The organism is Leifsonia psychrotolerans (genome assembly GCF_013410665.1).
GTDB lineage: Bacteria > Actinomycetota > Actinomycetes > Actinomycetales > Microbacteriaceae > Cryobacterium > Cryobacterium psychrotolerans_A.
The window spans coordinates 1,723,444-2,184,816 of the sequence record NZ_JACCFM010000001.1 but is presented as its reverse complement, the minus strand read 5'-3'; the positions used below and the strand labels follow the sequence as shown (position 1 = coordinate 2,184,816).

Below are 461,373 nucleotides of genomic sequence, written 5' to 3'. Positions count from 1 at the left end.
AGTGGCCGAGCACAGAATATGCAGGGCGTGGGGCCGGGCGCACGAACGCCGAACTGTCGGTCGGCTTCACACGGCTCGCATCGAGGCCGGCTTCGGCAAAGACGGCACGGGCGAAGTCAAACCAGCTGCCCTCGCCGCTGTTGGTGCCGTGGTAAATGCCGGCCGGGGCATCCGAGTCGACGAGCGTCACGATCTGCCGGGCAAGGTCCATCGTCCAGGTGGGTTGGCCGACCTGGTCGGTGACCACGGTGACTTCCGGATGCGACGCCGCAAGACGCAACATGGTGGCCGCGAAGTTCGGTCCATGCTGGCCATAAAGCCAGGCGGTGCGCACGATGAAGGTGCCCGTGGGGTGGGCTTCCTGAGCGAGACGCTCGCCCTCGGCCTTGGTGCGGCCGTAGGCGCTCACCGGGTTGCGAGGCGTCGCTTCGGGGTAGGGCGTCGTGGCCGTGCCGTCGAAGACGTAATCCGTCGACACCGTCACGAGCTTCGCGCCCGCCGCAGCGGCACCGATGGCCAGATTCTGAGCGCCGAGGGCGTTCACCGCATACGCGGCATCCTCGTTCGTCTCGGCGTCGTCGACCTGCGTGTAGGCCGACGCGTTGATGACCACGTCGTGCCCGGCCACGGCGGCCTGCACTGCGGCCAGATCGGTCACGTCGAGGTCGGCGCGGCGAAGGGCAGTGACGTCGCGGCCGGCGAGCGCCGTCTGCAGGTCATGGCCGAGCATGCCGGCGGCGCCAGCGATGAGGTACTTCATGGGTTCTCCTAAACTCGAATGACGGCGGGGCCGCCTAGGTCGGTCAGCATCTCGAATCCTGAGTCTTGCGTGACAACGGGCAGCGAATGGGCCAGGGCAATGGCGGCAATCCACAGGTCGTTCACGTTCACCCTGCGGCCTGCCTCGCTCACGGCCTGACGGAGACGCCCCCAGTGTGCAGCGGCGGCGGTGTCGGCCGGCAACGTCTGCAGGTTCACGAGCGACTCGATGGTGAAAAGCCGCACCGAGCGGGTGTGCAGCGACTGTGCGGCGTGCACTCCCGCATACAGTTCGCCGTGCGTGATCGCAGAGACGAACTGTTCGTCGGGCAGCCGCGCGATATCCAGCGTGCGCCCCTGTTCCAAAGCGATGAACACGCTGGTGTCGAGCAGTCCCCGCGAGGGGCTCATTCGATCGGCCCGAGGTCGTCGGTCGTGTCGTCCCAGCGGTCGTGCGGATGTGGCTCGGCCGTCGGTGCGCCGGGTCGCATGGCCAAGAACTCCGACTTCGTGAGAAATTCCCGTTTTGGCGGGTTCACCGGAACAAGCCGTGCCACGGGCACCCCGTTCGACGTGATCGTGAGGTCTTCGCCGTTGCGCGCACGCTCGATGACCTCCGCAGTGTGATTGCGGAGGTCTCGAACGGGAACCAGACTCATGCCATCAGTGTAGCCGTGCGTAGCACGACGTAGCAGATGTGCGTTAGAGCGCCGCACGTTCCTTGAGCGGCTCCCACCACTCGCGGTTGTCGCGGTACCACTGCACGACGTCGGCCAGGCCCGTCTCGAACGGAACCCGCGGCTCATAGCCGAGTTCGGCCTGGATCTTTGAGATGTCAACCGAGTAACGCAGGTCGTGGCCGAGGCGGTCGGCGACGCGGTCGACGTACGACCAGTCCTTGCCGGTCGCGTCGAGCAGCAGCTGGGTGAGCTCTTTGTTGGTGAGCTCGGTGCCGCCGCCGATGTTGTAGATCTCACCGGCGCGGCCGCCCACGAGCACCATGGCGATTCCGCGGGTGTGGTCGTCGACGTGCAGCCAGTCACGAATGTTGTTGCCCTCGCCATAGAGAGGCACGTGCGTGTCGTCGATCAGGTTCGTGACGAACAGCGGGATGACCTTCTCGGGAAAGTGGAACGGGCCATAGTTGTTCGAGCAGCGCGTGATCGACACGTTGAGGCCGTGGGTGCGGTGGTAGCTGCGGGCGAGCAGGTCACTGCCGGCCTTCGACGCCGAATAGGGCGAGTTCGGTTCGAGCGGCCACTCCTCATTCCAGGAGCCTTCGGCGATCGAGCCGTAGACCTCGTCGGTGGAGACGTGAACGAAACGCGCAACGTCGTTGCGCAGGGCGGCGTCGAGCAGCTGCTGGGTGCCGAGCACATTCGTCTCGACGAAAATCGAGGCATCGCGCACCGAACGGTCGACGTGCGATTCCGCGGCGAAGTGCACGACGGCATCCACATCGGGGAACAGCGTGTCGAGCAGAGCGCCATCGCGGATGTCGCCCTTCACGAACGTGTAACGGGGGGAGTCGGCGACGGAGGCCAGGTTGGCCAGGTTGCCGGAATAGGTGAGGGCGTCGAGAACGACGATGTCGGCGCCTTCCAAGCCCGGGTAGGCGTCTTCCAGGGTACGGCGAACAAAGTTCGAGCCGATAAAGCCGGCGCCGCCGGTGACGAGGATCTTCATAGAAAAGTAACCGTTCCGTTCGATTGAATGCTGTCGCGATTCTACTGGACGAAGCGACCCGTCTCATGGGTGCCGATTCGATCGCGCTCGGCCCGACAGGTTCCGTGGATTTTTCTCACGGTATCGTTCTGCATTTACACGCGCAGGAAGGTTTCGAATCTGGCCGAGCAATCGGCCAGATTCCGCGTCGAGCTCACCGGGCAGAGGCTGGTTCTCAGCCAGGACCAGTACTTCCGCATTCGATTCAATGAGTGAGGGGGGATCAGTGGGGCGCCCGAATCCTCTTCGATGGCTCGTCTGGGGGTAGACAATGTGGTTTCTCGCGCTCTGCCTACCCCGATTCGATGGAACTCGCCGATAGGATCGCGGAATGCGCCGCACGATTGTATTGAAGCCACTGGTCACTGGAGTGTGCGCCGTCGCGCTCGCAATCGGAGTCGCGATCACTCCGGTGAGTCTGGCGTCGGCAGTTGAGGATTCGGGCGTGAGCGTCGGGTCGACTGAGGCTCCCGCTGCACCCGGGCTAACCCCCACACCCGCTCCGACACCGACCGACGAGCCGACCGAGTCGCCCGTCGACGACATTCCCGCGACGGATGCGCCTGCGACAGATGCCCCCGCGACGGATGCACCGGCGATCGTGCCCGCTCCCGCGCAGACGCCGGTGCCCACCCCGGCCCCGGCTCCCCTCGACGAGGCAGTTGATCCGCTGCCCGACGCGACGCCCCCCGCCAGTGGCGACGCGTTGACGCTGCGCGACCGGGAGGTTGCGGCGCTTGCGGGGTTCAACCCCGGCAACATCATCAGCGACTACAACTTCTATAACTCCTGGGCGATGACCGAGTCTGAGATTCAGAACTTCCTCGATGCGAGGTGCACGGGAGCCAGCTGCCTCAACGATCTGCGTTTCGATACCCCCACTCGCACCTGGAGCTGGGGTACCTGCGGTACCTACAACGGTGCCGCGAACGAGTCTGCCGCGCGCATCATTTATAAGGTGCAGCGCGCCTGTGGGATCAGCGCCAAAGTGATTTTGGTGACGCTTCAGAAGGAGCAGGGGCTTGTGACGCGTACCTCGCCGTCGGATTCCATTCTGCGCAAGGCAATGGGCTACGGCTGCCCCGACACCGACGTGTGTGACTCTACCTACTACGGTTTCTTCAACCAGTTGTTTGCAGCGGGCCGTCAGCTCACCTGGTACACCAACCCCGAGGGCTCCTTCACTCAGAGGTTCAAGGTCGGCGCAACGGTGCCGGTTCAGTTCCACCGCAATGGAGGCTGTGGAACGTCACCCGTCTTCATTTCGAACAAGGCGACGGCAGCGCTCTACTACTACACCCCGTATCAGCCGAATGCGGCCGCGCTCGCAGCCGGGTATGACGCTGCGAACAATGCGTGCTCGTCATATGGAAACCGCAACTTCTTCAACTACTACAGCGACTGGTTCGGCGATCCCACTGCCGGCGGTTCGCCCGCCGCCACCCGCTTGGCCGGTGCTGACCGATTCGACACCGCCGTTGCTATCTCGAAGGGGAGCTACCCGTCCAGCGGTGTGCCCGTCGTCTATGTCACCACAGGCGCAGAGTTCCCGGATGCGCTCAGCGCGGCACCCGCTGCGGCGGCGCAGGGCGGCCCGCTTCTTCTGACCCAGGCCGGCGACCTTCCCGCGGCAGTGAAGGCCGAGATCGCGCGGTTGAAGCCGAAGAAGATTGTGGTCGTCGGTGGCGAGGCCGCCGTCTCGACGGTCGTGCAAGCCGAGCTGGAGACGATCGCACCCGTCACTCGTGTCTTCGGCGAAGACCGGTATGCGACATCTCGTGCGATCGCGGCTCAAGCCTTCCCCACGGCGACCAAGGCCTATATTGCGACGGGGGCGAACTTCCCCGACGCGCTGTCGGCCGGTGCCGCTGCAGGGGTGGCCAAGATCCCAGTCCTTCTCGTGAACGGAGCTGAGTCGACGCTCGACGCCCCGACAGGGGCTGCCCTGGCCGCAACATCCACTGTCATGATCTCGGGTGGTCCAGTCGCCGTCTCGGCAGGAATTCAAACGGCGCTCCTGTCGAGCGGCAAGTCCGTCACCCGATTCGCGGGGACCGACCGCAACCAGACCAGTGTGCTGATCAACCGGGCGAGCTTCTCGACGGCAAAAACGGCCTACCTGGCGACCGGATGGTCGTTCCCGGATGCCCTCGCCGGGGCGGCGGCTGCGGCGAAGGCGAAGAGCCCGCTCTTCATCGTGCCGACAAACTGTGTGCCCGCCGACACCCGCTCGACGCTCGTCTCAACGCTCAAGGTCACGACGGTCACCATGCTCGGCGGACCAGGGGCGCTCTTCGACCGCGTCGCCGCTCTCGCCGGCTGCTGACCGGCCGGATCCCGAGAAGCGCGCAGCTGCCCCAAACCGGGGGGTACGGTTCGCGTGTTTCCGCGTCTTTCCGCCTCTCGTCCGTGACATGTGCCGATCAGCGCCTCAACCGGGGCGTGGCGCAGTATCCGAATCATCGTCTTCCCCTCTAGCCTCAGGTCGAGCTGTCGTGCACATCGTTCGAGTAGCCGCCAATTCATTCACCACCATTCACACTCGTCGAAGGACCGCGATGCGCTCAGGTGCCCTTATTCTCGTCGGCACACTGCTGGCATCCGTTCTGTCGACTGCGCCGGCGCCAGCCGCGCAGGCCGCACAGGACGACCCAGTCGTGGCCGCAGCGTCCAGCTCAGCGCATCAATTGTTGGCCACCCTCACCGTCGCCGACCCGCATGAGGTTGGATACAACCGCGACCTCTTCACGCACTGGGTCGATGCCGATGCCAACGGATGCGATACCCGCCAAGAGGTCTTGATCGCCGAGTCCACCATTCCGGTGACGAGAGGCGCGGGGTGTTCCATCACCGCGGGGTCGTGGTATTCCTGGTACGACGGGGCCACGTGGACCACGCCGGCCGACGTCGATGTCGATCACTTCGTTCCCCTGCAGGAAGCCTGGAAGTCCGGTGCTTACTCGTGGAATGCCGCGCAGCGGCAGGCCTTTGCAAACGACCTCGGCCTGCCTGAATCCCTCGTCGCGGTGACCGACTCGGTCAACTCCGCCAAGGGCGGATCCGACCCGAGTCGCTGGCTTCCGCCCCTTGCGGGCACTCACTGCGATTATGCAATCGACTGGGTCCTGGTGAAATACCGCTGGAACCTGTCGATCGATCCCGCCGAGAAGGCCACCCTCGACGGGCTCTTGGCCGGTTCGTGTGGCGCTCGGGCCGTTGCGGCGCCGAGCAAAGCCGACACGACGAAGCCGCTGCCCAGCGAGCCTGTCACTGCGGGAGTGGTGCGCATTGCGGGAGCCGATCGCTACGCAACAGCGATCGCGATCTCGGCGAAGTATCCAGCGGGAGTCGATGTCGTCTACCTGGCAACGGGTACCAACTATCCCGACGCGTTGAGCGCCGCGCCGGCCGCAGCGAAGCAGGGCGGACCTCTCCTGCTCACCGCTCCCGATTCGCTCGTGCCGACAGTTCGCACGGAGATCCAGCGGTTGAAGCCGCAGTTGATTGTCGCGGTCGGTGGGGAAAGCGCCATCTCAACAGCCGTCTTCTCTGATCTGAAGAAACTCGCGCCCACCGTGCGGCGCGACGCGGGGCGTGACCGCTACGAAACCTCACGAATCGTCACAGCGAACGCGTTCACCGGCGGCGCCGGGCTCTCCTATTTGGCGACGGGCAACAACTTTCCCGACGCCCTGAGCGCATCGGCCGCGGCCGGTTCGACAGCGAGCCCGGTCATTCTGGTCAACGGTGCAAACAGCTCGGTCGATACGGCTACCGGCTCACTAATCGTCTCGCTGAAGAGCACGTCGATTCGCATCGCGGGCGGCACCGCCGTGGTTTCATCGGCGATTGAGGCAGGCCTCAAGAGCGTTTCGGGCGTGAAATCAGTGAAGCGATTGGCTGGAAATGATCGCTACGCGACCTCCGTCACAATTAACTCCACGGCCTTCGGCTCCTCGTCGACAAGCTATCTCGCCGTCGGTACCGGGTTTGCGGATGCTCTGGCAGGCGCGGCACTCGCGGGTCGCGACAGCGCTCCGCTCTACGTCGTGCCCAACAACTGTGTACCCGACGCCGCGCTCTCGGCGATGACGTCGGCGGGAAGCATCCGCACGGTCCTCCTCGGTGGAACGGGCGCACTCGGAGCCGGGGTGGCAAAAATGGTGCCGTGCTCCACGATCCCCGCTCCGGCACCGCCCGCGCCCCCGAAGCCTCCGGCGCCTCCCGTGCAGGGTCCCACGGTTGATCCGTCGTTTGTGTCGCCCGGCGCGTTCTGCGCAGCGGCGAAGCTCGGCTGGATCGGCTACACGAAGACAGGGAAGAAGATGGTTTGCAGTAAGACGCCGACTGATTCGAAGCCGCGCTGGCGGGCTGCATAGGCTGAGGCGCAGCGGCGCTCGGTGAGCTCCAGGAGCTGCCAAGCGCCGCTTGCTACACTTCGACAGTGCAGATTCGCGAACTTTCTATCCCCGATTCCTACGAGATCACACCGAAGCAGTTCGGCGACGACCGAGGCGTGTTCCTCGAGTGGTACCGCTTCGACAAACTGGAAGAGACCATCGGGCACTCGATGGATCTGCGTCAGGCCAACAGCTCGGTTTCGAAGCGCGGTGTGGTGCGCGGCATCCACTTCGCTGACGTGCCGGTCGGCCAGGCCAAATATGTCACGGCGACGCACGGCGCCGTGCTTGACTACGTGATTGATATTCGTGTGGGCTCGCCGACATTCGGCCAGTGGGACAGCGTTCTGCTCGATGACATCGACCGTCGTGCGATTTACATCGCCGAGGGCCTCGGGCACTGCTTCGTGTCGCTGACCGACAATGCCACCGTCAGCTACCTGGTGACGGATGTCTTCAACCCCACCCGCGAACACGGCATTAACCCGCTTGACGAGCAGGTGGGCCTCGTCTTCCCGAAGGAAGCCGGAGAAACGCTGCTGTCGCCGAAAGACCTTGAGGCGCCGAGCCTCGCCGAGGCTGCGGCCTCCGGCTTGCTGCCCACGTGGGATGTCATGCGTGCGTTCTACCAGAGCTTGAACGAAGGAAAGTAATATGCGGGGAATTATTCTGGCCGGGGGATCCGGTACGCGCTTGTGGCCCATCACCAAGGGCATCTCGAAGCAGCTGATGCCCATCTATGACAAGCCCATGATCTACTACCCCCTGTCGACGCTCATGATGGCGGACGTCAATGAGATCTTGATCATCACCACGCCCGAGTACAACGACCAGTTTCGTGCTCTGCTCGGCGACGGTTCCGACCTCGGCATCCGCATCGAGTATGCCGTGCAGCCCTCGCCGGACGGCCTGGCGCAGGCGTTCATCATCGGTGAAGAGTTCATCGGCGACGAGAGCGTCGCCCTGGTTCTTGGCGACAACATCTTCCATGGTGCGGGTCTCGGCACGTCGCTGCGCGGCAATCACAAGCTCGAGGGCGCGCGCATCTTCGCCTACCACGTGAGCAATCCCACGTCGTATGGCGTCGTCGAGTTCGACGAGAACATGACGGCGCTGTCGATCGAAGAAAAGCCGACACAGCCGAAGAGCAACTACGCGGTTCCCGGCCTCTACTTCTACGACAATTCGGTTGTCGAGATCGCCAAGACCATCGAGCCGAGTGAACGCGGCGAGCTTGAGATCAGCACGATCAACGAGCGTTACCTCGAACAGGGCACCCTGCACGTGCAGGTTCTCGACCGTGGCACGGCGTGGCTCGACACGGGAACATTCGAGTCGATGATGCAGGCCTCCGAGTACGTGCGCGTGATCGAAGACCGTCAGGGCTTCAAGGTCGGCTGCATTGAAGAGATCGCCTGGCGTGCCGGCTGGATCGACGATGCGCAGCTCGACACGCTCGCCACGCCCCTCGTGAAGAGCGGCTACGGTCGCTACCTGAAGAACCTGATCGCCCAGAAGCAGGGCGCGTAGCTCACGCCCTTCTGAGTCACGTAAAAACGACCGTCGATGTCAATCGACGGTCGTTTTTACGTCTCTCCCGCCCCCTGTGAGCGGATGCCGCGAACTGAGCAACCGGCGAGCTTGCCCACCTCGTCAGAGAGAGCGCCGGCGCCGCCGATCAAGGTCACAGCGTCAACCTCATACGCAACCAGATCCGCCGTGATCGATGCGGGAACGCAGCCCGGCTGAACGACATACAGTGGCGACTTTCGCGCGCCGACAACGACAGCCCCCGCCAGCGCATCGGGAAACTGGAACCCGGTCGCGAAGAAGACCCCGGTGGCCTTCTGGATTGCGCTCTTGTTCACCTGCTGAGACGTCTCGAACCGGTTCGCACCGGAGTAGCGAGTGACGGTGCCGAACTTCTTGAGCGATGACGCGACGCCAGCCGAGACCGCGGAGTTTCCTCCGACAATGCGCAGAGTCGACGGCTTCAGGCGCGTAAGCAGCTTTTGTGTCGCTGCGTCGGCGCTTGTGGCGCTGCCGTTGACGAGCACGACGGGAACGCTCAACGAACCTGCCGCGGCAGCTGCCGAAAGAGCATCGGGAAAGTTGAGTCCCGTTGCAACGTATGTCGACGCTACGGTGCCGGGGAACGCATTGTCGACGACCTTGCGTGCGGTTTCAAAACGGTCGGCACCTGAGATTCGAACGACGCTCGGGGCCAGAGTCTTCAACTCCGCGATCACCCCATCCGAGACCGCTGACTTGCCGCCGACGACGATGATCTTCTTGGCTTCCAACCGCTGGATCTCGGCCTTTACAACGGCCGGAAGCGCGGTGGGCATCGTGAGGAGAAGGGGCGCGGCCTGTTTACGAGCAGCGGGGCCGCTGCAAGTGCATCCGGGTAATCCGTGCCGGTGGCGATATATACGGTTTGGGCATATCTGCCGTTGAACTTCGAAAGCTCCACCGACGTGGAATATCGGTCTTTGCCCGAAATTCGGTTGACCGTGAGAACCACGGGCTTTGTGCTCTTCAAGATCATTGTCGCGTTGGTGGCGGCCTTCGTCTGTCCCGCGGTGAGGGTGATGCTTGTGGCCGTCTCAATGGTGTCTGTGCCGGGCCAGAACTGGTCGCGGTAGGGGCTGGAAGAGTCGCTAAAGCCGACACGGTACGTTCCGGCGGGAAGGCCCGAGAGAACGTACCCCGGCGGCAGATACGGGAAGTCGACCATGCTTGTGAAGTCATCAGCCCGCCTCTGCCATGTGCCGTCGAGCTTCTCGTAGATTGTGGCCCGAATTGAGGCGCCGCGTGGCAGGGGGCGCAGCATCCCGGAGCTGGTACGAGCATCGACCAGGCCGCTGATGGCCGCGCCCGGAGCGAGAACAATGTCCTTGCCGGTCATCGGAGTGTTCGCAGTCACGACGACATCGCGCGCGGCCTCGGCCGTTGTCGAGGTCGGCCAAAATGCCGCGCCATATGTCGCGTACTCATTTGACAACTGACGAAACGCGAGCCGGTACGCTCCGGGCTCAACGTTCGTGAGCGTGTACGCGCCGTTCTTGATTGCAACGCCACTTCCCATGATCTCTTTCCAGCGACCAGAGGTGGCCTCCATGCCCATCAGATACGCGAAGGGTCCGTCAGAAATCGGCTTGCCCGCACGATCCTTGACCAATCCAGAGATCGTTGTTGCGGATACGCTCGCCCACCCCTCGACAGGTGCGACGCCGTCAACCGGTGTCTCCGGCGCAATCGGGGCAGTGGGCGCTGCCGGCTCGACGGGCGCGCTCGACTCAATCGGCGCACCCGGTTCGTCGGTCGCGGCGATCGCTGGCGCGGCGACGGATCCCAGCACGATTGCCAGGCTCGTGGCCGCGACGATCAGTGAAAGCGCTCGACGACGTCGAGGGGTGAGGGAAGCATGTGGCATGAGAAAGCATTCTTCTCGGGATCAGATGACGCCGCGGCGAGGTGCGGGCCCCCGGCTCGGAATTGAACCGGGGGCTTTCGTTCCTAACGAACTATTTGCAAGCGCTGAGGGTTTCCACGCCAGCACCCAACGCACTCTTGCCGCCGATCAGGGTGACGGATGTTGCTGCATACGTGTTCAGGTCGGCCTTGATCGACGCGGGGACGCATCCCGATGGAACAACATAGAGTGGTGCCCCGTGAGACCCGGCAATCGCGGCGCCCGCCAGCGCGTCGGCAAACTGGAAGCCGGTTGCGAAGTAGACGTCGCTGCGGGTTTGAATGGCGGCCTTGTTCACCTGCCGGGATGTCTCAAAGCGGTCGCTGCCTGAGAGGCGATCGACGGCTGCGATACTCTTCAGCGAGGTGGCCAGCCCCGCTGAAATTGCAGACGTCCCACCGACGAGGGTGAGGTTCTTCGCCTTGAGCTTCACGATGAGCGCTTTCGTCGCGGAGTCGACGCTCTGTGCGTTGCCGTTGACAAGGATCACGGGAACCCGGGATGACCCGGCGGCGGCCGAGGCCGAGAGCGCGTCGGGATAGTTCAACCCGGTCGCAATGTAGGCAGAGGTTACCTCGGTGCCGAACGCCTGGGTCACAACCTTGCGCCCGGTTTCGAAGCGATCGGCTCCGGAAACGCGAATGACATTACCGGACAGGCTCTTCAAATCGGAAAACACCGATTCGGAGACCGCGGCCTTGCCGCCCACAACGACGATTTTGGCCGGCTTCAGCCGTTTGATCTCGGCCTTGACGACCGCGGGCAGCGAAGTGGGAAGTGTCAGAAGGAGCGGGCCGTATTCCCGGGTCGCTGCGGGGGCTGCGGCGAGTGCATCGGGATAGTTCACTCCGGTGGCGATGTAGACGGTGATGCCGCGAAGGTTGTCGGGAGAAAACCGCGACTGTGAGAGTTCGACCGACGTGGAATACCGGTCTGCCCCCGAAATTCGCTTCACCGTGGGAGCGGGCACTGTTTTGCTTTTCAGAATCATCGTCGCGTTGAACGCAGTCTTTTTCTCGCCGGCAACGACGGTGAAGCTGGTCGCGTCAGTAACTGAGGATTTGCCCGGCCAGAACTGCTCGCGATACAGCCCCGTGCCGTCAGCGCTGTCGCTGAATCCGATGCGGTAGGTTCCGGCGGGGAGCCCGGTGAGCGTGTAGCCGGCTGTGCCGTTGACTCTGGCCGACAAGCGATCAGCCCGCTTATTCCAGACGCCGCGGTTCTTTTCGTAGACAGTTGCCACGACCTGAACGCCCGACGGAAGGGGGCGGAGCGCACCGGCCGCGTTGCGTGCGTCAACCTGGCCGGCAACGGTGGCGCCCAATGTCAACACGAAGTCCATGCCGGTGAGGGCGGTGCCGGCCAGAACTTCGATGTCGGAGGCCTCGTCAACAGTCGCGGAATTCGGCCAGAAAACGGTAGCGGCAGGAACGGGGAGACCCAAAAAATCCTGAAGGCCCAATCGGTAGGCTCCGGCCGGAACGTTGTTCAGTGTGTACGAGCCGTTGCGCGGTGCGGTAACAAGATCAGGAAGCCACGACCAGTTGCCCGACGCGGCATCCTGGATCATCAGCTTGATGTAGATGCCGTCGCCGGCCGGCTTGCCCTGCGGGTCGACAACCGAGCCAGAGATCGTCGAGAGTGCGGTGCCCGCAGCAGCGACACCCGCTTGGGTTTCCTCAACCGGAGCGGTTGAAGCGTCATCGTCACGCGGCGTTGTAGCCGTTGTGGCAGAGGTGGGCGCAGTCGGCTCGTCGGATGCAGCAAATGCTGGTGCGGCAGCTGAGCCGAAGACGAGGGCCAGGCTTGTTACGGCGACGAGCAACGAAAGCGCACGATGAGGTCGAGTCGTGGGTGAGGGTGCAGGGTGCATGGAGTGCTTTCTTCTCGGAGCGGGTGACTCGCCGGAGAGAAGCCTGAAGCGCACAAGCGGCTTGATTCCCCCCGGTATCTATCTCGAGCCTACTGATCGAGAATCGTTGCCCAGCGCCGAAAGGATGCAAATGTGACCCCAGTTCGGGGGTGGTGCAATCCTGTGTTCCGGCGGGCAACGAACAGGCCCCCGGTTCAGAATCGAACCGGGGGCCTGTGGTCGTGCTGGTTACTTGCAGGCGGTGATTGTCTCCACTCCCGCGTTCAGTGCGCTCTTTCCACCGATCAGTGTGACCGAGGTGGTCTTGTAGGTGGAGAGGTCAGAGCGAATGGCGGCAGGAACGCAGCCCGGCTGCACCACGTAGAGCGGTGCGCGCTTCGAGCCGGCCAGCACCGCGCCCGCAAGGGCGTCGGGGAACTGGAATCCGGTTGCGAAGTAGACACGGGGTGCCGAGCCGAAGGCAGCCTTGTTGATCTTCTGCGAGGTTTCGAAGCGGTCCTTGCCTGAGATGCGAACGACGGAGCTGATCTTGCCGAGGCCCGTGGCGATACCGGCAGAGACAGCGCCGGTCCCACCTACAACACTGAGCTGGGTCACCTTCTTGTCCTTGAGCATCTTGGTGGTGGCAGCGTCGACTGAGGCGGCGCCACCGTTCACGAGGAATACCGGCAAACCCTTGGCGCCAGCGGCAGCAGAGGCCGACAGCGCGTCAGGGTAGTTCAAACCGGTTGCGACATACGCCGACGGGGTCGTGGTCGTGAACGCGTGAGCGATCACCTTGCGCGACGTGTCGAAGCGGTCGGATCCGGCCAACCGAACCGTGGTTTTCGCCAGCGTCTTGAGTTTGTTGAACACCGTGTTGGACACGGCGGATGTTCCACCAACGACGACGATCTTCGTCGGCTTCAGTCGATTGATCTCGAGCTCGACTGCGCGCGGCAGCGCGTTCGGTGGCGTGAGCAGCAGCGGCCCACCCTCCTTGGTCGCGGCGGGAGCCGCGCCGAGCGCATCCGGGTAATTCGTGCCGGTCGCCACGTAGACGACATTGGCCGATGTCGGGAAGCCGGCCTTCGAGATCGCCACGGATGTCGTGTAGCGGTCGTCACCCGAAATGCGGCTGACCGACGGTGCCGGGGCACCGCTACCGAGCGAAATGCTGACGGTCGCGGAGGTGCTGTTCATCGCCGTGGTCTTGACGGTGAGCTTGCCCGAGCGGCCGGTGAGGGACTGGCCGGTGGCCAATGCCAGTGCGCGACGGTCGTCGTCCACGGGTTCTGGCTTCGTCAGCACGGCCGTGGTCTCATCGGCACGGATGCGAAGAACGCGCACTCCGGGAGCCCAGTTCCAGGTCAGGTCCTGCGTATACAGCGCGCCGGTGTCGATTCCGGTTCCCGAGCGGTACTCAATGTAGTAGCTCTCGTTGGTGTCGGGGTCGATCACTTTCAGGCCCCGAACACCGGAATTGGCCGAGATCGGGTTCAGGGTGTAGCTCTTCGTAGTCGTACCGAGCGTGACCGTGCGCTTCACCGTGGGCACATCGGCGGAGCTGATCGCGCCGAGCAGAGACTTCTGCGCCACGTTCAGCGCCGGAACCTGAGCGTTGAGGTAGACGGTGCTGCCCGAGCCTTGCACGGAGGTGCTGCCGCCCATGACGTCGTAGGCGTCGGCGTAGACCCTATCGATGCAAGTGTCTGGGGTGAAGCTGTTGTACTTACCTTCCTTACCTTCGACAACTGCACCCGTGCAGGTGTGCGACTGGGAGTGGTTGAGGCCGAGGTTGTGGCCGATCTCGTGGGTCTGGGCGTGCTGACCGAACTTGGTCCCGAACGGAACCCAGGTGACCCCGCCCTCGTGAACCTGTCCGCCGACGGTTCCCCAGCCGGTGCCGTCGGAGCACGAGGTTCCGGATTCGGTGGCAACGAGCACGATCAGGTGACGGCCGGAACCGTTGAAGTACTTCTTGCCCGAGGCATCTCCGAAGCGTTTGAAAGACTCTTCCCAGGTCTTGACGTAGGCACACGGGTCAGTCATCGTGAAGCGCTTGACCGCGCCTGGCTGCGTCAGACTGGTGATCTGTCCACCGGACTGCGTCTGCCAGTAAGTGCTGAGCTTCGAGATCATCGTTGTGACGCCGGAATCGGTGAGGGGCTTCGACGAGGTGGGGGTTGTGGCCGCCTTAGTGATGATTGCGACGTCGGCCGTGTGCGCCTTCGGAGCCTTCGCTGCAGCGACCTCCGGAAGGGCCATCGTGGCCGCAACGACGGTGAGCACGGTGTTCGTCTCGGCGCTGGCGCCGATCACTGCATCGGCCAGGTCGGTGGCCGACAGGGGCGATGCCCCCAGAACGCGAGCGGTGCCGAACGACGCTGCGACGGCCAGGTTTACGGCCGCCGCCGACTCGGCCGGAACGGCAACGGTGCCCGAGAAGGCGGTTCCCGAGACTGCGTCTTCGACGAGCGCGCCGGTGACCTCGATGAAGAGACCGGAATTCGTGCGCAGGATGACGGCGTCAGCAGATTCGGTGCGAGCCTCATCGGCGACCTCGACCAGGCCCGACGCGACTGTGAGGGTTCCCTCGACGTGCACGGCCGTGGTGGCGTCAACGAATGCTCCCGGCGTGGGTTCGACGATGACGGGAACGGTGGCGGCAGCGTCGACCGGCACCGCGGCATCCGGTGACGGCTCGGTCTCGACGGGAGCCTCGGTAAAGCTCTCGTCGAGCTCCTCGGCGGTGGCACCCAGCGCGGCGTCGGCCGCGGTCGGAATGTCACGGGCGGGTTCCGGCGTCGATTCGACGGCGTGAACCGGCATTGCTGAGGCTCCGAGGACCATGACGGTCGTCAGGAGCGCGGTTAAAGCCTTGCGGCCGGGTTTTGGCATACGAATGCTCTCTTCTCGGGGGGCGTGTGGGAAGCCGGCGAGGGGAGCAGAGTGGCAAATGCTGTCGACACCATCGATGCGTCGAACGGGCAACTGCACCATGCGTGTCATGATTCCCCCCGGTATTCCCAGAAGTCTACCGAACTGAGTCGGCGGCACAGGCGACCTATTGAACAACATGCCCCCCAATTCGAGCGTGTAATTTTGTGCCTTTCACGCAATCCGCCGTTGGAACCTGCCTCTCTCGCTGGTCGAGCCTGTCGAGACCCAGTGCCCCGCTCTCGGGACTCTCCTCTCCCGTTGGTCGAGCCTGTCGAGACCCGGCGTCCTGCTCTCGGGCTTCGCCTCGTCCGTTGGTCGAGCCTGTCGAGACCCGGCGTCCTGCTCTCGGGCTTCGACTCGTCCGTTGGTCGAGCCTGTCGAGACCCGGCGTCCTGTTCTCGGGCTTCGACTCGTCCGTTGGTCGAGCCTGTCGAGACCCAGTGCCCCAGAGTCGGGACGTGCCCCCAGGATCTCGACGAGCTCGATCAACGGGTCTCGCTCGATCAACGGATCTCGCTCGATCAACGGGTTCTCACTCGCGGGTCAGCAGCGCTTAAGGGCAGCCACCTTTTCGTTCAGCGCGGAGGCCCCGCCGATCAGGGTCAGGCGAGAGGGGGCGAAACCCGTGAGGTCGGCGTGGATTCCGGCCGGGACACAACCTGGTTGCACGACGTAGAGCGGTGCGCCCTTCGAGCCGGCCAGGGCTGCGCCAGCTAGGGCGTCAGGAAACTGGAATCCGGTTGCGAAGTAGGCGCGTTGCACCTTCGTGAACGCCGCTCTGTTGACCTGTTGAGAGGTCTCAAAGCGATCGCTGCCGGAAATGCGGGTGACGTTTCCGGTGCGGGCCAGCGCCTGGGCGATGCCGGGGGAGACGGCTCGGTCCCCGCCGATGATGCTGATCGAGGTCACCCCAAGTCGTGCAAGCAAGGCTTGTGTGGCGGCGTCTGCGGTGCTGGCACTTCCATTGACGAGCACGACGGGAATGCCCTTCGCTCCGGCCGCGGCCGACGCTGACAGCGCGTCGGGGTAGTTCAGTCCCGTGGCGACGAAGGCCCCGGACGCGCCGTCGCCGAACGCCTGGCTGACGACCTTGCGGGCTGTCTCAAACCGATCGGCGCCGGCAATGCGAATGACGGTGCTCGAGAGCTTCTTGAGTTCGACTAGCACGTCGGCCGACACAGCGGATGCGCCGCCGACGACGACAATCTTCTTCGGTTTCAGCCGTTGGATTTCGACCTTGACGACCGGCGGCAGCGCGGACGACATCGTGAGAAGCAGGGGCCCACCCTCTTTCGTTGCGGCTGGGGCCGCACCGAGAGCATCCGGGTAGTTAGTGCCGGTCGCGATGTAGACGACCGGGGCGGTGCGGGTGAATCCAGCCTTCGAGATCGCAACCGATGTGGAGTAACGGTCGGAGCCGGAGATGCGATCGACGCTCGGCTTCCAGCCGACCGGCGGCGTTGGCGTAGGTGTGGGCGTTGGCTTTGGTGTGGGCGTCGTCGTCGGTGTGGGTGTGGGTGTGGGTGTGGGTGTGGGTGTGGGCGTGACGGCCTTGGCGGAAATGACACTGGTCTGTCTCGACGTCGTCGTCTCCGTTGCATAGCCAACCAACGAGCCAGTGACGGCCACGCTGATACGGCGGCCGACATCCGCCGCTGTCAGCGTGTAGGTGGTCGACGTGGCGCCGGCGACTTCAGTTCCATTTCGAAGCCAGTGCTGCGTCAGATTGACGGATGTCGGTAGCCACTGGCCGCGGTTCGCCGTGAGAACAGCACCCTCGGTGGTGGTCCCGGTGATGCTCGGGGTCGCGGGGGTGATCTGGAGCAGAGGGATCGGAAGAATTGGTCCCGCAGAATTCCCGCGCCAGATCGAGCGGTATCCAGGCTTCACGCCGGTGACCTTCACCAGAATCCATGTGTCAATATCGGCCGTCGTCAGGGTGTAGCTCTGGCCCGTGGCACCAGGAATCTGCTCGCTGTTCGAAAACCAGGCGTAGGTCAGGTCCACTGGGGCGGGCGCCCATGCGGCGTGCTCTGCCGTCAGCACTTCTCCGACTCTCAAGATTCCGGTCAGTGAGACGGGTGCCGGGCTGAGCTCCAGAAGTTCGGATGAAACGGCACCGGTGGGCTCGGAGGTGCGGCTCACGCTGGCATATCCCGTGCGAGTTCCGGTCACGGTAACTGACAAACGAGCGTTAAGGTCGCTCGCGGTCGGCGTATAAAGCGACGAGTTCGCACCGGGGATCGCCGTGCCATCACGCAACCAGCTGTAGGCGAGTGAGACATCAAAGGGAGCCCATCGGCCGCGTTCGAGCGCGGCACTGAGTTCCTGACCGACTTCAGCAAGCCCCTCGATGTACGGAGCCGAGCTTCGGACCGACAGCGGTTCGGGGGTGTAGTCGACGGCAATCGTTGCGCTGCCTCCGGCGATCGACGTGACGCGTACGCTGAGTCCGGGCAGAAGAGTAAGCGTTTCGCCAGCCGTGAGATAGAACGGGCGGTCCGTTGGAATGTCAGTTGTGGTGGGGTCAGAGCTCGGCTTCGCAAGTACAATCGAGCTGTTGTCGCGCTGAAGCGCGAGAACCCGCACGCCGGGTGCGTACAGACTGGAAAAGCCAAAGGTATAGGTTGCGCCGCTGTCAATGCCGGTACCCGAGCGGTATTCCACGAAGTACTTCGCCTCGGTTCGGGGGTCCGTGATCGCAAGCCCGCGGGGTCCGGAGGCCGCGGAAGCCATGGATATGGTGCGTGACTGCGTGCCGGCGGATGCCGCCGAGAAGCCGACAGGGATGAGCTCGCTGGGGTTGAGCAGGTCAAGTCTGTACTTGTGAGTCACGTTCAGTGCCGTCAACTGTGCATTTGACTGGCCGTTGACGCTGAGACCCGCGCCCATTAGGTCGTAGTAGTCCCGGTACGGATTGACCACGCAGGGGTCGATCAGAGAGCCACTAAGGCTGATCTCACTCGTGACCAGGGGATTGCGACAGGTGAGCGTGTTCGAGTGCTGCAGGCCCAGGTTGTGACCGAACTCGTGGGCGACGGTCTGCAGGCCGACCGTGGAGTTGTAGCTTGACCAGCCCACTCCGCCCTGGTGGATCGGGGAGCCGAACGGTGACGACCCCACGCTGCCCAGGCCGCTGCCGCCCCCGCAGGACTGCGGCGCAAGCACCACGAGGTGGCGGCCCTCGCGGCTGTTCCAGTAAGAAATTGGTGTCGCGCCGAATTTCGTCGCCGCTTCGGTCCAGAACGTTTGAGGGTCGCACGCCGCCGCCGACACAATCCGTTGGATTGCATTCGGCCGGGAGATACCACTGATCTGTCCGCCCGATTGCGACTGCCAGAAAGTGCTGAGGGCCTGCACCAGCGTGTCGATTCCGGGGTCATCGAGCACGCTCGCGGTCGGGTCGCTGGGAAGAGTCACCACGACGACGTCAAACGTGTGCGCCATGACCGGGGCGGCGGCTGCGACGGTGGGGGCCGTCGCCGTCAGATCGGAGAGCTCAAGCGGCTCCGCAAGTGTGTTCGCCGCAGCGAGAATCTGCTGCCCGAGCGCAGAATCGCCGTCGACCGAGTTCGATGACGTTCTCTGGGTGCGGCTGTCGAGAAGCTCAGGGGAATGATCTGCGAGTGAATCCAGCACGGCAGCGGGAATACTGAGTGTTCCGGTGACCTCGGTGCCCGTGGCGAGCCCCTCGGCTTCGTCGCCGGTGATCGCTACCGATTCGCCGGCATCCGTGACGAGACGAATCTCGTCGGGAAGCATCGTCGTTTCGGTGACGCCGGGCAGCGCATCCTGGCCGGAGTAGACGACGATGGTGCCCGCAACCTGCACAACTGTCGAGGCGGCGAGGCGTTCGGTCGTCAGGCTGGGAGCACCCGCACCCGCACCCGCACCCGCACCCGCTGCCGGTTGCCTCACCTCGGCGAGGGCCGGTGAGGTGAACGCGCCGACCAGCAGCAGCGTACCGAGCGCCCCCGCGACGATGCTTCGTGCAAGCCGCGGTATGGGGCGGGGCGCGCGTCGGTCGGGTCGTCGCAAGGAATTCTCCGTATCTCGGGCGGTCGCACCACGGCAGACGCGGTATGAAATTCCAAATCTACTGACAATTGCGCGTGTCCCGGCCCACGCGGTGACCCCCATTCGGGCTGAGGGAACACGGCCTGGTACCCTTTTCGAGGGCCAGGGGGATATGGCCCGTCGGCTGAGCGTGTCGACACAGCGTCACGTCGGGCGAGATCCTCCTCGCCGGGCACAGGGGGTTTTCAATGTTGCGTTCGCTCATCGTTCTCGTCGTCGTCGCACTGAGCTGTTCGTTCGTGCAGCCGAGCTTCGCTTCCACCGGCACCGATTCGGATCGCGTCGAGGTGCGAACGAGCGACAGCACGGCCACGACCGCCGAGCCAGAGTCCCGAGAGAATGTCGAGGCGGGGAGGCCCGCCCAAGCCGCCGCTGTCCCCGGCGAAGAAGAGACGTTTCGCTACGCCGGCAAGAAGTGGGCGGGCACCACGCGTGTCGAGGGTGTTGATCGCCACGCCACCGCGGTGAAGCTCTCCCAGTCAGAGTTCGCTCCGGGAACCCCGATCGTGGTCATCACCTCGGGGCGGGATTTTCCGGATGCCCTCTCGGCCGTTCCCGCCGCGGCAAAGCTCGGCGGCCCCATTCTGATGACCGAGAAGGACGCCTTGCCGGCCGTGACACGTGCTGAGATTGTGCGTCTTGCACCGAAGAATATAGTCATCGTCGGGGGACGATCAGCCGTCTCGGCCCAGGTCGAGACCGACCTGACGAAGCTCGCTCGGGTGGAACGCATCAGCGGCAGTTCGCGCTATGAGACGTCGCTGGCAGTCGCGAAGCGGTTCTTTCCCGGGGCAGAATCGGCATTCATCGCCACCGGCAGAGACTTCGCAGACGCCATCCTGATTGGCCCGAGGGCTGCAGAGTGGGGCGCGCCGGTGCTTGTCGTCGACGGAAAACAAGACGCACTCCCGGCAGCGACTATGGCCTATGCCGCAACTATTGCGAGCAGTATCGACATCGTCGGTGGCGTGAACGCGGTGAGTAAGGGCATCGAGAAGCAGGTGCTCACCCTCCCGAATCCCTGGAGTATCGAGCGATATGCGGGAGAGGACCGGTTCGCCACGCAGGCGGCGATGTCGAACGGGCCGTCGAATGCGGCAGAGGGTTTCGTCGTCACTGCCTACAATTTTCCGGATGCACTGGCGGCCGGAGTGATCGCGGGGCGGCGGGGAGCCAGCCTGTACCTCTCACACCCGAGTTGCCTCGATATCTGGTCGACAATGCTGATGTCAGGTGGTCCCGCGACGAAGTACAGCATTGTCGGTGGGGTGAAAACGCTCGGCCCCGATGTGATGAACCTCACCCAGTGCGGCACCCGTCCCCCCGAGAGCCCGCCGCGAGTCCTCGGCAAAATGACCCGTTATATCCCCTACGGTCGGTGCTCAAGCGTGTCGTACTCCAGCTCGCATGGGCCGGGGTTTGGCGGGGGAAGCATCACCGACACTATGGACGCGCAGTACGCCTCCCGCAAGGCGTACTGGACCTACATCGTACGGGGCTACACAATCCACTACTACGACTGCGCCCGCGCCTGAAGAACGGCTGCCGCTCGGTGGCGCGGGGTTCAGCGCACGTCGTCGCGGTGCAGGTAGGTGTAGAACTCCTCTTTCAGATGCACCAGGCCGTGCGCCTGGTTCGTCTCATCGAGCACGAACTCGATGTCGACGTCGACCTTCGAGAGCGACCAGCCGCGTGACTGGGCGTAGTGGCTCATCCATTGGTCTTCCATGAAGGCATAAGGGGTGGGCAGCGTCGAAAAGAAGTCGCGCTCAGCGACAATGTCGATGTCACAGACGCTTCCGCCCGTGCCGACATAGTCGGCGCGCTCGCCGTCAGACAACATCTCCCTGTTCCAATACGATCCGTCGAGACGAAACGACCAAAAACCGGCGACGATGCGGGGGCCGGCGACGGCGAGCAGCCGCGAGACGAAGTCGGTGGGCACCACTTCGTCGTCATCGAGCATGATGAACGGGCCACGATAGCCCGCGTGCCGCACCATCGCCGCGACGAAAAAGCGTGCGACACCACCCATGTTGACGGGGGAGCCGACGAATTCGACACTCATCCGGTCATGGTCAACGCTCGGCGCGAGTTCTCGCAGCTCGCGCCGGTAGCGCGCGTGGTCACGGCGCTGATTGTTCCACAGGATCACACGCAACGGAACCGCGGCATCCTGGGCACCGAGCTCGGCCAGAATGGCGGCAAGGCGTTCCGGCCTGTTCCACAGGCAGATGACAAGGGGAACGGCGTCGGACAGTGGGGTGCCGATACGACGCTCGAGCCGAAAATAACCGCGCGAAAACAAGCGGAAGCACTGCCGCCAGACGGCGGCTTTCAGCGGCATTAGCGCTTCCTCAGTTGTGACACGCCCTCGCTCAGAGCCCGGAGCCAGGCGGTCGACCGCCAGGACGAGCTTGATTCGATTCCCGCGATGCGTTTGTTCAGATCGGCGACGATCTGGTTGCGCTGCGAGATCACACCGCGCTCGCGGTCGGCGGCCTTGTGCGGGTTGGCGCAGAACGCGATGAGGGGGTCGAGCATGCGTGACCAGGTGTGGTCGACGGCATACGTTTTCACACGTGCCGAAGTGGCGGCGAGGAGTTCCTCATCGAAAAGGAGGCGTTCGATCGCCGCGGCAAGCGCGTCGACATCTTCGGCAGGAACGATCTCGCCCAAGCCGTTGTCACGAATGATCGGGGCGAAGGTGTCGCCGTCGGTCGCGATGATCGGGAGCGACGCCCACAGATAGTCGAGAATGCGGGTGCGAAAACTGTATGCCGTCTCAACATGGTCAAGGTGGGTGCTGACGCCGAGGTCGGCATCCAGCAAGAAATTAGCGCGCTCGCGATAGGGCACCCAGGTTTCGTTGAAGAAGACAACCGTGTTGGTCAGACCCAGCTCGTCGGCGAGCACCCGCGTGCGCAGCTCCATCGCCATGGTCGGCACATCCGGGTTCGGGTGTTTGACACCCAAGAAGAAGAGCCGCAGGTTGGGGTGGGCGACCGCGACAATGTTGACGGCCTTGATCAGTGAGATCGGGTCGAACCAGTTATAGATTCCACCGCCCCAAATGATCACCTTGTCGTCGTGTCCAATGCCGTCGACCACGCCACGGATGCCGTGGGTCGTCTGAACCGGCGGGTTGTCTTCGATGCCGAACGGGGCGATGTCGAGCAGCGAGCGCAGACTTGGATCTTGGTCGTATGTCGACGGGTTGATGCGTGCGAGAGCGGCCAACTGTCCGAGCCAGAAATCTCGCTGCTTCTCGGAGGCGCAGAGCATGAAGTCCGCGCGTTCCATCTGGTCGTTCATGACCTCGACCGCGTCCAGAGCCACCGCGTAGCGGTCGGCCTCTGGAAGGTCCTTACCCTGCTCCAACTGTTCAAGATGTAGCGGGTCGTAGATGTCGGCGACGATGATCGTGTCGAGATCTTTCAGCCACGGGTGGCTGCGCAGGATATGCCCCTGCGTGATGATGACGTCGGCCCACAGGGCGTGCGGCCGCAAAGCGTCCTTGCCCGCGTGGTACACCTCAAAATCAGGATGGGTGATCGTGGCGCCGACGGTTGAAGCCAGACGAACGTGCGCTGTCGAGGAGAGCGCCCGGGCAATCTCCCACGCGCGAATCGCGGGGCCGGCCATCCGCTCGCCAACAGTGTCGGGCGTCACAATCAAGATCGAGTATTTGTGGGCGGAATCGATTTCGGCGGATGCGGTCATCGGGTCACCCACCACTGGCGTGTGAACAGCGAGAGTCGCAGCGCGAGGCGCACCGGGGCCAGGTACCAGCCTGAATACTTGCGTGAAAGGTAGAGGTAGGCACTGTCGTGGTGCACGCGTTCCATGCGCTTGGCGCTGTTCGACGTCGAATGGGCACCGGTGTGCGTGACAACGGATGCCGGCACATAGACGTTCCGCCAGCCGGACTGAGCGAGGCGCGCGCCCAGGTCGACATCTTCGAAATACATGAAGTAGCTGGGGTCGAAGCCGCCCACGGCGTCGTAGGCCGTGCGGCGCAGCATCAGGCACGCGCCTGACAGCCAGCCGGCGTCGCGCTGGTCCGTGCCGTAGTCATGTTCAGCCCGATAGCTGCGCGACCACGGGTTGCTTGGCCAGACGCGGCCGAAAAGGGAGTGGCCGATGCCGGTGCGCAGCGACGGAAGGTTGCGTGCCGACGGGTACACCGCGCCCTCGGCGTCCAAGATGCGCGGGCCGAGTGAGCCGGCCGCGGGCACGCGGGCCGCGGCCTCGATCAGCCGGTCGAGTGAGCCCGGTGCGAACGTGACGTCGGGGTTCGTGATGAGGAGCAGGTCGTGGTCGGTGCCCGCAGCGTTCACTCCGGCAGTGATACCGGCGCCGTACCCCAGATTCTCGGTCAGCTCGATGAGTCGGGCGCCGTGCTCGCCGGTGAGCTTGCGCTCCAAAGTGAGATCCTTCGACGCGTTGTCGACGACGATGACATCGGGTGTCGTTTCGGTGGCGTGCGCGAGCGAGTCAAGGAACGCGCGAAGCGTCTCGCCCGTGTTGTAGGTCACTGTGACGACGAGTAGCGAATGAGCCATCGGGTTTAGCGCTCCACGAGTGCGAACGACGGTTCGGCGTAGGTCATTCCTACCGCCAGCGGGTTCGTGGCTACGTCGAATGAGCAGGCCTGTGGCACGTCGGCGAAATGTCGCCCAGCGTCATCGATCAACGAGATATTGACGAAGTACTTTCCGGTGCCGAACGCCGTGTCCTTCAGAGTGAATTCGATTGTTTGAGGTCCGGACATCCGGCCCAACTCGACGCCCATTCGCTTCGTCGTCGTTCCGTACGCCACCTGACCGAGTGTGTTATCGATCTGGAGTCCACACAGCCAGCTTTCGGGCCCGGCGAGAAAATCAAGGTCGACGGTGATCACGATGTCATCACCGTTCTTAACGCTCTCGCCGACCGCGCCAGATTTCGGGCGAGCTGTGGCAGCGAGAATTTTGGCCTCGCGGGGAGCGAACGATTCGGGGTGGGGAGCTGCCGCTTCCTCGGCGACGCGGCGATCTTCCAAGATGTCGCGGAACTCGGCGACAGCGTCACGCGGGTCGCCGTCGAAAACGACCTCACCCTTGTTCATGAGAATCGCACGGTCGCACAGCTCGGTCACCTGGCCGAGCGAGTGGGTGACGAGAACGATCGTGCGGCCTTCCTCCTGGAAGGAACGGATCTTGTCGAGGCATTTGCGCTGGAATGCCTCGTCACCGACGGCAAGTACTTCGTCGACGAGCAAGAGATCCGGGTTGGTGTGAACGGCCACCGCGAAGGCGAGACGCACATACATGCCAGACGAGTAGAACTTGACCTGGGTGTCGATGAAATCGCCGATGCCGGAGAAGCCGAGAATGTCGTCGAATTGCAACTCTGTTTCAGCGCGGCTCATACCCATGATGGATGCGTTCAGAAAGACGTTCTCGCGACCGGTCAGATCGGGGTGAAAGCCGGCGCCGAGTTCGAGCAGCGCGGCGATGCGGCCTCGGCGGGCGACATTCCCGGAGGTCGGATCGATGATGCCACCGATCACTTTGAGCAGTGTGCTTTTGCCCGATCCGTTATGACCGATCAGCGCAACGGTATGCCCGGCCTGAATCGTGATGTTGACGTCTTTGAGCGCCCAGAACTCTTCGCTGTGGCGACGTCCACTCCGGCCGAATGTGACGAGACGCTCTTTGAGTGAGTTGTCCTTGCGCAAAACGAAACGCTTCGAGACGTTCTCGACGTGTACAACATCGGGGGAGTTTATGGTCGACGCCGCGCTGTCAATTGCTACCGTGGTCATTGCTTCTTTCACCGTGCCAGATCAGAGTGCCTGCGCGAAGTTGCCCTGGAGCTTCACAAAGACGCGGTGGAAGACCGCGAGCAACGCGACTCCGATCGCGAATGCGACGCCCAGACTGAGCATGAGATTGTCGGGATACTCTGCGGTCGCGCCACCCGCGGTCCAGAGGGCTCGCTGGAAGCCGAGCACTCCGAGCGTGATCGGGTTGTTGGTATAGATGGCCAACGCGATTCCATCGCCGAGAATGCCCTTGACCATTGACCAGGAGTAGACAACGGGGGAGGCCCACAGGGCGAGCATGAGCAATACCTCGACAAGGTACTGGGTGTCGCGCAGGTACACGTTCACCGCTGCGAGCAGAAAGCCGACTGCCATCCCATACACGAGAAGAACGAGGAAGGCGGGGATCAAGTAGATGAGATCCGGGGTGAGAGGGAACGAGCCGAGGGCAAGGGTTGCAAGAAGCAGGATCGTCAGCTGGATCCCGAAATTGAACAGGGCAGAGCCGGTGCTGGCCAGTGGGAAGACTTCGCGCGGGAGGTAGATCTTCTTGATCAAGCCGCTGTTGCCGACAATGGACGAAGTTGAGCTGCCGATGATTTCGCCGAGCAAGCCGTAAGCGGTCAGCCCTGTGTACACGTAAATCGCGAACTCGGGAATACCGCGCTCAGCGCCGAGGAATTTACCGATCACGACGTAATAGATGAAGAGCTGAGTTAGCGGCCGGATCAGGCTCCATACAAAGCCGAGTGCGCTGTCTTTGTACCGGGACTTGAGGTCACGTCGAACGAGTAACGAGAGCATCTCGCGGTGGGCGAAGACTTCACGCACCGACTTGATGAGTCCGCGATCTGAACTCGGGCCCGCTCCGACGGTCACCATTTTTTGCTGTGCGAGGGCGGTGAAACGCTCTTCTGCAGACATAAATTTCACTTCATTCCGGGGGTGTGGACTTCGCAAGTATAGTCGTTGGGCTGTGTCGACTCCCTGAGTGTGCGAGGTACGACGAGACCAGGAACTCAGCTATTCCGAACTCTTACCTCGCACCATCGCGTGCGAAATTTTGTCGATGACGCGGACAACTTTTCGGTTGCGGAAGCGCGCGAGTTCGGTGCTGACTGCTGCTTCGAGTTCACGGCTGTGCACAAGTTGTGTGCTCAAATTTCCGACCCGTTCTGCCTGTGTGACGGCCTGAGCTTCCAGGTCTTTCACCCGACTCTCCAGATCGATGATGACCTTTCCGTAGGCCAGCGCACGTTCATGCTGCGCGGCGTCGACTGCAACATCAGGAACCGAACCGATCAGAGCATCGGCGACCCGCCGATCGATAACGAACGAACCCGATTCAGTGCCGTCGCGCAGTTCGTCGTCGGACGGGTGCCTGTAATAGTAGGAAGGGAACAGGGTGTCGTTCTGAAGGCGCTTGAAATCACGCATGCCGTGGTGATTGGGGCTCGGTTTGAGATCCGGAGAACTCAGGTACGCCTTGCCGGCGTTCTCAACCTTGTGGCTGAACTGTGCCCACGAGCGCCACGGAAAATGCAGCACTTCGAGCGCGAACTCAGGGGCCGGTGCCCCCAGGCTCGCCAGGCTCACGAAGTGGTTTCCTTGAATGACGGTGATCTCAGGATCTCCGATATGAGCGGCATCGTGTGTCGAATGGGCGTGCAATCCCACAGCGTTGAGCTCTGCAATGCTGCGCTGGTCGCGGTAGATCAAGCGTTGGAGCCCGGTTCCAGCCATGGCCGGGGGGCCCGTCATATCGATCACATCAACGGTGAACGATTGGATGCCGCGGTCGATTCCTCCGAAGGCCTCACGCAGCGTCAAAGCTGGGTTGACCGGCATCCAGAATTCGTCGGCGTCGGCGTTGATCACCCAGTCGGCCCCGTGGATGGTCGCGGCGTCCCTGGCCATCTGCGTCACGACGACGCCCTGCTGTTTACGGTGCACTGGATCGTGCCGCAGATCGACTACTCCGTGAGCGGCGTACCGCTCAAGAATCTCAGTCGTACCGTCAGCCGACCCATTGTCAGTGGCGATGATGATGTCAACGCCCTGATTCAGGTGGTGCTCGATCATGGACGCAATGATGTCGGCTTCATCGCGGACCATCAGCGTCATAGCAAGTTTCATGGAATGCAGCACTTTCTGAAAGATGACGCGCGCCGACTGGCGGGCAGGAGGTCAGGCAACGCGGGTTGACCGAGCTTAGCGAAAGAGAACATCGTGAACTGCAAGCAGATACGTTCGACCGAAACGCTGCGAGGGTTCGAGCACCGCGCCTTCGGCCCATTCGTTCCAGGCATTGATGAAAACCAGACGATGATCGAAATCGCGGTCTGACACGGCGGAAACCGCTGAGTTCAACCAGCGACGGAATGTGAATGGGTTGGCGCCGTACCAGAGGTCAGGCTGCCATTGGCGTCGCGCCGTGTTGTCGAAGTTCACCATGACGCCGGGGTAGCGTTGCACGTCGATCGGCTCCAGCAACTGCAGCTCTGAGCCGCCGGCCATGGCCGCGTAGCTCAAGATGTTGCCTTCGAATCGTGTGTCGACACCGAGGTCGTCTCGATCTTGAGGAGTCCACTTGCGGTTGTGCGGAGCAAACTCGAGAAACGCATCGAGCCCGTGTGCGGACAAATCTGTGTCGATGCCGTCCATGCTCCGGCCCACATCGACGGTGACCAGGTGAAGGCCGTCGAGGCCGGCATCCACAGCGACTTGGCGCCAATAGGCCAGAACAGTTGTGTAGTCGGGAATTTGGGTAATCCGATACACGGACACGAGCGGCTTGTTGTCGACGCGGATGTAACGGGGGTCGGTGATCAACGGGAGGATGTCGTGAATGAACTGGGTCGCTGGAACTTCGTCGTAGTCCTGAGCGATCAGCACGTTCTCGGATCCCCCGTCCCAGCGCCTAGTCCAATTCTCATTTGCCCACATGATGCAGAACGGCTCGTGATTGTCGCCCAACGAGAGGTCGTCGACCGGCATGTTCATCAGCTTCGTACCGGCAAACCAGTAGTAGTAGTACATGAAGCCTTCGATGCCCGCGGTGGATGCAAGCTCGTACTGGCGGGTGCGCACGTTTTCGTTCGACAAATCATAGAACCCGAGTTCGGCCGGCAGGAACGGCTGATTATGACCGCGGAAGACCGGCTGGGCCGACGCGACATTCGACCACTCGGTGAAACCCGCACCCCACCAGGCCTCGTTTTCGGGGAAGGTGTGGAACTGGGGCAGGTAGAACGGAACAACGCGGGCGCGCGGACGAACCGGGTGGGTGGTCTCATAGCGACGCCAGGCATCTGGTGCGGAGGGCGCCAGCTGGGAGATCTGGCGCGTTTCATAGCCGGCCTCGAGCGTGAGAATCCCGATAATCCGCTCGACAGCATGAGCGGTAGTCCCGTCGACTTGCCCGGCTTCAGCGTCGAAGTCGTCAGAGTCAAGGTTCAAGGCACGCAATCCTTGAAGCACGAATCCGCGCACCCAATAGATTGATCCGGCTGCGAAACGAAGAGACTCTTCGTCGAGTTCGAGCTGGAGACGAAGAAGAATCTCGCGGGCAAGCGTACGATCCCCTCCCCAGAACTCCGGACCGAGTACGTTGCCGTCGGTCGTGAGCAAGCCGAGGCTGGGATCCGACGCAAACTCGCCGAGAATCTTCTCGACGGTTGCGCGGGATCCCAACAACCCCGAGAGAAAACCACGGCGCCATTCGGTGCCGCTCCCGCCGAGATCAGAGTGATTCTCGCGCCACTCGCTCTTCTTTGTGTGGATCTTCAGAACAAGATCGTACGGTTCAAGCAGATCGGCGTTCGCCACGGAAATGAGAGGCAGGATGTCGCGGCCATGGTTTGCGACGTCAAGCACCGTCAGGTGCGACATGAGTTCAAGGTGAGTCGTGTCGAGTTCCAGGTCTGTTCCGCTGGCGTTCGTGACAATCACGTCGAACGGCACCGGAATGTGCCGAAGCTCATCCAGAATCTCGCCGATCAGGTCGGTGTAGAAGACATGTAGAACGACAGCAATCCGCGCGGGTGAGTCCGGCACACGAAGAGAATTCAGCCATTGGGGCGGGACGCTCGGGCGCAACTTGCTTGATCGGCGGGCGGTCCAGGCATCGAATGTCGCGGGATGCGCCGTTTCTGTCACTGGAGGTGTCGGGTTTGCCAGGAGGCGAGAGAGCACGCCAAATCCGCGGCTGAGAACGCTCCTTGTTCGACCAAGTGGGGTAATCGTCATTGTCTCGTATTCCTTGGGCGCTGGCCTAGAGCCACGTGCGGGGGTCGGTGCCGAAGCGCTCGAGGACGACATCCGGGACGTCTTGGCCGTCGGGGACTACGGATGAGTTTGTGATGAGTTCGCGTTTCACGAAGGGGAAACCAATCTTGACCAAATTTCGCCACCCCTCCACCGTTGGATTCTCAGCTTGTGACACTACACGTTCGGATTCGAAACAGGCGGAAGTCGTGAGTCCTTCGGCGAGAAGTAGCTGGCTGAGGCCGAGCTCGTAGCGTTGGATGATTTGCTGCTTGTCTGGTTCTACGGCAACGTTCGACCAGAATTGACGGAGCGATCGGTCGTTCAGGATACCGTCGCGGTAGCCGACGAAGAAACTCTGCACATGAGGGCGAATCTGGGCGGTGTTCGTCGCCGCCCACACATTGGTCGTGGCGCTCTCAAAGCTCGTGATCAGCTGGTCGAGATCGCCGAACGGCCCAACCAGGCTGTCGTTAGCCAAAATGACGAACTTCTTGCGGCGAACACTCGGAAAAAGCTTGAGTCCGACAGCCCACGAACCGAAGTCGTAGCCAATATTTGATTTCCGCACGATCGTCGCACGTACGGGATAGTCCTCCGGCCAGATCAAAGGATCAGTAGTGTCTGATGCCCGCACGATGATGACGGTGTACGAGTGCTTTTCCAGCTCGCGAGTCAACGTGGCGAGGGAACGAGAAACCGTGTTGTCGGGCGCAAAGCTAGCGATGATCGCGACTCGCTCGGTCTCGGGGAGGGATCTCGACCCCCGTTCAAACCAGACGGACGACATCGCAAGAGGGAGCACCCGTTGCGCCTTGGCTGTGCTCTTCTTAGTTCGTGCCATTTGCTTCTCTGCGGCGAATCGCTCGCAAGGGTTTGGTGATTTTCCAGGAGGAGGATTGGCGCAGCGCAGCAACCTGTTGGCGGTAGCGTTCGCCCTGCTTGCGTGCTGCGACGAGCTGGCGCTGGAGGTCGTCTATTGTTGGTGCGGTGCGTGCAAGTTGAGCGCGCAGCGCCCGAATCTCGAGCTTGGCTTCGTGGAGTTCGGAGGCCAATGTCGCTTCGTCTTCCAGCTTTGGTGGCGGAGGGGTGCCTATCGACATGTGAACCGATCTATCTCTGTGGATGTACTTGTCGATGATAGCCCCGCTATTTCGGTGGGCATTCAGAGGCTTCACAGCTTGCGAGCACGTCCGCGCACAAGCCGATTTCTGTGCTTGGGGAGTCTCCATCGACGATCTGGCCAACGTCCCGACGCTTCGTTCCCCGATCAGGGCTACACGGGAGCAAACATCTACACGCCCGCCTCTTTCGCGGTGACCTGGGTTCTAGCCAAGCCGTTCGTGTCCGCCGTGCTGAGCGGGCTCGGTCCAGCGCTGGCCATCGCGACGACGAAAGTGGCCGGATACTAGGTTCCGCTGACCGAGCGTTAGGGGCTGCCTTTACTGCCGGGGTTCATCACCAGCATCGCGATCGTGTGTGCGGGGCGCTCGCCGCGGCGGGACGCCGTCGTTCTCGCAACGGGAGCGGTCTGTGCATTGGCGGCGGCTGCACGTGACTTCTGAGTCGGCGAGAGCGTTGCGCTGACAGCCCACGGCCGACCCGCACCACGCAGGTTCTGAGGGATTGGGGTTGGTAGGCTTGAAGGTGCCGTTTCCGATAGAAAGGCTCGCATGCCTCAGCTCCGTCCTGGTGTCGTCTCCGTTGTACTCGTGAACTTCCGGGGGACCGACGACACCATCGAAGCCATCGACAAACTCGGCAAGCTTGACTGGCCGGTCGACTTGCTTGAAATCGTGGTCGTCGAGAACGCTTCTGGTGACGATAGCGCTGACCGAATCCGTGCCGCTGCCCCGCACGTTCGACTGATCGAATCGAAGAAGAACCTTGGCTTCGCCGGCGGCTGCAATCTCGGAGTCAAGGCCTCGTCGGGCGAGTTCATCGCCTTCCTGAACAACGATGCCAAGCCGGATGCCGCCTGGGTGCGCGCGGCCGTCGAACGCTTCGCCGAGAGTCCGGCCATCGGCGCGGTGGCGAGCCGTGTTCTCGATTGGGATGGCAACCTCGTGGACTACATCGGTTCGGCTATGACCTGGTTCGGGCAAGGCTACAAGCCGCTCACGGCACAGCCTGTCCCGTCGGAGCCCGACCGCGTGCACGACGTTCTCTTCGGAACCGGCTCGGCCATGTTCGTTCGCCGCTCGGTGTACGACGCGCTCGGCGGCTTTGACGAGCGCTTTTTCATGTTCTTCGAGGACGTCGATCTCGGCTGGCGGCTCAACCTCCGCGGCTGGCGCTATGTCTATGAGCCAGCCTCGCTGGCGTTCCACAAGCATCACGCGTCGATGAGCTCATTCGGTGCGTTCAAAGAAAGCTACCTGCTCGAGCGCAACGCACTCTTCACCCAATATAAGAACCTCGGCGACGAAGCGCTCGCGCAGGCGCTGCCGGCCACGCTCGCCCTCACAGTGCGGCGTGCTGTCGCCCGGGGGAAGCTTGACTCCACCGAGTTCGACCTGCGCAAGGGCGCCGACAACGGCCCGACCATGGAGGTTGCAAAAGACACCCTGGCAGGTGTGTATGCTATCGACCAGTTCGTCGAGCACCTGCCGTCATTGCTCGCTTCACGCAATGAGATCCAGTCCACCCGCATCATTTCGGACAATCGACTGTGGAGCCTGTTCGGTGAAACCGATGCTCCGTCGTACCAATCGGAGCACTACCTCGAGGGATACGACAAAATCGCCACAGCATTTGGTGTGACTGAAACTCCGGCCGTGACACGGGTACTCGTCATTACGGGTGATCCGATCGGTGCGAAGATGGCCGGTCCAGCGATTCGAGCCTGGAACATGGCCGAGGCACTCTCTGTCGACAACGAGGTCACCCTGGTCACGCTGGCGGGCACGGAGCCGATCTCAGCACCGTTCGACATCGTGCACGTGCACCCGGGCGACGACCGGGCCATGAGCAGGCTTGAGCGTGAGACCGATGTCATCGTGTTCCAGGGCTTGGCCATGGCATTGTTTGACAGCATCCGCCGCTCAGACAAGATCATCGTCGCCGACATTTACGACCCGATGCACCTTGAGCAGCTCGAGCAGGGTCGTGAACAGGGCGCTGCGCAGTGGAACAAGCAGGTTGTCGACGCGACAGAGGTTCTCAACGAGCAGCTCCTGCGCGGGGATTACTTTCTCTGCGCGTCGGAACGCCAACGCCACTTCTACCTCGGCCAGCTGGCGGCTCTGGGCCGAGTCAATCCGGCCAACTACGCGACGGATCCCGACCTGACCGGACTCATCAGTGTCGTCCCGTTCGGGCTGAACCCCGACTTCCCCGACTCCTCGAAGCCCGCTTTGAAGGGCGTGCTGCCGGGAATCTCGGCCGACGACAAGGTGCTGTTGTGGAGTGGCGGCCTGTACAACTGGTTCGACCCCAAGACCCTCATCCGTGCGGTGGCCCGGCTGTCTGAGAGCCACGACAACGTGCGTCTGTTCTTCCAAGGCACCAAACACCCGCACCCCGGCGTACCTGAAATGGGCATCGTCGCCGAGTCCCGCGCCTTGGCCCAAGAACTCGGTGTGCTCGATCGTTCGGTCTTCTTCAACTCCTCCTGGGTCGACTACGCCGACCGCCACAACTACCTGGGTGAGGCAGATGCCGGTGTGAGTACGCACTTTGCCCACGTTGAGACCACGTTCTCGTTCCGCACCCGCATCCTCGACTACCTCTGGGCTGAACTGCCGATGGTGGTGACAGAGGGCGACCACTTCGCCGAACTCATCGCCACAGAGAAGCTCGGCATTGTCGTTCCGCCGACCGATGTCGTGGCGTTGACTGCGGCGCTCGAAAAGGTGCTTTTTGACGAGAAGTTCGCACGGACAACGCGCAAGAACATCAAACGGGTGCGCACGGACTATGCCTGGAACACGGTGTTGGCTCCGCTGGTCGACTTCGTCGCCGACCCCCAGCACGCCGCCGACCTGATCGAAAGCGGCGCCGTGACGGCAGGTTCGACCGGCGGCGCACGTCGCCCGATCGCACGTCGCAAAAAGCATGGCCTTCGCCATGATGCCGGCCTCTTGGTGCACTATCTCAAGAATGGTGGCCCGAAGGTGGTTATCAAGAAGGTGCAGAGCCGCATCAGGCGCCTGCGGTAATGCAGAACCCTGTCCCGACTTCACAGGTGTCGGTCGCACTCTGCACCTTCAACGGTGCGCGGTTCATCGCAGCCCAGTTGCGCAGCATTTTGGCGCAAAGCGCGCGAATCGCCGAGATCGTCGTCGCCGATGATGGGTCGGCAGATGCCACCGTTGACATCGTGCGAGCCATCGCTGCCGAGATCCGTTCGCAGGGTGATTCCGTCGACATTAGAATCCTTGAGGGCCCTGGCGGCAACGGTGTCACAAAGAACTTTGAGCGTGCGGTGGCGGCGTGCACACAGGATCTCATCGCTCTGAGCGACCAGGATGATCTCTGGCATGCCGATCGTTTGGCAGTGCAACTGGCCGAGTTCGACAGCCGCAGCGATCTGACGCTGCTGTTCGGTGACGCCCGGCTGGTTGACGAGCACGGCGCTCCGCTGGGCTCGAGTCTGTTCGAGACCCTCGAGTTCGACGAGACGACGCGCGCGGCCGTGCATCAGGGCCACGCATTCGACGTATTACTGCGCCGCAACGTCGTCACGGGCGCGACGGTATTGTTCCGACGCAGCCTCCTGAAGCGCGCGCTACCGTTTCCGACCGAGTGGATCCACGATGAGTGGCTTGCCGTTATCGCCGCCGCGACGAACGGCGTCGATCTGATCGACCGCGAGGTGATTGACTACCGGCAACACGGTAACAACGAGATCGGTGTGCGTGAACCGAGCCTGGCCAACAAGGTCAAACGGGTGCTCATGCCACGGGGTGATCGCAACCGCCTTCTCGCTGTGCGCTCACGGGTTCTGCAGCAGCGCTTCGAAGAGTTGCAGCTTGACGATGACCTCGTGCAGGCGGCGCGGGGCAAGGCTGCATTCGAGAGGTTCCGTGCAGAATTGCCCGGTGCGCGCATCCGTCGCCTTCTTCCCGTGCTGAAGCGCGCGACGACCGGCGACTACACGCGCTTCGCGAGCCAGGGCAGCACCGATGTTCTGCGCGACCTGCTTCAGCCCGCCTGAGCGCGAGCGTTCGTCTGGGGTCTACGCAGGTCAACGCACCCGAAGAATTGCGCTCGAAGGGGCACCAGGAACACAACTAGGCCGTTGCGGGTGCGCGAGCCGAACGCGGCACGCTATTACTGCCGCGCAACACGGGGGCGTTTCATAATGCGGCGGTGCGGGCCATCATCGAACGAAGAATGCTTCAGAAACGCTCGGATCAGTTCGTCAGCGCTGGAACCTTCTCAGGCGAACGCACGCTCCACGCGCTCCACACGAAGACAACGAGTGCCATCCCGACTGTCACGGCGAGGAGCCACGGTACCGTGCCACCCGGTGGGGCCCACTGCGGAATCTTGATAAAGGACCCCCACGAGCCACCGACCCCGACTGCGTATCGTTTGATGACCCACACGAGGGCGAATGCGTGCGCGGCAATCGCCAAGCCTCCGACAATGAGGGTGCCACGCATGGCATTCTGTCGCGGCAGAACAACCATATTCGACGGCGCTGCCGCCAGCGTGACGAATGCCATCACTATGGCGCAGGCGTACGCGATCAACGTGTAGCGACCCTGCCAGATGTAGCCGGAGTTCGAGATTGATACCGCTTGGAATGCGGCAGGAAGCAGCATGAAGCCAGCGAAGCTGACAGCGAGAGCGACGAGCGGGCGCCCCCGGCCAACAATGAATGCAGCCACCACTATCGAGACTGCAAGGAACGACCAAATTGCATAGACCACGGTGGGCGACAACGTGTCGAGCCAACCGAAGACACCGATCAAACCCGGATCGAACGATCTATCGACCAGCATTGTGACGAAGGCTTTGGCCGGCGATATTTCGGAACCAGCAAATGAGCCCATCTTTGACAACGTGCTTGTCTGAAGAATCCACCATGTCGCGAAGAGAACACCTGCCCCCATCGTCGCAAGTGAGGCCCACACTCGAGGGAGTCGGAGTAGTTCGCGCAGTCGGGGCCAGGGCGCTGCGATGATCGCCACGACGGCAATCATCAACATCCACGCCGGGGACAGCCCTCGTGAGCTGGCGAGGAGAACACCGGCAGCACTCAGACTGACCAGCGCAAGTCGTTGATGCCGAATTCGCGGGCCCCTGACAAGAAGCAGAAGGAGCGAAAGGAGCGCGGCGCCAGCCGAAATCTCAAGTGCGTTTGGGTTCACCGATCCCATGAGGAAGAGCACCATGGGTGTGATGATCGCGATCGTCGCAAAGCCAGCGATGAGCGGCCGTCGAAACGCCAACATCGCAGTCATTGCGACTGCGAAAAAGAATGAGCTGAGGATCGCGCTGATAGTGCGCATCCCATAGACAGCTACACGCGGATTGTCTGTCAGTACCGACGGCCACCCGACAACGGCGTAGTAGACAGGGTTGTACATGCCGGCGGATGTCCGAGCCGGGACCAATTTGTCGTTTGACACGAACGGAGGCTGGCACCCCGCTGTTTGATTTGCTTGGAACGCATAGCAGGCCCAGGCCCGGGAATCCGCCAAGCCCTCCGGGACCATCACCGTGGTGACGGCAGGTTGATCCGTCGAATCACCGATGAACTGGCCTCGCACGACGGAGGCCGCCTTGACGATGTGTGCCGGTTCGTCGGGGCTGGCGCCCATCGGCGTCGCCATGGCCCACGCGACTGAGGCCATCGAAATTCCGGCCCAGATGACCACGAAAGTCAGGAAGATTCGTTCACGAATTACACGAGCAAGCGACTTCATTCCTGACGTCCTAACCCGTCGCTCGCCGCGGTGGCGAGTTGTTCGTTCCGTGCACGCGGAAGTTCGCTTTCGAGCGGCGCGAGGGGCGCGATGTTCATTCTCTCGTTATTCCTTTTGTTGATGTGCGCTCCGCGCAGAGTGAAGAATGCCCTTCGCCGGCCATCAAGAGCCGGCTTCCTGCGTTAAACCTCAAACGGCGCAAACGTGGGTTCAGTAGGGCTCGCTTGGATGTCCAATTGAAGCGCGCTGATCAGGAGTTGACTTCCGAGCATGAGGGGGAGCGCCGCCAACATGACAGTTGCTGCTGTAGCAACAACCGAGCTCGCAAGTTGGAAGCACACCCAAATTGCGATACCGAGGCCGACACCGAACAAAACCATGCCGAGCAGAAGCAGAAGAGCGATGGGCGAGAACGACCACAGTACGTAGCGGTACCAAATGCGGCGCCAGAAGCCTCGAAAAAGTAGATCGAGGAGTTCAGGAATGACCTTGCCCAGCCGGATGCTGGAAACTTCTGTTCCGTACACAGCCGGAATCGGGACATCAACAGCGCCAACCTGCAAGATGTTCAGATGAATGAGCAGATCGTTCTCGAAGCTATAGCGTCGTGACACTCGGTCCAGAGGGACTCTGCGCAGAACCTCGGTGCGAACTGCGGTATAACCGTTCTGCGGGTCGAAGAGGTTCCAATAGCCGGAGGCAAGCTTGGTCATAAAGGAGAGGACAATGTTCCCAAAAATGCGGTATTTGGGCATACCCTCAAACGACTCTGGTGCGAAAAACCGGTTCGCCTTCGCGAAGCCATAACCATCGCGAGTCACCCTGTCGAGGAGCGGCGGCAGATGCTTCGGATCCATCTGAGCGTCTCCAGCCATGATCACGTTCACGTCGGCGCCGAGCTCCATGGCGGCCTTGTGTCCGGTGACGATTGCCCCTCCGACGCCTTGATTGACCTGATGCCGAATGAGCGTGACTCGGTCGTCGGTAGTCCGCCTGACGGCATCGCTCGTGTCGTCCGGGCTGCAATCGTCAACAATGATGATGTGATCCACATACTCAGGCATTGTCTCAATGACCGTGGCGATCATTTTCTCTTCTTTATATGCTGGTACGACTGCCGCAATGCGAGCGCCTCGGTACACGTCTAGTCCTTCTTGCTTGAGTAAGTTGAATTGAACACCCAGTAACGATAGGCGAAGTAGTTCCACACCGTTGACGCCCCGGTCGCAACGACTTTGCCACCGATCCACCCGAGTGCCGTTGGGCTGATCCACGTTACAACTGCCACAGTTGCAAGGGTGTTGATCGCGACGAGTGCCGCGTATTTGACGAGAGCAGCTCCGTGCGGAGCACTCGACTCAAAAGAGAAGAAGCGTTGGATCGTATAGGTGAAGAAAAAGCTCGCCAGAAAGGCAAGTCCGGTTGCGAGCCACAGCGGCCAATCAAACACGTTCTTGAAGAGGGCGAGCAAGCCGATGTCGAAAAGGAAGGCGACCCCTCCGGCGATGAGATACCGAATCGAAGAGTGCTGCAGAAACTTTCCGAGCCGAGTCGGACGCACTGTCCTTTTTCTACTGGCATCGCCGGACGTTAGCACGTCAGGCGACTGACTTCCGTGAGATAACTTGATCGATCACTTCATGAGACGGAGCAATGGTCGCGCGCTCGGCCGCCGCATCAACAGCGCCGTCGATAATGTCGAGGAACCGCGAGAACTGTGACGTGAGCGGTTCCTGAGCGGTCAGTAGTTCAGGAATCTCGATGACGGTTTGCTGGCGATACCCGCGACCGTCGTCAACGGAATTCTCGGAGATGTGGCGATATATCACCACGTCTCGTCGAAGAAGGTCTACTTCGATAAGTCGGTCAGCCTCATAGATTGAAAGCTGGCGAATCTTGCGCTGGCCAATTCGGCTAGCCGACACGCTAGCGATTGCACCGTTCTCGAAGCCGAGCACTGTTTCCGCGACATCCTCGGCGAACGGGGCCGAGTCACGATGAAAGAAGCCAAGCTGCGCATGGACTTGGGTCGGGGCCGAGCCGATGATGTTGATCGCGAGGTCGACATCATGTACGAGTAGATCCCATGCAACTCCGGTGCGAATGCGAGGAGCGTACGGTGAGTGACGCGTGGCGACCACATGCATCGGGTTGTCGAGTACTGAGCGCGCCGTCATCACAGCGGGGTTATATCTTTCGAGAAGACCGCACATGAGCGGGAGATCGCGTGCATCTGCCTCATCGAGAATCTCCCGTGTGCGCAGCAGGCTGTCAGCGACTGGCTTTTCGATGAGCAGCGGGCGATTCTGAGAAAGTACTCGCATAGCGAGGTCATGGTGGGCCTCAGTCGCCGCGGCAACGACAACGGCGTCGCAGTCGGCCAGATCGGGGAGTTCCGGAACCCATGTCGTTCCGAAGCGTGCGGCAGCTGCGCGACCGACATCTTCGCGTGGGTCAACGAGAAAAGCGAGTTCAGCCCGGTCTGACTGAGATATAACCCGAGCATGATTGGTGCCCATATTGCCGGCGCCAACAAGGACAACTCGTGTACGACTGGTCATTGCCTAGGCCCCTGCCGCTGTACGAACTGCAGAGATGATTTCAGTCAGGTCGGAATCGGACAGAGCGGTGTGAACAGGCAACGACACAACCTCAGTGACGATTCGTGCGGCGACTGGCACGTCGGAGATGGCAACGCGAGGATGCGTGCGGTACGCGTCGTAGTCGAAGACCAGCTTCGGGTAGTAGATTCCTGAGCCGATCCCACGGGCGGTGAGTTCCTCAACCAACGTGTCGCGTGAAATCCCGGCTTCCTCTGTCACACGAATCGTGAACTGGTGCCACACATGGCCGCGGCCTTCAAGTTCGCGAGGAACAACGATGCCCGGAACGTCGGACAGGCCCTCAATCAACCTGTCGGCATTCCGGCGTCGTGCCGTAACAATCGACTCATAACGCTCCAACTGCGGAATGCCAATCGCGGCCTGGAGATCTGTCAGACGGTAGTTGTTACCAGCCATCTCATAGACGTAGCGGGCGCGCATGCCTTGGTTGCGAAGAACACGTAGGCGATCGGCGAGCACCGCGTCATCAGTGGTGATGAGACCACCTTCACCCGTCGTGATGTTTTTTGTCGCATAGAGAGAGAAAGTACCGAGACCGTAGCTCCCCGCATGGCGTCCGTCATAGGTGGCGCCATGAGACTGCGCAGCGTCTTCAAGGATCCGGAGGTCGTGCGTTGCAGCGAGGCCGGCGAGTGGGGTCATGTCGGCCATTTGGCCATACAAGTGCACAGGCAAGAGGACCTTCGTGCGGTCAGTAATGCGCTCCGCGACTGACTGAGGGTCGATGTTGAAGTCGTCGTCCCGAATGTCGGCAAACGTTGCGGTAGCTCCGGCTTCCAGAATCGCATTCAGTGTCGCTACAAACGTGAACGGGCTGGTTATCACTTCGTCGCCGGGCTTCAAGTCAAGAACCTGCAGCGCAGCGACAAGGGCCGTTGTGCCATTATTGACTGCGATCGCATGAGGTACGTTGAACAACTCAGCGAATCGCTTCTCAAGCTGCGCAACCTTGGGGCCTTGTGCGATCGAGCCCGATCGAAGAACCTCTAGAACGAGCTGTTCTTCTTCGTGGCCAAACTTGACGGTTGTAATGGGAATCATTCGACCTCGTGAGCTAGATTTTAGGGAGCCAGTCTTGACGGCGCGCGCATCCAACTTACCCGATGGTGCGAGTGCCTTGCGACGAAGCGCGCCAAGTATCAGTAGGGACACAGTGAACTCAGTACATCCTTCCGCGCAGCTCATCGGCGACGTCGTGCTGGGGAGCGGCAACACTATTGGCCCGCTCGCAGTGATCATCGGTCCTGTAACGGTAGGGAACGATAACTGGTTCGGAACGGGGACAATTATCGGCGCCCCGCCCGAGGTTCGGGGTTGGGAGCACCCGAAGGAAGCGTCACGGCTGAGCTCGGGTAACGGAATTGTCATCGGCAGCGGCAACGTCGTGCGTGAGTATGTGCAGATCCACCAGGGGTGGCAAGGCACTACCCGACTGGGAGACAATATCTTTCTCATGAATCAGAGCTACGTCGCGCACGATTGCACTATTGAGGACGGGGCGACACTCGCCTCGAGCGTGCTGCTCGCCGGTCACGTCGTCATCGGTGCCGGAGCGAATCTGGGAATGGGAGCCTCTGTGCACCAGCGTCGATATGTGGGGGAAGGATCGATGGTGGGCATGGGATCGGTCGTCACGCGCAACGTGCTCCCATTCGCAAAGGCATTTGGTAATCCGGCGCACGTTCGGGGGTGTAACTCAATCGCGATGGAGCGAGCGGGTTTCTCGGCTGAATCGATCGCGTTAGCGGTCGACGCATTTCGGACTGCTCCCCGTGCAGCCGAAGGGATTTTGAGAACGATACCTGGGTTCGAAAGCTCGCTCGTGGCTTGGGAGCGTCACGTCGATCGCTAATTCGCTCGTGCAGTCGAACGAGCAGGCCGCCCTCGAGTGATGGCCCCCGAATGGGGGTTGGCGGCGGCGTTCCCCGCGGGGCGTGGTGAGCGTTAGGGTGAGGGGGTTGCTACCCGAGCAATGCTCAGAAAGGCTACCCGATGCCTCTGTCTCCTCTTCCGCTACGCCGCATTCGGCGCCCCTGGCGCCTCTTCTTCATCCTGACCGGTGTCGTTCTTGTGGTCATCGTCGGTGGCGCGGCCTTCGCGGGCTGGACAATCAGCCGTGTGGCAGATGCCCAACTGGTGAAGATTCCCTCGGCATTCCCGGCTCCGTCGCTACGGCCAACCGTGGCACCGTCTGTGACGGCACAGAACGGCGGCACCCCGCAGAACATTCTCCTCCTCGGCTCCGACACCCGAGGATCGATCGGCGACACGATCAACAATCTGAAGGGTCAACGCTCCGACACCATCATGGTCGTGCATGTATCGGCCGATCGTAGCGAGGTCAATGTCATGTCGATCATGCGCGACAGTTGGGTCCCGATCCCCGGTCACGGCGAAGCCAAGATCAACGCCGCGCTGTCGTGGGGGGGAGTGCCGCTTGCCGTGCAGACCGTCGAGAGCCTGTTGGGCACGCGCATCGATCATGTCGCCGTCGTCGACTTCGCCGGTTTTCAGACCCTCACGAATGCCGTGGGTGGTATCACCGTCGACAATCCAATCGCCTTTGACCCCATTCACCTGAAGGGGCAGCACTTCACCAAGGGCCCGGTGCATCTCACAGGTGTGCAGGCGCTCGCCTTCGTGCGCGAACGCTACGCCTTCGCCGACGGCGACTTTCAACGAGTGCGCAACCAGCAACTGGTGATCACGGCCATTGCAAACAAGATCATGAGCGCCGACACCCTGACCAGCCTGCCCAAACTGAGTGCGCTGTTCACCGCGGTCACGTCATACGTCGCCGTTGACGAGGGGCTGACCGCAGAATATCTCGCCGGGCTCGGGCTTGAACTCCGTGACACACAGAGCGTGCGCTTCTTCACGATGCCGACGCAGGGGACCGGAACCTCAAGCGATGGTCAATCCATCGTCAATGTCGACTGGGCAACGCTCTCCACGGTGCAGCATGACTTTCAGAACGACACGCTCCAAGATTTCCAACCTGAACGGCAGACGATGCAGTGACGCAGCCGTGTCTGGGTCTGCTCAGTCGTGGTCGTGGTTCTGATGAGGATGCCGGGCCAAGGCGGTGCGCCAACTCATGCCCTGCGCGGCCTTGACCGCGCACACGACCAACAGCATCCAGCCAAAGCCGGTCAATACCGTGCTCTCGGCGGTCGAGATGACGAGCAGGATCACCACGATGAGCGCCGGCCAGACATAGACGAGAGGGCGCTTGTTCGACGCGAGCAACCACGACCGGACGAAAGCCAACGTGACCAGCGCGAGGAACAGAATGAACCCCACCAGGCCGACCTGCAGATAGACGTCGATGAACGCGTTCAACCCCGATGTCTGGTTGTGTTTCGTGACGAAATCGAGCCAGCCGTATGGTGTGACTGACTGCGGCCAGGTACCCACCCAGCCCCAGCCCTCGAGCGGATGCAGGCCGGTCAGCCGCCACATTTCTCGCCACAGGGTGTACCGCACCTCAAACTCACTGCCGGCATTCAAGAGCGCGAGAATGCGCGAGCGGGCGACAAGAGCGATGACTCCCACGACGACTGTTGCGCCAGCCAGGCCGAGCTGAAGTCTCCACCGGATCTCGACGCGCGTACGCCGCAACCAGTACAGCGCAAGAGCCGCGATCGCGACGAAGAGTGCGACGACCACAATCACGGGAGAGCGGGTGAGCAGCAACATGACGCCGGTCAGCACGAGCGATGCGATTCCGACGTTGCGGGTGACCGATCGGGAACGCAGCTCGATCGAAAAGGTGACGGCGGCGACCAACGCGATGAGGCCCAGCGCATTGCGCGAGCCGAAGATTCCTTGAATTGGCCCGAGCGAAGCAATGTTCCCTTCGATGCCCAGGAAGCGGAACGGCATGTCGAGCAGCAGCCCCGAGAGCACCTCCAGACCGAGCGAGACGCCCAGCAGGACACGCAATACGTTGCCCGTCGCCCGCAGAATCTGAATCGTGTCGCGCACGAGCGCAATATAGATCGCGAGAAAGGCCCAGGTGAGTTGGGCGCCGACTCCAACCAGTGACAGAACGGTGTATCCGCTCCAGGCGATCGAGAGAGCGCACCACGCTACGAAGATGAGAATAGACAGCGGAAGCAGGCCATGCCACCCGAGCGTTCGTCTTCGCGCCACCAGCGAGAGCGCCGCAATGACGACCAGCGCGAACACCGCCCCACGCAGACCGGGCAGACCGATCAGGTCGCGCAACAGCGAGGCGGAAAACGCGACGCCCAACGCCAACTGTGTGAGTACCGACGCCAGCTGAGGTGACTCGAGCGAGTGGCGCACCGCAGTGATGGTGGGGGAACTTCCGCGGGGATTCATTGCTGTTCTACGCTACCGGCTCGCGCTGTCGGTTCAGGGCATCGGCACGGTGCGCCCTTGCGCCCGTTTTGTGACGACGGCCAACACCACGAGCACAACCCAGCCGTACTCGATCAGAATGCGGCTTTCAGTCATGCTCTGTGCCAGTAATGCCGCCATGAGCAGAAGGGGCAGAAGGGAAGAGGCCGAGTAGGGCTGTGTATCCGCGACGCCAACGCGCGGGCGGTCGACGGCGAGAAACCAGCTCCGCCAGAGAGTCGACACGACCAGCGCCGCGAAAACGAGCACTCCGACGATCCCCAGTTGCAGCCACACGTCAAGCCAGGCGTTGTGCGCCTGCAGGTAGACCACGCCCTTCCGTTCGGCCAGGTGAGCGAACGGTTCGACCCAGGGTGCCCAGTAGCTCACCCAACCCCACCCGAAGACCGGACGTTGAACCGCCAAATCTGTGACGCTGCGCCAAATATCGAAGCGGCCCGTGAGGTCGTCACTCTTGCCGAGCAGGTTGAGAATTCTCGAGAAGAAGATCGCAAGCACGGCCACGAATACGATCACGGATGCGCTAGCCGTCAGGTAGACCCCTCGACGCCCCTGCGGGCCGACCTGGCGCGCCCAGAGCGCGAAGAGCAGCACGAGGGCAACGACCAGGGCCGCAATCGTCACGGTTGCCGATCGGGTGAGCGCGAGCATCCCGATGGCCAGAATCAGCCAGGCCATGCCCCAGCCGCGCCGCACCGTGCCGGCCGCCAGCTGCACTGCGAACACGATCACGCCTAACAGCGCAATGAAACCAAGAATGTTTCGGTTGGCCACGATGCCCTCGATCGGTCCGCCCGAGAAAAGCTTTCCCAGTGACCAATAGAAGGCATCCGGAATCTTCTGCAGATCATATTCGACGAAGAACGGCAGAACGGGTTGCCGCACGAACACGGCGACGATGAGCTCAAAGAAGAGGGAGAGGCCAAGAACCCAACGCAGGGCAAGCGAGAACGTGCGCACGAACTCAGTCCAGGTCAGGCACAACGCCACGAAGAGGGCGCTGACTGTCGTCGCCAGCTGCAGTGTCACACCGATGGCCGACGCCCCCGGGTAAAACGACCACGCGATCGACAGAACCGCCACTGCGAGAAACGCGATGAGCGACTTCGGGAATCGTCGCCAGGACCAGTCGGGCTTCAGTCGAACGAGAAAGACAACGGCGCCGATCAATACGAAAGCCGCAACGGCACCGAACCCCCACCAGCCGAGAAGGTTACGCCAAAATTGGCCGGCCAGCAGGGTGAAGAGCGCAAACACCGCAAAGGTTCGAACGGCGAATCGGCTGCGAGCGTTGGGCATCTTCTCAGGATAGTGCGGGGCCGGTTGCCGATCCGTGCCCCCGGTGGGCCAGTATTCGCTGGTCGAGCGTGTTGAGACCACGTGAGGCAGTGTCGGGTGTGCGCCCCCGGGTCTCGACACGCTCGACCAGCGGAGGGGTTCGACCAGCGGAGCGGCTTGAGCAACGCTTAGACGAACGCGGCCTGACCTGTGATCGCCCGTCCGACAATGAGCGTGTTCATCTCCTGGGTGCCTTCGTAGGAGTAGATGGCCTCTGCATCGGAGAAGAACCGGGCGACGTCGTGGTCAAGGGTGATGCCGTTGCCGCCGAAGAGCTCGCGGCACCAGGCCACGGTCTCGCGCATCCGTGACGTCGTGTACAACTTGGCGAGGGCCGAGTGCTCGTCGCGCTGGGTGCCCTCGTCGAGCATCTGTGATACCCGCACCACCATGCCGAGGCTGGCGGTGATGTTTCCGAGGCTCTTCACCAGCAGATCTTGCACCAGCTGGTGGCCGCCGATCGGTTTGCCGAACTGCACCCGGGAGGTCGAATAGGCGACTGCTGCCTCGTAGGCACCCATCGCGATACCGACCGCGGCCCAGGACACGTCAGCGCGCGTTAGACGCAACACGCGCGCGGTGTCGGTGAAGGAGTGGGCGTTCTGGAGCCGATTGCGCTCGGGAACGACCACGTTCTCAAGCACGATGTCGGCGTTCTGTACCGAACGGAGGCTTATTTTTCCTTCGATTTTGGTCGCGGTATATCCGGCCGTATCGGTCGGCACAATGAAACCCTTGACCTGACCGTCGGCGACATCCTTCGCCCAGATGATCGTCACATCCGAGAACGTGGCGTTGCCGATCCACCGCTTAGAACCATTCAGCGTCCAGTTCTCTCCCTCACGCGTGGCCGTCGTGCGCAGACCCTTCGCCGCGTCAGAACCCGAGAGGGGTTCGGTGAGTCCGAAGGCACCCACGATTTCTCCGCTCGCCATCTTCGGCAACCATTCTGCGCGCTGCTCGACAGAGCCCGTGGCCGAGATCGAGCCCATGGCGAGGCCATCCTGCACGCCACGGAATGTGGCAACGGAGGCGTCGATTCGTGCGAGCTCGAGAGCCACGAAGCCTCGGAAGACGGCCGAGTTCTCGAACGGCTTCGTCTCATCCCAGCCAAAGGAATAGACGCCGAGCGCGGCCAAAGGCTTCACGACTTCGAAGGGAAACTCCCCACGATTCCAAAAGTCGTTCACGATCGGCCGAACCTCGGTGTCGAGGTAGTCACGCAAGTCAGACAGCGCCGTCTTTTCCTGCTCGCTCAGCAGGTTCGCATACCCATAGAAATCGCCGCCGAGTAGCTCAAATGTCATGTCTGTGCTCCGTTGAATGCTGCAGCCACTCGGAACGCGGCCGTCGGTCAAGTCGACGTCAGCATAGGCGGGCGCGCCGGGCCTTCCCAAGTAGTTGGTAGCTTGGACTCAAAGATTCACGAGCGGAGAACGCCATGTTTGTGGGCATCACTAATTCGCCGCGTCCGTACGCGTGGGGTTCGACGACCGCAATCGCGGGGCTGCTCGGGTATCCGGCATCGGGGGAACCCGAGGCCGAACTCTGGCTCGGGGCGCACGCCGGGGCGCCGGCCACGATCATCGATCCTGCCCAGGTCGGGGGCGCGCTCACCCTGGCGGACTGGATCGCAGCCGACCCCGAGCAGGCGCTCGGATCGAACGCGGTGGCGTCATTCGGCGCGCGTCTGCCATTTCTCCTCAAAATCCTCGCTGCGGCCGGTCCGCTCTCGTTGCAAGCGCATCCGTCGATGCGACAAGCCAGAGACGGCTTTGACCGTGAGAACGCTGCGGGTCTTCCACTCGACGCCCCCGAGCGCAACTATCGGGATGCATTTCACAAGCCCGAGCTCATCGTCGCGCTGAGCGAGCGCTTTGAGGCGCTCTGCGGCTTTCGACCCCGGGACTCGGTGGCCCAGATTATGGCCGAACTGCGTGCCCTCGATGCGGCATCCGACACCCCACAGGTTGGGGCTCTCGACGCGCTCGAATCGCGTCTCGCCGGCGTGGGTGGTGTGCAGGCGGCCGTCGACTGGTTGTTACGCGATGGGCGCGGTGGCGACAGCGGTGAAGTGGCGTGGCTGGTCGAACGCGTGGTGGCGCTCGCCGAGCACGCCGCCTACCTGGCCGAGGGTGGTGCACACATCGGCTTCGCTGTCGAGTTTGAGACCGTGCGTAGCCTGGCGGCGTCCTACCCGGGGGATCCGGGCATCGTGCTCTCGCTCCTGTTGAACCGGATCTCCCTCACGCGCGGAGAAGCGCTCTACCTTCCGGCCGGCAACATCCACGCATATCTTTCGGGTCTCGGAATCGAATTGATGGCAGCCTCAGACAATGTTCTGCGTGGCGGTCTCACCCCGAAACACGTCGACGTCGACGAGTTGCTTGCGGTGCTCGACTTCACCCCGGGTCCGGTGCCCCTGTTGATGCCCTCGTCGCGTTCGACACCGGGAGTGACGGTGTATGCGCCCGAGATACCCGACTTCGAACTGATTCAGATCGAGGCGGGAACGGATGCTGCGCTCGCCGCCGCGGCTCCGGCCGCTCCTGCTCCCGCGCTCCCGGTACCGCTGCGTCAGTTCGCTCTCACCGGGCCTGCGATTGCGCTCTGCACCGCCGGCGGATTTCTCGTGGCCGGCGCCGCCTCATCCGTCGTGCTGAAGCGCGGCGAATCGGTCTTCATCACGCCCGACGAGGGCACGCTCACCTTTGCGGGTGCCGGAGAGGTTTTTCTTGCGACGGTCGGGAATTAGTCTCTCGCCTGCTTTTTCGCACTTTTTCATCCGTCCGTGCGCGTCCGTGCCGGTAGCCTGAATGTATTCGGCGGCGCGCGGCCTCCGGCTGAAACAGAGGATTGTCAGATGGCTTGGCTTGTCACAGGAGGAGCCGGTTACATCGGATCTCACGTCGTACGCGCATTTCTTGCCGAGGGCATCGACGTCGTCGTCATCGACGATCTGTCGAGTGGCCACGCGGCGTTCGTGCCGGATGGCGTGCCGTTCGTGCAGGGTAGTATTCTCGACGCAGCGCTGCTGCGGCGTACCTTCGCCGAGAGTTCCGTGCCGATCACCGGTGTCGTGCACGTCGCGGGTTTCAAGTATGCGGGGGTGTCGGTGCAGCGGCCGATGCACACCTACGAGCAGAACGTATCGGCCACCGTCACACTGTTGCAGGCCATGCACGAGGCGGGCGTCGAGAACATCGTCTTCTCCTCGAGTGCCGCCGTTTACGGCACCCCGAGCACCGATCTCGTGACCGAGAGCACGGCAAAGAGCCCTGAGTCGCCCTATGGCGAGACCAAGCTGATCGGCGAATGGTTGCTGCGTGATCAAGGAATCGCCACCGGACTGCGACACACGAGTCTGCGCTACTTCAACGTCGTGGGATCCGGTGACCCGGAACTTCGCGACACCAGCCCCCACAACCTCTTTCCGCTTATCTTCGACGCACTCGTCGACGGGCGAACGCCGCGCATCAACGGAAATGACTACAACACACCAGACGGCACCTGCGTGCGGGACTACATCCACGTTGCCGACCTGGCGATCTCGCATGTCGCCGCGGCCCAGAGAATGGAAGCCGGCGAGCCGATTGAGGCGGTCTACAACCTCGGTAGCGGTGACGGTGTCTCCGTTGGCCAAATCATGTCGACGGTGGCAACCGTCACTGGAATCGCCTTCGAACCCACTCTCGCGCCGCGCCGTGCGGGGGATCCCGACCGTATCGTTGCCTCAGGCGACCATGCGGCCCGCGACCTCAAATGGCAGATGCGACACACCCTCGAAGAGATGGTTCAAAGCGCATGGACAGCTAGAAATCAGGCTTCAACTCGTTCCGAGTGAACGAAATATTAATCTTGGGCGCGTCGCAACTCTCCAGCCGATATTGAGGGTTTACTATCTGCGACTTGACGAACGGGGAACTACACCGGTGTAATTAGGGGGTCGCTCAATCGATGGGCGTTCGAACGATGGGTGGGATTTGGTATGGCAATACCTGAGAATCGTTCGGGGGTGCCCGATGATTGGTTCGTCGATCCTCTTCAGTTGGGCGTGCCCGGTGTTCGCGCCGTCAAGGTCGGTGACGACAATCCTCTGTCGTGGCAAGCCGATTCCCTGTGTGCGCAGACCGATCCCGAGGCATTCTTCCCCGAAAAGGGTGGATCGACTCGAGACGCGAAGAAGATCTGCTCCTCCTGTGAGGTAAAGACCCAATGCCTCGAATACGCGCTGTCGAATGATGAGCGCTTCGGCATTTGGGGGGGCCTCTCCGAGCGCGAACGCCGCAAACTGCGCAAGCGCGCGGGCTAGCGGGGTGACCGGGGCGTCCGGACGCATCCGGTCAGGCCTTTCCATCGTTTGGCTCACACTGATTTCAGGCGCGCCGTGGCTCCCGGTCGCCCGGGGCCAGAACCCAACCTAGGCTGATTGCGATATGCAACCCCGAGTCACCGCCATCCTCGTTGCCCGCAACGGCCAAAAACACCTCGAACGCACACTTGACGCGCTCACGAAGCAGACTAGACAGCCCGACGTCATCATTACCGTCGACTGCGGCTCAACGGATGCCACGGGCGAACTTCTTGCGGTCTTCGGCCCGACCCATCTCCTGGCGGCCGAGACAGATCTGACGTTCGGCGAGGCGATCAATGCTGCGGTCCGGGTGACGCCGTCTCCGTCCAGCGATAACGAGATGCTCTGGTTCCTCGCTCAGGACAGTGCCCCGCACCCCGAAGCGTTGGCCGCGCTGCTCGGTGAACTCGAGATCGCTCCCTCGGTTGCGGTCGCCGGACCGAAGGTCATGGAGTGGGTCGCCGACGACTACATTCACGATTTTGGCGAATCAGTGACCCCCTCCGGCGCTACCGTGACACTCGTTGAGAATGAGTTGGATCAGGGGCAGTACGACGGCATGAGCGATGTCCTCGGCGTGAGCGCCGGTGGCATGCTTGTGCGCCACGCCGTGTGGGAAAAGCTTGGTGGTTTCGACCCCGCACTGCCTGTCGTTGACGATGCTCTTGACTTCTGCATCCGTGTCCGACTGGCTGGATGGCGCGTTTCGGTGGCCTCAACGGCGCGCGTGGCGACGGCTGAAGACGGTGTGGCCGGCCCCAACGGCTCCTCACGCGGAAAGCCGCGGCGCCGGCGGATGCGCGCCGAGCGGTCCGCTCAACTTCATCGTCGACTTGTCTACTCGCCCGCCTGGGCGCTTCCGTTCCACTGGCTCACGTTGGTGCCCTTGGCGATTCTGCGCTCGATCGGCCAGCTCCTGCGGAAGGAACCCGGGGCAATCATCGGTGAGTTCGCCGCAGCATTCGGCGCGGCATTCGCCCCGATGCGTCTTGGCAATTCCCGCCGCCGTCTGGCGGAGACGCGCACCGTGGGATGGGCATCCCTTGCCTCCTTGCGGGTGCCATCCGCAGTGGTGCGCCGGCGCCATGCGCTGAAGCGCGAGGCAACCATCACAGCAGCGCGCGGTGAGAAGCCTGATCTTGACTTCTTCTCGGGCGGCGGAGGCTGGGTTGTGGTGATCGCGGCGTGCGTGGGGCTCGGGGTCCTTTCTCCTCTTCTGGGTGCTCAAACACTGGCTGGCGGGGGACTGCTTCCGCTGTCGGGAACGCTCGGCGAGCTGTGGAACAACGTGGCCTATGGCTGGCGTGATATCGGCCTCGGATTCGTAGGGGCCGCCGATCCGTTCACCGCGGTGCTCGCCGTTCTGGGCTCCCTCACGTTCTGGTCGCCGTCCTTCGCTCTCGTTCTTCTGTATTTCATCGCGCTGCCCGCTGCTGCGCTCGGCGCATGGGCGGCCGCTGCGCGGCTCACGCGGAGAAACGGCCTGCGCGCCGTCGCCGCGGTGCTGTGGTTCCTGGCGCCGCCGTTCCTCACCGCACTGGCCGAGGGGCGTCCGGCCGCGATCATCGTGCACCTTCTGCTTCCCTGGCTCGTGGTTGCTGGGGTCGGAGCAGTGCGTTCGTGGTCGGCATCCGCATCGGCGGCGTTGCTGTTCGCGGCCATCGTCGCCTGCGCCCCATCGCTCGCTCCCGCACTGCTGATCGGATGGCTGATCTGCGTCGTGATCAGCGGCCGTCGAATCATGCGCTTCATCGGAATTCCGCTGCCGGCCCTGGCGCTGGCGGCTCCGCTGATTTGGGATCAGGGTCTGCGAGCGAACTGGGTGGGCCTTCTGGCCGATCCCGGCGCGCCGGTTGCGCACCTGAACCCTTCGGTTTGGCAGCTTCTGCTCGGTTTTCCCTCCGGGGAATTCGGCGGCTGGAACTCGATCCTGCAGGATCTTGGTCTGTCGGGCGTGAACGCCGAGTTGATCGTTCCGATCGTCTTGGCGCCGCTTGCGGTTCTGGCGATCGTCGCGCTGTTCCTGCGTGGGTCGCGCGGGGCGAGCTTTGCCCTGCTCACGGCATTGCTCGGACTCGGCACTGCCGTTGCCGCAAACCAGGTTTTTGTGACCAGCGCCGGGGAGATTCCGGTCTCGCTGTGGAGCGGTTCCGGGCTTAGCCTGTACTGGCTCGGACTCGTCGGGGCAGCGGTCTTCGCACTCCGGGGGCTCGGCCGATTCGCCCTTGCCCCTGCGATTGTGCTCACACTGCTTCTGGCAATTGTTGCGGTGCCGCTGGCGGCGGCGCAGTCGCTTGGCACAAGCGCGGTGGCCAAGGGCATCGGACGCACACTGCCCGCATTCGTGGGAGCAGAGGCGGGAATCGACCCGCGCGTGAGCACTCTCGAACTTATTGCCCAACCCGATGGTGCCATGTTCGCCACCATCGTCCGCGGTGCGGATGTGACTCTCGACAGCCAATCAACCCTGGCGAACACCGATCTCACTCTCAGTTCCGAGGACCGTGAGTTCGCCACTTTGGTCGGAAACCTCACCTCGCGAAGTGGGCTCGACACTGCGACTCCTCTCATCGATCACGGCATCCGTTTTGTGCTGTTGCGGCCTGCAGCTGTGGCACCCGGTGCGCCCGGAACGACTGAACCGACGACTCCTCCTGCCGCCGAGACGCAGCGACGAGCGTTGACCTCTCTGGATGGAAATTCCGCATTGGTTCCCGTCGGCGCGACCAATTTTGGTGAGCTCTGGCAGGTGGCTGATGCGGCGGATGCGACGGCTCACGAGACCGTCGCCAACCCGGGCGACTCGCTGATTCGTAAACTCTCACTACTCGTCATCGTCATCGTGTTCGGGGCGACACTGCTCTTGTCGATCCCGACGGGGGCCGGTCGCGAGGCGGTGCGGGAAGCCAACCGCGATGCCATCCGCCGTCAAGCGAAGGCAGCAGCCAAAGCGGCGAGGCGGCAGAAGCGCGATAAGGCGCCCGCAGCGGTGCAGACTCAGCCGGCTTCGTCCGACGCAGTACCGACTGACGCGGTGCCCGCAGACGCAGTGCCCTCGACCCCCCTCGAGGGCGCTGATCTGGCGCTCGAGCCCGGGCCTGCTCTCGATTCGCCTGACTCGGCCGCTCACCCTGATCCTGATTCATCCGAACGCACCAACCTGATGGAGAACGACAATGCCCACTAAGCGCAGCGTCGCAGCGGTCGGCGCCCGGGCCGTCGGTGGACTCGTCGGGGCTGGCATCGTCGCGGCGGTCGTCGGTTCACTGGCATTTGTGCAATGGCCTGTCTTTGAGCGGATCCCGGCAGCGACAACAGTCATCCCGGTGCCGAGTGAGCAGATGAGAGTCTGCCCCGGACCGCTTCTGTCATTGGCTGACGATTCAAGCCAAGCTCAAGCCGCGGCGTCGATCGGCGAAGCGACTGCCGCAGTGGCCGCGACCGAGCCCGGCACCGGCGCGACAGTGATCACGCCTGACACGTCGCGCCTCGACGCGCCTGATAACACTCTTGGCGGTCCCGACAGTGCGCCGCTGCTCGCCCGGATTCCGAGCGCACCGGGAACGACCGTTGCTCCACTGGTTGCGGGAAGCCAGAGCCAAGAGGCAGCCACAGAATCACTTGCCGGCTTTGCCGCTACAGCGTGCGGTGAGGCTTCGAGTGACTCCTGGTTAGTGGGCGGATCGACCGATATCGGACGTACCTCTCTCGTGCTGCTCTCAAACCCGACGACCGTTGTGGCTACCGTCGCCTTGAGCGTGTACGGAGAAACGGGCCTGGTCGATTCCCCTGGTTCAACGGGGATTCTGGTTCAGCCGAACTCGCAGCGCATCATCTCCCTCGCTGGGCTTGCGCCGAACCTCAAGTCGCCGGTTGTGCACGTGACGAGCCAGGGTGGGCAGGTGCTCGCCTCGCTGCAGCAGAGCGTGATTCGTGGCATCCAGCCGGGCGGAGTCGACCTGCTCGGGGCGACGAACGGGCCGGCCCTCGTGCAGAACATCGCGGGCTTGATTGTGACGGCGCCGGGTTCCCCCAGCCCCGCCGGCGAAGCCGATGAACTTCAAGACGGTGCGACAAGCGTGCGCATTCTCGCGACGGGAAGCACGACGGCGACGGTTCAGATTGGTGTCGTTGCCGAAAGCGCGAAAAGCTCTGGCCTGTCAATTGAGGTGCAGGTGCAGCCGGGAATCGCTACTGAGGTTCCGCTTCGTGATCTCGCGGTAGGCGCCTATGCCGTGCAACTCAATTCGGATCAGCCCATCGTCACGGCCGCGACGGCGTCGGTCGCCGGAGCGTCGGGCAAGGACTTCGCCTGGTTTGCAGCGTCGGCTCCACTGCGGGGTGAATTTCTCGTGACTGCGGCGGCAGGACCATCGCCGACGCTCCACCTGGTGAACACCGGTTCGGCCGATGAGGTGCTCACCGTCGCGCTGGAGTCGGGCGTTGAAACTACGGTGAATCTGTTGGCCGGACAAGCACAAGCGACACCGCTTTCGACCACCGGTACAGTGTTCGTCAGCGGGGGCACACAGACCGTGGCCTCCGTGGGCTATAGCGGCGCGGGCCAGCTGGCCTCATTCGCGATCCAGCCCGCAGGCCCGTCGGCTGCACCGATTGCGGTCTATCTGCGTTGATCGCAGCAAGCGTCCACGTCTAGAAGTGCCGAAAGTGTTCGGGGGCGAGGTCCCACGGATCTTTGCCGAGGTATTCGGCGACGGCACGGAAGACGCAGCTTTCGATGATCATGCGCTGGTGGAATTCGTCGTTTCGGTGCAGGCGGGACAGCCGCTGGATCGGCAGGCGGTAGAAGACCACTCTCCGTGCCACGGAGTCAACCGACCAGCGTTCGACGCCGCCGACAGACATAGCGGAATCGGGCCCCGGCGCCACTTCGAACCTCACCGAAGAAAGCTCGGCCGGCCACACACCGCGTAGATAGTCCACTGTCGCGGCGATCGTCATGTCGAACATGCCGATGCGGGTGCGCAGCGGCGGCAGGTAGGGGCCCGTGGCCGAGCTGCGGATGCCGCGGCCGTGACGATCTCGACCCCGCCCGCGCCGTGTCGGTGCGGGAAAAGGGTCAGTAGAACTCTGCGACCTGGCCATCGTCACATCCTACTTCTGAGTCGGGTGAGGGTAATCTGAATGGCGATGTCCCAGAGACCGTGTTCCCGAATCAGCTGCGCCGACCCGGCCGTGGCGACGTTGACGTACGTGTACGCAGACTCCATGGCCGTGCTCGGACCGCTCTCCGATACGCCGGAACCTCACTGTTACGATCTCTGCCGACGCCATGCAGACCGTACCTCTGCTCCTCAGGGGTGGCAGATCATTCGCCACCGGGTATTCAGCGAACGTCCTACCCACAACAATCCCGGTTTCACGGGGGAGTCGAGGGTGACGCGCCCGGGATGAATCGTGAATTTGCGAGGTGCTGGCGATCCACGTATTGTTTTCCCTTGTCACCCCACAGGTTCGGAAAAGCCGCAGAGCTTCCGGCCTCAAGCGGGACCATCATCCAGAGTTGATAATCATTCACGTTTCTCTTGTAGGAACCATGATCGTCACTTAGGATGGAAAGTCCACTCGCAGAGCTGATTATTCAGGTCGAGTCGCGTGATTTGTCGTGTACATCAGTGCCGGCGAAACGCTCGAAACACTCGATTTGACAGGCGGATCGCGAGGGTCTAAATTAGAGAAGTTGCCTCGGAGCGAAAGCCAAGAACTGCTAGTCAGTATGGCCTGAAACCGGGTGCGTCCGATCCTTGAGAACTCAACAGCGTGCACAATGTCAAATGCCAAAAACCTCGTACGTAGGGTCCCTTTCTAGGGGGTACCGCGTAGGAGATTCCTTTGGAAAACATTTATAACAACAAAGCAAGTCAGTAATGATTTGTTCTGTCAGTTTCAAACTTGTGTTCTTCCCGCCTATTCCGGTGGTGGAACACACTAGATGTGCCGGTCGCTTCGGTGGCTTGGCAATCAAACATTTACGGAGAGTTTGATCCTGGCTCAGGACGAACGCTGGCGGCGTGCTTAACACATGCAAGTCGAACGGTGAAGAAGAGCTTGCTCTTTGGATCAGTGGCGAACGGGTGAGTAACACGTGAGTAACCTGCCCTTGACTCTGGGATAAGCGTTGGAAACGACGTCTAATACCGGATACGACCCTCGGAGGCATCTCCAGGGGGTGGAAAGAATTTCGGTCAAGGATGGACTCGCGGCCTATCAGCTTGTTGGTGAGGTAATAGCTCACCAAGGCGACGACGGGTAGCCGGCCTGAGAGGGTGACCGGCCACACTGGGACTGAGACACGGCCCAGACTCCTACGGGAGGCAGCAGTGGGGAATATTGCACAATGGGCGAAAGCCTGATGCAGCAACGCCGCGTGAGGGACGACGGCCTTCGGGTTGTAAACCTCTTTTAGTAGGGAAGAAGCGAAAGTGACGGTACCTGCAGAAAAAGCACCGGCTAACTACGTGCCAGCAGCCGCGGTAATACGTAGGGTGCAAGCGTTGTCCGGAATTATTGGGCGTAAAGAGCTCGTAGGCGGTTTGTCGCGTCTGCTGTGAAAACCCGAGGCTCAACCTCGGGCCTGCAGTGGGTACGGGCAGACTAGAGTGCGGTAGGGGAGATTGGAATTCCTGGTGTAGCGGTGGAATGCGCAGATATCAGGAGGAACACCGATGGCGAAGGCAGATCTCTGGGCCGTAACTGACGCTGAGGAGCGAAAGCATGGGGAGCGAACAGGATTAGATACCCTGGTAGTCCATGCCGTAAACGTTGGGAACTAGTTGTGGGGGCCATTCCACGGTCTCCGTGACGCAGCTAACGCATTAAGTTCCCCGCCTGGGGAGTACGGCCGCAAGGCTAAAACTCAAAGGAATTGACGGGGGCCCGCACAAGCGGCGGAGCATGCGGATTAATTCGATGCAACGCGAAGAACCTTACCAAGGCTTGACATATACGAGAACGGGCCAGAAATGGTCAACTCTTTGGACACTCGTAAACAGGTGGTGCATGGTTGTCGTCAGCTCGTGTCGTGAGATGTTGGGTTAAGTCCCGCAACGAGCGCAACCCTCGTCCTATGTTGCCAGCACGTAATGGTGGGAACTCATGGGATACTGCCGGGGTCAACTCGGAGGAAGGTGGGGATGACGTCAAATCATCATGCCCCTTATGTCTTGGGCTTCACGCATGCTACAATGGCCGGTACAAAGGGCTGCAATACCGTAAGGTGGAGCGAATCCCAAAAAGCCGGTCTCAGTTCGGATTGAGGTCTGCAACTCGACCTCATGAAGTCGGAGTCGCTAGTAATCGCAGATCAGCAACGCTGCGGTGAATACGTTCCCGGGCCTTGTACACACCGCCCGTCAAGTCATGAAAGTCGGTAACACCCGAAGCCAGTGGCCTAACCCGCAAGGGGAGGAGCTGTCGAAGGTGGGATCGGTGATTAGGACTAAGTCGTAACAAGGTAGCCGTACCGGAAGGTGCGGCTGGATCACCTCCTTTCTAAGGAGCACGTTCAGCTCTCCTCTGTATACAGGGAGATAACAGCTGACAGTCATACCAACCTGTTCGGGTTGGATGGCGCTCATGGGTGGAACATTGACATTGATGCAAACAGGATGAAGTTGAACTCAGTACGCTCCCTTGCGGGGTTGGAAAGGTTTGGTTTTTGAGGGTTTGTATGACGCACGCTGTTGGGTCCTGAGGGACCGGAACATGAGCCTTTGGGCTGATGAACCTTTCCTCTGGATCTTTTTTCATTCGCAGTCGAGCTGTTTTGCAGCCGCGGATGGGAGGGGATACCGCCCGTACTTTGAGAACTACACAGTGGACGCGAGCATCTTAAATTTGTGCCTTCGGGCATAGATTACAAAGATCAAAAGCACATGAGCCCTTTGGGGTGAGTGTGCATAGATCATTGGTCAATTTCGATCGCGAATTTATTCGTGATACTTAATCGATTCAAACTCATGTGATTTCAAATTTTTAAGAGCAAACGGTGAATGCCTTGGCATGTAGAGCCGAAGAAGGACGTAGTAATCTGCGATAAGCCTCGGGGAGTTGATAAACGAACTTTGATCCGAGGATTTCCGAATGGGGAAACCCCGCCAGGCCCGTAAGGTGACCTGGTGACTCCCGCCTGAATATATAGGGCGGGTAGAGGGAACGTGGGGAAGTGAAACATCTCAGTACCCACAGGAAGAGAAAACAACAGTGATTCCGTTAGTAGTGGCGAGCGAAACCGGATGAGGCTAAACCGATCATGTGTGATAGCCGGCAGGCGTTGCATGGTCGGGGTTGCGGGACTTTTCTGCTGATTCTGCCGAACAGTGAGCGTTACAACGTTGTATAGACGAACAGGATTGAAAGCCTGGTCATAGAGGGTGCGAACCCCGTAGTCGAAATGCAGCAATGGCGCGAAGAGTATCCCAAGTAGCACGGGGCCCGAGAAATCCCGTGTGAATCTGTCAGGACCACCTGATAAGCCTAAATACTCCTACATGACCGATAGTGAACAAGTACCGTGAGGGAAAGGTGAAAAGTACCCCGGGAGGGGAGTGAAATAGTACCTGAAACCGTTTGCTTACAAACCGTTGGAGCCAGTCTGATTCTGGTGACAGCGTGCCTTTTGAAGAATGAGCCTGCGAGTTAGTGATATGTGGCGAGCTTAACCCGAGAGGGGAATGCGTAGCGAAAGCGAGTCTGAATAGGGCGATTCAGTCGCATGTCCTAGACCCGAAGCGAAGTGATCTATCCATGGCCAGGTTGAAGCGACGGTAAGACGTCGTGGAGGACCGAACCCACTTCAGTTGAAAATGGAGGGGATGAGCTGTGGATAGGGGTGAAAGGCCAATCAAACTTCGTGATAGCTGGTTCTCTCCGAAATGCATTTAGGTGCAGCGTTGCGTGTTTCTTGCCGGAGGTAGAGCTACTGGATAGCCGATGGGCCCTAAAAGGTTACTGACGTTAGCCAAACTCCGAATGCCGGTAAGTGAGAGCGCAGCAGTGAGACGGTGGGGGATAAGCTTCATCGTCGAGAGGGAAACAACCCAGACCACCAACTAAGGTCCCAAAGCGCGTGCTAAGTGGGAAAGGATGTGGAGTTGCACAGACAACCAGGAGGTTGGCTTAGAAGCAGCCACCCTTGAAAGAGTGCGTAATAGCTCACTGGTCAAGTGATTCCGCGCCGACAATGTAACGGGGCTCAAGCACGCCACCGAAGTTGTGGCATTGATATTTTTGGTAAGCCGCACCCTTGTGGTGTTGGTTCAGCCGTGTTGATGGGTAGGAGAGCGTCGTGTGGCCAGCGAAGCGGCGGTGTAAACCAGCCGTGGAGGCTACACGAGTGAGAATGCAGGCATGAGTAGCGAAAGACGGGTGAGAAACCCGTCCTCCGAAAGATCAAGGGTTCCAGGGCCAGGTTAATCCGCCCTGGGTAAGTCGGGACCTAAGGCGAGGCCGACAGGCGTAGTCGATGGACAACGGGTTGATATTCCCGTACTGGCGAAAAACCGCCCAAACTAATCCAGTGATGCTAAGTGTCTGAATCCCACTGACTGATCCCTTCGGGGTGAGGCGTTGGGCCTAGCACACGACCCTATGCTGGTGCGGTTAGCGTATTAACAGGTGTGACGCAGGAAGGTAGCTGAGCCGGGCGATGGTTGTCCCGGTCTAAGGATGTAGGCCGAGAGATAGGCAAATCCGTCTCTCATATAAGGTTGAGACCCGATGGGTAGCCCGTATGGGCGAAATCAGTGATCCTATGCTGCCAAGAAAAGCATCGACGCGAGGTTTTAGTCACCCGTACCCCAAACCGACTCAGGTGATCAGGTAGAGAATACTAAGGAGATCGAGAGAATCGTGGTTAAGGAACTCGGCAAAATGCCCCCGTAACTTCGGGAGAAGGGGGGCCTGAGGCGTGTAGGAATTTACTTCCGAAGCGTTTGAAGGCCGCAGAGACCAGTGGGAAGCGACTGTTTACTAAAAACACAGGTCCGTGCCAAGTCGCAAGACGATGTATACGGACTGACGCCTGCCCGGTGCTGGAAGGTTAAGAGGAACGGTTAGCCGTAAGGCGAAGCTGAGAATTTAAGCCCCAGTAAACGGCGGTGGTAACTATAACCATCCTAAGGTAGCGAAATTCCTTGTCGGGTAAGTTCCGACCTGCACGAATGGCGTAACGACTTCCCAGCTGTCTCAACCGCGAACTCGGCGAAATTGCATTACGAGTAAAGATGCTCGTTACGCGCAGCAGGACGGAAAGACCCCGTGACCTTTACTACAGCTTGGTATTGGTGTTCGGTGTGGCTTGTGTAGGATAGGTGGGAGACTTTGAAGCTTGGACGCTAGTTCAGGTGGAGTCATCGTTGAAATACCACTCTGGTCATATTGGATATCTAACTTCGAACCGTGATCCGGTTCAGGGACAGTGCCTGGTGGGTAGTTTAACTGGGGCGGTTGCCTCCTAAAAAGTAACGGAGGCGCCCAAAGGTTCCCTCAACCTGGTTGGCAATCAGGTGTCGAGTGTAAGTGCACAAGGGAGCTTGACTGTGAGACTGACAAGTCGAGCAGGGACGAAAGTCGGGACTAGTGATCCGGCAGTGGCTTGTGGAAGCGCTGTCGCTCAACGGATAAAAGGTACCTCGGGGATAACAGGCTGATCTTGCCCAAGAGTCCATATCGACGGCATGGTTTGGCACCTCGATGTCGGCTCGTCGCATCCTGGGGCTGGAGTAGGTCCCAAGGGTTGGGCTGTTCGCCCATTAAAGCGGTACGCGAGCTGGGTTTAGAACGTCGTGAGACAGTTCGGTCCCTATCCGCTGCGCGCGCAGGAAATTTGAGAAGATCTATCCCTAGTACGAGAGGACCGGGATGGACGAACCTCTGGTGTGTCAGTTGTTCCGCCAGGAGCACCGCTGATTAGCTACGTTCGGAACGGATAACCGCTGAAAGCATCTAAGCGGGAAGCCGGCTTCGAGATGAGATTTCCATCCCTTAGGGGGAGAGGCTCGCAGCTAGACTACTGCGTTGATAGGCCGGATGTGGAAGTGAGGACTAAAGACTCATGGAGCTGACCGGTACTAATAAGCCGATAATTTGATAACACTCAGTTTGAATAAGCTGCTATGCGTCCACTATGTGGTTCTCGATGTACGGTCGAGAACAACCGCCTTCATAGGCAAACAACAATTGAATAGTGCCGTCTTTCGAGTCGGTACACGCAAGATGTTGAAACGACTTGACGACCACCCTGGTGGTTCATCACAAGATGTTTCGGCGGCTATAGCGAGAGGGAAACGCCCGGTCACATTCCGAACCCGGAAGCTAAGGCTCTCAGCGCCGATGGTACTGCAGGGGGGACCCTGTGGGAGAGTAGGACACCGCCGGACTTAACTTAGAAACACACAAGAAAGCCATCCCTTCGGGGGTGGCTTTCTTGCGTTAACGCGCCGCCCGCCGATCGACCCCGCCCACCGATCGACCCACCGTTGATCGAGCCCACGTTGATCGAGCGTGTCGAGATCTCGTGACCGTGTCTCGGGGCGGCTCGCCGGGTCTCGACAAGCTCGACCAGCGGAAAGGGGTCGTTGATCGATCCCACCGTTGATCGATCCCACCGTTGATCGAGCCTGTCGAGATCGCGTGAGTGCGTCTCGGGGATGGGTCGCCGGGTCTCGACGAGCTCGACCAGCGGAAGGGGCGTCGATCGACCCAAACCGTTGATCGAGCCTGTCGAGATCGCTTGAGTGCGTCTCGGGGGTGGGTCGCCGGGTCTCGACGAGCTCGACCAGCGGAAGGGGCGTCGATCGACCCAAACCGTTGATCGAGCCTGTCGAGATCGCGTGAGTGCGTCTCGGGGGCGGCTCGCCGGGTCTCGACGAGCTCGACCAGCGGAAGGGGCGTCGACCAGCGGAAGGGGCGTCGACCAACGGAATGGGCGTCGTTGATCGAGCGTGTCGAGATCGCGTGACCGTGTCTCGGGGATGGCTCACCGGGTCTCCACAGACTCGACCGGGCAGCGTTTATGCCGTGCGGGCCTGGGCCAGCGGCGGGCGCGCTGGTTAGCGGTTCGGGAAGTCGTAGGGGAGGCCGTGGAGCACCGGCTCGAGACGCGCCTGCTGCGCCTGCTGACGCTGCAGGGCCGCGTACTCGCGGTCCCGTCGCATGGACTGCACGCCGGCCAGGAAGACCTCTGCCGGCACTGCGGGCAACGGCGACACGTACGGTGCTGCTTCTGCGGAGAGGGAGGCCGCAAGCCGTTCTCGAGACAGGGGGGTGAGCGCTGAAGCCTGACGCAGGAACTGCGCGATTCGGCGCGAGAGCGCGTCGGGAAGGAGTGCGACGTCGGCCGTCTGCGCCCACACGGTGAGTTCGGCGGGCAGCCCGGGCGCAGGGTCAGGGAGTCTCGGCACCCGCTCATGCTGGCTGTAGGTTCCGGCCAGCAGATCGCCGAGACGCTGTGAACGGCTGTTGAGAAGTGCGGTGGTGGCCGCGAGGCCCCCGAATGTCATATAGATCTCGATCACACCGACGAGTGCACGAATGAACGCATGGCGCAGACCAATCGCGCCGCCGTCGTCGCGGACGATCCGGGCCCCGACCGCAAGTTTTCCGAGGGAGCGACCCCGGGTCACCGTTTCGACAAGTGTCGGAACGATCAGGATTGAGAAGACAAGCGCCGAGACGGCCAAAGCCTGGCCGAGGGCTTCGTCGAGGACATCGGAGAAGACCGTGAAGATCAGGAGGAGAGTCAACAAATAGAACAGCAGATAGGCAACCCAGTCGATGATTGTTCCCGCGCCGCGCAGGACAATTCCGGCGGGCCGAACGTCGAGCGCCACGGCTTCGCCCGTGATGAGTTCGAACTCGTTCTGGGCACTGTTTTCGTGAACGTCAGACCGCGGGGGCTTCGCCATGTCTACTATTGAACCAGATGGATCTTGACGCCTACACAGCTGCGCACCGCGCCGAGTGGGACCGCCTCGCCGATTTGGGTGCGCAGCGGTCTCTTTCTGGCGCCCAGGCCGACGAACTGATTGGCCTGTATCAGGCCGGAGCCACCCACCTTTCAGCGGTGAAGACCACCGCCGGTTCCACCGTTCACGGTGATCGGCTCTCGGTGTTGCTCGCGCGCGCGCGCCTCCGCTTCACCGGTGCCGGCACCAACGTTCTGTCACGGGTACCTCGATTCTTCGTGCATCAGCTTCCCGCTGCGCTGTACCGCCTGCGCTGGCTCACGCTGGCTGTCGCTGTTGTCACCATCGTGGTTGCATCCCTCTACGCAGCCTGGGCGTTGGGCAATCCGCAGGTGCTGGCTAATTTCGGCTCCGACGCCGACCTGGCTCAGCTCGCCAACCACGACTTCGTCGACTACTACTCCGAGAATCCGGCTGCGTCGTTCGCCAGCCAGGTGTGGACGAACAACGCCTGGGTCGCCGCCCAGTGCATCGCATTTGGAATTGTCGGTGTGTACGTGCCGTATGTCATTCTGCAAAATGCGCAGAACATCGGCGTCAGCGCCGCAGTGTTGTTCGCCCACGATCAGGGCGACACCTTCTTCCTCTATATCCTCCCGCACGGTCTGCTCGAGCTGACCGCTATCTTCGTTGCGGCCGCCGGCGGCCTGCGCATCTTCTGGGCCTGGATCGTGCCCGGAGCGCGCACCCGAGGCCAGGCCCTCGCGGAAGACGCTCGCGCGCTGTTCACGGTGGCGATCGGCCTGGTCTTCGTGCTGCTTGTCTCGGGGGTCATCGAGGGTTTCGTCACGCCGGCACCCTGGCCATGGCCGGTCAAGATTGGAATCGGAGCTTGCGCTTTGGCCGCGTTCCTCGCCTACATGCTGATTCTGGGTCGGCGGGCAAGCCGGGCGGGTGAGACGGGCGACCTGACTGAGTTCGAGGCCGGCGCCCGGAGAATCTACGCCGGCTGACGGTTTCGCTAGAGTCGCCCCGCAGCCTTGAGAGCGATGTAGCGGTCGGCCAGAGTCGGCGGGAGCTCAGCGGGTGAAGCGGCGACGACATCCGCCCCGAGCTGCCGGATGGCGGCAGTAACGCGTGCCACGTCGAGAAGAGCTCGTTCGGCGGCGGCGGCGAGGTAGACCTCGTCGCGCGACGCTCGAATCTCTCTCGTTGTCAGGGCCAGAGGGTCGGTCACGGATGCGACGAGAACGGTGTGGCGTCGCGTGAGCTGCGGCAGGATCGAGAGCAGCCCGGATGACGAACCCGCTGCGTCGACGGCTGTGATGAGTACGACCAGAGCCCGCTGGCTGGTGATCTGACGCACCTGCGCGGGAACCGCCGACCAGTCCATCTCAATCAGTTCAGGTTCGATGAGAGCCATCGTGTCGACCATGCGTGAGAGAAGTTCGGCACCGTGCGCCCCCTGTACTCGGCCTCGACTGCGCCGGTCATAGGCGAGGAAGTCGACGCGGTCGCCCGCGCGGGACGCCAGCGCTGCCAACAACAGCGACGCCTCGAATGCGGTGTCGAGCCGCGGCTCATCTTCGACTCGTGCGGCAGAGGTGCGCCCGGTGTCGAGCACGATCACGATCCGACGATCGCGTTCCGGGCGCCAGGTGCGCACCATGACATCGTTGCGTCGTGCTGTCGCACGCCAGTCAATCGAGCGCACATCGTCGCCCCGTACATACTCGCGGAGCGAATCGAACTCCGTGCCCTGCCCGCGCATCATCACGCTGGTGCGCCCGTCGAGTTCTTTCAAACGAGACAATCGTGAGGGCAGATGTTTGCGCGAGTGGAACGGGGGCAGCACACGGATCAGCCCGGGCGCGTCGAGTGTCGCCTGCCGTGCCCAGAGACCCAACGGACCGAAGGAGCGCACGGTCACGTGCGCCACTCGGCGTTCCCCGCGACGCACCGGAGTGAGCCGGAGGCTCACCAGGCGACGTTCGCCCGCTGGTATCAGCACGCGGGTGCGGTTGTTACCCGCTCCCGCCGACGGCTGCCACGCATCCCGCACAATGGCATGCAGGCGATGCGTGCCTGTATTGGTGAGATACAACTCACTCGTGACCGATTCACCCAGCCGCACTCGGCTCGGAAGCGCACGGCTGAGCGCCACCGTGCGGGGCGAAGCGGCGAGCATCAGGTCGGACAGGCCGAGCACCAGCACGAAGAGCAGCCACAATCCGAGCACGCCGAATGCGGCGCCCGGCTCCCCACCCAACAGCACGAGAGGGAGAACGCCGAGGGCGACCAAAAATACGAAGCGTCCGGTGAGTGTCATCGCGGTGGCCTAGATCGGGACCTGAACCTGCTGCACGATCGAACGCAGGATGGCGTCGACGTCGACGCCTTCGAGCTCCGCTTCCGGTCGCAACTGAATTCGGTGGCGCCACACCGGCAAGACCATGGCCTGCAGGTGGTCGGGGGTGATCGAGTCGTAGCCGTTCAGCCAGGCCCACGCCTTCGCGGCCGCCAGCAGAGCCGTGGATCCGCGGGGACTGACTCCGAGCCTGACAGACGGGCTGTGACGGGTAGCGCGGGCAAGATCCACGAGGTAGGCGAGCACATCGGCGCTTGCTCCAACGGCCGCGACGGATGCTTGTGCCGCAGCCAAGTCGTCTGCGCCCAGAACCGGCGTGACACCTGCCGCGGCGAGATCACGAGGGTTGAAACCGGTGGCGTGCCGACGCAGCACTTCGACCTCGGTCTCGCGGTCAGGAAGATCGAGCACCAGTTTGACCAGGAAACGGTCGAGCTGGGCCTCGGGCAGCGTGTACGTACCCTCGTATTCGATAGGGTTCATCGTCGCAGCCACAATGAACGGAACGGGGAGCGGCAGCGTCGTGCCGTCGACGCTGACTTGACGTTCCTCCATCGCTTCGAGAAGCGCGGACTGGGTCTTGGGCGGAGTTCGGTTGATCTCATCGGCGAGCATGATATTCGTAAACACCGGCCCGCGCCGAAACTCGAATTCGCCTGAGTTCGCATCGTAGATCAACGAGCCGGTGACGTCGCCCGGCATGAGATCCGGCGTGAACTGGACTCGCTTCGTGTCGAGACTGAGCGCATGACTGAGCGACCGGACCAGGAGGGTCTTGGCCACACCGGGCACCCCCTCGAGCAGTACATGGCCGCGCGCGAGCAGGGCGATGAGCAGGCCGGTGACGGCGCCGTCTTGGCCGACAACCGCTTTGCCGACCTCGGCTCGAACCTGGGCGAGCGACTGGCGAAGGGTATCGCTGGTCTGGGCTGTAGTCGTCATTGGTCCATTCTTCTGTTGGGGGGAGCAGGGTGAGTGGTGGCGCTGCCCGTCGCGCGAGCGGTTGTCTGCTCCAGCTGGGCGAGTTGGTCGGAGAGTCGAAGGAGATCTCGATCGCTGCGCGGCAGACTGTCGCGCACAATGGCCAGCACCTCGGTGACAGGCCGTCTCGTGAGGGCTGCGACGGCCTGGGCGATCTCTGTCACGCTGGCTGTGCGCGGGAGGCCGGTCATGTCGACGAGCCGCTGCAGTGTGCCGATGCGCACGGCGTCGATGGCTCGTAATCGAGCTGAGGTGCGGGCATAGAGCCGGGCGCGACCCTCCATCGTCTCGCTGGCTCTGACGATGACGGGAAGATTCTCGCCGACCAGCGGCCCGAAACGGCGCCCCCGCCACACCATGGCGGCTAAGGCCGTCAGAACGAGAAGCAGAAGTACAGGGGTGACCCAGCCAGGAGCGAGCTGGCCGAGTGAGGGCGGTCCGGACCGTGCGACATCCGCCAGCGTGGGGACATACCAGATCACAGAGTCGGATGCCCCGAGCAGGTTAAGGGCAAGCGCCGCATTCCCGAACGTGGCAATTTCGTCGTTGCTGAACACCGCGTTCGGGGCGACAAGCGTCACGACGCCTCCGTCGCTGACCTGTTCGATCACCGAGAAGGTGTTGTCGCCGCTTGGGAAACAGCCGGTGAGGCCGGGGGCACCCGGGGTGATCAGGCGCAGCGTGCGCCCGCCAGGGGAGAGTGTCGCGGCGTGGCGAGCTGCAGGCACGGCGCAGTCGGCGCTGAGCGTCTTCGCGGCGGAGACCCCACCGAAGCCGATTGCGGAGTCGAACTGGTCAAGAACAAGAAAATCGGGGTTCGCGACGACGGTGCGTGGGGCGAGGTTCAGGACCTCCGTGATCTGGTCACCGTTGAGATAGCCGCCTTCGTCAGCGAGGAAGAGCGTGGACTGCGGATGCGTGGCGATTGTGGCCCGTGCGACCTCAAGCGTGGGGGCCGCCGTCACTCTCACACCGTGCTGGCGGAGAACCTCGACGAGGGCCCTACTGCCACCCGGCGTTGGATTGTCGGCGCCAAGCGGGGGACCACCCGGTTGGCCGCCGCCAGCGATCACCGTTCCAACGATGGCGACAAGAAGCGCACCGACACCGGCAGCCACCCAAAAGCCGGCTCGCCGCGCAGCAGCGCGCAGGGTCGGTGTTGATGACGGCGCGTCAAATGGCGGAGGGCCAGCGTCGTTCACAGCGACGGGGTTGTGGCCAGCGACCGTCATGAGTGTCGCTCCCCGGAGGCCGAGGATAGGTCGACCGAGGTGTCCGATGAGGTATCCAGCGAGGGCCGGGCGTCGCGCAGCACGCCATCAAGCGTGACAAGAGCGCGGTAGTCTGCATCGGTGCCGGGGCTGCCGAGATAGCGGATCTGATCGAATGTTCGCGCGGCTGCGACGAGGGCGTTGCTGTGTGCGGGGAAAGCACCAGCGGCACGCCGCGCGAAATCGGTCGCCGTCGTGCCGGGGCTTGGCGCCAGGATCGTGCGCTCAAACAGGCTGCGGGCGATGGCGCGGAACGCTTCTTCGCAGGCGAGATCCCAGGTGCCGGCCGCCGCGGCGGTGCGGGCGGCGTGACGCATGGCATCCGCACTTCGCTCGTCGCTGTCACCAAACATCGAGTGGCGCAGATCGCTGCGGCGATTCAGCCTCGGCACCCCGAACACAAGGAAACAGACCACACACGCCACCGCGACAATCACGGTGAGGATGAGGGGAATCCACGGCTCGAATCCGTCGCCGCTCGGCGCGACCAACGAACCGAGCCAGTCGAAGAATGCCTTGGACGCCTCATCAAACCAAGTGGGTTTGGCCGCCTGATAGGGCGCCTTCCCCAATTCGTCGCGCAGCAGTTGTCGAGCGTCTGGCGCATCGGGGTCGACGGGGATGGTGCCGATTACTCTCATGCCTGAGCGCGGGTCAGGTAGGGATCGGGTAGCGGCGCGGATCCGAACTGTGCAGCAGCGCTCGCCGCTTCGACGAAACGCTGCAATTCAAGATCGAGGCCCTCGGTGCGCATGCGCAGATCGATGTAAATCAACGCAGTGGTCGCCGATTGGATGACGGCGGCGATCGCTCCGAGAACCAGCGAGACGAGCAGAAGGACCAGATAGAGAATGATCGCCGGTACGAGCGTGTCGAATGAACCGGTCGGGTCAAGCACCGAGGTCGTCACTGAAAAGAGCAGGCTGATCGGGGTCGTGATGATCTGGGTGACGATGCTGACGATCGCGGCCACAAGAAACTGCACGCCGAGTGTGCGCCAGAAATAGCCGATTGTGAGCGACCATGATCGTCGTACGGCGCGACGGATGCTGAGACGTTCGAGAACGATGAGGCTCGGCACGAGCGACGTGCGGGTAACCAACCAGACGCCGCCGGCAACGAGCGCGAGACCGCCGATGATGCCGGTGACGACGGCCAGAGCGATCCAGGCACCCCCGAGCAGAACCAGCACGGTCACCAGACCGGCGACCAGAGCAACCGCGAGCAGGCCCGCGGCCCCGAGCAGCAGAGTCCACAGCACGAGTGGCCAGAGCCGGCGTCCGACGGAGCGCCAGAGAGCAGAAAGCGTCAATTTTTCGCCCAGTGTCGCTCGAGCTACCTCGAGCACGATGACACCTTGTAGCAGAGCCGAAGCGATGATCGTCAGCACCAGGGGGACGAGCGCCGATAATGCGACGAGGGTTAACGACCCAGCGGCCACGGCATCACGCTCGCCGATCGGTGCAGACTCGATGCGGCCAACCGCGAAGAAACCGGCGGCGCCGACAACCAGCAGCGTCACGACGGCACTCACAGACTGAATGAGCAATGCACTGCCGAATGTGGCCTTCGGGTTGCGCTTCACGACCTGAAAAGGCGCGCCGAGGAGAGCTCCGAAGCTGAGCGGACGCAGCGGAATGAGCCCAGGCTTCGGCGGCGGGGCCCAGCCTTGTGACGCTTGTGGGTACTGGCCGGGGTACTGGCCCGGGTACTGGCCGGGCTGCTGCCCCGGGTACGGCCCCGGCTGTGCCGACGCTGCGTGGGAGGGAGGTGGTGCGGTCTGCTGCCCGTAGTGGGGAGCAACGGGAGTCGTCAGGGGTGGGACCACGGGTGGGACGACGGGCGGGACCGCCGGATGGCCGGGGGGTTGGCCGTCTGTCGGATTCGTGGGCTGGCCGGGGGGAGGCATGGGCACAGGCCAGTTTTGCGGGTCAGTCACGTCTCAATGCTGGCATACGATGACCCAGAATGAGGATCTCAGGCGTTCGACCGGCCTACTCGGCTAGTCTGGGGCCAGAGATTGCAGCCGCCGCCGCCCGATTGGCGTGCCCCAAGCGAAAAATGGATGAATGAGCGCACGCATTTTGGTGGTCGATGACGATCCCGCCCTGGCGGAAATGATCGGAATTGTGTTGAACAGCGAAGGGTTCGAGACGGACTTCTGTGCGGACGGAGCACAGGCGCTCGGATCATTCCACGAGACCAAACCCGACCTGGTCCTTCTCGATCTCATGCTGCCCGGCCTCGACGGCATCGAGGTGTGCCGGTTGATTCGTGCCGAATCCGGCACGCCCATAATCATGCTGACGGCGAAGTCAGACACGACCGATGTCGTCAAAGGGCTGGAGTCGGGGGCGGACGACTACATGGTCAAACCGTTCAATCCGAAGGAACTCGTCGCCCGCATCAAGACTCGGCTGCGCCCGTCGCCGGCAGCGATGTCCGGGCGGCTGCAGATCGGTGATCTGGTGGTGGACGCCGCAGGGCACGAGGTGAAGCGTGGCGACCGACGTATCAACCTGACCCCGCTCGAATTCGATCTGCTTCTCGCGCTGGCCTCAAAACCGCAGCAGGTTTTCACTCGAGAAATGCTTCTCGAGCAGGTGTGGGGTTACCACTACAAAGCGGACACTCGCCTCGTGAACGTGCATGTGCAGCGCTTGCGAGCCAAGGTCGAGGACGACCCGGATAATCCACGCATTGTGATGACGGTGCGTGGCGTCGGCTACCGGGCCGGCGCGGTGGGATAGAACGGTGGCAGCTCGCCCCGTCTCCTACGGCGGGCGGACTCTGCTGCACCGGGTCGCAGTATTGTGGCGCTCATCACTGCAATTTCGCACGGTCGGTATCACTGTTGTGCTTTCGGGGCTGGCGATTCTGCTCGTCGGCGTCTACATGTCGGTCAGCATCGGTAACGATCTCTTCCAATCCCGGCTGAATCAGGTGCTCCTCGACTCAAACCGGGCGACGAATGCCGCCCAGGGTGTTCTCGATTCATCGGATGCTGCAGATCGCGTTCAGGTTCAGGCGCTGATGGGTTCGGCACGCACGTTAATTTCAGCGACCTCGTCGAGCCGGCTGATTGCCGTACTGCGAGTGCCCGGTCAGGAGGGGTCCAGCGTCGTTCCGCAGGACTCATCGACTTTTGGTGCGTCGACCGACGTGATCTCTGACCAGCTCCGAGCCGCAGTACGTGAAAATACGGGTGAGCAGTTTTGGCAGTCGGTGACGCTCTCGAACGATGACGGTGAGCAGTACCCGGGTATCGTCGTCGGCTCGCAGCTGTCGGTGCCGGTGGCTGGACGGTATGAGCTCTACATCGGCTACAGCCTGCAGGACGCAGAGGCGACGTTGCTGTTCGTGCAGGGCACGCTCGGCATCGCAGCACTTGCCCTGATGCTGTTGATCGGGGCGGTGACCTGGATCGTTGTTCGTTTCGTGGTGACGCCGATTCGTGTGGCTGCGGAGATGAGCCAGCGGCTGGCGGCGGGCGAACTTGAAGTGCGCATTCCAGAAAAGGGCGAAGACGTCATCGCGACGCTCGCGCGCTCCTTCAACGGCATGGCGAATGCGTTGCAGAGCCAGATCAAAGAGCTGGCCGACCTCTCCGAAGTTCAGCAACGGTTTGTCTCGGATGTCTCCCATGAGCTGCGCACTCCGCTCACCACCATCCGGCTGGCCGGCGACGTGCTGTACGACCAGCGTGCCGGTTTCGCGCCCGCGACGGCGCGCACGGCCGAGCTCCTGCACACCCAGGTCGAGCGCTTTGAACTTCTACTCGGGGACCTGCTCGAGATCAGCCGCTATGACGCGGGCTCCGTGCAGGTCGAGGCAGAGCCCACCAACCTGGTTCACCTCGCCGAGGACGCCATCGACAGCATGCGTTCGCTCGCTGAATCGAAGGGGAGCGAGCTCCACCTCGTCGCTCCTGGCGGCCACCTGAACGCTGATGTGGACCCACGTCGCATCCGTCGAATTCTGCACAATCTCATCGGCAATGCCATCGAGCACGGAGAGGGTAAACCAGTGGTCGTGGCGGTCGATAGCAATGCAAACGCAGTGGCCCTGTCCGTACGGGATTACGGGCTTGGAATGAGCAAAACCGATGTTGAGCATGTCTTTGACCGGTTCTGGCGTGCCGACCCCTCCCGACAACGCACGATCGGAGGCACCGGGCTCGGTCTGGCGATTTCGCTCGAGGACGCAACGGTGCACGGGGGGGTGTTAGAGGTGTGGTCGGGCGAAGGGCAGGGATCGAGTTTTCGGCTGACGCTGCCGCGGCGAGCCGGCGAGCCGTTCACCGATTCACCGATTCCGTTGCCGCCCGACGACGCGGGAGCAGCCGACTATGAGAATCCGATCGGCGACCAGGATTCAGGAGGAAACCATGGGTAGCGCGCGACGGAATCGATGGAACGTGGTTGTGTTGATCGTCACCGCCGGGCTCGTGCTCAGCGGATGTTCGGGAATTCCGCGTACCGGCCCCGTGGAGGCCGGCCGGACCGTCGTGCAGAGCGATTCGCCGGCCCCGATCTTTCTCCCGTCGGGTCCCGAGAAGGGCGCGAGCCAGGATGCCATCCTGCGCGGCTTCATCGACGCATCGTCGAGCCCCGAAAACAGCTACCAAATTGCGCGGGAGTTTCTGGATCCGGCAGCCGACACTTCGTGGGATCCGGATGCCGGCGTCACCATCGACGATGGATCGAACCGCATCGTCACCGTCGTCGACGACGAGGCGATGCAGTTGTCGGTCAGACCCGTTGCCGAAGTCAACGGAGATGGTGAGTATCGCGAGGTAGTCTCCTCCGCACCGGTCACTCTGCTGTTCCACTTTGTGAAGGTCGACGGCCAGTGGCGGATCAGCCAACCGCCGAATGGGATCGTGATCGACCAGAGTACATTTGGTGACGTTTTCAGCCAGCAGGCTCTTTACTTCTTCGACCCTAGCTTTCGGTACCTGGTTCCCGACCTGCGTTGGTTCCCCCGTGGTGCGTCGGCGCCCACCAAGATTGTGAACGCGGTACTGGCCGGCCCCAGCGCCTGGCTCAGCGAAGCAGTGACGACGGCCTTCCCCGAAGGCACCAAGCTCACGGCCGATGCGGTGCAGGTGGTCTCGCGTGAAGCCCAGGTTGACTTGAACTCTGAGGCGTTGAACGCCGATCGGCTCACCCTGCAGCGGATGAAGTCACAGCTCACGAACAGCCTGCCCGCGGGTCTGGGCGTCACAATTACCATCAACCACAACTCGCAGGATATCGGCGAGTTGGGGGCCGCTGCGCCTCTTGTCGATCCTCGTGGCGACGCTCGAGCGTTGATTCTGCGCGACGGAGAGTTCGGGTTTCTGGGAGCCAGCGACGACACGCTCACCCCGGTCGAGGGTCTCTCGACGACGATTGCTGCGCTGGACCCCACCGCAGTAACCCTCGCTGCTGGTCAACGTTTTGCCGCTGTGCTCGCCCCCGGGGGCGTCTACGGCGTGGCCGCCGATGCGCAAGCCAACCTGCTCGATCCTCGGGGCGGATTGATCGCACCATCCGTCGATCCCTTCGACTACGTCTGGTCGGTTCCTGCGGACCGGCCGGGCGAATTGTTTGCCTACGGGCCAACGGGTGAGGCGATCGCAGTTCACACCTCCTGGCCGGAGGCTTCATCGATTCAGTCACTGGTTCTCTCTCGTGACGGCACCCGGTTGGTTGCGCTGCTGCGCACCGGAACCGATCTGCGTTTTGTTGTGGCCGCGATCCACCGGGAGAAGCTGGCTCCGGTCAGCCTCGGCGACCCGCTCAGCCTCGCTTCGAGCGGAAGCATGCCCTTGGGGGCCACCTGGGTCAACAACCTCACGGTCGCGTCGCTGAGTGCGACGCCGAGTGGAACCGAGCAGATCATCGCTCAGACGATCGGTGGGATGAGCGCACCGCTTGAGCCTGCACCGGAGAGCGTGTCGATCACCGGAGGCAACATACTGCGTGATCTGCGCTCTCTCTCGGTCGACTCGGGACTTCAGGTTCAGTGGGGAAGCGGGTGGCAGGAACGAATCGATTCGGTGCGATTGATTGCGACTCAGCAGGGCACGCGCTAGAGCGAAGTTGTGCACGGATGCCGCCCCGACATGGTCGGGCGCAGCGCCGACGTGCAGACTTACGTTTGTGATTCCGAGTCGATTGCTTTCAGCGCTGCGTGACGCGTGGGCTGTACTGCTGCCGACGAGTTGCCCGGGCTGCGAAGCGCCCGATCGAGCGCTCTGCGCTGACTGCCGTGCCGCACTCCTTCCAGCGGTCCAACGTACCCACCGCGACGGCATCGCTGTGTGGTCGGCCCTGAACTATGACGGGGTCGTGCGCCGGGTGATCGGCGCGTACAAGGAGGGAGGGCGCACCGATGTCGCCTCGCCGCTGGCCGAGGCACTCCGCGAAGCTCTCCGGGCGACGATTAACGCCGCCGTCGCCGGCGGCCCCGGAATCGAACTGGTGACGGTTCCTTCCACGCGCGCTGCCTGGCGGGGTCGGGGCTACCACCCCGTCAATCTCCTGCTGAAACGGGCGGCGCTGCGGCCGAGTCGCGTGCTGAGACAACACGGGATGATCCGTGATCAGGTCGGGCTCGGACGCGAAGCGCGCAGCAGAAATAAGCGCGGAACGCTCCATGCTCCCCGCTCTCTCGCCGGACGCCGCTTCGTCATCATCGACGACATTCTCACGACCGGGGCCACAGTTCGGGAGGCGCGACGCGCCGTGATCGAGGCGGGTGGCGAGGTCGTTGGTATCGCCACTTTGGCTCAAACCCAGCGGCTTTACCCCGATCATCGGCACTCCCAGCAAACTGATCAGCAAATGCTGTGACTTCTGCGCCTGGCCCCGCTACGGTGGATCTAAAGGCGCGAAACATCGCCCAGAGAAGGGCGTTTCGCCAGATCTGGAGGTCGTCATGGAAACAAACATCGTCGGACGAAATCTAGGGATCACTGATCGCTTTCGCGATTACGCAACAGAGAAAGCCGAAAAGGTCGAGAGTCTGGCCGAGAAAGCTCTTGCCCTTGAAATCAAGGTGAGCAGGCACGGCGAGAAGAACGGGGCAACCGGGCCGGATCGGGTAGAACTCACCCTGATCGGCAAGGGCCCGGTCGTGCGGGCCGAAGCAGACGGCTCAGACAAGTACGCCGCGTTCGATGTGGCCTTGGGGCGGCTGATGGAACGTGTCCGCCGTGCCAAAGATCGTAAAAAGGTGCACCGTGGGGGCGCTCACCGCCCCACGTCACTGCAGGAGGCGTCGTCGGATGGCTTCCGCGTGGTCGATATCACCCCGGCGAGCAGCGAAACCATGGAACGCGTGCGGACCGGTGCCATTCCGATTCTGAACGACGAGACCGTCGGTGAAGACGTCGAGGAAGAATACAGCCCCGTGGTGATCCGCCGGAAGGTGTTCGATTCTGCGCCCATGACCGTCGACGACGCACTCTACTTCATGGAGCTCGTCGGCCATGATTTTTACCTGTTCCAAGACGCGCAATCGCTTCGCCCCAGCGTGGTCTACCGCCGCAAAGGCTGGGACTACGGTGTGATCGAGCTGGGTGAGGTCACTGAACTGGTCGAACTGAGGGAAGCTGCAGTCGGACGGGGTCGTTGACCAAGTAGCATTGCTAGAGTTGCCGGCTCTGTCGGCGCGCTGGTCGGCGCCAGAACGTGGCGTCGACCAGACGGCAGGCGTATGCATGCGCCGTGACGACTAGTGGAGTGCATCCGTGGCCTCAATTCTTGAAAAGGTTCTTCGTGTTGGCGAGGGGCGTATCCTGCGCCGTCTCGAGAACTACGCGAAGGCAATCAACGCGCTTGAAGACGACTTCAAAGGCCTCAGCGACGAGGAACTGAAGAACGAGACCACGACGCTGCGTGAGCGCTACTCCAACGGTGAATCACTCGATGACCTGTTGCCGGAGGCGTTCGCCGCGGTGCGTGAAGCATCGACGCGAACACTGGGTTTGCGTCACTTCGACGTGCAGTTGATGGGCGGCGCAGCGCTGCACCTGGGCAATATCGCCGAGATGAAGACCGGTGAGGGCAAGACGCTTGTCGCGACGACGGCCGCTTACCTGAACGCCATCACGAGCCGCGGCGTGCACGTCATCACGGTCAACGACTACCTGGCCAGCTACCAGAGCGAGCTAATGGGGCGCGTCTTCCGCGCCCTGGGAATGACCACGGGGTGCATCGTTTCGGGGCAGACTCCGGAACAGCGCCGCGAGCAGTACGCCGCGGACATCACCTACGGCACGAACAACGAGTTCGGATTCGACTACCTGCGCGACAACATGGCCTGGCAGACCCAGGACATGGTGCAGCGCGGGCACTACTTTGCCATCGTCGACGAGGTCGACTCGATCCTGATCGATGAGGCTCGTACCCCGCTGATCATCTCGGGACCCGCCTCCGGCGAGGCCAACCGCTGGTTCAACGAGTTCGCCGGCCTGGCCAAGCGGCTCGTGGCCGATGAAGATTTCGAGGTCGATGAGAAGAAGCGCACCATCGGTGTACTTGAGCCCGGCATCGAAAAGGTCGAGGATTACCTCGGCATCGACAACCTTTACGAGTCGGCCAACACTCCGCTGATCTCGTTCTTGAACAACGCCATCAAAGCGAACGCTCTGTTCAAGAAAGACAAAGACTATGTGGTGATGAACGGTGAGGTGCTGATCGTCGACGAGCACACCGGCCGTATTCTGATGGGCCGCCGATACAACGAGGGCATCCACCAGGCGATCGAGGCAAAAGAAGGGGTCGCGGTCAAGGCCGAGAACCAGACTTTGGCCACCGTGACTCTGCAGAACTACTTCCGCTTGTATTCGAAGCTGTCCGGCATGACCGGTACCGCCGAGACCGAGGCGGCCGAGTTCATGAGCACCTACAAGTTGGGTGTCGTGCCGATTCCGACGAATAAGCCGATGCAGCGCATCGACCAGTCGGACCTCGTCTACAAGAACGAAGAGGCCAAGTTCGGTCAGGTCGTCGAAGATATCGTCGAGCGTCACGCCAAAGGCCAGCCTGTGTTGGTGGGCACCACCAGTGTTGAGAAGAGCGAATACCTCTCGCGACTGCTGGCGAAGAAGGGCGTGCGGCACGAAGTGCTGAACGCAAAGAACCACGCGCGCGAGGCAGCGATCGTCGCACAGGCCGGTCGACTCGGCTCGGTCACAGTGGCCACGAACATGGCCGGTCGTGGAACCGACGTCATGCTCGGCGGAAACGCCGAATTCCTGGCTGTTGCGGCGATGAACGCCAAGGGCCTCAGCCCGGTTGAAACCCCCGATGAATACGAGACCGAGTGGGACGATGTCTTTGCCGAAGTCAAGAGCGGAGTCGACGAAGAAGCCGAGAAGGTCATCGCAGCCGGCGGTCTCTATGTTCTCGGCACCGAGCGCCACGAGTCCCGCCGGATCGACAACCAGCTGCGCGGACGCAGCGGACGTCAGGGCGACCCGGGCGAGAGCCGTTTCTACCTGTCGCTGACCGATGACCTGATGCGCCTGTTCAACGCCAGCGGTGCCGAAGCGCTGATGGGCCGCCAGGGTGTGCCGGATGACATGGCCATTGAGTCGAAGATCGTCAGCCGTGCCATCCGCAGTGCGCAGTCGCAGGTCGAGGGCCGCAACGCGGAGATTCGCAAGAACGTGCTGAAGTATGACGATGTGTTGAACCGTCAGCGTGAGGCGATCTACAGCGATCGCCGCCACATTCTCGAAGGTGACGACCTGCACGAGCGTACGCAGAAGTTCCTCGAAAACGTGATCGACGAGGTGCTGAACGTTCACACGGGTGAAGGAAACGGCGATGACTGGGACTTCGACGCTCTGTGGACCGAGCTGAAGACCCTGTATCCGGTGGGCCTGACCATCGACGAGGTCGTCACTGAAGCCGGCAACCGTGGAAAGATCAACCGCGATTTCATGCGCCGCGAGATTCTGTCTGACGCGAAGGTCGCCTACCAACGCCGTGAGGAATCGCTCGGATCGCCGGCGATGCGCGAGCTGGAACGTCGTGTGGTGCTCTCGGTGATCGACCGTCGCTGGCGTGACCACCTCTACGAAATGGACTATTTGAAGGACGGCATCGGCCTGCGAGCCATGGCCCAGCGCGACCCGTTGGTCGAATACCAGCGTGAAGGCTTCGCAATGTTCCAGCAGATGATGGGGCAGATCCGCGAGGAGACCGTCGGATTCCTCTTCAACCTCGAGGTCGAGGTCAGTCAAGGCGCGGGAGAGATCTCGACTCCAGTCGTCGCGGCGAAGGGCCTCACGCCCGCTGAAACACCCGGCGAGAAGCTCAGCTACACGGCTCCGAGCGACTCGGGTGGAGTCGAAGTGCGCAATCAGCGCGGACAGATTCAGCAGGCTGCCACGGATCGCGCCCGCAAGGCTGCTGCTCCCGCCGCGGAGGAGGAGGCACCCGCAAGCACCGTCCGTGGTGCGTTCGGTCAGAAGACCGAGGGTGCGGCTCCGGCCAATCGTGCAGAACGCCGCTCACAGGGTAAGAAGAACTAGCGCCCCCTGAATGGAGGTATGAGACCGGCGGCCCTGTGGGCCGCCGGTTTCCACCTTAAGTTCGATGTCTGCAACGGATGCCCTCGGACAGACTGAACACATGATGAAATTGTTCTACGCCGCATTCGGCTACATGATTGTCGGCGTCCTGTCCGGCCTGTATTACCGTGAGTTCACCAAGGCCCACGATTTCACCGGGGCCACCCAACTTGGCCTGGTGCACACACATCTGCTCACCCTGGGCTTCATCGTTTTGCTCATCGTGCTGTTGCTCGAGAAGCAGTTTGGGTTGACGCAGAGTTCCCTGTTCAACTGGTTCTTCTGGACCTACAACGCGGGGCTTGTCGTCACCGCGGCCGCACTTGCCGTGCACGGTTCGCTGACGGTGGTCGGCCAGGAGTCGAGTAGCGCGATCGCCGGTATTGCGGGACTGGGTCACATTGCGCTCTCGACAGGGATGGTGCTGCTCTTCCTCGCGCTGAGGAGCCGCATTCTGGCGACGAAGGACGACCCGGCGACGTCCGTTACAGGACGTTAATTGCGCACGCTCGCCAGCGGCTGTCGAGGCCTTCCAAGCGCAACGCGACGGCGCGCACCCGCACCCTGCTGTGCACGATGACGACAGCCTCAACCACCCCGTCACGCGGCTCGGACATCGTGATGTGACCGATTGTGATTGTGGGCCGCTGCGCCCGGCGTCCGGTCACGGCGCGTGCTCTCGCTGATAGAACGACTCGGGTCAGAAGATGCTTATAGACATCGTCGGTAACCCACCGCGCGAGTTGGTCGAGGTCTCGCGCGCCGGCGAGCACCTCGATCACACAGCGGGTGAGGTTGATCAAGAGCGGTTCGGGGTCAGGGAGCTCGCTGCGTGAACTCGGCTGCTGGCCAAAGAAGTCATCGTGAGTGAACTTGTCGGGTGAGGCCTGAGCACGCCGAGTGCGGGCCACTTGGTCGTTCATTCCAGCTCCGATCTGGGTTTGTACAGTGCCTCATCGGGATGCCCGGGCACGCGAATAACGCAGGCCTCCCGCCCAGGCCAGGCCCCCATTCGGGGGTGAAGTGCGTTGGCGAGAACTCAACCACTCGACTGGTCCGCTGTCTAGCGCTTTTAGGCCCTGTGGATAACCCGCTCGCGCAGCTCCAACGCCCACTAGCTTCGGGGTGTGCGCTGGGACAATCTGTTTGACGACCTCGAAGGGCAGCTCGAGCACGAGTTGAACGTCGATGACAGTGACGCGCGTGCCGAGGAGGAACGGCTGCGTCTCGGGCGGCTTGCAGTGCGGAGCCGACTGATCGGCCTGAGCCGAGCAGGCGGCGGCACCGGCACTCTCCCGGTGCGAATCGTGCTGGTTTCCGGTGAGACGATCCTTGTGCGCCCGGCGACGTTCGGCAGAGACTGGTTGGCCGGTGACGTCGTTTCGGCCGACACCGGGATGACGGAGCACCGTAGCCAGTCCGCGCTCGCCATGTGTGTGCTCCCATTCGCGGCCATCGCCGGCGTGGTGATGACCCCCGAGCAGATCCCGGACTCCCTGGCTAGCGAAGCCGATTCGGCGGCTCGCCTCATTGACAGGATCGGCCTGCCCTTTGTCTTGCGGGACCTGTGTCGACGCCGGAAGACAGTGGTAGTGCACATGCCCCGTGGGGCGTTGACCGGCACCATCGACCGCGTCGGTCGTGACCATCTCGACGTGGCTGTGCATCCGGCGGACTCACCGCGACGGGCACACGCCGTCACGGAATACCGTATCGTTCCGCTCGCGCAGATCCAGCTGGTGCTGCTGCGTTGAACCGTGAGGCGGGCGCGCTACCCGAAGCGATGAGGCACTCAGTCGCGCGGCGGGCGTTCTGTTTCGGGACGGATGATCTGCCCGCCGGAGAGCTCGGTAATATTCGCGAAGTCTGACTGCTCCCAGAGCGACAGCCGTCGCGCTTCTTCGTATTTCGCCTCGATGTAGGACTCGAGCACCCGGCGCTCGACGCGCCACGCATGGGCAGAACCCACGCGGATGGCGGGCAGTTCTCCGGTGCGCACCAGATCAAGCGCATCCGCTGCCGAAATGCTCAGGATCTCGGCCGTGTCGGTGAGTGTCAGAAAGCGCCCGAGAGAGTCGGGGGACACGGAATCGGTCATGCTCCGATTATGCGCCTGGGGCGAGGGGAGAAACCGTGGGGCACGCGGGCTGTGGATAACTTGCACGTGAAACGGCGTGGGCCGCCACGATTGGGACCCAAGGGCACGCTTCTTCGTGGCGTGACAGGCGAGGTGGCATCAGATGAGCGACACAACTCGGAACCGTCGAACCCGGTTTTGGTTCGATCCGCGGTTCTCAATCGGACTGGGACTCGTTGTGTGTGCGGTCGTCGGTGTTGTCGCGGTTGTGGCGCAGGCCGACTCGACGATCACGGTGCTCGCCGCACGGGAGACCCTCGCTGTGGGGGACCGGATCACGCCGGGCGACCTGGATTCCGTGCAGGTGAGACTAGGCGGGACCACGGAGCTCTACCTCACACCAGGGATAGTTCCCGAGGAGGGACTGCTCGTCACGCGCACAATCGCGGAGGGAGAACTTGTTCCCGCATCCGCCGTCGGCACGCGCTCCGGTGCCGACGTCACCCGGCTCGTCGCCCCGTTGAGCGGCGCGTTGGCCGCGTCGATCGGCGCGGGAAGCGTAGTGGACGTGTGGTCGGCCAAACACGATGACCGCGGACAGTTCGGGCCGCCAGCGGTGCTCGTCGACCAGGCATCCATCGTGCGAATCGTACCTGCTACCGGGTTTCTGGCTTCGGATGGTGCCGTCAACGTGGAACTGTTGGTTCCCCGCGACGCCGTGCCGGTGATGTTGGAAGCCATTGCGAACGGTGATGCGCTCGCTGTTGTTCCCGTCAACGCCGGGTTGGAGCGCTGAACATGACGATTCTGGCCCTGGCAATCGACCACACGATTGAAGACCGTATCTTGGTCGACCTGGTGGAACACGGCCATACGGTGACGACCAGACAGTCCACAGCTCGAGAGCTCATCGTGGCGATCGGCAAGCGGGCTCCGGAGGTGGTGCTCGTGCAGGCCGATCGGGTCACGCTCAGTGCGGAGCTGCTCACCGTCTGCGATGAGAGTGGTGTGCGGGTGGTTGCGCTCTGCAGCTCAGACAGCGGGCGCCGGTATGCCGCCTCGCTCGGGCTGTACGAGGTGCTCGATGCCACCGCTGCCTGGGCCGAAATTGAGGCGCTCCTCGGCGCGGACGTGACGGTGCCTCTGCGAATCGGAGTGCGCCAGGGGCACGCTGCGCAAAGTCGGGTCGTCGCGGTCTGGGGGCCGGCCGGCGCGCCGGGGCGCACGACCCTGGCCATCAACATCGCAGCCGAGATCGCGGCGTGCGGGCACACCGTCGCTCTCGTCGACGCCGATACCTACGGTGGTTCGGTCGCCTCGGCGCTGGGCCTGCTCGATGAGGCTCCCGGTTTCGCCGCAGCCTGTCGGTTGGCCGGTGCCGATGCCTTGACTCCTGCCGAGCTGGAGCGCATCGCGCAGCGTTACACCTCGCCGCAGGGCGCGTATTGGGTGCTCACCGGGCTCGGGGGGCCCTCGCGCTGGCCGGAACTGTCGGACGAACGGATCACCCGCACGATTCAGACACTGCGGCAGTGGGTCGAGTACGTTGTGATTGACGCAGGGTTCAGCCTGGAGAGCGACGAGGAGATCTCGAGCGACCTCTTCGCGCCACGTCGCAACGCGGCGACGCTGGCGACGATCACTGCGGCGGATCACGTCGTGGCCTGCGGGTTGGCCGATCCGGTTGGGATGGCGCGTTTTCTGCGGGCCTGGGTGGAGCTGGGCACGATTCTGTCGACTACGAACGTGAGTGTCGTGATGAACCGGATGCGGCGAAGCGCGGTCGGCATCGACCCGAAGGGGCAGATCAGCGGGACGCTGCGCCGCTTCGGCGGAATCACTGACGTCGTCCTGGTGCCGCAGGACGTGGCCACGGTCGACAACGCGGTGCTCACCGGACGCACGCTGCGGGATGCCGCACCGAAGTCGGCCGTGCGCGCCAGCATCCGTCGGCTTGTGCTCACCGAGATTCTGCCCGCTCCCGCGCCGGTGCCGCGGCGCGAGCAACGGCGGGAAGCCTCCGCAGGTCGAGTGACGCGCCGGCGTCGGGCTCGGGAAGCGGGCTAACCGGCACGTCGTTCGCCAGAATGGAACCATGACAAACCTGACGCTTCGCCGGGGTGTGGGTGCCCGCACCGACAGCGAACTCGAGGTGAAGCGTTCCCGCTTTCTCACCCGGCTCGTGCGCGTGGAGACCGAGGGGGAAGCGCGCCAGGTCGTGGCCGAAGCGCGCCACGACGACCCGGGCGCCCGCCATCACTGTTCCGCGTTCGTACTGGGCTCCTCAACCGAACCCGGGCAGATACGCCGTTCGAACGACGACGGCGAGCCGTCGGGAACAGCCGGCCGGCCGATGTTGGAGGCGCTGACCGGGCGCGGGTTCATCGACAGTGTGGCCGTGGTCACGCGCTACTTCGGCGGGGTGCTGCTCGGTGCCGGCGGACTGACCCGGGCTTATTCGGAGGCGGTTCTGGGTGCCATCGACCTGGCATCCGCTCGAGGTCTCGTGGTGCATCGCGCCGCACGGGGGGTGTTCAGCGTGGCGCTGGAACACGCGGATGCCGGATCTGTCGAGTCGGAGCTGCGCCAGCGCGGTGTGACCGTGCTCGGAACCGACTATGCGGCCCAAGCCATCGTACGACTCACCCATCCCGATGCGACGGCGCTCGCCGCGATCGTCGCCGCCGCGACGTCGGGCCATGCCGTGCTCACGCCCCTGGGACGCGAATGGGTCGACGTCGAACTCGACGATTAGCGAACCGTCGCGGCGCCTGTATCGCCGACGAGAGCGATGACCTCGATTCGGCTGCCGGGGCCGGCCAGGAGCAACATCCGTTCACCGCTGACGCCGCTCAACGCGCTGACGACGCTCTCGACAGTGGGACCGAACTCATCGGCCTCCGCACGGGGCCAGACGGTGACCTGCGCACCAGAGACCGCAGAAATCGCCTGGCTGAGCGGCTCCGGGTCGGCTCCGGTGACAAGGACAACGTGTCGAATCATCGGCTCGACCGGAATGAGAGGAGGGAAAGCCGCGCGATCGTTGCGCCAGACGCGAAAATGATACCCAGCGGTCAGTGCGGTTGCGAACAAGAGGCCCAGGGGTGCACGGACGTGATCGACAAGATTGAGCTCGGCGTGAGCCTCCAGAGTGAACGCGAAGAGGCGATAGGCAATCACCAGGAGCGTGATCAGGGCAACCACGGCACTCACCCCGAAGATGGCGATGAGGTAGACGCGTCGGCCCATCGACCGAGCCGCCGTCGCGTGAACCACAGCCGCAGGCTTCCAGGCCATCCACCAGAGCGGTGCCGCGACGAGCAGCGAGCTGAGCCCGGCAAGCAGGAGGGGGCGCAGGTCGTTGCCGGCGAACGTCGGCACGCTTGCGGCGAGGAGTGAGTTCACCAGAATCCCGACGCCACTGGCCGCGCCGGCCAACCCGATGCCGGAGAGAACGAGCCGTTCCGACAGGCGAACCGCGACGGATCGTTGCGTGACGACGACGTGATGGTAGCGCCAAACGACGGCACCGATCAGTCCCGCGGCAAGCGCCGTCGGCAGGGGGTCGAGCACGGCCGCGAGCGGTTGGCTGCGGTCGAATGCGACGTCCAACACCACATAAACCGTGGTGCCGAGGCCGAAGAGGCAGGTCAATGCTCCGCCGCCGATGCCGAGCACGATGAGCAGCACCGAGGCGAAGGCACTCGGCCTGTCGCGCGCTCGGTCATGGATCCACTGAGTCCACCAGAGTATGCCGCCCCCCAGAGACCAGAGCGCTGACTGAGCGGCGAACAGCCACCACGAGGAACCGATCGAGACCGGATCGGTGAACCGGTCGACGGCGGCGTGGAAGAGTGTGCCCAGGGCGCCGATTCCACCGCCCACGAGCAGGCCCATGCCGAACCACGCTCCGATGAGCGGAACCAGCGCGGCTAAGCGCAGCGGCGCGGTCTGCGGGCGTCTCCAGATGACGCGGTGCAGGCACCAGACGCCGGCCCACACGATCGCCGTCGCAGCTGCGGACGGGCGCCACTCTCCTGCGAGAAGATCGCTTGCAGCGCTGAGGAGCGAGAGGGAGAAGGTGATGACGGCAACGGATGAAATCGCCGCGAGATACAGGCCCCAGCTGATCGTGGCCCGCTCCCGCTCATCACGGAGGCTGCGCCAGACGAACCAGCCGAGAAGTGCAGCCAGCGGGCCGGCGATGAACGTGAAGGCGAGCGACTGGGCGAGGCCCGTCACATCGGACCCGGCCAGCGTGACGCTCGTGTCGAGGAGCCGGCCCAGCAGCCCCGAGAGACCGATCGCGACGATCACGACAAGTGTGAATAACAGGATGAACACGATGAGTCGGCGAACGACGCCCTGGGCTGCCGGCCGCACGGGCGCGTGAATTGGTGCTGAGATCGTCATGAGGTACCCCCTTCTGGTGGGCAGACTGTCACGTTCCACGGCGTGGAAGTGATCAGCCAGACGTCGCCGCGCTTCACCAGGGTGAACCTGTCATCCTGAGCCGATTCCGCGGGGCTGAACCCTCCGGTGTCGGAGGTCGAGGTGAACGTGACCGCGACCTCGGCCTTGCTGCCATTCTCGGTGGTCCCACGCAGAGTGATTCTCAGATTGTTTGTGGAATCGTGGCCCCCGAAGCAGTTGGACAGCGAGGCCGGATCGACGAGCGCGAGTGCGGCATCCGTGTCGCCGGCGAGCACGGCCTCGGTGTACCGCTGAACGGTTCCGGCCGGTGTCGCCGCGTCAAGGCGTGGCGTCGCGCCGCGCGTCAGCACGACGGCGACAGCGATCACAACGACAGCGCCGACGATCGCGACTAAGAGGTGGAGCGTTCGGTCTCGTTGACCGGGCATTTTGTCCATAGGTCCAGCTTCCTGCATCCGTGGCCGCGAGAGGTGAACGACGCGCACCCGTGTGCGGCCGTAGGCTAGAGCTGTGTCGACGCTCAGTGAACTCGTACTTGCCCAAGGCCGCAGCAGCGCAGAGGATGTGGACTGGCTGCACATGCTTATCGCAGACGGCCAGCTCATCGCCGATCTCGCCTTCGCCGACATCGTCGTTTGGGTGCCCACTGAGACCGACAGCTTCGTCGCCGTCGCCCACCTGCGGCCGTCGAGCGCCGCAACCCTCTTCTACCGCGACTTCGTGGGTCAGCAGATCAAGGGGGAATGGCGCAAACAGGTGACCGAAGCGTTCGAAACGGCGAGAATCGTCGACACGACGGCCCCTGATTGGTATGAAGAGACACCGACCCGGGTCCGCGCCATTCCGGTGATGCGGCGGCTCAGCACGTCGGGATCCCAGGTGACGGATGCCCCGATCGCGGTGCTTACTCGGCACACCAATTTGAGCGAAGCGCGCACTCCGAGCCGCCAGGAGCTCACCTTCAACGACTGCGCCAACGACTTGTTCGCGATGATCGCCACCGGGGACTTCCCCGACTTGGGCGCGCCGACCGGTCCCCGCCGCGGCGCCCCGCGTGCATCGGACGGGTTGATCCGTCTGGCCGTGGATGGCATCACGACGTTCGCGAGCCCCAATGCGCTGTCGGCCTTCAACCGAATCGGATTTCCAGATGAACTCGAGGGGGAGTCGCTCGCCGAGGTCACCACGCGGCTGCTGACCGGAAAAGCCGATGTCGACGAGTCGTTGCCTCTCGTCGTCACCGGCCGAGCGCCGTGGCGCACCGACATCGAAGCACGCGGCGTAACGGTGTCGCTGCGGGCGATTCCGATCCGCAACCGTGGTGAGCGCACTGGTGCCGTGGTGCTGTGCCGCGACGTCACGGAATTGCGCCACCAGGAACGTGAGCTGATCACAAAGGATGCCACGATTCGGGAGATTCACCACCGGGTCAAGAACAACTTGCAGACGGTGGCGTCGCTGCTGCGCATTCAGGCCCGCCGCACGCACTCCGATGAGGCTCGTGAAGCTCTGAACCAGGCGATGCGCCGTGTTGCGGCAATCGCGGTGGTGCACGACACCCTGTCGGAGGGACTGAGCCAGAGCGTTGACTTCGACGCCGTGTTCGACCGTGTCCTGCTCCTGATCGCCGAGGTGGCAAGCGCTCACAACACGACGGCGCATCCGAAGTCATCGGGCAGTTTCGGCACGTTGCCGAGTGCCTACGCCACCCCGCTGGCGCTGGCGCTGACAGAACTCGTCACGAACGCCGTCGAACACGGACTTGCTGGTCGCGAAGGCGAGGTGTCCATTGAAGCCGAGCGCGATGAAGACACCTTGACCGTGCGGGTGCGTGACAACGGATCCGGGCTGCCCGAGGGCAAAGTGGGGTCGGGGCTCGGCACGCAGATTGTGCGCACCCTGATTCAGGGCGAACTCAGTGGAACCATTGATTGGCACACCATGATGGGCAGCGGAACCGAAGTGACGATCGAGATTCCGCTGCGCTACATGGTGGAGAGCTAGGCTCCCGAATCTCGCACAGTACAAAAAGACGTGGGCCCTCCGGATCACTCCGGAGGGCCCACGCCTGACGTGGTGTGGGTGCCGCTATGACGCTCGGCGGGCCCGAGCGGCACGACGCTTCAGAGCGCGACGCTCATCTTCGCTCAGGCCACCCCAGACTCCGGAATCCTGACCTGTCTCCAGTGCATACTGAAGGCATACCTCCGTGACGTTGCACCGTGCGCACACCGACTTCGCCTTCTCGATCTGGTCAACTGCGGGACCAGTGTTACCGACCGGAAAGAAAAGCTCCGGGTCAGCAGTGAGGCAGGCAGCTTTATCGCGCCAATCCATGGGGGTGCTCCTTTATTGCGGGTTTGCATGGCCGATCGGCCTAGAATGCGATGAGTGCCGGTTGCAGGAATATTCGGATCTGCTGACGCGTGAACCATACATGCGTGTGCGTGCCTGAAAATGGTTTTGCGCGTTGAAATCAGCTCACGTCCCTGTGAGCGTCAACCGGGCCTCAAATATGGTCGCATAATAGAGAAATCAAATCAATAGTTTTGTATGGGATTCCCCTGTGAGAGAACAGTCCAACCAGTCTGATGATTCTGTGTCACACGCCCCGCGTGGTGCACCACCGATCGGGTTGCGCGTCGTCGCGACCCTGCTCTGGGCTGAGGCGTTACTTCTCTGGGCGGCCGTCGCCTGGCTGATCTTCGAGTTCCTCACGTCGACCCCCTCGTCGGTTCCGGGCGCGCTCGTCATTCTGGCCATCGTGCTGATCGCGTCGATCGGGGTCAGCCTCGTCGCTGCCGGTGCTGCGCGTGGGCGATCCTGGATGCGGAGCCCGGCCGTGGTGTGGCAGCTGATGCAGATCGCCGTCGCCGTCGGCTGCTTCCAAGGTCTCTATGCTCGTGCCGACCTTGGCTGGCTGCTGCTGATCCCGTCGGTGCTTGTGCTTGTGCTGCTCTTCACTCCGAAAGTCATCGACGCCACGCGGAACTCCGGCTAACGAAATATTTCGAAATCGGAATAGGCGCAGGGGGGTGCAACGTTCACACTGAAATGGTCATGACTACTTCTGAGCTTTCCGTGAAGCGCTACGCTACCGACTCCGCCGTTGACGCCGCACGCGTCGGGTGGGCGCGCTGGCGCGCTGCGCGCCTGGCCACGGTCGTTTCGGCGACCGGGAATCTCGCCCTGGTCGAAACGCGTTGGCTGGACGCCGATGTCACGACCACCCTCGACGACGCCCTCGAGGGCCAGCCCGCGAGTGTGACCGCGACGGCACTGACACGCACGAACCTGTCGACGGGGGAGCCGGAACGCGGCATCCGTCTCTGGGATTCGGCTTCGCCTGCAATCGTGAACTTCGACACCGTCTCGGTGTGGGATTTCGACCCCAGCTGGGTGATCGAAGCAGAGTTCACACCCGTCGACGCCGACCGCACCATTCCGTTCGAGCACATTCGCGACAACGGCGGCAGCCGCAACCTTGTCGTCCCCGGCGACATCACGTTCACTCGGGACGGCGTCGGCTACACGTTCAGTGCCTTCGACGACGACGGCACACTGCTTCTGGTCTTCGGCGACGCAAGCAACGGGGTGGCCGACGACTCCGGTAGCTACGAAGCCGGCCGTTTTCTCTTCGTGCACCGTTCCGCCAGCGCGTTCGGCGAGGCAGGCACCGTCATTCTCGACTTCAATCAGGCTTTTGTTCCGCCGTGCGGTTTTTCGATTCACTACAACTGTCCTTTGCCGCCACGGAACAACCGTTTCCTCGTGCCAGTCGAAGCCGGCGAGAAGGCTGTTCAGTTCCGCGGGGGCCACTCCATCTACTGACTGAGTCAGTGCCGCTCACCAGACCCGACCGGAAAGATCGGGTCTGAGAGCTGGAACAGTCGGGCGTCTCGCGACGCCCGGTGAGTCTTGGTTCGTGTTCGTCGGGCGAAGTTGCCCGTTTCTACTCGTCATCCACACAGGAGTTCTCCGTGAAAAAATCCACGACGGCCGTTCTTGCCGCCGCACTCGTCGCGACCCTCGCCCTGGCGGGGTGCGCTCCCTCGACAAGCGATGCCAGCGCATCCGGGGCGAAGGCCATCGAAATCGGTTCGATCTACGAACCTCAGAACCTTGATAACACCGCCGGTGGTGGGCAGGGCGGCACCGAGGCGTTGAACGGCAACGTCTATGAGGGGCTGTTCAAGCTCACCGATGACGGCGCGGTCGAACCGCTGCTCGCCAGCGCATACACCGTGAGTGATGACGGTCTGACCTACACGTTCACCCTCGTGCCCGGTGTGACCTTTCACTCCGGTAAGACGCTCACCAGCGCCGATGTGAAGGCAAGCATCGAGCGCGTCACCGCCGAGGACTCCCAGTCTGCGCGCAAGTCGAGCCTCGCCGTGATCGCTGGAATCGAGACCCCTGATGCCACGACAGTCGTGATCGATCTGTCGAGCCGTTCGATTTCGTTGCCCTACCTGCTGAGCTATATCTGGATTGTCAACACGGACGCGAAAGATCTGAAGACCGCTGAGGACGGGACCGGCCCGTACACGGTCGGAACCTGGAAGCGCGGCAGCTCGCTCAGTCTCGAACGGTGGGACGGTTACCGGGGCGCGAAGGCCAAGAACCCCGAGGTCGTCTTCAACTACTTCACCGACGCGACAGCGCTCGCAAATGCGCTGCTGACCAACCAGGTCGACATCGTCACGAGCGTGCAGAGCCCCGATGCCCTCGCGCAGTTCGAGAACAACCCCGACTTCACCGTCAACAACGGCAACTCCACCACGAAGGAACTGCTCGCGTTCAACGACAGGGTCGCACCGTTCAACAACGTCGACGTGCGCAAGGGAATCTACTCGGCCATCGACCGTACGAAGCTGCTGAACTCGATCTGGGGTGACTACGGCAGCCTGATCGGCTCGATGGTTCCGCCGACCGATCCCTGGTACGAAGACCTCACCAGCGTGAACCCCTACGACCCGGCGTTGGCCAAGACCCTGCTCGCCCAGGGCGGCTTCCCGAACGGCTTCACGTTCACCCTCGACACGCCGACCTATGACCCGCACCCCGCCGTCGCCGAGTTTCTGAAGAGCGAGCTCGCCAAGGTCAACGTGACGGTGAACATCAACCCGATCAGCTCGGATGAGTGGTACACGAAGGTCTTCAAGAGCCGCGACTTCGAGGCCACCCTGCAGGAGCACGTGAACGATCGGGACGTGGTCTGGTACGGCAACCCCGACTTCTACTGGGGCTACAACAACCCCGAGGTCACCCAGTGGGTATCGGAGGCCGAGCAGTCGGCGACGGTCGACGAGCAGACCGCGAAGCTCAAGCTCGTCAACGAACAGATTGCGAAGGACGCCGCCAGCGCGTGGTTGTACCTCTACCCGCAGATCGTCGTCGCATCGAGTGCCGTGAGCGGATACCCGCTGAACGGTTTGAACTCGCAGTTTTACGTCTACGACATCACCACGAAGTAGTACCTCGCGGGGTCGAGCCTGTCACGAGCGGGCGCCGGTTGTGAGACCGGGGCACGGGGTCTCGACAGGCTCGACCAACGGTTGGGGGCTCGACCAACGGTTGGGGGCTCGACCAACGGTTGGGGGCTCGACCATCGGTGGTGGGGCTCGACCACCGGTTGGGGGCTCGACCACCGACTCAAACAGTAATCTGAGAGAATCATGACCACCTATCTGCTGCGCCGCTTCGCCTTTTTGGTGATCTCGCTGCTGCTGGCCATGGTCGTGCTTTTTCTGCTGCTGCGATTGCTGCCGGGAGACCCGGCGAACGCCCTGCTGTCGGTCAACGCCACACCCGAGCAGGTCGCCGCAGCCCAGGCGCAGGTCGGCAGCGACAAGCCCATCGGCGAGCAGTTCGTCACCTGGTTCGGGCAGATGGCCACGTTCAACCTCGGCAGCTCATTCATCAGCTCGTTGCCGGTCGGCCCTGAGATCGTCTCCCGACTGGCCGTCACGGTGCCGTTGACCCTGATCTCATTCGGCATCGCTGTTGTGCTCTCCCTCTTCATCGGATTCATCGCTGCCTGGAAGTCCGACCGGTGGTACGGTGCCGCGCTCTCGGCCGTGTCGCAACTGGGCATTGCCGTGCCGGCCTTCTGGGTCGGCATCCTGCTTGTGAGCGTATTCAGCGTGAACCTGCGTTGGTTCCCCTCGGGCGGGTTCCCGCGTGACGACTGGGCCGATCCGGACGCCGCACTGCATTCGCTCGCCCTGCCGATCATCACGGTCTCGCTCGTGATGACGGCCTCAATTTCACGCTACGTGCGGTCCGCCACCCTCGACGTGCTCGGCAGCGACTTTCTGCGCAACGCCCGCGCTCAAGGCTCGAGCTTCGGAGTGGCAATGTGGCGGCATGGCCTGCGCAACGCCTCCGTTCCGGTGATCTCCATCTTGGGGATCGAGCTGGCGACGACTTTTCTCGGCGCCGTCGTCGTCGAGAGCGTCTTCACCCTTCCCGGTCTCGGTAACATGCTGCTGCGGGCCATCGCACAGCACGACTACCCGAACATTCAGGGCGTCCTGCTGATCTCGACACTGGCCGTGCTGATCATCGGCTTCGTCGCCGACATTGTGCAGCGACTGATCGACCCGCGGCTGCGCACGAGCGTCTCGGGGAATCGATGAGCGCCGTGGTTCACGCGGATGCGCCGGCGCCAGTGCGACGACGCACTCGCCGTTCGCTCACCCTTTCGATCGGCCTCGTCTGCGTGGGCCTCGTCGTCGTCACCGCGATCGTCTCACTGTTCTGGCTGCCCTACCCGCTCGCCGACACCACGGGCACGAGGCTCGAGGCGCCGAGTGCGGCTCACTGGCTCGGCACCGACAAACTCGGGCGGGATCTTCTCAGCCAGCTCATGGTCGGCGCCCGCATTGCGTTGAGTGTCGGCGCCGGGGCCGTCGCCATTGCCGCAGTTCTCGGCATCGTGCTCGGCTTGGCCGCAGCGTTCGCGACAGACTGGCTCGACGACACACTCTCGGCCATCTTCGACATTCTGATCGCGTTCCCCGTGCTGTTGCTCGCCATGCTGATCGTCGCCGCGCAGGGGGCCTCGCTCTGGTCCGCCACACTGGCCATCGGCTTGGCCATGTCGGCGATCGTCGCCCGGCTCACCCGGGTGCTCACCAAACGGGTGCTCTCGGCGCAATACATCACCGCGGCGCGCACCAGTGGGACCGGCTGGGCGGGGATCATCCGTCAGCATGTGCTGCCGAACATCGCGCCGACGCTCGGTGTGAGTCTCGCCCTGCAATTCGGCGTGGCTGTGCTGGCCGAGGCGAGCCTGTCATACCTCGGTCTGGGGGCCCCGCCGCCCAATGCGTCGTGGGGTCGGATGCTGCAAGAGGCGCAGGGCACGGTGGCCACCGCGCCGGTCGGGGCCATCGCGCCCGGCCTCGCCTTGGTGATTCTCGTCATCGGAGTCAACCTCGTCGCCGACGGGCTGCGGGATGTCGCCGACCCAACCCGGAGGCGATCACGATGACGCTGCTGTCTGTTTCAGAGCTATCTGTGGCTACCCGTGACGGGCTGCCGCTGCTGCACACGCTGTCGTTTGACCTCGCCGCCGGCGAACGGTTGGGACTGATCGGTGAGTCGGGGTCGGGCAAGTCGCTCACGGCCTTCGCTGTGACAGGCCTTTTGCCGACCGGTTTGGTGTCGACCGGCAGCGTGCTCCTCGCCGGAACCCAGGTGATCGGCGCTGCCGAACGCAGCCTCGTGCCACTGCGCGGGCGGGTCGCGGCCGTCGTCTTTCAGGACCCGCTCACCGCGCTCGACCCGCTCATGCGGCTCGGAGATCAGGTGGCCGAACCCCTGCGCCGCCATCAGGGGCTGCGCGGCGCGCAGTTGCGTGCCGGCATCGTGGCAGCGCTCGCCGAGGTGAGTCTGCCTGACCCCGAACGTATTGCGTCGGCCTATCCGCATGAAATTTCGGGCGGGCAGCGGCAGCGGGTGGCGATTGCGATCGCCCTCGCCTGCCGGCCCGAGTTGTTGATCGCCGACGAACCCACGACAGCGCTCGACGTGACGGTGCAGGCGGACGTGCTCGATCTGCTCGACCGTATCGTCGCCGAACGTGGCATGGCGTTGCTCTTCGTCAGCCACGACTTGGCCGTGGTCGCCCGCATGACGGATCGGGTGATCGTGCTGCGCGCAGGCGTTGCCGTGGAGCGGGGAACGTTGACGGCGCTGCTATCGGCCCCACAGCATCCGTATACGGCCGAACTCGTGCGGAGTGCACGCACGCTCGATCACGCGCTGGACATCTCGTGAGCGCCATCCTGGAGCTGCGCGCGGCCAGTTTCGCCTACCGCGGAGGGGCGCAGGCGCTCGACGATGTGTCATTCGCCGTGACCGAGGGACGTAGCGTGGGCCTCGTGGGCGAATCGGGTTCGGGTAAGACGACACTCTTGCGACTTCTGCTCGGCCTCGCGTCGCCCACCAGCGGGCAGATTCTCTTCGGAGGCGAGCCGCTGGTGCCGCGCAACCGGGCCCAGATGCGCCGGTTCCGACGCAGCGTGCAGACGGTCTTCCAAGACCCGTATTCGTCGCTCGATCCGCGGCAGAGCGTCGCGCAGATCATCGCGGAGCCACTGCGCTCGCTCGGCCTGGCCACCGGTGCGGATGCCGCGGCCCGAGTTGCCGCGGCCCTCGAGTCGGTGGGGCTGTCGACGGATGCCGCCACGCGCTACCCCCACGAATTCTCGGGCGGACAGCGGCAGCGCATCGCCATCGCCCGGGCCATCGCCCCCGGGCCGAAGCTCGTGCTCGCGGACGAGCCGGTGAGTGCGCTCGACGTGACGACGCGCATCCAGATCATGGAGTTGTTGGCTGAACTCGGCGCGGCGCAGGGTCTGACGGTGCTGATGGTCTCGCATGATCTCAGCGTCGTCGCTTCGCTGTGCGCCGAAACGGTGGTGTTGCAGAACGGCCGGGTGGTGGAGCAGGGGGCGACAGCCACGGTGCTCGGCGCACCGCGCGAGGACTACACGCGTCGGCTGATCGCGGCGGTGCCGCGGCTGCCGTAGCCCGCCCGCTCGTGTTCGCCGTCCCCGGATCCGGGTGACCGGTTGCTGCGTGGGTTACGCCGCGAGGCCCAGCTTCTTGCGCAGGCTCGAAACATGGCCGGTGGCCTTCACATTGTAGAGAGCGAGCTCGATCGTGCCGGCTTCGTCGATCACGAAGGTCGAGCGCAGCACACCGGTGACGATTTTGCCGTAGAGGTTCTTCTCGCCGTACGCGCCGTAGGCGTTGTGCACAGTGAGATCTTCGTCGCTGAGCAACGGGAAGGTGAGGGCGTCGCGCTCCTGGAACTTCGTGAGGGTGGCTGGGGAATCCTTCGACACGCCGAGCACCTGGTAGCCGGCGGCCGCGAGGGAGCCCAGGCTGTCGCGGAAGTCACAGGCCTGCGTCGTGCAGCCCGGTGTCATCGCCGCCGGGTAGAAGTAGAGCACAACATTCTGGCCTGCGAAGTCGGAGAGCGAGACGGATGCGCCATCCTGGTTACGCAGCGTGAACGTGGGGGCTGGGTCGCCGGCTGCAAGGCGCGTGGAGTCAGTCATGACTCCACGCTACCCGCTGCCGCTCGGTCAGTGGGCCGGTGCGTTCGCGAACGTCGCGAGTAGGCGCTGCAAAGAGTCAAGACGGGCCGTACCCGTCTCGCCCAGCCTGCCGGCCTCGACGGCCTCCATGATGGCGCAGTCGGGGGAATCCGGCAGATGGGTGCACCCACGCGGGCAGGTCTCGGCGATCGTGGCGAGATCGGTGAACGCCTTGAGGATGTTGTCGGTGTTGATATGTCCGAGCCCGAACGAACGCACGCCGGGAGTGTCGATGACCCAGCCGCGACCCTCATCGGTTTCGAGACGCAGGGAGATCGTGGACGAGGACGTGTGTCGTCCGCGGCCGGTCACCGTGTTCACCACGCCGACAGCCCGCTTCGCATTTGGTACCAGCGCGTTCACGAGGGTGGACTTGCCCACTCCGGAGTGCCCAACGAAGACCGTGTCGTGCCCGACGAGCGCGGCGGTGATCTGCTCGAGCGGCATGATGTCTTCCCGACTCTCGAACACAGGCAGGTCAAGCCCGGCGAAGTTGCTCAGAAATTCGGCAGGGTCGGCCAAATCGGTCTTGGTGATGCAGAGAATGGGGGAGACGCCGGCGTCGTAGGCGGCCACGAGGTACCGGTCCACCAAACGGATGCGTGGCTCAGGATTCGCCGCTGCCACCACGATGAGCATCTGGTCGGCGTTGGCGACGATGACGCGTTCGACGGCATCCGTGTCGTCGGCGCTGCGGCGCAGCAACGTGGTGCGCGGCACAATGCGCACGATGCGCGCGAGGCTGCCCTCCGCGCCCGTCGTGTCTCCCACGATATCGACGCGGTCTCCCGTGACCACCGCCTTCTTGCGCAGTTCGCTGGCCCGCGCGGCGGTGACCCGGCGTTCGGTGGGCAGATCCTCGTCGAGCATGACGGTGTAACGGCCACGATCGACGGCGAGAACGCGAGCGGTGAGAGCGTTGTCATGGTCGGGCCGAATCTTGGTGCGCGGCTTATTTCCCTTGCGGTTGGGGCGCACCCGCACACTGGACTCGTCGAATTCTGGTTCGTCGTCTTCGTCGGTGGTCCACCAGCTCATCTAGAGCGCTGCCTCACCGACGAGAGCGCGCCAGAGGTCGGCGAACTGTGGCAGGGTCTTGGCTGTGGTGCCGATGTTCTCGATCTCGACGCCGGCAACAGCAAGGCCGATGATGGCACCGGTGGTCGCCATCCGGTGGTCGTCGTAACTGCGCCACGGTCCGCCGTGCAGAGGGCGCGGTTCAATCTGCAGGCCGTCTTCGAGTTCGGTGACGTTGCCGCCCAGCCCGTTGATCTCGGCCGCAAGGGCCGCCAAGCGATCGGTTTCGTGGTGGCGGATGTGGCCGATGCCCGTGATGGTACTCGGCGAGTCGGCCAGGGCGGCCAGCGCCACGAGGTTCGGAACGAGCTCACCGCCCGTCGAGAGGTCAAGGGTGACCCCGCGGATGCTCTCGCCACCGGTGACCGTGACGCTGTCGGCGGTGCGAGTCACTGTGGCCCCAAAGCGCGGGAGAAGGTCGATCAGATTGGCCCCGACCTGGGTGGTGCGCTGCGGCCAACCGGTGATGGTGACGCTGCCTCCGGCGACGAGTGCGGCGGCGAGGAACGGCGCGGCGTTCGACAGATCGGGCTCAATGTCAATCTCGGCGCCGGCAATCGGGCCGGCGCTGATCATCCACTCGCCGAGTGCGGGGCTCTCGACCGTCACGCCACGACCGGCGAGAGTGGCGATCGTCATGTCGATGTGCGGCAGGCTGGGCAGGCGCTCGCCGCTGTGACGCAGATGCAGCCCCTTCTCGAACCGGGCGCCGGCCAGGAGCAGGGCCGACACGAACTGGCTGGACGAGCCGGCGTCGATGGTGACCTCACCACCGGGCAGCGAGCCGCTCCCGTGCACCGTGAACGGTAGCGCCATACGGCCGTCGTCATTGACGTCGGCTCCGAGTGCGCGCAGCGACGAAACAGTTGTCGCCATGGGGCGGCGGCGTGCGCCCTCGTCGCCGTCGAAGGTCGTCGGTCCGAGCGCCAGAGTGGCCACAACCGGCAGAAAGCGCATGACGGTTCCGGCCAAACCGCAGTCGATGGTGGTGGAGCCGAACAGCTCACCCGGTGTGATCCGCAGGTCGTCGCCGAAGGCGCCCTCGCCCGGAACAGCGTCGATGGTGGTGCCGAGCTGACGGAGGGCCGCGACCATCAGATCGCTGTCACGGGAGTGCAGCGGCGCGCGAAGCAGTGAGGGCGAGTCGGCCAGAGCGGACAGCACGAGTTCGCGATTGGTCAGCGATTTTGAGCCGGGAAGCCCAAGTGTGGCGGCGAGCGGGCCGTGTGCCTCGGGCGCCGGCCAAAGCGTGGCCGCGTCATCCGGCGCCGTGTCGCCGTAAGGGTTGAACTCCGGTTTGGAATATCTCGAGATCAGCATTGGTTATCAGAATAGTCGGTGATTGATGGAAGAGGGAGGTGCGAGTGGCAGCACGACAGCTTATGGAGCGGCCGAAGTCGGGCAGACGTAGTGGGCCAGCGGTCGACGGCTTAGGATTGCCGGTGATGACTCACGACACGCCTTCGCCCTCCACGCCGCCGGAGAACGTTGAATTGGCCGATAAGCGCGACTTATTCGAGGAACAGGCCCTGCCGTTCATCGATCAGCTTTACGCCGCGGCGATGCGCATGACGCGCAATCCCTCCGATGCGCAAGATTTGGTACAAGAGACCTTTGTGAAGGCATTTGCTGCATTCAAACAGTTTGAGCAGGGCACTAACCTCAAGGCCTGGCTGTACCGGATTCTGACCAATACTTTCATCAACACCTATCGCAAGAAGCAGCGCGAGCCCTATCAGGGAACGATTGACGAGCTCGAGGACTGGCAGCTCGGCGGGGCAGTATCGACCACAGCCATGGCCAGTCGGTCGGCCGAGGCTGAGGCCATCGACCACCTGCCGGACAGTGCCGTCAAAGAAGCGCTGCAGTCGATTCCAGAAGATTTTCGGTTGGCCGTCTACTTCGCCGATGTCGAAGGGTTCTCCTACCAGGAGATCGCCGAGATCATGAAAACACCAATTGGCACAGTGATGAGCCGACTGCATCGGGGCAGACGACTTCTTCGCGATCTGCTGTCGGGCTATGCGGCCGAGCGCGGGCTCGGCACCGGTCAGAACAGCAGCAGCCAGACACCGCCCGGGAGTGCGAAGAAATGACAGATTGCGGATGCGAGAAGGCCAAGGCCGAGCTCGAAGAGTACTTGCACAACGAATTGTGCCGGGAAGACGCAGCGGATGTGCGGGAGCACCTGGCCAGCTGCTCGGACTGCAGCAGCGAACACCTGGTGGGCATCACGCTCATCGAGGTGATGCAGCGTGCCTGTAAGGAAACCGCGCCGGAAGACCTGCGGGACATGGTGCTGCTGAAACTGCGCGCCATTCAGTCCGGGCACTAGCAGTTCCGACCGGGCCCAGCACGACGTGCCCCGCTCGGGTCGTCGGCTGGCTCTCATCGGTCGACTTCGAGGCCACAGGATTTTCTGAAGATTGTTCCATGAGAGGACTACCTTCAGAGATGTGATGAAAGCGTCCCCCTCTTCTTCCGGTGCGCAGGGCGATTCGCGGTCGCGGGTGCCCGGGTGGTTGCGCATCCTGCTGCCCACTGTTGTGCTTCTGGTGTGGTTCGCCCTCTTCGGTGCAGGAGGGGCGTCGTTCGGTCAGATCAGCGCGGTGTCGACCAATGATGCGGTGCAGCAGCTTCCGGCCAGCGCTGACGCCACCAAGGTACAGCTGCTGCAGTCGGACTTCCGTGGCAGCGAATCGGTGCCCGGTGTGGTTCTCTTTGTTCGAGACGGCGGCCTGAGCGACTCCGATCTCACCGCGATCGATGAGCGGGTCAGCACGCTCGAGAAGCTGGACGGTGTGTTCTCTGGGTCGGCGTCGCCGATTCTGATCTCGAACGACAAGGCGGCCGCCGAAGTCATCCTGCCGATCGACTCGAACTATACGACGGCCACTGTGGTCGACGAGATCAGGGCGACCCTGGCGGATCAGCCGATCGACGGGGTGACCACGTTTGTGACCGGGCCGGCCGGACTGCTCGCCGATCTGACCGGCGCCTTCGCCGGAATCGATGGGATTCTGCTGCTCACTGCGCTCGGCGCCGTGTTCATCATCCTGATCCTCGTCTACCGTTCACCACTGCTCCCGCTGATCGTGCTCGGCACAAGTCTGTCGGCGCTCTGTGCCTCCGTGCTCGTGGTCGTCGCGCTCGCGCGGGCCGGCGCGCTCACCCTGACCGGGCAGACCCAAGGCATCCTCTTCATTCTTGTGATCGGTGCGGCGACGGACTACTCCCTGCTGTACGTGTCGCGTTTTCGAGAAGCTCTGCGTGACAAAGAACATAAGTGGGACGCGACCTGGACGGCGCTGCGCGGGTCATTCGAGCCCATTCTCGCTTCCGGGGGTACCGTCATCGCGGCGCTGCTCTGCTTGCTCTTCAGCGATCTCAACACCAACAAATCACTCGGTCCGGTGGCGGCGATCGGGATTGCCTTCGCGATCGTCGCAGCATTGACGCTTTTGCCGGCACTGTTGTTGTGGGCCGGACGGACGGCATTCTGGCCGGTGCGTCCGAGGTTCGGTTCCGTGCACCCCGCTCTGTCCGGAGCCGGGGCGAAGGGCATCTGGCCGAAGCTGGCCCGCGTGGTCAGCACGCGTGCGCGTCTGGTCTGGGTCGCTTCGACCCTGATCTTGCTCGTCGCCTCTCTCGGTGTGTTCCAACTCAAGGCGGATGGCATCTCCCAGAGCGACTTCGTTCTCGGTGCCTCGCAAGCGCGTGACGGTCAGGCCGCGCTCGGTGAGCACTTCCCGGGCGGCTCCGGCACACCGGCCCTTGTGGTTGGCCCTCAGGCCGATCTGCAGAAGATGGCCGACGTGCTGCTCAGCAACGACGGGGTGGATTCCGTCTCGGTGCTCGCGAAAGACTCGGTGAGTGGCACCACTCCGATCACGACCGAAGGACTTCAGGCCGTGGGTCCTCCCGGCACGCCGGTCGCGGAGCCGACTGTCGTCAACGGCGAAGTGATGATTCAGGCCACGTTGAACGCCGCCGGTGACTCGCCGGCTGCGGAACAGACGGTACGTCAGCTGAGAGTCGACGTGTCCGAGGTCAACGCGGGAATCCTCGTCGGAGGAACGACGGCGATTGCCATCGATACCAACGACACGGCGATCCGTGACCGCACCCTGATCATCCCGATCATTCTGGTCGTGATCCTGCTGATCCTCATGTTGCTGCTGCGCGCGATCGTTGCACCGCTGTTGCTGATGGGGACGGTTGTGCTGTCGTTCGGGGCGACCCTCGGTGTGTCGGCCTGGGTGTTCAACGACGTGCTGCGCTTTCCGGGTGCCGACCCGGTTGTTCCCCTCTACGGGTTTGTCTTCTTGGTGGCACTGGGTGTCGACTACAACATCTTCCTGATGAGCCGGGTGCGTGAGGAATCGATCCGGCACGGCACGAGGGAGGGAATCCTGCGCGGCCTCGTCGCAACCGGCGGCGTCATCACCTCGGCCGGTGTCGTCTTGGCCGCGACGTTTGCAGCGCTGGGGGTGCTGCCGATCCTGTTCCTGGCCCAGATCGCATTCATCGTGGCGTTCGGTGTCTTGCTCGATACCTTTCTGGTGCGCTCGCTGCTGGTGCCGGCACTGGCCCACGACATCGGTCGAGAGATGTGGTGGCCGTCGAAGCTTTCCCGGCGCTGACGGCCCCGACTGCACGGATGGCGGCTCCCTCAGTTGCCGCCGTTGTCCTCGTCCATGTGCTGTAGCCTCGACTCCTCGAGGTCGAGCATGTCTTGCGCGCGGGCCAGCACCCGGGAACTATACGAACCGGTGGAACGCGCATCGAGCAGGGCAGCCCGTTCGGCCTGCAGGATGCGCAGGCGGAGCGCGCGCTGCTGTTCGTGCGGTCCGATCCCGCTGGGATCGGTGAGCTCGGCGATGGCCTCACTCAAGAGGATGCTGTCAGACCTGACTCGTTCGATCACAGCGTGGTCGAACGGTGTGCCGTCATCTTGGACCAGGTTTCGCGCGTCGAGGGATTCCCGGCCGATCTGACTGATGTCGCCGATCAGGTCGGCGAGCTCGGCGCGGTCGGCATCGGCATCCGATCCGACGATTCGCAGTTTTCGGATCAGGAGGGGCAGGGTGCTGCCCTGCCCGAGGAGGGTGACGAGGGCAACGGTGAAGGCGATCAGGATCAGCTGAGGGCGATAGGCAACACCCAAGGGCAGCGATTGGGCGGCGGCGAGGGTGACCACCCCGCGCATGCCGCTCCAGGCCAGCACGGCGCCGCCGCGCCAGCTCAGGCCGTCTGCAGCGAGAGACTCGACATCCGCTTGCTTGCGGTGCAGAAAATGTCGCACCCGTCTTGTGCGTTTGGCGCTGCGCTGATCGGGAATTGGCTGGGCGTCCAGGCGGTCGAGGGCCGATGCCAGCGCTGGCCCGCGCGACACGGCCCTGCGCTGGTCGCGTTTGAGCACGGCGATGAGCGGGGCCACGAACACGATTCTGATCACGATGAGAAGGACGGTGATGAGCAGTCCAAGACCGATCGCATGCCACACGCCGAGATTGTCGTCATGCACCTCTTCGATCAGTGTCTTGATCTCGAAGCCCATCAGCAAGAAGACGCCGTTCTCAAGAATGAACTGGATGGTGCGCCAATTCAACCGCTCGCTAATGCGATCCTGGGCGCTGAAATAGGTGGCGCTGGCATGGCCGGTGACCAGGCCGGCCACGACCACGGCGAGCACGCCGGAGGCATTGATCTCTTCGGCTGGGATATAGGCGAGAAACGGAACGGCGAACGAGATCGTGGTGTTGAGAACTGTGCTGCGCAGTCTCGATCGGACCAACACCGTTGCCCAGCCGAGCGCCAGCCCGACGACGATCGCGCCGGCGACGGCGTAGACGAAATCACCGGCGATCTGCCAGAGCGAGACAGTCCCGGCCGTCGCGGCGATCGCCGAGCGCAAAAGGACCAGAGCCGACGCATCGTTGACGAGGCCCTCGCCCTCCAACACGGTGACGAGGCGCGGTGGGAGACCCAGACGTTTGCCGATGGCTGTCGCCGCGACGGCATCCGGAGGGCTGATGACGGCGCCCAAGGCGATCGCTGCCGCCACATCGAGCCCCGGCAGCAACAGGTGCAGAACCAAGCCGCTCACGACGGCCGAAACGATGACGAGCAGCACCGACAGGCTCGTGATCGCCTTAAGATTTCGGCGGAGATCGACGAGTGGCACATTGACGGCTGCCGAGTACAGGATGGGCGGCAGCACGAAGGCAAGGATGGCCTCGGGGGGAACATTCACTTCCGGAACGCCGGGGAGAAAGCTCGCGCTGATTCCCAGCACGACCAGCACGAGTGGGGCGGCCACACCGAGTCTCGGCGCGACGGTCGCGACGCCGACGACGATCAGAAGCCCGATGAGCGCCAGGAGGGGGTAATGCACCTATTCACTGTACGTCGGGTGATTCCTGCGCGGCGGCCTGCGAAACGGGATCTTCGGCGGCGCCGCGCCGCTGGAAGAGTAAGTCGGGAAGCAGAAAGGAGACCGCGCGGGGGCGCGATCTCCTTCTGAGCTGAAAACAGTGACCGGTTAGAGGGTCAAGGCCTTCTTGATGAGTTCTGACTGCTCTGCGGCGTGACGCTTCGATGAACCCGCGGCCGGCGAGGCCGACGCTTCGCGCGAGAAGACACGCACGTCGCGCGGACCCATCTTGTTCGTCTCGAAGTAGAAGAACGGCCAGGCGCCCTGGTTCTCTGGTTCGTCCTGAACCCAGGCCAATTCGGCGTTCGGGTACTGATCTGCGACGGCCTTCATTGGGGCGACGGGAAGTGGGTAGAACTGTTCGAGGCGCACGAGGGCGATCTCGGGGTTCGGGTTCTTCTCCAGCTCGTTCAGCAGATCGTAGTAAAGCTTGCCGGCCATAAACAGCACCCGTTTGACGGCGGCCTTGTCGTCGATACGAACATCGTCGATCACCGGCTCGAACTTGCCGCTGGTGAAATCGGCAATCTCGCTGGTGGCACCGCGCAGCCGCAGCATGGCCTTCGGGGTGAAGACCACGAGCGGACGGCGGGGCCGCATGTACGCCTGGCGGCGCAGCAGGTGGAAGTACGACGCCGGCGTCGACGGGCGAGCCACTGTCATGTTGTTCTCGGCGCAGAGCTGCAGGAAGCGCTCGATCCGAGCCGACGAGTGGTCGGGGCCCTGACCCTCGTAGCCGTGCGGCAACAGCATGACTACCGAGGAACGCTGGCCCCACTTCTGCTCTGCCGAGGAAATGAACTCGTCGATGACGGTCTGGGCGCCGTTGGCGAAATCACCGAACTGAGCCTCCCAGAGCACAAGCGCATCGGCTCGTTCGACCGAATAGCCGTACTCATAGCCGAGGGCGGCGTATTCGCTCAGCAGAGTGTCGTAGATCCAGAAACGCGCCTGGTTCTCACTCAGATTGGCGAGCGGCAACCACTCTTGGCCGTTGACCCGGTCATGGAGCACGGCGTGACGCTGCACGAAGGTGCCTCGGCGGGCGTCCTGACCGGCGAAACGCACGGGGGTGCCTTCAAGCAGAAGCGAGCCGAGGGCGAGAAGTTCGCCGAACGCCCAGTCGATTTTGCCGTTGCGGCTCATGTCGAGTCGCTTGGCCAGCAGCTGCTGCAACTTGCCGTGCACGGTGAAACCGGCCGGCTTGTTGTTGAACGCGTCACCGATCGACGCGATGACGGCGGCCGGAACGCCCGTCGTCTCGGGTTCACCGGCTGCAGCGTCGGCAGACTGGCTGTTGACGTCAACAACCGAGATCGGCGCGGACTGTGCGGCGTGCGTCTCCATGAAGGCACGCTCGAGGCGGTCCTGAAAGTCGCGGTGAGCGGCTTCGTACTCTGCTTCGGTGATATCGCCACGGCCGATGAGTGCTTCGGTGTACAGCTTGCGCACCGAGCGCTTGGCTTCGATCAGGTTGTACATGAGCGGCTGCGTCATCGAGGGGTCGTCGCCCTCGTTGTGGCCACGTCGGCGGTAGCACACGAGGTCGATGACCACGTCACGCTTGAACTCCTGGCGGTAGGCGAAGGCGAGTTCGGCCACACGCACGACCGCCTCGGGGTCATCGCCGTTGACGTGGAAGATGGGCGCCTGAATGGTCTTGGCGACATCTGTGGAATAGGTCGAGCTGCGGCCTTCACCTGCTGACGTCGTGAAGCCGACCTGGTTGTTGACCACGACATGGATCGTGCCGCCCGTGCGGTACGCCCGCAACTGGGACATCTGCATGATTTCAACGACGATGCCTTGGCCGGCCATCGCGGCGTCGCCATGAATCAGGATGGGCAACGTCGAGAAGGTGCCGATGGGCTTGCGGTCCTGCTTGGCGCGCACGATTCCTTCGAGAACGCCGTCGACGGCCTCCAGATGCGAGGGGTTCGCGGCCAGGTAGACCGGGATCTCCTGGCCGTTTTCACCCCGGAAGACACCCTCGGTGCCGAGGTGGTACTTCACGTCGCCCGAGCCCTGAACGGTACGCGGATCTTGCGTGCCCTCGAACTCCTGGAAGATGTGACCGTAGGTCTTTCCCGCGATGTTCGTCAGAACATTCAGACGTCCACGGTGCGCCATACCGATGGCGGCCTCGTCGAGGTTCTGCTCGGCCGCACCGCGCAGAATCGCGTCGAGCAGGGCGATCGTGGACTCGCCGCCCTCAAGGCTGAAGCGTTTCTGTCCGACGTATTTGGTCTGCAGGAAGGTCTCGAATGCCTCGGCTTCGTTGAGCTTGCCGAGAATGCGCATCTGCTCATCGTGCGTGGGCTTTTCGTACGCCTTCTCGATTTTCTCCTGCACCCACTTGCGCTGGGCCGGATCCTGAATGTGCATGTACTCGATGCCGGTCGTGCGGCAGTAGCTATCACGCAGCACACCGAGGATGTCGCGCAGCGGCATCCGTCGACGTTCACCAAAGCCGCCCGTGACGAACTCGCGATCGAGATCCCAGAAGGTCAGCCCGTGGCTCGAGATGTCGAGGTCGGGGTGTGAGCGCTGCACGTATTCGAGAGGGTCGATGTCGGCCATCAGGTGACCGCGCACGCGATAGGCGTTGATCAGTTCTTGCACGCGAGCGGTCTTGTCGACGGCGCTGGCCAGATCGACGCTGATGTCGGGGGCCCAGTGGATGGGGTCGTACGGGATGCGCAGGGCCGAGAAGATGTCTTCGTAGAAGTTGTGCTTGCCGATCAGAAGCTCGTGCACGATCTTCAAGAACTCTCCCGAGCCTGCACCCTGGATGACGCGGTGGTCATAGGTGCTGGTCAGGGTGATGGTCTTCGAGATTGCCAGGTTCGTGAGCGTCTTTTGGCTTGCGCCCTGGAACTCGGCCGGGTAATCGAGGGCGCCCGCGCCGATGATGCAGCCCTGGCCCTTCATCAGCCGCGGCACGGAGTGAACCGTGCCGATGCCGCCCGGGTTGGTCAATGACACGGTCGCGCCGGCGAAGTCGGCGGCGGTCAGCTTGTTGCCACGTGCCCGTGCGACCAAGTCTTCGTACGCCGCGAGGTACTCGCTGAACGTCATGGTGTCTGCGCGCTTGATCGCAGGCACCATGAGAGCGCGGCTGCCGTCTGGCTTGGGGATGTCGATCGCGAGACCCATGCCGACGTGAGCGGGGGCGATGACCGAGGGCTTGCCGTCAACCTCGTCGTAGTACACGTTTTGGCTCGGGAACATCTTGAGAGCGCGCACGAGCGCCCAGCCGATGAAGTGCGTGAACGACACCTTGCCACCGCGCGCACGCTTCATGTGGTTGTTGATGACGATGCGGTTGTCGATGAGGAGCTTGGCCGGAATGGTGCGCACGCTCGTGGCCGTGGGAACCGTGAGGCTGACAGCCATGTTCGCGGCGAGAGACTTTGATGCGCCGCGTAGCGGGGTGACGACGTCGACAGCGACGGGGGCGTCCGCAGCGGGGGCGACAGCGGTCAGCGGACTCGTGATCGGCGCATCGGCCGGAACCGGCTCCGGCTTCGGTGCGACCGAGGTCGTGCGCGCGGCCGGCTGGCTTCCGATCACCGGGATCGGAGCGGTGAGCGGTGCGGCCGCCACGGCGGCAGCCGGAGCATCGGGCAGGGCGGATGCTGCCCCAGCCGGGCTATTCGCGGTCTGGTGGTAGCTCTCAAGCACGGGCCACCACGATTCATCAACTGATTTCTTGTCGATGAGGTACCGCTCGTAGAGCTCGTCAACGAGCCATTCATTCGCTCCGAATTCGCCCGACGTTGTCTCGTCGGACCCACCGGTCAACTGGCTTGACACAGCCGATCGCCTACTTTCTCCGTTGATTCAGGAAGTTCTTGGCGGCAAAAATTCGCCGGCACAGTATGCCTGTCAAGCCTAATCCACTTGTGAGCCACTGCGGTCACCGAGCGCGAGGGCTAGCTTTACTCGTATGAGGTTCTACGAAACGGTTCCGAGTCATGATCTGACTTACTCTGACGTGTTTCTCGTTCCGAGCCGATCGGCCGTGTCGAGCCGTCTGGATGTCTCCCTCGCCCCCGGTGACGGCACCGGCGCGACCCTCCCTCTCGTGTCGGCGAACATGAACTCGGTGACCGGTCCGCGCCTTGCCGCAACGTTGGCCCGACGCGGTGGCCTCGGCGTGTTGCCGCAGGATATGCCCTTACAAGACTTAGACGCTGCCATTCGCTGGGTGAAGGCACAGTCCGTGCGGTTCGATACCCCGTTCAGCTTCGGTGCTGACGACACAGTGCAGATGGCACTCAACCAGGTGCCGCCGTCGAACGGTCAGGGACTGATCGTTCGAGATTCGAGGGGTGACTACCTGGGCTGCGTTGTGGCATCGCGATTGGCGACGGCACCGCCGGAGGGCAGGCTCGTCGACCTTCTGCACGACAACCTGGCCGCGCTCGATGCCGACGATGTCGACGATGGGCGGAAAGCATTCGATCTGATGGTCGCAGCCGACCTCGATTTCGTGCCGGTGCTGCACCACGGCGCGGTCATCGGAACGCTGAGCCGCACGAGCGCTCTGCGATCCACGCTGTACGAACCCGCCGTCGACGCGCGGGGGTGCCTCACGGTCGCCGCTGCCATCGGCATCAGCGGTGATGTCGCCGCCAAAGCGAAGGCGCTCGCCGGTGCAGGGGTCGATGTGCTGGTCATCGACACCGCCCACGGCCACCAGGAGGGCATGCTTCGGGCGATCCGCATCGTGGCCGACCTCGGGCTCAACCTCCCGCTCGTTGCGGGCAACGTCGTCACGGCCGGCGCTGTGGCCGATCTCGTCGACGCGGGCGCCACCATCCTCAAGGTGGGAGTCGGGCCTGGCGCCATGTGCACGACCCGCATGATGACGGCTGTTGGGCGCCCCCAATTCTCGGCGGTGCTCGAAACCGCCGCGGCGGCCCGTGCGGCCGGTGCTCACGTCTGGGCCGACGGGGGAGTGCGTTACCCTCGCGATGTTGCACTCGCCCTGGCCGCGGGGGCCTCCTCGGTCATGATCGGCTCGTGGTTCGCCGGCACGATTGAGGCACCGGGCATCCTCAAAACGGATGCCGCCGGCTCGCTCTACAAGGAGAGCTGGGGGATGGCATCGACCAAGGCCGTGCGCGATCGCTTCGAGCGACTGGACGCCTACGAATTGGCCCGCAAGACCCTGTTCGCCGAGGGAATCTCAAGCTCGAAGATCTACCTCGACCCGCTGCGGCCCTCGGTGGAGGATCTGCTGGACATGATTACGTCGGGAGTGCGCAGTTCGTTCAGCTATGCGGGTGCCACAACGTTGCCAGAATTTCAGGAGCGCGCCCTGGTCGGCATTCAATCGGCCGCAGGCTATGAAGAGGGCAAGGCGCTGCCGGTTTCGTGGTGATGCGACTGTCACGGTGCGTGACGGGTGGCCCTGGGCTTGGATGTGACCCTCACGCTGAACAACGCAGCGGCGGACAGCGCAGGCACAGGGGCCTGCCGGTATAGTTGACGGCACAATGGATGACCCCCCCTCTGCACAATCCCCCAGTCATAAACCTTCGCCCGTGATCTGCGGCGGTGAGCATCATGTTTGAGTGGGTATCGCTCGGCATCGGCCTCATCCTGACCGTGGGCACGGGCCTTTTCGTCGCCAGCGAATTCGCGCTGGTCAACCTCGATCGATCCGAGCTGGAAGCGCGCCAAGCGAAGGGTGAGAGCCGCCTGGCGATGACCATCGCCGCGCTGAAGATCACCTCGACCCACCTGTCGAGTGCCCAATTGGGCATCACCCTGACGACATTGCTTACCGGGTACACCATCGAGCCGGCGCTCAGCACGCTCTTCTCCCCGGCGCTGACCGCCGTGGGGATCCCCGCCGGATTCGTCCCAGCGATCGCGACGACGGTAGCCATCGTGATTGCGACACTCCTGTCGATGATCATTGGTGAACTGGTTCCGAAGAACTTTGCGCTGGCGCTTCCCCGTCAGACCGCCAAAATCGTGATTCCGTTCCAGACGGTATTCACGATGGTTTTTCGTCCCGTCATCTTCGTGCTGAACGGCAGCGCGAACGGAATTCTGCGTTCGTTCGGAATCGAACCCAAGGAAGAGCTCTCCGGAGCGCGAACCGCCGAGGAGCTCTCGTCGCTGGTGCGCCGTTCTGCGAGCGCGGGAATGTTGGAGAAAGACACCGCCACACTGCTGCATCGCACCCTGCAGTTCTCCGGGCACAACGCATCCGATGTCATGACGCCGCGCCCACGGGTTGCGAGCATCAGCCGCACGGCGTCGGCGCTCGCCGTGATCGAACTCACACGCCAGACCGGCTATTCGCGGTTCCCGGTGATCGACGAGAGCGTCGACGACGTGGTGGGCATCGTGCACATCAAGCAGGCCGTTGCCGTTCCGCGGCACCGGCGGGCGGATGTCCCGGTTTCTGCGTTGCAATCGGAGGCGATCCGCGTTCCGGAGACCATGAAGCTCGACGGCCTGCTCAGCGAGCTTCGTGGCCGCGGCTATCAGATGGCCGTCGTCGTTGACGAGTACGGCGGAACAGCCGGTGTCGCGACGCTGGAGGACCTGGTTGAGGAGCTCGTCGGTGAGGTTGCCGATGAGCATGACCGCACCCGAGCCGGTGTCGTGCACTCGCAGGACTCGCTCACCTTCCCGGGGCTTTTGCGCCCCGACGAGGTGCTCGAGCGTGCGGGGATCGTGGTGCCCGCAGACGGCCCGTATGAGACGGTGGCCGGTTTTGTGATGAGCGAACTGGGCCGGCTCCCCGTCGTGGGTGACGTCGTTCAGATCGAGGCGGGCGTGTTGCGCGTCGAGCGTCTCGAGGGGCGTCGAATCGACAGGATACGGTTCACGCCAGCCCCCGAACCGGAAACCACTCCGGAAAGTGAGGAGAAGCGATGAGCGACTGGGCAGGAATCGCGTGGCTCTTCGTCTTGCTCGCGGGCAACGCGTTTTTCGTTGCCGCCGAGTTTGCCGTCATCTCGGCACGTCGCTCCCAAATTGAACCGCTGGCCGAAGCCGGCAAACGCAGTGCGAAGACGGCGCTGTGGGCCATGGAGCACGCCACTTCGATGCTGGCGACGGCGCAGTTGGGTATTACCGTGTGCTCGCTGCTCATCCTGAACGTCTCAGAGCCTGCGATCCATCATCTGCTTGAGATTCCGCTCGGATTGACGGGGCTGTCGGCAGAGGCCATCGGAGCCGTTGCCTTCATCATCACCCTGCTGCTGGTCACCTACCTGCACGTGGTGTTCGGTGAAATGGTGCCGAAGAACTTGTCGTTCTCGCTGCCCGACCGCGCGGTGCTGATTCTCGCCACACCTCTGGTCTTCATTTCACGAGTGTTCTCCCCGGTGATCAAGGCGCTGAACGCGACGGCGAACTCCGTGTTGCGTCTGTTCGGTGTCGAGCCGAAGAATGAGGCGACAAGCACGTTTACGCTCGACGAAGTGGCGAACATCGTCACCCAATCAACGCGCGAAGGGGTGCTGAGCGACGGTTCCGGCGCCCTGAGTGCCGCGTTCGAGTTCACGACTCGCAAGGTGAAAGACGTCGCCGTGCGACAGGGCGACCTGATCAGCCTGCCGGAGTCTGCGACCCCCGCGGATGTGGAGAAGGCGGTGTCGAAGCATGGATTCTCGCGCTACGTGGTCGTCAATAGCGCCGGAGAGCCGACCGGGTACATCCATTTGAAGGATGTGCTCGATCTCGACATCGATTCGGCGTCAGGTGCGGGGACCACCGCGTACTCGGCTCCGATCCCCGGCAAACGGATTCGTCAGCTCGCGTCGATCTTTGAAAACACCGACCTGGAAGACGCTCTCGCGACAATGCGCCGTTCGGGTGCCCACCTGGCGCGTGCCTTCACGACGGAGGGGGAGACCACCGGAGTGTTGTTCCTTGAGGACATCATCGAGGAGTTGGTCGGCGAAGTGCAGGACGCGACCCGACGCGACTAGGCGGAAACTTTGGGGAGTCAGTCCCGCCACTGGGCGCGCAGGTACTGTGGCGGCCAGTAGTCCAGACTGACTCCCAGCTCGTGGGCGGCCCGTAACGGAAAGTGCGGGTCGCGCAGCAGCTGGCGGCCGAGTAGCACGGCGTCCGCCTGGCCGGACGCGACGATCTCTTCCGCCTGTGCCGGAGTCGTGATGAGGCCGACCGCCGACACCGCGACATCCGCCCGCGTCTTCACGAACTCGGCCAGCGGAACCTGGTAGCCGGGGCCGAGCGGAATCGTCACACCCGTCACATTGCCGCCAGAGGAGATGTCGAAGAAGTCGGCACCGTGTTCCGCGGCCCACCCGGCCACCGTCACCGTCTGCTCCTCATTCCAGCCGTCGGGAGCGTAGTCGGTCGCCGAGAAGCGCACGAACAGCGGCACGGTGTCGGCGACCACCGCACGGATGCCGTCAATCACCTCGAGGAGAAAGCGCGCGCGGTTCGCCAGGGAGCCGCCATACCGATCGGTGCGCAGGTTGCTGAGCGGCGACAGGAACTGGTGCAGCAAATAGCCGTGCGCCGCGTGGATCTCGAGCACGTCGAAGCCCGCGTCAACGGCGCGTCGGGCCGCCGACGCAAAATCGTCGACGACCGCAGCGATCTCGTCGACCGTGAGGGCGACGGGGGAGTCATAGCCGGGAAAAGGCACGGCCGACGCCGACACGGTCGGCCAGCCGCCATCGCCGATCGGCCGGGTGCCGGCCTGCTCGGTTCCCCAGGCCGGCCAGACCGAGGCTTTGCGGCCAGCGTGCGCGAGCTGCAAGCCGGCCGACGTGCCCTGGCTGTGGATAAAGGTCACGATGCGCTGCCAGGCCCTGGCCTGTTCGTCAGTCCACATGCCGGTGTCCTCGGCTGAAATGCGCCCCTCCGGACTGACCGCCGTGGCTTCGGCGATGACGAGCCCCGCGCCACCGCGGGCCAGCGCGCCAAGATGAACCAGATGCCAGTCCCGGGGGATTCCGTCGTGCTGGTCGATCGAGTACTGACACATCGGTGCAACCCAGAGCCGATTGCGCAGCGTGACACCGCGCACGGTGAATGGTGTGAAGAGCGCTGAAACGGAAGACATGAAGACGACCTTTCCTCGACGAAACAACCTATCGTGAGTGCATGATGATTCCCGCGGAATGGGGTGATTGGGCGCCCGCCCAGGCGCGTGACTGGATTGCCGTTCCCGGCGCCCACGACGACAAGTACTCGCGGGGCGTGCTCGGGCTGCTGACCGGTTCGGCCGACTACCCGGGCGCCGCGGTGCTGGGCGTCGAGGCCGCGCTGCACAGCGGGGTTGGGATGGTGCGGTATCTCGGGCCGCAGCGTGCCGCCGATTTTGTGCTCGCGCGCCGCCCAGAAACTGTCACTGCGATCGGCCGGGTGCAGGCCTGGCTTCTGGGATCCGGCATGGACGCTGCCGCTCGCGATGCACCGACGAGCGCTTCCCTCGCCTCGGCGCTGGCGGAGGGACTCCCCACCGTGATCGACGCCGGGGCACTCGACCTGATCGGCGCTGCCACCGGGCCGGTCGTCATCACGCCTCATGCGCGTGAGTTGGCCGGTGTGCTCGGCCGGGTGGGGATCACGGTGTCCGCCGAGCAGATCGCAGAAGCGCCGGGGGAGTGGGCCGTTCGTGCCGCCGAATCGCTCGCCGTGACAGTGCTGCTCAAGGGGTCGGTCACCCACGTGGCCTCGCCGCTCGGTGTTCGCCTGACCGTGGCGCGGGCAACCCCCTGGTTGGCGACGGCCGGCACGGGGGACGTGCTCGGCGGCGTGCTTGGCGCGCTGGTCGCCACGCACAGCGATCGGATCAGAGCGGATGCCGGGGCCCTCGCATCGCTGGCCGCCACCGCATCCCTCATTCATGGGCTCGCCGCCCACCGGGTGTCTGCGGGCGGTCCGTTCACGGCGCTCGACCTGGCCGGTACGGTATCGCAGGTGGTGCGGGATCTAGCGACCGGGAATCCCGAACTGTGAGCGCGCACGCGTCTGTGCCACAGTGAAGCGTGCAGCTTTCTGAATCGTCACCGCGGCCGACGGCATCCGTTCGCTGGATGATGCGCAGCGTGACGCTGTGGAGCGGCTTTGTTTTCGTGCACGCCGTGCTGATCACACTCTGCCTCACCGCGCCGGGCTGGCCGCTCGGCGACGTGGAAGGCGTCTACCTGCCGTGGGCAGAACACGTGGCGGCGGGCGTTGCCGTGCCCGGCATCACCACAGATTTCGTGTACCCACTGCTCGCGCTCGTTCCGATCCAGGCGGCGCTGGTGTTCGGGCCAGCTCTGTATTCCCTCGCCTGGCTCGGCCTGGTCACGCTTGTGAACGCAGTGGCGTTCCTCTTTCTGCTTCGACGCCGATCGACCCCACGGCCGGCTCGGGCCGCCTGGTGGTGGCTGGCGTTCCTCCTGCTGCTCGGACCGATCGCGTTGGCCCGCATCGACGCGATCACCGTTCCCCTGGTGATTGTGGCTCTACTGGGGCTGCGCACTCGTCCGCTCTGGGGAACCGTGCTACTCACTCTCGCAACCTGGGTGAAGATCTGGCCGGTCGCAGCGCTTGCGGCACTCTTTGTGGTGTCACGGATGCGCTGGCGTGTCGTCGCCGTCGCTGCCGGGGTGAGCGCTTTCGTTGTGACCATCGCTCTCGCGTTCGGCAGCGGTCTCACCGTGTTCAGCTTCATCGGTGCGCAAACCAGTCGCGGTATTCAGATTGAGTCGCCGATCGCCGGGATTTGGATGTGGCAGGCCGCGTTGCATCTGCCCGGAAGTTTCGTCTACTACGACACCGACATCTTGACGTTTCAGGTGGTTGGCCCGGGCAGCGCGGTGGTGGGCAATGTCCTGACGCCGTTGCTCATCATCGGTGTCGGGCTGGTTCTGCTCGTGGGCGGACTGGCTGTGCGTCGTGGCGTCGCCGCCGAGGTTCTTTTTCCGTCGCTCGTGCTGGCCCTGGTGTTGACGCTCATCACCGTCAACAAGGTGGGCTCACCCCAATTCATCACCTGGCTGGCCGCTCCGGTGATTGTCGGTCTTGCGCTGCACGGAGTGCGGTGGCGTACTCCCGCCATCCTGGCCCTGGTGTTGGCCGGTCTGACCCAGCTGATCTATCCCTTCCTCTATGACTTGCTGCTCGTCGCCAACCCCCTGGTTGTGCTCGTGCTCACGCTACGAAATCTGCTCGAATTCGTGCTTCTCGGCTGGGCGATCTGGTCGATCGTCTCTGCCCGGAGCGATGCCCCAGCAAACCCCCAGGCCCCACGCCCAGACTCGTCAGACCTGTCACATCTGTCACAACAGTCACCACTCACCAAGGAGTAGCCCATGCTTGTCGCCTTTTCTGTCGCACCCTCCGGAGCCGACAACCCCGACGCCTCCGTGCACGATGCTGTCGCTGCAGCCGTGAAAATCGTGCGCGACTCGGGGCTGCCGAACCACACCGACTCGATGTTCACCACCATCGAGGGCGACTGGGACGAGGTATTCGCCGTGATCAAGGCGGCCACGGATGCCGTCGGTGCGTTCGGGCCGCGGGTGTCGTTGGTCCTGAAGGCCGACATTCGCCCCGGTCACACGGGGGAGCTCACCGGTAAGGTCGAACGTCTCGAGAAAGCGATCGACGAATCAGTGTGACCGGCCGGGCCGTCCTCACAGGCGCCTCAGCCTGACCGGCATCTTCGTAGTCGGTCCCACACCGTTGACCGCACCCACCCCGCACCCACCCCGCACCCACCCCGCACCCACCCCGCACCCACCCCGCACCCACCCCGCACCCACCCCGCACCCACCCCGCACCCACCCCGCACCCACCCCGCACCCACCCCGCACCCACCCCGCACCCACCCCGCACCCACCCCGCACCCACCCCGCACCCACCCCGCACCCACCCCGCACCCACCCCGCACCCACCCCGCACCCACCCCGCACCCACCCCGCACCCACCCCGCTGCTCGACCCCTCCGCTGATCGAGCCCTCCCGCTGATCGAGCCTGTCGAGATCCCGCGAGCCGGTCCCGCGACCGGGGACCGCGGTCTCGACACGCTCGACCCACGGGTCACTGACCGACCCCACATCCCCCTCCCGCTGATCGAGCCCGCCCGCTGATCGACCCCCCCCCGTTGATCGAGCCTGTCGAGATCCCGCGAGCCAGTCCCGCGACCGTGGACCGTGGTCTCGACACGCTCGACCCACGGGACTGTGATGGCGCCCACCCCGTTCCCACGCCGTTGATCGAGCCTGTCGAGATCCCGTGAGCCACCCTCGAGACCCGCGGGCAGGGTCTCGACCGGCTCAACCCCTCGATCCCTCCACAGACACAGCTTCTAGAAGTTATGCACCGATACTGAGAAAAGCTCGTAATCGTGTTCGTTCTTTGGGAGAATGGAGCTATGTCAATCACCTCCCCACCCCCAGTCTCCGCCCCGGAGCCGACACCCGCCTCGGGTACGTCGGCACCGACCGCGGCCATGGTGCTGGCGGCGGTCGAACAGGCCCGCTCTTCTCTGGCAGTGCTCGGAACCGTCAGCCCCGAGGCGTTCACCGACGATGACCTACTCGGGGTGCTCGGTGCGTTCGAAGGTGTGGGCCGGCTGGTTGATGCCGGCCGGGTGGCTGTGGCGGCGACGGTCGAGGAACGCTCCGGCCGATGGCTGGGCCGGGACTCCCTCGCCGCGAAGCGGGGCTGCACCACTGGCATCGACCTGATCACCCGGGTCACCCGCATTTCCGGCCGGGAAGCGAAACGCCGCAGCGCCCTCGGCCTGCGGATGCAGGACACCCAGCACGTCGAAACGATCATCCCCGCACTGTTCCCCACCGTGGGTGCCGCGGTGGCCGACGGCTCACTGGGGGTGGATGCGGCGGAGGTGATCATGTCCGGTCTGGCCGAGATCTCCCCGCGCGTCGCCCCCGATGATCTTGCGGCTGCGGAACGCGCTCTGGTGTCTGCGGCGACGGGCACGATCACGGCCGAGAATGAGGGTGAGCCGGGCGCGGGCTTTGCGTTCTCGGCGGACTCACTGCGGGTGCAGATGTTGCAGTGGCAGGCGGCGCTGGACCCCGACGGGGTGGCGCCGAATGAGACTGAGGTTGAGGCGACGAGCACGATCAGTTTCGGCCGCTTCAAAGACGGCATCTACCCGGTGCGAGGCGGGGTGACTCCTGATCTGTACGGAATCATGAACCTCACCTTCGACGCATTCATCGCCGCCCGCAAAACCCCCGCGTTCCCCACCGCCGCCGAACAAGCCCGCGACCAAGCCCGCGACCAGGCCCGCGACGACCGCGCCGAGCACGACGACCGTGCCGAGCAGGATGCCCACGACGACCGCTCCGAGCAGGATTCTCACGACGGTCCCGACGACCACGACCACGACGACCACGACCACGACCACGACCATGACGACCACGGCCAGGGTCCAGCCTCAGCCGAGGCTCCTCTTCCCGGGTTGGCCGGGCATGAGTTCGATGACGTCGACACCCGCACGGCCGGTGAGAAGCGGGCCGATATTCTGCGCGGCATGTTCACCCAGCTGGCCCAGGCCGACAGCACGCCCAGCATTGGTGGTGCACCGCCGACGGTGGTGGTGCATGTGAACGTGAACGATATTGAAGCCGGTCGTGGTGTCGGCTGGATAGATGGTGTCGACGCCCCGATCTCGCTTCGCACGGTGGATCAGATGATGTGTGCCGGAGGGACCCAAACGGTTCTGTTCGGTCCGAATGGTGAGGTTCTGACGCTGACCGATCCGCAACGACTGTTCAACCGTGCCCAACGCCGGGCGATCCTCGCCCGCGATGGCGGCTGCGGCGTTCCCGGCTGTGATGCCCCCGCACAGTGGCTCGAGTTTCATCACGTGATCCCCTGGAGCAAAGGCGGCGTCACTGAGGTCGACAATGGTGTGGCGTTGTGTTGGCGGCATCATCACACCATCGAAACGTCCGGCTGGGAGATCCTCATGGTCAACGGCCGACCCCAAGTGAAGGCCCCGGCCTGGATCGACCCGAGCCGTACCTGGCGTGACGCCAACCGCCACCGCACCGACACCCACCGCACCGACACCCACCGCCGCGACTGAGACGCCGGGACTGGCCCGCCGGGAGACAAGGTAAACGCCGTGACCGAGTCGCCCACGGATGCGGTCGGTGCGTTCGGGTCGCGGGTGTCCTCGGTCGCGAAGGCCGACATTCGCCCCGGTCAGACAGGGGAGCTCACCGGAAACGTCGAACGTCTCGAGAAGGCGATTGACGAATCATCCTGATTTCCGGTGCGCCACCCGGGATGCGTCCAGAAACTTAGGAGCTGAGCACCTGCGCTCGCGCCGCTGCGCGCTCGTCCGCGCTGATGGTTCCGGCGGCATGTAACTCGTCGAGCGCCGTGAGGCGCTCGGTCAGGCTGCGTGTGGGAGACAGCGTTTCACTGTTCATCGCCTTCAGGTTCATCGCCTTCACCGCGAGGTCTGACTCGCTCGTCGTCGGGTCCAACCCGGCACTCTTCAGACGGAGCGCGTTGCGCACGATGAGTGCGCACGTGGCAATGATGCCCAGTACGACCAGACAACCGACCACGACAATCGCAGACCACAGGACGTCATAGCCGGCGGGAATCAGTGGATTCGGTTGCATGTCTGAACGGTACAGGGTGAACGGGGCGGCGGCGAGGCGTGCAGCGTGCGTGATCGATTCCGTCAGCCCCTATTCTGGAACGATGCACCCCTCTACTGACGGGCCGACGTTGTTGTCGCCGGCCCGCATTCGTCTTGCCCTGTTGGCGCTCGCCCTCGGCGGGTTCGGCATCGGCGCAACCGAATTTGTTGCGATGGGGTTGCTGCCGAATCTGGCCGCCGATCTGCTTCCATCGCTGAATGCGGTCGATCCTGACCAGGCCAACGCGCAGGCCGGCTGGCTGATTTCGGCTTATGCGCTCGGCGTTGTCGTCGGAGCGCCCACGATCGCCGCATCCGCTGCCCGCTGGCCCCGAAAGGCACTGCTGCTGGTGCTGCTCACCGCCTTTACCCTCGGAACCATTGCATCGGCGCTGCTGCCCAGCTTTGGGTTGGTGCTGGTGGCCCGTTTCGTGGCGGCGCTCCCGCATGGTGCCTATTTCGGGATTGCCTCTCTCGTCGCTGCCGACCTGATGGGGCCGGGCAAACGCGCCCGAGGCGTTGCATTCGTGCTCTCCGGCCTGACGATTTCGAACGTGATCGGAGTGCCGGCGATCACCTGGCTCGGCCAGGTGTACGGCTGGCGAATTGCCTACTTCGCGGTTGCGGTGATCTTCGCCGCGACGTTCCTGGCCGTGATTCTGCTGGTTCCGTTCCAGGCCGGCGATCCCCAGGCGACAATGCGCGAAGAACTGAAGGCATTTGGTCGGTTGCAGGTCTGGTTTGCCCTGAGCGTCGGAGCCATCGGCTTTGGTGGGCTCTTCGCCGTATACACCTACGTGGCGCCTCTCGTGACCGAGATCACGAAACTTCCCGCCGCGACCGTGCCACTGGTTCTGGTGGTCATCGGGGTCGGCATGACTGTCGGCAACCTCGTGGGCGGCGCGTTGGCCGACAAGAGTGTGCGTCGCACCATCTACGGCTTCTTCGGCGTGATGATTGTCGCCTTGATCGGACTGGCGCTCTCGGCACAGTTCCTCGTCGGGCTGCTGATCGGCGTCTTCCTGATTGGCGCAGCTGCTGCTGCCCTGTCGCCGGCGATTCAGAGCCGGTTGATGGATGTCGCGCAAGGAAGTCAATCGATCGCCGCTGCGACCAACCATTCCGCACTCAATATCGGTAACGCGCTCGGCGCCTACCTGGGTGGCGTGGCCATCTCGGCTGGTTTCGGCTACCTGGCACCGGTCTGGATCGGCGTCGGGCTGAGCGTGCTCGGGGTGATTCTCGCCACGGCGAGCTTCGCCATCGACCGGTCTCGACGCTCACAGGGCATTCATCTGCCCTACGGAACGCAGTCGATCTCAACTTTCGGACAGTAAGCCGGCGCACGGCCGCGGGGCCGCGCACACGACACTAATCGTTCTGCAGCAGGATGCCGTCACGAATGGCCCGCTTACGCAGCGCAACCTTGGTACCCACATCGTGGCCGGCCAGACGGTACTTCTCGCGGATGCGCTTCAGATACGACTTCGCGGTCTCTTCGGAAATGCCGAGCTGGTTCGCGACAGCTTTCACCGGCTCGCCGGCACCGTAGAGTGCCATGACGCGGCGCTCCTGAGCGCTCAAGCGCGGCGAGCCACCGTCCATGCCGGTGATGGCGTGGTCGAGCTCAGCCGAGATGAAAGACTCGCCCACGTGGGCCGAACGAATCGCCTCGACGATCATCGTGGCTTCCTCGCTCTTCACGAGATAGCCGAGCGCTCCCGCGCCCAACGCTTCCCGAACCAATGCCGGCTCGGAGTATGTACTCATGAGCACGGTCTTGACGCCAGTGGTCTTGAGCGTAGAAATCTTGAGTGAAATGGGGATGTTGTCTTTAAGGTCGAGGTCGAGCAGTACGACGTCGACAGGAAACTCGGGGTGCGTCAGCAACTCGGGCCAGGTCGTGACGGCAGCAACCATGCTGATGTCATCGGCGGCGCTGCGGATCCACTCGGTAAGCGCACCCAAGAGCATCCGGTGATCATCGACGATTGCCAGACGGATTGGACGAACTGTGGTCATTGCGATCTCCCCTGCTGCTTTCTTCGCCAGACGATGGCGCTGGTGGCCTCACACATCAGCTGGGTTATCGACACTGCATTCGATCTCCACGCGCAGACTGCCGTCCTGGACGGTGTCGAGATGTGTTCCCACTACACGGATAGCATGCCATGTCTCAGGGTCGACCCTTCGACGTGGCACACCTTTCGTCGTCAAATCGATAGGAAAACGCACGAATCGTTGACGAATGTTGCGGGTTGAGGGCAAAATCGGCCCAAAAGCGAGCGAAACCGCTGTTGCGGGATGATCGGCATCGCTGATCAAAAGCCAGATTGTGAGCAGGAGCGCATCCCGTTGTGCCGGGGCGAGCAAGCCGGCCAAGCCCGACGGATCGTGGACCGTGACCGACGGCCCCAAGAACTCGGATTCGGTAATGGCGTGGTGAAGCCACGTTTCGGTTCTGCCTTCGATCAAGTGCATTCGAAGTGCCGTGGCGAGGCTCGCTGCTGTGGTCGATTCTCGAGCGGGGAGAGGGAGCGCCGCTCGCCCCTGCGCAACATCGTCGAGCAGTGTCTCGGCAGCCAGATCCAGTGCGGCGAGCCGCTCGGACGCAAGCATGCCGACGGCGTACTGCGGCTGTGTCACCGTGCTCTGCACGAGCACCAAATCGAGTTCAAGCTGCACGATTCGTCGAAATGTGCGTTCAATCCCCAGGGCCACAACCGGCGCGAGAACGGCCAGACTGATCACCAAGATTTCCGGTGCGATCGTTTGCGCAAGGACACGCGGCTCGAAGACTGCGACCGTCGTCATGACGACGGCGAGTATTGCCGTAGCGATGATGATGGTGCGCCGTCGTTCGAACGTCACGAGTCCGCCCAGAATGGCACCGATTGATGCTGCAGCGGTTGGGAACACCCCCGCATCCCGCAGGCCATGGCTGCCGTAGAGGTCGAACGCCACAACCACTGCCGCTGTGACGTAGAAGGCGGTGAGGAAAGCGCGGGGGACCCGCGGGGAGAGCGCCCGTTGGCTCGCAATGAAAAGTGCGATCACTAGGCCGACCAGCACCCACGCCGCACTGCTCCAGATCGGGTTGGTGTACTCCGGCCATTGAATTGCGAAGCGCCAGAGGAGGAATAGGGTGATGAAACCATCGCTGAGCGCAATGCCGATTCCGAGGTGTCGGCCACCCAACACGGTCTGGTCAAGTCGCACCGCCCGTTCGGTGCGGGCGGGGCGGCGGAAGGATTCTGGTGGAGGAGCGGCCGAAGGCCCGTCGAGGCCGGATTGCGCTCGCGTGCCGGGCTCGGCGACCGGATGACTCATGTCGCTGACCACACGGTCGGCTTCGGCAGGGGGACGTGTCATTTGGGTACTTCCAGCACAACGGTCGTTCCCGAGTTGGGGGAGGAGAAAAGCCGGGCGTTTCCTCCCACATCGCGCAGTCGAGCAACCACCGACTCAGCGAAACCGAGTCGAGCCGTGTCGACGGCCGCGAGATCAAACCCGACCCCGGCATCCGTCACCATGGCGCGTACCGTTGTGTCGTCGTCGGTGATCGTAACGTCGGCGCGCGTGACACCGGAGTGCCGTCGCACGTTTTCGAGGCACTCGGCCAAAGCGAGTAGGAACGAATCGAGCACGGTGCTGGGCAGCAGAACCTGGCCGCTGCCGTGCCAGTCCACCTCGAGACCCAGCCGACCGAACCGTTGCTTGACCGACTCCAGAGTGGTGCCCAGCGTCGATTCTGTTGCTGGTTCCAGCGTGTAGACACCGGAACGATGGGGGGCCGGCCGCCCGCCCAGCCTCAGCTGGCGGAGGAGCTGAGCATCGTCGCCCGCTTGTTCTCGGAGCGCGGCAGGGTTGACTCCGGTGCCCGAGTGCGCCAACAACGTGAGGGTCGCGAGCACCGTGTCGTGCAACAGTCGGGCGTCGCGGCGACGCCGCGCCTCCAACTCACTCGCTTGCCGCTCAATGGTGTGGGCGCGCCCGATCGAGGCGATGCGCTGCATGACCCGAGTCACGCTGTGCCCCATCCACCACCCCCCGAGCGTCGTTGCGAGCCAGCCGCACACGGTCAAGGCCAGCGGCAGCACCGACCCGCCTGACACTGTTGCAACGTGTGCGACGGTGACGATGGTGATCGTGACAGAACTCAGAAGCAGAACTACGCGTCCGCGGCTTTGAGTGAGAACGATGCCGACGCTCCCCATCACGGTGGAGGCGATGACACCGATGATGCACTCCTCCACCAGATTCATACCGGGGACTGCACGACTCGTGTAACCGATCGCGAGCACGATCGCGTTTCCCCAGAAAACGATGGAGTAGACCCAGACCAGTGACGTGCTCCGACCAAGGAAATACACGCTGACGGTCAGCATCACCGCGAATGGGAGCGCGATCGTTTGGCCGAGCGCGCTGACTCCGTGAGGAATCAACAGGCACAGCACGACCGGAATCATGCACGACAGGCCGAGCATCCTCGAGGATTTCCGAAGCAGACGATCGCGTTCTTTGAACATGCGTTGCTTCATGGGGCCTGCTGCGTCCTTCGACTGGGGATATCAGCACACTATCGGGAATCGCCCGAGCCCGGCAGGAGCCGACGCAACTGGGCACCCACAAACTCTGATTCGATCAGGAAGCCATCGTGGCCGTAGGCAGAGCTGAGCACCACGGCAGTCTGGCCGTCGATGTTATTCGGCAGGAGCGCCGCGATTTCTTGTTGACCGGTGAGCGGGAAGAGTCTGTCGCTGTCGATGCCGAGCACGAGAGTACGCGCCGTGACCCGGGCCAGCGCGGAGGCGATTCCGCCCCGGTCACGCCCCACGTCGTGCGAGTTCATCGCCTCGACGAGCGTGATGTAGCTGTTGGCGTCGAAGCGCCGAGTGAACTTGTTGCCGTGAAAATCGAGATACGACTCAACGGCGAAGCGTCCGCCCGAGCCGAGCGGGCTGATCCCGCTTTGCCAACCGCGTTCAAAGCGTTGGTTCAGCTCAGACGGGCTGCGATAGTTCAGCAGGGCCATTCGGCGGGCTAACGCCAAGCCTCTCGTGGGACCGTCGCCGTCGGCCGCGTCGTAATACTCACCGGAACGAAACAGCGGGTCGGTGCGAATCGCCTCGATCTGAACCGAGTTCAGGCCGATCTGATCGGCCGTCGTCACGGGCGGCGCGGCGAGGACTGCGAGGCGTTCGACGCGATCGGGAGCAGTGATCGCCCATTCGAGGGCGTGCATCCCGCCCATTGAGCCACCGACGACCGCCGCCCAGCGTGCGACGCCGATCCGATCAGCAAAAGCGATTTGGGCCGCAACCTGGTCGCGAATGGTGAGGTAGGGAAAACGGATGCCCCACTCGAGCGCGTCCGGCGCAAGCGAGGCCGGCCCCGTGCTGCCTTGACAGCCGCCGAGCATATTGGGAGCGACGACGAACCAGCGGTCGGTGTCGATGGCCAGTCCCGGACCGACGATGTCGCCCCACCAGCCGGCGGTTGCATGACCGGGTCCGGATGGGCCGATCAGGTGACTGTCGCCGGTGAGGGCATGGAGGACAAGCACGGCGTTGTCGCCGCTCGGGGAGAGCTCGCCCCAGGTCTCGTACGCGATGCGCGCGAAGCCGAGATGACCGCCGGCCTCGAAATGGAGCGGACCGATGTTCTGGAACTGACGGTTGCCGAGTGGGTCACCGTCACGCCAGGCGCCGGTGGCCGGGGGCTTGCCAAAGAGCGAGCGCGTCTGCGCTTCGGTGATGAAGCTCGACGGGACCGTGTCTGCTGACGATTGCCATTCCATACGGTCCCATTCTGCCGGTGAATGGGACGCCCCCGCCAACTGTTACGTCGGCGGGGGCGGTCACAGGGGGTTCAGCGCTTCTAGGCTCCGGCGCGAGCGGCATCAACGACAGCGCGGGCGGCTTCGAGTCCGGCCTGCAAATCGGCCTTGATGTCGTCGATGTTCTCGATGCCCACCGACAGTCGCACGAGGCCCGGTGTGACACCGGCCGACAGCTGCGCCTCGGGGGAGAGCTGCGAGTGCGTCGTGGACGCGGGGTGGATGATCAAGGAGCGCACGTCTCCGATGTTCGCGAGGTGGCTGAACAGCGTGACGTTGTCGACCAGTGCACGGCCGGCATCCACACCGCCCTTGAGCTCGAACGACACCACTGCGCCGACACCCTTCGGGGCGTACTTGTTCGCGGCGGCATACCACGGGCTCGACGGCAGGCCGGCGTAGAAGACCTGCGCGACATCCGGGTGATTTTCCAACCACTCGGCGACCTCCTGGGTGTTCTGCACGTGGCGTTCGATGCGCAGGCTGAGGGTTTCGATGCCCTGGATCAGCTGCCAGGCGCTGGCCGGGGCGATTGCCGCGCCGAGGTCGCGCAGGAGTTGCACGCGCGCCTTGATGATGTAGGCGAGACCGTCGCCGACCGCGGCGGTGTAGCTCGCGCCGTGATACGACGGGTCAGGCTCGGTCAAGCCGGGGAACTTCTCGACGTTCTTCGACCATTCGAACTTTCCACCATCGACGATGATGCCGCCGATCACGGTGCCGTGCCCGCCGAGGAACTTGGTGGCCGAGTGAATGATGATGTCGGCGCCGTGCTCGAACGGGCGGATCAGGTACGGTGTGGCGATCGTGTTGTCGACGATCAGCGGAATGCCGGAGGCGTGCGCGACGTCGGCGACGAGGGAAATGTCGAGAACGTTGATCTTCGGGTTTCCGATGGTTTCGGCAAAGAAGAGCTTGGTATTCGGGCGAACGGCGCGACGCCATTCTTCTGCGTCGTCCTGATTCTCGACGAATGTGGTTTCGATGCCGAGCTTGGCGAGCGTGTACTTGAACAGGTTGTAGGTGCCGCCGTAGATCGAGCTCGACGAGACGATGTGGTCGCCGGCCTGGGCGATGTTCAGCACGGCGAAGGTTGACGCCGACTGGCCGGAAGCGAGCAGCAAGGCCGCCGTTCCGCCTTCCAATGCCGCCACGCGTTCCTCGACGACCGCCTGGGTCGGGTTCTGGATACGCGTGTAGATGTTGCCGAACTCGGCCAACGCGAACAGGTTCTGGGCGTGCTCGGCGCTGTTGAAGACGTAGGAGGTGGTCTGGTAGATCGGCGTGGCCCGCGCGTTGGTGACCGGGTCGGGTGCCGCTCCGGAATGAACCTGCTTGGTTTCAAACTTCCAGGATGCTGAGTTGTCGCTCATGAGGGGGATCTCCTGCAGATGTTGAGGAGCGCGGACCATCCTCGCTCTGCAGTGAGCCTAGAGAGCTTGGAACCCGCTCGCAAACGCGTCCGACACACGACGTCACGTGCCGAGAGGGTGTCGCTTAGCGGGTGATCTCCGGCGGCAGCACGATGGTGCCGGTGGGAGTGGCCGATTCGCGTCGAAACAGCCAGCGGGCACGCGGTTCGACGAGCGGTCGAAACAGCGTACGCACGATCGGTTGCGACAGCAGAACCGAGATGGCGATGCTGAGAAGGATCATTCCGGGCAAGGCCCAGGCCGGCTGCGGGCCGGTCAAGATTCCGCTTTCACGGAACGGGTAGAGCAAAAAGGAGTGCAGCAGGTAGATGTACATCGTTGCGGCCCCGAAGCCGGTGAACCAGGTCTGTCGCCGCGGCATGAGCAGCAGGAACGCCACGATGAGGGCGAAAGCGAGAAAGATCAGGCCGAGACGGATGCCGCCGGCCCAGAATTCGCCATACCCGAACGAACCGTAGGACGAATCGTAAAGCAGAAAGCGGCGCACCTTCAGCGCACGCAGCAGAGTGATGTTGGTGGCGATGAAGGCGAAAAGCGCGGCGAAGAGCAGAATCGCTCCGGTTCGCCAGCGCCAGACGGCGACGGTGCGTAGCGTGAGCCAGCGCCCGGTGATCTGCAATTGTCGCAGCTTCCAGCCGAAGACGAAGAATGGCAGCAGTCCGAGGGTGCGTGCCATCGAAAACGTGTCGTCAAGCGAGGACAGATAACCGGCGCCGATCGAGATGACGATGCTGATCAGCAGTGGAGCGCGCAGGAGCACTAGGTAGGGCAATGACACGCGCCACACGGTGAGCGCGATCAAGAACCAGAGTGTCCAGGAAGCCGTCGAATAGTCGAACCACAGTCGGTGACCGGTCAGACCGCGCACGAGTGTCCAGATGGTTTCGAAGATGAGGTACGGAAAGACGATGTCGGTGAGCAGCCGGTGTAAGTGCCGAGTGCCGGGAGCGCCTGACTTGGCGAAATATCCGCTCACCGCCACGAAGATCGGCACATGGAACGCATAAATGAACAGATACACCGAGTAGGAGACATCCGACTCAGAGATGAGTTTCAGGATCGCGTGACCGATCACCATGAGGGTGATGGCAACCCAGCGAGCATTGTCCCAGAGCGGGACGCGACGTTTGTGGGCGGTGGGGGTGCCGGGCAGAAGAGCGATCATTACGTCTATTGTCGCGGCAGAATAGAGAGATGAGTACACGCAGGGTCGTCGTCACGGGTGCCAGTTCGGGAATCGGAGCCGCCACGGTGCGACTCTTCCGGCAGCGAGGCTGGGACGTCGTCGGTGTCGCGCGACGGTCCGACCGGCTGGCAGCACTCGCCGCCGAAACGGGTGCCGATGTGTTCACGGCCGACCTCACCCGCCAAGACGACGTCGACGCGCTCCGTGATTACCTTGCCGTGCTCGGCCCGGTGCATGCACTCGTCAACAACGCGGGTGGCGCAATGGGGCTCGACAGCGTCGAGGATTCCGCGATCGACGACTGGGCTTGGATGTTCGAGATCAACGTGCTCGCGGTCAAACGAATGACCTCTGCGCTTCTGCCGCTCTTGCGTCGCACTCTCGCTGCCGACGGCGGATCGGCGGATATCGTCACCGTCACGTCGATTGCCGGGCACGTGGCGTATCTCGGCGGCGGCGGGTACAACGCGGCCAAGTTTGCGGCTCATGCGTTGATGGAGGTGCTGCGACTGGAGTTGAACGGGGAGCCGATTCGGGTGATCGAGGTGGCGCCGGGCATGGTCAAGACCGAGGAATTCGGGCTGGTGCGATTCGGTGGCGATGCGGTGAAAGCCGCCGCGCCGTATGAGAACGTGCTGAACCCGCTCTCGGCTGAGGACGTCGCCGAGACAATCGTCTCGGCGGTCGAACGGCCGGCCCATGTGAACCTTGACTTGATCACCATCAAGCCGGTGGCGCAGGCCGCGCCCAGCAGGCTGGCGCGCGGAGAACTGACGGTGCGCGCCGAGGGCTAGACGGGCTCGACCACCGCGATCTCGTCGGCCGGTGCGACATCCGCAAAGGCGAGCTTCGGCACGAAGAAGAGCAGAATGCCGGCTACGAGGGCACCGACGCCACAAATCGTCCAGACCAGCATGTAGCCGAAGAGGCTCGCCGCGGTCGACGTCGCCGCCGTCGCCGCACCCATCAGCAGCACGACCCCGAAGGTCGCCGAGGCGAATGACCCGCCGATGGTCTTCGTCGTGTTGGTCAGGCCGGCGGCGATGCCCGTCTGCCCGAGCGGCGCGGCTGCGGCGGCGGCCGCGGGGAGTGCTCCAACCAGTGCGCCGGAGCCGATTCCGGCGATCGCCATATTCGTGAACACCTGCCAGGTTTCTAGGTGGAAGGGGATGAACGCGAGGTACCCGACGGCCATGAGGAATGTCGCGATGATCAGCGCGATGCGCGGGGTCGTCCACTTCGAGACGAGCGGGAACAGCAGCGCGCCGACGATCATCGAGATGAGGTACGCACCGATGAGGGTTGAAATGTCCGAGGCATCCAGGCCCAGCCCATAGCCGTTGGATCGATCGGTGCCGGCATAGGTGGCCAGCGGTGCCTGTGCGCCGAGCAGGCTGATCCCGATGAGTCCCGCGGTGAGTTGCACGGGCCACATATTTGGCTGGCGCAGCACACGCAGGTCGATCGCCGGATCCTTCTGCTTCAGCTCGAATTTTCCGAACGGAATGAAACTGGCGACACCGATAACGATCAGCGCCCAGACCCACCAGGTTTCCGGTCCGTTCAGCCGCAGGAAGGTCAGCCCCGAGGTAATCAGCAGCAGCCCGAAGGTGAGCATCATGAAACCGATCGGGTCGAGCGAACGGCCCGTTGACGGCTCCGACTCCGGCACACCGAACAGGATGGCGAAGAACACCAGCGTCACGGCAATGGCCGGCAGGAACAACGTGAGTGTCACGTTCTCGCCGAGGGCGGCGAAGATGCGCCCGGCCGAGAGAGCGCCGATGATCGCCCCGGCCTCGAGGGCGACCACGAGCAGGCCGGCCGCGCGTCGGGTCTGCGAGGCGCCGGTGTTCGTGCGGCGACCGCGATCGAAGATCAGCGCCACTTCAAGCGGCAGCCAGACCACATAAAAGCCCTGCAGGGCCCAGGCCGCGAGAAAGCTCCAGAAATCTCCGGCGAAGGCGAGCCACCAGGTGGCTCCGGCCGTGAGGACCGTCGAGGCGAGCAGGATGCGCTTATGCCCGTACATATCGCCGAGCTTGGCGAGGAAGGGAACAACAATGGCCGAGAGCAGCAGCTGTGAGGCCTCGAACCAGTTGAAGTCGGCGTCGTGAATGCCGAGGTGCTTCACGAGGTCGGGAATCAGCGGAACGTAGTAACCCTGCAGAATGCCGCTGGTGATCTCGACCAGGAACAGGAACCCGACCAGGCTAGCGGTCACTCCGACTACTGAGCCGCGCAGCGGTGCGGGCCCCTTCGTGAAAGGCATCATGTTCGGATGCTAGTGCCTGACGGCCCTTAGAATTGGGCAATGGCACACGATGCGGACGACGCCGCGACCACCCTTCCCGAGATCCAGCGCGAGATTCTCGAGTGGACCGACTTCGCCGATGCGGCACGCCAGTTGGCCACCGAGGTGCGTCAGAGTGGGTACGCCCCTGACGTGGTCATCGCGATCGCCCGCGGTGGTCTGCTGCTTGCCGGGGCAATCTCATATGCCCTCGGCACCAAAAACTGCGGAAGCATCAACGTCGAGTTCTACACGGGCGTCGACGAGCGTCTGCCGAAACCGGTTCTGTCCGCCCCGATGCTCGACGCCCCGGCACTCGCCGGAAAACGTGTGTTGCTCGTCGATGATGTGTCCGACTCTGGCCACACCCTGGCGCTCGTCGTCGGGTTGCTGGGCGAGACCGCCCACGAGGTGCGCACCGCAACGCTCTACACGAAGCCGCGAACGGTTCACGTGCCCGACTTCACCTGGCGCCGAACCGACGACTGGATCGTCTTCCCCTGGTCTGCCGAGCCGCCGGTACAGGTGGCGCTCGCCGAGTAGGTGAGACCCGGCCGGGCCGATGTTCAGGTCGTGCGCGGATGCCCCTCAGCGAATCGGCAGAGTCGGCGGTGAGACCGGGGCACCGGAGAGCAACTGCGTAAAGTCGCCCTTCTTCCACAGCTCCCAGTTCCAGGTCGCCAGGAACTTGTCGGCTCCGGTCACCCCACGGCGAAACAACGTCGACTTGTCCTCGGCGGTCAAGTGAAAGTCAGTGACACCGAAACCTGTGGTGTCGATGAAAATCGTGCGTGAGGCAAATGCCGGATCGTCCACGTGAACCCGGTCGTGTGCGCTGAGCATGGTTGACAGGAGCGAGCGCGCCAACTGAATGCTGTCGGCGTCGGGGCTCCACGGGGTTTGGGTGACGCTCGTGCGCGCCGAGAGCTTGATCCCGAGGGTCGGCCAGCGGGACTTTTCATCGTCCCGTCGGTCGAAGATGTCGATCGGGTAGTTCGAGAGCATGCCGCCGTCGGTGCAGACAATCTCGGTGTGGCCGACCGCCGCGACATCCGTCTGCATTCGGAATGGCTGGAAAAAGAAGGGGATGGAGGCTGAGGCGCGCACGGCGTCGGCGACGAGCTGGCTGTCGGGGTCGACACCGAGCAGCGATCGGTAATCCCAGGGGAGGCGCAGCATCAAGCCACGAGAGACATCCGACACGATCACGACGAGTTTGTAGCGTTGGTCGGGCGGAAGCGCGCTTCCCGGATCGTCCTCTTTGAGGTCGGCCCAGGTGCGGACTCCGTTGGCGGCGAGAGTGTCGGCGATCCAGCGGTGCATGAAATCGCCCACGAACATGCCCTCCTTGAAGAGAAGGCCGAACGTCGCGCCGATATGCGGCAGATGGGCGAATACCTTCGGCTCGTCTTCGAACTGCGTGAAGTCGAGGTCGTCCATGATCTGCTTGATCGCTGCCGGGCTGAGACCAGCGGCCAGAAATGAGGCGACGATCGCGCCGGCCGAGGTTCCGGCCACGCGGTGAAACCGGTAGGGGTCTGCACGGGTGACCATTTCAGTGATTGCACCGACCAACGCCGAGCCTTTCACACCGCCGCCCTCGAGTACCAGGTCTGCATCGGGCATGATCTCCCACCTTCCGGCGCGGTGGGATCGCCGGTCAGTGAGCCCCCGCGTAATCCCGACACTTCACCTTCGCGGGCGCGCTGTCAATCGTCACGAGGGCGCCGCGGTGCGCAAGCTCGTGCCACGCAGCTAGGCTCGAACCATGAGTGTGCACCTGGTCGGCGGCGGTTGGACGCCCGACAACTATGCGTCAATGTTCGGGCCGTTTCTCGAGGAGGCATCGGCGCGCGCCGTTGCAGACGGGCGCACGGCACCGCGGATCGCGATCATCGTGGTACGTGACGGCGACGCAGCCGAGCACGCGGCTCAGCTGGGAACCGCGCTCGCCGCGGGCGGGCTGTTCGAGCCCGTGACCACACTGCTTGACCACGACGGCGTTGCCGAACTGATCGCCGTGGCCAACGTCGACGGCATCCTGATCGGGGGCGGGCTCACCCCCGCTTACCTCTCGGCCCTCACCCCGATCGCCGGCGAAATTCGTCGTCAGGTCTCGGCTGGCGTGCCCTACCTCGGTTTTTCGGCCGGCGCCGCGATTGCCGCGGAGCGTGCCCTGATTGGTGGCTGGCGCATCGGCGGCGTCGAAGTGAGCCCCGAAGACGGCTCGGAAGACCTGGATGAGGTCACTCTCGGGCAGGGCATCGGTCTGCTCGATGTGACCGTCGAGGTGCACGCGGCGCAGTGGGGAAACCTGTCACGACTGATCGCCGCGACCGAAGCGGGTCTGATCGACGGCGGACTCGCGATCGATGAGAACACGACGCTGGTCATCGGCGAGGGCGCTCTCGCCGTCGTGGGCGCCGGAAGCGTCTGGCGGGTCAGTCAGGCCGACGGTGGAGTGCTGGTCAGCACGTTCGGCGCCTGACCGTTGCTCGAATGACACCCTCTCTCACGGCCGGACTCGGCGCCGGTTGGGCCGACGCGCTCGAACCGGTGGCGACCGAGCTCGCGACCGTGCAGGAATTTTTGAACCGTGAGCAGGCCGCGGGGCACCTCACGCTCCCCGCATCCGACACCATCATGCGTGCCTTCACCGCGCCGATTGATGACGTGCGGGTGCTGATCGTCGGCCAAGATCCCTATCCGACCCCCGGGCATCCGATCGGCTTGTCGTTCGCCGTCGACCCGGCCGTTCGGCCGTTGCCACGCAGCCTCACCGCTATTCGCCGTGAACTGCAGGACGATCTGGGCATCACCGTGCCCGACCACGGTGACCTGAGCCGGTGGACCGACGCCGGCGTGATGCTGCTGAACCGTGTGCTCACCGTGCGGTCCGGCGAGGCAGGATCACATCGGCGGCAGGGCTGGGAAGCCGTCACCGATCAAGCGGTGCGGGCTTTGGTTGCCCGTCGGCGTCCCCTCGTTGCGATTCTCTGGGGCAAGGATGCTCAGACGCTCGTGCCGCTGCTGGGCGGTGTCCGAGTGATCGAATCAGCGCATCCGAGCCCTCTCTCGGCGCGCAGAGGATTCTATGGATCCCGGCCGTTCAGCCGGGCCAACCGCGCGCTTGTCGAGCAGGGAGCGGCGGCAGTCGACTGGTCGCTCGGGTAATCTGGAGGGTGACCAAAGGGAGCTAGTCGGTGCGTGAAGAGGAATACCCGGTGCGGCCCAGAAAGCCTCGGCATCTGATGCCCGAGGCTCACTCCGAGGCAACGCTCGAGTACACGCTGCGCGGCGTTGAAGCGGCAGATCTGCCGTCTATTCAAGAGATCTACAACCACTACGTGGCCACCAGCCCCGTGACGTTCGATGAAGAGGCGATGACTCTCGCCGCGTGGCGCGAGAAGTATTATTCCCTCTCTCGCCTGGGTATGCCGTTTATCGCCGCGGTCTCGCCGCAGGGCACGATTCTCGGCTACGCACTCGTTGCCCCGTGGAAGCAGAAGAAGGCTTTTCGGTTCACCGTCGAGAACTCGATCTACCTCGGTCCGACCGCAGTAGGCAAGGGGCTCGGCCGGGTCTTGCTCGGCGAGCTCATCGTGCGCTCGAAGGCGGCCGGGCTTCGCGAGATCATCGCCGTGATCGCCGATCACGGCGCCGATGCCTCACTCACACTGCATAGCGCATTCGGATTTCGCGAAATTGGGCGCATGGGTCAGGTCGGCTTCAAATTCGATCAGTGGATCGGCACCGTCTTGATGCAGAAGAGCCTCGCCTGACGGATGCTGCCTCACAACGCGACCCGTAAGGTCGAGGTATGACTGTGAACCCGCTCGACCTGCCGGCCAAGCACACGGTGCTGCTTTCGTTCGCCGGGCATCTCGAGGGGGCGCCGGACGATGTCTACGCGGCGCTGGCCAAACGCTTGGCGTCGGGGGATGAGCGCGGCGATCACTTTCTGGCCGACCCGGCCGAACGCTTCATCGTGGTGCAGGGAGACTGGTGGTATCGCGGTGAATACCGTGTGCTGCCCGAAGGCGACGCGTCCCGGATCGAATACGAGATTGTGAACGTGGCACAGATCGCCCACTGGGCCGGGGCCCTGGCGGGGGGCTCGGTCGTGCGGGCTGCTCCGGGAGCCTTCCAACGTCTGCTCACCGACGTCGAAGCGACGCTCGACCGCGACTGAAGTGGAGCCCCGCCCCGAGCTCAGTGCATGCTGAACTGATACTGCGGCGGAACCTCGTCCTGGGGGCAGACCTCCTGCCACAGTGCAGTGATGGAATTTTCGCCCTCACGGAGGTCGGCCACCTCCACGCCCTCCTTCAAGATGGCGGCGGCTTGTGCAGGATGCCCGCTGCGGGCCAACGCCAGTGCGGTGAGAAAGCGCACCCGGCCGCCTCGTTCCAGCCCACCGTGGGAGCGTCCGATCAGGCGCAAAGCGGCGGCGGGCTGACCCACACGAACGGCTGCCGTCGCCGCCTCGATCAGAAGTGGAGCGCTGGCCGGCAGGGCAGCGCAGGCCCGCGCATAGTGGGCGAGTGCGTCGGCGACGCCGTCCTCGGTGGCGGTGGCGGTGGCGGTGGCGGTGGCGAGGGCGAGAAGAGCGAGTCCGCGATGTGCGTGCGCGCGGGGGAGCGGCTGCCCGGTGGCCTGACGCAGTGTTTCGCGATAGAGCGCGGCTGCGGCATCCGTCTCGCCGACGGCGTGCCTCATGACTGCCCGGTGCAGTGTCGCGTTCGGGTGGGGTGTTGCGCGCTCAAGCAACACTTCCCAGTCGTCGCCAGCCACAAACGAGGGCGCACCGGTGAATTCGGCGCCGTTCAGCAGCGCCAGCCACGGATGCTGGTCAGCGCTGAGAGACTCGATCGAGAATGGAGTTCCGGTCTCGTCGATCCACGGCCAGCCGTTGGCGCGGCGCCGGGCCGCCTCCAAAGCGCCCCAACCGGTGCCGACCAGAAGGATGGTCTCGGGCGGCAGATCAGCGAACGCGCGCGCCTGCGTCAACGCGCTGGCCAGCTCGGTTGAGTCGATCAACTCGTCGACCCGAGACTCGCTATGCCGGATGGCCGCAGCCCAATCCGTGCCGTGCGCGAGGTGGGGGTCGAGCCGGGCATTCCCATACGCCTCCAACCAGGACCATTCGGCACCACTCGGCATCGGCTCATGCTGGAACTGTGTCTGCGCCAGACCGGCCTGAATCTCGGCGTACGGCCCCGCCTCGGGGCTCAGCCACTCCTGCCACCGCGTGCCGCCGGCTCCCTGGCCCCAGACGAAGAGTTTGCGCCCGCGCAACCGCTCCGTGGAGAGCATCGCCACACCGTCGCCGTCACGATCGGCATTCAGAATCCAGCGACGTTGGTCGGCGGCGAGGTCGAAGAAGAAGTCCCGAGCCCGCGGGTTATGGGTGGGCCAGGTGCAATCGATACCGTCGTCGTCGGTTGGGTCGACGCGCGAAATGCCGTTTGAATAGTCGCTCGCGAATGCCGTTCCTGCCGGGGCGATGACTCGACTTTCGGGGTTTTCGGGCACGGCGGCGTTGGTCCACCAATAGAGCGGAACCTCCTTGGGATTGGGGTTTCTGATTCTGACCTGCACCAGGAGAACCTTCGAGTCGGCCGGCAGCCAGGCATCGATTTGAAAAACCACCCCTCGCAGCCGCTCGAACTCCCACATGCGCAACACGTCATGGCCGTCGGGGGTTCGCACAATGCCGGTGTGTAGCGGGCTGCAGGTCGTGGGCGAATGCCCGCGGGTTCCGATGTTCCATTCAACGCCACCGGCAAACCACGCATTGCGCAGCGCCAAATTCGCAAATTGGATGGTCCGCTGGGTGTGCAGCAGGTGCTTGTTGGCGGTCTTGTCGAAGAGCTCCCAGAGGCGTCCGCCGAGTTCGGGCAGGAACACGGCGCGCAGAAAATCATTTTCAAGCACGACGGTGAGCAGCTCTCGGTCCGTGCGGATGCGGCTGTAGGCATCCTGAGCCTGATAGGGAAAGAGGTTGGCCGGGTTGCCCCACCGGGAGCCGTCAATGATCTCCTGCGGCGCGGGCGGCGTGATGCGATAGGGGGTCTCCGGCGGTGCGCCCACGAGGGGGAGCGGATTTTCACTGCCCAGTTCGGCGGCGGAGAAGAGTCGGCGTTCCACGTGCATGGTCGAGGCTCCGTTCGGAAGGGTCAGTGGATGTGTGACTGCGCAAGGAGAGCGGCCACGTCGTCGGTGATGCGCCGGAAAATCGTCTCGTCGACAGGGAAGCCGGCCTGCATTAGGCCGAGAACGGCCGCACCGACGATGCCGTCGCGTGCCGAGAGCAGGGGGGCGCTATCGGTTGCCGCGCGGAGTGCCTCGCCGAGGGGCGTGCGGTGGGCGAGCAGTCCGCTGTTCAACACGCTCCCGCCCAGCACGACGGGGCCGGTGACGACGGGATCTGCGACGGCCGCGAAGGTCGTGCCGAGTTCGGCTGCTGCGTCGGTGAGGATCGCGCGAGCCACGGCGTCATCGACGGAGTCGGCGGCACGAAAGGCAAGCGGGGCGAAGCGCGAGAGCTCGACGGGGCGCAGCGCATATAACGACTCGATCAGGCGAGTCAAGACGGGCGGACGTTCGACCGGCGCTGGGGCTGCGTCCGTGGTGGGGGGAGAGGCGGCGTGTTCACCGGCGGTGGTGTTGAGCTCGGCGAGGAGGAGGTCGGTCAGCGCGGTCGCCGGTCCGCGCCCGTCGAGGTCGGCGGCCACCGCGGCGGCGACGCGATGGCCGATCCAATACCCGGATCCGGCGTCGCCGAGAAGCCAGCCCAAACCGTCGGAGACCGCGGCCAGCGAACCGTTTTCGATGCGTGCCGCGACGGCTCCCGTGCCGGCCACGAGGACATATCCGTCGGGCGCGAGGGTTCCTGAGCGAAACATCGCCAGCACATCGGACACAATCTGGACCGGGCCGCCGATGCCGAGCGCGACGAGCCCCGCGCTCAGCTGCTCACGCGAGTGAGCGCCGGCGCCGGCCATGGCGATGACGGTCGAGGTGACGGCAGCGGCACTCGGTCCCGTAGTCGTGCGGGCATCAGCAATCGCCGCGGCAATCGAGTGCAGGGCGGCGTCGAATCCGCTCGAAATGGGGTTTCCGCCGACGGCCAGGCCGAGTCCCACGCAGTGCCCGGACGGCAGCACGATGACGGCCCGGGTGGCGGTGCCACCCGCGTCGATTGCCAGGATGGTGCACATCGTTACCATTTTGTGTTCCTCGTAATGTGATCACACTGTAACGTAAGAATTGTTTTCACAGAGCTCCAACGACGGAGAAACGGATTCCCTTGACGAACGCCGCAGCGAACATTTCCCCTCGGGAAACGGCTCGTGGTGTGCTCGCTCGAATCGATGCCCGGCTTCCGGAAATGTCAGGAACCATGCGCAGAATCGCCGAGTTCCTGCTCGAGAATCCGCAGTCGCCGCTCGAGGGAACTATCGGCGATCTGGCGAAAGAATCGGGAACGTCTGCAGCGACGGTGACCCGTTTCTGTCGGTTGCTCGGCTACGCGGGTTATGCGTCGTTTCGAGTCAGCATCGCCACCGAAGCGGGACGCGCCGCGGCGCGGGAAACCTGGACGACCGACATCGGTCGGGCGTTCGGGCCGGATGACTCGGCCACCGAGGTGCTGAGCACGTTGATGAACTCACATATTCGTTCGCTGCAAGAGACCGCCTCGATCATGGATCTGCCGGCGGTCAAGGAAATTTCACGGCGGATCGCACAGAGCACACACGTCGATATCTACGGCGTGGGCGGCAGCGCTATCCTGGCCGCTGAACTTCAAGCCCGGTTGTATCGGATCGGGATCAACTGTCACTGTTGGTCCGAGGTTCATGAGGGACTGACGAGTGCCGCAATCCAGAACACCGATTGTGTCGCCATCGGGATTTCGAACACCGGACGCACGAAAGAGACACTGCAGATGCTGAAACAGGCTCGGCGGGCCGGTGCCCTCACCGTGGCGATCAGCAATAACCCACACTCTCCTCTGGTTGAACTTGCCGACCGTCAGATCATCACATCGGTGTTCGAACGTTTTCTTCAGCCGGACGATCTCTCGGCGAAGCACGTGCAATTGATGGTGCTGGATCTTCTCTACCTGTTGATCGCCCAAGAAGACTTCGAACGCACGACGCAGAATCTGTCGAAATCGGCCTCGGCAGTCGCCGCTCACCGCCGCCCGACCCGAAAATCGGGTACGCGTCGCACGCCGGGGCATTCCGCGGCGAGTACACCAGAACGAGTCGAGGAGCGGTAATGCCCGGCACCTCATCCGCCTCAGAATTGATGCTGCGCTACACGAACGAAGTCAGCTCGCGCATCGCTGCGCTCTCGGCTGCCGCCCAAGCAGGAGCTCTGGACGCGGCGGTTGATCTCATGGTGACGGCGCTGCACCGGGGTGGTGTGATCCAAGCCTTCGGCACCGGCCATTCCGAGGCATTCGCCATGGAGATCGCCGGGCGCGCCGGAGGGCTGATCCCCACCAACAAGATTGCCCTGCGTGACGTCGTGCTGCACGGCAGTCTCGACGTCGATTCTCTGAGTGGCTCGGCGCTCGAACGCACCACCGCGGTCGTCGACGAACTCTTCGAGATTTCACCCATCGGAGCCGACGATGTCTTCATCATCGCCTCAAACTCCGGCGTCAACGGTTCAATCGTCGGGCTGGCGCTTCTGGCCAAGGAACGCGGCCACAGCGTGATCGCCGTGACGAGCCTGGAACATACCCACCGGGTGAACCCCAAACATCACAGTGGAAAGCGCCTGAGTGAGGTAGCCGATGTCGTTGTCGACAATCTGGCTCCCTACGGCGACGCCACTGTCGAGCTTCCGGACGGCTTCCCCGTCGGCGCGGTGTCATCGATTACAGCGGCGTTCATCGCGCAGCTGTTGACGATCGAGACCGCGCGGCGAATCGCCGAGTCCGGTGGAACACCGCCGCTCTATCTCTCAGCAAACATCCCTGGCGGAGATGAACACAATCGCTCCATCGAAGATCTGTATCGGAACAAGATCAGGCGCGACGCCTGATTCCACCCAATCACGGAGGTCAAGAGTAATGGAAATTCAGAATAAGCCGCTTGTGCGGCGGGACTTTCTGCGAGGCACACTCGTCGCAGCGGTCTTGATCCCGCTCGGTGGCGCACTCGCCTCGTGCGCGCCATCCGGTGGTGGCGGCGCAACCGGTGGAGCCACCGGTACGGTGTCGGCAACGAACCCGTTCGGAATGGTTGAGAAGTCAACTGTCGACGCGGTCATCTTCAACGGCGGCTACGGCATCGACTACGCCAAGTTCGCCGGCAAACAGGTGGAGAAGGTTCAGGTGGGTTCGACGGTCAACGTCACCCCGCAGACCAACATTGCACAGACTCTGCAGCCGCGCTTCGTTTCGGGCAACCCGCCGGACGTCATCGACAACAGCGGTGCAAACCTGATCGGCATCAATACCATCCGCGAGCAGCTGGAAGACCTCACCGATGTGGTCGACGCCAAGAACTACGAAGGCACGGTCATCAAGGACACCCTCTATCCGGGCGTCATCGAGCCGGGCACGTTCGACGGCAAGTTCGTTCAGCTCAACTACGTGCTGACGGTCTACGCCATGTGGTATTCGGCATCCCTGTTCGACGACAAGGGCTGGACCGTTCCGAAGACCTGGGACGAGATGCTTGCGCTCGGTGCCAAGGCCAAGGCCGATGGAAAGTACTTGATGGGTTGGGGTAAAGAAGCCGCAACCTACTACCAGACCATGGCCATTGGCTCGGCAATCAAGCAGGGCGGCGACGACGTGCGTCTCGCCCTCGAGAACCTCAAGCCCGGTTGCTGGTCGCTGGCACCGGTGCAGGATGTCTTCACCGGTCTGAAGGCGATCATCGACGCCGGCTACATGAAGCCGGGCGGCGCGGGAACGCAGTTCACAGCAGCGCAGGCCCAGTGGAGTGACGCCGAGGACTTCATTCTCTACCCGTCGGGTGGCTGGATCGAGAACGAGATGAAGACTCAGACCAAGGAGGGCTTCAAGATGACGGGTGCCCCCGAACCGACGGTCACCAGTGACTCGAAGATGCCGTGGGAGGCACTGCACTCCACGGCTGGTGAAGGCTACATCGTTCCGTCGAAGGCGAAGAACCCGGCCGGCGGTAAGGAGTTCCTGCGTGCCATGCTCTCGAAGGATGCCGCGGTCAACTTCGCGAAGACCACCTTCTCGTCGACGATCGTCAAGGACACGATCCCGGCAGACGGGTTCGGCTCCACGGCTTTGGTCTCGCAGGTCACGATGCTTGAGGCGGCAGGGACGAACATCTTCTCGTGGAACTTCGTCGACCTCTACGGAATGAACACCGACCAGTTGGTCGTCTGGAACACATTCCTTCAGGGCGGCTCCGACGTCGCCACTTTGACCAGCGGCCTGCAGGCCATCACAGACAAGGTGGCGAACGACCCATCAGTGCAGAAGGTCACTGTCACATGACAGTGATTGCTCCAATAGACGAGATGGGTGGCGGCCGCTCGGCCGCCGCCCATCGGTGGAGCAAGAAAGATCTCACGTTCGACAAGATTTCGTTCATGATCGTCTTTCTTGTCATTCCGGTCGTCGTCTACATCGTCTTCGTCGTCTCGCCGTTCATTCAGGCGTTCTACTACTCGTTGACCGACTGGTCGGGCTTCACCTCGGGCATGAACTTCATCGGCATCGGCAACTATGTCAAGGCCTTTACCGACAGCACCTTCCTGACGGCCATGGGCAACAGCGTGTTGCTTGCTCTCGTGTTGCCGATTGTCACCATCGGGCTCGCACTGATTCTGGCGTCACTGGTGACGGTGGGCGGCCCGAGTAGCGGTCCGGTCCGGGGCTTGCGCAACTCCAGCATCTACCGTGTCGTTTCGTTCTTCCCGTACGTGATTCCCGCCATCGTGATCGGCATCATGTGGGGCCAGATCTATGACCCGAGTAGCGGGCTGCTGAACGGGATTCTCACGGGGCTCGGCCTCGATCAGTTCGAGTCGTTCGCGTGGCTGGGCACCAAGGGTGTCGCGATGCCTGCCGTCATGTTTGTGATTGTCTGGGGCCTGGTTGGCTTCTACATGGTGTTGTTCGTCGCGGCGATCAAAGGCGTGCCCGCAGAGATCTATGAGGCCGCCCGCATCGACGGCGCCGGGCGGTTCCGCACGGCGGTGACCATCACGATCCCCCTGATCCGAGACAACATTCAGACCGCCTACATCTATATGGGCATCCTCGCCCTTGATGCTTTTGTCTATATGGCGGCTCTGGAGCCCGGTGGCGGGCCGGCGAACTCGACGCTCGTGATGTCGCAGCAGCTGTTCACCACGGCGTTCACCAAGGGCCAGTTCGGTTACGCCTGCGCAATGGGCGTCATCTTGGCCGCGATCACCCTCCTGTTTGCCGGTGCAGTGTTCCTCGTGAACCGAATCACCGGCGGAAATAACGAAGTGGCGGAATGACACTCACACAGAAGAAGGATGCGCCGCCGCGCGGTGCGCAGGCGCGGGTAAACCGCACGGGCGACAGAGTTGTCGGCACGGTTTCCCACACACTCTTAACGTTCTGGACGTTGATCGTCGTCTTGCCACTGCTCTGGACGATCATGTCGTCGTTCAAGACGAGCAAGCAGGTGCTGCAATCTCCGTTCACGTTGCCCACGCAATTCAATTTCGACAACTATGTGAACGCCTGGTCAATCGCCGGCATCGGAAGCTTCTTCGTCAACTCGATCATCGTCGTGTTCGGCGCCCTCGTGCTCACCATGCTCTTCGGGGCGATGTCGGCGTATGTACTGGCACGGTTCCAGTTTCCGGGCAGCCGAGCGATCTACTATCTGATGCTGGCGGGTCTGACCTTCCCGATCTTTTTGGCGATCGTGCCCCTGTTCTTCGTGCTGCAAAGCCTCGGCATCCTGAACACGCTGCCGGGATTGATCGTCACGTATGCGGCATTCGCCTTTCCGTTCACCGTGTTCTTCCTCTTTGCTTTCTTCAAATCGCTGTCCACCTCGATTGCCGAGGCCGCAGCGCTTGATGGGGCGGGGGAGTGGCGCACGTTCTTCCAGGTCATGCTGCCCATGGCCCGTCCTGGATTGGCGACGGTGGCAATTCTGAACTTCGTCGGCCTGTGGAACCAGTTCCTCTTGCCCGTCGCGTTGAACACCGACCCGCAGAACTATGTGCTGACGCAGGGAATGGCCCAGTTCGCTTCGCAGGCCGGGTATTCCGTGGACTTCGGGGCGCTCTACGCCGCCGTTGTGATCACCGTGATTCCGGTGCTTGTCGTCTACCTGATCTTCCAGCGCCAGCTGCAGGGATCCGTCTCGCAGGGCACCAATAAGTAGGGAGACACGCGCGCGCAGCCTGGTCGTCGACCGGGAGCGCCGCCTGACTAGGCTCGTCGTATGGCGGAACTACATGAATTGAGTGCCCTGGAGCAGTGGAGCGCACTGCAGCGCAGGCAGGTCGGTGTCGTGGAGCTCACCGAGCACTACCTGGCCCGCATCGAAGCGCAGAATCCCGGTGTGGGTGCGTTTGTGACGGTGACGGCCGACGCCGCCCGGGAACGCGCCCGCTTCGTCGAGACCGAGGTCGCCCCCGAGGTGCCGCTGTGGGGGCTGCCCTTCGCCGACAAAGATCTGCAGCTGCGTGCTGGCGTGCCGACCCATTTCGGCTCGCGGCTCATGGAGGGTTTCGTGCCCGACCGCTCCGACGAGCTTGTGCAGGCACTCGACGACGCGGGCGGGGTGAGCCTCGGCAAGACCGCGACGCCCGAGTTCGGGCTTCCGTCCTACACCGAAACGCTTGCGGGGCCTCCCGCGCGTAACCCGTGGAACCGTGACCTGGGTGCTGGCGGGTCGAGTGGGGGAGCGGCCGTCGCCGTTGCGGCTCGGCTGCTGCCGTTCTCGCCCGGCTCAGACGGTGGCGGTTCTGTTCGAATTCCCGCTGCGGCCTGTGGCCTGGTCGGCCTCAAACCGTCTCGCGGACGTATTCCAGCGGCATCCGGCATCGACAAACTCGCGGGCCTGCCGGTGGCCGGGCCGCTCGCTCGCACCGTAGCGGATGCCGCGCTGCTGTTTGACGCAATGGTCACCCCGCGCGGCGGCCATCCCGACCACCATTTCGCCCTGCGTGCACCGGGCGAGGAAGGACCGTTTCTTGCCTCCGCCATCCGCGGTGAGGGGCGGTTCCAGCTCGGCGTCATGACCACGTCGGCCTGGGATGATGCCTACGACATCGCGATCTCGGTGGAGGCCCGCCAGGCGTTGGCCATCGCGGCCGATGCCCTGGCCGGCCTCGGCCATGGCCTGCAAGAGGCAGCCCTGGTTTCTGACGCGAGTTATGCGCCGGCGTTTCGCACGATTTGGCAGGCTGGGGCTGCGGGCATCCCCGCGGAGGGCGACGACCAGGAGCAGCTGCTTGAGCCGCTGACTCGGTGGCTGCTGTATCGAGGACGCGAACTTTCGGCGCGACAACTCGCCGAGGCACTTTCGGCGCTTGCGCTCTACGAGCGTTCGTTCATCGAGCAGCTTTCTCGTTTCGACGCCGTGCTCACCCCGGCGCTCGCGCTCACCCCGCGCCCGATCGGCTGGTACGACGCGGTCGACGGGGAACGGAACTTTGCCCAGCAGGTGCAGTACACCCCGTTTACGTCGATGGTCAACGTGTCGGGACTGCCCGCTATCGTGCTGCCCATTCACCAGACCGATGACGGTCTGCCGATGGGTGTGCAGTTGATCGGTCGGCCTGGCGGGGAGCACACGCTGTTGGCGCTGGGTGCGCAGCTGGAACAGCATTTTCAGTGGCAGAATCGGGTTCCTCCGCTGGCGTAGTGGCCCCGTGGGTCGACCCCGCACTGTTGATCGAGCCCACCCCGTTGATCGAGCCCACCCCGTTGATCGAGCCCACCCCGTTGATCGAGCCCACCCCGTTGATCGAGCTCGTCGAGATCCCGTAAGCCACCCTCGAGACCGGGGGGCGTGGTCTCGACAAGCTCGACCGACGCTTCGGCGATCGACCCGCACCCCTCTCGTCGCTCGACCCCTCCCGCTGATCGAGCCCACCCCGCTGATCGAGCGTGTCGAGATCCCGTCAGCCGACCTCGAATCTGGGGGACCGAGGTCTCGACAAGCTCGACCCACGGGTCGGTGATCGACCGCACTCCTCCACAGATCGAGGCCGCCCCGTTGATCGAGCCCGCCCCGCTGATCGAGCCCGCCCCGCTGATCGAGCCTGTCGAGATCCCGCGAGCCACCCTCGAGACCAGGGGCGGGGTCTCGACAAGCTCGACCCACGGATTGTCGCGCGATCCCGCACCCCTCCGCAGATCCAGCCCACTCCGCTGATCGAGCGTGTCGAGATCCCGTCAGCCGACCTCGAAACTGGGGGACCAAGGTCTCGGCACGCTCGACCCACGGTTCGGTAATCGAGTCCTTACCCTTCCGCTGATCGAGCGTGTCGAGATCCCGCGAGCCACCCTCGAGACCCATGGCCGAGGTCTCGGCCGGTTCAAGTTCTCGATCCCTCCACAGATGCAGTTTCGATCACTTATGCACCGATACTGAGAAAAGCTCGTAATCGTGTTCGTTCTTTGGGAGAATAGAGCTATGTCAATCACCTCCCCACCCCCCGTCTCCGCCTCGGAGCCGACACCCGCCTCGGGTGCGTCGGCACCGACCGCGGCCATGGTGCTGGCGGCGGTCGAACAGGCCCGCTCTTCTCTGGCAGTGCTCGGCACCGTCAGCCCCGACCGGTTCACCGACGACGACCTCCTCGGGGTGCTCGGTGCGTTCGAGGGTGTGGGCCGGCTGGTTGATGCCGGCCGGGTGGCTGTGGCGGCGACGGTCGAGGAACGCTCCGGCCGGTGGCTGGGCCGGGACTCCCTCGCGGCGAAGCGGGGCTGCACCAGTGGCATCGACCTGATCACCCGGGTCACCCGAATCTCCGGCCGGGAAGCGAAACGGCGCAGCGCCCTCGGCCTGCGAATGCGGGACACGCAACACGTCGGCACGATCATCCCCGCACTGTTCCCCACGGTGGGTGCCGCGGTCGCTTCGGGCTTGCTGGGGGTGGATGCGGCGGAGGTGATCATGTCCGGTCTGGCCGAGATCTCCCCGCGCGTTGCCCCCGATGATCTTGCGGCTGCGGAACGCGCTCTGGTGGGAGCGGCGACGGGCACGATTACGGCTGAGAATGAGGGTGAGCCGGGCGCGGGCTTTGCGTTCTCGGCGGACTCGATGCGGGTGCAGATGTTGCAGTGGCAGGCGGCGCTGGACCCCGACGGGGTGGCGCCGAATGAGGTCGAGGTTGAGGCGACGAGCACGATCAGTTTCGGCCGTTTCAAAGACGGTGTGTATCCGGTGCGGGGCGGGGTGACTCCTGATCTGTACGGAATCATGAACCTCACCTTCGACGCGTTCATTGCCGCCCGAAAGACTCCCGCGTTTCCGACGGCCGCCGAGCAAGCCCGCGACCAGGCACGCGACGACCGCGCCGAGCTAGACGGACAAGACCTGAACGACGACCACGACCACGACCGTGACCATGACGACCACGGTCAGGGTCCAGCCTCAGCCGAGGCTCCTCTTCCCGGGTTGGCCGGGCATGAGTTCGATGACGTCGACACCCGCACCGCTGGTGAGAAGCGGGCCGATATTCTGCGCGGCATGTTCACCCAGCTGGCCCAGGCCGACAGCACGCCCAGCATTGGTGGTGCACCGCCGACGGTGGTGGTGCATGTGAACGTGAACGATATTGAAGCCGGTCGTGGTGTCGGCTGGATCGATGGCGTCGACGCCCCGATCTCGCTTCGCACGGTGGATCAGATGATGTGTGCCGGAGGCACCCAAACGGTTCTGTTCGGTCCGAATGGTGAGGTTCTGACGCTGACCGATCCGCAACGACTGTTCAACCGTGCCCAACGCCGGGCGATCCTCGCCCGCGACGGCGGCTGCGGCGTTCCCGGCTGTGATGCCCCCGCACAGTGGCTCGAGTTTCATCACGTGATCCCCTGGAGCAAAGGTGGCGTTACCGAGGTCGACAATGGTGTGGCGTTGTGTTGGCGACATCATCACACCATCGAAACGTCCGGCTGGGAGATCCTCATGGTCAACGGCCGCCCCCAGGTGAAGGCACCGGCCTGGATCGACCCGAGCCGCACCTGGCGCGACGCCAACCGGCACCGCACCGACACCCACCGCCGCGACTGACGCGCAGTAAGAGCAACTTCCTCTCTGAAGGCGGCGCGCCAAGCGGGGGGTTGTCTTGAGTTCATCAAAACAACTTGATACTCTGGGGGAATGAAGACGGTAGAGGAAAGGCAGCCGGCAGACTCGTTCGCCGACAGCATCCATGCCGTCGACCTCAAGGTCACCGCGACTCGGTTGGCCGTCTTAGCCGCGTTATCGACCCGTCCGCACTCAAGCGCCGAGGTGATGTTCGAGGCCGTGAGTCGCGAATTGCCGGCCACCTCGATGCAAGCCGTCTATGGTGTGCTTGCGGCCTTCACCGCTGCAGGCCTGGTGCGACGCATCGAGCCGGCCGGTTCGGCCGCACTCTACGAGCGCCGTGTCGGTGACAACCATCACCATCTCGTCTGCACCCGCTGCACTGCGGTGCATGACGTCGATTGCGCCGTGGGCGAGGCCCCCTGTCTGACCCCGGCACAGTCGACAGGATCAGCGGCAGGCTTTGTGGTGCACGAGGCCGAGGTTACCTTCTGGGGTCTGTGTGCCTCGTGCCAAGCCGCGACCTCAGCCTGAACTCGTACGCATATCCGTCCCATTTCGATCAACAAGTAGGAGCAGAATGACTGCCGAACCGACCACCACCCAGACTGGAACTCCCGTTCCGAGCGACGACCACTCGCTGACCAGCGGCACCGAGGGCGCCACCGCGCTGCACGACCGTTACCTGGTCGAAAAGCTGGCTCAGTTCAACCGCGAGCGTATCCCGGAGCGCATTGTTCACGCCAAGGGCGGCGGAGCATTCGGTACGTTCGAGGTCACCGACGACGTGTCGATGTACACCCGTGCCGCGGTGTTCCAGCCGGGCGCTGTGACCGAAACCCTGCAGCGCTTCTCCAGTGTTGCCGGCGAGCAGGGCTCTCCCGACACCTGGCGCGACGTGCGTGGCTTCTCGGTGAAGTTCTACACCGACGAGGGCAACTACGACATCGTCGGAAACAACACCCCGGTGTTCTTCATTCGCGATGGGATCAAGTTCCCCGACTTCATCCACTCGCAGAAGCGTCTGCCGGGCTCGGGCCTGCGCGACGCCAACATGCAGTGGGACTTCTGGACCCTCTCGCCGGAATCCGCACACCAGGTCACCTACTTGATGGGTGACCGAGGCCTGCCGCGCTCCTGGCGCGAAATGCCCGGCTTCGGTTCGCACACCTACCAGTGGATCAACGCCGCCGGTGAGCGCTTCTGGGTCAAGTACCACTTCACCTCCAACCAGGGCAACGTCGAGATGGGTGGCTCCGAGGCCGAGCTCATCGCCGGTGCCGACGCCGACTACTACCGTCGCGACCTGTACGAGGCCATCGAGGCCGGCAACTTCCCGTCGTGGGACGTGCACGTTCAGGTCATGCCGTATGAAGACGGCAAGACCTACCGCTTCAACCCGTTCGATATCACCAAGGTCTGGCCGCACGCGGACTACCCGCTGATCAAGGTCGGGACGCACACCCTGAACCGCAACCCCGAGAACTTCTTCGCCGAGATCGAGCAGGCCGCATTCTCGCCGGCCAACACGGTTCCGGGCATCGACATCAGCCCCGACAAGATGCTGATGGCTCGTGTGTTCAGCTACCCCGATGCGCAGCGCTACCGCGTGGGCACGAACTACAACCAGATTCCGGTGAACGCACCGAAGTCGCCCGTCAACAACTACTCACAGGACGGCTCAGCCCGTCACGGCTTCAACGCCACGACGGCACCTGTCTACGCTCCGAACTCGCTCGGTGGCCCCGTCGCGGATGCTGCGGCAGCCGGTGCCGGTAGCTGGGAGAGCGACGGCGAGCTGGTGCGTGCTGCGGCGAAGCTGCGTTCGGACGACAGCGACTTCGGCCAGGCTGGAACGCTCTACCGTGAGGTCTTCGACGACGCGGCCAAGGCACGCTTCCTCGAGACCATCACGGGTGCCGTCAGCGGGGTAACCCGTCCCGAGGTGCGCGAGCGCGCAATCTGGTACTGGACGAGTGTTGACGCCGAACTCGGTGCGAGCCTGCGCGCGAACCTCGCAACGGGCGGCGCGGAAACCGTCGATGGAGAAGCCGAATACGTCGGCGTCGCCGAGTAATAACAACGCGCAGATCGACAGAGCCCGTCCAGACGCTGTCTGGGCGGGCTCTGTGGGTGACCGGCTATCGCAGGTACCCGCCCTTTTCGAGACCGGCCTCGATCTCCCACCGGTTTTTCAACGGGTTACGCCCCGCGATCAGGTAGAGCAGCGGGAAGACCATCCCGTAGCGTTGCCATTGACGTTTATGGATTGCTTCGTGCTCGAGCACATCGTCAGACACGTTCTGGTTGGTGAGGTAGCAACCCCCGACGCACGAGCCGCCACGGCCAAAGGCCCATTTCGGCATGCCGCGAAAGATGATCAGGCCGCCTCGGCGTTCCACTCGACCGGTGCTCCAGATCGACCCCCAGATGATTCCCACGGCTGTCGCGTAGAGATAGCCGACCCGGCTGAGGGGAGAATCGAACAAGATGCTGCGCACCTACTCAGCGTAGGCCGTTGTCGCCGTCGGGCATTGGACGCCCGTACTCCTCGAGCAACCGCAACCACACCTCGCTGAGCGTCGGGTAGCTGGGCACAGCGTGCCAGAGCCGCTCGAGTGGAACCTCGCCGACGATGGCAATCGTCGCCGCGTGCAGCAACTCCGCGACATCCTGACCCACGAACGTTGCTCCGAGCAACACGTGACGTTCTTCATCAACCACGATGCGGGCGTGCCCCACGTAGCCGTCGGCGAGCACCGTGGACCCACCCAACCAGCTGAGATCGTAATCCAGTACGCGGATGCGATACCCCGCGATTTCAGCATCGGCGACCGTGAGCCCGACCGATGCGACTTCAGGATCGGTGAAGGTGACCTGGGGAACGGCGGAGTGATCGGCCGTGGCAACGTGTGTGCCCCACGGTGCATCGTCGACGCGGGTTCCGTTGGCGCGGGCGGCAATTACATCGCCGGCCGCCCGCGCTTGGTACTTGCCCTGGTGGGTGAGAAGTGCGCGTCCGTTGACATCGCCGATCGCATAGAGCCACGCGCCGGTGAGATCGGGGGAGCCGCCCTGCACGAGCAGGGTATCGTCCACGCCCAGCCAGTCGCCACCCGGCAGCCCAATGGTCTCAAGCCCCAGATCCGTGGTGCGCGGAGCGCGACCGGTGGCGACCAACACCTTGGTCGTGGTGACGTCACTGCCGTCACTGAGACGGAGCTGCACCTCGCCCGCGGACGTTCGACTGGCCTGGGTCGTGGTCACGTCGGTGAGAACCGTGACGCCGCTCTCACGGAGGGCGTTCGTGACCAGTTCGCCGGCGAAGGGCTCGAACCGAGTCAACAGTCCGCTCCGGGCGATCAGCGTGACGGATGCGCCGAGCCCACTGTAGGCGGTGGCCATCTCGGCGGCGACGACGCCGCCGCCGATGATGGCCAGGCTGGCGGGAACCTGGTGCGCACTCGTCGCCTCGCGACTCGTCCACGGGGCACTCTCGGCCAGTCCGGGAATGCTCGGGAGCAGAGCCGCCGACCCCGTGCAGAGCGCAACGGCATGGTTGGCGGTGAGCACCGTGGTGCTCCCGTCCTTCGCCGTCACCGTGACCTCGCGCACTCCACTCAGCCTCCCGTGGCCGCGCAGAAGATCGATACCAGCGGATGCCAACCAACGCAGTTGGCCGGAGTCTGACCAGGCATTTGCAATCGTGTCGCGTCGGCTCAGAGCGGCTGCCACGTGAGGGCCGGTCTGCACGGCTTCTGCCGCTCCGGGCACCCGGCGAGCTGCCGAAAGTGCGGTGCCAACCCTGATCAACGCCTTCGACGGCATACACGCCCAGTACGAGCATTCCCCGCCGACGAGCTCGCTTTCGACGATCAGGGCGGTCAAACCGCCCTGCACGGCGCGGTCGGCGACGTTCTCGGCGGAGGAACCGCCGCCGATCACGATGAGGTCGTAGTTCTGGGGCTGCATTGCGTTCGCCTTCCGTTGCCGGCATTCCTCGGGTGGTGCAGTGGCACAGTTCTGCAGTGGCTCAGCGGGTCAGGGCCCCGATGATGCGCAAGATGGGAGAAAGATCGTCAGACGCTGCTTCCGGTGAGACCGGAGCGAAGCCGGCGATCGTGGCACCGGCGAGCGGGAACTGGGCACGCAGAGCAGTGATCGCTGCGGTCAGCCCCTCGATCGTGATTCCGAACGGCACCGGATTGGCCAGTCCGGACAGAGCAGATGGATCGAGAACATCGAGGTCGATGTGCAGGTAGACCGCGGAGGCACCGGCGTGACGCACAGCGTCAGTGAGCTTGACCGCGAAGTCGGCGCTTTCGACGTCGAGCACCGGAATCGCGCGGTCCCGAATCAGCGCGTCCTCAGCCGGGTCGATGTCACGAGCGCCGGCGAGCACGACTCTCTCGAGCGGCACGGCCACCGCCGGGCTGAGTGCCAAGCGTTCGGCTCCCTCGCCGCTGATTGCTCGCAACACCATGCCGGAGAAGGCGCCAGAGGGCGACGACTCGGGCGTGTGCAGGTCGGGGTGAGCGTCGAGCCAGACCACGGCAAGTGTGCCCGGATGCTGCTTCGAGGCGTGCTCGACGGCGGTGAGTGAGACTCCGCAGTCGCCGCCGATCGTGAGCACCCAGTCATCGGCCGCCCGCAACGCTGCGGCGTGGCCTTCGCGCACCTGAAGCAGGCTGGAAAAGCGGTTGACCGAGGTGTTCTCTGAATCACCCGCCTCGACGGGGACGTCGACGGTGCGCGTCGCCGAAGCCGGAAGATCTCCCCGAATCGCCTCCGCCCCGTCGCACAGGCGCATGGCGCGCTCGGACACAGAACCTTGCCATTGCGGCACAACTACGAAAGTGGGAGGCACCCCCTCAGTATGCTCTGCGAAGCGGCGCGGAGCCATCACGAGATGCCATCACGAGATGCCCACGTGAGATGACGGCGGGTACTACATGTCGCGATAGCGTTTCGCACTCGCCGCGGCATCCGTGAGTTCAGCTCGGTTCAGCCGCAACCCGTAGCCGGGCGTGTCACGCTGAATGCGCCAGCCCTCGGCGAGGGGGCCCAGATCGACGACGTCGAAGCCGAAGGTGTCGATCAGGTCGGTCACCGTTTGCTTGGCCGTGGAGTCGTCGCCGGCCACGATCAAAGCACGCCGGTTCTCGGTTCCCGCCGGCTGACCGTCTTCGGTGAGTGTCGAGGCATAAATGTGGTTGAACGCCTTCACCACCTTCGAGGTGGGCAGAAGCCGCTGCAGCAACTCGGCGGTGGTCGTTGACTCATTCTCGAGGGCTTCAATGTCACCGTCGCGCTGAGGGTAGTAGTTGTTCGTGTCGATCACGACTTTTTCGGCGAGCTCGGCCACCGGCAGATCGTCGATATCTTTCAACGGAATCGTCACGACGACGAGGTCGGCCTGTGCCGCGGTTTCGGCTGCTGTCGCAGCGCGAGCGTGCGGCCCGAGTTCGGCGACGAGATCCCGAAGAGTCTCAGGGCCGCGCGAATTACTCACAATCACGTCGTAGCCGTTGGCCACACCGAGTCGTGCGAGTTGACTGCCGATCTGACCGGCACCAATTAATCCCAAAGTTGTCATGGTGGTGACAACGATGAGAGCCGACGGGATGTTCCCGTCGGCTCTCATATGTTGAATGAGTTCTACTGGTCGATGGCCGCGGCCTGTCCGCTCTTCAACGCGGCAAGGCGGGCGTCGACCTCGGTCAGTTCGCCGAGATCCTCGAGGCTTTCGAACTGGGCGTCGAGGCTGGATGCAGCGAGTTCGCTGGCCCCGCGCACCTTGGCCTCTTCGCGGCGGATCTTGTCTTCGAACCGGCTGACCTCGCTGGTGGGATCCATGAGGTCGATGCTCTTGACGGCATCCATCACCTGGGCCTGTGCGGCGGCGGACTTCGAGCGGGCGATCAACTCGTCACGCTTCGACGCGAGCTGACCGAGCTTGGTCTTCATGGCATTGAGGCCGTTTTTCAGCTGGTCGACGACCTGGGTCTGCGACGCGATTTGCGGTTCGGCGGTCTTTGCTTCCTTCTCGGACTGCAGCTGACGGCCGAGTGCCACTTTGGCGAGGTTGTCGAATTTGTCGGCATCCGTGGCATTGCCGGCCGAGCGCAACTCGTCGGCCTTACGGCTGGCCGCGAGCGCCTTGCCGCCCCACTCCTTCGCTGCTTCCACGTCTTCGCGGTAGTCGTCTTCGAGCAGGCGCAGATTGCCGATGGTTTCGGCGATGGCGCTCTCGGCGTCGGCGATGCTGGCTGTGTAGTCGCGCACCATCTGGTCGAGCATGAGCTTGGGGTCTTCGGCGGAGTCGAGCATGGCGTTGATGTTTGCCTTCGCCAGCTGGGAGATGCGGCCAAAGATGGACTGTTTCGTCATTGCGGTGGTGTCCTTTCGAGGGTGATGCGAGGGTTATGTGAGGTCGATGTGATGAATTACGCCGGGGTGAGTGGCACGGTGTGGGTCCGTGTGTGGGTCCGTGTGTGGGTCAGTAGGTGGGCCAGTGGGGTGGGGTGGGCTGCGGAATTTAGAATCGGCCCCCGCCTCCACGACGCGAGCGGGTGCCGGATCCGCCGAAGCTGCCGGCGCTGCGCGAGCCGCTACTGCGCGATCCTCCGCCAAACATGCCGCCACCTCCGCCGCCCCCGCCGCCGTTAAGTAAGGAACTGATCAGGATGCCGCCGAGCACCGCACCCATGGTGCCGCTTCCGCTTCCGGAGGAACCGGATGCGCCTCCCAGCAGGCCACCCAACCCGCCGCCCGCGCCGAATCCGTTGACATCGTTTTGCGCCAGTCGAATCGCGTCGGCGGCCAACGAATCGGCCCGCTGGGCTGCGGCGAGAGCCGTCGGCGGGTCACTCTGTGCCAGGGAATCGGCCTGCACGACAAGGCGCCCGGCTTCGGCCAGCCGGGTGCGCGCCTCTGCACCGACCGCGCCGCGTCGTGCGGTGATGAAATCCTCGGCCGCCGACACCTGGCTACGTGCGGCAAGCAGCGTTTGGCTCAGCGCGGCCTGGGCCCGCTGCAGCTGTGCAGCGGCATCTCGCACGCCCTGCAATGCGGCATCCATCGGGGTATTCGCGGCGTCGAGTAGCTGCACGAGTTCGATCGGGTTGATCGGGCCGGCCTCCAAGCGAGCAGTGGCTGTCGCCACTGTCTGCTCGGTCTGGGCGATGACACCGGGCAAGCTGGCGGAGGCACCGTCGGTGACCGGCACCGAACGCGCGGTCACGAGATCGGTCTCAAGGTCAGCGAGTGCCGCTGTCACCGTTGACGCTGCCTGCTGCAGATCGTCGCCCAAACGGTCGATCGCGTCGAGGAGAAGTCTCGCTTGAGCGACGGATTCCTCGGCCGCCCGAATGCCGACGGCTGCCGACGCGGTGTCGCCGGCAGCGAGCCGGCTGTTCGCCTCGTCGAGGGCGTTCGCCGCAAACGCGAGGCGTTCCCGGGCCTGGACCGGATTGTCGGCCACCGTGGCGATGCTGGCCGCCGTGTATCGCGAGGCCAGATCGGACAGACGTGCCTCGGCATTCGCGAGACGCGCGTCGGCCGCAGTCGCCGCGGAGGCTGTTGCGGCGGCAGCGGCGGGCGCATTTTTCTCCAGCTGGCGGAGAGCGTCGAAATCGGCCGCCTGCTCGTCGAGCACCGCATTCGCCTGGGCGCAGAGCGCCGCGATCTCGGCGTACCAGTCGCGCTGCTGCTGCTCGGTGTCGGGCACTGAATCGTCGAGTTTCTGCTGCAGGGTGAAGGCCTGGCGGAGGGTGGCCGTCGCCGCGGTGAGTGCATCCTGGAAGGCTGCCGTCGCGTCGTCGCCGTACTGGGCGATGGCGAAACCGAGTTCCTGACCGCTCGTCTTGACCGCGTCATCCGTTTGAACCAGCGCACTCCCTGCCTGCTGTTTGAGTTGGGCGGTCGGCACGACGGCGGTTGTTCCGGCGCCGGCCGGCCCCCGGCTTGCGGCACCGCGTTTCTTGGAGCGGAGTACAAAGAACAGGATGCCGGCGACGAGAATGACGGCGACGATCAGCCCGATCGTCAGAACGTTCCCGCCGCCTCCGCCGCCGCTGCTGGGGGTGGCGTCGCCCGGGATGATCTGCGGCGTCGTCACCGGCTGGCCCTGCAGACTCTCGGTCAGGCCGCTGGCCGCACCGAGAGCGGCGCCCGCCCAATCGCTCTGGCGAAGGGGTGGTTCGATGGCGACGGACTCGACGGCGCTGAGTTGGGCATCCGTCAGCCGAAAGTCAGGGGCTGCAGACAGCTGGTACTGCCGTGACTTCGTGGCGACGGCGAGCAGCACATCATTGGTACCCAGACCATTCTTGTCGGCCGTCTGGTCTGCCCACTCCTGGCGATCTGAGACGCCGGTGAAGCTGTCGACGTAGACCACGAAGAGGTCGGTGCCGGTCTCGGCGGCGAGCGTGTCGATGGCGGCTACGACCTCGTCGTTCCGGTCGCCGAGGGCGCCGACCGTATCGACGATGTGGCTGGAACCGAATGTGACGGGGCTCTCAGCGTGGGCGATAGTGGGTGCCGCGAGGGTCAGGGCGGCGAGGAGGAACACCGCGCCCACCAGTGATCGAGCTCGCATAGACCCACCTTCGTGCAAAAAACCGTGTGGTGCCGAGCTTAGAGCCCGCTGAATTCTCAGTCTAGGAAAGTGGTGTGAACTCAACCATTCGTCTGGCGTAACAAAGTGCTCGTGTGCCAGCGAGCATGTTTGACTCTCGGCATGAACGAATCACTGCCCATTCTTGATCTCTCCGAACTGGATTCCGGCGAAGCGGAAGCCTCTGCTTTTCGGGTCGAACTGTGTCGGGTGACGCATGAGGTGGGATTCTTCTTGCTGGTCGGGCATGGCATCGAGCAATCTTTCATCGACGAGGTGCTCGACGTCTCGCGGCGGTTCTTTGAACTGCCCGCGGCCGAGAAACTGGCAATCGAGAACATTAACAGCCCACAGTTTCGTGGCTACACCCGAGTGGGCGGCGAGCTGACGCACGGTGATGTCGACTGGCGTGAGCAGATCGACATCGGCGTCGAGGGTGAGGTCGTGCCTCCCACACCGGGTACCGCGGACTACTGGCGTTTGGAAGGCCCCAACCTGTGGCCCGCTCGTTTGCCGGAGTTCGCCGACGTGATGAACCGTTGGAATTCCGAGCTCAGCGCGGTGGCCGTGAAACTTATGCGAGCGTGGGCGGTCGCCCTCGGCGCCCCGGAGGACGTCTTCGACGAGGCGTTCGCGCGACCTTTCTCGCTCACCAAGGTGGTGCGTTACCCCGGCGAATCCGATGAGGAACCTCAGCAGGGCGTGGGGGCGCATCGAGATGGTGGCGTGCTGACCCTGCTTTTCGTTGAACCGGGCAAGGGCGGCTTGCAGGTCGAACTCAACGGCACCTGGATCGATGCTCCGGCGTTGCCCGGCGCCTTCGTCGTGAACATCGGCGAGATGCTGGAACTTGCAACGAACGGGTATCTCAAGGCCACTCTGCACCGGGTCGTGTCGCCGAAGATCGGTACCGACCGCATTTCGATACCGTTCTTTTTCAGCCCGGCCCTCGACACCGTGATGCCGCAGCTCGCGCTCGCTGAGGAACAGGCAGGAGCGGCGCGGGGCCTCTCGGTCGACCCCTCGAACAGCCCGATTCTTGAGACCTACGGGGAGAACGTGTTGCGTTATCGGTTGCGCGCACATCCTGACGTGGCTGCGAAGTACCACGCCGACCTGCTCACGTAACGGCCTCAACTGCTGAGACTGCTAGGTGATCCCACCGGCCTGGGCCTTCGCAAGAATGAGCTCGAGAAGGTGCATCGTGAGCACATTGTCGCGCCCGCTGCTACGCGGTGTCGTGCCGCCCTGCACCGCGTCGATGAAATGCTCGATCTCGCCCACGAAGCCGCGCAGCTGTAGATCGCGCCCCCCACCCGACATCGCGCTTTCGGCAGGAGTGAACACCGTGCGGTGTTCGCTGAGGCTGGCCCAGGTCGGCTCGACGTGAGGCCGACTGGTGTGCACGGTGAGCCGCACCAGATCCTCGACGACGGCGAAGCCGTGTTCGCCCGTTACGCGCACGCGTTCGCTCTCACTCGAGTAGGACGGCAGGCCCGACAGATCGAGGGTCCCGACGACGCCGGATTCGAACTCAAGCAGCACCGCCAGCGAGACTGCGCGGCCCACCGAACTCGACGAAACAGCGACATCTGTCACCTCGCCGAACAGAGCGCGCACCAGATCGATCACGTGGATTGCGGCCAGCTTGAGAAACTCCTCCTCGTTCGCGCAAAACGCTGTGCTGTCGCAGCCGAAACCCAGATGGAACGAACGGATGTCGCCGAGCTCGCCGTCCGCGATGAGCCCGGCGAGTTGCTCGTAGACCGGGGCATACCGCTTCATGAAGCCGACCATGAGCGTGACTCCGGCGGCGTCGGCGGCGTCGGCGAGTTCGGTCGCCTCCGCAGCCGTCCAGCCGAGGGGCTTGTCGGCGAAGACGTTGCGTCCGGCTTGGATCGCTTCGAGGCTGATTCTGGCCTGGTCGGCGGGCTGGGCGACGACGATGACCGACTCGATGGCGGGGTCGGCTATGAGCGCAGATGCGTTGTCAAACGGCGTACCGGTTGAGCCGAACTGCAGCAGTGCTGCCGCTGAGCGGGCGATATCACGCGTGGCGATGCCCTGAATCTGCACGTCGGCACGAACGCAGGCCGGCAGGATGTTCGTGGTGGCGTGGAAGCCGGCGCCGATCACGCCGACCGCGCGGCGGTGTGATGCGGCATCCGTGGTGGATTCCAGTGGCATGTCGGTGTCCTCGGCTGTGAGTGTTGGTTACGTGGTGATTCGGGCGACGCTGCCCAGGAGCTCGTTCCGCACGGCGGCGACGAGCAATTCGCGGGCCCCGGCCAGAATGGGGTTGCCGACGACGGTGCTGGCCGCCACGACGGGGGACCACCGACTCGTGCGTCGGATTTGCTGAGAGACGAGTTCGGCCAGTTCGTCGCCGCCGGCCCGGCAGGTGGGGCCGCCGAGAACGACGAGCTCAGGGTCGACGACAGCCAGCAACGGGATCACGCCGAAGGCGACCCGGTGGGCCAACTCTGCGAAGACCGCTGCACGCGCGGGGCTGGTTGCCAAGGCGGCGAGGATGCCGGTGAGGTTGCGGCCGTGCACGCCATGTTCGCGGGCCAGACGCACGAGCGCTTTGCCGCCCATGAGGCCCTGCAAGTCGGTAGCCGGCCGCCCGTCACGCCCATAGAGCGCGTGCGGGGCGGGAAGAAAGCCGATTTCACCGGCGCCGCCGAACGAGCCGCGGTGGAGGCTGCCGTCCAATTCGAGGGCCGCTCCGAGGCCGTTGCCGAGCCAGAGCAGCGCGAAGTTGCTGGCGTCGGCTCCGGCACCAAAGGAACGTTCGGCGACGGCCGCCAGGTTGACGTCGTTGTCGATCTGCACGTCGACGTTCAGCTCGTCTTTCAAAAGCTGTCGCACGCCGCTTCGCGGCCAGCCGTGCAAAGTCTCGGTGAAGAGCTGGTCGTCGTTGTGGCTGTCGAGGTAACCCTGCATGCCGATGCAGACGTTGCGCACCATTGACGGATCGGCTCCGCTGGGGGCGCAGGCCGCAGCGATGGCCTCCCGCACCTCGCGAACGGCGTCGCGCTCGCCGACGGAACTCGGCAAGGCGATCTCGATGGTCTCATGTTCGGTGCGCAGTGCGTCGACCAGGCATGCGCGCATCCGTTTCGCGTCGATGTCGATCGCAACGCCGAGCACACGATCGGCGCGAGCCGCGTAGGTCACCGAGGGGCGACCCTGGCCGCCGGTGACCTCGCCGTCGACTCGAATCAATCCCGCCTTCTCGAGACGGGTCACGACCAGCGACGCGGTGGGTTTTGACATTTCGCCCAGTTCAGCGATGCGCACCCGGCCGAGCGGGCCGTGCTCGAGCAGCAAAGAGAGGGTGGCACGATCATTCCACGCGCCGAGCCAGGCCGGCGTGCCGGGGGCGGATGTCGCTGCCATGGGCCCTCTTCTACTCATTGCTCTTCTGGGATCAATCTAGCTGAAGAGCGGGGGATTCCGGGTTAGACGGCGTGCGAGCCGACCTCACGAATCCAGCCCCGTAAAGTTCACGTGAGAGTGTCTGAGTGGACTGGAGTACGCAAAAACGACCTCTATTTGTTCCCAGAAAGGTTTGTTTCTACGTGCCTCACGGTCTCCAGCGTGTGCGTTCCGCCCGGGCTAAGCGACTACTCGGCGTGGCCTTGAATGCTCGCGCGAATGGCAGCAGCATGAGCATAGATCTCGTCAAGCGAGTCGATCGGATGCCGGGTCTCATTCTTGGCGCTATCAAAGATCCCGACGTACTTCTGCTTCTTCCCATTGAAGTGAAGTCGTGCAATCGGCTTGCGATTGTTGTCATCAAGAAGCACCGCGAAATATGACTTTGCATCACGATGGGTGACACGGTGAGGCTTCACCTCGCTGCAGGCGATTGCTTTGACGATCTGGTACCCCTCAAGCTCCTCAAGCGTCGTCTCGATTTCAGTGTCGCGATCCAGATCAGCTGCTGCGATCTCACGACTGTTAATAACAGTCGTCTCCTGCTCGGACTCGGAAACCGTGGGAGCGAAGTTGGAGCTGCCCAATGCAGTCTTGAGCCTGTCGTTGACTTGGTCGTTCAAGAACTGCTTCGAAGCTTTCGAAACCAACGAAGTGAACTGCTCTCGTATCTTCTGTGTAAAGGCGCCGTCATACGCCCGTGTCGTGAAGAAACGAACCCAGTCGTCTTCAGGAGCCCGAAACTGAGCAGCGATCGTGCGCTTGATCTGGCCGATGTACTTGAGTTCCTCGGCCGCGCTGATGATCGAGTCGAGGTCAAAGACGTCTTTGGTGAGCTTCCGAAGTTCGGGGATGAGGCTCTCGTCGATGTCCATGAGGTCAAGCACGAGGAATGGCTTCTCGTCCATGCGGTTCGGCGCATCAAGATCGGTGTAGAACTGGTAAACCTCGCCGTTGGTCAAGACGGCAATCCGGGCGTTGGTGACGGCGAAGTAACGGAACAGCTGAGATGCATGTTCAATTTTCAGAGCTTCAGTGGACTTCTTGCACTCGATCAGAATCTGAACTTCGCCGTCGCGCAGGATGGCGTAGTCAACCTTCTCGCCGCGCTTAACGCCGACGTCGGCAGTGAATTCAGGAACCACTTCAAGGGGGTTGAAAACGTCGTAGCCAAGGATCGTGGAGATGAATGGCATGATGAATGCATTCTTCGTGGCTTCCTCAGTTTGGATCGCATCCTTCTGATTTCTTACCTTGAGCGCAAGCGCTGAGAGCAGTTCTGCAAATTCCATGATTCCCCTAAGAAACGGCCGAGAGTCAAGGCTCTCATAGGCGGTGCGAACGGGCGGCGAAGACACGACCGTTTTCGCGAGCCTCAGCTCGAAGCAACCAATCGGCGGCAACTCGACCGTGCGGGGTCAGCGGATGCGCAGACCCACCGCCACAGGGATCGGCTGGCGCTGACCACCCGAGTGCACGATATCAGTGCCGTCGACAGTGAGCTGGGTCGCATGACAACCGAGGGCCGCGAGCACGCTCGCTCGGCGGTGGGCGAGTTCGAACCACTCCACGTCGAGTGTGCGTTGCTCGACGATCTCGGCGAAGGGGACGCCCAGCGCTCGGCTCGCCGCCGATGCCGCGTCGTGCATGCGCACGTGGTCAGGGTGTCCGTAGCCGCCGCCGTCGTCGTAGCTGATCACGAGGTCCGGGCGGAGCGAGTCGATGAGGGCTGCGACATCCGCGGTGACGTCGGCCAGCGGAGCGGTCGTGAGCGCTGCCGGCCCGGCGTCGTCGGCCGGTCCGGCCAAGCCCTCGCGAATCCAGGTCATGCCCGAATCCTGGTAGCGACGCGGCGGCAATCCACTGACACGAGCCGGGGGCTCGCCCAACCAGTAGGACTCGGAGATGCCGAGGGCCTCGCTCGCCTGCCGCAACTCGAGTTCGCGCCGGATGCTGAGCGCGTCGGTGCCTTCAAGAGCCGACAGCGGCCCGGCGACGACCTCGCCCCGCTCACCCCGCGTCGCGGTCAACAACGCCACTCGCGTGCCTCGTGCCGCCAGCTCGGCAATCAGCGCACCGGTCGAAATCGTTTCATCATCGGGGTGAGCATGCACGAACAACACCCGATCGAGGCCCGCCCGGAGGTTCATGCGTTGCCCACGTCCGACGTGACCAGCGAGCGGTAGACGGCCAACAGCGCAGCGGCCGAGAGCGGCCAATCGAGATGCTCGGCTCGCACACGTGCGGCGCCCCCGAGACGGTGCGCGAGCGCGGCATCCGTCACGATCTCGGAAATTGCAGAGCCCCAGATTGCGGGGTCACGGGAGTCGAGCACGAGGCCCGTGACTCCATCGACGACGGCTTCCCGCAACCCGCCGGAGGCCGATGCGATCACGGGAACCCCACTGGCCGCGGCCTCCAACGCCACGAGACCATACGTTTCTGAGTGCGATGGCACCAGTACCAGTCGGGCTTCACGCAGCAAAGTCGCCAGGTGCTCGCGCGATTGCGGGCCGACGAACCGGATGCCGCCCTCGATGCCGCGTCGGGCCGCGAGCGCGTGCAACTCGTCGATGTACCCGGCGAAGTCGGCGGACGCGTCGCCCGAGATCACCAGTCGCGGACGAATCTCGGCGGGGACCTCGGCGATGGCCTCGATCGCCAAATCGAGTCCCTTCAAGGGCTGTAAACGGGCCGCGACGATCGCGTAACCGGGGTCAGTAGTCGAATCGGCAGGTGGATCGGCTGGTCGATCGGCAGGTGAATCTGCAGGCGAATCGGCTGTGGATCGCGCTGCTGTGACCGGGTGGAACAGCACTCCGTCGACGCCGGGAAAGACGACCGAAATGCGGTCGGCTCGGCCACCGAGCCGGTGCAGAACCGTGTCGGCTTCGGCGTTGCTGATCGCCACCACGCGGTCGGATTCCCGGGCCAGCCAGGCCTCGCCGGCCAGACGCCCCCGAGATTCCGGGCGCTCGCCCTCCGACAGCGGCGTCGACGGATCGGCCGCAATGCTGTGGAAGCTTTGAACGTGCGGGATGCCGCGCTCACGGGCGAGCGGCAGCGCCGCCATGCCTGAAAACCAGTGGTGGGAATGAATGATGTCGTAGGGGCCCAGCTCAGCCAGCCGCATCCGAAACTCCTCGATGTAGTTCTCGTGTTGGCCTTTGGCGATGGATGCCGCAGGGCCGGCAGTGAGAAAGCGTAACGTCACGCCGGGAGCCAGCGGCTCGGAATCGGGCCCCGCCGGATTGACGCGCCGGGTGAGCACCTCGACGGTGTGACCGAGCGCGCCCAGGGCCTCGGCCTGATGCCGCACGACGACGTTCATGCCGCCGGCGTCACCGGATCCGGGCTCGGCGCCGGGCGAAGTATGGAGGGAAACGAGGGCGATGCGAAGCGAAGCGGGCGAGAGGGGCACGCGAAAAGCGTAGTCGCTCTGCTTATCGCCCAACTGTGCGTTTAGGATTCGGCTGGTCGCTCGAGCAGAAGGCCGACGCGGTCGGACAGATACTGCTCGAGGTCGACGGCCGAGTCGTCGCTGGCCGTGACCGTCCAACGTACGAGAGCACGCTCGTCGCGCAGAAAGAGCGGCCCGGTTGATGTGCGCAGTGCCGATGGCGCCAGATCGACCTCGGACGCACCGAAATTCACCGTCTCCCCGCGCGCGAAGGGGCCACGGAATGCTGCGGCCCGGTAGTCACGGCGGTTCTCGCTCGACACCGATTGGAAGCCCGGATAACCGGGCGCGACAGCTCGCGTTGTTGACCCGGTTGCGTAGAGGGTGCCGTTCGGAGCGAGCAGAAATACGCCGAGCCGCCATACGCGACCGACCGGGAGGAGCACGGCATCCTTCGTGAAGACAAGCAGCACACGCCGGGGCGCAACGAATTGGGCGAGCGCCTCGTCGTGTGCGTCGGTCGACCGGAGTCGCTCGGCGGTAATCGTCAGAATACGGCGCACTGACGCGACAGTCTGTTCCTCGTCGCGCGCGTCGGGGTGCTCGTCGTTCACGCTTCGAATGGTACCGCCGGGCGCAGCTCTGGCACATGCGGCATCCGTCGGCGATGCACGTGACGGGCGACCTCTGGCACACTGTGTCGGGGAGGGGGCCATGACAGAACTGCCGATGACGTGGGTGATGATCCCGCTGCTGGCGTTTCTTGCGCCGATTCTCGCCAGCCAGGTCGGGCGTCTGATCAGGATTCCCGTTGTCGTCTTCGAGATTGTGCTCGGAATCGTGGCTGGCCCCAGTCTGCTCGGCTGGGTGACCCCTACCGCCTTCACCTCGACTCTGGCCGACCTGGGCCTGGCCATGCTCTTCTTCATGGCCGGAAGCGAGATCAACTTCGCCGCGGTCGCAGGGCGGCCGCTGCGTCGGGCCGGCCTCGGGTGGCTTCTCTCACTGGCGGCCGGCATCATTCTCGGAATTGTGCTGGCCCCGAACCCCACGGCCGGCGTCTTCATCGGAATTGCGCTCAGTTCCACTGCGCTCGGAACGCTCCTGCCCGTGCTTCGTGACGAGGGGGAGTTGAAGACTCCGTTCGGCGTCGCGGTCACCGCGATCGGGGCGGCTGGCGAGTTTGGTCCGCTGCTTGCTATCTCACTGTTTCTCAGCGGGCGCAATCCAGGCCCGGCGGCACTGGTGCTGGTTGTTTTCGCCGTGATCGCCGTGGCTGCAATCTGGCTGGCGTCGCGAGGCGAACACCGATGGGTGCACCGGCTGGTCACGGCCACGTTGCATTCAAGCGGGCAGTTTGCGATTCGGTTCGTGATTCTGATTCTGGCCGTGCTCGTGGCACTCAGCATGATTCTGGGCCTGGACATGCTTCTCGGTGCGTTTGCGGCCGGCGTGCTGTGGCGCGTGCTGCTGTCGGGGGCAACACCGAAGGACCGGCATGTGGTCGAGATGAAGCTCGATGCTCTCGCGTTCGGGTTTGTGGTGCCGATCTTTTTTGTGAACACCGGTGTCACATTCGACCTCACGGCTCTGCTCGCCTCGCCGAGTGTGCTGTTGCTCGTGCCGATCTTTCTTGTTTTGCTGCTGCTCGTGCGCGGTTTGCCCGGGCTTTTTGCGGCCCCGATTGGCGCCACGCGGGCCGACCGACGTGCGATCGTGCTGTTCAGCGCCACGGGTCTGCCGATCATCGTCGCGGTGACTCAGATTGGTGTCGATCACGCGCTGCTGTCGTCGGGTACCGCCGCAGCATTGGTCGGCGCCGGGATGCTCTCGGTGCTGCTGTTCCCGCTACTCGCCCTCAGCCAGCGCAACTCGCGAACGGGTTCCGCGGAGCTCGCGCCCGACGGCACGGCGTAGGCGAGCCGACCGGGGCTGGCAGAGACATCGGCGATGGTGCCGAGTAGGTCATCGACATATTCGATATCGATGACGTTGGCGCCGTAGGCACGGGTATAACTCTCGCACTCGGTGTACCGAAAACACTCTTCGGAGACGACGAAGTCGAAGCCGATGCTCGTCGCACCCTGGTGCGCGAGATCGGGCGCGTTCTTCTGTCCGGCCGCCAGACCGCGGTCATGCGCCGCGTCGACCAGGAGCGCGGCGAAGTTGACGGCATCCGCCCGGCTCAGTGCCCCTCCCGTGCGGGTGTAGGAATCGAGGTTGTCGAACTCGACCGCCTGAAAACCTGAGCTCGCGCACCGCTCAATTGACGTCGTCAACCGCTGCGCGAGATCGGTTCGATTGTCGGCGGTGGAGATATCGAAGAAATATTCGTCCGGCCATCCCGGATCGGCCATCGGTGCGCCAGCGGAGTCCGTGAGGAGCAGGCTGAGCGGCCAATGTTCGCCGGGCTGGCTCTGAAAGCCGTTCACGTAGCAAATCGAGTACATGTCCGGGACGGGCTGGTCGGTGCTCTCGCGCGTGACGGTGCGCACATCGGGTGAGGGCTCGTACGAACCGCCGAGCTGATAGTCCGCCACGGCACCGGCCGGCGGTAATACGATCGTCGACGCTGAGTGGTCTGCGGTTGTCGAGGCACCGTTCGAGCTGCAGGCTGCCAGCGCGCAGAGCACGGCGGCTGCCGCGAGCGTGGCGAGAGCGGTGAGTGCAGGTTGATTCACCCATGGAGCCTAGTGGATCCTGGTCGCACGCGAGAGGGCGAGCACGCCGATAAAATCGGCTGCACCACCCGGCACCGAGCGAGAGGAATGCGGATGCCCGATCGGCCCCTGTTCCAGCCGATGCATCCGTCGCGGCTCGTCATCGTGCTCCCACTCGCCCCGCTTCAGGTGGGCGACAGCTTCGCGGTGCACAGCTGGCCGCTACACATCACGGTGCTGGCACCCTTTCGCACGGATGCCGCGGCCGTTGAGATCCAGCGCGCGCTCGCATCCGTCGCGGCGACCCAGCCGGCGATCACCATCGTTGCCGCTCGGGAGGAACTTTTCGGTCGTCGTCACGACGTGCCGGTCACCGTCGTCGCCCCGAATCAGCAGTTGGTGGGCCTGCGGACCGCGCTCGTGCGGGCCGTGCAACCGTTGGCATCGTTACCGGAGGAGTCGGCCTTCACCGCACCAGGGTTTCGGCCGCACATCACGCACAAGCGTGCGGCCAGGGCGCAGCCGGGCGACGAGTTCACGCTGACGCAGCTTGCGATCGTCGACATGGCCGCCCGCGCCGACCCGACTGGCCGGACCGTGCTCGCCACGCTCCCGCTGGGCGGTGCTTAGGCGACGCGCATCTCGATCTCGCCCGCCTGGGCCGTGGCACTGCCGAACACCAAATGGCGATTGGCGATCTTCTCGGTGAAGAACCGGTCGTGGCTGACCACGATCACGGCACCGGGGAAGTGCAGCAGGGCGCGCTCCATCACCTGGGTGCTCGACATATCGAGGTGGTTGGTGGGCTCGTCGAGCAGCAGAACGGATGCGCCAGAGAGCAGGCACTGGGCCATCGCCACGCGGGCACGCTGGCCGCCCGAGAGGTTGCCGATCTTCTGTTTGAGGTCGGCCTCACTGAACTGGAACATCGTCAGGAACCGGTTCACCGACTTGCGCGTTGCGGTGAAGGCCAGGCTGCCCGGCATCGCGTTGACCGAGTGTGACACGGTGTCGTCCGGATCGAGTTCATCGAGTACCTGGTTGTACGAGACGACGCCGGCGCCCGGCGCCCAGGTGGCCTTGCCGGAATCCGCCTGCTCCTCGCCGGTCAAGACTTTGAGCAGGGTGGACTTACCGCTGCCGTTCGAGCCCAGCACCACGATGCGGTTGCCGCGCCGGACCTCGAAACTCAGGTCGTCGAACAGGGTCTTCTCGCCGAAGCTTTTACTGAGTCCCTCGACGCGGCAGAGCACATCTTTGACGTGCAGTGAACGGTAAATCTCGGTAATGATCTGGTCGACCGGGCGAGGCGCGCGCTGCTTTTTGATCTTCGCCAGCTGGCCGTCCAGCTTGCGGCTCGCCGACTTTGTGGCTTCGCGGCGGTCGGCGATACCCTCGGATTCGAAGGCCAGCAACTCGGATTCGTGCTCGAACTGGGTCGCGAGCGTCTTGAGCCGAAACTGCTTCTGCACGATGTACTCGCCGAAGTTGCCCGGGTACTCGTGCAGGTGGAAGTTCTCGACCTCGATGATGCGCGTGACGACGGCATCCAAAAATTTGCGGTCGTGCGAGACGATGATCGCAGCGCCGCGGAAGTCACGGAACCACGATTCGAGCCATTCGACGCCAGCCACGTCGAGAAAGTTGGTGGGCTCGTCGAGTAGCAGCACAGCGGGGTTTTCGAGCAGAATCTTGGCCAGTGCGGCGCGGTTGCGCCAGCCGCCCGAGAGTTCGTCGATGGCGCAGACGCGGTGGGCCTCATTGAAGCCCAGCGTGGTCAGCGCGGTGTCGATGCGGCGCGGATAGTCCCAGCCGTCCAGTCGATCCATCTCTTCGAACAGCTCGGCCTGGCGCGCAATGAGCCGGTCGAGTTCGGCCCCGCCGTTCGGATCCATCGCGACGACGGCGATGCTCGCGTCGATCGAGGCCAGCTCGGCTTCAATCGCCTTGATCTCGACGAAGAGGTCGTCGAGAACCTCGGTGATCGTTGCGGTGCCGTCCAATTCGGAGAACTGCGAGAAGTAGCTGATCTTCGTGTCGGGGTCGACCGAGACGGTGCCGGTGTCGGGGAGAACCTGCTCGAGTACGAGCTTCAGCAGCGTCGACTTGCCGGACCCGTTCTTACCGATCAACCCCACCCGATCGCCAGGTTCGAGGCGAAAGAACGCCTCGCGCAAAATCTGGGTGTTCTCGAATCGAATGCTGACATCGTTCAGCCTGATCAGGCTCATTACTGCTGTCCTCTCAAGGGGGCGGCTCGGCCTGTGGGCCGTGACGAGTCTACAAAGCTTCACTGGGTGCATCGTGCGTGCGTCAGTTCCGAGCGGATGGCGCCCGTCTACGATCAAGGGCATGGCATTCATCTATCACGCAGAGATTTCGCCCACCAAGCTGCAACTGGTGACGACGTGGGCGCCCACGCAGCTGTGGTTCCCCGGTGACAGTGGCGCAGAATTCTCGCTGGTGGCGTCGTACCGCTTCGATGATCCCGCGGGTGAGGTGGGCATCGAAACGCTGTTGGTGCGGGCCGGCGACGGACCGGTGCTGCAGATTCCGCTCACCTACCGCGGGGCCCCGCTTGCTGGTGCGGAAGCCTGGCTCATTACCACCATGACGCATTCGGTGCTCGGCGAACGGTGGGTGTACGACGCGACGGGGGATCCCGTCTACCTGGCGGCGGTTGCACGTGCTGCCCTCACCGGCGGGCACGAAGCCGAGCAATTCCACGATGTTGACGGGGTGAAGGTGCTGCGTCCCTCCACCGCGACGGTCAGCGGGAGCGGCGAGCCCGGCGCATCCGTTGTGACGATGCCGCACATCGAGGCGGTGTCGACCGAGCAGGCGACGGAGTCGACGGTGGTCGAAACGGATGCGCTGCGTCTCGTCGTGATGCGGCTGCCGGGTGCGGAGGGTGGCGCTGCACCCGAGGCGACGGCGGTGCTGACCGGCACCTGGGCGGGCCAGCAGGAGCCGCACCTTCTGGTCTCGGTCACTCTGCGCTGACGCCGTCCGCTTCGGGTGGTGCCGCGCGCGGCGAACCGTTCGCGCCGCCGTCGATCCAGGACGCCTGCAGCGCGCTTAGTGTCTCGTCGAGACTGACGCCGTGAGCGGAGGCTAACGCGGCGAGTGCGCGCGCAGCCTGCACCACTACCGTCGGTGGCGCAGAGACGGCACTGCTGACCCGGGTTCCGCCCCCAGCGCGAGTGATGACAAGGCCTTCCTGTTCGAGGAGTTTGTAGGCCTTCGCGACGGTGCCCGCGGCGACGTGGAGGTCGCGGGCCAGCTGCCGCACGGAAGGAAGCTTTTCCCCGGTGCCGAGGCTGCCGGAAATGATGATGGCGCGCACCTGGTGGTAGATCTGCTCGGAGGGCAGTCCGAGGCTACCCAGCGTGATGCCCGACACGATCAGCTCCGCAGCGCTGTGGCGCGGACTCCGTCAGTCGCATCAGGGGGCTCCGGTGGCGATGTTGCCTCGTCGCGGAGGAGGAGTTGTGGTTGTTTGGTCAGAAGAGGGAGCAGGAGGAGTGCGACTCCGATGCCCTGCAGAATCAAGCCGAGCACCGTGAGTGGTACCGCCACTGCGGCGAGTGGCGAGCCGACCGTGATGGTGCCGAGGTTTCCGGCGGGTGCACTGTAGGCCATGGTGCCCGCCCCGCCGATTGAGATCAGCATCCAGGCGAGAGTGAGGGTAAGTGCACCGCCGCCGAGTGTCAGCACGGTGCGCGTGTGCAAGCGGCGGAGCCAGACGTCGAGGGTGCGCTCCGCCGGGTCGACGGCGAGGGACGGCCGTGCGCCGGCCCAGAGCGCGAGACCGGTGACAGCGGTCAGCAGCGCGACACCGATAAAGACCGGCACGCCGAAATACCAGCCGGGAAAGGTGGTGCTCGCTGCGGCCATTGTTCCTAGCGTGATTGTCAGACGTGAGTAGCGTCCGTCATCGTCGGTGCTGGAGGCCAGCCCAGCGAGCAGGAGGGTAACTAAGAGCAGGACGGCCACCAGGATCCAGCTGGCGAACGCGAAGCGGCGACCGAATGACCAGAGAGAACGCGTGGTCAGGTCGAGGTGACCTGCTGCACCAGCCAGGCCGCGAGGTTCTGCGGCAGACAGGCAGGCGAGGGCGCCAATGCAGACGATAGCCAGCGTGAGAGGAATGAGAAACGAGCTCCAGCCGTCGTAGTCTCGGCCGAAGGCGCCGAGATCGAGAAGCATCGCGGCGACGGCTCCGAATGCGACGGCGCTCGCCGTGCGTGTGAACCAGACATGACGCCGCACGATGCGGGCCCACGGCGACGACGCGGCTCGGGGAACGAAAGCGTTGGCGCGGCGCCAGTAGTGCCAGAGGAATCCGAGCGGCACAATCACCGAGGTGGCGAAGGGCAGCCGCAGAAGCACCGTGCGCATGAGATCGTCCATCTGCCCCGCCATTCGTTCAGAATCGACCGATATCTTGTATCAATCTGAAGATACATTCCTCGCTCGCTCCTGTCGAGCGCTCTTGTAATGGTTGAATGCTCGCGAGTTGCCCCAGATCGCCCCGTGGGAGCGCGTCATGGGGCGATCTGGGGTATTTCGCGAACGATGTGTTGGTGCTCACCCTTGCATTCCTGTCTTCCCTCACGTAATCTACAACCAAATGGTTGTATCAGAATTGAGCGACACCGAGGTTGATCGCATTTTCCAGGCTCTGGCGGATGCGACCAGGCGCGACATCATCGCGCAGGCGATGACCCTCGAGCAGTCGGTCTCGATGCTCGCCACGCGCTATGCCATGAGCTTCGCGGCCGTGCAGAAGCACGTGGCCGTGTTGGAACGCGCGGCACTCGTCACCAAGGAACGACGGGGGAGAGAGCAGATCGTGCGCGGCAACCCGGTCACCCTGCGTCGCGCGGCGGTGCTGCTGGACGCCTACGAAGAGATCTGGCGCGGTCGCGCAGCCCGCATCACCGACATCCTCGCCGAGCCGCTGCCGGTACCGGCATCCGCATCCGCATCGGCATCCGAAGTCGCACGCCCGGAGCCGGGTCAGAACACGAAAGGAACAAAATTATGACAGTCATCAGTTCAGAAAAGGATGTTGAGGCGCTGACCCTCACCTTCGTCGCCGAGTTCGACGCCGATGCCGCGCGAGTATGGCAGGTCTGGGAAGACCCGCGCCAGCTCGAGCGCTGGTGGGGGCCGCCAACATGGCCGGCGACGTTCGTGCGCCACGAGTTCTATGCGGGCGGCAGCTCCCGGTACTACATGACCGGGCCGAACGGCGAGAAGGCACGGGGCTGGTGGGAGAACACCGTGGTCGAGGCTCCGCACCGCTTCGAATTCACCGACGGATTCGCCGGCGAGGATGGCGAACCCGACAACATCATGCCGGAGGTCCGCGGCAGCGTGACGCTTGAGGAGCAGGGTGGTAAGACCCGCATGACGACGGTCTCGACGTTCACCAGCGTCGAGCAACTCGAACAGCTGATCGAGATGGGGATGCAGGAGGGAATGACGCTCGCAATGGGTCAGATCGACGCCCTGCTCGCGGAGAGCATGGTTGCTTAGCGAGCTGGGCAGTACAGCTAGCGGGCCGCGCTCAGGCTGGGCAACGCGATGATCGCCAATTGAGTGAGCGCGGCGATGGTGGTGTCACTCACCTCGGTCGACGTCAATCGCACCAGCATCGTCGCGTCGGCGGCGATGAGCACGCATGAGTCGGGCCCGCACCCGGCACCTGCTGAGTCGCCGACCCCGGCGATGGCGTGCATGACCGGAGTTGCCGGCATCGTGAGTGGAGGGTTCGGCGACGAGATGGCCACCATCGGCAGTGCCATCAGGCTGACGCTGCCCGACGTGCCGGGGTCGCCCGATGTCCAGCTGCACGAGATGAGTCCGCCGTGGCGTGACGCAGCGGTCGTAATTCCGGCTTCCCGCGCGGGAATCGTGAGGGCGTCATACATCTGCGGGTCCGTGATCCCGGCGACGTTTGCCAAGACCTCTGAGCTGAGTGCCGCCGAGCACTCGGTTCGGGCGGGACGAATGGTCGGCGCAGCCATCCCCTGCACCTGACGGGCAACCGCCCGGGCCAGATCGAGAGTCCTCGTCGGATCGGCCGGTGCCGGTGAGACTGTCAGTGAGATCCACGTGTCCCCGGCGATGGCTTCAACCCGGCACTGGTCAGCCTCGCCGCCACGACAGGCGACAAAGCCAACCTCACCCACGTCGGCGGGAGCGAAATCGTTGAGGCCGTCGTCAACGTCTGGTTCGATGGCGGCGAATTCTGCCGCGGCACCGGGAAGCACTGAGACTCTCACTCCTGAGGCTTTCGGACCAGCGTCCGGATCAGCCACCCAGCCGCAGGTCAACATGCCGCTGGCCCGCCCTGCAGCGGTCTGCATGTCGGCGATGACTGCCCACTCGGGCCGGTCGACACCGGCCGGGAACACGTCGTCGGCCCGCGGCGACAGTACCGACGCCTCAACCGACAGCGCGGTCGCAGCGGCCGACGCGGGAAGCAACGTGTTGCAGCTGACGATCGCGGGCTCGATGGGCGGTGCCACCGACGCCACCGGAACTGACGTGCTCGGAAAATCCTGCGACGGAGAGCAGCCCGTCAGCGACGCCGCCAGTGCACACGCAGTGATACCCGTCAGAATCCAGTCGCCCCGTCGCATCGTCTTCATTCGTTGAGGCTCATGGATCAATCGCCGGTGCTGCGTCTCTTGTCGAGTTCGGCCTCCAGGCGTTTGATGCGTTCGGCCTGGTCGTGAAGCTCGATCTCGCGATCGAGAGCTGCCAACTCTTCTTCGGTGGTTCTCGGGACGCGGCCGGCACCGGCACCGGCTCGCCACTCAAACGGCTCGGGCGCGGTTGCGTCGCGGCGCGGAAGCATGATCGTGCCGAGGCGCGGTGCGGCGCTGTATTCGCGCCCCAAAGCAAACCACAGGATGCTCCCGATGAAGGGCAGAAAGATGACGATGAGCACCCAAACGACTTTCGGGAGGTATCGCACCTGGTCGCTGGGCCGAATGATGATGTCGATCAGGGCACCGATGAACAGCAGCATGCTGATGACTGAGACGACGAGATACATGCGCCGCAGTCTATTGACAGATCCACCTGCACAGAAAGCCCGGGCTTTCACGTGGCGCTCACGAAGCCTCTGCGATAGCAGGGGGAGGCCCGCCACACGGAGGCGGCGCTCTCGAGGCCGACCTGCCCCGTAACCTGGGGGCATGAGTCCGATCCGCGCCGCCGTTCCCTCCGACATCCCCGAAATTCTTCGTCTGATCGTCGAACTGGCGGTGTACGAGAAGGAGCCAGATGCCGTCGTGACCACCGAAGATAGCCTGCGCGCTGCGCTGTTCGGCGAGAACCCAATGGTCTTTGCGATCGTCGTCGACGGTGAAGCGGATGCCGAGGGATCACCCACGCTGGCCGGCATGGCGCTCTGGTATCTCACCTTTTCGACCTGGGAGGGCGTGCACGGAATCCACCTGGAAGACCTCTATGTGCGACCCGGCTACCGGGGGAGCGGACACGGCAAGGCGCTCCTGCTGCGCCTGGCCGAAATCTGTGTGGAGCGCGGTTACAAGCGCCTCGAGTGGGCCGTTTTGGACTGGAACGAGCCCGCAATCGGCTTCTACCGTTCGATCGGGGCAGTGTCGATGGATGGGTGGAGCACGTTTCGGCTCGACGGCGATGCGTTGGCGAGAGCCGAGGCACACTAACCCGTTCGTGGTTTTCCGGAGCCTCACACCAGCGTCTGCTCGCTGACCTCGCCGAGGAACGCGACGGCCGCATCCCGGAAGGCGCGTGACGTGGGTGCGTTGAAATGGTTGCGGCCGGGAATCTCGAAGAACCGGGCATCCGCAACGAGCCGGGCCAGCGCCCGTGAAGCATCGAGGATGCGGTCCTCGCTTCCGGTCGCGAACAAGAGCGGCTGGGCCGGCGCGTTGTCGACGCCCGGCTGCTCGCCGTTGCGCATTCCCTCCACGAGCGCGATGAGTGCGTTGAGGTCGTTGCCGGGCACGCTCTGTGCCATCTGCAGGTATGCGCCGGTGAGCCGGTCCCGCACGGGCACCTCGTGCTCGACGTAATCGCGCGCATCCTGAATGTGGAATCGCTTCAGCGGGTCGCCGTCCGGGATGCCGCCGAGCACGGCCCGAGAAATGCGGTCCGGATACTCGCGCGCCGCCCGCCATCCCACGCGAGCGCCGAGCGAATAGCCGACAGAGAAGACCTCATCGAGCAGGTAGGCGTCGAGCACCTGCAGCACATCGTCGGCGAGAAGCTCCAAGGAATACGCCGACGGGTCGTGCGGTTTGTCGCTGGCGCCGTGCCCACGCTGGTCAACGGCCAACACGTGATAACCGGCCCGGGTGAGGTCGCGGGTCCAGCCCGTGGCCTGCCAATTGGCCAGCGCACTGGAGGCGAAGCCATGCATCAGCAGCACGGTGGGGGACGACGGATCGCCGAACTCGTAGGTGGCGAGCTTCAGCCCATCACTCGAATAGACGGCGCGAGGTTCGGGCGTCGGGGAGGGCATGATTGGCAGCCGACGGTCGTTCTATTTGGCGTCGAGTCGGGCCGCGACATCCGCCGGGAAGCCACCTGTTCCGACGGGGCTCCACCGGGTCGGCGTGAGGCGAATCAATGACTTGTCTTGCAACGCCATCGCTTCGCGGTATTCGTTCCAGTCCGGATGCTCACCAGAAATACTGCGAAAGTACTCGACGAGGCCGTCGGCCGCCTCCGGCATGTGCAGAACCTCGGCGTCGCCGTCCACCTGGATCCAGCCGCCGTCCCAGTCGTCCGAGAGCACCAGAACGGATGCCCGGGAGTCGCGCTCGGCGTTGCGCGTCTTGGCGCGCGCCGGGTACGACGAGATCACGATCCGGCCCGCGGCGTCCACGCCGCCGGCGACCGGTGACATCTGCGGACGGCCGTCCGTGCGGGTGGTGGCCAGCAGCATCCGGTGTCGAGGGCGAACGAAGTCGAGCATGCCGTCGCGGTCGACGACGGTGGAGGTTGCAATGCTTCTGGCCATGCGCTCCAGGTTAGTAGAGAAGAACGAGAACGCACTCGCCCACCTGAGCGACAACAACGCAGGGCTGTACATTCAGTACGAGGGAGACACATGACCAGCGGCGACATTCTCGACACACTGCGTTCGGCTCTGCCCGACGGCGCGATCGACGCGACGGATGCCGCTGTGCTTGCTCGCAGCATCGACGCCTCCGGGGCTGCAGCACTCGGGGTGGCCCGGGCCGTCGTGCGGCCACGCACGACCGAAGAGGTCGCCGTGGTGCTCCGCGCCGCCGATGCGGCCGGGGTGCCGGTTGTGCCGCAGGGCGCACTCAGCGGCCTCGCCGGGGCGGCGAACGCGGTCGCGGGGGCTCTCCTTTTAGATCTCACCGGCATGAACCGCATCCTGCGGATCGATGTCGACAACCGTGTCGCCGTCGTGCAGCCCGGCGTCATCGTGGCCGATCTGGCGCAGGCAGCGCACGACGTGGGGCTGTTTTACGCCCCCGACCCGGCCTCAGCGGCGCTGGCCACCGTCGGCGGAACCGTGGCGACGAACGCCGGGGGGATGCGCTGCATCAAGTACGGCGTCACCCGGGATGCCGTCCGGTCGCTTGAGCTTGTGCTCGCCGACGGCAGTATCGTGCGCACCCGGCCCGACACCATCAAGGGCGTCGCCGGTCTCGACCTGACGGCGCTCGTGGTCGGCAGCGAGGGCACGCTCGCGGTCGTTACCGAGGCGACGCTTACCCTGCTTCCGGCCCCGGGGCCATCGCGCGGGGTCTGCGCCGTCTTCCCGAGTCTCACCGCGGGTGTCGCCGCGGCGAACGCCGTCGCAGCCGGCGTTCATACCCCGTCGACGTTGGAATTGCTCGACGCCATCGTGCTCGACGCGGTCAGCGACTACCAGCCCGATGCGGGAATTCCTTCTGGAGCCAAATCGTGGCTGCTCGCGATCACCGACTCGGCCAGCGGAGCCGACGCCGACCTCGACGCTTTCGAAGCGATCTTCCGTGAGCACGGCGCGTTGAGTGTGCACCGCGCCGACGATCCGGCCGATCTTGACGGTCTGCTGGCCGCCCGGCGTCTCCTCTTTCCGGCGATGCGCGCGCTGCGTGGCAGCTCCCTCAACGGTGACGCAAGCGTGCCGCGCTCCCGCCTGCTCGAAATGGTGGAGCGTCTCGGCGCGCTGGGGGATGAGTTCGGCGTTATCGTCGGCGTCGGTGGGCATGTCGGCGACGGAAACCTTCACCCGGTCGTCGCGTTTGATGCGGCCGACGCGGCGCAGGTCGCGGCCGCACATTCGGCTTATCAGCGCATCTCCGAGATCGCCCAGGAGCTGGGCGGCACGATGACCGGTGAGCACGGCGTCGGAATCGAGAAGCTCGCATCGCTCGACGGCGAACTGCCAGTGCGCCTGCGCGAGGTGCAGCGGCAGATCAAGAGGATCTTCGATCCGAATGGCATCCTGAACCCCGGCAAGAAGTACTGACCGACTTGGAGCATCCCGGCGCGGTAGGGTTTGGCCATCGGCGTCTGCGCCGGCGAAGTTCCATCTCGACGACACGACGAAGAGAGTGAGCCATGTCAGGTAAATATGAATTGAAGGCCGACCGATCCGGTGGGTACATCTTCACGCTCAAAGCACATAACGGCGAGGTGCTCGTCACATCCGAGAGCTATCAGACGAAAGCCGCGGCCCTCAAGGGAATCGAACTGGTGAAGGCCGACGCGAAGTCGCGAGTGATCGACCTGACCGAGCCGAAGTAGCGCTCGCCCCAGTTTTCCCTGCCGGGGTATCGTGCCTCCAGCTTGGGGGCGGAAGGGGCGGGTGGATGCCTGTCTCTCAGACGGGTTCGGACGCGAATCGACGGGGGCCACTCCACAACGCGGGCGGCGCGTCAATTGCGTAGGCGAGAGCGTACGCCACCTTTTCGTAGTTGACGCGCCAGCCCCGGTAGTGGGTCCAGGCCTGTTCCGCTGTCACCTCGATCGGAAAATCGACGGTTCGCAGAAGTTCGATGGCCGCTTGAAAGTCTTCAAACGTCACGTCGATGGGGGAATCGGGATCGGCATCCTCGTCGACGGGAATATGAACGGCCCGCGCTACTTGGTTCAGACAGTTGAACCCCATTCGAAGCACGAGTCGCGCACGGATATGCGGGGCCGACCGCGGACTCACGGAAAGTTGTAACGCAGCCGCATCCATCACGCTGAGCAGCGAAATGAGCCAGTTCGACTGCGGTGCCGGCGAACGCAGCCACACCAGGGTGAGGTAGGTGCTGTGGGACTCGGCCACGTCGGCAGCCCACCGCTCCCACCGTTCGTAGAACTCGCCCAGCTCTGTGGTGCTGTTGTGGGCTTCCATGCCAAATCGCGTACGAACGAGAAGCTCGGGACCTCACGACGGCGAGCCGGCCCGCGACACCAGAAGTGTGACCTCCGCTTCGCGTCGGTTGAAAGCGGCGTACAGGGTGGGCAGGTACCCGATCTGCAGGGCGATGACGATCAATCCGGTGATCGCAGCCGCGTAGACCAACACCGTGTTGCCGGCGTTCGTCGGTGCTGCATAGCCCAGCGTGAACACTGAGAACAGCGCGACCGCCCCGGCGGAGAAACACGCCCACACGAGTACTGTCACAATTCTCTTTCGCTGAAGCCAATTCGCCTTCGTTGATGCCTATTCGACGAGGCGGAGCGTGCGGTCGCTGTTGTTGAACCGCTCCCCGCCGGTCTCGGTGACCGTGACGATGTCTTCGATGCGCACGCCGAAGCGGCCGGGCAGATAGATGCCCGGCTCGATGGAGAAGCACATTCCGGGGCGTAGTTCCTGCTCCTCGCCCTCGACCAGGTAGGGCGGCTCATGTGTGGTGACACCGATTCCGTGACCGGTGCGGTGAACGAATTCCGTGCCGTATCCTGCCTCCGTGATCAGGGCCCGGGCGACCCGGTCGATCTCTTGGCAGCTCACCCCCGGTGCGACGGCATCGAAGGCAGCCTGCTGGGCGTTCCGCACGATCTCATGCACGTCCCGCTGCTCGCCGGAGGACTCGCCGACGCACACCGTGCGGGTGGTGTCCGAGCCATAGCCGTGCATCAGGCCACCGAAGTCCAGTACGACCGCATCGCCCACCTGAATCACGCGCTCGCCGGCCTCATGGTGAGGATGTGCCCCGTTGGGTCCCGAGCCGACAATGGTGAAGTCGACCTGCTCGTGCCCGAAGTCGCGTAGGAGTCGGGCCACATCGGCGGCCACGTCTGATTCGCGTCGGCCGGCGAAGCGCACCTTCACGATCTCGTAGAACGTCGCGTCCGCGGCGGCGCCGGCCAACGCAAGCCGACTCAGTTCCTCGACATCCTTGACCGCACGCATCATCGGCAGGCTTTGGCTCAGAGATCGGTAGCGGGTGTTCGGCAGGGCTTCCTGCAGCCCGAGCAGGTGCATCGCCCAGGCCGAGTCCGAGATGCCGAACCGCCCGTTCGACCGCAGCAGGCGTGCGGCCGTCTCGAACGGATTCATCCCATCAGACCAATCCTCGATCGTGAGGCCGGGCGCCCCGGCGGCCGTCTCGGCGTCGGCCCGCTCCAGAATCGGCACGAGCAAGGTCGCGGGCTGGTCGGGCGCGAGCGTGAGCATGGTCAGTCGCTCGGTGATGGCCGGGGGCTGGTAGCCGGTGAGCCAGACGAGATCTGGCCCGGGCATCACCACGATGCCGTCGAGCCCTGCCTCGCGCGCGTCGACGACCACGCGCTCCATCCGAGCGGCGTAGTCCTCGCCCGTGAATGGAACCGGTTCTCCTTCTAGGTTCATGACGTTCCTCCTCAGCCCTCCAGTTCGAGGATCGCACTCCAACCTGCAACGGGGAAGTGACGATGTGCTCGGCGCATCAACACATCGCACGTTGCGGCTCGCGGGCGGTGTCGGATAGGTTTCGATGCACCACGTGTCACTCGCAACCAACCTCGGAGGGTCGCTGATGCCGGACACCACCTGCCACATGTCGATCTCGCTCGACGGCTTTGTCGCCGGGCCCCACCAGAGTCGTGAGCACCCGATCGGGCAGCGCGGACTCGAGCTGCACGGCTGGCATATCGGCGACCAGCGTGCCAACGAGGCCGACGAGATCGCGACCGGCTGGCTCATGCGCCCGCGCGGCGCTTATGTGATGGGCCGCAACATGTTCGGGCCGATCCGCGGCGAGTGGGAGGGTGACTGGCGCGGATGGTGGGGGGCCGAGCCGCCGTATCACGCACCCGTGTTCGTGCTCACTCATCACGCTCACGAGCCGATCGAGATGGACGGCGGAACGACCTTCTACTTCGTGACTGACGGCTTCGACGCGGCGTATGCGCAGGCGCGTGCGACGGCCGGCGAGGAGGACGTCGATATCGCGGGGGTGCCTCGACCGTTCGACAAGCGCTCGCCGCCGGGGTCATTGATGAGCTCACGCTCGACATCGCCCCAATACTGCTCGGGTCTGGCGAACGGATCTTTGACGGCAGTACATCATTCGGGTTCGAACCCGTCGAGGTGCTGCATTCGCCGCTGGCCACGCACATCCGCTACCGCCGGACCAGCGAACAGCCCGAGACGCGCACACCGCTCTGACGTTCGCGATAGGGCGCGGCGTCCGAGGGCGCACGGGGCAGCGGGAGGAACCTTCTCCGCGAGGCTGAGGCACACGTCGCCGGACTCATCGCCGCCATGCTGGACTGAGTGCGTACGACGAGCGCATCCGGAGCGCTCAGTGCGTTCTTGAGCGTGGCACAACGTGGCTGCCTCGCGCCCGCGTCGCCTCGCCAGTTTCATGAGCGCGCCGGTGGAGAGCCATCACGTTGTCGGTGACTGTGGCGCGTTGGCCGCCGGGGCCGATGGCCTGGCGTGTGGCGGCTTCGACGCGGTGCTCGATCCAGTCGCCGGGGTGCAAGTCGAGAGTGGCCAAAGTTTCTCGAGGTGTGGGGAACACGGCATCCAGACCGCGGTTCCAGGACCAGGGTGCCACTGATGCATGATCGACGATCAGGAGCAGCCCACCGGGACGCACGGCGGCAGCGGCCTGCCTCAGGACCCGGGCGCGGGGAAAGGTCAGCGGGGTCTGCAGGTACTGGGCGTTGACCAAGTCGAAGTGTCCGGTCGGAAAAGAACCACCCAGGTCGTGCCGTTCGGTGCGGATCCGTCCGCCCAAGCCAGCGTGCTCAGCGCGGGCGCGGGCGCGTTCTAGTGCCGTCTCCGAGACGTCCACACCCGTGACATTCCAGCCGAGTTGGCCCAGCCAAACAGCATCCGCACCCTCAGCGCAGCCAAGATCCAATGCATCACCAGCCGGCAGGCCCAGCCCGGTCATGATCGCGGCCAGCACCGCGTTCGGTCCGCTGTCCAGCGGCCGCGCTGCGCGCCCGGCGTACAGGTCCTCCCAGAACTTCTCTGGGTTCTCAATGTTCTCGTCCATATCCCGTCCACTCCACGTCGTCGTTGTTTCTCGCGCTATCGCTGGTGATCGGATGGGGGTCAGTGATCCCAGCGGGGACGGTGTGGTCAGTGACGGCGAGGACTGCCGCGGCGGTATCTTCCTCGATGAGTGAGACGTTGACGGCGGAAGCGGTAAGTAACCCACCTGAGACAGACCCGGCGACCTGAGCGAACAGGTCGGTTGCATTGCCTGCCGCGTACAGGCCCGGCACCTCAGTGGCGCCCATCGGGCCTGTCTCCAAGCGGCTGCCCACGACCGTTTCGCCGATCGTGAACGGCGCAGGGCGCAGACCCAGCGGAGCCAAGAAATCCACTCGGGCATGCACAGAGGTGCTGATTGCCAGCGCATCGCATTCCACGACGTGGCCACTGGCCAGCAACAGGCCGCTCAGCGCGTTCCCGGTCAGGACAAGCTCGCTCACCGTGCCTTCGACGACGCTGATCCCGCGCGCGGCGAATTGTTCCCACTGCTCATCGCTGGGCGTAACCCCCGGAGCGAGTACGGCAGTCACCCGGTTGCTGAGTTGGCGCCACAACTGCACCGTGTGCAGCCCCGGAGCCGCAGTGACAAACACGGCTAGATTGTGGTCACGCACCTCCCAGCCGTGGCAATACGGGCAATGCAGAACGTCACGCCCCCACCGCTGGGCAATATCCGGAACGTCGGGGAGTTCATCCGTCAGTCCGCTGGCGATCAGCACTCGGCGCGCAGAAAGTGCGCGACCATCGGCCAACTCGACCGTGAACCGCAACGCCGGGCCAGCGAGTGCCTTCCGGACAGCAGTGACAGTACCTTCAATCACGTCGGCGCCGTACCTGTTAAGTTCCTCGCGGCCGATACGCAACAGCTCTGCCGGGGGCATCCCGTCGCGGGACAGGTAGTTGTGAATTCCCTTCGCCGGAGAATTGCGGGGTTCACCTGCGTCGATTACGGCCACTCGGTGTCGGAATCGGGCGAGTGACGTGGCCGCAGCCAGGCCGGCAGCACCGCCACCAATCACCACCACATCGTGCAGCGGGCTCTGACCGGTGCCGGTCGCGAGGCCCTGCGGTGGAGCGGTCTGCTCGATCGTGTTGTCCTTACATTGGGTCATGGTGACCACCTCCTTTCATGACCATAGGCACGTCCGTTTTGAATGGCAACATTTCATGCCATAATGGCATACATGAAGGCACGCGGCCCGTCCGATAGCGGGGATCTCTCACGAGATGCCATTGACGATGTCCTTGACGTAATCGGTCCTCGCCTCCGCGCGCTGCGGCAGCGACGCGGGACGACGCTGACCGAACTGGCCGACTCCACTGGTATTTCACAGAGCACTTTGTCCCGCTTAGAGGCTGGTCAGAGGCGTCCCACGCTGGAACTGTTGCTGCTCCTGTCCCGAGCGCACCACGTGCCGCTCGACGAACTGGTTGGAGTTCCGGGGAGCGGTGACCCTCGCGTGCGACTTCAGCCGGTGAGGCGGTGGGGGATGACGATGATCCCGCTCACGCGCCGACCGGGCGGGCTGCAGGCCTATAAGCTGCTCATCCCGGCGCACCGAGGCGTCACGCCCGCCCAGCAATCACACGACGGATACGAGTGGCTCTACGTCCTCAGCGGCCGACTCGACCTTCTCTTGGGTCCTGAGCGTTTTGAGCTCAGCGAAGGTGAAGCGGTGGAGTTCGACACGCTCACGCCCCACACGTTCACCAATCCGGGACCTGGCCTGGTCGAAGCGCTTGCGCTCTATGGCGAGGCCGGCGAACGCGTGCATCTGCGGCAAGAACCCCTGGGCTGACCCCATCCCAGCTGGCGGGAGCCCACGTCTGCACCAGCGGAACTACGCGTGAGTGCTGTGCCTTTCTGATGTTCTGATGACACAGCAAATTTCCGCGGGCATATTGCCGCGGGCATCGCGACGACGGTCGCGTTTGCCGCTACCGGCCCGCTCTGCCCAACCGACTCGATCGTAAGCGACTTGTCAGTGTCGCATCATAGGCTCGAGGCACTATGGTCACCGTCACGCCCGTTCATGAGCGCCTGTGGAAGGTCACCCACGGTGACGAGCTCGCTGGGTATGTTGACGCGATCGATGCCCGTGACGGCATCCGTTACCGGGCGCGTCGCTTGAACGTGCGCTACCGTCGCTGGGTGGCACTTGGCGAATACTGGGAGCTCCAAGCTGCCATCGATGCCCTTGCCGGGTAGGTCACGGCTACCAGCCGCTGCTGGAGTCCACGACCTCCCGCCCTGACTGATTCAAGGTAAATTACGTGGACCATCCCTGGGGGCACACGATCACCATCCGTTGAACGATCGGCTACCGATCGCTGCAGGAGCCACTCTGTGCCCCTGCTGCTGGCCGCGCCCGGAGTCCTCCTGTGGGACTCCGGGCACCTCACGTTAGATCGCCGCCTGGGGAGGTGATCGCACTCGTGATATCGAGTGCTTCGCGTGGATCCGACTCCTGGCCGCCACTTTGCTCGTCGCGGTGTCGGTCCACTGACCGCGATCGCGATGTGGCGGGAACGGAATGGTCCCGACGATAAGTCGATCACCGAACCCGGCGGTCTTCATGATTGCCGCGAACTCGGTCTCGACCCACTCACTGTCCTGCAGCAGCAATTCCAGGGAGTTCTGCCGGGTATTCGATGTGGGCCCGAGGACGAGCGTGGTTTGCGGCATCATCTTCACCACCTCCTGACGTGTGGTTGCGATTATGCTCTGATGCTCCGGGTCTCCTTTCTGCCATCGGCCTTGTCGCGGCTCGCGATGCTGATCTTGCGCGGCTTAGCCTGCTCCGCGATCGGAATCCGCAATCGCAGCACGCCCGCGGTGTAGTCGGCATCGACCTTCTCGGTGTCCAGCGCATCGCCGAGCACCAGCTGCCGACTGAACGTGCCCCAGGAGCGTTCGGTCGCGACCGCGTTCGCCGCGTCGGGCAGGTTGCTCAGCCGCTCGGCTCGAATGGTCAGTACGTTGCGCTCCACATCGATGTCCAGCTTGTCCTGATCGATACCAGGAAGGTCAAGCTCGACCACGAAGTCGTCCCCTTCCCGCCATGCGTCCAACGGCATGCTGGACGGCCGGGCGACAGTTCCGAACACCTGCTGAGTGATCCGGTCGAGTTCACGGAACGGGTCATGTTGCAACAGCATTTCTTGATCTCCTCCAATTCACCTATTTTCAGAACCATCGACACATCTATGTCAACGGGTATAGATTTTTATAACTCCATGCGAGCAAGTATTGCAAGTGGATTCAGATATTTTTCAGGTGGAATTAAGATGTTTTTGAGGAGCACTGTGACGGACGTTTCCGGGGACACGCACGGTGTGTACGGCATCACTGTCGCGGCCGAGTTGACGGGCCTGGGCGAGCAAACGCTGCGCCTTTACGAGCGCAAAGGTTTACTCACCCCGGCTCGCACCGCCGGAGGGGCCCGCCGGTACAGCGACCGGGATTTGACCGTGCTGCGTCGCACCGTCGAACTCCTCGCAGACGGCCTGAACCTGGCCGGCGCGCGCCGCGTCCTCGACCTCGAGGCGGCCAACGCTCTGCTCCGACTGCGCCTGGCCGAATTGACCGACTGACCATCCACGCGCTCACCCCACCCAGGGATCCGTCGCATGTGCAGGTCAACGGTCGCTTCGAAATAGTCATAAGCACGGAATTCCAATGCTCCACGAGGGGCCCGGGACTCGTTCGGAACCGTCCGGCATCCGCGCAAGCGGACGAGGCAGATTGTCCGAACTAGGTGGCGAAAGTCCGAACTAGCCTGGCACGTAACAAAAAGTGTCACGTGCCAAGGTAGTCCGGACAAATTGCCACATCCGGACAAGCGGAATTCCGCGGAAGTCGCCGGTTGAGCCGAGGTTAGTTTTGCCAACCTACTCCGGACAAGCGATCTGATGGGACAGCGAGTCGCGAGCGCTGCGTGGTGCAGAGCGTGCCGGCAGTATCCTTCGTTCATGGCGGACAACGGCGAGCACGGCGATGAACGAGAGCATGAGGCCTTCAAGCTGGACAGCTTTTCCGTCGATCAGCGCATCCAAACCGGCCAGAGCCACGGTGCCGCTGAGGACTCCGCCGGCTATGTGATCCGTACGGCCGTCGCTGTTACCGAAGTCCTCATTGCTGTGTAAGGCGAGCTCTCAGCCGAAAATGTCACGGTAAAAAGTGAGGACTTCGCGCGCCGTGCCCGGAAAGCGGACATGGATCTGCGGTGCCGTCATGCGCCGACCGGAGCGCCATCCAGCCTCGCACCAGGAACACGGCATCACGGCCGGCGCGGTTACGACCTGCGGATACGACTCGCTCAAACGGGTCGTATCCGCGATCGAGAAATCCGGTGCCAAAACCACCGCGTCCTGGGCATGCACCTACGACGAAGCCGAAAAAGTGCGATTGGACTGAGTTGGCTATGACGGGCCCCGCCAGAACGGGCTAGCTGGCGACCCGTCCGCCAACATCGGGCTGAGGCGCCGCTGGCGAGTCAGTGCGGGCCTAGCTATTTATTCGGGAGGCTCTTGCCAGGCGTTCTTGGGCCGAAGCATTTGCTCAATTCGTGCCGCTTGGTCAGCAGCTTCGTGGTCGGAGAGCTTGTTTCGTCGCCAGAGACGGACGTTACGAGAGAATTCCTTCGTCCATTTGAAGACAGGCTCAAGTGCTTTGAACTGCTCATCGACCGTTGCCTCCTCACTAATCGCATCCCACCGCTCCATCGCTGCCCCGCAGTAGTAAAGAAGCAACTGCGGTTCTGCCTCAAACCACGGGAGAACCGATGGGAAGTCGCCATCAACGGTCTCAGCGAACACGATCATGCTCGTGCCCGTACGCGCGAGAAGACCGGTTGCATCATTGTTGGGTCGGAATTCACGAATATCTGTGATGGCGGTGAGCAGTTGGAGATACGCGGCGGTCCGTTCAGCTCGTCGATCAGCAGATGCGCTGGCTCGTTGCTGGACGAGTGCGATCACAGTGCTAATAAATCGAGCTCCGGCAATTCCGACAACAAGATCGCGGAAGAACGTTGACCAGTCGCTGCCGGTCAGCCAGCCGAGAGCCGCAAAGGCTGCCGACACCACGACAGCAGTCCCGGCTGCAACGATCGCGTACATCCTGATGTTTATGCTGAATGTTATCGAGGGGACGGTTGGCGCTGGCTCACCAGGTCAGCGGTCAAAAGACGATTCCTATCGAACACGGCGTCATGTTTACTTCTTGGGCGTCTCGAACGACTCCGGGTGCCAGGTCAGGGCGTAGGCAAGCAGCGGGTTCATGATGCGGAGGGTCATGTCAGCGGCCTTGTCGCCCGATACCTCGAACACCGGCTGAGGAATCAGTTCGGCCATCTCGATTTCGTCCGCGCTGAAAGTCGTCAGCTCGATATCCAGCTCATCGTCGGATGGTTCCGCGGTCGACGCGGTGTGCTTTGCAAGAGCATCTTTCATCTCCCGCGTAGCAACGACGTTCATATTCTTGGCCTTCTGTTCAAGCGCGTAGGCGCCAAGGTCCGCAACTGGTCGACCGAGTAGCTCCGCGATCTTGTTGGCGACGATCGTGAAGGCGACTTTGTTCGGTGAACCCAGTTCGTGGATCGCCCAGAGGATTAGTTGGTAACCGTCGAACGAGCGGCCGTCGTCGAGTTCAACCCTGTTGCGAGGATTGCCGCGTTGGGTAAGGCCGAGCCCGAGGAGCCCAAGCCATTTGACCGACTGGCTGTCCTTGATCTGCCGGAAGAACCTAGGCCAATCATCGGGAGAATCAAGTACGCCCACCCCACTCTCGTCGTCGTTCACATTGTTTAAACGGCACAAGTTCAAGCAGAGCTGTTGCATGATCTGAGGGCTGCCGTAGCTCTGTTCGATCAACTTGTCGACGACCCCAGGCTGCGGGGTCACTTTCAACGTGGCAAAACCACGAGTTGCGATTTCTCGTAGCTCTTCCCGATCCCAGATAGGAACCATTACTGGCGTAAGGCGGCCATCCAGATTCGTGCCGTCATAGGCCTCGTCATGCTCGCGGCCAGGGAGGGAGGCAAGGATGAGCGTTGCGTCGTTCTCCATGACGGGACGCAGCGCCAGCAGAAGTTCCCGTCGCGTTTGAGTATCCGTCACGAAGTGGAAATCGTCGAGAACGATCACCGGAGGGTGATCACTCTTGGCCTCGGCGGCTACCGCCAGCAGGCGCATGGCCTCAGTTACAGCAGTTGACAACTCAACTTCGTAGTTAGCGCCGGTGCTCTTATCGAGAGAGTGCTCGCCCTCTACATTTGAGCCCGCGCCAGCGTTGAAACCGGGCACTGTGACGCCGAACTTGCCGAAGAATCCCCACTTGGTTTTGTCGCCTACCACCTTCCCTTTTGTCGTGGATGACGGGATTTCTAGCGCCGTTGCGAGGCGCGACCAGAGGGCGGAGGAGCCAGTCGTCAACTCCTGAGCCGGCACATAGACGTGAGCACCACGCTGCATTACGCCTTTGACGAGCGTCGTCTTTCCGAGCTTGGTCACCCCGAGAACCGGGATGAATGCACCACCCTGTTCCGCGAGCTCCGAAAGCTCCTTCCAAAGCCCCTCGCGCTTCACGCTGGTGTGCGTGGGGGTTTTGGTTGGGGTGAACACTTTTGTTGTTTGAACCACATACGCAATCTACAGGCATGGCGGCCCCTGCCGCTGGTCCGAAAACGATCGCATGAGAACCACTGGCGACCGCCATCGCGGAGCCAACTGTTCCCGCAGCTGACCACTGCATTTGATTCGGGTGCGCTCACCCTGCGGATCAGGAGCGAGGGGACGCGCCTGAGAGCTTGGGGCTCAGACCGAGAGCCGGACGAAGCGACGCGCTGGGTATCCCCGTCTGGCTGGCAAACCTCGAGAGAGATCGACATGACAGACCGGGCGAAAGACAACTGGCGCATGCTCGCCCGGTCTGCCCCGATCAGCGCCGGCCGCCGGCCGCCGCGCGACCGCGACAAACGTCCGTTCCCCTTCAACAGCCACACTGCCATCTGCGCGTTGAAGTCCTGCGGCGACGCGAAGTCACGGCACGGCAGGAAACCCTGACGGAAAACCGGTTCATCCGCTCCACGCCGCCCTTGGACTCCGGGTCCCGCGCCCGTAGCAACTTTGATCTCCGTGCCCCTGCGAATGCGGCGGCTGGCGCGGTCAGTTGGGTCTGCTGCACAGTTAGGTGACATCTGAGTTGGCTTGCCCGGGAGGGCGGTCTGGAAGGATGTTGTTGTGCCTAAGCCTTATCCCACCGAGTTCCGTGACGACGTTGTGCGCGTCGCGAGGAACCGCGAACCTGGAGTGACGATCGAGCAGATCGCGAAGGACTTCGGTGTTCACCCGATGACCATGCAGAAGTGGTTGCAGCGTGCTGCCGTCGATGAAGGGGCCAAGCCTGGCCAGACCAGGACGGAGGCCGCCGAGTTGCGGGAAGCTCGCAAGCGGATCCGGTTGCTCGAGCAGGAGAACGAGGTTCTCCGGCGGGCGGCTGCGTATTTGTCGCAGGCGAACCTCCCGGGAAAAGGTTCTACCCGCTCGTGACTGAGCTCGCCGCGGACAGGATCCCTGTCTCGGTGACGTGCCGGGTTCTTAAGCTTGCTCGCCAGCCTTACTACCGGTGGCTGGCGGACCCCATCGCGCCCAGCGAGATCGCCTGGGCGTATCGCGCCAACGCATTGTTCGACGCGCACCGGGACGACCCGGAGTTTGGGCATCGGCTCTTGGCCGACGAGGCCCGCAGTGCCGGCGAGGCAATGGCGGACCGGACCGCGTGGCGGATCGCGTCGGCCAACGGCTGGTGGAGCGCGTTCGGGAAGAAACGGTCAAAGAACGGCAAGAAGCCCGGCCCGGCAGTCCATGACGACCTCTGCACCGTGACCGACGAGAAAGGTCGCGTCCGTCACGAGTTCACCGCCAACGCGCCAAACCAGTCGTGGTTAACGGATATCACGGAGCACAAAACCGGTGAAGGCAAGCTCTACCTCTGCGCCATCAAGGACGTGTTCTCCAACCGGATCGTCGGCTACTCGATCGACTCGAGGATGAAGTCGCAGCTGGCCGTCAACGCCCTGGAGAACGCCATCGCGCGTCGTGGTGACGTCGCTGGCTGCGTGGTTCACAGCGACCGTGGATCGCAATTTCGAAGCCGGAAGTTCCTGCGCGCCCTCGCCCATCACCGCATGGTCGGATCAATGGGCCGGGTTGCTTCGTGCGGGGACAACGCTGCCATGGAATCGTTCTTCAGTCTGCTGCAGAAGAACGTCCTCAACCGCCGCTCGTGGACCTCCCGCGAGCAACTACGAATCGCGATCGTGACCTGGATCGAGCGGACCTACCATCGGCGCCGCCGACAGGCCCGTCTCGGTCGTTTGACACCCGTCGAATTCGAGGCGATCATGAACACGCCAGCCGCACTGGCTGCGTGACTACAAACTGTCACCTAACCGTGCAGCAGACCCGTTGCCGAGCCCGTTCGGGGGATTGCCGAGATGAGTAAACCCTCGGTAAACATGTGGGGAGCCGGCGCGTAAGGCGGTATGGGGCGTTGGTCCTCGTAATCGGTATCCGCCCTCATCTCGCAACCGTTATGCGCCGATGGGCCCGCTGAAGAAGGAGACCAACTTGTACGGGCTCGTCTCCGTTCTGCTCGGATTGGTCGCCTGCTTGTTGCCACTTTCGCTTCCGAGCGCCGGTGGCGGATTCAGCGGATTTGCAGTGACAAAAGCTGGAGTCACGGCCCTTGTCTTCGCGGCTCGGTCCGCAAGCCGGTTCCTTTCGGTTATTGGCGCAACGCTGGGGGTGGTCGGCACCATTCTTTGCGTGTGGAGCCTCGCCGCCTTCTACGCTCCTGGTAGCGTCCCCGCGGCGCCCACGATGGCAACTCTCACGAGTGCGGTACAGGCCGCCGAGCCCAAGTCGGTCGGTACCGTAGCGGATGTTAGCGGGGTTGGAGCGCGCGTCGTGGCTCCCGTCGAGGGCGCGGATGTGACCGCGCCGGCTGATCAGCTCCGTGCCAATTTGAGGCACGTGATCTTTTCCCTGTGCATCGGACTGAACTTTTCGCGGGATCACGGAGATCTTCCGAATGGTCTCGCGATCGCTGCGGATGGAACAATTTCATCGGCCACTGCTAGATATACGTCGTTGCCGTCCGACATGCACCTGAGCTACGTTCCGGCATCTGACGGCGCTGCCTACAAACTCACGATCACGGACGTTGAAAGCGGAATTGCGGTCTCATATGACTCAGCGCTCAACCAAGTCGTCGATCATTAGCAGCCTGGCGATTAGTACCTCAGCCTGAGGTTTCTTCGAGCGAATCCTCATTAGCGGGACCCGTGTCACGAATCACAGCTGCTACCGAATCTCATGTTGGATGGGAAAATCTCATCTGTCGTGAGAACTGACATTTCTCAGGCGGAACTGACAGATGCTGAGAAGGGGGCTTGAACCTGCGCCATCAGCTTGGGAAGCTGCGGCGCAATCATGAAGCCACACCAGCATCCGGGCGATCTTGAATCGCTACACGCGACTGATCAGTGCCGATTCGCTCTAAAAAGTGGCTGTTTGTCCGAACTAGGTGGCGAAAGTCCGATCTAGCGTGGCACGTGACAAAAAGTGCCCCCACGCAGATTCGAACTGCGGCCCCTGCCTCCGGAGGGCAGTGCTCTATCCCCTGAGCTATGGGGGCCAGGGTGGTGTCTACGTTACCAGTATCTGAGCGGCGAGAAATCGCATCCGAGGCCGGGCCGGCGCCCAGCTTGCTGGTCTAGCCCAGGTGCGACAGAACGGCGGCAACGAGCGTCTGCGCGTCGCCGGGCTCGGTCATGTCGGCCGAGCTCACGGTCACCCAGTAGATTCCCGTGAAAACCTGTGCTGTGCCGGTGCTCGGCGCGAAGAAGCCTTCGATGGGCGTGGTGCCGTAGGTGGGCACGGCCTTGCCGCCCGAGAGGGCCTGATCGATCAGCACAGTCTTCAGCTCGTCGTTGGGCTGGGCGACCGACACCTCGAAGGTGTCGCCACTGGTCTGGTTGAGCCAGCCGCAGGCCACTCCGCTGTACGTCACCGCAGCCTCGGCGGCACCGGTCGGCGCGAAGTCTGGGTTTGTGCCGTAGTTCGGGTTGAACGCGTAGACGTCGTCAGGAGTGAGGATCTCAGCACAATCGAGTGACACGGGAGTGCCGGTGGCGGTCGGGGTCGGGGTAGCCGTGGGGGTGGCGGACGGCACAGCTGTGGCGGGCGCGCTCGCCCCGGCGGTGGGCTTCGCCGTCGAGTCAGTGCCGGCGTCGGCAGCACAGCCTGTCAAAGCCACCAGGAGCAGGGCGCTAGCCGCGAGCGGAGCCGCAGCGCGCAGACGCGAGGCAGAGGTGTTCGAGCGACGGATACGGGGCTGGGGCGTGAGGACTGGCACGCGTTCGACTGTATCAATCGATGTATGCCAGCCCGGTTATTCTTCGGAGCGTTCGATTCTCGATGACGCATGCACAGCAGATTCACTGCTCGGCAGAGGAGCACGCTTTTCGGGCATCCTCGCGCGCCCGTAAGATTGTGGAGTGACTCCTGCCGAACTCTCCCAGACCCTGCTCAACCTCGTGACCGAACTGGTGGAACGCCGACGCCAGTCGGGAGCTGAGATTGCAGAGCTGGGACTCACCCTCGACGACGTCACGCTGGAGCGCCCGCGCAACCGTGACCACGGCGACTGGGCCTCGAGCATCTCGATGAAGCTCGCCAAGCCGCTCGGCTCGAACCCCCGCGAAGTCGCCACCGAACTTGCCGCTGGCCTCGAAGCGGTCAACGGCGTCGCATCCGTCGATATTGCTGGCCCCGGCTTCATCAACATTCGCCTGGATGCCGCAGCGGCCGGCGCACTCGCCAAGACCATCGTCGAAGCCGGAGCGGTATACGGCAACGGGCATATGTATGACGGCATCAAGATCAACTTGGAGTTCGTCTCGGCGAACCCCACCGGCCCTATTCACATGGGTGGTGTGCGCTGGGCGGCCGTGGGCGACAGCCTCGCACGCGTTTTGCAGGCCGAGGGCGCGGATGTCACGCGTGAGTACTACTTCAATGACCACGGCTCGCAGATCGACCGCTTCGCTCGCAGCGTGCTGGCCGCCTACCTGGGTGAGCCCACCCCCGAAGACGGCTATGGCGGAGCGTATATCGGCGACATCGCCGCGACGGTCGTCGAAAAGTATGACGGCGACATCGCGTCGCTGCCGCGCGACGAGCAGCAGGAAGTCTTTCGTTCGATCGGCGTGGATCTCATGTTCACCGAGATCAAAGAGAAGCTGCACGGCTTCGGCGTCGACTTCGACGTGTTCTTCCACGAGGACTCGCTGCACGAATCCGGTGCGGTCGAGCGCGCCATCGAGCGACTACGCGAGCAGGGCCACATCTTCGAAGAAGATGGCGCCATCTGGTTGCGCACTACGACCTTTGGCGATGACCGCGACCGTGTCATCATCCGTTCCAACGGTGAGCCCGCCTACATTTCGGGCGACATCGGCTACTACCTCAACAAGCGTGAGCGTGGCTTTGACCAGAACCTGATCATGCTCGGCGCCGACCACCACGGCTATGTCGGCCGCATGATGGCGATGGTCGCGGCCTTCGGTGACACCCCCGGTGTCAACCTGCAGATCTTGATCGGCCAGATGGTCAACTTGCTGCAGGGCGGCGAGCCCGTGCGCATGTCGAAGCGCGCCGGAACCATCGTCACGCTCGACGACCTCGTCGACGCCGTGGGTGTGGATGCCGGCCGGTACGCACTTGTGCGTTCCTCCAGCGACTCGCAGCTCGACATCGACCTCGACCTGCTGGGCAAGCACACCAACGAGAACCCCGTTTTTTACGTGCAGTACGCCCACGCGCGCACCTGCTCGGTGGCCCGCAACGCGGCCGCTTCTGGTGTCGAGCGCACGATCTTCTCGCCCGAACTGCTCACTCACGACAGCGAGTCGGCTTTGCTCGGCGTGCTGCAGGAGTTCCCGCGTGTCGTCGCTCAGGCTGCCGAACTGCGCGAGCCGCATCGCGTCGCTCGCTACATCGAAGAGGTGGCCGGCTACTACCACCGTTGGTACGACAACTGCCGGGTCATCCCGCTCGGTGAAGAACCTGTCACCGATGTGCACCGCACCCGCCTGTGGCTGAACGACGCCACCGGTCAAGTTATCCGCAACGGCCTCACCATGGTCGGCGTCTCTGCTCCGGAACGGATGTAACGTGGCTCTTCGCCGCCGCATCAAGGGTTTCATCATCGTCGGCTCGGTGGTGGTCGCCGGGCTTGTGCTCTATGCGGTCGGGGACACGGTTATTCGCAACTACGCCGAGAACCGCATCGCGCAAGAGATCCAGACGAACCTTCCTGCCGGTGTGACCGGCGACGTGTCGGTGTCGATCGGCGGATTGTCGGCGATCGGCCAGTTTGTCATCGGCCGGTTTGACGAAGTCACACTTGATGCGCCGAAAATCTCGGTGGACGGTGCCACCGGATCGGTGCACATCATCGCGCAGGGCGTGCCCACAAACACCCAGAAGACCGTCGGCCACATCACGGGAACCGTTGATCTGTCGCAGGAGGCGCTGAACACCCTGCTGAAAAACAGCGGTGCCACGCCCGGAGCCGAGGTGGAATTGCGTGACGGTGACGTGAGTTACAGCGATTCACTCGACGTATTCGGCCTGTCGGTCGGTTATCGAGCCACGGCGACACCGACTGCGGCCGGGGCATACCTGGTGCTCACCCCCACCTCGGCCGAGGTGACCAGCACGGCTGGAAACCTGGACATCACCGGCCTGGTGCAGAAGATCTTGGGGGAGCAGCCGCTCTCAATCTGTGTCGCCTCCTATCTGCCAGTAGGCCTCGACCTCACCGACGTGAACGTCACGCCCGACCGGGCGCAGATCACCGTGGAGTCCACCACGACGCGCCTGCGTGAGAGCGAACTCACGACGCTGGGAACCTGCCCGTCCTCCTGATCCCGCTCGCTGTCCCATCCGTGATCTCTGTCCCGCGATTCGGAAAACGGTGCGACACGCCGCGTCGGGGCGCGCGACACGCCGGGAAACTGGCGGGGATCCGAATCGCGGGACAGGGCGCGGGGCGCATCTGACGCTGAGGGGTAGACGGATGACGGCTCGCCACACGGCGAGAACTGGCTAGATGTGCACGAGCTGCCTAGCCGTGCCTGAGCGTCGTGACAATCTGAGATCCGTCCCAACTCACCGACTTGTCATTGACGTTCAGGGTCAGGCCGACCCACCCGAAGTCGTACTGGCTGGTGCAACTTGAAAACTGTGGCGTCTGGTCCGGGTCGGTGACGACCAGACAGAGATCCCCGTTCGTGCCCTTTCCGACGTAGAGATTCCAGGGGGACGGGCCGAGATTGCGCTGCACGAGCCGGGTCGAGCCCAGGTCGAGCCTGCCCATGTTGCTGGTGAGAAGGTCAGCGGCTTCCGGAGTCGTCGCGAGCCAGCGCTCCGCCGCGCGAAGGTCGCCACCCACCGCCGCAGTGGGCAGCCCTTCACCGTTCAGCTCGATCTGGAACTGCCGGGCAGTGAGTGTCTCCGGCTCGGCGGTCGGAGTGGCGCTCGGGGCCGCCAGCGGGGTCTGGGCATTTGCGCCGCCGGCCAGCAGGCCAACGACGGCACCGACGACCACGAGACCAGCGGCCAGAACGGGGAGTGCCCAGCGGCGTGTAGGCCGAGCGGGCAGGCCGTCGGCGTCGTCCTGGTCGTCAACCGGGACGTCGACTCCGGATGCCGCAGAGTGCGACGTCGCCACGGTCGAAACGGAGGTTGCGAGGTTTCGGGCTGCGGCGGCATTCGCCCGCGCGGCCTGCTCTGCTCGCACCGTCCGCTCTGCCAGCTCCGCCGCGTCGAGCTCGTTAAGCCGCTCGAAAGCCTGCGCCGCTCGCGCCGCGTCGGCGGGAGAGCCCGGGCGTCCGTAGGCGAGGCGGCGCAGTTCGTCGCGTTCTTGTCCATCAAGCCCGACGGTGTCGAGCGGGGTTTCGCTCTCGTTCGCCATGCGGCGAGCGTGATGGGAAGGGTCGACAGGCACGGCGTTGATCCCGGCTAGCGCTTCAGGATCGTTGTCGTGATTTCGCTGCCGTTCCATCGCACAACGACGTCGTCGCCGTCGAACCCCGCATAAAGGCCGTCGCGGGCGAAACCTGAGGGGCCGGTGCACGCCGCACTCTTTGGCTCCTCGTTGCCGGCGAGCAGACACAGCTCACCATCGAAATTCTTCGCCACCCAGATTTTCCAGACGTCGGCGCCGTGGTTCACTTGCGCCAGCCGAGTGGTGGCGGGGTCGATCGCGCCGAAACTCTCAGTGACGATATCCGTCAGTTCCTGCGGCTCCGAGAACCACAGTTCGGCTGCCGCCAGATCGCCCGGTGTCAATACGGGGTACAAGAGTTCCGGCAGGTCGGGGTCGGCGATGTCCCGGTTGTATTCATGTGTTGTCGGTGTGCTGCTGGGGGGTGCGGCCGAACTGCCGATACCGATGTCGACGCCTGAAGCACGTGCCGCGAGACCCCCGGCAATGCCAACGGCACCGAGTGCGAGTGCGACAACCGGCATGATCCAACGCGGACGGCTCCGGGTCGGCAGCGCTTCGTCTGCGTGAACGGATGCGACGTCGACCGCAGCAGCAGCGCCATCCGCTGTCGCGTCCGCTGTCGAGTCGGCCGGCCCCTCCGCTGTCGAATCGGCCGGCCCCTCCGCTCCTGCACCCTTCGCCACACTCTGCGTCTCGACCTCGTTCAGGCGCTCGAGTGCCTGGAGTGCCGCGTGTTCCTCGGCGGCGTTCGACGTGCGCCCGAACGCAACGCGGCGCAGCGTGTCGAGATCATGCTCGCCCAACACGTCGTCGTCAGCAGCCATGGCCCGAGCGTAACGCCCAATCGCGTCGAGTGAGTTGCGGAGAATTCGCATTTTCTTCGCCAGCGGCGACGTAATGCCCGCAACTCAGTGGGGGAGTCGCAGCGGCGAGGGCGCGATTACGCGGTCGCCACCGTCGGCTGAATCGGCACGAACTCGATCGTGTTCCCCGACTGTACTGTTTTCGGCGCGCGACGCGAGAAGCCCTTGGCGTCGAGGCGATTCCCGAGGCGAAAGCTCGCCTCCGCGGCGTCAAAGAGGTCATTGAGTTGGCGACCAGAGAACTGCTCAACGGTGCCGTCCGCGAATGCCACGGCCACAACCGTGCTCTGCGGAAAATGCTTGTTCATGCGGATGAAGCCGGCGTTATCTTGCTGGAGAGTGATCATGGGGTTCCTGTCTTCGTGAACGTGAGTGACCTCAAGTCTGCCGTGCGCAGCCCTCGTGGGGTGCACGCCGTTCGCCGCATCCGCGCGCAGAGGTTAAGCTCGAAGCACCCCTGTGCTGCCCCAGACCGTTGCCCCCACCCCCGGCATCCGGCCCGTCACGATTCAGTGCACACAACGCTCGTTCGCTAGAATCGCGGTATCCCGCTGGCGTTTCGTCGCCCGCGATCTCCTTCACTGGCTTCAGGGACCAATCCGGGTTCGCTCGCCACTCAGTGAGACACCCACCCGATCATTTCGTGAGGTTTTCACCCGTGGCCACATTGCCGTCCACCGAACCTGCAGACGCAGGTGCCGCACTCGCGCCAGCCTGGCTGCGCGTTCCCGACGACGCCAACGACCTGGCGCCCGGCCTCTGGTCGACCACGACGACACGCAACGACGCCGGCGAGCTCGTCGTCGGTGGGCGCACCGCAGCGTCGCTCGCCGCCGAATTCGGCACGCCGCTCTATGTCGTCGATGAGACGGATGCCCGCGGCCGCGCCGCGTCATTCCGCACGGCGTTCGAGAAAGAGTTCGCACGCGTCGGCACGACAGTGAGCATCTACTACGCGGGTAAGGCATTCCTCTCGACGGAGATCGCGCGCTGGATGAACGCAGAGGGGCTGAACATCGACGTGTGCAGCGGCGGGGAACTCGCCGTCGCACTCGCGGCCGGCGTTGACCCCGCGCGCATGGGCTTCCACGGCAACAACAAGTCCCTCACCGAGATCGACGACGCGACCCGCATCGGCATCGGCACCATCGTGATCGACAGCCCGATCGAAATCGAGCGCGTCGCGGCGGCCGCGGCCCGTCACGGCAAGGTTCAGTCCGTGCGCCTGCGCGTCAACAGCGGCGTGCATGCTCACACCCACTCGTTTCTCGCGACAGCGCACGAAGACCAGAAGTTCGGCGTCGTGCTCGAGGCCGCCCCCGCCCTGGTCGCGGCCATCCGCTCGCACCCGAGCCTCTCGTTTCGCGGCCTGCACTGCCACATCGGCTCGCAGATCTTCGGCGCCGACGGCTTTGCAGAGTCCGCCTCGCGCCTGCTCGCCGTACACGCCGACCTGCTTGCGGGCGGCCCGGTTCCGGAGCTCAACCTCGGCGGCGGCTTCGGCATCGCCTACACGAGTGTCGACACCCCGACCCCGGTCGACGAACTCGCCAGCCGCCTCGCCGACATCGTCGCCGCCGAATGTGAGACGCGTGGCATCCCGATTCCGGCGATCGCGTTCGAGCCGGGCCGCGCCATCATCGGCACGGCCGGCACGACCCTCTACGAAGTGGGCACCCTCAAGCCCGTCGATGTGGGCGGGCAAACCCGCCTCTACGTGAGTGTCGACGGCGGAATGAGCGACAACGCGCGCCCGGCTCTCTACGAAGCCGACTACGCCGTGCGCATCGCCAGCCGCACCTCGGATGCCGCTCCCGCACTCGTGCGTATCGCCGGCAAGCACTGCGAAAGCGGCGATATCGTCGTGTACGCCGACTATTTGCCCGGCGACGTCACCCCCGGCGACCTGCTGGCGGTTCCCGCAACCGGCGCCTATTGCTGGTCGATGGCCAGTAACTACAACTACCTCGGACGCCCTCCCGTCGTCGCCGTCATCGATGGAACGGCCCGCGTCCTGGTACGCGGTGAAACCATCGCCGACCTGCTGGCCCGCGACACCGGGCTCGGCGCTGGCGGGGTCTCGACCGGCTCGACCAGCGGGGGCTCGACCACCGACACCTCTCCAATCAACGAACTGAAAGACAGCTCACGATGATCGAATACCGCAATCTGCGCGTCGCCCTGCTGGGCGGCGGCTCAGTCGGTGCCCAGGTGGCCCGCCTGCTGTTGGAGCAGAAAGACGAACTCGCCAGCCGCGTCGGCGCCGGGCTCGAACTGATCGGAATCGCCGTGCGCGATGTCGACGCCGAGCGCACCGTCGATCTGCCCCGCGAGCTGTTCACGACGGATGCCGAATCTCTGATTCTCGGCGCCGACGTGGTGATCGAATTGATCGGCGGCATCGAGCCGGCCCGCAGCTACATCCTGTTGGCCATCAACTCGGGCGCGGATGTCGTCACGGCCAACAAGGCACTGCTGGCCGCCCACGGTCCCGAGCTGTTCGAAGCGGCAGACAAGGTCGGCGCACAGCTCAACTACGAGGCTGCCGTCGCCGGGGCCATCCCCATCGTCCGTCCGCTGCGCGACAGTCTCGCCGGTGACCAGGTGAACCGCATCCTCGGCATCGTGAACGGCACGACGAACTTCATTCTCGACCGCATGGACACCGAGGGATCCAGCCTCGAAGAGGCCCTCGCCGTCGCCACCGAGCTCGGCTACGCCGAAGCCGATCCCACAGCCGACATCGGCGGTTACGACGCCGCGCAGAAGGCCGCGCTGCTGGCTAGCCTGGCCTTCCACACGACCGTGCCCCTCGAATCCGTTTACCGTGAAGGCATCACCAAGGTCACCGCGCAGCAGATCGAATCGGCGCGTAAGGCTGGCTTCGTGATCAAGCTGCTCGCAATCTGCGAACGTCTCGTGCACCCCGAAACGGGAGTCGAAGGCGTTTCAGCCCGCGTCTACCCGGCGTTCGTGCACCGCAGCCACCCGTTGGCCTCCGTGCACGGCGCGAACAACGCCGTCTTCGTCGAGGCTGAAGCAGCCGGAAGCCTGATGTTCTACGGCGCCGGCGCCGGGGGAGTGCAGACGGCCTCTGCCGTGCTCGGCGACCTGGTCTCGCTCGCCCGACGTCACGTCGTCGGCGGCCCCGGTTTCGCCGCCTCGAACCATGCCGACCTTCCGGTCTTCGAGATCGGCAGTGTGACGACACGTTACGCGATCACGCTTGAAGTCACCGACGAGCCCGGAGTGCTGGCGACCATCGCGTCGGTGTTTAGTGATCACGGAGTGTCGCTTGCGCAGGTCGAACAGTCGATGACCCCCGCATCGACCGGTACAGCGAGTCACGAGGCGGTCCCGTCGACGGCTACCCTAGTTATTGGAACCCACGAGGCCACCGAGGCCGCACTTGCAGCCACCGTGGCGTCCCTTGCAGCCAACAGCGTCGTGACCAACGTCGCATCCGTTTTAAGAGTTGAAGGAGCCTGATGTCCAGCGAACGAGAGACCCGTCAGCCCGCACGTGCGTCACGGCAGTGGCGTGGGGTGCTGCGCGAGTACGCAGACCGTCTGAACATCTCGGATGCCACGCCCATCATCACCCTCGGCGAAGGTGGCACCCCGCTGATCCCCGCCCCGGCGCTCTCGGCCCGCACCGGCGCGAAGGTCTGGGTCAAGTTCGAGGGCATGAACCCGACCGGTTCGTTCAAGGACCGTGGCATGACCATGGCCATCTCGAAGGCCATGGAAGACGGCGCGAAGGCTGTCATCTGTGCCTCGACCGGTAACACCAGCGCCTCGGCCGCCGCCTATGCCGCACACGCCGGCATCACCGCCGCCGTGCTCGTGCCCGAGGGCAAGATTGCCATGGGCAAGCTCAGCCAGGCCGTTGCTCACAACGGCCAGCTGCTGCAGGTGCAGGGCAACTTCGACGACTGCCTCGACATCGCACGCGACCTCGCCGCGAACTACCCGGTGCACCTGGTCAACTCGGTCAACCCCGACCGCATCGAAGGCCAGAAGACGGCGGCCTACGAGGTCGTCGAGGTGCTCGAGGATGCGCCCGACTTCCACATCGTTCCCGTCGGCAACGCGGGCAACTACACCGCCTACTTCCGCGGCTACAGCGAAGAGCTTGAGCGTGGCGCCTCGACGAAGCTGCCGCGCATGTTCGGCTTCCAGGCCGCCGGCAGCGCCCCGATCGTTCTCGGCAAGCGCGTTGACCACCCCGAGACCATCGCCAGCGCCATCCGCATCGGCAACCCGGCATCGTGGGACTTCGCCCTCGCTGCACGTGAGTCGAGCGACGGTTATTTCGGCGCGATCAGCGACGAGAAGATCCTCGAGGCCTACCGCATCCTCTCGGCCGAGGTCGGCATCTTTGTCGAGCCGGCCTCCGCGATCAGTGTTGCGGGCCTTCTTGAACGTGCAGAAGCCGGTCAGATTCCGGCCGGCGCCACCGTCGTGCTCACCGTCACCGGCCACGGACTCAAAGATCCGCAGTGGGCCTTGCAGAAGGCCGACGGCTCGGCCGTGACCCCGACCATCGTTCCGGTTGACACCGCCGAGGTCGCCAGCGTGCTCGGGCTGGCCAAGGCATGAGCCTGAACCCTGCGCTCGCTGGGCGCTCGGTCACGGTTCAGGTCCCGGCGACAAGCGCCAACCTCGGCCCCGGGTTTGACACCCTCGGCCTGGCACTTGCGCTCTACGACCAGCTCGAGGTCAGTGTGCGGGACGAACCCGGTGTCTTCGTTGAGGTGCACGGCGTCGGCGAGGGGGAGGTGCCGACCGACGAGTCGAATCTCGTCGCACAGGCCATTGCTCACACCTTCGCGGATTACAACATCGAGATGCCCGGCCTCACCCTCGTCGCGCACAACGTGATCCCGCACGGACGCGGGATGGGTTCGTCCGGCGCGGCAATCGTCTCCGGCATCATGGCGGCCAAGGGGCTGCTCGAGGGCATCGTTCAGATCGACGCGGAAGACCTGCTGCGACTCGCCACCGAGATGGAAGGGCACCCGGATAACGTGGCGCCCGCACTGTTCGGCGGTTTGACGATCGCCTGGACGACACCGGAAGGTCCCCGTCACAAGAAGTTGATGGTGCACCGCGGAGTGTCGCCGCTCGTGTTCGTGCCTGAGCACGCCATGTCGACCGCGCTCGCTCGCAGCCTGCAGCCGGAATCCGTGCCGCACGAAGACGCCGTCTTCAACCTGTCGCGTTCCGCTTTGCTCATTGCCGCACTCATTCAGAGCCCCGAGCTGTTGCTCGCCGCCACCGAAGACAAGCTGCACCAGAGTTACCGCGCCGCAGCGATGCCCGAGACGAACCGCCTGATCACGCTGCTGCGCGAAAACGGACTCGCCGCCGTCGTATCAGGGGCTGGCCCCTCGCTTCTCGTGCTTGCCAGCGACCCCGGGCAGCGCCTTGTCGCGGCCGAGCTTGTGGCGGCAGCGTCAGAGACTCCGTGGCAGGCGCTCATGTTGGCTGTTGACTTCACCGGGGCGACTGTCACCCGAACTGGGGCATAGCTGAGTCGGGAATGCACTGGCACCGAGTGACCGAACCGGTTCGCGCGGAGTGCTAAGCTAATCGGGTACCCGTTAGAACCGCCACACGCGCGAATCTACGTCCGGTGCATTCCCTGTAACTCACTGCTATCGCGTCTTCCGTGCGTAGCTGTGTGTGTTCATTCCAATCCACATCATCGGGTTGGATCACCCGCAGCGCATCAGTCGCTGCAACAGCTCTCCTGGTACAGCGTGTAAGACGCCAGGGGAAAGGAACCCTTTCGTGACAGACGTCAACCCCCGCACTTCGGGTGCGGATACTTCCCCCCTCAGCGCCCTCCGCGTCGCCGAGCTTCAGGCTCTGGCCGGCAACCTTGGTATCCAGGGCGCTTCCAAACTTCGTAAAGGAGAACTCGTGGAAGCAATTTCCGAGATCCAGAGCAAGAACGCCGAATCCGCTGCACCGGCCGCAACCGACGCTCCCGCAGTCGCAGCTGTAGCAGTCGAGGCTCCCGCAGTGGAGACCCCCGCAGCCGCAGCCGAGGCTCCGGCAGTCGACGCCGCCACCGAGGCCCCGGCCGAGGCGGCACCGCGCAAGCGTGCGTCGCGTCGAGTGAGCACCTCCACCTCGGCTCCCGCCTCCTCACACGTCAACGCTGACGGTGGTGCCGGTGTCGGCATCCTGATCGTGGATGCCGTTTCCGAGTCCGCGACGCGTTCACGTCGTTCCACCGCTGCTTCGGCCGCAGTCCAGGCCGAGGCGCCTGCAGCAGACGCCGGAGTTGACGCCGCAGGCGTCGCCGACGAAAAGCCGGTTCGCCAGGCTCGCAAGCGCGCCAGCAAGCCGGCCGGTGCCCCCGAGGCCGCAGCCGCCGTACCCGCCGCCGCCGCAGAGTCGGCCCCGAGCGTCGAGACGACGGGCACTGCTTCCGGCACGGATGCCGCCGAGCAGACCGATCAGGCCAAGCAGCCTGAGAACACCGAGGCTCCCGCGGGCAACCGTCGTGAGGGTCGTCGTGGCTCACGTCGTGGCGGTGCTCAGAGCGCAGCCCCGGCCGAAAACCAGAGCGAGGCCGCGGCCGAGACGCCAGCCGACAAGCCGGCCGAAACGCCGGCTGCCGAGCAGAGCGACGCAGCAACGAGCGACGCAGCCACCGGCGACGCGGCGACCGAGTCGCCGGAGCAGCCCCGCCAGGGCCGCAACCGTAACCGCAACCGTTCAGAGCGTGGTGAGCGTGGCCAGGCCGACCGCTCCGAGCGCACCCAGGGCGAGAACGCCCCGACCGAAACGGCGTCGAACGAACGCAGCGAAGACGGCAACCGCCAGCAGAACCAGCGCGGTCGCAACCAGAACCAGGGTGAGCAGAGCCAGCGTGGTGAGCAGAACCAGCGCGGTGAGCAGAACCAGCGCGGTGAGCAGAACCAGCGTGGCGAGCAGGGCCAGCGTGGCGATCGCAACCAGGATCGCACCAACCAGGGCGAGCGCCAGGACCGCACTCAGGGCGGCGAGCAGAACCAGCGCGGCGATCGCAACCAGGATCGCAACCAGGGTGGGCGGGGTCAGAACGACCGAAACCAGGTTGACCTGAGCCAGGGCGACCGCAACCACCTCGACGACGAGCTTGGTGGCCGGGGCAACCGCAACCGCTTCCGCGACCGCAAGCGCCGCGGCGCTGGCGCCGGTGACGACTTCGAGCCCGAACTGAACGATGACGACGTCTTGATCCCCGTCGCCGGCATTCTCGACGTGCTCGACAACTACGCCTTCGTGCGTACCTCGGGCTACCTGCCCGGTGCCAGCGACGTCTACGTGTCGCTCGGTCAGGTCAAGAAGTACAACCTGCGCAAGGGTGACGCCGTTGTGGGCGCCATCCGTCAGCCGCACGAGAACGAGGCGAATGGCCGCCAGAAGTACAACGCCATCGTCAAGGTTGACTCGATCAATGGTCTGACCGTTGAGGAGGCCGCCACGCGTGTCGAGTTCCAGAAGCTCACCCCGCTCTACCCGCAGGAGCGTTTGCGTCTCGAGACCGAGCCGGGCAAGCTCACGCAGCGCATCATCGACCTGGTCGCCCCGATCGGCAAGGGTCAGCGCGGCCTGATCGTCGCGCCGCCGAAGGCCGGCAAGACCATCGTGATGCAGCAGATCGCCAACGCGATCGCGACGAACAACCCCGAGGTTCACCTCATGGTCGTTCTGGTCGACGAGCGTCCCGAAGAAGTCACCGACATGCAGCGCACGGTCAAGGGTGAGGTCATCGCCTCGACCTTCGACCGTCCGGCAGAAGACCACACCACGGTCGCCGAACTCGCCATCGAGCGGGCCAAGCGTCTCGTCGAGCTGGGCCACGACGTCGTCGTGCTGCTCGACTCGATCACCCGTCTGGGCCGGGCGTACAACCTGGCCACCCCGGCATCGGGGCGCATCCTCTCCGGCGGCGTCGACGCCGCAGCGCTCTACCCGCCGAAGCGTTTCTTCGGCGCCGCGCGCAATATCGAAAACGGTGGCTCGCTCACCATCCTCGCGTCGGCTCTCGTTGAGACCGGCTCGAAGATGGACGAGGTGATCTTCGAAGAGTTCAAGGGCACCGGCAACATGGAGCTGCGCCTGTCGCGTCACCTGGCCGACAAGCGCATCTTCCCGGCCGTCGATGTGAACGCATCCGGCACCCGCCGCGAAGAAATGCTGATGAGTGCCGATGAGGTCAAGATCACCTGGAAGCTGCGCCGCGCCCTCGCCGGGCTCGAGCAGCAGCAGGCACTCGAAGTCATCCTGGGCCGACTCAAGGAGACGTCCTCCAACGTTGAGTTCCTCATGCAGGTCCAGAAGTCGATGCCGACCCCGAACGGGTCAGACAAGGACCACTAATGTTCGAGTCTGTATCGACTCTGCTGGCCGAGCACGATGATTTGCAAGGCCAGCTTGCAGACCCCGAGTTGCACTCGAATCCGGCGCGCTCGAAGAAGGTCAACCGGCGTTACGCCGAGCTCAGTCGCATCATTGCGGCCTACAACGAGTGGAAAGAGGTAGAAGATGACCTCGCTGCAGCTCGTGAGCTGGCCGACGAAGACGATGCCTTTGCCGCTGAGATCCCGGATCTCGTTGAGAAGCTCGACAGCACGGCCGAGCGGCTGCGTCGTCTGCTGATTCCGCGGGACCCCAACGACGGTCGCGACGTGATCATGGAAATCAAGATGGGTGAGGGCGGTGCGGAGTCGGCGCTGTTCGCCGCCGATCTGCTTCGGATGTACCTGCACTATGCAGAATCGAAGAAGTGGAAGACCGAGATCATCGAGCAGACCTCGAGCGATCTCGGGGGCATCAAAGACGTTCAGCTCGCGATCAAGGGCAAATCCACAGACCCTGCAGAGGGCGTCTGGGCACACCTCAAGTACGAGGGTGGCGTGCACCGCGTTCAGCGTGTGCCGGCCACAGAGTCGCAGGGGCGCATCCACACCTCGGCGGCCGGCGTGCTCGTGTTCCCCGAGGTCGATGAGCCTGAGGAAGTAGAGATTCACGCGAACGACCTCAAGATCGATGTGTACCGTTCCAGCGGACCCGGCGGCCAGTCGGTCAACACGACCGACTCCGCCGTGCGCATCACACACTTGCCGACCGGCATCGTGGTGGCCATGCAGAACGAGAAGAGCCAGCTGCAGAACCGTGAAGCCGGTATGCGCGTTCTGCGTGCCCGTGTTCTTGCTCGTCAGCAGGAAGAGATCGACGCGGAGGCGTCGCTGGTTCGCAAGAGCCAGATTCGTACCATGGACCGCTCTGAGCGCATCCGCACGTACAATTTCCCCGAGAACCGCGTGGCGGATCACCGCACGGGCTACAAGGCGTACAACCTGGATGCCGTCATGAACGGTGCCCTCGAACCGGTGATTCAGTCCTGCATCACGTCCGACGAGGAAGCCCGTCTGGCTGAGATCGGCGACAACGAGCAGTAGCGCCTTCCGCTTCACAAGAACCGCCCGTGTGACGTGATTCCCATCACGACACGGGCGGTTCTTTGTGTTACACGGTCTGGGCGGGGTGAGGCGAGGGCGGCTACGCCGTCACGGGCACACCGTAAACCTGAGTGCCGCGCACCCAGGTCGACGTCACGGTGCTGGTGTAGATGTCGGTCGGATCGAGCTCGAAGGGGTTCGGGTTGAGAACGACGAGATTCGCGAGGTAGCCGGGTGCGATCGCACCGGTGTCGTGTTCGCGGTGATTCACGTAGGCGCTTCCGGCCGTGTACGCCGTCATCGCCGTCGCGAGGTCGAGCTTCTGACGGGGTGCACCGAGTGGCTCAGAGTTCTCACCGGGTGTGACGCGGTTGACGGCGACGTGGATGGCCTCGATCGGGTTGGCAGTCGAAACCGGCCAATCGCTGCCTGCCGCGAGTCGAGCGCCCTGATCGAGCAGTTCGCCGAACGGGTAGTGGTGCTCCTCTGCGCCGTCGGGCAGGAACGGCAGCGCGAGCGTGTCGAGCTGCGCCTCGTGGGAGGCCCAGAGGCTCTGCATGTTCGCAATCGCGTCGAGGCCCGCAAACCGAGCGGCGTCGGCCGAATCGACGACCTGAAGGTGGGCGAGGTGGTGGCGATTGCCACGCGGGCCGTTGGCGGCACGGGCAGCCTCGATGGCGTCGAGAGCCTCACGCACAGCTCGGTCGCCGAGTGCGTGGAAGTGCACCTGGAAACCTGCGGCATCCAAAGCGGTGACGTATTCCTTGAGACGCTCGGGGTCGATGAACGAGAGGCCCGAGTTGTCGGTGGGGTGTCCGTGGTTGTCCCGGTAGGGGGCATTCATGGCGGCCGTCTGGTTTTCGGCGACGCCGTCGACCATGATCTTGACCGTGCCGAGGCTGAACAGGTCGGGCTGCTCGGTGGCAACCTGGTCTCGACGCGCGATCATCTGCTCGACCTGCTCAATGCCGGCCGAACGATCCCACCACTGTGCTCCGACGACGTGGGCGATCAAGGTACCCTCGGCCAGTGCGCGGCGGTAGATCTCGAATGAATCCGACATCCCCAGTGCCGTGCCGACCATGGCGTCTTGCCAGCCGGTCACGCCGAGTGCAAACAGCTCGGCCTGGGCGCGAAGCAGCCCGGCATAGGCGAGTTCATTCGACGTGCCGGGGGCGACATGCTCGAAGAGGCCGATGGCACCTTCATGCACGGTGCCTGCGGGCGTGCCATCGCTCTCGCGTTCGAGACGCCCGTCCACGGGGTCAGGAGTGGTGCGGTCCACACCAGCCAGGGTGAAGGCGAGTGTGTTCGCCCAGGCACCGTGGTGGTCGCGGTTTGAAAGCAGCACCGGACGGTCCGACACGATTGCATCGAGCATCTGGCGGGTGGGAGTGCCACCGGGGAAATGATCCATCGACCAGCCGGCGCCCTGAATCCATGGCAGATCCGGGTTCGCAGCCGCATAGGCGGCGATGAGCTCGAGTGCCTCATCGCCATCTCGAGCTTCGGTGAGGTTGCACTGCAACCCCTCGACGCCGCCACCGATGGGGTGAATGTGGGCATCCTGAAAACCGGGCGCGAGCAGCCCGCCGCCCAGATCGACGAGCTGCGTGCCGTCTCCGGTCCAGCTCTCGACATCGGTCTCAGCGATGACTGCGGCGATTCGATCGTCTACGACGACGACTGCCTTCTGGATGGGGGCGGATGCGAGTGCGCTGAACACCCAGCCTCCCGTGTAAATCACGTCTGCAGAGTGTGCCACGGGTCTCCTCGTGTTTCGATGCGGCCTCGTTGTCGACCGGATGCTGTGAGACTAGCGATTCACATCACTGATGTCAACGCTGATGACAACGCGGGTGTACTCTGCTCTACTTGTGCCTGACGTGGCGTCCGGACCGGAGCGACGCGTGCGAAATATGGTCTACTAGCGGGATCAGGTCTATGGAGAAAGGTCGGCATCCGATGGTGGTCGTCGAACGAGTACTGAACCAGACGCCGCGCGAAAAGACGCGTCTTGACGTCGAAACCATCGTTGAGGCCGGGTTACGCATCGCGGCACAGCCCGGGGCGACCGCAGTGACCGTGCGGGAGCTCGGAGCCATGCTCGGCACCGACCCCACAGCTATCTACCGTCACTTCCGCAATAAGGAAAGCCTCATGGAGGCTCTGCTTGACCGGCTGCTCGCGATGAGCTTGGAGCGGGTGAGCGCCCCACGCGAAGACTGGCGTGCGCGCATCACCCAGCTCATGAGCGCCACTCTCGACGTTTTCGTCACCTATCCCGCGATCGGGCTCGAAGCCGTCGTGCTCACCACCGACGGCCCTGCCGAACTCAGCACCATTGAGCTGATGCTCGACGCACTTGCGCAGACGGGTTTGGAAGGCGAGGAGCTGGTGCGACACTACGCCACACTCGCCAGCTATGCGCTCTCGTACTCGGCCGGAATTGCCCGGGAACACACGCTCAATCCGTCGATCACCCCCGATGACTCGCAACCCTGGATCGGCCGCACGTTACCCGTGACCGCAGCGTCGCATCCGCGCATCTCTGAGCTCCGTGAAGAGCTCACGGCGCTCCGCGACCGCGAGATCCTGCTTCTCGGCATCGAGATGCTCTTGGATGGCGCGGAACGAGCCGGTGCCGAGGCACGTTCAAGCGCACAGCCACCCCCCGCGCCATGATGACCGACCTGCCTGCCGACGAACCCGGAGCCGCACGCCACGTCTCGACCGGGCATCTTCCGTCGAGTACTGTCGTGCAGGCTCTGCTCGACGAGGCTCACGATCGCTATGCGGGAGAGGACTCCGGCACGGTCGCAGACTATATCCCGGTTCTCGCGCAAACGTCGCCGAGCCTCTTCGGCCTCTGCTTGGTCGGCGTCGACGGCACCGTGTATTCAGCGGGTGACGCGCAGCAGCACTTCACGATCCAGAGCATGTCCAAGCCCTTCGTCTTCGCGCTCGTTGCACAGGCGCTTGGTCATGCCGCGGCGCGCGAGAAACTCGGGGTGAACAGCACGGGACTCGGTTTCAACTCGGTCATGGCGATCGAGCTGAACGAGGACCGCACGGCGAACCCGATGGTCAACGCAGGCGCGATCGCGGCGGCGAGCCTGGTGCCTGGTGAAACGGCCGACGACAAATGGAACTTCATCCGCGCCGGTCTGTCCCGGTTTGCGGGCCGGCGCCTTGACCTTGACCACGATGCCTATACCTCAGAAGCGGCGACGAACCGCCGCAATCAGGGCATGGCCTATCTGCTGGCCGGCTATGGGCGAATGTATTTCGATCCGCTCGAGGCGACGGATGTCTACACGAAGCAGTGCTCGCTCAGTGTCACAGTCACCGACCTGGCAGTGATGAGCGCCACCCTGGCCGATGGCGGTGTCAACCCGGTCACGCGGGAACGCGTGGTCGATGCCGACGTCTGCACCCGAGTGCTCGCGGTTCTGGCCACGGCAGGACTCTATGAGCACAGCGGGGACTGGCTCTATGAGGTGGGGCTGCCGGCCAAGAGCGGGGTGAGCGGCGGCATCCTCACCGTGGCCCCAGGCAAGGGCGGCTTGGCGACGTTCTCACCGCCGCTCGACTCTGCCGGAAACAGCGTACGCGGTCAGCGCGCCACGAAGTTTCTCTCCAACCGTCTGGGCCTGAACCTGTTTGCGTCGTTGCCTGAGCCCTGAGCCCTGAGCCCTGAGCCCTGAGCCCTTTCCCGTCGCCCTTGTCCCATCGCGAGTGAGCAGGATCGAATGGGGGACGGAGAGGAGGGGGGACGGGGTGGAGCGGGAGACTCAGCCGTCGTGAGTTGTTCCACGCGCGGCTTCGATCGTGTCAGGATTCAGCGGCTTGGCAACGGCCGGTATTCCGACGAGCAGCGAGCCCGCCGGGGCATCCTTGGTGACCACGGCGTTGGCACCAATGGTGCTCCAGGCCCCGATCGTGATTGCGCCAAGCACCTTCGCACCTGCCCCAACCGTGACGTTGTCACCCACTGTCGGATGCCGCTTGGCACCGCGCGCGACACCGTGCCGGCTTTTTCCGCCGAGGGTCACCCCGTGGTACAGCATCACATCGTCGCCGAGCACTGCGGTCTCGCCAATCACGACACCCATGCCGTGGTCGATGAACAACCGTCGACCGATCGTGGCACCCGGGTGAATCTCGACGCCGGTGAGAAAGCGCGTGAACTGGGACAGCAGCCGGGCGGGTAGGTAGAGACCCGCCCGCCACAGTCGATTCGCGACACGGTACGACCACACCGCGTGCAGCCCGCTGTAGGCAAGAAAGACTTCGACTTTGCCACGCGAGGCCGGGTCGTGCCGACGTGCCGTGGCAATGTCCTCACGGACGCGCGAAAAAACTCCCATGCGCCTATTTGAACACAGTCCCAGCACTCAGCGGCTCCGACTCAGACCCGGCACGCAGCAATCCTCTAATCGAGCAGGTTTTCGTACAGCATCGTCGAGATGTACCGCTCACCGAAGTCGGGAACGACAACCACGATGGTCTTGCCCGCGTTCTCCGGGAGCTTCGCCTGCTCGAGTGCAGCCCAGACCGCGGCTCCGCCCGAGATTCCGGCGAGAATACCCTCGTCGGTGGCCAGTGTGCGCGCGGTTTCCAGAGAGTCGGCCAACGTCACATCCGTCACCGAGTCGTAGATTTCACGGTCGAGAATGTCGGGCACGAAGTTCGCGCCGAGGCCCTGGATCTTGTGTGGCCCCGGGGCCCCGCCCGAGAGGATGGGGGAGTCGATCGGTTCGACGGCGACGATTCTCAGATCTGGCTTGACCGATTTGAGGTACTGTCCGGCACCCGTGATGGTGCCGCCGGTTCCCACACCGACCACAAAGATGTCGATCGCTCCGTCGGTGTCGGCCCAGATCTCAGGACCGGTGGTGGCCTTGTGAATGGCCGGATTCGCCAGGTTGGCGAATTGGCTGGCAAGCACGGCGCCCTCGGTTGCAGACACGATCTCGCGAGCCTTCTCAACCGCACCGCGCATGCCGTCGGCACCCGCGGTCAGCACGATCTCGGCACCGTATGCGCGCAGCAACACCCGACGTTCTTTGCTCATGGTCTCGGGCATCGTCAGGATGACCGTGTAGCCGCGTGCCGCACCGACGAGGGCGAGCGCGATTCCGGTGTTTCCGCTGGTTCCTTCGACGATGGTGCCGCCGGGCTTCAACTCACCCGACTTCTCGGCGGCATCGACGATCGCCACTCCGATGCGGTCCTTCACGCTTCCGGCGGGGTTGTAGAACTCGAGTTTGGCGAGAACCGTTGCACGCGAGTCACCCACGACCCGGTTGAGGCGAACCAAGGGAGTCCGTCCGACTGCTTGGGTGATGTCGGAGAAGATCTGTGCAGGCATGAACGAGGCCTTTCGCTGGAGTAACACTGGCGGGCTCAGCCTACGGCCACCACCTCAAAGTGACGAGTGCGTTACGTTTCATGTTGTGACCCCGACACCTTCCAGCCCGACCGAACGCCCGGCATCCGTGCACGCGATGCGTGCTGAAATGAGCCAGATTCTGCGCGTGGCCGGCGTGGCCGACCCCGATATCGATGCTGACCTGCTGATCGGCCATGTGTTGCACCAGAGTCGCGGGCAGGTGCAGGCCGCGGGGATCATGGGCACGGCGCTGTCCGAAACGGATGCCGCTGCAATTCTTGCCCTCGTGACACGCCGGGCCCGGCGCGAACCGCTGCAACACATTACGGGCACGGCGCCGTTTCGTCGCCTTGAGCTTTCCGTCGGCCCCGGAGTGTTCGTGCCGCGGCCCGAGACCGAGCAGGTCGCGCAGTTCGCCATCGACGCGCTCGGCTCGATGCCCGACCCCGAACCCATCGGCATCGACCTGGGCACCGGCAGCGGCGCGATCGCGCTGGCCATGGCCACCGAGGTGCCGCACGCCCGCATCTTTGCTGTCGAAAACTCCGTCGACGCCTTCCCGTGGACCACCAAGAACTTCGCCGATGTCGGGGCGACTAATGCGACGCTGGTCTTCGGCGACCTGGCCGATGCCTTTCGCGAGCTCGACGGAACCGTCGCCGTCGTCATCTCCAACCCGCCCTACATCCCTGCCGCCGCCATCCCGCGTGATCCCGAGGTGCGTCTCTTCGACCCCGCGCATGCGTTGTATGGGGGAGAGGACGGGCTGGATGTCGTGCGTCACGTTTCGCAGACCGCATTGCGGTTGCTTCGCCCCGGCGGTGTGCTCGTGATCGAGCACGGCGAATTGCAAGGCGCCGAGATTCGGGCGCTCCTGGCGGTCGACGGATGGCGTGGCACGGCCACGCACCGTGACTTCACGACGCGGGATCGGGCGACAACCGCCATTCGTCCCTGACGCCGCCGTTGGTCGAGCATGTCGAGACCTTCGCCGTTGGTCGAGCATGTCGAGACCTTCGCCGTTGGTCGAGCATGTCGAGACCTTCGCCTGCTCCCGCCACGCTCACTCAGCGCTCGCGCGTGGCAAACGCATCGATCGCCGCGTTCAGGCCCTCGACGTCGTACACGCCGTCGGTTTCGGTGAACTGAAACGCGTGCATCCCCAGATCGCGGGCACCCGCCACGTTCTCGGCACTGTCGTCGAAGAGAATGGCATTCTCGGGGCTGACCCCGAACACGCCGAGGGCGCGCGTATAGATCCGTCGCTCGGGCTTTTCAGCACCGAGCACCGCAGAGACAAGGTCGTTCCCCGCGAGAATCTCGGCAGCCTCCGGTGCGAGAACCGGGAGCGAATCCCGGAATGGAATCGGGTTGTTCGACAACAACGATACGGTTCCCAGAGTGGCGGCTCGGCGGAGGGCATCGAGGGAGCCCTGAATCGGAGCCATCGCTGCCCCGCGTGACTCTTGCCACTGCTCCAGCGTGAGCGGAACTCCGGTCACCGCTTGCCAGACCTCGAGGTACTCGGCGGTCGAACGATACTCGCCCGCGTTCGCGGCATCCTCATGCCCACCGACCCACCAGGTTCGGGCCAGGTGATACTCGCTGGCACCGGTCAGAGCGGCCAGCGCCGGCAATCGTTTCCGAAAATCGTAGGTATAGAGCGTCTTGTCGCAATCGAAGAAGTAGACGTCGGAGGCCATGTCCCCAGTATCCCCCAAGCGGTCTGCATTAGAATCAGGGCAAATGAAACGCATCTACGACTGCTCGGACTCGTCTGAATACCTGGCCGGCATGAGGCTTGCGCGCTCGGCAATCGGCCGCGGCGCTCTCGTCGTCATCCCCACCGATACCGTCTACGGCATCGCAGCGGATGCTTTCACCCCCGAGGCCGTGCAGCGATTGCTGGATGCCAAGGGGCGCGACCGCCAATCACCGCCGCCCGTTCTCATCGCGGGAATTGCGGCCCTTGACGGCCTCGCCGACGACGTTCCCCCGCCCGCTCGCGATCTCGCGAAGGCCTTCTGGCCCGGCGGACTGACGTTGATTTTGAACGCTCAGCCCTCGCTGGCCTGGGACCTCGGCGAGACCCGGGGAACCGTGGCACTGCGAGTGCCGAGCAATCAGGTTGCCCTCGATCTGCTGACCGAGACAGGTCCTCTTGCCGTCTCCTCGGCCAATCGCACCGGTATGCCGTCCGCGATCGATGCCCTGGGAGCCGAGGAAATGCTCGGATCGAGCGTTGCCGTCTACCTGGACGGGGGAGCGGCCGGCATCGGTTACGAGGCCATCGGCGACCGCCCCGGAGACACCTCATCAACAATCGTCGATGCCACCGGCTTCCACCACAACGGCGGAAAACTGCGGATCGTGCGCAATGGCGTGATCTCACGCTCGCAGATCGCATCGATCATCGGTGACGCGTTGGACGAGACGACGCAGACGCCAGAGTCGGAGAGTTCCGACGGGCCGACCATCGACGAATCGCCCGCGCTCGGCTGACCATGACTATATTTCTGCTGCTCGCACTCGTGTCGGCGGTCGTCACCTTCGGGGCGTCGATCGTCGTCTACAAGGTGAGCCATAAATTCCGCCTCTATCCGAAGATCCGGGAACGAGACGTTCACACCCGACCTACTCCGCGCCTGGGTGGCATCGCGATGTTCCTCGGCATCATGGTCGCCTTCGGCGTCGCCTATCTCGCGTCATCGCAGTTCGCTCCGCTGCGCTTGGTTTTCTCGAACCCGACCCAGATTCTGGCGATCCTCGGGGCCGCACTGCTGATCGTCGCGATCGGCGTTGCCGACGACCTCTGGGATCTTGACTGGATGACCAAGCTTGCCGGGCAATTCATCGCTGCCGGCCTGGTCGCCTGGCAGGTGCAGATTCTCTCCCTGCCAATCGGTGGTCTCACCGTGGGCTCCGGCTGGATGTCGATCGTGATCACGGTCATGGCGATCGTGATCACCATGAACATGATCAACTTCATCGACGGCCTTGACGGACTGGTCGCCGGCGTCGCGCTGATCGCCAACGGGGCCTTCTTCCTCTACAGCTACCTTCTCGTGCGCGACACCTCGCCCACCAACTACTTCAACCTCGCCTCGTTGATCGCCGCGATCCTCGTCGGCGCCTGTGCGGGGTTCTTGCCGCTCAACTGGCGGCCGGCGAAGCTATTCATGGGGGATGCCGGTGCGCTGCTGGTCGGATTGTTGATGGCGACTTCCGCCATCGCCATCACCGGCCAGATCGACCCGACTGCCGTGAACCGCTCACAGTTGTTCCCCGCGTTCATCCCGATCCTGCTGCCCGTCGCGATTCTGATCATTCCCCTTCTCGACTTCGGCTTGGCTGTCTTCCGCCGGGTCCAGGCCGGAAAGTCTCCCTTCAGTGCCGACCGCAAGCATCTGCACCACCGCCTGCTCGATATGGGTCACTCGCACCTGCATGCCGTGCTCATCTTCTACAGCTGGACTGCTGCGGCCTCGATCGGATGCCTGCTCTACTTCGTGCTGCCGGTCTACTTCGGCCTGCCCACCTGGTACGCCAGCATCTTTCTGGTCGTCAGCCTGCTTGCCTGCACCATCGTGACCCTGGCCCCGCTCAGCCGCCGCAAGGCGGCAGAAGCCGCAACGCAGCTGACCCCTGAGCCGCGCGAGGGCGCTCCGATCACCCCGTTTGATGCCGGCGCGGGTTTCGACCCGCTCGACAAGGCATCCACACTGACCGAGGACACCAACGAATGAAGCCCGAAACGCCCCTGCCCACGCCGGCTGCAGAGCCCACGTCGATCCCGATCTTTCGCCGCATCCTGATCTACGGCAGCGTTCTGTCGCTGGCCATCGCCGTTGTCGGCGCCATCGTCGGTGGACTGGTTGCCGGTGGAACCGGCGTCGTGAGTGCCCTGGTCGGCACGGCAATGGCCGTCGTCTTCATGGGGATCACCGCAGCGAGCTTGCTTCTGGCCAATAAGTTCGCCGGCTCCGAAGCCGCGATCGGTGCCTTTTTCGGCATTGTGATGGGCGGCTGGCTGCTCAAGTTCGTCGTCTTCTTGGTGCTGGTCGTTCTGTTGAAGGGGCAGCCCTGGGTTGATCCCACTGTGCTCTTCCTCAGCATCATCGCCGGTGTGGTCGGATCACTCGTTGTCGATGTTGTTGTGATCATGAAGAGCCGGATGACGTACACCAGCGATGTGACCCTTCCGCCCGCACCCCACGACGACTAAATCTGGGTTTCGATTCGGTCTCAGCGCTGTTCTTTGCTACAGTGTGTAGAGATCCCCCCTGGTTGAAAGCCGCCTTTTTGCGGCCGAAACCTGCCACACATTCGTCGACGCGTGAGCCTTGCGCTCCGCCCCGAAACAGGAGATAGCGCTGCTAGAGAACGCTGTAAACCTGCTGGTCCCGCTCGCCAACGACGACGGTGGCTTCCATGGTCCTACGATTAATGAATTTTTCCCCGACGCGATTTTTTTCGCCAATACGCCATTTGAGATGAACCGGATCATCCTGATCCGCTTCCTCGCAGTCGCCGTATTGCTTCTGGTCTTCTGGATCGGTACCCGTCGTATGACGGTCATTCCGAACCGGATGCAGAGCTTGGTAGAAATGGGTCTGGATTTTGCGCGAGTCAATATCGCGGAAGACCTCCTGGGTAAGAAAGATGGCAAGCGGTTCCTGCCGCTGATCACCACCATCTTCTTCATGGTCCTGTTCATGAACTTGACGGGTATTATTCCCGGCCTGAACATCGCGGGTACCTCGGTCATCGGCGTTCCGCTGCTTTTGGCTGTCATCGCCTACGGCGCGTTCATCTACGCCGGTGTCAAGAAGCACCCGGGAAAGTTCTTCCGCAATTCGCTGTTCCCTCCCGGAGTTCCGCCGGCTTTGTACATCATCGTGACGCCGATCGAGTTCGTCTCGACCTTCATCATCCGGCCGATCACCCTGACCCTGCGACTCCTGATGAACATGGTCGTCGGTCACCTCTTGCTGGTGCTCTTCTTTGCGGCTACCCAATTCTTCTTCTTCACGGCAGACGGCGCATTCAAGTTCTTCGGAGTCGGCACGTTGGTCTTCGGATTCGCGTTCACCCTCTTCGAGGTGCTGATCGCTCTGCTTCAGGCTTATATTTTCGCCCTGCTCACCGCTGTCTACATCCAGCTTGCGCTGGCTGAGGAACACTAAACAACGAATCCGGCACTCGCCGAAATTCGCTCATCACGGAAGGAAACACACGTGGACGCAACAACCGTTCTCGCGGCACTCTCAGGAAACATCGCGACTGTTGGTTACGGCCTCGCCGCAATCGGCCCGGCTATCGGCGTAGGTATCGTCGTCGGCAAGACCATTGAGGGTGTTGCTCGTCAGCCCGAACTCGCCGGTCGCCTGCAGGTTCTGATGTACATCGGTATCGCCTTCACCGAGGCGCTGGCCTTCATCGGTATCGCTACGTACTTCATCTTCACCAACTAATCCTCTTTTCTCTCTAGTTAGGAGGCATGATGCTTCACGCTGTAATAGCAGCACAGGCCGCTGGTGAGCAGACCAACCCGCTCATCCCGGCGGTCTACGACATCATCTGGTCGGCGGTCTGCTTTGTCGTGATCCTGTTCTTCTTCTGGAAGCTCGTGCTTCCGAAGATGCAGAAGCTTCTCGACGACCGTGCAGAGGCCATCGAAGGCAACATCGCCAAGGCCGACGACGCTCAGCGCAAGGCCGAAGCTGCTCTCGAGCAGTACACGGCTCAGCTTGCTGATGCGCGCGCCGAAGCCGGTGTGATCCGCGAGCAGGCTCGCGCCGACGGTGCAAAGATCGTCGCAGAGCACAAGGAACAGGCGCTGGCCGAGGCCGCACGTGCCACCGCTACCGCCAAGGCACAGATCGAAGCTGAGCGTCAGTCGGCCGTCGTGTCGCTGCGCAGTGAGGTCGGCACCTTGGCCATTGACTTGGCATCCGGTGTGATCGGCGAAAGCCTGACCGATGACGCGAAGGCTAGCGCCATCGTTGACCGGTTCCTGGCTGATCTCGAGGCTTCGGAATCCGCGGCTTCTTCAGCTGGAAAGAAGTAACCACATGGGAAGCGCCACCAGAGAAGCTCTGGCCTCGTCGCGGGCAGCTCTTGCTGCCCTCGACGGGACCATTGATCTGGCGACGGGCGAGAGCCTTTTCGGTGCCGGTCGCGCGATCGGCAATTCGTCGCAACTCCTGTCAGCACTCGCAGATCCGTCGGCAGACGCCGCAGCGAAGACCACGCTAATAGCGCGTGTCTTCTCCGCCGCCGTCACGCCGAACGCTCTCGAACTGTTGCAGGCCATCGCTTCCGAGCGTTGGTCGAACCACGGCGACCTGCTCGCCGGGATCGAAGAGCTGGGATTGCGGGCCACCGCACTGTCAGGTCCTGGAGACGGAACGATCGAGGGCGAACTTTTCTCCTTCGGTACGACCGTGTCGTCCGACGCGGAGCTGGAGCTGGCCCTGGCCAGCAAGCTTGGTCGGGCTGACGCCAAAACGGGTCTGGTCGACGCGCTGTTGACCGGCAAGGTCACGGCCCAGACGCTGGTCATCGTGCGCCACCTGGTGCAGCAGCCACGCGGCCGCCGCATCGGTGAGCTGCTTCGTCACGCCGCCTCCATCGTTGCCGACCAGGCTGGCACTCAGATTGCAAACGTCACGTCGGCGACTGCACTCTCGCCCGCGCAGCTTGACCGGTTGAAGAAGAGCCTGGCCGAGCGCTATGGCCGTGCTTTGACACTCAACCAGATCGTCGACAGCAGTGTTGTCGGCGGACTGCGTGTGCAGATCGGCGACGACGTGATCGATGGAAGCATCGCCACCCGCCTGGCCGATTTGCGACTCCAGCTTGCTGGCTGACCCCAGGTCAGTTCAGAACATTGAAATCTCGAGGCTGTAACGTCTCGAAAAGACAGAGCTGTACACCCCGTACAGAAAAGGGAAGATGATGGCAGAACTAACGATCAGCCCCGATGAGATCCGCGGCGCTCTCCAGGACTTCGTGAAGTCCTACGAGCCGAACAAGACCGCGACCACCGAGGTCGGTTACGTCACCACCGCGGGTGATGGAATCGCGCACGTCGAGGGTCTCCCCGGCGTGATGGCCAACGAGCTCATCAAGTTTGCCGACGGCACCCTGGGCCTGGCCCAGAACCTCGACGAAGATGAGATCGGTGTGGTGGTTCTCGGTGAGTTCACCGGCATCGTCGAAGGTATGGAGGTGCACCGCACAGGCGAGGTACTCTCCGTTCCCGTTGGCGATGGCTACCTCGGCCGCGTCGTCGACCCGCTGGGTGCTCCGATCGATGGTCTCGGTGAGATCGCGACCGAAGGCCGCCGCGCTCTCGAACTGCAGGCGCCCGGCGTCATGCAGCGTAAGAGTGTGCACGAGCCCATGCAGACCGGTATCAAGGCTATCGACGCCATGATCCCCGTCGGGCGTGGCCAGCGTCAGCTCATCATTGGTGACCGCCAGACCGGTAAGACGGCCATTGCGATCGACACCATCATCAACCAGAAGGCCAACTGGGCTTCGGGCGATGTCAACAAGCAGGTTCGCTGCATCTATGTGGCTATCGGACAGAAGGGGTCCACCATCGCTTCGGTGAAGGGTGCCCTCGAAGATGCCGGAGCGATGGAATACACCACCATCGTCGCCGCGCCTGCTTCTGACCCGGCTGGCTTCAAATATCTCGCCCCGTACACCGGCTCGGCCATCGGCCAGCACTGGATGTACGCCGGCAAGCACGTTCTCATCGTTTTCGATGACCTGTCGAAGCAGGCCGAGGCCTACCGTGCAGTGTCGCTGCTGCTGCGTCGTCCGCCGGGACGTGAGGCATACCCCGGTGACGTGTTTTACCTGCACTCCCGTCTGCTCGAGCGTTGTGCCAAGCTCTCCGACGAGCTGGGTGCCGGCTCGATGACCGGTCTTCCGATCATCGAGACCAAGGCGAACGACGTTTCCGCCTACATCCCGACTAACGTGATCTCGATCACCGACGGCCAGATCTTCCTGCAGTCCGACCTGTTCAACGCCAACCAGCGTCCCGCGGTCGACGTGGGTATCTCGGTCTCGCGTGTCGGTGGTGACGCTCAGGTCAAGTCCATCAAGAAGGTTTCCGGAACGCTGAAGCTTGAACTTGCTCAGTACCGTTCACTCGAAGCCTTCGCGATGTTCGCCTCCGACCTCGACGCGGCCAGCCGCCGTCAGCTCGCCCGTGGCGCCCGCCTCACCGAGCTGCTGAAGCAGCCGCAGTACTCGCCGTACCCCGTCGAGGACCAGGTTGTTTCGATTTGGGCCGGCACGAACGGCAAGCTCGACGAGGTTCCGGTCGAAGACATCTTGCGTTTCGAGCGCGAGCTGCTCGACTACCTGGGCCGCAACACCGATGTGCTGACCGTGCTGCGCGACACGAACGTTCTTTCGGACGACACCGTCGCCGCGCTGAACATCGAGGTCGACAAGTTCAAGCTCGAATTCCAGACCGGTGAGGGAAAGCCACTCGCCTCTGTGGGCAAAGAGCAGTTCGACGCCATCGCTGAAGAAGACGTCAACCAGGAAAAGATCGTCAAGCAGAAGCGTTAGTTGTTTCTCCGGTTGGCCGCCCACACGGTGGCCAACCGGAGGCACCTACCGACCTGCTGATCACTAAACCAGAGAAAGAGACACATGGGAGCGCAACTTCGGGTCTACCGGCAGAAGATCAAATCTGCCCAGACGACCAAGAAGATCACTCGGGCCATGGAGCTGATCTCCGCCTCGCGCATTCAGAAGGCGCAGGCGCGCGTCACGGCGTCCACCCCGTATTCGCGCGCGATTACTCGCGCCGTTTCTGCGGTTGCCACGTACTCGAACGTTGAGCACGTACTGACGACCGAGCCGGAAAAGATTCAGCGGGCAGCCGTCGTAATCTTCGCTTCCGACCGCGGTCTGGCCGGCGGGTTCAGCTCACAGGTTCTGCGTGAGTCAGAAGAACTGAGTGAGTTGCTGCGCAGTCAGGGCAAGGATGTCGTGTACTTCCTTGTCGGGCGCAAGTCAGTGGCTTACTTCCACTTCCGCCACCGTGCCTCCGAGCGCGTTTGGACCGGCGGCACAGACCAGCCCGCGTTCGAAACTGCGAAGGACATCGGCGACGCACTGCTTGAGACCTTCCTCCGTGACTACGAAGACGGCGGCGTCGACGAGATTCACATCGTCTACAACCGCTTCGTGAGCATGGTCAGCCAGGTTCCCGAGGTTGTTCGCCTGCTTCCTCTGGAGGTCGTCGAGGGCGTCGAAGAGCCTGAAGCCAGCGCCATCTTGCCGCTCTACGAGTTCGAGCCGGATGTCGAAACCGTGTTGGACGGGCTTTTGCCGGTCTACATCGAGAGCCGCTTGTTCAACGCCATGCTGCAGTCGGCCGCTTCCGAGCACGCCGCCCGTCAGAAGGCGATGAAGTCGGCGACCGACAACGCCGACAAGCTGATCACCGACTACACGCGTCTGGCTAATAACGCGCGTCAGTCTGAGATCACCCAGCAGATTTCCGAGATCGTGGGTGGAGCCGATGCGCTCTCATCCGCCAAGAACTAATCCCCAGAGAAGAGAGAGCAATGACTGACACCGCAACAGCGCCAGTCCAGGCTGCGGCGCCGGCTACTGCCGTGGGCCGTATCGCCCGCGTGACCGGCCCCGTCGTCGACATCGAATTTCCCCACGACTCGATCCCGGGCATCTACAACGCGCTGAAGACGACAATTGTCATCGGCGAGGTTTCGACCGTCATCACGCTCGAGGTTGCACAGCACCTCGGTGACGACTTGGTTCGTGCCATTGCGTTGAACCCGACCGACGGTCTGGTTCGTGGCCAGGAAGTGCGCGACACCGGAGAGCCGATCACGGTTCCCGTCGGTGACGTCACCAAGGGCAAGGTCTTCAACGTCATCGGTGACGTGCTCAACGCCGCCCCTGGCGAGCAGATTGAGATCACCGAGCGCTGGCCGATCCACCGCAAGCCCCCGGCATTCGACCAGCTTGAGTCGAAGACCGAGCTTTTCGAGACCGGTATCAAGGTCATCGACCTGCTCACCCCGTACGTCCAGGGTGGAAAGATCGGCCTCTTCGGTGGTGCCGGTGTGGGTAAGACCGTTCTGATCCAGGAAATGATCCAGCGCGTGGCGCAGGACCACGGTGGTGTGTCGGTGTTCGCCGGTGTCGGGGAGCGTACCCGTGAGGGCAACGACCTCATCCACGAAATGGAAGAAGCCGGCGTCTTCGACAAGACCGCTCTTGTCTTCGGCCAGATGGACGAGCCGCCGGGAACGCGTCTGCGCGTCGCCCTCTCCGCCCTCACCATGGCCGAGTACTTCCGCGACGTGAAGAAGCAGGACGTTCTGCTCTTCATCGACAACATCTTCCGCTTCACCCAGGCCGGTTCCGAGGTGTCGACCCTTCTCGGTCGCATGCCGTCCGCCGTGGGTTACCAGCCGAACCTTGCCGACGAGATGGGTGTTCTTCAGGAGCGCATCACCTCGACGCGTGGTCACTCGATCACCTCGCTGCAGGCCATTTACGTGCCTGCCGACGACTACACCGACCCGGCACCGGCGACCACCTTCGCCCACCTCGACGCCACCACCGAGCTGTCGCGTGCGATCGCCTCGAAGGGTCTGTACCCGGCCGTCGACCCGCTGACCTCCACCAGCCGTATCCTCGACCCCCGCTACTTGGGTGCCGATCACTACAACACGGCTGTGCGCGTCAAGGCGATTCTTCAGAAGAACAAGGAACTCCAGGAGATCATCGCGATCCTCGGTGTTGATGAGCTGTCTGAAGAAGACAAGGTCACCGTGTCGCGGGCACGTCGTATCGAGCAGTTCCTCTCGCAGAACACCTACATGGCGAAGAAGTTCACCGGTGTCGAGGGCTCGACGGTTCCCCTGAAAGAGACCATCGAGTCGTTCACGGCCATCGCCAATGGTGACTTCGACCACGTTGCCGAGCAGGCATTCTTCAACGTCGGTGGTATCAACGACGTCGAAGAGAAGTGGGCTCAGATCCAGAAGGAGAACGGCTAACCATGGCTTCAGCACCGCTGAACGTCAGCGTTGTTGCGGCGGACCACCAGGTGTGGGCCGGCGAAGCAACAATGGTCATCGCTCGCACCGTCGAGGGAGAGATCGGTATTCTTGCCGGTCACGAACCGCTGCTGGCGATTCTTGCCAACGGTGAAGTCCGCGTGACTCTTACCGATGGCTCGAAGATCACCGCTGCGGCTGATGACGGTTTCCTCTCGGTCGAGAACAACCAGGTCACGATCGTCGCTCGCAAGGCGGAGCTCGTCTAACTCAGGTGCTTGTTCTCCTCCCGCCTTCGGAAACGAAGCGCGATGGTGGAAGCGGCGGCCCCCTCGGGGTCGCCGCTTTCGCTTATCCGGCGCTGACCGCCTCGAGACTCGCTCTCGTGAGCGCCCTTGGCGACCTCTCCGGCGATACGGATGCCTCGATCGCCGCCCTCAAACTGGGCCCCACTCAGTTGGCCGAGATCGAACGCAACCGCGAGCTCGAGACATCGCCCACGATGGCCGCCGTCGATCGCTACACCGGCGTGCTCTACGACGCCCTTGATGCACCGAGCCTGAGCGAGGCAGCGCGTTCTTTCGCCGGTGATCATCTTCAGATTCACTCGGCGCTGTTCGGGCCGGTCGGCGCTCTCGACCTGATTCCGGCCTATCGGTTCTCCCATGACTCGAAACTTCCGGGACTGCCGCTGAAAAAGCACTGGTCCTCGGCCATCGCCGGCGTTCTCACCGAGACCAACGGGCTGGTGCTCGACCTGCGATCCGAAGCCTATGTGCACCTCGGCCCCGCACCGAGACGGGAGGACTCAGTCTTCTTACGCGTCGTCACCGAGGCTGAGAATGGCCAAAAACGGGCGCTCAACCACTTCAACAAAAAGTCGAAGGGCGAGTTCACCCGAGCGCTTCTGCAGGCCGAGCGTGATTTCTCGAACGTAGCGGAGCTACTCGACTGGGCCCGGACTGCGGGCTTTCGGCTGCACCACGGCGCCCCGGGTGAAGTGGAGCTGGTGGTTGAACAACTCACGATCGCTCAGCTGGCTGAGCGCTCCGCCTCACGGCGCCCGCTCGTCTGAACGAGATCGCCGAGCACCTGGTTAACCAGGTCGAGTGGGTCGTACTGCGCTCGAATGGTGAAGGCGATCCTCTCATGGGTGAGCAACCAGGCCTTCGTCGGCACGCCGGATCCTTGGCTATAGCCGATGATCTCGCCTGTTGACGAGAGCACTCGATGGCAGCCGACGATGATCGGCAACGGGTTGGCGGCGACAGCGCGGCCAATGGAGCGCCCGGCACCCGGCCGGCCGATGGCCGTCGCGACCGCGCCATAGGAGGTCGCGGCCCCGTGGGGGACTTCGGCGAGCCGGTGCCAGACGCTGTGCTGGAATGGTGTGCCGTTGTCGAACCGTGTCGGGAGCTCGAAAACCGTGCGCGAATGCGTGAAGTACTCGGCCAGTTGGGTCAGGGCATCTTCAAGGAGTGCTGAGGGGGTCTCTGGATGCCCGTCGTGGGGGAGACGGCCCGCAGTTTCGATGGTGAGGGAGAGCAGATGGGTGCTGTCGGCGACGAGTTCTAGGCGCCCGAGCGGGCTCGGCGTGCGCATCAGAAGGAGTTCGGTATCAGTCATGACCTGACGCTAACCGCGCGAGATTCTTCGAGGCCCCCTCTGGGCGACTATGTGCATCACACTGGCTGACCGAGCCTGTGGAGGAGGGTGCCAGATCACCCGTTCCGGGTGTGTCAGACAACTGAGCGATCACCGTATGGTCGAGGACAGTCGCTGCCCGGGAACGCCGGGGGAGGCACAGACGAAGGAGATGAAGATCATGGGCTTCTGGGCAAACTTCTGGGATGTCATCGGTTGGTTCTTGTGGGCCTTCGTGTTCATCGCATATCTGATGGCCTTGTTTTCAATCATCGGAGACCTCTTCCGCGATCGTGAACTCAACGGGTGGTGGAAGGCACTGTGGATCATCTTCCTCATCTTTGTTCCGTTCCTCACCGCGCTGGTCTACCTCATCGCTCGTGGGCGCGGCATGGCGGAGCGCCAGAATCGAGATGTCGCGCAGGCGCAGGCCGCAGCCGAGAGCTATATCCGGACCGTGGCGAGCCCGAGCCCGACCGAGGAGATTGCGAAGGCAAAGGCGCTCTTCGACAACGGCACCTTAACCGAAGCCGAGTTTCACCATCTCAAAGCCAAAGCGTTGGCGGGCTGACGTCTGACAGATGTGCGGCAACGATGCGCGGCAGCTCTGTCCGCGATCGAAACCAATAGGCTGGGCAGATGGCACAGATCGAGTACCGCAGGTTGGGCATATCCGGATTGACGGTGTCGTCAATGGGACTCGGTTGCAACAACTTCGGTCGTCCCGGCTCGAAGACCGAGGATCAAGCGGGCACGACCGCCGTGATCGATGCAGCGATCAATGTCGGCATCACCCTCTTCGACACCGCAGACATCTACGGCTACGAGTACGGGCGCAGCGAGAGCATGATGGGCGAGGCGCTGAGCGGGCGTCGTGACCAGATCGTGCTCGCCACGAAGTTCGGCCACGCCGACTACGATTCACCGCTCAGCAACTGGGGCGCCAAGGGCTCGAGACGCTACATCCGGCAGGCCGTCGAAGGGTCGTTACGCCGTCTGAAGACCGAGTGGATTGACCTCTACCAGTTGCACACGCGAGATCCGCTCACTCCGATCGAGGAGACGCTCGACGCGCTCGACGATCTCATTCGCGAGGGGAAGGTGCGCTACATCGGTCACTCGAACTTTGCCGGCTGGCAGATCGCGGATGCCGAATACACGGCTCGCCTCGGCAACCATCCGCGTTTCATCTCGGCCCAGAACGAGTACAGCCTGCTTGTGCGTGGCGCCGAGCGCGAGGTCCTCCCGGCGGTGAACGCCTATGGGCTTGGCTTCTTGCCGTTCTTCCCGCTCTACAACGGCTTGTTCACCGGCAAGTTCACGCGCGACGGTGGTCCCGCCGACAGCCGCATCATGAGGCAGCGTCCGCATCTGCTGGCGAACGCACCGTGGGATCTCATCGAACAGTTCGAGGCGTACCTCGCCAAGCGCAACATGACCTTGCTCGAGGGCACGCTCGGCTGGTTGCTCGCCCAGCCCGGCTTGTCGAGCGTGATTGCCGGCGCGACAACGCCCGAGCAGGTTCGGCAGAATGCCGAGGCGGCTACGGCCTGGAAGCCGACGGCCGAAGAATCGCTCTGGGTCTCGGCACTTTTCGCCTGAGAGACTTTTCGCCCTGAGAAGCACGCCGCGAATGTTCTGAAAAACTCTTGTGAGTGAGCACTCACTCAAGTAGATTCAGCGCGTGATGAATAAGGCACCGCGTGCTCGCTCTCTCTCGGTCGAAGACCGTCGGGAGATGCTCATCGCTGCGGTCACACCGCTGTTGTTAGCCCAGGGGCGTTCCGTGACGACCCGGCAGATTGCCGAGTGTGCGGGCATTGCAGAAGGAACCATCTTTCGTGCGTTCGGCAGCAAAGACGAACTGATTCAGGCGGCCATCACGCGCCAGTTGGACCCTGAGCCGCTGCGCGCCACTCTCCGTGCGGTCGACCCCGCGCTCCCGCTTGAGGATCGTATGCGCATGATTGTCACGCTTTTGCGTGAGCGGTTCAGCACCGTGTTCACCCTGATGAGCGCAGTGGGCGCTCTGGATCACCCACACCCCAGCGATGACAGTCGACGGGAGTTCACTGAGCTGATCCGTCGGGCGTTGGCCCCCGACCTGGCCGGACTGACCGTCGACGCCGCGCGGGCCGCCCAGATCGTGCGCATGGTGGCGCTCGCGGCATCCGTCACCCCCATCAGAAACGGCCCGGCTTTTGACGATGCCGAGGTCGCTGCCCTCATTTTGTATGGAATAGCTGGCGCCCCTGCGGCGCGATAGCGAGGAGAATCGGATGCTCTGGAAGTTGCTTGTCAGGTATCTGCGGCCCTACTGGCCGTTGTTGGCTGCCGTCGTCGTTTTTCAGCTTCTGCAATCGATCGCTTCGCTCTATCTGCCGACGTTGAACGCCAGCATCATCGATGACGGCGTGGCGAAAGGCAACACGGAATACATCATGAGCACGGGCGCGGTCATGCTCGTGATCACGCTGGCCCAGATCATCTGCGCCATCATTGCCGTGTATTTCGGGGCAAAGGCGGCCATGGCTCTCGGCCGCGACCTGCGCAGCGCCGTGTTCACGCGGGTCGGCGAGTTTTCGGAGCAGGAAGTGACCCGGTTCGGTGCTCCCTCGCTGATCACCCGATCGACGAATGATGTGCAGCAGGTGCAGATGCTGGTGCTGGTGACCACGACGCTGATGGTGTCGGCCCCGATCCTCTGCATCGGCGGCATCATCATGGCCATGCAGCAGGACCTCGACCTGTCGTGGTTGATCGCCGTGAGCGTTCCCGTTTTGCTCGTCGCGGTCGGACTGATCATCGTGCGAATGGTCCCGCTGTTTCGTAAGATGCAGACACGCATCGACACCGTGAACCGCGTGTTGCGGGAACAACTCACCGGTATCCGTGTCGTGCGGGCATTTGTGCGCGAAGACATCGAGACCGACCGTTTCGCCGTTGCGAACGCCGATGTGACGGATGTCGCATTGCGGGCCGGCCGCCTGATGGCGCTGATGTTCCCGACGGTCATGCTCGTGCTGAATGTCTCGAGCGTTGCAGTGATCTGGTTCGGGGCCTTCCGCATTGAGGACGGCACGCTGCAGGTCGGTACGCTGGTCGCCTTCCTCAGCTACCTGCTACAGATTCTGATGGCGGTCATGATGGCCACGTTCATGGCCGTGATGATTCCACGCGCGGCGGTCTGCGCGGACCGGATCGCGGAAGTGCTCGGCACCCCTTCCAGCGTTCGCCCACCTGAGAACCCGGTCGATGAGACCCACGGGCATGGTGAGGTCGAGCTGCTCGACGTGGGTTTCGCCTATCCGGGGGCTGAAGCTCCGGTGCTCAGTAACATCAGCTTCCTCGCCCACCGGGGGCAGACGACAGCGATCATCGGCAGCACGGGCTCGGGCAAGACCACCCTGGTCAATCTGCTGCCCCGCTTGTTCGACGCCACGACAGGCTCGGTACTCATCGATGGTGTCGACGTGCGCGAGTTGAATCCAGATCTGCTCTGGGGCAACATCGGTCTCGTTCCGCAGAAGCCATACCTCTTCTCGGGAACCGTGCGCAGCAACCTGCAATATGGCAAGCCGGATGCCACAGACGACGAGCTCTGGAGCGCCCTGGAGATCGCCCAGGGCAAAGACTTCGTGACCGAGATGGATGGGGCCCTCGACGCACCAATCAGCCAGGGCGGTACCAACGTCTCTGGCGGCCAGCGGCAACGACTCGCGATCGCGCGGGCCCTCGTGAAACGCCCGGACCTCTACATCTTCGACGACTCGTTCTCGGCACTCGACACCGCGACGGATGCCCGACTGCGGCAGGCGCTGAGACGCAACGTCGCCGAGGCAACGATCATCGTCGTTGCTCAGCGTGTGGCGAGCATCATCGACGCCGACCAGATTCTGGTTCTCGAGGGCGGTCGCGTGATTGGGCGGGGGACTCACCCTGAACTCCTGGCGACCAATGAGACCTACCAGGAGATCGTGTCATCCCAGCTCACAGCGGAGGAAGCAGCATGAGCGACTCAGAATCTGACCACGCCGACAAGCCAGCAGCCCGCCCGGGGCGGGGCGGAGGCCCGTTCGGTGGAATGAACCTCCCGGCCGAGAAGTCGCTGAACTTCGGCCCCAGCGCGAAGCGGCTGCTCGGCAAGCTGCGTCCTGAGCGGCTCTGGATGGCGCTCGTGCTGCTGCTCGCCGTGGTGAGCGTAACCTTCTCAGTGCTCGGCCCGAAACTGCTCGGGCAAGGAACCAACCTGATCTTCGCCGGTGCCGTCTCAAAGACGTTGCCCGCTGGAGTGACACAGGCTCAGGTGATCGCCGGTCTGCGGGCAGACGGCAAAGGGCAGCAGGCCGATCTGCTCAGTGGCATGACGCTGACTCCAGGGCACGGAATCGACTTCGTGGCGCTGTCGAATGTGCTGCTCTGGGTGATGGTTCTCTATGTGTTCGCGTCGGTGTTCGGCTGGCTGCAGGCTTATGTGCTGAACGGTGTGGTGCAGCGCACCATCTACCGGCTGCGGGAGGAGATTGAGGCGAAAATCAACCGCCTGCCGTTGCGCTACTTCGATTCGAAGCCGCGGGGTGAACTGCTCAGCCGCGTCACCAACGACGTCGATAACATTTCGCAGAGCCTGCAGCAGACGTTGAGTCAGGCCGTGACCTCACTGCTCACCGTGGTCGGCGTGATCGTGATGATGTTCATCCTTTCGCCCCTGCTCGCTCTGATCGCCCTCGTGACGGTTCCGCTCACCCTGGTGATCACAGCGGTCATCGCCAAGCGCTCCCAGAAGCTGTTTGTTGCCCAGTGGAAGCACACGGGCGAGTTGAACGGGCAGATCGAAGAGACGTTCACCGGGCATGCTCTGGTGAAGGTGTTTGGGCGTCAACGCGAGGTCGACGCCCGCTTCGCGGCGAAGAACGACGAGCTCTTCGAGGCAAGCTTCGGCGCTCAGTTCATCAGCGGCATGATCATGCCGGCCCTGACCTTCATCGGCAACTTGGTTTACGTCGCGATCGCCGTCGTGGGTGGGCTGCAGGTCGCCAGTGGTGTCATGCAGATCGGTGACGTGCAGGCCTTCATCCAATATTCGCGGCAGTTCACGCAGCCGCTTGCTCAGCTGGGCTCGATGGCGAACCTGTTGCAGTCGGGCGTCGCATCCGCCGAGCGTGTGTTCGAACTGCTGGATGCCGACGAGCAGAGCCCCGACCCCGAACCGGCCGAGACGCCGAGCGAAACTCGTGGCCGCCTTGTGTTCGATGAGGTCTCATTCTCCTACTCGCCCGATAAGCCCCTGATTCACAACCTCAATCTGGTGGCCGAGCCTGGTCAAACCGTCGCGATCGTCGGCCCGACGGGTGCGGGTAAGACCACGCTCGTGAATCTGATGATGCGTTTCTACGAGATCGACTCGGGCACCATCACGCTGGACGGCACAGATGTCTCACTGATGACCCGCGACGACCTGCGCAGTCGCCTCGGTATGGTGTTGCAAGACACCTGGCTGTTCGGCGGCACCATCCGTGACAACATCGCGTACGGTCGACCGGATGCGACCGAAGACGAGATTCTCGATGCGGCCACGGCCACGTATGTTGATCGCTTCGTGCGTACGTTGCCCGATGGCTATGACACGGTGCTCGATGACGAGGGCGCAAACGTGAGTGCCGGCGAGAAGCAACTGCTCACGATTGCCCGAGCCTTCCTGGCCAAGCCCAGCGTGCTCATTCTCGACGAGGCCACAAGCTCAGTCGACACCCGTACCGAGGTGCTGGTGCAAAAGGCAATGAGCGCATTGCGTGCCGACCGCACCAGTTTCGTGATCGCGCACCGCCTGTCGACGATTCGTGAGGCCGATCTGATTCTGGTGATGGAGTCGGGCGACATCGTCGAACAAGGCACGCACGCGCAGCTGCTGGCGGCGGAGGGCGCCTACTTCGATCTCTACAACGCGCAGTTTGCGGCGGCGGTGACCGACGAGGTGTAGTTCTCCCCAGCCGGTCGCGCGCTGCGTTCTGCACCGATATGCGATGAAGTGCGGAGCCCGCCGGCCCGGTGGGCAGAGTTGCGTCATGTCTCCTTCCACCCCATCCACACTCATCACGATCACTAACGCCTGTGACTTTCTGGCGCTCGTGCCACAACTGCTCGGGTTCGTGCCCGAGAACAGTGTGGCGCTTGTGGCATTTCGAGGGAATCGCACGTGCGGTGCGATGCGGTTCAACCTCCCCGAGCCGGGCGCCCCTCATGCGGTGCTGAAACGCATCGCAACCACACTCATCGGCACCGTGTGCAAGATTCCCGGGGTGCAGGGGGTGATTCCGGTGGTCTACACCGACGCGCTCGTGGCCGAGACGGCGGAACTTCCCCATCAACACTTCATCGACACGCTGATCGAGCGCGCACGCTTCTCCGGGTTCAGCGTGCGGGATGCGCTCTGCGTGGGCACCGACGCGTGGGGAGAGTACTTCGATCCAGAGCGCCCCGAGCGCACGCATCCGCTCAGTGAAATTACAGCCTCGTCGGTGCATACATCGCTCCCGGTCGAGGCGGCGCGTGAGCTTGCGTCGCTCCGCAGCGGCGCTGAGCTTCCATCGGTGAGCCGGACGGCGAGAGAGCAGTGTGCCCGAGCGGCGCGTCGCGTGCTCGGCCGCGCCCACGCCGAAATCGCGCAGGCGGACTTTGCCGGACCGTTCGGCGCGGTGCTCGACCCGGTCGGTCTCGTCGAGGCAGCCCGGAATTGGAACACCGACTCGCCGCCAATGACCGACGCCGCGACCTTACTCGTGGTCAGCCAACGCCCGGCGCAACGGGATCAGATGATGCTGCAATTCGGGTTCGGTCATGCCGCGGGGGTCACGATTCATGAGTCGAACGTGCACTATGAACTCGTGCAACGCGACACAGGGTTGAGCCTCGATGAGATCGTCGAGGCCGAGTATCGTGCCGCAGCGACGAACCCAACCGCGAACGATACGACGGGCTCGACGTTGATTCTGGGGCAGAGCAGAGTGCGCCCCGACGTCGGCCAGGTCGACCACGCGATCGCGTTGCTGAAAACGGTCGTCGCTCTGGCACCGCGCTCGTTGCGACCGGCACCCTTGTGCATGCTCGCCTGGCTCTCGTGGGCACTTGGCCGCGGCAGCATCGGCGGGATGTTCGTCGATCAGGCACTGGCGATCGATCCGCACTATTCGATGGCGCAGCTGCTCGATCAGCTTTTCGGAACCGGAGCGCTGCCCGAGTGGGCCTTCGCCGAACCGACGGAGGGCTCAGCGGTCCATCGCGGTGCCGAACAGTCATGAAGGGAGGGTGGGTACAGAAAAGCCCGGGTGCGATTCGGGTCGCCCCCGGGCTATTCCTGTTTCGGTCGTGTCGGACCGTGCCCTACATGTGGTTCTCGGCCTCAGTCAAGACACTGCGCAGGATGTCGCCAATTTCGCGGAACTCGGCCGGGCCGATGGTCAGCGGGGGAGCGAGCTGAACAACGGGGTCGCCCCGGTCATCCGCACGGCAGTACAGTCCCGCTTCGAAGAGCGCCTTCGAGAGGAAGCCGCGCAGCAGTCGCTCCGATTCCTCATCGTTGAACGTCTCCTTGGTCTTTTTGTCCTTGACCAGCTCGATGCCGAAGAAGTAGCCCTCACCGCGCACGTCGCCGACGATGGGCAGGTCGAGCAGCTTCTCGAGTTCGGCACGGAACAGGGGCGAATTCTCTCGCACGTTCTCGTTGAGCTTCTCATCTTCGAAGATGTCGAGGTTTGCGAGTGCGACGGCCGAGGAGACCGGGTGTCCGCCGAAGGTATAGCCGTGGTAGAACGCGGTGTCGCCGTGCTTGAACGGCTCGTAGATCTTCTCGCTGACGATGGTGGCACCGATCGGCGAGTACCCACTCGTCATGCCCTTCGCGCAGGTGATCATGTCGGGCTCGATGCCGAACGTCGTCGACGCGAACATGTTGCCGATGCGACCGAATGCCGTGATGACCTCGTCGGCGACGAGCAGCACGTCGTACTTGTCGCAGATCTCACGCACGCGCTTGAAGTAGCCGGGGGGCGGCGGGAAACAACCACCCGAGTTCTGCACGGGTTCGAGGAACACGGCAGCGACGGTCTCGGGACCTTCGAACTCGATCATCTCTTCGATGCGGTTCGCTGCCCACATGCCGAACTTCTCCAGGTCGTCGCCGAGTCCGAGGCCGGGGGCCATCTCGTCTGCGCGGTAGAAGTTGGTGTTGGGAACGCGGAATCCGCCGGGCGTGATCGGCTCAAACATCTCCTTCATCGCAGGGATGCCTGTGATGGCCAGCGCGCCCTGCGGGGTGCCGTGATACGCCACGTTGCGGGAGATGACCTTGTGCTTGGTGGGGCGGCCCTTGAGCTTCCAGTAGTACTTGGCCAGCTTGAACGCGGTTTCGACCGCCTCACCACCGCCGGTGGAGAAGAAGACACGGTTCAGGTCGCCCGGAGCATAATCGGCGAGGCGATCGGCCAGGTCGATGGCGTTCGGGTGCGCGTAGGACCAGATCGGGAAGAAGGCGAGTTCTTCCGCCTGCTTCGCAGCGACTTCGGCGAGGCGCTTGCGGCCGTGTCCGGCGTTCACGACGAACAGACCGCTCAGGCCGTCGATGTACTTCTTGCCGTTTGAGTCCCAGATGTGGTGACCCTCACCCTTGGTGATGATCGGCACACCGGCGCCGCTTTCCATCACCGACTGACGAGCGAAGTGCATCCAGAGGTGATCCTTCGCCTTCTGCTGCATCGCGGCATTCTGGGCATCGGTATATACGGTTGGTTCTGATTTACTCATTTTTATCGTGTTCCCCAGTTGTAGAGCTGTTTGTGGAGTTTGAGATAGACGAACGTTTCAGTGGAGGTGACTCCTTCGAGATTGCGGATCTTGGAGTTCAAGAGAGTGAGCAGCTCGTCGTCGTCTTCGCAGACGACTTCGGCCAAGATGTCAAACGAACCGGCAGTCAGAACGACATAATCGACGGCAGGAAGCTCGGCAAGCCGGTCGGCTAACAGCCGAGTGTCACCGGTCGCCCGGATGCCGATCATGGCCTGACGGTAGAAACCAAGCTGCATGGGATCAGTGACGGCGACAACTTGCATGACCCCGGACTCGGTCAGCTTCTGAACGCGTTGCCGCACGGCGGCTTCACTCAACCCAACGGCTTTTCCGATTTCAGCGTACGAACGGCGACCGTCGGCTTGCAGCTGTTCGATGATCTTCTTCGAGACCTCGTCAAGGTGCGCAGGTTTCCCCGCAGCGTTGCGGTCGTATGTCGTCATCTTTCGATTGTGACAGTGAGAATGCCCTTCGGCAAGGGAATCAGTGGTTATTTGCAGTAAATTCTACGAATTCCACAGAACTTAGCTCGAATGCGGTGAAGAGGGATGGATAGGATGAAGCGACGGCGTGGTCACTCTAGGCCACGGTGGGTTCATACACTCCGTTGGCGTCGTAGATCGGTTCGTGACGCGGCTTCGAGGAGCCGCGCAGAAGAGAGACTGAAACGGCATATGGATCACGGACGTGTGAGTTATGAACGATCACTCGGGGGTGGCCCCGAGTGGACGTTCATCGTGGGCCGCCGCTTCTTCGCCGCAGTCCCCAGCACGACAGCACCGTCGATCATTGACGAGTTCGTGGCGCGCGCACCCGATGCGTCGATCATCTTGGAATCACTGGTTGCCCTGCTTCCCCTCGCAGGAGAACAGAACGTCGACAGTTTCGCGGTTGTGTGCTTCTCGGGCGAGACCGGCGACGACGGGATTCCGGTTTCGATCATTGTGCGCGGTCAGATCACGGCGACGGTGTACACGGTCGAGGGCTCGCGCGACTTCACCGACCGCGGGATCCGTCCCTGGCTGCTGTCCGATTTTCAGTCGGTGACGGCAGTGCGCCTCGCTGCACCGGAGACAAGCGACGGGCCCGAGGCTGTCTCGCCTCCGGGCAACGGCACCGGTGCAGTGCGCGGAACCGCACTGCGCTGGTCGCTCGCGCACTCGAACTCGCACTCGAGCGTGGAACCGACCGCAGCGAACCGCTACCGCGTGCGGCTGCCGAGCGGCGATGAGCGGCCGCTGGATGCGGTCTTCGTGCTCGGTCGCCGGCCACGGTTGTCAGACGGTGATGGCCGTCGTGTCGTGCTGATTCCGCTGGCGTCGAGCACCTCGGCGGTCTCAGCGACGCACCTCGAAATTCGACAGCTGGGTGATGCCGTCCTCCTCACCGACCTGGGCTCGACCAACGGCACGAGTGTGGCTGTGCGCGAAGCGGGCACGCCGCACGTGGCGCCGGTTCGGTTGCAGCCAGGCGTGGCTTTCCGCGTCACAGCCGATGCAACTGTTAACGTGGGGGACGGTAATATCATCGAGATCCTCCCTGTGAGCGAGCGGTAGAACGTTGGCCTGGAGTTTGAGGCGTAGTCGGAAGGCACCATCGGTGACCCAGATCGGTCAAGGCACCAGTAGTCGGACGGTTGTTCTTCCGTCACTCAACACTCAGGTGATGCTCTCGTGGGGTGCTCGCACCGACGTCGGCCATCGGCGGGAGGCCAACGAAGACAGTCTTGTCGCTCTGCCTCCGATCTTCTGCGTGGCCGATGGAATGGGTGGTCATTCTGCCGGCGACGTCGCCAGCGCTGCGGTTGTCACGCGACTCGCCGAGCACGTGGGCGAAAGCTCGATGTCGGCCGAGGCCATTGCCCGTTCGCTCAGCCTGGCCGTCGAAGATATGGCACAGGGCGCCGGGGTGACAGACCGCGGAACCGGAACAACCGCGACAGGGGCCGCCCTCGGGGTCATCGCAGGCGAAGCGGTGTGGATCGTCTTCAACATCGGCGACTCCCGGGTCTACCAGTTGGTGTCGGGCGTGCTCGAGCAGGTCACTGTCGACCACTCTGTCGTGCAGGAACTGGTCGACTCCGGCCGCATCACGCGCGAGGAAGCTGACGTTCACCCGCAGGGAAACGTGATCACACGTGCCGTCGGATTCCACGAGGCACCGATTCCCGACTATCGAATTCTTAACGTTCAACCGGGCATGCGCATTCTGGTGTGTTCGGATGGGCTGACCAAGGAACTCACCGCCTACGGGATCCGACATTTTCTGCTCGGCAACCCGGATCCCGGGGATGCCGCGGATGCCCTCGTCAACGCGGCGCTCGAGAACGGTGGGCGCGACAACGTGACAGTGATTGTTCTTGACGTCGTCGATGTCGTGACCGGTGATGTGACCGACTCGTCTGTTTCGGATGCTGCGCAATGAATGGTCTGTACTCTGGAAGAAATGAGTTGGGCTAGGGAAGGATTCGCCTCGTGACCTGTCAGATCTGCGGGGCATCATTGCCCGAGCGGGCCATGTTCTGCGGCGAATGCGGAAGTTCGACCTCCGCGACGCCGCTGAGCCGCAAGCGAGCCGATGCACAGCCCGGCGACACGTCGATCATTGCGCCGCTGCCACCGCAGTCCGCGGTGTTCTCGATTCCCTACCGGATGGGCGAGGAGGAGCCTCCGCCGACAGCGGTCGTCGTTCCTGCGGTGTCTCCGGCTGCACCTCCGGCAGCTGCACCTCCGGCAGCTGCGGCGCCGAACGATGTTGCGCAGTGGCCGCCGGCCGACGTGGCACCCCCGTTCGTGATGGAGTTCAGCACGGGGGAGAGCCTCGCCGTTGTGGGGTCCGGTTTGGTCGGACGTCGACCGGTCGCGCAGAGCGACGAAGAATTCGACCACCTGATTCAGATTCACGATGTGGGCATGTCGGTATCGAAGTGCCATCTTGAGTTCGGCCAACACGACGGCGAGTTTTGGATCACCGATCGGTTCTCCGGCAATGGCACGGTGATCAGGCGGCCAGACGACTCGGCTATTCGCTGCGAACCCGGCCGCCGCTACTTGGTGCCGCGCGGTTCTCGGGTCGAGATCGCCGACCAGTTCTTCGTGCTCGTCTAGGCGTTCCTCCACACGATCTCTCGGCACGCGCTGTGCACCGATTCGGTTCGGAGTGCAGTACCGACGGGACTCGACTGATGTTCTGAGTCTGTGTACAGCCCCGTCGACCCACTGCGTATCCCGGCGCATCCCGCCGATGCTCAGCGCGCCGGATTCCCGCTCGTTGCGAGTCTGGCCCCACTGGCTGCGGCGGCAGCGATGTGGGCAATCACCGGATCGCTGTTTGCGTTGGTATTTGCGGGGCTGAGTCCGGTTATGGCTGTGGCGAGCGTGCTCGATAGCCGCCGTACGTCGAGGCGCACACGGCGACGTGACAGTGCACGCTACGGCGAGGCGATTGGCGCCCTCCAGCACGACATCGATGAGCGGCTCGAACTTCTTCGCCAGGCTGCCTGGCTGCGAACTCCTGCGTCAGGCAGCATCCTGCGCGCGCCCGACGAAGCGCTGCGCTGGGCTCCGCAGGCTCCCACCGAGGTCAGCCTCGGAGTCGGCGCCGTGGCAAGCGGCCTGGTGCTTGAGGGCGACGACGGATCGACAGAGGCCGGGCGACTTCGGCTGGCGGCATCGACGCTGCGAGATGCACCGGTCACGGCCGATGCGCGCGGCGGTATCGGCATCGTCGGGTCACCGGCCGCGGCGCTCGCACTGGGACGCGCACTTCTCGTGCAACTGAGCTTCACGCTTTCACCCGAGCGGTGGAGAGTTGTCGTCGCATCCGGATCCGGTGCCGCCGGTGGAACCGGGTGGTCCTGGAGCTTGACGTTGCCGCATGCCGGCGGGCGGACTGCGGAGCACGAGATCGTCGTCAGCGAGGGCGCCGCACGATCCGACAGCGCACGATCGGAGGCCGCACAATCCGGTGTGGCACAGCCCGGCGGGCAGCGCATCATCCTCGCCGTGGCACCGAGCATCGAGACGTTGCCCCCGGGGTGCGCAACAATCGTGCGGATGCGGAGCCCCGAGCAGGCGGAGCTCGTGCGTTCGGCGGCTGGGCAACGGTCACTCGTCTTTTCGCCAGACCTTGCCTCCGTCGTCGAAGCCGCGCGTCACGCGACGGAGTTGTGCCGCTCTGCCGACGCAGCGGGGATATCCCAGCTGCGCGACGTCGTGCCCTCGTCGGTTCAGTTGCGTGACATTGGCGTCACCGCCGACCAGCCGCATCCGTCGTCGGCACGCGGCCGTGGTCTTGACTGTGCCGTCGGCCTGAGTGCCGACGGGCCGCTCTGTATCGATCTGGTGCGCCAGGGACCGCACGCGGTTGTCGGTGGGACCACCGGGAGCGGAAAGAGTGAGCTTTTGGTCACCTGGATCGTGGCGATGGCCGCTCGGTACCCGCCCGACGAGGTCACCTTCTTGCTCGTCGATTTCAAAGGCGGTGCGGCGCTCTCCGCGCTGACGACGCTGCCACACTGTGTCGGTCTGGTCACCGATCTCGACGAGCACGAGGCGACGCGCGCCCTGGAAAGCCTGACCGCCGAACTGCGCTATCGGGAACAGATACTGGCCGACGCTGGCGCGCGAGAGATCGGTGACGCTCGAATAGTTCCGTCTGTGCCGCGTTTGGTGATCGTGGTTGATGAGTTCGCCACGATGCTCGGGGCCTTTCCGGACCTGCACGCCCTGTTCGTTGATATCGCGGCGCGCGGGCGTTCCCTCGGCGTCCACCTCATCCTGTGTACACAACGACCTGCGGGGGTGGTCCGCGACGCGCTGCTGGCCAACTGCAGTCTGCGGCTCTCACTGCGCGTCAACAATCGAGCCGACAGTCTCGCGGTGATCGGAACCGACGCGGCGGCTTCCCTCGCGCCCACGCTACCGGGCCGGGTGCTGATCAAGTGCGGAGTCGGTGATCCTCGGCTGTGCCAGATTGCCACCACGTCCGTCGACGATATTCAGCAGATCATCGGGCGCGCGCACGACGCGAGTGCCGGGGAGCCTCGTGGCGACCGAGCCCGCCGACCCTGGCTCCCCCCGCTCCCGCCGATGGTCACGAGGGAAGTGCTCGCAGCGGTTGCCGCCGGTGGCCCGGCGGCCGAGGCGGGAGCCGACGAGCTTCAGATCGGGCTGTTCGATGAGCCTGCCCATCAGCGCTATCGAGTTGCCGGATACGCGCCGACCAGGCACGGGCACCTGCTCGTCGTCGGGGCGGCCCACTCGGGGAAGTCGGCCGCTCTGGCCATGATGGCGGAACAAGCGCGAAAAACCGCGCACCCGGTCGGGCTGGTCGAGCTCGTCGATGCTGACATCGAGAACACGTGGGATGCCCTCGACCGTGCGCATCGGCGGTGCCTGGACCCGGACGCTACGACTCCAGGACTGCTGCTTCTCCTTGACGACTTCGACTCGGTGTACGCGCGCTGGGAAAGCGACTATCGGCTGGCGGCGCTGGACCTGCTGACGATCGTGCTGCGTGACGGCGCCGCGGCCGGGATCACACTGGTCATTGCGGTGCAGCGTGCTGTCGGCGGACTGCAGATCTTGTCGACCCTCTGCGGAAGCGCTCTGCTGCTGCGGATGCAGAATCTTGACGAGCATCGGGCCGCCGGGGGAGTACCGGCCCGGTTCGACACGACTCTGCCGGCGGGCGGCGGAAGCTGGCGCGGCACCCGAATTCAACTGCTCGCTGCCCTCGATCCGACGGGTGGACGCGCCCGACCGCAGCCCCTCCCGGGGCTATCCGCGCAGAGCACGCTGGTGCTCATTTCAGGGTCCCCGGCCCGCTGCGTCGAGCGGCTGCGAGAGATTCGGGGTGAGGTGGCTACTGTGGTCGAGCTCACACCGCCGCTGGGCGGCGCCCGCGGGCAGCTCGACGTGACGGCACTGATTGGCCCGACGGCGTTCGTCGGTGATCCGGATGCCTGGCAGATCGAATGGGCTGCGCTCCAGCTGCTGCGGCAGCGCAGTCCGCTGATCTTCGACCGCTGCACCCTTGCCGACTATCGCCTGATCAGTCGCCGACGAGAAGTTCCGCCACCGCTCGCGCCGGGGCGCAACCGGGTGTGGGTGCTCGAGCCGGATGGGCACGTTCATCGTGGTTCAGTGGAATCCGGCCGCTGATCAGGCAGGACACGGACGTTTTCGAAGAAAAGGGGGGCTATTTGTACTGATTTCGCGTGGTTTCGGCAAAAAAGTTAACGATCTGGGCATCGGTTTCGTGTTTTGGCCTGTGGTTGTGTCAGGATCAATCCACTCGCAACGGTGCGAGCGAGTCGGTGATTCACCGCTCGAGAGTACGAGGAGTCTTACCCATGGTGTCGAAGCCACTACCCACGGACCCGATGATCGCCCAGCTCGTGCGTCAGGCACAGCGCGCCCAAATGGGCAGACGCACACTGCTTGCCGGGGCCGGAGCCGGAGCCGCAGCGCTTGCCCTCGCGGCCTGTTCAACGGGAGGGGCCAGTGCCAAGCCCACGGCGGCCACCGATATTTCGGCTACCGACAAGACGGTGAACTGGGACAACTGGGCTCTCTACATTGACATCGACGACCAGGGCAACTACCCGACGCTCGAGCAGTTCACCAAAGAAACCGGCATCACAGTGAAGTACGTCGAAGCCGTCGACGACAACAACACCTACTACGGCAAGGTCAAAGACCAGCTTGCCCTCGGCCAAGACATCGGCGCAGACACGGTCTGCTTGACCGACTGGATGGTGGCGAGGGTGATTCGTCGTGGGTTCGTGCAAGAGCTCGATCACGCGAACATCCCAAACCTGGCCAACCTCACGCCGGCGTTGAAAGACGTCGACTTCGACCCGGGCCGCACCATGTCAGTGCCGTGGCAGGGCGGATTTGCCGGCATCGCCTGGAACAAGGAGAAGCTGCCGAACGGTCTGACCTCCGTCGAGGAGCTGTGGAGCAAAGACCTCAAGGGCCGCGTGGGAACGCTCTCGGAGATGCGCGACACGATGGGCATCCTGATGCAGGCCAACGGCACCTCCATCTCAGGCAAGTGGGGCGACGACGAGTACAACGCGGCGATCGAGGTACTGCAGAAGCAGGTCACCGATGGCCAGATCCGTAACATCAAGGGGAACTCATACAAGGAAGACCTTGTGAACGGCGACACCCTCGCGGCCATCGTCTGGTCAGGTGATATCACCCAGCTGAACGCTGAGAACGGCGACAAGTGGGGGTTCGCGCTGCCCGACTCGGGTGGAACACTCTGGAATGACAACTTCGTGGTGCCGATCGGCTCGAAGCGGAAGGCCAACGCCGAGAAGCTGATCAACTTCTACTACGAGCCGGAGGTTGCTGCTGAGGTGGCGGCCTACGTGAACTACATCCCCCCGGTCGTCGGCGCCAAGGAAGCCGCGATTGCCATCGACCCCGAGTTGGCAAACAACCAGCTCATTTTCCCCGATGAGGCGACGCTGGCGAACGCCCACGTCTTCCGGTCGCTCAGCCCCGAGGAAGAACAGAAGTACGACGCCTCATTCCAGAGCATCCTGCTGGGGGCGTGATCGTGGCGATCAGTGAATTCGCTGAGAGCGGCGCCGACCTTGAGCTGGTGGGAATTCAAAAACGGTTCCCCGGGTTCACCGCCATCGAAAACCTCGATCTCGTCATTCCGGCCGGTTCGTTCTTCGCGCTTCTCGGACCGTCGGGCTGTGGCAAGACCACGACGCTGCGACTTGTCGCCGGCTTGGAAGATCCGACTGCCGGGCAGATTCTGATCGGCGGCCGTGATGTCACCGGGCAGAAGCCTTTCAAGCGACCCGTGAACACGGTGTTCCAGAGCTACGCGCTCTTCCCGCACATGACGGTGCTGGAGAACGTGGCGTTCGGCCTGCGTCGGCGCAAAATCGCCGACCCGGTCGCCAAGGCACATGAGGCATTGCGTCTGGTCGAACTCGATCATTTGGCGACCCGCAAGCCGATCCAGCTCTCGGGCGGTCAGCAACAGCGTGTCGCTCTCGCCCGGGCCCTGGTGAATCGACCGGCACTGCTGCTGCTCGACGAGCCGCTCGGCGCTCTCGACCTCAAGTTGCGTCGGCAGATGCAGCTTGAACTGAAGACGATTCAGGTTGAGGTCGGGCTGACCTTCTTGCACGTGACCCACGACCAGGAGGAGGCCATGACCATGGCCGACACCGTCGCGGTGATGAACAAGGGCCGGATCGAGCAGATGGGGGCACCGCAGCAGTTGTATGAACTGCCCAAAACCGCCTTCGTCGCCAACTTCTTGGGTCAGTCCAATCTCTTCACCGGAACCGTCGTCGCAAATACGAGCACCGCGATCGCGGTGGATGTCGCCGGCCACCGCATCCTCGTGCCCACGCAGCGCTCTCACCGCCATGCCGGCGACGTCACGATCGGTGTGCGCCCCGAGAAGCTGAGCCTGCACCTGGACGCCCCCGCCGAACGCGCCGACCATAATATGCTCGGGCCCGGTCGTGTGATCGACGTGTCATTCAGCGGTGTGAGCACGCAATATCTGGTTGCCATTCCCGGGCTCGGGAACGTGATCGTCTTCGCCCAGAACATGGCCTTCGGTCCGGTCGCCGGCGAGAATGCCGAAGTCTGGGTCAGTTGGAACATCGAGCACGGTTTCGGTCTCGAAGACGACCCGGCCACTGCTCCGCGCTTCGAGCCGGACGCCGACACCCGGAGCATCGCCGCTCACCAGCGCGATGCGCTGCAAACGGAGCTGGAAGAGGCGTAGGGATGGCCTTCGCTGCGTTCGCCACGACGACGGCGCCGGGGGTTGAAGCCACGCCGCGCAAGAAGAGCCCCATCGCGCTGTTCCTGCTGCTGCCCGGCATCCTGTACCTGGTGCTGTTCTTCATCACTCCGCTCTTCTCTCTGCTGCTGACTTCGTTCCAGGCCCCGATGGTCGACGGTGACGTCGGCCAATTCAGCTATGCCTTCAAATGGGAGAACTACGTCCAGGTCATCTCGGACTACTGGCCGCACATCCTGCGCTCCTTCGGCTATGCACTCTGTGCCACGGTGCTGGCCCTGGCCATCAGCTATCCGCTGGCTTACTTCATCGGGGTGAAGGCGCGGCGCTGGCCACTGCTGCAGAGCCTGATGCTCGTCATGGTCATTGCGCCGTTCTTCATCAGCTTTCTACTGCGCACGCTGGCGTGGAAGCAGCTGCTTTCGGACGAGTCATTTGTGATCACCTCGCTCAAGGCCCTGTCACTGATGGCGCCGGATGCCCACTTCACCGGTACGGCGGGGGCGGTGATCTTCGGTTTGACCTACAACTTCATTCCGTTCATGACGCTGCCGCTCTACACGACGCTCGAACGGCTCGACGTGCGGTATCTCGAAGCGGGGAACGACCTCTATGCGAACCCGTTCCAGGTGTTCCGCAAGGTGACAATTCCGCTGTCGATGCCGGGCATCGTCGCGGGAACCCTGCTCACCTTCATCCCGGCAGCGGGCGACTACATCAACGCCAGCCGAGACTTTCTCGGTGGCCCAGACACTCAGATGGTGGGAAACGTGATTGAGGCCAACTTTCTGGTGCTCCTCAACTATCCGGCGGCGGCAGCGCTGTCGATCATTCTGATGAGTGTGATTCTCGTGATGGTCTTGTTCTATGTGAAGCGCTCGGGAACGGAGGATCTGCTGTGAGGTTTTCCTTGGGCAAATGGCTCCTGCCGGTGTATTCGGCACTCGCCCTGATCTTCCTGATGGTGCCGATCGTCTACACCTTTGTCTTCTCGTTCAATGACTCGTTGAAGTCGAACATCGCGTGGCGCGGATTCACCTTCGACAAGTGGCTGAACGTGTGTCAGGTTCAAAACGGTGCAGTGTGTCAGGCGTTCGGCAACAGCCTGGTCATCGGAGCCGTCGCAACAGTGCTGGCGACCACCCTCGGAACCATGATCGCCATCGCCATCGTGCGCTATCGGTTCAAGTTCCGCTCGGGGACGAGCCTGCTGCTGTTCCTTCCGATGGCGACGCCAGAGGTCGTGCTCGGTGCGGGTCTTGCCGCTCAGTTCCTCGCGGTCGGCGTGCCGAAGAACATGCTCACGATCATCCTGGCGCACACCATGTTCTGCATCAGTTTCGTCGTGGTGACGGTCAAGGCGCGGGTGGCGAGCCTGGACCCGGCGCTTGAAGAGGCTGGGCGTGACCTGTATGGATCGCCGAGCCAGGTGTTCCTGAGGGTGACCTTCCCGCTGCTTCTCCCCGGCATTCTTGCGGCCGCGCTGCTTTCGTTCGCGTTGAGTTTCGATGACTTCATCATCACGAACTTCAACTCCGGTTCCGTGTCAACGTTCCCGAAGTACATCTATATATCGGCTGCGCGAGGAATCCCGGCTGAAGCGAATGTGATTGCATCGGCGGTATTCATCTTCGCCCTGATCATCGTGGTGACAGCGCAGGTATCGGCGGCGGCCCGGGCCAAGAGACTGGCGAAGTTCGTCTAGCTTGGCGCCGGGCCTCCGGTTGCGTGATCTCGACACGCTCGATCAGCGGATGTTCCGTTGGTCGAGCGTGTCGGGGCCGGGTGGGCCGTGTGTGTTCCGTTGGTCGAGCGTGTCGAGGCCGGGTGGGCCGTGTGTGTTCCGTTGGTCGAGCGTGTCGAGACCCTTCCGGGCAGCGTAGAGGCTAGACGTAACTGGCCCGGGTTCGGCCCACCGGGTGACCGGCGGCCAGCACGTCGAGGTGCAACTCGGCAGCGGCCTTGTTCACCGCGTCGCGGTCGAGAGCGCCGGCATCGGCAAGCAAGTTCAGCGCGACGATGGCTCCGGGACGCAGGCTACCATCGAGAATCTTCAGCGCCACCGTGGTTCCGTTCGGCGCCGAGACGACCATGATTCCTTCTGCACCGAACTTGGCGAACAGACCGAGACGCTCGATGAGCACGGTGTCCGACTGCCCGGGACCCGCGACGACCCAGCCGTTCGATCGAACAGCTTCGGCCAGAAAGCCGGCCTCACGGTAGATCGCAAACGGCGAATTCGGACGGGACGTCGCAATGCGGGCGATGCCGCGAGCCAGGGCAGTCAGGGTGAATGCGTGCACCGGGGCGCCGCATCCGTCAAACCCAGTCTGAGCCGGGCGCTCGCCCGTGAACCGTTCGACGACGTCGAGAATGCGTTTCTGCAACGGATGCGTCGGGTCGAGGTAACCTTCAAGTGGCCAGTCGTTCGCCGCACAGGCCACGAGCATGGCCGCATGCTTACCCGAACACGTCATGTAGACGGGGGCCTTTTGCGCACCGAGGCGCACAAGCGCATCACGCGCCGCCTGATCTTCTGGCCAGGCGGCCGGGCAGGCTAGAGCCTGCTCGGGAATTCCGGCCCGGGTGAGCAGCCCCTGCACAAGGGCGACGTGCCTCGATGTACCGCTGTGGCTTGCCGTCGCGATGGCGGCATCCTCGCCGCGCAGGGCGACTCCGCTCGCCATCACGGCGACGGCCTGAAACGGTTTCATGGCGGAGCGGGGGAATACCAGCGCTGTCGAGTCGCCGAGAGTGCGCACCACCTCGCCTTCGCCGTTCACGACGACGGCTGAACCGGCGTGCCTCGATTCGATGAAACCGCTGCGTTCGACGACAGCCAATTCAACCGCGTCAGCGAGTGTAAAAGTCTCCACGTGCTGTTACTTCGCCGACGAGAGTGCAGCGATGCCGTCGTCGATCACCGAAAGTGCATCGGCAATCAGTGCGTCGGTGACGGCCAGGCTCGGCAGGAAGCGCAGCACGTTGCCATACGTGCCGGCCGTCAGCAAGAGCACACCGTGCTGTGCGGCGTAGGCCGCGATCGAGGAGACCGCTGCGGCGTTGGGCTCCTTGGTGGTGTCGCCGGTGCCCGGCTGCACGAGCTCGATGGCGATCATCGCACCGCGACCACGGATGTCGCCGATGATGTCGTACTTGGCCTTGAGCGTTTCGAGACCGGCAAGGAGCGCTGCCTCGATGCGGGCACCCTCGGCGAGTAGGTTGTTGTTCTCGATCGATTCGAAGACGGCGATCGCGGCGGCGCAGGCGACGGGGTTTCCGCCGAAGGTCCCGCCGAGTCCGCCGGGCTGAGCAGCATCCATGATCTCGGCCCGACCGGTGACGGCAGCGAGCGGCAGGCCGCCGGCGATTCCCTTTGCGGTGAGCACCATGTCGGGAACCCAGCCGAAGTGCTCGCTGGCGTAATAGGCGCCCGTGCGCGCCATGCCGCTCTGGATTTCGTCGGCGATCATGACGACGCCGTTGGCCGTGCACCACTCCTGCAGGGCCGGAAGGTAGCCGTCGGCCGGAACCATGAAACCGCCCTCGCCTTGAATCGGCTCGACGACGAGGCACGCGAGGTCGCTTGCGCCGACGACCTTATCGAGATAGGCGATGGTGCGGGCCGCGGCATCCGTCCCGTTGAGACCGTCGTGGTAGGGGTATGAGCTCGGTGCGTGGTAGACGTCGCTGGCGAGCGGACCGAATCCTGTCGCATAGGGCATGGCCTTGAAATTCATGGCCATGGTGAGAACGGTGCGGCCGTGGTAGGCGTGATCGAGTACGGCGACGGCACGACGACCGGTGTATTTGCGAGCGATCTTCACGCCGTTCTCGACGGCCTCGGCGCCGGAGTTGATGAGAACGGACTTCTTCGCGAAATCACCGGGTGTGTGTGCGGCGAGCAGCTCGGCAACGCGCACATACTCCTCATACGGGGTGATCGTGAAGAGGGTGTGGATGAACTCCTGCACCTGAGCGACCGCGGCGTTAACCACGTTCGTGTCGGTGTGGCCGATCGTGGTGACACCGATTCCGGCGCCCAGGTCGATGAATTGGTTGTCGTCGATGTCGACAAGGATGGCGCCGTTGGCCTTCTTGATGTAGACGGGCAGGGCCGAGCTGACACCGGCGGAGACGACTTCAAGGCGGCGTTTGTTCATCTCAACCGACTTCGGGCCGGGAATGGCGGTGACGATCTTTCGTTCCTGCGACACCGTGTACGCGGGGGCGGAGGGGCTGGTGGGGGTGTCGGTCAGAATCGTTTCAGTCATAGTGGCGTTAGTTTACCAATGAGGCACGCATGCCGGACCAGGGCTTTCACTGCAAGAATCGGATCTGTCCAGATCTGTCCAGATCTCTCACGGCGAACGCTGCAAGGAGCCCCGTTGAACCTTTCACATCACTACGCGGTGCTGGTCACCTGGACCGGCAATCGGGGATCGGGCACGAGTCACTATCGCGAGTATGGGCGGGAAAACCGCGTGGAAGCGGCCGGTAAGCCCGCGATCGAGGGGTCGGCCGACCCGACATTTCATGGCAACAGGGAACTGTGGAACCCCGAGGAACTGCTGCTCGCGGCGCTCAGCCAATGTCACATGCTCTCGTATTTGCATGTCGCGGTGAAGAACGGCGTCACGGTAGTCGACTACACGGATGCTGCCGTGGGCATCATGGAACAGACGAGCGATGGTGGTGGGCATTTCACATCGGCGACGCTCCATCCCCGGGTGACGATCACCGATGCAACGCAGATCGACCTCGCCCAGTCGCTGCATGCCGAAGCGTCCCGGCTGTGCTTCATCGCATCGTCGGTGAATTTCCCTGTGGGCCACGAGCCGCAGACGGTGGCTGGCGCCGGGCGTGAGGGGCCCGTTGTCTGAGCCAACTCGCACGTCAATCTAAGCGAGCAGCCGTTCGATCCTGTTGATCGAGCTCACCCCGTTGATGGAGCCCATCCCGTTGATGGAGCCCATCCCGTTGATGGAGCCCCTCCCGCTGATCGAGCCTGTCGAGATCCCGTGACCTACCCTCGAGACGCGGCGCGTGGTCTCGACAAGCTCGACCGACGGTTCGGTGATCGACCTGCACCCCTCCCGTTGCTCGACCCCCTCCCGCTGATCGAGCCTTCCCGTTGATCGACCCCCTCCCGCTGATCGAGCCTGTCGAGATCCCGTGAGCCAGCCTCGAGACCGTGGACCGTGGTCTCGAGAAGCTCGACCGACGGTTCGGTGATCGACCCGCACCCCTCCCGCTGATCGGCCCCCTCCCGCTGATCGAGCCTGTCGAGATCCCGTGAGCCAGCCTCGAGACCGTGGACCGTGGTCTCGACAAGCTCGACCCACGGTTCAGCGCTCGAGCCCGCACCCCTTCCGCTGATCGAGCCTGTCGAGATCCCGTAAGCCAACCTCGAGACCGTAGACCGTGGTCTCGACCGGTTCAAGTTCTCGATCCCTCCACAGACACAGCTTCGAGAAGTTATGCACCGATACTGAGAAAAGCTCGTAATCATGTTCGTTCTTTGGGAGAATAGAGCTATGTCAATCACCCTCCCACCCCCCGTCTCCGCCCCGGAGCCGACACCCGCCTCGGGTGCGTCGGCACCGACCGCGGCCATGGTGCTGGCGGTGCTCGAACAGATGCAGGCACTGTGGGCCGGGCTCGGCACGGTCAGCCCCGAGGCGTTCACCGACGACGACCTGCTCGGTGTGCTCGGTGCGTTCGAGGGTGTCGGCCGGCTTGTTGATGCGGGCCGGGTGGCTGTGGCGGCGACGGTCGAGGAACGCTCCGGCCGGTGGCTGGGCCGTGACTCCCTGGCGGCGAAGCGGGGCTGCAACAGTGGCATCGACCTGATCACCCGGATCACCCGCATTTCCGGCCGGGAAGCGAAACGGCGCAGCGCCCTCGGCCTGCGAATGCGGGACACCCAACACGTCGGCACGATCATCCCCGCACTGTTCCCCACGGTGGGTGCCGCGGTCGCTTCGGGCTTGCTGGGGGTGGATGCGGCGGAGGTGATCATGTCCGGTCTGGCCGAGATCTCCCCGCGCGTCGCACCCGATGATCTTGCGGCTGCGGAACGCGCTCTGGTGTCTGCGGCGACGGGCACGATCACGGCCGAGAATGAGGGTGAGCCGGGCGCGGGCTTTGCGTTCTCGGCGGACTCGATGCGGGTGCAGATGTTGCAGTGGCAGGCGGCGCTGGACCCCGACGGGGTCGCACCAAACGAGGTCGAGGGTGAGGCGACGAGCACGATCAGTTTCGGCCGCTTCAAAGACGGCATCTACCCGGTGCGAGGCGGTGTCACTCCCGATCTGTACGGAATCATGAACCTCACCTTCGACGCATTCATCGCCGCCCGCAAAACCCCCGCGTTCCCGACCGCCGCCGAACAAGCCCGCGACCAGGCACGCGACGACCGTTCCGAGCACGACGACCGCGCCGAGCAGGATTCTCACGACGGTCCCGACGGACACGACTTGAACGACGAGCGCGACCGCGAGCACGACGACCGTGACCACGAACGCGATGACCACGACCACGACCATGACGACCACGGTCAGGGTTCAGCCTCAGCTGAGGCGCCTCTTCCCGGGTCGGCCGGGCATGAGTTCGATGACGTCGACACCCGTACGGCCGGTGAGAAGCGGGCCGATATTCTGCGCGGCATGTTCACCCAGTTGGCCCAGGCCGACAGCACTCCCAGCATTGGTGGTGCACCGCCGACGGTGGTGGTGCATGTGAACGTGAACGATATTGAAGCCGGTCGCGGTGTCGGCTGGATCGACGGCGTCGACGCCCCCATCTCGCTTCGCACGGTCGATCAGATGATGTGTGCCGGAGGTACTCAAGCGGTTCTGTTCGGTGCGAACGGTGAGGTTCTGACGCTGACCGATCCGCAACGACTGTTCAACCGTGCCCAACGCCGGGCGATCCTCGCCCGCGATGGCGGCTGCGGCGTTCCCGGCTGCGATGCCCCCGCACAGTGGCTCGAGTTTCATCACGTGATCCCCTGGAGTAAAGGCGGCGTCACTGAAGTCGACAATGGTGTGGCGTTGTGTTGGCGACATCATCACACCATCGAAACGTCCGGCTGGGAGATCCTCATGGTCAACGGCCGACCCCAGGTCAAAGCCCCGGCCTGGATCGACCCGAGCCGCACCTGGCGCGACGCCAACCGCCACCGCACCGACACCCACCGCCGCGACTGAACCGCCGCGACTGATCCGCTGCGACTGACGCGCCGCGACTGGCCTGCCGGGACTGACCTGCCGGGACTGACCTGCCGCGATGGCGCTAGCAACGACAGTGCCCCCTAACCATGGCGCTAGTAGTGGTAGGCCACCGAGCAGGTCTGCTGGGCTGCCGTCTGGCCGCGCAGGCCACCGATGATCTCGGGGGCCACGGGAGTGGGGGCTGCCCCCGGCTGCACTGTTTCCGGCTCGCCAGTCGGGGCCGGGTTCGTTGCCGCATCGATCGTCGTTGCGGCCGGATCAAGGATGACCTCATTACCGAGGGCGCCGTCGCCGAGGGCGAAGGGCTGATCGGTCTGGATCTTCGCTAGGAGCACGACGGCCAGATCGTCGTTTGGAATGATCTTGTTTTTGTTGTCGGGATCCTCGACCGAGGGATACTGCACGAAGACGAGCCGTGACAGATCGAGATCCTTCAGAGTGATTGCCATGCTCGCCATGGTGCTGAGATGGGCCAACGAGGTCGACAGGCTCACGTTTTCGGAGGCAGCCGTAGCCAGGCCGAGCACTTTCGCCGGGTCGGTGAGTGTCTTGCTGCTCTTCATCACACGCATGAGTGAGGACATGTAGGCCTGCTGCGATGAGATGCGGGAGAGATCGCTGCCATCGCCGATTCTTTCCCGAGCGCGAAGATACGACAGAGCCTGTTGTCCGGAGACCACACTGGTGCCGGCGGGTAGATCAAGCCCGGACGCATCATCCTTGACCGCGGCGTTGAGGCAGATCGGTACACCTCCGACTGCGTCGCTCATCGCAATGGTGCCCGCAAACGTGAACGTTGCTGCATAGGGAATCGAAAGCCCGGTGAGCTCTTCAACGGTCGACACGACGCAGCCCAGGCCGCCGCGCGAATACGCGCTGTTGAGCGGCTGAGCCGACACCGCACTGAATTCCTCACCCGTTGCCGCATCGACGCATGCGGGCTGAGGGATGACGAGGTCACGCGGCAGGCTGAGGGCGACGGCGCTCTGATGGTCGGCCGCGACGTGGAGCAGAATGTTCACGTCATTCAGGGTGCCGTCGCCGCGCTCGGCCTCGTACGCTTGCCCGGGAGCGTTGTCGGCTCCGACGGCCAGAATATTGAAACCGCCGTCGAAACTGCCGATGTGTGGGGGCGGGGGGACAGCGCCGCCCTTTCCGTTGGAAATATCGACGGCATTGTGGGCAACTGCGTTGCTGAGCTTCCAGAAAGCAATCGAGGCTATCCCAGCTCCACTCACCAATACGACACTGAGCGCGAGCGCCACGAATTTCAGAACCGGGATACCTTGGGCGTGCCACGAGGACGCGATTTTCTGATGGCGTGCAGTCATGCAGTTGACCCTAGCGAGGCAGATCGCCTGGCTGGGGCAAATTTCGTCTGAAATGCGGTACTAGCGGCGTTCTCTCGGGAAAACCCTGTCCGCAAGTTTGTGCAGTGTGCCAGACGGCGGCGCTTCGTTGTAGACACCAGCGAGCTCCTGCTTGGACAATTCATGGATCGCAGCCATGATCTGGTCGGTGGCAAGGCGCCGGGCCTTGCCGGACTCGGCCGAACCGTGCACGCTCACGTCGATGGGAGTACCGAAATTGACGGTGATCTTGCGCACACGGATGCCCTTGCTCCCGGTTGGCTGGATCTCTTGCGTGCCGATCAGCCCGACCGGAACGACGACGGCACCGGTGGTCAACGCGAGCCAAGCCACTCCAGTGCGCCCCTTGTAGAGGCGGCCATCGAGTGAGCGGGTGCCCTCGGGGTAGATCGCGAAAGCGCTGTCTGATTCGAGGATGCGTCGTCCTGCATCGAGGGCGTCCTGCGCGGCCTGTCCGGCTCCACGTTCAACGCCGACTGCGCCGATCGAGGTGAAGAATGTGCGAGATACCCAGCCCTTCAGACCGGTGCCCGTGAAATAGGTGTTCTTGGCCAGAAACTGAACACGGCGCGGTGCGGTAAGCGGGATCACCAGGCTGTCGACGAACGCCAGGTGGTTGCTGGCCAGAATGACTGGACCCGTCTTCGGAATGTTCTCCCGCCCCGTGATCGTGGGGCGAAAAACCAGTCGCGCGACGGGAGCCATGATGCCGTAACCGAGAAAATAGACGAAGCCTGGTCGCTTGGTCGGGGTGGGTTCTGCATCAGGTTCGGCGTCACTTGTCACGCATCGACATTACCCCTGGTTGTATGCCGCAGTTGGCATGGGGCGGCAGAAAGCGCGATATCCGGCCTAGCATTGGGAATATGCAGAGAGTAATCATCCTCGGATCGACCGGCTCCATCGGCACTCAAGCCCTCGACGTGATCAAGGCCAATCCGACCCGGTTCGACGTTGTCGGTCTGTCAGCCGGGCGCAATCGCGACCTGCTCGACGAGCAAGCTGCCGAGTTCCAGGTCGAGAACACCGCGCTGGGCGCTACCGAAGCAGAACAGTTGGTTCGGGATGTCGAGGCCGACGTCGTGCTCAACGGAATCACGGGCTCGGTCGGACTCGGCCCGACCCTCGCCGCGCTGAAGGCGGGGCGCAGGTTGGCCCTCGCCAACAAGGAGTCACTCATCGTCGGCGGCGATCTGGTGAAATCGTTGGCGTCGCCGGGCCAGATCGTGCCCGTTGATTCTGAACATTCCGCCATCGCCCAAGCACTCCGCTCTGGCACCGCGTCCGAGGTGCGCAGACTTGTCCTCACGGCATCCGGTGGCCCATTTCGTGGCCGTAACCGTGACCAACTTGCGAATGTGAGCCCCGCCGAGGCACTGGCGCACCCCACCTGGGACATGGGCCTCGTCGTCACAACGAACTCGGCGACGCTGGTCAATAAGGGGCTGGAGGTGATCGAGGCGCACCTGCTGTTCAACGTGGAGTACGACCGCATTGACGTCGTGGTGCACCCGCAATCGGTGGTGCACTCGATGGTCGAATTCGTCGACGGATCGACGATCGCTCAAGCTTCGCCGCCCGACATGCGTCTGCCGATTTCGCTCGGCCTCGACTGGCCGCATCGCGTCGGCGGGGTCGGTCGACCGATCGACTGGACCACCGCTCAGAACTGGAGCTTCGAGCCCCTCGACGAGAGCGCATTCCCCGCGGTGAAGTTGGCCAAGCTCGTCGGTCGGGCCGGCGGCACCTATCCGGCGGTGTTCAACGCCGCAAACGAGCAAGCCGTCGCCGCATTCCATGCCGGACGGCTGTCGTTCCTCTCTATCGTCGACACGGTGCAGCGGGTGGTCGAGTCGCACGAGCTCGACGGCGCACTGAGCTTGGAATCCCTGGCCGCGGCCGAGGTCTGGGCACGGGCAGCCGCTGACAAGCTCATCGCAGCGGGCTGATTGCTGCCCGATAGCTGTCGGCGGTCGTGGCCAGCGCCTCGTCCCACGGCGTCGCATGCACACCGAGCATGCGCTCCGTCTCGGTGGCGTCGATCACGTACGGCACGGTCAATTGGTAACTCGACGCCCAGACCTCCCGCATCATCGGGCTGAACACACCGAGACTGCGCAGGACCCACTGCGGATAGTCCGCCGATTTTCCGTGGGTTCCGTAGCGGGAATTCAGTTGATCGACGATCTGGTTGCGGCTCCAGGTGGCGCTCGGAACATGCCAGATGCGGCCCCACTCGCCCGTATAGTCGGCCGCGGCGATCAGTGTCGACGCGATGTCGGGCAGATAGCTCCAGCTGTGTGGTAACGCAGAAGAGCCGACACCGCGCGCAGTCCGTGACGCGAGGATGGCGGTGAAGAAGGCCGTGCCCAGATGCGCGGCTCCGACAGAGCCGGGCCCGAAGTAGTCGCTGGCCCGCACCTCGACCGCCGTGATCTCACCACGTTCGGTAGCCGCATGGGCGAGCGCCCAACCGGCTTTCCGAATCAGGCCCTTCTTCTCTGTGGTTGTTTCGGCGGAGTGCTCGGTCATCGGTCCGCTTGGCGAACCGTAGGAGTAGAGGTTGCCCATCGTGACGAGGCGGGCACCCGTTGCGGATGCCGCGGTGACGGCTGCCGCGAATATCGGCGGCCACTCGGTCGCCCACTTCGTGTACGACGGATTCGTGCAGAGGAAGATCGTCGCAGCACCCTCGGCCGCCCGGCTGAACTCCGTCGCATCCGAGGCGTCCAGAGAGAGGGGCCGGGCGCTGGTGACGGAGGAACCAGATCGAGTTGCGACCGTCACGCTGTCGCCGCGTGCGGCGAGACGCTCGGCAACCGGTCGGCCGATCATTCCTGCGCCGACAACGAGATGCTCTGTCATGGTCATCCTCTCCGCTGGGTAGCGACACTCTATGCGCTGAAGCGGCGATACCAACAGCCTTTCGGTGGCGCCGGCGGAGCGGGCGCGCCCACCTGACCGTGCTCGGTAAGCGCGCCAGCCGGTCGCATCGGGCGCACCAAGGAAACCGCCAGCCGCCTCGCAGCTAGAGGCCGCTACTCTGAGCCTGTGGATTCTGTGCTGTTGTTTATTTTGGGCGTCGCTGTCATCGTCGTCGGTCTCGCCGTGTCGATCGGCCTCCACGAGGTCGGGCACCTGCTGCCCGCCAAGCTTTTTGGGGTGAAAGTCACTCAATACATGATCGGCTTCGGCCCCACACTGTGGTCGAAGCGCAAGGGCGAGACCGAATACGGCATCAAGGCCATTCCACTCGGCGGTTACATCTCGATGATCGGGATGTTCCCGCCCACGGCCGGCCATGCCGCGCGCGACGCAAGCACCGGATTCTTCAACCAACTCGTGCAAGAGGGCGAACAGACGGTTAAACAGGGCGCGCTCGCGACGCTGGCCGACGACGCCCGCCAGGCGAGTGCCGACACCATCGGCGAGGGCGAGGAGCACCGCGCCTTCTACCAGCTGGCGGTCTGGAAGCGCATCATCATCATGTTCGGCGGCCCGTTCATGAACCTCGTGATCGCCGTCGTGCTTTTCGCCGTGCTCTTGATGGGCTTCGGCACCGCCCAGGCCAGCACGACGGTCGGGAGTGTCTCCGCCTGTGTGCTTCCCGCCACTGCGACCAGCCAGACCTGCACTGCCAACGCCGAAAAGGCTCCGGGTGCCGCCGCGGGCCTCACTCCCGGCGATCGTCTTGTCAGCATCGACGGCACCGTCATCACGAGCTGGAACCAGTCGACCGACCTCATCCGTAATGCCCCCGGTACACCGCTCTCGGTCGTCGTCGAGCGCGACGGAACCATGCAGACTCTCACGATCACTCCGAAGCTGACCGAACGCTATGTAACGGATGCGTCGGGTAAGGTCGTCAAGAACGCGTCGGGTGTTGCCGAAACCAGCGATGTCGGCTTTGTCGGAATCGGCCCGGCCAGCGAACTCGTACAGCAGCCCGCCTCCGCAGTGCTGCCCCAGGTCGGGGAGAACATCGGCGGTGTCGTGCACATGATCGTCAACCTGCCGTCGCGTCTCGTCGACGTCGCCACCGCGGCATTCGGCCCGGGGGAGCGCGATCCCAACGGCCCAATCAGCGTCGTCGGCGTCGGGCGCATCGCGGGTGAAATCGTCAGCATCGACACCATCCCGGTGGCCAGCAAGATCGCCAGCATGCTCGGGCTCCTTGCGTCACTGAACATCGCTTTGTTCGTCTTCAACCTGGTGCCGCTCATGCCGCTCGATGGTGGCCACATCGCCGGGGCGCTCTGGGACGGGCTCCGTCGTTCGTATGCAAAACTATTCCGTCGCCCGAAGCCGAGCCCCGTCGACATGGCGAAGCTCATGCCGCTGACCTTTGCCGTGGTGATCGTGCTCGGCGGGATGAGTCTGCTGCTCATTTATGCCGACCTCGTGAAACCCATCAATATCTTCGGCTAGCCGAGCGGGGTGGATGCCACGCCCAGCGCGTGGTCGTACCATCGGTACATGCCACCACCCTGGGCCTACTCCGATGCCGCGTGGCAGGATCGCGCTCGGCACCGCCCGCCGGCCCAGCCCGGGCAGTGGGGCCCCGGGAATCCGGGATCCACCGGCCCGCGCATTCCGGCCATTGTGGTGCTGTGGCTACCGGTCGTGCTGTCGTTCCTGGTTCAAGTTCCAACTGTGATCTTTCTCGCTTGGCACTTCTCAGACCGGACGGAGGGACTCGCCGCCGTGGGCTTCGCCCTGCTCGGCCCGCTCGCGCTGATCGGTGCACGGCGCTTTCCCGGCCCTGTCGTGGCCCTGGCTGCGCTCGCCGCAGCGGGACTGCTTCTTGTGCGCCCGGACATCTCCGCCCCGAACCTCGCCCTCGCCTTCGCGATCGTCCTCGGCATCGTGCGTGGCGCCCGGCTCTGGGTCTACAGTGCGGTCGCGGTCGCCTGGGTACTCACCATCGCCACCGCGTCGCTGATCGGCGTGAACCTGCATCCGCTTCGAATTGCTTTTACCACTCTGGCCCTGGCGCTGATGATGGGCATCGGCGAGCTCATCCGGGTGCGCCGCGAGCATTTTCAAACCGTGCGCAGATCCGCCCAGGCCCGTCGGGTCGACGCGGAACAGCGCGAACGGGTTCGTATCGCCCGCGAACTCCACGATGTGCTCGGGCACTCGCTGTCGCAGATCAACGTGCAGGCCAGCGTGGGTTTGCACCTCATTGACGCTCAGCCAGAGAAGGCGGCGGAAGCACTCGCGAGTATCAAAGCGACGAGCAAGAATGCGCTCGATGAGGTGCGGATGGTGTTGGGAATTCTGCGCGCAGATGGCGAAGGCACGGCGCCACTGTCGCCCGAACCAGATCTTGCCGGGCTGCCCGCACTGTTCGAGACGTTTCAAGCCCAGGGCATTGCGGTGCACTGCCTCAACGCTCTCGAGGCGGAGTCGGCGGCTCCGGCGGCCACGCAACTCGCGCTCTACCGCATCTGCCAGGAAGCTCTGACGAACGTGCTGCGGCATTCGGGTGCGCGCGAGGCATCCGTCTACCTTGCGATCGACCGGGGCGGCTATCTGCTTACGGTGAGTGACATCGGTACCCCGGTGCGGGGCGCCCTGACTCCCGGCGGCGGGCTGCTCGGCATGCGTGAACGGGCCGAGCTTCTCGGGGGAAGCCTGCGCTATGCAGCCGATGCGGACGGTGGCTTTCAGATCGAGGCCAGAATTCCGTTGCGAGCGACGCGGTGAGTACCCCACTGAATCAGGCGGATGCCGCTGGCCGGACGGGCCCGATCAGAGTCGTGATCGCCGACGATCAACAGCTCATTCGCGCGGGCTTTCGGGCCCTGCTCGAATCGGTGCCCGACATCGAGGTCGTCGCCGAAGCCGGCACGGGGAAGCTGGCCGTTGAGCTCGTGACGCGACATCGCCCCGACGTCGTGCTCATGGACATCCGCATGCCGGACGGCGACGGCTTGTGGGCGACCGAACAGATCGTACAGAACCCGCTCCTTTCCGGCACACACATCGTGATCGTGACGACATTCGAGTTTGATGAGTACGTTGCCCATGCCATTCGAGCAGGCGCCAGCGGCTTTCTTGTCAAAGACACCGAGCCGACCGAACTGATTCGGGCGGTTCGCGTCGTGGCGGCGGGCGACGGGTTGCTCTCGCCGAGCGTAACGCGGCGGCTGCTCGAACGGATGGCGGTGAGTCTTGCAGACAGCCGTGAGGCGACCTCACTCGCCGCGTTGACCGAACGGGAACGCGAAGTTCTCGGTTTGGTCGGGCGGGGGCTGACGAATACGGAGATCGGGCTGCGGCTGTTTCTCAGTCCGCTCACCGCGAAGACCCACGTGTCGCGCATCATGTCGAAGCTGGGCGCTCGCGATCGTGTGCAGCTGGTGATCATCGCCGCAGAGACCGGGCTGGTCAGCCCGGGGCTGTGATCGACCCGTTCGCTCTCGGACCGTTCGCTCCCGACCCGTTTGCTGCCGGTCTGCACCCGCTGGTGTAGTCGAAGTGACTCCCGTGGGCGGATTCGCGCGCGCGTCGGAGAGGCGACGCTGAGGGTATCGAGTGGCCGAGCCTCACGGAGAGTGGACCCCCATGATCAGCACCGCAGTTTTCAGCACCGCAGTATTCAACACAGCTCCGGCGTTTCTCGCGCATCCCGGTTACGGCTGGGGCTGGGGGTGGGGCGGTGGGCCAGGCTGGCTTTTCCTACTCTTCCCGCTGTTCTGGATTCTTGTCGTCGTGATTCTGGTCGCCATTTTTGGGCGCCGCTGGCGCCACGGCTCGCAGCTGCGGGGACCAGACGCCGGCTACTACGGCCCGCACCCGCACGGGGACGCATATGACGAGGCCGGCTCCAGCGCCGAGAAGACGCTGGCCGAGCGGTTTGCGCAGGGCGACATCGACGAAGTCGAGTACCGCGCGCGCCTCGAGGTGCTCCGTGCGAACCGACCTCAGCCGCCCAGCCCGCCGCAGCGGTAGGGCAGCGTCGCCTAACGCGAGAGCAAGAGCGCCTCACCTTGGCCGCCGCCGCCACACAGCGAGACGGCGGCCTTTCCGCTGCCGCGCCGGGAGAGTTCGAGTGCAGCATGCAAGGCCAGGCGGGCACCAGAGGCGCCGATCGGATGCCCGATCGCAATGGCCCCACCATGAATGTTGACGCGCTCCGCGCTCACCCCCAGGTCCGCGCTCGACTGCAGTGCGACGGCGGCGAACGCCTCGTTGATCTCGATCAGATCCAGCTCGGCCGCCGTCCAGCCGGCGCGATCCAGCGCCTGGGCGATGGCGTTCGACGGCTGCGAATGCAGTGAATTATCGGGGCCGGCCACCTCGCCGGATGCCTCGACGATAGCCAGCCAGGGCAGGCCGTGCTCCTCGGCCCACGCCCGACTGGTGACCACGACGGCGGATGCCCCATCTGACAACGGTGAGGAATTGCCGGCCGTGATCGTGCCATGCGGCGCGAACGCCGACCGCAGGCGCGCAAGAGTGTCGACGGTACTGTCACCGCGCACCCCCTCATCGGTGGTGAGCAGCACCGGCTCGCCCTTTCGCTGCGGCACGCTGAGTGGCGTGATCTCACCGTCGAACAAGCCCGCGGCTTGCGCGGCGGCGGCGCGCTGGTGCGAGGCGGCGGCGAGAGCGTCTTGCTCGAGGCGGTTGATGCCAAGACGGCCATTGATCTGCTCGGTGGAGAGCCCCATGGAGAGGCCGTCGAAGGCATCCGTCAACCCGTCGTACGCGGCGTGGTCGAGGGCGGTGACACTGCCATAGGGCCAGCCTTGGCGGGAACCCGGAAGCAAATGCGGTGCCTGCGACATCGACTCCTGGCCGCCGGCAACGACGACGCTCGCCTCGCCAAGACGAATCAGTCGGGCGGCATCCACTATCGCAGCCAGACCAGAGAGGCAGACCTTGTTGAGCGTCATCGCCGGCACATTCCACGGGATGTCGGCGGCGATTGCGCTTTGGCGGGCCGGATTCTGCCCGCAGCCGGCCTGCAGAACCTGCCCCATTAGAACGGCGTCGACCTGACCGGCGGCGACACCCGTGCGAGCCAGCGCTCCGGCGATCGCCGCGGCACCGAGCTGCACGGCGGTGAGCGACGCGAGTTGGCCGTTGACGCGCCCGTGTGGGGTGCGGGAGCCCCCGAGAATCACAACATCGGTGCTGTTCATGGTGACTCCTTCGTCCGTCCGCCCCTTGACGGCCCGGATCTTTCCATCATAGGTTTCACGCACCCCGCTGTTCCCGGAGTCGTCATAATTTCGACCACCGGGGAGGACCCGCCTGGCGGGCGCTGAGGATCCACCGAGGTGAAGAGAGGGACTGCGGATGTCGCAATTACAGGGACGAACAGCGCTCATCACGGGGGGAGTCAGCGGCATCGGAGAAGCCTGTGCCCGCGCATTCCAGGCCGCCGGTGCCCACGTGACGATCGCCGACATGAACGTCGCGAAAGCCGAAGCGCTCGCCACGGAACTCGGGGGCTCGGTCTGGCCGGTTGACCTGTCCGACACCGAAGCGCTGCACGACCTCACGCTGCACTGCGACATTCTGGTCAACAATGCCGGCATTCAACATGTGAGCCCGATCCACGAGTTCGACCCCGACCGGTTCGCCCTCATGCTGCGCATCATGCTTGAGGCGCCGTTCCTGCTGATCCGTGCTTCGCTTCCCGGAATGTATGAGCGCGGCTTCGGCCGGATCATCAACATTTCCAGCGTGCATGGACTGCGCGCTTCCCCGTTCAAATCAGCCTATGTCGCGGCGAAGCATGGTCTCGAAGGGCTCTCGAAGGTGACCGCTCTCGAAGGTGGTCCGCACGGTGTGACCAGCAACTGCATCAACCCCACCTACGTACGCACGGCGTTGGTCGAAGCCCAGCTTCCCGACCAAGCCCGAATCCACAGGATGAGCGAGGAAGATGTCGTCGAGAAGATCATGCTGGCCGAGAGCGTGATCAAGAGGTTGGTGGAACCCGACGAAGTCGCGGCACTCGCGCTCTGGCTGGCCGGTCCGCACGCCGGAATGGTGACCGGCGCCAGCCACGTGATCGATGGAGGGTGGACGGCACGATGACTGATGCTCGCGCATTCCGGGTTCCGGTGACCGGTGGGATGCTGGCCGGCGGGATCTGGGACCCGGCAGGTTCGCCGACCGTCGTCGCCATCCACGGCATCACGGCCACGCACCTGAGCTGGCCCTTCGTCGCACGGGCGCTGAACGGCATCCGGGTCGTCGCCCCTGACCTCCGCGGTCGCGGGCGCAGCAACACGCTGCCCGGCCCGTGGAATCTGCCCCGTCTGGCCGACGATGTGGTGGCGATGATGGATGCTCGTGAGATCGAGCGCGCGCCGATCCTCGGCCATTCGATGGGCGCGTTCGTGGGCGTCTGGCTGGCGCATCGGCATCCGGACCGCGTCTCATCGCTCACTCTCATCGACGGAGGGCTCCCGATTCCTCGAGCTGCGGGAGGCGACCCGCTGGCGTTGCTGGGCCCGGCGGCCGACCGGCTCCGGCAGACCTTCGCGACCCGAGCGGCCTACCGAGAATTCTGGAAAGCCCACCCGGCATTCGCGGGCGACTGGTCGGCGGATGTCGAAGCCTACGTCGATTACGACCTCGACGGCGAGGAGCCGCTCCTGACCGCCGCGACGCCGATCGAGGCCGTCGCCGAAAATATCATGGAGTTGAACGGCGATGGCGGCTACCGTGAGGCGCTCACCGCGCTGAGCCTCCCCATCGACTTCCTCTGGGCCCCACGCGGCCTGCTCAACGAACCGACGGCGCTCTACAGTCCCGTCATCGTTTCGGAGTACGCCTCGCTCATCCCGAGTCTCACCGTGCATGCCATCGACGACGTGAATCACTACACGAGCATCATGTCTGAGCACGGTGCGTCGCAGGTCGCGGCCATCGTGACCGCACGAATTTCGCACTAACACCGCCCCTGGTTCTGGCAGCCGACCATGCTCGCTCTGCCCACGGAGGTGAGTGCGCTCGCCATCGACCTGCGTGGTTTCGGCAGCTCAGAGACACTGCCGGTGGATGCGACGCGTGGGTTGCGCGACTATGCCGACGACGTTAGGGCGGTACTCGACGCACTAGACGCACTCGGCGTGTCGCGGGCGCATATCGTGGGCTGGAGTATGGGGGCGGGCGTCGTGCTGCAGTACCTGCTCGATCACCCGGATGCCGTTACCAGCGCGACGCTTGTCGCCCCCGTCTCGCCGTTCGGTTTCGGCGGCACCGTCGGGGCAGACGGGCGTCGGCTCACCGACGACGACGCCGGCACGGGCGCAGGCGGGGCGAACCCCGACTTCGTGGCGCGGCTGCACGCCGGCGATCTGACCGCCGACGAGCAGACGTCACCCCGCACCGTCTATCAGACGGCGTACGTCAAGCCGCCGTTCGCGTCCGACCGTGACGATCTCTGGGTGCACTCGATGCTCACGACGAAGACGGGGGAGGGAAACTACCCGGGAACCTCGGTTTCGTCCGAAAGCTGGCCCGGTTTCGCAGCCGGGACGAGCGGGGTGCTGAACACCATGGCGCCCGGCTATTTCAACGTGAGTGGCATCGTCGACCTGGCCCAGAAGCCGCCCATCCTCTGGGTGCATGGTGCCGACGACGTGATTGTGTCTGACACCTCGTTCTTCGACCTCAACTATCTCGGGCAGCTGGGGGTGATCCCCGGCTGGCCCGGCGCCGAGGTGGCCCCGCCACAACCGATGATCGCGCAGACTCGTGCTGTGCTCGACGCGTCTCGAGACACTGGCGGGCGGGCCAGTGAACTGGTATTCGACGACTGCGGGCATTCACCGCATCTGGAGCATCCCGAACGGTTCGTCGAGGCTCTCACCGAACAGCTGCGGCACGGCGCCTGACGGCGAAGGTTCAGCTTGCCCGGGTGACGGACGCGTAAGCTGACTCTGTGGCTGCTATCAATTTGGGAATGCCCAAAGTCCCCGAGATCCTTGCTCCCCGTCGCGTCTCGCGCCAGATCAAGGTGGGCAAGGTGCTGGTCGGTGGAAACGCGCAGATCAGCGTTCAATCGATGACGACGACTCCGACGACGAACATTAACGCGACACTGCAGCAGATTGCCGAGCTGACGGCATCCGGCTGCGATATCGTGCGCGTTGCCGTGCCCAGCCGGGACGATGCCGAGGCCCTGCCGATCATCGCCAAGAAGAGCCAGATCCCGGTCATCGCCGACATCCACTTTCAGCCGAACTATGTCTTCGCGGCCATCGACGCCGGCTGTGCCGCCGTGCGTGTGAACCCGGGCAACATTCGTAAGTTCGACGATCAGGTCGGAAAGATCGCCGCGGCCGCGAAGGCCGCGAACGTGTCGCTCCGCATCGGCGTGAACGCTGGATCTCTCGAGCCGACCCTCCTGCAGAAGTACGGCAAGGCCACTGCGGAGGCTCTCGTCGAGAGTGCGGTCTGGGAGGCGAGCCTGTTCGAAGAACACGACTTCCACGACTTCAAGATCTCGGTCAAGCACAACGACCCGATCGTCATGGTCAAGGCCTATCGTCTGCTCGCCGAGCGCGGCGACTGGCCGTTGCACCTCGGTGTGACCGAGGCCGGCCCGTCGTTCCAGGGCACGATTAAGAGCGCGACGGCCTTTGGCATCCTGCTCTCCGAGGGCATCGGCGACACCATTCGCGTCTCGCTGTCGGCTCCGCCGGTCGAAGAGATCAAGGTGGGCCTGCAGATTCTGCAGTCGCTCAACCTGCGTGAGCGCAAGCTCGAAATCGTCTCGTGCCCGAGCTGCGGGCGCGCCCAAGTCGATGTCTACAAGCTCGCCAATGACGTGACCGACGGCCTCGAGGGCATGACGGTTCCGCTGCGCGTCGCTGTGATGGGTTGCGTCGTGAACGGGCCCGGCGAGGCGCGCGAAGCTGACCTCGGCGTGGCATCCGGAAACGGAAAGGGACAGATTTTCGTGAAGGGGCAGGTTATCAAGACCGTTCCGGAGTCTGAGATCGTGGCGACGCTGATCGAAGAAGCCAATCGGCTCGCCGCGGAGATGCCGGCCAGCGAGACGTCGACGGGCTCGCCGATGGTGACGGTGGGCGCGAAGTAGTTCGAACAACGTCCCGTTGGTCGAGCGTGTCGAGACCCGACCCCGTTGGTCGAGCGTGTCGAGACCGTGGCCGGCCGACACGTTCATGACCCGGGTCTAAAGTAGATCCCGTGCCTACACGCCTCTCTAACTACTTCCTCCGTACCCTTCGCGAAGACCCCTCCGACGCCGAGGTGACCAGCCACCGCCTGCTCGTGCGGGCCGGTTACATCCGTCGCCAGGCCCCGGGCATTTTCGCGTGGCTGCCGCTTGGCCTGAGGGTCAAGGGCAAGATCGAGGCGATCATCCGTGAAGAGATGGCCGCTGCCGGCGCCCACGAAGTGCACTTCCCGGCGCTGCTGCCGCGCGAACCCTATGAGGTCACCGGACGCTGGGAAGAATACGGCGACGCCCTGTTTCGGGTCAAGGACCGTAAGGGCAGTGACATGCTGCTGGCGCCCACCCATGAGGAGGCTTTCACCCTGCTGGTGAAAGACCTCTACAACAGCTACAAAGATCTTCCCCTGTCGATCTACCAGATCCAGGACAAGTACCGCGACGAGGCCCGCTCACGCGGGGGCCTGCTGCGCGGCCGCGAGTTCACCATGAAGGATGCCTACTCCTTCGACCACACCGACGCGGGTCTCGACGCCAGCTACCAGGCGCAGCGCGACGCCTACGAGCGCATCTTCACGCGTCTCGGCCTCGAATACGTAATCGTCAAGGCGGATGCCGGCGCCATGGGCGGCTCGAAGAGCGAAGAGTTCCTGCACCCCACGCCCGTCGGCGAAGACACCTTCGTGCGCTCGGCTGGCGGTTACGCCGCCAACGTCGAAGCGTTCACGACGGTCGCCCCGCCGACGCGCAGCTCCGAGAAGCTGACCCCGGCCGAGGTGCTTGACACTCCGGATTCCGCGACCATTGAGGCGCTCGTGGAGCGGGCCAACAGCGCTCATCCGCGCCCGGACGGACGCTCCTGGACCGCTGCGGACACGCTCAAGAACGTCGTACTCGCGCTGACGCACCCCGATGGCAGCCGCGAGCTGGTTGTCGTGGGTCTGCCCGGTGACCGTGAGGTCGACATGAAGCGCGTCGAGGTTGCCTTCGGGCCGGCCGAGGTCGAACCGGCGAACGAAGCCGACTTCGCGCGTCTCGACAAGCTCGACGGCCACCCCGGCCTGGTCAAGGGCTACATCGGCCCGTGGTCTGCAGACGGCGCCGTGCTCGGGGAAGAATCCACCACCGGTATCCGTTTTCTCGTCGACCCGCGGGTCGTCGACGGTACCGGCTGGATCACCGGTGCCAATGTGCACGGAAAGCACGTCTTCGGCCTCGTCGCCGGTCGTGACTTCCAGCCGGATGGCACTGTCGAAGCCGCCGAGGTTCGTGCCGGCGACCCTGCCCCCGACGGCTCCGGTCCGGTCGAGCTCGCTCGGGGCATGGAGATTGGCCACGTTTTCCAGCTCGGCCGCAAGTATGCCGAGGCTCTGGGCCTCAAGGTGCTCGATGAGAACGGCAAGCTTGTGACCGTCACGATGGGTTCCTACGGCATCGGCGTGACCCGCGCTCTGGCCGTGATTGCTGAGCTCAACAACGACGCTAAGGGCCTGATCTGGCCCGAGGCCGTCTCGCCGTTCGACGTGCAGGTGATCGCGACCGGCCGCGACGAGGTTGTCTTTGACGTGTCAGAGATCGTCGTCGCCGCGATCGAGGCCACCGGCCGTGAGGTGCTCTACGACGACCGCCGCAAGGTGTCGCCCGGCGTGAAGTTCGGCGACGCCGAACTGATCGGCATCCCGAACCTCGTGATCGTGGGCCGCGGTGCGGCCGACGGCATCGTCGAGTTCTGGGACCGCAAGACGGGTGAGCGCGAGCAGGTCGCCGTCGCCGATGTCGCGGCGCGCCTCGGTTAGCTGACCCCGTACTCCGCACTACACACCGCAGTTGTGGTCGCTTCCGAGAGGGAGGGTGACGACAACTGCGGTTCTGCGTTAAAAATGCCCCTCAGAACTGGTGAATATCGGTCGTGACAGCTGCCTCGGCTTGATCAGACCGTTCTATTTGATTGGGGAGAAACATGCAGTTAGTTCGATCACACGCTCGCGGCAGTCGCGATTAGGGCCGTCGGGTTACTGGGCCTCGGCCTCGACTGTTCCAGTACAGCTGAGGCCGAGGCGCCCGCGAAGTCGCAGAGCCAAGCCGAGAAGCCAAGCCGTTCAAGACCTCGATGACCCCGGTTGATGCTGCCGGCAAATTGATCCACGACTCACGCGTCGAGGCGAGCGGACCCGGCACCATCAAATAACGGGTTCCGCACTCATCCCACAAACCGCGAGAGTGCAGTTGTTGTTGTTATGGCGCGTCCATAACAACAACAACTGCACTCTCGCGGGCGTTTTGAGGGGGTTTGGGGGACGAGGGTGGGACGAGGGATGCGACGTGGGAGGTTAGTTCGCCGGGGAGTGCAGGTGGTCCTGGTGCTTCTCGTTCTCGCGAAGGCGCGTGCCGATATCGATCGGACCGGTGACCGAGGCCTCATCCGCCCAGCACTCGATGCCCGTCACACCGGGCAGCAGATCACGCGTGAAGACAGGGTTTTTACCCGCCCGACGCTGCTGGGTGTAGTCCTTGAGGAGCTTGAACGCAATGCCGGAGAGCAGCGCGATCGCCGTGAGGTTCACCAGTGCCATCAACCCCATGATTCCGTCGGCGGTGTTCCAGATGAGGTCGGCGCCGGCGATTGAGCCGAGGAAGATCACGACCACAGCGAGGACGCGGTACGAGGTGAGCGCCTTTTTACTGCGCGTGATGAACTCGATGTTCGACTCGCCGTAGTAGTAGTTGCCGAGAATCGAACTGAACGCGAGCAAGAAGATGATCACGCTCAGCAGCACGCTTGACCAGCTTCCGAGGGCGCCGACGACGGCGTTCTGGGTGAGCCCGATGCCTCGCGTCGCGCCGACCAGGTCGGGTGTCCCCACCAGGATGATGAAGGCTGTGATGGTGCAGATCAGGAACGTATCGAAGTAGACACCGAGTGTCTGCACAAGGCCTTGCTTGACCGGGTGTGTGACCGCTGCACTCGCACCGGCATTCGGAGCGGAGCCGAGACCGGCTTCGTTCGAGAACATTCCCCGCTTCACGCCGGTCATGATGATGGTGCCGAGCGTCGCGCCGATGACCTCGTTGTAGCCGAAGGCCTGCGTGAAGATCGACGCGAACACCCCGGGCAGCTGGTCAATGTTCATGGCGACGATCACGAGACCGAGCAGCAGATAGAGCAACGCCATCGCGGGCACCACGGCTTGGGTGACGGATGCGATGCGTCGCACGCCACCGAAGACCACGAGCGCGGTCAGGACGGCGAGCACGCCGCCCACCAACCAGGGCACCCAGGCTGCGGCATCCGTGCCAATCGTGGCCGAGACGGTTGCGGTGATCGTGTTGGCCTGCAGGGAGCTGAAGGCGAGCGGAAAGCAGAGAATCAGGATGACGGCGAAGACAATGCCCATCCACCGGGCCTTCAGGCCGTGCTGCATGTAATAGGCCGGACCACCGCGGAAGCCGTCGGTGTCTTTCACCTTGTACAGCTGGCCGAGGGTCGACTCAACGAAGGACGCCGCGCCGCCCAGGAAGGCCATCGCCCACATCCAGAAAATGGCGCCCGGGCCACCGATGGCGATCGCAGTGCCAACCCCGGCGATGTTGCCGACGCCCACGCGAGATGCCGCCGAAATGGTGAACGCTTGGAACGCCGACACCGACTGCGGCTTGCCATTTTCATCTGTCGGCGTTTTGTCAGTCAGGGTCCGAAACATCTCCGGAATGAGTCGAAACTGCACGATGCCGGAGCGCGCCGTGAAGTAGAGGCCCAGAACGACAAGTACGGGGAGGACCACGAAAGTCCAGAGGCTGTCGCCAGCGGAGGCGATGAAGTCGTTGAGGGCATCCATTGGCCAATTATCCCCCGACTGGGGGGTGCGGCGTGCATCGGGGATGGTTTTGGGCCGTCCCGGCGTCCCCTCTGTGTGGCAGGGTGACGACTCTCCGGTATCGTAGAGAGAAGCCCGCCGCGCAGTTTCGCGGCGGCACAATTTGAATAGAGGAGGCCGGCCATGGACATCGACCTCACTGTGCTGCGTCAGATGGAACGCGAAAAAGAGATTCCCTTTGAGGAACTCGTGCACATCATTGAGCAAGCGATTCTGACCGCCTACTTGAAGCACACCCACCCGGGTGAGCACACGAAGCAGGCTGCAGAAGAAGAGCTCGGAGCGCGAGTCGAACTCGACCGCAAGAGCGGGCATGTGAACATTTTCGTGCCCGAGCACGACGAAGAAGGCAACGTCGTCGGCGAGGCCATCGACAACCCGGATGACTTTGGACGGATCGCAGCTTTTGCGGCCAAGCAGGTCATCAATCAGCGTCTGCGCGACATCGCAGACGATGCGGTCCTCGGCGAATTCAAGGGCCGCGAGGGCGACATCATTGCTGGAATCATCCAGCAGGGTCCGAACCCGCGCATGATCCACGTGGACCTCGGCACAATTGAGGCGATCCTGCCGCCCGAGGAGCAGGTGCCGGGCGAGAGCTACGAGCATGGGCAGCGGATCCGTGTCTTTGTGACGAGCGTCGCCAGGGGAATGAAGGGGCCGCAGATCACCGTCTCGCGCACCCACCCGTCGCTCGTGCGCAAGCTGTTCGCTCTCGAGGTCCCTGAGATCGCCAGCGGCGTCGTCGAGATCGTGTCGTTGGCCCGCGAAGCTGGCCACCGCACCAAGATCGCCGTGCGTGCCACAGAGCCCGGCGTCAACGCCAAGGGTGCCTGCATCGGCGAGCTGGGTCAGCGCGTGCGCGCTGTGACCGCTGAGCTGAACAACGAGAAGATCGACATCGTCGACTTCTCGAGCGACCTCGCCACCTTCGTGGCCAGCGCGCTATCGCCGGCCAAGGTCACCAGTTCCTACATCATCGATGAGGCGACGAAGGCCGTTCGCGCACTCGTGCCGGACTACCAGCTGTCGCTCGCTATCGGTAAGGAAGGCCAGAATGCCCGTCTGGCGGCGAAGCTGACCGGCGCAAAGATCGATATTCAGCCCGACAGCATCCTCGAAGACTCCGAGTAGGGAACAGGTGGCGCTGCGCTTCTGGCGCAGTGCCACCGACGCCGAATCGGCATGAGCACCGAAAGGGGGTACGATGGAAGCCGTTAGAACGTGCATTGGATGCCGTTCACGGGCCCCGCGGTCTTCACTTCTGAGGGTTGTGGCCCGGGAATCAGAACTTGTGGCAGATGAAACTGCCACACTCCCCGGGAGAGGTTCGTGGCTGCATCCGTCGATCACATGCTTTCACGCAGCGGTCAAGCGTCATGCTTTCGGGCGTGCGCTTCGCGTATCGCGTCCATTGGACGCGACACAACTAGAGAACAGGCTGAATTGGCTTATGGATAACTAATGAGCGGCTCGAAATGAGACCCGTCCGTTACTAACGGCCTGCCCCATTCCGGGTGCAGGCCCGGAACAGGAGAATTGTGGCTGCAAAACCACGCGTACACGAGATCGCAAGCGAGCTCGGTGTCGACAGCAAGATTGCCCTTGCAAAACTGAAAGAAATGGGCGAGTTCGTCAAGGGACCGTCCAGTAGCGTTGAACCCCCCGTCGCCCGTCGTCTGCGCGCAGCGCTCGAGGCCGACGGACTTGTCGGAGGCGCGACAGCCCCGGCGGCAACGCCCGCCGCGGCGCCGTCCGCTGCCGCAACCCCCGCACGTCCCACCCCCGCGGCGAAGCCCGGTGCAGCACGCCCGACCCCCGGTCGTCCCTCTGCTCCTGTCGCCCCCGAAGCTCCCGTCGAAGCAGTTGTCGAGGCTCCGGCCGCAGACGCCGCTCCGGTCCCGGCTGCTCCACTGACTGTCGCCGAGCGCCAGGCTCAGGCTGCCGAGAAGGCTGCCGCCGCCGAAAAGGCTGCTGCAGCAGAGAAGGCCGCTGCCGCGGCTGCCGCTGAGGCCCCGGCCGGCGATGCTCCGGCAACGCCGTCCACCGGAACCCCAACACCGGCTGCCAAGCCCGGTGGAAGCATTCCGAAGCCGCCCGCCGCGCGTCCGGGCAACAACCCGTTCGCAAGCAACCAGGGCATGGGCCAGCGTCCGGCTGCTCCGCGTCCGGGCAACAACCCGTTCGCCAGCGCACAGGGCATGGGCCAACGCCCGACATCGCCGGTGCCCACCCCCAGTAACATTCCGCGTCCGGCGGCTCCGCGCCCCGGCGCACCCCGCCCGGGCGGACCCGGCCAGGGTCAGCGTCCGACCGGTTTCGGTCAGCGTCCCGGCGGCTTCCAGCGTCCCGGTGGTGCCCCCGGCGGCGCCGGTGGCGCTCGTCCCGGCTTCGCTCGTCCCGGTGGCGCACCCGGCGCAACCCCCGGCTTCGGCGCTCCGCGTCCGGCCGGTGGCGGCGGTGGCGGTCGTGGCCGCGGTCCCGGCGGTGGAACCGCTGGTGCATTCGGTCGCGGTGGCGGCAAGAGCAAGGCACGGAAGTCGAAGCGTACGAAGAGAGCAGAATTCGAACTGCGCGAAGCTCCGTCGCTGGGTGGCGTCAGCGTCCCCCGTGGCGATGGTGGAACCGTTGTTCGTCTGCGCCGCGGCGCATCGATCACTGACTTTGCCGACAAGATTGACGCGAGCCCCGGAAACCTCGTCACCGTGCTGTTCCACCTCGGTGAGATGGCCACGGCGACCGAGTCCCTCGATGAGGCGACATTCGACATTTTGGGTGAAGAACTGGGCTACAAGATCCAAATGGTTTCGCCCGAGGACGAGGACCGCGAGCTGCTGCTCGGCTTCGGTATCGACATCGACGAGGAACTCGCCGAAGAGACTGATGACGAGCTGAAGGCGCGTCCGCCGGTCGTCACCGTCATGGGTCACGTCGACCACGGTAAGACTCGACTGCTGGACGCCATCCGCAACTCGAAGGTTGTCGAAGGCGAAGCCGGTGGTATCACGCAGCACATCGGTGCGTACCAGGTTGTTGCCGAGCACGAGGGCATCGAACGCCCGATCACCTTCATTGACACCCCGGGCCACGAGGCGTTCACCGCCATGCGTGCACGTGGTGCCCAGGTGACCGACATCGCGATTCTCGTTGTCGCAGCAGATGATGGCATCATGCCGCAGACCATTGAAGCGTTGAACCACGCCCAGGCTGCAAACGTGCCGATCGTCGTCGCGGTCAACAAGATCGACAAGCCGGACGCCAACCCGCAGAAGGTGCGTCAGCAGCTCACCGAGTTCGGCCTCGTCGCCGAAGAATACGGCGGAGACGTCATGTTCGTCGACGTGTCGGCGCGGAACAACATCGGCATTCAAGAACTGCTCGATGCCGTTCTGCTCACCGCAGACGCCGGCCTCGACATGCGGGCCAACCCCGACAAGGATGCCCGCGGTGTGGCTATTGAAGCCAAGCTCGACAAGGGGCGCGGCGCGGTTGCAACCGTGCTCATCCAGTCGGGAACGCTGCGCGTCGGAGATGCCATCGTCGCGGGTACGGCTTACGGCCGCGTTCGTGCCATGGCCGATGAAAACGGCAACGCCGTGAAGGAAGCAACGCCGTCACGTCCGGTCCAGGTTCAGGGTCTCTCCAGCGTTCCCCGCGCCGGCGATACCTTCCTCGTCATCGAAGAAGACCGCACTGCCCGTCAGATCGCCGAGAAGCGCGAAGCTGCAGAGCGCAACGCCCTGCTCGCTCGCACTCGCAAGCGCATCAGCCTCGAAGACTTCACCCGTGCACTCGAAGAGGGCAAGGTCGAGTCGCTCAACCTCATCATCAAGGGTGACGTTTCCGGTGCCGTTGAGGCCCTGGAAGAGTCGCTGCTCAAGATCGAGGTCGATGACTCGGTCCAGCTGCGCATCATCCACCGTGGTGTCGGTGCCGTCACGGAGAGCGACGTCAACCTCGCGACCGTCGACAACGCCATCATCATCGGCTTCAACGTGCGTCCCGACACGAAGGCGCGCGAACGTGCGGCTCGTGAAGGCGTCGACGTGCGCTTCTACTCCGTCATCTACTCGGCACTCGAGGACATTGAGAACTCCCTCAAGGGAATGCTCAAGCCCGAGTACGAAGAGGTTCAGAGTGGTGTCGCCGAAATCCGCGAGGTCTTCTCCTCGTCGAAGTTCGGAAACGTCGCCGGTGTCATCGTTCGCTCCGGCACGATCACCCGAAACGCCAAGGCGCGAGTCATCCGCGACGGCATCGTCGTGGGCGACAACCTCGCCATCGAATCGCTGCGTCGCTTCAAGGACGATGTCACCGAGGTTCGCACGGACTTCGAATGTGGTATCGGCCTGGGCAAGTTCAACGACATCCAGATCGGCGACGAGATCGAGACCATCGAGCTCAAAGAGAAGCCCCGCGTCTAACAACGCACGTTGAGGTCGGCATCCGCTGACCTCAGTTCACCGCTGACCGAGTGTGTCGAGACCAGATCTCGACTCACTCGGTCGACGGAATCCAGAAGGAGAACAGCAATGGCAGATCCGGCACGCGCCAGAAAAATGGCAGACCGCATCAAGGTCATCGTGGCCAAGCGCCTCGAACGCGGCATCCGCGACCCACGTCTCGGCTTCGTGACAATCACGGATGTCAAAGTGACGGGCGACCTGCAGCACGCTTCGATCTTCTACACCGTCTATGGCTCCGATGAGGAACGTGCCGACAGCGCTCAGGCGCTGAAGGCGGCCACCGGCATGATGCGCAGTGAGGTGGGCAAGAACATCACCGCTCGCTTGACCCCGTCGATCGAATTCATTGCCGACGGAATCCCCGAGAACGCCAAACTCATCGAAGACCTGCTGCGCACCGCGCACGAACGCGACACCGAGGTGGGTCAGCTTGCTGAGACCGCCACGTACGCCGGCGACGCCGACCCGTATGCAAAGCCGCGTGAGTACGACGACGAGGACCCAGACGATCTGGAGGATGACGTCGACAATTTGCTCGGCGACGAAGCAGGCTCAGAGACGGGCTCGACCGCGTAGGTCGGGTTCGGGCTGGCACCGGCGTACGGAGGTTTCGACCTCCGTACGCCGGTTTTGTCGGTTCAGGAGGGTGGGCGTGTGGCTTCGAAAAGTACGGTGCCGGTTGCGATTTCGGCCTCAATCAGGCGTGCGGCAATGCGCGTACCGGCCACGAACTCGCCGGTGCAGCGCGCGGTGACGGCAGGGTCGCTGAGTTGGATGCGCCCGTTGCCCGGCCCCTTCCCGTTGCCGGCCGAAATCACCGTCGCGGTGAAGACCTCGCCGATGCGTGTGCTGAGCACGGCGGCTTCAACGATGTCGACTGCCGCGCGGTCGATGGCTCCGGCCTTCTGGTCCGATCCCGCCATGATCGCGGGTAACTCTCCCAGAGCGTCGCGCACCCAGCCCGGCACCGGTTGATCCGCACAGAGTGCTGCGCACGCGACGAGACCGAACCGATCGACGAGTCGGCGAAGTGGTGCGGTTACGTGAGCGTAGGGTGCAGCGACAGCTGCCTGAAGGATGTCAGTCGGCACGGTTCCGTCGAAGGCCGTGTACCCGGCACCTCGAAAAAGCGAGCCCGCGGCGTGCGTGATGGCGAGTTCCCGGGGGTCGCGAAGGTCGAGGCTGCGTAGATATTCGCCGTATGGCATGCCCGTGGGCCAGGGATGGCCGAGGGCATCCGCTTGGCGGCGAAAGCTGGCGAGTGTGGCCGGCTCCGGCTCCGGCATGGTGCGGAGCAGCCCGACGCCGCCGGTGAGCATGAGCTGGGCCGCGGCCATGCCGGTCAACAATGAGATCTGCGCGTTCCAATCCTCAATCGGCAACGGGCTGCGTCGCACGAGTCGATAGCCGGCGGCGCTACCGTCGACCTCGTCCCCGTCAATTTCGACATTGGGAATGCGCAGGCTCGCACCCCCGCGTCGGCGTTCCAGATCGATTCGGGCAATGCCGATGTGTTGCAGGAGCCGCAGGGTGGGTCCGGCCGTTCCCGCGTCAAGTGCAGACTGGGCGGCCTCATAGCTGAGTTGTTCGCGGCTGCGGATCAGCGCGCGGGCGACCGTGACGTGTGTGACCTCTGCGGCGGCATCCAGATCGATCTGCCAGACGAACGCGCCGCGCTCTTCGCCCGGCAGGAGCGACGCCGCGCCCTCGCTGATCTCGATCGGGTGCAGGGGAATGCGGCCGTCGGGCGTATAGATGGTCTGTCCCCGGTGCCGAGCCTCTCGATCGATGGCGCCCTGGGGGCTGACGAAGGAGGGGACATCCGCGATGGCGTAGTAGACCCGGAATCCCTCGCCCCGTGCCTCGAGATGCATGGCCTGATCGAGGTCGGTTGCGCCCGCAGGATCGATCGTGACGAACGGCAGTGCGGTCTGATCGGCCGTCGGCAGCTCATGGGTGAGGATCGCCCGCCGCGCCTCGGCGAGAACCTCGGGTTCGAAGTCACGCGTCAGCCCGAACTTTTCAGGCAGAGCGGCGAGAACCCGACGGAGTTCCTCGAAGGGAGGTTGGATGTGCAGCACGCGGTGGGGCATGGCATCAGCCTAGATTGCGTGCGTCGTGATGAATCTACGAGTATCGGCGTGGAACGCACTCCGAAGCGTCGATGTGGGGTTTGCTGGAATCCTCGACATCTGTCGAGACGAAGAGGAGCTCCCATGGGATTGTTCGACCGCCGACGCATCGTGGCACACACGAGGCCAGGCCCCCTGACATCGGCGACGACCGCGCCGCCGGGGCCGCCGCGTAAGACGCAGTGGACGGACGGTTTCGGACGACTCGCGACCCGCAGCGTGCAGATCATCGCTGTGCTGCTTGTCGTGAGTGTGCTGGTGTTTGGAATGACCCAGCTCAGCCTGGTCGTGATTCCCGTTGTCATTGCGCTCATTCTGGCTGCAGCCATCAACCCACTGATGCGGTGGATGCGTTCCCGAGGCGTGCCGGACATCCTCGCGACGTGGTTGGCCCTGGTCTCCCTCATCGTGGTGCTGGGCGGCCTCGGCTGGCTGATTGTGAATGCGGTGCGCAACCAGTGGACCGACCTGCTTGACTCGGCGAAAGACGGCCTCCTGCAGCTCCAGGATTCGCTGGCTCACCTTCCGTTTGCGCTCAGCTCGGAGCAGTTCGAAAGCGTGCAGAAGGCGGTGACCGACTTTCTGACCAGCAGTCAGTTCGGCAGCGGCGCTCTCGCCGGAGTCTCGGCGGCTGGGAGCTTTCTGACCGGCCTCGTGCTGATGGCCGTGGTGCTGTTCTTCTTTTTGAAGGACGGACCACGGATCTGGGAGTTCCTGCTGCGGCCCTTCACGGGTGAGAGCTACGCCCGAGCCCGTCGCATTGGCGACAAGACAGTCTCGACGCTCGGCGGCTATGTGCGCGGCACCGCGACGGTGGCGGCGGTTGATGCCATCGGAATCGGAGTGGCGCTGGCCATCTTGCAGGTGCCGCTGGCCCTTCCGCTCGCGGTGATTGTCTTTCTGACCTCGTTCATTCCGCTGGTGGGTGCGACGGCGGCCGGCATCTTGGCTGCGTTGGTCGCCCTCGTGGCTAACGGCCCGGGCGTTGCGCTGATCGTGATCATCGTGGTCGTCGCGGTCAATCAGTTGGAGGGGAACTTCTTACAACCGGTGGTGATGGCTCGTTCACTCAAGCTTCACGCGCTGGTGATTCTGCTCGCCTTGACGATTGGAACCGTTGTCGGCGGTATCGTCGGCGCGGTGTTGTCGGTGCCGATTGCGGCGGTGGCCTGGGGGATTGTGACGATTTGGAATGGACCGAACGAGCCGGCTGAACCGGCCAAGCAGAAACGTCCGGAATAGGCACGCGATCGACAGCGACGATCACGGTTTCGCTCAGCCGGGCAGCAGGTAACCTCCGCTGGGTGCGGGGACGGCGAGGCCGTCGGCGAGCAGACCGGCCAGGGCACGGTCACGCTGGGCGGCATCCGACCAGAGTGAGACGACTTCCGCGTCGGTGACGGGGCGGTGAGTGGAGCGCAGTTCGGCCATGATCAGGCCGCGCACCTGCCGGTCGCTTCCCTCATACTTCTTCTGCATGGCCTTGCGCGGCCCATCGTAGGCCGGGTAGCCGGCGGCACGCCAGGCACACACATTCCGAATCGGGCATACGTCGCAGCGCGGCGATTTCGCCGCGCAGACGACCGCCCCCAGTTCCATGATTGCGGCGTTGAAGGCCGCAGCCTCGCCACGGTCGTCGGGCAGCAGCGCCTCCATCGCTTCGAGGTCACGGGTGCGGCTGGGCGGAGCCGGTTCTGCCTGACCCGCCACGGCCCGGGCGATCACTCGGCGAGTGTTCGTGTCCACGACCGGATGCCGGTGGCCATAGGCAAAGGCGGCGACGGCACGCGCGGTGTAATCACCGACACCCGTCAGCGCGAGCAACTCGTCGACGTCGTCGGGCACCTCCCCGCCGTGCCGCTCGTCGATCTGAACAGCTGCCGCATGCAGCCACAAAGCCCGGCGGGGGTAGCCAAGAGTGGCCCAGGCGCGCACGGCCTCACTGGCGGGAACCGAGGCGAGGGCGGCCGGTGTCGGCCAGCGTTCGAGCCAGGCTTCGAGCTTGGGGATCACCCGGTTCACGGGAGTCTGCTGCAGCATGAACTCGCTGACCAGGGTGCCCCAGGCCGAGAAACCGTCGCGACGCCACGGGAGATCCCGGGCATTCGCATGGAACCAGGCGTTGATCGGTGGCGCGAGAGTGGGCACAGGGCGAGTGTCTTTCATCACTTCTAACCTAGGCTCGATTCATGAGGCTTGTCTCCACACCCCGCATAGAGTTCCTTCGTGGCTTGGCCACCGAGATTTTGCACAACTATGGGCTCGGGCGGCAGATCGTCGCGGTGGGAGGCCCGACAGGTTCTGGTCGAATCGCGTTCGCCGAGGACCTGGCGGAGGTGTTCGATGAGCGCGAGCATCCGGTGTTTCGGGCATCGCTGAGATACTTCCATCGCTCGCGGTTCGCGCAGGAGGCGTTCGGCCCCGTCACGCCCGATCGGGACTACCGCCATCGCTATGACTATGCCACGCTGCGTCGAGTTCTGATCGACCCGTTCAAGATGGGGGTGGCGACAGGGTTTGTCACGCAGCACTGGGACCCGGATCGTGACACCTGGATTCAGCCGACCTGGCAGACAGCCCCGATTGACGCCATTCTGATCGTCGACGGAGACTTCATCAACCGGCGCGAATTGAACGGCCTCTGGTCGTACAGCATTGTTCTTGACGGGGCGCCGCAGTCAGCGGCCGACCGCCTCTACGAAGCCGAGGTGAACCCGCGCCAGATCGCGTCGGCCGTGGTCGACAACTCGAATCCGGCACACCCCCGACGACTGTTGCTCGACAGCTGTTAGGGCGATGGCCAGCGATCGCACGATTTCTGTCGGCTTATTCGGCGTGCAGCAGGACGTCGGCGCGCGTCAGCACGGCAGCGGGCGTGAGAAACGCCCCCGAGCGCTCGACCTCGTGCACGAGCGCGGTGAGTAGCGTGTTGATCGGAGCTGGCAGGCCTGCCGCTGTGGCCTCACGTACGATCGCCCCATTCAGAAAGTCAATCTCGGTTCGCTGGCCCCGGGTGATGCTCTGAAGCGTGGAGCCCCGGTTCGGAACCGCTCCCATGCGACGGCGCATGCGGAGCGGCAGGATCTGTCCGGCCCACAGCGGAAGCCGGGCGAACACGCGCAGACTGCGGTTGCTGAGTGACTGCAAGGCACCAAAGCGCACGTTGCGCCCGGCACCCACCCGCACGGCTTCCCGCATGCTCGCCGTCATCACGCGACGAAGACCCGGGTGGGCAATGACCTGCTGCACGCTCAAACCGGTGATGGCGGGCAGGGCGTTCAGCATATTGACGATGAGCTTGGTCCACTGGGCGCCGATGAAGTTCTCGATCGCACGGGTCGGCACCGCCTCATTGAGCACGCGTTGCCACCGGCGGGTTTCCTGATCGATCGGCCCGTCGCCGCGGCCGAGGTAGGTGGGTGCCGCGGTCGTCACCGTCACCTGTCCCGGTTCGGTGTAGTTCGCGGCGATGATCGACAACGCACCGAAACACTCGGAGTGGGGCAGGAGTCGCTTCGCGGTCTGCACGCCGTCGAGCCCGTTCTGCACGACGATCACGGGGGAACCGTTGATCATGACGGCGTTCTCGCCGATCGCGGCCTCGGCATCCTGCGCCTTTGTACAGACCAGGGTGAGTTCGGGACGTTCGACGAGCCGTTCGAGCACGGCTGGCCGGGCGTGTGCCTCGCCGAATCCGCCGCGAAGACGGATCCCGTCGGCCCGGATCGCGGCGAGGCCCGCGCCCCGCGCGGTGACGGTAACCTCATGGCCCGCGCGGGTCAAGAGTGTGGCAAAGGTGCCACCGAGTGCCCCGGCTCCGATCACTGCAATGCGCATTGCTCCAGCCTAGGAGGCGCTGGACATGCGCGGTGCCGGCGCCCGGGCCGATAGATCCGTTTCGTGCTCTGTTACGGAGGGGTTCTCGGCACGGATGGCCGCAGCCGCCGCGGCCGCCTGCTTTTTCGATGGCATCGCGAGCGCGATCACGGCGGCAGCGGCCAAAACACCGGCGGCGGTCCAAATCGCTGGAATTGCCGCGCCCACATAACCCGTCGGTGTGAGTTGCCCACCTGCGCCGGCGAACACAGCGGTGAGCACTGCGACGCCGAGCGCCACACCGATCTCACGCAGCGTCGAATTGGTGCCCGAGGCCTTCGCGTGGTCGGCCGGTACCATGTTCGCGAGCACCGCGGTCGAGATCGGCGCGAAGACCAGGCCCATCCCGATTCCAGCCAACACGAAGGCCGGCACGATCTCGCGGTAGGGCACGGTCGCCGACATCACCACGGCGAGCCAACCCATCGACATCGTTAAAAGCACCAGCCCGACCACGATCGGCACGCGGGTGCCGGTCCGAGAACTGAACAGACCAGTGAGCGGCGCGACGATCATGGGAGCGAGGGTCCACGGCATCGTCAGCAGGCCGGCTTCGAGCGGGGTGTACCCCTGCACGATTTGCAGAAACTGGATCAAGATGAAGACCGCACCGAAGATACCGAAGCTGAACGTGATGCCCACGATATTCGACACGGTGAAGCTGCGATCGCGAAACAGTCGCAACGGCAACAGCGGGGCAGGAGCTCGGGTCTCCCAGAAGACGAACACGACGAGCAGGCTGCCTCCGCCGATCAGGGCACCGAGCACCTCGGCACTGTCCCAGCCGGCGTCATTGCCGCGCACGATTCCGAAGACGAGACCGAACACGCCCAGTCCGGCAAGCACGAGGCCGAGCATGTCGGCGCGCACCCGCTCGCCGAAGCTGTTCGGCAGAGCGAACAGCACCAGAGGAACGGCCAGGATGCCGATGGGAACGTTGAGCCAGAAGATCGCCTGCCAGTTCCAGCCCTGCACCACGGCCCCGCCGATCAGTGGGCCGAGGGCCACACCGAGGCCCGAGACGCCGCCCCAGATTCCGATTGCCGCCGGACGCAACCGGAGCGGCACCGAACCGGCCAGCAGAGTCAGCGAGAGCGGCATCAGGGCCGCGGCGCCGACACCCTGCACGGCGCGGGCGGCAATGAGCAGCGTGGGGGTGTCGCTCAGGGCCGCCGCGGCCGAGGCCAGCGTGAACACGCCGATGCCGACGAGGAACACCGTGCGTCGGCCGAGCCTGTCGCCCAACGCGACCGCCATGAGCATAAACGTCGCGAACGCCAACGCGTAGGCGTTGATCACCCACTGCAGTTCTTCGATCGAGGCGGTCAGGTCGCGCGCGATCACGGGCAGCGCGCTGGTGACAACCAGATTATCGAGCGTGGCCATGAACATGGGCACGGATGCCGCGGTGATGGCCAGCCAGATCGGAATGCGGCGCGCGGCGACGACGTTCACGAGGAGCCCTTCGACGGGGAAGTAATCGGCTGATTACATGATGCCACGGTAGTTATCGACTGATAACATGTCAAGCGTGAGCGAGTCATTTTCTGCACAGAATCCCAGTGCTGAACGCATCCCCGCCGCGGAACGCCGCGAGCAGATTTTGGCGGCAGCCAGCCAGGTGTTTGGCGCGCGTGGCTATGCCGGCGCCACGACCGATCAGGTGGCGCAGGCGGCCGGCATCAGCCAACCGTACGTGGTGCGTATGTTCGGCACGAAAGAGAATCTTTTCATCGAGGTGATCGAGCGCTCGCTCAGTCGACTGATGACGGTTTTTCGGGGGGAGATCGCGAAGACCGACCCTCAAGCCGCCGATCCGGCTGACACCGATCCGGCTTACACCGACCTTCTGAGTGCCCGTCTCGGCCGCGCGTACATCGACCTGATTGAAGACCGCGGCATCCTGCTCTCGCTGATGCACGGCTTCCTCACCGGTCACGACCCGGCGATCGGAGCGGCGGCCCGTACGGGATTTCTCGACATCTACCGGTTGCTGCGCGACGAGGCGGGGTTCGAACCTGATCAGGTTCGGGAGTTCCTAGCCGATGGCATGCTTTTCAATACCCTGCTCGCTCTGCGTCTGCCCGACGCCTATGACAACGATGAGGCTGCACGCGAACTCATGGACTGTACATTCCGCACCAAGCTTGACCTTGTCTTGGGCGCTTCGGCCGCCCACTGGTCCGAGGAAACCGCGTGAGCGCGGCATCTGGCCTGCTTCTGGTCGATAAGACGCCGGGCTGGACCAGCCACGACGCCGTCGCCCGCACCCGTCGCCTGGCCGGCACCCGCAAGGTCGGTCACGCCGGCACGCTCGACCCGATGGCCACCGGCCTGCTTATTCTCGGGGTGAACAGCTCGACCCGTTTGCTCACCTGGGTCGTCGGTCTCGACAAGGAGTACTTCGCCACGATTCGTCTCGGTGCGGCAACGACCACCGACGACAAAGAGGGCGAGCAGATCTCGCTCGCCTCGCCCGGGGTTGTCGCGACGCTCAGCCCAGACGCGATCGCGGCCGGCATCCGTGATCTCACCGGGGACATCGAACAATCTCCCAGCTCGGTCAGCGCCATCAAGGTCGACGGCAAGCGAGCGTATGCTCTCGTGCGCGCGGGCGAAGAGGTCGCGCTGCCCCCCCGCCCGGTGACGGTGAGTGAGTTCGAGCTGCTCTCGGCGACCCCTGCCGACGGGTTTCTCGATCTCGAGGTGCGGGTCGTCTGCTCGACCGGCACATACATTCGTGCCCTCGCTCGTGATCTCGGTTCGGCCCTTGAAGTCGGCGGCCATCTGACCAGCCTGCGCCGCACGCGCATCGGACCGTTCGGCGTCGACGCGGCACAGACCCTCGATGAGCTCGACGCCGTCGGCTCCCTGATCACGCCGGCCGCTGCCGCAACCCTGCTGTTCCCGCGGCTCGACCTCACGGCGCAGCAGACCATCGACCTGGGTCACGGGAAGCGCATCGAGCTTGCCGGCACCAGCGTGAGCGAGGTGGCGACGGATGCCCCGATCGCCGCGATCGCTCCGGATGGTCGGCTCGTCGGGCTGGTCGGTCGCCGGGGCACGCAGGGGAAGACCCTGGTCAATTTTCCGCCGGACGACGTCGAAGCGGCATCTCAGACGCCGGGAGGTGCCGCATGATCGAGTGGTTCACCGGGCTGCAGCTCGCGGTAGCGCTCGCATCAGGGGTGCTCTGCCTCACGCTCGGCCTGGTGGGTCGTACGCCCAGCGATCTCACGCTCGGGGCCGTCGCCCTGGTCGAACTGCTGCTGATTGCGCAACTCGTCGTCTCGATCGTCGCGCCGATGATTGGCAACGCGGCGACCGGAAGCATGCTCGAGTTTTACACCTATTTGGTCAGTGCCATCCTGCTTCCCCTCGCCGGTGCGGCCTGGGCGTTGATCGAGCGCAGCCGGTGGAGCACCGTCATTCTCGGGGTCGTCTGCCTCTCGGTCGCCGTCATGGTTTACCGAATGCTGCAAATCTGGACGGCGCTGCCCGCCTGATTCGGCAGCAAACCACATGCGGATACTGCGATAATTGCCGAGCCATGGTTGAACAGAAAACCCAGTCCTCGTCCGACACCGAAGCCGCTGCGCGCACCCGTGTGACCGGGATCGGTCGGCTCTTGATCGTTGTTTACGGCATTCTCGCGCTGGCGGCGACAGGCCGTTCCTTCGTGCAAATCGTCGGCAAGTTCGATGATGCCCCGGCGGCCTATTCGCTGTCGGCACTCGCCGCCGTGGTCTACATCGTGGCGACGATCGCGCTGATCGCCCGTGGGCCGGTCTGGTATCGCATCGCCTGGGTGACGATCAGTTTTGAATTGCTCGGGGTGCTCGTGATCGGCACGCTGAGTCTGATCGACCCGGCACTGTTCCCGCACGACACCGTGTGGTCGGTGTACGGCCGTGGCTATCTCTTCATTCCGCTCGTTCTTCCGATCCTGGGCATGTGGTGGCTGTCCCGACACCGCCCTCCTGCATCAAGCGACGCGGTGCTCGGGGGCGGATCGCAGCTATGAAGCGCCTCAATGGCCTCGGCGAGGTTCCCCTCGACTGGCCGGCATCCGCTGTGAGCATCGGCAAGTTCGACGGCGTACACGCCGGTCACCGAGCCATCATCGCGGAGATGAAATTACTCGCCGAGCGCGACGAACTCGCGACCGCCGTGGTCACGTTCGACCGGCATCCGCTCTCATTGCTCTCACCGGGGGACTGCCCTCCTGCTCTTGTCAGTCTCGACCAGAAGCTCGAATTGCTGGCGGCTTCCGGCATCGACGCGACGCTTGTGCTCGAGTTCGATAGCGCGTTGTCGTCGTTGCCCGCGGAGGAATTCATCAGCCGCATTCTTGTCGACGCCATGCACGCCAAACATGTGCTGGTCGGCAAGGATTTTCGATTTGGCGCGCGGGGAGCGGGTGATAGTCAGCTGCTGACGAGCCTCGGTGCGACGTACGGTTACGAAACCCACCGGATCGACGATGTCGGTCCCGACAACGAACAGCGTGTCTCGTCGACGGGGATTCGCCGGCTTCTGGCCGACGGCGACGTGCACGCGGCGCGGGATCAGTTGGGCCACGTGCCGACCGTGCGAGGCGTCGTCGTACACGGCGCGGCGCGGGGGCGCGAACTCGGCTTTCCGACCGCCAACCTCTCGACGGAGTCCGAGGGGTTGATTCCGGCAGACGGTGTCTATGCCGGGTGGTTGACGGATGCCGGCGTGCGCTACCCCGCGGCCATCTCGGTGGGCAATAACCCCACCTTCGAGGGCGTTCCGCACAAGCAAGTCGAGGCGTATGTGCTCGACGAAGACATCGACCTGTACGGGCACGTCGTCGAGGTCTCATTCGTCGAACGTATTCGCGGAATGGTCGCCTTCACCGGCATCGACCCGCTGATCAGACAGATCGCTGACGATGTCGACAGGGTGCGCGCCATCCTCACGTAAACAGGGCGCGTGTGGCGGTATCGCCCACGAGGCGACCGTAGACTTGGCTCGTGACTGACTCTTCTGCCCCCAGACTGTGGGCGGGTCGCTCACTCGCCCTCGTGGGGATTCTGTTGGTGGCGGCAAACTTGCGCACCGCCGTCACCGCGCTCTCGCCGATCGTGACGCAGATCAGCGCGGATGTCCCGTTGGGGGCTCTCGCTCTCGGAATTCTCGGCATGCTGCCGCCCGTCTGTTTTGCCGTCTTCGGCATCATGACGCCTGTCTTCGTGCGGCGCGCCAGCCTCGAGAGTGTTCTTATTGTTGCTCTCGTCGCGATCACGGTGGGCGATCTTGCCCGCGGGTTTTCCGGCTCGGTGGGCTGGCTTATTGCTAGCAGCGCCGTGGCCTTCGCCGGCATGGGTGCCGGCAATGTCTTGCTTCCTCCGTTGGTGAAGAAGTATTTTCCCGACCGCGTGGGACTCGTCACGGCTCTCTACGCCACGATGCTGGCTTTCAGCACCCTGATTCCACCGCTCATCGCAGTGCCGGTTGCCGATTCCGCCGGGTGGCGGATCTCGCTCGGGCTCTGGTTCGTTCTGGGGATCCTCGCACTCCTGCCCTGGCTGAGCCTCCTCGTTCGACACCGCTCCGGACGCCGGCCGACACCGGTCATCGAGGAGGCAGATCCCGCGATCCTCAACCGAATCTGGGGGTCGTCGATCGCCTGGGCCCTCGCCGTTCTGTTCGCCGCCTCGTCGCTGAACGCCTACGCGATGTTCGCCTGGCTGCCTCAACTGCTCATGCAGGTGGCCGGCTCGAGCGCGGGTGAGGCGGGCAACTTGCTTTCGGTCTACGCGGCGGTCGGAGTTCCGGCCTCGATCATCATCCCGATTCTTGCGGTGCGGCTGCGCAGCGTCGCCCCGCTGATTTATCTGGCGACGCTCAGCTTCGTGATCGGTTACCTCGGGTTGCTCCTCGTCCCGACGACGGCGACCTGGTTGTGGTCGGCCCTAGCCGGGCTCGGAACCTCTCTTTTCCCGCTTGCCCTGGTGCTGATCAATCTGCGCACACGGACGCATGCCGGCTCGGTGGCGCTCAGCGGCTTCGTCCAGAGCATTGGCTATACCCTGGGCGCCGTCGGCCCACTCCTCTTCGGCATCTTCCACGAGCAGACCGGCGGCTGGGATCTGGGGTTGTACTTCCTCCTCGGCACAGCCGTCGTGGCCTTGGTCGCCGGGATCGTCGTTGCGCGTCCGCACCTGCTTGAAGACGATCTGGCCCGTCGGGGCCCGGCAACATCCTAGAAAACGGGCTCAGCGACCAACGCCGCGCGGTGGATCAGCGCGGCAGCCCCGATCAAGGGACCTTCGCCCGAGAGTGCTGAGGGGACGAGGCGCACCTTTGTCGCGAAGTCGAACACGACGCGTCGCGCGATCGCGGCCCGGGCATTCTCGAACAGATCCGGTGAGACGTGCGAGAAGCCACCGCCGATCGCCACGACGTCGAGGTCGAGCAAATTGGTGGCGGATGCGATGGCCTGGCCGAGCGCGCGCCCGCTGCGTTCGACGGCGCGCACCGCGATCGGGTCTCCAGTGGCGTGTGCGGCGGCGAGTTCCTCGCCGGTGTGGCCCGTCCAGCCATGGCTGCGAGCCCAGGCGACGGTCTTCGGCCCGGAGGCAACCGCTTCGAGACAGCCGCGCCCCCCGCACGCACAGGGGTCATCAAAGCCGGCTACCTCGACATGGCCGATGTGCCCCGCGTTGCCGCTCGGACCAGCGATGGTGCGTCCGCCGAGAATGAGTCCTCCGCCGACGCCGGTCGAGACGATCATGCCCATCAAATTGTCGACGCCGCGCCCGGCGCCCACCCAGTGTTCGGCGAGGGTGATGCACAAACCGTCGATCCGCAGTCGCACGGGAAGATCGGGCAGCACGCTCTGCACGAGGGCGCGAAGCGGAAAATCACGCACGCCGGCCATGTTCAAGGGGGAGACGGTGCCGGTGGCGGCGACGACCGGACCGGCTGAGCCGATACCGGCGCCGACCAGCGACGCGCCTTCCGGAAGGCGTTCGACGGCGCGGGTCACGAGACTGGTCACGGCGGCTTCGAGGCCGGCAGGTGTGGTCGCAGGGCCGGTCGGCAGGCGGAATCTGCTGTCGGTGAGCACCGTGCCGTGCTCATCGACGAGAGCCGCTTCGACCTTGGTGCCGCCGAGGTCGAGGCCGAGCGCGAATGAAGTCTGCTGTGACGGAGAAGGCATGGTTTGAGCCTAGGGGGCACGGAACAAAATGATGGTCGCCGGACCGAGAGGAGCAGGATCGGGGGAGCGGGACCCGGCGAGCTGGACCGGGCGATGCTCATATGAGCAAGATTGCCTACGTGTGTTGATTTGCGCACGGCGGAGACCTAGGCTGGGAATCACCGAACAGGAACCGAAGGGAGCGCATAGCGTGATTGACTCCGACGAGCTGCTCTCGATTCGAGCCGCTGAGCTGTACTACGAAGAAGACAAGACGCAAGACGAGATCGGTTCGATTCTGCGCCTGACCCGCTGGAAGGTCGGTCGGCTTCTGGCTCAAGCAAAATCCAACGGCTTCATTCGAATTGAGATCGTTCACCCGCGTGCGCGTCGTCTGCCCATTGAGCGGCGTTTGCGTGAAACCACCGGGCTCACCGACGCGATCGTCGTCTCATCGGCCGGCGTCTCGAGCGAGGAAGAGCTGCAATCGCGCACCGCTCAGGCCGCCGCCGACTACTTGACCAGCCTGCGTCCCATTCCACGCACGCTCGGCATCAGCTGGGGGCGCACGCTCCATGACGTGTCCAACCATCTGAAGAGCGGGTGGGCGCCCGGCGTGAATGTCGTGCAGATCAACGGCGGTGTGAGTCTCAACAAGCGCGCCGGCACCGCGGCCACGACAGCCGTCACGATCGCCGACAAAGCCTCAGGCTCCGCCACGTTACTGCCGAGCCCCGCCATTCTGGAGCGCCTCGAAACAAAGCAGGCCATCGAATCAGACCGAGCCGTCGCTGCGGTGCTCGACATGGGACGGTCGGCTTCGGCCTTTCTGTTCAGCGCCGGTCAGGCCGATTCGAACTCAGCACATGTCGACAGCGGTTATCTCACCCCGGCACAGGTCGACGAACTCGTGCGCAAGGGCGCCGTGGGCGACATCGTCGGCCGCTACATCGACAGTAACGGCAACATTGTCGACCCCGAGCTCGACGGCCGCACCGTCGGGATCTCACTCTCGCAGCTGCGCCGGTCCAAGACGGCGATCGCCGTGATCTCGGGCCGACAGAAGCACCCGGTCGCCCGGGCCATCGTCGGCAGCGGCCTGTGCACGGTACTCGTCACCGACGAGGCCACGGCGCTCGCTGTGCTTGGCGAGCACGACGCCACCGACTTTTCGCATTCGTGAGCACTCCATTCTCTGAACCACTGAACCACCCGAAGAACAAGGACAGCTGATGACCAACACCCAACTTGCAATCCGGGATCGCGCCCTCGCGGTTCTCGGTGGCGAGGCATCCGACAGCAATCTGCGCCGGTACCTCCACGGAATTCCGGGGGTCGATGCGGTGGGGCTCGAGCAGCGCGCCGCGAACCTCGGCACCCGGTCAATCAAGACCACCTCGAAGGTCTGGGCGATCGACACGATCATCACGCTCATCGACCTCACGACGTTGGAGGGCGCCGATACCCCCGGCAAGGTGCGCTCACTCGTCGGTAAGGCCATGAACCCCGACCCGAGCGATCCCAGCTGCCCCCGCGTCGCTGCGGTCTGCGTCTATGGCGACATGGTTCCCGACGCGGTCGCGGCACTCGGATCCGCACACTCGGCAGGAACTGACTCTGGTATCAATGTCGCCGCCGTTGCGACGGCGTTCCCGAGCGGCCGCGCCTCACTCGCCGTGAAGCTCTCCGATACCTCGGATGCCGTTGCCGCCGGGGCCGACGAAATCGACATGGTTATCGACCGTGGCGCTTTTCTCTCGGGCCGGTACGGTCAGGTCTTCGACGAGATCGCGGCAGTGAAAGACGCCTGCCGCCGTGCCGACGGCAGCTTCGCCCACCTCAAAGTCATTCTCGAGACCGGTGAGCTGAACACGTATGACAACGTGCGTCGAGCATCCTGGCTGGCGATTCTCGCCGGGGGTGACTTCATCAAGACCTCCACCGGTAAGGTCGCCCCCGCGGCGACGCTACCCGTGACGTTGTCGATGCTCGAGGTCGTGCGTGACTGGTACAACCTCACCGGCGAGAAGATCGGCGTCAAGCCGGCCGGCGGCATCCGTACCTCGAAAGATGCCATCAAATATTTGGTGACCGTCGCCGAGACCGTCGGTGAAGAGTGGCTGACGCCGCACCTGTTCCGGTTCGGTGCCTCCAGCCTGCTGAACGATGTGTTGTTGCAGCGCCAGAAGATGAAAACCGGCCACTACTCAGGCCCCGACTACGTGACGATTGACTAGGACCACACCATGAACTTTCTTGACTACGCGCCGGCGCCCGAGTCGCAGGCCATTCTGAATCTGCGCAGTGACTACGGTCTGTTCATCGACGGCGAGTTCGTCGCCGGTCGGGGAACCCCGTTCGCGAGCATCAACCCGGCCACCGAGAAGCAGATCACCATGATCGCCACCGCGAACTTGGCCGATGTGGATGCCGCAGTCGCTGCCGCTCGCCGTGCCTACGACACCACGTGGTCGCGCCTGTCGGGTTCCGACCGGGGCAAGTACCTTTTCCGCATCGCCCGGCTGGTTCAGGAGCGTGCCCGGGAACTCGCCGTGGCCGAGAGCCTCGACAATGGCAAGCCGATCAAGGAGAGCCGCGACGTCGACGTGCCCCTCGTTGCCGCCTGGTTCTTCTACTACGCGGGCTGGGCCGACAAGCTGGATCACGCCGGAGCCGGCCCCAACCCATCCTCTCTCGGTGTGGCCGCGCAGGTCATCCCGTGGAACTTCCCGCTGCTCATGCTGGCCTGGAAGATCGCTCCGGCCCTCGCCGCCGGTAACACCGTCGTGTTGAAGCCCGCAGAGACCACCTCGCTGACCGCATTGCTGTTCGCCGAGATTCTGCAGCAGGCCGATCTTCCGGCCGGTGTGGTCAACATCGTCACCGGCGCTGGGAACACGGGCTCGATGCTCGTCAACCACGCCGATGTCAACAAGGTGGCCTTCACCGGTTCCACGGCCGTGGGCCGCGCGATCGCCCGTTCGGTGGCGGGCACCGACAAGAAGCTCACGCTCGAGCTCGGCGGCAAGGCTGCGAACATCGTCTTTGACGATGCCCCGATCGACCAGGCCGTTGAAGGAATCGTCAACGGCATCTTCTTCAACCAGGGCCAGGTGTGCTGTGCCGGCAGTCGTCTGCTCGTGCAGGAGTCGATCCACGACGACGTCGTCGACCGGTTGAAGGCCCGACTGTCGACGCTGCGCCTCGGCGACCCGCTCGACAAGAACACCGACATCGGCGCGATCAATAGTGCGGCTCAGTTGGAACGCATCCGTGCGATCTCAGACAGTGGAGAAGCCGAAGGCGCCGAGCGGTGGAGCGCCGACTGTGCCATTCCCGAGCAGGGGTTCTGGTTCGCACCGACGATCTTCACGAATGTGACGACCAGCCACCGCATCGCCCGCGACGAAATCTTTGGCCCGGTGCTGTCGGTGCTCACCTTCCGCACGCCGGCTGAGGCAATCGCGAAGGCGAACAACACACCCTACGGCCTGTCAGCCGGTATCTGGAGTGATAAGGGCAGCCGCATTCTTGCCGTCGCCGACAAGCTGCGTGCCGGAGTGGTGTGGGCCAACACCTTCAACCGGTTCGACCCGGCCAGCCCGTTTGGTGGTTACAAGGAATCCGGCTTCGGCCGCGAGGGCGGGCGCCACGGCCTCGCTGCGTACCTCAAGCCCGCGAACGCCCGTGCGGTACTGACTGGGGTCTCCGCCTCGGCTGCCGTGACCGCGGCACCGTCACCGTCCGCAGTGTCGGCCATCTCGGCCGATACGGAACTCGCAGACGCCCCCTCAATTCCCGCCACGAAGCCCGGAAAGAAGGCCTCCAAGTGACCCGCCTCGCCGTTCCCAAGACCTACAAGCTCTACATCGGCGGAAAGTTTCCGCGCAGCGAGTCGGGCCGGGTCTACGAAATCCTCTCCCACACCGGTGAGTTCCTCGCCAATGCAGCCCAGGCTTCCCGTAAAGATGCCCGCGACGCCGTCGTCGTCGCGCGCGGCGCCGTCGGCGGCTGGAGCGGTGCGACGCCGTACAACCGCGGCCAGGTGCTGTACCGCATCGCCGAGCTGCTCGAAGGGCGTCGTGCTCAGTTCGTCGACGAGATCGTCCAGTCGGAAGGGGTGAGTGCCCAAGCGGCATCCGCTCAGGTCGACGAGGCTATTGACCGTTGGGTCTGGTACGCCGGCTGGGCCGACAAATATGTGCAGGCAGCCGGCAACGCCAACCCGGTTTCGGGCCCGTTCTTCAATATTTCGGTGCCGGAGCCCACGGGCGTCGTCGCCATCGTCGCGCCGCAGTCCGGCGGCTCGCTGCTCGGGATCGTGAGCGCCATCGCTCCAGCTTTGGTTGCCGGAAACACCGTCGTCGTGATTGCAAACCAGGCGCACCCGCTCTCGGCGATCAGCCTGAGCGAGGTACTCGCCACGAGCGATGTGCCTGGCGGAGTCGTCAACATCTTGACGGGTTCGCCCGCCGAAATCGCCCCCTGGCTGGCTGGCCATGCCGATGTCAATGCACTCGACCTGCTCGGTGCCGGCGCCCTCGACTGGGTCGATCTGCAGATTGCAGCAGCCGAGACGCTCAAGCGTGTGCTGCCACCCGAAAATGGTGCGGATGCCGCAACGCCGGCTCTCGACCGCATCCTCGCGTTCACCGAGACCAAGACCGTCTGGCACACCAAGGGCCTGATCTAAGTCTCGGATCGCCACCAGCAATCACTGATCGGGTGGCGGAACCTCGGAATTCTCCGAAGGGTCCGCCACCCGTTCGGCGTTGCGCACGCCTGGCATAAATATGTAACAGAAAGGTAACGGTTCCGGTAGGGTAGCTGCACGTTCCCGCATCGACGCGGGCGGGTTGGGAGCTACGATGCGCGTTCGGGTATCGAAGCGGCTGGCGCCGCTGATTGGCGCTGTGACCGCCGTCGCGGTGCTGGTGCCTCTGCTCATCGTCAGTTCTGTTCCCGGAAGTGTGTCGGCCACCGACGTTTTCGGGGCACTGCGCACCCCGGGCGAGGGGGCGTTCATTGCCGGCCACCGCGGCGATCGTGCCGCGGCACCCGAGAACACCATGCCGGCCTTCGAGCTGGCCATGGCCTCGGAGATGGACTTTGTCGAAACCGACGTGCAACTCACGAGTGACGGGGTGCCGGTTCTCTTTCACGATGTCGACCTGAAGAGAACCACAAACGGCCGCGGCCGCGTAGCCGAGCACACGGCTGCCCAGATCGCGACGTTGGATGCAGGTTCTTGGTACGGCAGCGTCTACGCGGGCACGCGCATTCCCACCCTGGAGGAGTTCTTCGCAACCCTCCGCACCTCGCACAAGAAGGCGCTGGTCGAACTGAAATTCGGCTGGAGCCCCGACCAGCTGCGCGGCGTCATCGACGCCATCGAACGACATGATCTGCGTTCGCGTGTTGTGCTGCAGAGCTTCAGCATCGAGACCCTGCTGAACCTGCAGGCTGTCGCCCCGACGTATCCGCGCATCATGCTCGTGCGTGAACTCTCAGCCGATCCGGTGCCGATGGCCAAGCGTTTCGGCGTGATCGGAGTGGCGACGACGGCCCGCTCGGTAGCGGCGGCACCCGGGGCAGTGAATCTGCTTCACGAGGCGGGGTTCGGGGTGATTTGCTACACCCTCAACACGCAGGAGACCTGGGCCGAGGTGCGGCAGCTCGGTATCGATGGAATCATCACGGACACCCCGAGCGAGCTTGATTCATGGCTCGCCGCAACGTCAAGCGGAACCTAAACCGAGTGGCACTCTAGCCAGCATGCGGCCCGCGGATGCATGATTGAGAGTGGAGGAAACCATGTCTGAATCGATCGTTTTCATTGGCGACGGGCTTGTCGCCGGTGGGCGCTGGGAGGAATGGCTTCCCGACTACGACGTGATCAACCTCGGCGTGGGCGGAGAGACCACCGACGGCGTGCTCGCCAGGCTTGACAACGTTGTCGAACTTCAACCGTCTGCTGTGGTGCTGGCAATCGGCACGAATGATCTGGGCTGGCGACGGTCCGATGAATACGTCGTACGCAACATCGAAACGATCTTGGTGACGTTACGCAAACAGCTTCCCACCGTTCGCATCCTGATTCATTCGGTGTTTCCCCGGGAACGCGAGTTCGTGCTGCCGATTCAATCGATTAATCGGCACCTGTGGCAATTCGCCCCCACGACGCGGGCCCGTTATCTAGATCTGTGGCCGGTCTTGGCAGAGCCAGACGGTGAGCTTAAGTCAGTTTTCACGACCGACCGTCTGCATCTCAACGCGCAGGGATACGCGGCGTGGCTGGCCGAGTTGAAGTTTGGACTGGAGGAGCTGTTCGAGTACCCGCCGTCGAGTTCGGTGATTCCGGTGCAGAACGCCTGAGTCGATCCCCGCGAATACCTGTGTCCATTCCCCGCTTCTGTTCGAATGGATACTAAAGTTTCGACGTGAGCTCACATCGTGATTTGCCTGAGTCCGGCCTCTTCTCAGGTCGAGAGGCACGTCTGGCCGCGCCGACGACAAGTACGTTGTCTCTGGTAAATCAGACCAGCATCCTTGAAGTGCTCCGGGCATCGGGACCGATGTCGAGGCAGGCTTTGGTTGCGCAGACGGGTTTGAGTTCGGCAACGGTCAATCGCTTGACGGCCGCGCTCATCGCTGATCGATACGTCATGCAAGATGGGGTGGCACCGTCCACGGGAGGGCGCCCCTCGATCGTGCTGCGCTATACCGGCGCCTACCGTGTGATTGTGGCGGTCAAGGTCGAACCCGGCGGCTTTATCGGGGCGCTCGTCGATTTCGACGGCCAGATCATTGAGCGAATCCGCGTCGACGTGAAACTCGCTCCCGCCCAGGGATTGGCGGGGGAGACCATGGCCGATGGCGAGATTAGTGAGCCGACGCGACAGATGCGACATCTCATCCGCTCCCTCGTGACGCTCGCCACGAAACGCGGCACTCCCTGCTTGGCAGTCGGGATTGCTGTGCCGTACACCGTGCATCCGGATGGTCGAATGTCGGGAACCGCCGACGATGGTGAGTGGACCGGCTTGACCGGATCGGACCTCATCGACACCGACTTCGAAATCCCCATCTTTGTTGAGAATGACGCGAACGCGTTGGCCGTCGGCGAGCTCCACCATGGCGTGGGCCGCATCACCCCGCATTTCGCCGTGCTGCTTCTTGCCCGCGGGCTTGGCGCCGGCGTGGTCACCAACGGCGCCTTATACCGGGGGAGTCGGTCAGCCGCCGGAGAGGTGGGTTATCTGCTGTTGGGTGAGTCCTCGCTCACCCAGACCTATCCCCGCGGCGGCGATCTGGAGACCCGACTCGGCGTTGAAGCGCTGACCGCCGAGGCTCGGCGTCGCGGACTTGATTTGGCCGCTACCGAGAGTGTGACGGTCTCCGAAATTCTCAGCCGTGCTCGTGCCGGAAACTCAATCGCTGCGGCGATGTCCGAGGAGGTACTGGACTACGTGGCGCGAGCGGTCGCAGCGATTTGCAGTGTGCTCGACCCGGAGTACATCGTGCTCGGCGAGGGCTTGGACGAGCACGCGGACTTCATCATCCCGGCTCTCGAAGCACGTCTGGACGGGCGCATCTTTCGAGTTCCGACGATTCGCACCGCGGCGCTCCGGGAAGATGCGGTGTTGCTGGGCACCGCCGAAATGGCCATCCGCAGCGTCAGCCATTTCACCTACTTCGCGAACTAGGCGCTCTTCCGGAATCTCCGACGAGAGAAATCACCGACGAACTCCCTCCCGGTTGACGACGGGCAAAGCTGGTCGCTAAACTCATGAAAACTTCTTTTCATTGTGATCAATAAGAAGTAGGCGAGAATCGGCTCGATTCCGTCTGAACAATCAAGAAGCGCAAAGAAGCGGGTTCGGATGATCGTCGGAATCGACATCGGTGGCACCAAAACGCACGTCAGGGTGGTCGATGAGGCGGAAGAAACAATCATCGCGGACTTCGTCGTTGCGACTCTCTCCTGGCAGTACGACCACACATTGATTCACCCGTTGAGTGCTGTCGCTCTGATTGCGCTTTTCGAGTCCTATCTCAGTGACCAGTCGGCCACATCGCTCGTTGTCGGTGCGCACGGCTGTGACTCACCCCAGCAGATTTCTGATTTCACCGACGTTCTTCGTGAAGTTTTCAGCGGATCACTCGCTGTCTATAACGATGCCGAGCTGCTTGGCCCGGCAGCGGGGGAATCGCAGGCGATTGCGCTGATCGCGGGAACGGGTTCCATCGCAATCGGGCGAGACGAGTTCGGTGGCGTCGTGTCGGTGGGCGGACACGGTTGGATGTTGTCTGACCCGGGAAGCGCGCCGGCGCTGGCCAGGGAAAGTGTCGTTGCCATCCTGCGCCGGTTCGACCGGGGTGAAAAAACCGACGTTCTTGGCGAACTCTTCCAAGCCCAGTTGGGCGTCACGAGCATTCCCGCGCTCTCGTATGAGTTCACCCGCCGGGCCACGATGCAGTCCTGGGCGAGTCTTGCTCCGGTGGTCTTCGAGGCGGCGGATGCGGGATCTCATGACGCCGTCGACGTCATTGACCGTGGTGCTGCTGAGCTGGCCGCCGCCGTACAGACGGTCCTTGATCGCGGAGCGGTCGCGACAGCGGTGATCGCGGCCGGGGGCGTCGTCACCAACCAGCCGATGCTCGAGCACAGCATCCGCCGCCACGTCCAGGCCGTGGCCCCCTCATTGTCCGTCGAAGTCCTCAGGACTGCGCCGGTCGCCGGAGCGATCACCCTTGGTCGACTCCTGCATTCACAGAGCTTTACACGATAGTCAGGAGGCTGAAATGAAACACGATTCACTACGAAAGATGACTCTGCTTGGCGGCATTGTTGCCGCTTCGGCACTTGTCCTTTCCGGTTGCAGCGTCACGGGCGCCACATCAAATGGCGGCGCGGCCGGCGACGGTACCGGCACGGTCAACGTGCTTCTGATGAAGCAGGCGGGATTGACCGAAGACGACTTCGCGTCGATCATCGACCAGTTTGAGAAGGAGAACTCGGGCATCACGGTTAAGCCGACGTTCGTCTCCTACGAGTCGTTGCACGACAAAATCGTGACCGCCGCGCCGTCAGGGACGTACGACGCCGTCATGATCGACGTCATCTGGCCCGCAGAGTTCGCGTCGAAGGGCATCATCGCCGATGTCACCGACAAGTTCCCGAAGGAATGGGAAGAGCAGATGCTCGGCGGTGTTCTTCCCACGGCCAAGTACCAGGACAAGTACTACGGCGTTCCGATGGGGCCGTCCACCAAGCTGTTTTTCTACAACACAGACATGATGTCCAAGGTCGGAGCGACCGACGCAGATTTGCAGACCTGGGACGGTGTGCTGGGCGTCGCCCGCAAAATCAAGAGCGCGGGGCTCTCGGAATACCCGATCGCGTGGAGCTGGGCTCAGGCTGAGGCTCTCATCTGCGACTATGCCCAGTTGCTCGGTGCATACGGCGGAGAATTCACCGATTCCAGCGGCAAACTCGTGATCAATGAGAAGGCAGGCGTCGACGCGCTCACCTTCATGAAGGCCTCGCTTGACGAGGGCTTGTCGAACCCCGGCTCGACGACCTTCCTCGAAGACGATGTATCAAAAACACTGGCCCAGGGTGAAACCGCATTCGGTCTCAACTGGGAATCGACGATGCGCGACCTCGATGACCCGTCGATCTCGAACGTTGTCAACACAATGGGCGTCATGACGACGCCGGCCGGACCGTCAGGCGATCGCCCCGGTGTGAACGGCTCGATGGCACTTTCTATCGCCGCAAATTCCAAGAACAAGGATGCGGCCTGGAAGTTCATCGAGTTCGCCACGAGCGAGGCATCCCAGAACCAGTTCGTGAAGAGCGCGATGCCCAACTGGAAGAACTCGTACACACTGCCGGAGATCATCGCAACGAACCCGAAGGTCCTTGGGATCGCCGACACAGCGTTTGCGGCATCAATTCTGCGTCCGGCCGTTCCGAACTACTCCTCGGCATCGCAGATCATCCAGGTTGAAGTTCAGAACGCACTCCTCGGAAACAAGACGCCGCAGCAGGCCATGGACGACGCCGTCGCGCAGGCCAACAAACTGTTGGAGGGCTAACGTGGTTTCGATCGCAACGGTCACGTCGAAGACGAAGCCCGCGGTGCGCCGCCGAGGAGAACGGCAAGGGCGCCTCGCCTTTTGGCTGCTCGTCCCGGCCGCACTGGCCGTCTTCGGGGTGATCCTCTACCCGCTTCTTCGCACTGTCTTCATCTCTCTCTTCGAGGTGCAGTCGGCCGTTGCGATCGAAACTCCCTTCGTCGGCCTCGCCAACTATGTGCAGGCTCTGACCGACGGTGGGTTTTGGTCGGCCATGGGACGAACCACCTATTTCACGATCGTCTCGACCGGGCTCGAGCTCATCTTCGGCCTCGCCGTCGCCTGGCTACTCAACGCCAAGCTCCGCATGCGGTGGCTGTTTCGAGCGCTCGTCGTTCTGCCGTGGGCCATCCCCACCATCGTCAACGCGGCGCTCTGGAAGGGCATCTACAACTCGCAATATGGGGCCTTGAACGCTGTGCTCAGCCAGCTGGGGATCATCGACTCGTATCAGGTGTGGCTGGCTGACCCCTTCACCGCGCTCAACCTCGTGATCGTGGCCGATGCGTGGAAGACGACCCCTCTCGTGGCCTTTTTCCTTCTCGCCGGCCTGACCGCTATCCCGAACGAACTCTATGAGGCTTCGCGAATGGACCGCGCCGGATGGTTCCGCACGTTCTTCTCCGTCACTCTTCCTCTTCTCGTTCCATCGATCGCACTGGTGCTGGTGCTGCGAACTGTTGAAGCGTTCAAAGTCTTTGACATCATCTATGCAATGACCCGGGGTGGTCCCGCCAACGGAACTCAGACGATTTCCTACTTCACCTATGTCACGGCCTTCTCTGAGCAGAACTACGGTCTGGGGTCCGCGATTTCGGTCATCATTGTTCTGGCCATCCTCGCCCTGTCAGCCATCTATCTGCGCATGCTCCGTCGATCAGAAATGAGTCTCCTGTGAAACGCGCAACCCGGATCTCGATCCTGACTCATGTCGCCGCAATCGTCGTCGGAATCGGCTGCCTTGCTCCGGTGCTCTGGATGCTGCTGGTCAGCATCTCGCCACAGAGCGATCTGGTGACACGGCCGATGCGGTGGCTTCCCTCGACGCTTTTCCTCGACCGCTATAGCGACATCCTCTTCAACCCGAACAGTACCGTCGGGCAATCGTTCCGGGCAGCGTTCGTCAACTCGCTTGTGGTCGGCACCGCCACCGTCGCAATCTCGATGGTTGTCGGAATTCTCGGCGCCTACGCCTTTGCACGATTGACCTTCAAATTCCGTCGGACGACACTGATGATCTTCCTCGCGACGTACATGCTTCCGCAGATCGCCTTGCTGATCCCGATGTATTTGATTCTCAGCTCCGCCAGCCTGCTCGACACCCGGGTCGGACTGATCATCGTCGATTGCTCGCTCGTGATCCCATTCACACTGTGGATTTTGAGCAATTACTTCGCCACGATTCCGGTCGAACTGGAGGAGGCTGCACGGATCGACGGGACGTCACGGTTGGGCGCCCTCTTCCGGATCATCCTGCCGTCCGCCAAGCCTGGGATTTTCGCCGCCATCATGTTCGCATTCCTCCTCGCCTGGGACGAGTTCATGTATGCACTCATCTTCACGTCCTCGGATGCGTCGAAGACGCTTCCGATCGCGATCTCGGAATTCGCCGGAAAGTACACGACCGACTTCGGTCTTGTGGCCGCCGGTGGTCTGATCGCCGCGCTTCCCCCCGTCATCATCGCCATTGTTTTCCAGCGTCAAGTCGTCAGCGGCCTGGGCGCCGGAGCCGTCAAGAGCTGACGGCTCGACACCACCTCGAAGGATTCTCATGTCATCGGAACACATCGCATTCACGACCGCACTGTGGGACCAGCCACACACGCTGGCGCAGGCAGCGGTCAGCATCCGGGCGTCGCTCGATGCCGCGCAGCTCGCCCCGTGGCTGCCCGGCCAAACCGTGGCCATCATCTCGATGGGGGCCTCGAGCCACTCAGCCAATGCGTTGGTCACTGCGCTAACCGAGTGCGGCGTGCGTGCGGTGAACCTCACGGCATCCGACCTTTTCGACGCACCAAAGGGATTCGAACCCGGTGATCACTATGTGATCGTCTCCGAATCAGGTCGGAGTCCAGAACCGATCGATGTGGCCCGGCAGCTCGCCGTGGGCAACCGGATCGGCATCACCAACTTTCCGGGTGCGGCGATCTCCGAGGTCATCGATTCGGCAATCGGCTTGGGAGGATTCCCTGATTCGCCCGTCTACACCGTCGGCTACAATGCGACACTCATGGCGTATTCCGCTCTGCTGCGAGCGGTCGGGCATTCAGCTGCGGCGATCGACGAAGCTGCCGTACCTTCGATGGTCGCGGACGCGCTGGCCGGGTACGGGCAGAGCGCCGGCGACCTCGCCCTGCACTTCGCGGGAGTCGGCTCCGTCGATTGCGTGGGGCGCGGATACTCCTACACCTCGGCGGCACAGAGCGCTCTCGTCCTTCGGGAGGCGCTGCGTATTCCAACGGCCGCCTACGAGACCTTCCAATACCTGCACGGACCCATGGAAGCCGGCAAAGCGGGCACCGGGCTCGTCGTCTTCGGTGATGGTCGGGAACTGCCGATGATCGCGTCGCAGGTCGCGGCCGGAGTTAAAGTCCTCCTCGTGACTGCGGCCGACGACGCGGCGCTCAGCGCGATCGCACACGAGAACCTCAAGATCGTCCGGCTTCCCGACGGTGTCGAGAGATTCTCGCGAGCGATTGCCGAGATCGTGGTCGTCCAGTTGTTCGCTGAAGCTGCGGCCGCCGAACGCGGGCTCACCATTGAAGACTTCCTGTACTCGCAGAACGACACCAAGATCAAACTGCCCGTTCAGGCCTGAATCGAAGAGTGTGCCAGAGGGGAGTGAGCGGATGACGTCACCGAAACGTGTCATCTTCGATTGCGACGGGGTCCGTGTCGATAGCGAGGTGGTCGGCACACAGGTGGACCAACGGGTGCTGGCTGATCTGGGTTGGGAGCTGACCATCGACGAAATCGTCACGCGATTCGTGGGTGGAACCGACGAAAAATTCCAGCGAGCAAGTGAAGAATTCAGAGGGGAGCCGCTGCATTCGAAGATTCGACTCTCCCTCACCCTGACCGGGTTGATCGACCATTTAGATGGGCGCATCTTCAGCGCAGAGGACGTGGCAGAGGGGAAGCCGGACCCCGGGCTCTTTTTGCATGCGGCGATGACGATGGGGGTCACCCCAGCCCGCTGTGCGGTAGTTGAAGACGGTCAGCACGGCGTGCACGCTGCCCGTGCTGCTGGTATGCGTGTGCTCGGCTGACGCATTGGCGGGGTCCGAGACCACGATATTTTGTTCAATGAACGATCTACCGGGACTGATCAGCAGTATGTGAGGCCTGGCTAGGACGAGTTAGCGGGCCGCGATCACTCTCTGAAAGAACTCGATGCCACGCAGGAACGTTCCCACCCCGATGCGTTCGTTCATTGCATGCAACGTGCCGCGCTCGTCACGGCTCATCTCGAACGGGCTGAATCGGTAGACATGGTCGCTGATACGGGTGAAATGTCGGCTGTCGCTCGCCCCCAGCATCACGTAGGGCGTGACGATGGTTCCCGGGTAGGTTGCTTCGACGCTCTCCCGCACGAGATCCCAGGCCGGCCCCGTGGTCGGCGACACGTTTGATGGCTCATTCGGATGCTCGATGGAAATCTCGACCAGCGGGTCGCGTACGGATCGTCGAATGTGGTGCAGCGTTGCGGCCACCGTCGACCCCTGGGCAATCCGCACATTCACGACGGCTTTCGCTTGCTCGGGCAGCGCGTTCGCAGCCTGCGCCCCCGAGAGCTGTGTGACGGCTGTCGTGGTGCGTACCATCGCACTGGTCTCATCGCTCAATCGTCCGAACAGGGCGCCGAGTGGCAGCCGGAACGCGCGGGCATGCATGAAAATGAAACGCAGCGGGCCGCTCGAATGCGCCCCCAGCGTGTGGATCATTTCAAAGTTCGTGTCGGTGAATCGTGCGGGAAACCGGTTGGAATTCACGCGCGTGATTGCACGTGCAAGTCGCACCGTCGCCGTCATCCGTGGGGGAGTGGAGGCGTGGCCACCCGACTGGTTCACCGTGAGCAGCACACTGGTGATGCCCTTCTCGCTCACACCGACAACTGCGATGGGAGCTTTCACTCCTGGAAATATGCCCGTGACGACAGCGCCGCCCTCATCGATGACAAGTGCGGGGCGGATGCCGCGGGCCTGGAGCAGGTCGACGATGGCGCAGGCGCCCTGGCCCGTCGTCTCCTCGTTGTGACCGAAGCTCAAATAGATGTCGTGGGCGGGCTGAAAACCGGCGGCGACCATCGATTCGACGGCCTCGAGGATTGCGACGAGTGCGCCCTTATCATCGAGTGTTCCCCGACCCCAAATCTGTTTCTCGTTGCCGTCGTCGACGAGCTCGGCGGCGAACGGCGGATGTGTCCAGCCGTCGTCGGTCGCCGGAACCACGTCATAGTGGGCCATCAGAACCGTGGGGTTCTCGGCGGTCGCGCCCGGCCACCGGTAGAGCAGCGAGTGGCCGGCGACGAGTTCTCGTTCGAGAACCTCATGGCTGGCCGGATAGTGGTCGCAGAGCGCCGCAATAAAGCTGTCGAACTGGGCCCAGTCGGTGTCGCTCTCATCGAGGCGCGACATCGTGGGAATGCGAAGGAGCGCCTGGAATCGGGACACGGCCTGCGCGTCGTCGAGCGTCCAGGCGACAGCGGGTCGCTGGGCGTGTGGGTTCATGCGCGGTTGTTCTTCAGCTCGAACACACGCAACAGCTCTTCGACGGCGTTCTCGCGTTCGTCGCCGCCGGCCTCGAACATGTGGGTCACGTGCGTGCGCAGGTGATTCTCGACCAGAAGCTTGTTGAGCGAACCCAGCGACTTCGAAATGGCCAGCGACTGGGTGATGATGTCGACGCAGTAGTCCTCGTTCTCGATCATCTTCTCGAGGCCCCGCATCTGGCCTTCCAGAATCCGTGTGCGGTGCAGGGCACGACGTTTGATGTCTTCGATCATGGCCTTAGCGTACTGCTCGGTCAGTCAAACCAGCTCGTGCCCGATCTGCCGGTATGCGGGCGCTGCCGAAGCTAGGCTGGCCGGATGCGCCGACTGCCTCACCTCCTGGTTCTGACAGCCCTCGCGGGACTCAGCCTGACCGCACTGGCGCTCACCGCGCCCTCGCTCGCCGTGGCTGACACAGCTCGGGCCGACACAGGACGGGCCGACACCGCACGGGCCGAGACAGCACGAACCGGCGCATCCTCACCGCTCGTTCGTCCGCTCGGCGGCACCGCTGACTTCAGTTTCGATTCCTGGACCTCAGACCTGCGGCTGGGCCTCACACCGGAGGGTCATTCGCAGCTCACCACCACCGAGACGATCGTCGCCCGCTTCCCCGAAATCGACCAGAACCGCGGCATCCGTCGGGCAATCCCGACCGACTATGACGGCCACACGACAGACCTCACGATACAGAGCGTCACCGACGAGTCGGGCACGCCGCGCAGCTTCAGCCAGGAGACCAGCTCCGATGACAGCGGAGACTACCGTGAGCTCACCATCGCCGGCGATAACTACGTGCACGGTGCGCAGACCTACGTCATCACCTTCAGCCAGACCAACGTGACCCTGCAACCAAACGACGCGACCGATCAGGAGTTCTTCTGGGAGATCAACGGCACCGGCTGGGCTCAGCCCTTCGGCAGCGTGACGGCACACCTCACGCTCGACCCGGCGATTGCGCCGATGTTCACGGGCGAGGTGCGCTGTCTGCAGGGTGCCGCGTCGTCCACCGTGGTTTGCGCCGAACCGAAGGTCTCAACGGATGCCACCGGCACGCAGATCTCGGCCGTCGCGCACGACCTTGCGCCCCATGAAGGCCTGGCGATTGTGGTCGGCTTCGCGCCGGGCACCTTTGTTCCGCGGGACACGTCGTTCACCGCGAACGTGTTCCCGAGCATCGGACTGGCCGGCGCGCTCGCCGCAGTGATCGCTCTCGGGCTCGCAGTGGTACTGCGGACCACGCGCTGGCGGAACGCGTCGGGCAGGCCGACCATCATCGCGGAGTATCTTCCGCCGAAGGGTGTGAACCTGCTCACCGCGGCAGAGGTGACGGGAACGAGCAAGCGCGTGATCCCGTCTCTGATCCTGAGTTTCGCCGTGCGCGGAAACCTGCGCCTGCTCGATGCCGACGGAAAGAAGAAGAACCAGTACCTCATCGAACTTGTGCACGCCGACGGGCTTGATGCGACGGAACTGTCCGTGCTGACCGCTTTCTTTCCCGGATTGCCGCCAGGCGACACTCGAAACCTGGCGACGACTGACTCGAAGTTGGCACGGGCACTTCAGAAGCTCATCGCCGCTTCGAGGACGCAGGTCGTGAACGACGGACTGCGCGTGACTCCCGGCGGCGCCGAGCGCGGGTGGCTGATCGCACTCGGCGTTGTCGCGCTCGTGTTCTCTGGCGGGGGCAGTCTCGCGGCACTGTCCGACGGCATCGGTGGCCTGATTCCGTTCGGCACCCTGGTGGTTGGAATGGGAGCCGCCATCGCGGCGCTGATCGCGGTCTCCTCCGTGCGCCCCCTCACCCCGGCCGGCGCCGAGCTTCGCGACTATCTCGCCGGTCTCCGGCTGTACATCGAGTTGGCTGAGGCTGATCGGTTGCGGTTCTTGCAGAGCCCGGGGGGAGCGGAACGCACGGCGGTCGAGGAGGGGAACCGCCCCCTGCAGGTGTTGAAACTGTACGAACGCGTTGTGCCGTATGCGGAGCTCTTCGGTCTCGAAAAGGAATGGTCGGCCGTGCTCGGGGACTACTACTCCCGAAGCGACACCGAGCCGGACTGGTACCGGGGGTCGTCAGCCTTCAACGCGCTCGCCTTCGGCTCGGCCATCGGCTCACTCTCGGGCGCGTCGAGTTCGGCCTGGTCCGGCACCGCGTCAAGCTCGTCGAGTTCCGGGTTCGGCGGCGGTGCATCCGTCGGTGGCGGTGGTGGCGGTGGTGGTGGCGGGGGCGTGTAGCACTGTTCACGCGGTCGTTCGTCGGGCGGGGCCTCGGTAGGCTTAGGGGATGCGCGCAGACAAACGTCCCCTGGGAACGCCGGTCGAACCAACGTTCAGCCGTTTGGCACTCGCTCCGGGGCTGCTGGGTGCCATCGCTCTGATGGCCGGGCTTGCGCTTCTCGACGTCGACAGTTTCATCATCGTCCGTTACGTCGTCAGTATTCTGGCCGTCATCATCTGCGTCTTCGTGATTCAGGCGAAAAGCTGGGGCTGGCTGGTCGGGTTGGTGCCGATCGCACTGATCTGGAACCCGGTCTTCGTGATCGAGCTGCACGGTCAGGGCTGGGTGTCACTTCAGTTCATCGCCGCGCTGTATTTCATTATCGTCGGGATTCGAACGAAAGTTCCGGTGCGCCAGGACTAATCGACGGCGTACACTGGTACGGCGCCTGGAGAATCCGGTCACCGTCTCGACCGTGAGACTGAACGACAACGTTTTCACCGTTGTCGGGCAATCATCACGATGCTCGATTCAGGGTTTGGCGTCTCGTTCGATCCAGCAGCAGTGGTCCAGCAGCACTGCACACTGACATCGACGAGTTTGGTTCTTATGGAGCCACAGGCGGCAAGCGGCACCACCAGGGTGTCGCACCCGCCGTGGCATCCGTGAAGTGGAGAAGAATGCCATATACCCGCCAGCAGTCGAGCGGCTCGCCTCGCCGCGCCCCTCGCGCAGACAGCGGTCGCAGTCGGCAGCGCCCGCGCTCGCGTGACGACGACGCGCCGATCATCCCGATTCTCGCCCGCAAGGTGCGCGAGGTCGAGGCGAAGGCGCAAACTGGCGGCAAGCTCGGACCCACGAACCGCATCAAGTATCAGGTCATCGCGCTTCTGATGCGCGAGGAACGCGCCCGGGTCAAAGGCGACACCGACGTGACCGATGCGAACCGGGCCGAACTGCTGAAACGCCTCGACGGGATTGCCCAGATTTTGGCCAAGACCGCGGCCCGCGACACCAGCCTGATCACGCTGCTGGAGCCCGATGCGTCGGTGTCGACCGTCGCGCAACGTTTTCGCCGTGACTGGCTGCTCGAATCCGGTGCGGACCTCAGCCCCGACGAGCTCATCATCACGCGCGAACCAGAGGCGAAACCCGAGCTGCCTGAGAACCAGGTGATCCCGCAATCGGTAAAGTCCCGCCAGCTGGCCAACCCCTTCTTGGCCCCCGACTTCAGCGCCGTTGCCGCGAAGCCGGTTGTCCCTGCGCGCCGCCTGGCGAACTGGGAGCTGCTCGGCCCTCTCTTCAAAGCCTTCGAATACGGTTCGGGAGGCCAGGCGGCCACCATGGAGTTGCCCGAGGCGCCGACCCTCGACCGATTGTCCCCGTCGGGCATGGAACTGATGCGCCACCAGGCCCGCTTCATCGAGAGCGCCCGTCTCGGCCACCGCAGCTACCTGCTGGCAGATGAGCCGGGTCTGGGCAAGACGGCTCAAAGCCTGCTCGCCGCATCCGTGTCAAACTCCTACCCCTTGTTAGCCATCGTCCCGAACGTCGTCAAGATGAACTGGGCCCGCGAAGTCGAATTGTGGACGCCGAACCGTCGTGCCACGGTCATTCACGGCGACGGTGACACTCTCGACGCGTTCGCCGATGTGGTCGTGGTCAATTACGATGTGCTCGACCGGCACCTCGCCTGGCTCGGAACCCTCGGGTTCAAGGGCATGGTCGTTGACGAGGCCCACTTCATTAAGAATCTGCAGTCGCAGCGTTCGAAGCATGTGCTGTCGTTGGCCGACCAGATCCGCCGCCGCACGCCCGGTGGAAACCCGCTGCTCATGGCTCTCACCGGTACGCCGCTGATCAATGATGTCGACGACTTCCGGGCGATCTGGCAGTTCCTCGGCTGGATCGACGGCGACAAGCCGGCACCCGTGCTGATGGCGAAACTTGAGGCGACGGGGCTGACCCCCGCAGACCTCGGCTTCTACGCCGAGGCGCGCGCCGCAGTGATCGACATGGGAATCGTGCGTCGGCGCAAGGTTGACGTCGCGGCAGATCTGCCGGCCAAGCGCATCGCCGACCTGCCCGTCGAACTCGACGACGACCTGGGCCGCTCAATCCGCCAGGCCGAACGTGAACTCGGTGCCCGCCTGGTCACGCGCTACAAGGCGCTTGTCGCCGCCAAGAGCACCGGTAAGAAGCTGATGGTGCCCGACGACGAGCAGCGCGAGCAGTTCATTCGTGCCGTCGCTCACGCCGAACTCGAGGAGTCGAAGGGCACCACGACGGGCGAGAACGTGTTCACCATGGTGCGCAAGATCGGTCAGGCGAAGGCCGGCCTCGCGGCGGATTACGCCGCCCAGCTGGCCCGCTCGGTGGGCAAGGTCGTCTTCTTCGCGAAGCACATCGACGTGATGGATCTCGCAGAAGAGACGTTCGCGAAGCGCGATCTGCGCACGGTTTCGCTGCGCGGAGACCAGAGCGCCCTGGCTCGCCAGGCTGCCATCGACGCGTTCAACAACGACCCTGAGGTCGCCGTCGCCGTCTGCTCGCTCACCGCGGCGGGTGTTGGCGTCAATCTGCAGGCCGCCTCGAACGTGGTGCTCGCCGAACTCAGCTGGACGGCGGCCGAGCAGACGCAGGCCATCGACCGCGTGCACCGAATCGGCCAGGAAGAGCCTGTGACGGCCTGGCGAATCATTGCTGCGCACACGATCGATGCGCGCATCGCCGAACTGATCGGCAGCAAGCAGGGGCTCGCAGCCCGCGCCCTCGATGGGTCGGAAGAACCGATCTCGTCGGCGGATTCGGTGCAGGCCAGTGCGCTGATCTACCTGCTCACGCAGGCACTCGACGGAGCGCTGTAGCCCACAGCAGAGGTGCCGGGCCGTTGCGGATTTGGGTCTGCGGGGCTCGGCACAGCATGATGTGTAGACGGTAATGGCGCCGTTCTTAGTTCACCCTCATCAAGGAGCGGCCACATGAAAATCGGTATCCTCACTAGCGGTGGAGACTGTCCCGGGCTCAACGCCGTCATCCGCGGCGCTGTGCTGAAGGGCGTCATCTCCCACGACGCCGAGTTCGTCGGCTTCCGGTGGGGGTGGAAGGGCGTCGTCGAAGGCGACATCATTCCGATCGAGCGGCACGATGTGCGCGGCCTGGCTCGCCAGGGCGGCACCATCCTCGGCTCGAGCCGCACCAACCCGTTCGAGGGCGAGGGGGGTGGGCCAGAGAACATTCAGCGGATGCTGGATACCAACGGCATCGACGCCATCATCGCGATCGGTGGCGAGGGAACGCTCACCGCCGCCCGCCGTCTGCACGACGAGGGCGGCATCAACGTCATCGGCGTGCCCAAGACGATCGACAACGACCTCGCCGCGACGGACTACTCGTTTGGATTCGACACGGCCGTCGAGATCGCCACCGAGGCGATCGACCGTTTGCGCACAACCGCAGACTCGCACGGTCGCTGCATGGTGCTCGAAGTGATGGGACGCCATGTCGGCTGGATCGCCCTGCACTCCGGTATGGCGGGCGGCGCTCACGCCATCCTCATCCCCGAACAGTCACAGACGATCGAGCAGATCTGCGAATGGGTCGAATCGGTGCGCGATCGTGGCCGCGCGCCGCTGGTCGTCGTCGCCGAGGGGTTCAAACTCGACGATATGGGGGAGGCGCACTCGCACAAGGGCCTCGACGCGTTCAACCGCCCGCGCCTCGGCGGCATCGCCGACGTTCTCGCGCCGATGATCGAGGAGCGCACGGGAATCGAATCACGCTCGACGGTGCTCGGCCACATTCAACGTGGTGGTGCTCCGTCGGCCTATGACCGTGTGCTCGCCACTCGGCTGGGCATGGCAGCGATCGAGGCCGTCTACGACCAGGCATGGGGGTCGATGGTCACCCTGCGTGGCACCGAGATCGAGACGGTATCGATCGCGGATGCCGTCGGCACCTTGAATCGGGTGCCACAGTCTCGCTACGACGAGGCACGCATCCTCTTCGGCTAACCAGACCGACGAAACGGGCTAGGCGAGCTTGGCCTGCACCTGGGCCAACGAGGGATTCGTCGCGCTCGAGCCGTCGGGGAAGAGGATTGTCGGAACCGTCTGGTTGCCGCCGTTGAGGCTCATCACCAGATCGGCTGTTCCGGCGACCTCTTCAATATTGACCTCGGTGTAGCCGATGCCGACGCGATCAAGCTGTGTCTTCAACCGTGTGCAGTAGCCGCACCACGTCGTGGTGAACATCGTGATCGTTCCTGATTCAGGCACATAATCCATACGACGAGCCTAACCGAGGAGTCCGACGCCCGGGCCCAAGCGAGGGTCGCCTCCGCAGCCTTGTCAGCATTTCCCAGCTTGACGTGGCTGCTGAAGCTACCCTTGAGATATGCCGTTGCCTCAAGTCTGCGTGAGTTATCTCATTCGAGACACCGGCGACGGTCGCAGCCAGGTGCTTCTCGGGCGCAAGAAGAAGGGGCTGGGCGAGGGAAACTTCGTCGGCCTCGGGGGAAAGCTCGAACCGGGCGAGAGTGCACTGGCCGCCGCGGTGCGTGAGACTGCCGAGGAGTCGGGCCTCGTGGTCGCGGAGTCCGATCTTCAGCCGCGCGGTCTCCTGACCTACCTTTTTCCCCACCGCGAGGCGTGGAGTCAGGAATCCAGCGTTTTCGTGTGCACAGCCTGGTCGGGCACGCCACGCGAATCAGACGAGTTGAACCCGGAATGGTTCGACCTCGAGGCGCTGCCGCTTGATGAAATGTGGGACGACGCACGGTACTGGCTGCCGGGAGTGCTCGCAGGAAAAGCCATAGTTGCCACCTTTACCTTTGGGGCGGACCTGGCAACTGTCCGAAGACACACCGTTCAAGTTGACCAGCTTGCTCGTGAGTGTCAGGATCGTACGGGTCCGATTTCCGGGTCCCGTTCAACGTCTGAATCCGCGGCTATTTCAGCCGATTCCAGCGGTTCCTAACGCAGAGAAAGACGCCGGTGGAACTCTCCCTCATCGTCGTGCTGGTCATTGTACTGGCACTTGTTTTCGACTTCACCAACGGATTCCATGACACCGCAAATGCGATGGCCACCCCCATCGCCACGGGGGCCATGCGGCCCAAGGTAGCCGTGACTGTGGCCGCAATCCTCAACCTGGTCGGTGCGTTTTTGTCCACTGAAGTGGCCAGGACCGTCTCGGGCGGATTGATCAAGGAGGGTCAAGGCGGAATCAACATCACCCCGGAGATGATCTTCGCGGGCCTGATCGGGGCCATCGTGTGGAACCTGATCACCTGGCTGCGCGGTCTTCCCTCGAGTTCCAGCCACGCTCTGTTCGGTGGCCTGATCGGTGCTGCAATCATCGGGGCCGGTTTCGGTTCCGTCGACTACGGAGTCGTGCTCTCGAAGGTGATCCTGCCCGCGATCATCGCCCCGGCAATCGCCGGGCTCGCCGCGTTTGCAGCTACCAAGCTCGCCTATGCGATCACACGCCGCCAGCTCGGCAAGCCAGACGGTCGCGGTGGGTTCCGCTACGGTCAGATCTTCTCGTCGTCGCTTGTCGCGCTCGCCCACGGAACCAACGACGCGCAGAAGACCATGGGCGTGATTACCCTCACACTCATCGCCGGTGGCTTCCAAGCCGTCGGCAGCGGCCCGGAGTTCTGGGTCATCGCGGCCTGTGCACTCGCGATCGCGATCGGCACCTATTCGGGCGGATGGCGCATCATCCGCACCATGGGCAGCGGACTGACGGAGGTCAAACCGGCCCAGGGCTTCGCAGCGGAGACGAGCACAGCCGCTGCCATTCTTGCCTCCAGCCACCTGGGTTTCGCGCTGTCCACAACTCAGGTTGCGTCCGGATCTGTGATCGGTTCCGGTCTGGGCCGTCGCGGATCAACCGTGCGCTGGGGCATGGCCGGCAAGATCGCCCTCGGCTGGGTGCTCACGCTTCCCGCCTCGGCGATCATGGGAGCGTTCGCTGCCGGACTCGCGCTGCTCGGCCCCATCGGCATCATCCTCGACACGGTGATCGGCGCCATCGTGATCGGTGGAATCTTCTGGTGGTCGCGCCGTCAGAATGTCTCGCACGACAACGCCGTGAATGTGAATGACATTGACGACGCCGGTCGAGTGGTCAAGATTCGTAAGACACCGCGTAAGCCCAATCGGCGTGATCGGAAAGAGGTCGCGCAGTGATCGAAGTGATGGCATTTCTCACGGTTGCGGTCGTGACGATCGTTGCCGCCAGCGTGACCGTGAGCCTGTTCTCGCTCGGCATCCGTCTGCTGACGACTGCGGGACGCATCCCCTCCGTCGACCCGGCCGAGTTCACCGGTGCGATCACGGTGCTCACGCCTGCTCGTGCGGCGAAAGAGGCCAAGCGTGCGCGTAAGGCCGCTGCGGCGAACCCGTTGACGGACCGACAGAAGCAGTTCGCTCTTGTGGGCGCCTACAGCTGCTTTGTGGTGTGTGCGGGAGCCGTGCTCTATGGCGTCTATCTGATTGTGCCTTTTCTGCACAAATAGGCGGGAACCGCAGGATGCCGGGTGGTGCAGAGCACACCCGGCATCCGTGTCGTGACGGTTTCGCTAGAGCGTCTGACGCGCGCGACCGATCCAGCTCATCAGGTGATAGATCACGATCGCGGCGATTGTGCCGAGTGCGATGCCGTTGAAGCTGAGCGTTCCCGCGTTGACCGTGAAATCGGCGACGCCGATGATCAGCGCGGTCGCTGCGGTGAACTGATTCACGGGGCGTGCGAAGTCGACCTTGTTGTCGAGCCAGATCTTCACGCCGATGATGCCGATGAGGCCGTACAACGCGGTGGTCACGCCACCGAGTACGCCGTTCGGAATCGTGTTGATCACGGCGCCGATTTTGGGGGAGAGGCCCAGAGCCACGGCAACGAATCCCGCGACCCAGTAGGCGGCCGTCGAGTAGATGCGCGTCGCGGCCATCACCCCGATGTTCTCGCCATAGGTCGTGGTGGCCGAACCGCCGCCGAGGCCGGCCAGCATGGTGGCCAGACCGTCTGCCATGAGTGCACGGCCGGTGACCGCGTTGACACTCGGGTCGGTCATCTGGGCGACGCCCTTGATGTGGCCGACGTTCTCGGCGATCAGCACGAGTACGACGGGCAGGAAGGCGGGTAGCACGCCGAGCACTGCGGCGGGGTTCTCGAACACGTTAGCCGGTGAGTTGAATTCGGGCAGTCCGATCCAGGCCGCATCCGCAATCGCGCTGAAGTTGACCTCACCGAGCAGGACGGCCGCACCATAGCCGACGACGACGCCGACGAAGATGGAGAGTCGGCCGAGGAGCCCGCGGAAGAGGACCGAGCAGAGGATCACGGCGAGCAAAGTGATGAGCGCGGTCAGCGGCGCCTTGTCAAAGTTGCTTTTTGCGGCCGGGGCCAGGTTGAAGCCGATCAGCGCGACGATGGCACCGGAGACGACCGGCGGCATGAGCGCGTTGATCCAGCCGGTTCCGGTCAGCTGCACGATCACGCCGACGACGGCCAGCATGGCGCCCACGACGACGATGCCGAAGAGCGCGCTTCCCATTCCGGCCGAGGCGGTGGCCGCGGTGATCGGCGCGATGAACGCGAACGATGAGCCCAGGTAGCTCGGAAGCCTATTCTTGGTGATCAGCAGGAAGAGAAGCGTGCCGATACCCGAGAAGAGCAGCGTGGTGCTCGGCGGGAAGTCGGTGAGGATCGGAACGAGGAATGTCGCTCCGAACATCGCCACGACGTGCTGGGCACCGATGACGATCGTCCGCGGCCACGTCAGCCGCTGCTGGGGCCCGACGACGTCGTGTGCTCCCACCGTTTTTCCGTCACCGTGCAATGTCCAGGGCAGCGCCATCGTTCCTCGTTCCTGTGAAAATGATCCTTGCCGATGGTAGTTGTAAAAAGACCGGGCCCTGGACCGGCGCTTTTACCTGTCGCTCGAGTGCAAGTCAAGCATTTATACTTATTCCTTGAGAATCCGCTGTTCTGGCTTCAGGAGAAAATCATTTCCAGCACACAGACCCCCACGCCCGCATCCTCATCGAACTCGGGTCTGAAGGCCCGATTCGACACCTACTTTGAGATCAGCACTCGCGGTTCGACCTGGGGGCGGGAATTCCGCGGTGGTCTGGTGACTTTTGTCACGATGGCATACATCGTCATTCTCAACCCACTCATCCTGGGGGGCTTCAGCGCCGACCAGGCTGCGGTCGACGTGGTCGGCAACTGGCTACCGAATGCGCAGGTCGCCGCGGTCACGGCGCTCACAGCCGGTGTGATGACGATCCTGTTCGGTGCCATTGCTCGCCTGCCGTTTGGCTTCGCGGCCGGCCTCGGCATCAACTCATTCCTCGCCGTGAGCGTCGTGCACCAGGTGACCTGGCCCGAGGCAATGGGCCTCGTCGTGATCAACGGCCTCATCATCGTGTTGCTAGCCTCGACCGGCCTCCGTGCGATGATCTTCACCGCTGTTCCGCAGCAACTCAAGATCGCGATTACCGTGGGCATCGGAATGTTCATCGCGTTCATCGGCCTGGTCGACTCCGGCTTCGTGCGTGCCACCGGTGCCAACTCGCCGCCGGTTCAGCTTGGCGACAACGGTTCGGTTGTCAGCTTGCCCACCGCCACGTTTGTTCTCGGCCTCATCATCATCGGCGTGCTGATGGCACGCAAGGTCAAGGCCGCATTGCTGATCGGAATCGTGACGACCACGATCGTCGCCGTCATCCTCGAAGCCATCTTCACGGTGGGGCCGTCGCTGGGTACGAACCCCGACGGCTGGAACCTCAACGCTCCCGTGCTGCCCAACCAGATCGTGTCGCTGCCTGACCTCAGCCTGGTCGGACAAGTGAGCTTCGGTGCGTTCGAACGGATCGGCGTGCTCGCAGCGGTCATGCTTGTCTTCACTCTCGTCTTCACCAACTTCTTCGATGCCATGGGCACCATGACCGGACTCGCCAACGAGTCGGGTTTGGCCGACAAAAACGGCAACTTCCCGCGACTGAAGTCCGCTCTGATCGTCGAGGGTGTGGGGGCTGTGGCCGGTGGGGCAGCCTCAGCGTCGTCCAACACTGTCTTTGTGGAGTCGGCCGCCGGAATCGGCGACGGGGCGCGCACCGGTTTCGCCAACATCATCACGGGTGTGCTGTTCCTCGGGGCGATGTTCTTCACGCCGTTGACTCAGATCGTGCCGCTGGAGGTCGCCGGTGCGGCCCTGGTTATCGTAGGAGCGCTCATGGTGTCGCAGATCCGCTTCATCGATTTCAGCGAGTTTTCGATCGTGCTGCCGGTGTTCCTCACCATCGTGATCATGCCGCTCACCTACTCGATCGCCAACGGCATCGGTGCGGGCTTCGTCAGCTATGTGCTCGTGCGTTCGCTCTCCGGCAAGGCCTCGGGGATCAGCCCGCTGCTCTGGGTCGTCGCTGCAGGCTTCCTGGTCTTCTTCGTGCGCGGACCGATCGAAGGATGGATCGGCGGATAGCTCCAAGGCACAACGAAACGCCCGTCCCGATCGGGGACGGGCGTTTCCTCTGCTCGCGAGTGTGGATCAGATCGCGACGTCTCCGCAGAGGTGCACGATGACGCCGAGTTCGGCGAAGAGCGCAGCCTTGGCAAGAAGGGCCTTGTCTGCGGTCTGTGCATCGGGGGCGTAGACGACCTGGGCGTGGTTCGCCTTGTGGCGGGCCATCAGTTGATCGCGGGACACGCCGTCAAGAACCGCGTGCATGATGGGCCATTGCGGGTCTGTCGCGTCGAGGCGGCGCTGCGTCTCTTCGGCGGGGAGGTCTGCGACGTGGCCGCGGCCGAGGTCGACGTGCAGCACGCCGTCCATGATGAACACACGCGACCACACGATCTCGCCCGGCTTGGAGACGCCACTGAGGGTTCCGCCGCCCTTCGGGAAGAACATGGGTGGCTGACGCATGCTGTAACTCTTGTCGTAGCCGCCGTTGTGGGAGGCCGGCACCGAACCGGAGATCTCAAACACCCAGACGAATTCGCCGTCGTATTCTTCACCCCAGCGAATGTCATGCAGTGTGTTGGCCGGGTCGAGACCCATCGCAGTCCACACGCGGTTCGTGATGAGTGCGTCAACTGCGACCCCCTCGTCGACCTCGTTGAAATGCGGCAGTGCAACCCCGGCGTAGAGCTCGCGCGATCCATCGCGGGAGAAAACCGGCGGGCGTTCGACGTTGTTGAGCAAGCCCTCGACCAGGTCGCTCGCCGGAACGAGGTCCTTGAGACCCTGCTGGTACTGGATGCCGACGGCGTCGAGTCCGTAGTCGTCGGAGATGCGGACGGCGGCCACATACATCTTGAGCTGGCTGTGCACCTGCGCTTCGGTGAGTTCCGTTGCCTCGTCGACGCCGAAGTGGAAGGTGAGGCCGGCCGCGTCGAGCCACGCCTTGACCGCATGGGCCTCGGCGTCGCTCACCTGCAGCATCTCGGCGTAGAGGGCGCTCTGTGACAGGCGCTCCTTGTAGATGCCGAGGGGGTTCAAGAGCTCGTCGTCGATGATGGCGTTGTACATGCCCATGCAGCCCTCGTCGAAGATGCCGATGATGGCCTTGTCGGCCTTCAGCTGACGAGCCAGGCTGATGCCGAGTTCAACCTCGGGGCTGGCCGGGTCGAGGGCGGGAAGGTCGCGCACGTGACTCTGGTCGTGCGTGATCGTGCCGGTCTGAAGCCAGGTGTTGAGGTTGTCGCGTGCCCAGGTATCGGTGAAGTCTTTGCTCCACAGGGCCGAGTATTTCACCCCGGCCTTGGTCAGGCTCCCGGTCAGATTGAGCAGTCCGACGAGCCCCGGGAAGTCACCGGCCCAGTTGGCGACGATGAGGATCGGGCCGCGGTGGCTGCGCAGGCCGGCCAGTACGTGATGGCTGTACTGCCAGACCGCCTCGACGACGACGAGGGGAACATCCAGGGGGATGTCTTTGAACACCTCGATGCCGTGACGCTGGCTGTCGATGAAGCCGTGACCCTTGACCGGGTCGGGGGCATGTCCGCGCACAACCTCCCAGCCGAGGTCATTCACGGCCGACGTGAATTCTGCTTCCAACTTCACCTGGGTGGGCCAGCACTTCTCGTTGGCGCTGGGGCGCAGGTCGCCGCTCGAGACAGTGAATACGGTGCGTGGGGGTGCAGCCACGACAGCACGGGGCGAGGGAAGGGTGTAACTGGTCATACGACGGGTCCTTTTCTGGGGGGTGACGCGGTATACGGGTACTACCGTGAGTTCACGGACGGCTCAGTCGCTCCTGGCGGGCGGCGAGTGCATGCGATATCTGGCTGGTGGCGGGATAGAGGCTGCGGTAGAGCGCGTAAAGCTCGTCATAGTCTGCCGCCAGTGACGCGTCGGGCTGACGAATCTCAGCCGGCGGATTCCACAGGTCGATGTCCGCGGCGGTGACAGCGCTTGCGGCCAGGAAGGCGGCGCCGAAGCTCGCGCCGATGGTCGTGGTTGGGATGATCTGAGGCAGGCCGGTGACGTCGCTGACGATCTGGGTCCACAACGAGCCCTGTGTGCCACCGCCGACGGCCACGATCCGTTCGATCACGCCGCCGGCCGCGCGAATGGCCTCAATGTTGTGTCGAACGCCCAGCGCCGTCGCTTCGAGTGCCGCGCGGTAAAGGTCGCCTGCGGTATGTTCGACGGTCAGCCCCGCGATGATGCCGCGGGCGTGCGGATCGTCGATCGGGGTGCGCTCTCCCGCGAAATACGGCAGCATGAGGAGTCCGCGGGCTCCCGGCCCCGATGCGGCCGCACGCGCCAGAAGTTCGGGGTAGTCGGCGGCGTTGAAGAGCTCCTTGAGCCATCCGGTGATCGCGCCCGACGTGGCCATCCCGCCCGCAAGATTGTAGGTGTGAGGGAAGGCGCCGACGGTGCCCCACAGGCCGGCGGAGGTCAACGGTTCGGGCACCGTATTGATGAGGAACATCGTGGTCCCGTACATGAGCATCAGGTCGCCGGCATTCTGGGCACCCACACTGACTGCTTCGGTCCAGGCGTCGATCGTGCCGGCGATGACGGGGATCCCCAAGGGCAACCCGGTCACGGTGGCCGCGTTCCGGTTGATCTGACCCGCGATGTCTCCCGGCCAGCAGAGCCGCGGGAGTTCAATCTCGCCGATGATCGACGCGGCCCAGTCCTCATTCCAAGCGTGGCTGACCGGGTCATAGAGCGGTGTGCACTGGCTCGCGGAATGATGATCGAGTAGATACTCACCCGTCAGCTTCCAGACGAGCCACGAGCTCGGCATGAACAGGTGGCGGGCTTCGGTGAAGAGGTGCGGCTCGTTTTCGGCGAGCCAGGCGAGTTTCGGTCCGACCGACTGAGTAGACAGAGCGGATCCGGTGCGTTCCCGAATGATCGCGTCCCCGCCGAGGTCGCGGCTCAGCGACTCGATCTGCGAGACCGACCTGCTGTCAACGCCGTACAGGATCGCGGGACGGAGCGGAGTCCCGGTGGCATCCGCGATGAGAACACACGGCCCCATGCCGCTGACACCGACCGCGACGATGTCGATGCCGTCGGCCGCCGCCGCTGTGACCAACTCTCGAGAGATCGCGACGAATTCGCTCCACCACAGTGCGGCGTCCATTTCGACATAGCCGGGACGGGGACGCGACGGGTCATGCGCGCGTGTCGCTTGTGCACGGACCGTGCCCTCAAGGTCGACGAGTACGCCCTTGCTGCTTGACGTGCCGATATCGACACCTATGACTGCTGCGACGCTCATACTGACAGGGTCGCAGAAATCGATTTCAAGGTCAACCGAGCCGGGTCCAATTCGCGTCTCCTCTAGAGGCCGGAAGCCGGCGGATGGAACGGGCGTTAGCCCCTCAACGGCGCTCCATTGCCCACGACGATCGAGCGCGCGGGCTGGTCGTCGCCCCTGATGCGCGCCAGGAGCAGTCGTGCCGCGGTCATCCCGAGATGGCGCGCGGGCAGAGGGATCACCGTGACATCGGTGGGAGCGACGGTTGAAAACGGCAAATCTCCGAGACTTGCCAGCCCGATCCCGCCCGGTGTCTGGCCGCGCTCGACGAGCACCTGGAGGGCACCGACGCTCATCAGATTGTTCGCGACGAAAACTGCGTCGGGCGGGGGATCCATCGCCAGGAGGCTTTCCATCGCGGCTCGGCCACCGTCGACACGAAAATTCGCGTAGCGGAGGGAATCGTCTCCATTGTCGGGACGGGCCACGTCACGCCAGCCGTCAGCGCGTTGCTGTGCAGTCTCGACATCGCGCGGTCCCGTGATGCACGCGATTCGGGTAAATCCCCGATCAGCGAGCGCTTGGGTGGCGGCACGACCGCCCGCGATGTTGTCGACCAACACGGCGTCGATGGTGAATCCGTGGGGCCCGCGGTCGACTGCGACTACGGGGCGACGGCGCGTCAGGAGGGCAGTGAGGTCGACCTGATCGTTTGCCGCTGCAAGGATCACGCCGGCCATGTTCTCAGACACGGCGATCGACAAGTATTTTGCTTCTTTGTCTGGATTCTCGTCGGTGTTGCACAGCACTACCGAGTAGCCGGCCTCCTGCGCGACATCTTCAACACCTCGCGCCATCGCGGTGAAGAACGGGTTCTCGATATCGGGGATGACCAGGGCGATTACTTCGGAACTCCGAGTGCGTAATGAGCGTGCAGCGCGGTTCGGAGTGAACGCGAGTTCTGTGGCCGCACGGCGGACGAGCTCAGATTTTTCGGGCGAGACCGTAATGCCGTTGAAGACACGTGAGACGGTGGCGGGGGAGACTCCCGCCAGGGCTGCAACCTCGTAGATCGTCGACATGCTGTCCTCGGTCGGTGGTGCTTCGGTGGTGCGGTGGCGGGCTTACCGATGAGGCACGCCCCTCCGGACACTTTATTGGATGACGCGCCGATGAGAGTGGTCGGCCTCGTGAGTCGGCGCCCTCGCGGCCCGGCAATCTGTCCGGCAATCTGTCCGGCGCGAGCACCGAATCGATGCGTTTGATCCAGCCACCCGTCGGGTGGCCCGCGATAGGCTGGAGGCGTCAGGAGCCACGAGCTCACCCCCTCTCGGCAATGGAGACCACGTGTCAACAAGCGTGTCTGAAACCCCGTCATCAGTCAGTGAAAAGAACGAAATCGGTATGGAATCTGCGCAGAACAATGATGTTCCTCGCCCCGGATTCCGGCTTGAGCGCGATTCGCTCGGCGCCCTCGAAGTGCCGACCGATGCCTACTACGGTGTGCACACTCAGCGGGCCATGGATAACTTCCCGATCGCCAAACGGCCCATCTCGGTCTACCCCGACTTTGTCGTCGCCCTCGCCTCCGTCAAGCAGGCCTGTGCACGCGCGAATAAGGAGATCGGTGCCTTGTCGCCGGAACGCGCCGGCTGGATCGATGCCGCCTGCCAGGACATCATCGATGGCTCCTACCACGACCAGTTCGTCGTCGGCGTGATTCAGGGTGGGGCCGGAACCTCCACCAATATGAATGCCAACGAGGTCATCTGCAATGTCGCACTCGAGCACGCCGGCTACGACAAGGGCCGCTACGACATTCTGAGTCCGATTGATCATGTCAACCGCAGTCAGTCGACAAACGACACCTACCCGACGGCGATCAAGATCGCGCTCAACTACTCGCTGCAGCACCTGCTGCGTGAGCTCAAGCTCCTGCAGGGCTCGTTCTCGAGCAAGGCTGTTGAGTTCAACCACATTCTGAAGGTTGGCCGCACCCAGATGCAGGATGCCGTGCCGATGACGCTCGGCCAGGAATTCCATGGTTTCGCGACCACACTGGGCGAGGACTACGACCGTCTGACCGAGACGATCTGGCTGCTGGCTGAGGTGAACCTGGGCGCAACAGCGATCGGCACGGGAATCACGGCCGACCCCGGCTACGCGGCTGCCGCCATCCGCCACCTCAACCTGATCACCGGCCTCACGCTGGAGGCCGCACCCGACCTGATCGAGTCGACCAGCGATGCGGGCAGTTTCATGTCGTTCAGCGGAAACCTCAAGCGCAGCGCGATCAAACTGTCGAAGATCTGCAACGACCTGCGCCTCCTCTCCTCCGGACCGCAGGCTGGGTTCGGCGAGATCAACCTGCCGCCCAAGCAGGCCGGCTCGTCGATCATGCCCGGCAAGGTCAACCCGGTGATTCCCGAGGTCGTCAACCAGGTCGCGTTCGCTGTTGCCGGAGCCGATGTCACGGTGACGATGGCCGCGGAGGGAGGCCAGCTGCAGCTGAACGCCTTCGAGCCCGTCATCGCGCACTCGCTGCTGCAGAGCTTGGCCTGGATGACCCAGGCCATGTGGACGTTGCGGGTGAATTGCATCGACGGCATCACCGCCAACGAAGACCGCCTGAGCGCCATGGTGGGCTCGAGCGTCGGCGTGATCACCGCGCTGATTCCGCACATCGGCTACTCGGCGGCGGCGGCCCTGGCCCAGACCGCCTTGCTGACCGGGCGCAACGTGGCCGACCTCGTCGTCGAAGCCAAACTGATGAGCCGTGAAGACGTCATGCGTGAGCTGGAGCCGGCGCGACTGTCGGGCATGGAGGCCGATTCGCCGACGGCCTCCAGCACAATTCCCATCATCGAATAGCGGCCGGGGCGGGCGCGACGGCCGAGACGGATGGCGGAACCCGGGAGTAGCCTGGATCCGTGACCATGTGGCAACGGCGTTGCGCCCGTCGACCCGACGCCGGTGATGCGGAGTCCCTCGACGCGCTTGACGCGGACCTGGCCGATGTCGATTGGCAGACGCTGCCAGCCGGGTCACGGTCCTTCCGCTTCGATGCGCCAAGCGGATCGCTCGCGGCCGTCGCGTTCGGCAATCCCACGCACCCGCGGGTGGTGCTCGTGCCCGGAGCGACCGGCTCGAAAGAAGACTTTATTCTGCTCGGTCCGCTTCTGGCGGCGGCGGGCTACTACGTCGAAAGCTATGACCTGGCCGGCCAATACGGGTCAGCCGCCGCCGCTGCGCCGGCCGGTGAGTCTTATGACTATGACTTCTTCGTCGCCGACCTGCTCGCTTTCCTTCACGCGGGAACGGTTCCCGCCCACGTTCTCGGTTACTCGTTTGCGGGATTCGTCGTGCAAGAAGCCCTCGTGGCTGCGCCAGAACTCTTTGCCTCAGTCGCATTTCTCGGAGTTCCACCACAGCCGGGACAGTCGTTTCGAGGGGTGAGCTGGATCGGTCCGCTCAGCTATCTGACCACGCCGCATCGCATTGCGGGCCTGCTGATCTGGGGTGTCAGCGCAAACCTGAACCGAGCGACACCCGGACGCGTGGAGTTGGTCCGCGAACGGTTCGAGTTCACCTCCCGGCGCAGTGTTGACGAGATCGTCAGACTGATGAAACACGCGCCAGACCGGAGGCGCGAACTCGTCGACAGCGGCATCCCACTCCTCGTCGCCGTGGGCCGACATGACATCTGGCCGACGCGGCTGCAGCGCGAGAATGCCGAACTGATCGGTGCCGTGTATCGCGAGTACCCCACAGGCCACAGCCCGTGCGAAACCACTCCGCACCGGCTGGCAGCCGACCTCGTGGCGTTGTACGCGCGGGCCGAGTCGAGGTCGGCCTGAGCATAGTGCGTCAGGCCTGGCTGTGTGACGCGGCCGAGTGCAGCGCCCGACGGGCGATGCGTCGGCGCATCGGGGACTCGTCCGGCCAATGCATGCGGATGGTGCGAAACGCCCAGTTCAGTCGCCGCGAGAAGCCGCTCCATGTGTTGAACGGACGGGCAGAGATCCCCACGCGGAGGGTCGGGTCGTAGACCACCACCACGCCGGGGTCGAGGTGATAGCTGAGATCGAGGTCGTCGTGCACCGTTCCGTCGCGGCGATGCACCCGCCCGCGCACCTCGCGCCAGACCGTGCGCCTCATGGCGAAATTCGACCCGAAAATGGGCGGCTCAGTGAGCCACCAGCCCATGAACCAGAAGTAGCCGCCGATGTAGAGGCCTTCACCGAGCGCTGCGACGAGCGGGGTGCAATCGTAGAACTCGCCCGGCCCGGTGAGTACGCCGAGCTCAGGGGACAGCACGAACTCCGCCTCGATATGCGCCAGCCAATCAACGGGCGGCAGCGAGTCGGCGTCGAGACGGGCGATCAGATCGCCGGATGCCGCGTCATAGCCCGCCGAGGCCGCGGGCCAGATTCCGCGCAACGGTTCGACGACGACACGAGCGCCCGCGGCGCGCGCGACGTCGGACGTGTCATCGGTCGACCCGTTGTCGACGACGACGATCTCGTCGGCAGGTCGCAGTTGCGCGGCCAGTGCGTCGAGTGCTGCCGCCAGAAAGCACGCGTCGTTGTAGGAGGGAATGACGACCGAAATGGTGACCATTGTCAACCTCCCCGAGGCACACCGGGCCTAGGGGGATCCTACGCCTGAGCGGCGAGAATTCTCGAGCTGAAGGACCGACGAATGACGCGCCGCTAGATCTCGCGACAGTGCGTGGTGAGCATGCCGATCTTGTCGATCGTGATCGTCACGGTTGACCCATCGCGCAGGAACACCTGCGGTTTGCGGCTGTAGCCGGCACCACCCGGACTGCCCGTCGAGATGAGCGTGCCCGGTAGCAAAGTAGCGGTCTTCGACAGGTACGAAATGATCTCGGCGACGGTACGCACCATGTCACCGCTCGAGGCATCTTGCAGAATGCGACCGTCGACATGGGTGGTCAGCCAGACATCCTGCGGATCACCGATCTCATCGGCGGTGACAACGACCGGACCGGTCGGTGTGAAGCCATCGAACGACTTGCACCGTGACCACTGCGCCTCGGAGAACTGCAAGTTGCGGGCCGTGATGTCGTTGACGACGGTATACCCGAAGACGTAGTCGAGCGCATTCGCCACCGACACGTTGCGGGCGGCGCGACCGATCACGACACCGAGCTCGGCTTCGTAGTCGACCTCCTGGGTCAGGTCGGCCGGCCAGCTGATGGTCGACTCGTGCCCGGTGAGGGAGTTCGGCCAGAGCGAGAAGATCGTCGCCGCGGTCTCGGAGCGCAGTTTGAGCTCGGAGGAGTGCGCGGCATAGTTGGCGCCGATCGCGATGATCTGCGGCGGGCGAAGAACGGCGGAGGAATGACGCAGCGTCTCGAGCGGCGTCACGCTTGCGCCATGCACAAGCGAATGGGTGACGAGAGCGCGTACGCGGTTGAACTCGTCGGGCCCCTTCTCCAGGAGGTCCTGGAGGTCGCGAGGTGCGTCATCCATGATCTCGTCGAGGAAGAGTGCCGAATCTTCCTGGGTCACGGCTAGGCGGGGAACGGACTGACCTTCAACTCTTAAATGCGCAAACTTCACTTCTCTAGGCTACGGCACGTGACGGGCGAGCCTGAATTGGGGCTGTACTCTTGAGGCTTGACTGTGAGAAAGATGCAAAATATGAACACGATCGACCCTGCAATCCAGCATGTCTTTGATGAGGTTCTGCTTCGCAACGCCGGTGAGGTGGAGTTTCACCAGGCCACCCGCGAGGTGTTCGAATCGCTCGGCCGCGTTGTGGTTCGCCACCCGCAGTACGCCGACGCGTCAATCTTGCAGCGCATCTGCGAGCCCGAGCGCCAAATTATTTTTCGGGTGCCGTGGATCGACGACTCGAACCGTGTGCAGATCAACCGCGGTTTTCGTGTGGAGTTCAACTCGGCTCTCGGACCGTATAAAGGGGGCCTGCGGTTTCACCCCTCGGTGACGCTCGGGACTGTCAAGTTCCTCGGCTTCGAACAGATCTTCAAGAACGCACTCACCGGCATGCCCATCGGCGGCGGCAAAGGCGGCAGCGACTTCGACCCGAAGGGCAAGTCCGAACTTGAGATCATGCGTTTCTGCCAGTCCTTCATGACTGAGCTGTACCGCCACATCGGCGAGTACACGGATGTTCCGGCGGGCGACATCGGGGTGGGTGGACGTGAGATCGGCTACCTGTTCGGCCAATACAAGCGCATCACCAACCGCTATGAGTCCGGTGTTCTCACCGGTAAAGGCGTGGGCTGGGGCGGATCACGTGCGCGCACCGAAGCCACCGGTTATGGTGCGGTCTTCTTTACCGAGCAGATGCTCGCCACGCGTGGTGAGAGCTTCGACGGTGCTCGTGTGCTCGTCTCGGGCTCAGGAAACGTGGCGCTGTACGCCATCGAAAAGGTGCACCAGCTCGGCGGGATCGTCGTGGCCTGCTCCGACTCTGCCGGTGTCGTGTACGACAAGGACGGCCTCGACTTCGAGCTGCTGCAGGAGATCAAAGAAAACCGTCGCGGTCGTCTTTCTGAGTACGCCGAACTGCGTGGCACTGCCTCCGACTATCGTGCCGGCGGCAACATCTGGTCGCTCGCAGGCGAGACCCGCATCGATGTCGTGCTGCCCTGCGCCACCCAGAACGAACTGAACGAGGCAGATGCTCGGCTTTTGGCGAGCACCGGGGTGCGGGCAGTGGCCGAAGGCGCCAACATGCCCTGTACTCCCGACGCCGTTCGTGTCTTCCAGGAAGCCGGCGTGCTCTTCGCTCCGGGCAAGGCGGCCAATGCCGGCGGCGTCGCCACCTCGGCCCTCGAAATGCAGCAGAACGCCTCGCGCGACTCATGGAGCTTCGCGCACACCGAGGAACGCCTCGCAGTCATCATGCGCGGCATCCACGAGAGCTGTGCGGCGACGGCCGAAGAGTACGGCGAGCCGGGCAACTACGTGCTCGGTGCGAACATCTCGGGGTTCACGAGAGTGGCAAATGCGATGCTCGCTCAGGGCGTGATCTAGGCCCGGAGACGCCGGTACGGGAGCAGCAGAAAACCCGCCGCCCGGTCGTGTGGCACTGCCGACAAGCGATCCGGGACGGCGGGTTTGTCTACTTAAAATGGTGCATCGTCGGTGACGATTAAGCAAGGAATTGTTTTGAATGTGCGTGCGGCCGCTGAATCCGCTTTGATGGAACAATGACTGATTTGAACTCAAAACCCGAACTTGACTTTCCTGAAGGACCGGCTCCCGAAGCCCTCGAGATTATTGACATCGTTGTCGGAGAAGGCCCAGAAGCGGCCCCCGGCGCGAAGGTCGACGTGCACTACCTGGGTGTCGAATATGACTCCGGCGAAGAGTTCGACTCCTCGTGGGGTCGCGGCCAGTCGATCAACTTCCCCCTCGGTTCGTTGATCGCTGGGTGGCAGCAGGGCATCCCCGGCATGAAGGTCGGCGGACGTCGCAAGCTCGTGGTTCCGCCGCACCTGGCCTATGGCCCGGCGGGGTCTGGCCACCACCTCGGTGGTAAGACGCTGATTTTCGTGATCGATCTGCTGGGCGTCAGCTAACCGCTCCGGTTCGCCACGCACGGCTCGCCACGCACGGCTCGCCACTTACGGCGCGTCCCCGATACCGCCACCAGCGTTCGGGGCCGCGTCGTCACTTTTTGTCGGATGGCCTTGCCTCGCAGCTACCGTCGGTGCAGATAATGGGGAATGATCTCCATCGATGTGGCCCGGGCCCTGCGATTGGCTGGCCTGACCTGGCATCCGGTTTCGGGCGATTTCTTCAGCATTGAGCGGCCGGGATTCGAGAACGACGTGTTCACGGTGAGCAATATGGCCATCGAAACCCACGAGTTCGACACCGGCACGATTCTGGGATTCAACGGCACCACCGAATGGGCCCTGGATTCGTTGGCGCTCGAGGACGCACTGTGGTTGCCGAGAGAGGACCAATTGCGCTTGCTGCTCGGGCGTGGGTTCACGTCATTACAGCGCGAAATCGACGACGGACCCGAGACGTTTCGCGTGATCTCGGAAATTCACTCGGAGCCGGTCAGCCATGAGGCTTCAACGGCCGAAGGCGCCTACGCTGCCGCAGTACTGGCGCTGTTGCAGTCGCACGTACGCCGTCGCTAAGCGCCCTCTCTAACCGGCCACGCTAAGCGACCACGCCCACCTCGCGCCAGGCCGCAGCCACGGCCGTGTGCTCGGTCGATCCCTCACCGAACATCGACGACGCGGTCCGCGTCGTTGCCCGCGCAAAACCGGTGAAGTCGACACACGGGGCGAGAGTGCCAGCCGTGAGGGTGTTGTACCAGATCTGCCCGGGGGCCTCCCACGCGTTGCCGCCGAGCCAGGTTGCGACCAGAAAGAAAGCCCGATTCGGAATGCCAGAATTCAGGTGCACACCGCCGTTGTCGTCATCCGTTTCGACGTAGTCGGCCATGCTGCTCGGCTGCGGATCTTTGCCGAGAACATCGTCGTTGTAGGCGGTTCCCGGAGCCTTCAGCGAGCGGATGGCGTGGGCGTCGAGTTCGTCGATGAACAGGCCCTCGCCAATCAACCAGGTGGCCTGGGCCGCGCTGTGGCCGTGCGCATATTGGTCGACGAGTGAACCGAACACGTCGGCGAGTGATTCGTGGAGCGCGCCCGATTGCCCGAGGTAGTCCAGATCTGCGGTCTGTTGCACGAGCGCGTGCCCGAACTCATGGCCCAGGGCCGAGAGCGAGCGGGTGAATCGAGCGAAGACTTGGCCGTCTCCGTCGCCGAACACGAACCGTGAGCCGTCCCAGACCGCGTTGTCGTAGTGGGAAGCAAAGTGAACGGTGGCACGAAGTGGCATTCCGTGGTCGTCGAGGGAGTCTCGGTGGAAGGCGTTCCAGAGCAGAACGCGGGCGGAGCCGAGGCCGTCATAGACCTCGTTCACCGCGGCATCCGGGGTGGGAGGAGTTCCCTCGGTGCGGGCCTGGATGCCGGGGAGCAACTCGCTCCCACGAGCGTTCCAGACGGAGCGTGGCGCAGCCCCGGGGCGATGAAGGCCCTGATCGAGGTGCTGCACGGGTGCTGCCCGCCGTGTGTCACGGAAAGCCTCGTCGCAAAGCAAGGAGTCTCGTGCCGCCGCGGCAGCGCCGGCAAAACGGGGATCGCCCTGTCTGGCCACACGCACCAGGAGCTGGGGCGGCACGATGCCGCACTGAACCGGGGTGTGCGCGGCGACGCTCATGGGACGATTCTGCCACCGCGTGCTGACAAGACCCAGAGATTAGACTCGCAGCATGCGATTTGGAATCACGATTCTTCCGCAAGACCCGTGGGTCGAGGCACGCCGAAAATGGCTCGGCGCCGAAGAACTCGGCTTCGACCACGGGTGGACCTACGACCATCTCTCCTGGCGCACTCTCGCCGATCAGCCGTGGAACGCGACGATGCCGACGCTGACGGCGGCGGCCGTCGTCACGTCGAGGATCACCCTGGGCACGTTCGTCTCGTCGCCGAACTTCCGGCACCCCGTGCCGTTCGCCACGGAGGTCGCCACGCTCGACGACATCTCAGGCGGCCGGTTTCTGCTCGGTGTGGGCTCCGGCGGGACCGGGTTCGACGCCGTTGTTCTGGGGCAACCGGAGTTGACGCCGGGCGAGCGGCACGAGCGATTTGAGGAGTTCGTCAGCACCCTCGACCTGCTGTTGAGGTACGAGGGCGAGCACAGCGAAGGGATATCCGTCGACGGCGCCTGGTTCAATGCGGTCAACGCCAGAATGGTCGGCCGCCCGGTCACCGCCCCCCGAGTGCCCTTCGTCATCGCCGCGAATGGGCCTCGTGGCTTGGGAGTGGTGGCACGTTTCGGCTCGGGGTGGGTGACGACCGGTGCCGACGGTGTCGTCGGCGACGCGTGGTGGGCGGCCGTCGGCACACTCGTGGCGCGCCTGGGCGACGCGGCCGAAGCGGCCGGCCGCGATCCGCTCAGCATCGACCGCTACCTGTCGCTGGACAGTGGCGGCAGCTACTCGCTGACAAGCGCCGACGCGTTCGAGGACGCCGTTGGTCGCGCCGCCGAGCACGGCTTCACCGATGTGATCAGCCACTGGCCTCGGGCCGACGGCATCTACGCCGGCTCAGAAGCGGTTCTCGACGAGGTTGCGACATACATCGAGAGGTGGCGTGGCTGATGTCCGGAACCCTGATTGATGAAATCGGCCCCGGGCTCTCGGGTATTGAGCAGTTGCGTGCGCTGATCGCCTCGGGGCGCCGCCCGGGCATCGCCGAATCACTCGACTTCAATCTGACCGACGTCGGCGATGGCTGGGCGGTTTTCGAGGGCACGCCCGGAGACCACGCCTATAACCCGATCGGCTCGGTGCACGGCGGCTATGCTGCGGCCTTGCTCGACAGCGCCTGCGGCTGTGCAGCGCATTCCAAACTGACCGCCACGCAGAGTTACACCACGCTCGAACTCAAGGTGTCATATCACCGAGCGATGACGGCCCAGACCGGTCCGGTGCGGGCTGAGGCGACGCTGATCTCGTTCGGACGCCGGGCCGCCTTCGCGGAGGCGAAGCTGACGGATGCCACCGGTCGCGTCTACGCGAGCGCCACGTCGACGCTGCTGGTGTTCGAGCGCTGACCACCCGGGGAGCGCGCCCGGCGCTGCCATTGTTGGGACTCGGGTTCCGGCCTACCATGTGCAGAACATGGGCAAGGAGGCCGGACGTGGCTGTTTCCACGCTGAAGAGCATCGTCGATGCGGCATTTACGCAGCGCTATGGAGTTCCAGCGATCAACATCGTGAACGACCTGACCATGGAGGCTGTGCTGAACGGGGCGGTCGAGGCGCGGTCGCCCGTCATCGTTCAGACCTCGGTGAAAACGGTGAAATCGATCGGCTCTCAGGTGCTTTTTGCGCTGTGGGAATCGATGACGGCGGGAATCGATGTTCCGGTGGCTTTGCACCTCGATCACTGCCCCGACCGCGACGTGATCACCGAATGCCTCGAACGTGGCTGGAACTCGGTGCTCTTCGACGCTTCTCTGCTGCCCGTCGAAGAGAATCAACGACAGACGATCGAGGTCGTCGCCCAGGCCCGCACCTTCGGGGCACACGTCGAGGGTGAGATCGAGGCCATCACCGGGGTCGAAGACGGCATCGGCTCCAGCGACGAGGCGGCGCGTCAGAGCCTCGAGGTCTCGTTGCGGTTTATCGAAGCGACCGGGGTTGACGTCTTCGCCCCCGCCATCGGCAATGCGCACGGCGTGTACAAGCGCGAACCTGTTCTCGACTTTCAACGGGTGACCGACATCGTCACTGCGCATCCGATCCCGATCGCGCTGCATGGCGGCAGTGGGCTCACCGACGCGCAGTTCGCCGACCTGATCTCCCGGGGCTGTGCCAAGGTCAACATCTCAACGGCGTTGAAGATCGCCTATATGAAGTCAAACCTGGCCTTCTTGAAGGATGCCGAGGCTCGCGACAAATGGGATCCGCCGTCGCTCTTTGGCCACGTGCGCACCGACATCGTCGCCCTCACCCGGAATCTCGCCGAGCAGTTCGGCAGCGCAGGAAAGGCCTGAACCGGTGCCGGCGCTCATTTTCGACTGCGACGGAGTCCTGGCGGACACCGAGCGTGACGGGCATCTGCCCGCGTTCAATCAGGCCTTCGCTGAATTCGGGGTGCCCGTTCATTGGAGCGATGCCGATTATGCCCGGAAAGTCCTGATTGGCGGCGGCAAGGAGCGAATGCACAGCGTGCTCACTCGAGAGTTGGCCTCCGAAATTGGGCTGTCGGCCGACCCCGGCGACTGGGCAGATGCGGTCGCCGCCTGGCACAAGCGCAAGACCGCGATCTACACCGAACGGGTCGCTGCCGGCGTGTTGCCTGCCCGGCCCGGGATCCGTCGGATCGTCACGGATGCCGCGGCCGCCGGTTGGACCCTCGCCGTTGCGTCGACCTCAGCTGAGGAATCCGTGCGGGCTGTGCTCACTCACTCGGTCGGTGCAGAGTTGGCCGGCCGGTTTCGGGTGTTCGCCGGCGATACGGTCCGAGCGAAGAAACCCGCCCCCGACATCTACCTCCTGGCCCTGCGCGAACTCGGAGTCGATGCATCTGACGCGCTCGTCATCGAAGACAGTGAGAACGGGCTGCGGGCTGCGCTCGCCGCGGGGCTCCGCACGGTCGTGACCGTGAGCAGCTACACCGTCAACGACGACTTTTCTGGGGCCTCCCTCGTGGTCTCGTCGCTCGGCGACCCGGCCGGGCCGCGGGCGTTTGCTCTGCACGATCCGCTGGAACTCCACCCGGGCGAAGCCGTCTCACTGGCCGATTTATCAGCCATCCTCAGCGCGGACGACGGGAAGACCGATGAGTGAATCCAGCATGGCCGACGTGGAATTCGTCGTGCGGATCATCGCGCAGACGGCCGTCGACAACGAGCGCGCCTTCGGGGACCTCGATGCGGTCGTGGGCGATGGCGACTTCGGCTATTCCCTCGCTCGGGGGTTCGAGATCGTGCTGGCCGAATGGGACGGCCTCGACCGCAGCGGTCCCTCGGTCTTCCTCCAGAAAGTGGCGATGATCATCGCCGGACGCGTGGGCGGAACGTCAGGGCCCCTCTGGGGAACGGCATTTCTCCGAGCATCCGGCGCCGTCCGCGACAAGGCCGAGCTGACCGGCGGCGACGTCGTGGCCATGTTGCGTGCCGCCGCAGAAGGAATCAAGGCGCGCGGCAACTCGGACGTCGGCGACAAGACCCTGCTCGACGCGCTCATCCCGGCCACCGATGCGTTGGAAGCAGAGCTCGCGGACGGCAGCGACCGAGCCACGTTGCTGTCGCGGGTCGCGCTCGTCGCGCGCCGTAGCGCCGATGCAACGACGGGGATGATCGCCAAGCGCGGGCGGGCCAGCTACACCGGCGAACGCAGCATCGGATCTCCCGATCCGGGTGCCGTCGCGATCGCGGTCATTCTCGAACGGCTGAACGACGAATGGGCGACAGGCGAGACGCCGAATCAGTAGGTCCCCGGCCCGCGGGCCCGGAGCATCCGAATGCACGCCAAACACCGCACACCCGACACCGCAATGGAGCATCCCGAAATGAAGAAATTCGTCAACGACCCGAAGCACTACGTTCCCGAGATGTTGCGTGGCATCGCGCTGGCAAACCCTGACACGGTGACCTACGTGCCCGAATACAACCTGATCATGAGAACCGACATTCCCCGGTCAGACAAGGTGTCGATCGTGCAGGGTTCGGGCTCGGGGCATGAGCCGGCACACGTGATGTTAGTGGGCAAAGGGATGCTTGACGCAGCCTGTCCCGGAGATATCTTTGCCGCCCCGCCGATGGACTACGTCTATGAGACGACCAAGCTCGTGGCATCGCCGAAGGGCGTACTGCTGTTGGTGAACAACTACACCGGCGACAAAATGGCCTTCGAGATGTCGCAGGAGATGAGCGCGGCCGACGGAATCACAGTAAAAACCCTGTTCATTGACGATGACGTGTCGGTGCAAGACTCGACCTACACCGTGGGTCGACGTGGGGTGGCCGGCAACTTCTTCGTGATAAAGGCCGTCGGGGCTGCGGCCGAGTCGGGCGCCGACCTGGACGAGGTTGTGCGGATCGGCGAGAAGGTCAACAGCGTCACGCGCACCATGGGCATGGCCTTGACCTCATGCACGCCGCCCGCAAAGGGTTCGCCCCTGTTCGAGCTCGGCGAGGACGAGATGGAGATGGGAGTCGGCATCCATGGCGAGCCAGGGCGGCGGCGGGCCACGCTGGCGAGTGCGAATGAGATCGTCGACGAGCTGCTTGAGGCAGTCGTGAACGACCTGCCCTACCAATCGGGCGACCGTGTCGCTCTCATGATCAATGGCCTGGGTGGCACCCCGATCAGTGAGCTCTACATTCTGTTCGGTCGCGCCCATGACCGGCTGACGGAGAAGGGGATCACCGTGGGTCGCGCCTATGTGGGCGAGTATTGCACCTCGCTCGACATGGCCGGGGCGTCGCTGACGCTCGTGCGGCTCGACGACGAAATCGAAGAGTTGCTCGCCGCTCCGGCAGAAATTCCTCTTCGGATCTTTTAGATCTGTTCGCTCGCTCGGCCGCGCGGTGTCGTCCCCGATGCCGACGTGGATGAGCCCCGCACCGCCTGCACGGCGCCGGCCAACTCGGTGAGGAACCTGTCGGCGTCTGCGGGGCTGAACAGCAGCGGGGGGCGCACCTTGAGGGTGCTGTTGGCGAGACCGGATGCGCCGATCAACACGTGTCGGCGGCGTAGCTCGTTGAGCAGAGCGATCGTGCGAGCTTCATCAGGGCGGCCGTCAGCATCGATGATGTCGATGCCGATGAACAGGCCGGCCCCGCGGATCTCACCGAGTTCCGGGGTGGTGTGCGCGAGGTCCCGCAGCTGTGCGCGAAGAGAGTCGCCCACCCGGCGCGCGTTCAGGGGCAGCTGTTCGTCGCGCAGAATGTTCAGCGTGGCCTGCGCCGCGGCGATTGACACCGGGTTGCCGCCGAACGTGTTGAAGTAGCGCATGCGGGAACCGAACTCGTCGACGAGGTCACGCCGGGCGAGCATCGCCGCAATCGGCATGCCATTGCCCATCGGTTTTCCGAGTGTGACGATGTCGGGCACGATGCCGTGCCGACTGAACCCCCAGAGGCCGGATGCCGGCTCGGCGAACCTGTGTGGAGCATCCGACCAACTGCCCAAACGACCGAACCCGGCCTGCACCTCGTCGGCGATGACGAGGCCGCCCGCGGCATGCGCTGCGGCGACGACCGGGGCGAGAAAGCCGGGGGAGCCCGGCGCTGTCGGTGCGGGCCGCACACCGTCGCTGGCGAAGATTGTGTCGACGATCACTGCCGCGAGTCCGTGTGGGCTGTCGCGCAGCTCGTTGATTGCGGCGGCAACCTGACGCACGAATGTGAGTCCGTCGCCCACCGGTGCCTCGACGACGCGCACCCAGGGCGCGACGGTGTCGAGGCCGCCGAGTGAGGGGGAGATTGCCGCGATTTCGGTGGTGACGCCGTGATAGGCGTTGCGGGTGACGATGACGCCTGCATGCCCGGTGACGGCCTTCGCGAGGCGCAGGGCAAGGTCGTTCGCCTCGGACCCGGTGCAGGTGAACATGGCGTTGTCGAGGCCGTCGGGCAGAGTAGCGAGCAGGTCGGATGAATAGTCGACGATGCCGCGGTTGAGATAGCGCGTATGCGTATTGAGTTGTGCAGCCTGCCGGGCGATTGCCTCCACGACGCGCGGGTGCGAGTGACCGACCGAGGGAACGTTGTTGTAGACATCGAGGTATTCGGTGCCGTCAGCGTCATAGAGCAGCGTGCCGGAGCCGCGCACGATCTCGACCGGCTGATCGTAGAACAGGCGATAGGCGTTGCCGAGCAGTCGCTCGCGCCGACCGACAAGCTCGCGCTGTTCGGCAGCAAGCTCGTCTATGCGGCTGGGGGTGAAGTAACTGCTCGGGCCGACCACTAGAGACGTCCTTCCGGATAGATCGTGTGGCTCACACGCCGGAACTGATGCAGGGTGGCATCGAGGGCGCGGGCCGTGTAGGGCGCATTTGTGGGGTCTGACGCGGCCAGCCAACTGCCGAGTACGAAGCGTTGAAGCAGCCGGCCGACGGCGAGCGGATGCAGCAGCTCGAGCTCGAGTTCGGTGAGCGGGTCGACCTCGAGGTAGCCGTCGCGCAGCGCGTTTGCTGCCGTCCATGGGTCGGCCTCGCGCTCGCCGGAGAGGTAGCCGGCCGCGTACGACATAGCCACGGCAAGATTGGCAGCCCGAGAGCTCGACACCGTGTCGCCAAAGTCGAGAATGCCGGTGACGAATGCGGGTGCGGCTCGGTCGACGATCACGTTGCCGCCGTGAAAATCGTTGTGAACGACCTGGCGCGGAAGAGACTTCAGAAGCGGCAGCGTCAGGGTGAGTAGCTGCTGCAGCACGATGCTGAGCTCGGCGCGAATCCCCGGGTCTTCGACGCAGTCGAGTTTCGGGACGAGGGCGGCGAGACGGTGCAGATCCCAGGGGAACTCGCGGTGCGCTGCGGGGTGGTCGAAGTCTTCGAGGGCGCGCGCGAGGCGGGCCAGTGACAGCCCGACGGCGTGAAGCTGCTCCAGGGTGCATGGCGTGCTCTGCAACAGCGCGCCCGGCAGATAGCTGAGCACGCGCGCGATGCGCACCTCACCGTTCGGCAGCGCGAGACGGGGGAGGAGCTCGCCCGAGGTGCTTCGGATGCCGCGCTGGAGCGGGAGCGACGGGTCGCGTCGACCGGCGTGGGCGAGTGCCGCGCACTGCAACTCGATCTGTGCCGCGTCGTCGTCGGGGCGGGCGATTTTGAGGACGAACCGGTCTGAGTCCCGCGTGAGCACCCGATAGGTATCGTCATTCTCGGTATCGAGACGGGTGAGGTCGGTGGCGCGGATGCCCCAGTGTGCCTCGAGAAGCTGGCCGGCGGCATCCGGTGTGAGCCGTGTGAACGGTGAACCCAGTGTGCTGATCACCGGGTCAGTCAACCACTGAGAGGGCGGGTGGCGCCACAAGAACGAAAACCAGTGCACCGATTGCGACCAGCCAGCATGCGGCCATGATGGCCGAGCTGACGTCTTCGGTATAGTCCAGAAAACTCAGGCCGTTGAAGAGGCCCCCGATGGTGAAGAAGCACGTGATGCCGCTCGCCCAGCGCCACCGTGCCCGCTCTATGCGACAACTGAAAATGAACAGCACGAGTGAGCCGAGCACAAGCCCGACCCCGATCAGTGCGTGAAGAAAGAGCACGGGCCCGCCGAGACCGGTGAGAGCCCAGATCAGACTGGCCAAGGATCGGCTGAAGTACTCGTTTCCGGTCGTGCCGGAATGCGAGGCGGGCAGGGCCACAAAAAGGTTCAGGGTCATGCCCGCGATGAACTGCACGACGTAGATCCAGAGCAAAACGATCGCGAAGCGGCGCAACGACAGAGCGGTCATATCGCTGGGTTACTCCTGCGCGTTGCGAGGCGCAAGGGCGCCGAATACGCATCGGCCTCTGGTATGCGCGGTGAACCTGGTCACGCGCGCATCGTCGGCATGGCGAACATCAGTGCGCGCGAAGTTCAAACCATCACAGTGCCACTCCCGTTCAGGGAACTCCAGGAGTTTTTCGCCGCTCTGAGTATGAAATTGAGTCGACCAGCGGCACGCTGAACAGCTGCTTGAATTGGATGAACTCTTCCCGGGCAGAGCCGGTACCAGCACCTGACGTTCACCGGCCCGCGATAAGCTCGAACCCGATCATCGATGACCCGGCCTTGTTAGACCCGGCATGAGGGGGAGCGAGCGGCACATGTGGTTTCGGAGAAAGAAGCCGGTCTCCAAGCCGTTTGATTTCTCGACGCTGCCCCAGGCTGCGCCGGCCAGCCTCGAAGACATGGTCTCCGAGAGCATAATGCTCGCCCGGTTCGCGGCCCGCATGGCACTGAAGAACCAGATCATCATCGGAGTGCTCAGAAACTCGCGGGCCTACGATCCCGCGGACTATACCGACGCGGCTCGCGACGTGCTCGACGAAATTGTCGAGGAATCAGAGGAGTCGGCCCGCCTGGCCTGGGAAGAGCGCGAAGCCGCGGAGGGGCGGGTCGCGCTCAGCAAACATCAGCACGACTACACCGAGGGCGATACCGCGAACCTCAAGCGCCGCGAAGATGTTCACTCCACGGTAGCCAGTCGGCTGCAAGCACTGCGCGATGACGACGACTACATCGCGGGGTTCATTGAGAGTGCTCGCGACGCCGCCTGGACCGACATCGCCCTCGCTATCTCGGCGAAGCTCGACCGGGATTGGCCGACGCTCGCCAGCGATGGCCATGGTGTTGAGCTTGATACCGGTCCCGAGTACGCGCAGCACCGTGCCAAGCGTCTTCGGCAGCTCAGCCGGGACCTGACCCAGCTGTCCCGCGAAGCCAAACGCACAAAATGAATCGCCGCGGTGCGTGATCGAGTGGGTTGGACATCCGTATCTCTGCTAAACTCTTCAGGTTGCCGTCTAATCGGCCGCGGATAAAGAGAGCCCAGGCATTCTGCCCCGGGCACCGCGCAATGAGAGAAAAGGGGATACCAACTATGGCACTTGAAGCTAATGCCAAGAAGGCGATCATCGAAGAGTACGCAACCCACCCAGGTGACACCGGATCCCCCGAGGTTCAGGTCGCGATGCTGACGCAGCGCATCAAGGACCTCACCGAGCACCTCAAAGAGCACAAGCACGACCACCACTCGCGTCGTGGCCTGCTTCTGCTGGTGGGTCAGCGTCGCCGTCTGCTCGGCTACCTGTCGGATGTGGACATCAACCGCTACCGCTCGCTGATCGAGCGCCTCGGTCTGCGTCGCTAATACGCAGTCTTCGAAGACAACGCGATCTTCTTCGAGACGGGCCGTCACCTTCGGGTGGCGGTCCGTTTTGTGATGTCCGGAATAAGACGGGCGCTCGGCGGGTTCGCCTCAGAGATGACTACAACGCTCCGCCTTTCGGTACTCGATCTCATTCCCGTTCGCCGTGGCCAGACGACGGCTCAGGCTCTCACCGCCACAATCGCACTCGCGCGGCAGGCCGACGTACTCGGCTTCGAGCGCTACTGGGTGGCCGAGCATCACAACATGCAGGCGGTCGCCTCAACGAACCCTCCCGTGCTCATCGGCATCATCGCCGCTAACACGCAGCGCATCAGGGTCGGCTCCGGGGGAGTCATGCTGCCGAACCACGCTCCGTTGGTGATCGCCGAGCAGTTCGGCCTGCTCGAGGCCGCATTCCCCGGCCGCATCGATCTCGGCCTCGGCCGTGCTCCGGGCAGCGACCCGGTGATTTCAGCGCTGCTGCGCTCGAGCGGGGCGGTGAGCGAGGTGGATGCGTTCCCGCGCAACATCGGCGACATTCTGGCACTGCTGCACCCGGATGGGGCGAGTCTGGCCCTGACCAGCGGACAGAACTACGACCTGCGAGCGACTCCGGCCGCCAGCAGCGTTCCCACGGTCTGGCTGCTCGGCTCGAGTGAGTACTCGGCCCACCTGGCTGCCGCACACGGCCTGCCCTACGTGTTTGCCAACCACTTCTCGGGCGAGAGCACGGTCGAGGCGCTGAACATCTACCGCAAGGAATTCACGCCGAGCGAGACCGAGAAGGCGCCGCGCACGTTTCTCACCCTCAACCTGTCGGTCGCCGACACCGCGGAAGAAGCGCGTGCGCTCGCGCTGCCACAGATGCAGCAGATGGCGAAGCTGCGCAGCGGCCAGCCGCTCGGCCCCTTGGCCACGGTCGAAGAGGCGCAACTGGCCGAGGTGACCCCGATGCAACAGGAAATGATCGAGCGGATGAGTGCATCCTGGATTGTCGACGAGCCGCGCGCGGCCGCCGCGCGTATTCGGGCGCTGGCCGTCGAGTTCGGTGTCGACGAGGTCATGGTGCAGCCTGTCGGTTCCGCGTATGCCGGTGCTCCGCGCGACGCCTCACCCGCACGGATGCGTGCGCTCGAGTTGCTGGCGGCCGAACTGCTGGGCTAGCAAGCTGGAGCTTCTGGGCTAGCCAGATGGAACTGGTGGGGCAAAATGGGGTGGTGCGCCGCCACCCGCTTCTCCTCACCCTCACGCTCGCGTACCTCGCAGTCATTGGCGTCATCACACTCGGCCCGCAACCGCTCGACCCTGATTCGACCTCCGGGCTGCGGCTGCTGATCGATCACATCTCCAACACGCCGTTCACCGCATGGATCAGCTACAGCCTGGTTGAGTTTCTCGCAAACATCGCGATGTTCGCGCCGCTCGGGCTACTCATCGCGCTGCTGTCGGGAGCACGCCGCTGGTGGGCCGCGATCCTGTTCGGTTTTGCGGTGAGTTGCATGATTGAATTCAGCCAGCTCTTTCTACCCACGCGCGTGAGTGATCTGCGTGACATCATTGCCAACACACTCGGTACGGCGCTGGGCGTCGGTATCGCCTGGCTGATCACGCAGCATATGCACGCTCACAGTGGTGTGATGCGGAAGCGGGAATAGGAATCGGGTATCCGCCGTTGAATCCGATATACATGCAAACGCATTGAAGTTCGAGAGGTTGAACATGCAATTCGGAATCTTCTCCGTCGGAGATATCACCACCGACCCCACAACCGGTCAGACACCGACCGAGAACGAGCGCATCAAGGCCATGCTCGCAATCGCGCAGAAGGTCGAAGAAGTGGGGATGGACGTCTTCGCCACTGGCGAACACCACAACCCGCCGTTCGTGCCGTCCAGTCCGACCACCATGCTGGGCTACATCGCCGCCAAGACCGAGAGGATCATCCTCTCGACCGCCACAACGCTGATCACCACCAACGATCCGGTGAAGATCGCCGAAGACTATGCCATGCTGCAGCACCTCTCCGACGGTCGCGTCGACTTGACGCTCGGACGAGGTAACACTGGCCCGGTCTACCCGTGGTTCGGTAAGGACATTCGTCAGGGCATCCCGTTGGCGATCGAAAACTACGCGCTGCTGCGCAAGCTCTGGCGTGAAGACGTCGTCGACTGGGAAGGCCAGTTCCGCACGCCCCTCCAGGGCTTCCAGTCGACGCCGCGCCCGCTTGACGGTGTGCCACCCTTCGTTTGGCACGGCAGCATCCGCAGCCCTGAAATAGCCGAGCAGGCCGCCTACTATGGCGACGGCTTCTTCGCGAACAACATCTTCTGGCCCAAAGAGCACTACATGAAGCTCATCAGTTACTATCGGCAGCGCTTCGAGCACTACGGGCACGGCTCGGCTGATCAGGCCATCGTCGGCCTCGGCGGGCAGGTTTTCATGGCCAAGAACTCACAGGATGCGGTCACCGCGTTCCGCCCGTATTTCAACAGTGCCCCCGTCTACGGCCACGGACCGAGCCTCGAGGAGTTCACCGAGCAGACCCCGCTCACTGTCGGCAGCCCGCAGGAAGTGATCGACCGCTACTCGACCATGCGCGAGTATTACGGCGACTACCAGCGCCAGTTGTTCCTGATGGACCACGCCGGTTTGCCGCTGAAAACCGTGCTTGAGCAGCTCGATATCCTTGGCGAGCAGGTTATTCCCGTCCTGCGCGCGGAGTTCGCTACGAATCGTCCGGCCCATGTCCCGGATGCCCCCACCCACGCCTCGCTCACGGCGGCGGCCGACGAGGCTGCGGCTGCGGAGTTCGCCCAGGCAGCCACTGTGCGCGGCGAAGCGTTCGGGCTTCCCCACGCTGATGCATCCGGGGCGGCCTCATCATGACGACGCGCACTCTCGCTGTGATTTCTGCCGGGCTCAGTCAGCCGTCGTCGACCCGCATGCTGGCCGACAAGCTGGCCGCAGCCACCGTGGCCACCCTGGCCGAACGCGGAATTGAAACCGAGGTGCTCAGCGTTGAACTGCGCGATATCGCCACCGACATCATGAACAACATGCTCACCGGTTTCCCGAGTCCGAAACTTGACACCGTGATTGAATCCGTCACCGGGGCCGACGGGCTGATCGCCGTCACGCCCATCTTCACGAGCAGTTACAGCGGGCTGTTCAAGACTTTCTTTGACGTGATCGACAATCGTTCGCTCACCGATATGCCCGTGCTGATCGGGGCAACGGCCGGCACCGCACGTCATTCGCTTGCGCTCGACTACGCCCTCCGCCCGATGTTCACCTACCTGCACGCAGTCGTAGTCCCCACTGCGGTGTTCGCGGCCTCGGAAGATTGGGGCAGCGGCGGCGCCTCCCTGAAGACGCTGCCGGAGCGTATCCACCGTGCTGCAGGGGAACTGTCCGCGCTGATGGTGCACAGCGATCGCTCGCACCTCGTGCCTGACCCGTTCGTGCTCGACGCCTCTTTCAGTCCCGCCGGGAGTTTTGCTGCAACCTAGGAGGCTTTACGGCGTCGCACCGTCACCGATAGAGTGTGGCGGTGCGACGCGGTTCTCGTTCGCGCGGTAGGCCAACGACGGCAGGCACCCCGGGAGACCCAACGGTGATGACAGCGGTATCGACCGGGGCCGTGCGCGCACACGCCTCGACCGCGTTGGGTGCGCGGATCTGGGTTGCACTCGTCTCGGTCGGGCTGATGGGCCAACTGGCCTGGACCGTCGAGAACATGTATCTGAACGTGTTCGTCTACGACACGATTTCTGACAACCCCACCGTCATTGCCGCGATGGTCGCGGCCAGCGCCCTCACCGCCACGCTGGCCACACTGCTATTCGGCGCGATCAGCGACCGGCTTGGCCGCCGCCGAGTCTTCATTGCGGGAGGCTACTTACTCTGGGGGCTCTCGACGATGGCCTTCGGGCTGATCTCGGTCGAGGGCTTCGAACAGTTCGCGCCGATTGCCGACGCCATCGTGCTCACCGGCATCGCGGTGATTCTGCTCGACTGTGTGATGAGCTTCTTCGGTTCGAGTGCCAACGATGCGGCATTCATGGCCTGGGTGACGGATGTCACAAGCGCCGCGAATCGAGGACGTGTCGAGGCGGTCCTCGCCGCACTTCCGCTGCTGTCGATTCTGATCGTGTTCGGCACTGTCGACGGCTTCGCGTCACGCGGGGACTGGCCGACGTTCTTCGTCATCGTCGGAACGGCCATCATCGCCGTCGGCATCCTCGCGTGGTTCCTGGTGCGCGACGTGGCGGGCATCCGTCTGCACAATGACGGAGTCTTCCGCTCGATCGTCTACGGATTGCGCCCGGGCGTCGTGCGCGCCAACCCCCGGCTATATCTCGCCTTTCTCGTGGTTCTCGTGCTGGGTATCGCCAGCCAGATCTTCCTGCCCTACCTGCTCATCTACATTCAGCGCTACCTCAAGATCGAGGAATACGCACGTGTGCTCGGCATCGTTTTGCTCGGCGCTGCAGCACTGAGTGTGCTCGGTGGGCGTGTCATCGACCGGGTCGGCAAGCTCGCGTTTCTGGGCCCGGCCGTCGTGCTCTATGCGATCGGCCTCGTGCTCATGTTCTATGCGCGCGACACGACCTTCGTCATCGTCGCCGGGATCGTGATGATGGCAGGTTTTATGCTCTCTGTGGCGGCCATCGGTGCTGCGGTGCGTGACTACACTCCGCTCGACCGAGCGGGAGCAGTACAAGGCATCCGCATGCTCTTCGCCGTGCTGCTGCCCATGCTTACCGGACCCTTCATCGGTGCCGCCGTCATCCGCAGCGCCAACGAGTACTACGAAGACCTCGGCGTCATGAAGCAGGTGCCGACCCCCGGAATCTTCCTGGCCGCGGCCTTCATGGTGTTGGTCGTGCTGATTCCGGTGTGGTTCCTGCGGAAGGCCGCGCAGTGAAATCAGCTCTGACCCCGCTTCTCACGCCGTGGGGTGAAGCCCTCGATGTCGACAATCCCCTTCCCGAATACCCGAGGCCGCAGCTGGTGCGCGACAGCTTCCAGAATCTGAACGGTCGCTGGCAGTACGCGATCACTCAGACGGCTGCCGCTCCGCACGTTTTCGACGGCGACATTGTCGTTCCCTTCTCTCCGGAAGCGCTGCTCTCGGGCGTGCAGCGCCAGGTGCAACCCGCCGACTATCTGCACTACCGCCGGCAGTTCACCCTCGCCGGGGCGGTAACGCCGACCGCCGACGAACGTGTGCTTGTGCACTTCGGGGCTGTCGACCAGCACGCTGAGGTCTGGCTGAACGGCATTCTGCTTGGCGAACACACCGGAGGCTATCTGCCGTTCTCGTTTGACGTGACGGATGCCCTCGCCAGCGGAGGACAGCCAGCCAGTGCTCATTCAGCCAGTGCTCATTCGGCCGGTGCTCATTCGGCCAGTGCCGACCTGCGCCTCGTCGTGCGTGACCCCAGTGACACCAACGAACTCTCGCGCGGCAAGCAGAAGCTGGCGCGCGGCGGAATCTGGTATACCGCCCAATCGGGAATCTGGCAGACCGTGTGGCTCGAACGCACCCCCGCCGTGCGCATCGACAGACTGAGTGTGGTGCCGAACGTCGAAGACTCGCACATCGACGTCACAGTGCACTCGATCGTCGCCGGGCCGGTCAGCGTGATGGCCGCGATGCCGTGCCGCATCGAGGTGCGTGCGGAGGGTGAGCTGGTCGCCGTGGTCGACGCCGTGGCCGATGTGCCGGTGCGCATCCCCGTGCCGGAACCGCGGCTGTGGAGCCCGGAGTCGCCCTTTCTTTATGACATCACTGTCACTCTCGGCGACGACCGAGTCGACAGCTATGTCGGGTTGCGATCGTTCGGCATGGGGCCGGATGCCGGAGGAATTCCCCGCCTGCTGTTGAACGGCGAACCCTACTTTCATGCCGGCGTACTCGATCAGGGCTATTGGTCGGACGGCCTGTACACGGCGCCGTCCGATGCGGCGATGGTGCACGACATCCAGACCATGAAAGACCTTGGTTTCACGATGCTGCGCAAACACATCAAGATCGAACCGTTGCGCTGGTATTACCACTGCGACAGGCTCGGCATTCTGGTCTGGCAAGACCTGGTCAACGGGGGCGGCAGCTACCGGCCGATGGTCGTCACGGCGCCGGTGCTCACGAAGCAGCACCGGAACGACCAGCGCTATCGGGCGTTCGCCCGCACCGACACCATCGCCCGTGCCCACGCGATGGGCGAGCTCGCCGAAACAGTCACACTGTTGCGCAACGTGGCGAGTATCGCCGTCTGGGTTCCGTTCAACGAGGGCTGGGGGCAATTCGACGCCCTCGAGGCCACCCGGGTGCTGCGCGAACTCGACCCCACCCGCACGATCGACCACGCAAGCGGGTGGCACGATCAGGGCGGGGGAGACCTGACAAGTCTGCACGTCTACTTTCGCAAATTCACCGTGCCGAAGCTGCGCGAGAAGACTGCTCACCGGGCCCTGGTGCTCTCGGAGTACGGCGGCTACAGCCATCGTTTGCCCGCGCACAGCGTGAGCAGACGCGAGTTCGGCTACAAACGGTTTTCGACAACGGCTGCCCTGGCCAGGGCGTTCACCCGGCTTCACGAGGCAGAGATCATCCCGGCCATCGCCCGCGGGCTTGCGGCCACGGTCTACACGCAACTCTCCGATGTTGAAGACGAGACGAACGGGATGCTCAGCTACGACCGGCGTGTGGTGAAGCTGCCGCAGGACGCGGTGCTGGCTGTGAATCGGCGGCTCAGCTACCCCCGGTGACGCCTGCTCCCGGGTTTTACACGGGCCCTCTGTTAGACTGGTCACGGTCGATCTGAGGGTTGACTGAACTGAAGCACAATATGGAGCAGGCTGGCAGGACGCTGGTCCTCGGTGGTGGTTTCCCAACAGGCCCGGTGGCCCGATGGTGAATTTCTACTGGTGGCCAGCACTAGCGCGGCAATGAAAGATCGTCTCGGCTGAGATTCTGCCTGTTCCCTGCTTCTCTGTTCCACTCGCGCGCCATACGGGCAAACGAGTCTAAACAAAGGAGATAGACCTCTTGGAAGGTCCAGAAATCACGTTCGCCGAAACCGTTATTGACAACGGCACGTACGGCAAGCGCACCATCCGTTTCGAAACTGGGCGTCTCGCCCAGCAGGCGCAGGGTTCTGCCGCCGCTTACATCGACGAAGAGACAATGCTTCTCTCCGCCACCAGCGCGAGCAAGCAGCCGAAAGACAACTTCGACTTCTTCCCGCTCACCATCGACGTTGAAGAGCGTATGTACGCCGCCGGTCGCATCCCGGGCAGCTTCTTCCGTCGCGAGGGTCGTCCCTCGACCGAAGCCATCCTCACCTGCCGCCTGATCGACCGGCCGCTGCGCCCGTCGTTCGTCGACGGTCTCCGCAACGAGATCCAGGTTGTCGTCACCGTTCTGGCGATCGCGCCCGACGAGCTCTACGACGTTCTGGCCATCAACGCCGCATCCATGTCGACGCAGCTCGCTGGCCTGCCCTTCTCGGGACCGATCGGTGGCGTTCGCGTCGCCCTCATGCCCGATGAGAAGGGTTCCGGCCAGTGGGTTGCCTTCCCGAAGCACTCGCAGCTCGCCGACGCCGTGTTCAGCATGGTCGTTGCCGGTCGCCTGATCGATGACGGCAACGACGTCGCGATCATGATGATCGAAGCCGAAGCGACCGACAACGCCTGGAACCTGATCAAGGCCGGCGCCGTCAAGCCGAACGAAGAAGTCATCGCGCAGGGCATCGAAGCGTCGAAGCCCTTCATCAAGCAGCTCATCGAGGCTCAGCAGAAGGTTGCGGCCTCCGCAGCCAAGCCGACCGCCGAGTTCAAGCTGTTCCCGCCCTACGAGCAGGAGACCTACGACGCCGTCGCAGCTCTGGCCGAGGACGAGCTCAAGGGTATCTACCAGATCGCCGCCAAGGTCGAGCGTCAGGATGCTGACGACGCACTCAAGGCTCGCGTCAAGGATGCCATCGCGGCTCAGGTCGAGGCCGGAACGCTTCCCGCCTCCGCTCTCAACCAGGTCGGTGCCGCGTACAAGTCGGTCACCAAGAAGGTTGTGCGCACCCGCGTGCTGAACGAAGGCATTCGTATGGACGGACGCGGCCTGGCCGACATCCGCCCGCTCGACGCCGAAGTTGCGGTCATCCCGCGCGTGCACGGCTCGGCGATCTTCCAGCGCGGCGAAACCCAGATCCTGGGTGTCACCACGCTGAACATGCTCAAGCTTGAGCAGACGATCGATTCGCTGAACCCGGTCACCAAGAAGCGTTACATGCACAACTACAACTTCCCGCCCTACTCGACCGGTGAAACCGGCCGTGTCGGAACGCCGAAGCGCCGCGAGATCGGCCACGGAGCGCTCGCTGAGCGTGCCTTGGTTCCCGTGCTGCCGACGCGCGAGGAGTTCCCCTACGCGATCCGTCAGGTGTCTGAGGCTCTCAGCTCCAACGGCTCGACCTCGATGGGTTCCGTCTGCGCATCGACCCTCGCGTTGCTGAACGCCGGTGTGCCGCTGAAGGCACCCGTCGCCGGTATCGCGATGGGCCTGATCTCCGACACCGTTGACGGCAAGACCCGCTACGCGGCTCTGACCGACATCCTCGGCGCCGAAGACGCACTCGGCGACATGGACTTCAAGGTTGCCGGTACGGCCGAATTCGTCACCGCGATTCAGCTCGACACCAAGCTCGACGGCATTCCTGCCTCGGTCCTGGCCGGCGCGCTGAACCAGGCGAAGGATGCCCGCACGACGATCCTCGCCGTGCTGAACGCTGCAATCGACCAGCCCGACGAGATGGCACCGACCGCGCCCCGCGTGATCAGCGTGCAGATCCCCGTCGACAAGATTGGCGAGCTGATCGGCCCGAAGGGCAAGACGATCAACGCCATTCAGGACGAGACCGGCGCCGACATCTCGATCGAAGAAGACGGCACCGTGTACATCGGCGCCGTCGACGGACCGTCGGCTGAGGCTGCGCGTGCGCAGGTCAACGCCATCGCGAACCCGACCAACCCCGAGGTTGGCGAGCAGTTCCTCGGAACTGTCGTGAAGATCGCCGCATTCGGCGCCTTCGTCTCGCTGCTCCCGGGCAAGGACGGCCTGCTGCACATCTCTGAGGTGCGCAAGCTTGCCGGTGGCAAGCGTGTTGAGAACGTCGAAGACGTGCTCGGCATCGGCCAGAAGGTTCTCGTTGAGATCACCAAGATTGATGACCGTGGCAAGCTCTCGCTCGCCCCGGTGCTCGAGGAAGGTGCTGACACGGAAGGCCGTGGCGCCACCACCGAGCACGCTGAGGCTCCGGCCGAAGGCTAGTCAGAAAGATCTCCCGGTTCGCCTCTCGCCAGGCTGCCGGTGAGACGCAAGGGCCCGCTCTGCTTCGGCAGGCGGGCCCTTGTGCTTGCCTGCTCGCCGTACCTGCCCTGCGGACGCGCTACCTACCCTGCGGCGGCGAGATGCGATCGAGCAGCGGTCGCAGCCGATAGGGGATCAGTTCGCCCATCGCCAGCGAGGTGGCCGTGCGGTCGACGCCATCGACGGCGAGAATCGTGCCATCGATGCGAAAGAGATCGTCGGCATCCGTGCAGACCACCTGTACGAGCAGATCGGTCGTGCCGCTCATGCCGTGCGCCTGCACAATCTCGGGAATGCCGGCGAGATCGGCCACGATCTGAGCGAGTCGCTTCTGCTGAACATGCACCTCGATGAAGGCCGTCAGCGGATAGCCGAGGGCCACTGGGTTGATGCGCCGATCGAATGACAAAAACACGCCCGAGGCCTCGAGTCGGGTCATGCGGGCCTGCACGGTGTTGCGGGAGAGTTGGAGCGTGCCGGCGAGCGCCACGAATGTGCCGCGCGGGTCGTCGATGAGCGCACGCAGTAGCTGGCTATCGGTCGCATCAATGCTGTGCATAGTGCCAGACCATAGCACCGCCTTTCGGCGCAGAACAGAGCAATATGCACAACCAAATCGGGCGTGATTGTGCGGTCTGCGCGCCCGACGTACGCTCACGAGAGGTCGAGAGACACCATCGTCCGCAACGACGCGGGGATGCATCCTGAGCGAGGTGTGGCATGAGCGAGGTTCAGGTCGAGTATGAGCAGATGATCACCCCGGCCGGCAGACGGGTTTCCGCCGGTGAGAGCGATTCCTGGGTCGCCGATGTCACGGCCGAACAGCTGATCGCCCTCTATCAGGACATGGTCGTCGTGCGCCGCATCGACACCGAGGCGACGGCGTTGCAACGCCAGGGAGAACTCGGCCTATGGCCACCGCTGCTCGGCCAAGAGGCGTCCCAGGTCGGCTCCGCTCGCGCGCTGCGTTCCGACGACTTCGTCTTCTCCAGCTACCGCGAGAACGGCGTGGCCTGGTGCCGCGGCGTCGATCTCGGCGATCTGCTCCGGGCCTGGCGCGGTATCAGCCATGCCGGCTGGAATCCGTACTCGATCGGTATGGCCTCACCCACGATCATCATCGGCGCGCAAACCCTGCACGCGACCGGTTGGGCAATGGGGGCTGCGCTCGATGGCACGGACTCCGCGGCGATCGCCTACTTCGGTGACGGTGCGATGAGCGAGGGCGACGTCAGCGAGGCCCTCGTCTTCGCCGCCAGCTATCACGCGCCCGTCGTCTTCTTCTGCCAAAACAATCAGTGGGCGATTTCTGAACCGGTCGGGCTGCAGTCGGTGGTGAACCTGGCCGAACGTGCGCCGGGATTCGGGGTGCCGAGCATCCGTGTCGACGGCAATGACGTGCTGGCGGTACTGGCGGTCACACGCCTCGCCCTCGATCGTGCGCGGCAGGGCGGCGGGCCGACATTCATCGAAGCCGTCACCTATCGGATGGGCCCACATACGACGGCCGATGACCCCACCCGCTACCGGGATGCGGCCGAGCTGGAGGAGTGGAAGCTGAAGGATCCGATTCTGCGGCTTCGGCTACTCCTGGAAATCGAGGGCCTGCTGACCCCCGAGATCGAGGAGCAAACGACCACGCGAGCGGATGCCGTGGCCGCCGAACTCCGGGAACGGTGCATCGCTCTGCAGACTCCTGACCCGCTCAGCATCTTCGACGACGTCTACGCGACACCGTTCGCGCCGTTGGAAGCGCAGCGGGCTGAATATGCCGCGTACCTCGCAAGTTTCACCGATGCACACGGGAGCCAGTCATGACCAGACTCACGATGGCCAAGGCAATTGGGGCCGGCCTCCGCCAGGCCCTGCTCGACGACCCACGGGTGCTGCTGCTCGGTGAAGACATCGGCACACTCGGAGGCGTCTTTCGGGTGACCGACGGCCTGCTGGCCGAGTTCGGGGCTCAGCGTGTGATCGACACCCCGCTGGCGGAATCCGGCATCATCGGCACTGCGGTCGGGCTGGCCATGCGCGGCTACCGCCCGGTCTGCGAGATTCAATTCGATGGTTTCATCTACCCGGGATTCAGCCAGATTGTCACGCAGGTCGCCAAAATGCACTCCCGCACTCGTGGGGCGATGACGATGCCGATCACGATCCGGGTGCCCGTCGGCGGGGGCATCGGTTCAGCCGAGCACCACTCTGACTCGCCGGAGGCCTACTTTGCGCACACATCGGGCCTGCGGGTGATTGCGGTGTCAAACCCGCAGGACTCCTACGATCTCATTCGCCAGGCCATCGCCAGCGATGACCCGGTGCTCTATTTCGAACCCAAGCGTCGCTATCACGTTGCGGGCGAGGTCGACCTCGATGCGGCAGATCGGGCGGGGGATCGGGCGCCAGGGCTCGAGCGCGCCGTCGTCGTCGCCCCGGGAACCGATGTGACGCTGGCGACGTTCGGCGGGCTTGTCTCGGTGGCCACGGATGCCGCGCTCGCGGCTGCCGCGGACGGAATCTCGATCGAGGTGATCGATCTGCGCAGCCTGGCACCCATCGACTACGCCGCGCTCGACGCGTCGGTCAGAAAGACCGGCCGGCTCGTGGTCGCGCATGAGGCGGTGCGTTCCGGCGGTCTCGCGGGAGAGATCATCGCGACCGTCACCGAGCACTGCTTCAGTTTTCTCGAGGCGGCCCCGCTGCGGGTGACCGGCTGGGACATCCCCTACCCGCCCTCGAAGTTGGAGGGTCATCACCTGCCCGACCTCGATCGCATTCTCGATGCCGTCGACCGTGTGCTGGGACGCCGCTCATGATCCGGGTCTTTGCGCTTCCCGACCTCGGCGAAGGACTGACCGAGTCGGAGATCGTCGCCTGGCACATCGCTCCGGGCGACACCGTCACACTCAACCAGCACATTGCCGATGTGGAGACGGCAAAGGCCGTCGTCGAACTGCCCTCGCCCTACACCGGCGTCGTTGTCGATCTGCACCAGCCCACCGGTGTCGTGGTGCAGGTCGGCCAGCCACTCGTCTCGTTCGAGGTGACGGATGCCGCACCGCCTGCAGTCACAGAACCCGTGCGCGAGCCCATGCTTGTCGGCTACGGCGCGGCAGCCGAATCGATCGGCCAACCGGCACGCCGCGAGCGTCGAGGCACGGCTGCGGTCGCGCCCGCGGCGACGGGTGATTCAGACGCACCTGCGGGTGATTCAGACGCGCCCGCACGAGAACGACCCCGATCGACTCCGCCCGTGCGCGCCCTGGCCCGCGAGAATGGCATCGATTTGGCGAGCCTGTCCGGAACAGGGCCGGACGGCCTGATCTGTCGGGACGACGTGCTGGCCGAAATAGCTCGCCGCACGGGTGCCCGGCCGGTCTCGCCCGCTCAGGGCGTGGCATCCGCCGCCCCGGGAGAAACTCGTGAAACCCGCAGTCCGATCAAAAGTGTGCGCAAGCTCACCGCAGCGGCGATGGTGCAGAGCGCGTTCACCGCGCCGCAGGTCACCGAGTTTCTCACCATCGATGTGACGCCCACACTGGAGCTCCTCGAGACTCTGAAACACGAGATCGACTTCGCCGATGTGCACCTCGGAATTCTCTCGGTCGCGGCGAAGGCACTCTGCCTGGCGCTCGTGCGCACGCCCGCGGTGAACAGTCGGTGGGATGAAGAAGCCGCTGAGATCGTGCAGTTCCACTACGTGAATCTGGGCATCGCTGTCGCCACTGCCCGCGGGCTTGTCGTGCCCACGATTCCGGATGCCGAGAGACTCGACCTCCGTGCCCTCGGCCTGGCTCTGAGCACCCTCGCCGAGGCCGCGCGGGCCGGCAGGACAGCCCCGGAAGCGCTGCGCGGCGGCACGATCACCATTACCAACATCGGAGTGTTCGGAGTCGACGCCGGCACTCCGATCCTGAACCCGGGTGAGGCCGCGATCCTGGCGCTGGGGGCGATCCGTCGTCAACCCTGGGAGTATCGCGGCGAGGTCGCCCTGCGGCAGGTGATGACGCTTAGCTTGACCTTCGATCATCGACTGGTCGACGGTGAGCAGGGTTCACGCGTGCTGATCGACATCGCCCGAGTGCTGTCGAACCCGGCTCGTGTGTTGACGATGGTCTGATGCCGGAGCAGAGTGAAGCCATGACGCCCGAAAAAACGCTGACCCCCGCCGACACCGCAGACGCAGTGTGCGGCACCGCGTTCGTGCATTTCGACGGGATCCTGCATGCCACGTTCCACACGGCAGACTTCGTATCGGCGCTCGCGCTGGTCACCCGTGTGGGGCAGGCGGCCGAGACGATGAACCACCACCCCGACGTCACCCTGGGCTGGGGAAGCGTGGGATTTGCGCTGAGTTCGCACGACGCCGCGGGGGTGACCGAGCGTGACCTGCACCTCGCCGGGCGCATCCAGGAGATTGCCGATGAGTTGGGTGCGACACCGGCCACTGCACTGCCCGCCCGATACGACATTGCCATCGATTGCACCGACGCCGGCGCCCTTATCCCGTTTTGGCGGGTGGGCCTCGGCTACCTCGAATCGTCCGGAGACGACGGCATCGAGTTGGTCGACCCACTCGGCCGCTCACCGCGCATCTGGTTCCAACACATGCAGATCGCGCGCACCGATCGCAACCGCATCCACCTCGACGTCTACCTCCCGCAGGCGGATGCGCCGGGCCGGGTTCACGACATTGTCGCGGCTGGAGGGCTGCTGCTGACCGACGAACACGCTCCCGACTGGTGGGTGCTCGCCGATCCAGAAGGCAACGAGTTGTGCGTCTGCACCACGGCGGCGTAGAGACCCCTCGAAACGGGCCCGCACGGTTCGGTCGGTCAGCTGGCGGGCGGCGTCAACGCGGCCACCGCCATCTGCTCAAGCAGCGCGCGGATGCCGCCTGGCTCAGCGGGCGGCGCGCTGTGCGAGCTCGAGACGCTGTGCGAGCTCGAGACGCTGTGCGAGCTCGAAACGCTGTGCAAGCTCGAAACGCTGTGCAAGCTCGAAACGCTGTGCGGGGTCGAATTGATGAGTCCAAACGTGGCATGGGCACGCAGACGCAACGCGGGTACGGAGGCCTGCGGATTCAGCCGTTCAAGCACAGTCACCCACAGCTCGACATAGGAGCGCTGCAGGGTACGCACCCTCCGCTGGTCGGCGTCGCCCAGGCTCGCCAGGTCCCGATCCTGCACCCGGATGACGTCGGGGTTCGCCAGCGCGAAATCGACATGAAAGCGCACCAGCCCACGGAGCGCGGCCGGCGCATCCGCCGCGCTGTCTACGACGGCCCGACCGCCGGTGAGGAGCCCCTCACTCGCCCCCACGAGCAACGCGGAGAGGAGGGCCTGTTTGCCACTGAAATGCCGGTAGACGGCGGGGCCGCTCACCCCGGCCGCGGCACCGAGGTCGTCAATGCTCACGCCGTTGAATCCGGACCGGGCAAAGAGAACCGCCGCGGCCGTGAGCAAAGCCTGGCGCCGATCGGCTTTCGCCCGACCGCGCAGGGTTATGGTGACGGCATCGGAGTCTGGCACGCTGCGCCCCCTCTAGACATCTGGGATCAGACTGGCTAGCCTGAGTTCAGTTAATCAATACTAACTGACTAGCCGGAAGCTGTCGATGGAGACACTCACGAGTCGGCTCGACCCGACAGATACCACATTCGCCTCACGGGCGACGGCTCAGCGCCGCCTCGTCGCCGAGCTGCGCGAACGCGTGGCCGTCGCCGCACTCGGTGGGCCTGAAAAGTCACGCCAGCGGCATCAGGAGCGCGGAAAGCTGCTGCCCCGTGAACGCATCGACGAACTGCTCGACGCCGGAAGCCCGTTTCTCGAAATCGCCCCGCTGGCCGCAACGGGGCTTTACAACGACGACAGCCCGGGTGCCGGTCTGATCGCCGGAATCGGCCTCGTGCACGGCCGCCACGTGCTTGTCATTTCGAATGATGCCACGGTCAAGGGCGGCACCTACTACCCGATGACCGTCAAAAAACACTTGCGGGCCCAGGAGATCGCCTTCGAAAACCGGCTTCCCTGTATCTATCTGGTGGATTCCGGCGGGGCTTTTCTTCCCCTGCAAGACGAGGTCTTTCCCGACCGCGAGCATTTCGGGCGCATCTTCTATAACCAGGCGCGGATGTCCGCGGCGAAGATCCCGCAGATCGCCTCGGTGATGGGGTCGTGCACGGCCGGCGGAGCGTATGTTCCCGCGATGAGCGACGAGACGGTGATCGTGCGCGGGCAGGGCACCATCTTTCTGGGGGGTCCGCCGTTGGTGAAGGCGGCGATCGGCGAGATCGTGACGGCAGAAGAGCTCGGCGGGGGCGACCTGCACTCCCGAGTCTCTGGTGTCACCGACCACCTGGCCGAAAACGATCGGCACGCACTGCAGATCGTGCGTGACATCGTTGCGACACTGCCCGAGCCGAATCCGCCCGCGTGGGAGGTGGCCCACAGCGTCGCCCCCGCGGTCGATGAGGGCGAGCTGTACGGTGCCGTCCCGGTCGATGTGCACGGCCAGTATGACGTGCACGAGGTGATCGCCCGTCTCGTTGACGGCAGTGAGTTCCACGAGTTCAAGCGGGAATACGGCACGACACTCATCACGGGCTTCGCTCGACTCCACGGCCATCGGGTCGGAATTGTCGCGAATAACGGGGTGCTGTTCAGCGAATCGGCCGAGAAGGGCGCCCACTTCATCGAACTCTGCGATCAACGCGGAATCCCACTGATCTTCTTGCAGAACATCTCGGGTTTCATGGTCGGCACGGATGCCGAGGCGGGCGGAATCGCCAAGCACGGAGCAAAGATGGTCACGGCCGTCGCCACGACGCGAGTGCCCAAGCTCACCGTTGTGATCGGGGGGTCGTTCGGTGCTGGCAACTACTCGATGTGTGGACGCGCCTACTCACCCCGTTTTCTCTGGATCTGGCCGGCCAGCCGAATCTCGGTCATGGGTGGTAGCCAGGCCGCGCAGGTCTTGGGCACCGTCAAACGGGAGCAGATCGAGAAGGCTGGTGGAACATTCTCGCCCGAGGAAGAAGTCGAGTTCACCGCCCCCATCACAGCCCAGTATGAGCGGCAGGGCAACCCTTACTATTCGACGGCGCGTCTCTGGGATGACGGCATCATCGACCCGGCCGACACCCGCACGGTACTCGGACTCGCCCTCGATGTCTGCTCACGCTCGCCCCTGCCCGAGACCTCTTTCGGCCTCTTTAGGATGTGAGGCCGCCATGATGTTCAGGACAGTTCTCGTCGCGAATCGTGGTGAGATCGCCTGCCGCATCATGCGCACCCTTCACGCCCGCGGCATCCGCTCGGTTGCCGTCTACAGCGACGCCGACCGTGACGCGCTGCATGTGAGCCTGGCCGACGTCGCCGTGCGAATCGGACCGGCCGCAGCGGCAGAGAGCTACCTCAACGCCGAAGCGATCGTGGCCGCCGCAGTGCGCATGGGCGCAGAGGCGATTCACCCGGGCTACGGTTTTCTGAGTGAAAATGAGCGCTTCGCCGAAGCGGTCACGGCTGCCGGTTTGGTGTTCATCGGTCCCAACGTGCACGCGTTGCGGGTGATGGGCGACAAGATCAGATCGAAAAAGCACGTCGCCGCATCGGGGGTTCCCACCATTCCGGGACTGACCGAACCCGGTCTCAGCAACGCCCAACTCAGCGCGGGCGCGTCGCAGGTGGGCTACCCGCTGATGATCAAGCCCTCGGCCGGCGGCGGCGGCAAGGGAATGCAGGTCGTCGAACATCCACGCGACCTCGCCGGCGCGATCGAGACGGCCCGGCGCATTTCGGCCCGGGCATTCGGCGACGACACGCTCTTTCTGGAACGGCTCATTCCCGAGCCTCGGCATATTGAGGTGCAGGTGCTCGCCGACAATTTCGGGCACATCATTCATCTGGGTGAACGCGAATGCTCGCTGCAGCGACGACACCAAAAGGTGATTGAAGAAGCGCCCTCGCCACTGCTCGACGCGGCCACACGGGCACGCATCGGCCAGGCCGCCTGCGATGCAGCACGCAGCGTTGACTATCGCGGGGCAGGAACCGTCGAATTTCTGGTGTCGGACGCCGCGCCCGACGAGTTCTTCTTCATGGAGATGAATACGCGGCTGCAAGTCGAACATCCCGTCACCGAACTCGTCACCGGGCTCGATCTCGTCGACTGGCAGCTTCGGATTGCGGCGGGGGAGCCGCTCACCCTCACACCCGATCAGGTTGTGGTCACCGGGCATGCCATCGAGGCACGGGTCTACGCCGAGAATCCGGCGGCCGGGTTCCTGCCCGCCACGGGCACCGTGCGTGCATTGACCGAACCGCAGGGGGAGGGCATCCGTATGGACAGCTCGCTGCGGGAGGGGCTCGAACTGGGTGCCGACTACGACCCCATGCTGGCGAAAGTGATCGCGCACGGACCCGACCGCGCTACGGCGCTCGCGCGGCTCGATCGGGCGCTGGCGCACACCGTGTTGTTGGGCCTGCCGAACAACATCGAGTTCCTTCGGATGTTGCTGCACGATCGCGACGTTGTGTCCGGCGCCCTCGACACCGGCCTGATCGAACGGCTGCTGCCCACCCTGACGTTCGGCACGGTCGACGATCATCTGGCGGTGGCTGCCGCGCTTGCTCTGCGCGACCGCGACGACGCGGCGGCGGCCCGCTCGTCGCATCCGCTCTGGTCGGCGCCCTCCGGCTGGCGGCTCGGCCCCTCGCAACCCACCCGATACACGCTGGTCGACAGCGCAGAGGGGACGGTCGTCGTGGGGAACGCGCGCGGCCCGCGCACCAGCGTGTGGGTCGACGGGCCAACGGATGCCGCGTCCGTCGCACTCGACGGCCGACCTGCGGTTCCGGCGAGCCTGATTTCCTCCCCGCGGCCGGGTCGGCCGCACGCCCACAGCGTCGCGGTGGCCGGAATGACGCGCACGATCGACATCGTGGTGCAGCGCGGCACCGTCTGGCTCGGCGAAGGGGGCAGCGCGCGTGCCCTCCGGCTGCTCGCCGGGGCCGCACAACTGCACGGTGCCCCACACCTGCACGATGCCCCACAAACCGGATCGGCGGTGCCTCCCGTGGCCAGCCCCGAACTGCGTTCGCCGATGCCGGGAACGGTCGTCGTGCTGGGAGCAGCCACCGGAGACGTCGTCGCGGTCGGAGATGTCATCGTGACCGTGGAGGCCATGAAGATGGAGCACGCACTCACGGCGGCGGTGGCCGGCACCCTCACCCTGGCGACGGCCGTGGGCGACGCGGTGCGCCAAGGCCAGCTCGTCGCCACCATCGAAGCAGGAGAGAGCCCATGATTACATCCGATCTGACCGACGAACAAGAGCGCCTGTCCAACACGGTGCGCGACTTCGCCGACACCGTCGTGGCCTCCGCCGCGTACGAGTACGACACGAAGCGCGAGTTGCCCTACGACATCATCGCCCACATGGGCGAGATGGGACTGTTCGGGTTGCCGTTCCCACTCGAATACGGCGGGCAGGGAAAGGACTACTTCTCTCTCTGTCTGGCCGTCGAGCAGCTCGGCCGGGTCGATCAGAGCATCGCCGTGACGCTCGAGGCCGGCGTTGGTCTCGGTGCGATGCCGGTGTTTCGCAGCGGCACCGCCGCTCAGAAAGACGAATGGCTGCCGATGCTCGCGCAGGGGAAGGCCCTGGCCGGTTTTGGGCTGACCGAGGCTGAAGCCGGGTCGGATGCCGCGGGCACTCAGACCACGGCCGAGCTGGTCGGAGAGACGTGGCTGATCAACGGCACCAAACAGTTCATCACCAACTCGGGCACGAAAATCACCCGCCTGGTGACGATCACCGCCGTCACCGGCGAGTCGACGCGGGCGAACGGCTCGGTCAAGAAAGAACTCACCGCCATCCTGGTGCCGAGTGGCACACCGGGGTTCGTGGTGGAACCCGGCTATGACAAGGTCGGCTGGCACACGTCAGACACGCATCCGCTCACCCTGACGAATGTGAGCGTTCCCGCAGCCAACCTCCTCGGCGAACGCGGCCGAGGGTTCGCCAACTTCATTCAAACCCTCGATGAGGGCCGGGTGGCATTCGCGGCCCTGTGCACGGGGGCGGCTCAGGGCTGCCTCGAGGAGGCAGTGCGCTATGCGAAGACCCGTAATGTGTTTGGGCGAAATATCGGCTCGAACCAGCACATCGCCTTCACGATCGCGCGCATGCAAGCCCGAGTGCACGCGTCGCGTTTGGCGTACTACGACGCAGCGCGCAAACTCGTCACCGGGCGGCCGTTCAAGCTGGAGGCAAGCCTGGCGAAGATGATCGGCAGTGAGGCGGCCATGGACAACGCACGGGCGGCCACCCAGATTTTCGGCGGCTACGGATTCCTGAACGAGAACCCAGTGGCCCGGCATTACCGCGATTCGAAGATCCTTGAGATCGGAGAGGGCACAACCGAGGTGCAGCTCATGATCATCGCCCGGGAGTTGGGCTTTGACACGCTTTAGATCCCTTCACGGTTCAGACAGGAGAACGGCATGATCGACAAAGTGATCGGCACGGCGGCCGAAGCCGTTGCCGATATTCCGGATGGCGCGTCCCTGGCCGTCGGCGGATTCGGCCTGTGCGGCATCCCCGCCGTTCTCATCGCGGCCCTCCATGACCACGGCACGCGCGAGCTCGAGACCGTGAGCAACAATTGCGGTGTCGATGACTGGGGGCTCGGCATTCTGCTCCGTGACGGCCGTATCCGGCGCACGGTCAGCTCATATGTCGGTGAGAACAAAGAGTTCGCCCGCCAGTTTCTGGCCGGTGAACTCGAAGTTGAGCTCACGCCGCAGGGCACCCTGGCCGAAAAGCTGCGCGCGGGAGGCGCCGGAATTCCCGCCTTCTATACTCCGGCCGGCGTCGGCACGCAGGTGAGCGAGGGGGGACTACCGCTGCGCTACCACCCGGATGGCAGCGTAGCCGTGGCCTCCGCGGCCAAAGAGGTGCGCCGCTTCGACGGTGGCGACTACGTGCTGGAACGATCGCTCACTCCCGACTTCGCGCTCGTTCACGCCCAGCGCGGCGACCGCTACGGAAACCTCGTGTTTCATGCGGCGGCCGCAAACTTCAACCCGCTCGCTGCGATGGCCGGACGGATCACCATCGCCGAGATCGAAGAACTCGTCGAACCCGGAGAACTCGACCCCGGCCAGATTCATACGCCGGGAATCTTCGTGCAACGAATCGTCGTGGTCGGCGACGTCGAGAAACGGATCGAGCGACGCACGGTGTCCGAACCGGGCGAGCCCGTCCACGCTGCGACGGGCGTGCGCTGATGGCTCTCACCCGCACCGAACTGGCCGCCCGGGTAGCCCGGGAACTCACCAATGGGCTCTACGTCAACCTCGGCATCGGCATGCCCACACTGATTCCCAACTACATTCCGGCCGATATCGAGGTCGTGTTGCACTCGGAGAACGGCATCCTCGGAGTCGGTCCCTACCCGAGTCCGGGCGAGATCGATCCCGACCTGATCAATGCCGGTAAAGAAACAGTCACGGTCAAGCCCGGGGCATCATTCTTCGACTCGGCGCTGTCATTCGGCATGGTGCGCGGCGGGCACGTCGATGTCGCGGTTCTCGGCGCGATGGAGGTGGCAGAAAACGGCGACCTGGCCAACTGGATGATCCCCGGCAAAATGGTGAAGGGCATGGGGGGAGCGATGGATCTCGTCTTCGGGGCACGCACGCTCATTGTGATGATGGAGCACACCGACCGAGACGGCAACCCGAAGATCGTCTCTCGCTGCACTCTGCCTCTCACCGGCCGGGCCTGCGTCGATCGCATCATCACCGATCTGGCTGTGATCGACGTCACGACCGACGGTCTCGTGTTGCGGGAGCGCGCAGCCGGAGTGAGCATCGCTGAGGTGATTGCTGTGACGGGCGCCACACTGCAGATTGATGAATGGGAGCTCTCATGACCGAGCTGGAGCAGCGCACTCCGATTCTGCAGCGCGGTCTCTATTTCGAGGAGTTCGACCGCGCCGCCCGCTATCTGCACCGCCCTGGTCGCACCGTGACCGAAACCGACAACGTGCTCTTCACAACACTGACCATGAACACTCAGTCGCTGCACCTGGATGCCGCGTGGTCGGCAACCCAACCGTTCGGAGAGCGTCTGATGAACTCGATGTTCACGCTGTCGACCCTCGTGGGCAGTTCGGTGGCGCAGCTGACGCAGGGCACTATCGTGGCCAACCTGGGTTTTTCAGAGGTTGCGTTCCCGCATCCGCTCTACCACGGCGACACCCTCTACTCCGAGAGCATCGTCACCGCAAAACGGCTCTCCGCCTCGCGGCCCGGGCAAGGAATCGTGACGCTCATGCACACCGGCCGCAATCAAAACGACGTGGCCGTGGCGACGGCCGTTCGCTCTGTGCTCGTCTGGTGCGCGGCGGCGGCGCCGTGAACGGCTTTGACCTCGGCCCCGCGCTGCTGTTCTGCCCGGCCGACCGGCCCGATAGGTATGCACAGGCGCTCGACCGAGCGGATGCCGTGATCATCGATCTCGAGGATGCCGTCGGGGCTGAGAGCCGTCCGGCCGCCCGCGCCGCACTGATCGCTACCCCCGTCGACCCCGACCGCACCATTGTGCGAGTGAACGCGGTGGGAACGAGCGACTGTGCCCGCGACCTCGCTGCGCTCGCCGAAACCGACTACCGGCTGGTGATGGTGCCGAAGGTGGAGAGCGCCACGGCCCTCGACGTGTTGGACGGATTCGACGTTGTCGCGTTGTGCGAGAGCGCAGCGGGTATCCTGGCCGCGGCCGACATCGCAGCGAGCTCCGTCGTCGTCGCGCTGATGTGGGGTGCCGAAGACCTTGTCGCGTCGCTTGGCGGAACTGGAAGTCGCTTCGCTGACGGCCGCTACCGGGATGTCGCCCGTCACGCTCGAGCGCACGTCTTGCTGGCGGCCGGAGCGCAGGGCAAAGCGGCGATCGACACGGTGCACCTGAACATTTCCGATCTGGTCGGCCTGGCTGCGGAATCTGAGGATGCCGTGGCCAGCGGGTTCCGTGCCACGGCGTGCATCCACCCGAGCCAGGTCGAGACGATTCGCTCCTCATACCGGCCGAGCCCCGAGCAGATCGAACGCGCGCGGGAACTCCTGCGGAAGGCCCGCGATCATGACGGGGTTTTTGTTGACGAGGGCCGCATGATCGACGGGCCCGTGCTCAGGCATGCCGAGGCCGTGCTCCGACGCACTCGCTGATCAGGACGGCTCGATCAGGCAGGGAAGCGCACCAGCGCTGCGACCGGGCCGCCACCAGGAACCTGGTCGGCACGCACCGCGAAGACGCGGGCATCAGATAAGAGCGCGCGGCGAACGATCTCGTCGACGACACCATAGTTGATGGCGTCATCGTCGTCACTGAGAGTGACGAGGCCGCTTTCGTCATCGACCGTGCCGCTGACCTTCTGATCGATATCGAACAACAGCGTGTCGATCGCGTTGCTGGTTGCGGCCCGGGCCACATCGGTGAGATCGGTCACCGCGCGGCCGTGCGCCGCGTTCGAGCCGAAACGGTCGGCCAGCGTGGCGAGCTCCGCGGCGTACAGTTCATCGAGAATGGGGCGTGCGGCCGCGGCGAGGTCATCGTCGGAGCGTTCTTCGGGGTTCCCGGCGATCACAGCGTCGGTGAGGCGAGGGAACGTCGAGACCGAACGGTAGATGCTGGCCAGCGGCTCGGTTCCCGCAATGATCAGGGGACGGCTGGAGGCCAACACGGTGGGGCGAATTGCTCGCGCGATGGACTGCGCGTACTCGCGCATGCGCACTTTCTGGCCTTCAGTGCCTTGGAGACGCCCCTCGCGACCGTCCGGACTGCGCCCCTTGATCGAGTCCAATCCGACAGCGCTGGCGACATCCACGGGCATGTCTGGAATGTCGAGCCGGTTGGCGGGCAGGTCGGCCGAGACCTCGATGAGTCGCACCGAGTTCTGGGCGAGGGCGAGCACGAAGGCCGACTGGGGAAATGTGACGGCGCGCAGCAGCGGCTTGATATAGAAACGGTCGGAGACCTCGCTGACGGCAAGCAGGCGATTGGGCAGCCGGTAGCTCGACAGGCCGGAGCCAGTGACGAAGATGGCCAGACTATTCGAGAGATATCGCCAAAAGTCGCGGTCTGCCACCAGCGCATCAACGGCCGACGTAATCGACTCGATGAGACTCTCGTCGGCGCCCGAATCGACGAGTTGGTCGGTCGCCGTGCGCACCAGGTTCTTCAACAGGATGCGTGACTGTTCCGTTCCAGACGGTAGGGGACTGGTCGGGAGGTAGATCGAGACGCATCCGGGTTCTCGAGTCGTCGCGAGAGCTTCCACATCGGAGCGCGTGGGGATATCGGTGTGCTGCATATCAATCTCCTTTGACGAATGGAACGCGCGCGGCGAGCCGTCAGGGAGTAGTCACAACGAGATGACCCGACCGTTTGGACAGTCTACGTTCGCAAGCCTGCTGCTGAAAGGGCGTCAGCTCGCACGCTGAGCACTGAGGGTCTTTTCGATCGCCTGCACGATGGTGTCGGACTCGGGTTCAACCGCCGAGGCGAATCTGTCGACGATTTCACCATCCGAGTTCACCAGGAATTTCTCGAAATTCCATTTGATCAGGCCGGGGAGTAGCCCGTGCTTGAACTTCGTCAACTCGCCGTATAACGGATGCTGGTGCTTGCCGCGCACATCAACCTTGGTGGTCATCGGAAAACTCACGCCGAAGTTCAGATCGCAAAATTGTGCGATTTCGTCGTCGCCGCCCGGCTCCTGGCCCATGAATTGGTTGCAGGGCAGACCCAGCACGACGAGCCCGTCGTCGGAGAATCGTTCGTAGAGCGCCTCCAGCCCGGCATATTGCGGGGTGAATCCGCATTTCGATGCGACGTTCACCACGAGCACGGTCTTTCCTTTGAACTCGCCAAAGGTCGTTTCGGTGCCGTCGATGAAGGTCAAGGGAATCTCATACAGTGCGGACTCAGACATGACTTCAGGGTAGCGCGCCGACACGTCGGACTGGCTCAGAAATCGCCCTGCACTCGCCGTCAATCAACATTCGGTAACGGTTGCGGGCGGTTCACACGCATTCCGTGCCGCGGGATTAGTCTCGGGAGTAGGGAGGCAGATCTGATGGCTCGCATGGGCGGAACGGCACCCGCCATAACGGCGCCGGTCGACACGGCACCCGTCGGAACGGCTCTGCCTGACCTCGAGTTCGATCTCGGTTCGTTCACCGGACCGATCGAGGTGCAGCACACCGGCGCGGTGACGTGCGCGACGCAGCCGCCCGTGAGCCTCAACGGGGGCGAGGTGCGGCGCGCGCTACCCGGTACCGACCTTGTGGTCTCTCCGCTCGCCTTGGGCTGTAGCGTGTTCGGCTGGACGACCGACGGCGACACCAGCATGAGCATTCTCGACACATATCGGGATCTGGGCGGCAACTTTCTTGACACGGCCGACAGTTATGCCTCGGGCAGGAGCGAGGTGCTGCTCGGTTCCTGGCTGCGCAGCCGGTCCGCTCGCGATTCGACTGTGGTTGCCACGAAGATCGGGCGCAATCGTGATTTCGCGGGACTGGGCGCCCGCAGCATCGTGGGCGCCGTGCATTCATCGCTTGAACGTCTCGGAACCGACTACATTGATGTGCTCTATTTTCACTACGACGACACCTCGGTTCTGCTCGAGGAGAGCCTGGGGGCTGTTGACGTGCTGATGAAAGCGGGAAAGGTGCGCGCCCTTGCCGCGTCGAATTTCAGCGCAGAACGCCTGATGGAGGCCCGAGTGCTCGCGGCCAACGGTCTGCCGAAGTTCGTCGCCCTCCAGACTCAGTACAGCCTGGTGCATCGGGCGGAGTTCGAGTCGTCACTGGAACTCGTCACCCGGGCCCAGGGCATGCCGGTTCTGCCCTATTTCGCGCTCGCCCATGGTTTTCTCGCGGGCACCTACCGCACGAAAGGTGATGTCGCAGCCGATGAACGCGGCAGGAGGATCGTGCCCTACCTGAACCGCCGCACCCTGCGCGTGGTCAGCGCTCTGGAACGCATCGCCGACGCCCACGACGCCGTGCCGGCAACGATTGCGCTGGCCTGGTTGCTGGCCCGAGGAATGCTCGCCCCGGTAACCAGCGTTTCACGGGCCGGGCAGCTCGCCGATTTGATGGGTGCCTCACGTCTGAATCTCACGCGGAGTGAGATGCACGACCTCGACCGGGTCAGCCTTTAGGCCTCTGCCTGCCCGATTGAGCGGGCAACCGCTCGCCGCAGTGCAGCCTGAGCGGCGACTGGATCGCCCAGGCTGGCGCCGGCGTAGGCACCATCGCGGGCGAGCAGAAAGTCGTCGGCGGCATCGCCGGGGCGGTGGTGGCCCAGCGCTCGAAAGAGATCTTCGATCGTCACGCCGTACCATTCGCGGTGAACGTCCACCGCCTGGCGCACCGGATGCGTGGCCTCGGGGAATTGAGCTGCGGCGTTGACGAACGCGCACCCATAGAACTCACTCTCGCGAAGCAACCCCGCAATGCGGCCGCCGAGATTCTTCAGGCGTTCCGCGGGGCTGGCATAGGTCGCAAAAATATCGGCGACGAGAGCACGAGCGCGCTCGTCGCGGCTTGTGACGTAGGCCACGATGAGGTTGTCTTTCGACCGGTAATACTTGTAGAACGTCGCTTTTGTGACCTGAGCCTCAGCGATGAGACGGTCGACGCCCACGGTGTGAATGCCTTCTGAGTAGAAGAGCCGGTCGGCTGTTTCGAGGATACGCACTCGTGCATGCAGAGCAGGGTGAGCGCGTGACACCGTGGTCTCGGCCATCCGTGTTGTGCCCCTTCATTGGCTGCGCCCGTCAGAGGCGAAAAGAGGGCTGTGTCACTGCCCTGAAATTGTCCCCAGACGGTAACACAGAATGGCGCCTTTCACGGGGAGGTCGGCGGGGCGCGTTGAGTCAATCGCACGGATGAGGTCACCTCTCGTGGGGGTGTCGTAAGGTGGTCTGTGACATGAACGGTGCAGTTGAGTTCCCCCTAGACCTGCCCGAACTCTCTTTTCAGGCTGCCGGTGATTCTCGCGTGCGCCGAAGCGTACTGCCAAGCGGAGTGCGCATTCTGAGTGAACAGGTGCCGGGTAGTCGCAGCCTCACCATCGGGCTCTGGGTCGCCGTCGGCTCCCGCGATGAACTTCCCGGGCATTTTGGATCGACGCACTTTCTTGAGCACTTGCTGTTCAAAGGAACCCGCACGCGTTCTGCCCTCGACATCGCGGTGGCCTTTGATTCCGTCGGGGGCGAACACAACGCCATGACCGCGAAGGAATACACCTGCTATTACGCCAAGGTGCAGGATCGCGACCTGACGATGGCTGTCGATGTGCTCACCGACATGCTCACCGCGTCACTGTTGGACCCGGTCGAGTTTGAGAACGAGCGTGGGGTGATCCTCGAAGAGTTGGCCATGGCCGACGATGACCCGAGCGATGTCGCGAGCGAGCGCTTCTTCGAGGCTGTTCTCGGAGTGCATCCGCTGGGCCGCCCAATCGGTGGCAGCCCCGAGACAATTCAGGCCGTGACGCGGGATGCGGTTTATGAGCACTATCTCGCCAACTACCGCCCGCAAGACCTGGTCGTCACCGTGGCCGGAGCCGTCGATCATGACGCGCTGGTTGAGCAGGTGACGCGCGCATTGGTGCGGGCCGGCTGGAATCTTGACGAGGTTGCCGTGCCGGTGGGACGCCGCATGGGTCACCCTGCTTCGATCAGTCAGGGCGCTCCGGTCACGATCGTGCGTCGTCCTCTCGAGCAGGCGAACATGCTCATCGGCATGCCGGGGTTGGTTGCGTCTGACGATCGCCGCGTCACGATGAGCGTGCTCAATTCAATCTTCGGAGGCGGAATGTCGTCTCGACTCTTTCAAGAGGTGCGGGAGAAGCGCGGCCTCGCCTATTCGGTGTATTCATTCGCGCCGGGCTACTCCGATGCAGGCCTGTTCGGCATGTACGCGGGTTGCACGCCGGCCAAGGCCGGCCAGGTAGCAGAACTGTTGTTGAGCGAACTTCACCGCCTGGCCGATCATGGTGTCACCGCCGATGAGATGAAGCGTGCGGCCGGCCAACTTTCAGGGGCATCCGCTCTCGCCTTGGAAGACTCAGATACCAGGATGTCGCGCCTGGGCCGGTCCGAAATCACACTCGGTGAATTCGCCGACCTCGACGAGGCGCTGCGCCGCTTGGCAGTCGTGACTGCCGACGATGTGCAGCAACTCGCCACCGAGCTCGTCTCGGGCCCCGTCTCGATCGCCGCCGTCGGCGCGCTCGAAGACGACGTCTTCACGTCGCTTTCTCCTGCCGCTGCGCGGCCCTAGCCTCGGAACCCGTCAGCGTTCGGCCCATCTGCGGCCTCGGCGTTTGGCGCGTCAACCCGCTGACCATGAATGACAACGAAAGGGACAACGATGCCCCACTACATCTACCTGGTTCGTCACGGTGAACAGCAAGACGCCGAGCATGGAATGCCGGACGGCCCGCTCTCGGCGCGTGGCAAGCGGCAAGCCCATCTGATTGCCGATCGGCTGAGTGGGGTGCCGTTCACCGGGGCCTGGCATTCCCCTTTGCAGCGCGCAGCTGCGACCGCCGAGATCATTGCGGAGCGTCTTCCCTCGCTGACGAGTGAGCCGTCACCATTGCTCTTCGACTGCATCCCATCGGGAAAGGCCCCCGAGATGCCCGCGGCCTACGCGCCGTTCTTTGGCGCAGTGACGGAAGCCGAAATTGAGGCGGGGCATGCGCAAATGGATGACGCAATGACCGAGTTTCTGCAGGCCCGCCCGGGAGAACGGCATGACCTGCTGATCACCCACAATTTTGTCATTGCCTGGTTCGTGCGTGAGGTTCTGGGTGCACCCGACTGGCGCTGGATCAGCATCAACCAGGCCAACTGCGGACTGACGGTGTTGCAGCAGAAACCGGGACGCCCGTGGACGCTTGTGACCCACAACGATCTGGGGCACCTGCCGGTTGAACTGCGAACCGGGCTGCCTGACCCGCTGATGTTCTAACGGTGCGTGTCGGGTCCGCGGGTTAGAACGGTGGATCGATGGGTAGCGGTGCCGGTCGTGAACCTGGTCGTGGGCCCGGGAGTCGATCCGGGAGTGGGGGTGCTGGGGTGGTGCGGCTGCGGTAGCCGGTGGGGGTGTTGATGGTGACGGAGCCGTCGGGTTCTTTTGTGAATCTGAGTGTGGAGTGTGTTTTCAGGCGGTGGTCGGGGCCGCAGAGGGGGAGCAGATTGGCGAGGTTGGTGGGGCCGGTGTCGCGGGCCCATTCTCTGACGTGGTCGATGTCGGCGGTGACGGCGAGGCGGGTGCAGCCGTCGCAGGCGCAGGTGCCATAGATTACCGCGAGTAGGTCGCGTTGGGCTTTGCTGGGTCGGTAGCGGGTGCGGTCGAAGTTGAGGATCTCGCCGGTGATCGGGTCGGTGCCGACCCGGCGAAATGCGGGGGCGTTGGTGAAGAGTTGCGCGGTGGTGACGGGGTCGATGGGGCCGTAGCCCTGCAGCACGGCCGGCTGGTCGCTTGTGCCGAGCAGGCCGAGGATGGGCACGAGCAGCAGGGGGCGCACTTTTGCGGCGGTGGGGGTGCCGTCTCCGGCCAGCCAGGCCACGAGCAGGTCGGCGCGGATCTGGTCGCGGGAGCGGCGGCGACAGCGTGCGGCGGCATCCTGTTCGGCTGTCGCGATGAGGTCTTGGGTCTCTGCGGGGCTCAGGCCGGCGTGTCGGGCGGTGCGGTGGGCGGTGGCGCGGGCGGTTGCGATGGCTTTTCTGCGGGCGGTGGTTTCGTTGTGGGCGATGCGTTTGGCTGTGGCGTTCAGGCGGGCGCTGATGCGTGTCGCGTCGACGCCGCTGATGTTCGCGTTCAGCCAGGCCATGCCGTTGGGGACCGGTTCGACGCTGACACGGCGTTCGGCGAGGTCGTGGGCGTGGCGGTGTGCGGCGGGTTCGGCGCGGAGGCGTTCGGCGAGGGTGCGGGCCTTTTGTCGGAACGCGCCGGGTGTCAGCGTGGGGCCGACCCCGGCCAGTTCGGTGTCGAACGCGCCGATCTGGGCGGGGTCGGTGATGCTAGTGAGAAAGTGCACCGCGGCGCTGGCCTGCGCGTAACCGAGTGTGCCGTCCTGGAACAGGGCCCAGAGTTGCGGCAGCGAGGCGGTCAGTACATCGCCTTCGTGGGCGCGGGTGCGCACCACGTCGGAGGAGAGATGCAGGTGCAACGCCGCATCCACTGCCGCCGAACGCACGGCCAGGTCGAGGGCGTCGGGCTGGCGAAGCCCGGACGCGGTGAGGTAGATGCTCGGGTTCTGCCGGGCCACCTCGATCACCCGGGTCAGGGCGGCGAGGTACGCGGCCATCGCCCGGTTCGCCTGCCGCACGGCGACTCCCGCATCAGCGATCGCCTGCCCGACCACATCGATGGCCGCAGCCGTGACAGGCGCCGGCGCGCCCATGATCGCGGTCAGGGAGGAAACCAACTCCCGTGGAGCCAAACCGACACCGAAACCAGCACCAGCACCAAGGTCGGACTCGAACGTTGCAGCCACCTCGGAGACCCCTGCCTCACGTCCTTCGGCGCCGAGCACACTCGGCGGGTCGAAGGGCGGTTCTGGTGGGATTACGAACATGTCGTCCATAGATCCAGTTTAGAACAAATATACGACTAAGTCTAGCGCAATTCTCACTGTGGGTATCCTGCTATAGGTATCTTGTTCGACTACAGGGCTCACGGGTCGAGCGGCTTCGCACGCCAATCAGTTGCGTTCGGATTGTCGTTGTAGGGCGGAATGTTCACGAAACCGGTGCTGCGATAGAGCGCACCGGCCGAGGCAAGACTCGCGTTTGTGTCAAGCACGAGCTCGCGCGCGCCGAGCTCCCGCGCTCGCGCCTCAAGTTCGGCGAGCAGGGCTCGGCCCCAGCCGTGTCCGCGCGCCTCCGGCCGCACGAAGAGGTGTTTGATTTCGTACCGTACGGCTCCGCTCGGGGCGTCGTCGATGCGCCGGATCCCCCCGCAGCCGACCGTCGTCGACTCGGCCGCATCCGGCTGGGAATCAGCAAGAAGAAACAGGCCTCGTGGGGGCTCAAAGTTCGCCGGGTCGGGAAAGCTCACGCGGTATCGGCCCTGTGTGGCCGGAAATCCAGCCGAGCGCTCGTCGAAGTATTCGGTGAGAATCGCCTGCGCTCGGGAGTCCGCGGCGGAGACGATGGTGAAAACGGGCATGCATTCAGCGTACGGCCGGTGTGAGCGGCGTGGTGTTGAGCAGCGCGGCGCCGACGCGGCTCGGTCCGATGTGCGCTTGGTAGATTGGAACCATGACAACACGGGTGGCCGTAATCGGCGCAACGGGCAAGATGGGGCGTCTGGTATCTGGTCTGATCGCTGCCGCCGATGGGTATGAGCTCGTCGCGCAACTCAACTCGACGAGTGCGCTGAGCGACATGCTCGCAGCGGATGTCGCCGTGGATCTGACCGCCCCGGGCGTGAGCCAGGGCGTGGTTGAGTTCGCAACCGACAATAACCTGAGGGTGCTGGTGGGAACGTCGGGCTGGTCGCAGGACCGCATTGACGCCCTGGCGCGCCGGGTTGCAGGGCGCGACGAGACCGGCGTGATCATCATCCCGAACTTTTCGATCGGTTCCGTGCTGGCCAGTGCGTTCGCCGCACAGGCCGCACGTTTCTTTGACTCGATCGAGATCGTCGAAGCCCACCACGCCGGCAAGGTCGACTCGCCGTCGGGTACTGCCGTACGTACCGCAGAACTGATCGGACGCGCCCGCGCAGAGCTCGGTCCCGTCGACGCGCCGCACACCGATCAGCGTGCCCGCGGTCAGCAAGTGTCAAGCGTTCCCGTGCATAGCCTGCGTCTGAGTGGCTTGCTCGCTCGTCAAGATGTACACCTCGGTGGCACCGGTGAGACGCTCACGATAAGCCACAACACGCAGTCAACGGCCTCCTACGAGCGTGGCATCCTGCTGGCCTTGGCCGCGACCCGCTCTGCGCGCGGCGTCGTCGTGGGGCTCGAGCAGCTACTCGACCTGGGCGTCGCGACGGTGCCACGGGAAGCGAGTGCGACGGGCGGAGCCGACACCGTGCGGCCGGCCCCCGAATCGTCGGAGGTCACCGCATGAAGGGCCGCGTCGCTGCCCTCTTCATGTCGGTGCTTCTTCTGCTTTACATCGTTCTGGTCGGATGGCGGGCCGTGCTGTTCATCGGCACCGGGGAGCCGGTTGCCGTCGGAATCGGTGTGGCTCTGTTGGTGCTGCCGCTCATCGGTATCTGGGCACTGGTGCGCGAAGTGCAATTCGGCTTGCGCACGGAACGGCTCGTGAAGATGCTCGATGCCGCCGGTGCTCTGCCGGCGGAGGAGCTGACAGTACGCGCCAGTGGTCGCCCGGTACGCGATGAAGCCGATGCAGATTTTCCGCGTTTTCAGGCCGAGGTGGATGCCGCACCGAACGATTGGGCATCCTGGTTTCGGCTCGGGCTCGCGTACGATGCTGCCGGCGATCGTAAACGCGCCCGACAGGCGATTCGCACTGCGATCTCGCTCGAACAGGCGAAACGGCGCGCGGCTTAGGGCTGGCGGAGCATCCACGCGATGGCTGCGGACGGCGTCGCGTGCCGAAACTGGAAGCCATCATTCTGAAGCAGAGTTGAGCTCACCCGTTGATCGGCGAGGAGAAGCTGCCGCGCTGCGTCCTGAAGAAGCAGGGTGAGCATCCGCTCGGGAACGGGAAGCACAAATGGCCGGTGGAGCGCCGCCGTCAACGCTCGGATGACGGTGTTGGCGCTGGCCGGTGCGGGTCCGACCACGTTGACCGGCCCGCTGAGGTCTGAGCTCAGGAGGTGGACGAGGGCTGCGGCCTCGTCGTGCAGACTGATCCAGGGCCACTGCTGGGTGCCACGGCCGAGAGGGCCGGCCAGGCCGAGCTTCGCGAGAGGGATCAGCGGGCGTAGGGCTCCGCGCTTGGCGAGCACGAGCCCAGTGCGAAAGGTGACCACCCGGGTGTCGGCCGGCGCACGCGCCGACTCCTGCTCCCAGGCCGCGACGACGGTGGCCAGAAAATCGGTGCCCGGAGTCGACCCTTCGGTGAGGAGTTCGCCCGGACGGGAGCCGTAAATGCCCACCGCCGAAGCGTTGAGCAGCACCTGCGGCGGATGCGCGGCGGCGTGCATCGCGTCGGTCAGGGTGTGCGTGGCTTGCACGCGAGACAGCAGAATTTCGCGGCGGTAGCCTGGAGTCCAGGGGAGGCGAGCGAGTGACGCGCCCGAGAAGTTGACGACGGCATCGACGCCGTCGAGTGCCCGGGGGTCGAGGCTGAGCGTGGCCGGATCCCACGTCACCTCGTCGGCCGATCGAGACGGCCGCCGCACGAGGCGCGCCACGGTGTGTCCGCTCGCGGTCGCGGCCGCGCCAAACGCGGTTCCGATGAGGCCAGATGCCCCACTGATGAGTATGCGCATCGGTGCTCCAACGGAACCGCGTGAGCGGCAGATCGTGGCGGGTGAGGGTTAGGCCAGTTCGGCTTCGAGCGTGATCGGGATTCCGGCCAGTGCCTTCGAGATCGGACAGTTGGCCTTGGCGTCCTGGGCGAATTCCTCGAACTGTGCGGCGGTGAGTCCCGGAACGCTCGCGTTCACGAGCAGGTGGCTGCCGACAACGCCGACGCCCGGGGCGAACGTGACCGCAGCGGTGGTCTGGATTGATTCCGGCGTGTGGCCGGCCTCTCCAAGCGCGTGGGACAGTGCCATCGAGAAGCAGGCGGCGTGCGCGGCACCGAGGAGTTCCTCGGGGTTCGTCGTGTTCGCGGCGCCCTCGGCGCGGGCCTTCCAATTGACGGGGAACTCGGCGGCGTGCGACGAGTCGAGGGTCACGGTTCCGGAGCCCGTTGCGAGTGCTCCGTTCCAGACTGCGGTTGCTTCGCTGGTAAGTGCCATGGTGTTTCCTCCCAAGAATGGATCTCCAGCCTATCCGTCTCGCCGCGTTGCGTCACCGCTTCACGGGCACTCAGTCTTCTACCAGGGATGTGGATACCCCATGGGGTATATTTGATCTCACGCTCCGATGGGGTGTCGAGACGATAAGCAGGGAGAGCACATGGCGCAACGAGTTCTGATCATCGGCGGGGTTGCCGGGGGAATGTCGGCAGCCACTCGGCTGCGCAGACTCGACGAGCGTGCTGAGATCGTCGTGTTCGAACGCGGCGGTCATGTCTCATTCGCGAACTGTGGTCTGCCCTACTACCTGGGCGGCGTCATCGATGAGCGCGACAGTCTGCTGCTGCAGAACCCGACATCGCTCGGCCGCCGTTTCGGACTCGACGTGCGGGTCAACACCGAGGTTGTGAGTATCGACGCCGCAGACAAGACCGTGCTCGTGCGCGATCTGCAGACCGGAGCCGAAGTCACCGAACACTACGACAACCTTGTGCTGTCTCCCGGGGCGGCGCCACGCCTGCCCGACATTGAGGGTGCCGAGCGCCTACACACACTCCGGGATATCGCCGATGTCGACCGCATCATGGCCGCGCTTGACGACGAGTCGGATTCGCCGATCGTGCGTTCGGTTGCCGTACTCGGCGCGGGATTCATCGGCGTCGAAGCAGCCGAGAATCTGCTCCTGCGAGGCCGTGCCGTCACGGTGATTCAGCGGGGCCCGCAGGTTCTGTCCAGCCTCGACGTCGAGATGGCCGCACCGGTTGCAGAACGGATGCGCGCGGCCGGGATCACCCTGCGGCTTGGCGTTCACGCCACGGCGATCGATGAGCTCTCGGTGAGTCTCTCCGATGGCAGTGTCGTCGCCGCCGACCTGGTCTTGGCCGCTACCGGAGTCACACCCGACACTGCCCTGGCACGTGCCGCCGGCTTGACGATCGGCCGGTCGGGTGGGATCTGGGTCGATGAGTTCCAACGCACCAGCGACCCGTCAATTTATGCGGTCGGCGACGCCGCCGAAAAGACCGACCAGATTACGGGGGAGGGGGCCGTGGTGTCGTTGGCCGGGCTGGCCAACCGTCACGGCCGGCTCGCTGCCGACGCGATCGCTGGTCGGGCTCGGCCGGCCAAGCCCGCGCTCGGAACCGTCATCGTGGGCTTCGACGGGTTGACAATCGCACAGACCGGGTGGAGTGAGCGAGCCCTCGTGGCGCAGGGACGGGCGGTTCGCGTGATTCACACGCATCCGTCGAACCATGCCGGCTATTACCCGGGTGCCGAGGCGCTCTCGCTCAAACTTCTCATCGACCCGGCCACCGACGCCATTCTGGGGGCACAGGCGGTGGGCGGCAGCGGTGTCGACAAGCGCATCGACGTGATTGCCACCGCGATGAGCGCCGGCATTTCGGCCTCGGAACTCGCCGACCTTGAACTGGCCTACGCCCCGCAGTATGGCTCGGCGAAAGATCCCGTGAACATGCTCGGCTACATCGCAGGAAACCAGGCCGCCGGCGCCGACCCCACCATTCAGTGGCATGAGCTGGAGCGGGAGGTCGCTGCCGGAGCTCTGCTGCTCGACGTGCGCGGAGCCGGTCAGTTGACCGAAGGGCTGATTCCCGGTGCGGTGCACATTCCGGTCGAAGAACTCCGGGCGCGCGAAGCGACCCTGCCACCCGGACCCCTCATCGTGCACTGCCGCGTTGGACAGAGCGCACACACCGCACAGCGTCTGCTGACACAGCTCGGCAGGGACGTACGAAATCTTGACGGCGGCTACCTCACCTGGCGCGCCGCCACCGCCTACTCGTCGGATGCTTCCGCCGCGAAACGTCACACCGAATCAGCTTCAGAAAGGGCATAACCATGCAGGAAATCACCCCCACCGATCTCGCCGCGCTCGGCGAGGCAGCCACCATCATCGATGTTCGTGAAGACGGCGAATACGCGCAGGTGCACGTGGCCGGCACGACGCACATTCCGATGAGCGAATTCGTCAACCGCTTGGCCGAGGTTCCGCGGGAAGACACGCTCTACATCATGTGCGCCGCCGGGGGCCGCAGCGCCCAGGTCGCGGCCTATCTCGGGCAGGAAGGCTACGACGCCGTCAATGTGGTCGGCGGAATTTCGGCCTGGCAGGCAGCCGGGCTCCCCAGCGTCTTCGGCGCGGAAACCGGGCGCTGAGATGGGCCTGTTCGGCCGCCTCTTCACGAAGCCGTTCGCTTCGGTCACCGTTGAACGAGCTGAGGAACTGATCGGCGACGGGGCCACCCTCGTTGATGTGCGCACCTCGAACGAATGGAAGGCCGGGCACGCCACTGCAGCCCGCCACGTCCCGCTTGATTCCCTGGAGCGACGCGCAGGCGATCTGCGCCCGGGCACGCAGGTCGTTACGATCTGTAAGTCGGGGATGCGCTCGGCCCAGGCGGCACGCCTGCTCGCGGCGCGCGGCTACACGGTATCAAACGTGCGCGGCGGAATGATGGCCTGGCAGCGCGCGGGTAAACGAGTGGTCGCGTCGGGTGGCCGGAACGGCACGGTGATCTGATGACGGAGGCTGTGACGCGGGCCGAAGCTGTGACGCCGGCCGAGGCGACTGCGGCAGAAGCGCAGCGCAAGATCGTTAATCGGCTGAAGCGGGCGCAGGGCCAGCTCGCGGCGGTGATCGGAGCCGTCGAACGCGGGGGCGACTGTCGCGCTGTCGTCACGCAGCTCTCGGCGGTGTCGGGTGCCATCGACCGGGCCGGATTCGCAATCATCGCCTCGGCGATGCGCGATTGCCTGGCCGACCCGGTTGCCGGCGATCACGCGGAACCGACCGCGAAGCTCACCGTCGACGAGCTGGAGAAGCTCTTTCTGTCGCTGGCCTAGCGCCGGGCGACTAGATCTCTCCCCGGTAGCCCGCGCCCCGATGCTGCACGGTTCCGCTGATCACCGTGGCCACAATGGGCACAGTGGCCAGGTCGTCGGGGGCGAGCGCGAGTGGGTCGGTGCCGAAAACGGTGAAGTCGGCGTTACGGCCGAGGGCGATGGTGCCGGCCCGCGCCGAGTTCGACACCGCGGCAGCGGCATGGCTGGTGTAGCCCTCCAACGCCATTCGTGCGGTGAGGGCCTGTTCGGGCTGGCTTGACGATTCGCGCGGGTGCCCGGCCTTCCGACGCAACTGCGCATCGGCCATGATTGCGCGCGGGTCGAACGGAGCGATCGGCCAGTCGGAGCCGATCGCGAGCGTTGCCCCGCTGTCACGGATGTCGCGGGTCGGCCAGCCGCGCGCCGAACGTTTCGCGCCCAGGCGCCGCGACCAGTTGTCAGTGCCGTCGGCTCGGGTGAAATGCGTGCAGTGGGTCGGCTGCATGCTCGCGGCAACGCCCAGCGCGGCCAGACGCGTCACGAGAGACCGTGGCGCGGTCTCGATGTGTTCGATGCGGTGGCGAACCGAACCCGACAAGCCGGCCATGCTCTCGAGCACGTAGTCGAGGCCTGCGTCGCCGATCGAGTGCGTGGCGGTGGGGATGCCGTGGCTGTCTAACCAGGTCAGCGCAAAGCGGTACGACGCGGGATCCGGCCAGAAACTTGCGAGCGACTGCCCGAGGGTGTCGGGCGCTGCGAGCCAGGCCGTGCCGTTGTCGATCGTGCCGTCGATGAATAGCTTGACTCCCTCGACCAGCCATCGGCGACCTGCCATGCCCTGCAGGCGTAGCAACTCGGCCAGGTCGTCTTCGGTAGCGCCGGGATTGCACCAGGGGGAGAACCGCAGGCGCAGCGGCAAATCCGACTCTGCCTCCACGGCGTGCAACAGGTCGAGCGGGGAGCCGAGAAAGTCCATCGCGTGCCCGCCGGTGAGTCCGACGGCGCTCATTCCCGACAGAATCTCGACGAAGCGACCGGCGATCACGTCGGACGATTCCTCCGGAAGGTGGCGTTGCACAAGATCCATGGCGTCGAACTCGAACAGCATGCCGGTGGGCGCGCCGGTCGCATCACAGTCGATGCGCGCACCCTGGTCGAACGAGCGGATGCCGGTGATGCCGGCGATCTCAAGCGCGCGCTGGTTGGCCAACGCAGAGTGCCCGTCGAACAGACGAAGGAACATCGGCAGTCCCCGTGTGACGGTGTCGAAGACTTCTTTGCGGATCGGATCGGTTCCGAAGAGATTCAGATTGAGCCCCCACCCGAGCACCCAGTCATCCCGGCCGGCATCGACGACGCCAGCGGCCAGTAAGGCACGTGCTTCATCAAGCGTGGTGGCGGTGGAGAGGTCGATTCCGGAACCCAATACCGCGCCCATGATCGGATGGATATGGGCATCGGTGAGGCCCGGCGTTAGCGTGACGTCGCCCAGCTCGAGGGTGTGGCGGGTGGGCCAGCCCACCGCATCCGTGCGAGTGCCCACGGCTGCGATGCGTCCGTCGCGCACTCCGATCGAGGTGATCGGAGTTTCGGTGCCGGCTGCTTCACCGACGGTCATCGTATGAATCTGAGTGGCGTGCACGATCTGATCGAGGGGGGTGGTGTTAGTCATTGCTGAGGCCTCCAATGCGCGCGTACGCCGACGGTCGTCGCTTCTTGATACGGCCGGCGGCGATGACGCCGACCACGAATGTGACGGGAGCGATGGCGACGAGGATGCCGTTGAAGAGTAGGTCGGAGGTTCCGGTCAGAAGCTCCATGCCCGAGGTGACCAGCAGGGTGACGCCGAGCAGCGCGAGGGTGGCGAGCGTGGCGGACGGCACCACATACCACCGTCGGGTGAGCCCACGGTTACGCAGGAAAAATACAATGACCGCTGCGCTCGTGAGCGCCTGGAGCATGATGATTCCGACGACACCCGGTGTGTTCACCCAGATCAGCAGCTGCAGATACGGGTCGAGGTTCAGCGCGGCGAAGACCACGATGATCACGACGGCGACCACCGACTGAGCACTTCCCGCGACGTAGGGCGAGCGCTGGGTGGGATGCAGGGTGCCCAGCCGCGCGGGGAGCACGCCGTCGCGACTGAGCGCGAGGGCGTAGCGATTGATCGCGTTGTGGAAGGCGAGCTGGGAAGCGAAGATGCTCGTGACGATGAGGATATACATGAGGGCGACACCCCAATCGCCGACGTACTGCTGCATGGCCACGAAGGCGAGGTCCGCCACATGCTCGCCGGCAATGGCTTGGACGTCGGCGCTTCCGAAGGCCTGCACGAGAATCCAGACGGCGAACGCGTAGAAGAGGGCCATGAAGCCGACGGCGATGTAGGTCGCGCGGGGCACCGTCTGATCGGGGTTCTTCGCCTCTTCGCGGTAGAGCGCGGTCGATTCGAAGCCCATGAACGCGGCGAAGGCGAAACCGAGAATGACGGCCACGCCCGGTGTGAAGACGGTGCCGGGTGCGAACGAGTCGACCGTGATGCCGGTGGCTCCGCCAGCGGCGAGGACGGCGACCGCGAGAATGGCCACGATGACAGTCTCGAGGGTGAGCAGAACGACGAGCACTTTGGCGCCGACGTCGATACCGCGGTAGCCGAGCAGGTAGATGAGGCCGACGCCGACCAGAGCAAAGACCCACCATGGCACCGTGATGCCGGTGAAGGTGGCGAGGGCTCCCGACGCCTGCACGCCGAGCAGGCCGTAGAGTCCGATCTGCAGTGCGTTGTAGGAGACGATCGCCAGGAGTCCTGCGCCGAGTCCGGCGTGCGTGCCGAGCGCGGCGGTGATGTAGCTGTAGAAGCCACCGAGTGCCTTCACCTGCTTGGTCATGGCCATGAAACCAATGGCGAAGAGCGCGAGTACGACACCGGCGATCAGATAGGCGCTCGGTGCGCCCACGCCGCCGATGCTGATGGCGAGTGGGGCGATACCGGCGACGATGGTGAGGGGCGCGGCGGCCGAGATCACGATGAAAGCTATGGAGGACGTGCCGAGAACGTTCTTCTTCAGACCGTCGGGGCCATCACTGGGCACGGAGGTCGTCATTGACTCTGCCGTATTTTCCAATTTAACGAATGTCATTCGTTTATTATGTGGAGAGGGTGTTGCGTCGTCAATGCCCAATTGTGCCGGTCAGATAAATTTGATGACGAGACGGAGGGCCAGATGGTGCGACCAGTTATTCCAATCTTGAGCGTGGACAGCATCACGGATGCCGCAGAGCGGTTGTTGCAGACGACGGGCAGCTTCACCATGCCCAAGCTGGCGAAGAGCCTCGGAGTCACGGCGTCGTCGCTGTATAACCACATCAGCGGACGTGAGGAGATCATCGAGCTCATGCGCGGCCGATTACTGGCTCAGTTTCCGATCGAGGAGACGACGCCCGGCGATTGGCAAGACCTCGTGCTCTCCATGCTGCGGTTGATGCGGCGCGCGTACTGCTCTGTTCCGGCTCTCGGGCCGCTGCTCTTCACCCAAACGATCACGCATCCGGCTGTCATCTCCATGTATGACCGCATGGCCACGCAGTTCAGCGAGGCGGGGTTTGCCGATGAGGAGCTGATCCCGTTGATCAGCATGCTCGACAGCTTTGCCTTCGGTGCGGCGCTTGACCACGACGCACCCCATGATGTTTGGGAGTTTCCGGTTGCCCACGACGCCGAACCGAGCCCCTTGCAGCGAGCAATCGCCGACAACGATCCGGCAACGCGTGCCGAGCGCTCGTTCGAGTACGGCTGCCGGTTGCTGATCGACGGGATGCGGCTACAGCGCGAACGCTAGCTGTCGGCGGGTTCGCTGGCGCTCAGTACCCGTGGTTCAGGCCGGCGAGTGCGGAGAGGAAGAGAAGTACACCGAGCGCAATGAGACCGCCGACGATCAAGAGATTGGCGATCCAGACCCAGAGCGGCGGCGACCCGATACCCGTGTTCCTGCGCAGTACGACGGTTCGGGCGATCAGGTAGCCGGGAGCGCCGAGGAGGGCCCACGGCCAGCGCGGTACGTTTCGATGGCCCCAGGCGCGAAGTCGTGCTCCGTCGCGCTGGGCCCACACAATCGTGAGGAGCCAGGGGAGGATGAGGGCTCCACACTCCAGCCACACGTTCTCGAGGACAGTAGCGACGATGACGGCGCAACCCACTTCCCACCACGGAGTGAACGCGATCAACCAGACCGAGAGCGTGCCCCACCGACTCGGGATCGCGGTGTACTCGGCGTGCGCCTCGGCCGCGATGCCCCAATGCTGGACTCGATGGGTCTTGTCTTCCTCGCGCTCCCAGCTGTACTGGGAGACGGGCGCGATGCGCGGGGCTGGCACCAGCTCGGGCAAGGCCGACACGTGATCTGTCCATGCCAAACCGTTCCACCAGCGCAGGGTGGTCTCAGTGGTCGGATCCACGTACCATCCGGCGGGTGGCACGAAGGGGGTCTGATCGGCCATAAGAATTCCCCCAGTCGTCACATGGTGCAGTTTACAGAGTGGCCGACCCGAGGCGCCTCGAGCATGCCCCACTCAGGGGGGTGGACGCTGTGTTTTCCCGGCGGTGGTAGCCTGCGACGGGTGAAAGCGAATTGTGCGGCATCTGTATTTATTGGAATCAGCCTCGACGGCTTCATCGCTCGTGAAAATGGCGAGCTTGACTGGCTGACCGAGTCGGCCGCGGCTCTCGGCGACACGGGCTACGACGACTTCATGGCCTCGGTCGACACGCTCGTGATCGGACGCAACACCTACGAGACGATTCAGGCTTTTGGCGAGTGGCCTTATGCCGGCAAGCGTGTGCTCGTGTTGAGCAGCACCGTGCGGGCTGTGACGGCGCCGGATGCGACGGTGCACGCGACTCTCGACGACATTGTCGAGGTGCTGAATCGGGACGGGGCTCGACGCGCCTACGTCGATGGCGGCGCGACGATTCAGTCGTTTCTGCGGGCGGGACTTCTCACCGACCTCACGATCACTCACGCTCCCGTGCTGCTCGGAAGCGGCGTACCACTGTTCGGGCCGCTGGAGCGCGACGTGCAACTGACGCTCACCGGAATGCGCGAGCTCGGTGCGGGATTCACCCAAACAACGTATGACATCGTGCGGGGGATTTCAGAATAATGAGCCGGTGCTCACTCCAGGAGATCTAGCCTTCAGCACGGTCCCTCAGATCCGTCATGCTCGGCGAATCGAGGCAGTAGAACACCACGCTGACTGGTGACAGATCGTGATCGGCCAGTATTTTGCCGTGAAAATCCACAGACAAATATTTCACTCACTTGGCTACCTATTTGCTAAACTAGCTGAAAAATTCAGAGGAGTCACCATGGCGAATATGATCGCAGGCGAAGGCCACGCTATGATCTCCCAGCGTCGGCGCTGGGTCGGTCTTGTCTTCATCAGCATCGCTGTGGCGTTGATCATTGTCGACTCGACGATCGTCAATGTGGCGATTCCCTCCATCGTGCGCGACCTCGACATCACGTCGACCCAAGTGCAGTGGGTGCAAGAAAGCTACACGCTGGTTTTCGCGGCCCTCTTGTTGGTCTTCGGCACCCTCGCCGATCGGTACGGCCGCCGACGCATCCTCATCACGGGTGTCATCATCTTTGCGGCCGCATCCGTGCTCGCGGCACTGTCGACATCGGGGGACCTGCTCATCGGTTCCCGAATCATCCAGGGCATCGGTGGTGCGATGGTGCTGCCCACGACATTGTCACTGATCAACGCGACTTTTCGTGGCAAAGAGCGGGGAATCGCGTTTGCGGTGTGGGGGTCGACCATCGGTGGCATGGTCGCTGTCGGACCGCTCTTGGGTGGCTGGCTGACCACCGTCTATTCGTGGCGCTGGGCCTTCGGCATCAACGTGCCGTTGGCGGTGATCATCGTCATCGGCGTTGTGGTGTGCGTGGCCGAATCGAAGGATGCCGGCCGGCCACGTCGAATTGACGTCTTCGGCGCGGTGTTATCCGTCATCGCCAGCGCCTCGCTTGTCTTCGGCCTGATTGAGGGTCGCAATTATGGCTGGTGGCTGACCAAGACGGGGAGTGCTCCCGTCATCGGAGGCTGGACGTGGCCGTTCGCTCTCTCACCGATCCCGATTGTGTTTGCCGTGACCGTGGTGTCGGTCGTGTCGTTCATCGCGTGGGGCGTCCATCGCCAGCGCGCCGGCAAGACCACGCTGCTGTCCTTCGCCCTGTTTACGATCCCCTCATTCCGCAATGGCAACATCGCGGCCATGATCGTCTCGCTCGGTGAATTCGGCATCATTCTGTCGCTGCCGCTCTGGCTGCAGAACGTTCTGGGCTACAGCGCGCTGCAAACCGGGTTCGTTCTGCTCGCGCTGGCCATCGGCTCATTTGCGGCCAGTGGTCTGTCCAGCGTGATGCTCGCGAAAATCACTCCGATCAGCATTGTCCGAATTGGAATCATCGCCGAGATCCTCGGAGTTGCCGGGCTCGGACTGGTCATCTCGGCCAGTTCCACCTGGCCGATGATCGCCGTGTTCCTCTTCGTCTACGGCTTCGGTGTGGGCCTGGCCACCGCGCAGCTGACCGGGGTCGTTCTGAAGGATGTGCCGATTGATCAGAGCGGGCAAGGTTCGGGGACCGCCAGCACGGCCCGTCAGATCGGTTCTGCACTGGGCATCGCGATCCTCGGAACGATCCTGTTCACCTCGGTCGGGTCATCGCTCGAGGCCCGATTGTCCGACCAATTTCCGCAGATGCCTGCAGCCACGCGCAGCCAGATCGTCAATGAGGTCGTCGTCAGTGCCGGTGGGGCGATCCCCGCATTGGTCGAGCACGACGGGCAGGTCGGCCAGGCCGCACGAGAGGCCTTCAGCGAGGGCACCCGGTATTCGGCCTTCGCCGCATCCGGATTCCTGGTGCTCGGTCTGCTCGCCACTCTGCGATTGTCTGACGGGCGCCGCGTCGAAGAGCCCGAACAGGTTGAGCAGAAAGAGAGCGCGGGATGACCGCCCGACAGTCGACACGACAGAAACACCGTCGATCGCGAGCCGTACGAATCGTCCGGGCTGTGGGGTTCGGTGTCGTCGGGTTGCTCGTTGTTGTCGTCATCGGATTCCTCATCTGGGCCAATACGGGAGTGATGCAGGCGACCGACGCGTCGGTGGCGAGCGTGAAGGCAAATCCTGCCGTGACCGTGACCGAACATGACAACGCAGTGGTCATGTCCCCGACCGGTCGAGCGTCGGGGGTGGGATTGGTCTTCATCCCCGGGGCAAAAGTGGCCCCGGAGGCCTACCTGTACAAACTCTCTGCGGCGGTGAGCGAGGAGGGAATGACGGTGGTGATCACGAAACCGATTCTCAACCTGGCCTTCTTTGATCAGCGCCCCCTGAGTTCGTTCACCGACGACACGCAGGGCATCACAACCTGGTATGTCGGCGGTCATTCGCTGGGCGGTGTGCGGGCCTGCCAGTATGCCGAGCAGCCCGAGATCCACGGCCTCATTCTCTTCGGAAGCTATTGCGCCAACGATCTCGCCCACACCGACATCCGTGTGCTCAGCATCAGCGGATCGGACGACGGCCTGAGCACGCCGCAGAAGGTCGCGGATGCCGCGCATCTGCTCCCGGCCGATAGCACGTTCACTGAGATTGACGGCGCCAATCACGCGCGCTTCGGCAACTATGGTGTGCAGGCAGGTGATGGAACCGCAACGATCAGCGACGCGCGTGTGCGCGAGATCATTGCCGCGCAACTGGCGCAGTTCTTGCCGACCGGCTGAGCAACGGAGGGAAAGCTGCCAGCCACGCGTCGTCGTGCCGGACTCTGTCAGTGCGCGGCACTAGCGTGAGAATCATGAAGATTCTGCACACCTCCGACTGGCACATCGGGCGCACCTTCCACACGCATTCGACCCTCGGTCATCTGCGTGAGGTGCTTGACGCTCTGGTCGAGATCGTGCGCAGCCAGGGTGTCGACGTCGTGGCGGTATCCGGTGACATCTTCGACTCGGCAACGCCCGCTGCCGACAGCTATGCGCTGCTCGAACACGCGCTCCGTGCCATTCGCAAAGCCGGGGCTGTCGTCGTCATGACCAGCGGCAACCATGACTCGGCTACCCGACTCGGCTTCCAATCTGAGTGGGCGAGCTTTGCAGACATCCATGTCGTGACGCGCTATAACCAGTACCTTGAGCCGGTCACCATCGCCGATGCTGAGGGTCCCGTGAATTTCTATGGCATTCCCTACCTCGAACCGGCGTTGATTCGACACCACTACCCCGACGTGGTGCTCAGAACCCACGAGCAGGTTCTGGGTTTTGCCATGCAGCAGATCCGGGCTGATCTGACCGTTCGGGGTGGCCGCTCGGTGGTTCTCTCGCACTGTTTCGCGGCGGGGGTGAACGCGAGCGATGTGGAGCGTGACATCAGTGCCGGCGGCCTCGACCTCGTTCCCGCCTCCGTTTTCGACGGCCCAGACTATGTGGCTCTCGGCCATATTCACGGTCGCTCGACCATCTCCCAGCGGGTGCGCTACTCGGGCGCTCCTCTGCACTACTCCTTCTCCGAGGCCGGAAAACCGCGGGGCGGCTGGCTCGTCGAACTCGGCGCGACCGGGCTTGACTCGGTCGACTGGGTCGACCTTCCCGTGCCGCGCCGGCTGAGCGTGCTCACGGGTGACCTCGACGATCTGTTGACCGACGACACGTACGCCGAAAACGAGAACGACTGGGTGTCGGCAATCCTCACCGATCAGGTGCGCCCGCTCGATGCAATGCGAGCCCTGCAGAAACGCTTTCCGTACTGCGTCGCACTCGAGCATCGGCCGAGTGTGACTGCGGCGACCACCACGACAACCTATGCCGAGCGGGTCAGAGCCAAATCAGACCCCGACATCGTCGCCGGGTTCCTTGAGCTGGTACGAAACGGCGTCGGACCGACCGAGTTCGAACGCCGCCTCGTCGCCGAAGTTCTTGCCGCCGACGCGCGTGCCACCGAGATGACAGCATGAAGATTAAGCGACTGCGCCTGGCCGGGTTTGGACCGTACAAGAACGAACAGTTGATCGATTTTGAGCGTTTCGACGACGACGGAATCTTCCTCATCACGGGAAAGACCGGGGCCGGCAAGTCAAGCATTCTCGACGCCATCTGTTTTGCGCTCTACGGCAGTGTTCCCCGGTATGACGGCACCGAACCCCAACTGCGCAGTGACCACTGCGACGAGAGCGATCCGACCTTCGTTGAACTCGAGTTCGTTGTGGGCGAGGCCGACTACCGTATCTATCGCACCCCGCGCTACGAACGGGCGAAGAAGCGCGGCGGCGGAACGACCACCTCTCAGCCCGATGCCCAGCTCGACGTACGCGACGACAGCATCGCCGGCAGTGACGGTGGGGCTGGCTGGCGGGGCGTCGCCTCCCGCCCGGTCGATGTCGGCAACGAGCTCAGCCGCGTGCTGCCGCTCACGCAAGACCAATTTCTGCAGGTGATCCTGCTGGCGCAGAACCGGTTCCAGAAGTTCTTACTGGCCAAGACCGACGACCGTCGTGCGGTTTTGCGCTCGTTGTTTGGCACCTCACGCTTTGAACGCCTCGAATCAGAACTTGTTGCGCGTCGCAAACACCTGGGTGACGAGCTCACCGCGGTACAGCAGCAGATCCACGGTTTCGCCACGACCGTCGCCCCGCACCGTGCCGACACCGCGGTGCCGGCCAATCCGGGGGTCGAATGGTTCCACGAAGCGATGGCTGAACTCGAACAGGTGGGTGCGGTGGCGGCCGACTGCGCCACTGCGGCCGATTCCGCGTTCGCCGCCGCGACGGAAGCCTTCCGCGAGCAGAGTGATCTGCGTCGCCGTCAAGACCAGCGCGAGGCGGCCATCCTGAAAATGGAACGACTCGAATCGGCCGGCGCGACCGTCGAGCACGCTCGCCGTCTGCTAGCCGACGCGCGTCGAGCCGCACGAGTCTGGCCGCAGATCCGGGCCCGATACGACGCCCAGGGCGCACTCGACACCGCCGTCGCCGCCGAACAGCGTGCCCGATCAACCTGGCTACAGGTGACAGGCTCGCCTGAGGGCACGAACGCTGCCGATCCGACGGCTTCGATCGACGCACTGCTCGGCAGCCTCGGCTCATTGAACGATGTGCGTGAGGCAGAACTGAAACTGCCGAGCCTGGCGGGCGAGATTCTTCGTTCCGACGAGCGCCTGCAACACGCCCTCGACGCACTCCACGCCGCCGAGACGCACCTGGCCGAGATCCCCGCACAGCTGCAGTCTCTCGACGCAGAGTTCGCGGCCGCAACGCTTCTCGCTGCGCGGCACGACGAATCCAGCGCCGAGCTGGATCGGCTCGAAGCCGAAAACAGCGCCGTTGCCGACTTGGCCAGTCTCGAACCGAAACTCCGGGCGGCCCACCAGGCCGAGAAAGCCGCCAGTGCCGCCCATCGTGACCTGGCGCTGCGCTACGACCGGCTGCTCACGGCGAGGCTGGCCGGTCATGCGGCGGAGCTCGCCGCGTCACTCGTCGACGGCGAGCCCTGCTCGGTGTGCGGCTCGCCTGAGCATCCGAACCCCGCAGCGGCCGACGCGCCGCCACTCACCGACGCCGACATCGAAGCGGCGCGTGATGAGCTCAGTAGCACGCACAGCGCCCTCGACGCCGCGCACGACGTCGCGCAGAAACTCACGCTGAGCCACGCCGATGCGCGGGCTCGGACGCACAACAAAACGCACGCGCACATCCTGGCGGCTCTGGCGGTGGCGACGACGACGCTCGACGACGCCCGAGCGGCCACGGCCCGACTCGCGACACTCGACGATCGACGGAGTGCATTGCGGGCGGAACTCGACGAAGCCACAGCACAGCTCGCCGAACTCCGCGAATCGCGAGACGACGCCACCGCCACCGTGACCACGCTGCGCAGCACACGACACGCCATCACAGAGCGCGTGGCGCGACACCTCGACGGTTTCGCCAGCGTCACCGAACGGGTGAACCGGTTGACCGTCGAGCTCACCGCAGCTCGGGGAGTGAACGACGCTCAGGCTGAGAGACGAGAGAGAACAACCGCGGTCGAACTGGCAACCGCGGGGGTGACGGCGCAACTGGCGGAGGAGGGGTTTGGCACACAGGCCGATGCTGAGGCAGCTCGTCTGCCGGATGCAGCGATGATGGCGCACGACGCCGACATTCGTCGCCACGACGACGAGATCGCGGGCGTGCGCGCAGTGCTGGCCGAACCGGCCCTGGCCGAGTTGCCGGACTCACTGATCGACCTCTCTGAAGCCCAGCAGTCGCTCGAGTCGGCCGGTACCGCCCGTGATGTCGCTTTGGCGGCATCGAGTGCACTGAGCGAACGCATCAGTCACGTCAGTGCCGTGGTTGCCTCTGCGCAGAAGAAGGTTGCGGATTCCGCCACGTTGCTGACAACGCAAAAACACGTGCGAGAGTTGGCCGCAGTCATTCACGGTGAAGAGCCGAATACAAAGCGAATGCGACTCGAAACCTACGTGTTAGCGGCTCAGCTCGAAGAGATTATTGCCGCCGCCAACCTGCGGTTGCGCACTATGACCGGTGCCCGGTATGCACTCGAGCACGACGATTCTGTACAATTCCGGGGCGCCCAGTCGGGTCTCGGGTTGGCGATCCGTGACGAGCACACCGGGCGGGCTCGACCCACCCATTCACTGTCCGGCGGTGAGACCTTCCTGGCCTCGTTGGCGTTGGCTCTCGGGCTCGCCGAAACGGTGTCGAACCAGGCCGGGGGCATCGCCCTCGACACCCTGTTCGTCGATGAGGGCTTCGGGTCCCTCGACAGTGAGACGCTTGAGACGGCGATGAGTACCCTCGACGGCTTGCGGGCCGGGGGGCGCACGATCGGGTTGATCAGTCACGTGGAATCAATGAAAGAACAGATTCCGGCGAAGCTCGCGATCGTGGTCTCGAGCCGGGGTGACAGCAGCATCGTGATGTAGCGACATCGTCGCGTGGAACGACGGTCGACAAAGAGCAGAAGTCAACTGATTGATCCACAGGTGCGAAACCGCCCCAACAGGGGTAAACCAGGTTTTGTCAGATCGCTCACCGTTGAACGACCGCGTTGATTCAGGTTCCGCCGGTACCCCTGCGTTGGAGTTCCCGATGACAAGCACAGTTCCCGCCCCGTCCGATCACGTCGACAGCAAAGGATTGAAGGGGGGCTCGCTCGGGCTGCTCTCCAGCGTCGTCGTGGGTGTCGCATCGACGGCACCGGCCTACAGCCTGGCCGCCAGCCTGGGATTCATCGTCGCGAGTGGTGGGGCGCTCCTCGCCGGCGTGAAATCGCCGGGCATCGTGATTCTCGCTTTCATCCCGATGTACCTCATCGCCGTCGCCTATCAAGAACTCAACAAGGCAGAACCCGATTGCGGCACGACGTTCACCTGGGGCACGCGCGCATTCGGACCCATCACGGGCTGGCTCGGCGGCTGGGGGATTGTCGCTGCCGACGTGATCGTGATGGCCAACCTTGCTCAAGTGGCCGGGTCGTATTCCTTCACGTTTATGGGAGATCTGGGGCTGACGGGTGTCGCCGCCCTCGCCGACGATCAGCTCTGGTCGACCGTGGCCGGCGTGATCTGGATCATCCTGATGACCTGGATCTGTTACCGCGGCATCGAGCTGTCGGCCCGAATTCAGTATGTGCTGCTCAGCATCGAAGTGGTGGTGCTGATTCTGTTCTCGGTTTTCGCTCTCGGCCGCGTCTACACCGGAACCGCCGAGTCCTACTCGATCATGCCCAATATTGATTGGTTCAACCCGTTCACCCTCGACTTCGGCAGCGTGATCGCGCCAGCTGTGCTGACAGCCGTGTTCATTTACTGGGGGTGGGATACGGCCGTCTCGGTCAACGAGGAGACCAAAGACCCGGGTAAGACGCCGGGCCGGGCAGCGGTGATCAGTACGTTCCTGCTCCTCGGAACCTACGCACTCGTCACGGTTGCGGCTGTCGCGTTTGCGGGCGTCGGAACGACGGGCATCGGCCTCGGCAACGCCGACAATGCGGCGGATGTGTTCTCAGCGATCGGCCCGGCACTGTTCGGCAACAGCGTGCTCGGCCATGCGGCGGCGCTGCTTCTCGCCCTCTCGATTCTGTCATCGGCGGCCGCCTCAACGCAGACCACCATTCTGCCGACCGCTCGCACCACGCTGTCGATGGCGGTCTATAAGGCCCTCCCCGAGAAATTCGCCCGAATCCACCCGAAGTTTCTCACACCGACCTGGTCCACTGTCGCCATGGGCGCTGTCTCAGTGGGGTTTTACGTGCTCTTCACTCTGATCAGTGTGCAGCTGCTTGGAGCCTTGATCGGTTCGATCGGACTGATGATCGCGTTCTACTACGGGCTGACCGGTTTTGCCTGCGTCTGGTACTACCGCACAACCATGTGGTCATCGTTTCGACATGTGATCATGCGCGGATTGTTCCCCCTGCTGGGCGGCCTGATGCTCACCGCTGCATTCATCTACGGGGTGCAACAGTATGCCCTGCCGGACTGGTTGCAAGACGCGAACGGCACGAACGTCACGATCTTCGGCATCGGGGCGGTCGCGGTCGTCGGCATCGGGTCCATGGTGGTCGGAGTCGTGGTCATGTTCATCTGGTGGGCCGTGCGGCCCGACTTTTTTCGTGGCCGGACGCTGCCCAAACGTACCGACGACTTGGTGCTTGTGACCGAGGGCCCCGTGAGTCCGACCTTCGGACTGCCCGACGCCGGCCGGGTCCCGACGATTATCGCCCCCGACTTCTCGAACCTGCCCCCGGGGGAAACGGCGATCAATGCCGAGACCGGTGAAGGCATCGACACTCCGTCCGAGCTTCCTCCGGAGGCACCAGACGATCAGAAGGCTTAGGAACGCAGGGCAAGCGTGAACGGCAGAACCGCCGAAGCGCCCTGCCGAATGAGCAGGCGACCGGCAACGGTGAGCGTCCAGCGGCTGTCGGCAATGTCGTCAATCAGCAGAATCGGGCGGGATGCATACTCGGTCAAGCGTTCGGCGAGTTCCGGTCCGATCTGGAACTGGTTCCAGACGCTGGCGAGACGGTAGGCACTATTGCCACCCGACGGGCCGACCGGACCGTCGCCCGCGAGCTCGAGCGAGCCGAGCCAGGGAAGTCGGCCGGCCTCGGCGAAGGTGCGTGCCACCGAATCGACGAGCTGCGGGTGCCGGCGTGACGGCATGCTCACGATCGCTGCGGGGCGTTCGTCCCAGTCCCACTCGGCGAGCACCCGAATGCAGGCGGACAGCAGGGCTGCACTCGCCGGGGAATCCGCCGGGCTCGTTGTCGGCGACGGTTCCGCAGTGCTGAACATCTCACGCAGCCGTCCTCCCCAGCCCAGGTCGGTCAGTCGGGCCAGGGCCCGGCCGGGGGAGAGCCGTTCGGTGGGCGGAATGTTTCCGCGCACGTCGACGCCGAGACTGGCTGCACCGACGGGCCACTGGGCGCGTGGCTCAATCAGCACACCGACCCGGTCGAGCGATGCGGCCGCAGCAGACTGCGCCTGGCCGTCGAGATGAGAGGGGTACCACGCCGTGGTGCAGGTGTCGCACCGCCCGCAGGGCACCGCGGTGTCATCGTCGAGAGAGCGCTGCAGGAACTCCATCCGGCATCCGGTCGTACGCTCGTACTCGATCATCGACTGCTGCTCGGCCACACGGGCGGCGGCGATCCGCTCGTAGCGGTCCGCATCGTAGAACCAGGGTTCGCCGGTGGCGATCCAGCCGCCCTTCACCCGGCGCACAGCACCGTCGACGTCGAGCACCTTGAGGAGGAGCTCGAGCGGGGTACGCCTCAGGTCGACACGGGCCTCAAGCGCCGGGGTCGAGAGTGGGGAGCCGCCATGCGCACGCAGAGCACCGATCACGGCCTCGGCACGCGCCTGACTCGGCATGGATGCCGTGGCGAAATACTGCCAAATTGCCTCGTCTTCCGGGCCAGGCAGCAGCAGCACATCGGCGTTCGCCGTGGCTCGACCGGCACGGCCGACCTGCTGGTAGTAGGCGACGGGGGAGGACGGAGCGCCGAGGTGCAGTACGAAACCGAGGTCTGGCTTGTCAAAGCCCATGCCCAACGCGCTCGTGGCCACGAGCGCCTTCACCTCATTGTTCTTGAGAAGCTGCTCGGACTCTTCCCTCTCGGCAGTGTCGGTTTGCCCGGTGTACGCCCGAACGGCATGCCCGGCTTCCCGCAGCAGACGTGCGGTGTCTTCAGCCGCCGAGACGGTGAGGGTGTAGATGATGCCACTGCCGGGCAGGTCGGTGAGATGGCTGAGTAGCCAGGCCAGCCGAGCCTTGGCATCGGGCAGCCGAAGCACGCCCAAGCGTAAGGATGCCCGGGCCAACGGCCCACGAATCGTGACGACTTCGGTGCCGCCGGTCTCTCGGCTGTCGCCGGCGCTGTTCACCTGCGCGGAGCTGTCCACCTGCGCGGAGCTGTTCAACTGCTCTGCGACATCCTGAACCACGCGGGAATTGGCCGTCGCCGTCGTGGCCAGCACGGGAACACCGGGTGGCAGTGTGGCGATCAGCTCTCGCAACCGCCGGTAATCGGGTCGAAAATCGTGCCCCCAGTCAGAGATGCAGTGTGCCTCGTCGACGACGAGAAGTCCGACCCGGCTGATCAGGGCCGGCAGCTGCTCATCGCGAAAGCTCGGGTTGTTCAGCCGCTCGGGTGAGACCAGCAGCACGTCGACCTCATCCGCGGCGAGCTGGCGCAACACATCATTCCACTCGTGCGCGTTTGAGGAGTTGATCGACACGGCACGCACCCCGGCCCGCGCTGCCGCCGCGACTTGGTCACGCATGAGGGCCAGAAGCGGTGACACCAGGATCGTCGGGCCGGCCCCGCGCTGCCGTAACAGCAGGGTCGCCACGAAGTACACGGCTGACTTGCCCCATCCGGTGCGCTGCACGACGAGAGCGCGTCGACGCTGATCAACGAGCGTCTCGATCGCTTCGAATTGGCCGTCGTGAAAATCAGCATCGTCGCGCCCAACAAGCGTGCGCAAGACGGCGAGGGCGGATGCGCGCGTGTCAGTCATACCTCCAGCTTGTCAGGTGCCCGGCCGAGAGCGCTCAGACACGTGCCGACGACACCCCGGCGGATTCCTAATAAGCCGCATTGATCCTCTGTCTCGATAGGCTCAGCCAAATGAGTAACCCGTTCGACGCGCCCCGCAAAAGCAGACGAATTTCGCGGCGGGTGCGTCGGAACCGCACGATTGCACTGTCGGGTGGTGGAATTGTTGCGATCATCATGCTCGGCATCCTGATCGGGAATCTTTCGACGTCGGGCAGCGCACCGGTCGCAGTCAGCACTCCCTCCGACGGAGCGACAGCCGCGGCTGAGGCCGTCGTCGCCACCCGCACCCCCATTCCGATTCCACCCGCGTCGGGCTCCGATGCGCCGGCCGTGCCTCCGGCAGCCGCGCCGGCACGCTTTGACAAGCGCGCCCATTCCCTCGACGATCCGACGAGCCCGTGGGTCGTCGTCAACAAGCGGCGCGCGCTGAGTCCTGTCGATTACACACCGAGCGACCTGGTGGTCGTCGATGTGGCCCACACCTGGGAGCCCCGACTACGCACCGACGCTACACGCGCCGTCGTTGAGATGTTCGCGGCAGCGAAGGCGGAAGCGGGTCTGTCGTTGGCATCGAACAGTGCTTACCGGGCCTACTCGACGCAGGTTGAGGTGTACGCCGAGGACGTCGCTGCGAACGGTGGCGCCTACGCGGATACCAGCACCGCTCGGCCCGGGCACAGCGAGCACCAGACTGGGTGGACGATGGACATCGGGGCGGCTGATGGTAACTGCTCCCTGAACACCTGCTTCGCTGACACCGCGGAGGGGCAATGGCTGCGCGACACAGCATGGCGCTTTGGCTTTCTGCTTCGTTACCCCGCCGACAAGGTTGACGTGACCGGGTTCGCGTTCGAACCCTGGCACTACCGCTACATCGGCAGCGAGCTGGCTGAAGAAATGCACAACACGGGTGTGACGACGTTGGAGGAGTTCTTTGAACTCCCCGCTGCGCCCACCTACTGAGTCGGCCCCAGCAGGGAACTGATACTCTCGCACCGTAGGTTGTCGAGCGCCGAGACGGTGTTGTACGCCGCATCGACGGCGACTGCAGTGCACACAATCGTGGGGGATACGTTATGGAACCGGTCAGCTGTTCAGCCTGTGCGGCACCACTCTCAGAGGGCTTTGCCTTCTGCAGGAATTGTGGAACTCCGGTGCCGGCACGCGCTGCGGCTGCTCCGAGCCTGGCCGGTCCGCCCGCACCGCCCGCTTCCATGACGGGGGGACCGCCCGCACCGCCGACATCCGTGATCGCGCCGAAACCTCCGCGGCGGCGGACCCCCCTCATCATCGCGGGAACTCTTCTTGTTCTCGCGGTGTGGGGCGGCATCGCCTGGGGGGCGTCGTCCTACCTCTCGGCGCAGGCAGAATCCGCGGTGAGCGACGGTGCGATCAGCGAGAAGACCGCACCGAAGCCGACTGCCGCGGCCTCCGTGACTCCGAAGCCCTCCGCGACACCGAAGCCCTCGGCAACCCCGAGGCCGACCCTCACACCGCTGCCGGCCACCTCGCCGGAACCGACCGCGAAGCCTGTGCTTCCGACGGTCAATTTTGTGAGCTCCTCGAATAACATCCGGTGTCAGATGACAACTGACGGGGTGCTCTGCCTGCAGCAGTACATCAAGTACGCCCCGCTGCCCGGCAACTGTCCCAGCACGTTTGCCGCAGCCGCCGTCTTACTCGGCGAGGGCGGCGTGTCCTACCCCTGTCTGTCGAGCGACATCACCTCGGCCACGGTTCTGGGTTATGACACCCCGATCGTCAACGGCGAATACAGCTGTTCCATCAACCTTTCGACCGGTATCAGCTGCTTCAACGGTGCCGGAGTCGGTTTCCGCATGGAGAACGAGTCAGGCGTCACGGCGATCCCGTAGAGCGCTGCGCCGCGCCGCGCCGAGGCGTCGGGGTGGTTGGATTGAGGAATGACTGCTTCGACCGACCAGCTCGACCGCTACATCGACGATTTCGCCCAGTTCATCACGGCGTCACCGTCGTCGTATCACGCCGCGGCGGAGGTGGCGCGACGGCTTGACGCTGCGGGGTTCATCCCCTTAGACGAGAAAGATGCCTGGACGAGCACGTCGGGCGGATGCTACGTGGTGCGTGACGGCGCCGTGATCGCGTGGTGGCAGCCGAGCGCCGCATCCGCTCTCACCCCCTTTCGCATCCTCGGTGCCCACACCGATTCGCCCGGCTTCAAACTCAAACCGAAACCCACGATCGGCTCATACGGATGGCTGCAGGCCGGTGTCGAGGTGTATGGCGGCCCCCTGCTGAACTCCTGGTTGGACCGCGAACTCGAGCTCGCCGGGCGTCTCGTCACCCGTGACGGCCGCACGCACCTCGTGCGCACGGGCCCCTACCTGCGCATCCCGCAGTTGGCCGTCCACCTCGACCGCGAGGCCAACAACGGGCTCAAACTCGACCGTCAACGGCACCTGAACCCCGTCTTCGGCGTCGGCTCTCTCGCCGAGGCAGACCTGGTCGGGCATCTGGCGTCGCTCGCCGGCCTGACCGGAACGGATGTCGTCGGCTACGACATCCTCACCGCCGACACGGCCCCGCCGGCCCGATTCGGCCAGGGCGGCGAGTTGTTCGCCGCCGGGCGCATGGACAATCTCAGTTCGGTCCACGCGGGCCTGGTCGCCCTGCTTGCCGCCTCGACCGACACCGGGCCGGTCGACGGCTCGGCACCGATTCGCATGCTCGCCGCCTTCGATCATGAAGAGCTCGGTTCGGAGTCGCGTTCCGGGGCCAGCGGCCCGCTGCTCGCGGACGTGCTCACCCGGATCGGTGAATCCCTCGGTGCGAGCGCCGCCGAACGGCTCCAAGCCTCCGCGGCGTCCTGGTGTCTGTCAGCAGACGCCGGTCACTCGGTGCACCCGAACTACTCTGAGCGACACGATCCGGCCAACCTGCCGCTGTCCGGGAGCGGTCCACTGCTGAAAATCAACGCGAACCAACGCTACGCAACGGATGCGCTGGGCGCGGCTCTCTGGGCACGCTCCTGCGAGGCGGCCGGTGTGGAGTATCAGGAGTTCGTGTCGAACAACACGGTTCCGTGCGGGTCCACGATCGGCCCACTTACTGCGACCCGGCTGGGGATCCGCACCGTCGACGTCGGAATCGCTCTGTTGTCAATGCACTCCGCGCGCGAGCTCTGCCACGTGGCCGACCCGTTCGCTTTGTCGCTCGCCATCGGAGCCTTCTTCGAGGGAGCCTGATCGGTCGGCGAAATGGTTAGAGTCGCCCCGTCAACCGTCGGTGAAATGCGGCACTGCGCGTGTCAAGGCCGGCAAAGCTGACGGAGACGTCGTGCTCGCGGAATTTGGTCTCGAGGGAGTCCAGCACGGCGACCGTTGACGCGTCCCAGATCTGCGCACGGGTGAAGTCGACGACCGCGGTGTCCGGGTCGTTGGAGTAGTCGAACTGTTCGACAAGGTCATTGCTGCTGCCGAAGAACAGGGGCCCGGTGACGGTGTAGCGCACGGACTCGCCGTCGTCGGCCAGGGCTCGATCGACCGAGACGACGTGAGCGACGCGGCGGGCGAAGAGCACCATGGCCAAGACGGCACCGGCGGCAATGCCGACCGCCAGGTTTCCCGTGGACACCACCACGACGACGGTTGTCACCATGACCAGCGTTTCGGGCAGCGGCATCCGCTTCAGCGTCGCGGGCGCCACGCTGTGCCAATCAATCGTTTTCAGCGCCACAATCATCATCACGGCGGCCAGCGCGATCATCGGAATCTGCGCCATCAGGCCGCTGAGCGTGGTCACCAGCAGCAACAAGAACAGGCCCGCCACGAAGGTTGAAATGCGGGTGCGCGCCCGACCCAGCTTCACGTTGACAATGGTCTGGCCGATCATGGCACAGCCGGCGATACCGCCGTAGAAGCCGGCCAGAATGTTCGCGATTCCCAGCGCCCACGACTCACGGCTTTTCTCGGATCGGGTGCCCGTGATGTCGTCCACGAGCCGTGCAGTGAGCAGAGTCTCCATGAGGCCGACAAACGCAACGCTCAAAGCGGTCGGCCAGATGATGCCGAGTGTTTCGAGGTTCATCGGAACGAGAAGCGGCGTGATCCCGGGCAGCCCGCCGGAGACGTTTCCCTGGTCTCCGACATTCGGAATGGCCAGATGGGCGATCATGGTGATCGCGGTCACGACGACGATCGCCACGAGCGGTGCGGGCACAGCCGTCGTGAGCCGGGGAAGCACAATAACGATCAGGATGCTGAGCGCGAAGAGCGGATAGACCAGCCAGGGCACACCGAGGAGGTGGGGAACCTGGGCTGCGAAGATCAAGATGCCCAGCGCGTTGACGAACCCGATCATGACTGAACGCGGAATGAACCGCATGATCCGGGCGAGTCCGGTCACTCCGAAAACGATCTGGATCAGGCCGGCCAACACGACGGCAGGCAGCAGATATTCGACTCCCGATTCCTTGACCAGGGGCGCGACGACCAATGCCACGGCGCCGGCAGCGGCGGTGATCATGGCGGGACGTCCGCCGAGGATCGACATTGAGATGGCCAGCACGACGGATGCGATCAGGCTGACACGTGGGTCGACTCCCGCTATCACCGAGAACGAGATCACCTCGGGAATCAGCGCGAGTGTGGTGACGATTCCGGCGAGAACCTCGACGCTCAGACCCTTCGGGTTGCGGAGGGTCGAGAGGACAGTGGGAGCGGACTGCGGCTGATTCGGTCGGAGAGGCACCCCACAACACTACGCACTCGACGCACCGTCACGATGTCGTCAGTTTCCGCTCGCCGTGCGACGCGCGGTTCTGCGACTGGGCCGTCGGATCGGCTGCCCCTCACCGGTCTCGCGGTCGACGCCGTGTCGACCGTCGCGGGGGCCGGGATCCGGCAGCTCGGGCAGTTGCTCCGGGTCGTCGAGAATGAGGGTGTGGCGCTCCAGCAGCACGCCGTCGTTCCTGATCAATTCGTCGAACGTGACCACGAGCGTCGGTGTGGGCACCGTCTTCTGTGCACGCCGGGAGAGCTGCGCCGTAGCTGATGCCGCAGCCGATGCCGCCGACAACGCCGATGCCGGGTCCGTTGCCACCAATGGGGCAGCTACCGGGGGTTGGAGCGACACAGCGCGTCGCCGCGGCGGAACGATCCGCGCAAGGGGCACTCCTTTGCGCATGATCACGATCTCTTCGCCGGAGGTGGCGCGCGCGACGAGCACACCCAGATGCCATTTGGCTTCGTCCTCGCTCACCGCCAAGGGATCGGCGGTGCTGTGCGAGCCCGTGCTCGGAAACGGGTCGTAGTCTTCGTCGCGATCGACCCCGTGTCGGCCGTCACGCGGCCCGGGATCGGGAAGTGCGGGAAGCTGGTCTGGGTCATCCAGGTAGTCCATGAGGGGCCCACCTCCTCGTTGAGAGTTGCCTTCTTTGACCGTACGCCGAAGCGGCACCCTCCGCCACTGGTGCGATGCCAGACCTGCGCGTGGCTGAACTCCAGCGGGGCAGCCCGCTCACTCGCTACGCTGAATCAGCGGGCACTCACCCAATCAGGCCCCGAAAGGACACACCGTGAGTCCCGGACGCTTTCCGAAATCGGTCTATGGGCTCGGCGACGAGCCTGACCCACGCTTCAGCCTCGCGAACGAACGCACCTTTCTCGCCTGGATCCGTACGTCACTCGCGCTGATCGCCGCCGGTGTGGCGTTGGAAGCACTCGAACTGCCGATTCGGGAGGATTTTCGCCTCTATACGGCGGGGCTCTTCATCGCATTGGGAATCGTCGCGCCCGTGCACGCCTGGATCAGCTGGATGCGCACCGAACGGTCGATGCGACAAAACCGGGCCCTCCCGGCCCCCGCACTGTCGGGTGTGCTGATGGTCGGCGTGGTCATCGCTGGGGCATTGATCGCCGCGGGAATGTTTCTGTAGGCATCCGGATGAGCACTGAGACACCATTTGATCCCGGGCTCCAGCCCGAGCGCACCTACCTCGCCTGGCAGCGCACCGTGCTGGCGCTCGCCGTAGCCTGTGCCGTCTCGGTGCGTTTTACCGCCGATCGGTTCGGCGTGCCGGCGATCGTGCTGGGGATCGGTGGCATCGGTCTGGCGCTCGCCGCCTATATCGCCACCTATCGGGGCTATCGGCGCACGCATCGGGCGCTCACCGACACGGCGCAGTTGCATGGGCGCGGTGCGTGGCGACTCGCTCTACTGGCGGCATCGACACTGTTTTTGGGCGGGTTGGCCGTGCTGTTTCTCTGGGGCAACATCAGAATCCCGCTATAACAACCGCGGCCGGGCGCCGCCGGTCAGATCAAGCCGCGCAGGAGAGCATCGGGGCTGACGCCGGCCTGCCGTGCCCGCTGTACCAGCCGGTCGTGCTCGTCGGTCGTGAGCGTCACGGTCAGCGTGTGTTCTGCGGGTGGCGCATCGTCGAAATCGAATAGTCCGGGCTGGCTGAGCGTGCGGCGTTCCGGGGCTGGCGCTGTGCCTCCGCGCGTCCAGCCGGGCCCCTCGGGGATTGCGCTCGAGCGCTGGTACGCCTCCGACACCGCGCGGGCACGCTCGTCGGCAGCCTCATTCAACGGGTGGTTTGCATGGCCCTTGACCCATTCGAATCGGTACCGTCGCCCGACCAACGCCTCATCGATCTCCTGCAGCAACTCGAGGTTCAACACCGGCTTGCCGTCGGCCTTGCGCCATCCCTTGCGCTTCCAGCCCGGCATCCATTTCGTCACGGAGTTGATCACATACTGGCTGTCGCAGAGTACGAGCAGATCTTCGTCGACGTGTGCTGTGGCGCGGAACAGCTCGAGCACGGCCTTCAACTCGCCCTGATTGTTCGTGGCGTGCTTCCACCCGCCGGCGGCCCAACAGGAATCGTCGACGTACCAGGCCCATCCTGCGGGCCCGGGATTGCCCAGGGCCGAACCGTCGGCGGCAGCGGTGATTGTCATGACTCCAGTGTGCCAGCTGTCGGGTACCCCTAGCCGCGCACGCAACTGCCCGACGACACCGCTGTGTCGAGTGATGCCGACTTGTCGATCACCGGCTTTACCTCGGACATTCCGAGCGCGTAGCCCACATTCGCCGTGTTCGCCGACTTGGCAAAGACGACACCCACCACCGCGCCGTTCGTCGAGAGCAGCGGGCCGCCCGACGCGCCCTGCTGAATATCGGAGGCGAGGGTATAGACCTCCCGCGTGATTCCGGGCTGCGACGAGGTTTCTTCGAGAACCAGCGGGTTGATCGCGAGGACCGCTGCCGGATTGGCCACGAACGGGCCGCCGAAAGGATAGCCGGCGGCCACTCCGACACTGCTCGGCGTCAGGTTCGTTCCGGCCGCCAAGGCCGGAGCCGACAGCCCGTCAACGGCGATGACCGCCAGATCGACAACGGCGTCGAAATAGACCACTTTGCCTTGCAACGCTTGGCCGCTTTGCGCTTCGACGACGGGGTCTGAGACCCCCGAAACGACGTGGGCGTTGGTGATCACCCGGTTCGGGGCCACCACAAATCCGCTGCCCGACTGGTTCTGACCGCAGGCGAATGCGTTTCCGGTGATCCGCACGACCGACTGTTCGGCGGCTGCGACACTCGGGTTGTCGATGGCATGGTCGGGCAGGGTCGGCGGCGGCCCGTCGAACACGTCGACGATGAGAGGAAGTCCGTCGGCGACGGCGATGGAACGCACCTCGGCCAGCCAGCTCTGCACCGGATCGGGCGTGAGCAGGTTGATGGTGCGGATGACGGTGGAGGAGGCGATTGCGGGAGAGAGAAACGGTACGCCCAATGCGCTCACGCTGAAAGCGAGCAACGAGATTGTGAGCGCGGTGGCGATAAGCGTGAAGAGCGCGCCGGACACCCGGTCGATGAGTCCGAGCGCCGATTTGCGCACACGGCGGCCCATCCGGCTGCCGAGTGCACGGCCGAACGACAGGCCAAAGGCCAGTAGGACCACGGCAGAAAGCAGGGCGGCCGGGGTGCGCCACTGGGCATCCGTCACCCACGAACCCACCAGAGGCACCACGAAGTACGCCGCCACCGCCCCGAGCACAAGCCCGACGATGCTGCTGATGCTGCGTACCAACCCGCTGCGGTAGCCGTTGAAGACCGCACTGATCAGCAGGATGATCAGCACGATATCGAGAATGAGGGAACCGGAGATCACCTCGACAATCGTAATCGACGTCACTGCCTACGCGGACAGATCGTCGTCGGCGGCGTGAACGGCCAGCCGAATAGGGCAGGATCGAAGGATCATGGCAACTCTTGAAGCGCTCCCGCACGTGACAGACCCCGACGTTCTCTTCGAGGCCTTCGAGCTGTGGGCCGGGGAACAAGGCCTGTCGCTGTACCCGGCGCAGGAAGAGGCGCTGATCGAGATCGTCTCGGGCGCGAACCTCATTCTGTCCACGCCCACCGGAACCGGAAAGTCCCTCGTTGCAATCGGCGCGCATTTCGCTGCGCTGTCGGCCGGAAAGCGCAGCTTCTACACCGCGCCGATCAAAGCCCTCGTCAGCGAAAAGTTCTTCGCACTCGTCGAGATCTTCGGCGCGGAGAACGTGGGCATGATGACGGGCGATTCGTCGGTGAACGCCGACGCGCCGATCATCTGCTGCACCGCCGAGATTCTGGCTAACCTCGCGTTGCGAAACGGCGAGGACACGCCCGTCGATCAAGTGGTGATGGATGAGTTCCACTTCTATTCGGACCCCGATCGTGGCTGGGCCTGGCAGGTTCCGTTGCTCACTCTGCCGCGGGTGCAGTTCATTTTGATGTCGGCGACGCTCGGTGATGTGACCGAGCTCGCAGAGGATCTCACCCGCCGAACCCGGCGGCCGACGGCGCTCGTGACCGGGGTCGAACGCCCGGTTCCGCTGCACTACTTCTACCAGCTGACGCCGATTCACGAGACCGTTGAAGAGCTTCTCGGCACGGGGCAGGCTCCCGTCTACGTCGTGCACTTCTCGCAGGCCGCCGCGCTGGAACGGGCACAAGCCCTGGCCAGCGCGAAGGTCGCCACGCGCGAACAGCGGGATGCCATCGCAGAGCTGATCGGTGAGTTTCGATTCACGACAAGTTTCGGCAAGACACTGTCCCGGCTGATCCGGATGGGCATCGGCGTGCACCACGCCGGCATGCTGCCGAAATACCGGCGTCTCGTCGAACAGCTCGCGCAACGTGGACTGTTGCGGGTGATCTGCGGCACCGACACCCTTGGCGTCGGCATCAACGTGCCGATTCGCACCGTGCTGTTCACCGCGCTCACCAAATACGACGGCGTGAAGATGCGCCAGCTCAATGCCCGAGAGTTTCACCAGATCGCTGGTCGCGCCGGTCGGGCCGGCTTCGACACGGCCGGAACCGTTGTCGCACAGGCTCCCGATCACGAGACAGAGAAACTCAAGGCCATCGAGAAGGCCGGTGACGATGTCAAGAAGAAGCGCAAGATCATCCGAAAGAAGGCACCGGAAGGTTTCGTCTCGTGGGGTGAGCCGTCGTTCCAACGATTGATCGCAGCCGAGCCGGAGACTCTCACCTCGAGCATGCAGATGACCAGCGCCATGTTGATCAATGTGATCGGACGCGGTGGCGATGCGTTCGCCAACGTTCATGCGCTGGTGTTCGACAACCACGAGCCGTGGAAACGCCAGCTGGCGCTCGCTCGGCGTGCGCTCGGTATCTACAAGACCCTGCGCGAAGCGGGGATCGTCGAGCAGTCGGCATCCGGCGAAATTCGTCTCACCGTTGACCTGCAGGCCAACTTTGCCCTCAACCAGCCTCTGTCACCGTTCGCCCTGGCCGCGTTCGATCTGCTCGACCCCGAGGCGCCGACCTACTCCTTGGACATGATCTCGATTGTCGAGGCGACGCTCGACGACCCGCGCCCGGTACTCTCCGGTCAACAGTTCGTCGCCCGCGGTGAGGCCGTCGCAGCGATGAAGCGCGAGGGCATCGAATACGACGAGCGTATGGCCCTCCTCGAGGACGTCACCCACCCGAAGCCGCTCGATGAGCTGCTGAGTTACGCGTTCAACACCTACAAACTGTCGCAGCCGTGGATCGCCGACTTCGAGCTGCGCCCCAAGTCGGTCGTGCGCGACATGTACGAGCGGGCCATGTCGTTCGGTGAGTTCATCGCCTTCTACAAGCTTGCCCGCAGTGAGGGCGTCGTGCTGCGCTACCTCTCTGACGCGTACCGGGCCGCACGCCAGACCATTCCCGACGAAGCCAAGAGCGAAGACCTACTCGACCTGATCGAGTGGCTCGGCGAGCTCGTGCGCCAGGTCGACTCGAGCCTGCTGGACGAGTGGGAAGAGCTCATCCACCCGGATGCCGCGGCTCACGCAGCCGGGGCCCACGTCGTGATGCCTCCCGCACCGAAACGGCTCACCACGAACGTGCGGGCGTTCCGCATCCTGGTGCGAAACGAGCTGTTCCGGCGGGTGCAACTCGCCGCCCTCGAGAACTACGAGGCACTCGGAGAACTCGATTCAGCATCCGGGTTCGACGCCGAAGCTTGGGCGAACGCGCTCGACGGATACTACGACGAGCACACCGAGATTCTCACCGGCGCGGATGCCCGAAGCTCGGCCCTGCTGATCATTGAGGAGGGGGCGACGTCCTGGACGGTGCGCCAGATTCTCGACGACCCGGCCGGTGATCACGACTGGGGCTTCACCGCCGAGGTCGATCTCGAGGCGTCGGACGAGGCCGGCGAGGCGATCGTGCGCATCGCCGCGGTCAATCGGCTGTAGGTCGCGCTCACGCTCGTCGACCCCTGGCCCCTCGGCGAGTCGAGCCCCCTCCGCTGGTCGAGCCTGTCGAGACCCCGCGAGTCGCCCCGCCCTCCGCTGGTCGAGCCCCCTCCGCTGGTCGAGCCTGTCGAGGCCCCGCGAGTCCCCCCTTCCCCCGCTGGTCGAGCCCCCTCCGCTGGTCGAGCCTGTCGAGACCCCGCGAGTCGCCCCGCCCTCCGCGAGTCGAGCACCCCTCCGCGAGTCGAGCACCCCTCCGCTGGTCGAGCTTGTCGAGACCCGTCTGCCCACCGGCTGCGACCCGTCTGCCTGAATCAGAGAGGACAATGGTTACCATGACCTCTGTGCCCCGCGTCCTCTTCGTCTGCATTCACAACGCGGGCCGATCCCAGATGGCGGCCGGGTTTCTGAGCTCACTCGGGGGCAGCGCTGTGACGGTCCGCTCGGGTGGCTCTGAGCCGGCGGATCAGATCAATCAGGTCGCGATCGCGGCCATGCGTGAGGTGGGCATCGACATTTCTGAGGGGATCCCGCAGCTCATGACGGCCGAGGCCGTGCAGGAATCGGATGTCGTCATCACGATGGGTTGCGGGGATGTCTGCCCGATCTTCCCGGGGAAGCGCTACGAGGACTGGCAACTCGCCGACCCGGCCGGGCAGGGCCTCGAAGCCGTGCGTGAGATTCGCGACGACATCCGGGTCAGGGTCGAGTCGCTGCTCGCGGGGCTGCTGCCCGCCTGATCCGCGTAGAAATCGGGCCCGATTACCGGGGTGGGGCGACACTTCGGAATGTGTCAGGGTAATTGTCAAGCCAGCCCCAGTTGGCGCTCGGCCAACTCACCAGCACGGCACGGCCGACCACGGTGCTCTGTGGAACAAAGCCACTGCCCGGATCGCCAGTGGTGAAATGGAACGAAGAATCCGCCGAGTGATAGCGGTTGTCGCCCATCACCCAGAGTGAACCAGTGGGAACTGTGGCCGTGAACGTGCGGGGCGTCGCTTTCGTCTTGCCGGGCGGCACGACGATGTACGGCTCGTCGAGAGCGACTCCGTTCACCGAGACGGCCCCTGACGATGTACAACACGTCACGGTGTCGCCGGCCAGCCCGATCACGCGCTTGATGAGGTGTTCGCTACTGTCTGCCGTGCCGAGCCCTACCGCGGTCAACGCGCCCGCGAGAAAACCGCGGGGTCCCGACGAAGCGGTTGTCGAGGGGCCCAGCCAGTGTGCCGGGTCTCGAAAGACCACGATGTCACCGCGACTGATCGGTATCAGCGCAGGAACCAGTTCATTCACGATGATCCGATCGTCGATCTGCAGGGTGTTCTGCATCGACGCAGACGGAATGTAGAACGGCCGGATCAGGAACGTCTTGACCGCCGTCGAGATGAGAAGTGCGACCACGACAATCACTGCCAGGTCGCGGAGCAACAACCACCCGGACGGGCGACGAGCCAGGGGACCCGGATCGGTCATGGCCTTAGCGCTTCGCTGTCCAGTCGAGGTTGATGATCTGGTTGATGTAGATATCTTCGCCGAGGCCGGGAACAGACGGATTCATGTGCAGGAACTGCTGCACCGGCACATCGAAGCGCTGCGCAATATCGAAGAAAGTGTCGCCCGAGACGACGGTGTAGGTGAGAAGGTTGCCCGAGCCGTCTGACGTCGTGCTGCCCTCAGCGCCGGGGGTGGCACCGAGGTCGACGGCCGGTCCGGGTTCAACGATCGGGGCCGGAGCATTGGGGATGGGCTGGCCGACCGGGGGGTTGGGCACCAGCTCGGGCTCGGCAACCACGATCGGTTCAGGCGTTGGAGTTGGCGTGGGTGAGGGTGTCGCACGGGGAGAGGTCGCAGGCGGCGTTGGAGTCACCGTGACAGTCGCCTGCGCGGTCGGGGTGCCCATGCATCCGCTCAGACCGAGCACCAGCGGCGCACTGAGAAGCAGAGCGAATACGACAGAAATGTGAGTGCTGCGGCGCACCGATGCGTGATGAATGATGACCCCCATGAGTTCCGTCAGTTTAGGGGATTAACCGATGGCCGCGTCAGCATTCGATCACATTGACGGCGAGCCCGCCCTCGCTCGTTTCTTTGTACTTCTTCTTCATATCGAGGCCGGTCTGTCGCATCGTTTCGATGACGGTGTCGAGCGAGACCAGGTGCGTACCGTCGCCGTGAAGGGCGAGGCGGGCGGCCGACACCGCGGTCGACGACGCGATGGCGTTGCGTTCGATGCACGGCACTTGCACCAGGCCGCCGACCGGGTCGCAGGTGAGTCCAAGGTGGTGCTCCATGGCAATCTCTGCCGCATTCTCGACCTGCCGGGGGGTTCCACCGAGCACGGCGCAGAGGGCACCGGATGCCATGGCGCACGCCGATCCGACCTCAGCCTGACAGCCGCCTTCCGCACCCGAGATCGAGGCGTTCGCCTTGACGAGCGAGCCGATGGCGACCGCAGTGAGGAGATAGCGGCGAAGACCAGCCGCATCCGCTCCGGGAACGAATTTGAGGTAATAGTGACCGACAGCGGGAATGATGCCGGCAGCACCGTTCGTGGGCGCCGTGACCACGCGGCCCCCCGATGCGTTCTCTTCATTGACGGCAAGCGCGAAGGCGTGCAGCCACTCGGTTGATGTGTCGCGGTCGCGGAGCGGCAGGCTTTCGTATTCCTGAAGCTGCCTGCGGATGTCGGCGGCACGCCGTTTGACTTTGAGGCCACCCGGCAGGATGCCCTCCGTATGCAGGCCGGCCTCGACACAGACGTGCATGGCATCCCAGATGGCATCGAGGCCCGCGTTCAGGGCGTCGGCGCCGTGGATTGCCTCCTCATTGATGCGGGCCACCTCGCAAATACCGATTCCGTGGGTGTCACAGAGCCCCAGAAGTTCCTGGCTCGACGCGTACGGCATCGGCTGGTCGAGGGCGTTGTGTGGTCCGACCGGGTCGCCGTCACGGCGAATGAACCCGCCACCGATCGAGTAATAGGTTTCTTCGAAGAGGGGGAGGGCATCCGTCGACCATGCGGTGAGGGTGAGCGCGTTCGGGTGACCGGGAAGGCGAGTGCGCGGCTCGAAGCTCACGTCATCTCGGGTGACCGCGATCGTGTGTCGGCCAAGCAACGACAGGGTTGCGTTGTCGGGAAGGGCGGACCAGGCGGCCCGTACGTCTGCAGGATCGCAGGTCTCGGGGCGAAAACCGGCCAGGCCGGCGAGCACGGCATCCGGGGTACCGTGGCCGAGACCCGTCGAGCCGAGCGAGCCATAGAGCGAGCAGCTGACACGTTGGGTCTGGTCGAGGTGGCCCGTCGCCTCGAGGTTCTTCGCGAAGGCGAGTGCCGCCCGCATGGGGCCGACAGTATGCGAACTTGACGGTCCGATACCGATGGAAAAGAGGTCGAGGGCAGAGACGTAGGCGGTCACGCGTTCATACTACGTCGGGTCGTTGTGAGGGTGCACCTCTGGAACTGGGTTCGGTTGCGTTGCTCGGAGGCCCGCGCGGACTGCTCGCCGCCAGCGTCCCGGGTGAAACGTGGGTTCAACGGATGGTCGTGCGCGCGGTGATCTGACCGGTGTCGAAGCCGAGCAGGTGTAGCCCGCCGTTGAACCGGGCGTGCTCGATTTTGAGGCAGCGATCCATCACGACGTTCAGGCCGTGGGCCTCGCCGTACTGGGCGGCGTCCTGATTCCAGATGCCGAGCTGCACCCAGATGGTGGGCGCGCCGATCGCTAGAACATCGTCGATGACCGCCGGAATGTCGGAGGCGCGGCGGAAGACGTCGACGATGTCGGGCACCTCGGGCAGTGACGCGAGGTCGGGGTAGGCCTTCTGGCCGAGGATGGTGTCGGCGTTCGGGTTCACGAAGTAGACCCGGTAGTCGCTGGACTGCTGCAGGTAGGTGCCCACGAAGTAGCTCGACCGCGCCGGGTTCGGCGAGGCTCCGACGATGGCGATCGAATGTGCTCCGCGCAGCAGCTTCAGGCGACCTTTGGCGTCGGGTCCCTCCCAGACGTCGTTCGTGTCGGGGCTCATCTTGATCCCTTCGTTCCGGTGACGGCCTGAGCAAGCGCCTGGTCGAGGTCATAGATGATGTCGTCGACGTCTTCGATGCCGACGCTCAAACGCACGAGGCCCGGCAGCACGCCGGCGTCACGCAACTGTTGCTCACTGAGCTGGGCGTGGGTGGTGGATGCCGGATGGATCACGAGGGTCTTCGCATCGCCGATATTGGCGAGGTGGCTGGCCAGGTCGACCGACTCGATGAACGTGCGGCCGGCGTCGCGGCCCCCCTTCACGCCGAAGGCGAAAACGGATCCCGGCCCCTGCGGCAGATACTTGAGGGCGCGGTCGTGGTGCGGGTGGCTGGGCAGCCCGGCCCAGTTGACGTAGTCGACCCGGGGGTCGGCATCCAGCCATTCCGCCACGATGCGCGCGTTGTTGACATGCGCCTGCATCCGGTACGGCAGCGTTTCGACGCCTTGCGCGAGTAGGAACGCGGAGTGCGGAGCCAGGGTGGGGCCGATGTCGCGTAGCTGTTCGGCACGCAGCCGGGTGAGAAAGGCATACTCGCCGAAGTTGCCCGACCACTCCAGGCCGCCATAGCTACCGACCGGCTCGGAGAACAGGGGGAACCGGTCGGTGTTCCAATCGAACCGGCCGCTCTCGACGACCACCCCGCCGAGAGTGGTGCCGTGTCCGCCGAGAAACTTGGTCGCCGAGTGGATGACGATGTCGGCGCCCCACTCGAATGGGCGACACAGGTAGGGAGTGGCGATGGTCGAGTCGATGATCAGGGGGATGCCGGCGGCGTGGGCGACGGCGGCCAACCCCTCGATGTCGGCGACCTCACCCGAGGGATTCGCGACCGTCTCGGCGAAAATCAGCTTGGTTTTGTCCGTAATCGCCGCGGCGTAAGCGGCCGGATCCGCGCTCTGTACGAACGTCGTGTCGACGCCGAACCGGCGAAGCGTGACGTCGAGCTGGGTGATCGAGCCGCCGTAGAGATTGGCCGAGGAGACGATGTGGTCGCCGGCGCCGGCCAGGCTGGCGAACGTGATGTACTGGGCGGCCAAACCGCTCGCGGTGGCGACGGCACCGAGCCCGCCTTCCAGACTCGCGATGCGTTCCTCGAACGAGGCCGTCGTGGGGTTTGAGAGCCGTGAATAGACGTTGCCGTATTTTTGCAGGGCGAAACGGGCGGCGGCATCCGCGGTGTCATCGAAGACAAACGCACTGGTCTGGTAAATCGGCAGTGCCCGGGCACCCGTGACCCGGTCGGGGATGTTGCCCGCGTGAATTGCGCGCGTGCTGAAGCCGTACTCGCGATCTGCCATGACCACACGCTACCGACCATCGCGGCAACGGACGGTGCCGGGTTGTAACAGAGCGCAATGCGATGCGGCAGGATTGAGCGCATGAGCGAGACGGTCGAAACGGTTGTGATCGGTGGCGGAGCGATGGGATCGGCGACCGCCTGGCAGCTGGCTCGGCGCACTCGCCAGGTGATGCTGCTCGAACGTTTCGCTCCGGGGCATCTGAGGGGCGCCTCGCACGGAGGTTCGCGCAACTTCAACACCGCCTATGCCGACCCGAGTTACGTGGCGATGTTGGCTGAAGCTCTGCCCCTCTGGCGCGAGCTCGAAGCCGAGTCCGGTGTGCGTGTGCTCGATCAAGTGGGCATCGTCAACCACGGGCCACACGCCGGTTACGACCTCGTCGCCGAGCGCATCCGGGCGGCCGGGTTCGAGGCCGAGTTTCTGAGCCCGCAGGGCGCGGGGGAGCGGTGGCCCGGCATCCGCTTCGACGGTCGTGTGCTGTTCAACCCCTCTGCCGGGCGTCTGAACGCGGATGTCGCAGTCGCAGCCCTACAGAGCGCCGCGGCGACGGCGGGGGCGGATGTGCGTCACAACACCCGGGTGCTGCGCGTGCAGGTGATCGGTGACGACCACGTGCGCGTGACGACCGAGCAGAGCGTCGTGGACGCCCGTCGGGTCGTCGTCACCGTAGGCGCCTGGACGACGGGCTTGCTCGGGGATCAGGTCGCGCTGCCGCGGCTGGTCGTGACCCAGGAACAGCCCGCGCACTTCGCACTGCGCGACAGCTCGCCCGAGGCGCTCGCGCGGGCCGCGACCCACTGGCCCGGCTTCAACCACAACCTCGACCGACGGGCAGAGGGCTCGGCCCGGTGGTATTCGCCGGTCTACGGCATGTACACCCCGGGCCAGGGTGTGAAGGCCGGCTGGCACGGTGCCGGGCCGATCGTCGACCCCGATGCGCGCAGCTTCCAACCCGAACGCGTGCAACTTGCCGCGTTGCAGCGCTACGTGCGGGAATGGCTGCCCGGCGCCGACGCCGATGCGATCGAACCGATCAGCTGCACCTACACGACGACAGCTAACGAGGATTTCGTGCTCGACCGAGTCGGCCCGGTCGTCGTCGGCGCCGGGTTCAGTGGTCACGGCTTCAAGTTCACGCCGACCATCGGACGGATCCTGGCTGATCTGGCAACGGATGCCGCGCAGCCGCTTCTGCCCGACCTCACGAAGTTCGCGCTGAATCGCGCCTAGTCCCGCGCACTGAACCTGCCCACTCTGTCCCGCTAGGCTGATCCGAGGCCGCTGACCCGGCCCCGGACGACGGATCAGTACCCGGAACGCGACAAGACTGGCCAGTGGAGCACGTCATGTCATGGATCATTCTCATTGCGTCCGGAGTCTTGGAAGCCGTCTGGGCGACAGCCCTCGGCAAGTCCGAGGGTTTTACCAAACTCTGGCCGAGCGTCATTTTTGGCTTGACCATCGTCGCCAGCATGGCGGGTCTGGCCTTCGCCATGCGCGAGATCTCGACCGGCACCGCTTACGCGATCTGGGTCGGCATCGGTGCGGCACTCACGGTGCTCTACGCCATGATCTTCGGCGGCGAGCCGGCGTCGCTGATCAAGATTCTGTTGATCTTCGGCTTGGTTGGCTGTGTCGTCGGCCTCAAATTCGTCGACGGCGGTCACTAAACGGATCCGTATCTCGAGGTTCCGCTGATACCTGCAAGTGGGTGGGCCTAGCCTGCATTTATCTCAATCGAGAACGCTCGTGCCAGAGCGGAGTGAAGAGATCCCGTGAGCCACCCTCGAGTCGGGGACCGAGGTCACGAGAGGCTCGGCCCACGTTTCGTCGCCCGATTCCACACGCTTCCGTTGATCGAGCCCTCCCGTTGATCGAGCCCTCCCGTTGATCGAGCCCTCCCGTTGATCGAGCCCTCCCGTTGATCGAGCCTGTCGAGATCCCGCGAGCCACCCTCGAGACCGGGTACCGAGGTCTCGACACGCTCGACCCACGTTTCGGCGCTCGAGCCCGCACCCCTTCCGCTGATCGACCCCCACCCCGTTGATCGAGCCTCCCGTTGATCGAGCCTCCCGTTGATCGAGCCTGTCGAGATCCCGCGAGCTACCCTCGAGACCGGGTACCGCGGTCTCGACACGCTCGACCCACGGTCGGTAATCGGCCCCGTACCCCTCCCGCAGATCGACCCCCGCACCGCTGATCGAGCCCGCACCGCTGATCGAGCCCGCACCGCTGATCGAGCCCGCACCGTTGATCGAGCCCGCACCGTTGATCGAGCCCACGCCGTTGATCGAGCTCGTCGAGATCCCGTGAGCCACCCTCGAGACCCGGGGGCGCGGTCTCGACAAGCTCGACGGACGGTTCGACGTTCGAGCCCGCCCCCCTTCCGCTGATCGAGCGTGTCGAGATCCCGTGAGCCACTCTCGAGACCATGGCCGAGGTCTCCGACGGGCTACTAGTTCTCGATCACTCCACAGACACAGCTTCTAGAAGTTATGCACCGATACTGAGAAAAGCTCGTAATCATGTTCACTTTTTGGGAGAATAGAGCTATGTCAATCACCTCCCCACCCCCCGTCTCCGCCCCGGAGCCGACACCCGCCTCGGGTACGTCGGCACCGACCGCGGCCATGGTGCTGGCGGCGGTCGAACAGGCCCGCTCGGTTCTGGCAGTGCTCGGCACCGTCAGCCCCGACCGGTTCACCGACGACGACCTCCTCGGTGTGCTCGGTGCGTTCGAAGGCGTCGGCCGGCTCGTCGATGCCGGCCGGGTGGCTGTGGCGGCGACGGTCGAGGAACGCTCCGGCCGGTGGCTGGGCCGGGACTCCCTGGCGGCGAAGCGGGGCTGCACGAGTGGCATCGACCTGATCACCCGGGTCACCCGGGTTTCCGGCCGGGAAGCGAAACGGCGTAGCGCCCTCGGTCTGCGGATGCGGGACACGCAGCACGTCGGCACGATCATCCCCGCACTGTTCCCCACGGTGGGTGCCGCGGTCGCTTCGGGCTTGCTGGGGGTGGATGCGGCGGAGGTGATTATGTCCGGTCTGGCCGAGATCTCCCCGCGTGTTGCCCCTGATGATCTTGCGGCTGCGGAACGCGCTCTGGTGTCTGCGGCGACGGGCACGATCACGGCCGAGAATGAGGGTGAGCCGGGCGCGGGCTTTGCGTTCTCGGCGGACTCGATGCGGGTGCAGATGTTGCAGTGGCAGGCGGCGCTGGACCCCGACGGGGTGGCACCGAATGAGGTCGAGGGTGAGGCGACGAGCACGATCAGTTTCGGCCGCTTCAAAGACGGAATCTACCCGGTGCGAGGCGGGGTGACTCCTGATCTGTACGGGATCATGAACCTCACCTTCGACGCGTTCATTGCCGCCCGCAAAACCCCCGCGTTCCCGACCGCCGCCGAGCAAGCCCGCGACCAGGCACGCGACGACCGCGCCGAGCTAGACGGACAAGACCTGAACGACGACCACAACCTGAACGACGAGCACGGCCGCGAGCACGACCGCGAGCACGACCGCGACTGGCACGACGAGCACGATGAGCACGACGAGCGCGACCACGACCACGACTACGACCGTGACCATGACGACCACGGCCAGGGTGCAGCCTCAGCCGAGGCTCCTCTTCCCGGGTCGGCCGGGCACGAGTTCGATGACGTCGACACCCGCACGGCCGGTGAGAAGCGGGCCGATATTCTGCGCGGCATGTTCACCCAGCTGGCCCAGGCCGATAACACGCCCAGCATTGGTGGTGCACCGCCGACCGTGGTGGTGCATGTGAACGTGAACGATATTGAAGCCGGGCGCGGTGTCGGCTGGATCGACGGCGTCGACGCCCCCATCTCGCTTCGCACGGTGGATCAGATGATGTGTGCCGGAGGCACCCAAACGGTTCTGTTCGGTCAGAACGGTGAGGTTCTCACCCTGACCGATCCGCAACGACTGTTCAACCGTGCCCAACGCCGGGCGATCCTCGCCCGCGACGGCGGCTGCGGCGTTCCCGGCTGCGATGCCCCCGCACAGTGGCTCGAGTTTCATCACGTGATCCCCTGGAGCAAAGGCGGCGTCACTGAGGTCGACAATGGTGTGGCGTTGTGTTGGCGACATCATCACACCATCGAAACCTCCGGCTGGGAGATCCTCATGGTCAACGGTCGGCCCCGCGTGAAGGCCCCGGCCTGGATCGATCCGAGCCGTACCTGGCGTGACGCCAACCGCCACCGCACCGACACCCACCGCCGCGACTGATGCGCCGCGACTGGCCTGCCGGGACTGAGCTCACCGCGATTGGCTCGCGCCGCGATTGGCTCGCGCCGCGCCGACACTCATCCATCGAATCGACTCCGAAGAACGCAGTGTTTGCTGGCGGCGGCCCTGACCCCCGGGTCGGGTGTAGCGCGTCAGCCGATCTGTACCGCGCCAAAGGCGAGGGCCGCGATCAGCACCCATGAGAGAAGGCCAACGATCAGGGCGCGCCATCCGGTGCGCACGAGCGAAGCAAGCCGCACGGACGAGCCGAGCCCGAACAGGGCCATCGCGAGAAATGCCGTCTGTGCAAAGTCGGCGGCATCCAGAACGACAGCCGGAAGCGGCAGCAGCGTGCGCAGCAGCGCTGCGGCAATGAACCCGGCCACGAAAAGTGGCACGATCGGCGGACGTTTGGTCATGCCTTCCTCGGCCGAGCCAGTGCCGTTGGAGAGCCCCAGTGCGTGTCGGCGCCGTTCGACGATCGACGCGACGGCCACGATCGGTGCGAGCATGAGCACCCGGGTGAGTTTGACGACGATGGCCACAGCAAGGGCTGCCGAACCGGCGATCTGCGCCGTCGCGACGACCTGACCGACGTCGTGCACCCCCGCACCGACCCAGTGCCCGAATTGCAGATTCGTCAAGCCCAGCGGATGCCAGAGCGCTGGCAACACGGCAATAGCCAGCGTTCCACAGAGGGTGACGAGCGCAACCGGGGTTGCTGTCTCCTCGTCCTTCGCCTTGACCACCCCACTCATTGCGCCGATCGCCGACGCACCGCAGATTGAGAAACCAGTGGCGATCAGCAACGGCTGGTGTCCGGGAAGGGCGAACCAGCGGCCGAGCCAGAACGTGCCGGCGAAGGTGATCAGTACGATCGCGACAGTGGTCGCAATCGCTGTCCAGCCCAGCCCGGCGATATCCACGAGGCTGAGCTTGAGACCGAGCAGCACGATGCCGAGCCGCATGAAACGTTTGGAGGCGACCGACAGCCCCGGGGCCAAAGCGCCCGTGAGTGACGGCCGGGCCGCCGGGATCTGAGCCACGATGATGCCGAGCGCTACCGCGACGGTCAGCAGGGGGAGAGCGGGAAAAAGAGTGTGGATTCCCCAGGAAGCCAGCGCTGCAAGTGCGGCGACCCCGACGCCCCGTTTCCACATGCACAACAGCCTAGATGTACTCTCCCTCGCCGCCGCAGCGATGTGTGAACGGGGGCGGAACCGGCCACTGCTCAGTAATTCCAGATTGCGGGATGCAATACCGCGTGCGAGTGAAGTTGAACGGTATCCTGCCGACAGCGGAAGAGAAGGAAAGCTCCGGTGGTGAGGGGAAAATTGATGTCGAGCACGGCTGTCAGGGCGCAACGATGAAGGATGTCTCGCTCGCTCTGAAGCCGCCGATGGGCTGGAACAGCTGGAACATCTTTCGGTGCTACCAACTGACAGAAGAAGCTGTTCTCGGAATCGCCGATGCAATGGTGGAATCCGGCATGCGCGACGCGGGGTACGAGTATCTTGTCGTCGACGACTGCTGGCAGGCGTTCGCACGCGAATCTTCGGGAAAGTTGCGTTCGCATCCGGCCCGTTTTCCCAGCGGCATGGAGGCACTGGGGGAGCAGATTCACGCGCGTGGGCTGAAGTTCGGGCTCTACCTCTCGCCGGGTCACAAAACGTGTGCGATGATCTACGACCGGTACCCGGCACGCGACATCGGATCGTTCGAGCACGAGCAGCTCGACGCGGACACCCTGGCCGGCTGGGGAGTCGACTACCTCAAATACGATTGGTGTGAGGCGGGCCGAGGGGGTACCGGCCTCACCTACCCAGAAGCCTTTTCCCGGATGGCCGAGGCACTTGCCCGCACCGGACGTCCGATCGTCTACAGCATCTCCGAGTATGGGCGCACCAAGCCATGGGAATGGGCCGCCGATTATGGGCATCTGTGGCGAACCACTCCCGATATCGGGGCGAGCTGGAGATCCGTGATGAAGCTCGTCGATCGTCAACACGGGCTTGCGGAATTCGCCGGCCCCGGAGGGTGGAACGATCCCGACATGCTCGAGGTCGGCAATGTCGGGATCAACGACGTGGAAGCGCGTTCGCACTTCATGTTGTGGGTGATGCTGGCCGCTCCGCTGATGGCAGGAAATGACCTTCGGACGATGACCGCGGCCACGCGGCACACCTTGACACACCCGGGCTTGATCGCGCTGTCACAGGATTCCCTGGGTCGCCAAGGAAGTCGTGTCGCGCGGCAGGGCAAAGTCGAGCTCTGGCGACGTGAGCTCGCGGACGGCCGGGTGCACGGCATCCTGAACCGGGGAGGCCGAGCGGTTCACCTGCAGAGCCGGGACGGCGGCATCGTGCTCGATTCGGGCCGACGGCTCGTCACGGATGACGGGCAACTGGTGTGCGTCTGGACAGGCGAGCCAATCGACGCTGACGGCTGGTCTGCGGCGTTACAGCCGCACGAGATGATTCTCATTCGCTCAGACGGACGCCACTGACAGCTGCTATCGCACGCCCTTGATGCGATAGACCAGCACGCCACCGAGCACTGAGAGCGCACCCGACAGCAGGTACAAACCGGTGTACCCACCGAGGTTGTGCACCATCACTGCGGCCACGATCGGTGCGAAAACATTGGGCAGTGCGATGGCCAGATTGATAATCCCGATGTCTTTGCCGTTATTCGACACGGTCGGCAGCACCTGCGACACGAGCGCGAAATCGACGGATGTGAACACGCCGGTACCGATTCCCAGAATGGCCGAAGCGACCACGACCGTCTCAAAGCTCGACGTGTACGCCATGAGCACCGTGGCGATCGAGATAAAGATGGCGCTTGCCGAGACGAAGATGCGCCGCCGTCCGAGCTTGTCTGAGATCACCCCGGCAACGACGACCGTGGCGAACACCGACGCAGCGTACGTGCCCGTGAGAATCAAGACGCCATCGCTCACCCGGAGGCCGCTCTCAGTGCCGGCGGCATCATCGCGCACGAGTCCGATGGCGTCTTGGAGAAAGTAATAGAGGTAGAAGAGCGCTGTAGCGCTACTGAGCGTGACGATGAATCGGGTCAGCCAAGCCCAGCCGAAGTCGGGGTGTCGACGAATGTCGACCCAGTAACAGGCGAGTAATTCGCGCAGTCGGAATGGTGGCCGGGTGGCCTTCAGTGCGGCGGGTAGCGGCGTCTCCCACCGGCTCAGCAAAAATGGCAACATCGCCACAATGCACGCCGCGGCGCAGAGGACATAGCCCATTGTGGTGCCGAGCGGTCCGGTCCACACGGCCGTGGCGATGGTGCCGATCGCGGTTCCGGCGACGACAGCGAACGTATAAGCAAAGCCGTACCAGCCCGAAACAAGGCCGCGCTGTGGCACCGGAACGTGATCGGGAACGGATGCGGACAGTGGCGAAATCACGGCGTTGATAGCGGTCTGAAAGGCGATCCAACTGATCAGCAGCGCGGGCAGGGTCTGCGAGAGGCCGGCAGCAACCATGGCGAGGGAGACGACCACCAAGCCGCCAGCCATCCACGGGGTGCGGCGCCCCCACCGTGACACGGTACGGTCTGAGAGAGCACCCCAGAGCGGAGTGGAGATCAGCGCGAACAGGCCGGTGATGAATCCGATCAGCGCGAGGTTACCCTCCTTGCTGTCGGTGAAGAAACCCCAGGGGATACCGGCCGTAAGTCGCTCGACCTGCGGAGACATGAGTATCTGGCCGGGACCGGCCCACACGATATTGATGCCGATATAGGCAAAGGTGAACTTCGTGATCCAGCCGCGGGAGGCGCGCGTGGTGGGCTCTGGCGGATCAGTCGTTGGCGCTGACGCCTCGGTGTAGCGCGACATGGCTCATCCTTTCGCGCATCAGTGCGTGAGGCGGCAGCGGGCGGGCTGCTTAGGGCGTCGAAACATCCTAAGTCATGACTCTAGAGCACAAATCGTCAGGATTTCCAGCATCTAAACACGAGATCACAATAAAAAACGGATGCGCACCCGAGTGGGTGCGCATCCGTTTCGGAGATGCCGTTTTTACCGCACGCGGAAGCTGCGTACCATCGGGCAATCGAAGGGATCACGAGCCGAAAGCCCGACCCTGTTGAGGTATTCGATGACGATCTTGTACGACTGCGTCAGTGACGTCTCGGTGTAGAGGATGTTGTGCGTCTCACAGTATTCCTTGGTGATCACCTGGGCACGGCGCAGGTGCGGGCGGGCCATGTTCGGGAACAGGTGGTGCTCGACCTGATAGTTGAGGCCGCCCATGAAGGTGTCCATCAGGGTGCCGCCACGGATATTGCGCGAGGTGAGAACCTGGCGACGCAAGAAGTCAACCTTGCTTTCGTTCGGCAGGATCGGCATGCCCTTGTGGTTCGGTGCGAACGACGCGCCCATGTAGACGCCGAAAACGGCCATCTGCACACCGACGAAGGCAAACGCCATGCCCAGCGGCAGAAAGTAGAAGATGGCGGCGAGGTACAGCGAGAGACGCGTGGTGAGCATGGTGATCTCGAGCCAGCGCTTGTCGACCTTGCCCTTGCCGAAGACCGTGCGGAAACCGTGGATGTGCAGGTTGATGCCCTCAAGTGTCAGCAGCGGGAAGAACCAGTAGCCCTGCTTGCGCGTCATGAAGGAGGTGAGCCAGTTGACCTTCTTCGCGTCGTCTTCAAGGAAGACGATGAAGTCGGGGTCGATGTCAGGGTCTTTGCCGATGACGTTCGGGTTGGCGTGGTGACGGCTGTGCTTGGTCATCCACCAGGCGTAGCTGATGCCGACGAACAGGTTGGCGAGCACGCGGCCGGCTCGATCGTTGGCGGGGCCCGAGGTGAAGACCGCCCGGTGCGAGGCCTCGTGGGCGAGGAAAGCGAACTGGGTGAAGATAATGCCGAGTGCGGCGGCGATGAGCAGCTGGAACCAGCTGTCCCCGAGCAGGATGAATCCGGTGACAGCGCCGGCGGTGGCGACCACGAGGATCGAGAAGATCGCCCAGTAGAAGCCCATGCTGCGTCGCAGGAGCCCCAAGTTGCGCACCGTATGCAGCAGTGCAGAGTACTCGGTGGTGGGATTCTTCCTGTCGCCGCCGGGGCGAGTTTTGATGATTCGTACAGAGGGGGCTGCAGCAGCAGCAGCAGCAGCAGTAGCGTCCGACATGAGGCCTTTGGGGGATCTTGACTTCTCAGTCGGGAGTCGAGCAATTACTCGTAAAACAGATACCCGATATCCTATGGGCGCGGCGTCGATTATTGCTGCATTTCACAAGGCATTCCCAGTCGCTATATGCCTCAAACGGCATATGCTCCGCTTTGGGGACGTGACGTGTGCCTGCCCAGAGGAGCGGTTTCAGAGCGTTCTTAGACCCAGCTCGGGAGCCACATATGCAATTGCCAGAACCAGAGTGGCGTTTGCATGCCCGTCCAGATCGGGTAGAAAAACAGGCTGAGCAGAAGTGCTGCGCCGAGGAACACTCCGACGAGTCGGAGGCCGACGGCGCTGCGACCGCGTGCACCGTCCTCTCCCACCGTCACGGCATCGAGCGCTTCAGGTTGAGGCACCTTTCCGAGCAACATTCCGATCACCCAGACCAGGCCGAGCAGTAGATACGGTTCGAATGCGATTGTGTAAAACTGAAAGACCGTGCGGTTCAGATACATCAGCCACGGGAGGTATCCCGCGACCATGCCCATCAGGATCAGACCGACCTGCCACTGGCGGTAGCGAGCGAATCGGTACACCAGGTAGAGGGTCGCAGCGCCGGCCGCCCACCAGATCAGGGGATTGGCCACGTCGAGAATCGCCTCGGAGCACTTGGCTGAGGCGCATCCGTTTTGGCCGAGCGTTGTGCCCTCGTAAAACATGCTCGTGGGCCGGTTCATGAGAAGCCAGGTGAGCGGGTTTGCTTGGTACGGATGTGGTGTCGACAAGCCGACGTGGTAGTTGTAGATCGCCACCTGGTAGTGCCAGAAGCTCTGCCAGACGTGAGGGACCCACGAGAGCGGACCCGTCCAGGCGGCGCCCGGTTCGCTCGCGAACTGCCGGTAGAAGCCGCCCTGGGTCACCAGCCACCCGGTCCAGGACACCACGAGAGTGGTGACGGCGATCGGAACCAGTAAGACGAAACTGACCGGACCCTGCTTCAACACCGCCCCGCTGAGCCAGAACGGCACGCCGGCCCGACGTCGGGCCAGGGCATCGACCACCACGACGTAGACGCCAAAGGCCGCAACGAAGTAGAAGCCTGACCATTTCACCGAGCTGGCCAAGCCGAAGGCCAGGCCCGCACCGATCAGCCAGGGGCGCCACCAGAGGGCTGGGCCCCAACTGGGATCGAGCCCGGCCTCCCTGCGCTGCATCAGCCAGCCGGCCAGTCGTCGCTCATGCCAACCGCGATCGAGCAGTATCGCTCCGAAACCGAGCAGGGTGAAGAACATGACCGAGTTGTCAAGAAGTGCAACCCGCGACATGACAATCGCGTTGCCATCGATCGCGAACAGAAAACCGGCGATTGTCGCCAGCGTCACCGATCCGAACAGCCTGCGGGCGATGAGCATGAGCAGAACAACGGCAAGAATTCCGATCAGGGCGGTCGCGATACGCCAGCCCCAACTGCTGTCGGCACCGAACGCCGCCATGCCGAGCGCGATCAGCCATTTACCAAGCGGAGGATGCACCACGAAGGAGCCTTCCGTGGTGAAGATGTTGGTCTCGCCGGCAGCAAATCTGGCGTCAGCGTTATCGGGCCAGGTTGACTCGTAGCCGTTGTTGAACAGCGACCAGGCATCCTTCACATAGAAGGTCTCGTCGAAAACGAGTGAGTGTGGAGTGCCGAGGTTCCAGAGGCGCAGCACGGCAGCCAGGACGGTGACCGCGAGCGGACCGACGAAGCGAAGCCAGGGATGTGTGAGAAGCACCTGATCATCGTACTGAGCCGCGGGCTGCGAGACTGGAGCCATGATCATTCTTGCTGCGACACCGATTGGCAACCTCGGAGACGCATCAACGCGCCTCGTCGAGGCACTCCGCACCGCAACAGTTATCGCCGCCGAAGACACGCGAGTCACGGTGCATCTGCTGAAGGCGCTCGGCATCGAGAACAGGCCCACACTCATCAGCATGCACGATCACAACGAACGGGAGAAGACTGCCGAACTCGTCGAACTGGCCCGCGACAGCGATCTGCTGGTGCTCAGCGATGCCGGCATGCCCACCGTCTCAGACCCCGGTTTTCACCTCGTTGACGCCGCCGCCGCGGCCGGAGTTCAGGTCACGGCGATTCCCGGCCCGTCGGCCGTGCTCACCGCGTTGGCCGTTTCAGGTCTGCCCACTGACAGATTCAGTTTCGAGGGTTTCCTGCCACGCAAGGGCGGCGACCGACGTTCGGCGTTGCGTGAACTCGCCGATGAGCGCCGCACGATGGTGTTTTTCGAATCCCCGAACCGTCTGGCCGCTTCGCTGACGGATGTCGCGGCGACTCTGGGCGAGACCCGACGTGTCGTGGTCTGCCGCGAATTGACGAAGTTCTACGAAGAAGTGAAGCGCGGCACAGCGATCGAGCTCGCCGCCTGGGCCGCGGACGGTGTCAAGGGCGAGATCTGTGTGGTCATCGCGGGGGCCGAGCCGCGCGTGATGGACCTGGCCAGTGGAGTCGGCGAGGTGCTTGCTCTGGTGGCGTCAGGGGAGCGGTTGAAGGATGCCGCGGCCGAGGTTTCCGCAGCGACCGGCCTGGGCAAGCGGGATCTCTATGAGGCGGCGCTGAACCGGAAGGAATCACCGAAGGTCGCCCCAGCGGAGCTTCCATTGCACTAGTAGAGTAATCCTCATGAAGCCCAGTGGGGGGTTTCGGTCGGAGGTGCACGATGCCACACGCGGTGAAGTTCTCCCAGTTCGGCGGTCCTGACGTACTTGAGCTCGTGCCCATGACGCGACCGGTACCGGCCGACGGCGAGGTCGTCGTCGAGGTGATGGCCGCGGGGCTCAACCCGGCCGAGACCGCGGTGCGCGAGGGCCGGTATCAGAGCGAGTACCCCCTTACCTTTCCGGTGGGGCAGGGCAGCGATTTTGCCGGCTTCATCTCGGCGATTGGCAGCGGGGTGACCGGATGGGCCGTAAACGATGCCGTGTTCGGGCACACCATCCTCGCCTCGCACGCCAACTTCGTGGTCGTGCCGGCCGGTAATATTCTGCACAAGCCCGATCATCTGCCCTGGGAAGTTGCGGGCAGCCTCTTCGTTGCGGCATCGTTGGCCTGGAATGCCGTGGCCGATGCGAATCCGGCGGCGGGCCAAACCGTCCTCGTGCATGCGTCGGCGGGAGGAGTGGGCTGGATCGCGGCACAACTCGCTCGGTTGCGCGGCGCGACGGTGATCGGAACGGCGAGCCCGTCACATTTCGACCATCTGCGCCAGATCGGGGTGATTCCGATCGCTCACGGGCCGGACCTCACCGAACGGCTCGCGGCCCTCGCTCCGGGCGGTATCGACTTCGAGCTCGACCACAACGCCAGCCCGAGTCTGGTCACGATCGATTCCACCGATGAGCGTGCACTCGCCCAGGTGGCGGTGATGGTGGCCAATCATCAGATCTCGGTGCCCGTCGCCGCCATTTACCCGCTTGGCCAGGTGCAAGACGCCTACCGAGAGCTGGAGGCCGGCCACGCGCACGGCAAGATCGTGTTGAGCATGCTGCCGGTCGGATACGCCCATCAAAAGGTGCACGCCGTCGATATTCGTGCGAGCGAAGCCATGAAAGATGACCCGAACCGGGCGCCGTATCCGCATACCCATGAGGCGCTTCCGCCGGTCCTCGGGCACCGGCGCGGACAGCCGCATCCGCACTACGTCGAAGGCGATATCGACTAGCGGCACAGCGATGCGCTGGGCTCCAATAAGATATGAGCATGTCTGACGGCTCCTCTTTCTACATCACCACGCCGATCTTCTACGTGAATGATGTTCCGCACATCGGGCACGCCTATACGGAGGTGGCCGCTGATGTGCTCGCCCGCTGGCATCGCCAGTCGGGTGACGACGCGTGGCTGCTCACCGGAACCGACGAACACGGCCAGAAGATTCTGCGCACGGCAGTAGCGAACGGCGTGACTCCCAAGGAGTGGGCCGACCGTCTCGTTGAGACCGCGTGGAAGCCGCTCCTCGGCACCGTGAACATCGCCAATGATGATTTCATCCGAACCACCGATGCACGCCACGAGGTGAATGCGGCCAAGTTCGTGCAGCATTTGCACGACGAAGGTCACATCTACACGGGCGAATTCGAGGGCTTCTATTGCGTGGGCTGCGAGGAATACAAGCAGCCGGGTGACCTCGTCGCCGGCACGGGGGACTACGCCGGGCAGCAGGTCTGCGCGATCCACTCAAAGCCCGTCGAACTGCTGCACGAGAAGAATTACTTCTTCCGCATGAGCGCGTTCGCCGACCGGCTGCTGGCGCTGTACGACGAGAACCCCGACTTCATTCAGCCCGAATCCGCGCGCAACGAGGTCGTCTCGTTCGTCAAGCACGGCCTGACCGACCTGTCGATCTCACGCTCAAGCTTTGACTGGGGCATCAAGGTGCCATGGGACGAAAGCCACGTCGTCTATGTCTGGTTCGACGCCCTGCTCAACTACATCACCGCGGCCGGGTACGGCCAAGATGACGAGAAGTTCGCCCGCCTCTGGCCGGCCACCCACATCGTCGGTAAAGACATCCTGCGCTTTCACGCCGTCATCTGGCCGGCCATGCTCATGGCCGCCGGCATCGAGGTTCCGAAGAAGGTGTTCGGTCACGGCTGGCTGCTCGTCGGCGGCGAGAAGATGTCGAAGTCGAAGCTCACCGGCATTGCGCCGAGTCAGATCACCGAGACGTTCGGTTCCGACGCCTTCCGTTACTACTTCATGCGCGCCATCAGCTTCGGCCAGGACGGTTCGTTCTCGTGGGAAGACCTCTCGGCGCGCTACCAGTCCGAGCTGGCGAACGGCTTCGGCAACCTGGCGTCCCGCGTCATTGCCATGGTCAACCGCTACTGCGAGGGTGCGATTCCCGCGGCCGGTGCGCTGACCGAGGCTGACGCACTGATTCGCGCCACCGAGAAGCGGGCGACGGATGCCGCAGCTGAAGCAATCGATCGCTTTGCCATTCATGAGGCACTCGCGAGCGTGTGGGAGCTTGTCGATGAACTCAACGGGTACATCACCACGCAGGAGCCGTGGGCGCTCTCGAAGGATCCCGCCAACCGGGAACGCCTCGAAACGGTGCTCAACACAGCTGTGCGTGGTGTCGGCACTCTCGCGGTGCTGCTCTCGCCGGTGATCCCCGTTGCGACCGCCAAGCTGTGGACCGCTCTCGGCGGCACCGGTCTCGTCACCGACCAGCGCATCGATACGGCCTGGGAATGGACCGGCTCCGGTCGCGTCGGCACCCTTGAGGCACTGTTCCCGCGCATCGAGGCGCCCGTTGGCTAACGACCCCGAACACGTTCGGAAACGCGCGCAGACCCAGGGGCGAGATCTCAGCTACCCGCCACTGCCTGAACCGCTCACTGTCGGGGTGTACGACAACCACACCCACCTCGAAATTGCCGATGGCGACGATCCTCTGTCGTGGCTTGACCAGCTCGACCGAGCCTCGAGCGTGGGCGTGCGCGGGGTGATTCAGGTCGGAAACGACCTGCCGACCTCACGCTGGTCTGCCGCAATGGCGGCGATCGAGCCGCGCATGCTCGCGGCCGTCGCCATCCATCCGAATGAAGCCCCGATTTATGAGGCGGCCGGCACGCTCGATGACGCCCTCGCCGAGATCGCCCAGTTGGCGACGCAGCCGCGCGTTGTCGCTGTCGGCGAGACCGGACTCGACTTCTTTCGCACGGGCGAAGAGGGGCAGGCCAGCCAGTATCGCTCGTTTGAAGCGCATATTGAGATCGCCAAAGCCAACAATCTGGCCCTGCAGATTCACGATCGTGACGCGCACGATGAGGTCATCAGCACGTTGCTGCGGGTAGGGGCTCCCGAGCGCACGGTGTTCCACTGCTATTCGGGCGATGCCGCGATGGCGAAGGTCTGCGCCGAGCACGGCTGGTACCTCTCCTTTTCAGGAACGGTGACATTCAAGAATTCAGTGGCGCTGCGTGAGGCTCTCAGCGTTACTCCGCGCGACTTGCTGCTCGTCGAGACGGATGCCCCTTTCCTCACGCCCATGCCGTATCGCGGCAGGCCGAACGCGCCCTACCTCATCCCGAACACACTGCGGGCCATGGCCGACCATCTCCAGACCGATGTCTCGGTGCTGGCAGCGCAAATCTCATCAAATACCGAGCTTGTCTACGGCCGCTGGGATGCCCAGCCGCTGACCGCCCCCCACACTCCCTCCGACGAGGAGAGAACGCCCATCGGAGGCATCGCATGAGCGAGACGACCAATTCAGACTCCGCGGAGTCAGCAGAACCTCAGCATGGCCGGCACGCAGCGGCCCCGGCCAAGGCGCCCAGCGCGTTGCTCGGCCCGGCCGAGATTCGTGATCTGGCCGAAATGCTCGGCGTGAATCCCACCAAGAAGCTCGGTCAGAACTTTGTGATCGACGCCAACACGGTGCGGCGGATCGTCAAGGTCGCCCAGATCACCCCGGGCGACACCGTCGTCGAGGTCGGCCCGGGTCTCGGCTCTCTCACGCTCGGGCTCACTGAGGTGGGGGCTGGCGTCGTGGCCGTCGAAATCGACGCCCGCCTGGCCGAGCAACTGCCGCTGACCGTCGAACTCATGCAGCCCGGCGTCCCGCTGACCGTGTTGCACGCCGACGCGTTGCGTGTCGTCGAGCTGCCCGGCAACCCGACCTGCCTGGTCGCGAACCTGCCGTATAACGTGTCGGTTCCGGTGCTGTTGCACCTGCTCGAAAATTTTGCCTCGATCCGGTCCGGCGTCGTCATGGTGCAGGCCGAAGTCGGCGAACGCCTCGCGGCGCCTCCCGGGTCAAAGGTCTACGGCAGCCCCAGTGTGAAGGCCGCCTGGTATGGCGACTTCCGCACGGCCGGCAAGGTGAGCCGCCAGGTGTTCTGGCCCGTTCCGAACGTCGACTCGATTCTTGTGGCCTTCGAACGCCGCGGTGAGCAACTCGAGAGTGAAGAACTGCGGTTGGCCACGTTTGCCCTCGTCGACGCTGCCTTCCAACAGCGTCGCAAGATGTTGCGGCAGTCGTTGTCGGTGCTCCTCGGTGATTCGGCAACGGCATCCACTGTGATCACTGCTGCGGGCATCGACCCGACGACGCGTGGCGAGCAACTGACGGTTCACGACTTCCTGGCGATCGCCCGGGCGTGGCCGACCGACTGAGTCGTCGGGTGCGCTGGCGTGATCGCTGGCCAACCGGTCAGCGTCAGAGAGCGCTTGGGCGCTGAGCTAGGTTAGAAACATGATGATCCCGGAGGCCTCCACGGTTGTCCATGCGAGAGCGCCGGGCAAGATCAATGTGTTTCTGAAAGTCGGGAGTCTGCAAGACGACGGCTACCACGAGCTCGCGACGGCCTTTCAAGCCGTCTCGCTCTATGAAGACGTGTGGGCGTATCCGGCCGACGATTTCTCGGTGGAGTTCAGCGGTTCGATCGACACCTCTGATCTGGTGACCGACGGCAGCAACCTCGCGATCAAAGCGGCCAGAGCGTTGGCGCGCAAGACGGGGTTCCGCGGGGGAGTGCGTCTCGTTATCTCGAAAAACGTCCCCATCGCCGGCGGCATGGGCGGTGGCTCCGCGGATGCCGCGGCCACTCTTCTCGCGTGCGATGCGCTGTGGGGAACCGCGGTGAGCAAAGAGGAACTGCTGGCGATCGCTGCGACACTCGGCGCCGACGTGCCGTTCGCGTTCATGGGGGGCACGGCTATCGGCACGGGGCGGGGCGACCAGCTGAGTCCGGCCCTGGCCAAGGGCCAGTTCCACTGGGTGTTGGCCCTCGCCGACTTCGGCCTGTCGACGCCGGGCGTGTACGCCGAACTCGACCGGCACCGTGACCGCCACGCTCAAGACATCTTTCCGGCCATCATGCAACCGAGCGTCGATGCACATGTGTTGCAGGCGCTGCGGGCCGGTGAGCCGGCGATGCTCGCGGAGACGCTCTCCAACGACCTTCAGGCGCCCGCGCTGCACCTGGCGCCGGGCCTGGCCCGGGTGCTCGAATTGGGCGAAGAGAACGGCGCGTTGGCCGGGATTCTCTCCGGTTCGGGTCCGACTGTCGCGTTTTTGGTGGCGGATACCGACAGTGCGCTCGAACTGCAGGTCGCGCTTTCGGCGCTGCGTATCCATGCGGTGCGCGCCACCGGACCCGTGCACGGCGCCCGCCTGATCCACGACGCGTAGAGCGCGCGCGGGACGCCGTCGCCGTGGATGAGAATCCTTACATGGGAGCCCGCCGACCTTGCACTCACGCCCCCCGGTAGTAGCATCACTACGCGCCAGACCTCGTGGATCAGGGGCCCTTCGACCCCCTCACTTTCGTCCATCCGGCGCTCTGAGAGCAATTTCTGGAACCATGACGGAGAGTTCCCATGTCACTCAAGAATTTGAAGCTACTTTCGGTCGGAATCGTCGGGCTGTCGATCGCCGCGGTACTGGCGGGGTGTGCCCCCGCTCCCTCCGCGACACCGAGCCAGAGCGCGGCGGGCTCGTCCAACTACCTGCCCTGCATCGTGTCCGACACTGCCGGGTTCAACGACCACTCTTTCAACCAGCTCGGGTTGCAGGGCGTTCAGCAAGCCGCGACCAAACTCGGGTCGACCTCGAAGAAAGTCGAATCCAAATCACCCAGCGACTACGTTCCGAACGTGAACGAGCTGGTCGCCCAGAAATGCAACATCATCGTCGCCAGCGGGTTCAACCTTGTCGCGGCTGTACAGACCGCTGCGGCGGCGAACCCGAAGACAGACTTCGCGATGATCGACGACAACTCGATCAAGCTGCCCAATGTGAAGCCAGTCGTCTACAACACGAATGAATCGGCCTTCCTCGGCGGTTATGCGGCGGCGGCCTTCAGCAAGACCGGTGTTGTGGCAACCTATGGCGGCCAGGAACTTCCGTCTGTGACGATTTACATGGACGGTTTTTGGGACGGCGTGCAGTACTACAACAAGAAGAACAACGCCACTGTGAAGGTTCTCGGCTGGGATGAGGCCACGCAGAAGGGTACCTTCGTGGGCAACTTCACCGACCAGAACGCCTCCAAGACGATCGCGACGAACCTGATCGGGCAGGGCGCGGACGTGATCGTGCCGGTCGCCGGTTCGCTCTACCAAGGCGCCGGAGCGGCGATCCGCTCGGCCGGGACGCCCGCAGTCTTGGAAGGCGTGGACGCCGATATCTTCCTCACCGACACGAACGGCTACCAGGACTTGGTTCTGACTTCGATCCTCAAGAACATCCAACCCACCGTCGCGACAGTTGTCGAGCAGTCCGCCTCGACGAGCACATTCGACAACAGCCCCTATGTGGGCACTCTCAAGAATGACGGCGTTGGACTGTCACCGTTCCACGACTTCGCGTCGAAGATTCCGAGCACCTTGACCGCCGAGTTGAAGACGATTCAAGCTGGCATCATCGACGGGTCCATCCCCGTTGCTTCTCCATCCGCCTTCGCCGGTTGATGTTCTCGCGCCGAGTGCGCCGCACCACCGAGCAAACTGATACCGGGAGCGCGTGAGATGAAACTCGAGCTGCGAGGGGTCACCAAACGGTTCGGCACGCTGGTCGCGAACGATCACATCGATCTGATGGTTGATGCGGGAGAGATCCACTGTCTGCTGGGTGAAAACGGTGCCGGAAAGTCAACCCTGATGAATGTGCTCTACGGCCTCTTGCAGGCCGACGAGGGCGAGGTTCTGATCGACGGGGTTGTCCAGAATTACACCGGGCCCGGAGACGCTATCCGTGCGGGAATCGGCATGGTCCACCAGCACTTCATGCTGATCCCGGTGTTCACGGTCGCTGAGAACCTGATGCTCGGCAACGAGCCGACCACGTTCGGGGGGCGCCTGAATTTGCCCGCCGCACGCGCCAAAGTTCGCGAGATCGCCGCCCGGTTCGGTTTCGACATCGACCCGGATGCGCTCATCGAGGATCTGCCGGTCGGTGTCCAACAGCGGGTCGAGATCATCAAGGCTCTCTCTCGAGACGCCACGATTCTGGTCTTCGATGAGCCGACGGCGGTGCTGACCCCCCAGGAGACCGACGAGCTCATGGCGATCATGCGACAGCTGAAGGCCGCCGGTACCGCAATCGTTTTCATTACGCACAAGCTGCGGGAAGTCCGCGAAGTGGCCGACCGGATCACGGTGGTGCGACTGGGAAAGGTGGTGGGGGAGGTGGCCCCGACCGCTTCGAACGTAGAGATGGCATCGATGATGGTCGGCCATGCCGTGCAACTGACGGTGTCAAAAGAGCCGGCGTCCCCCGGTGCGACCTCGCTCGTCGTCAACGATCTGACCGTGGTCGACGCGCGCGGACAGACCGTTGTCGACCATGTCAGTTTTGAGGTGCGGGCGGGCGAAATACTCGCAATCGCCGGCGTTCAAGGCAACGGCCAAACCGAATTGACCGAGGCGCTGTTCGGACTTCAGCGCAGCGTCACCGGCACGATTACGCTGAACGGGAAGAACCTGCACGGCATGAGCGTGCGTGCCGTCTTGAACTCGGGAGCGGGATTCATCCCGGAGGATCGGCAGGAGGACGGCCTGGTCTCCGAATTCACCATTGCCGAAAATTTGATCCTCGACCGGTTCTACCAGCGGCCGTTTGCCCGGCGTGGAAGCCTGCAGTTGACGACGTTGCGTGATTTTGCGCGAAAGAAAATGACCGAGTTCGATGTGCGCGCGCCGGATGTGACGACCCCGGTCGGGCGGCTCTCCGGCGGCAACCAGCAAAAGGTGGTGCTGGCGCGGGAACTCAGTCGCGAGCTGAGCCTGTTCGTGGCGGCGCAGCCCACCCGGGGTCTGGATGTCGGGTCGATCGAATTCATCCATGAGCGGGTCGTGGCGACGAGGGACACCGGTATTCCGGTCATCGTCGTATCCACCGAGTTGGATGAGGTGGTCGCGCTGGCCGACCGGATCGCCGTGATGTACCGCGGCGTGATCGTCGGGATCGTCGCCAGTGACACCTCCCGGGAAACCCTGGGACTGATGATGGCGGGCGAGATGCCGGCCGGAGTGGACAGCCTCTCATGAGCGTCGAGAGCGGCACTCCCGCGGTGACCGAGGACTCACGTTCACGGCGCCTGATCCGCGAGTGGGCCGGCGGCTCGGCGGCGGTCACCGTTCTGGCGATCTTTGCCTCCCTGGTGGTCGGTGCGATTCTGATTGCCGTGACAAACCCCCAGGTGCAACAGGCGGCCGGGTATTTCTTCGCCCAACCCCTCGCCACGTTCGAAGCCATCGGACGGGCAGTCGGCGGAGCCTATTCGTCGCTGTTCCAGGGCGGGGTCTACGACTTCAGCCAGCCCACGTTCGACGCCGGGATCAGCTCTCTGCTCAACAGTCTGAGTTATGCCACCCCGCTGATCGCGGCGGGTCTCGGAATTGGCATCGGGTTCCAAGCGGGAATCTTCAATATCGGTGGTCAGGGCCAAATGTTGATCGGCGGCGCACTGGCCGGCTGGATCGGCTCATCCCTCCCATTGCCGGTCGGCCTCCACCTGCTCGTCGCGGTCATCTTCGCTCTGGTCGGCGGGGCGGTCTGGGCCGGTATCGCCGGGGTATTGAAGGCCACGACCGGAGCCCATGAGGTGATCGTGACGATCATGCTCAACTACATTGCCTACTACCTGTTGAGCTATCTGCTCAGCACGGTGCTGAAGGCGCCCGGATCGAACAACCCGATCAGCCCCCCGGAATCTTCCACCGCGGTCTTCCCCGATCTCGGAGGGTCGCAGTTCCCGCTGAATCTTGGCTTCGTCGCGGTGATCGCGCTCACACTCTTCGCCTGGTGGCTGATGAGCCGCTCGTCGCTCGGCTACAGTTTTCGCGCAGTCGGCTTCAATCCCAAGGCCGCACGATTCGCGGGCATCAGTGTGAAACGCGTGACGATTTACACAATGTTGGTCTCGGGAGCTCTGGTCGGTTTCGCCGGTGCGTACCAGGTGCTGGGTCAGACCACGACCGGTTTCACCAACGCCCTCGATGGCGGAATCGGGTTCAGCGCAATCACCGTTGCTCTGCTGGGTCGTAACCAGCCGTGGGGAATCTTCTGGGCCGGTACCCTGTTCGGGGTATTCCAGTCCGGCGGCTACCGGATGCAAGCGGCGCAGGGGATCGATGTGGACATCGTCCTGGTGCTTCAGGCCATCATCGTGCTGTTCATCGCCGCACCGCCGCTCGTACGCTCAATCTTCCGGTTGCCCACACCGGGTGTGCACAAGCGGAAGAAGACTCCGGGCCAGGCTCCCGTGGAGGCGACCGCGAAATGAGCACGATGACGCGTTTCACGGGAGAGGTGGTGGCGCCATGACCACGACGACAGGCCGCGAGCGGACACCCGCAGCGGCCGGGCCGCTCGCCCAATCCCAGAATCTGACAGTGACTGACTGGAAGACGACGATCGCCCTCGGGATCTTCGCGATCATCGCGATTGTGCTGTTCATCGGATTTGGGCGGGATGGTGACTCCACATTCTCATTCACCTCGAATCAGACCGATGTGATTGCGCTCCCGACGTTGGCGATTCCGGCACGGGGGTTTGGGATCTTTGTGGCAGTCGTGGCAGTGCTGATGGCAGCTGGCAGCGCCCTGCTCACCCGCACGCGTCGCAAGACGCCGATGTGGTACATCGCGATCTACGCTCTGCTTCTGCTGATCGCGTTGCTCGCCTGGGCCACCGTCGGAAACACGCTGCCGGTCACGGGGCTGCTTGCCGGATCACTGGCACTGTCGGTTCCGCTGATTTTCGGCGCGATGGGCGGCGTGTTGTCGGAGCGAGGCGGCGTGGTCAACATCGCCATCGAGGGCCAGTTGCTGGCGGGCGCGTTCGTGTCCGCCGTCGTCGCCTCGACCACACACTCGGTGATCGCAGGCCTGCTTGCCGCGATGGTTGCGGGCACCCTGGTGTCATTCATTCTGGCGGCATTCTCGATCAAGTACTTCGTCGACCAGGTGATCGTCGGTGTGGTGCTCAATGTGTTGGTGCTGGGGTTGACGAACTTTCTCTACACGAGCATCCTCGCGAACGATGCGGCAACGCTGAACTCGCCTGCCCAACTTCCCACGCTTGCCATCCCCGGGCTCAGTGCGATTCCGGTGCTCGGCCCGGTGCTGTTCAACCAGACGATCATCGTCTATCTGATGTACATCGCTGTCGCCGTCGTGTCCTACGGGCTGTTCTTCACCCGGTGGGGTCTTCGGCTGCGCTCGGTCGGTGAGCACCCGCAAGCGGCGGACACTGTCGGTATCAACGTCAACAGCACGCGGTTCTGGAACGTGTCCCTCGGCGGGGCGATCGTTGGTCTCGGCGGCGCATACTTCACACTCGGCTCGGTCGGCGCCTTCACCGAAGACGTGACCTCCGGTGCTGGGTACATCGCTCTCGCCGCCGTGATTTTCGGGCGCTGGAACCCCATCCGCGCCACCCTGGCTGCTCTCCTGTTCGGCTTCGCCAACAATCTGCAATCCGTGCTCGGAATTCTCGGTTCGCCGATTCCGAGCGACTTCCTGCTGATGCTGCCGTACCTGGTGACCATCATCGCGGTCGCAGGCCTGATCGGGCAGTCACGCGCACCCGGCGCCGACGGAAAACCGTACATCAAGTCGTGAATCGCCCACCCTCTACCCGCGAGATCGGACTGGTGGTCGTCATTACCCGCTGAGAGCGACCACGACTCCGATCTCGCGTGTGTTTTCGTCTCCTTCACAACTCGCCCACCCTGATTTCATCCACGGGTACAGCCACAACGGAGAGTACGAGGACGGCTCGCGGGCAACATCGGGGGATGAAACCTCTCTCACAGCTCCCGCCGGCACTGTTAGGAAAAGCCTTTCTGGTCACCGATGACACGGGAATTTCACGAAGTCGGCTGCGCGCCGCAGACGTGCAACGGCCCTCCCGAGGCGTGCGCGCTGTCGGGATCGATGTGCACGACGTGCGAGGGCGTTGCCGTAGTTATCTTCCTCGAATGTCGCCCGGTCACGCATTCAGCCAGGTGACCGCGGCACAGCTGTATCGGATTCCACTCGCGCTTCGCTGGGAAACCTCAGCCATCCTCCACGTCGCCGTCAACGAGTATGACGAGCCCCCGGATGTCGTCGGGGTGCGCGGGCATCGATTCGTCGGACTCGCCGACCACGTGCGTACATTTCGAGGTTTTCGCGTCACGGACCCAGCGATCACATGGTGCCATTTGGGAGCAATCCTCTCCCTCTACGATTTGGTGGCCGCGGGCGACTTTCTCGTCTCCGGGCGGGTGCTGGACAACGGTCGGGAGTCTCCTCTTGCGACGATCGCGGAGCTGACAAAAGCTGCACGAGAATTCAGGGGGCATCGTGGCGTGAGGAATGTGCGTGCAGCACTGGAGAGGGTGCGCACCGACGTGGATTCGCGCCCCGAGACCTGGACTCGGCTACTTCTGATCGACGCTGGGTTGCCTGAGCCGGTTGTGAATCTGCCGATCTATTCTGCATCTGGGGAACGGCTTGGCAAGCCGGACCTCGCCTACCAAGAAGCACGCACGCTCCTGGAGTACGAAGGGGACGAGCACCGCGTGAGTAAGTCGCGATTCCGCAGCGATATCGCGAGACGCGAGCGGTTCGAAGCCAACGGATGGCGCGTCATCAGGGTCACAGCAGACGACGTCTTCACCTCTCCGAGGGTGTTCGTAGCTCGCGTGAGAAGAATCCTGATGCAGCAATCTCACGCGAGATCGGAGTCGTGGTCGTCATAACGCGCTGAGAACGACCACGACTCCGATCTCGCGAGACGGATGCTGTCGCGTGGGGAACGCACATCCGAGCCAGATAGGCTCGAGGCATAATGGCACATCTGCTCGGGGCCGAGTCCCTGCACCTCGAATTTCCCACCCGCGTCATCTTTGACAGCGTCACCGCCGGCATCGATGAAGGCGACCGCATCGGCATCGTCGGCCGTAATGGCGACGGCAAGTCCACGCTGCTCAAGCTGCTGGCCGGCCGTATGGAGCCCGACTCCGGTCGAGTGACCCGTCGCCGAGGCATCACCATTGGCGTGCTCGACCAGTCCGATGACCTCGTTCAGGGAGTCACGGTCGGTCATGCGATCGTCGGCGGCATCGACGAGCACGTCTGGGCCGGCGACTCCAAGGTTCGCGACGTCATCGGCGGTCTCGTGCGCGACATCCCGTGGGATGCCCTCGTCGACGACCTGTCCGGTGGCCAGCGCCGCCGCGTCGCACTCGCCGCCGTGCTTGTCGGCGACCATGACGTCGTCTTTCTCGATGAGCCCACCAACCACCTTGACGTCGAAGGAATCTCGTGGCTGGCTGGCCACCTGAAGACCCGTTGGGCCGCAAACTCCGGCGGGCTGCTGGTCGTCACACACGACCGGTGGTTCCTCGACGAGGTCTGCAATGCAACCTGGGAAGTACACGACCGTCTGATCGAGCCGTTCGAGGGCGGCTACGCGGCCTACATTCTGCAGCGCGTCGAGCGCGATCGTTCGGCCGCCGTCTCGGAAGCCAAGCGCCAGAACCTCATGAAGAAGGAGCTCGCCTGGCTGCGCCGCGGAGCCCCCGCCCGCACGGCCAAGCCAAAGTTCCGCATGGACGCCGCTTACGAACTGATCGAGAACGAGCCACCGCCCCGCGACACCGTGTCGATGCAGTCGATGGCCATGCAACGCCTGGGCAAGGATGTCGTCGACCTGATCGACGTCACCGTCACCTACGAGACGCCAAGTGGCCCGAAGACCGTGCTGAACGACATCACCTGGCGCATCGCGCCGGGCGAGCGCACCGGCATCCTGGGCGTTAACGGTGCGGGTAAGTCGACGCTGCTCGGGCTCGTCGCGGGCACTGTCACACCCACCACGGGTACCGTCAAGCGTGGCAAGACCATCAAGGTCGCCGTGCTCACCCAGCAACTCGCCGAATTGGCCGACATTCAGAACGACCGTGTCAGCGATGTCATCGGCCGCCAGAAGTCGTCATATGTTGCCGCTGGCAAGGAGATCACCCCCGGCCAGATGCTCGAACGGATGGGCTTCATGAGCGCGCAGCTCTCGACCCAGGTCAAGGATCTCTCGGGTGGGCAGAAGCGTCGCTTGCAGCTGCTGTTGATCGTGCTCGACGAGCCGAACGTACTCATCCTCGATGAGCCCACCAACGACCTCGACACCGACATGCTTGCGGCGATGGAAGACCTGCTCGACTCGTTCCCCGGCACGCTGCTGGTCGTCTCGCACGACCGGTACTTGATCGAGCGCGTCACCGACAACCAGTATGCAGTGGCTGATGGCGCTTTCCGCCACCTGCCCGGCGGCGTCGACCAGTACCTGCAGCTGCGCACGAAGAGTTCCGGAGCGACCGGGTCGCCGACTGAAGCGAGCGGGGCGGCGAGCGGTTCGAAGAAGTCGAGCCTCGGTGGCGCCGAACTGCGCAACGCGCAGAAGGAACTCGCCTCGATCGACCGTAAGGTGGCCAAGCGTCAGGCCGAAATCGCGGCGTTGCACCAGAAGATCGCAACGCACGATCAATCCGACTACTCTGGCCTCGGCACGCTGACGGCCGAGCTCAGTGACCTCGAAGAATCTGTCGCGAGTTTTGAGACGCGCTGGCTCGAACTGACGGAGATGCTCGGGGAGTAGCCGCGCACCACTCAGCCACGACACCGATCGGGTCGTGTGGAAGCACCTGTCTGGTGTTTCCCACGGCCCGATTGTTGTGTTCTGGCCGGGCCGCGTGGGTGCCGGATGCTCTCGGTGCGGCGTTTCATGCCGAGGCTTCGACAATTCAACACTGCATCGAAGAAGCTGTGACAAAGTGTGACGCCGTGGTCATCGGGGCGCAGAAAGTTCGTCTACCGTAGAAACGTGCCTCGCAACGCAGCGGCACAGACCCCCACTTGTTTATCCCGTGGTTTCTCTGTGCCACTTTGCGCCCGCCAACCGGCTCTCCAAGGAGGACAGGCGCACACAGCGAAAGGGAATTGATCATCGTGAACAAGAAGCTTCTGGCCGCACTCGCGGTCGTACCGCTTATCGCTCTGCTGGCCGGCTGCGCGGGTGCCTCTGGCGCATCCGCTGGCTCGGAGTCGAGTGCAGACAAGGTTGTGAAGATCGGTGTCGTCAACGCCGGCGACGCGTACTGGGCCGACTACACGAAGGCCGCGGCAGACGAAGGCATCACCGTCAAGATCGTCAGCTTCTCGGACTACCCGCAGCCGAACCCGGCGCTGACCGAGGGTGAAATCGACCTCAACCAGTTCCAGCACATCGTCTACCTGGCCGACTACAACGTTGCGGCCAAGCAGGATCTGACCCCGATCGGTTCCACCGCGATCTACCCACTCGGCCTGTATTCGAGCAATGTCACGGATGTCGCCGAGATTGCGAAGGGTGACACCGTCGTCGTTCCGAACGACAACAGCAACCAGGCCCGCGCGCTTCTCATTCTGCAGTCAGCCAAGCTCATCACCCTCAAGAGCGGTGGAAGCATCTTCTCCGACCTGAGCGACATTGACACCGACAAGTCGAAGGTTCAGGTGAAGGCGCTCGAGGCAGCGCTCATCCCGACCTCCCTGCCGGATGTCGCAGCAGCCGTCATCAACAACGACTTCGTTGCCAAGGCCGGACTCACCCTCGACGACGCCATCGCAAAGGATGACCCCTCCGACCCGAACGCCCTGCCCTACGTCAACGTTTTCGCCGCCCGCGCGAAAGACAAAGGCAACAAGACCTACCAGAAGCTCGTTGAGATCTACCAGAACTCGAAGGCCGTGCAGGATGGCGTGCTGAAGGTTTCAGGCGGAACCGCAGTGCTGCTGAAGACCCCCGTCGCCGACCTCGAGGCGTCACTTGCCAAGGTTGAGAAGGACACCGCAGCGCAGAAGTAGTAGCGCTACGAAGCAGTGAAGCACCACCCAGCATGACTCTGCAGTCCCGGTGACGCCCACAAGGTGGCATCGGGACTGTTTGGTCGTGAACGCACTTACGAAGGAAGCCCATGTCAGTCGCCCGCGCCGTTGTCGAACTCCGAGGAGTGAGCAAGGTCTATCCCTCCACCGTCAAGGGCGGCCAGCCGGTCGTCGCCATCGACGATGTGAGTCTCACGGTCGAGGCGGGCGACGTCTACGGCATCATCGGCTACTCGGGCGCCGGCAAAAGCACACTCGTGCGTCTGGTCAACGCGCTGGAACGTTCCTCGGGCGGTGAAGTGTTGGTCAACGGCACCGACATTGCCGCACTGTCCGAGCGCGATCTTCGGCCGGTCCGGGCCGGCATCGGCATGATTTTTCAGCAGTTCAACCTGCTGAACTCGCGCACCGTCGCGGCCAACATCGCGTATCCGCTGGAGGTTGCACGGGTGCCCAAGGGGGAGCGCGCAGCCCGGGTCGCCGAACTGCTCGAATTCGTCGGCCTGAGTGAGAAGGCCAAGGCCTACCCCGATCAGCTCTCCGGCGGGCAGAAGCAGCGTGTCGGCATCGCCCGAGCGCTGGCCACCTCGCCCAGCATTCTGCTCGCCGATGAGGCAACGAGTGCGCTCGACCCCGAAACCACCCACGAGGTACTCACCCTTCTCAAGCGCATCAACCAGGAATTCGGCGTCACGATCATCGTGATCACACACGAAATGGATGTCATCCAGACCATCGCGACGAAGGTCGCGGTGATGGACCAGGGGCGGGTGATCGAGCGCGGCGACGTCTTCGACGTGTTCTCGAATCCGCAAGCCGCGGCATCCGCCCGGTTCGTTTCGACCGTGGTGAAGGGGATTCCGTCGGCGGCGGAACTCGAAACCCTGCAACAACGTCACGCCGGCCGGATCGTGACGCTGTCGTTCCGCGACGCCGCGGTCGACCAGGCTGCCGTGTTCGGCGAACTCACTCGGGGCGGGGTGGCCTTCCAGGTGGTGTACGGCGGCATCAACGAGATTCAGGGCCGCCCGTTCGGGCATTTGACGTTGTCGCTGAGTGCTGACGATGCGGCCATCGATACGGCGCTCACCCGAATTCGAGTGCTGACGACCGTGACGGAGGCGCGATAGACATGGACGCCCTGATCAACCTTCTTCCCCAGTTCGGTACCGCCACCGTCGAGACGCTCTACATCGTCGGAATCACCCTTCTGCTCGGTGGGCTCGGCGGGCTCGTCGTCGGGCTCGGCCTCTATCTGACCCGGGCCGGAAACGTTCTTGAGAACCGTGCCGTTTCGGTGGTGCTGAATGTGCTGGTGAACTTCATCCGGCCGATCCCTTTCATCATCTTCATCGCCGCCGCTCAGCCGTTGGCCCGACTGGTGGTCGGCACTGGCATCGGTAACCCCGCCGTCATCTTCACCATTTCGTTGGCCGCGACATTCGGCATCGCCCGCATCGTCGAGCAGAACCTGATGACCGTGTCGCCCGGCGTGGTGGAGGCGGCCCGTTCGGTCGGCGCCAGCCCGCTTCGCATCATCCTGACAGTGCTGTTGCCCGAAGCGCTCGGCCCGCTGATTCTCGGCTACACCTTCGTCTTCGTGGCCCTGGTCGACATGATGGCTGTCGCCGGCGCGGTCGGGGGAGGCGGACTCGGCGACTTCGCGATCACCTATGGCTACCGGCAGTTCAACCCGGTCGCGACCTGGGCTGCAGTTCTGGTCATCATTGTGCTGGTGCAGGTCGTGCAGTTCCTCGGCAACGGGCTGGCGCGCAAGGCCTTCCGTCGCTAGATCGTCGAGCGCGCCCCGTTGGTCGAGTGCCGCGTTGATCGAGCGTGTCGAGATCCCCGCCGGCGGTGTGGCGGGGTCTCGACACGCTCGGCCGGCGGGTCAGTCGAAGTCGAGCGAGAGCTTACGCAGCAGGCCGGCCAGATGGGCTTGCTCCGACGCGGAGAGCGTTGCCAAGAGCTCGGCTTCGGCGTCGACGAGGCGCGTGATTGCCGCATCCACCCGGGTCAACCCACCCTGCGTCATGCCGACGAGGATGCCGCGCCCGTCGTGGGGGTCTGTGCGGCGAGTGACAAGATCCCGCTCGACGAGTCGGTCGATGCGGTTCGTCATGGTGCCGCTGGTGACCAGCGTTTGCTGCAGCAACAGCTTGGGGCTGAGCTCGTAGGGAGTGCCAGCACGGCGCAGCGCAGAAAGCACATCGAATTCCCAGGATTCCAGCTCGGAGCGTGAGAACGCCGTACGGCGCGCCCGATCGAGGTGCTTGGCGAGACGGCCGACCCGAGAAAGAACCTGCAACGGCGCAAAATTGAGGTCGGGCCGTTCGCGACACCAGGCGTCAACGATTCGGTCGACTTCGTCACTCGCAGGCATCTGACCATTATTGCGGTCGCTTTGACCGTTCGCGGCACGCGAGGCCTCTCGGATCTGGCAGACTTGACTGCGATACCGGTCTCGATCGGCGTCATCCGCCGTAGTGTAATGGCAGCACGACAGCCTTTGGAGCTGTTAAGTCCAGGTTCGAGTCCTGGCGGCGGAGCACTCACAGCCTCGATCTCAAGGAGACAAACCGTGCCAGATCCCCGCCTCGCGATCGTTGTTCTCGCCGCAGGACAAGGCACTCGAATGAAGTCGACACTCCCCAAGCTTCTGCACCCACTTGCAGGCCTGCCCCTGGTCAGCCACGTGCTCTCGACGGTTGAGACGTTGGATGCCGCACATGTCGTCAGCGTCGTGCGTTACGAGCGCGACCGACTCGCCGCCGTCATCGCCGAACAGCTGCCCGTGAGCCTGATCGTCGACCAAGACGAGATTCCGGGCACGGGCCGCGCGGTCGAACAGGCCGTCGCCGCATTGCCGTCCGACTTCGACGGTGAGGTGCTCGTCGTTAACGGCGACGTTCCACTTCTCGACGCGGCAACCCTCACCGACTTCATCGCAGCCCACCGTGCCAGCCAGGCTGCGGCCACGGTTCTCTCGGCCGTGTTCGACGACGCGACCGGCTACGGCCGAATCATTCGTTCCGAGTCGGGAAGCTTCGACCGCATCGTCGAGCAGAAAGATGCCACGGATGCAGAGAAGGCCGTTGACGAGATCAACGCGGGCGTCTACCTGTTCGGCGTGTCGCAGCTGCGCGACCAGCTCGCGCACCTCGACACCAACAATGCGCAGGGCGAGAAATACCTGACCGACGTGATCGGGCTGCTCCGTGCCGCCGGATCCGACGTCGCTGCAGTGCCGGTCCGTGAACCGTGGCTGGTTGCCGGCATCAATGACCGTGCCCAGCTCAGCGAGGCAGCCCTCATACTCAACGCCCTGATCGTGCGCAGTTGGCAGCTGGCCGGCGTCACAATCGTCGACCCGGCCACCACCTGGATCGACGTGAAGTCGACCCTGGCGCCGGATGTCACACTGCTGCCCGGCACACAGATCCAGGGCGCCACGACCGTGGCGACCGGAGCCACCGTGGGACCGGACAGCACGCTGATGGACTGTGAGATCGGTGAGAACGCTGTCGTGAAGCGCACCGACGCGACCCTCGCGGTCGTCGGGGCCGGGGCATCCGTCGGTCCCTTCGCCTATTTGCGCCCCGGCACCGTGCTGGGCACAGACGGAAAAATTGGCACCTTCGTCGAGACGAAGAACGCAACAATTGGCGCTGAAAGCAAAGTGCCGCACCTGAGTTATATCGGTGACACCGTGGTCGGTGTCGGCTCCAATGTGGGAGCCGGCACGATTACGGCCAACTATGACGGCGTCAACAAACACAAGACCGTGGTTGGTTCGCATGTGCGAACCGGGTCGCACAACGTGTTTGTGGCTCCGGTTAGAATTGCTGACGGAGCCTACACGGGCGCCGGAACCGTGGTCCGCAAGGACGTGCCAGCCGGTTCGCTGGCCATTAACGTGGCTCCGCAACGCAATATGGACGGCTGGGTTCAGGCCAACCGCCCGGGAACCGACGCGGCGAAGGCCGCATCAGAAAGCGGAGACTAGTGTCTGAAATCAAGGCCAAAGGCGAAAAACGACTCGTAGTAGTTTCGGGGCGAGCGCACCCGCAGCTGGCGATCGAAATCGCGGAAGAACTTGGTTGTGACCTAGTTCCCACCGATGCACGCACCTTCGCAAATGGCGAAATCTACGCGCGCTTCGACGAGAGCGTGCGCGGCAGCGACGCGTTCGTGATTCAGTCGCACACGGCGCCCATCAACGAGTGGCTGATGGAACAGTTGATCATGGTCGACGCCCTCAAGCGCGCCTCCGCCAAGCGGATCACCGTCGTCGCCCCGTTTTACCCGTACGCGCGTCAAGACAAGAAGGGCCGCGGTCGCGAGCCGATCTCGGCTCGTTTGGTTGCCGACCTGTTCAAGGTCGCCGGCGCCGACCGCATCATGTCGGTCGACCTGCACGCTGCCCAGATTCAGGGCTTCTTCGACGGCCCCGTCGATCACCTTTTCGCCATGCCCGTCTTGCTCAAGCACATGCGTGAGCAGCTCGACCCGTCGACGCTGACCGTCGTCTCACCCGACATGGGCCGCGTGCGCGTCGCCGACATCTGGAGCGACAAGCTCGGCGTGCCCCTGGCCATCATCCACAAACGTCGTGATCCGCTCGTGCCGAACCAGGTCTCGGTTCACGAGATTGTCGGCCAGGTGGAAGGCCGCGTCTGCCTGCTGGTTGACGACCTCATCGACACCGGCCGCACGATCGTCAAGGCCGCCGAGGCACTCAAAGCAGCCGGAGCCATCGGCGTCGTCGTCGCGGCGACCCACGCCGTGTTCAGCGACCCGGCGATCGAGTTGCTGCAGTGCGAGGCGATCTCGTCCGTCGTGGTCACCGACACGCTTCCGGTTCCCGACGACAAGCGCTTCCCGACCTTGACGGTTCTTCCGATTGCTCCGCTGCTGGCTCGCGCCATCCACGAGGTCTTCGAGGACGGCTCGGTCACGTCGATGTTCGACGGCGCCGCCTAAACTCGTTACGCCCACTCGCGCAAGCTGAGGGGTTGCAGGTCGACCTTCCCAAGGTGTCGGGGGGTCGATCTGCGTCCCCTCAGTTTTTTTGACCCTTCGCTGTGTGTGGAACAGGGAGGCTGGTCGACGATCAGGCGTTGACGCCGGGCTGGGTTGCCTTCGGTGCGGACGGAATGATTCCGAGCGGTACGACGAACGTCTCGCGCTCGTTGCGGTCGACGGCGTAGCACTGCCAGCCGAATCCTCCCGCTCCACTGAGTTCGAACCGGGCATCGAAGTCGCTCGAGAACGGGTAGTAACGCGCGACGGCGACGGCGCACGAGCGGGAAGCCGTGGTCTGGGCAACCTGCACCGTGGTCAGAATGCCCGGAACGATCAGGCCGATGATGCCGAGCACGACAGCGATCCGCACCGTCGCCATGAAGCGTTTGCTGCGCAGCGGTCGTCGGTTGTCGATCGGCTCGTAGCCGGAGAGTTCGGGATGAAAGTCGCTCATGGTCGTTTCCAGTATCCCTCACTCGGCGCTTCGGCGGACAAAAAAGGCTCGTCGCGCGGGGCGCAGACGAGCCATTTCCGCCCCTCACGGGGATGAGCAGAGATTAGTGGGAAGAGCCCACCGTTTCGATCTCACTGCGGTCGCCCGACCACAGGGTGTGGAAGGTGCCCGGCATGTCAACGCGCTTGTAGGTGTGCGCGCCAAAGAAGTCACGCTGACCCTGCACGAGCGCGGCAGGCAGACGCTCACTGGCGAGTGAGTCGTAGTAGCTGAGAGCCGACGAAAAGCCGGGAACCGGGATGCCCGACAGCGCAGCCGTCGAGACGATGCGGCGCCAGGCCGACTCGCCGTCGGTGATGGCTTGTGCGAAGTACGGGTCGACGAGCAGGCTTGTGATCGTTGAGTCGTTGGCGTAGGCATCCTTGATGCGGTTCAAGAACTGGGCACGGATGATGCAGCCACCGCGCCAGATCGTGGCGATGGCGCCCTTGTCGATGTTCCAGTTGTATTTTTCGGCACCGGCGATGATGGCGTCGAAGCCCTGAGCGTAGGCGACGACCTTGGAGGCGTAGAGGGCGGCGCGCACGTCGTCATGGAAGGTGTGGCCGACGACGGCGATCTCGGGGCGGGCCGTGATGCCGGCGCGAACCGGACCGCGCTGTTCGGGGTGGCTGGAAACAGCGCGGGCGAAGACAGCCTCGGCGATGCCGCCGACGGGCACTCCCAGGTCGAGGGCGTTCTGCACGGTCCACACGCCGGTGCCCTTCGAGCCTGCCTCGTCGAGGACGATGTCGACGAACGGCTTGCCGGTCTTGGCGTCGACCTGGCGCAATACCTCAGCGGTGATCTCGATCAGGTAGCTCTCGAGCTCGCCCTCATTCCACTCGGCGAAGATATCGGCGATGGCGGCGGGGGAGTGGCCGCCAACCTGGCGCAGCAGGTCGTACGCCTCGGCGATGAGCTGCATGTCGGCATATTCGATGCCGTTGTGGATCATCTTGACGAAGTGGCCGGCGCCATCCGTGCCCACGTGCGTGACACAGGGCACGCCATCGACGACAGCTGCGATTGATTCGAGGATCGGCCCGAGGGTCGTGTACGCCTCGACCGATCCGCCAGGCATGATCGACGGGCCCTTGAGCGCGCCCTCTTCGCCGCCGGAGATGCCGGCGCCGACAAAGTTGACGCCGGTGGCGCGCACGGCGGCCTCGCGACGGATGGTGTCGTGGAAGTCGGCGTTGCCGCCGTCCACGATGATGTCGCCGGGCTCGAAGAGTGCGCTGAGCTGGTTGATCACGGCATCCGTGCCGGCGCCAGCCTGCACCATGATGATCGCGGTACGGGGACGGGCGAGCGACGAGACGAATTCTTCGATGGTCTCGGATGCGACGAAGCCGGACTCGGGGTGCTCGGTCGTGAGCAGTCGGGTGCGTTCGGGGGAGCGGTTGAACACCGCCACGGTATTTCCGTCGCGGCTGGCGAGGTTGCGGGCGAGGTTTGAGCCCATCACCGCCAGTCCGACTACGCCAATGTTTGCTGTTGCGAGCTGCTCTGCGCCCATGAAATGGCTCCTGTTGTGTGATCTGACGATGAATGAGGAAGTGTGCCCGATCGAGTGGGGGCACGAAAAACTGTCACCGAACTCCACGCTAGCAAACGAGGGAGTGACGGTGATTTTGTTAGAGCAGATCTGAATGTTAGCGTTTCTCATTGAAATCTGATTTATTACGTGGATTGCCGCGAATTGATCTGATCCGAAGAAGTGTCTGGTTCGAGTTGCGGAGCGTCAATGTCTGATGAAGTTCAGTACCCCATCTGCGTGATGGGGGTGCAAGGGAGCGGAAAGTCGACGATTGGCCGCGCCCTCGCGCAGTCCCTCGGTCTGCGCTTCTTCGATGGCGACGACCTGCACAGCGTCGAGGCCAAAGCGAAAATGGCCTCGGGGCTGCCGCTCACCGACGACGACCGCTTGCCCTGGCTCGTCCGGGTCGCCGCGGTCGTGGCCGACGCACTCGCGCACGGCGAGCCCATCGTGATCGCCTGCTCAGCTCTCAAGCGCAGCTACCGCGACCTCATGCGCGAGACCGTGCCGACCCTGCGCTTTGCGCAGCTCGAGGGCAGCCAGGAACTGATTGCCGAGCGTCTGACGCACCGCAACCACGAGTACATGCCCTCGACACTTCTCGACTCGCAGTTCGCCACGTTGGAGCCATTGGCTGCCGACGAAGCGGGAACCCGCGTGTCGCTCACCCTGACTCCCGACGAGATCGTCGGGCGCTTGACAAAAGAAATTGGACGCTGATGACCGATCTACAACTGAACTGGGTGCTCTCGACACCCGCACTCCTGGGAATTGCGGCCGCCGCAATCGCGCTGCTTCTTGTGCTGATCATGAAGTTCAAGATTCATGCCTTCCTCTCCCTGATCATCGTCAGCATTCTGACCGCGGTGGCGACCGGTGTCCCGACCGCCCAACTCGTGCCCACCCTGCTCGTGGGATTCAGCGGAACGCTGGGTAGCGTCGCACTCCTCGTGGGCCTCGGCGCGATGCTCGGCCGGATGCTCGAAACGAGCGGTGGAGCGCAGGTGCTCACCGACTGGCTGATCAGCAAGTTCGGTGAGAAACGTGCCCCGCTCGCGCTCGCCGTAGCCTCGCTGATGTTCGGGTTCCCGATCTTCTTCGATGCCGGGCTTGTCGTGATGCTGCCGATCATCTTCGCCGTGGCTCGTCGTCTCGGTGGGTCGTTCCTGCTCTACGCATTCCCCTCGGCGGTCGCGTTCTCGGTCATGCACATCTTCGTGCCGCCGCACCCCGGACCGGTTGCGGCAACGGGTCTGCTCGGAGCGGATGTCGGACTCGTTCTGATCTTCGGTCTCATCGTCGCCCTGCCCACGTGGTACTTCGTCGGACACCTGTTCGGCCGCTACGTCGGCAAGAAATACAACCTGCCCGTGCCCTCCATTCTGCGCGGCAGCACCGGCGAAATGGCCGAGTTCGCCTCGGCACCCAAGCTCGGCACCATCCTCACCCTGCTGTTGCTGCCGCTCGTGCTGATCTTCCTCAACACCGGCTTGAACATGCTCGCCACGGCCGGAATCGTCTCGCTCGACGACACCTGGGTGCAGATTCTGCGCGTGTTCGGTGAGACCCCCGTCGCGCTGCTGATTACCGTGATCCTCGCCATGATCCTGCTCGGCTGGCGCAAGCGGAAGTCCTCCAGCCTGATCGAGACCGTTGTCGACAGTGCGCTCGGCCCGGTCTGTTCAGTCATCCTGATCACCGGTGCCGGTGGAATGTTCGGTGGAGTGTTGCGCGCTAGTGGCATCGGCAACGCCGTCGCCGACTCGCTCGATTCCATCGGCCTGCCGGTCATCATCGCCGGCTTTGTGATCGCCGCCGTCGTGCGTATCGCACAGGGTTCGGCCACCGTCGCCCTCATCACGGCGGCCGCTCTCATTCAGCCGGTCGTGCTCGACAACCCGGCGTACAACCCGGTGCAGCTCGCTGCAATCGTGCTGGCCCTCGCCGCCGGCTCCGTCTTTGCGGGTCACGTGAACGACTCCGGCTTCTGGCTGGTCAGTCGCTTCTTCGAGATGGACACGAAGACCACTCTGAAGACCTGGACAGTCGGGCAGGCGCTCGTTGGTGTCATCGGCTTCGTCATCGCCCTGGCGATCTTCCTGATCGCCAGCGGGGTGTAGTCCCGAAGGGGGAAGGCTTCGGCCTTCCCCTTTCGAGGTTCATCCCCAGTTCCATCCGCTTGACTCGTTCCGTCGATTCGGACTCGTTGCAGCCGCTCGACCGGATTCAGCCACTGAAAGGCGGTGCCCCATGGCATCCACTCTGTTTGATATCACGGGGCGCATCGCTCTCGTCACCGGATCCAGTCGCGGCATCGGCCGCGCCATCGCCGACGGGCTGGCCGACGCGGGCGCCATCGTCGTACTCAACGGCCTGGACCCGGCGCGCCTCGCCGCCACTCAGGCCGACTTTGCACGCCGCCACGGGGCCGAACGCATCCACGCGCTCGCCTTCGATGTGACGGATGCCGACGCCGTTGCATCCGCGATTCAATCCATTGAAGACGAGATCGGCCCACTGCGCATCCTTGTGAACAACGCCGGAGTGCAGCACCGCGTGCCGATGCTCGATCTGGACGTCGCCGATTGGGAGCGGGTCATGAAGACCAACCTCACCAGCGCCTTCCTGGTCGGCCGTGAGGCGGCCCGTCAGATGATCCCGCGCGGTGAGGGCACGATCATCAATATCGCGTCGGTGCAAACCGATCTGGCCCGGCCCACCATTGCGCCGTACACGGTGTCCAAGGGCGGCATTCGCAACCTGACCCGGGCGATGACCGCCGAGTGGGCTGCACACGGGCTTCAGATCAACGCGATCGCCCCCGGCTACATCCACACCGAAATGACGCAAAACCTCGTTGATGACGAGACCTTCAACGCCTGGATTCTGGGTCGCACACCCGCACATCGTTGGGGCACCATCGACGACCTCGTCGGTCCGGCCCTCTGGCTCGCTGGCGACGGTTCGAAGTTCGTCAACGGACAGGTCATCTTCATCGACGGCGGGATGACCGTGGTCGTCTAACTTGTTGTCTTCCCCGCAGTACCGATCGAACCCGGAGTAGCCATGACCATCCCCACCGAAACCCTCGCCGTTGTCGCTCATGCCGCCGGAGATCTCCGCATCGAAACCGTGCCGGTGAAGAACCCGGCAGACTCAGAAGCGATCATCGAGATCGCCTACGGCGGCATTTGCGGTTCTGACCTGCATTACTGGCAGCATGGCGCCGCGGGGGAGTCGATCCTGAAAGCACCCCTGATACTCGGCCATGAGGTCGTCGGTACCGTCGTGCAGGCTGCTTTCGACGGATCCGGCTTCGCCGTGGGCACTCGGGTCGCGGTGCATCCGGCCACCCCCGGCGTCGGGGACGGCGCGCCCTTCCCGCTTGACCGCCCGAATCTGTCGCCGGGTTGCACCTATCTCGGGAGCGCCGCACGCTTCCCGCATACCGATGGCGCGTTCGCGAGATTCGTGGCTCTGCCCTGCCACATGTTGCGCGAGCTGCCGGCCGGTCTCACGCTGCGAGCCGCCGCGCTCGTCGAGCCCGCGAGCGTCGCCTGGCATGCGGTGTCGCGCGCGGGCGATCTCGTGGGTAAGCGTGTTCTCGTGATTGGTGCCGGACCGATCGGTTCGCTGATCGTTGCGGTCGCCACGCGGGCCGGCGCGGCCGAGGTCATCGTCACCGACATGCATGATCTGCCGCTGGCGACCGCTATGGCAGTCGGTGCCACGGCATCCCTGATGGCCACGGATGCCGACGCCATTGCCCAGGTCGCCGCTGACGTCGTCTTCGAATCGTCGGGAAGCCACCGCGGCCTCGCCTCGGCCATGCGCGGAGCAACCCGGGGCGGGCGAGTGGTGATGGTCGGCCTGTTGCCCTCCGGCGAGCAGCCCGCGCTGATTTCGTTGGCGATCACCCGGGAGTTGGAACTGGTCGGCTCATTTCGGTTCAATGACGAGATCGACGAGGTCATTGCGGCGCTTTCCGATGGCTCGCTCGTGATCGACAGTGTTGTCACTCACGAGTTTGCGGCAGAGGACGCTCTCGAAGCGTTCGAGGTCGCCCGAGACTCGTCGCGCTCGGGCAAGGTGCTGCTGCGTTTCTAGCCTGCGCCAGCCTGCGCTGCCTGCGCCGGCCTGCGCTGCCTGCGCGCTGAGTTGCGGACATGTGGGCTCTATTCTTCAAAAATTGGCGCGAAAGCCCGCAACTCAGGGGCTCATCACCTCCAGCCGCTGGCGCGCAGGCGAGTTCTGATCCGGGCGATCAGCGCCGCGGGAGTGTCGAGATCGGCCATCGTGAACTGGACGATCTTCCAGCCGTGATCCTCAAGGTCGCCGTTCCGCTGGATGTCTCGCCGCCATTGGCGTAGGTCGGTGCGGTGCTGATCGCCGTGATACTCAACAATGACCTTGTACCTCGGGTAAAGCAGGTCTGGCCGGGCGATGAATCTGCCATCTGGTGCATAGACATTCAGGTTGCACAGGGGCTCTGGAAGGCCGGCCTGCACGATGATGACCCGAAGCAGCGATTCGCGCCGCGACTCCGCACCGTCACGGAGGAGCGGCAACGCAGCGCGGAACGTCGTGCGGCCTCGCCGTCCGCCGAAGCGAGCCGCGGCATCCTGCAGGTCGGCAACGCTGACGACGCCGTGCCTGCGTCGTACCAGAAAATCGCCCGCTGCCACCAGATCGGGCGGTGTCAACACTGTGGCTAGGTCGAGCCAGGTGCGACTGGGGCTCGTGAGCCGCATTCCGTTCCAGGTGACGAGATCGCCCGGTTGCAGGCTGAGGCGATGCCCGACGACGTTCTTCGCATCCATGGCGCGCTTCGGCGGTGCGATTCCGACATGGATCGGGAACGCGCGCTCGAGGTGGGCGGGGAGGGGGATCTGGAGCAACTGAGCGGCGGTGAGATGACTGAAGAACGCGGGCCCTGGCATCCGTTGCGACAGGGCGGCACAGAGCGAGAGCAGCGTGTCGGTCGACGGTGCTGCGGAACGGATGCCCCAGAACGGCGCCGAGAGATCACGGTTGTCGAGGCGCGAACGGCCGACACCGAGTGCTATCGCGTCCGATACCCGAAATGCACCGGTGTCGAGCCCTTCGGGGAGTGGAACGCGCGTTGCCATGAGGACGAGGATCTCGCATCCGCCGTCACGAGGTCAGAATTCTCCACAGCGGACGATGCGCGCGAGTGAGTTGCGGACTTTCAGTACTCAAGAGGCCCACATGACGTCGAATGTCCGCAACTCGGACAGAGTGGGCGCGGGCTACGCCGAATACGGGCGCGGTGTGTCTGCCCAACTCGGCTCGACCTCGGATATCGTGCGGCGCATGATCAATTCCATCGCGGCACGCGCCTTCGCCGGATGCCCGCCCTGAATCGCATCCGCCACATCGACGTGCCATTGCAGTGCGGTTTCATGCGGGTTTGTGGGCATGAGTCCGAGTTCGGTGCGACCCGACAACACTGCGGCGATCGGCTCGTCGAGGCGCGCAAACATCTCGTTACCGGAGCCGTGCAGTACGAGACGATGAAAGAGGATGTCGAGTTCGAGAAAGTGGGCCAGGTCACCGGCGCGACCGGCCGTGCGCATCTGAGCGGCGACAGCCATGAGTTCGGCGGAGGCGGCGGCTGGACAGTGCTGTGCGGCGAGCTCGGCCGCCATGGGTTCCACCGACGAGCGCAATTCGCTCAGCGATCTCAGCTGCGCGCCCTTGCCGGCCCCGGACAGGCGCCAGCGGATCACGGTGGGGTCGTACACATTCCACCGCGCGGCGGGGAGCACTCGAATTCCGATGCGCTTGACCGATTCAACCAAGCCCATCGCGGCGAGCACGCGCACAACCTCGCGCACGACCGAGCGGCTGACGCCCTGACTGCGGGCCAGGTCATCGGAGTGCAGCACCGTGCCAGCCGGAGTTCGGCCGTCGATGACGGCGAGACCGACGTCATCGATGACTCGGGAGTGCAGGCTTGACGGCATGACTGCTAATTTAGCGGGTCGCCGGGGCCGCCTGCTCACCCGCGGCCCGGAGCGAGTCCCCACGCGGCGAGCGGCGCGATTCCGGGCCGCAGTCAGGCGCACGCAGCCTGATCGTGTAAAGTTGACTCTGAACTTCGGCGAGGGATGCCGGCCCTGCAGTATCTCGCAGGGATTGACATCCGTTATCGACGCGGCGAAAAGGCCCTTCGGCTTTTCCTCACGCTGACATGCGTTCGAGTTGAACCAGTAATCACCCGCGAATTGTCGCGGAACTATCTGGGCTGAAGAGCCCCGCAAGGAGATTCATCATGGCTAACGACAATAAGGTTTCCGCAGAGCTGCGCGAGAAGTTCGGCAAGGGCGCTGCCCGCAAGCTGCGCGTTCTGGGCAAGATCCCCGCCGTGATCTACGGCCACGGCACCGACCCGGTTCACGTTGCACTTCCGGCACACGCGATGACCCTGCTGCTGCGTAAGGCGAACCAGGTTCTCGAGATCGACCTCGACGGCACCACGCACCTCGGCCTGGTCAAGGACGTGCAGAAGGACCCCGTGCGCCAGATCATCGAGCACATCGACCTCATCGTCATCCGCAAGGGCGAAAAGGTTGAGGTTGAAGTTCCGGTTCACCTCACGGGTGATGTTTTCCCGGGCAACAACGTCGACGTTGAGACCAAGACTCTGCGTCTGCTCGTCGAGGCAACGCACATTCCCGAGAACGTCGTCATCGATGTGTCGGGCCTTGACGACGGTGCTCAGGTTCACGCCAAGGATGTCACGCTGCCCGCCGGTGCCGTGCTGGCCGACTCGTCCGACCTGCTCATGGTCAACGTTTACGCGCCGCGTGGCGAGGCTGAAGACGAAGCTCCGGCTGCCGAGTAGTCATTTTCAACTGGTTTCGTTCTACGCGGAGGAATCCCCTGGACACGAATCTCTGGCTTGTAGTCGGGCTCGGTAACCCCGGGCCCGGCTACGCCGGTCATCGACACAATGTCGGTCAGATGGTTCTGGCCGAGCTTGCTCTTCGGATGCAGGCGAATTTCAAGAGCCACAAAGCCAACGCGCACGTGGCGGAGGGACGCACCGCGCCCGGTGGACCCAAGCTCGTGCTGGCCAAGCCGAACTCGTTCATGAACGTGTCGGGCAAGCCAGTCTCCGCACTGCTGCGTTTCTATTCGATCCCGCCGAGTCAGATGATCGTCATTCACGACGAACTCGACATCCCCTTCGACACACTCAAGCTCAAAATGGGCGGAGGTCACGGCGGGCACAACGGTCTGCGCGACATCATCGCATCCACCGGCACTGGCGATTTCATTCGTCTGCGCGTCGGCGTCGGGCGTCCGCCCGGTCGGCAGGATGCCGCAGATTTCGTGTTGCGCGACTTCACCTCGACCGAACGCTCTGTGCTGCCGTCCCTGCTTTCTGATGCAGCGGATGCCGTCGAGCTGGTTGCCACCGACGGACTCGTTGCCGCGCAGCAAAAGGTGCACAGCCCGTAACAGTCCAGACCTCCGGGGCCCGGCGACAGCGCAGGGGCGCTGAGCGATGTCGCTTCGCTGGATTAGACTTGACCGGTGATTCTCCAGGGCCTCATCCGCGCGCTTTCTGGCGCCTCCACGTTCGAAAAGGCCCTCGGCTTCGCCGCGCGAGACGCCGACTTCTCTCTCACCGACGGGTTGCGTGCGCCGCTGCTCGCCGCGCTCCTCGACCGCCGTCGGGAGCAGGGGCGAGCCGAGGCGCTGTTGGTGATCACCGCGACGGGCCGTGAATCGGAGTCGCTGCGCGAGAACCTCTGCTGCTTCACCGACGCACCCGGCCGGCCAGCCGCCGAGATCATCGACTTCCCGGCCTGGGAAACCTTGCCGCACGAACGGCTCAGCCCCGGTGCCGAGATCGTCGGCAAGCGCCTACACGCACTGCGACGCATGCGCGAGTGGGACGAGACCCCCGCAGACGAGCGCGGCCCGCTCATCGTTGTCGCCTCGGTACGCGCCGCGCTGCAGCCTGTCGCCGACAACCTCACCGACTACGTTCCGATCGCACTCGTCGCCGGCGCGCGCGGGCACGACCTGGCCATGATCAGTGCACAGCTCGTCGACGTGGCCTACTCCCGGGTCGACATGGTCACCCGGCGCGGAGAGTTCGCGGTGCGCGGCGGCATCCTCGATGTCTTCCCGCCGGTGGCACCGCACCCGTACCGCGTCGAGTTCTTCGGTGATGAGGTCGAGCAGATCCGTGCCTTTTCGGTGGCCGACCAGCGTTCGTTGGCTGAGCCCATCGCATCCGTCAGCCTGCCGCCAAGCCGCGAACTGCTGCTCAGCCCGGCCGTGCGCCAGCGTGCGAAAGAGATGCAGCACGAGTTTCCGAGCCTGGCCGGCATGCTCGCCAAGATCGCCGAGGGTATTCCAGTGGACGGGATGGAGAGCCTGGCGCCTGCACTCGTCGACCGGCTGGTGCCCATGACGCACTATCTGCCGGCCGGCGCGGCCGTCGCAGTACTCTCCCCGGAGCGCGTCGCGTCGCGTGCGATCAGCTTGGCCGAGACCAATCGCGAGTTCCTCTCCGCCGCCTGGAATGCGGCAACGGCCGGTGCCGAAGCGCCGATCGACCTTGAATCGGGCGACTTCCTCACCCTCGGCCGACTGCGCGACTCGGTGAAATTCACGGCCCCCGGAGCGCCGGCCTCCCAGCATGCCTGGTGGACGCTGAGCTCGTTTCAGGCGGCGCCGACCGACGCTGAGGTGCTCCCCGAGCACCGCGAGATGGACGACCTTCTCACCATCCGCATCGACGCGGATGCCGTGCCCAGCTTTCAGGGCAGCGTCGAGGGGGCCGTCGGCCACCTGTCCACTCGGCTGAAGGACGGCTGGACGGTCGGCATCGTCGCCCAGGGCGCCGGTCTCGTGGAGCGTGCGGCCGACGTGCTGGCTGAGAGCGAACTCCCGGCGCGTATCGTCGACGAGTTTCCCGCCGAGCCGGAGCCCGGCATCGCCTATCTACTCAAGGCATCCATCGACCACGGGTTCGAGATTCCCGAGACCAAGCTCACTCTGGTCAGCGAGTCGGAGTTCTATGGCCGCACGGTCGGCTACGACGCCCGCCAGGTGAAGAAGCTGGCCAGTCGGCGCAAAAATGTCGTCGACCCACTGCAGCTGAAGGCCGGCGACCATGTCGTGCACCAGACCCATGGCATCGGCCGGTTCATCGAGCTGACCCAGCGCGAGGTGTCCAGCGGAGGGCGCAATCCGGTCAAGACCAAACGTGAATACCTCGTGCTCGAATACGCGCCGTCGAAGCGTGGCCAGCCGGGTGACAAATTGTTCGTGCCCACCGACCAGCTCGACCTGGTCAGCCGCTACGTCGGCGGCGAGGCACCCGCACTCAGCAAGATGGGCGGCAGTGACTGGTCGGCCGCGAAGACCAAGGCGCGCAAGGCCGTGCGCGACATCGCGGTCGAACTTGTCAAGCTCTACTCGGCGCGAATGGCGAGCAAGGGCCATGCTTTCGGACCCGACACCCCCTGGCAGCGCGAGCTGGAGGAGGCGTTCCCGTTCGCCGAGACGCCCGATCAGCTGACCACGATCGACGAGGTCAAAGCCGACATGGAACGACCCATCCCGATGGATCGTCTGCTCTCGGGCGACGTGGGTTTTGGGAAGACAGAGGTGGCCGTGCGCGCCGCGTTCAAGGCGGTGCAGGATGGAAAGCAGGTCGCCATGTTGGTGCCGACGACACTGCTCGTGCGTCAGCACATGGAGACGTTTCAGGAACGCTTCGCCGGATTCCCGATTCACCTGCGGGCATTGTCGCGCTTCCAAACCGAGAAGGAGACGAGGGAGACGATCGCGGGGATGCTGGATGGCACGGTCGACGTCGTCATCGGCACTCACCGCCTGCTGTCCGATTCGATCATTTTCAAAGACCTGGGGCTCGTCATCATCGATGAGGAGCAGCGGTTTGGTGTCGAGCACAAAGATCAGTTGAAGAAGCTGAAGACCAACGTCGACATTCTCGCGATGAGTGCGACGCCAATCCCGCGCACGCTCGAGATGGCAGTCACCGGCATCCGTGAAATGTCGACATTGGCGACGCCACCCGAGGACCGGCATCCGATTCTCACCTTCGTGGGGCCCTACTCCGAACGGCAGGTCGCCGCGGCCATTCGCCGCGAACTGCTGCGCGAGGGGCAGATCTTCTTCGTGCACAACCGCGTGTCGAGCATCAACCGGGTGGCTGCGCAATTGGCCGAACTCGTGCCGGAAGCCCGTATCGCCGTCGCGCACGGTCAGCTACCCGAGGCGCAGCTCGAACAGGTGGTCGTCGACTTCTGGGAACGCAAGTTCGACGTGCTCGTCTCGACCACCATCATCGAGACCGGCCTCGACATTGCCAATGCGAACACCATCATCATCGACCGGGCCGACAAGTATGGGCTGAGCCAGCTGCACCAGTTGCGCGGCCGGGTCGGCCGTGGACGCGAGCGGGCTTACGCCTACTTCCTCTACGACGAGAACAAGCCGCTCTCCGAGACGGCGCACGACAGGTTGGCGACGATCGCCGCCAACAACGAGCTCGGCAGCGGTATGCAGGTGGCGCTGAAGGACCTCGAAATTCGTGGGGCCGGCAATCTACTGGGTGGCGAGCAGGCCGGGCACATCGCCGGGGTCGGTTTCGACCTCTACCTGCGCATGATCGGTGAGGCGGTGTCGACGTTCCGCGGGGATGTCGCCGAAGGGCAGACCGAGCTGCGGCTGGAACTTCCCGTGGATGCGCACATCCCCGAGGACTATGTCGACAGCGAGCGGTTGCGGCTTGAGGCTTACCAGAAGCTCTCCAGCGCCAGCTCGATCGCATCCAAGGATGACCAGATCGGCCTGGTGCTCGAGGAGCTCACCGACCGCTATGGCGAGCCGCCGCAGCCGGTGCTCAACCTGATCGCGGTGTCGACGTTGCGCAGGCGGGCCCAGCAGGCCGGCCTCAGCGAGGTGGTGGCGATGGGCTCAAATCTGCGAGTGGCCCCGGCCGATTTGCCCGATTCGTTGCAGGTGCGCCTGCAGCGCATGTACCCCGGTTCGCGCTACTTCACTCAGAACGGTTCATTCACTGTGCCGATGCCGCGGGTGAACGGTGAGCCGCTCGCCGATGCGGCACTGATCGAGTGGAGCGAGACGCTGCTGACGGCAATCTTCCCGCCCGCGAAGGCGGAGGCCGTCACGCCGTAATCATTTCGTTGGTTGAGGGGCGGAGTGAGCTCTGCGAGGGCAGCCTCGAAATCGGGTGACCCCACCTCTGGACGGTTCGTCCTCTCTTGACTCCACCAATCTGTGTTGTCTAAAGTGGTACAGGCATCACAGATTGTGAGGAAGTATGCAGATTGAGATCGATCCGCTCTCCGCGGTTCCTCTGTATCAGCAGATCCGCGACAGCACGGTTGATGCGATCGCCGCCGGCGAACTCGTGCCGGGGGAGCAGCTCGCCTCGGTACGCCAGGTGGCGCTCGGTTTCGGCATCAACGTGCAGACCGTGACGAAGGCCTATGATGCCCTGCGTCGGGAGGGCTTCATTCGCACGAACCACAAGTCGGGTTCCGTCATCGCACGTGGACCGGCCGACCCGGGTGCCGACCCGGGCGCCGACCCGGCATTCGTCGGCGAGTGGGCCGATCGACTCGCCACGCTGCTGGCCGAAGCCGTCGCGCAGGGAGTCGGCGACGCCGAGATTCTCGGCCGGGTTGAGAGTCAACTCGGCTCATTCGCCGAACGCCGTGCCGCGGCATCCGCAGCCGAAGCGGCCAGCAGTGCAGCATCCACCACTACCGGAAAGTCCTAGACCCGTCATGACTTGGTTCGTTATCGCATTTCCCCTCGTCACCCTGGCTTGTGTGGCGCTCCTCCTGCTGCTGATGCCGTCGATCACTCGGCAGACGCTGCCGCTCGGAGTGAGCATCCCGCAGGAGCGTGTCGGTGAGACCGTCGTGACGGCCTCGGTGCGCCGCTACCGCGCGGGCGTGCTCGGCTCGTTCGTCACAGCGGTCATTCTGACGCTTCTTCTGGTCTCGACGGCGCCGGTCGCTGCCGTCATCGTGCCACTGTTCGTTTTTCTGCTGCTGTCCTTCGGCGCCTATTGGCTGTGCCGCGCACGCATCCAGCGAGCCAAGCGGGACCACAACTGGTACCAGGATGTTCCGGTGCGGCTGAGCTCAACACTCACGGCCACGGGTGCGGCGCAGCGAGTATCGACGCCGATCGGCTGGTACATCGCCGGCGTGGTCATCCTGGCTGCCGTGGCGGCCGTGGGAGTGGGGAGGTACGACGCATTGCCCAGCCCCCTTCCGATTCATTGGAACTCGGCGGGCGTCGCAGACGGATTCGCGACCAAGTCGGTGTGGTCCGTCTTCGGCACGCTGCTCATCGGCATCGGAATGCTCAGCTTTCTCTATCTTTTCGCCCGGCTCACGAGCCGTATTCCGATGCGCAGAGTCGCCGATTACACCGTCGAGCAGCAGACATCCATTCAGCAGCTGATGCAGTCGATGATCGGACAGATCGCCTTCGTGCTCGCCCTGATTCTTAGTGCGATCAGCCTGCACGGCTGGCTTGCTCCCGAGGCGACGGGCTGGGCCGTGGCTATTTCGATCCTGACGCCGGTGCTGATTTTTGCGCTGATCGGCGTGTTCGTCGTGCGTCAGCGCCGCGTCGTGCTGCAGGTCTCGGTGACGGCCGCGGGCATGGTGCCGCAGTCGGGCACTCCGACGCGGGCCGACAGCCCCGACGACGATCGCTACTGGAAGGCCGGAGCGTTCTATCTGAACCGCGACGACCCGGCGCTCTGGGTGCCCAAGCGTTTCGGCGTGGGGTGGACGGTCAACCTGGGGCACCCGGCGGGGATCGCGATTCTCGCCATACCGGTGCTGATCGTCGTGGGCGTCCTCATGTTCGGCCCTGGTGGCGTTCGCCTCGGTTAGAACGGTTTGGCTGCGGCGACGTGTCGTCCAGGCTATCGATGGCGACCTTTCGGGTCGTCGTGCTCCGACGACGACCCCTCCGGCCTCTCAACGCGGCTCACTTCTTGGGCGCAGGGATCCGCTCGGGGTGATTGAGTGCGGCGATGCGGCGATAGCTCCGACCGCGCATCGTCACGACGATTGCGGCGACGACGATCGAGACGCCCGAGCCGAGCAGCACCGCCAACGTTCCCTCGTCGACGACCTCGTGGTCGGTGGCGAAGGCCAGCTCGCTCATCAGCAACGACACGGTGAAGCCGATTCCGCCCAGGCACGCAACCATGATGATGTCAGGCAGTTTCAGTGCCGGTTTGTCGCGTCGTACCGCAATCCGGCTGCCGAGCCAGCCGGCCAACGTGATGCCGAGCAGCTTGCCGACAGGTAGGGCGACCAGGATGCCCCAGAAGGCCGGGCTCAGCTCGCCGATTGAGACCTGCGGAATCACGACCAGGGCGGCCGAGAACGCGAACAGCGGCAGCACGATGCCATTCGAGTACGGTTCGAGCACATGGTGGGCGCGGCCGGCCGGTACCCGGGCCATCACGAGGCCGAGCACGACCCCGGCGATCGTGGCGTGCACGCCCGAGAGGAACGTGAAGTACCAGGTGAGCACGCCGAGCGCGACGAGCACGAGCACGATCGGCCAGGCCGGTCGACGCGAGAGCACCCAGGGTGAGCGCGGCTTCAGCAGGCGGCTGACGAGGCCAAAGGCGGTCGCGGTAATCGCAGCAAAGCCGATGAACTGCAACTGCGGGTCTTGAGTGAAGAAGAACGCGATGATCAAGATGGCCACGAGGTCATCGAGCACGGCGAGGGCGAGGAGGAACACGCGGACCCGGGTGGGGATGCCACGTCCGAAGACCGCGAGCACCCCGAGGGCGAAAGCGATGTCGGTGGCCGTCGGCACGGGCCATCCGTTTTCCAGGCCGCTGCCGGCGGTCATCAGAAGGTAGATGCCGGCGGGAATAAGCACACCGCCGAGAGCGGCGAAAGCGGGTAGAGCTGCCTTGCCGACGCTGTTCAGATCGCCGATGACGAGTTCACGCTTGAGCTCGACTGCGACCAGAAAGAAGAACACGGCGAGCAGGCCGTCGCTGATCCAGTGCCGGGCCGAGAGATCGAGGCCGGGGATTCCGAGGGAGAGATGGGCATTGCCGGCCGCGAGGAGCCCCGCTCCGACCGAGGTATTGGCTAGGAGGAGGCCGAGGGCAGCTGCCGCAAGCAGAATTCCTGCCGCGTAGCGTTCGGATCGAATAAAAGTCATGGGCATCCTGCCGATAGGGTACGTCGAAATTCGAGAGCAGATTCACTGCCCGCCGACCAGACTTCCCGGCTCACCAGAGTCGAGTTTATCGAATCGGCCTACGATGGAATGCAATCCCAGGAGGCCTTCGTGTCACAACCCCTTTTCTCTGCTGCTCCCACCGGCGATTTCGCTGACCGATCGGCCGACTCCTCAGGCGACTCATCAGCCGAGCCGTCGACTCCCCGCGCGCTCGACATTCTGGTCGAGACCGTTGCGAAGCTGCGCGCGCCCGGGGGCTGCCCGTGGGACGCCGATCAGACTCACGAGTCACTCGTGAAGTACCTGATCGAAGAGAGCCACGAACTGATCGATGCGATCGAGTCCGGCAATCGTGACGAGATGCTCGAAGAGCTCGGAGACGTGCTCTATCAGGTGCTCTTCCACGCCGATATTGCCGCGCACACTCGGGGCGAGGACTTCGATATTCAGGATGTCGCGGCTGCGATGACCGCGAAGATGGTGGGCCGGCATCCACACGTGTTCGGCGACGTCACCCTCGAAACCGCCGACGACGTGGTCGCAGCCTGGGACGATTTCAAGGCCGAGGAGAAGCCGCACCGCACGAGCGTGCTCGACGGTATTCCGCAGGGGATGCCGGCGCTGGCGCTGGCCGACAAGGTGCTGGGGCGTGCGCACAAGGTGGGCTTGCTCGACGCGGATGCCGCACCCTCGATGGTGCTCGGCAGCGAGGATGAACTCGGCCCGCTGCTGCTCGCGATCGTCGCCGCGGCGAAGGCCCAGGGATTTGACTCGGAGCGGGCTCTGCGCAGTGCCCTGCGCGACCTGCAGGCCGAGATTCGGGCGACAGAAGCGCAGTCGGCGGGAGGGGGCCAAGTCGGCGCCGAAGTCGGGACCGACCCGTTTGATGCGGGAGTAATCGCCTTCCCCAGCGACGACTAGTTCCCTCCCGTTGGCCGAGCAGCAGCCGACGGAGTCGGCCGCGTCTCGAGACAGGAGCAGGGGGCAGCAACCTCACTTGCGCGTGAGGTGTTTGCTGGTGGCCGTCGACCGAGTTCCCGGCATAATCGGCACGTGAAGTCGCCGAGCTAATCAGTTGCGGTCGAGTTTCTCTGGCACGCCCGGGAAATTCGACCGTACATGCCAAACTCGTCGAATGGGGCACTCCTGACTCAGCGAGTGGGGGTGGGTGCCTCACGAACCGGACGCAACTCGAACAGTCGCACCGTGCGACCCGAGGTGCGCTCGTAGGCGCGATAGCCCGGCCACTGCCGCTCGATCAGGCGCCAGGCGGCGTCGCGCTCGGCCGGGGTGAGGAGGCGGGCGCGCACGTTCAGGTGGCGTCCGCGCACGCTGATCGACGCATCCGGATGCGCGAGCAGATTGTACGACCAGGCGGGGTGCAGTCCTCGGCCAAAGCTCGTGCCGGCGACAATGGCCCGCCCGTTGCCGTCGGGCGTGTACATGAGCTCGGTGTCGCGCACGATACCCGAACGGGCACCCTCGCTGTGCAGGACGAGTGAGGGCACCAGCAACCCACTCACCTGAACCTGATTGGCGGTGACGCGTGTGACTAGGCGTTCGGCGAGTGGGAGCAGCCGTGGCGCTGCCCAGCGGAACAAGCGCGTGCGCGTCAGGGGTGCGATGATGGCGCGAACAACTGAAACGACGAGCGACATAGGCCCATTCTTACGCGAGCCCCGTCGCATGCGATACCGATCTGGCGTGGAAAGATTGCATGATGCCAACAAGCGACCTGCCAGACACGACACCGCCCGGCGCGACACCTCCAGACGGCACTACTCTGCCCGGCGAGGACGGCGTCCTGCACTCCTCACGCCGCTCCTTTCTGAAAGCGACGGGAATCGCCGCGGCAGGCTTCGCGGTGGGCGGGGTGGCCGGCGGCGCGGCCGGCGCGGCGATCGGCTCCGCCGTCGCATCCGATCGTGACCAGACCCCGGTGCCACTCGACCCCCGGCGCGAACCGGGCTTCGATCACGTCGTCGTTCTGATGTTCGAAAACCGCTCGTTCGACAATGTGCTCGGCTGGCTATACACACCCGAAACCGTGCCGGCCGGGCAGACCTTCAACGGCCTCGCAATGGGGGAGTACTCGAACACGGCTCCGGATGGCACCGTCATCGACGCCCACGTTTACACCGGCAGCACCGATGAGATCATGCGCCAGCCCGACCCGGACCCGGGCGAAGAGTATCCGCACGTCAATACTCAACTGTTCGGCGTCGTCGATCCGTCGTCGAATTCCAATTTGCATCTGCACGACGTGCAGGCACCATTCAATGCGCCGAAGCCCGGCCGGCGCCCCGACAACTCGGGCTTCGTACGCGATTATGAGATCAATTACACGCGTCTGAGCGAGGGCACGGCGCCGACGACGAAGGAACTCGCGGTGGCGATGGGTGGGTTCTCTCCCGCGATGCTGCCCGTCTTCTCGACCCTGGCGCGCAGCTTCGCGGTCTACGACTCGTGGTTTTGCGCGGTTCCGTCACAGACCTTCTGCAACCGATCGTTCTTTCATGCCGGAACCTCGCACGGGTTCGTCACGAACCAGGGCGAGGGCGGCTACGCAAAATGGCTCGACGCACCGGCCACGCCCACCATCTTCAACCGACTCGAGGAGGCGGGGCTCAGCTGGCGGGTCTATTACGACGAAGCCCAACTGATTTCGTTCACCGGTGTGCTGCACGCACCGGTGCTCGAGAAATACTGGAAGACGAATTTCCGCACGATGGCGCAGTACCACCGCGACGTCGCCGACGGGAATCTGCCCGCCTACGCCTTCATCGAACCGCGGATGACGTTCAACCACAACGACATGCATCCGCCGGTCGGCCGCCTGGCCGGGACCGAGGTCGACGGTGTCGACATCTTTAACGGTGCACACTCGGACGTGCGAGCCGGTGACGCCCTGTTGCACGAGGTCTACAGTTCAATCCGTTCAAGCGCCACGCCGAGTGGCTCAAACGCCAACAACACCCTGTTCTTGGTGACGTTTGACGAGCACGGCGGTACCTACGACCATGTCGCACCACCCGACGCCGTGCCACCGAGTAAGAACGACGGTGCCGGAGAGATGGGCTTCACCTTCGACCGGCTGGGCTGTCGGGTGCCGGCCATCGCCATCTCGGCCTACACGCAGGCCGGCACCGTGATCAACGACGTGATGCACCATTCAGCCGTGATCCGCACACTGGCCCGACTGCATGGATTGTCGCCGCTGACCGATCGTGACGCGGGGGCGAACGACCTGTTCAATCTGATCAACCGAAGCACGCCCCGCCCCGCATCCGAGTGGCCGGACACCCACCCCGCGTATACGCCGCCGAACCCGGAGGCGGTTCCCGAACCGCGCGACGAAGACCGTGCCCGCCCGCTCAGCTCCCCGGCGACAGGACTGCTCGGCCTGCTGGTGGCTCGCTATGGCGAGCCGGGTCAGCCGATCCCGCGCTCATACGGCGAGGCCTTCGACGCGCTGACTCAACACGGGCAGGGCCTGTTCGGCACCACGGACTGAGCGCCGCGCCGGTATGGATAGCCTGTCCATTCTGGTGTCGGAGCGGCCGGAGCGGTAGCGTCGGAGCATGAGTGAGACTTCCTTCAACACGCTTCTGTCCAGCCAAATCGGCAACGAGTTCGCCGCATCGCAGCAGTACATTGCGATCGCCGTCTGGTTCGACAACCATGATCTACCGCAGCTTGCCGCTCATTTCTACCGGCAGTCGATTGAAGAACGCAATCACGCGATGATGCTGGTGCAATACCGCATCGACCGCGATATGGGCGTCGAAATTCCGGGTGTGCCGGCAGTCGTCAACCAGTTCGCCACGGTGGTTGAGCCCATCGCACTGGCTCTCGCGCAGGAAAAGCAGGTGACGACTCAGATTGAGGCGCTCTTCGCTGCGGCCCGCCGGGACGGCGATGCACTCGGCGAACAGGCCATGCTCTGGTTCCTGAAAGAGCAGGTCGAGGAGGTCGCCTCGATGTCGACGCTGCTCACGATCGCCGAGCGAGCCGGAGACAACCTGTTCGACATCGAGAACTTCGTGGCTCGGGAGCACGTCGGAGACGGCGGCGTTGACGCCGACGCGCCGAACGCTGCCGGCGGAGCGCTCTAAACCCGCCAGCGCCCCGAGCGTGCTCGCGCGGGGCGGGTTTCAAACTGACGGGGCCGACCTGGCAGAATTGCCGGTATGGCTTCGACAGTAACCCCGCCCCGCGGCATGCGCGATTTCCTTCCTCACGAGAAGGCCACCCGCGAGCACGCCCTGGGGGTGATCCGCCACAGTTTCACGGCGCACGGCTTCGATGAAATCGAAACGCCCGTGATGGAGGACTCGGCACGCCTGCATTCCGGGCTCGGCGGCGATAATGAAAAACTTGGCTTCGCCGTGATGAAGCGGGGCCTGCGCGAAGCGGATGTCTCCGCCGCAGTCGAGAGCGGCGACCTGTTGGCGCTGGCTGATCTGGGTCTCCGTTTTGACCTGACCGTTCCGCTGGCGCGCTTCTATGCCACCCACAGAGCCAGCCTGCCGACGGTCTTCCGTTCGATCCAGATTGCCCCGGTTTGGCGTGCAGAACGCCCGCAGAAGGGCCGCTACCGTCAGTTCATGCAGTGCGACATCGACGTGATCGGTGAGCCGGGTCAGCTGGCCGAAATCGAGCTGATCAGTGCCACCTCGGCCGCACTCGACGCGCTCGGGCTCACCGGTTGCTCCATTCGCATCAATGACCGCCGCATCCTCACCGCACTTTTGGCTCACTGGGGCGTCGCCTCCGAGCTGCACGAACGTGCACTGATCACGATCGACAAGCTCGACAAGATCGGAGTCGACGGCGTCGTCACCGAACTCGAAGGCCTCGGCCTCGGCACCGCGGGCATCGCCGACACCCTGCATGCCATCGGCAACGCGGGCTGGGACCTCGCGGGCGAGAGCGCCCCGGCGTGGCTTGACCCCGCTGCCTACGCCGACCTGCTCGGGCTGAAGGCGGCACTGCCCCAGGTCGAACTCGTTTTCGATCCCACTTTGGTGCGTGGCATGGGCTATTACACCGGCACAATTTTTGAAATCTCGCACCCCGACCTGGGCTACTCGCTCGGCGGCGGCGGCCGCTACGACGGCATGATCGGCCGATTCCTCGGCGCTGATGTTCCCGCCTGTGGCTTCTCAATCGGGTTCGAGCGCATCGTTGATCTGCTCGCCTCGGATGCCACGGCCGCCGACAACGCCGTCGTTCTCGTGCACGACGGCGACGCTGATCCGGCCACGCTCGTTGCCTTGAAGCTGGCACTCGTGGCCCAGGGTAAGCGCGTGAGACTGACCCAGCGCACCAAGAACCTGAAGGCGCTGCTGGCCCGGGCTGCGGCCGACGGATTCGGAAGTTTCGCGTTCGTGTCGACCGCGGCATCCGATGAACCGTCGGTCGACGCTGCAGCCCTCGAGTTCAAGCCTCTCTCCGATTAGATCGGCCGAGCGCACCACCCGGTCCTTGTGACCCTTACTAGACTGAACGCGGAATACACCGTCGTTCTCCACCCCAAAATCACTCAGAACACAGGAGATAATTGTGGCTCTCATCGAGGCTGTAGTAGCTCGCGAAATTCTTGACTCCCGAGGCAACCCGACCGTGGAGGTCGAGGTTCTGCTTGAAGACGGCACCGTCAGCCGCGCCGCTGTTCCCTCCGGCGCATCGACCGGTGCCTTCGAGGCCTACGAACTGCGCGACGGTGACAAGAAGCGTTACCTCGGCAAGGGCGTGCTGAAGGCCGTCGACGCCGTCATGGATGAGCTCGGCCCGGCCGTCGAAGACCTCGAGTCGACCGACCAGCGCATCGTCGACGCCGTGCTCATGGAGACCGACGGCACCGCCAACAAGGAACGCGTTGGTGCCAACTCGATCCTCGGCGTGAGCCTGGCCGTCGCCAAGGCCTCGGCCAAGTCCAGCGGCTTGCCGCTGTTCCGCTACCTCGGTGGCCCGAACGCCCACACCCTGCCCGTGCCGCTGATGAACATCATCAACGGTGGCTCGCACGCCGACAACGATGTGGACATCCAGGAGTTCATGATCGTTCCGCTCGGCGCCGAGACCTACAGCGAAGCGCTGCGGTGGGGTGTTGAGACCTACCACGCCCTCAAGGGTCTGCTGCAGTCGAAGGGCCTCTCCACAGGCCTCGGTGACGAGGGGGGATTCGCGCCGAACCTGCCGAGCAACCGTGCAGCACTCGACCTCATCGTCGAAGCCATCCAGATCGCCGGCTACGTTCCCGGCACAGACATCGCCCTGGCCCTGGACTGCGCCGCCACCGAATTCTTCAAGGATGGCGCGTACCACTTCGAAGGCAAGCAGCTCACCGCACAGGAGCTCGTCGCCTACTACGGCGAACTGGTTGACGCTTACCCGCTGGTGTCGATCGAAGACCCGCTGGAAGAAGAGGACTGGGACGGCTACGTTCACCTCACCGCCGAAATCGGTCACAAGGTGCAGATCGTCGGCGACGACCTGTTCGTGACCAACCCTGAGCGTCTCGCCAAGGGACTCGCGCTCAAGGCGGGCAACTCGATCCTGGTCAAGGTGAACCAGATCGGCACGCTCACCGAGACGTTGGATGCCGTTGCCCTCGCGCAGCGCGCCGGCTACACCGCCATCCTGTCGCACCGCTCCGGTGAGACCGAAGACACCACAATTGCCGACCTTGCTGTGGCCACGGATGCCGGTCAGATCAAGACCGGTGCGCCTGCCCGCAGTGAGCGCGTCGCCAAGTACAATCAGTTGCTGAGGATCGAAGAAGAGCTGGGCGAGGCAGCAGTCTACGCCGGCCGCTCCGCTTTCCCGCGTTTCAGCGCCTAACTTTGTAACGGGGGCTTTCGACAGCGCGAGTGCTTCGAAAGCCCCCTTTTTTTGTCTGCACAACCACGAGTATGTACACCTGCGGAAGGAGTCGTCATGGCCCGCAGCCGAGCTGCCAAGCGAGCCGTCGCGCTCGATGATCCTGCAACTCCGGCGGGCGGCTGGCTGCGCGGCATCCGTTCATCCGGCTTCTCGCTGGTGATGATGGGTGTGCTCATTCTCGCTGTGGTTGTGCTCGCGCCCAGCTTGCGCATCTACGCTGAACAACAACAGGAGATCAGCAGGCTCAGCGCCGCCGTGGCGAGTCAAAATGCCACGGTCGCGAAGCTGAAGTCTGAGCGCGAACGGTGGAATGACCGCACCTACGTCACGACCCAGGCTCGCGACCGACTCTCGTACGTATTGCCAGGCGACATCAATTTTCTGGTGATCAACGATGTGCCACTGCCCGCAGTGGTCAACGCTGGCATTCCGCCGGTCAGCACCGAAATCCAAGACACGAGCGTCGATTGGCTGGCATCGATGTTCGCTTCCGCCATGACCGCCGGTCTCGCACCAGAGGAACCGTCCCCATGAGTCGACCCCCCTTCGCCCCGTTCACCGCAGACGATGTCGCAACAGTGTCCGCCCAGCTTGGGCGCCCGGCCCGCGACGTTGTCGGAATCGCGGCGCGCTGTGTCTGCGGTGCGCCGACAGTGGTCGCCACGGCACCTCGACTCGCCGACGGCACCCCGTTTCCCACGCTGTACTACATGTGCCACCCCGGTGCCACCGCAGCGATCTCGGCGCTCGAGGCCACGCAGGTAATGAACGAATACACCGCACTTCTCGCCGACGATGCCGATTTGCGCAGCCGGTACGCCGCCGCCCACGCGAGTTTTCTCGCCGACCGTGCCGTGCTCGGTGAGGTGCCGGAGATTGCCGGAATCTCGTCGGGTGGCATGCCCGAGCGTGTCAAGTGCCTGCACGCACTCGCTGCCCACTCGCTGGCTGCCGGCCCGGGCGTCAACCCGATCGGAGACCTGGCGCTCGCGCGGGCCGACTGGTCCCCGTCCCGCTGCGTCTGCATCGACTACACCGAGACGACCCCGGACGCTTAATGAGAGTCCCCGGTCGTCGACTGGGCGCTGCGCTTGCCGTGGGCCTGGTGACTGTGCTTGCGTTCGGGGCGGTAATCGTCGACGCTCCGCCTGCGCATGCCGACCAGGTGCGCGACCTGGAGTATTGGCTGAACGACTACGGATTCACTCAGGCGTGGAAGACGACCAGGGGAGCCGGCGTCACGGTCGCCGTCATTGACACGGGCATCGACGGCAGTGTCGCCGAACTCTCCGGCGTCATCGTGGGCGGAACGGATGTCTCGGGGCTTGGTTCGAGCAATGGCCAGACTCCCGTCGGCGAGGGCAGCGAGCACGGCACACTGGTCGCCTCGCTGCTGGCCGGCCGCGGAGCGGGTTCCGGCTCCGGTGTGATCGGAGTTGCTCCTGCCGCGTCTATCCTGTCGGTCTCCGTCGCATTCGGTGCAAGCGGATCGACCGTGAGCAACGACGACCAGATCGCCGAGGGCATCCGCTGGGCCGTCGACCACGGCGCCGACGTCATCAACATGTCCCTGACCCGAAACACTCTGGATTGGCCGGAGAGTTGGGATGAGGCCTTCCTCTACGCCTTCGAACACGACGTCGTCGTGGTGGCGGCGGCCGGCAACCGGGGGAGCGGCACAACCGAGGTCGGAGCTCCGGCCACGATTCCGGGCGTGCTCACTGTTGCCGGTGTCGACCGCACCAAAAAGGCAAGTTTCGACGCGTCATCGCAGGGAATCACCATCTCGGTCGCCGCGCCGAGTGAGCAACTCGTGGGCGTGATGCCGGGCGGTGGCCACGTGATGTGGGACGGCACCAGCGCTGCCGCGCCGCTGGTGTCCGGGCTTGTGGCACTGGTGCGCGCCGCTCACCCTGAACTCAATGCGGCAGCGGTGATGAACCGTGTGATCGCCACAGCGAACCCGAACGGTCACGAAATTCCCAGCCCAATTTATGGAAACGGTCTGATTGACGCCGCTGCCGCAGTTTCTGCGAAGGTGCCGGATGCCACGGCCGAGACCCCGGCCGACCTGTTGAAGGCCTGGATTCACCTGCATCGCAGGGCCAACACGGTGGCGGATCCGGGGCCGGAACCGGTCGAGCAGACACCGCTTCCGGCCATCCCGGATCCCATCCTGCCACCGGCGAGCGGTGCCGCATCCTGGCTTCCGACCCCACTCAGTGTGGCCTATGTGAGCGTGCCGCTCGCCGTACTGACAGGGTTTGGTATCCTAGTAGTGCTGTTCGCCATCGGGGTCGGTCGGCACTTCAAGCGAATTCGACGTAAAACCTAGAATCTCGCGCTTCAAAACCATATAGGAGGCCTTTTCATCGTGCCCAAAATTCTCATCGTCGGTGGTGGCTACGCCGGTTTCTACACCGCCTGGAAGCTTGAGAAGTGGCTTCGCACAGGCGAAGCCGAGGTCACGATGGTTGACCCGCTGCCGTATATGACCTATCAGCCCTTCCTGCCCGAGGTGGCTGCTGGCTCGATCGAGGCGCGACACGCCGTAGTGTCGCACCGCCGTCACCTGAAGCGCACAAATGTGGTCGCCGCAAAGGTCACCTACATTAATCACGCCGAAAAGACCGCGACCATCACGCCGGCCGTCGGCGAGCCGTACCAGTTCGAGTACGACCAGATCGTTGTGACCGCCGGCGCCGTGTCGCGCACCTTCCCGATTCCGGGTGTTGCAGACAATGCAATCGGCTTGAAGACCATTGAAGAAGCAGTCGCCATCCGTGACCGCGTACTCACCAACTTCGATAAGGCGGCCCTGCTTCCTGCCGGACCCGAGCGCGACCGACTTCTGACCTTCGTGGTCATCGGTGGCGGCTTCGCCGGCATCGAGATCTTCGCTGAGCTGCGCTCCTTCGCGAGTAGCCTGCTGAAGTCCTACCCCGAGATCAGCTTCGAAGATACGCACTTCCACCTCGTCGAGGCCATGGGTCGCATCATGCCTGAAGTGTCGCTGCCCACCAGCCTTTGGGTCATCAACAACTTGGCCGAGCGTGGCGCACAGATCCACCTCGACACGCAGCTTGCCAGCGCTGTCGATGGGAAGATCGAACTCTCCACCGGGGAAAGCTTTGAGACCGACCTGATCGTCTGGACCGCCGGTGTCATGGCCAACCCGGGTATCGTGCGTAACACCGACCTGCCCATCGAAGAGCGCGGCCGCCTGCGTGTGCGTGCCGACCTGCGCGTGGGAACCGAAGACGAATTCATCGAAGGCGCCTGGGGCGCCGGTGACATCACCGCCGTTCCTGACCTCAGCGGTGGTGGAGTGGGTGGCAACTGCGTGCCCAACGCTCAGCACGCTGTGCGTCAGGGAAAGCTGCTGGCCAAGAACATCGTCGCTGTGCTTCGTGGCGAGGGCCCCAAGGACTATTTCCACAAGAACATGGGCGCCGTTGCTGGACTCGGCATCGGTTATGGTGTTTTCCAGTCGGGCAAGTTCTCGGTTAAGGGCCTGTTCGCCTGGTTCGCACACCGCGGCTACCACGGCTTGGCCATGCCGAGCTGGGAGCGCAAGCTGCGTGTCGTCTGGGGCTGGGTGAACAACTTCTTCCTGGGTCGCGACATCGTTTCGATCGAAGCAGTGCAGACTCCGCGCGCCGTGTTCGAGGAGTTCGCCTCGCGTCCGAAGCCGCCGGCCGCTGCCGTGCCCGAAACCGCAGCTGTCGCAGAGAAGGCTCCGGTGAAGGCTGCGGCGAAGGCTCCGGCCAAGTCCGCTGAGAAGGCTCCGGCCGCTCCGGCTGTCGCAGCGAAGACTCCGCGCGCTCCGCGTGCACCACGCAAGGCTGCAGCAACAACGGATGCCGCCCCGGAAGAGGCGGTAGCCGCCAAGTAGTCCCACGGCACAGTTCGGCTGCCCGCGAGGCACCAACTACGCTTGAAGCGTCCGAGAACTTCGGACGCGCCCCCGTAGCCCAATCGGCAGAGGCAGACGACTTAAAATCGTCACAGTCTGGGTTCGAATCCCAGTGGGGGCACTACCGTGTTTCAGCCCGTTCAGGGTGTCGTCGAGACGCCCGCTCGAGTTGAGTGACATCAGGTTTGCCCTGATCGTGCTGGCAGTGGCAGTCGTCGTTTTCGTGTGGAACACGTTTTCGCGTCGTGTCCTGGCCGTCGGCGTCGCACTCACCCTCTCTGCGACGGGTGTGCAAGGGCGGATCTCACTAACCCAGGTGGTCGAGGTAGCGCAGAATGATGCCCTCCCGGAGAGCCCAGGGCGATACTTCGAGTTCATTCGCCCCGAAGGCGGCCATGGCCTCACCGAGCACGATGCCGCCGGCCACAATCTGAAATGTGCGGTCGGCTGTGATGCCGGGCAGGGCAGGGCGGGCATCGGCTGGAATCTTCGCCAAGCGCGGCACCCAATCGTTCAGCTGCGAGCGGCGCAGCATGATGCGGTCGGCCGAGCCGACGCCGTCTTGAGTGGAACCGGCCAGCCTGGCCAGGGACCTGATGGTTTTAGACGAACCGACGATGTGGTGTGGTGCCGGCTGATCGGCGAAGGCGGTGACGGCCGTCGCCAGAATTCCTGCCGCATGGTCACGCAACGCCGCCATTTGATCGGGCAACGGCGGATCGTCGTGCAAAAAGCCAACGGTGGAGCGCCCGGCACCAAGCGGAAGCGAGAGGGCGACATCGGGAATCGCATTTGCACCGGCCGCGATTTCGAGGGAACCTCCGCCAATGTCGAACAGAAGAATGTTCTCGGCCGACCAGCCGTACCAGCGACGTACCGCGAGGAACGTCAGGCGCGATTCGTCTTCGCCGGAGAGCACGTGCAATGCCACGCCGGTCTCTGCCTCGATCCGGGCGAGCAGCTCGGGGCCGTTGTTCGCGTCGCGCAGGGCCGAGGTCGCGATCGGCAACAGCTCGTCGAGATTGTGCTGCTGTGCCACGTCGACGGCGCTCTGCACAGCCGCGATCACGGCCTGCACACCCTCTTCGGTGATCGAGCCGTCGGGCGTCAGGTAGCGCATGAGACGCAGCACGGCCTTGTCGGAGAACATCGGCACCGGTGCGGCGCCCGCGCGCGCATCGACCACCAGCAGGTGAACGGTATTCGAACCAACGTCGAGAACTCCAAGTCGCACAGTTTGACGATAGTGCCCCACGCTGGTTGGCGGCTGCATGCAGAGCCCCTCGTGTGCGCCGGGCGACCCGACGGATAGTGCATACTTACGATCGAGTGATTCCGCTGAAGTTCAATGTTGACCAGTGAGGAGCCGAGTGAGCACACCGACCGTCGTTGCCGTTTTCGCCGAACCGACCAGGCGCGTACCCGGAAAATGGATTGCCGCATTCGCGACGGCTTGGCTGGGTATTTGGATGGCTCAGCTCACCCCGGTGCAGTTGCTGCTTCCCGCCCAGATCGATCGTGAGCTGCATCCCCAGAACTGGGTCGACAGCGTCGTCGCATTCGGCATCATCTCCGGCATCGCCGGCCTCTGCGCTATCGTCGCCTACCCGCTCACCGGGGCACTCTCTGATCGCACCACGTCGCGCTTCGGCCGCCGTCGGCCGTGGATTGCCGGGGGAGCCGCACTCTTTGCCGTTGCGCTGCTGCTTCTCGGCGCGCAAACGAGCATGGTCGGCATCGGCGTCTTCTGGGCCCTTGCGCTGACCGGGTTCTGCGTGCTCACCGCGGCGCTGACCGCCACGATCTCCGACCAGGTGCCGGTCGGCCAGCGCGGTTACGTCTCGGGCTGGCTCTCGGCTCCCCAGGCCGTCGGAACGATTCTCGGCTTGCTGCTCGTGACCATGCTCTTCACGGGGACCTTCGCCGGCTACGCGGTCGTCGCCATTCTTCTTCTCATTCTCGTCATCCCCTTCTTGCTCATGCCGGATGCCGTTTTGCTGCCCGAGCAGCGCGAGCCGATCACCACCCGGGGCATCGTGGAAAGCCTGTGGATCAGCCCACGCGCCTACCCCGACTTCGGTTGGACGCTGCTCAGTCGCGTACTCGTCAACTTCGGCAACGCGTTCGGCACCACGCTTCTTCTCTACTTCTTGATGTTCGGGTTGAAGGATGCCAACGCCGAAGACGATCTGGTCGTGCTCACCCTCATCTACATGGTTTTCGTGATCGTCGCCGCCATCTTCCTCGGACGTCTGAGTGACACGCTGGGCCGGCGTAAGAGTTTCGTCTTCGTGGCCTCGGCGCTTCAGGGCGTCGCTGCGCTCATGCTCGCGTTCATTCCGAGCTTGACGGCCGCGATGGTCGCGGCCGGGCTTCTCGGCCTGGGCTACGGCTGCTTTCTCGCCGTCGACCAGGCGCTCGCCACCCAGGTGCTTCCCGACCCGGCCAGTCGGGGTAAAGATCTCGGAATCATGAACATCGCTACGGCCGTTCCGCAGGCGATTGCACCTCTGCTCGGCGCGGGCGCCGTCGCCGTGCTGGGTGGATTTACCGGCCTCTTCTTGCTCGCCGGCCTCTTCGCGTTCGCCGGGGCCCTCGCCGTCGCCAAAGTGAAATCGGTGCGCTAATGACTCTCGACCTGACTCATCTCTCTGCCCAGACGCCCTGGCTGAATCCGGCGCAGTACTGGCCGTCGCTCACCCGGGCCACCGCACACCTACCCACCCCGGTTGCGACGATTGATCTTGCGGCTCTGCGCCACAACGCACACGACCTCCTGGTTCGGGCCGGCGGAACCCCGATTCGCGTGGCGACCAAGTCGATCCGGGTGCGCAGCGTGATTGAGGCGATCCTGGCCCTTCCCGGGCATCAGGGAGTGTTGGCGTACACGCTCGCCGAAGCGCTGTGGTTGGCCGAGACCATCGATGACGTCGTCATCGGGTACCCCACAGCGGATGCCGCAGGAATCACGCAGCTGGGTCAGTCGGCCGAGTTCGCCGCGAAGGTGACGCTCATGATCGACTCGGTGGCCCAGCTCGACTTCATTGACGCGGTGCTGCCGCCGGCACAGCGCGAAACCATCCGGGTCGCCATTGAGCTCGACTGTTCCCTGGACCACCCGGTGCTCGGCCATTTGGGCGTCTGGCGCTCCCCGGTGCATACCGCCGTGCAAGCCCGTGCTTTGGCCATCGCCATCGTGTCCAGGCCGGGCTTCGCCTTGGTCGGCATGATGGGATATGAAGCCCAGATCGCCGGGCGGGGCGACCGCCCGATCGGCAAGGCAGCCGAGGGCGTGCTCAACCGCTGGATGCGTCGCCAGTCGATTCCGGAGCTGACCGCGCGCCGCGCCGCGGCCGTCGCCGCCGTGCGGCTCGTCGCCGACCTCGAGTTTGTCAACGGGGGTGGCACGGGCTCGCTCGAGAGCACTCATTCGGATGCTTCGGTGACCGACATCGCGGCGGGAAGCGGTTATTTCGGTGGGCACCTCTTCGACAACTACAGTGATTTCAGACCGGCCCCCGCTGCGGCGTTCGCGCTGTCGGTGGTGCGCAAGCCTACGCCGGAGAGCGCGACGCTCTTGGGAGGCGGCTGGATCGCCTCCGGCCCTCCCGGACCTGACCGGGCGCCCAGTCTCGTCTGGCCGCCCGAACTGAAACTCAAGCCGCACGAAGGCTTGGGGGAGGTGCAGTCGCCTCTCACTGGGCCGAATGCCGCGGCCCTCAGCGTGGGCGATCGAGTCTGGCTCCGGCACACCAAATCTGGGGAGATGAGCGAGCACGTGAACGAATTCGCAGTGGTCGACGACGGAGTCGTCGTCGATGTCGTACCGAGTTACCGGGGTGAAGGAAAGGCGTTTCTGTGACCGCGAGTGGGGCCATCTGGCAGAACTGGGCACGCACCGAAAAGGTGCGACCGAAACGGGTCGAACGGCCCACGAGTGTCGGAGCGGTGCAGCGTGCTGTCGTGGCGGCCGCGAAGGCTGGACTGTCCATCAAGGCCGTCGGCGCCGGGCACAGCTTCACCGGCATCGCCCTGGCACCGGGCGTTCAACTGGACCTGCATGAGCTCACCGGTGTGATCGCCGTTGATGCGGCATCCGCTCGCGTCACTCTGGCGGCCGGCACCCACCTGTACCAGCTGCCCGACCTGCTGGCACCCTTCGGGCTGGCGCTTGAAAACATGGGCGACATCGATCGGCAAAGCGTCGCGGGGGCGACCTCGACGGGAACCCATGGCACCGGGGGAGCATTCGGTGGGCTGGCGACGCAGATCGTTGCTGTGACGCTTGTCACTGGCGACGGCTCACTGTTGCGGGTGAGCGAAACCGAAAACGCAGAACTGCTGCCGGCCGCACGCCTCGGACTCGGCGCGCTCGGCATCATCGTCGAGCTCACATTCCAGTGTGTTCCGACCTATCTGTTGCACGCCGTCGAGGCAGCGGAGCCGCTTGAGGGCGTCATCGAGAACTTCGTCGAGCGCTCGAACGCCGTCGACCACTTCGAGTTCTATTGGTTTCCGCACACCGAGAGCGCCCTCACCAAGACGAACACGCGTCTGCCGATGGAGGCGCCACGCAATCCGCTGCCGAAGGTCGGCCGCTGGGTCGATGATGAGTTGCTGGCCAATGGGTTCTATCGCGGTACCTGCGCGCTCGGCACCGCGGTCCCCGCCCTGGTGCCGCGATTCAGCCGGCTCGCCGAGAAGCTCAGCGGACGCCGGGAGTTCACCGATCTGTCGCACCGGGTGTTCGTCACGAACCGCACGGTGCGCTTTCGCGAAATGGAGTACGCGGTGCCGCTGGAGGCGGTCCCCGCCGCGTTGCGCGAGGTGAAGAGCCTGATTGAAAGAAAAGGCTGGAACATTTCGTTCCCCATCGAAGTGCGTTCGGCAGCGGCCGATGACAACTGGCTCTCGACCGCACAGGGCTGGCCCAGCGGCTATATCGCCGCGCACCGTTACATCCAGGAGAATCCGGCCGAGTACTTCGGCGCCGTCGAAGAGATCATGCGTGGTTACGAGGGCCGTCCGCATTGGGGCAAAATGAACTATCAGGATGCCGAGTCACTGCGAGCGGTGTACCCGCATTTTGACGACTTTCTTGCCGTGCGTGACAGGCTCGACCCGGAACGCCTCTTCACCAATCCTTATCTGAAACGAGTGCTTGGAACATGACCCGAAACTCCCCGGCTACCCGTGAATGGCCACGCCGGGCGAGTGAATTGGGCAACCGAATCCCGAGCGATTTCACGCTCGGAACCACGACGAGTGCTTTTCAGGTTGAGGGCGGCGCCCGCGACGGCGGCCGCGGCGAGTCGGTCTGGGACGTCTTCACCACCCAGCCCGAGCGCATTCTCGATGGGAGTAACGCCTCGGTGTCGGCCGACCAGATGGGTCGTCTCGGCGAGGACGTGACGTTGCTTCGTGAATTGGGCGGAGACGCGTATCGCTTTTCGTTCGCCTGGCCGCGTCTGCAACCCGACGGCCGGGGTGGGCTGAACCGCGGCGGAATCGGATTCTACGACCGTCTGCTCGACGAACTACTGGCTGCCGGAATTCGCCCGATGGCCACGCTCTCCCACTGGGATACCCCCCTGGCGCTGCGCGGCGGCTGGCTGAATCGCGACACGGCCAGTCGGTTCGGGGACTACGCGCACGAGATGGGCCGGGTCTTCGGCGACCGCCTCGACGGCTGGGTGACACTCAACGAACCGGCCACTGTCATGCTGAACGGTTATATGCGTGGCACCCACGCGCCGGGGGCGCGGCTCCTTTTCGACGCGCTGCCCGCCGGCCATCATCAGCTCCTGGCCCATGGCCTGGCCGTGCAAGGGCTGCGCGCGGCCGACGTGCGCGGGCAGATCGGCATTGCCCAGGCACACACGCCCGTGCAGCCGGCCAGCGACCGGGAAGAAGACGGCCTCTACGCCGAGCTCTATGACCTTCTGCACAATCGACTGTTCGCCGACGCGGTATTACTCGGCCGCTATCCCGCGGTGGCCGAGCCGTTCGAACGTGAACTTCGGATGCTCACCGAGTCCGATCCGGACGACCTCGCCACCATCCATCAGCCGCTCGACTTTTACGGCCTGAACTACTCTCAGCCGTCGCGCGTCGCGGCCGGTCCTGCGCAAAGCGCCGCACCCGGCGAACCGGCTGCGACCGATGGCTCGGCCATGCCGGCGGCCACGTTGCCCTTTCATCTCGAATCGTTCCGCGAGCATCCGCTCACCGCACTGGGGTGGCCCAACGCGCCCGAATACCTTGGGGTCTCCTTGCGCGAGCTGCGCGATCGCTATGGCGACGCGTTGCCCCCGGTGTACCTCACCGAGGGAGGGGCCAGTTTTGCCGACCGACAAGACGCGCACGGTGTGGTCGACGACACGCTGCGCATCGACTACCTGGCCGAGCACCTGTCGGCGGCGCTCGATGCCGTTGCCCCGGGAGGTGTGGCCGAGGGCGTCGCCCTGCGCGGCTACTTCGTGCGGTCGCTGCTCGACGGGTTCGAATGGGACGCCGGCTACACCCAGCGTTTCGGGTTGGTCTGGGTCGACTTCGCGGATCAGAGCCGCACCCCAAAATCCTCCTATCGCTGGCTGCAGAAGGTGCTCGCGGCTCGCAGCTGAATCGCGGTGGCTTCTACGGCGTGCGACGGCGTAGTGTGACCGAGCCGAGAACGATGGCGCCCAGAATCCAGGCAGCGATGATGAGAAGTTCGCCACCGATGTACGCCGCATCCTTCGAATTCGACGCGACGGCCTGGAGCGCATCGATGGCGTGCGACAGCGGCAGCCAGTCGCTGATCTGTTGCAGCCCGTTGGGCAGCTGGTCGCGCGGCAGAAAAATTCCGCCGAGCAGAATCTGAGGGAAGACGATGGCCGGCATGAACTGCACGACCTGAAACTCGGTGTTCGCAAACGCACTCGCCAAGAGTCCGAGGGCGGTGCCGAGTACCGCGTCGGCCACGGCAACAGCCAGCAGCAGCCAGATGGAACCCGAGATCGTCAGACCGCACACCCAGACCGAATAGCCCACTGCGATCGCCGACTGCACAACGGCGAGCAGTCCGAACGCGAGCGTGTAGCCCAGAATAAAATCACCCTTGCCGAGCGGCATCGAGAGCAGTCGCTCGAGAGTGCCGGTGCGGCGCTCGCGCAAGGTCGTGATGCTCGTCACCAGAAACATCACAATGAACGGGAACAGCGCAATCATGGCCGGACCGACTGTGGAAAACGACGTGGTGTCTGAGAAGATCCAGGCGACGAGTCCGATCAACAGACTGGGCACGACGAGCAGCAGGACGATCGTGCGCGGGTCGTGCCGAACTTGGCTGAGGATGCGTGCTGCCGTGGCGAGCGTGCGCCGCGAGTTCATGAGGCGCTCGGCCTCGGGTCGGTGTCGGTGCCGGTCTCAGGTTTGGTCCGCGCAGGCTTCTGCCTGATCAAGGTGAGAAATGCCGACTCGGCATCGTTGGTGTCGGTCGCAGCGAGAAGCCCTCGCGGAGTGGCATCGGCCAGCAACTCACCGTTGCGCAGGAGCAGTAGCCTGTCGCAGCGCGTTGCCTCGTCCATGACATGGCTCGAGACGAGCAGCGTGGTCCCGGCCGCCGCGAGACGGTGGAACAGACCCCAGAGCTCGACCCGCAGCACCGGGTCGAGGCCGACGGTCGGTTCGTCGAGCACCAGCAGCTCCGGCGCCCCGAGAAGTGCCCCCGCAAGCGACACACGACTGCGTTGGCCGCCCGAGAGTGAGCCGACGAGGTCGTCGGCGTGCGAGCCGAGATCGGTCTCGTCGATGACCCTGTCGACGTCGGTGCGGGGCGCACCGAGTACCGCACGAAAATACGACACGTTCTGTCGCACCGTGAGATCGTCGTAGACACTCGCCGCTTGTGTGACGTACCCGACGCGATGTCGAAGCTGTGGCGAGCCGGCCGCGTGGCCGAGCACGGTGAGACTGCCGGACT

At 64.1% G+C, this 461,373-nt stretch carries 410 protein-coding genes, 3 tRNA genes, 3 rRNA genes, 6 pseudogenes and 1 riboswitch (2 of these 423 cut by a window edge); of the genes and pseudogenes, 265 read left to right on the top strand and 157 right to left on the bottom strand.

What is annotated here, in order from left to right:
- The 4 genes in view from rfbD to rfbB are tightly spaced (at most 43 nt apart) and all read right to left on the bottom strand, a layout consistent with a single transcriptional unit that may run on beyond the window.
- On the bottom strand, window positions 1-760 hold the 5' portion of the coding sequence (gene rfbD / locus HNR05_RS10140) for a dTDP-4-dehydrorhamnose reductase (RefSeq protein ID WP_179578898.1). The gene continues 92 nt to the left of window position 1, outside the view; 760 of the gene's 852 nt are visible here — the first part of the coding sequence; the start codon lies at window positions 758-760; the stop codon falls past the left edge of the window.
- Window positions 761-768: 8 nt separating this feature from the next.
- On the bottom strand, window positions 769-1,170 hold the full coding sequence (locus HNR05_RS10135) for a type II toxin-antitoxin system VapC family toxin (protein ID WP_179578897.1): 402 nt from the start codon (window positions 1,168-1,170) through the stop codon (window positions 769-771).
- Complete coding sequence (locus HNR05_RS10130; RefSeq protein ID WP_179578896.1) at window positions 1,167-1,418, bottom strand: type II toxin-antitoxin system Phd/YefM family antitoxin; 252 nt, start codon at window positions 1,416-1,418, stop codon at window positions 1,167-1,169. The genes HNR05_RS10135 and HNR05_RS10130 overlap by 4 nt, the downstream gene beginning before the upstream one ends.
- A gap of 43 nt (window positions 1,419-1,461) precedes the next feature.
- On the bottom strand, window positions 1,462-2,445 hold the full coding sequence (gene rfbB, locus HNR05_RS10125; RefSeq protein WP_179578895.1) for a dTDP-glucose 4,6-dehydratase: 984 nt from the start codon (window positions 2,443-2,445) through the stop codon (window positions 1,462-1,464).
- A gap of 370 nt (window positions 2,446-2,815) precedes the next feature.
- Between rfbB and HNR05_RS10120 the strand changes: the two genes are divergently transcribed.
- From HNR05_RS10120 to rfbA, 4 genes are all read left to right on the top strand, one after another.
- On the top strand, window positions 2,816-4,810 hold the full coding sequence (locus tag HNR05_RS10120; RefSeq protein ID WP_179578894.1) for a cell wall-binding repeat-containing protein: 1,995 nt from the start codon (window positions 2,816-2,818) through the stop codon (window positions 4,808-4,810).
- A 232-nt stretch (window positions 4,811-5,042) separates the two neighbouring features.
- Window positions 5,043-6,863, top strand: coding sequence for a cell wall-binding repeat-containing protein (locus tag HNR05_RS10115; protein WP_179578893.1), 1,821 nt, complete (start codon window positions 5,043-5,045; stop codon window positions 6,861-6,863).
- Window positions 6,864-6,928: 65 nt separating this feature from the next.
- A complete protein-coding gene (locus tag HNR05_RS10110) occupies window positions 6,929-7,537 on the top strand; it encodes a dTDP-4-dehydrorhamnose 3,5-epimerase family protein (RefSeq protein WP_179578892.1) in 609 nt (202 codons plus the stop codon).
- A gap of 1 nt (window position 7,538) precedes the next feature.
- Entirely contained in the window at window positions 7,539-8,414 is an 876-nt protein-coding gene (rfbA, locus tag HNR05_RS10105) for a glucose-1-phosphate thymidylyltransferase RfbA (RefSeq protein WP_179578891.1), read from the top strand.
- A gap of 56 nt (window positions 8,415-8,470) precedes the next feature.
- On the opposite strand, the gene HNR05_RS10100 is transcribed toward rfbA, so the two are convergent.
- From HNR05_RS10100 to HNR05_RS10080, 5 genes and pseudogenes are all read right to left on the bottom strand, one after another.
- Complete coding sequence (locus HNR05_RS10100; protein ID WP_343062686.1) at window positions 8,471-9,133, bottom strand: cell wall-binding repeat-containing protein; 663 nt, start codon at window positions 9,131-9,133, stop codon at window positions 8,471-8,473.
- A 57-nt stretch (window positions 9,134-9,190) separates the two neighbouring features.
- Window positions 9,191-9,432 (bottom strand): annotated as a pseudogene (locus tag HNR05_RS17950) (cell wall-binding repeat-containing protein); the annotation flags it as partial.
- Between the two features lie 979 nt (window positions 9,433-10,411).
- Window positions 10,412-12,232 (bottom strand): cell wall-binding repeat-containing protein, encoded by a 1,821-nt coding sequence (locus HNR05_RS10090; RefSeq protein WP_179578888.1) that lies wholly within the window; start codon window positions 12,230-12,232, stop codon window positions 10,412-10,414.
- Between the two features lie 228 nt (window positions 12,233-12,460).
- Complete coding sequence (locus tag HNR05_RS10085) at window positions 12,461-15,112, bottom strand: cell wall-binding repeat-containing protein (protein ID WP_179578887.1); 2,652 nt, start codon at window positions 15,110-15,112, stop codon at window positions 12,461-12,463.
- A 585-nt stretch (window positions 15,113-15,697) separates the two neighbouring features.
- Window positions 15,698-19,192: a cell wall-binding repeat-containing protein gene (locus HNR05_RS10080; RefSeq protein WP_179578886.1), complete on the bottom strand. Its 3,495-nt coding sequence runs from the start codon at window positions 19,190-19,192 to the stop codon at window positions 15,698-15,700.
- Window positions 19,193-19,419: 227 nt separating this feature from the next.
- Between HNR05_RS10080 and HNR05_RS10075 the strand changes: the two genes are divergently transcribed.
- Window positions 19,420-20,766 (top strand): cell wall-binding repeat-containing protein, encoded by a 1,347-nt coding sequence (locus tag HNR05_RS10075; RefSeq protein ID WP_179578885.1) that lies wholly within the window; start codon window positions 19,420-19,422, stop codon window positions 20,764-20,766.
- Window positions 20,767-20,795: 29 nt separating this feature from the next.
- On the opposite strand, the gene HNR05_RS10070 is transcribed toward HNR05_RS10075, so the two are convergent.
- The 9 genes from HNR05_RS10070 to HNR05_RS10030 all read right to left on the bottom strand — a co-directional run bounded on the left by HNR05_RS10070 (window position 20,796) and on the right by HNR05_RS10030 (window position 30,409).
- Window positions 20,796-21,578 (bottom strand): glycosyltransferase family 2 protein, encoded by a 783-nt coding sequence (locus tag HNR05_RS10070; protein ID WP_179578884.1) that lies wholly within the window; start codon window positions 21,576-21,578, stop codon window positions 20,796-20,798.
- Window positions 21,578-22,954, bottom strand: a complete 1,377-nt coding sequence (locus tag HNR05_RS10065) for a glycosyltransferase (RefSeq protein WP_218868863.1) — start codon at window positions 22,952-22,954, stop codon at window positions 21,578-21,580. Before HNR05_RS10065 ends, HNR05_RS10070 begins: the two co-directional genes overlap by 1 nt.
- Complete coding sequence (locus tag HNR05_RS10060; protein WP_179578883.1) at window positions 22,951-23,796, bottom strand: glycosyltransferase family 2 protein; 846 nt, start codon at window positions 23,794-23,796, stop codon at window positions 22,951-22,953. Before HNR05_RS10060 ends, HNR05_RS10065 begins: the two co-directional genes overlap by 4 nt.
- A 5-nt stretch (window positions 23,797-23,801) precedes the next feature.
- Window positions 23,802-25,040: an ABC transporter ATP-binding protein gene (locus tag HNR05_RS10055; RefSeq protein ID WP_179578882.1), complete on the bottom strand. Its 1,239-nt coding sequence runs from the start codon at window positions 25,038-25,040 to the stop codon at window positions 23,802-23,804.
- Window positions 25,041-25,061: 21 nt separating this feature from the next.
- Window positions 25,062-25,964, bottom strand: a complete 903-nt coding sequence (locus HNR05_RS10050) for an ABC transporter permease (RefSeq protein ID WP_179578881.1) — start codon at window positions 25,962-25,964, stop codon at window positions 25,062-25,064.
- 99 nt (window positions 25,965-26,063) lie between these two features.
- Window positions 26,064-27,176, bottom strand: a complete 1,113-nt coding sequence (locus HNR05_RS10045; RefSeq protein ID WP_246318383.1) for a glycosyltransferase family 2 protein — start codon at window positions 27,174-27,176, stop codon at window positions 26,064-26,066.
- 75 nt (window positions 27,177-27,251) lie between these two features.
- Window positions 27,252-29,096: a glycoside hydrolase family 99-like domain-containing protein gene (locus HNR05_RS10040; protein WP_343062547.1), complete on the bottom strand. Its 1,845-nt coding sequence runs from the start codon at window positions 29,094-29,096 to the stop codon at window positions 27,252-27,254.
- A gap of 217 nt (window positions 29,097-29,313) precedes the next feature.
- Entirely contained in the window at window positions 29,314-30,150 is an 837-nt protein-coding gene (locus HNR05_RS10035) for a rhamnan synthesis F family protein (RefSeq protein WP_246318382.1), read from the bottom strand.
- Complete coding sequence (locus HNR05_RS10030) at window positions 30,137-30,409, bottom strand: hypothetical protein (RefSeq protein ID WP_179578879.1); 273 nt, start codon at window positions 30,407-30,409, stop codon at window positions 30,137-30,139. The genes HNR05_RS10035 and HNR05_RS10030 overlap by 14 nt, the downstream gene beginning before the upstream one ends.
- 570 nt (window positions 30,410-30,979) lie before the next feature.
- Here HNR05_RS10030 and HNR05_RS10025 point away from each other — a divergent pair.
- Together HNR05_RS10025 and HNR05_RS10020 are read left to right on the top strand one after the other, a co-directional pair.
- A complete protein-coding gene (locus HNR05_RS10025) occupies window positions 30,980-33,466 on the top strand; it encodes a glycosyltransferase (RefSeq protein ID WP_179578878.1) in 2,487 nt (828 codons plus the stop codon).
- Window positions 33,466-34,464 carry a glycosyltransferase family 2 protein gene (locus HNR05_RS10020; protein ID WP_179578877.1) on the top strand — a complete coding sequence of 333 codons (999 nt, stop codon included), beginning with the start codon at window positions 33,466-33,468 and terminating at the stop codon, window positions 34,462-34,464. Before HNR05_RS10025 ends, HNR05_RS10020 begins: the two co-directional genes overlap by 1 nt.
- A 199-nt stretch (window positions 34,465-34,663) precedes the next feature.
- Here the strand turns inward: HNR05_RS10020 and HNR05_RS10015 are convergent, their stop codons facing one another.
- The 5 genes from HNR05_RS10015 to HNR05_RS09995 all read right to left on the bottom strand — a co-directional run bounded on the left by HNR05_RS10015 (window position 34,664) and on the right by HNR05_RS09995 (window position 39,903).
- Window positions 34,664-36,184 (bottom strand): DUF2142 domain-containing protein, encoded by a 1,521-nt coding sequence (locus HNR05_RS10015; RefSeq protein WP_179578876.1) that lies wholly within the window; start codon window positions 36,182-36,184, stop codon window positions 34,664-34,666.
- Between the two features lie 182 nt (window positions 36,185-36,366).
- On the bottom strand, window positions 36,367-37,326 hold the full coding sequence (locus tag HNR05_RS10010) for a glycosyltransferase family 2 protein (protein WP_343062546.1): 960 nt from the start codon (window positions 37,324-37,326) through the stop codon (window positions 36,367-36,369).
- Between the two features lie 2 nt (window positions 37,327-37,328).
- Window positions 37,329-37,745: a GtrA family protein gene (locus HNR05_RS10005; protein WP_179578874.1), complete on the bottom strand. Its 417-nt coding sequence runs from the start codon at window positions 37,743-37,745 to the stop codon at window positions 37,329-37,331.
- A 37-nt stretch (window positions 37,746-37,782) separates the two neighbouring features.
- Window positions 37,783-38,745 carry a Gfo/Idh/MocA family protein gene (locus HNR05_RS10000; protein ID WP_179578873.1) on the bottom strand — a complete coding sequence of 321 codons (963 nt, stop codon included), beginning with the start codon at window positions 38,743-38,745 and terminating at the stop codon, window positions 37,783-37,785.
- Between the two features lie 3 nt (window positions 38,746-38,748).
- Window positions 38,749-39,903: a DegT/DnrJ/EryC1/StrS family aminotransferase gene (locus HNR05_RS09995; protein ID WP_246318381.1), complete on the bottom strand. Its 1,155-nt coding sequence runs from the start codon at window positions 39,901-39,903 to the stop codon at window positions 38,749-38,751.
- A 58-nt stretch (window positions 39,904-39,961) separates the two neighbouring features.
- On the opposite strand from HNR05_RS09995, the gene HNR05_RS17775 reads away from it, so the two are divergent.
- Window positions 39,962-40,660, top strand: coding sequence for an acyl-ACP--UDP-N- acetylglucosamine O-acyltransferase (locus HNR05_RS17775; RefSeq protein WP_179578872.1), 699 nt, complete (start codon window positions 39,962-39,964; stop codon window positions 40,658-40,660).
- A gap of 140 nt (window positions 40,661-40,800) precedes the next feature.
- Complete coding sequence (locus HNR05_RS09985; protein WP_179578871.1) at window positions 40,801-41,829, top strand: LCP family protein; 1,029 nt, start codon at window positions 40,801-40,803, stop codon at window positions 41,827-41,829.
- 21 nt (window positions 41,830-41,850) lie between these two features.
- On the opposite strand, the gene HNR05_RS09980 is transcribed toward HNR05_RS09985, so the two are convergent.
- From HNR05_RS09980 to HNR05_RS09970, 3 genes are all read right to left on the bottom strand, one after another.
- Entirely contained in the window at window positions 41,851-43,155 is a 1,305-nt protein-coding gene (locus HNR05_RS09980; RefSeq protein ID WP_179578870.1) for an O-antigen ligase family protein, read from the bottom strand.
- 33 nt (window positions 43,156-43,188) lie between these two features.
- Entirely contained in the window at window positions 43,189-44,493 is a 1,305-nt protein-coding gene (locus tag HNR05_RS09975) for an O-antigen ligase family protein (RefSeq protein WP_179578869.1), read from the bottom strand.
- Between the two features lie 167 nt (window positions 44,494-44,660).
- Entirely contained in the window at window positions 44,661-45,839 is a 1,179-nt protein-coding gene (locus HNR05_RS09970) for an acyl-CoA dehydrogenase family protein (RefSeq protein WP_179578868.1), read from the bottom strand.
- Window positions 45,840-45,973: 134 nt separating this feature from the next.
- Between HNR05_RS09970 and manA the strand changes: the two genes are divergently transcribed.
- The 5 genes from manA to HNR05_RS09945 all read left to right on the top strand — a co-directional run bounded on the left by manA (window position 45,974) and on the right by HNR05_RS09945 (window position 53,520).
- Window positions 45,974-47,287 (top strand): mannose-6-phosphate isomerase, class I, encoded by a 1,314-nt coding sequence (manA, locus tag HNR05_RS09965; RefSeq protein WP_179578867.1) that lies wholly within the window; start codon window positions 45,974-45,976, stop codon window positions 47,285-47,287.
- A 108-nt stretch (window positions 47,288-47,395) separates the two neighbouring features.
- Complete coding sequence (gene galE, locus HNR05_RS09960; RefSeq protein ID WP_179578866.1) at window positions 47,396-48,376, top strand: UDP-glucose 4-epimerase GalE; 981 nt, start codon at window positions 47,396-47,398, stop codon at window positions 48,374-48,376.
- Between the two features lie 144 nt (window positions 48,377-48,520).
- Window positions 48,521-48,844 carry a WhiB family transcriptional regulator gene (locus HNR05_RS09955; protein WP_179578865.1) on the top strand — a complete coding sequence of 108 codons (324 nt, stop codon included), beginning with the start codon at window positions 48,521-48,523 and terminating at the stop codon, window positions 48,842-48,844.
- A gap of 124 nt (window positions 48,845-48,968) precedes the next feature.
- Window positions 48,969-52,073: a glycosyltransferase family 2 protein gene (locus tag HNR05_RS09950; protein WP_179578864.1), complete on the top strand. Its 3,105-nt coding sequence runs from the start codon at window positions 48,969-48,971 to the stop codon at window positions 52,071-52,073.
- The gene (locus tag HNR05_RS09945) at window positions 52,063-53,520 is read left to right on the top strand and encodes a DUF5719 family protein (protein ID WP_179578863.1); all 1,458 of its coding nucleotides are present in this window, start codon (window positions 52,063-52,065) and stop codon (window positions 53,518-53,520) included. The genes HNR05_RS09950 and HNR05_RS09945 overlap by 11 nt, the downstream gene beginning before the upstream one ends.
- A 19-nt stretch (window positions 53,521-53,539) precedes the next feature.
- Here HNR05_RS09945 and HNR05_RS09940 read toward each other — a convergent pair whose 3' ends face one another.
- Window positions 53,540-53,992, bottom strand: a complete 453-nt coding sequence (locus tag HNR05_RS09940; protein WP_179578862.1) for a metallopeptidase family protein — start codon at window positions 53,990-53,992, stop codon at window positions 53,540-53,542.
- 39 nt (window positions 53,993-54,031) lie between these two features.
- Here HNR05_RS09940 and HNR05_RS09935 point away from each other — a divergent pair, with 39 nt between their 5' ends.
- The 4 genes from HNR05_RS09935 to rrf all read left to right on the top strand — a co-directional run bounded on the left by HNR05_RS09935 (window position 54,032) and on the right by rrf (window position 60,285).
- A complete protein-coding gene (locus HNR05_RS09935) occupies window positions 54,032-54,301 on the top strand; it encodes a DUF3499 family protein (protein WP_343062545.1) in 270 nt (89 codons plus the stop codon).
- A gap of 574 nt (window positions 54,302-54,875) precedes the next feature.
- Window positions 54,876-56,398, top strand: a 16S ribosomal RNA gene (locus HNR05_RS09930).
- Between the two features lie 473 nt (window positions 56,399-56,871).
- Window positions 56,872-60,000 (top strand): 23S ribosomal RNA (locus HNR05_RS09925).
- Window positions 60,001-60,168: 168 nt separating this feature from the next.
- A 5S ribosomal RNA gene (gene rrf, locus HNR05_RS09920) occupies window positions 60,169-60,285 on the top strand.
- The 16S, 23S and 5S rRNA genes sit together here, the layout of an rRNA operon.
- A gap of 672 nt (window positions 60,286-60,957) precedes the next feature.
- Here rrf and HNR05_RS09915 read toward each other — a convergent pair.
- Window positions 60,958-61,812 carry an RDD family protein gene (locus HNR05_RS09915; protein WP_179578860.1) on the bottom strand — a complete coding sequence of 285 codons (855 nt, stop codon included), beginning with the start codon at window positions 61,810-61,812 and terminating at the stop codon, window positions 60,958-60,960.
- A 17-nt stretch (window positions 61,813-61,829) separates the two neighbouring features.
- Between HNR05_RS09915 and HNR05_RS09910 the strand changes: the two genes are divergently transcribed.
- Window positions 61,830-62,825: a stage II sporulation protein M gene (locus HNR05_RS09910; RefSeq protein WP_179578859.1), complete on the top strand. Its 996-nt coding sequence runs from the start codon at window positions 61,830-61,832 to the stop codon at window positions 62,823-62,825.
- An 8-nt stretch (window positions 62,826-62,833) separates the two neighbouring features.
- On the opposite strand, the gene HNR05_RS09905 is transcribed toward HNR05_RS09910, so the two are convergent.
- The 5 genes from HNR05_RS09905 to HNR05_RS09885 are packed head-to-tail and all read right to left on the bottom strand — an operon-like array spanning window position 62,834 to window position 68,371.
- Window positions 62,834-64,141 (bottom strand): DUF58 domain-containing protein, encoded by a 1,308-nt coding sequence (locus HNR05_RS09905; protein ID WP_179578858.1) that lies wholly within the window; start codon window positions 64,139-64,141, stop codon window positions 62,834-62,836.
- A gap of 9 nt (window positions 64,142-64,150) precedes the next feature.
- Window positions 64,151-65,122, bottom strand: a complete 972-nt coding sequence (locus HNR05_RS09900; RefSeq protein ID WP_179578857.1) for an AAA family ATPase — start codon at window positions 65,120-65,122, stop codon at window positions 64,151-64,153.
- Window positions 65,119-66,393 carry a DUF4350 domain-containing protein gene (locus tag HNR05_RS09895; protein ID WP_179578856.1) on the bottom strand — a complete coding sequence of 425 codons (1,275 nt, stop codon included), beginning with the start codon at window positions 66,391-66,393 and terminating at the stop codon, window positions 65,119-65,121. The genes HNR05_RS09900 and HNR05_RS09895 overlap by 4 nt, the downstream gene beginning before the upstream one ends.
- On the bottom strand, window positions 66,390-67,073 hold the full coding sequence (locus tag HNR05_RS09890; RefSeq protein ID WP_179578855.1) for a DUF4129 domain-containing protein: 684 nt from the start codon (window positions 67,071-67,073) through the stop codon (window positions 66,390-66,392). Before HNR05_RS09890 ends, HNR05_RS09895 begins: the two co-directional genes overlap by 4 nt.
- Entirely contained in the window at window positions 67,070-68,371 is a 1,302-nt protein-coding gene (locus HNR05_RS09885) for a proline-rich domain-containing protein (RefSeq protein WP_179578854.1), read from the bottom strand. Before HNR05_RS09885 ends, HNR05_RS09890 begins: the two co-directional genes overlap by 4 nt.
- A 130-nt stretch (window positions 68,372-68,501) precedes the next feature.
- Here HNR05_RS09885 and mtrA point away from each other — a divergent pair, with 130 nt between their 5' ends.
- The 7 genes from mtrA (at window position 68,502) to HNR05_RS09850 (ending at window position 77,501) form a co-directional block, all read left to right on the top strand.
- Window positions 68,502-69,182 (top strand): MtrAB system response regulator MtrA, encoded by a 681-nt coding sequence (mtrA, locus tag HNR05_RS09880; RefSeq protein WP_179578853.1) that lies wholly within the window; start codon window positions 68,502-68,504, stop codon window positions 69,180-69,182.
- A 4-nt stretch (window positions 69,183-69,186) separates the two neighbouring features.
- Window positions 69,187-70,827: an MtrAB system histidine kinase MtrB gene (mtrB, locus tag HNR05_RS09875; RefSeq protein ID WP_179578852.1), complete on the top strand. Its 1,641-nt coding sequence runs from the start codon at window positions 69,187-69,189 to the stop codon at window positions 70,825-70,827.
- On the top strand, window positions 70,820-72,511 hold the full coding sequence (locus tag HNR05_RS09870; protein WP_179578851.1) for an LpqB family beta-propeller domain-containing protein: 1,692 nt from the start codon (window positions 70,820-70,822) through the stop codon (window positions 72,509-72,511). The genes mtrB and HNR05_RS09870 overlap by 8 nt, the downstream gene beginning before the upstream one ends.
- A 67-nt stretch (window positions 72,512-72,578) precedes the next feature.
- Entirely contained in the window at window positions 72,579-73,271 is a 693-nt protein-coding gene (locus HNR05_RS17945; RefSeq protein WP_179578850.1) for a phosphoribosyltransferase family protein, read from the top strand.
- Window positions 73,177-74,055, top strand: coding sequence for a ribosome hibernation-promoting factor, HPF/YfiA family (hpf, locus tag HNR05_RS09860; RefSeq protein WP_425485079.1), 879 nt, complete (start codon window positions 73,177-73,179; stop codon window positions 74,053-74,055). The genes HNR05_RS17945 and hpf overlap by 95 nt, the downstream gene beginning before the upstream one ends.
- A gap of 115 nt (window positions 74,056-74,170) precedes the next feature.
- Window positions 74,171-76,963: a preprotein translocase subunit SecA gene (secA, locus tag HNR05_RS09855; RefSeq protein ID WP_179578849.1), complete on the top strand. Its 2,793-nt coding sequence runs from the start codon at window positions 74,171-74,173 to the stop codon at window positions 76,961-76,963.
- A 100-nt stretch (window positions 76,964-77,063) separates the two neighbouring features.
- On the top strand, window positions 77,064-77,501 hold the full coding sequence (locus HNR05_RS09850; RefSeq protein WP_179578848.1) for a DUF2871 domain-containing protein: 438 nt from the start codon (window positions 77,064-77,066) through the stop codon (window positions 77,499-77,501).
- Here HNR05_RS09850 and HNR05_RS09845 read toward each other — a convergent pair.
- Window positions 77,488-77,925 (bottom strand): Rv3235 family protein, encoded by a 438-nt coding sequence (locus HNR05_RS09845; RefSeq protein WP_218868862.1) that lies wholly within the window; start codon window positions 77,923-77,925, stop codon window positions 77,488-77,490. The genes HNR05_RS09850 and HNR05_RS09845 overlap by 14 nt on opposite strands.
- Before the next feature lie 204 nt (window positions 77,926-78,129).
- Here HNR05_RS09845 and HNR05_RS09840 point away from each other — a divergent pair, with 204 nt between their 5' ends.
- A complete protein-coding gene (locus tag HNR05_RS09840) occupies window positions 78,130-78,756 on the top strand; it encodes a hypothetical protein (protein ID WP_179578847.1) in 627 nt (208 codons plus the stop codon).
- Between the two features lie 38 nt (window positions 78,757-78,794).
- Here the strand turns inward: HNR05_RS09840 and HNR05_RS09835 are convergent, their stop codons facing one another.
- Window positions 78,795-79,100, bottom strand: coding sequence for a helix-turn-helix domain-containing protein (locus HNR05_RS09835; RefSeq protein WP_179578846.1), 306 nt, complete (start codon window positions 79,098-79,100; stop codon window positions 78,795-78,797).
- 142 nt (window positions 79,101-79,242) lie between these two features.
- On the opposite strand from HNR05_RS09835, the gene HNR05_RS09830 reads away from it, so the two are divergent.
- The 3 genes from HNR05_RS09830 to HNR05_RS09820 are packed head-to-tail and all read left to right on the top strand — an operon-like array spanning window position 79,243 to window position 81,834.
- Complete coding sequence (locus tag HNR05_RS09830) at window positions 79,243-79,875, top strand: hypothetical protein (RefSeq protein ID WP_179578845.1); 633 nt, start codon at window positions 79,243-79,245, stop codon at window positions 79,873-79,875.
- A 2-nt stretch (window positions 79,876-79,877) separates the two neighbouring features.
- Complete coding sequence (locus tag HNR05_RS09825; protein ID WP_179578844.1) at window positions 79,878-81,146, top strand: CpaE/TadZ family protein; 1,269 nt, start codon at window positions 79,878-79,880, stop codon at window positions 81,144-81,146.
- A gap of 28 nt (window positions 81,147-81,174) precedes the next feature.
- Window positions 81,175-81,834 carry an IMPACT family protein gene (locus HNR05_RS09820; protein ID WP_179578843.1) on the top strand — a complete coding sequence of 220 codons (660 nt, stop codon included), beginning with the start codon at window positions 81,175-81,177 and terminating at the stop codon, window positions 81,832-81,834.
- Here HNR05_RS09820 and HNR05_RS09815 read toward each other — a convergent pair.
- Together HNR05_RS09815 and HNR05_RS09810 are read right to left on the bottom strand one after the other, a co-directional pair.
- A complete protein-coding gene (locus tag HNR05_RS09815; RefSeq protein WP_179578842.1) occupies window positions 81,831-83,492 on the bottom strand; it encodes a DUF5671 domain-containing protein in 1,662 nt (553 codons plus the stop codon). The two genes, HNR05_RS09820 and HNR05_RS09815, sit on opposite strands and share 4 nt — an antisense overlap.
- Entirely contained in the window at window positions 83,489-83,950 is a 462-nt protein-coding gene (locus HNR05_RS09810; protein ID WP_179578841.1) for a hypothetical protein, read from the bottom strand. The genes HNR05_RS09815 and HNR05_RS09810 overlap by 4 nt, the downstream gene beginning before the upstream one ends.
- 73 nt (window positions 83,951-84,023) lie before the next feature.
- Between HNR05_RS09810 and HNR05_RS09805 the strand changes: the two genes are divergently transcribed.
- Window positions 84,024-85,517 (top strand): histidine kinase N-terminal domain-containing protein, encoded by a 1,494-nt coding sequence (locus HNR05_RS09805; protein ID WP_179578840.1) that lies wholly within the window; start codon window positions 84,024-84,026, stop codon window positions 85,515-85,517.
- Window positions 85,518-85,601: 84 nt separating this feature from the next.
- Here HNR05_RS09805 and HNR05_RS09800 read toward each other — a convergent pair whose 3' ends face one another.
- Window positions 85,602-85,850: a WhiB family transcriptional regulator gene (locus HNR05_RS09800; protein ID WP_035837005.1), complete on the bottom strand. Its 249-nt coding sequence runs from the start codon at window positions 85,848-85,850 to the stop codon at window positions 85,602-85,604.
- 262 nt (window positions 85,851-86,112) lie between these two features.
- Here HNR05_RS09800 and HNR05_RS09795 point away from each other — a divergent pair, with 262 nt between their 5' ends.
- From HNR05_RS09795 to HNR05_RS09765, 7 genes are all read left to right on the top strand, one after another.
- The gene (locus HNR05_RS09795; RefSeq protein WP_343062544.1) at window positions 86,113-86,514 is read left to right on the top strand and encodes a hypothetical protein; all 402 of its coding nucleotides are present in this window, start codon (window positions 86,113-86,115) and stop codon (window positions 86,512-86,514) included.
- 59 nt (window positions 86,515-86,573) lie between these two features.
- Window positions 86,574-87,344 carry a DUF1684 domain-containing protein gene (locus HNR05_RS09790; RefSeq protein WP_179578839.1) on the top strand — a complete coding sequence of 257 codons (771 nt, stop codon included), beginning with the start codon at window positions 86,574-86,576 and terminating at the stop codon, window positions 87,342-87,344.
- 149 nt (window positions 87,345-87,493) lie between these two features.
- A complete protein-coding gene (locus tag HNR05_RS09785) occupies window positions 87,494-88,990 on the top strand; it encodes an ABC transporter substrate-binding protein (protein ID WP_179578838.1) in 1,497 nt (498 codons plus the stop codon).
- Between the two features lie 201 nt (window positions 88,991-89,191).
- Window positions 89,192-90,154, top strand: a complete 963-nt coding sequence (locus tag HNR05_RS09780; protein WP_179578837.1) for an ABC transporter permease — start codon at window positions 89,192-89,194, stop codon at window positions 90,152-90,154.
- The gene (locus HNR05_RS09775) at window positions 90,151-91,011 is read left to right on the top strand and encodes an ABC transporter permease (RefSeq protein WP_179578836.1); all 861 of its coding nucleotides are present in this window, start codon (window positions 90,151-90,153) and stop codon (window positions 91,009-91,011) included. The genes HNR05_RS09780 and HNR05_RS09775 overlap by 4 nt, the downstream gene beginning before the upstream one ends.
- A complete protein-coding gene (locus HNR05_RS09770) occupies window positions 91,008-91,799 on the top strand; it encodes an ATP-binding cassette domain-containing protein (RefSeq protein WP_179578835.1) in 792 nt (263 codons plus the stop codon). The genes HNR05_RS09775 and HNR05_RS09770 overlap by 4 nt, the downstream gene beginning before the upstream one ends.
- The gene (locus HNR05_RS09765; protein WP_179578834.1) at window positions 91,796-92,554 is read left to right on the top strand and encodes an ATP-binding cassette domain-containing protein; all 759 of its coding nucleotides are present in this window, start codon (window positions 91,796-91,798) and stop codon (window positions 92,552-92,554) included. Before HNR05_RS09770 ends, HNR05_RS09765 begins: the two co-directional genes overlap by 4 nt.
- Window positions 92,555-92,608: 54 nt before the next feature.
- Here HNR05_RS09765 and bcp read toward each other — a convergent pair whose 3' ends face one another.
- The 3 genes from bcp to aroA are packed head-to-tail and all read right to left on the bottom strand — an operon-like array spanning window position 92,609 to window position 95,524.
- Complete coding sequence (gene bcp, locus HNR05_RS09760; RefSeq protein WP_179578833.1) at window positions 92,609-93,088, bottom strand: thioredoxin-dependent thiol peroxidase; 480 nt, start codon at window positions 93,086-93,088, stop codon at window positions 92,609-92,611.
- A gap of 27 nt (window positions 93,089-93,115) precedes the next feature.
- Entirely contained in the window at window positions 93,116-94,165 is a 1,050-nt protein-coding gene (gene rsgA, locus HNR05_RS09755) for a ribosome small subunit-dependent GTPase A (RefSeq protein ID WP_179578832.1), read from the bottom strand.
- Window positions 94,166-95,524: a 3-phosphoshikimate 1-carboxyvinyltransferase gene (aroA, locus tag HNR05_RS09750; RefSeq protein ID WP_179578831.1), complete on the bottom strand. Its 1,359-nt coding sequence runs from the start codon at window positions 95,522-95,524 to the stop codon at window positions 94,166-94,168.
- A 125-nt stretch (window positions 95,525-95,649) separates the two neighbouring features.
- Between aroA and HNR05_RS09745 the strand changes: the two genes are divergently transcribed.
- The 3 genes from HNR05_RS09745 to HNR05_RS09735 all read left to right on the top strand — a co-directional run bounded on the left by HNR05_RS09745 (window position 95,650) and on the right by HNR05_RS09735 (window position 98,847).
- Window positions 95,650-96,300 (top strand): sigma-70 family RNA polymerase sigma factor, encoded by a 651-nt coding sequence (locus tag HNR05_RS09745; RefSeq protein WP_179578830.1) that lies wholly within the window; start codon window positions 95,650-95,652, stop codon window positions 96,298-96,300.
- A complete protein-coding gene (locus HNR05_RS09740; RefSeq protein WP_179578829.1) occupies window positions 96,297-96,539 on the top strand; it encodes a zf-HC2 domain-containing protein in 243 nt (80 codons plus the stop codon). Before HNR05_RS09745 ends, HNR05_RS09740 begins: the two co-directional genes overlap by 4 nt.
- A gap of 124 nt (window positions 96,540-96,663) precedes the next feature.
- Window positions 96,664-98,847 carry an MMPL family transporter gene (locus HNR05_RS09735; RefSeq protein ID WP_179580779.1) on the top strand — a complete coding sequence of 728 codons (2,184 nt, stop codon included), beginning with the start codon at window positions 96,664-96,666 and terminating at the stop codon, window positions 98,845-98,847.
- Window positions 98,848-98,876: 29 nt separating this feature from the next.
- Here the strand turns inward: HNR05_RS09735 and HNR05_RS09730 are convergent, their stop codons facing one another.
- Complete coding sequence (locus tag HNR05_RS09730; protein WP_179578828.1) at window positions 98,877-100,601, bottom strand: cation:proton antiporter domain-containing protein; 1,725 nt, start codon at window positions 100,599-100,601, stop codon at window positions 98,877-98,879.
- Window positions 100,602-100,748: 147 nt separating this feature from the next.
- Complete coding sequence (locus tag HNR05_RS09725; protein ID WP_179578827.1) at window positions 100,749-104,456, bottom strand: multifunctional oxoglutarate decarboxylase/oxoglutarate dehydrogenase thiamine pyrophosphate-binding subunit/dihydrolipoyllysine-residue succinyltransferase subunit; 3,708 nt, start codon at window positions 104,454-104,456, stop codon at window positions 100,749-100,751.
- Window positions 104,457-104,589: 133 nt separating this feature from the next.
- On the opposite strand from HNR05_RS09725, the gene guaB1 reads away from it, so the two are divergent.
- From guaB1 to HNR05_RS09710, 3 genes are all read left to right on the top strand, one after another.
- Window positions 104,590-106,029: a GMP reductase gene (gene guaB1 / locus HNR05_RS09720; RefSeq protein ID WP_179578826.1), complete on the top strand. Its 1,440-nt coding sequence runs from the start codon at window positions 104,590-104,592 to the stop codon at window positions 106,027-106,029.
- A 185-nt stretch (window positions 106,030-106,214) separates the two neighbouring features.
- A complete protein-coding gene (locus HNR05_RS09715) occupies window positions 106,215-107,543 on the top strand; it encodes a hemolysin family protein (RefSeq protein WP_179578825.1) in 1,329 nt (442 codons plus the stop codon).
- Window positions 107,540-108,601 carry a hemolysin family protein gene (locus HNR05_RS09710; RefSeq protein ID WP_179578824.1) on the top strand — a complete coding sequence of 354 codons (1,062 nt, stop codon included), beginning with the start codon at window positions 107,540-107,542 and terminating at the stop codon, window positions 108,599-108,601. Before HNR05_RS09715 ends, HNR05_RS09710 begins: the two co-directional genes overlap by 4 nt.
- A 17-nt stretch (window positions 108,602-108,618) precedes the next feature.
- On the opposite strand, the gene HNR05_RS09705 is transcribed toward HNR05_RS09710, so the two are convergent.
- Entirely contained in the window at window positions 108,619-109,710 is a 1,092-nt protein-coding gene (locus tag HNR05_RS09705) for an NADH:flavin oxidoreductase/NADH oxidase (RefSeq protein ID WP_179578823.1), read from the bottom strand.
- 41 nt (window positions 109,711-109,751) lie between these two features.
- Between HNR05_RS09705 and HNR05_RS09700 the strand changes: the two genes are divergently transcribed.
- From HNR05_RS09700 to HNR05_RS09680, 5 genes are all read left to right on the top strand, one after another.
- Window positions 109,752-110,609 (top strand): NAD(P)H-hydrate dehydratase, encoded by an 858-nt coding sequence (locus HNR05_RS09700; RefSeq protein WP_218868860.1) that lies wholly within the window; start codon window positions 109,752-109,754, stop codon window positions 110,607-110,609.
- 29 nt (window positions 110,610-110,638) lie between these two features.
- Window positions 110,639-111,949, top strand: a complete 1,311-nt coding sequence (locus HNR05_RS09695) for a glycosyltransferase 87 family protein (protein ID WP_343062543.1) — start codon at window positions 110,639-110,641, stop codon at window positions 111,947-111,949.
- Between the two features lie 3 nt (window positions 111,950-111,952).
- Window positions 111,953-112,261 carry a thiamine-binding protein gene (locus HNR05_RS09690; RefSeq protein ID WP_179578822.1) on the top strand — a complete coding sequence of 103 codons (309 nt, stop codon included), beginning with the start codon at window positions 111,953-111,955 and terminating at the stop codon, window positions 112,259-112,261.
- Between the two features lie 756 nt (window positions 112,262-113,017).
- Window positions 113,018-114,706, top strand: a complete 1,689-nt coding sequence (locus tag HNR05_RS09685; protein WP_179578821.1) for an HNH endonuclease signature motif containing protein — start codon at window positions 113,018-113,020, stop codon at window positions 114,704-114,706.
- Window positions 114,707-114,745: 39 nt separating this feature from the next.
- Window positions 114,746-114,889 carry a hypothetical protein gene (locus tag HNR05_RS09680; RefSeq protein WP_343062542.1) on the top strand — a complete coding sequence of 48 codons (144 nt, stop codon included), beginning with the start codon at window positions 114,746-114,748 and terminating at the stop codon, window positions 114,887-114,889.
- A 34-nt stretch (window positions 114,890-114,923) separates the two neighbouring features.
- Here HNR05_RS09680 and HNR05_RS09675 read toward each other — a convergent pair whose 3' ends face one another.
- On the bottom strand, window positions 114,924-115,253 hold the full coding sequence (locus HNR05_RS09675) for a hypothetical protein (RefSeq protein ID WP_179578820.1): 330 nt from the start codon (window positions 115,251-115,253) through the stop codon (window positions 114,924-114,926).
- An 82-nt stretch (window positions 115,254-115,335) separates the two neighbouring features.
- On the opposite strand from HNR05_RS09675, the gene HNR05_RS09670 reads away from it, so the two are divergent.
- Complete coding sequence (locus HNR05_RS09670; protein ID WP_179578819.1) at window positions 115,336-116,610, top strand: MFS transporter; 1,275 nt, start codon at window positions 115,336-115,338, stop codon at window positions 116,608-116,610.
- Window positions 116,611-116,644: 34 nt separating this feature from the next.
- On the opposite strand, the gene HNR05_RS09665 is transcribed toward HNR05_RS09670, so the two are convergent.
- The 6 genes from HNR05_RS09665 to HNR05_RS09640 form a co-directional block, all read right to left on the bottom strand.
- Window positions 116,645-117,295: a response regulator transcription factor gene (locus HNR05_RS09665; RefSeq protein ID WP_179578818.1), complete on the bottom strand. Its 651-nt coding sequence runs from the start codon at window positions 117,293-117,295 to the stop codon at window positions 116,645-116,647.
- A 48-nt stretch (window positions 117,296-117,343) separates the two neighbouring features.
- Window positions 117,344-118,645, bottom strand: a complete 1,302-nt coding sequence (locus HNR05_RS09660; protein WP_179578817.1) for a hypothetical protein — start codon at window positions 118,643-118,645, stop codon at window positions 117,344-117,346.
- Window positions 118,642-119,814: a sensor histidine kinase gene (locus HNR05_RS09655; protein WP_179578816.1), complete on the bottom strand. Its 1,173-nt coding sequence runs from the start codon at window positions 119,812-119,814 to the stop codon at window positions 118,642-118,644. The genes HNR05_RS09660 and HNR05_RS09655 overlap by 4 nt, the downstream gene beginning before the upstream one ends.
- 38 nt (window positions 119,815-119,852) lie before the next feature.
- On the bottom strand, window positions 119,853-121,073 hold the full coding sequence (gene metX / locus HNR05_RS09650; RefSeq protein WP_179578815.1) for a homoserine O-acetyltransferase MetX: 1,221 nt from the start codon (window positions 121,071-121,073) through the stop codon (window positions 119,853-119,855).
- An 80-nt stretch (window positions 121,074-121,153) separates the two neighbouring features.
- Complete coding sequence (locus HNR05_RS09645; RefSeq protein ID WP_179578814.1) at window positions 121,154-122,485, bottom strand: bifunctional o-acetylhomoserine/o-acetylserine sulfhydrylase; 1,332 nt, start codon at window positions 122,483-122,485, stop codon at window positions 121,154-121,156.
- A gap of 124 nt (window positions 122,486-122,609) precedes the next feature.
- The gene (locus HNR05_RS09640; RefSeq protein WP_179578813.1) at window positions 122,610-123,710 is read right to left on the bottom strand and encodes an acyltransferase family protein; all 1,101 of its coding nucleotides are present in this window, start codon (window positions 123,708-123,710) and stop codon (window positions 122,610-122,612) included.
- 29 nt (window positions 123,711-123,739) lie between these two features.
- On the opposite strand from HNR05_RS09640, the gene HNR05_RS09635 reads away from it, so the two are divergent.
- On the top strand, window positions 123,740-124,525 hold the full coding sequence (locus HNR05_RS09635; RefSeq protein ID WP_179578812.1) for an SDR family NAD(P)-dependent oxidoreductase: 786 nt from the start codon (window positions 123,740-123,742) through the stop codon (window positions 124,523-124,525).
- Here HNR05_RS09635 and HNR05_RS09630 read toward each other — a convergent pair.
- The gene (locus HNR05_RS09630) at window positions 124,522-126,006 is read right to left on the bottom strand and encodes an MFS transporter (RefSeq protein WP_425485078.1); all 1,485 of its coding nucleotides are present in this window, start codon (window positions 126,004-126,006) and stop codon (window positions 124,522-124,524) included. The genes HNR05_RS09635 and HNR05_RS09630 overlap by 4 nt on opposite strands.
- A gap of 39 nt (window positions 126,007-126,045) precedes the next feature.
- Between HNR05_RS09630 and HNR05_RS09625 the strand changes: the two genes are divergently transcribed.
- Entirely contained in the window at window positions 126,046-126,567 is a 522-nt protein-coding gene (locus tag HNR05_RS09625; RefSeq protein WP_179578811.1) for a phosphoribosyltransferase, read from the top strand.
- Between the two features lie 45 nt (window positions 126,568-126,612).
- On the opposite strand, the gene HNR05_RS09620 is transcribed toward HNR05_RS09625, so the two are convergent.
- Complete coding sequence (locus tag HNR05_RS09620; RefSeq protein ID WP_179578810.1) at window positions 126,613-127,650, bottom strand: patatin-like phospholipase family protein; 1,038 nt, start codon at window positions 127,648-127,650, stop codon at window positions 126,613-126,615.
- A 142-nt stretch (window positions 127,651-127,792) separates the two neighbouring features.
- Here HNR05_RS09620 and HNR05_RS09615 point away from each other — a divergent pair, with 142 nt between their 5' ends.
- The 4 genes from HNR05_RS09615 (at window position 127,793) to HNR05_RS09600 (ending at window position 130,216) form a co-directional block, all read left to right on the top strand.
- The gene (locus HNR05_RS09615) at window positions 127,793-128,512 is read left to right on the top strand and encodes a Type 1 glutamine amidotransferase-like domain-containing protein (protein WP_179578809.1); all 720 of its coding nucleotides are present in this window, start codon (window positions 127,793-127,795) and stop codon (window positions 128,510-128,512) included.
- Between the two features lie 11 nt (window positions 128,513-128,523).
- Complete coding sequence (locus tag HNR05_RS09610) at window positions 128,524-129,198, top strand: uracil-DNA glycosylase (RefSeq protein WP_179578808.1); 675 nt, start codon at window positions 128,524-128,526, stop codon at window positions 129,196-129,198.
- Between the two features lie 77 nt (window positions 129,199-129,275).
- Window positions 129,276-129,806 (top strand): GNAT family N-acetyltransferase, encoded by a 531-nt coding sequence (locus tag HNR05_RS09605; RefSeq protein ID WP_218868859.1) that lies wholly within the window; start codon window positions 129,276-129,278, stop codon window positions 129,804-129,806.
- Window positions 129,807-129,844: 38 nt separating this feature from the next.
- Window positions 129,845-130,216, top strand: coding sequence for a hypothetical protein (locus HNR05_RS09600; RefSeq protein ID WP_179578806.1), 372 nt, complete (start codon window positions 129,845-129,847; stop codon window positions 130,214-130,216).
- A 20-nt stretch (window positions 130,217-130,236) separates the two neighbouring features.
- Here the strand turns inward: HNR05_RS09600 and HNR05_RS09595 are convergent, their stop codons facing one another.
- Window positions 130,237-132,180 carry a DUF5107 domain-containing protein gene (locus tag HNR05_RS09595; protein WP_179578805.1) on the bottom strand — a complete coding sequence of 648 codons (1,944 nt, stop codon included), beginning with the start codon at window positions 132,178-132,180 and terminating at the stop codon, window positions 130,237-130,239.
- A 23-nt stretch (window positions 132,181-132,203) separates the two neighbouring features.
- Window positions 132,204-133,256, bottom strand: a complete 1,053-nt coding sequence (locus HNR05_RS09590; RefSeq protein WP_179578804.1) for an N-acetylglucosamine kinase — start codon at window positions 133,254-133,256, stop codon at window positions 132,204-132,206.
- Window positions 133,257-133,384: 128 nt separating this feature from the next.
- Between HNR05_RS09590 and HNR05_RS09585 the strand changes: the two genes are divergently transcribed.
- The 10 genes from HNR05_RS09585 to HNR05_RS09545 all read left to right on the top strand — a co-directional run bounded on the left by HNR05_RS09585 (window position 133,385) and on the right by HNR05_RS09545 (window position 144,363).
- Window positions 133,385-134,311: a MurR/RpiR family transcriptional regulator gene (locus HNR05_RS09585; RefSeq protein ID WP_343062684.1), complete on the top strand. Its 927-nt coding sequence runs from the start codon at window positions 133,385-133,387 to the stop codon at window positions 134,309-134,311.
- Window positions 134,311-135,084 carry a sugar isomerase domain-containing protein gene (locus HNR05_RS09580; protein WP_246318379.1) on the top strand — a complete coding sequence of 258 codons (774 nt, stop codon included), beginning with the start codon at window positions 134,311-134,313 and terminating at the stop codon, window positions 135,082-135,084. Before HNR05_RS09585 ends, HNR05_RS09580 begins: the two co-directional genes overlap by 1 nt.
- A 28-nt stretch (window positions 135,085-135,112) precedes the next feature.
- Window positions 135,113-136,525: an N-acetylglucosamine/diacetylchitobiose ABC transporter substrate-binding protein gene (gene ngcE / locus HNR05_RS09575; RefSeq protein WP_179578802.1), complete on the top strand. Its 1,413-nt coding sequence runs from the start codon at window positions 135,113-135,115 to the stop codon at window positions 136,523-136,525.
- A 23-nt stretch (window positions 136,526-136,548) separates the two neighbouring features.
- A complete protein-coding gene (locus HNR05_RS09570) occupies window positions 136,549-137,520 on the top strand; it encodes a carbohydrate ABC transporter permease (protein WP_425485103.1) in 972 nt (323 codons plus the stop codon).
- Window positions 137,517-138,404 (top strand): carbohydrate ABC transporter permease, encoded by an 888-nt coding sequence (locus HNR05_RS09565; protein ID WP_179578800.1) that lies wholly within the window; start codon window positions 137,517-137,519, stop codon window positions 138,402-138,404. Before HNR05_RS09570 ends, HNR05_RS09565 begins: the two co-directional genes overlap by 4 nt.
- Window positions 138,405-138,464: 60 nt before the next feature.
- Window positions 138,465-139,892, top strand: a complete 1,428-nt coding sequence (locus HNR05_RS09560; RefSeq protein WP_179578799.1) for an amidase — start codon at window positions 138,465-138,467, stop codon at window positions 139,890-139,892.
- Window positions 139,892-140,017 carry a hypothetical protein gene (locus HNR05_RS17770; protein ID WP_281369805.1) on the top strand — a complete coding sequence of 42 codons (126 nt, stop codon included), beginning with the start codon at window positions 139,892-139,894 and terminating at the stop codon, window positions 140,015-140,017. Before HNR05_RS09560 ends, HNR05_RS17770 begins: the two co-directional genes overlap by 1 nt.
- A 649-nt stretch (window positions 140,018-140,666) precedes the next feature.
- On the top strand, window positions 140,667-142,268 hold the full coding sequence (locus HNR05_RS09555; protein ID WP_179578798.1) for an HNH endonuclease signature motif containing protein: 1,602 nt from the start codon (window positions 140,667-140,669) through the stop codon (window positions 142,266-142,268).
- Between the two features lie 90 nt (window positions 142,269-142,358).
- Complete coding sequence (locus tag HNR05_RS09550; protein WP_179578797.1) at window positions 142,359-142,820, top strand: Fur family transcriptional regulator; 462 nt, start codon at window positions 142,359-142,361, stop codon at window positions 142,818-142,820.
- Window positions 142,821-142,866: 46 nt separating this feature from the next.
- Window positions 142,867-144,363 carry a catalase gene (locus HNR05_RS09545; RefSeq protein ID WP_179578796.1) on the top strand — a complete coding sequence of 499 codons (1,497 nt, stop codon included), beginning with the start codon at window positions 142,867-142,869 and terminating at the stop codon, window positions 144,361-144,363.
- A 64-nt stretch (window positions 144,364-144,427) separates the two neighbouring features.
- Here the strand turns inward: HNR05_RS09545 and HNR05_RS09540 are convergent, their stop codons facing one another.
- The 6 genes from HNR05_RS09540 to HNR05_RS09515 all read right to left on the bottom strand — a co-directional run bounded on the left by HNR05_RS09540 (window position 144,428) and on the right by HNR05_RS09515 (window position 150,885).
- Window positions 144,428-144,787, bottom strand: coding sequence for a Fe-S oxidoreductase (locus HNR05_RS09540; protein WP_179578795.1), 360 nt, complete (start codon window positions 144,785-144,787; stop codon window positions 144,428-144,430).
- Between the two features lie 4 nt (window positions 144,788-144,791).
- Window positions 144,792-146,258 (bottom strand): dihydrolipoyl dehydrogenase family protein, encoded by a 1,467-nt coding sequence (locus tag HNR05_RS09535; RefSeq protein WP_179578794.1) that lies wholly within the window; start codon window positions 146,256-146,258, stop codon window positions 144,792-144,794.
- Between the two features lie 61 nt (window positions 146,259-146,319).
- Complete coding sequence (locus HNR05_RS09530; protein WP_218868858.1) at window positions 146,320-147,189, bottom strand: arginase family protein; 870 nt, start codon at window positions 147,187-147,189, stop codon at window positions 146,320-146,322.
- A 45-nt stretch (window positions 147,190-147,234) separates the two neighbouring features.
- Complete coding sequence (locus HNR05_RS09525) at window positions 147,235-147,882, bottom strand: NADPH-dependent F420 reductase (protein WP_179580769.1); 648 nt, start codon at window positions 147,880-147,882, stop codon at window positions 147,235-147,237.
- A gap of 62 nt (window positions 147,883-147,944) precedes the next feature.
- Window positions 147,945-148,676, bottom strand: coding sequence for a PspA/IM30 family protein (locus tag HNR05_RS09520; protein ID WP_179578792.1), 732 nt, complete (start codon window positions 148,674-148,676; stop codon window positions 147,945-147,947).
- Between the two features lie 148 nt (window positions 148,677-148,824).
- A complete protein-coding gene (locus HNR05_RS09515) occupies window positions 148,825-150,885 on the bottom strand; it encodes a TPM domain-containing protein (RefSeq protein WP_179578791.1) in 2,061 nt (686 codons plus the stop codon).
- A 141-nt stretch (window positions 150,886-151,026) separates the two neighbouring features.
- Here HNR05_RS09515 and HNR05_RS09510 point away from each other — a divergent pair, with 141 nt between their 5' ends.
- Complete coding sequence (locus HNR05_RS09510; RefSeq protein WP_179578790.1) at window positions 151,027-152,031, top strand: isopenicillin N synthase family dioxygenase; 1,005 nt, start codon at window positions 151,027-151,029, stop codon at window positions 152,029-152,031.
- Between the two features lie 21 nt (window positions 152,032-152,052).
- On the opposite strand, the gene HNR05_RS09505 is transcribed toward HNR05_RS09510, so the two are convergent.
- From HNR05_RS09505 to HNR05_RS09480, 6 genes are all read right to left on the bottom strand, one after another.
- A complete protein-coding gene (locus HNR05_RS09505; protein ID WP_179578789.1) occupies window positions 152,053-153,090 on the bottom strand; it encodes a Gfo/Idh/MocA family protein in 1,038 nt (345 codons plus the stop codon).
- A gap of 27 nt (window positions 153,091-153,117) precedes the next feature.
- Complete coding sequence (locus HNR05_RS09500; protein ID WP_179578788.1) at window positions 153,118-154,305, bottom strand: ROK family transcriptional regulator; 1,188 nt, start codon at window positions 154,303-154,305, stop codon at window positions 153,118-153,120.
- A gap of 227 nt (window positions 154,306-154,532) precedes the next feature.
- Window positions 154,533-155,636, bottom strand: coding sequence for a type I restriction endonuclease (locus HNR05_RS09495; protein WP_179578787.1), 1,104 nt, complete (start codon window positions 155,634-155,636; stop codon window positions 154,533-154,535).
- A 126-nt stretch (window positions 155,637-155,762) separates the two neighbouring features.
- Complete coding sequence (locus HNR05_RS09490) at window positions 155,763-156,494, bottom strand: PIG-L family deacetylase (protein WP_179578786.1); 732 nt, start codon at window positions 156,492-156,494, stop codon at window positions 155,763-155,765.
- Window positions 156,491-157,765: a glycosyltransferase gene (locus HNR05_RS09485; RefSeq protein ID WP_343062541.1), complete on the bottom strand. Its 1,275-nt coding sequence runs from the start codon at window positions 157,763-157,765 to the stop codon at window positions 156,491-156,493. The genes HNR05_RS09490 and HNR05_RS09485 overlap by 4 nt, the downstream gene beginning before the upstream one ends.
- A 41-nt stretch (window positions 157,766-157,806) precedes the next feature.
- Complete coding sequence (locus HNR05_RS09480) at window positions 157,807-158,358, bottom strand: hypothetical protein (protein WP_179578785.1); 552 nt, start codon at window positions 158,356-158,358, stop codon at window positions 157,807-157,809.
- 100 nt (window positions 158,359-158,458) lie between these two features.
- On the opposite strand from HNR05_RS09480, the gene HNR05_RS09475 reads away from it, so the two are divergent.
- Window positions 158,459-159,661, top strand: a complete 1,203-nt coding sequence (locus tag HNR05_RS09475; protein WP_179578784.1) for a cation:proton antiporter — start codon at window positions 158,459-158,461, stop codon at window positions 159,659-159,661.
- 56 nt (window positions 159,662-159,717) lie between these two features.
- Here the strand turns inward: HNR05_RS09475 and HNR05_RS17580 are convergent.
- Window positions 159,718-160,377: pseudogene (locus HNR05_RS17580) on the bottom strand (endo alpha-1,4 polygalactosaminidase); the annotation flags it as partial.
- Window positions 160,378-160,518: 141 nt separating this feature from the next.
- Here HNR05_RS17580 and HNR05_RS09470 point away from each other — a divergent pair.
- Window positions 160,519-161,034, top strand: a complete 516-nt coding sequence (locus HNR05_RS09470) for a 2'-5' RNA ligase family protein (protein WP_179578783.1) — start codon at window positions 160,519-160,521, stop codon at window positions 161,032-161,034.
- On the opposite strand, the gene HNR05_RS09465 is transcribed toward HNR05_RS09470, so the two are convergent.
- Entirely contained in the window at window positions 161,031-162,635 is a 1,605-nt protein-coding gene (locus HNR05_RS09465) for an ABC-F family ATP-binding cassette domain-containing protein (RefSeq protein WP_179578782.1), read from the bottom strand. The genes HNR05_RS09470 and HNR05_RS09465 overlap by 4 nt on opposite strands.
- Window positions 162,636-162,756: 121 nt before the next feature.
- Between HNR05_RS09465 and HNR05_RS09460 the strand changes: the two genes are divergently transcribed.
- On the top strand, window positions 162,757-163,407 hold the full coding sequence (locus HNR05_RS09460) for a CG0192-related protein (RefSeq protein ID WP_179578781.1): 651 nt from the start codon (window positions 162,757-162,759) through the stop codon (window positions 163,405-163,407).
- Here HNR05_RS09460 and HNR05_RS09455 read toward each other — a convergent pair.
- Window positions 163,394-163,807: a GntR family transcriptional regulator gene (locus tag HNR05_RS09455; protein ID WP_343062540.1), complete on the bottom strand. Its 414-nt coding sequence runs from the start codon at window positions 163,805-163,807 to the stop codon at window positions 163,394-163,396. The two genes, HNR05_RS09460 and HNR05_RS09455, sit on opposite strands and share 14 nt — an antisense overlap.
- 2 nt (window positions 163,808-163,809) lie before the next feature.
- Entirely contained in the window at window positions 163,810-164,817 is a 1,008-nt protein-coding gene (locus HNR05_RS09450) for a hypothetical protein (protein ID WP_179578780.1), read from the bottom strand.
- A 220-nt stretch (window positions 164,818-165,037) separates the two neighbouring features.
- Between HNR05_RS09450 and HNR05_RS09445 the strand changes: the two are divergent.
- Window positions 165,038-165,364, top strand: a pseudogene (locus HNR05_RS09445) (ArsR/SmtB family transcription factor); the annotation flags it as partial.
- A gap of 86 nt (window positions 165,365-165,450) precedes the next feature.
- Window positions 165,451-165,948, top strand: a complete 498-nt coding sequence (locus tag HNR05_RS09440) for an SRPBCC family protein (protein WP_179578778.1) — start codon at window positions 165,451-165,453, stop codon at window positions 165,946-165,948.
- A 17-nt stretch (window positions 165,949-165,965) separates the two neighbouring features.
- Here the strand turns inward: HNR05_RS09440 and HNR05_RS09435 are convergent, their stop codons facing one another.
- A complete protein-coding gene (locus HNR05_RS09435; protein ID WP_179578777.1) occupies window positions 165,966-167,066 on the bottom strand; it encodes a hypothetical protein in 1,101 nt (366 codons plus the stop codon).
- A 17-nt stretch (window positions 167,067-167,083) separates the two neighbouring features.
- On the bottom strand, window positions 167,084-167,476 hold the full coding sequence (locus HNR05_RS09430; RefSeq protein WP_179578776.1) for a PLD nuclease N-terminal domain-containing protein: 393 nt from the start codon (window positions 167,474-167,476) through the stop codon (window positions 167,084-167,086).
- Between the two features lie 142 nt (window positions 167,477-167,618).
- Between HNR05_RS09430 and HNR05_RS09425 the strand changes: the two genes are divergently transcribed.
- Entirely contained in the window at window positions 167,619-168,113 is a 495-nt protein-coding gene (locus HNR05_RS09425; RefSeq protein WP_179578775.1) for a GNAT family N-acetyltransferase, read from the top strand.
- Window positions 168,114-168,136: 23 nt separating this feature from the next.
- On the opposite strand, the gene HNR05_RS09420 is transcribed toward HNR05_RS09425, so the two are convergent.
- A complete protein-coding gene (locus HNR05_RS09420) occupies window positions 168,137-168,931 on the bottom strand; it encodes an alpha/beta fold hydrolase (RefSeq protein ID WP_179578774.1) in 795 nt (264 codons plus the stop codon).
- Between the two features lie 21 nt (window positions 168,932-168,952).
- The gene (locus tag HNR05_RS09415) at window positions 168,953-169,432 is read right to left on the bottom strand and encodes a PPOX class F420-dependent oxidoreductase (protein ID WP_179578773.1); all 480 of its coding nucleotides are present in this window, start codon (window positions 169,430-169,432) and stop codon (window positions 168,953-168,955) included.
- A 90-nt stretch (window positions 169,433-169,522) separates the two neighbouring features.
- Here HNR05_RS09415 and HNR05_RS09410 point away from each other — a divergent pair, with 90 nt between their 5' ends.
- Both HNR05_RS09410 and HNR05_RS09405 read left to right on the top strand, forming a co-directional pair.
- Window positions 169,523-170,902: an FAD-binding oxidoreductase gene (locus tag HNR05_RS09410; protein WP_179578772.1), complete on the top strand. Its 1,380-nt coding sequence runs from the start codon at window positions 169,523-169,525 to the stop codon at window positions 170,900-170,902.
- A 92-nt stretch (window positions 170,903-170,994) separates the two neighbouring features.
- The gene (locus tag HNR05_RS09405) at window positions 170,995-171,180 is read left to right on the top strand and encodes a YegP family protein (RefSeq protein WP_179578771.1); all 186 of its coding nucleotides are present in this window, start codon (window positions 170,995-170,997) and stop codon (window positions 171,178-171,180) included.
- A gap of 76 nt (window positions 171,181-171,256) precedes the next feature.
- Here HNR05_RS09405 and HNR05_RS09400 read toward each other — a convergent pair whose 3' ends face one another.
- The 3 genes from HNR05_RS09400 to HNR05_RS09390 are packed head-to-tail and all read right to left on the bottom strand — an operon-like array spanning window position 171,257 to window position 173,221.
- Window positions 171,257-171,778: a hypothetical protein gene (locus tag HNR05_RS09400; protein WP_179578770.1), complete on the bottom strand. Its 522-nt coding sequence runs from the start codon at window positions 171,776-171,778 to the stop codon at window positions 171,257-171,259.
- A 33-nt stretch (window positions 171,779-171,811) separates the two neighbouring features.
- On the bottom strand, window positions 171,812-172,051 hold the full coding sequence (locus HNR05_RS09395; RefSeq protein ID WP_179578769.1) for a hypothetical protein: 240 nt from the start codon (window positions 172,049-172,051) through the stop codon (window positions 171,812-171,814).
- A gap of 39 nt (window positions 172,052-172,090) precedes the next feature.
- Window positions 172,091-173,221: an aminopeptidase P family protein gene (locus HNR05_RS09390; RefSeq protein WP_179578768.1), complete on the bottom strand. Its 1,131-nt coding sequence runs from the start codon at window positions 173,219-173,221 to the stop codon at window positions 172,091-172,093.
- 166 nt (window positions 173,222-173,387) lie between these two features.
- Between HNR05_RS09390 and HNR05_RS09385 the strand changes: the two are divergent.
- Window positions 173,388-174,019: pseudogene (locus tag HNR05_RS09385) on the top strand (dihydrofolate reductase family protein).
- Window positions 174,020-174,155: 136 nt separating this feature from the next.
- On the opposite strand, the gene HNR05_RS09380 reads toward HNR05_RS09385, so the two are convergent.
- Both HNR05_RS09380 and HNR05_RS09375 read right to left on the bottom strand, forming a co-directional pair.
- Window positions 174,156-174,860 carry an SAM-dependent methyltransferase gene (locus HNR05_RS09380; RefSeq protein WP_179578767.1) on the bottom strand — a complete coding sequence of 235 codons (705 nt, stop codon included), beginning with the start codon at window positions 174,858-174,860 and terminating at the stop codon, window positions 174,156-174,158.
- On the bottom strand, window positions 174,844-175,974 hold the full coding sequence (locus HNR05_RS09375; RefSeq protein ID WP_179578766.1) for an NAD(P)/FAD-dependent oxidoreductase: 1,131 nt from the start codon (window positions 175,972-175,974) through the stop codon (window positions 174,844-174,846). Before HNR05_RS09375 ends, HNR05_RS09380 begins: the two co-directional genes overlap by 17 nt.
- 42 nt (window positions 175,975-176,016) lie before the next feature.
- Here HNR05_RS09375 and HNR05_RS17940 point away from each other — a divergent pair.
- From HNR05_RS17940 to HNR05_RS09365, 3 genes and pseudogenes are all read left to right on the top strand, one after another.
- A pseudogene (locus HNR05_RS17940) lies at window positions 176,017-176,295 on the top strand (helix-turn-helix domain-containing protein); the annotation flags it as partial.
- A gap of 57 nt (window positions 176,296-176,352) precedes the next feature.
- Window positions 176,353-176,661: a cupin domain-containing protein gene (locus tag HNR05_RS17935; protein WP_343062683.1), complete on the top strand. Its 309-nt coding sequence runs from the start codon at window positions 176,353-176,355 to the stop codon at window positions 176,659-176,661.
- A gap of 212 nt (window positions 176,662-176,873) precedes the next feature.
- Window positions 176,874-177,071 carry a hypothetical protein gene (locus HNR05_RS09365; RefSeq protein WP_179578764.1) on the top strand — a complete coding sequence of 66 codons (198 nt, stop codon included), beginning with the start codon at window positions 176,874-176,876 and terminating at the stop codon, window positions 177,069-177,071.
- Between the two features lie 509 nt (window positions 177,072-177,580).
- Here HNR05_RS09365 and HNR05_RS09360 read toward each other — a convergent pair.
- Window positions 177,581-178,021, bottom strand: a complete 441-nt coding sequence (locus HNR05_RS09360; protein WP_179578763.1) for an Hsp20/alpha crystallin family protein — start codon at window positions 178,019-178,021, stop codon at window positions 177,581-177,583.
- 147 nt (window positions 178,022-178,168) lie between these two features.
- Here HNR05_RS09360 and HNR05_RS09355 point away from each other — a divergent pair, with 147 nt between their 5' ends.
- Window positions 178,169-178,456: a MerR family transcriptional regulator gene (locus tag HNR05_RS09355; RefSeq protein ID WP_343062539.1), complete on the top strand. Its 288-nt coding sequence runs from the start codon at window positions 178,169-178,171 to the stop codon at window positions 178,454-178,456.
- 378 nt (window positions 178,457-178,834) lie between these two features.
- On the top strand, window positions 178,835-179,008 hold the full coding sequence (locus HNR05_RS09350) for a hypothetical protein (RefSeq protein WP_179578761.1): 174 nt from the start codon (window positions 178,835-178,837) through the stop codon (window positions 179,006-179,008).
- Between the two features lie 369 nt (window positions 179,009-179,377).
- Here the strand turns inward: HNR05_RS09350 and HNR05_RS09345 are convergent, their stop codons facing one another.
- Together HNR05_RS09345 and HNR05_RS09340 are read right to left on the bottom strand one after the other, a co-directional pair.
- A complete protein-coding gene (locus tag HNR05_RS09345; RefSeq protein ID WP_179578760.1) occupies window positions 179,378-179,950 on the bottom strand; it encodes a hypothetical protein in 573 nt (190 codons plus the stop codon).
- A 129-nt stretch (window positions 179,951-180,079) separates the two neighbouring features.
- Entirely contained in the window at window positions 180,080-181,504 is a 1,425-nt protein-coding gene (locus HNR05_RS09340) for a hypothetical protein (RefSeq protein ID WP_179578759.1), read from the bottom strand.
- A gap of 246 nt (window positions 181,505-181,750) precedes the next feature.
- Between HNR05_RS09340 and HNR05_RS09335 the strand changes: the two genes are divergently transcribed.
- From HNR05_RS09335 to HNR05_RS09325, 3 genes are all read left to right on the top strand, one after another.
- Complete coding sequence (locus HNR05_RS09335) at window positions 181,751-181,927, top strand: hypothetical protein (protein ID WP_179578758.1); 177 nt, start codon at window positions 181,751-181,753, stop codon at window positions 181,925-181,927.
- Window positions 181,928-182,104: 177 nt separating this feature from the next.
- Window positions 182,105-183,297 (top strand): IS3 family transposase gene (locus tag HNR05_RS09330; RefSeq protein ID WP_179580763.1). Its coding sequence is split into 2 segments (ribosomal slippage): window positions 182,105-182,389 and window positions 182,392-183,297, totalling 1,191 coding nucleotides; the frame shifts between segments, so codons are not numbered across the junction.
- Window positions 183,298-183,466: 169 nt separating this feature from the next.
- Window positions 183,467-184,147: a hypothetical protein gene (locus HNR05_RS09325; protein WP_179578757.1), complete on the top strand. Its 681-nt coding sequence runs from the start codon at window positions 183,467-183,469 to the stop codon at window positions 184,145-184,147.
- A 343-nt stretch (window positions 184,148-184,490) separates the two neighbouring features.
- Here HNR05_RS09325 and HNR05_RS09320 read toward each other — a convergent pair.
- Window positions 184,491-184,562 (bottom strand) — tRNA-Arg (locus HNR05_RS09320).
- Between the two features lie 78 nt (window positions 184,563-184,640).
- Complete coding sequence (locus HNR05_RS09315) at window positions 184,641-185,282, bottom strand: iron ABC transporter ATP-binding protein (RefSeq protein ID WP_179578756.1); 642 nt, start codon at window positions 185,280-185,282, stop codon at window positions 184,641-184,643.
- 142 nt (window positions 185,283-185,424) lie between these two features.
- Here HNR05_RS09315 and argS point away from each other — a divergent pair, with 142 nt between their 5' ends.
- Entirely contained in the window at window positions 185,425-187,101 is a 1,677-nt protein-coding gene (gene argS / locus HNR05_RS09310) for an arginine--tRNA ligase (RefSeq protein ID WP_179578755.1), read from the top strand.
- A gap of 1 nt (window position 187,102) precedes the next feature.
- On the top strand, window positions 187,103-187,858 hold the full coding sequence (locus HNR05_RS09305) for an LmeA family phospholipid-binding protein (protein WP_179578754.1): 756 nt from the start codon (window positions 187,103-187,105) through the stop codon (window positions 187,856-187,858).
- A gap of 199 nt (window positions 187,859-188,057) precedes the next feature.
- Here HNR05_RS09305 and HNR05_RS09300 read toward each other — a convergent pair whose 3' ends face one another.
- The 3 genes from HNR05_RS09300 to HNR05_RS09290 all read right to left on the bottom strand — a co-directional run bounded on the left by HNR05_RS09300 (window position 188,058) and on the right by HNR05_RS09290 (window position 190,152).
- The gene (locus tag HNR05_RS09300; RefSeq protein ID WP_179578753.1) at window positions 188,058-188,906 is read right to left on the bottom strand and encodes a hypothetical protein; all 849 of its coding nucleotides are present in this window, start codon (window positions 188,904-188,906) and stop codon (window positions 188,058-188,060) included.
- A gap of 47 nt (window positions 188,907-188,953) precedes the next feature.
- Window positions 188,954-189,766 (bottom strand): hypothetical protein, encoded by an 813-nt coding sequence (locus tag HNR05_RS09295; RefSeq protein ID WP_179578752.1) that lies wholly within the window; start codon window positions 189,764-189,766, stop codon window positions 188,954-188,956.
- Window positions 189,767-189,882: 116 nt separating this feature from the next.
- On the bottom strand, window positions 189,883-190,152 hold the full coding sequence (locus HNR05_RS09290) for a hypothetical protein (protein ID WP_179578751.1): 270 nt from the start codon (window positions 190,150-190,152) through the stop codon (window positions 189,883-189,885).
- Window positions 190,153-190,463: 311 nt separating this feature from the next.
- Here HNR05_RS09290 and lysA point away from each other — a divergent pair, with 311 nt between their 5' ends.
- From lysA to prfA, 6 genes are all read left to right on the top strand, one after another.
- On the top strand, window positions 190,464-191,960 hold the full coding sequence (gene lysA / locus HNR05_RS09285) for a diaminopimelate decarboxylase (protein WP_343062538.1): 1,497 nt from the start codon (window positions 190,464-190,466) through the stop codon (window positions 191,958-191,960).
- Window positions 191,957-193,294 carry a homoserine dehydrogenase gene (locus HNR05_RS09280; RefSeq protein ID WP_179578750.1) on the top strand — a complete coding sequence of 446 codons (1,338 nt, stop codon included), beginning with the start codon at window positions 191,957-191,959 and terminating at the stop codon, window positions 193,292-193,294. Before lysA ends, HNR05_RS09280 begins: the two co-directional genes overlap by 4 nt.
- Window positions 193,294-194,406 (top strand): threonine synthase, encoded by a 1,113-nt coding sequence (gene thrC / locus HNR05_RS09275; protein ID WP_179578749.1) that lies wholly within the window; start codon window positions 193,294-193,296, stop codon window positions 194,404-194,406. The genes HNR05_RS09280 and thrC overlap by 1 nt, the downstream gene beginning before the upstream one ends.
- Entirely contained in the window at window positions 194,403-195,338 is a 936-nt protein-coding gene (gene thrB, locus HNR05_RS09270) for a homoserine kinase (protein WP_179578748.1), read from the top strand. Before thrC ends, thrB begins: the two co-directional genes overlap by 4 nt.
- 262 nt (window positions 195,339-195,600) lie before the next feature.
- The gene (gene rho, locus HNR05_RS09265) at window positions 195,601-198,186 is read left to right on the top strand and encodes a transcription termination factor Rho (protein WP_179578747.1); all 2,586 of its coding nucleotides are present in this window, start codon (window positions 195,601-195,603) and stop codon (window positions 198,184-198,186) included.
- Complete coding sequence (gene prfA, locus HNR05_RS09260; protein ID WP_179578746.1) at window positions 198,186-199,268, top strand: peptide chain release factor 1; 1,083 nt, start codon at window positions 198,186-198,188, stop codon at window positions 199,266-199,268. Before rho ends, prfA begins: the two co-directional genes overlap by 1 nt.
- Window positions 199,269-199,368: 100 nt before the next feature.
- On the opposite strand, the gene HNR05_RS09255 is transcribed toward prfA, so the two are convergent.
- Window positions 199,369-201,033, bottom strand: coding sequence for an amidohydrolase family protein (locus HNR05_RS09255; protein ID WP_179578745.1), 1,665 nt, complete (start codon window positions 201,031-201,033; stop codon window positions 199,369-199,371).
- A gap of 200 nt (window positions 201,034-201,233) precedes the next feature.
- Here HNR05_RS09255 and HNR05_RS09250 point away from each other — a divergent pair, with 200 nt between their 5' ends.
- Window positions 201,234-201,953 carry a TetR/AcrR family transcriptional regulator gene (locus tag HNR05_RS09250; RefSeq protein WP_179578744.1) on the top strand — a complete coding sequence of 240 codons (720 nt, stop codon included), beginning with the start codon at window positions 201,234-201,236 and terminating at the stop codon, window positions 201,951-201,953.
- Entirely contained in the window at window positions 201,950-202,954 is a 1,005-nt protein-coding gene (gene glsA / locus HNR05_RS09245; RefSeq protein ID WP_246318378.1) for a glutaminase A, read from the top strand. Before HNR05_RS09250 ends, glsA begins: the two co-directional genes overlap by 4 nt.
- A 108-nt stretch (window positions 202,955-203,062) precedes the next feature.
- Here glsA and epsC read toward each other — a convergent pair whose 3' ends face one another.
- Both epsC and cysK read right to left on the bottom strand, forming a co-directional pair.
- Window positions 203,063-203,638, bottom strand: coding sequence for a serine O-acetyltransferase EpsC (gene epsC, locus HNR05_RS09240; RefSeq protein ID WP_179578743.1), 576 nt, complete (start codon window positions 203,636-203,638; stop codon window positions 203,063-203,065).
- A gap of 65 nt (window positions 203,639-203,703) precedes the next feature.
- Complete coding sequence (gene cysK, locus HNR05_RS09235) at window positions 203,704-204,642, bottom strand: cysteine synthase A (protein WP_179578742.1); 939 nt, start codon at window positions 204,640-204,642, stop codon at window positions 203,704-203,706.
- Window positions 204,643-204,778: 136 nt separating this feature from the next.
- Here cysK and prmC point away from each other — a divergent pair, with 136 nt between their 5' ends.
- A complete protein-coding gene (prmC, locus tag HNR05_RS09230) occupies window positions 204,779-205,621 on the top strand; it encodes a peptide chain release factor N(5)-glutamine methyltransferase (protein ID WP_179580756.1) in 843 nt (280 codons plus the stop codon).
- A gap of 109 nt (window positions 205,622-205,730) precedes the next feature.
- Here prmC and HNR05_RS09225 read toward each other — a convergent pair whose 3' ends face one another.
- Entirely contained in the window at window positions 205,731-206,366 is a 636-nt protein-coding gene (locus tag HNR05_RS09225; RefSeq protein WP_179578741.1) for an HAD-IA family hydrolase, read from the bottom strand.
- 43 nt (window positions 206,367-206,409) lie between these two features.
- Here HNR05_RS09225 and HNR05_RS09220 point away from each other — a divergent pair, with 43 nt between their 5' ends.
- From HNR05_RS09220 to HNR05_RS09165, 12 genes are all read left to right on the top strand, one after another.
- Window positions 206,410-207,165, top strand: coding sequence for an L-threonylcarbamoyladenylate synthase (locus HNR05_RS09220; protein WP_179578740.1), 756 nt, complete (start codon window positions 206,410-206,412; stop codon window positions 207,163-207,165).
- A gap of 2 nt (window positions 207,166-207,167) precedes the next feature.
- A complete protein-coding gene (locus HNR05_RS09215; protein ID WP_179578739.1) occupies window positions 207,168-208,409 on the top strand; it encodes an MraY family glycosyltransferase in 1,242 nt (413 codons plus the stop codon).
- Window positions 208,406-208,888 carry a Cg1360 family ATP-synthase-associated protein gene (locus tag HNR05_RS09210; RefSeq protein WP_179578738.1) on the top strand — a complete coding sequence of 161 codons (483 nt, stop codon included), beginning with the start codon at window positions 208,406-208,408 and terminating at the stop codon, window positions 208,886-208,888. The genes HNR05_RS09215 and HNR05_RS09210 overlap by 4 nt, the downstream gene beginning before the upstream one ends.
- 142 nt (window positions 208,889-209,030) lie before the next feature.
- Window positions 209,031-209,849 carry a F0F1 ATP synthase subunit A gene (atpB, locus tag HNR05_RS09205; RefSeq protein WP_179580754.1) on the top strand — a complete coding sequence of 273 codons (819 nt, stop codon included), beginning with the start codon at window positions 209,031-209,033 and terminating at the stop codon, window positions 209,847-209,849.
- A gap of 51 nt (window positions 209,850-209,900) precedes the next feature.
- A complete protein-coding gene (gene atpE / locus HNR05_RS09200) occupies window positions 209,901-210,137 on the top strand; it encodes an ATP synthase F0 subunit C (RefSeq protein ID WP_179578737.1) in 237 nt (78 codons plus the stop codon).
- A gap of 29 nt (window positions 210,138-210,166) precedes the next feature.
- Window positions 210,167-210,733 (top strand): F0F1 ATP synthase subunit B, encoded by a 567-nt coding sequence (locus tag HNR05_RS09195; protein ID WP_179580752.1) that lies wholly within the window; start codon window positions 210,167-210,169, stop codon window positions 210,731-210,733.
- A 4-nt stretch (window positions 210,734-210,737) separates the two neighbouring features.
- The gene (locus HNR05_RS09190; protein WP_179578736.1) at window positions 210,738-211,535 is read left to right on the top strand and encodes a F0F1 ATP synthase subunit delta; all 798 of its coding nucleotides are present in this window, start codon (window positions 210,738-210,740) and stop codon (window positions 211,533-211,535) included.
- 88 nt (window positions 211,536-211,623) lie between these two features.
- The gene (gene atpA, locus HNR05_RS09185) at window positions 211,624-213,261 is read left to right on the top strand and encodes a F0F1 ATP synthase subunit alpha (RefSeq protein ID WP_179580749.1); all 1,638 of its coding nucleotides are present in this window, start codon (window positions 211,624-211,626) and stop codon (window positions 213,259-213,261) included.
- Window positions 213,262-213,345: 84 nt separating this feature from the next.
- Entirely contained in the window at window positions 213,346-214,248 is a 903-nt protein-coding gene (locus HNR05_RS09180; RefSeq protein WP_179578735.1) for a F0F1 ATP synthase subunit gamma, read from the top strand.
- A 20-nt stretch (window positions 214,249-214,268) separates the two neighbouring features.
- A complete protein-coding gene (gene atpD, locus HNR05_RS09175) occupies window positions 214,269-215,732 on the top strand; it encodes a F0F1 ATP synthase subunit beta (protein WP_179578734.1) in 1,464 nt (487 codons plus the stop codon).
- Between the two features lie 2 nt (window positions 215,733-215,734).
- Window positions 215,735-216,001, top strand: a complete 267-nt coding sequence (locus HNR05_RS09170) for a F0F1 ATP synthase subunit epsilon (protein WP_179578733.1) — start codon at window positions 215,735-215,737, stop codon at window positions 215,999-216,001.
- A gap of 5 nt (window positions 216,002-216,006) precedes the next feature.
- A complete protein-coding gene (locus HNR05_RS09165) occupies window positions 216,007-216,807 on the top strand; it encodes a peroxide stress protein YaaA (protein ID WP_179578732.1) in 801 nt (266 codons plus the stop codon).
- On the opposite strand, the gene HNR05_RS09160 is transcribed toward HNR05_RS09165, so the two are convergent.
- Window positions 216,765-217,358, bottom strand: coding sequence for a methylated-DNA--[protein]-cysteine S-methyltransferase (locus tag HNR05_RS09160; protein ID WP_179578731.1), 594 nt, complete (start codon window positions 217,356-217,358; stop codon window positions 216,765-216,767). The genes HNR05_RS09165 and HNR05_RS09160 overlap by 43 nt on opposite strands.
- 199 nt (window positions 217,359-217,557) lie before the next feature.
- Between HNR05_RS09160 and HNR05_RS09155 the strand changes: the two genes are divergently transcribed.
- The 6 genes from HNR05_RS09155 (at window position 217,558) to HNR05_RS09130 (ending at window position 224,674) form a co-directional block, all read left to right on the top strand.
- Complete coding sequence (locus HNR05_RS09155) at window positions 217,558-217,947, top strand: SHOCT domain-containing protein (RefSeq protein ID WP_179580747.1); 390 nt, start codon at window positions 217,558-217,560, stop codon at window positions 217,945-217,947.
- Between the two features lie 68 nt (window positions 217,948-218,015).
- Entirely contained in the window at window positions 218,016-218,978 is a 963-nt protein-coding gene (locus HNR05_RS09150; protein WP_179578730.1) for an aldo/keto reductase, read from the top strand.
- An 85-nt stretch (window positions 218,979-219,063) separates the two neighbouring features.
- A complete protein-coding gene (locus HNR05_RS09145; RefSeq protein ID WP_246318592.1) occupies window positions 219,064-219,642 on the top strand; it encodes a TetR/AcrR family transcriptional regulator in 579 nt (192 codons plus the stop codon).
- Between the two features lie 13 nt (window positions 219,643-219,655).
- Window positions 219,656-221,389 carry an ABC transporter ATP-binding protein gene (locus tag HNR05_RS09140; protein WP_179578728.1) on the top strand — a complete coding sequence of 578 codons (1,734 nt, stop codon included), beginning with the start codon at window positions 219,656-219,658 and terminating at the stop codon, window positions 221,387-221,389.
- Complete coding sequence (locus tag HNR05_RS09135; protein ID WP_179578727.1) at window positions 221,386-223,356, top strand: ABC transporter ATP-binding protein; 1,971 nt, start codon at window positions 221,386-221,388, stop codon at window positions 223,354-223,356. The genes HNR05_RS09140 and HNR05_RS09135 overlap by 4 nt, the downstream gene beginning before the upstream one ends.
- 85 nt (window positions 223,357-223,441) lie before the next feature.
- Complete coding sequence (locus HNR05_RS09130) at window positions 223,442-224,674, top strand: DUF4192 domain-containing protein (protein WP_179578726.1); 1,233 nt, start codon at window positions 223,442-223,444, stop codon at window positions 224,672-224,674.
- Window positions 224,675-224,756: 82 nt separating this feature from the next.
- Here the strand turns inward: HNR05_RS09130 and HNR05_RS09125 are convergent, their stop codons facing one another.
- Both HNR05_RS09125 and HNR05_RS09120 read right to left on the bottom strand, forming a co-directional pair.
- Window positions 224,757-226,175: an aspartate aminotransferase family protein gene (locus HNR05_RS09125; RefSeq protein WP_179578725.1), complete on the bottom strand. Its 1,419-nt coding sequence runs from the start codon at window positions 226,173-226,175 to the stop codon at window positions 224,757-224,759.
- A gap of 2 nt (window positions 226,176-226,177) precedes the next feature.
- On the bottom strand, window positions 226,178-226,660 hold the full coding sequence (locus HNR05_RS09120; RefSeq protein ID WP_179578724.1) for an Lrp/AsnC family transcriptional regulator: 483 nt from the start codon (window positions 226,658-226,660) through the stop codon (window positions 226,178-226,180).
- Between the two features lie 231 nt (window positions 226,661-226,891).
- On the opposite strand from HNR05_RS09120, the gene HNR05_RS09115 reads away from it, so the two are divergent.
- The 8 genes from HNR05_RS09115 (at window position 226,892) to HNR05_RS09080 (ending at window position 236,712) form a co-directional block, all read left to right on the top strand.
- A complete protein-coding gene (locus HNR05_RS09115) occupies window positions 226,892-227,773 on the top strand; it encodes an FHA domain-containing protein (protein ID WP_179578723.1) in 882 nt (293 codons plus the stop codon).
- A 43-nt stretch (window positions 227,774-227,816) separates the two neighbouring features.
- The gene (locus tag HNR05_RS09110) at window positions 227,817-228,641 is read left to right on the top strand and encodes a PP2C family protein-serine/threonine phosphatase (protein ID WP_343062536.1); all 825 of its coding nucleotides are present in this window, start codon (window positions 227,817-227,819) and stop codon (window positions 228,639-228,641) included.
- 50 nt (window positions 228,642-228,691) lie between these two features.
- Window positions 228,692-229,324 carry an FHA domain-containing protein gene (locus HNR05_RS09105; protein ID WP_179578722.1) on the top strand — a complete coding sequence of 211 codons (633 nt, stop codon included), beginning with the start codon at window positions 228,692-228,694 and terminating at the stop codon, window positions 229,322-229,324.
- 90 nt (window positions 229,325-229,414) lie between these two features.
- Window positions 229,415-232,381, top strand: a complete 2,967-nt coding sequence (locus HNR05_RS09100; RefSeq protein WP_179578721.1) for an FtsK/SpoIIIE domain-containing protein — start codon at window positions 229,415-229,417, stop codon at window positions 232,379-232,381.
- A gap of 191 nt (window positions 232,382-232,572) precedes the next feature.
- Window positions 232,573-233,787: an ABC transporter substrate-binding protein gene (locus tag HNR05_RS09095; protein ID WP_179578720.1), complete on the top strand. Its 1,215-nt coding sequence runs from the start codon at window positions 232,573-232,575 to the stop codon at window positions 233,785-233,787.
- A gap of 2 nt (window positions 233,788-233,789) precedes the next feature.
- Complete coding sequence (locus HNR05_RS09090) at window positions 233,790-234,989, top strand: polyamine ABC transporter ATP-binding protein (RefSeq protein ID WP_179578719.1); 1,200 nt, start codon at window positions 233,790-233,792, stop codon at window positions 234,987-234,989.
- A 2-nt stretch (window positions 234,990-234,991) separates the two neighbouring features.
- A complete protein-coding gene (locus HNR05_RS09085) occupies window positions 234,992-235,909 on the top strand; it encodes an ABC transporter permease (protein WP_179578718.1) in 918 nt (305 codons plus the stop codon).
- Entirely contained in the window at window positions 235,906-236,712 is an 807-nt protein-coding gene (locus HNR05_RS09080) for an ABC transporter permease subunit (RefSeq protein ID WP_179578717.1), read from the top strand. Before HNR05_RS09085 ends, HNR05_RS09080 begins: the two co-directional genes overlap by 4 nt.
- Window positions 236,713-236,893: 181 nt before the next feature.
- Here HNR05_RS09080 and HNR05_RS09075 read toward each other — a convergent pair whose 3' ends face one another.
- Complete coding sequence (locus HNR05_RS09075; protein ID WP_179578716.1) at window positions 236,894-237,883, bottom strand: asparaginase; 990 nt, start codon at window positions 237,881-237,883, stop codon at window positions 236,894-236,896.
- Window positions 237,884-237,889: 6 nt separating this feature from the next.
- Window positions 237,890-239,281: a 4-aminobutyrate--2-oxoglutarate transaminase gene (gabT, locus tag HNR05_RS09070; RefSeq protein WP_179578715.1), complete on the bottom strand. Its 1,392-nt coding sequence runs from the start codon at window positions 239,279-239,281 to the stop codon at window positions 237,890-237,892.
- 114 nt (window positions 239,282-239,395) lie between these two features.
- Between gabT and HNR05_RS09065 the strand changes: the two genes are divergently transcribed.
- Together HNR05_RS09065 and HNR05_RS09060 are read left to right on the top strand one after the other, a co-directional pair.
- Entirely contained in the window at window positions 239,396-239,890 is a 495-nt protein-coding gene (locus HNR05_RS09065) for an OsmC family protein (protein WP_179578714.1), read from the top strand.
- Between the two features lie 654 nt (window positions 239,891-240,544).
- Window positions 240,545-242,218: an HNH endonuclease signature motif containing protein gene (locus HNR05_RS09060; RefSeq protein ID WP_179578713.1), complete on the top strand. Its 1,674-nt coding sequence runs from the start codon at window positions 240,545-240,547 to the stop codon at window positions 242,216-242,218.
- Between the two features lie 116 nt (window positions 242,219-242,334).
- On the opposite strand, the gene HNR05_RS09055 is transcribed toward HNR05_RS09060, so the two are convergent.
- Both HNR05_RS09055 and HNR05_RS09050 read right to left on the bottom strand, forming a co-directional pair.
- Entirely contained in the window at window positions 242,335-243,573 is a 1,239-nt protein-coding gene (locus HNR05_RS09055; RefSeq protein ID WP_179578712.1) for an LCP family protein, read from the bottom strand.
- Between the two features lie 60 nt (window positions 243,574-243,633).
- A complete protein-coding gene (locus HNR05_RS09050; protein ID WP_425485077.1) occupies window positions 243,634-244,398 on the bottom strand; it encodes a lysophospholipid acyltransferase family protein in 765 nt (254 codons plus the stop codon).
- A gap of 80 nt (window positions 244,399-244,478) precedes the next feature.
- Between HNR05_RS09050 and dxr the strand changes: the two genes are divergently transcribed.
- Window positions 244,479-245,561: a 1-deoxy-D-xylulose-5-phosphate reductoisomerase gene (gene dxr / locus HNR05_RS09045; protein WP_179578711.1), complete on the top strand. Its 1,083-nt coding sequence runs from the start codon at window positions 244,479-244,481 to the stop codon at window positions 245,559-245,561.
- Here dxr and HNR05_RS09040 read toward each other — a convergent pair.
- Window positions 245,545-246,477 carry an NAD-dependent epimerase/dehydratase family protein gene (locus tag HNR05_RS09040; protein ID WP_179578710.1) on the bottom strand — a complete coding sequence of 311 codons (933 nt, stop codon included), beginning with the start codon at window positions 246,475-246,477 and terminating at the stop codon, window positions 245,545-245,547. The genes dxr and HNR05_RS09040 overlap by 17 nt on opposite strands.
- Window positions 246,478-246,663: 186 nt before the next feature.
- On the opposite strand from HNR05_RS09040, the gene HNR05_RS09035 reads away from it, so the two are divergent.
- The 4 genes from HNR05_RS09035 to HNR05_RS09020 all read left to right on the top strand — a co-directional run bounded on the left by HNR05_RS09035 (window position 246,664) and on the right by HNR05_RS09020 (window position 250,569).
- Window positions 246,664-248,040, top strand: a complete 1,377-nt coding sequence (locus HNR05_RS09035) for a M50 family metallopeptidase (protein ID WP_343062535.1) — start codon at window positions 246,664-246,666, stop codon at window positions 248,038-248,040.
- A 48-nt stretch (window positions 248,041-248,088) separates the two neighbouring features.
- The gene (locus HNR05_RS09030; RefSeq protein ID WP_179578709.1) at window positions 248,089-249,321 is read left to right on the top strand and encodes a sensor histidine kinase; all 1,233 of its coding nucleotides are present in this window, start codon (window positions 248,089-248,091) and stop codon (window positions 249,319-249,321) included.
- Window positions 249,318-250,022, top strand: coding sequence for a response regulator (locus HNR05_RS09025; protein WP_343062534.1), 705 nt, complete (start codon window positions 249,318-249,320; stop codon window positions 250,020-250,022). Before HNR05_RS09030 ends, HNR05_RS09025 begins: the two co-directional genes overlap by 4 nt.
- Window positions 250,023-250,182: 160 nt before the next feature.
- A complete protein-coding gene (locus HNR05_RS09020) occupies window positions 250,183-250,569 on the top strand; it encodes an SHOCT domain-containing protein (RefSeq protein ID WP_218868855.1) in 387 nt (128 codons plus the stop codon).
- Between the two features lie 11 nt (window positions 250,570-250,580).
- Here HNR05_RS09020 and HNR05_RS09015 read toward each other — a convergent pair whose 3' ends face one another.
- Complete coding sequence (locus tag HNR05_RS09015) at window positions 250,581-251,765, bottom strand: acetyl-CoA C-acetyltransferase (protein ID WP_179578708.1); 1,185 nt, start codon at window positions 251,763-251,765, stop codon at window positions 250,581-250,583.
- A gap of 157 nt (window positions 251,766-251,922) precedes the next feature.
- Between HNR05_RS09015 and HNR05_RS09010 the strand changes: the two genes are divergently transcribed.
- The 5 genes and pseudogenes from HNR05_RS09010 (at window position 251,923) to HNR05_RS08990 (ending at window position 257,577) form a co-directional block, all read left to right on the top strand.
- Complete coding sequence (locus tag HNR05_RS09010; RefSeq protein WP_179578707.1) at window positions 251,923-252,669, top strand: 3-hydroxybutyrate dehydrogenase; 747 nt, start codon at window positions 251,923-251,925, stop codon at window positions 252,667-252,669.
- Window positions 252,666-253,532 (top strand): alpha/beta fold hydrolase, encoded by an 867-nt coding sequence (locus tag HNR05_RS09005; RefSeq protein WP_179578706.1) that lies wholly within the window; start codon window positions 252,666-252,668, stop codon window positions 253,530-253,532. Before HNR05_RS09010 ends, HNR05_RS09005 begins: the two co-directional genes overlap by 4 nt.
- 12 nt (window positions 253,533-253,544) lie before the next feature.
- A pseudogene (locus tag HNR05_RS09000) lies at window positions 253,545-254,477 on the top strand (alpha/beta hydrolase); the annotation flags it as partial.
- Window positions 254,478-254,524: 47 nt separating this feature from the next.
- Window positions 254,525-255,685 carry a flavodoxin-dependent (E)-4-hydroxy-3-methylbut-2-enyl-diphosphate synthase gene (gene ispG, locus HNR05_RS08995; protein WP_179578704.1) on the top strand — a complete coding sequence of 387 codons (1,161 nt, stop codon included), beginning with the start codon at window positions 254,525-254,527 and terminating at the stop codon, window positions 255,683-255,685.
- A 110-nt stretch (window positions 255,686-255,795) separates the two neighbouring features.
- The gene (locus HNR05_RS08990) at window positions 255,796-257,577 is read left to right on the top strand and encodes a proline--tRNA ligase (protein ID WP_179578703.1); all 1,782 of its coding nucleotides are present in this window, start codon (window positions 255,796-255,798) and stop codon (window positions 257,575-257,577) included.
- Window positions 257,578-258,111: 534 nt separating this feature from the next.
- Here the strand turns inward: HNR05_RS08990 and HNR05_RS08985 are convergent.
- Window positions 258,112-259,617, bottom strand: a complete 1,506-nt coding sequence (locus HNR05_RS08985; protein ID WP_179578702.1) for an alanine/glycine:cation symporter family protein — start codon at window positions 259,615-259,617, stop codon at window positions 258,112-258,114.
- A gap of 162 nt (window positions 259,618-259,779) precedes the next feature.
- Here HNR05_RS08985 and nusA point away from each other — a divergent pair, with 162 nt between their 5' ends.
- From nusA to rbfA, 4 genes are all read left to right on the top strand, one after another.
- Window positions 259,780-260,790: a transcription termination factor NusA gene (nusA, locus tag HNR05_RS08980; RefSeq protein WP_179578701.1), complete on the top strand. Its 1,011-nt coding sequence runs from the start codon at window positions 259,780-259,782 to the stop codon at window positions 260,788-260,790.
- A 73-nt stretch (window positions 260,791-260,863) separates the two neighbouring features.
- The gene (locus HNR05_RS08975) at window positions 260,864-261,121 is read left to right on the top strand and encodes a YlxR family protein (protein ID WP_179578700.1); all 258 of its coding nucleotides are present in this window, start codon (window positions 260,864-260,866) and stop codon (window positions 261,119-261,121) included.
- A gap of 76 nt (window positions 261,122-261,197) precedes the next feature.
- Window positions 261,198-264,080 (top strand): translation initiation factor IF-2, encoded by a 2,883-nt coding sequence (infB, locus tag HNR05_RS08970; RefSeq protein ID WP_179578699.1) that lies wholly within the window; start codon window positions 261,198-261,200, stop codon window positions 264,078-264,080.
- A gap of 108 nt (window positions 264,081-264,188) precedes the next feature.
- A complete protein-coding gene (gene rbfA, locus HNR05_RS08965) occupies window positions 264,189-264,698 on the top strand; it encodes a 30S ribosome-binding factor RbfA (protein ID WP_179578698.1) in 510 nt (169 codons plus the stop codon).
- 62 nt (window positions 264,699-264,760) lie between these two features.
- Here rbfA and HNR05_RS08960 read toward each other — a convergent pair whose 3' ends face one another.
- Window positions 264,761-266,215 carry an RNB domain-containing ribonuclease gene (locus tag HNR05_RS08960; RefSeq protein ID WP_179578697.1) on the bottom strand — a complete coding sequence of 485 codons (1,455 nt, stop codon included), beginning with the start codon at window positions 266,213-266,215 and terminating at the stop codon, window positions 264,761-264,763.
- A gap of 123 nt (window positions 266,216-266,338) precedes the next feature.
- Here HNR05_RS08960 and HNR05_RS08955 point away from each other — a divergent pair, with 123 nt between their 5' ends.
- The gene (locus HNR05_RS08955) at window positions 266,339-267,496 is read left to right on the top strand and encodes an AI-2E family transporter (RefSeq protein WP_179578696.1); all 1,158 of its coding nucleotides are present in this window, start codon (window positions 266,339-266,341) and stop codon (window positions 267,494-267,496) included.
- 33 nt (window positions 267,497-267,529) lie between these two features.
- Here the strand turns inward: HNR05_RS08955 and HNR05_RS08950 are convergent, their stop codons facing one another.
- Entirely contained in the window at window positions 267,530-268,420 is an 891-nt protein-coding gene (locus HNR05_RS08950; RefSeq protein WP_179578695.1) for an A/G-specific adenine glycosylase, read from the bottom strand.
- Window positions 268,421-268,443: 23 nt separating this feature from the next.
- Between HNR05_RS08950 and HNR05_RS08945 the strand changes: the two genes are divergently transcribed.
- Entirely contained in the window at window positions 268,444-269,046 is a 603-nt protein-coding gene (locus HNR05_RS08945; protein ID WP_179578694.1) for a nucleoside/nucleotide kinase family protein, read from the top strand.
- Between the two features lie 34 nt (window positions 269,047-269,080).
- Here HNR05_RS08945 and HNR05_RS08940 read toward each other — a convergent pair whose 3' ends face one another.
- On the bottom strand, window positions 269,081-270,091 hold the full coding sequence (locus HNR05_RS08940; RefSeq protein WP_179578693.1) for a ketopantoate reductase family protein: 1,011 nt from the start codon (window positions 270,089-270,091) through the stop codon (window positions 269,081-269,083).
- Between the two features lie 9 nt (window positions 270,092-270,100).
- A complete protein-coding gene (locus tag HNR05_RS08935; RefSeq protein ID WP_343062533.1) occupies window positions 270,101-271,585 on the bottom strand; it encodes a DHA2 family efflux MFS transporter permease subunit in 1,485 nt (494 codons plus the stop codon).
- A 67-nt stretch (window positions 271,586-271,652) separates the two neighbouring features.
- Here HNR05_RS08935 and HNR05_RS08930 point away from each other — a divergent pair, with 67 nt between their 5' ends.
- The 6 genes from HNR05_RS08930 to HNR05_RS08905 are packed head-to-tail and all read left to right on the top strand — an operon-like array spanning window position 271,653 to window position 276,366.
- Window positions 271,653-272,330, top strand: a complete 678-nt coding sequence (locus HNR05_RS08930; RefSeq protein WP_179578692.1) for a TetR/AcrR family transcriptional regulator — start codon at window positions 271,653-271,655, stop codon at window positions 272,328-272,330.
- Entirely contained in the window at window positions 272,327-273,271 is a 945-nt protein-coding gene (gene truB, locus HNR05_RS08925; RefSeq protein ID WP_179578691.1) for a tRNA pseudouridine(55) synthase TruB, read from the top strand. Before HNR05_RS08930 ends, truB begins: the two co-directional genes overlap by 4 nt.
- Complete coding sequence (locus tag HNR05_RS08920) at window positions 273,268-273,636, top strand: hypothetical protein (protein ID WP_179578690.1); 369 nt, start codon at window positions 273,268-273,270, stop codon at window positions 273,634-273,636. The genes truB and HNR05_RS08920 overlap by 4 nt, the downstream gene beginning before the upstream one ends.
- 44 nt (window positions 273,637-273,680) lie before the next feature.
- Window positions 273,681-274,154: a hypothetical protein gene (locus tag HNR05_RS08915; RefSeq protein WP_179578689.1), complete on the top strand. Its 474-nt coding sequence runs from the start codon at window positions 273,681-273,683 to the stop codon at window positions 274,152-274,154.
- Window positions 274,151-275,080 (top strand): bifunctional riboflavin kinase/FAD synthetase, encoded by a 930-nt coding sequence (locus HNR05_RS08910; RefSeq protein WP_179578688.1) that lies wholly within the window; start codon window positions 274,151-274,153, stop codon window positions 275,078-275,080. The genes HNR05_RS08915 and HNR05_RS08910 overlap by 4 nt, the downstream gene beginning before the upstream one ends.
- Window positions 275,081-275,130: 50 nt before the next feature.
- On the top strand, window positions 275,131-276,366 hold the full coding sequence (locus HNR05_RS08905; protein ID WP_179578687.1) for an MFS transporter: 1,236 nt from the start codon (window positions 275,131-275,133) through the stop codon (window positions 276,364-276,366).
- On the opposite strand, the gene HNR05_RS08900 is transcribed toward HNR05_RS08905, so the two are convergent.
- Complete coding sequence (locus tag HNR05_RS08900) at window positions 276,363-277,322, bottom strand: ROK family protein (RefSeq protein ID WP_179578686.1); 960 nt, start codon at window positions 277,320-277,322, stop codon at window positions 276,363-276,365. The genes HNR05_RS08905 and HNR05_RS08900 overlap by 4 nt on opposite strands.
- A 190-nt stretch (window positions 277,323-277,512) precedes the next feature.
- Between HNR05_RS08900 and HNR05_RS08895 the strand changes: the two genes are divergently transcribed.
- The 13 genes from HNR05_RS08895 (at window position 277,513) to HNR05_RS08835 (ending at window position 290,713) form a co-directional block, all read left to right on the top strand.
- Entirely contained in the window at window positions 277,513-278,484 is a 972-nt protein-coding gene (locus HNR05_RS08895) for a sugar-binding transcriptional regulator (RefSeq protein WP_343062532.1), read from the top strand.
- A gap of 49 nt (window positions 278,485-278,533) precedes the next feature.
- Window positions 278,534-279,538, top strand: coding sequence for a deoxyribose-phosphate aldolase (gene deoC / locus HNR05_RS08890; protein ID WP_179578685.1), 1,005 nt, complete (start codon window positions 278,534-278,536; stop codon window positions 279,536-279,538).
- A gap of 9 nt (window positions 279,539-279,547) precedes the next feature.
- The gene (locus HNR05_RS08885) at window positions 279,548-281,134 is read left to right on the top strand and encodes an aldehyde dehydrogenase family protein (protein WP_179578684.1); all 1,587 of its coding nucleotides are present in this window, start codon (window positions 279,548-279,550) and stop codon (window positions 281,132-281,134) included.
- Window positions 281,131-281,994, top strand: a complete 864-nt coding sequence (locus tag HNR05_RS08880) for an aldehyde dehydrogenase family protein (RefSeq protein ID WP_179578683.1) — start codon at window positions 281,131-281,133, stop codon at window positions 281,992-281,994. Before HNR05_RS08885 ends, HNR05_RS08880 begins: the two co-directional genes overlap by 4 nt.
- Window positions 281,995-282,169: 175 nt before the next feature.
- Complete coding sequence (locus HNR05_RS08875; protein WP_179578682.1) at window positions 282,170-283,054, top strand: glycerophosphodiester phosphodiesterase; 885 nt, start codon at window positions 282,170-282,172, stop codon at window positions 283,052-283,054.
- Between the two features lie 61 nt (window positions 283,055-283,115).
- A complete protein-coding gene (locus HNR05_RS08870) occupies window positions 283,116-283,676 on the top strand; it encodes a GDSL-type esterase/lipase family protein (RefSeq protein ID WP_179578681.1) in 561 nt (186 codons plus the stop codon).
- A 65-nt stretch (window positions 283,677-283,741) separates the two neighbouring features.
- Complete coding sequence (locus HNR05_RS08865) at window positions 283,742-285,007, top strand: ROK family transcriptional regulator (RefSeq protein WP_343062530.1); 1,266 nt, start codon at window positions 283,742-283,744, stop codon at window positions 285,005-285,007.
- A 177-nt stretch (window positions 285,008-285,184) separates the two neighbouring features.
- Complete coding sequence (locus tag HNR05_RS08860; RefSeq protein WP_179578680.1) at window positions 285,185-286,093, top strand: BadF/BadG/BcrA/BcrD ATPase family protein; 909 nt, start codon at window positions 285,185-285,187, stop codon at window positions 286,091-286,093.
- A gap of 13 nt (window positions 286,094-286,106) precedes the next feature.
- Window positions 286,107-287,405 carry an extracellular solute-binding protein gene (locus HNR05_RS08855; RefSeq protein WP_179578679.1) on the top strand — a complete coding sequence of 433 codons (1,299 nt, stop codon included), beginning with the start codon at window positions 286,107-286,109 and terminating at the stop codon, window positions 287,403-287,405.
- 1 nt (window position 287,406) lies between these two features.
- A complete protein-coding gene (locus HNR05_RS17575; protein WP_343062529.1) occupies window positions 287,407-288,342 on the top strand; it encodes a carbohydrate ABC transporter permease in 936 nt (311 codons plus the stop codon).
- A complete protein-coding gene (locus HNR05_RS08845; protein WP_343062528.1) occupies window positions 288,339-289,187 on the top strand; it encodes a carbohydrate ABC transporter permease in 849 nt (282 codons plus the stop codon). The genes HNR05_RS17575 and HNR05_RS08845 overlap by 4 nt, the downstream gene beginning before the upstream one ends.
- Window positions 289,188-289,215: 28 nt before the next feature.
- The gene (locus HNR05_RS08840) at window positions 289,216-290,262 is read left to right on the top strand and encodes an SIS domain-containing protein (protein ID WP_179578678.1); all 1,047 of its coding nucleotides are present in this window, start codon (window positions 289,216-289,218) and stop codon (window positions 290,260-290,262) included.
- A gap of 31 nt (window positions 290,263-290,293) precedes the next feature.
- Entirely contained in the window at window positions 290,294-290,713 is a 420-nt protein-coding gene (locus tag HNR05_RS08835) for an HAD-IA family hydrolase (RefSeq protein WP_218868852.1), read from the top strand.
- A gap of 90 nt (window positions 290,714-290,803) precedes the next feature.
- On the opposite strand, the gene HNR05_RS08830 is transcribed toward HNR05_RS08835, so the two are convergent.
- Window positions 290,804-292,174 carry a M20/M25/M40 family metallo-hydrolase gene (locus tag HNR05_RS08830; RefSeq protein WP_179578677.1) on the bottom strand — a complete coding sequence of 457 codons (1,371 nt, stop codon included), beginning with the start codon at window positions 292,172-292,174 and terminating at the stop codon, window positions 290,804-290,806.
- Entirely contained in the window at window positions 292,171-292,449 is a 279-nt protein-coding gene (locus HNR05_RS08825; protein ID WP_179578676.1) for a metal-sensitive transcriptional regulator, read from the bottom strand. Before HNR05_RS08825 ends, HNR05_RS08830 begins: the two co-directional genes overlap by 4 nt.
- An 84-nt stretch (window positions 292,450-292,533) precedes the next feature.
- On the opposite strand from HNR05_RS08825, the gene HNR05_RS08820 reads away from it, so the two are divergent.
- The 4 genes from HNR05_RS08820 to HNR05_RS08805 all read left to right on the top strand — a co-directional run bounded on the left by HNR05_RS08820 (window position 292,534) and on the right by HNR05_RS08805 (window position 298,446).
- Window positions 292,534-294,450 (top strand): DUF2207 domain-containing protein, encoded by a 1,917-nt coding sequence (locus HNR05_RS08820; protein ID WP_179578675.1) that lies wholly within the window; start codon window positions 292,534-292,536, stop codon window positions 294,448-294,450.
- A gap of 49 nt (window positions 294,451-294,499) precedes the next feature.
- Window positions 294,500-294,856, top strand: a complete 357-nt coding sequence (locus HNR05_RS08815; protein WP_179578674.1) for a DUF6804 family protein — start codon at window positions 294,500-294,502, stop codon at window positions 294,854-294,856.
- Window positions 294,857-295,113: 257 nt separating this feature from the next.
- A complete protein-coding gene (locus tag HNR05_RS08810; RefSeq protein ID WP_179578673.1) occupies window positions 295,114-297,300 on the top strand; it encodes a DEAD/DEAH box helicase in 2,187 nt (728 codons plus the stop codon).
- A gap of 114 nt (window positions 297,301-297,414) precedes the next feature.
- Window positions 297,415-298,446 (top strand): 6-phosphofructokinase, encoded by a 1,032-nt coding sequence (locus HNR05_RS08805; RefSeq protein WP_179578672.1) that lies wholly within the window; start codon window positions 297,415-297,417, stop codon window positions 298,444-298,446.
- Between the two features lie 18 nt (window positions 298,447-298,464).
- Here HNR05_RS08805 and HNR05_RS08800 read toward each other — a convergent pair whose 3' ends face one another.
- The gene (locus HNR05_RS08800; protein WP_179578671.1) at window positions 298,465-298,719 is read right to left on the bottom strand and encodes a mycoredoxin; all 255 of its coding nucleotides are present in this window, start codon (window positions 298,717-298,719) and stop codon (window positions 298,465-298,467) included.
- Window positions 298,720-298,849: 130 nt separating this feature from the next.
- On the opposite strand from HNR05_RS08800, the gene HNR05_RS08795 reads away from it, so the two are divergent.
- The 3 genes from HNR05_RS08795 to HNR05_RS08785 are packed head-to-tail and all read left to right on the top strand — an operon-like array spanning window position 298,850 to window position 300,956.
- Entirely contained in the window at window positions 298,850-299,410 is a 561-nt protein-coding gene (locus HNR05_RS08795; RefSeq protein ID WP_179578670.1) for an NUDIX domain-containing protein, read from the top strand.
- Between the two features lie 17 nt (window positions 299,411-299,427).
- Window positions 299,428-300,627: an inorganic phosphate transporter gene (locus HNR05_RS08790; protein WP_179578669.1), complete on the top strand. Its 1,200-nt coding sequence runs from the start codon at window positions 299,428-299,430 to the stop codon at window positions 300,625-300,627.
- Window positions 300,624-300,956 (top strand): peptidase, encoded by a 333-nt coding sequence (locus HNR05_RS08785; protein WP_343062527.1) that lies wholly within the window; start codon window positions 300,624-300,626, stop codon window positions 300,954-300,956. Before HNR05_RS08790 ends, HNR05_RS08785 begins: the two co-directional genes overlap by 4 nt.
- A gap of 63 nt (window positions 300,957-301,019) precedes the next feature.
- Here HNR05_RS08785 and HNR05_RS08780 read toward each other — a convergent pair whose 3' ends face one another.
- The gene (locus HNR05_RS08780; protein WP_179578668.1) at window positions 301,020-302,297 is read right to left on the bottom strand and encodes a uracil-xanthine permease family protein; all 1,278 of its coding nucleotides are present in this window, start codon (window positions 302,295-302,297) and stop codon (window positions 301,020-301,022) included.
- A 198-nt stretch (window positions 302,298-302,495) separates the two neighbouring features.
- Here HNR05_RS08780 and HNR05_RS08775 point away from each other — a divergent pair, with 198 nt between their 5' ends.
- Window positions 302,496-303,926: an NCS2 family permease gene (locus HNR05_RS08775; RefSeq protein ID WP_281369876.1), complete on the top strand. Its 1,431-nt coding sequence runs from the start codon at window positions 302,496-302,498 to the stop codon at window positions 303,924-303,926.
- A gap of 66 nt (window positions 303,927-303,992) precedes the next feature.
- On the opposite strand, the gene HNR05_RS08770 is transcribed toward HNR05_RS08775, so the two are convergent.
- The 3 genes from HNR05_RS08770 to HNR05_RS08760 all read right to left on the bottom strand — a co-directional run bounded on the left by HNR05_RS08770 (window position 303,993) and on the right by HNR05_RS08760 (window position 308,246).
- Window positions 303,993-305,630 carry a fucose isomerase gene (locus HNR05_RS08770; protein ID WP_179578666.1) on the bottom strand — a complete coding sequence of 546 codons (1,638 nt, stop codon included), beginning with the start codon at window positions 305,628-305,630 and terminating at the stop codon, window positions 303,993-303,995.
- Between the two features lie 52 nt (window positions 305,631-305,682).
- On the bottom strand, window positions 305,683-307,185 hold the full coding sequence (locus tag HNR05_RS08765; RefSeq protein WP_179578665.1) for an FGGY-family carbohydrate kinase: 1,503 nt from the start codon (window positions 307,183-307,185) through the stop codon (window positions 305,683-305,685).
- A 95-nt stretch (window positions 307,186-307,280) separates the two neighbouring features.
- Entirely contained in the window at window positions 307,281-308,246 is a 966-nt protein-coding gene (locus HNR05_RS08760) for a LacI family DNA-binding transcriptional regulator (RefSeq protein ID WP_179578664.1), read from the bottom strand.
- Between the two features lie 322 nt (window positions 308,247-308,568).
- Between HNR05_RS08760 and HNR05_RS08755 the strand changes: the two genes are divergently transcribed.
- Both HNR05_RS08755 and HNR05_RS08750 read left to right on the top strand, forming a co-directional pair.
- A complete protein-coding gene (locus HNR05_RS08755) occupies window positions 308,569-310,035 on the top strand; it encodes an aspartate ammonia-lyase (protein ID WP_179578663.1) in 1,467 nt (488 codons plus the stop codon).
- Between the two features lie 65 nt (window positions 310,036-310,100).
- Window positions 310,101-311,021: an alpha/beta fold hydrolase gene (locus HNR05_RS08750; RefSeq protein ID WP_179580724.1), complete on the top strand. Its 921-nt coding sequence runs from the start codon at window positions 310,101-310,103 to the stop codon at window positions 311,019-311,021.
- Window positions 311,022-311,031: 10 nt separating this feature from the next.
- Here HNR05_RS08750 and HNR05_RS08745 read toward each other — a convergent pair whose 3' ends face one another.
- Both HNR05_RS08745 and HNR05_RS08740 read right to left on the bottom strand, forming a co-directional pair.
- Window positions 311,032-311,784 (bottom strand): glycosyltransferase family 2 protein, encoded by a 753-nt coding sequence (locus HNR05_RS08745; RefSeq protein WP_179578662.1) that lies wholly within the window; start codon window positions 311,782-311,784, stop codon window positions 311,032-311,034.
- A 92-nt stretch (window positions 311,785-311,876) separates the two neighbouring features.
- The gene (locus HNR05_RS08740) at window positions 311,877-312,752 is read right to left on the bottom strand and encodes a fumarylacetoacetate hydrolase family protein (RefSeq protein ID WP_343062526.1); all 876 of its coding nucleotides are present in this window, start codon (window positions 312,750-312,752) and stop codon (window positions 311,877-311,879) included.
- 81 nt (window positions 312,753-312,833) lie between these two features.
- Here HNR05_RS08740 and gdhA point away from each other — a divergent pair, with 81 nt between their 5' ends.
- From gdhA to HNR05_RS08725, 3 genes are all read left to right on the top strand, one after another.
- Window positions 312,834-314,195: an NADP-specific glutamate dehydrogenase gene (gene gdhA / locus HNR05_RS08735; protein ID WP_179578661.1), complete on the top strand. Its 1,362-nt coding sequence runs from the start codon at window positions 312,834-312,836 to the stop codon at window positions 314,193-314,195.
- 176 nt (window positions 314,196-314,371) lie between these two features.
- On the top strand, window positions 314,372-314,743 hold the full coding sequence (locus tag HNR05_RS08730) for an FKBP-type peptidyl-prolyl cis-trans isomerase (protein ID WP_179578660.1): 372 nt from the start codon (window positions 314,372-314,374) through the stop codon (window positions 314,741-314,743).
- Window positions 314,744-314,890: 147 nt separating this feature from the next.
- Complete coding sequence (locus tag HNR05_RS08725; protein WP_179578659.1) at window positions 314,891-315,316, top strand: hypothetical protein; 426 nt, start codon at window positions 314,891-314,893, stop codon at window positions 315,314-315,316.
- A 22-nt stretch (window positions 315,317-315,338) separates the two neighbouring features.
- On the opposite strand, the gene HNR05_RS08720 is transcribed toward HNR05_RS08725, so the two are convergent.
- The gene (locus tag HNR05_RS08720) at window positions 315,339-316,403 is read right to left on the bottom strand and encodes a M4 family metallopeptidase (RefSeq protein ID WP_179578658.1); all 1,065 of its coding nucleotides are present in this window, start codon (window positions 316,401-316,403) and stop codon (window positions 315,339-315,341) included.
- Window positions 316,404-316,455: 52 nt separating this feature from the next.
- Here HNR05_RS08720 and HNR05_RS08715 point away from each other — a divergent pair, with 52 nt between their 5' ends.
- The 6 genes from HNR05_RS08715 (at window position 316,456) to dhaK (ending at window position 321,261) form a co-directional block, all read left to right on the top strand.
- Window positions 316,456-317,346, top strand: coding sequence for an LLM class flavin-dependent oxidoreductase (locus HNR05_RS08715; protein WP_179578657.1), 891 nt, complete (start codon window positions 316,456-316,458; stop codon window positions 317,344-317,346).
- The gene (locus HNR05_RS08710; protein WP_179578656.1) at window positions 317,346-317,801 is read left to right on the top strand and encodes a PaaI family thioesterase; all 456 of its coding nucleotides are present in this window, start codon (window positions 317,346-317,348) and stop codon (window positions 317,799-317,801) included. Before HNR05_RS08715 ends, HNR05_RS08710 begins: the two co-directional genes overlap by 1 nt.
- An 86-nt stretch (window positions 317,802-317,887) precedes the next feature.
- Window positions 317,888-318,745: a ketose-bisphosphate aldolase gene (locus HNR05_RS08705; RefSeq protein WP_179578655.1), complete on the top strand. Its 858-nt coding sequence runs from the start codon at window positions 317,888-317,890 to the stop codon at window positions 318,743-318,745.
- A 4-nt stretch (window positions 318,746-318,749) separates the two neighbouring features.
- Window positions 318,750-319,541 (top strand): HAD-IA family hydrolase, encoded by a 792-nt coding sequence (locus HNR05_RS08700; RefSeq protein ID WP_179578654.1) that lies wholly within the window; start codon window positions 318,750-318,752, stop codon window positions 319,539-319,541.
- On the top strand, window positions 319,534-320,187 hold the full coding sequence (dhaL, locus tag HNR05_RS08695; RefSeq protein WP_179578653.1) for a dihydroxyacetone kinase subunit DhaL: 654 nt from the start codon (window positions 319,534-319,536) through the stop codon (window positions 320,185-320,187). Before HNR05_RS08700 ends, dhaL begins: the two co-directional genes overlap by 8 nt.
- 78 nt (window positions 320,188-320,265) lie before the next feature.
- A complete protein-coding gene (gene dhaK, locus HNR05_RS08690) occupies window positions 320,266-321,261 on the top strand; it encodes a dihydroxyacetone kinase subunit DhaK (protein WP_179578652.1) in 996 nt (331 codons plus the stop codon).
- Here dhaK and HNR05_RS08685 read toward each other — a convergent pair.
- The 3 genes from HNR05_RS08685 to HNR05_RS08680 are packed head-to-tail and all read right to left on the bottom strand — an operon-like array spanning window position 321,258 to window position 324,152.
- Complete coding sequence (locus HNR05_RS08685; protein WP_343062525.1) at window positions 321,258-322,664, bottom strand: aspartate aminotransferase family protein; 1,407 nt, start codon at window positions 322,662-322,664, stop codon at window positions 321,258-321,260. The two genes, dhaK and HNR05_RS08685, sit on opposite strands and share 4 nt — an antisense overlap.
- Entirely contained in the window at window positions 322,664-323,689 is a 1,026-nt protein-coding gene (locus tag HNR05_RS17570; protein WP_343062524.1) for a phosphotransferase, read from the bottom strand. Before HNR05_RS17570 ends, HNR05_RS08685 begins: the two co-directional genes overlap by 1 nt.
- Window positions 323,690-323,693: 4 nt before the next feature.
- Window positions 323,694-324,152 carry a hypothetical protein gene (locus tag HNR05_RS08680; protein WP_179578650.1) on the bottom strand — a complete coding sequence of 153 codons (459 nt, stop codon included), beginning with the start codon at window positions 324,150-324,152 and terminating at the stop codon, window positions 323,694-323,696.
- Window positions 324,153-324,507: 355 nt separating this feature from the next.
- Here HNR05_RS08680 and HNR05_RS08675 point away from each other — a divergent pair, with 355 nt between their 5' ends.
- From HNR05_RS08675 to HNR05_RS08635, 9 genes are all read left to right on the top strand, one after another.
- On the top strand, window positions 324,508-325,140 hold the full coding sequence (locus tag HNR05_RS08675; RefSeq protein ID WP_179578649.1) for a hypothetical protein: 633 nt from the start codon (window positions 324,508-324,510) through the stop codon (window positions 325,138-325,140).
- Window positions 325,141-325,283: 143 nt separating this feature from the next.
- Complete coding sequence (gene rpsO, locus HNR05_RS08670; protein WP_179578648.1) at window positions 325,284-325,553, top strand: 30S ribosomal protein S15; 270 nt, start codon at window positions 325,284-325,286, stop codon at window positions 325,551-325,553.
- A 114-nt stretch (window positions 325,554-325,667) separates the two neighbouring features.
- Window positions 325,668-326,717 (top strand): LLM class flavin-dependent oxidoreductase, encoded by a 1,050-nt coding sequence (locus tag HNR05_RS08665; protein WP_179578647.1) that lies wholly within the window; start codon window positions 325,668-325,670, stop codon window positions 326,715-326,717.
- A gap of 26 nt (window positions 326,718-326,743) precedes the next feature.
- A complete protein-coding gene (locus HNR05_RS08660; RefSeq protein WP_179578646.1) occupies window positions 326,744-327,208 on the top strand; it encodes a VanZ family protein in 465 nt (154 codons plus the stop codon).
- 64 nt (window positions 327,209-327,272) lie between these two features.
- Window positions 327,273-328,439 (top strand): LLM class flavin-dependent oxidoreductase, encoded by a 1,167-nt coding sequence (locus tag HNR05_RS08655; protein ID WP_179578645.1) that lies wholly within the window; start codon window positions 327,273-327,275, stop codon window positions 328,437-328,439.
- Entirely contained in the window at window positions 328,436-329,062 is a 627-nt protein-coding gene (locus HNR05_RS08650; protein ID WP_179578644.1) for an FMN reductase, read from the top strand. Before HNR05_RS08655 ends, HNR05_RS08650 begins: the two co-directional genes overlap by 4 nt.
- Before the next feature lie 107 nt (window positions 329,063-329,169).
- Window positions 329,170-330,480, top strand: coding sequence for an MFS transporter (locus HNR05_RS08645; RefSeq protein ID WP_179578643.1), 1,311 nt, complete (start codon window positions 329,170-329,172; stop codon window positions 330,478-330,480).
- A complete protein-coding gene (locus HNR05_RS08640) occupies window positions 330,477-332,327 on the top strand; it encodes a glycoside hydrolase family 2 protein (protein WP_343062523.1) in 1,851 nt (616 codons plus the stop codon). Before HNR05_RS08645 ends, HNR05_RS08640 begins: the two co-directional genes overlap by 4 nt.
- Before the next feature lie 280 nt (window positions 332,328-332,607).
- Window positions 332,608-334,887: a polyribonucleotide nucleotidyltransferase gene (locus HNR05_RS08635; protein ID WP_179578642.1), complete on the top strand. Its 2,280-nt coding sequence runs from the start codon at window positions 332,608-332,610 to the stop codon at window positions 334,885-334,887.
- A 118-nt stretch (window positions 334,888-335,005) separates the two neighbouring features.
- Here HNR05_RS08635 and HNR05_RS08630 read toward each other — a convergent pair whose 3' ends face one another.
- A complete protein-coding gene (locus HNR05_RS08630) occupies window positions 335,006-335,485 on the bottom strand; it encodes an Lrp/AsnC family transcriptional regulator (RefSeq protein WP_179578641.1) in 480 nt (159 codons plus the stop codon).
- A gap of 161 nt (window positions 335,486-335,646) precedes the next feature.
- Here HNR05_RS08630 and pdhA point away from each other — a divergent pair, with 161 nt between their 5' ends.
- The 4 genes from pdhA to HNR05_RS08610 are packed head-to-tail and all read left to right on the top strand — an operon-like array spanning window position 335,647 to window position 339,723.
- Window positions 335,647-336,744 carry a pyruvate dehydrogenase (acetyl-transferring) E1 component subunit alpha gene (gene pdhA, locus HNR05_RS08625; RefSeq protein ID WP_179578640.1) on the top strand — a complete coding sequence of 366 codons (1,098 nt, stop codon included), beginning with the start codon at window positions 335,647-335,649 and terminating at the stop codon, window positions 336,742-336,744.
- Window positions 336,741-337,739 carry an alpha-ketoacid dehydrogenase subunit beta gene (locus HNR05_RS08620; RefSeq protein WP_179578639.1) on the top strand — a complete coding sequence of 333 codons (999 nt, stop codon included), beginning with the start codon at window positions 336,741-336,743 and terminating at the stop codon, window positions 337,737-337,739. The genes pdhA and HNR05_RS08620 overlap by 4 nt, the downstream gene beginning before the upstream one ends.
- Window positions 337,736-339,043 carry a dihydrolipoamide acetyltransferase family protein gene (locus HNR05_RS08615; protein WP_179578638.1) on the top strand — a complete coding sequence of 436 codons (1,308 nt, stop codon included), beginning with the start codon at window positions 337,736-337,738 and terminating at the stop codon, window positions 339,041-339,043. Before HNR05_RS08620 ends, HNR05_RS08615 begins: the two co-directional genes overlap by 4 nt.
- A 20-nt stretch (window positions 339,044-339,063) precedes the next feature.
- Entirely contained in the window at window positions 339,064-339,723 is a 660-nt protein-coding gene (locus tag HNR05_RS08610; protein WP_179578637.1) for a 4a-hydroxytetrahydrobiopterin dehydratase, read from the top strand.
- Between the two features lie 35 nt (window positions 339,724-339,758).
- Here the strand turns inward: HNR05_RS08610 and HNR05_RS08605 are convergent, their stop codons facing one another.
- Window positions 339,759-340,454: a TetR family transcriptional regulator gene (locus HNR05_RS08605; protein WP_179578636.1), complete on the bottom strand. Its 696-nt coding sequence runs from the start codon at window positions 340,452-340,454 to the stop codon at window positions 339,759-339,761.
- A gap of 85 nt (window positions 340,455-340,539) precedes the next feature.
- On the opposite strand from HNR05_RS08605, the gene HNR05_RS08600 reads away from it, so the two are divergent.
- The 7 genes from HNR05_RS08600 to HNR05_RS08570 are packed head-to-tail and all read left to right on the top strand — an operon-like array spanning window position 340,540 to window position 348,153.
- Window positions 340,540-342,147 carry a carboxyl transferase domain-containing protein gene (locus HNR05_RS08600; protein WP_179578635.1) on the top strand — a complete coding sequence of 536 codons (1,608 nt, stop codon included), beginning with the start codon at window positions 340,540-340,542 and terminating at the stop codon, window positions 342,145-342,147.
- A gap of 7 nt (window positions 342,148-342,154) precedes the next feature.
- Entirely contained in the window at window positions 342,155-344,230 is a 2,076-nt protein-coding gene (locus HNR05_RS08595; protein WP_179578634.1) for an ATP-binding protein, read from the top strand.
- Entirely contained in the window at window positions 344,227-345,399 is a 1,173-nt protein-coding gene (locus tag HNR05_RS08590) for an acyl-CoA dehydrogenase family protein (RefSeq protein ID WP_179578633.1), read from the top strand. Before HNR05_RS08595 ends, HNR05_RS08590 begins: the two co-directional genes overlap by 4 nt.
- A gap of 30 nt (window positions 345,400-345,429) precedes the next feature.
- On the top strand, window positions 345,430-346,215 hold the full coding sequence (locus HNR05_RS08585; protein ID WP_179578632.1) for a CoA transferase subunit A: 786 nt from the start codon (window positions 345,430-345,432) through the stop codon (window positions 346,213-346,215).
- A complete protein-coding gene (locus HNR05_RS08580; RefSeq protein ID WP_179578631.1) occupies window positions 346,215-346,862 on the top strand; it encodes a CoA transferase subunit B in 648 nt (215 codons plus the stop codon). The genes HNR05_RS08585 and HNR05_RS08580 overlap by 1 nt, the downstream gene beginning before the upstream one ends.
- Complete coding sequence (locus HNR05_RS08575; protein ID WP_179578630.1) at window positions 346,859-347,350, top strand: MaoC family dehydratase; 492 nt, start codon at window positions 346,859-346,861, stop codon at window positions 347,348-347,350. The genes HNR05_RS08580 and HNR05_RS08575 overlap by 4 nt, the downstream gene beginning before the upstream one ends.
- Window positions 347,347-348,153: an aldolase/citrate lyase family protein gene (locus HNR05_RS08570; protein ID WP_179578629.1), complete on the top strand. Its 807-nt coding sequence runs from the start codon at window positions 347,347-347,349 to the stop codon at window positions 348,151-348,153. The genes HNR05_RS08575 and HNR05_RS08570 overlap by 4 nt, the downstream gene beginning before the upstream one ends.
- Window positions 348,154-348,167: 14 nt before the next feature.
- Here the strand turns inward: HNR05_RS08570 and HNR05_RS08565 are convergent, their stop codons facing one another.
- Together HNR05_RS08565 and HNR05_RS08560 are read right to left on the bottom strand one after the other, a co-directional pair.
- Window positions 348,168-349,298, bottom strand: a complete 1,131-nt coding sequence (locus HNR05_RS08565; protein WP_179578628.1) for a baeRF11 domain-containing protein — start codon at window positions 349,296-349,298, stop codon at window positions 348,168-348,170.
- A gap of 114 nt (window positions 349,299-349,412) precedes the next feature.
- Window positions 349,413-349,919, bottom strand: coding sequence for a glutathione peroxidase (locus tag HNR05_RS08560; protein ID WP_179578627.1), 507 nt, complete (start codon window positions 349,917-349,919; stop codon window positions 349,413-349,415).
- 144 nt (window positions 349,920-350,063) lie between these two features.
- Between HNR05_RS08560 and HNR05_RS08555 the strand changes: the two genes are divergently transcribed.
- Entirely contained in the window at window positions 350,064-351,155 is a 1,092-nt protein-coding gene (locus tag HNR05_RS08555) for an aldo/keto reductase (protein WP_246318374.1), read from the top strand.
- Here HNR05_RS08555 and HNR05_RS08550 read toward each other — a convergent pair.
- The gene (locus HNR05_RS08550) at window positions 351,152-351,742 is read right to left on the bottom strand and encodes a TetR/AcrR family transcriptional regulator (RefSeq protein WP_179578626.1); all 591 of its coding nucleotides are present in this window, start codon (window positions 351,740-351,742) and stop codon (window positions 351,152-351,154) included. The two genes, HNR05_RS08555 and HNR05_RS08550, sit on opposite strands and share 4 nt — an antisense overlap.
- Before the next feature lie 185 nt (window positions 351,743-351,927).
- On the opposite strand from HNR05_RS08550, the gene HNR05_RS08545 reads away from it, so the two are divergent.
- Together HNR05_RS08545 and HNR05_RS08540 are read left to right on the top strand one after the other, a co-directional pair.
- Window positions 351,928-353,283 carry a M16 family metallopeptidase gene (locus HNR05_RS08545; protein ID WP_179578625.1) on the top strand — a complete coding sequence of 452 codons (1,356 nt, stop codon included), beginning with the start codon at window positions 351,928-351,930 and terminating at the stop codon, window positions 353,281-353,283.
- A gap of 90 nt (window positions 353,284-353,373) precedes the next feature.
- Complete coding sequence (locus HNR05_RS08540; RefSeq protein WP_179578624.1) at window positions 353,374-353,976, top strand: histidine phosphatase family protein; 603 nt, start codon at window positions 353,374-353,376, stop codon at window positions 353,974-353,976.
- 22 nt (window positions 353,977-353,998) lie between these two features.
- Here HNR05_RS08540 and HNR05_RS08535 read toward each other — a convergent pair whose 3' ends face one another.
- Together HNR05_RS08535 and HNR05_RS08530 are read right to left on the bottom strand one after the other, a co-directional pair.
- Window positions 353,999-355,597 carry a DUF222 domain-containing protein gene (locus tag HNR05_RS08535; RefSeq protein WP_179578623.1) on the bottom strand — a complete coding sequence of 533 codons (1,599 nt, stop codon included), beginning with the start codon at window positions 355,595-355,597 and terminating at the stop codon, window positions 353,999-354,001.
- 89 nt (window positions 355,598-355,686) lie between these two features.
- The gene (locus tag HNR05_RS08530) at window positions 355,687-356,181 is read right to left on the bottom strand and encodes a GNAT family N-acetyltransferase (RefSeq protein ID WP_179578622.1); all 495 of its coding nucleotides are present in this window, start codon (window positions 356,179-356,181) and stop codon (window positions 355,687-355,689) included.
- Between the two features lie 92 nt (window positions 356,182-356,273).
- On the opposite strand from HNR05_RS08530, the gene dapB reads away from it, so the two are divergent.
- Window positions 356,274-357,089 carry a 4-hydroxy-tetrahydrodipicolinate reductase gene (gene dapB / locus HNR05_RS08525; RefSeq protein ID WP_179578621.1) on the top strand — a complete coding sequence of 272 codons (816 nt, stop codon included), beginning with the start codon at window positions 356,274-356,276 and terminating at the stop codon, window positions 357,087-357,089.
- Window positions 357,086-357,538, top strand: coding sequence for a hypothetical protein (locus HNR05_RS08520; RefSeq protein WP_179578620.1), 453 nt, complete (start codon window positions 357,086-357,088; stop codon window positions 357,536-357,538). The genes dapB and HNR05_RS08520 overlap by 4 nt, the downstream gene beginning before the upstream one ends.
- On the opposite strand, the gene HNR05_RS08515 is transcribed toward HNR05_RS08520, so the two are convergent.
- Window positions 357,535-358,425, bottom strand: a complete 891-nt coding sequence (locus tag HNR05_RS08515; RefSeq protein ID WP_179578619.1) for a TIGR01777 family oxidoreductase — start codon at window positions 358,423-358,425, stop codon at window positions 357,535-357,537. The two genes, HNR05_RS08520 and HNR05_RS08515, sit on opposite strands and share 4 nt — an antisense overlap.
- A 48-nt stretch (window positions 358,426-358,473) precedes the next feature.
- Complete coding sequence (locus HNR05_RS08510; RefSeq protein WP_179578618.1) at window positions 358,474-358,899, bottom strand: OsmC family peroxiredoxin; 426 nt, start codon at window positions 358,897-358,899, stop codon at window positions 358,474-358,476.
- 160 nt (window positions 358,900-359,059) lie between these two features.
- Between HNR05_RS08510 and HNR05_RS08505 the strand changes: the two genes are divergently transcribed.
- From HNR05_RS08505 to HNR05_RS08490, 4 genes are read left to right on the top strand one after another with little or no spacing between them, the layout of a single operon-like run.
- Window positions 359,060-360,757 carry an FAD-dependent oxidoreductase gene (locus HNR05_RS08505; protein WP_179578617.1) on the top strand — a complete coding sequence of 566 codons (1,698 nt, stop codon included), beginning with the start codon at window positions 359,060-359,062 and terminating at the stop codon, window positions 360,755-360,757.
- A 2-nt stretch (window positions 360,758-360,759) separates the two neighbouring features.
- A complete protein-coding gene (locus HNR05_RS08500) occupies window positions 360,760-361,077 on the top strand; it encodes a rhodanese-like domain-containing protein (RefSeq protein WP_179578616.1) in 318 nt (105 codons plus the stop codon).
- Window position 361,078: 1 nt separating this feature from the next.
- Window positions 361,079-361,441: a rhodanese-like domain-containing protein gene (locus HNR05_RS08495; RefSeq protein WP_179578615.1), complete on the top strand. Its 363-nt coding sequence runs from the start codon at window positions 361,079-361,081 to the stop codon at window positions 361,439-361,441.
- Window positions 361,441-361,764: a metal-sensitive transcriptional regulator gene (locus tag HNR05_RS08490; protein WP_179578614.1), complete on the top strand. Its 324-nt coding sequence runs from the start codon at window positions 361,441-361,443 to the stop codon at window positions 361,762-361,764. Before HNR05_RS08495 ends, HNR05_RS08490 begins: the two co-directional genes overlap by 1 nt.
- 10 nt (window positions 361,765-361,774) lie before the next feature.
- On the opposite strand, the gene HNR05_RS08485 is transcribed toward HNR05_RS08490, so the two are convergent.
- Window positions 361,775-363,415 carry an amidohydrolase gene (locus HNR05_RS08485; RefSeq protein WP_179578613.1) on the bottom strand — a complete coding sequence of 547 codons (1,641 nt, stop codon included), beginning with the start codon at window positions 363,413-363,415 and terminating at the stop codon, window positions 361,775-361,777.
- A complete protein-coding gene (locus HNR05_RS08480; protein WP_246318373.1) occupies window positions 363,408-364,886 on the bottom strand; it encodes an APC family permease in 1,479 nt (492 codons plus the stop codon). Before HNR05_RS08480 ends, HNR05_RS08485 begins: the two co-directional genes overlap by 8 nt.
- Window positions 364,887-365,000: 114 nt before the next feature.
- Between HNR05_RS08480 and HNR05_RS08475 the strand changes: the two genes are divergently transcribed.
- Window positions 365,001-365,585 (top strand): TetR/AcrR family transcriptional regulator C-terminal domain-containing protein, encoded by a 585-nt coding sequence (locus HNR05_RS08475; RefSeq protein WP_179578612.1) that lies wholly within the window; start codon window positions 365,001-365,003, stop codon window positions 365,583-365,585.
- A 22-nt stretch (window positions 365,586-365,607) separates the two neighbouring features.
- On the opposite strand, the gene HNR05_RS08470 is transcribed toward HNR05_RS08475, so the two are convergent.
- The gene (locus HNR05_RS08470; protein WP_218868849.1) at window positions 365,608-366,264 is read right to left on the bottom strand and encodes a DUF2510 domain-containing protein; all 657 of its coding nucleotides are present in this window, start codon (window positions 366,262-366,264) and stop codon (window positions 365,608-365,610) included.
- 99 nt (window positions 366,265-366,363) lie between these two features.
- Between HNR05_RS08470 and HNR05_RS08465 the strand changes: the two genes are divergently transcribed.
- From HNR05_RS08465 to HNR05_RS08440, 6 genes are all read left to right on the top strand, one after another.
- Window positions 366,364-366,906, top strand: a complete 543-nt coding sequence (locus HNR05_RS08465; RefSeq protein ID WP_343062521.1) for a dihydrofolate reductase family protein — start codon at window positions 366,364-366,366, stop codon at window positions 366,904-366,906.
- Window positions 366,907-367,111: 205 nt separating this feature from the next.
- Window positions 367,112-368,761: an MFS transporter gene (locus HNR05_RS08460; RefSeq protein WP_246318372.1), complete on the top strand. Its 1,650-nt coding sequence runs from the start codon at window positions 367,112-367,114 to the stop codon at window positions 368,759-368,761.
- A 62-nt stretch (window positions 368,762-368,823) separates the two neighbouring features.
- The gene (locus HNR05_RS08455; protein ID WP_343062520.1) at window positions 368,824-369,537 is read left to right on the top strand and encodes an alpha/beta hydrolase; all 714 of its coding nucleotides are present in this window, start codon (window positions 368,824-368,826) and stop codon (window positions 369,535-369,537) included.
- A 74-nt stretch (window positions 369,538-369,611) separates the two neighbouring features.
- Complete coding sequence (locus HNR05_RS08450) at window positions 369,612-370,766, top strand: exonuclease SbcCD subunit D (protein ID WP_179578608.1); 1,155 nt, start codon at window positions 369,612-369,614, stop codon at window positions 370,764-370,766.
- Complete coding sequence (locus HNR05_RS08445; RefSeq protein WP_179578607.1) at window positions 370,763-373,735, top strand: AAA family ATPase; 2,973 nt, start codon at window positions 370,763-370,765, stop codon at window positions 373,733-373,735. Before HNR05_RS08450 ends, HNR05_RS08445 begins: the two co-directional genes overlap by 4 nt.
- A gap of 166 nt (window positions 373,736-373,901) precedes the next feature.
- Entirely contained in the window at window positions 373,902-375,650 is a 1,749-nt protein-coding gene (locus HNR05_RS08440) for an APC family permease (protein ID WP_179578606.1), read from the top strand.
- Here the strand turns inward: HNR05_RS08440 and HNR05_RS08435 are convergent.
- Window positions 375,647-377,839, bottom strand: a complete 2,193-nt coding sequence (locus tag HNR05_RS08435) for a RecQ family ATP-dependent DNA helicase (RefSeq protein WP_179578605.1) — start codon at window positions 377,837-377,839, stop codon at window positions 375,647-375,649. The two genes, HNR05_RS08440 and HNR05_RS08435, sit on opposite strands and share 4 nt — an antisense overlap.
- Window positions 377,840-377,949: 110 nt before the next feature.
- Between HNR05_RS08435 and HNR05_RS08430 the strand changes: the two genes are divergently transcribed.
- Window positions 377,950-378,843: a M15 family metallopeptidase gene (locus HNR05_RS08430; protein ID WP_179578604.1), complete on the top strand. Its 894-nt coding sequence runs from the start codon at window positions 377,950-377,952 to the stop codon at window positions 378,841-378,843.
- A 385-nt stretch (window positions 378,844-379,228) separates the two neighbouring features.
- On the opposite strand, the gene HNR05_RS08425 is transcribed toward HNR05_RS08430, so the two are convergent.
- Window positions 379,229-379,429 (bottom strand): hypothetical protein, encoded by a 201-nt coding sequence (locus HNR05_RS08425; protein WP_179578603.1) that lies wholly within the window; start codon window positions 379,427-379,429, stop codon window positions 379,229-379,231.
- Window positions 379,430-379,463: 34 nt separating this feature from the next.
- On the opposite strand from HNR05_RS08425, the gene HNR05_RS08420 reads away from it, so the two are divergent.
- On the top strand, window positions 379,464-379,754 hold the full coding sequence (locus HNR05_RS08420; RefSeq protein WP_179578602.1) for a hypothetical protein: 291 nt from the start codon (window positions 379,464-379,466) through the stop codon (window positions 379,752-379,754).
- A 48-nt stretch (window positions 379,755-379,802) separates the two neighbouring features.
- Window positions 379,803-381,104, top strand: a complete 1,302-nt coding sequence (locus HNR05_RS08415; RefSeq protein ID WP_179578601.1) for a M18 family aminopeptidase — start codon at window positions 379,803-379,805, stop codon at window positions 381,102-381,104.
- 16 nt (window positions 381,105-381,120) lie between these two features.
- Here the strand turns inward: HNR05_RS08415 and HNR05_RS08410 are convergent, their stop codons facing one another.
- Both HNR05_RS08410 and HNR05_RS08405 read right to left on the bottom strand, forming a co-directional pair.
- Window positions 381,121-382,608, bottom strand: coding sequence for a SulP family inorganic anion transporter (locus HNR05_RS08410; RefSeq protein WP_179578600.1), 1,488 nt, complete (start codon window positions 382,606-382,608; stop codon window positions 381,121-381,123).
- Window positions 382,609-382,647: 39 nt separating this feature from the next.
- Complete coding sequence (locus HNR05_RS08405) at window positions 382,648-383,259, bottom strand: type II toxin-antitoxin system Phd/YefM family antitoxin (protein ID WP_179578599.1); 612 nt, start codon at window positions 383,257-383,259, stop codon at window positions 382,648-382,650.
- Between the two features lie 175 nt (window positions 383,260-383,434).
- Here HNR05_RS08405 and HNR05_RS08400 point away from each other — a divergent pair, with 175 nt between their 5' ends.
- Both HNR05_RS08400 and HNR05_RS08395 read left to right on the top strand, forming a co-directional pair.
- Window positions 383,435-383,794 carry a DUF202 domain-containing protein gene (locus HNR05_RS08400; protein ID WP_179578598.1) on the top strand — a complete coding sequence of 120 codons (360 nt, stop codon included), beginning with the start codon at window positions 383,435-383,437 and terminating at the stop codon, window positions 383,792-383,794.
- Window positions 383,795-383,802: 8 nt separating this feature from the next.
- Window positions 383,803-384,150, top strand: coding sequence for a DUF202 domain-containing protein (locus HNR05_RS08395; protein WP_179578597.1), 348 nt, complete (start codon window positions 383,803-383,805; stop codon window positions 384,148-384,150).
- Window positions 384,151-384,173: 23 nt separating this feature from the next.
- Here HNR05_RS08395 and HNR05_RS08390 read toward each other — a convergent pair whose 3' ends face one another.
- A complete protein-coding gene (locus HNR05_RS08390; RefSeq protein ID WP_179578596.1) occupies window positions 384,174-384,821 on the bottom strand; it encodes an RNase H family protein in 648 nt (215 codons plus the stop codon).
- A 29-nt stretch (window positions 384,822-384,850) separates the two neighbouring features.
- The gene (locus HNR05_RS08385) at window positions 384,851-386,059 is read right to left on the bottom strand and encodes a MarP family serine protease (RefSeq protein ID WP_179578595.1); all 1,209 of its coding nucleotides are present in this window, start codon (window positions 386,057-386,059) and stop codon (window positions 384,851-384,853) included.
- Window positions 386,060-386,126: 67 nt separating this feature from the next.
- Here HNR05_RS08385 and HNR05_RS08380 point away from each other — a divergent pair, with 67 nt between their 5' ends.
- Window positions 386,127-388,625, top strand: a complete 2,499-nt coding sequence (locus tag HNR05_RS08380; protein WP_179578594.1) for a DEAD/DEAH box helicase — start codon at window positions 386,127-386,129, stop codon at window positions 388,623-388,625.
- Between the two features lie 332 nt (window positions 388,626-388,957).
- Window positions 388,958-389,362 (top strand): arsenate reductase ArsC, encoded by a 405-nt coding sequence (locus tag HNR05_RS08375; RefSeq protein WP_179578593.1) that lies wholly within the window; start codon window positions 388,958-388,960, stop codon window positions 389,360-389,362.
- A gap of 22 nt (window positions 389,363-389,384) precedes the next feature.
- Here HNR05_RS08375 and lepB read toward each other — a convergent pair whose 3' ends face one another.
- From lepB to HNR05_RS08350, 5 genes are all read right to left on the bottom strand, one after another.
- Window positions 389,385-390,098, bottom strand: a complete 714-nt coding sequence (gene lepB / locus HNR05_RS08370) for a signal peptidase I (protein ID WP_179578592.1) — start codon at window positions 390,096-390,098, stop codon at window positions 389,385-389,387.
- 4 nt (window positions 390,099-390,102) lie between these two features.
- Window positions 390,103-390,630 (bottom strand): LysM peptidoglycan-binding domain-containing protein, encoded by a 528-nt coding sequence (locus tag HNR05_RS08365; protein WP_179578591.1) that lies wholly within the window; start codon window positions 390,628-390,630, stop codon window positions 390,103-390,105.
- Between the two features lie 37 nt (window positions 390,631-390,667).
- Window positions 390,668-392,041: an L-serine ammonia-lyase gene (locus tag HNR05_RS08360; protein ID WP_179578590.1), complete on the bottom strand. Its 1,374-nt coding sequence runs from the start codon at window positions 392,039-392,041 to the stop codon at window positions 390,668-390,670.
- A gap of 115 nt (window positions 392,042-392,156) precedes the next feature.
- A complete protein-coding gene (locus tag HNR05_RS08355; RefSeq protein WP_179578589.1) occupies window positions 392,157-392,651 on the bottom strand; it encodes a CoA-binding protein in 495 nt (164 codons plus the stop codon).
- Entirely contained in the window at window positions 392,648-393,952 is a 1,305-nt protein-coding gene (locus tag HNR05_RS08350; RefSeq protein ID WP_179578588.1) for an O-acetylhomoserine aminocarboxypropyltransferase/cysteine synthase family protein, read from the bottom strand. The genes HNR05_RS08355 and HNR05_RS08350 overlap by 4 nt, the downstream gene beginning before the upstream one ends.
- 81 nt (window positions 393,953-394,033) lie before the next feature.
- Here HNR05_RS08350 and HNR05_RS08345 point away from each other — a divergent pair, with 81 nt between their 5' ends.
- The 3 genes from HNR05_RS08345 to HNR05_RS08335 all read left to right on the top strand — a co-directional run bounded on the left by HNR05_RS08345 (window position 394,034) and on the right by HNR05_RS08335 (window position 398,205).
- Window positions 394,034-395,185, top strand: a complete 1,152-nt coding sequence (locus tag HNR05_RS08345; protein ID WP_179578587.1) for an FAD-dependent oxidoreductase — start codon at window positions 394,034-394,036, stop codon at window positions 395,183-395,185.
- A gap of 41 nt (window positions 395,186-395,226) precedes the next feature.
- Window positions 395,227-395,291: riboswitch (guanidine-III (ykkC-III) riboswitch) on the top strand.
- A gap of 10 nt (window positions 395,292-395,301) precedes the next feature.
- Window positions 395,302-395,625 carry a DMT family transporter gene (locus HNR05_RS08340; RefSeq protein WP_179578586.1) on the top strand — a complete coding sequence of 108 codons (324 nt, stop codon included), beginning with the start codon at window positions 395,302-395,304 and terminating at the stop codon, window positions 395,623-395,625.
- 882 nt (window positions 395,626-396,507) lie between these two features.
- Window positions 396,508-398,205 (top strand): HNH endonuclease signature motif containing protein, encoded by a 1,698-nt coding sequence (locus tag HNR05_RS08335; protein ID WP_179578585.1) that lies wholly within the window; start codon window positions 396,508-396,510, stop codon window positions 398,203-398,205.
- 152 nt (window positions 398,206-398,357) lie between these two features.
- Here the strand turns inward: HNR05_RS08335 and HNR05_RS08330 are convergent, their stop codons facing one another.
- The gene (locus HNR05_RS08330; RefSeq protein WP_179578584.1) at window positions 398,358-399,365 is read right to left on the bottom strand and encodes a YeiH family protein; all 1,008 of its coding nucleotides are present in this window, start codon (window positions 399,363-399,365) and stop codon (window positions 398,358-398,360) included.
- A 104-nt stretch (window positions 399,366-399,469) separates the two neighbouring features.
- On the opposite strand from HNR05_RS08330, the gene HNR05_RS08325 reads away from it, so the two are divergent.
- Window positions 399,470-400,711 (top strand): glycoside hydrolase family 27 protein, encoded by a 1,242-nt coding sequence (locus HNR05_RS08325; RefSeq protein ID WP_218868848.1) that lies wholly within the window; start codon window positions 399,470-399,472, stop codon window positions 400,709-400,711.
- Window positions 400,712-400,717: 6 nt separating this feature from the next.
- On the opposite strand, the gene HNR05_RS08320 is transcribed toward HNR05_RS08325, so the two are convergent.
- The 3 genes from HNR05_RS08320 to HNR05_RS08310 all read right to left on the bottom strand — a co-directional run bounded on the left by HNR05_RS08320 (window position 400,718) and on the right by HNR05_RS08310 (window position 405,120).
- A complete protein-coding gene (locus tag HNR05_RS08320) occupies window positions 400,718-402,061 on the bottom strand; it encodes an MFS transporter (protein ID WP_179578582.1) in 1,344 nt (447 codons plus the stop codon).
- Window positions 402,062-402,244: 183 nt separating this feature from the next.
- Window positions 402,245-403,363, bottom strand: a complete 1,119-nt coding sequence (locus HNR05_RS08315; RefSeq protein ID WP_179578581.1) for a fatty acid desaturase family protein — start codon at window positions 403,361-403,363, stop codon at window positions 402,245-402,247.
- Window positions 403,364-403,563: 200 nt separating this feature from the next.
- Window positions 403,564-405,120, bottom strand: a complete 1,557-nt coding sequence (locus HNR05_RS08310; RefSeq protein ID WP_343062519.1) for a dolichyl-phosphate-mannose--protein mannosyltransferase — start codon at window positions 405,118-405,120, stop codon at window positions 403,564-403,566.
- A gap of 40 nt (window positions 405,121-405,160) precedes the next feature.
- On the opposite strand from HNR05_RS08310, the gene rsmI reads away from it, so the two are divergent.
- The 15 genes from rsmI to HNR05_RS08235 all read left to right on the top strand — a co-directional run bounded on the left by rsmI (window position 405,161) and on the right by HNR05_RS08235 (window position 423,060).
- Entirely contained in the window at window positions 405,161-406,015 is an 855-nt protein-coding gene (rsmI, locus tag HNR05_RS08305; protein WP_179578579.1) for a 16S rRNA (cytidine(1402)-2'-O)-methyltransferase, read from the top strand.
- A 50-nt stretch (window positions 406,016-406,065) separates the two neighbouring features.
- Window positions 406,066-407,067, top strand: a complete 1,002-nt coding sequence (locus HNR05_RS08300; protein ID WP_179578578.1) for an NADP-dependent oxidoreductase — start codon at window positions 406,066-406,068, stop codon at window positions 407,065-407,067.
- Window positions 407,068-407,105: 38 nt separating this feature from the next.
- Window positions 407,106-408,668, top strand: coding sequence for a methionine--tRNA ligase (metG, locus tag HNR05_RS08295; protein ID WP_179578577.1), 1,563 nt, complete (start codon window positions 407,106-407,108; stop codon window positions 408,666-408,668).
- A complete protein-coding gene (locus HNR05_RS08290) occupies window positions 408,661-409,608 on the top strand; it encodes a TatD family hydrolase (protein WP_179578576.1) in 948 nt (315 codons plus the stop codon). Before metG ends, HNR05_RS08290 begins: the two co-directional genes overlap by 8 nt.
- Before the next feature lie 122 nt (window positions 409,609-409,730).
- On the top strand, window positions 409,731-410,528 hold the full coding sequence (gene rsmA / locus HNR05_RS08285) for a 16S rRNA (adenine(1518)-N(6)/adenine(1519)-N(6))-dimethyltransferase RsmA (protein WP_246318572.1): 798 nt from the start codon (window positions 409,731-409,733) through the stop codon (window positions 410,526-410,528).
- A 79-nt stretch (window positions 410,529-410,607) separates the two neighbouring features.
- Window positions 410,608-411,546 carry a 4-(cytidine 5'-diphospho)-2-C-methyl-D-erythritol kinase gene (locus HNR05_RS08280; protein WP_179578574.1) on the top strand — a complete coding sequence of 313 codons (939 nt, stop codon included), beginning with the start codon at window positions 410,608-410,610 and terminating at the stop codon, window positions 411,544-411,546.
- Between the two features lie 188 nt (window positions 411,547-411,734).
- Entirely contained in the window at window positions 411,735-412,826 is a 1,092-nt protein-coding gene (locus HNR05_RS08275; protein ID WP_179578573.1) for a BMP family lipoprotein, read from the top strand.
- A 57-nt stretch (window positions 412,827-412,883) separates the two neighbouring features.
- Window positions 412,884-414,404, top strand: coding sequence for an ABC transporter ATP-binding protein (locus HNR05_RS08270; protein ID WP_179578572.1), 1,521 nt, complete (start codon window positions 412,884-412,886; stop codon window positions 414,402-414,404).
- Window positions 414,401-415,642, top strand: coding sequence for an ABC transporter permease (locus HNR05_RS08265; RefSeq protein WP_179578571.1), 1,242 nt, complete (start codon window positions 414,401-414,403; stop codon window positions 415,640-415,642). The genes HNR05_RS08270 and HNR05_RS08265 overlap by 4 nt, the downstream gene beginning before the upstream one ends.
- Before the next feature lie 37 nt (window positions 415,643-415,679).
- Window positions 415,680-416,981 (top strand): ABC transporter permease, encoded by a 1,302-nt coding sequence (locus tag HNR05_RS08260; RefSeq protein ID WP_179578570.1) that lies wholly within the window; start codon window positions 415,680-415,682, stop codon window positions 416,979-416,981.
- A 359-nt stretch (window positions 416,982-417,340) separates the two neighbouring features.
- Window positions 417,341-418,105 (top strand): hypothetical protein, encoded by a 765-nt coding sequence (locus HNR05_RS08255; RefSeq protein ID WP_179578569.1) that lies wholly within the window; start codon window positions 417,341-417,343, stop codon window positions 418,103-418,105.
- An 89-nt stretch (window positions 418,106-418,194) separates the two neighbouring features.
- A complete protein-coding gene (locus HNR05_RS08250) occupies window positions 418,195-420,000 on the top strand; it encodes an ABC-F family ATP-binding cassette domain-containing protein (protein ID WP_179578568.1) in 1,806 nt (601 codons plus the stop codon).
- A gap of 350 nt (window positions 420,001-420,350) precedes the next feature.
- Window positions 420,351-421,247, top strand: a complete 897-nt coding sequence (locus HNR05_RS08245) for a MetQ/NlpA family ABC transporter substrate-binding protein (protein WP_179578567.1) — start codon at window positions 420,351-420,353, stop codon at window positions 421,245-421,247.
- Between the two features lie 110 nt (window positions 421,248-421,357).
- Window positions 421,358-422,398, top strand: a complete 1,041-nt coding sequence (locus tag HNR05_RS08240; protein WP_179578566.1) for a methionine ABC transporter ATP-binding protein — start codon at window positions 421,358-421,360, stop codon at window positions 422,396-422,398.
- 2 nt (window positions 422,399-422,400) lie between these two features.
- Window positions 422,401-423,060 (top strand): ABC transporter permease subunit, encoded by a 660-nt coding sequence (locus HNR05_RS08235; RefSeq protein ID WP_179578565.1) that lies wholly within the window; start codon window positions 422,401-422,403, stop codon window positions 423,058-423,060.
- Between the two features lie 99 nt (window positions 423,061-423,159).
- On the opposite strand, the gene HNR05_RS08230 is transcribed toward HNR05_RS08235, so the two are convergent.
- Window positions 423,160-423,651 carry a MarR family winged helix-turn-helix transcriptional regulator gene (locus HNR05_RS08230; protein WP_179578564.1) on the bottom strand — a complete coding sequence of 164 codons (492 nt, stop codon included), beginning with the start codon at window positions 423,649-423,651 and terminating at the stop codon, window positions 423,160-423,162.
- Window positions 423,652-423,745: 94 nt separating this feature from the next.
- On the opposite strand from HNR05_RS08230, the gene HNR05_RS08225 reads away from it, so the two are divergent.
- From HNR05_RS08225 to HNR05_RS08215, 3 genes are all read left to right on the top strand, one after another.
- Window positions 423,746-423,817 (top strand) — tRNA-Gln (locus HNR05_RS08225).
- A gap of 32 nt (window positions 423,818-423,849) precedes the next feature.
- Window positions 423,850-425,274 (top strand): bifunctional UDP-N-acetylglucosamine diphosphorylase/glucosamine-1-phosphate N-acetyltransferase GlmU, encoded by a 1,425-nt coding sequence (gene glmU / locus HNR05_RS08220; RefSeq protein ID WP_179578563.1) that lies wholly within the window; start codon window positions 423,850-423,852, stop codon window positions 425,272-425,274.
- On the top strand, window positions 425,274-426,251 hold the full coding sequence (locus HNR05_RS08215) for a ribose-phosphate diphosphokinase (RefSeq protein WP_179578562.1): 978 nt from the start codon (window positions 425,274-425,276) through the stop codon (window positions 426,249-426,251). Before glmU ends, HNR05_RS08215 begins: the two co-directional genes overlap by 1 nt.
- A gap of 130 nt (window positions 426,252-426,381) precedes the next feature.
- Here HNR05_RS08215 and HNR05_RS08210 read toward each other — a convergent pair whose 3' ends face one another.
- Together HNR05_RS08210 and gnd are read right to left on the bottom strand one after the other, a co-directional pair.
- Window positions 426,382-426,747, bottom strand: coding sequence for a hypothetical protein (locus HNR05_RS08210; protein ID WP_179578561.1), 366 nt, complete (start codon window positions 426,745-426,747; stop codon window positions 426,382-426,384).
- 103 nt (window positions 426,748-426,850) lie between these two features.
- Window positions 426,851-428,308 carry an NADP-dependent phosphogluconate dehydrogenase gene (gnd, locus tag HNR05_RS08205; RefSeq protein ID WP_179578560.1) on the bottom strand — a complete coding sequence of 486 codons (1,458 nt, stop codon included), beginning with the start codon at window positions 428,306-428,308 and terminating at the stop codon, window positions 426,851-426,853.
- A gap of 228 nt (window positions 428,309-428,536) precedes the next feature.
- Between gnd and HNR05_RS08200 the strand changes: the two genes are divergently transcribed.
- The 4 genes from HNR05_RS08200 to HNR05_RS08185 all read left to right on the top strand — a co-directional run bounded on the left by HNR05_RS08200 (window position 428,537) and on the right by HNR05_RS08185 (window position 432,436).
- Entirely contained in the window at window positions 428,537-429,049 is a 513-nt protein-coding gene (locus HNR05_RS08200; protein WP_218868845.1) for a gluconokinase, read from the top strand.
- Complete coding sequence (locus HNR05_RS08195; protein ID WP_179578559.1) at window positions 429,049-430,449, top strand: GntP family permease; 1,401 nt, start codon at window positions 429,049-429,051, stop codon at window positions 430,447-430,449. The genes HNR05_RS08200 and HNR05_RS08195 overlap by 1 nt, the downstream gene beginning before the upstream one ends.
- Window positions 430,450-430,579: 130 nt before the next feature.
- Window positions 430,580-431,353, top strand: a complete 774-nt coding sequence (locus tag HNR05_RS08190) for an SDR family oxidoreductase (RefSeq protein ID WP_179578558.1) — start codon at window positions 430,580-430,582, stop codon at window positions 431,351-431,353.
- Between the two features lie 42 nt (window positions 431,354-431,395).
- Window positions 431,396-432,436, top strand: coding sequence for an L-idonate 5-dehydrogenase (locus HNR05_RS08185; RefSeq protein ID WP_179578557.1), 1,041 nt, complete (start codon window positions 431,396-431,398; stop codon window positions 432,434-432,436).
- A 113-nt stretch (window positions 432,437-432,549) separates the two neighbouring features.
- Here HNR05_RS08185 and HNR05_RS08180 read toward each other — a convergent pair whose 3' ends face one another.
- Together HNR05_RS08180 and HNR05_RS08175 are read right to left on the bottom strand one after the other, a co-directional pair.
- Window positions 432,550-433,458 (bottom strand): PDDEXK family nuclease, encoded by a 909-nt coding sequence (locus tag HNR05_RS08180; RefSeq protein WP_179578556.1) that lies wholly within the window; start codon window positions 433,456-433,458, stop codon window positions 432,550-432,552.
- A 141-nt stretch (window positions 433,459-433,599) separates the two neighbouring features.
- A complete protein-coding gene (locus HNR05_RS08175) occupies window positions 433,600-434,316 on the bottom strand; it encodes a FadR/GntR family transcriptional regulator (RefSeq protein ID WP_179578555.1) in 717 nt (238 codons plus the stop codon).
- A 308-nt stretch (window positions 434,317-434,624) separates the two neighbouring features.
- On the opposite strand from HNR05_RS08175, the gene HNR05_RS08170 reads away from it, so the two are divergent.
- The 5 genes from HNR05_RS08170 to HNR05_RS08150 all read left to right on the top strand — a co-directional run bounded on the left by HNR05_RS08170 (window position 434,625) and on the right by HNR05_RS08150 (window position 441,282).
- The gene (locus HNR05_RS08170) at window positions 434,625-435,197 is read left to right on the top strand and encodes a 50S ribosomal protein L25/general stress protein Ctc (RefSeq protein WP_179578554.1); all 573 of its coding nucleotides are present in this window, start codon (window positions 434,625-434,627) and stop codon (window positions 435,195-435,197) included.
- Window positions 435,198-435,235: 38 nt separating this feature from the next.
- On the top strand, window positions 435,236-435,817 hold the full coding sequence (gene pth / locus HNR05_RS08165; RefSeq protein ID WP_179580709.1) for an aminoacyl-tRNA hydrolase: 582 nt from the start codon (window positions 435,236-435,238) through the stop codon (window positions 435,815-435,817).
- Window positions 435,818-435,892: 75 nt separating this feature from the next.
- The gene (gene mfd, locus HNR05_RS08160) at window positions 435,893-439,540 is read left to right on the top strand and encodes a transcription-repair coupling factor (protein WP_179578553.1); all 3,648 of its coding nucleotides are present in this window, start codon (window positions 435,893-435,895) and stop codon (window positions 439,538-439,540) included.
- A 145-nt stretch (window positions 439,541-439,685) separates the two neighbouring features.
- Complete coding sequence (locus tag HNR05_RS08155) at window positions 439,686-440,147, top strand: GntR family transcriptional regulator (protein WP_179578552.1); 462 nt, start codon at window positions 439,686-439,688, stop codon at window positions 440,145-440,147.
- A 7-nt stretch (window positions 440,148-440,154) separates the two neighbouring features.
- Window positions 440,155-441,282 carry a DUF1648 domain-containing protein gene (locus HNR05_RS08150; RefSeq protein ID WP_179578551.1) on the top strand — a complete coding sequence of 376 codons (1,128 nt, stop codon included), beginning with the start codon at window positions 440,155-440,157 and terminating at the stop codon, window positions 441,280-441,282.
- Window positions 441,283-441,379: 97 nt separating this feature from the next.
- Here the strand turns inward: HNR05_RS08150 and HNR05_RS08145 are convergent, their stop codons facing one another.
- Window positions 441,380-442,585 carry a Na+/H+ antiporter NhaA gene (locus tag HNR05_RS08145; RefSeq protein WP_179578550.1) on the bottom strand — a complete coding sequence of 402 codons (1,206 nt, stop codon included), beginning with the start codon at window positions 442,583-442,585 and terminating at the stop codon, window positions 441,380-441,382.
- Between the two features lie 237 nt (window positions 442,586-442,822).
- On the opposite strand from HNR05_RS08145, the gene HNR05_RS08140 reads away from it, so the two are divergent.
- Window positions 442,823-443,527 carry a nucleoside triphosphate pyrophosphohydrolase gene (locus tag HNR05_RS08140; protein ID WP_425485102.1) on the top strand — a complete coding sequence of 235 codons (705 nt, stop codon included), beginning with the start codon at window positions 442,823-442,825 and terminating at the stop codon, window positions 443,525-443,527.
- 230 nt (window positions 443,528-443,757) lie between these two features.
- Here HNR05_RS08140 and HNR05_RS08135 read toward each other — a convergent pair whose 3' ends face one another.
- Window positions 443,758-444,264: a nitroreductase family deazaflavin-dependent oxidoreductase gene (locus HNR05_RS08135; protein WP_179578548.1), complete on the bottom strand. Its 507-nt coding sequence runs from the start codon at window positions 444,262-444,264 to the stop codon at window positions 443,758-443,760.
- Window positions 444,265-444,323: 59 nt separating this feature from the next.
- On the opposite strand from HNR05_RS08135, the gene HNR05_RS08130 reads away from it, so the two are divergent.
- The 9 genes from HNR05_RS08130 to HNR05_RS08090 all read left to right on the top strand — a co-directional run bounded on the left by HNR05_RS08130 (window position 444,324) and on the right by HNR05_RS08090 (window position 453,531).
- A complete protein-coding gene (locus tag HNR05_RS08130; RefSeq protein ID WP_246318371.1) occupies window positions 444,324-446,120 on the top strand; it encodes an alkaline phosphatase family protein in 1,797 nt (598 codons plus the stop codon).
- A 67-nt stretch (window positions 446,121-446,187) separates the two neighbouring features.
- Window positions 446,188-446,721: a ferritin gene (locus HNR05_RS08125; RefSeq protein WP_179578547.1), complete on the top strand. Its 534-nt coding sequence runs from the start codon at window positions 446,188-446,190 to the stop codon at window positions 446,719-446,721.
- 75 nt (window positions 446,722-446,796) lie between these two features.
- The gene (gene hisS / locus HNR05_RS08120) at window positions 446,797-448,068 is read left to right on the top strand and encodes a histidine--tRNA ligase (protein ID WP_179578546.1); all 1,272 of its coding nucleotides are present in this window, start codon (window positions 446,797-446,799) and stop codon (window positions 448,066-448,068) included.
- A 103-nt stretch (window positions 448,069-448,171) separates the two neighbouring features.
- Window positions 448,172-449,452 (top strand): phosphopyruvate hydratase, encoded by a 1,281-nt coding sequence (gene eno, locus HNR05_RS08115; RefSeq protein WP_179578545.1) that lies wholly within the window; start codon window positions 448,172-448,174, stop codon window positions 449,450-449,452.
- Between the two features lie 96 nt (window positions 449,453-449,548).
- On the top strand, window positions 449,549-450,028 hold the full coding sequence (locus HNR05_RS08110; protein WP_179578544.1) for an FtsB family cell division protein: 480 nt from the start codon (window positions 449,549-449,551) through the stop codon (window positions 450,026-450,028).
- Window positions 450,025-450,552, top strand: a complete 528-nt coding sequence (locus HNR05_RS08105; RefSeq protein WP_179578543.1) for a DUF501 domain-containing protein — start codon at window positions 450,025-450,027, stop codon at window positions 450,550-450,552. Before HNR05_RS08110 ends, HNR05_RS08105 begins: the two co-directional genes overlap by 4 nt.
- Window positions 450,552-451,829, top strand: coding sequence for a S8 family peptidase (locus tag HNR05_RS08100; protein WP_179578542.1), 1,278 nt, complete (start codon window positions 450,552-450,554; stop codon window positions 451,827-451,829). The genes HNR05_RS08105 and HNR05_RS08100 overlap by 1 nt, the downstream gene beginning before the upstream one ends.
- A gap of 39 nt (window positions 451,830-451,868) precedes the next feature.
- Window positions 451,869-453,389 carry an FAD-dependent oxidoreductase gene (locus tag HNR05_RS08095; protein ID WP_179578541.1) on the top strand — a complete coding sequence of 507 codons (1,521 nt, stop codon included), beginning with the start codon at window positions 451,869-451,871 and terminating at the stop codon, window positions 453,387-453,389.
- Between the two features lie 68 nt (window positions 453,390-453,457).
- Window positions 453,458-453,531 (top strand) — tRNA-Leu (locus tag HNR05_RS08090).
- 186 nt (window positions 453,532-453,717) lie between these two features.
- Here HNR05_RS08090 and HNR05_RS08085 read toward each other — a convergent pair.
- Window positions 453,718-454,644 carry a Ppx/GppA phosphatase family protein gene (locus HNR05_RS08085; RefSeq protein ID WP_179578540.1) on the bottom strand — a complete coding sequence of 309 codons (927 nt, stop codon included), beginning with the start codon at window positions 454,642-454,644 and terminating at the stop codon, window positions 453,718-453,720.
- A gap of 136 nt (window positions 454,645-454,780) precedes the next feature.
- On the opposite strand from HNR05_RS08085, the gene HNR05_RS08080 reads away from it, so the two are divergent.
- Genes HNR05_RS08080 through HNR05_RS08065 form a run of 4 tightly spaced genes read left to right on the top strand, consistent with a single transcriptional unit; the run spans window position 454,781 to window position 460,033 of the window.
- Window positions 454,781-456,037 carry an MFS transporter gene (locus tag HNR05_RS08080; RefSeq protein WP_343062517.1) on the top strand — a complete coding sequence of 419 codons (1,257 nt, stop codon included), beginning with the start codon at window positions 454,781-454,783 and terminating at the stop codon, window positions 456,035-456,037.
- Window positions 456,037-457,272, top strand: a complete 1,236-nt coding sequence (locus HNR05_RS08075) for an alanine racemase (protein ID WP_179578539.1) — start codon at window positions 456,037-456,039, stop codon at window positions 457,270-457,272. The genes HNR05_RS08080 and HNR05_RS08075 overlap by 1 nt, the downstream gene beginning before the upstream one ends.
- Window positions 457,269-458,582 (top strand): D-arabinono-1,4-lactone oxidase, encoded by a 1,314-nt coding sequence (locus HNR05_RS08070; RefSeq protein ID WP_179578538.1) that lies wholly within the window; start codon window positions 457,269-457,271, stop codon window positions 458,580-458,582. The genes HNR05_RS08075 and HNR05_RS08070 overlap by 4 nt, the downstream gene beginning before the upstream one ends.
- Complete coding sequence (locus HNR05_RS08065) at window positions 458,579-460,033, top strand: glycoside hydrolase family 1 protein (RefSeq protein ID WP_179578537.1); 1,455 nt, start codon at window positions 458,579-458,581, stop codon at window positions 460,031-460,033. The genes HNR05_RS08070 and HNR05_RS08065 overlap by 4 nt, the downstream gene beginning before the upstream one ends.
- Before the next feature lie 13 nt (window positions 460,034-460,046).
- On the opposite strand, the gene HNR05_RS08060 is transcribed toward HNR05_RS08065, so the two are convergent.
- Entirely contained in the window at window positions 460,047-460,781 is a 735-nt protein-coding gene (locus HNR05_RS08060) for an ABC transporter permease (RefSeq protein WP_179578536.1), read from the bottom strand.
- Window positions 460,778-461,373, bottom strand: the 3' portion of a protein-coding gene (locus tag HNR05_RS08055) for an ABC transporter ATP-binding protein (protein ID WP_179578535.1). Its footprint extends 181 nt past the window's final position; the window shows 596 of its 777 coding nt (coding positions 182-777); its start codon lies beyond the right edge, outside the window; its stop codon occupies window positions 460,778-460,780. The genes HNR05_RS08060 and HNR05_RS08055 overlap by 4 nt, the downstream gene beginning before the upstream one ends.

Bases quoted from the DNA above. Each gene is read 5' to 3' on its own strand.
- HNR05_RS10135 (WP_179578897.1), bottom strand. From the start codon at position 1,170: ATGAGCCCCTCGCGGGGACTGCTCGACACCAGCGTGTTCATCGCTTTG.
- HNR05_RS10130 (WP_179578896.1), bottom strand. From the start codon at position 1,418: ATGAGTCTGGTTCCCGTTCGAGACCTCCGCAATCACACTGCGGAGGTC.
- rfbB (WP_179578895.1), bottom strand. From the start codon at position 2,445: ATGAAGATCCTCGTCACCGGCGGCGCCGGCTTTATCGGCTCGAACTTT.
- HNR05_RS10120 (WP_179578894.1), top strand. From the start codon at position 2,816: ATGCGCCGCACGATTGTATTGAAGCCACTGGTCACTGGAGTGTGCGCC.
- HNR05_RS10115 (WP_179578893.1), top strand. From the start codon at position 5,043: ATGCGCTCAGGTGCCCTTATTCTCGTCGGCACACTGCTGGCATCCGTT.
- rfbA (WP_179578891.1), top strand. From the start codon at position 7,539: ATGCGGGGAATTATTCTGGCCGGGGGATCCGGTACGCGCTTGTGGCCC.
- HNR05_RS10090 (WP_179578888.1), bottom strand. From the start codon at position 12,232: ATGCACCCTGCACCCTCACCCACGACTCGACCTCATCGTGCGCTTTCG.
- HNR05_RS10085 (WP_179578887.1), bottom strand. From the start codon at position 15,112: ATGCCAAAACCCGGCCGCAAGGCTTTAACCGCGCTCCTGACGACCGTC.
- HNR05_RS10075 (WP_179578885.1), top strand. From the start codon at position 19,420: ATGTTGCGTTCGCTCATCGTTCTCGTCGTCGTCGCACTGAGCTGTTCG.
- HNR05_RS10070 (WP_179578884.1), bottom strand. From the start codon at position 21,578: ATGCCGCTGAAAGCCGCCGTCTGGCGGCAGTGCTTCCGCTTGTTTTCG.
- HNR05_RS10065 (WP_218868863.1), bottom strand. From the start codon at position 22,954: ATGACCGCATCCGCCGAAATCGATTCCGCCCACAAATACTCGATCTTG.
- HNR05_RS10060 (WP_179578883.1), bottom strand. From the start codon at position 23,796: ATGGCTCATTCGCTACTCGTCGTCACAGTGACCTACAACACGGGCGAG.
- HNR05_RS10055 (WP_179578882.1), bottom strand. From the start codon at position 25,040: ATGACCACGGTAGCAATTGACAGCGCGGCGTCGACCATAAACTCCCCC.
- HNR05_RS10050 (WP_179578881.1), bottom strand. From the start codon at position 25,964: ATGTCTGCAGAAGAGCGTTTCACCGCCCTCGCACAGCAAAAAATGGTG.
- HNR05_RS10045 (WP_246318383.1), bottom strand. From the start codon at position 27,176: ATGAAACTTGCTATGACGCTGATGGTCCGCGATGAAGCCGACATCATT.
- HNR05_RS10035 (WP_246318382.1), bottom strand. From the start codon at position 30,150: ATGGCACGAACTAAGAAGAGCACAGCCAAGGCGCAACGGGTGCTCCCT.
- HNR05_RS10030 (WP_179578879.1), bottom strand. From the start codon at position 30,409: ATGTCGATAGGCACCCCTCCGCCACCAAAGCTGGAAGACGAAGCGACA.
- HNR05_RS10025 (WP_179578878.1), top strand. From the start codon at position 30,980: ATGCCTCAGCTCCGTCCTGGTGTCGTCTCCGTTGTACTCGTGAACTTC.
- HNR05_RS10020 (WP_179578877.1), top strand. From the start codon at position 33,466: ATGCAGAACCCTGTCCCGACTTCACAGGTGTCGGTCGCACTCTGCACC.
- HNR05_RS10015 (WP_179578876.1), bottom strand. From the start codon at position 36,184: ATGAAGTCGCTTGCTCGTGTAATTCGTGAACGAATCTTCCTGACTTTC.
- HNR05_RS10000 (WP_179578873.1), bottom strand. From the start codon at position 38,745: ATGACCAGTCGTACACGAGTTGTCCTTGTTGGCGCCGGCAATATGGGC.
- HNR05_RS09985 (WP_179578871.1), top strand. From the start codon at position 40,801: ATGCCTCTGTCTCCTCTTCCGCTACGCCGCATTCGGCGCCCCTGGCGC.
- HNR05_RS09980 (WP_179578870.1), bottom strand. From the start codon at position 43,155: ATGAATCCCCGCGGAAGTTCCCCCACCATCACTGCGGTGCGCCACTCG.
- HNR05_RS09975 (WP_179578869.1), bottom strand. From the start codon at position 44,493: ATGCCCAACGCTCGCAGCCGATTCGCCGTTCGAACCTTTGCGGTGTTT.
- HNR05_RS09970 (WP_179578868.1), bottom strand. From the start codon at position 45,839: ATGACATTTGAGCTACTCGGCGGCGATTTCTATGGGTATGCGAACCTG.
- manA (WP_179578867.1), top strand. From the start codon at position 45,974: ATGTTTGTGGGCATCACTAATTCGCCGCGTCCGTACGCGTGGGGTTCG.
- galE (WP_179578866.1), top strand. From the start codon at position 47,396: ATGGCTTGGCTTGTCACAGGAGGAGCCGGTTACATCGGATCTCACGTC.
- HNR05_RS09955 (WP_179578865.1), top strand. From the start codon at position 48,521: ATGGCAATACCTGAGAATCGTTCGGGGGTGCCCGATGATTGGTTCGTC.
- HNR05_RS09950 (WP_179578864.1), top strand. From the start codon at position 48,969: ATGCAACCCCGAGTCACCGCCATCCTCGTTGCCCGCAACGGCCAAAAA.
- HNR05_RS09945 (WP_179578863.1), top strand. From the start codon at position 52,063: ATGCCCACTAAGCGCAGCGTCGCAGCGGTCGGCGCCCGGGCCGTCGGT.
- HNR05_RS09940 (WP_179578862.1), bottom strand. From the start codon at position 53,992: ATGGCCAGGTCGCAGAGTTCTACTGACCCTTTTCCCGCACCGACACGG.
- HNR05_RS09935 (WP_343062545.1), top strand. From the start codon at position 54,032: ATGGCGATGTCCCAGAGACCGTGTTCCCGAATCAGCTGCGCCGACCCG.
- HNR05_RS09915 (WP_179578860.1), bottom strand. From the start codon at position 61,812: ATGGCGAAGCCCCCGCGGTCTGACGTTCACGAAAACAGTGCCCAGAAC.
- HNR05_RS09910 (WP_179578859.1), top strand. From the start codon at position 61,830: ATGGATCTTGACGCCTACACAGCTGCGCACCGCGCCGAGTGGGACCGC.
- HNR05_RS09905 (WP_179578858.1), bottom strand. From the start codon at position 64,141: ATGACACTCACCGGACGCTTCGTATTTTTGGTCGCCCTCGGCGTTCTC.
- HNR05_RS09900 (WP_179578857.1), bottom strand. From the start codon at position 65,122: ATGACGACTACAGCCCAGACCAGCGATACCCTTCGCCAGTCGCTCGCC.
- HNR05_RS09895 (WP_179578856.1), bottom strand. From the start codon at position 66,393: ATGACGGTCGCTGGCCACAACCCCGTCGCTGTGAACGACGCTGGCCCT.
- HNR05_RS09890 (WP_179578855.1), bottom strand. From the start codon at position 67,073: ATGAGAGTAATCGGCACCATCCCCGTCGACCCCGATGCGCCAGACGCT.
- mtrA (WP_179578853.1), top strand. From the start codon at position 68,502: ATGAGCGCACGCATTTTGGTGGTCGATGACGATCCCGCCCTGGCGGAA.
- HNR05_RS09870 (WP_179578851.1), top strand. From the start codon at position 70,820: ATGGGTAGCGCGCGACGGAATCGATGGAACGTGGTTGTGTTGATCGTC.
- HNR05_RS09850 (WP_179578848.1), top strand. From the start codon at position 77,064: ATGATGAAATTGTTCTACGCCGCATTCGGCTACATGATTGTCGGCGTC.
- HNR05_RS09845 (WP_218868862.1), bottom strand. From the start codon at position 77,925: ATGAACGACCAAGTGGCCCGCACTCGGCGTGCTCAGGCCTCACCCGAC.
- HNR05_RS09835 (WP_179578846.1), bottom strand. From the start codon at position 79,100: ATGACCGATTCCGTGTCCCCCGACTCTCTCGGGCGCTTTCTGACACTC.
- HNR05_RS09830 (WP_179578845.1), top strand. From the start codon at position 79,243: ATGAGCGACACAACTCGGAACCGTCGAACCCGGTTTTGGTTCGATCCG.
- HNR05_RS09825 (WP_179578844.1), top strand. From the start codon at position 79,878: ATGACGATTCTGGCCCTGGCAATCGACCACACGATTGAAGACCGTATC.
- HNR05_RS09820 (WP_179578843.1), top strand. From the start codon at position 81,175: ATGACAAACCTGACGCTTCGCCGGGGTGTGGGTGCCCGCACCGACAGC.
- HNR05_RS09815 (WP_179578842.1), bottom strand. From the start codon at position 83,492: ATGACGATCTCAGCACCAATTCACGCGCCCGTGCGGCCGGCAGCCCAG.
- HNR05_RS09810 (WP_179578841.1), bottom strand. From the start codon at position 83,950: ATGGACAAAATGCCCGGTCAACGAGACCGAACGCTCCACCTCTTAGTC.
- HNR05_RS09800 (WP_035837005.1), bottom strand. From the start codon at position 85,850: ATGGATTGGCGCGATAAAGCTGCCTGCCTCACTGCTGACCCGGAGCTT.
- HNR05_RS09790 (WP_179578839.1), top strand. From the start codon at position 86,574: ATGACTACTTCTGAGCTTTCCGTGAAGCGCTACGCTACCGACTCCGCC.
- HNR05_RS09780 (WP_179578837.1), top strand. From the start codon at position 89,192: ATGACCACCTATCTGCTGCGCCGCTTCGCCTTTTTGGTGATCTCGCTG.
- HNR05_RS09775 (WP_179578836.1), top strand. From the start codon at position 90,151: ATGAGCGCCGTGGTTCACGCGGATGCGCCGGCGCCAGTGCGACGACGC.
- HNR05_RS09770 (WP_179578835.1), top strand. From the start codon at position 91,008: ATGACGCTGCTGTCTGTTTCAGAGCTATCTGTGGCTACCCGTGACGGG.
- bcp (WP_179578833.1), bottom strand. From the start codon at position 93,088: ATGACTGACTCCACGCGCCTTGCAGCCGGCGACCCAGCCCCCACGTTC.
- rsgA (WP_179578832.1), bottom strand. From the start codon at position 94,165: ATGAGCTGGTGGACCACCGACGAAGACGACGAACCAGAATTCGACGAG.
- aroA (WP_179578831.1), bottom strand. From the start codon at position 95,524: ATGCTGATCTCGAGATATTCCAAACCGGAGTTCAACCCTTACGGCGAC.
- HNR05_RS09745 (WP_179578830.1), top strand. From the start codon at position 95,650: ATGACTCACGACACGCCTTCGCCCTCCACGCCGCCGGAGAACGTTGAA.
- HNR05_RS09740 (WP_179578829.1), top strand. From the start codon at position 96,297: ATGACAGATTGCGGATGCGAGAAGGCCAAGGCCGAGCTCGAAGAGTAC.
- HNR05_RS09735 (WP_179580779.1), top strand. From the start codon at position 96,664: ATGAAAGCGTCCCCCTCTTCTTCCGGTGCGCAGGGCGATTCGCGGTCG.
- guaB1 (WP_179578826.1), top strand. From the start codon at position 104,590: ATGAGGTTCTACGAAACGGTTCCGAGTCATGATCTGACTTACTCTGAC.
- HNR05_RS09715 (WP_179578825.1), top strand. From the start codon at position 106,215: ATGTTTGAGTGGGTATCGCTCGGCATCGGCCTCATCCTGACCGTGGGC.
- HNR05_RS09710 (WP_179578824.1), top strand. From the start codon at position 107,540: ATGAGCGACTGGGCAGGAATCGCGTGGCTCTTCGTCTTGCTCGCGGGC.
- HNR05_RS09705 (WP_179578823.1), bottom strand. From the start codon at position 109,710: ATGTCTTCCGTTTCAGCGCTCTTCACACCATTCACCGTGCGCGGTGTC.
- HNR05_RS09700 (WP_218868860.1), top strand. From the start codon at position 109,752: ATGATGATTCCCGCGGAATGGGGTGATTGGGCGCCCGCCCAGGCGCGT.
- HNR05_RS09690 (WP_179578822.1), top strand. From the start codon at position 111,953: ATGCTTGTCGCCTTTTCTGTCGCACCCTCCGGAGCCGACAACCCCGAC.
- HNR05_RS09685 (WP_179578821.1), top strand. From the start codon at position 113,018: ATGTCAATCACCTCCCCACCCCCAGTCTCCGCCCCGGAGCCGACACCC.
- HNR05_RS09675 (WP_179578820.1), bottom strand. From the start codon at position 115,253: ATGCAACCGAATCCACTGATTCCCGCCGGCTATGACGTCCTGTGGTCT.
- HNR05_RS09670 (WP_179578819.1), top strand. From the start codon at position 115,336: ATGCACCCCTCTACTGACGGGCCGACGTTGTTGTCGCCGGCCCGCATT.
- HNR05_RS09665 (WP_179578818.1), bottom strand. From the start codon at position 117,295: ATGACCACAGTTCGTCCAATCCGTCTGGCAATCGTCGATGATCACCGG.
- HNR05_RS09660 (WP_179578817.1), bottom strand. From the start codon at position 118,645: ATGACACGTCCCCCTGCCGAAGCCGACCGTGTGGTCAGCGACATGAGT.
- HNR05_RS09655 (WP_179578816.1), bottom strand. From the start codon at position 119,814: ATGAAGCAACGCATGTTCAAAGAACGCGATCGTCTGCTTCGGAAATCC.
- metX (WP_179578815.1), bottom strand. From the start codon at position 121,073: ATGGAATGGCAATCGTCAGCAGACACGGTCCCGTCGAGCTTCATCACC.
- HNR05_RS09645 (WP_179578814.1), bottom strand. From the start codon at position 122,485: ATGAGCGACAACTCAGCATCCTGGAAGTTTGAAACCAAGCAGGTTCAT.
- HNR05_RS09640 (WP_179578813.1), bottom strand. From the start codon at position 123,710: ATGATCGCTCTTCTGCCCGGCACCCCCACCGCCCACAAACGTCGCGTC.
- HNR05_RS09635 (WP_179578812.1), top strand. From the start codon at position 123,740: ATGAGTACACGCAGGGTCGTCGTCACGGGTGCCAGTTCGGGAATCGGA.
- HNR05_RS09630 (WP_425485078.1), bottom strand. From the start codon at position 126,006: ATGATGCCTTTCACGAAGGGGCCCGCACCGCTGCGCGGCTCAGTAGTC.
- HNR05_RS09625 (WP_179578811.1), top strand. From the start codon at position 126,046: ATGGCACACGATGCGGACGACGCCGCGACCACCCTTCCCGAGATCCAG.
- HNR05_RS09620 (WP_179578810.1), bottom strand. From the start codon at position 127,650: ATGCCCGATGCAGACCTGGTACTCGAGGGCGGCGGTGTGAAAGGCTCG.
- HNR05_RS09615 (WP_179578809.1), top strand. From the start codon at position 127,793: ATGAGTGTGCACCTGGTCGGCGGCGGTTGGACGCCCGACAACTATGCG.
- HNR05_RS09610 (WP_179578808.1), top strand. From the start codon at position 128,524: ATGACACCCTCTCTCACGGCCGGACTCGGCGCCGGTTGGGCCGACGCG.
- HNR05_RS09605 (WP_218868859.1), top strand. From the start codon at position 129,276: ATGCCCGAGGCTCACTCCGAGGCAACGCTCGAGTACACGCTGCGCGGC.
- HNR05_RS09600 (WP_179578806.1), top strand. From the start codon at position 129,845: ATGACTGTGAACCCGCTCGACCTGCCGGCCAAGCACACGGTGCTGCTT.
- HNR05_RS09595 (WP_179578805.1), bottom strand. From the start codon at position 132,180: ATGCACGTGGAACGCCGACTCTTCTCCGCCGCCGAACTGGGCAGTGAA.
- HNR05_RS09590 (WP_179578804.1), bottom strand. From the start codon at position 133,256: ATGGTAACGATGTGCACCATCCTGGCAATCGACGCGGGTGGCACCGCC.
- HNR05_RS09580 (WP_246318379.1), top strand. From the start codon at position 134,311: ATGCCCGGCACCTCATCCGCCTCAGAATTGATGCTGCGCTACACGAAC.
- ngcE (WP_179578802.1), top strand. From the start codon at position 135,113: ATGGAAATTCAGAATAAGCCGCTTGTGCGGCGGGACTTTCTGCGAGGC.
- HNR05_RS09570 (WP_425485103.1), top strand. From the start codon at position 136,549: ATGGGTGGCGGCCGCTCGGCCGCCGCCCATCGGTGGAGCAAGAAAGAT.
- HNR05_RS09565 (WP_179578800.1), top strand. From the start codon at position 137,517: ATGACACTCACACAGAAGAAGGATGCGCCGCCGCGCGGTGCGCAGGCG.
- HNR05_RS09560 (WP_179578799.1), top strand. From the start codon at position 138,465: ATGGCGGAACTACATGAATTGAGTGCCCTGGAGCAGTGGAGCGCACTG.
- HNR05_RS09555 (WP_179578798.1), top strand. From the start codon at position 140,667: ATGTCAATCACCTCCCCACCCCCCGTCTCCGCCTCGGAGCCGACACCC.
- HNR05_RS09550 (WP_179578797.1), top strand. From the start codon at position 142,359: ATGAAGACGGTAGAGGAAAGGCAGCCGGCAGACTCGTTCGCCGACAGC.
- HNR05_RS09545 (WP_179578796.1), top strand. From the start codon at position 142,867: ATGACTGCCGAACCGACCACCACCCAGACTGGAACTCCCGTTCCGAGC.
- HNR05_RS09535 (WP_179578794.1), bottom strand. From the start codon at position 146,258: ATGCAGCCCCAGAACTACGACCTCATCGTGATCGGCGGCGGTTCCTCC.
- HNR05_RS09530 (WP_218868858.1), bottom strand. From the start codon at position 147,189: ATGGCTCCGCGCCGCTTCGCAGAGCATACTGAGGGGGTGCCTCCCACT.
- HNR05_RS09525 (WP_179580769.1), bottom strand. From the start codon at position 147,882: ATGACAACTTTGGGATTAATTGGTGCCGGTCAGATCGGCAGTCAACTC.
- HNR05_RS09520 (WP_179578792.1), bottom strand. From the start codon at position 148,676: ATGACGAAACAGTCCATCTTTGGCCGCATCTCCCAGCTGGCGAAGGCA.
- HNR05_RS09515 (WP_179578791.1), bottom strand. From the start codon at position 150,885: ATGCGAGCTCGATCACTGGTGGGCGCGGTGTTCCTCCTCGCCGCCCTG.
- HNR05_RS09510 (WP_179578790.1), top strand. From the start codon at position 151,027: ATGAACGAATCACTGCCCATTCTTGATCTCTCCGAACTGGATTCCGGC.
- HNR05_RS09505 (WP_179578789.1), bottom strand. From the start codon at position 153,090: ATGCCACTGGAATCCACCACGGATGCCGCATCACACCGCCGCGCGGTC.
- HNR05_RS09500 (WP_179578788.1), bottom strand. From the start codon at position 154,305: ATGGCAGCGACATCCGCCCCCGGCACGCCGGCCTGGCTCGGCGCGTGG.
- HNR05_RS09495 (WP_179578787.1), bottom strand. From the start codon at position 155,636: ATGGAATTTGCAGAACTGCTCTCAGCGCTTGCGCTCAAGGTAAGAAAT.
- HNR05_RS09490 (WP_179578786.1), bottom strand. From the start codon at position 156,494: ATGAACCTCCGGGCGGGCCTCGATCGGGTGTTGTTCGTGCATGCTCAC.
- HNR05_RS09475 (WP_179578784.1), top strand. From the start codon at position 158,459: ATGACAGAACTGCCGATGACGTGGGTGATGATCCCGCTGCTGGCGTTT.
- HNR05_RS09470 (WP_179578783.1), top strand. From the start codon at position 160,519: ATGCCCGATCGGCCCCTGTTCCAGCCGATGCATCCGTCGCGGCTCGTC.
- HNR05_RS09465 (WP_179578782.1), bottom strand. From the start codon at position 162,635: ATGAGCCTGATCAGGCTGAACGATGTCAGCATTCGATTCGAGAACACC.
- HNR05_RS09460 (WP_179578781.1), top strand. From the start codon at position 162,757: ATGGCATTCATCTATCACGCAGAGATTTCGCCCACCAAGCTGCAACTG.
- HNR05_RS09450 (WP_179578780.1), bottom strand. From the start codon at position 164,817: ATGGACGATCTCATGCGCACGGTGCTTCTGCGGCTGCCCTTCGCCACC.
- HNR05_RS09440 (WP_179578778.1), top strand. From the start codon at position 165,451: ATGACAGTCATCAGTTCAGAAAAGGATGTTGAGGCGCTGACCCTCACC.
- HNR05_RS09435 (WP_179578777.1), bottom strand. From the start codon at position 167,066: ATGAAGACGATGCGACGGGGCGACTGGATTCTGACGGGTATCACTGCG.
- HNR05_RS09430 (WP_179578776.1), bottom strand. From the start codon at position 167,476: ATGTATCTCGTCGTCTCAGTCATCAGCATGCTGCTGTTCATCGGTGCC.
- HNR05_RS09425 (WP_179578775.1), top strand. From the start codon at position 167,619: ATGAGTCCGATCCGCGCCGCCGTTCCCTCCGACATCCCCGAAATTCTT.
- HNR05_RS09420 (WP_179578774.1), bottom strand. From the start codon at position 168,931: ATGCCCTCCCCGACGCCCGAACCTCGCGCCGTCTATTCGAGTGATGGG.
- HNR05_RS09415 (WP_179578773.1), bottom strand. From the start codon at position 169,432: ATGGCCAGAAGCATTGCAACCTCCACCGTCGTCGACCGCGACGGCATG.
- HNR05_RS09410 (WP_179578772.1), top strand. From the start codon at position 169,523: ATGACCAGCGGCGACATTCTCGACACACTGCGTTCGGCTCTGCCCGAC.
- HNR05_RS09405 (WP_179578771.1), top strand. From the start codon at position 170,995: ATGTCAGGTAAATATGAATTGAAGGCCGACCGATCCGGTGGGTACATC.
- HNR05_RS09400 (WP_179578770.1), bottom strand. From the start codon at position 171,778: ATGGAAGCCCACAACAGCACCACAGAGCTGGGCGAGTTCTACGAACGG.
- HNR05_RS09390 (WP_179578768.1), bottom strand. From the start codon at position 173,221: ATGAACCTAGAAGGAGAACCGGTTCCATTCACGGGCGAGGACTACGCC.
- HNR05_RS09380 (WP_179578767.1), bottom strand. From the start codon at position 174,860: ATGGACGAGAACATTGAGAACCCAGAGAAGTTCTGGGAGGACCTGTAC.
- HNR05_RS09375 (WP_179578766.1), bottom strand. From the start codon at position 175,974: ATGACCCAATGTAAGGACAACACGATCGAGCAGACCGCTCCACCGCAG.
- HNR05_RS17935 (WP_343062683.1), top strand. From the start codon at position 176,353: ATGACGATGATCCCGCTCACGCGCCGACCGGGCGGGCTGCAGGCCTAT.
- HNR05_RS09365 (WP_179578764.1), top strand. From the start codon at position 176,874: ATGGTCACCGTCACGCCCGTTCATGAGCGCCTGTGGAAGGTCACCCAC.
- HNR05_RS09360 (WP_179578763.1), bottom strand. From the start codon at position 178,021: ATGCTGTTGCAACATGACCCGTTCCGTGAACTCGACCGGATCACTCAG.
- HNR05_RS09350 (WP_179578761.1), top strand. From the start codon at position 178,835: ATGGCGGACAACGGCGAGCACGGCGATGAACGAGAGCATGAGGCCTTC.
- HNR05_RS09335 (WP_179578758.1), top strand. From the start codon at position 181,751: ATGACAGACCGGGCGAAAGACAACTGGCGCATGCTCGCCCGGTCTGCC.
- HNR05_RS09325 (WP_179578757.1), top strand. From the start codon at position 183,467: ATGGGCCCGCTGAAGAAGGAGACCAACTTGTACGGGCTCGTCTCCGTT.
- HNR05_RS09300 (WP_179578753.1), bottom strand. From the start codon at position 188,906: ATGGCGAACGAGAGCGAAACCCCGCTCGACACCGTCGGGCTTGATGGA.
- HNR05_RS09295 (WP_179578752.1), bottom strand. From the start codon at position 189,766: ATGGCTGCTGACGACGACGTGTTGGGCGAGCATGATCTCGACACGCTG.
- HNR05_RS09290 (WP_179578751.1), bottom strand. From the start codon at position 190,152: ATGATCACTCTCCAGCAAGATAACGCCGGCTTCATCCGCATGAACAAG.
- HNR05_RS09280 (WP_179578750.1), top strand. From the start codon at position 191,957: ATGATCGAATACCGCAATCTGCGCGTCGCCCTGCTGGGCGGCGGCTCA.
- thrC (WP_179578749.1), top strand. From the start codon at position 193,294: ATGTCCAGCGAACGAGAGACCCGTCAGCCCGCACGTGCGTCACGGCAG.
- thrB (WP_179578748.1), top strand. From the start codon at position 194,403: ATGAGCCTGAACCCTGCGCTCGCTGGGCGCTCGGTCACGGTTCAGGTC.
- prfA (WP_179578746.1), top strand. From the start codon at position 198,186: ATGTTCGAGTCTGTATCGACTCTGCTGGCCGAGCACGATGATTTGCAA.
- HNR05_RS09250 (WP_179578744.1), top strand. From the start codon at position 201,234: ATGGTGGTCGTCGAACGAGTACTGAACCAGACGCCGCGCGAAAAGACG.
- glsA (WP_246318378.1), top strand. From the start codon at position 201,950: ATGATGACCGACCTGCCTGCCGACGAACCCGGAGCCGCACGCCACGTC.
- epsC (WP_179578743.1), bottom strand. From the start codon at position 203,638: ATGGGAGTTTTTTCGCGCGTCCGTGAGGACATTGCCACGGCACGTCGG.
- cysK (WP_179578742.1), bottom strand. From the start codon at position 204,642: ATGCCTGCACAGATCTTCTCCGACATCACCCAAGCAGTCGGACGGACT.
- prmC (WP_179580756.1), top strand. From the start codon at position 204,779: ATGCGTGCTGAAATGAGCCAGATTCTGCGCGTGGCCGGCGTGGCCGAC.
- HNR05_RS09225 (WP_179578741.1), bottom strand. From the start codon at position 206,366: ATGGCCTCCGACGTCTACTTCTTCGATTGCGACAAGACGCTCTATACC.
- HNR05_RS09220 (WP_179578740.1), top strand. From the start codon at position 206,410: ATGAAACGCATCTACGACTGCTCGGACTCGTCTGAATACCTGGCCGGC.
- HNR05_RS09215 (WP_179578739.1), top strand. From the start codon at position 207,168: ATGACTATATTTCTGCTGCTCGCACTCGTGTCGGCGGTCGTCACCTTC.
- HNR05_RS09210 (WP_179578738.1), top strand. From the start codon at position 208,406: ATGAAGCCCGAAACGCCCCTGCCCACGCCGGCTGCAGAGCCCACGTCG.
- HNR05_RS09195 (WP_179580752.1), top strand. From the start codon at position 210,167: ATGCTTCACGCTGTAATAGCAGCACAGGCCGCTGGTGAGCAGACCAAC.
- HNR05_RS09190 (WP_179578736.1), top strand. From the start codon at position 210,738: ATGGGAAGCGCCACCAGAGAAGCTCTGGCCTCGTCGCGGGCAGCTCTT.
- atpA (WP_179580749.1), top strand. From the start codon at position 211,624: ATGGCAGAACTAACGATCAGCCCCGATGAGATCCGCGGCGCTCTCCAG.
- HNR05_RS09180 (WP_179578735.1), top strand. From the start codon at position 213,346: ATGGGAGCGCAACTTCGGGTCTACCGGCAGAAGATCAAATCTGCCCAG.
- atpD (WP_179578734.1), top strand. From the start codon at position 214,269: ATGACTGACACCGCAACAGCGCCAGTCCAGGCTGCGGCGCCGGCTACT.
- HNR05_RS09170 (WP_179578733.1), top strand. From the start codon at position 215,735: ATGGCTTCAGCACCGCTGAACGTCAGCGTTGTTGCGGCGGACCACCAG.
- HNR05_RS09160 (WP_179578731.1), bottom strand. From the start codon at position 217,358: ATGACTGATACCGAACTCCTTCTGATGCGCACGCCGAGCCCGCTCGGG.
- HNR05_RS09155 (WP_179580747.1), top strand. From the start codon at position 217,558: ATGGGCTTCTGGGCAAACTTCTGGGATGTCATCGGTTGGTTCTTGTGG.
- HNR05_RS09150 (WP_179578730.1), top strand. From the start codon at position 218,016: ATGGCACAGATCGAGTACCGCAGGTTGGGCATATCCGGATTGACGGTG.
- HNR05_RS09145 (WP_246318592.1), top strand. From the start codon at position 219,064: ATGAATAAGGCACCGCGTGCTCGCTCTCTCTCGGTCGAAGACCGTCGG.
- HNR05_RS09140 (WP_179578728.1), top strand. From the start codon at position 219,656: ATGCTCTGGAAGTTGCTTGTCAGGTATCTGCGGCCCTACTGGCCGTTG.
- HNR05_RS09135 (WP_179578727.1), top strand. From the start codon at position 221,386: ATGAGCGACTCAGAATCTGACCACGCCGACAAGCCAGCAGCCCGCCCG.
- HNR05_RS09130 (WP_179578726.1), top strand. From the start codon at position 223,442: ATGTCTCCTTCCACCCCATCCACACTCATCACGATCACTAACGCCTGT.
- HNR05_RS09125 (WP_179578725.1), bottom strand. From the start codon at position 226,175: ATGAGTAAATCAGAACCAACCGTATATACCGATGCCCAGAATGCCGCG.
- HNR05_RS09120 (WP_179578724.1), bottom strand. From the start codon at position 226,660: ATGACGACATACGACCGCAACGCTGCGGGGAAACCTGCGCACCTTGAC.
- HNR05_RS09115 (WP_179578723.1), top strand. From the start codon at position 226,892: ATGGATCACGGACGTGTGAGTTATGAACGATCACTCGGGGGTGGCCCC.
- HNR05_RS09095 (WP_179578720.1), top strand. From the start codon at position 232,573: ATGGTGTCGAAGCCACTACCCACGGACCCGATGATCGCCCAGCTCGTG.
- HNR05_RS09085 (WP_179578718.1), top strand. From the start codon at position 234,992: ATGGCCTTCGCTGCGTTCGCCACGACGACGGCGCCGGGGGTTGAAGCC.
- gabT (WP_179578715.1), bottom strand. From the start codon at position 239,281: ATGACTGAAACGATTCTGACCGACACCCCCACCAGCCCCTCCGCCCCC.
- HNR05_RS09060 (WP_179578713.1), top strand. From the start codon at position 240,545: ATGTCAATCACCCTCCCACCCCCCGTCTCCGCCCCGGAGCCGACACCC.
- HNR05_RS09055 (WP_179578712.1), bottom strand. From the start codon at position 243,573: ATGACTGCACGCCATCAGAAAATCGCGTCCTCGTGGCACGCCCAAGGT.
- dxr (WP_179578711.1), top strand. From the start codon at position 244,479: ATGCAGAGAGTAATCATCCTCGGATCGACCGGCTCCATCGGCACTCAA.
- HNR05_RS09040 (WP_179578710.1), bottom strand. From the start codon at position 246,477: ATGACAGAGCATCTCGTTGTCGGCGCAGGAATGATCGGCCGACCGGTT.
- HNR05_RS09030 (WP_179578709.1), top strand. From the start codon at position 248,089: ATGCCACCACCCTGGGCCTACTCCGATGCCGCGTGGCAGGATCGCGCT.
- HNR05_RS09020 (WP_218868855.1), top strand. From the start codon at position 250,183: ATGATCAGCACCGCAGTTTTCAGCACCGCAGTATTCAACACAGCTCCG.
- HNR05_RS09015 (WP_179578708.1), bottom strand. From the start codon at position 251,765: ATGAACAGCACCGATGTTGTGATTCTCGGGGGCTCCCGCACCCCACAC.
- HNR05_RS09010 (WP_179578707.1), top strand. From the start codon at position 251,923: ATGTCGCAATTACAGGGACGAACAGCGCTCATCACGGGGGGAGTCAGC.
- HNR05_RS09005 (WP_179578706.1), top strand. From the start codon at position 252,666: ATGACTGATGCTCGCGCATTCCGGGTTCCGGTGACCGGTGGGATGCTG.
- HNR05_RS08985 (WP_179578702.1), bottom strand. From the start codon at position 259,617: ATGGATGCCCTCAACGACTTCATCGCCTCCGCTGGCGACAGCCTCTGG.
- nusA (WP_179578701.1), top strand. From the start codon at position 259,780: ATGGACATCGACCTCACTGTGCTGCGTCAGATGGAACGCGAAAAAGAG.
- HNR05_RS08975 (WP_179578700.1), top strand. From the start codon at position 260,864: ATGGAAGCCGTTAGAACGTGCATTGGATGCCGTTCACGGGCCCCGCGG.
- rbfA (WP_179578698.1), top strand. From the start codon at position 264,189: ATGGCAGATCCGGCACGCGCCAGAAAAATGGCAGACCGCATCAAGGTC.
- HNR05_RS08960 (WP_179578697.1), bottom strand. From the start codon at position 266,215: ATGCCCCACCGCGTGCTGCACATCCAACCTCCCTTCGAGGAACTCCGT.
- HNR05_RS08955 (WP_179578696.1), top strand. From the start codon at position 266,339: ATGGGATTGTTCGACCGCCGACGCATCGTGGCACACACGAGGCCAGGC.
- HNR05_RS08950 (WP_179578695.1), bottom strand. From the start codon at position 268,420: ATGAAAGACACTCGCCCTGTGCCCACTCTCGCGCCACCGATCAACGCC.
- HNR05_RS08945 (WP_179578694.1), top strand. From the start codon at position 268,444: ATGAGGCTTGTCTCCACACCCCGCATAGAGTTCCTTCGTGGCTTGGCC.
- HNR05_RS08940 (WP_179578693.1), bottom strand. From the start codon at position 270,091: ATGCGCATTGCAGTGATCGGAGCCGGGGCACTCGGTGGCACCTTTGCC.
- HNR05_RS08930 (WP_179578692.1), top strand. From the start codon at position 271,653: ATGTCAAGCGTGAGCGAGTCATTTTCTGCACAGAATCCCAGTGCTGAA.
- HNR05_RS08920 (WP_179578690.1), top strand. From the start codon at position 273,268: ATGATCGAGTGGTTCACCGGGCTGCAGCTCGCGGTAGCGCTCGCATCA.
- HNR05_RS08915 (WP_179578689.1), top strand. From the start codon at position 273,681: ATGGTTGAACAGAAAACCCAGTCCTCGTCCGACACCGAAGCCGCTGCG.
- HNR05_RS08910 (WP_179578688.1), top strand. From the start codon at position 274,151: ATGAAGCGCCTCAATGGCCTCGGCGAGGTTCCCCTCGACTGGCCGGCA.
- HNR05_RS08900 (WP_179578686.1), bottom strand. From the start codon at position 277,322: ATGCCTTCTCCGTCACAGCAGACTTCATTCGCGCTCGGCCTCGACCTC.
- deoC (WP_179578685.1), top strand. From the start codon at position 278,534: ATGACCAACACCCAACTTGCAATCCGGGATCGCGCCCTCGCGGTTCTC.
- HNR05_RS08885 (WP_179578684.1), top strand. From the start codon at position 279,548: ATGAACTTTCTTGACTACGCGCCGGCGCCCGAGTCGCAGGCCATTCTG.
- HNR05_RS08875 (WP_179578682.1), top strand. From the start codon at position 282,170: ATGCGCGTTCGGGTATCGAAGCGGCTGGCGCCGCTGATTGGCGCTGTG.
- HNR05_RS08870 (WP_179578681.1), top strand. From the start codon at position 283,116: ATGTCTGAATCGATCGTTTTCATTGGCGACGGGCTTGTCGCCGGTGGG.
- HNR05_RS08860 (WP_179578680.1), top strand. From the start codon at position 285,185: ATGATCGTCGGAATCGACATCGGTGGCACCAAAACGCACGTCAGGGTG.
- HNR05_RS08855 (WP_179578679.1), top strand. From the start codon at position 286,107: ATGAAACACGATTCACTACGAAAGATGACTCTGCTTGGCGGCATTGTT.
- HNR05_RS08840 (WP_179578678.1), top strand. From the start codon at position 289,216: ATGTCATCGGAACACATCGCATTCACGACCGCACTGTGGGACCAGCCA.
- HNR05_RS08835 (WP_218868852.1), top strand. From the start codon at position 290,294: ATGACGTCACCGAAACGTGTCATCTTCGATTGCGACGGGGTCCGTGTC.
- HNR05_RS08830 (WP_179578677.1), bottom strand. From the start codon at position 292,174: ATGAACCCACACGCCCAGCGACCCGCTGTCGCCTGGACGCTCGACGAC.
- HNR05_RS08825 (WP_179578676.1), bottom strand. From the start codon at position 292,449: ATGATCGAAGACATCAAACGTCGTGCCCTGCACCGCACACGGATTCTG.
- HNR05_RS08820 (WP_179578675.1), top strand. From the start codon at position 292,534: ATGCGCCGACTGCCTCACCTCCTGGTTCTGACAGCCCTCGCGGGACTC.
- HNR05_RS08815 (WP_179578674.1), top strand. From the start codon at position 294,500: ATGCGCGCAGACAAACGTCCCCTGGGAACGCCGGTCGAACCAACGTTC.
- HNR05_RS08810 (WP_179578673.1), top strand. From the start codon at position 295,114: ATGCCATATACCCGCCAGCAGTCGAGCGGCTCGCCTCGCCGCGCCCCT.
- HNR05_RS08805 (WP_179578672.1), top strand. From the start codon at position 297,415: ATGAAAATCGGTATCCTCACTAGCGGTGGAGACTGTCCCGGGCTCAAC.
- HNR05_RS08800 (WP_179578671.1), bottom strand. From the start codon at position 298,719: ATGGATTATGTGCCTGAATCAGGAACGATCACGATGTTCACCACGACG.
- HNR05_RS08780 (WP_179578668.1), bottom strand. From the start codon at position 302,297: ATGGCGCTGCCCTGGACATTGCACGGTGACGGAAAAACGGTGGGAGCA.
- HNR05_RS08770 (WP_179578666.1), bottom strand. From the start codon at position 305,630: ATGACCAGTTACACCCTTCCCTCGCCCCGTGCTGTCGTGGCTGCACCC.
- HNR05_RS08765 (WP_179578665.1), bottom strand. From the start codon at position 307,185: ATGAGCGTCGCAGCAGTCATAGGTGTCGATATCGGCACGTCAAGCAGC.
- HNR05_RS08760 (WP_179578664.1), bottom strand. From the start codon at position 308,246: ATGTCGACGATCTACGAGGTTGCAGCCCTGGCGGGAGTCTCCCCCGCC.
- HNR05_RS08755 (WP_179578663.1), top strand. From the start codon at position 308,569: ATGGAATCTGCGCAGAACAATGATGTTCCTCGCCCCGGATTCCGGCTT.
- HNR05_RS08750 (WP_179580724.1), top strand. From the start codon at position 310,101: ATGTGGCAACGGCGTTGCGCCCGTCGACCCGACGCCGGTGATGCGGAG.
- HNR05_RS08745 (WP_179578662.1), bottom strand. From the start codon at position 311,784: ATGGTCACCATTTCGGTCGTCATTCCCTCCTACAACGACGCGTGCTTT.
- gdhA (WP_179578661.1), top strand. From the start codon at position 312,834: ATGAACACGATCGACCCTGCAATCCAGCATGTCTTTGATGAGGTTCTG.
- HNR05_RS08730 (WP_179578660.1), top strand. From the start codon at position 314,372: ATGACTGATTTGAACTCAAAACCCGAACTTGACTTTCCTGAAGGACCG.
- HNR05_RS08725 (WP_179578659.1), top strand. From the start codon at position 314,891: ATGATCTCCATCGATGTGGCCCGGGCCCTGCGATTGGCTGGCCTGACC.
- HNR05_RS08720 (WP_179578658.1), bottom strand. From the start codon at position 316,403: ATGAGCGTCGCCGCGCACACCCCGGTTCAGTGCGGCATCGTGCCGCCC.
- HNR05_RS08715 (WP_179578657.1), top strand. From the start codon at position 316,456: ATGCGATTTGGAATCACGATTCTTCCGCAAGACCCGTGGGTCGAGGCA.
- HNR05_RS08710 (WP_179578656.1), top strand. From the start codon at position 317,346: ATGTCCGGAACCCTGATTGATGAAATCGGCCCCGGGCTCTCGGGTATT.
- dhaL (WP_179578653.1), top strand. From the start codon at position 319,534: ATGAGTGAATCCAGCATGGCCGACGTGGAATTCGTCGTGCGGATCATC.
- dhaK (WP_179578652.1), top strand. From the start codon at position 320,266: ATGAAGAAATTCGTCAACGACCCGAAGCACTACGTTCCCGAGATGTTG.
- HNR05_RS08680 (WP_179578650.1), bottom strand. From the start codon at position 324,152: ATGACCGCTCTGTCGTTGCGCCGCTTCGCGATCGTTTTGCTCTGGATC.
- HNR05_RS08675 (WP_179578649.1), top strand. From the start codon at position 324,508: ATGTGGTTTCGGAGAAAGAAGCCGGTCTCCAAGCCGTTTGATTTCTCG.
- rpsO (WP_179578648.1), top strand. From the start codon at position 325,284: ATGGCACTTGAAGCTAATGCCAAGAAGGCGATCATCGAAGAGTACGCA.
- HNR05_RS08665 (WP_179578647.1), top strand. From the start codon at position 325,668: ATGACTACAACGCTCCGCCTTTCGGTACTCGATCTCATTCCCGTTCGC.
- HNR05_RS08660 (WP_179578646.1), top strand. From the start codon at position 326,744: ATGGAACTGGTGGGGCAAAATGGGGTGGTGCGCCGCCACCCGCTTCTC.
- HNR05_RS08655 (WP_179578645.1), top strand. From the start codon at position 327,273: ATGCAATTCGGAATCTTCTCCGTCGGAGATATCACCACCGACCCCACA.
- HNR05_RS08650 (WP_179578644.1), top strand. From the start codon at position 328,436: ATGACGACGCGCACTCTCGCTGTGATTTCTGCCGGGCTCAGTCAGCCG.
- HNR05_RS08645 (WP_179578643.1), top strand. From the start codon at position 329,170: ATGACAGCGGTATCGACCGGGGCCGTGCGCGCACACGCCTCGACCGCG.
- HNR05_RS08630 (WP_179578641.1), bottom strand. From the start codon at position 335,485: ATGCACAGCATTGATGCGACCGATAGCCAGCTACTGCGTGCGCTCATC.
- pdhA (WP_179578640.1), top strand. From the start codon at position 335,647: ATGAGCGAGGTTCAGGTCGAGTATGAGCAGATGATCACCCCGGCCGGC.
- HNR05_RS08620 (WP_179578639.1), top strand. From the start codon at position 336,741: ATGACCAGACTCACGATGGCCAAGGCAATTGGGGCCGGCCTCCGCCAG.
- HNR05_RS08615 (WP_179578638.1), top strand. From the start codon at position 337,736: ATGATCCGGGTCTTTGCGCTTCCCGACCTCGGCGAAGGACTGACCGAG.
- HNR05_RS08610 (WP_179578637.1), top strand. From the start codon at position 339,064: ATGACGCCCGAAAAAACGCTGACCCCCGCCGACACCGCAGACGCAGTG.
- HNR05_RS08600 (WP_179578635.1), top strand. From the start codon at position 340,540: ATGGAGACACTCACGAGTCGGCTCGACCCGACAGATACCACATTCGCC.
- HNR05_RS08595 (WP_179578634.1), top strand. From the start codon at position 342,155: ATGATGTTCAGGACAGTTCTCGTCGCGAATCGTGGTGAGATCGCCTGC.
- HNR05_RS08590 (WP_179578633.1), top strand. From the start codon at position 344,227: ATGATTACATCCGATCTGACCGACGAACAAGAGCGCCTGTCCAACACG.
- HNR05_RS08585 (WP_179578632.1), top strand. From the start codon at position 345,430: ATGATCGACAAAGTGATCGGCACGGCGGCCGAAGCCGTTGCCGATATT.
- HNR05_RS08580 (WP_179578631.1), top strand. From the start codon at position 346,215: ATGGCTCTCACCCGCACCGAACTGGCCGCCCGGGTAGCCCGGGAACTC.
- HNR05_RS08575 (WP_179578630.1), top strand. From the start codon at position 346,859: ATGACCGAGCTGGAGCAGCGCACTCCGATTCTGCAGCGCGGTCTCTAT.
- HNR05_RS08565 (WP_179578628.1), bottom strand. From the start codon at position 349,298: ATGCAGCACACCGATATCCCCACGCGCTCCGATGTGGAAGCTCTCGCG.
- HNR05_RS08560 (WP_179578627.1), bottom strand. From the start codon at position 349,919: ATGTCTGAGTCCGCACTGTATGAGATTCCCTTGACCTTCATCGACGGC.
- HNR05_RS08555 (WP_246318374.1), top strand. From the start codon at position 350,064: ATGGCTCGCATGGGCGGAACGGCACCCGCCATAACGGCGCCGGTCGAC.
- HNR05_RS08550 (WP_179578626.1), bottom strand. From the start codon at position 351,742: ATGGCCGAGACCACGGTGTCACGCGCTCACCCTGCTCTGCATGCACGA.
- HNR05_RS08545 (WP_179578625.1), top strand. From the start codon at position 351,928: ATGAACGGTGCAGTTGAGTTCCCCCTAGACCTGCCCGAACTCTCTTTT.
- HNR05_RS08540 (WP_179578624.1), top strand. From the start codon at position 353,374: ATGCCCCACTACATCTACCTGGTTCGTCACGGTGAACAGCAAGACGCC.
- HNR05_RS08535 (WP_179578623.1), bottom strand. From the start codon at position 355,597: ATGGACGACATGTTCGTAATCCCACCAGAACCGCCCTTCGACCCGCCG.
- HNR05_RS08530 (WP_179578622.1), bottom strand. From the start codon at position 356,181: ATGCCCGTTTTCACCATCGTCTCCGCCGCGGACTCCCGAGCGCAGGCG.
- dapB (WP_179578621.1), top strand. From the start codon at position 356,274: ATGACAACACGGGTGGCCGTAATCGGCGCAACGGGCAAGATGGGGCGT.
- HNR05_RS08520 (WP_179578620.1), top strand. From the start codon at position 357,086: ATGAAGGGCCGCGTCGCTGCCCTCTTCATGTCGGTGCTTCTTCTGCTT.
- HNR05_RS08515 (WP_179578619.1), bottom strand. From the start codon at position 358,425: ATGCGCATACTCATCAGTGGGGCATCTGGCCTCATCGGAACCGCGTTT.
- HNR05_RS08510 (WP_179578618.1), bottom strand. From the start codon at position 358,899: ATGGCACTTACCAGCGAAGCAACCGCAGTCTGGAACGGAGCACTCGCA.
- HNR05_RS08505 (WP_179578617.1), top strand. From the start codon at position 359,060: ATGGCGCAACGAGTTCTGATCATCGGCGGGGTTGCCGGGGGAATGTCG.
- HNR05_RS08500 (WP_179578616.1), top strand. From the start codon at position 360,760: ATGCAGGAAATCACCCCCACCGATCTCGCCGCGCTCGGCGAGGCAGCC.
- HNR05_RS08495 (WP_179578615.1), top strand. From the start codon at position 361,079: ATGGGCCTGTTCGGCCGCCTCTTCACGAAGCCGTTCGCTTCGGTCACC.
- HNR05_RS08490 (WP_179578614.1), top strand. From the start codon at position 361,441: ATGACGGAGGCTGTGACGCGGGCCGAAGCTGTGACGCCGGCCGAGGCG.
- HNR05_RS08485 (WP_179578613.1), bottom strand. From the start codon at position 363,415: ATGACTAACACCACCCCCCTCGATCAGATCGTGCACGCCACTCAGATT.
- HNR05_RS08480 (WP_246318373.1), bottom strand. From the start codon at position 364,886: ATGACATTCGTTAAATTGGAAAATACGGCAGAGTCAATGACGACCTCC.
- HNR05_RS08460 (WP_246318372.1), top strand. From the start codon at position 367,112: ATGGCGAATATGATCGCAGGCGAAGGCCACGCTATGATCTCCCAGCGT.
- HNR05_RS08450 (WP_179578608.1), top strand. From the start codon at position 369,612: ATGAAGATTCTGCACACCTCCGACTGGCACATCGGGCGCACCTTCCAC.
- HNR05_RS08445 (WP_179578607.1), top strand. From the start codon at position 370,763: ATGAAGATTAAGCGACTGCGCCTGGCCGGGTTTGGACCGTACAAGAAC.
- HNR05_RS08440 (WP_179578606.1), top strand. From the start codon at position 373,902: ATGACAAGCACAGTTCCCGCCCCGTCCGATCACGTCGACAGCAAAGGA.
- HNR05_RS08435 (WP_179578605.1), bottom strand. From the start codon at position 377,839: ATGACTGACACGCGCGCATCCGCCCTCGCCGTCTTGCGCACGCTTGTT.
- HNR05_RS08430 (WP_179578604.1), top strand. From the start codon at position 377,950: ATGAGTAACCCGTTCGACGCGCCCCGCAAAAGCAGACGAATTTCGCGG.
- HNR05_RS08420 (WP_179578602.1), top strand. From the start codon at position 379,464: ATGACAACTGACGGGGTGCTCTGCCTGCAGCAGTACATCAAGTACGCC.
- HNR05_RS08415 (WP_179578601.1), top strand. From the start codon at position 379,803: ATGACTGCTTCGACCGACCAGCTCGACCGCTACATCGACGATTTCGCC.
- HNR05_RS08405 (WP_179578599.1), bottom strand. From the start codon at position 383,259: ATGGACTACCTGGATGACCCAGACCAGCTTCCCGCACTTCCCGATCCC.
- HNR05_RS08395 (WP_179578597.1), top strand. From the start codon at position 383,803: ATGAGCACTGAGACACCATTTGATCCCGGGCTCCAGCCCGAGCGCACC.
- HNR05_RS08390 (WP_179578596.1), bottom strand. From the start codon at position 384,821: ATGACAATCACCGCTGCCGCCGACGGTTCGGCCCTGGGCAATCCCGGG.
- HNR05_RS08380 (WP_179578594.1), top strand. From the start codon at position 386,127: ATGGCAACTCTTGAAGCGCTCCCGCACGTGACAGACCCCGACGTTCTC.
- HNR05_RS08375 (WP_179578593.1), top strand. From the start codon at position 388,958: ATGACCTCTGTGCCCCGCGTCCTCTTCGTCTGCATTCACAACGCGGGC.
- lepB (WP_179578592.1), bottom strand. From the start codon at position 390,098: ATGACCGATCCGGGTCCCCTGGCTCGTCGCCCGTCCGGGTGGTTGTTG.
- HNR05_RS08365 (WP_179578591.1), bottom strand. From the start codon at position 390,630: ATGGGGGTCATCATTCATCACGCATCGGTGCGCCGCAGCACTCACATT.
- HNR05_RS08355 (WP_179578589.1), bottom strand. From the start codon at position 392,651: ATGAGCCCCGACACGAACGACGTCTGGGAGGGACCCGACGCCAAAGGT.
- HNR05_RS08350 (WP_179578588.1), bottom strand. From the start codon at position 393,952: ATGGCAGATCGCGAGTACGGCTTCAGCACGCGCGCAATTCACGCGGGC.
- HNR05_RS08345 (WP_179578587.1), top strand. From the start codon at position 394,034: ATGAGCGAGACGGTCGAAACGGTTGTGATCGGTGGCGGAGCGATGGGA.
- HNR05_RS08340 (WP_179578586.1), top strand. From the start codon at position 395,302: ATGTCATGGATCATTCTCATTGCGTCCGGAGTCTTGGAAGCCGTCTGG.
- HNR05_RS08335 (WP_179578585.1), top strand. From the start codon at position 396,508: ATGTCAATCACCTCCCCACCCCCCGTCTCCGCCCCGGAGCCGACACCC.
- HNR05_RS08330 (WP_179578584.1), bottom strand. From the start codon at position 399,365: ATGTGGAAACGGGGCGTCGGGGTCGCCGCACTTGCAGCGCTGGCTTCC.
- HNR05_RS08320 (WP_179578582.1), bottom strand. From the start codon at position 402,061: ATGTCGCGCTACACCGAGGCGTCAGCGCCAACGACTGATCCGCCAGAG.
- HNR05_RS08315 (WP_179578581.1), bottom strand. From the start codon at position 403,363: ATGTCGGACGCTACTGCTGCTGCTGCTGCTGCTGCAGCCCCCTCTGTA.
- rsmI (WP_179578579.1), top strand. From the start codon at position 405,161: ATGATCATTCTTGCTGCGACACCGATTGGCAACCTCGGAGACGCATCA.
- HNR05_RS08300 (WP_179578578.1), top strand. From the start codon at position 406,066: ATGCCACACGCGGTGAAGTTCTCCCAGTTCGGCGGTCCTGACGTACTT.
- metG (WP_179578577.1), top strand. From the start codon at position 407,106: ATGTCTGACGGCTCCTCTTTCTACATCACCACGCCGATCTTCTACGTG.
- rsmA (WP_246318572.1), top strand. From the start codon at position 409,731: ATGCTCGGCGTGAATCCCACCAAGAAGCTCGGTCAGAACTTTGTGATC.
- HNR05_RS08280 (WP_179578574.1), top strand. From the start codon at position 410,608: ATGATGATCCCGGAGGCCTCCACGGTTGTCCATGCGAGAGCGCCGGGC.
- HNR05_RS08275 (WP_179578573.1), top strand. From the start codon at position 411,735: ATGTCACTCAAGAATTTGAAGCTACTTTCGGTCGGAATCGTCGGGCTG.
- HNR05_RS08270 (WP_179578572.1), top strand. From the start codon at position 412,884: ATGAAACTCGAGCTGCGAGGGGTCACCAAACGGTTCGGCACGCTGGTC.
- HNR05_RS08265 (WP_179578571.1), top strand. From the start codon at position 414,401: ATGAGCGTCGAGAGCGGCACTCCCGCGGTGACCGAGGACTCACGTTCA.
- HNR05_RS08260 (WP_179578570.1), top strand. From the start codon at position 415,680: ATGACCACGACGACAGGCCGCGAGCGGACACCCGCAGCGGCCGGGCCG.
- HNR05_RS08255 (WP_179578569.1), top strand. From the start codon at position 417,341: ATGTCGCCCGGTCACGCATTCAGCCAGGTGACCGCGGCACAGCTGTAT.
- HNR05_RS08250 (WP_179578568.1), top strand. From the start codon at position 418,195: ATGGCACATCTGCTCGGGGCCGAGTCCCTGCACCTCGAATTTCCCACC.
- HNR05_RS08240 (WP_179578566.1), top strand. From the start codon at position 421,358: ATGTCAGTCGCCCGCGCCGTTGTCGAACTCCGAGGAGTGAGCAAGGTC.
- HNR05_RS08235 (WP_179578565.1), top strand. From the start codon at position 422,401: ATGGACGCCCTGATCAACCTTCTTCCCCAGTTCGGTACCGCCACCGTC.
- HNR05_RS08230 (WP_179578564.1), bottom strand. From the start codon at position 423,651: ATGCCTGCGAGTGACGAAGTCGACCGAATCGTTGACGCCTGGTGTCGC.
- HNR05_RS08210 (WP_179578561.1), bottom strand. From the start codon at position 426,747: ATGAGCGACTTTCATCCCGAACTCTCCGGCTACGAGCCGATCGACAAC.
- gnd (WP_179578560.1), bottom strand. From the start codon at position 428,308: ATGGGCGCAGAGCAGCTCGCAACAGCAAACATTGGCGTAGTCGGACTG.
- HNR05_RS08200 (WP_218868845.1), top strand. From the start codon at position 428,537: ATGTCTGATGAAGTTCAGTACCCCATCTGCGTGATGGGGGTGCAAGGG.
- HNR05_RS08195 (WP_179578559.1), top strand. From the start codon at position 429,049: ATGACCGATCTACAACTGAACTGGGTGCTCTCGACACCCGCACTCCTG.
- HNR05_RS08190 (WP_179578558.1), top strand. From the start codon at position 430,580: ATGGCATCCACTCTGTTTGATATCACGGGGCGCATCGCTCTCGTCACC.
- HNR05_RS08185 (WP_179578557.1), top strand. From the start codon at position 431,396: ATGACCATCCCCACCGAAACCCTCGCCGTTGTCGCTCATGCCGCCGGA.
- HNR05_RS08180 (WP_179578556.1), bottom strand. From the start codon at position 433,458: ATGGCAACGCGCGTTCCACTCCCCGAAGGGCTCGACACCGGTGCATTT.
- HNR05_RS08175 (WP_179578555.1), bottom strand. From the start codon at position 434,316: ATGCCGTCAAGCCTGCACTCCCGAGTCATCGATGACGTCGGTCTCGCC.
- HNR05_RS08170 (WP_179578554.1), top strand. From the start codon at position 434,625: ATGGCTAACGACAATAAGGTTTCCGCAGAGCTGCGCGAGAAGTTCGGC.
- HNR05_RS08155 (WP_179578552.1), top strand. From the start codon at position 439,686: ATGCAGATTGAGATCGATCCGCTCTCCGCGGTTCCTCTGTATCAGCAG.
- HNR05_RS08150 (WP_179578551.1), top strand. From the start codon at position 440,155: ATGACTTGGTTCGTTATCGCATTTCCCCTCGTCACCCTGGCTTGTGTG.
- HNR05_RS08145 (WP_179578550.1), bottom strand. From the start codon at position 442,585: ATGACTTTTATTCGATCCGAACGCTACGCGGCAGGAATTCTGCTTGCG.
- HNR05_RS08135 (WP_179578548.1), bottom strand. From the start codon at position 444,264: ATGTCGCTCGTCGTTTCAGTTGTTCGCGCCATCATCGCACCCCTGACG.
- HNR05_RS08130 (WP_246318371.1), top strand. From the start codon at position 444,324: ATGATGCCAACAAGCGACCTGCCAGACACGACACCGCCCGGCGCGACA.
- HNR05_RS08125 (WP_179578547.1), top strand. From the start codon at position 446,188: ATGAGTGAGACTTCCTTCAACACGCTTCTGTCCAGCCAAATCGGCAAC.
- hisS (WP_179578546.1), top strand. From the start codon at position 446,797: ATGGCTTCGACAGTAACCCCGCCCCGCGGCATGCGCGATTTCCTTCCT.
- HNR05_RS08110 (WP_179578544.1), top strand. From the start codon at position 449,549: ATGGCCCGCAGCCGAGCTGCCAAGCGAGCCGTCGCGCTCGATGATCCT.
- HNR05_RS08105 (WP_179578543.1), top strand. From the start codon at position 450,025: ATGAGTCGACCCCCCTTCGCCCCGTTCACCGCAGACGATGTCGCAACA.
- HNR05_RS08100 (WP_179578542.1), top strand. From the start codon at position 450,552: ATGAGAGTCCCCGGTCGTCGACTGGGCGCTGCGCTTGCCGTGGGCCTG.
- HNR05_RS08075 (WP_179578539.1), top strand. From the start codon at position 456,037: ATGACTCTCGACCTGACTCATCTCTCTGCCCAGACGCCCTGGCTGAAT.
- HNR05_RS08065 (WP_179578537.1), top strand. From the start codon at position 458,579: ATGACCCGAAACTCCCCGGCTACCCGTGAATGGCCACGCCGGGCGAGT.
- HNR05_RS08060 (WP_179578536.1), bottom strand. From the start codon at position 460,781: ATGAACTCGCGGCGCACGCTCGCCACGGCAGCACGCATCCTCAGCCAA.